Here is a 461373-nt window from a genome sequence, read left to right as displayed (position 1 = left end):
TGGATGGCGAGGATGCTGTCGCCGCCGAGAGCGAAGAACGAATCGTCGATCCCGACCCGCGCGCGGCCCAGCAGTTCGGCGTAGACCTCGGCGAGTACCTGTTCGGTCGGTGTTTCCGGTGCGCGGTACGGGGTGTCGTCGGTGACGAACACCGGTTCCGGTAGTGCGTTTCGATCGAGCTTGCCTACTGCGTTGATGGGGATCTCGTCGAGCACGACGAACGCGGCGGGCACCATGTAGGCGGGCAGCGTGTCGGCGGCGAGGGCGCGGATGTGCGCTGTGTCGAGGTCGGCGCCGGGTACGCGCACCAGGTAGGCGGCGAGGGCAGTGGAACCGGTGGGGCCGGGAACACCCAGTGTCACAGCGAGATCGATGCCGTCGATGGCGCCGAGCACGGCGTCGATCTCACCGAGCTCGATGCGCTGGCCGCGCACCTTTACCTGGAAGTCGGTGCGGCCGAGGTATTCGAGTGTCAATCCGGTGTGTGAATCGGGAGGGTTGTCGGACGGAGCTGGGTCGGCCCGATTGGGCGCGGGGCTGCTGGTGCGGGTCCACCGCACCAGATCGCCTGTCCGATACAGGCATTCACCGGGACCTTCGAACGGGTTGGCGACGAATCTGGCCGCCGTGAGGCCTGCCCGGGCGTGGTATCCCCGCGCGAGGGCGGTGCCAGCGAGGTACAGCTCGCCCGCGACACCGACTGGCACCGGGCGCAAGCGGTCGTCGAGGACGAGTGCGGACGCGCCACGGACAGGTGCGCCGATGGTCACCGGTTCCGTGGCCGACAACGGCTCGGAACCCGTTGCCCAGATGGTGTATTCGGTCGGCCCGTACAGGTTGACCATCGTGCGTGCGCCGGCACCGCCGCACCACCGCGCGACCAGATCGGGGCCAACCGCCTCGCCCGCGACCGCGAGAACGCGCAGGCTCGACACATCAGCGGGATCGATGGTGGCCAGTGCCGACGGGGTGATCACCATGTGGGTGACCTGTTCGGCGGCGATCAGTTCCGCGAGCGGCGCGCCGCCGAAGACGTCCGGCGGTGCGATCACCGAGGCGCCGCCGCAGCCGAACGCCATGAGTGCCTCGAAGATCGACGCGTCGAAACTCGGGGAGGCGACCTGCATGACCCGGGCGTGTTCGTCGAGGGCGAGGTCGGCGCGCTGGGCGGCGACCAGGTCGGCGAGGCCGCGGTGGGTGACGGTGACGCCCTTCGGGGTGCCGGTGGAGCCGGAGGTGTAGATCATCCAGGCCGGGTTCTCGAGCCTGATCGGGTCGGGGAGTTCCTCGGCGGTGAGGTCGGCGTCGTCGGTGGCGGCCAGGCGGGTGGCGAAGTCGGGGTCGTCGAGGATCAACCAGCGGGTGCTGTCGGACAGTTCCGGCCGGTATTCGGCCAGGGTGATCCCGACCCGGGCGCCGGAATCGGAGAGCATGTGGCCGATGCGGTCCGCCGGATGCTTGGGGTCTACCGGCAGGAACGCCGCGCCCACTTTCGCCGCGGCCCAGATGCCGGTGTGCAGCTCGGCGCAGCGGGGGAGGCCGAGGGCGACAACAGATTCCGTCTGCGCTCCGGCCTCGATCAACAGCCTGGCCAGCTGGTTGGACCGGGCGTTCAGGGCGCGGTAGGTGGTCGTACCGGATGCCTGCGCGCGTTGTTCCAGGCGGGGTGCGCCCGTCGGTGCGTGCTGGGTCGGGGACGCTGCGGTGGCGTCGATGGCCGGTGCTGGTTGTCCCCGAAGGCGCGCGTCGGCGTTGCTGACCAGTGCTGGTCGGTCGGGGAAGGTTGTCGCGGAGGTGGTGAGCAGCTCGGCCAACGTGGTGGTGCCCGTGGTGGCGGGCCCGCGGACCGGGATCAGTTGTGCGCGTTCGGATTCGGCGAGGATGTCGATGTCGGCGAGGCGGATGTCGATATCGTCGATGACAGTGGTGAGCACCTGACGCCATCGGGTCGCGAAGGAGGTCACCGTGGTGGCGTCGAACAGATCCGTCGCGTAGGTCAGGACGCCTTCGATGCCGGCCGGGCCGGTGTCGTCGAAACGTTCGCGCAGGTCGAGGGTGAGGTCGAAGGCCGAGGATCGGCGGTCGAAGTCCTCGACTTCGAAGCGCAAGCCGGGCAGTTCGAGGACCGGTTCGATGAAGTTCTGGAGCGACAGCGACACCTGGAACAGCGGGTGATGGGCAGTCGATCGGGTGGGGTCGAGTGCGGTGACGAGCTGTTCGAACGGCACGTCGGCGTGACCGAAGGCGTCGAGGTCGGTGGTGCGGACGGTGGCGAGCAGTTGCCGGAAGCCGGTGCCGGGGTCGACGGGCGTGCGCAGGGCCAGGGTGTTGACGAACATGCCGACGAGGTCGTCCAGCGCGGCCTCGCCCCGGCCCGAGATCGGCGTTCCGATGACGACATCGCCCGTACCGCCGAGTCGAGCCAGGAGAACCGCGAGGGCAGCGTGGACCACCATGAAGACGCTGACGTTGTTCGCGGCGGCGAAGTCGATCAGCGCACGGTGGGTCGGTTCGTCGACGGCGAAGCCGACGTCGTCGCTACGCATCGTCTGCACCGCGGGCCGGGGACGGTCGGCGGGGAGCTCCAGCGCATCCGGTGCACCCGTGAGTGTTTCGCGCCAATACTGGATCTGCTGCGCTGCGACAGACTCCGAATCCGTCGCGCTACCGAGCAGTTCGCGATGCCACAGCGCGAAGTCCGCGTACTGCACCGCGAGCGGGGGCCGCGTGGGTGCGCCACCCGACACTCGGGCCGAGTACGCGGCTACGAGATCGGCCGCCAACGGTGCCATCGACGCGCCGTCGGCGCTGATGTGGTGCACAACGAGGACGACAATATGCACCGGCTCAGCTGACGGGCTGCCGCTGAGGCGGAAGAGGCCGACTCGCAGTGGGGCCTGGCGGGTGAGGTCGAAACCGGTGCCTGCCAGTTCGTTGATCCGATCACGCAGTGGCGCACCGTCTTCGGTGTCGATCAGCGGCATCGACGGAACCGCGTTGTCGATGCCGACCATGACCTGGCGTGGGCCCTCGGCGTCGGCGGGGTAGCGGGTGCGCAGGCTTTCCTGGCGTTCGACCACGTCGGCGAGCGCGAGGCGCATGGCCTCCACATCCAGGATTCCGGTGAGGCGCAGGGCGATCGCGATGTTGTAGGCCGAGGAGTCGGGGTCGAGTTGGTTGAGTACCCACATGCGCTGCTGGGCGGGGGACAGTGGAATGCGGTCGGGGCGTAGGCGTGGGGCCAGCGCGGGTCGGCCGGGGCTGCCTTCGGCGGCGGGCACGACCCGCGAGGACAGTTGGGCGACGCTCGGCGCGTCGAACAGGTCACGCAGGGCGATCGTGGACCCGAGCGACGAATTGACGCGGGCGACAACCTTTGTCGCGCTCAGAGAGTTGCCGCCGAGTTCGAAGAAGGACTGGTCGACGCTCACCCGCTCGGTGCCGAGCACCTCGGCGAACACTTCGGCCACGGACTGTTCGATCGGCGTGCGCGGTGCGAGATAGGACCGCTGGGCGGCCGAGAAGTCTGGTATCGGAAGGGCTTTGCGGTCCAGTTTGCCAACGGGGGTGAGTGGGATGTCGTCCAGGACAACGACATACGCGGGCACCATGTACCCCGGCAGTTCCGCCGCGACCTGCGCGCGCAGTCGCTCGGTGTCGAGTTCGACCTCGGGAACGGGGAGCACGTAGGACACGAGCACGGTGGCACCCGCCGGTCCTTCGCGTCCGATCGTCACCGCGTAGTCGACCCCTTCGGCGCGCGATAGCACCGCGTCGATCTCACCGAGCTCGATCCGCAGACCGCGGATCTTGACCTGGAAGTCGCTGCGGCCCAAGTATTCCAGCGTGAGCTCGTCGCCGGCAACCCAGCGCACCATGTCCCCGGTCCGGTACATCCGCTGCCCGGCGCCACCGAACGGGTTGGCGACGAACCGGCTCGCGGTCATCTCGAACCGGTTGAAGTAGCCACGCGCCAGCGCGGGCCCGGCCAGATACAGCTCGCCCGCGATACCGATCGGCACCGGACGCAACCAGCTGTCCAGCACCACCAGCGCCGCACCGCGAATCGGCCCGCCGATGGTGACCGGCTCGCCCGCGACCAGCTCGGCGGGACCGGTCGCCCAGATGCTGAACTCGGTGGGGCCGTACAGGTTCACCATCCGCCTGCCCGCGGCCCACTTCTCGATGAGCTCGGGAGTGGCCGCCTCGCCGGCCACCGACAGCACCCGCAGCTCGGTGAGATCGGTGGGCTCCATGGTCGCCAGCGCCGACGGGGTGATCACCGCGTGGGTGACCCGCTCGGTGCGCAGCAGCGTCTCGAGTTCACCGCCGCCGTAGACCTCCGGCGGCGAGACGACCAGCCGTCCGCCCGCGGCGTGCGCGGTCAGCATCTCGAAGACGGAGGCGTCGAAGCTGGGCGAGGCGACCTGCAGCGCGCTCGCGGACGGATCGAGAGCCAGGGTTTCACGCTGGGCAGCGACAAGATTCGCGATGCCGCGATGGCTGAGGAGCACCGCCTTCGGTTTGCCGGTGGAACCGGAGGTGTAGATCAGGTAGGCCGTGTGGTCGATGTCGAGCGGTCCGCCGCGTTCGGCGTCGGTGATCGGCGCGTCCGAGACCAGCATGGCGCGGCGCATGGTGTTCAGGTCGTCGAGCAGCAGCCAGTCGATGGACCCGGGCAGGTCTTCGCCGGTGGCCGTCACGGTGACGCCGATCGGGGCTTTCGAATCGGTGAGCATGTGCTCGATCCGCTCCACCGGGTAGCTCGGATCGAGCGGGACGAAGGCCGCCCCGGTCTTGGCCAGCGCCCACACAGCGACCACCGATTCCAGCGACCGGGTGAGCGCGAGCACGACGAAGATCTCGGGGCCGATCCCACGACGGAGCAGGACCCGGGCGAATCGATTGGACCAGGCGTCGAGGTCGCCGTAACTCATCCGCAGATCGCCCGCGCTGACCGCGATCGCGTCGGGATCGATGCGTGCGCCCGCCGTGAGGATTTCGGGCAGCGTGCGCATCGGCAAGGCGGGCGCGCCGTGAACCGGTGCGAGCGTGGCCAATTCGGCGTCGCTGCAGTTGTGCAGTTGTGATACGAGGGCGTGCGGGTTCTCGGCCAGCTGGGCGAGCAGCCGGGCGAAGCGGTCAAGGAGTGACTGTGCCGCGGTGGATTCCAGCTGGTCTGCCATGAACTTCACGGTGACGCGCAGGGCGTCGCCGGCGCCGGCCTCGCCGCGCAGCGGAATCACCATGAGGTTCAACGGGTAAGGCGTCGCGTCGGTGCCCTCGACATCGAGCACCCGCATGCCCGCGATGTCCAGTGCCTGCGACAGCGCCTCGCGATCGATGGGGTAGGACTCGAAAACGGTGAGAGTGTCGAACAATTCGGCCAGACCGACCGCACGGTGGATGGCGGCGAGGCCGACGTGCTGGTGGTCCATGAGCCGCGCCTGCTCGGCCTGCACGCGGGCGAGTAGGTCGGACACCTTCTCCGACGGATCCAGCGTGACCCGCACCGGGACGGTGTTGATGAACAGCCCGACCATCTCCTCGACACCGGGCAGCTCCGGCGGACGGCCGGACACCGTAGCGCCGAACACCACATCGGTGCGGCCGGTGAGCATGGCGAGCAGCAGCGACCAACCCGCCTGGACCAGGGTGCTCACGGTCGCGCCCGCAGCCCTGGCGGCGGACTCGAGCGTCGCGACGGTGGCGGCGGACAAGTCCTGCGAGAGCATCGCGGTCTCGGGCGACTCGATCCCGGCGAGCGTGGGGACGGCGCGGGTGGGCGTGTCGATCCCGGCCATGGCCTGCTTCCACGCGGCCAGGGAGGCTTCCGCGTCCTGGTCGCCGAGCCAGGACAGGAACTCGCGGTAGGACCGGGCGGGCGGCAAGACCGACGCGTCACCCGCGGTGACGTACAGGGTGAGCAGTTCGCGAACCAGCAGCGGTGTCGACCAACCGTCGAGCACGAGATGGTGATTGGTCATGACGAGCCGGAAGTTCTCCTCGGCGGTCCTGATCAGGGTGAATCGCAGCAGCGGGGGCCGGGTCAGGTCGAAGCGGGTGAGTGCGTCGAGCTCGATCACCCGATCCAGCTCGGCTGCTCGCTGCTCGTCGTCGAATTCGGTGAGATCGACCTCGTGCCAGCGGATCTCGGCGGCGGAAAGGACCAATTGCCGTGGGCCGTCGTCGGTTTCGACGAAGGCCACGCGCAGGTTCTCGTGCCGATCGATGAGCGCCTGCGCCGCGCCGCGCAGCCGGGCGGCGTCGACAGTGCCCGCAAGGGTGAGCAGGGATTGGACGGTGTAGCCGTCGGCGGTGTCGGAGTCGTAGAGGGCGTGGAAGAGCAGGCCGTACTGCAGCGGCGAGAGCGGCCAGACGTCGGTGAGCGTCGGGTAGGCGTGCTCCCAGCGCTCGATCTGCGGTTGATCGACGCTGACGAGCGCGAAATCCGAGGGGGTGCGGCCGCCCGCGTCGCCGGTTCCGGCATGGGTGACCAGTGCCCGCAGGGCCTGCGACCACAGGTCCGCCAACGCGCGCACGTCGGCTTCGCCGAGCAGCCTGCTCGCGTAGGCCCAGGTGACTTCCAGTCCGGCGTCGGTCAGGACCGCGTTGATGTCGACGACGGCGGCCAGTGGGGCCCGGTCGTCGTTGGTCGCGGCGAAGCGTCGCGGTACCCAGGGATCGTCGCCGGTCACCGCCCTGCCGAGATAGTTGAAGCTCAGCTGAGGTGTCGGTGCGCCGGCCAGCGCCGCCGCGGTCTCGTCGTTCAGATAGCGGAGCAGGCCGAAGCCGACACCGCGATCGGGGATCGACCGCAACTGTTCCTTGGTCGCCTTGATCGCCGAACCCGCCGCAGGTCCACCGGCGAAGGCCTCGCCGAGATCGATACCGGTCAGGTCGAGCGCGACGGGGTACACGCTGGTGAACCAGCCGACCGTGCGTGCGACATCGGCGCCGGGCAACAGCGATTCGTCGCGGCCGTGGCCTTCCAGCGTCAGCAGGGCGCCGGTGCGGTCACGCCACCGGCACACCGCGAGAGCGAGAGCTGCGAGCAGCACATCGTCTGCGCCGCAATGGAATTGCTCGGGCAGCACGTGCAGGACGGGCTGTGCGATGTCCGAGGGCACCGTCGTCTCCCATTGCGCCATCGTGGCGACCACATCGAGGGTCGGGTCGAAGGTCGCTGTCTCCGCCACGCGATCGGAGGTGGCCGGCGCCGAGTCGATCTCCGCCGTGGCGTGATCGGAGCTAGCCGCGGGCGAGTCGATCGTCGACGTGGTCGTAGAGGAGGTTCCCGCCGAAGAGAGTGACTTCGTGCCGGTGGCGGTCTGATCGTTCGCGCGGGCGAACGACGGGTCGGGCGTCGCCAGGATTCGTTGCCAGATCGGCAGTTCGCCGAGACGGGTCGTGGCGTTCTCGGGCTGGCTGTGCGCCCAGCGGCGAAAGGAGGTGCCGACCGGATCGAGCGCGCCACCGAAGGCGGCGGTGGCCAAGTCGGGCAGCAGGATTCGCCAGGAGATACCGTCGGTGACCAGGTGGTGCAGGACCAGCCAGCACAGTGGGGCGGCGTCGGCGCGTTCGATCAACACGAACCGCGCGACGGCGCCGGTAGTGGGGTCGAGCAGGTCCGCGGCGTTCTGCAAGGCGCGCTCGACCGCGTCGTCGGTGTCGGCGCGGGCCACGTCGATCAGATTCTCGGCATCGACCGAACCCCCCTCGGCCACAAGCCATTCCCAGCCGCCAGCGGTCGGCCGCAGCGAGGAGCGCAGGAGATCGTGGTGCTCGAGCAGGACCTGCACCGCCGCCGCCAGCCTCGGGCGGTCGACACCGGCGGGCAGTCCGATCAGGACTGCCTGCCCGTAGCGCCCCCAGGTGCCCGGGTGCTCGACCATCGCGTGCACGATCGGCGTGAGCTCCACCGCACCGACCCCGCCGCCGGGCAGCTCGTCCACCACGTGCACCGCGGTGTCGTCGGCGACAGCGGCCAGCGCGGCCACCGTTTTGCGTTCGAAGACATCGCGGGCGCTGAACGAGATGCCGGCGGCCTTCGCTCGCGAGACCAGCTGGATCGAGACGATGCTGTCGCCACCGAGAGCGAAGAAGCTGTCGTCGACGCCGACCGTGTCGAGTCCGAGCACCTCGGCGAACAGGGCCGCCAGGGCTTCCTCTCGCGGAGTGGAGGGAGCGCGGCTCACGACCGCGCGAGCGCCGAAATCCGGTGCGGGCAACGCCTTTCGGTCGACCTTGCCGAGCGGGGTCAGCGGTATCCGGTCGAGCACCATCACGACGGCGGGCACCATATACGCCGGAAGAGACTCGCCGACAGCGGCTTTCACTGCTTCGGGACGGACATCGGCCCCCGGCTCGCCGGTGACATAGGCGACGAGCGCGGTGGCGCCGGTCGGCGACTCGACACCGAGGGTGATCGCGAAGTCGATCTCGGGCAGCCGCTGCAGCGCGGCATCGATCTCACCGAGTTCGATCCGGTAGCCGCGCACCTTCACCTGGAAGTCGCTGCGGCCCTGGTAGTCCAGGGTGACGCGCCCCTCGGTGCCGGTCCAGCGCACCAGATCGCCGGTGCGATACATCCGTTCGCCGGGTCCGTGTGGATTCGCGACGAACCGGCTCGCGGTCAGGCCGCTGCGCCGGTGATAGCCGCGCGCGACACCGGGGCCCGCGAGGTACAGCTCACCCACGGTGCCCTCGGGTACGGGGCGCAGCCACGGGTCGAGTACCAGGCCGGACACACCACCGGTCAGGCTGCCGATCGTCACCGGGGCGCCGGGAACCAGCGGTTCGCTCAGGGTGGTGGTGATGGTGGTTTCGGTCGGCCCGTATCCGTTGATCAGCGCGCGTCCGGCCCACTTCGCCACCAGTTCCGGCGGGCACGCGTCACCGCCGACCACGATCGTGCGCAGGTCGGGCAGCGTCGCCGGATCGAGCGAACCCACCACGGCCGGGGTGACATTGAGATGGGTGACACGGTGCGTACGCAGCACATTCGCCATGTCCTCACCCGCGTACGCCGACGGCGGGACCACCGCGAGGGTGGCGCCGGCGGCCGAGGTCACCACGATCTCCTCGACGGATATATCGAAGCTCGGCGACACCGCGTGGGCGACAACGGAGTCCGGCCCGACCCCGAACCCGGCGCCGGAACTCGCGGCGAGGTTCGCCAGACCGCGGTGCGAGACCAGCACACCTTTGGGCAGGCCGGTCGACCCGGAGGTATAGATGATGTAGGCGACCTGATCCGGCACGACCGCGGCGGTGCGGTCGGCATCGGTGATCGGCACGCCATTCTGGGCGGCGAGTTCCGCGACGGTCGTTCCGTCGTCGAGCGACAGCCAGTCGACCTTGTCGGGCAAGGACTTTCGCACCTCGTCGACAGTCACACCGGTGACGACACCGCTGTCGTCGATCATGTGCTCGATGCGATCATCGGGATAGGTCGGATCGATCGGCACGAACGGCGCACCGGTCTTGGCCACCGCGATGGTGGCGAGCACGGACTCCGCCGATCGTGGAATCGACAGCGCGACAGCGTGTTCAGGACCAGCGCCGGCGGCGATCAGCAGCCGGGCCAGACGATTCGTGTAGTCGTCGACCTCGCGATAACTCAGTGTGTCGTCGACGCCCCAGCGCAGCGCCACCGCGTCCGGGTCGATCGCCGCGCCCGCGGCGAGGATCTCGGGCAGCGTGCGAGTCGCGACTCCGGCCGGGCCACGCGCGGGCACCGACGCCGCCTGCTCGGCAGCCGAGAGTACGGGCACCGTCGACAGCGGGGCGTCCGGTCCGGCGAGGAGGAAACGGTGCAGGAACAGCAGGAAGCGCTCGTGATGGCTCGCCAGGTCGGCGTCGCTGTACAGGTTCGCGTTGCCCTGCAGGTCGATGTGGGTGCTCTCGCCGCCGACGCCCGGGTACAGGTTGACGAACAGGTCGTCGATCAGGCCGGACGTGAGCACGTGCAGCCGCCCGACAACCGGGCCGAGCGCGATCTTGGTGTCCACCATCATCAGATTCACGGCGGGACCGAACGAGGTCGCCTCGTCCATCGCCCAGCCGAGATCGCGGACGATGTCCTCCTGGCGGTACCGCTGGCGTCGCAACGCACCGGTCAGCTCGCTCTGCACCGCGAGAATCGCCGCGCCGACGGTGGTGGTGGGATCGAGGCGAACGCGCAGCGGAACGACATTGGCGAGCATGCCGCCCGAACGACGCAGAGTCGCCGAGGTCCGCGCGGAGACCGGCAGGCTCAGGACCACCTCCGGCGCGCCGGTCATCGCGGCGAGATAGGCGCCGAACGCCGCGACCACCGTCGGGGCGACACCCGAATTCACCGATGCGGCAACGGAATCCAGCAGGGCGCCGGTCTCCGTCGGCAGCGCGCCCGAGACCCGGTTGGGGTGGGCGTCGACCTCGGCCTCGCGGCCGGCGAGCGTCACCGGGTCGGCCAGCGCGGCCAGGTGCTCGCGCCAGTATTCGCGGTCGGTCGCGAAACGATCGGAGCTGCGATAGGCCAGATCCGCGTCGACGATCTTCCGCAGCGGCTCCGCCTTGGTCGGCGGCAGCGCACGACTCTCGAAGGCGGCGTTGTAGAGCTCGCCGACGCGCTGCACCAGCGCCAGCGCGCCCATCCCGTCCAGCACGATGTGGTGCATGCGCGCGTACCAGAACCAGCGATCCGCGGCGACACGCAGCAGGGCGATGCGGACCAATCGGTCGCGCATCACGTCCAGCGGTGCGGTGTACTCGGCGCGCATCCACGCGTGCGCGGCCGCTTCCGGGTCGGGCCGGTCGCGCAGATCCAATTCGGCGATGCTGTCGTCGAGTGTCAGGTCGACGATCTGCTGGGGATCGCCGTCGATGTCGACCAGCCGGAGATAGCCGGTACCGAACTCACGACCGGTCCGCCGGACCGCGTCGGTCAGCATCGGGAGGTCGAGCGCACCGGACAGTTCGACGTACTGGGCGATGGAGATCGGGGTGTCGCCGGCGATGTGCTGGGCGAACCAGATGCCGCGCTGCGCGGCGGACAACGGAAAGGGGCCTTCGGGTGCGACGACGTCGGACGCGTGCGAAGAGGGCTGGATCATGAGCGAACCTGCGTTCTCATGTCTGGAGCTGGGCGTTCACCTCTGGTCCCCGACCGTCGGGTATGTACCTCGTGGGTAGTGCTCGCCGTTGCGTACTGCGCTCTATGTTCATTCTGAACCTGTATCGAGCGCATCGGAATGGGTTCAGGAGACTGCGCGCAGTTCCGTGGCCGCCAGCGGCGCGTCGGAGCTGACCAGATAGCGCTGCAGGGTCGAGCGCTCGTCGAGCACCAGCCAGTCGGCGCCGTCGGTGAGATGGGCCCGGCGGGCCTTGGTGGTGATCCCGAATCCGGCGCCGGGGGCGGTGGACGCACCGACGCGCACCGGCACCGGGATCGCGCCGATCTTGCGCACCGCGGCCTCGGCGACGACCGACTCGATCCGGGGGTCGACGGCGAGGGCGATCCGGTCGCCCGCGTCGGCGCCACGGGTGAGCAGCACGCGGGCCAGGCGGTTCGCCCAACGGTCCAGGTCGGCGTCGGCGAGCTGACCGGCGGCGAGCGGCGCGCCGGAGCGGCTGCGCATCGGGATGACGTTGTCGGCGGGTGCGGTGACCGTGATGCTCATCGGGTTCCCCTCGAAGGCTTGTCGGGTGTCTTTGGGTACACCTCCAATCTCGTCTTCGGGAGGGCGATCCGACAGCAACCCCAGCGTTGCCGCGTCGCCTCCAAGGGGGATCGATTACCACCCCTAGGTGGGCGAACCCCGGCGGCACCGTGCGCGCGCCGCCGAGGGTTCGCCTCAGCGGGCGTTGCCGCCGATGCTGAAATGCGCGCCGGTGGGGTCGATCAAGCCGGCGAGGCGACCGTAGGGGGTGTCCATGGGTTGCATGGCGACGCTGCCACCGAGAGCTACGGCTTGTTCGGCGGACTTGTCGACATCGTCGGCGCCGAAGTAGATCGTCCAGGCGCCGGGGACACCGTCGGCCAGGTGCGCGCCCGCGTCGAGGACGCCGCCGAGCATGGGGGAGGTGGCGTGGATGGTGGTGTAGCGGAAGTCCGGGGTGTCGGCGATGGTGAGGGTGTCGCGCCAGCCGAAGGCATCGCGGTAGAAGGTCAGCGATTCGTCGTAGGCGCGGGTCATCAGCTCGAACCAGGACGGGACGCCGACGTGGTCGGTCCAGGTGCCTTCGGCGACGGTGCCCACCGTTTCGAAACCGGCGAAGGTGTCGGCTTGCCAGGCGCCGACTCCGATGCCGCCGACATCGGCCAGCATCGCCATCGTGCCGAGATCGGCGACCGCCATGGGTTCGACGAAGACACTGCCGCCCGCGTCGCGCGTCTTCGCTGTCGTCTCGAGCGCGTTCGGGGTGTCCAGGTAGACGGTCCAGCGATCCGGATACGGGTCGCCGGGATCGTCGAGGCGGCTCATCGCGCCCGCTACCGCGCGACCGTCCTTGCGCAGGGTGGTGTAGCCACCGAATTCCTCGCCGCCGCGTTCGGCGGTCCAGCCGAACAGTTCGCCGTAGAAGGCGATCGCGCGGTCGAGATCGGTGGTGTAGAGGTCGACCCAGGTGGGGTCACCGGGCTTCGGGGTGAATGACATGACTCTCCTCCGCTGTTGGGGTGGCGCGACAGAGACGGTGACACGGGGTATCCCGCCATCGATCATGACGCGCCGAGCGTCGAAAAGTCATCGCCGACAACCGTTGCACCCACGCGACCTGCGGAGGAAGATCAGGATCGCGAACTACGGCGCGCCGAATACGACACAGAGTAGGACCCGCGCGGAATGCTGCGGCAGCACGGTTTACGATTCACTCCAACGCATGTCTGCTGCTGTTCGTTCCCGAAACGCGGCCGACTCTGCGAGTGACGTACAGGCATCTTCAGGAGGATCAGTGACTGCGGTAGAGCCCAGGCCAGTCCCTCAGTTGGAAGCGACTCGACCGTATCCGGCCCGGACCGGTCCGAAGGGCTCGTTCCTCTACAAGGCGGTCACCACCACCGACCCCAAGGTGCTCGGCACCATGTACTTGGTGACGGCGATCAGCTTCTTCCTGGTCGGTGGACTCATGGCGCTGCTGATGCGCGCCGAGTTGGCCCGACCGGGTCTGCAGTTCCTTTCGCCCGAACAGTTCAACCAGCTGTTCACCATGCACGGCACGATCATGCTGCTGTTCTACGCGACGGCGATCGTGTTCGGCTTCGCCAACATCATCCTGCCGCTGCAGATCGGCGCCCCAGACGTCGCCTTCCCGCGACTGAACGCGTTCAGCTACTGGCTGTACCTGTTCGGCGGCACCATGGCGACCGCGGGCTTCGTGACCCCCGGCGGCGCGGCGGACTTCGGCTGGACGGCGTACGTGCCGCTCACCGACATCCTGCACTCGCCCGGTGTCGGCACCGACCTGTGGATTCTGGGTCTGGCCGTTTCCGGCCTCGGCACCATCCTCGGTGGCGTCAACATGCTCACCACCGTGGTCTGCCTGCGCGCACCCGGTATGACCATGTTCCGCATGCCGATCTTCACCTGGAACATCGCGGTCACCTCGGTCCTGGTGCTGCTCGCGTTCCCGCTGCTCACCGCGGCGCTGTTCGGTCTGGCCTACGACCGCCACCTGGGTGGCCACATCTACGACCCGGCCACCGGCGGCATCCTGCTCTACCAGCACCTGTTCTGGTTCTTCGGCCACCCCGAGGTCTACATCATCGCGCTGCCGTTCTTCGGCATCGTGTCGGAGATCTTCCCGGTGTTCAGCCGTAAGCCGATCTTCGGTTACACCACGCTGGTCTACGCGACGCTGGGTATCGCGGCGCTGTCGATCGCGGTGTGGGCGCACCACATGTACGCCACCGGCGCCGTGTTGCTGCCGTACTTCTCCTTCATGACCTTCCTCATCGCGGTCCCGACCGGTGTGAAGTTCTTCAACTGGATCGGCACCATGTGGCGCGGTCAGCTGACGTTCGAGACACCGATGCTGTGGTCGATCGGCTTCCTGGTGACCTTCCTCTTCGGTGGTCTGTCGGGCGTCATCCTGGCCTCGCCGCCGCTGGACTTCCACGTCACCGACTCGTACTTCGTCGTTGCGCACTTCCACTACGTGCTCTTCGGCACCATCGTGTTCGCGACCTTCGCCGGTATCTACTTCTGGTTCCCGAAGATCACCGGCCGCATGATGGACGAGCGTCTGGGCAAGTGGCACTTCTGGACCACCTTCGTCGGCTTCCACACCACCTTCCTGGTGCAGCACTGGCTGGGTGCCGAGGGCATGCCGCGTCGCTACGCCGACTACCTGCCCAGCGACGGTTTCACCACGCTGAACACGATCTCCACGATCGGTGCGTTCATCCTCGGCTCGTCGATGCTGCCGTTCATCTGGAACGTCTTCAAGAGCTACCGCTACGGCGAGGTCGTCACGGTCGACGACCCGTGGGGTTACGGCAACTCCCTCGAGTGGGCCACCACCTGCCCGCCGCCGCGCCACAACTTCTACGAGCTGCCGCGCATCCGCTCGGAGCGCCCGGCATTCGAGCTGCACTACCCGCACATGGTCGAGCGCATGAAGGCCGAAGCGCACGTCGGCTGGGGCTCGGGTAAGCACAGCACGCACGTGTCCGAAGGCGCGCTCGCGAAGAAGTAAGACACCACCGAACGACAGGGTGTGCACCTGCTGACGAACCAGCAGGTGCATGCGCTTTTTCCTTGCGAAGTGAACGGTCACGGCACATCGCAGTAAAGGAACCGATATGGAGCAGATCGACTTGGCTGACACCACAGTTCTCGTGACCGTCACCGGCCCCGACCGACCGGGCGTCACATCGGTGCTGCTGGCGACGTTGTCCCGGCATCAGGTGAGCCTGCTCGACGTGGAGCAGGTGGTCATCAGGGGCCGCCTCACCCTCGGCGTGCTGGTGTCGTGCCCCAACGACCCCGAGGCGCTGCAGGACGAGCTCGAAGAGGCGATGAACACCGTCGGCATGCAGGTCGACGTGTCCGTGGACGCGCAGATCGGCAAGCCGCCGATGTCCACGCACGCTGTCGTGGTGCTCGGCGCCCCGGTCACCGCGAAGGCGTTCAGCGCGATCTCGCGCGAACTCGCCGCCCGCGGCGCCAACATCGACTCGATTCGTGGCATCGCCGATTACCCGGTTGTCGGCATGGAACTGATGGTCACCGCGACCGACACGAGCCCAGAGGGTGACGCGTCGCTGCGTACCGCGCTGGCCGAGGTGGCGGTCGCCGAACAGGTCGACACCGCCGTCGAACGGGCCGGGCTGGCCCGCCGGGCCAAGCGCCTCATCGTGTTCGACGTCGACTCCACGCTGATCACGGGCGAAGTGATCGAGATGCTGGCCGCGCACGCCGGCGTCGAGGACCAGGTCCGTGAGGTCACCGAGGCCGCGATGCGTGGCGAGCTCGACTTCGCCGAATCGCTGCGCCAGCGCGTGGCCACCCTCGAAGGCCTCGACGAGTCGGTGATCGAGGAGGTCGCCGACCGGATCGAGCTCACCCCGGGCGCGCGCACCACGATTCGCACCCTGCGCAGACTCGGCTTCCGCTGCGGGGTGGTCTCCGGTGGGTTCCGGCAGGTGATCGAGCCGCTCGCGCACGAGCTGGAACTCGATTTCGTGCAGGCCAACACCCTGGAGATCATCGACGGCAAGCTCACCGGGCGGGTCGTCGGCGAGATCGTCGACCGGGCGTTCAAGGCGACCGCGCTGCGCAAGTTCGCGGCCGAGGCGGGGGTGCCGATGGAGCAGACCGTGGCGGTCGGTGACGGCGCCAACGACATCGACATGCTCAACGCGGCCGGACTCGGCGTGGCGTTCAATGCCAAGCCCGCGCTGCGCGAGGTGGCCGACACGGCGCTGTCGCATCCCTACCTGGACGCGGTGCTCTTCATCCTCGGCGTCACCCGCGACGAGGTGGAAGCGGCCGACGCTCGCGATGGTGGCGTGCGACGGGTTCCCCTGCTCGGTCGGTAGCGTCGAATCGCGACCTCCACGACGTAGAGTGACGAGAACCGCGGCACCAGCCGCGCAGGAATCGGCACGTCTTCACCGCTCGTCATCGGGAGGTCGTTGTGCGCAGGTCTTTGCTCGTTCTGGTCGCTGTGGCAGGTCTCAGCGGGTTGGTAGCCGGATGCGGTGACGACGAGACCGAACCTTATGACGTCACCTTGCAACCCACCTCCGTTCCGCAATCCACGGCCGCCCCGCTGACGGTCGAGCAATCCGCCAACGGCAGCACGGTCGTGGGGACGGTCGGTCAGCGCGTGCTGGTGCGGCTGGCGCAGGATCCTGCTTCGACCGACCAGTGGAGCATGGTCAACGCCGAGGAGGGCGTCCTGATCGCCGACGGTGGACCTCTCAGCGAGGGCAACAGCACGGTGTGGCAGTTCCGGGCCGCCGAGACCGGCGACACCTCGCTCGAGTTCACCTACGGCCCGTCCAGCGAACCGCCGATCGACCCCGAGCCGACCTTCATGGTGAATGTCCGGGTGAACTGAGCGCGGTTCGCACTCGCCGGCCGGACGTAACGACTCGGGAGCGCCCGCGGCCGCGCCATTAGGCTGGCGGACGGACTGGTGTCGATCGAACGGGTGTTGTGGCATGGGTAGTGGGTTGGAAACCGAGGAGCAGACCGAGGCGGAGTTCCGTGACGAGTCCGCCGGATTCGCCGCTCGCCATGCGGAATTGGCGCAGGGTTACGGCGGCAACGGCGACCCCGACGACCCGGCGATGGTGCAGGCGATGCAGATGGTGCTGCACATTCCCAAGGCCGACCCGCCCGCCCGCAGCGCTCTGCTGGAAGCGGCGGCCGCGGCGGCCGTCGCTGTGTGCCTCGACCCACGTTCGGGGCCGGGCGGGGAGTGGGAACCGCGCTACCTCGCGTGGAAGCGGTCGCGGATCAGGAAGGTGGCCAGGCGGGCGCGTGGCGCGCAGTGGGTGGCCGCGGGGGACGTGGACGGGGTGACTGTCGATGTCGACGGCGCGCAGGCGCGTGCGTTCGTCCCCGGACCGGTCGGGGAGATCGATCAGCGCATCCGCAAACTCCAGATCGGCGGGACCGACCTCGAGCACGACGAGCCAGGTCCGGTGGATCCCACAGTGCCGGTGCTGTGGGTGAACGCGGCATTGGAGATGTCGGTGGGGAAGGCGGCGGCGCAGGTCGGTCATGCCAGCATGCTGCTCGCAGGCGCGCTGCCAGTGGACGCGGCGGCCGCATGGGCAGCACGCGAGTTCCGGTGTGCGGTGCGCGACGCTGGCGAACAGCAGTGGGCGGGACTGGTGGCCGAGGTGACGGCGGGTCGTGCGGTGGCCGTGCGTGATGCCGGTTTCACCGAGGTGGCGCCCGGCTCGATGACGGTGATCGCGGTGCCGCCACGGGAGTGAGCGCACGACACGCGCGAGGTGAATCCGGCAGTTGGATCACGGCTTTCGCGACTCGCCGCGACAAAGCGGTGTGGGGCCGGTAACTCGCGGGTATACGTAACCGACGGCCAGGCACATCGAGGCACAGGGAGGTTCCGCGATGATGACGACAATTGTGGTGATCCTGATCGTCTGGGTCGTGCTCTCGGTGCCTGTCTCCTTCATCGCCGCGCGAATATTGCGTAGTGAAATTCGCAACGCGAATGACCCGTCCACGACCAGCGCCGACGAATCTCGTACGGGCCGGTCGCTGCGCTGAGAGCCCGCGTGGGCCAAGATGGAGCGCGTGTCGCAACCCGATCCCGATCTGCTCATCGACTTCTCCGATGTGACCATCCGTCGCTCGGGCCGAACCCTGGTCGGCCCTGTCTCGTGGCAAGTAGAGCTCGACGAACGCTGGGTGGTGCTCGGCCCGAACGGCGCGGGCAAGACCTCGCTGTTGAGAATGGCCGCCGCCGAACTCCATCCGACCTCCGGTAACGCGAACCTGTTGGGGGAGACGCTCGGTCGCGTCGACGTCAGCGAACTGAAACCGCGCATCGGGTTGTCCTCGGCGGCGGTGGCCAGCCGGATCCCGGTGGACGAGAAGGTCAGCGACCTGGTGGTCTCGGCCGGCTACGCGGTGCTCGGCCGCTGGCGCGAACGCTACGAGGACATCGATACCGAACGCGCCGTCGATATGCTGGAAACCCTGGGCGCCGAACACCTTTCCGACCGCACCTACGGCACCCTGTCCGAGGGCGAACGCAAGCGCGTACTCATCGCGCGTGCCCTGATGACCGACCCGGAACTGCTGCTGCTCGACGAACCGGCCGCGGGCCTGGATCTGGGTGGGCGTGAGGAACTCGTCGAGCGTCTCGGCGATCTCGCCGCCGACCCCGACGCGCCCGCGATGGTACTGGTGACCCACCACGTCGAGGAGATCCCGCCCGGCTTCACCCACGCGTTGCTGCTCAAGGAGGGCGAGGTGGTCGGCCAGGGACTCCTGGGCGATGTGCTCACCGCCGAGAATCTGAGCAGCGCGTTCAGCCAGTCGATCGCGCTCGACCGGGTCGATGGGCGATGGTTCGCGCGGCGGGCTCGTCGGTCGGGCGGGCATCGCCGCCGGAACTGAGCGGCCTCGTCCAACTGCCACGCGGGCGCACCGATAGCCGCGCTGACCTCGCAGGCGTCCGATCGCCGGGAAGCCCGGCGCACGGTCGACCAAGCGGGCGTTAGGGTGCTGAAAGGGCTGCGCTCGAAGGAGGTAGCCCGGTCCGGTCGGTAGACCGGTGGTCGCCGGGCACGCGGTTCGGTGGTGGAGAGGAACGATTATGAGTGAGTCCGGGGTCTCCGCGCGGGACGCGTCGACCGTGATGCTGGTGCGTGACGGCGCGGCGGGTATCGAGGTGTTCCTGCAGCAACGGGTGAAGGGGATGGCGTTCGCGGCCGGGGTGACGGTGTTCCCCGGCGGTGGCGTCGACGCGGCCGACGGAACGGCCGACATCTCCTGGACGGGCCCCGAACCTGCCTGGTGGGCAGACCGTTTCGCGACGGACGAACAGACCGCGCAAGCGCTCGTCGCCGCGGCCGTGCGGGAGACCTTCGAGGAATGCGGCGTGCTGCTGGCCGGACCGACCGCGGATTCCGTCGTCGACGATTCGGCGCGCTATCGCGCGGCGCGCGGCAAGCTCGAGCGCCGCGAACTGTCCCTCGCCGATTTCCTCGCGGCCGAGGGCTTGGTGTTGCGCGCCGATCTCCTGCGTCCGTGGTCGAACTGGATCACCCCCGAGGCCGAGCCCCGTCGCTACGACACCCGCTTCTTCGTCGCGGTGCTCCCGCAGGGCCAGATCGCCGACGGTGCCACCTCCGAGGCCGCCCAGGTGAGCTGGCGGACTCCGCAGGACGCCCTGGCGAGCTGGCGCGCGGGCGAACACGTGCTGATGCCGCCGACGTGGTCGCAGCTCGACGCGCTGTGCGGGTTCGCCGACACCGCTGCCGTGCTGGCCGCCGACCGCGTGGTCGAGCCGATCATGCCGAAGTACGCGCCGGGCGAGGGCGGTCGCCCGCTGTCGAATTTCCCCGACAACGAACGGTATTTCGACCAGCTGCCGCAGTTGGGTGCCTTCGGCGGCCGGTAAGTTGACCGCATGGCCGAATTCGTGACCCTCGAGCTGCCCGCCGAGCCGACCACCCGTGGCGTCGCGCTGCTGCGCATCGATCGTCCGCCGCTGAACCTTGTCGATGCCCAGCTGGCCCGTGAGGTGGCGGCCGCGGCGGCCACGGTGGCCGACCATCCCGGGGTTTCGGCGCTGATCGTCTATGGCGACGAGCGGGTGTTCAGTGCGGGTGACGAGATGTCGGAGCTGGCCGAGCTCGACGCCGGGCAGGCCGCCGCCATGGCCGCCGATCACCAGGCCGCGCTCGGCTGTCTCACGCGGGTGCCGCAGCCGACGGTCGCCGCGATCACCGGCTACTGCCTCGGCGCGGGCCTCGAACTCGCGCTCGGCGCCGACCACCGGATCGTCGGCGACAACGTGAAACTCGGTCTGCCGCAGATCAAAGCGGGCCTGATCCCGCTCTCGGGCATCCGCCGCCTCTCGCTGCTCATCGGCGCGAGCCGCGCCAAGGACCTCGTCTACACCGGCCGTTTCGTCGGCGCCGAGGAGGCCGCGAAGCTCGGCTTGGTCGATGAGGTCGTCGCCCCCGACGATGTCCTCACCGCGGCGCGCGCGTGGGCGGCCCAGTTCGTCACCGCCGCGCCGCGCGCCCTCGCCGCCGCGAAGGCGGTCTTCGAATCCGGCCCGCACGGCCACGCCACCGCTGTCACCGAATGGTCGGCCCTGTTCGACACCGACGACGCCCGCACCGGCACCCGCACCTTCGCGGCGGAGGGGCCCAATGCCGCCACCTTCACCGGCCGCTAGCAACCAGCTCGGAACCCTCGTTAACTTCGCGCATGCTGATCGTGCGGCAACCTGGGTAACTCCCAGCGACTTCGTCGCGGTGGCGTGCGAAGCGCCTGTTCGGCCCGGCGTCGGCGCGCGCTCGCGGGCGGCGGGCGGTCGGTCCCGTGTGGTGGAAAGGCCCGTCGCTCGTCCCAGCAGCAGCGTGCCCGGGCGCACATATTAGGCTGGCCTGCATGACGGTCCATCCCGACGACCCGGCGCCGAACCCCCACGCCACCGAGGCCCAGGTCGAAGCAGCGCGCAAAGACACCAAACTCGCCCAGGTCCTGTACCACGACTGGGAAGCGGAGACCTACGACGACAAGTGGTCGATCTCCTATGACGAGCGCTGTATCGCGTATGCGCGCGGCCGGTTCGACCTCGCCGTCGGCCCGGCTCCGCTGCCGTACGAGCGCGCGCTCGAGCTGGGCTGTGGCACGGGGTTCTTCCTGCTCAACCTGATGCAGGGGGGCGTGGCCAAGTCCGGTTCGGTCACCGACCTCTCGCCCGGCATGGTGAAGGTCGCGCTGCGCAACGCCGAGCACCTCGGCCTCGATGTCGACGGTCGCGTCGCCGACGCCGAGACCATCCCGTACGACGACGACACCTTCGATCTGGTCTGCGGCCACGCCGTGCTGCACCACATCCCCGATGTGGAGCTGGCGCTCAAGGAGTGCCTGCGCGTGCTCAAGCCGGGCGGACGCTTCGTCTTCGCCGGTGAGCCGACCACCATCGGCAACATCTACGCCCGCCGCCTCGGCCAGGCCACCTGGAAGGTGACCACCGAGATCACCAAGCTGCCGTTCCTGGCCGGCTGGCGTCGTCCGCAGACCGAGCTGGACGAATCCTCCCGCGCCGCCGCCCTCGAGGCCGTCGTCGACCTGCACACCTTCGACCCGAGCGATCTCGAGAAGATGGCGAAGTCCGCGGGTGCGGTCGATGTGAAAGCCACCACCGAAGAACTCGCCGCGGCCCTGTGGGGCTGGCCGGTGCGCACCTTCGAGGCCGCCGTCCCCGACGAGAAGCTGACCATGCCGTACCGCCTGGCGCAGTACCGCGCATGGCTGGGCCTGAGCTGGCTGGACGAGAACGTGCTGCGCAAGGTCGTGCCGCGCGAGTTCTTCTACAACGCGATGATCACCGGCGTGAAGCCGGGCGCGGCGCAGAAGTAAGTGGGCTATCGCTTCGGCCGCGACGATGTCGCCTATCTCGGCAGCGCGGCAGGCCGTGCCGCGCTCGCCGAGGTCGACCGGCTGGAGCTGACCCCCGCGACGCACCTGCGCGATATCGAGCAGGTGCGTCGTTCGCACGGTGATCGCGCCGCGGCGCTGATCGAGACGGTGCGGCTGCGCCGCAAGGCCGTGGTGAAGCTGCCGGCGGCGGGCGAGTGGTTGTTCACCGACGACGCGTTGCAACAGGCCACGCCCGCGCTCGTCGCCCGGCATCGGGCGGCCCGATTGGCCGGTCGCGCGGTACACGACGTCACCTGTTCGATCGGTGCGGAACTGTCCGAGCTGGCCGCGGCCTGTCCGGCGGTGATCGGCAGCGATCTCGAGGATGTCCGCTTGGCCATGGCCGCACACAATCTCGGGGTCGGTCCGGTGTCGGCGGCGATTTCGGATGCCGTTTCCTCAGCGGCTGACGGCCGAAACGTTGTGTTGGCCAAGGCTGACGCCCTGGTGCCGAGCACCCGCGACACCGTGATCATCGCCGATCCCGCGCGTCGATCCGATGGTCGCCGCACCTACGATCCCGCGAAACTCCAACCCCCACTCCCGGATCTGCTCGCCGCCTACGCGGGCCGCGACATCGCCGTGAAATCCGCGCCCGGCCTCGATTTCGACCGCCTCGGCTGGGCAGGCGAAGTGGAAATCGTCTCCCTTGACGGCGCGGTCCGCGAAGCCTGCCTCTGGTCGCCCGGGCTGACCGAGCCCGGCATCACCCGCCGCGCGACCGTCCTCGATTCCCGGGGCACGACAACAACTCTCACCGACGCCGCCCCCGACGACATTCCCGACCGCGCCCCCGGTGACTTCATCGTCGACCCCGACGGAGCGGTCGTCCGCGCGGGCCTGGTCCGCCACTACGCCGCGAAACACGGTCTCTGGCAACTGGACCCACAGATCGCCTACCTCACCGGCGACACGGTCCCCGCTGGCATGCGCGGGTTTCGCATCGAGGACCGCTTCGAACTTCGCGAGAAGACGCTGCGTCAGGAGCTCGCGCGCCGTGACTGCGGCTCGCTCGAGATCCTGATCCGTGGAGTCGACGTCGACCCCGACGCGCTCCGCAAAAAGCTCAAACAACGGGGCTCGACCCCCTACACGCTGGTGATCACCCGCATCGGCCGCGCAGGTGTCGTCTTCCTTTGCCGAGCGGTCGCCGCCACCCACTGACAGGTGCTCGGTGTGGTTCCACAGGCCTGCCTTCGTCTGAAGTGCCGTTCAGCCTTCCATCTTCTTCACCACGCGCTGCACCGTGAGCCAGGTGCGGGTGGTGATGTCCTTGCCGTAGGTCTTCTCCAGGCGGGCCATGAAGTCGGGGGTTTTGCCGACGCTGTTGTCGTTGACGGTGAGGAAGGCGCGGGCCTCGCGGTCGTAGCCGATGACGCGGGTGAGCGAGTCGTCGGCGAAGGCTTCGGTATCGGCTTCGCGCATCTTCGCTTTGAAGAAGGTGACGGTGAGGTAGGAGCCGCGTTCGTGGGGGAGGCCCGCGAAGGGGTCGCGGTCGAGCAGGGCGCGGAGTTCGGGGTGGCTGCGGATGATGGTGCCGCCGGGGATACCGAGTTCGGCGTTGAGCGCCTGCTGGATGCGCTCTTCCAGGTCGGCGGGGTCGTCAGCGGTGCGGAAGACGACATTGCCGCTCGAGAGCACCGAGACGACCTTCTCGAAGCCGAGCCCCTCGAACACCCCGCGCAACTTCTCGTTGCGCATGTTCGGGTTGGTCGGCATGATTCCCCGCAGCAGCGCCGCATAGCTCTCCACGCCGCTGACCGTACCGATACCCACCGACAGAAACACTGAATTCGGCGGCCGTGTCAGCCCGACTCACCGCGCCCCGGTTTGATTCGGCCGATTCGAGTGAACCGGCCGAATCGCACGGCGGTCAGGCCTGAGCGGCGGCGTTCTTCTTGCGCTCGATGTCGGCCAGCGCGGCCATGTACGCCTCGCGCTCCTCGGCACTGGCATCCCACGCCACCTTGCGGTTCTTCACGACCTTGGCGGGAGCGCCGACCGCGATGCTGTAGTCGGGGACATCCCCACGCACCACCGCGTGCGCGCCGAGCACGCAACCGCGGCCGACCCGGGTGTCGCGCAAGACGGTCACCTTCGCCGCGATCCAGGTGTCGGGACCGATCCGCACGGGACTCTTCACGATGCCCTGGTCCTTGATGGGCATGTTGATGTCGTCCATGCGATGGTCGAAGTCGCAGATGTAGCACCAGTCCGCGACCAGCGTCGATTCGCCGATCTCGATGTCGAGGTAGGTGTTGACGACGTTGTCCTTGCCGAACACCACCTTGTCGCCGATGCGCAGCGAGCCCTCGTGGCAGCGCAGGGCGTTGCCGTCGCCGATGTGCACCCAGCGCCCGATTTCCATCCGCGCGAATTCCGGGGTCGCGTGGATTTCCACATTGCGGCCGAGGAACACCATTCCGCGCAGCACGATATGCGGGTTGGCCAGGCGGAACTTGGCCAGGCGGTAGTAACGCACCAGGTACCAGGGGGTGTAGGCGCGGTTGGCGAGCACCCACCGCAGCGAATCCCTGGTCAGGAACCGGGCCTGCTGCGGATCGCGGCGGCGTGATCCACGCCAGCGCGCGCTCAGCGGCGCGCCCCACATGCTCGTCACGAACTACTCTCCCGTCATGATCCCGCCGGGCCAGCCCCGGGGATTCGGTCGTCGGGTACACAGAGTACTTTCGCAGGGCACACTTACCGTGCCATACCCCGATTACACAGGGAGATCAGCAGGTGCGAACTCGGACTCGCGTCGTTGCCTCGCTCGCTGCCGCCGGTGTGGTGGCGCTGGCTGGGTGCGGCACCGATGTGGACGACATCACGGTCGGCGCCGGAAAGGGTTGGCCCGCAACGCATCACGATGCCGGTAATGCGAGCAGTAGCCCGGTGCCGGGTGCGGACGCGGTGTCGCTGAGCTGGTCACGTCCGGTGGGCGGCCCGATCGCCCAGCCGTTGACGATCGGTGCCGAAGGACAGATGTTCGTCACCACGAGCACCGGCAACTGCGCGATCTTCTCCTTCCAGATGCTCACCGGCCGCAAACGCTTCTGCAACCCGCTCGGGCCCTCCACGATCGAAGCGCCGACCGTGCTCGACGGGGTCAGCAATGTCTACGTCGGCGACGACGGCGCGGTGAATTCGTTCAACTACCTCGGTCAGCCGCGCTGGCGCACCCCGGTCGCGGGGGTGCCGGTGGCTATCCAGTTCACCGGCGACGGCAACGTGCTGACGGTGACGCAGTCCGGTCAGGTCGACGTGCTGAGTCGTCAGACCGGTGGCCGTGAGGTGCCGACGGTGCAGCTGCTCGGCGAACCCGACTTCCTGAAGTACCCCGGTCTCACCCGTCCCGCTTCCGGCGACGGTCTCGATGACTGCGGGACCGGCGGCCCGCGCTGTGCCGTCGCCAACACGACCGCCGTCGACCCGTCGACCGGCCGCTTCTTCGTCACAGTCTGGGAGCCGGGCAAGCAGGCGGCCGCGCTGCGTGCGATGCGCTACGCCGACGGCAGCGTGTCCCAGGAGTGGAGCGCGGAGATCCTCACCGATGGCAGCGCCACCAGCCCCGCGCTGTCCGCCGATGGCGACACCGTCTACATCGGCGACAACAGCAAGCGGCTCATCGCACTCGATACCGCCGACGGCGCCACCCGCTGGGTCCAGCCCCTGCCGTGGGCGCCGCGCGGCGGCATCTCGGTCGCGGGCGATCTGATCATCCCCGCAGGCGACGACGGCTACCTGGCAGCCTTGCGCGACAATGACGACAGCGCCGAAATCGTCTGGGAGCGTAAGGATCTCGCGCTTCGCGGTACTCCCGCTCAAACCGCGGGCGACATCGGCTACACCGTCGCCGCCATCGGCGCGGGTCTGAACCTCATCACCTTCGACACTGCCACGGGCAACACCATCGACTCCGACCCGCTTCCGGGCGCAACGGGCACCACCACGGGCACCTCCATCGGCCCCGAGGGTGAAGTGGTCGTGGCCACCCGGCTGGGCGAAATCTTCACCTTCACCCCGGACGCCTGATCAGCACTCCTCCGCTGCGCACGGCCGGAGGTACGCCTGACCGCGTTCAGTGGCGTGCGCGCCGACGTCAGTACGGGTTGGCTCGGTCCAGCCAGCGCGCGTCGAGTTCCGTCGCGCGCTGGCTGGTGAAGGAGATGCGAGCCGGGTCGCCGTCGGCGGTGTAGCGCTGGTCCGGGTTGGCGGCGAGCCAGTCCAGCCAATGGGCCGAGTCGAACGGGACCGCGCCCCGACCGGATCGGATGCGCGGCACGCCGCCGGGGTCGACCGCGCCGTACGGGGCGGGGGCGGGGTTGGAGCCCACCAGCAGCACGGCGTCGAAGCGGTAAGCGGTGCCGTCCCAGCTGCCCGCGGTGGCCAGCGCGTGATCGCGGGGATACACGCCGAGCGGTAATGCCATGGTGCGCACGGTGATCGCGGGCGTGGCCGCGGTCACCGCGCGCACGTTCTGCACGAGTTCGCGTTGCACGCCGGCGGCATCCAGGCTCGCGAGATTCGCGTGATCGGCTGTATGCGCGCCGATTTCGTGGCCGTTCGCCGCCAGCCATGGCAATGCGCGCGGGTCGCCGCCGAAGGGCTCGTTGTTGACGTAGAAGGTGGCAACGGGCCGGAAATCTGGGTAGCGGGCGCCGAATTCGGCGAGGATGCCGGCGGCGCTGTCCGGGGACACTGTGCCGGTGTCGGTGAAGCTGAGCTGGCTGCTGGTGGAGTCGTCGAAGGTGAGTACCACCGGGTGGGTGCCTGCGGGCAGGTCGAGGTCGCCCGAAATGTACTGCGCGGCGGTCACCGGACGGTAGCTCTCGCGGTACAGCCGTTCGAGTTCGTCCCGGAACTCCGCCGGGGACTGGTCGTACTCGCCTGCCGGGTTAGGGGTGATCTGGTGATACATCAGGATCGGGACGAAACCCAGTTCGTTGGCGGCGATATCGGCCGGGTTCGGTGGTGCGGGTTTCGCTGTCGTCGGGGGCACGGCTGGTGGTTCGGGCGGAGCCGACGGTGGTGCCGCGGCGCACGCGGTGAGTGCCGCAGCCAGCAAGAGCGCAGGCAGGAGTCGGATCACCGTGTTCGAACTGCCTGACATCGAGTCAATATAACGCGCCCGCAAAGGTTTTCAGTTGATCTTGTCGATAACCGGCAACCCGCGCGGCAACTGCGGGATAGTGGCCTGACAACGGCAGTGGAAGGCGGGGTAGGCGGTGGGATTGCGGCTCGAGTCGGTCGATCGACGGCGATGGGCGACCATCGCCACGGTTGCCGTAGTCACCGTGGTGATAGCGGCCCTGCTGGCCGGATTCGCACTGGGTAGGTCCGACGAACTACCCGCTACAGACACCGCGTCGCCGATACTCCAGGTGACACCGCTCGAGGCCGCGCGTTCGTATCGCGCGCCGATCACAGTGCGCGGCACCGCGATCGACGCGGTGCGGGTGTCCATCGGCTCGGCGGTGGTGACTCCCGCGCCGGACGGGGCCTTCGAGCTCGAAGTGCCGTGGGCACCTGCCGTGGAGGTCATCGCGGTGGACGCCGCGGGCAATCAGAGCAGCAGTATTGCCGTCACATCGTTCGCGCTGCCGCGGATGCGCGCCGTGCACGTCACCGCGCACGCGTGGTCGCACGAGGGTCTGCGCGAGGCCGTACTCGATCTCGCTCGCGAAGGGCGTATCGACACCGTCCAGCTCGATATCAAGGACGAGGACGGCGTCGTCGGCTACGACTCCCAGGTGCCGCTCGCTCGCGAATCCGGTGCTGTCGCCGCGATTTACGACGCACCGTCGGCCCTGCGGCAGTTGCACGACATGGGCTTGCAGGTGGTCGGCCGCATCGTCGCGTTCCGCGACCCGACCGTGGCCGCCTGGGCCTGGCACAGCGGCCGACCCGACTGGGTCGTCCAAAACCCCACCGGTCAGCCCTATTCCAGCCACTACGGCCCGATCGCCTTCACCAATGTCGCGCACCCCGACGTCCGCCGCTACAACATCGACCTCGCGATCGAAGCCGCCCAGCTCGGCTTCGACGGCATCATGTACGACTACGTCCGCCGCCCCGACGGCAGCCTGACCAGCATGCACTTCGCCGGCCTCACCGACACCCCCACCGCCGCGGTCGCCGACTTCCTCGCCCAGAGCCGCTACCCCGTGCACCTCGCAGGCGCCCACCTGAGCGCCGCCGTGTACGGAATCGCGTCCACCCGTCCTGACGAGATCGCCCAGGACATCCCCCTCATGTCCCGCAGTGTCGACTACGTGGCCCCGATGATCTACCCCTCCCACTGGGGCCCTGGCGAATACGGCGTCACCAACCCCAACGCCCAGCCCTACGACATCGTTTTCCGCTCACTGAAGGACTTCCAGGCCGCCACGGCGGGCACCGTCGCGAAAGTAGTCCCCTGGCTCCAGGACTTCAGCCTCGGAGTCACCTACGGCGACGCCGAACTCCGTGCGCAGGTCGACGCCACCCGAGACGCGGGGATCGACAGCTTCTTCCTCTGGAACGCCGCCACCCGCTACCACGGCGGCGGACTCCACCCGGTATGAGCCGGAGCAAGCCCTCAGCGCGACCCCGCGCGGTTCACTGAACCCAGGCGAGCGCATCCCCCTCGTCGGCCACCGGAAACACCCGCACCTGCGCCGGAATCAGAAACCCAAGCAGATGTACAGCCTCGCCCAACACCCGGTGATCGGTGACCAACGCGATCCGCCCCCACATGTCCCGCGGGACCTTCACCAACTCCAGATCCTTCGCCATGGCCCCCAACGAATACCCGTCGAATTCCTCGCCGAGCACATAGACCAGGTTGATCGGCTCCTCGTGCTCGACGGCCTTCCTGATCGCCGGATCGAGCACGCTCACATAGTCGTCGGCAGTCACCGTCCCGCTGGCCCGGAACCCGATGGTCGCGGCGGGCAGATCAGACATCGGCTGCAGAGGCATCGGCTCTCCTCGAATCGAAGGCAATTGTCCAGACCCCGCGACCCTAGATCCGAACCACTACTCTCACCTCACCCATCGCGGATGAACCGCCCAGAACTCCTCTGCGCGGCAGTCGAACTATTCGGCTGTTTCCGTCTGGTCGAGGCCGACCTGCTCGGCGCCGCGGGGACCCAAAATGAATGCTTGTTGCCGCATCCAAGACCCTGTGATATTCGTGCTGCAAGTTCCACGAGACACTGGTGAAGTCGTCTTCTGTCCAACGATAGAGATGCTCGAGTTCGAACTGGACTGCAGACAGGAACTCCAATTCCCCGCGCTCCGCAGGAAGCGTGGTTTTCCCGGACATCGAGCTTGGGTCGTTTGCAGTAGCTCGAATATTCGGCGTGTGCATCGTTCGTAGTTCTCGTAAACCGCCATGTCGTGGCACAGACAGCACCTGGCGGTGCACCTGAATTGCTCACGCTCCTATTTCGGATCTCGTTCCGGGAGTGGCCTTTCCACGATGTCGGGGCGGCCGAGGGAGGTGCGGACCCGGCGTTTGGCGGCGGTGTAGACCTGGGCGGTTTCGGCGGCTACTACGTCCCAGGCGAAGTCGGCGGTGAGGCGGGCCCGGGCGGTGTGGGCGCGGGCCTGGGCGGTGGACGGGTCGTCGAGGGTGGCGCGGGTGGCGTCTACCAGGCCGTCGATGTCGGCGGGGGCGAAGGACGCGCCGGTGACGCCGTCGATGACCGCTTCGCCCAAACCGCCTGCGGTGGAGGCGATCAGGGGGACGCCCGCGGCGGCGGCTTCGAGGGCGACGATGCCGAAGGGTTCGTAGCGGCTCGGCAGGACGATCGCGTCGGCGCCGTGCAGCCAGCCGAGGAGTTCGTCGTGGCCGAGGCTGCCGACGAAGTGGACGGCGCGGGCGACGCGGTGCACGCGGGCGCGTTCACGCAGCCACTCGAACTGGGTGCCGACGCCGGCGACAGTGAGCGTGGTGCCGGGGTGGGCGCGGCGGATGCGGGGGAGGGCGGCGATCGCGTCCTGCACGCCCTTCTCGTATTCGAGGCGGCCGACGTAGAGCAGGCGCGGCGGGCCGGAGCGTGGCGCGCGGGGGCGGAAGGTCCACGAGCCGACGTCGATGCCGTTGCGGATCACCGTGATCGGAGCCAACTCGGGTCCGTAGAGGCGTTCGACTTCGTCCTGCATGGAGGTCGAGCAGGTGATGAGCTGATCGGACTCGTTGGTCAGCCACCACTCCACCGAGTGGACCTGCTTGTTGACCCGGCCCGATACCCAGCCGCTGTGGCGCCCGGCCTCGGTGGCGTGGATCGTCGAGACGAGCGGCACGTCGTAGTACTCGGCCAGCGCGATCGAGGGATGCGCGACGAGCCAGTCGTGCGCGTGCACCACATCGGGCGTCCAGCCCTCGCCGACGCCGGGCTTGCCGAGCGCGACCCCGGCCCGCACCATCGCGTGGCCCATGGCCAACGTCCAGGCGAGCATGTCCTCGCCGAAGTCGAAGCACGGCGGGTCCTCGGCCACCGCGACGACGAGCACCCCGTCGGCGATGTAGGAGTGCGTGGGGTGGGTGACCGAGTCGGTCCCCGTCGGTCGGCGCGCCAGCACCACGACCTCGTGACCAGCCGCGGCCAGCTCGACGGCCAGGTGATGCACATGCCGCCCGAGCCCACCGACCACGACCGGCGGGTACTCCCACGACACCATCAAAATCTTCATTGAAATCCTTCAGCGGCGGCCGGCGGGACAGCGGTCGGCAACCGCCGCGCGTCCAGACCAGGGAAGAATCCGTCGGCCATCGCCCATCCTGCCGCGAGACGGGTCGCTTTGGCGAACTGTCCGGCCCCGATCGCCTCGGCTAGCTCACGGACCGCGTGCGCGTGTTCGTGCGCGCGATCGCGTGCGTACCCGGCGGCCGAGTCCTTGCTGACCATGAACGCCCAGTCGCTGGACACCGTGAGAATCGCCTCGCGCAGCAACTGATCGGCGACCGGGTCGCGCAGGGAGCCGTCGCGGCGCACCTTGTCGAGGGTGTCCATGGCGAGTCGAACGATGTCGGCATTGAGCTCGACGAGGTCGGCAACCTGGTCGCCCGCCCAGACCCGCCAGTCCTTGCCGGAACCCCACGAGGAGTCGTTGAGCTGCACAGGTTCGCCCACGAAGCCGTTCTCGCGGGCATCGGCGAGGGTGCCGACATTCACACCCGCTTCGGGCAGCGCGCGCAGCACCTGCTCCAGCCACTGCGGCCCTTCGTGCCACCAGTGCCCGAACAGTTCGGTGTCGAAGGCGGCCACCACGAGGGCGGGCCTGCCGATCCGCGCGGACTCCTCGATCAGCCGGGCGCGGACGGTCTCGACGAAGTCGGCGACGTCGCGGGTGACCGCTTCGGCCGCCAATTCGGGATCGTAAGGGGCCTTGTCAGGACCGTCGACCGTCTTGCCGGTGACGCGCGAGGGCTTGAGTCCGGTCGCGTGGTCGTAGTGATGGAAATCTCGGTAGGCGCTCTGGCCGGGATAGCCCTGTTTGGGCGACCAGACCCGGTAGCTCACGGCGAGGTCGCGCCCGAAGGCGACCACGTCGGATTCGCGCACCGGCCTGCCGAGCGAGGTGTCGCCGCGCAGCGACGGACCGTCGACCATGAAGTGGGTGATGCCCGCGGCGTCGTACCCCTGCTCCATGCCGGGGGTGTAGCCGCATTCGGGTGCCCAGATACCGGTGGGCGTGGTGCCCCAGCGCAGTCGCGCGTCGGCCAGGCCCTCGGTGAGCTGGAACTGGCGCAGGCGCGCGTCGAGCAGCGGCTGGAACGGGTGCGCGAGGGGTCCGCCGAGCAGTTCGATCGCGTCGGCGTCGATCAGCGAACGCCACACCGGTGAACCGCCGTGACGCCAGTTCTGGTCGAAGTCGGCCAAAGCCGTTGCGGCGAGGCGATGTTCGTGACGGCCCAGCGCCACGTTCCCCGACATCGACGCTTCGTCGGCGCGCAACTGCCAGTTGCCCAGCCAGTGGTGCATGCCCGCGAGGCAGTGCGGATCGTCGAGCTGCGCGGCGAGCACGGGCGTGATGCCGAGGCTCAGCAGATGCGAACGCCCTTCGGCGGCAAGATTTTTCAGCACCCGAACCAGCGGCAGATACGACGCGGCCCAGGACTGGTAGAGCCATTCCTCGCCGACCGGCCAGCGCCCGTGATGGGCGAGCCAGGGCAGGTGGGAGTGCAGAACCAGCGTGAACTGACCCGGCACGGCGGAGCGAGAATCGGTCAACGTGTTGCCTTTTCGGCGATCGCGACCAGATCCAGGCTCGCGTCGATATCGCCCGGGCGCAGGTCGAAATCGTCGATGGTCACGGCGGCGACGTCGGCGGTGAGATCGGCGGGCCACGGCTCACCGGCCAGCGCGCGCTCGATCTGGGCGTCGATGAACGACCCACCGTGCTTGGCGTCGAGGGCTTTCAGGCTCGCGCCGTGGTGCACGCCCAGCATCTCGGCGACGGCGAACCCGGCGTCGACGAGCAGTTCGGTGAGCTCGGTCGCGTTGAGTTCGCGGGTGTGGAACGGGTTGAGCGGGGTGTCGCGACCGGGGGAGAAGGTGATCCGGTTCGGGGTGCTGATCAGCAGCACGCCGCCGGGGCGGAGCACGCGCAGGCACTCGCGCAGGAACTGTCCCTGGTCCCAAAGGTGTTCGATGACCTGGAAATTCACCACGACGTCGACGGATTCGTCGTCGAGGGGCAGTGCGGCGAGGTTGCCCTGGATCATCTCCACGCGCGGGTAGCGCGCGCGCACGTGGGCGACAGCGCCCTCGTCGTAGTCCAGACCGGTGACGCGCTGTGCGACGCCCGCGATCATGTCGGCGCCGTAGCCCTCGCCCGAGCCTGCCTCGAGCACGATCTTGCCGGTGCAGCGATCGAGCAGGCGGGCATAGGCGATCTCGTGCCGACGGAACCAGTAGTTCTCCTCGGCGATGCCGGGCACCGTCCGCTCGCCGGTCAACGGCAGTGGTTCATGTGTGGCGGCCACAGGTGCGGCAGGGATCACAGCCTCGCTCATTGCTCCGAGGTTACTGGTACCGCCGGTTCACGCAGGAGTCAGGGACCTCTTGCGCAGGTAGGTTACCCACGGGTAACTTAGCGTAGGGTAGTGTTCCGAACTGAGCTAGATATCTCACACGGACGTACGGCTGAGCTCGTGCGGCCCCACCACACACGTGTCCCCAGAAGGAGGTCGACGAAGACCGATGCCGAACATCGTCGTACTCATCAAGCAGGTCCCCGATACCTGGTCCGAGCGCAAGCTGACCGATGGTGACTACACCCTCGATCGCGAAGCCGCCGACGCGGTGCTCGACGAGATCAACGAGCGCGCCGTCGAGGAAGCGCTGCTGATCAAGGAGGCACAGGGCGGTGAGGTCACCGTGCTGGCCGCCGGTCCCGACCGCGCCAACGAGGCCATCCGCAAGGCGCTGTCCATGGGCGCCGACAAAGCCATCCACATCAACGACCCGGCGATCCACGGCTCCGACGCCGTGCAGACCGCCTACGTGCTTGCCGCCGCGCTCGGCCAGGTCGAGGGTGTCGAGCTGGTCATCGCCGGCAACGAGGCCACCGACGGCCGCGCCGGTGCCGTGCCCGCGATCATCGCGGAGTACATCGGCATCCCGCAGCTGACGCACCTGCGCAAGCTCACCGTCGACGGCGACAAGATCACCGGCGAGCGCGAGACCGACGAGGGCGTCTTCAAGCTCGAGGCGTCGCTGCCCGCGATCGTCTCGGTCACCGAGAAGATCAACGAGCCTCGCTTCCCCTCCTTCAAGGGCATCATGGCCGCGAAGAAGAAGGAAGTTCTGGTCTTCACCCTGGCCGACCTGGGCGTCGACCCGGAGACCGTCGGTGTCGCCAACGCGGGCACCCAGGTCACCGGTGCCACCCCGAAGCCGGCTCGCACCGCGGGCGAGAAGATCGCGGACGAGGGCGAGGGCGGCAACCAGATCGCGTCCTACCTCATCGGTCAGAAGATCATCTGATCCGGCGCCGTCCGAGACTTCTAAGGAGAAAGAACTAATGGCTGAAGTACTTGTGCTCATCGAGCACGCCGACGGTGCCGTGAAGAAGGTCAGCACCGAACTGCTCACCGCCGCCCGTGCGCTGGGCGAGCCCGCCGCCGTCGTGACCGGCCCCGCCGGTACCGCCGACAAGCTGGCCGCCGCGCTGGCCGCCGGTGGCGCCGAGAAGATCTATGTCGCCGAGTCCGACGACATCGAGGGCTTCCTGGTCACCCCGAAGGTCGACGTCCTGGCCGGCCTGGTCGATTCCGCCGCGCCCGCCGCCGTGCTGGTCGCCGCCACCGCCGAGGGCAAGGAGGTGTCGGGCCGCCTTGCCGCGCGCATCGGCTCCGGTCTGCTCGTCGACGTCATCGGCGTCAACGCCGACGGCTCCGCTGTGCACTCCATCTTCGGTGGCGCGTTCACCGTCGACGCCAAGGCCACCGGCGACGTGCCGGTGATCTCGATCCGTCCGGGTGCGATCGAGTCCGCTCCGCAGGCCGGCGCGGGCGAGCAGGTCGTCGTCGAGGTTCCGGCGCAGGAAGACGGCGTCGTGAAGGTCATCTCGCGTGACCCGATCGTCGGTGGCGACCGCCCCGATCTCGCCGAGGCGAGCATCGTGGTCTCCGGTGGCCGCGGTGTCGGTTCCGCCGAGAACTTCGCGGTCGTCGAGGCGCTGGCCGACTCGCTGGGTGCCGCTGTCGGCGCCTCGCGTGCCGCGGTCGACTCGGGCTACTACCCGGGCCAGTTCCAGGTGGGTCAGACCGGCAAGACCGTCTCCCCCCAGCTCTACATCGCACTCGGCATCTCCGGCGCCATTCAGCACCGCGCCGGCATGCAGACCTCGAAGACCATCGTCGCTGTCAACAAGGACGAGGAAGCACCCATCTTCGAGATCGCCGACTACGGCATCGTGGGCGACCTGTTCAACGTCTCCCCGCAGCTGACCGAGGCCGTGAAGTCCCACAAGGGCTGATCGCCACCCGGTTGAGTTGACCTCGGCCCGCGAAACCTGTTCCCGCGCACGCGCGGACCGGTTTCGCGGGCCGTTGCCGTGTGTGGCTGACTATTGTGACGCGTATGTCCCTACCCGGTGTCGAGCGTCCTGACCTGCCTGAATTCATGACGTGGGAAGAGCTGGAGCAACTTCCCGAGGAGATCGCTGATCAGATCGAGCTGTGGGACGGGCGAGTCGTCTGGGTGCGCCGGGGGTTCGGTAACCGGCCCGCCGACGCCCGACCGGGTGAGCACCAGACCGCAATGCGCCGTCTGACCAACGAACTCGAACGTTGTGCTCGAGACGAAATGTCCGCGCCTCCTGAAGGGCGTTGGCGGGCAAATTTCGAAACCAACGTCTTCTTCGGTAGCACCGGGAAATCAGACTTCGTCACCCCGGACTTCCTCGTGCATCGCTGCCTTCCGCCGGGCTCCGATGTCCGCGCCACCGACACCGTGCTGGTCGGCGAGGTGCTGTCACCATCGAATACCCCGTCCGAAATAGAAGCGAAGAAGGCCCGCTACGCGAGCGCCTGCATCGCCTCGTACTGGGAAGTCGACCTGACACCAGACCTCACCGGTATCGGTGCCCTTCGCGTGTACATCCTCGAAATCGGCCATGCCGAGCTGCCGCCAGGAGTCCGGCCACTCCGCAACGCCAACTACCTACTGGCGGGCGAGTGGGTCCCCGAATCCGGCGCGGGCATCTCCTTCCCTTACCCCTTCTCGATCGAAATCCCCTGGGCCGCGCTGGCTTTCTGACAGTGGCTCCCGCCCGCCGATCTGCGTCCCGCTCGGAACTGGATCCGCCGTCATCGGGAGCACGAGCTTCGACACGATCGATGCCGACCTCTCGGCCATCCTCCGGTGCACGCTGCTGCCCTCGCTGAGCGGCGCGCCGCGGTGTACGGGTTAGCAGGTCGAGCTCGGTTAGAAGGGGTCCGACCAGGAGTTTGACCTGCGCGGTCGGTGTGGGCAGGCTGGGTTGATGTCGTTGGGACGTGTGGTGTTGCCTACGGAGGTCGAGGAGACGGTCCGGGAGGTGTTCGGGCGGGTCGGGGCGCGGTGGATCGATGAATTGCCCGGTGTGGTTGCGGGTTTGGCGGAGCGCTGGGGGCTGACGGGGTTGTCCGCGCCGTTTCGGGGCGGGACGCATGCCTATGTGGCGGCCGCGCAGCGTGCGGATCGGTCGTGGGCGGTGTTGAAGGTGCCGATGGTGGACGAGGAGAACGTTGCCGAGGCGTCGGCGCTGCACGTCTACGCGGGTGACGGTGCTGTCCGGTTGCTCGACTTCGACCCCGGCAGCGGTGCGCTGTTGCTCGAATGGGCGCGTCCCGGAACGGAATTACTGCACCAGCCAGGGTTTCCGAGTCTCGAGGGGCGACCGGAGAACGCGGAGAAGGTCGCGTTCGCGTGCGGGCTGTATCGCCGATTGCGGCGGCCGGCCAGCACGGTCCCCGCGGGATTCCCGCCCTTCCCGCTGGCCACCGAACTTGTCGCAGGCCTGCGTGATCGGCTGACCACACCGAATCCGGCACTGGCCGAACTTCTTTCGTCCCAACTGCGCGAGCGTGTCGACTACTGGTGCGGTGAACTGGCCGCGTCCGACGGCCCGCTGCTGATCGTCAACCGCGACACCCATCTCGGCAATATCGTTGCCGCCGAACGTGAACCGTGGCTGCTGATCGACCCCAAACCGTGCCTCGGTGAGGCAGCCTTCGACGCGGGCTTCCTGCTCATGATCCAGATCCAGTCGAATCCGACGCGAGAACACGCGGATACCGTCGTCGCCGCCACCGCCGCAGCTCTGGATGTCGACCCCGAACGGGCCCGTGGCTGGGCGCTGGTCCGAGCCGTGGAAGAGATGGCGTGGGCGATCGAGGACGAGGATCACGACATGCTCACGCTGCATACCTCGGTGGCGTATGCGCTGGTCGGCGCACCGCTGAACCCCACCGGTCGCGACTGACCGGCGGACGTCGACGAGGTGGATCGCCTGACGGCTGTGTCCGGACGGCGCTGGGTAGATGGCCGAAAGCTGTGCGCGCGGGTAGCGTGCGAGACTGCGAGTGGGGACAGTGAGGAGTGGTTGTGCTGCAGGCGGGGGCTGATTTCGCTGGGTACCAGGTGGAAGGTGTACTGGGACAGGGCGGGATGGGCACGGTCTACCTCGCCAGGCATCCACGGCTGCCGCGCAGCGTCGCGCTGAAACTGCTGAATCGGGAGTTCTCAGCCGATCAGGAGCTGCAGCGCCGGTTCGAGCGCGAGGCCGATGTCGTTGCCCAGCTGGACCATTCGAGCATCGTCGGGGTATACGACCGGGGTAGCGACGACGGGTATCTGTGGATCGCGATGCAGTACATCCGCGGAACCGATGCCGCCGCTTGGGATTCGCACGCGCACCAGCCCGGGGTCACCGCGCGGCTGGTCGGTGAGACGGCCGCGGCGCTCGACTACGCGAACCGGCACGCCGTGCTGCACCGCGACGTCAAGCCCGGCAACATCCTGATCGCCGACGCCGAACACGGCCGCGAACTCCGCGCGGTACTCACCGATTTCGGCATCGCCCGCGTCACCACCGCCAACACCCAGCTCACGGCGACCGGCACGTTCACCGCCACCCTCGCCTACGCCTCACCCGAACAACTCTCCGGCGAGATCGTCGACCACCGCAGCGACCAGTATTCCCTGGCCTGCACCCTGTTCGCTATGTACGCCGGCCACCCGCCCTACACCGCCACCAACCCCGGCCAGGTGGTCGCGGGCCACCTGTCGCAGCCGGTACCGCGCCTCACCCTGGTCAGATCCGATCTGCCACCTGCGGTAGACAGCGTGATCGCGCGAGCAATGGCCAAGCGGCGCGACGAGAGATTCAGCAGTGCAACGGAATTCACCGACGCGTTCCGGGATGCGCTGGAAGGCAGACATGTCGCCGCACCGACCGTGCGCCAACCGTGGACCGACCCTGCGCGCCAGGGGCACAGCTCCGGCGAACACGGACAGCGACCGTGGGCCGATCCCGCGCATCAGCGGCACGGCTCCAGCGGTCACGGGCAGCAGTTAGGCCAGGGGCAATGGCCCGAGCAGTTCGACCAGGGGGCATGGCAGCAGCCGGCACCCGGTGCCATGGTGGCCGATCCGCGACGCGCGCCCGCCGCCTACGCGCAGCCGTGGCAGCAGGCCGCGCCGACCAGACGCGTGCCGTCGCGCGGGACCGCCATGACCGCCGGAATCGGAGCACTCCTGATCGGTGTAGCTCTGCTGTGCCTCACCGTCTTCGTGGCCTTCTTGACAAGTCAGGCAAAGAGCAACGGGCTCAACACGGACGGCAACGCGATCGCCATCGTGCTCTTCGGCATCGCCGGAATTTTCGGATCCGCCGCCGGGGTGCTGCTACTGCAGGGCAGGACGGCAGGCAGAGTGATGGCGATGATCGTGACGGCTCCGGTCCTGCTGTATGCGCTCGGCTGCGTCATCGCCGCCACTGTCGAGGAGGTTTACCTCGGGACCGTCGGTGCGGCGGTGGGGTTCTTGATCGCGGCTGGTCTGATCGGTTGCGCGGCCGCCCCGTCGACCGGTCGCTGGATCCGCTATCGCAAGGCTTTGCGCGCGAATCGCTGGTGATATCCGGCGGGTCAGAGATCCGCGGGCAGAATGCGGAACGATCGCATGCCGGGCGTCAACGGCTCGATCGCCCGAAAGTCTCGCTGGTCGAGGGTGAAAATGCTGTTGGTGCGGTACTTGTCCGCGAGCGCGACGCCGACCGCATCGGCCAAATCGAGCCGCAGAGCTGCGTACTTCGCGCGAACCGACTGTGCCGCATCGAGATCCACGTGCTCGAGTTCGGCCAGCTTGTACCGGCCATCGATGAGTCGCCTCATCAAGGCGTCCGTGACCTGCATCGCGGCGTCGAAGCCGAGGTCGCGATGCACCAGACGATCGAGTTCGGTGAGTACGAGTGGCGAAATCAGCAGCGTTTCGGACTCCATCACCTGGAGTGACTGCGCGTGCTCGGCCTGGCCTTTGTCGAAGGCCGCGAACAAGGCGGACGTATCAGCGACGACGATCATCGCCGGGACGACCGGGACTTGATGTGGTCGTAGACGGCGTCATTCATTTCCTCGGCAGTGCGTGACTGCCCACTGTCGAAGACCGGCAGCGGCTCATCGAGTTTCGGCCTCTCGGACGCGTCGAGCAGCATGGTGATCCCCCGTCGAATGAGTTCGGCCTTGCTCACCCCGGTCGCGGCTGCTTCGGCGTCGAGCCGGACCTCGATTTCCTCAGGGAGGTACACGGTCGTTTTGATCACACCACATAGGGTGCCACCCATCAGTGCTGGTGGAGGGCGTCCAGGAGGGTTTGGACGATGGGGTTTTCGCGGGCGTCTTCGCGGAGGACGGCTGAGACCGGGATGCGAAGGCGGTGGTCGGTGAGGTCGAGGGTGAGCAGGCCCTTGGTGGGGCCCTCGTAGAGGATCGTCCAGGATTCGGGGCGGTTGAGGAGTTCCATGGTGGCGGTGTGGTCGGGCGGGATCGGGGGGCCGAAGGTGGGGCCGGTGGGGAGGTCGGCGAAGGCTGAGCGGATCAGTGTGTGCAACAACACCTGCTCCTGCTCGGGGGGGAGCAGAAGCGGATAGGGGCTCAGATCGGCGAGAGTGACCGCGCCGCGTTCGGCCAGGGGGTGGTTGCTGGAGATCGCGATCACGAGGTCTTCGACCCATAGCTGCTCCACCGCCAGGCCAGGCTGGTCCACGCTGCCGCGGATCAGTGCCAGGTCGCAGTCACCGTCGGCCACCGCGGTGATCCGCTGGCGGAACGGTTTGATCACGTACTCGATCTCGGCGTCGGGGTGGGCGGCCCGCGCGGTGGCGATCGCCGAGAGCGACGGTGCGGCGAAAGACATGTTGGCGGCCAAGCGAATTCGCGGTCCGGTGGTGCGCACGGCGGCGCGGATCGCCGATTCCAGGCTCAGCATCTGCTTGGCCAGCGGCAGAAGGCGCGAGGTCGCGTCGGTTGGGACGACGGCGCGGGTGGTGCGCTCGAAAAGTTGCGCGCCGAGGTCACGTTCCAGTCTCGCGATCTGATGACTGATCGCGGATTGGGAGATGAAGCAGCGGTTGGCCGCGCGGCTGAAACTGAGCTCCTCGCAGACGGCCACGAAGTAGGCCAACTGTCGAAGTTCCACCAGGTACCTCCCATTGATGAGTTATGCAGATAAGAGTCATCTCTATTATGCGCCCAGGCAGTGGAAACATCTACGTTCCGCATCGCGTTTACTCATAGGAAAGGATTTATTACCGGTCTTGAACGCGATCTTGGAGCGAGTGGTCATGGAACACACAGATGTCGTCATCGTCGGCTCGGGCTTTGGAGGCCTGGCCGCCGCCAAGCAACTGGCCAAGTCACGAGTCGGTGTCGTGCTGATCTCGAGCACGCCCGAGCACCTGTTCCAGCCGCTGCTCTATCAGGTGGCGACCGGCGTGCTCGCGCCCGAGGAGATCGCGCCGCCGATCAAGAACGTACTGCGCCGCCACCCCGAGATCGACGTCCGCCTCGGCAAGGTCACCGGCATCGACGCCGCCAACGCGGTCCTCACCTACGAGACCGCCGACGGCCCGCGCGAGATCGCCTACGCCTCGCTGATCGCCGCCACCGGGGCCAGCCAGAGCTACTTCGGCCGCGACGACTTCGCCGAGAAGACCTATTCGCTCAAGACCATCGACGACGCCCAGCGCCTACGCGATCAGATCGCCCACGTGTTCGCCCTGGCCGAGAACGCCGACGAGGTGACCAGGCACCGGCTGCTCAGCTTCGTGGTGGTCGGCGCGGGCGCGACCGGCGTCGAAGTGGCGGGCCAGATCAAGGAACTCGCGAAAAGGCACTTCCACCAGCAGGTTTCGGTGACCCTCGTCGAGGGTGCCGGTGAGGTGCTGCCGCCGTTCGGCGGTGGGCTCTCGGAATACGCGAAGCGCTCGCTCACCGACAGCGGCGTCGAGGTGCTGCTCGGCACCTTCGTCACCGACATCGACGAGGGCAAGGTGACGGTCAAGGACAAGGAGGGCATGGAGCGCCGGATCGCCGCCGAGACGGTGGTGTGGTCGGCGGGCGTGCAGGTCGGCGGCTTCGCGACGCTGCTGGCCGAGGCCACCGGCGCCGAGACCGACCGCGCGGGCCGCATCCTGATCAACCCGGACCTGACCGTCGGCGGCCACGCCGACATCTACGCCATCGGCGACATGACCTCGCTCAACGGCTACCCCGGCCAGTCGCCGGTCGCCATGCAGGAGGGTCGCCACGCCGCCGACATCATCCGTCGCAAGAAGGACGCGGGCACGCCGTTCGTCTACTGGGACAAGGGCAGCATGGCCGTGATCAGCCGCTTCAGCGCGGTGGTGAAGCTCAACGAGCGCATCACGTTCAAGGGCACCATCGCCTGGGCGATGTGGCTGGCCGTGCACCTGATGTACCTGGTCGGCTTCCGCAACCGCTTCGCCGCGGTGGCCGGCTGGCTGGTCGCGTTCATCGGCACCGCGCGTCCCGGCTTCGACGAGGCCGAGCGTGCGATGGTCGAGCCGGCGAAGGTCGAGCCGGTGAAGGCTGAACCGGCGAAGGTCGAGTCGGCGGACACCACCGCGGCGACCACCAAGGAGCGGGTGCACGCCTGATCCACCCCGAAACGGCCCGTCGAGAAATCGGCGGGCCGTCGACGTTTCGCAACGCTCGAAATACACGATCGCGAACCGGGTCCAGCGCCGAAATCGGTCGTGTTCGGCTAGAAACCCGCAGGTGGGCGAACGATGGGCAGCGGGTCGGTAAACGCCCGGTGTGACTCCCATCTCGTTCACCGAACGGGCATCGACACGACACTGAGGTGTCGCCCCGATGCCAGCTCGGGCTGGCTTCATCAGCAGTATGACAATTTCGTCCGTGTTGACCGCCCCGGCGCCGGACTCCGGGGTGGGGAAATCTCGGTACTCCTTGGTCGTCGCGTCTGATGCCGAGCACCGGGAAGCCGCGCAGCGTCTGCGCTACCAGGTGTTCGCCTCCGAGCCCGGTTTCCAGATGCCGGAGAACGCCACCGGCCTCGATGCCGACAAGTTCGACGTGCACTGCGACCACCTGCTGGTTCGGGACGAATTCTCCGAACAGTTCGTCGGCTGCTACCGCATGCTGCCGCCGGACAAGGTCGACGCGGCGGGCGGCTACTACACCGCCACCGAGTTCGATCTGACCCAGCTCGATCCCACGGGCAACCGGATCGTCGAGATGGGCCGCGCCTGCGTGGTGCCCGATCACCGCAACGGCTCGGTGCTCACCCTGATGTGGGCGGGCATCCTGCACTACATCCAGCTCACCGGCTACGACTGGGTGATGGGCTGCGTGTCGGTGCCGATGCAGGATTCGCCCACCGATCCGGCCGGGGTGAACGTGCGCGGCGTGCGCGATCAGCTCCTGGGCCGCCACGCCTGCGACCCCGAGCGCCGCGTGCACCCGTACAACGCGGTCGTCGTCGACGGACTCTCCCTCGACCAGATGACCCCGCCGAGCCGTCCCAAGATGCCGCCGCTGCTGCGCGGCTACCTGCGCCTGGGCGCCGAGATCTGCGGCGAACCGGCCCACGACCCCGATTTCGCCGTCGCCGACTTCGTCGCGCTGCTCGGCATGGAAACCATCAACACCCGGTACCTGGAGCGGCTGCAGAGCGCGGCCGCCAATTTCGACGGGAAGTAAACCCATGGTGTTCGACGCGCCGCTCGCAACGCACTCTCATTCGTGGATGCCGTCGAGCCCCTGTGGGTCCGGCTGCATCGAGCCGATCGACGAGGTCGGCACCGCCAGGATGTTCGCTCGATTGGCCGGTATCGCCGGACTGGTGCTCAGCTTCCCGGTCTTGACCGTGGCCACCCCGAAGTCGCGGCGCGAGCAGGTGCAGCGCCGCTACGCCAGGGCGGCACTGACTTGCCTCGGGATGCGGTTGCGCATCATCGACAACCGCGCGCCCGAGCAGGCCTCGCCCGAGGGCTTCGCCGACACCGGAACCGCGGTGATGATCGTGGCCGGGCACATCGGCTGGGCGGATGTGGTGGCGCTGGCCGCGGTGCAGCCGGTCAGCTTCGTCGCCCGTGCCGACATGGTCGAATGGCCGCTGCTCGGCAAACTCGCCAAGCTCACCCGCGTCATCCCGATCGAGCGGGCGCGACTGCGTGAGCTGCCGGGTGTGGTCGGGCAGGTGGCCGATCGGCTGTCCGCCGGTAACCGGATCGTGGTCTTCCCCGAGGGCACCACGTGGTGCGGCCGGGCCTACGGCTCGATGCGGCCCGCCATGTTCCAGGCCGCCGTCGACACCACGACCCCGGTGCAGCCGGTGCGGCTGCGCTACCTGGACAGCGACGGAATGCCGTGCACCGTACCGGGTTTCGTCGGCAACGATAGTTTCGCAGATTCCGCGAAGCGGGTGCTGCGCAGTAAGGGCATGATCGCCGAGATCGTGCTGGAGCCGCTCGAACATCCCGGACTGGATCGCCGGGATCTGGCTCGGCGCTGTGCGTCGGCGGTGCGGGGGACCGACCGTTCCCGCCATGGCGTGGCCGATACCCAGTGGATCGAAGCGGGCAATACCCGTGTGCAGGATCCCTCGATGGCGGAGCAGGAGCAGGTTCGCCGACCGGCTGGGGCTACGGTCCGGTAACCCCGCTTCGACGGAATTCATCGACAACCGGAGGTCGCGTTCGCGGTCTCCGGTTTTGTCGTGCGCGCCGGGTGAATCGTCACGGATGTGCGGTTCGGCATTCGAGGGTGACCCATCGGGCAAATCTGAAAATCTCACGTCCGCGCACAGGTCGTTCGCCCTGCGTATGACCTGGATGTGAGCTGCGTAACATACTGGCCAGTCGCCCATACCCACCGATCTGTGAGTTGAAACGGCCAAATTGCCAGAGTGTCAAAATTGATGAGATATTTGCGGTACCGTCACGCAGGATTTTTCCGATACCCCGTGTAGCCGAGAGTCCAGGCGACGTTCGAGATGTGCGATCGCAAGGGTGATCCATGGTGAAGGGAAGCCTTTCCGGTGACTGAGCAAGCTTCTGGCGTTCGTCGACGCGCCGCGCGCCGTATGCGCCGCGCGCCCGTGTCGTCCACACTGCCGCGGCTGCTGCTGGCCGCCGTCGAGCGTGCTCCCGAGGTACCCGCGCTGCGCTTCGACGGGCAGACCCTCACCTACACCGAACTGGACCAGTGGTCCTCGCGCCTGGCCAGGGTACTGATCGCGCGCGGTCTCGGCCCCGGTGATCGCTTCGTGCTCGCGCTGACCCGCTCGATCGAGTCCGTGGTCGCGGTCTGGGCGGCGGCCAAGACCGGCGCCACCTTCGTGCCTGTCGATCCGCGCTACCCGGCCGAACGGGTCGCCCACATGCTCGCGGACTCCGGTGCCGGGTTCGGGCTGGCGACGGCGGCGGACGCGGCGCGACTGGACGCCGGAATCCAGTGGCTGCGCATCGATTCCGCCGAGTACCGCGACGAGCTGGCCGCCATGTCGGAGGCGCCGGTGAGCGCGGCCGAACGGCTGCGCAGGCTCTCCCCGGACGACCTCGCCTACATCATCTACACCTCCGGCTCGACCGGTGTCCCCAAGGGCGTCGCGGTCACGCACACCGGCCTTGCCGGGCTGTGCGCCGAGCAGGTCCGGCGCTTCGGCATCACCACCGATTCGCGCACGCTGCACTTCGCCTCGCCCAGCTTCGACGCCAGCATGCTGGAGATGCTGCTGGCCATCGGGGCGAGCGCGACGATGGTGATCGCGCCGCCCGATGTATACGGCGGCGACGAACTGACCGAATTGTTGCGTGCCGAACGCGTGACCCATGCCTTCATCACCCCCGCGGCGCTGGCCGGACTCGACGCGGCGGCGCTGCCGGAACTGGCCGCCCTCGCTGTCGGCGGCGAGGCCTATCCGCCCGAGCTGATCGCGCGGTGGGCGCCGGGACGGGCGTTCTTCAACGTCTACGGGCCGACCGAGACAACGATCGTCTGCGCGATGAGCGAGCGGCTGACCGCCGACGACGTGATCACCATGGGCGACACCATCCCCGGAATGACCGCGCTCGTCCTCGATGCCCGGCTACGCCCGGTTCCCGATCGGGTCCCCGGCGAGCTCTATCTCATGGGCGAGGGTCTGGCCCGCGGCTATCACGATCGTGCCGGGCTCACCGCGAGCCGGTTCGTCGCCGACCCGCTCGGCCGCGGCAGGCTCTATCGCACCGGCGACCTGGTGCAATGGGTTCCGGTACCCGGCGGGGTCGGCCTGAAATTCCTCGGCCGCACCGATGCGCAGGTGAAACTGCGTGGCTTCCGGATCGAACTGGGCGAGATCGATGCGCTGTTCGCCGCCGATGACACGGTGCGCTTCTCCGCGACGCTGATCCGGACGATGCCGAGCGGGGAGAGCGCGCTCGTCTCCTATGTCGTCGCGGCCGCGGGCGCGGACATCGACACGGCGGAGCTGACCCTGCTGGCCGAGCGGCACCTGCCCCAGCACGCGGTGCCCGCCGCGATCGTGGTGCTCGACGAGGTGCCGTTGACGCCGGTCGGCAAGCTCGATCACCGGGCGTTGCCCGCGCCGGAGCTGGCGGTGCGCGAGTTCGAGGCGCCACATTCCGGCACCGAACATGTTGTCGCCATGGTCTTTTCGGAGTTGCTCAGCGCGGACCGGATCGGGCGCGGTGACGACTTCTTCGCGCTCGGCGGCAATTCGCTGCTCGCCACGCAGTTGGCGGGTCGCCTCGGTGCCGCGGTCGGTGTGCGGGTGCCCGCTCGCACCGTTTTCGAACACGGCACGGTGGCCGAGCTGGCGATCGCCCTCGACGCGCTGGTCGGTGACGCGTCGGTGCGAGTGCCGCTGACACGCCGCGAACGTGGTGCGCACGTACCGCTTTCGCTCGCTCAGCAGCGCATGTGGTTCATGGCGCGACTGGATCCCGAATCCAGTGCCTACAACATCCCGGTCGCTTTGCGGCTGTCCGGCCCGCTCGATACCGCGGCGCTCACCGCCGCCCTCGATGACGTGCTCGAACGGCACGAGGTGCTGCGCACGGTGTATCCCGAGCACGAGGGCGCGGGCTTCCAGCAGGTGCTGCCGGTGGCACAAGCCGGTCTCGACGTGGCGATCGATCCGATCGCGGAAGCCGATCTGCGCGGCGAGCTGGCCCGGTTGACCTTCGGTGGGTTCGATGTGTGTCGGCGAGTTCCCGTGCGCGCGGCAGTGTTCCAGCTCTCGCCGACCGAGCACGTACTGGCGGTGGTCGTGCACCACATCGCCACCGACGGGTTCTCGCTCGGCCCGCTGACTCGCGATCTGATGACCGCCTATGCCGCCCGCGCCACCGGTGCGGCGCCTGCCTGGGCACCGTTGCCAGTGCAGTACGCGGACTACACGCTCTGGCAGCAGGAAATGCTCGGCGCCGCAGACGATTCCAGCTCGCTGCTGGCCACCCAGCTCGGGTTCTGGCGTACCGCGCTCGCCGGTGCTCCCGCGCTGCTCGAGCTACCCACCGACCGGCCGCGTCCGCCGGTCGCGGGCACCCGCGGCGCCGCGCAGGACTTCGCCGTCACCGCCGAGGTGCACCAGGCGCTGGAAACACTGGCGCGCGAACACAATGCCTCACTGTTCATGGTGGTGCGGGCCGCGTTGTCGGTGCTGCTGGCACGGGTCGCCGGTACCGACGATGTCACCGTCGGTGCGCCCGTGGCGGGCCGTGGTGAACCCGAGCTCGACGATCTGGTCGGCATGTTCGTCAACACGGTCGTGTTGCGCACCCGCATCGATGCCGCCGAATCCTTCGCCGCCCTGCTGGATCGGGTCCGTGACATCGATCTGGCCGCCTTCGCTCACGCCGATGTTCCGTTCGAACGCCTTGTCGCCGAACTGGATCCGCCGCGTACCCAAGCACACCACCCGCTGTACCAGGTGGCGCTGTCGTTCCAGAACTTCGGTGCCACCCGACTCGAACTGCCCGAGTTGACCGTGTCTGCGGTAGATCTGGGTGAGGAGGCAGCGCCGGTCGACCTGCAGCTCACCGTGGTTCCGCTCGAGGACACCGACGGGCCCGCGGGTCTGCGCTGTTCCTGGCGCTACGCCACCGACCTGTTCGACGCGTCGACGATGCAGACGCTCGGCGCGCGCCTGGCCGGGCTCCTGTCCGCGGCCGTCGCCGCACCGCACCGGCCGGTCGGCGACTTGCCGCTGCTGACCGCGGCCGAGCGGACCGAGCCACAGGGCGAGCTGCGACTCGTCCCCGACGCGACCCTGCTCGGCGAATTCCAGGCCCGTGCCCAGCATCGTCCGGACGCGCCCGCGGTCACCTTCGGCGAGGTCACGCTGAGCTACGGCGAGCTGGCACGGCGCGTGAACCGGCTGGCCCGGCTGCTCGTGTCCGACGGTGTCGGTCCCGGAAGCACCGTGGGCGTGGCGATTCGGCCGTCGATCGAGCTCGTCGTCGCCATGTACGCGGTCTTCGCGGCCGGTGGCGCGTATGTGCCACTCGATCCCGATTCGCCCGCCGAACGCCGCGCCGACATCCTCGCCGTCGCACGGCCGGTCTGCCTGTTGACCACCGCCACTGACGCGATCGCGGCGCCCGGACTGCCGGTCATCTCGGTGGACGAGCTCGTCGGTGCGGGCTTCTCGGAGGCCTGGCTGACCGATGCCGATCGGCTCCGTCCGCTGCGCACCCTCGACCTGGCGTATGTGATCTTCACGTCCGGCTCGACGGGCAAGCCGAAGGGCGTCGGTGTGCCGCATTCGGCGATCGTCAACCAGGCGGCGTTCATGGTCGGTGAATACGGGGTGGGGGAGTCCGACACTGTCCTGCAGTCGATCCCGTTCACCTTCGACGCCTCGATGATCGGTTTCGCCACGCCCCTGCGCGCGGGTGCGCACATGATCGTGGCCGCCTCGCGGGGTCTCACCGACCCCGCCTACCTCGCCGAAATCATTGCGCGCCACCGGGTTACCGGGACCACCATCGTGCCCTCGGTACTCCAGATGCTGCTCGACGCCGCACCGACCGGCACCCTGCGTTCGCTGCGGGCGGTCTGGGTCGGTGGTGAAGCCTTGCCGAACGCCACCATCGAACGCTTCACCACCCTCACCGCGGGCCGCTTGCACAACCTGTACGGCCCCACCGAGGCCACGGTGTCCATCACCGGCGCCGATGTGACCGATATCGGCGACGGCATCGTCCCGATCGGCTTGCCGCACTGGAACTCTCGTGCCTACGTCCTGGATGCGCGCCTGCAGCCGGTGCCCGCCGGCACGCCGGGCGAGCTGTATCTGGCCGGTGCGCAACTGGCCCGCGGCTACCTCGGCAGCCCTGACAAGACGATGGAGCGATTCGTCGCCGACCCATACGGACCGGTCGGCGAACGAATGTACCGCACCGGCGATCTGGTGCGCAGGCTCGCGTCCGGTGACCTCACCTACCTCGGCCGCACCGATGTTCAGCTCAAGCTGCACGGCCTGCGCATCGAGCCCGGTGAGATCGAGGCGGCGCTGCGCACGCATCCGGCGGTTGCCGGTGCGGCGGTCGCGGTGCACCACGAACAGCTCGTCGGCTACGTGACGCCCGCGGACGCCGACACCGCCGAGGTACTGGCTACGATCCGAACCCTGTTGCCGCCGTACATGATTCCGCACCGGCTGCTCGCACTCGACGAGTTCCCGCTCGGTGCGACCGGCAAGCTCGACCGCAAGGCGCTGCCCGCGCCCGCGGTGGAGATCCGCGAATACCAGGCTCCCGTCACCGCCGACGAGCAGATCGTCGCCACGGCGGTCGCCGGCGTGCTCGACCTAGAGCGGGTCGGCCGCGACGACGACTTCTTCGTCCTCGGCGGCACCTCACTCGCGGCGATCCGGGTGCGCGCCGCACTCGCCGAGCAGTTGGGCATCGAGGTGCCGTTGCGCCTGCTGTTCAGCTATCCGCAGGTCAGCGATCTGGCACGGGCCGTGCGCGACGAGTCCTCGGTGTCGGCCGCCGGCCCGGATCCTGCCGTCGACGCGATCCTCGACCCGTCGATCGACCTCACCGGCTGCGCGCCCCAGCGCACCGGCGTACCGGCCACGTTGCTGCTCACCGGTGCCACCGGGTTCCTCGGCAGCTTCCTCCTGCGCGAACTCCTGGAACAGACCACCGCGTCGATCTACTGCTTGGTCCGCGCCACCGACGACCAGGGCGCCGTGGATCGAGTCGTCTCGACGGCGGCGAAGTACCGTATCGACCTGACGCCCTACCTGGACCGAATCATCGGCGTCCCAGGCGATCTCGCGCAGCCCAACCTGGGCATGGACCCCTTGCGCTTCGCCGAACTCGCCGCCAGGACGGACGCGATCTATCACAACGGTGCACTGGTGAACCACCTCGAACCGTACGCGCGGATGCGGGCGGCCAATGTCTGCGGCACCACCGAGGTGCTGCGCCTGGCCACCACCACCCGGGTCAAGCCGATCCACTATGTGTCGACGCTGTCGGTGCTGGCGGGGATCGCGCAGGACAACGGTGTGCCCGCCGGTCTGCCCGGTTATGCGATGACCAAGTGGGTCGCGGAACAGTTGGTGCACACCGCGATCGAGCGTGGCGTACCCATCGCGGTCTACCGTCCCGGCCTGATCACCGGTGATTCCCGCACGGGCGTGGCACCGGCCGAGGATGCCTGGTGGACGATGCTGCGCTCCATGCTCGTGCTCGGTGTGGCAGTCGATGTGCGGGCGATCAGCATCGAAATGGCGCCGGTCGACCATGTCGCGGCCGGGATCGTCAGCCGGTCCCACGATGCCGGGGCCATCGGCAATATCTTCCGGGCGGCGGGTGCGCAGGTACCGCTGCAGGTCGTCTACGAGGAAATCCGCAGTCGCGGTTATCGCTTCGACTTCATCGACCCGATGGAATTCGGACTTCAGCTCTCCACAGCCGCCGAACGTCCGGACGCTGATCCCATTCTGGCTCGGGCATCCGCGCTGAGCGGCAACTACGTGGCCGCTATCGCCGCGGCGAATCCGGCAACGGTGCTGAGTGCGGTGGAATCGGCCCCCGTCGAACCGTTCCGCGGGCTGCCGATCGAGTTCCCCGCGGTCGACGCCACGGTCATCACCCGCTACTTCGACCACTACATCGACATCGGCTTCTTCCCCGCGCCCGGCGCGGAGTCGTTGACGCGAGCCTGAGCGTCCCGCAGGAGCACGTGCTCCTGCGGGACAGCACCTCACTTCGCGTAGTCGTAGAACCCGCGGCCGGTCTTGCGGCCGAGCCGGCCCGCGTCGACCATCCGGCGCAGCAGCGCGGGCGGGGCCAGGTGCGGCTCGGCGAACTCCGCGTAGAGCGATTCCGACGCGGCAAGGGCGATGTCGAGGCCCACGGTGTCGAGCAAGGTCAGCGGGCCCATCGGGTAGCCGCAGCCGCCCTTCATCGCCGCGTCGATGTCCTCGGCGGTGGCGTAGCCCGACTCGAGCATCCGGATCGCCGAACAGAGGTAGGGGATGAGCAGCGCGTTGACGATGAACCCGGAGCGGTCACCGGCCTGCACGGCCATCTTGCCGAGGGTGTTCTTCAGGTAGTCGGTGACGGCCGCGGCCGTTTCCGGCGCGGTCACCAGGGTCGAGATGATCTCGACCAGCGGCATCACCGGCACGGGGTTGAAGAAGTGCACGCCGACGACCCGCTCGGGCCGCTCGGTGGCCCCGGCCACCTTGATCACCGGGATCGAGGAGGTGTTGGTGGCGAGGATGCCCTCGGGCTTGACGATCTTGTCCAGCTTGCCGAAGATCTCGTACTTCAGCGCCTCGATCTCGGGCGCGGCCTCGATCACCAGGTCACGATCGGCGAACTCGTCCATGTCCAGGGTGACGCGCACCCGCGCGAGCACCGCGTCGGCCTCGTCCTGGGTGATCTTGCCCTTGGTCACGCCACGGGCGATCGACGTGGCGATCCGGTTCTGCGCCGCCTCGGCGAACTCCGGCTTCGTCTCGAGCACGAGCACCGAGCTGCCCGCCTTGGCGCACACCTCCGCGATCCCCGCGCCCATCGTGCCGCCACCGATTACACCGATCAACTCCACTGGAGAACTCCCAACATCGCATTGCCCTGGCTGTCCCGGGGATTATTTCACCCGGACTGGCACTCAGTGCCACAGGCTCGGCGGAACGTGAGTTATCGCACCGGCCGACCGCGACCCTGACCAGGGAATTCCGCATGCGAGCCGACTCACTTATGGGCGGGGGTAGACAGCGTCGACTTCGACTTCGACCAACCACCCCGCCACCGGCAGACTCGCTACTTCCAGGGCGAAGCGGCTCGGTCGTGCGGCATTGCGGACCAGGGGAGCGGCCGGTGCCGCGGTGCCGAGGGGGACCAGCTCGGTGTCGCCGGTGGTGAGGTTCGTATTGGCGAAGAACTGCCGGTAGGCGCGGTTCCAGCCGGCGTAGTCGGCGCGGTCGGTGCCGGGGGCGTTGTCGAGGAACACGCGCATGGTGATCACGTTGTCCAGGGTCAGGCCCTGCGCCTCGAGGTTCTCCCGGATTCTGGCCAGCACCGACATGCCCTGTGCTTCGGTGACGGTGACACCGGCGGGCAGCTTCGCGTCCGCGAATTGCTGGGTGTCGATGAAGGATTCGGGGCTGCCCGTGGGGGCCGCTTTGTTGGTGGCGGTGGGGCCGAGGCCGCTGGTCTTGTAGACGGCGGCGCCGGCGGCGATCGTCACGCCCTGCGCGATCATCGGATTCGCCTGTCCCGCTTCGAGAACCGACGTACTCGGCGCCCCGGACGGCGCCGACTCGACCGGGTCGGCCGAACAGGAGGTGAGGGCCAGCGCCGCGAGGGTCGTCACGGCCAGGGTGATCGTCGTCTTCATGGTCGATACTCCTTGTCGAGGTGAGGGTTTCAGGCGGCGACGCGAGTGTGCAGGGCGGTCACCACATCGCGGGCGGAGGTGAAGGCGCCGTGCTGCCAGGCGATCGCGTTGGACAGGTGGTCGCCGGCGAAGTAGATGCGCTCTACGGGGGCAAGGAGTTTCGTGTACTCGGGGGTGGCCTCGCCGCCGTGGGAATTGCTGCCCGCCCAGCCGACCCACGCGCCCTCGGAGTACTTGGTGCGTCGCCAGCTGCCGGAGAACGACGAGGCGATGTCGCCGCGGTACCTGTCGCCGTGGATCGCCGCGCCCTCGTCCACGGCTTTCGCCAAACGTTGGCGGTGCGTGAGTGATTCGAAGGCCTGGTGGCGTTTGCCGGTGTTGTAGTAGCCGACCACCACGCCGCGGTCGCCGTTGTAGTGGTCGTACGGGAACATGATCTGCGCGATGTCTTTGTCGGTATTGCTCGCGCCGCCGTAGATCCGGTCGTCGAGCTCCCACCATCGGCGCGAGTATTCGATGCCGAGCTTGCCGGAGGACACCGGGACCGCCGCCTTCAGCGCGGTGAGCACGTCGGCGGGCAGGTTGTTGGCCAGGCGACCGACGAGATTGGGCGGCAGCGTGCAGATGCAGTAGTCGGCATCGAGAGACTTCTGCGCGCCGTCCTGGGTGTATTCGATCCGCACACCGTTCGGGGTGTTCTTCATCGCCGACACCTCGGCGCCGAAATGGATTCGCTCCTTGCCGATCTCGCGCTGGAAGGCGGCGTAGATGCGGTCCATGCCGCCGACCGGGGTCATCATCATCATGGCCTGGTCGTAGCCGAATTCGAAGCTGAAATTGCGGCCCAGACCGCTGCGGATCGTGTCGGACATCGGGAACGGCTTGGGCTGTTCGCCGAAGTTCAGGCCTGCGCCGGGTTCGGAGGTGTAGCCGCGCCGGGTCGAGCCGAGATAGCGGCCGTCGCTGGAGAGGTCGCCGAAATCGCGCAGGAACGACGACAGCGCTTCCTTGTCGGCGCCGGAGAGCACGTCGTCGAGTGCGCCCCGCGACGCGGCCTTTTGCAGCAGCTCGGACATGTAGCCGTACATATCGGCCTTGGCCGCGCGGTACTGCACCGACTGGCCGGAGATCGAAGTGCTGCTCTGGTAGTTGACCAAAGTGGACGCGTTCTGGTTGCCGAACGGCTGGATCTCGACACCGAGTTCGCGACAGTAGTCGAGGGTGATGTGGCCCTGCGGAATTCGGGTAGCACCCAGGTTGAAGTAGTGCCCGTCGGCGAAGGTGCAGCTCTGGGTTTCGCCGTTGAGATCGGTCTCGGTGGTGCCGTTGCGCACCGACCACACGCGTCCGCCCGCGCGCTTCCTGGCTTCGAGCACGGTCACGTCGTATCCGGCCTTGCCCAGTTCGTAGGCCGCGCACAGCCCGGCGGGGCCGCCGCCGAGGATCGCCACCTTCGCGCCGCCGCCCTTGCCGATGAGGTCGCCCATGGCGGGCGAGCGGAACGAGACCTGCGCCGTGGCGGGCGCGAGGCCGAGGGTCGACATCGCGCCGTAGGCGAGGCCCGCACCGCCGGTGATGCCGAGACTCTGCATGAAAGATCTTCTGGTGACTGTCATGGGTAGCTCCGTCCGCCGCGATTTCCGTTCTGCGACAGCGTCCGTCGGCGGTGGGTCGGCGCCGCTACGCCGTGGAAAACGTTCGCCGTTCGGCGAGTGAGACCGCCGCCTGTACTTTCTCGCTCGGTGTCCATCGGCCGACTCGCGCCCGCAATACCGCCGAAACCAGGCCTGGATATCCTCCCCGCACCCGACAACGCTGGGAGGTGTGTGGTGACGGCACTGGCCGACGCGGTCGCGCGGTCGTTCGCGGCGGGGGAACCCGAGCGACCCGCGGTGTCGCCGTTGCGCGCGCTGGGGCGCCGACAACTGCCGGGTGTGGCGTTGCTCGGCCAGTCGATCGCGACCACCGCGCCCGCCGCGTCGATGGTGTTGTTGCCGGTCACGATGCTCACCCACAACGCGCTGCTGCCCGGCCTGGTGACGATCATCGTCGCGACCTTGGTCATCACGCTGATCGCGTACTGCGTCGCACAGTTCACCCGGCGCCTGTCCGCGGCGGGTGGGCTCTATACCTTCGTCAGCCATGGCGCAGGCCCGCGCGCGGCGCTGACCTGTGGCGTCGGGATGCTCGTGAAGTACCTGGGCAGTGCGTCTTTGACGATGTATCACGGGTCGCAGACCGCTCTCGCGTTGGCCGCGCAGCTGGGAATCACGCTGCGCGGCTGGCAGGTCGGGGCCGTCTATCTCGGCATCGCGGTGCTGATCGGGGCGGTGCTCGTGCGTGGTGTGCGGTTCGCCGCGATCGCGATTCTGGCGGTCGAGGTGTGTTCGCTGGCCTTCATCATCGGCCTGATGCTGGTCTCGGGGCCCGCGGTCGCGATCACCCCGGCCGCGCCGAATGTGCCTGCGGTGCTGGCGATCACGATGTCGGCGCTGTTCGCGCTCGCCGGCTTCGAGAGCGCCGCCTTCTTCGCGCCGGAAACGCGGCGTCCGCTGGTCACGGTCACGCGCACCGTGCTGCTCACGCCGGTGCTGTGCGGGGCGCTGTTCATCTTCGCGTCGTGGGCGGCCTGGTCCGGGCACGCGGGGGCGGTGGTCAACGCGTATCTGCACGGGACGGCTAGCGGGTCGAGTCTGCTCGTGGTGATCCTGCTCGACGCGGCGTTGACGTGTTCGTGGCTCGGATCGGCGATGGCGTCGTCGAATGCGGCGTCGCGGCTGGTGTATTCGATGAGCGTGGAGGGGGTGCTGCCGCGGATCTTCCGCCGGGTCGGTACGCGATTACGGACGCCGCATGTGGCGTTGGTGGTGATCACCGGCATCGTGGCGACGGCCGGTTGGGGTTTCGTCGCTCTCGACGGTGTGCCCGCCGCGGCCAAGACCGTGATGCGCACGGCGCTCGCGCTGTCCTACATCCTGGTCGCGGTGGGCGCTGTGCTGTTCCTCGGCCGTATCCGTGAGCTGAGCCGGGTCGACCGTTTCGCCGGGTGGATCGGCAGTGGTGTGCTCGGCGCGGTTGTTGTCTGCCTGACGGTGTCGGAGGCGAGCGACGGCGTGGTGGTCGCGCCCGCGACGGTGCTCGCGGTGCTGCTGGTCGGCGCCGCCTGGTACCGGTATCTCCGCGACAGCCACCTCGAAAGCCTCACTGCCATGGGTGTTTTCGACAGTCCCGAATCCGCTGACGTGCTGCCCGGCGCCGGGGTGTTCGCCGTCAACGCCCGCGGCGCGATGGCCCTGGTAGGGGCGGACCGCGGCGAACAGTGACAACGACGACCCGCCGCGACGGCCCCACCGGTCACGAGCCGAGGGCTGTCCAGAAGGCCCTCGCCCTGCTCGAAGCGGTGGCGCGACTGGGCTCGGGTGCCACCGCGAAGGACATCGCCGCGCAGACCGGCATCGCCCCCGCGACCGCGTACCGCCTCCTGAATCTCCTTGTCGCCGACGGCTACCTGGTCCGCATCGAGGACCTGTCCGGGTTCGCGCTCGGCCGCCGCACCCGCGAACTGGCCGGGGCGGCCGAGCCCGTGTCGGGCAATCCCCGGATCCTCGGCGAACTGCGCGCCCAGCTGCGCTTCGGCATCCATCTCGCCGCCTTCGCCGGCGGCCGGATCAGGATGATCGACAAGGACCCCGACCACGAGCTGAGCGGGGAGAAGGTGCTGGTGAGCTATCCGCACGCCTCCGCGATCGGCAAGATCCTGATGGCGCAGCACCCCGAGTTCGCGTACGAGGCAACCCTGCGCAAGGTCACCACTTTCACCATCACCGCAGCCGCCGACCTCGCCGTGGAACTACGCGGAGTCGCCGCGAACGCCGTCGCGGTCGAGGTGAACGAATGCCGCCTCGGCCGCAGTGCCGTCGCCGTCCCGGTCCGAGCCGCCGACGGCACCGTCACCGGCGCATTGGCCGCGATCGGCAAGACCGGCCGGCTGCCTGTGCACGATCGCGATCTCATCGACCTGCTCACATCGGCGGCCGATCAGCTGACACTCTGACCGCACGATCGAGGCCCGGCGATCCGGTGGGATCGCCGGGCCTCGATCGTGCGGCGGGATTATCGAACCGGTGTCAACTCCGGTTCCTCGGGTTGTTGGTGTGTGCGACCGAGGATCGAGTGCCTTCGGCCGTACGCGAAGTAGACGACGACACCGAGTGCCATCCAGATCACGAAGCGCAGCCAGGTCTCGATCGAGAGATTGAGCATCAGCCACAGACAGGCCAGGGCGCCGAGGATGGGGACCACCGGGACGAAGGGCACGCGGAATCCGCGCTGCAGGTCAGGGCGGGTGCGGCGCAGTACCAGAACGCCGATCGACACCAGGACGAAGGCGACCAGCGTGCCGATGTTGACCATTTCCTCGAGCGTGCCGAAGTCGACGAATCCGGCGAGCAGCGCGCAGACCACGCCGACGAGCACGGTCAGCCGGACCGGCGTGCCCTTCTTGCCGGTCTGGGCCAGACTCCGGGGGAGCAGGCCGTCACGGGCCATGGCGAACAGCACCCTGGTCTGGCCGAGGAACATCACCATGACCACCGTCGACAGGCCGGCGAGGGCGCCGATGGCGATGATGTTCTTCACCCACGTATCGCCGTGGATGGCGAAAGCCGTGGCGAGCGTGGCATTGCCGTCGGCGAGTTCGGTGTAGGACACCATGCCGGTGAGGATCACCGAGACCGCGATGTAGAGCACCGTCACGATCGCCAGCGAACCGAGGATGCCGCGCGGGACGTCGCGCTGCGGGTTACGTGTTTCCTCGGCGGTGGTGGCGACCACGTCGAAGCCGATGAAGGCGAAGAACACCAGGCTGGCCGCGGCGAGCAGGCCGTACCAGCCGTAGCTGGTGCCGCCGGAGCCGGTGAGGAAGGCGAACAGCGACTGGTGCATCCCCTCTGCCTTCGCCGACGGTTGCGCGGGTGGGATGTAGGGCGTCAGGTTCGACGGCTTGAAGTAGGTCGCGCCGACCACCAGGACCAGCGCGATCACGCCCAGCTTGATCGCGACGGCGATGGCCGAGACCCGCGAGGACAGCTTGGTTCCGGTGGCCAGGAGCACGCCGACCACCGCGATGATCAGCACCGCGCCCCAGTCGAAGGTCACCGATCCGAAGTGCACCACCGGCGCCGAGGACCCGAGTACGTCGCCGAGGTATTGCGACCAGCCCTTGGCGACCACCGACACCGCGAGCGCGAACTCGAGGATCAGATCCCAGCCGATGATCCAGGCGATCACCTCACCGAAAGTGGCGTAGGCGAAGGTGTACGCGCTGCCCGCCACCGGCACGGTCGAGGCGAACTCCGCGTAGCACAGGGCCGTGAGCCCGCACGCGATCGCGGCGAAGACGAAGGCCAGCGAGACCGCCGGTCCAGCCACCGTGCCCGCGGTGCGCGCGGTGAGGGTGAAGATGCCCGCGCCGATCACCACCGCGACACCGAAGATCGTCAGATCCTTGGCGGTCAGATCCTTCTTCAGCTTGGCATCGGGATCGTCGGTGTCCCGGATCGACTGCTCGACGGACTTGGTGCGGAACAGGCCGCTCTTGTTCATCATGAGAGCGACCGCGGAATGGCATCGAGACGGCGCTCGGCGAAACGATTGGCGGCGGCACCGGTCCCGATTCCCTCGGTGACGGCGGCGGCGATGATCTCGCGGCAGCGCGCGTAGATGTCGGCGACCTCGGCTTCGACCTCGGCGAGCGCGGCGGCGCGCAGCTCACCGGCCACCTGGATGAGGCCACCGGCGTTGGCGACGAAATCGGGCACCCAGGTGATGCCGCGGTCGGTGAGCGCCTGCTCGACCTCGGGTGTCGCGAGCTGGTTGTTGGCCGCGCCGCAGATCAGCTTCGCCTCGATCGTCGCGGCGCTCGCCGCGGTGAGGGTGGCGCCCATGGCGCACGGGGCGTACACGTCGACCGGCGCGGTGGACACGGCCGACAGCAGCCGAACGGCGGGTTGTTCCGCGGCGATGCGCGCCAGCGCCGCCTCGTTCACATCGGTGACACAGACGTCGGCACCGTCGGCGAGCAGCAGGGCGGTGAGTTCGCTACCCACCTTGCCGACACCTTCGACGCCGACCGTGCGACCGGCGAGTGTCGGTGCGCCCCAAACGAATTCGGCGCCTGCCCGCATCGAGTGGAAGACGCCGAGCGCGGTCAGCCTGGCGCTGTCGCCGCTGCCACCCGCGCCGACGCTGCGGCCGGTGACATGGCGGGTGTGCCTGCCGATGACGTCCAGATCGTCGGTGTCGGTGCCCACGTCACCGGCGGTGATGTAGCGCCCACCGAGGGTTTCGACGAAACGCGCGTACGCGGCGAGCAGTTCCTCGCTCTTGAGCGTGGCCGGATCGCCGATGATCACCGCCTTGCCGCCACCGAGGTCGACGCCCGCCGCGGCGGCCTTGTAGGTCATGCCCCACGACAGGCGCAGCACGTCCTGCAGGGCCGCGGATTCGTCGGCGTACGGGTAGAAGCGGGTACCGCCGAGGGCGGGGCCGAGCGCGGTCGAGTGGATGGCGATGATCGCCTTGAGTCCCGACCTGTCGTCCTCGCAGAACACGACCTGCTCGTGGGCGCGGGCGCTGAGCTCGTGCGATCGGCCGAAGACTCCTGCTTCGGTGTGCGCAACGGTCACTGTCGATTCCTTTCCGGTTTCCGCGTGCCGGGGTTGTGCCCTGGGCGGCGGGGTAGTGGTGCCGCGGGTCCGCGGCGGTTCAGTTGTGCCGCTGGTGCGGCGACGTGGTGGTGCCGCGGGCGCGGCGATGTGCTCAGCCGCAGTCGCGGCGGAGGGGCTGGTGCCCCCGGGTCAGTACTCGATGCCCAGCTCGCGTAGTCCGGCGCGGTACAACTCGACATTGCCGAGTTTGATGTCCTCGTAGCCGCGCACGACGTCGGTCAGTGCGGCTGCCGCGGTGGCGGTTTCGTAGTTCTCGGTGGTCAGATCGTTTGCCAGTCGGTGCACCAGGTCGGTGTAGTGGGCCAGCAGTTCGCGCTCGACCTTGCGGACGTGGGCGTAGCCGAAGGGGTCGAGCTTGGTACCGCGCAGGAACTTGCCCTTGGCCAGCACCTTCAGCGCCACATGCGACTTCGGCCTGAGCCCGATCTTCTTGTCGCGGCCCATCGCGCGCAGCATCGGCGGGTGCAGCTTGTAGGTGAGCTGCTCACCGCCTGGCACCTGGGCTCGCACGTCGGCGAGGAAATCCGGGTCGACGAGCAGTCGGGCCACCTCGTACTCGTCCTTGTAGGCCGTGAACTTGAACAGCCCGCGCGCGACCGCCTCACTGAAATCGGTGCGCTCGGTGACGGAACGTTCTGCCGCCCAGATGGTTTCGACTGTCTCGACGTAGCGGTGTGCCACCTTCTCGTTCTGGTAGCCGATCAGCTGCGCCGCTCGCAGTTCCACGAGCCGCCGCACCTCGCCCTCGAAGCTGGTGTGCGCCAGCAACTCCGCGGGCACCACCGGCTGGGTCCGCTGCGGCCTGCCCGTATCGACCGCCGCGGCGAACGCGGCCGGATCGGCGACGGCGACCCGTCCCCACCGGAACGCCGCGATGGTGGCATCGACGGCGACACCGTTGATCCCGATGGCCTCCTCGATCGCGGCGACGGGCAGTCGCAACCCGCCGGTCTGCACGGCCGCGCCGACGATCAGGAAGTTGGCCGCCGCCGTGTTCCCGAACAGGGTCAGCGCCGCGGCGAGCGCGTCGAAGTGGCTGATCGAATTCGTCGCCGCGGCAAGCCGATCCAGCAGGGTTTCCGTCGCGGGGTAGGCCACCGACTTGTCGAAGACCATGTCGCCGGTCGGGGTCTGACTCGTCGACGCCACGGCCACGGTGCTCGCCGCATCGCCGTACTGGAGGTAGCGGGGATCGGTGGCGGTGAGCAGGTCGACGGCGAGCAGGCAGTCCGCGCTGCCCGGGGTGAGCCGGTTGGCAGGCTCCAATTCCGTTGCGGCGAAACGCAGGTGGGACAGCACCGGACCGGCCTTCTGACTCAGGCCGATCTGGTCCAGGCTTTCCACCTCGTACCCGGCGCGCAGCGCGGCGGTGGCCAGTACCTGGTTCACCGTCACGATGCCGGTGCCGCCGATGCCGGCGATCAGCACGTTCTGGGTTCGCTGCGGTGCGTCCACGCCAGGGTCGGCCACGGCGGGCGGCTCAACGGTCTTGCGCGGCTTGGCTTTTGCCTTGTCGGGGACCACTTCCACCGTCACGAACGAGGGGCAATCGCCGTCCAGGCAGCTGTAGTCGGTATTGCACGAGGTCTGATCGATGCGGGTCTTGCGCCCGAACTCGGTCTCGACCGGCTGTACCGACAGGCAGTTCGACTTGGCGCCGCAGTCACCGCAGCCCTCGCACACGGCCTCGTTGATCACCACGCGGGTGTTGCGGACCGGCAGGGTGCCACGCTTGCGCTGCCTGCGGGCGTCGGCGGCGCAGTGCTGGTCATAGATCAGTACCGTGACGCCCTCGACCTCACGCAGCAGTTTCTGCGCCTCGTCGAGCCGGTCGCGATGCAGGAGCAGCGTGCCCTTCGCCAGCGCCCGCTTGTTGTGCCGCTTCGGCTCATCGGCGCAGATGACGATCTTGCGGACACCCTCGGTGCTGAGCTTGTGGGTCAGCTGCGCGACGGTGAGCCCGCCCTCCACGTCCTGGGCGCCGGTCATCGCGACGACTTCGTTCCAGAGCAGCTTGTAGGTGATGTTCACCCCGGCCGCGACACAGGCCTGGATCGCCAGCTGCCCGGAATGGAAGAAGGTGCCGTCACCGATGTTCTGGAACAGGTGCCCCACATCGGTGAACGGCGCCTGCCCGATCCACTGGCTGCCCTCGCCGCCCATCTGGGTCAGCCCGGTGACGGCGCTGTCCGTGCGCCCGGACATGGTGACCAGCGTGTGGCAGCCGATGCCGCCGCCGCCGATCGAGCCCTCGGGCAGGGCGGTGGAGCGGTTGTGCGGGCAGCCGCTGCAGAAGTAGGGCGTGCGCTTGGCCGAGAGGACTTCCAGTGGAAGTGCCGGTGGCGCAGCTCGTTTGAGCTCCACCCGCCCGCGCAGCACCCGGCGCAGCGGCGCCAGCAGTCGCCCTGTGGTGAGTTCGCCGTCGACCGGCATCAGCCGCGCGCCGCGTTCGTCCTGCTTGCCGAGCACGCGCGGCGCGTCCGGGGTGCCGTAGAGGATCTCGCGGACCTGGGTTTCGATGAACGCGGTCTTGTCCTCGACGACGATCAGCTGCTCGAGTCCGCGGGCGAACTCGGTGAGCGCCGCTGTGCCGAGCGGATACGGCATGCCGATGCGCAGCAGGCGGATGCCGGCCCGGTGCATGGTCGCCTCGTCGACACCGAGGTCGAGCAGTGCCTGCCGGACCGCGTCGAATGTGGTTCCGGTGGCGGCGATTCCGACCTTCGCGTCGGCGGGGTCCACCTCGATCACGTCGAGGGCGTTGGCCGCGCCGTAGGCGTGCACCGTCGCCCAGCGCGGCCCGTACAGGTCCGCCTCGGCGAGCACGCTGTCGGTCGGCGCCGCCATCGGCCGCTGCCGGTAGACGAAAGGTGCTCCCTCCCACTGCACTTCGGGCACCGTCACGGCGAGGTCGGCCACGTCCGCGTCGATCGTCCATGCCCCGTCGGCGACATCGGCGACGATCTTCAACGCCACCACACATCCCGAGGCCCGTGACATCGCGATCCCCTGCATACCGAGGGTGATGATCTCCTCGGCGTTGCGCGGGAACAGGACGGGCACACCCATGGCGGCCAGTGACCGTTCGCTCACCGCGGGCACGGTCGAGGACTTCGAGGCCGGGTCGTCGCCCACCAGCAGCAGCACGCCGCCGCGCGGGTTCACGCCGTACATGTTGGCGTGCCGGATGGCGTCGGTCGCGCGGTCGACGCCGGGGCCCTTGCCGTACCAGACGCCGACCACGCCGTCGTGGGTCGGCTGCCCGGCGGGCAAGTCGGCCTGGCTGCCCCAGACCGAGGTGGCCGCCAGTTCCTCGTTGAACCCGGGGACGAAGGTGATGTCGTGCTCGGTGAGTACTTCTGGCATGCCGAGCAGCATCTTGTCCACCCCGCCCAGCGGGCTGCCCTGGTAGCCGGAGACGAACGTCGCGACGCGGCGACCGGCGCGGATATCGCGCACATGCTGTTCCACCAGCAGCCGGGCGATGGCCTGGACCCCGGTCAGCAGCACCGGGCCCGCGCCGGAGCGATAGCGGTCGGCGAGGTCGTAGGGCGCGGCCGGCTCGGGCAGCTGTCGGGTAGTCGCACAGACGACGGTGGTCATTGACGCCTCACCACACTTTCCACAACCCAGATCGTGAGCTGCGCAACGAAGGAACTTGCTATCGGTGCTGCGAAATGTGCCGTGGAGGGGCAATCGGTGTCAACAGTCAGTGGAAAAGTTGATCAGTCTGCTCAAAAGTGATCTGGGCCACTGGCGTGGATGTGCCAATCTGCTCGAGTTCGGAGACCTGGGTCACATCACGACTGGTTCGCCCGGTTCGTCAGATGTTCGACCAGTGGCAGGCTCCGGAACCCGATCGGCGTGGCAAGGGCGAGCATGGTCTCGGTGTGGTTCACGCCGTCGATGGCATGCACCCGCTGGATGATTTCCAGCAGATCCTGCTGCGATCGCGCGGCGATGCGCACCAGCAGATCGGCGCGACCGGTGGTGGCGTGCACCTCGAGCACGTGCGGGAACCCGCGCAGCGTCTCGATGATCGGATCCATCTTGTTCTGATCGAGTTCGATCCCGAGGAACGCGTGCACCGCGAACCCGATCGCCTGCACGTCGATATCGGGTGGATACCCGCGCACCGCCCCCGACGACTCGAGCCGCTTCATCCGCGCCTGCACGGTATTGCGCGCCACCCCGAGCCGCTGCGCCAACTCGAGAATCGGCGCCCGCGGGTCCTTGGCCAGTTCGGCGAGCAAGGCGGCATCGAGTGCGTCGAACTTGATGGTCATGGCCGCATTCTGACACGCCGGGCAGTCGGTGAAACGGACCGCGCAACCGAGCGGACTGTACCGGTCGCCGATGAAATTCACGGTCCCGCGGCGTCTCTATCGGCATGACCACACATGTACTCGAGACCGCCGAAGCCGACCTCACCTACGACCTGCACGGTCCGCTGCCCACAGCCGACGGCCGTCCACCGTTGATGATGATCGGCCAGCCGATGGACGCCAGCGGGTTTCGCGCGCTGGTGTCGAACTTCCCCGACTGCACGGTCGTCACCTACGACCCACGTGGGCTCGGGCGCAGCGTCCGTAAGGACAGCCGGACCGAACACCTTCCCGACGCGCAGGTCGCCGACGTGCACGCCATCATCACCGCGCTCGGGGTAGGCCCGGTCGAGATGTTCGCCAGCAGCGGCGGCGCGATCACCGCGCTCGCGCTGGTGGCCACTCATCCCCGCGATGTCACCACCCTCGTGGCGCACGAGCCGCCGCTCATCGCCCTGCTCGACGACGCGCCCGCCGCGCAACGCGCCCGCGCGGCGGTCCGCGACGCCTACGAGGCGAAAGGATTCGGTGCGGGCATGGCGGCCTTCATCGCGATGACGTCCTGGGCAGGCGAATTCACCGACGAATACTTCGCCCAGCCCCCGGCGGACCCGGCCGCGTTCGGCCTGCCCACCGAGGACGACGGCGTCCGCACCGACCCGCTGCTCTCGGACGCCTCCTGGGCGGTCAGCGACTACCGCCCCGACATCTCGGCCCTCACCGCCGCTCCCACCCGCATCGTCATCGCGGTCGGCGAGGAATCCCTCGGCCTGGAAACAGCTCGCACCGCGGACGCCATCGCCGCCCTGCTCGGTCAGGAGGCCACCGTGTTCCCCAGCCATCACGGCGGATTCGTCGACGACGAGTACGGCTACGCCGGTCAGCCCGAAGCCTTCGCGGCCAGGCTGCGCGAAGTCCTCGGCGCGACCGGCTGACGCCGCGAATTCGTCGCGCGATCCCGCTCAGTGGTCGCGGGCGTTGCCGACGGTGCTGTCGCACTGGGACTCTCGCCGGGTTCTGCGATGCGACGATGAAGGAGCGACTCCATGAGTACGCCGCCACCCGAGAGTACGAATCCCGTTGTCCCGCAGGGAGTCGAGGCAAGCCTACGGCGGCGCGCGGCCTTCTCGAGTCTGCTGGGGACGACGATCGAATACTACGATTTCATCCTCTACGGGACGATGGCCGCGGTGGTGTTCGGGCCGCTGTTCTTCCCCGGGTCGAATCCGGCGCTGAGCACGATCGCGGCGTTCGGCACCCTGGCCGCCGGCTACGTCGCCCGTCCGCTCGGCGGGGTGATCTTCGGGCACTTCGGCGATCGGCTCGGCCGCAAATCGATGTTGATGATCACGATGGTCATGATGGGCGTCTCGAGCGCGCTGATCGGTCTGTTGCCCACCTATCACACGATCGGTGCGGCCGCGCCGGTGCTGCTGGTGCTGTTGCGGGTGGTGCAGGGCATCGCTGTCGGTGGGGAGTGGGGCGGTGCGGCGCTGATGGTGGTCGAGCACGCGGACGCGGGCAGTCGCGGTCGCTGGGCGGGAATCATGCAGTTGGGCACGCCTTTCGGGTTCCTGCTGTCGACGGCCGCCGTCGCCGTGGTGACCCAGCTGCCCGAGTCCGAGTTCACGACGTGGGGCTGGCGGGTGCCGTTCCTGTTGAGTGCGGCTCTGCTGGTGCTCGGCCTGTATGTGCGGCGGCGGGTGGCGGAGAGCCCGGTGTTCGAGGCCGCGCAGGATCGTCCGTCGACCCCCGCGCTGGAGGTGCTGCGGCAACCACGACCGGTCGCCCTCGCCGTGATCGCCGGAATCGCGCCCTTCGCGCTGACCGCGCTGACGAGTTCGCACATCATCGCCTACGCCACCGGAATCGGTTACGCGGTAGGCGATGTCATGCGTAGTCTGCTGTTCGTGGTGGTGGTCTCGGTCGTCGCCATCCCGCTGTGCGCGGCGCTCTCGGACCGGCTGGGCAGGCGCCGGGTGATGATGGCGGGCGCGGTCGGCGCGATCCTGTTCGCCTTCCCGCTCTACGCACTGGTCAACACCCATTCGCTGTGGATCATGACGGCCGGTTTGATGTTCGCCCAGCTGCTGCAGAACGCGATGTACGCGCCGTTGACGCCGCTGCTGTCGGAAATGTTCCCCACCCGGATCCGCTACAGCGGAGTGTCCATCGCCTACCAGAGCGCGGCACTGATCGGCGCGGGCTTCACCCCGATGATCGCCGCGAGCCTGCTGGCCACGTTCGACGGTTCGAGTGTGCCGCTGAGCGTGATCATCGTCGCGACCGCCGCCCTCGCCCTCGGCGCGCTCGCGCTCACGGCCGAGACGACGGGCCGCGATCTGCACCCCGGACCGCTCCCGTCGACCGAGCTCGCGCCACGACCGGCCCCGGTCAGGGAGGGGTGAGCTCGGCCGCCCGCTGACCCGCCGTGCACGACCACCCGTTCGCCGAGGTCCACGGCTCCGACGGCCTCGAGCGGCTCGCGCAGATGTATCTCGCCGCCTTCTCGGATCAACGGTTCCTGGTCAACGAGCAGATCGCCGAAGGCGACTTCGTCACCACCCGATGGACCGGAACCGGAACCGATGATGGGGATGCCCGCCACCGGCAAATCAGCGGTCGTCCAAGGAATCACCATCAATCGCTTCGGGGACGGCAAGATCATCGAGAGTTGGGCGTGCTGGGACACGCTCGGGATGATGCAGCAACTCGGTGTCGTCCCGTCGGCGCACTCCGCGACGACCTGACGCGTGGCGCGGCCGGCGGTGGTGCCCCGGTCAGGGGTGAGCTCGGCGGGACTCAGCCGTGCAGGGTCGGGCGGTAGATCAGTTCCTGGATATTGCCGTCGAGCGTGCGGCTCTCCAGCAGTTCGAGGTCGAAGTCGGCAGCGCCACGGAAGATCGGGTCGTCACCGGTCCGTCCGGTGATCACCGGGAACACCGTCACCTGGACGCGGTCGACGAGTCCCGCCGCCATCAGCGCCCGGTTCATCGACAGGCTGCCGTGTGAGCGCAACGGCACCTCGGACTCCTCCTTGAGCCGGGCCACGACGTCGACGGCGTCACCGCGGGCGATGGTCGCGTCGGGCCAGTCGAGCGGTCCTTCCAGCGTTGTCGACACCACCGTCGCCGGGAGATCGCGCATCCGGGTGACCCAGGGGTCGCGCACCTCGGCCACCTCGCCCGAAGCCAGCATCTCGGCGAATGCCTGATAGGTCTTGGGCCCGAAGACCATTCGCTGCTCGGTCGCGAACAGGGCAAGGCGATGGTCGAGCAGTTCGGGCCCTTGCTTGCCCCAGTACCCACCCCAGTCGCCGTCGCCGTTGTAGCCGCCGTATCCGTCGAGGCTGGAAAAGACGTCGAAGGTGTACGTGGTCGCCATCGGATTCTCCTTTGTCGTCTGCGAGGTCTATCGATGCAGACGAGCCCACCCGGCAAAACTCATCGCAGGTTCCCGACGGGTCCGGCAGCTACGGCCCCAGGAGTGTGACTGCTCGCAACGCGAGATGCAGTTCCGCCGAATGCACCGGGTCGGCGGTGTCGCGCCCGGTGAGGTCGCGAACTTTGCGCAGGCGATAGCGCACTGTGTTGCGGTGACAGTGCAGCTCGTCGGCGGCCGCGGCGGTCGATCCGCGGTGGCGATACCACGCGTCGAGCGCGGCGATCAGATCGTCACGGTCGGGCGCGGGTAGTCGCAGCACCGGTCCCAGGATCTGGGCGGCGGCGCGGCGGCTGGCCTCGGGCACGGTGACGAGCAGGTGCGCGAGCGGCTCAGTCCCGAACCGGACGACAGCGTGCGCGCCGGGTCGCACGCTGCGGGCGGCGAGGTGGGCTTCGGTCAGCGCGCCGGGTATGGCGGTCGGGCTGGTGAAGGCGGCGCTGAGGCCGATCCGTCCGTCGACGAGCTCGGCCAGTGCGTCGCAGGCCCGCTCGACCGCCGCCGGTGTCGCCGCGGACAGCAGCCCGGTGTGCGAGTCGATCTGTGAATCCCACACGGACTTGGCGCCGAGATCGCGCAGCGCGCCGACCAGGCGGCCGGGGAGGGTGGCACCGGGGTCGGCGGTCTCGATCGACACGACGGCGAAGGTGCCGTTCTCGGAAAGGCCCAAGGTGCGCAGCGCGGTCATGGTGTGCGCGGGATTGTCGGAGTGATCGTCGAAAAGCGTACGGATCAAACGGCTCTGGGCTTGTGCGTCGACATGGGCGAGCATGATCTCGGTCTCGCGGTAGGACTCGACCGCCGCGTCGGAGAAGCTGTCGATCAGCTCCCACAGGTCGGTGGCGAGGTCGTGTAGCCGCGGATCGCCCGGACCGGCGGACCTGGCCGTGAGTTCCTCCCAGGTCAGTCGGCCACCGAGGCGGTAGGCGTGCAGCAGTGCGGCGAGCGGGACGCCACGCTCGGCCTTGAGCCGTCCGACCGCGCGTGCGGCATGCAGTCGCGTCGGCTCGGTTCCGGCTAGGGCGCTGATGATCGCGGTGAGGTTGTCCAGGCACGCCTGCTGGAGTTCCTCGGCCGTCAGCAGTCCGGGATCGGCATAGGACCGGTCCGCACCGGCGATGCGGCTGACCAGCTCCACGGCCATCGCCTCGACCGAATCGAGCAGGGGTGCGGCCAACCCGAGTGGCGGCGCGGTGGTGGTCGGCGGTGGTGCGGTCATCCCTACAGACTAGGTCTCCGACGTGAGTCACGCCACTACGGGTTTGTGCACGAGCACATCGTGACTATCGCCCGGCATTGTAGTTATCACTGGTATGCCGCATTTGTTAGCGAATCGTCCGAAGATCGGCATGAGGCAGGTAACGGTGTGTTTGTGCCCGGGCACAAACGTAGCGGGGGTAGATCCGCAACGGGCGCACATGGCGCTCATCCGGTCCGCGGCGACAGAATCGAACTATCTCGGCCGCCGCGTGTCGTGGACCGGCCCAACAGTTGTGGAGGATCGCCAGTGGTCACCAAGAAGGCAGAGCCCGCCCTCGCCGCGGTGGATACCGCGTTGTCCGAGCTCGTCGAAGGCGAGAAGAGGTGGGCGGCCACCTCGTTGACCGGCCGGCGTGCGCTGCTCGACCGGGTGCGCGAGCTCACCGGGCGGCACGCTCAGGAGTGGGTCGACGCGGCCGTCGGCATCAAGGGCCTCGCGGCTTCCTCGCCGCTGGTCGGCGAGGAGTGGATCTCGGGACCGTATGTGATGGCCGCCGGGCTCGGCGCGCTGTCGAAGACGCTCGATGTCCTCGCGCGCGGCGAGAGTCCGCTCGACAAGGCCACTTTCGGGATCGCGGGCGACCGGGTCACCGTCGACGTGCTGCCCGCGAGCCCGTTCGACGCGCTGCTGCTCAACGGTTTCAGCGCGAAGGTGTGGTTGCGGCGGGGCGTCAGCACTGCCGCCGCGAAGGCGAATGCCGGTCTGGCCCAATTGGATCCGAGACGGACACAGGGGATCGGCGCCGTACTCGGCGCGGGCAACATCACCTCGATCGCGCCGCTGGACGTGCTCTACGAGCTGATCGCGCACAACCGGGTCGTCGCGCTCAAGCTCAACCCGATCACCGATCCGATGTTGCCGATACTCGGCAAGATCCTGGCGCCGCTGATCGAGCTCGGCGCGGTGCGCCTGCTGACCGGTGGCGCCGAGGTGGGCGGGTACCTCATCGACAACGACCTCGTCGATCACGTGCACATGACCGGCAGCGCGCGCACCCACGACGCGATCGTCTGGGGTACCGGCGCCGAGGCGGCCGAGCGGAAACGGGCGGGCACACCGAAGCTGACCAAGCCGGTCACCAGCGAGCTGGGTGGTGTGTCGCCGACGATCGTGCTGCCGGGCGACTGGAGCGCGGCCGATATCGCCTTCCAAGCCGAACATGTCGCGACCCAGCGTCTGCACAACGGCGGCTACAACTGCGTCGCCGCGCAGGCCATGATCATCTCGGCCGACTGGGCGCAGAAGGATCAATTCCTCGCCGCGGTGCGCACCGCGCTCGCGAACGCCCCCGCCCGCCCGGCGTACTACCCGGGCAGCGATGATCGCCTCGCGCGGGCCTGCGAGTCCTATCCGCGGGCCGAGCGCCTCGGACGTGGCGGGGAACGGGTGCTGGTCACCGGGATCACGGCATCTCCGGCTGAGCCGCTGCTGGCCGAGGAGTACTTCGCGCCGGTGCTCGGCGTGGTCGAATTGCCGGGAACCGGAACGGAATTCGCCAGGGCCGCGGCCCGAACCGCGAACGACGCGTTCGTCGGCACGCTCGGCGTCAACATCATCGCCAAGCCCGACACCATCGACGAGCTCGGCGCGTCCTTCGACGAGCTGATCGAGGACCTGCGCTACGGCACGGTGGCGATCAACGCGTGGACCGGCGTCGGCTACCTGACACCGACCGCGTCCTGGGGCGCCTTCCCCGGCCACACCATCGACGACGTGCAGAGCGGTATCGGCGTCGTCCACAACGCGTGGCTGATCGACCTGGTGGAACGCACCGTCGTGCGCGGCCCGTTCCGCCCGGCGCCGCGGTCGGTGCTGCACGGCGAACTCGCGATCTCGCCGAAGCCGCCGTGGTTCGTCGGCAACAAGACCGCCGCGAGCACGGGCAGGCTGCTCGCCGGATTCGGCGCCGAGCCCGGCTGGCTGCGCCTGCCCCAGATCTTCGCTTCCGCCCTGCGTGGCTGAGCCCGACCTCCATGGAGAATCAGATGAACACCAGCATCGCCGATTACGTCGTCGTCGGCACCGGTTCCTCGGGCGCTGTGCTCGCCGCACGGCTCAGCGAGCGCTCGGGCACCAGCGTCATCGCCCTGGAAGCCGGACCAGAGGACAAGAACCAGGCCGTCCACATTCCGGCGGCGTTCTCGAAGCTGTTCCAGACCGACCTCGACTGGAACTACCTCACCACCCCGCAGTCCGAACTCGGTGACCGCCAGATCTTCTGGCCGCGCGGCAAGATGCTCGGCGGGTCGTCATCGATGAACGCGATGATGTGGGTCCGCGGCTTCGCGGCCGACTACGACGCGTGGGCCCGCGCCGCCGGGCCCGGCTGGTCGTTCGCACAGGTAGCCGAGTACTTCCGGCGCATCGAATCGGTCGAGGACGCCGCCGAACCCGACGAGGGCCGCTCCGGACCGCTGCGCATCGCGCATCAGCGCAGCGCGCGCGGCTGGACCGACGACTTCCTCGCCGCGGCCGAGCACACCGGCTTCAAGCGGGAGCGCGCGAATCTGCCGCAGCCCGAAGGCTTCACGAAAACCATGGTGTGCCAGAAGCGCGGCGCCCGCTGGAGCACCGCCGACGCCTATCTCAAGCCCGCGCGCAAGCGGCCGAATCTGACCGTGCTCACCGGTGCGCAGGCGACCCGGATCGTGTTCGAGGGCACCCGTGCCGTCGGTGTCGAATACCGCAGGAACGGCGAGACCCGGCTGGTGCGCGCCCACAAGGAGGTGGTGCTGTGCGGCGGTGCGATCAACAGCCCGCAGCTGCTGCAGCTGTCCGGTGTGGGTGATCGGGAAGAGCTTCGGCGCCAGGGCATTCCGGTTGTGCACCACCTGCCCGAGGTCGGCCGTAACCTCACCGATCACCTGATCTCGCTGATCGGTTTCGCCGTCGACTCCGACACGCTGTTCGCCGCCGAGAAGCCGTTGGAACTGCTCAATTACCTCGCGCGACGCCAGGGCATGCTCACCTCGAATGTCGGTGAGGCGTACGGCTTCGTGCGCAGCAGGCCCGAACTCGAACTCCCCGACCTCGAGATCATCTTCGGGCCCGCCCCGTTCTACGACGAGGGGATCGGCGTCGCGCCCGGCCACGGCATCGCGATCGGCCCGATCCTGCTCCAGCCACGCAGCCGCGGCACAGTCAGCCTCGCCTCCGCCGACCCGATGGCCAAGGCGCTCGTCGACCCCCGCTACCTGTCCGACCCCGACGGCGCCGACCGCGCCGCGCTCCTGGCCGGGCTGCGCATCTCGCACAGCATCGTGTCCGCCGAGCCGCTCGGCTCCCGGATCGGCCGATTCCTCCAGCCGAAACGCGAACAGCCCACGGTCGAGGAAACCCTCGAGGACGCCCTCACCTGGCACTCCCACACCCTCTACCACCCGACCAGCACCTGCCGGATGGGCACCGACGCCGCCAGCGTCGTCACCCCCGACCTGACGGTCCGCGGCCTCGACGGCCTACGCGTGGCCGATGCCTCGGTGATGCCGAGCATCATCCGCGGCCACACTCACGCCCCCGCGGTGGTCATCGGCGAGAAGGCGGCCGACCTGCTCCGCTGATCCCCCGGCGCCACCGCGCAGAGGTCGCGGTGGCGTCGTCAGGAGCTACCGCGCTTCTCGACGAGGAGCCTGAGATTGTTCAAGGCTTTGGTGTGGCCGGTGTCGGCGGCTTTGCGGTACCAGGTTTCGGCTTCGTCGAGTTGACCGTTCTTCTCGAGGAGGAGACCGAGGTTGTAGATGGCGCTGGTGTGGCCGGTGTCGGCGGCTTTGCGGTACCAGGTCTCTGCTTCGTCGGGCTCGCCGCGCTTGTCGAGACGCACCCCGAGGTTGTTCATCGCTCTGGTGTGGCCGGTGTCGGCGGCTTTGCGGTACCAGGTTTCGGCTTGGTCGAATTCGCCGCGATTCTCGAGGAGCAGGCCGAGGTTGTAGATGGCGCTGGTGTGGCCGGTGTCGGCGGCTTTGCGGTACCAGGTCTCTGCTTCGTCGAGTTCACCGCGCTTGTCGAGACGCACCCCGAGGCTGTTCATCGCTCTGGTGTGGCCGGTGCCGGCGGCTTTGCGGTACCAGATTTCGGCTTCGTCGAATCCGCCGCGATCCTCGAAGAGCAGGCCGAGGTTGTAGATGGCGCTGGTGTGGCCGGTGTCAGCGGCTTTGCGGTACCAGGTCTCTGCTTCGTCGAGATCGCCGCGCTTGTGGAGCAGGACCCCGAGGCTGTTCATCGTCGCAACGTCTCCGGCATCGGCGGCGCGCCGGAATCGGAGTTCATCGGTCGCGCCGAGCAGCTTGAGGCCACCGGCGGCATCGATGGATCGTCGTCGGGGACGGGGATGGCCGTGATCGATCAGGTGTTGTTCGGTACGGCGATAGAGATCGTCGAGGGTGAGGTCCGCGGCCTTCGCCGCGGCCAACAGCGCGGCGGTGAAGGCTGTGTTGCGGTCGCCGCGAGGCGCGAAGGACGCTTCGTTCGCGGCCGAGGAGGTGATGGTATATGTGCCGTGGATGCTGGTTTCGCCGGCGATCACCGTGGTGGTATCGCTCATCGCTTCGAACGCGCGACCGGAATAGCAGCAGTCCAGGATCAAGACGCGGGCGGTGGCGCGGGATTCGAGGATTTCTTCGCGCAGCATCTGGAACGGCACCGAGGACCAGGACGGACGTGCCGGGTTGGTCCCGGTCACCGTGAGATGGAGGCGGCCGCGGGAATCGAGGACTCCGTGGCCGGTGTAGTACACGAGCAGGACATCCGTGGCTTCACCCGCGGCCTCTGCCAGAGCTTCGCCGACCTCGGTGCCACTGCGTGGGTCGGGCACGACGACGCAGTGCTCCGGGGCGAAAGCCCCGCCGGCGGAGGTCAGTATCTGTCGAAGGTCGGTGAGGTTGTTGAGTGCGGCGGGGATCGCGGTCAGGTCCGGGTGGGTGTAGGAGGCGGTGCCGATGAGGATCGCACGTGCACCGGGACGAGGTGACGGCACGGTTATTCCGTGGTGTCGGTGTCGCCGAGCAGGTTCTGGATCTCGCGGACGAGTTCGGGGGCTTTGGCGCGTTTGGCATCGACCTCGACTGTGACGCCGTCGCGCTCGAGCGTGAGCTTGATATCGGAACGGCGAGTGGTGAACCAGGAATTCAGCGACCTGACCAGAGCGGGTGCCAGACCACCGGCGCCGACCGCGACGACGAGCACATCGTAGATATCGCCCAGCTGACCCTCACGGATCCGCGGGGCGGGCAGGCCGACCCGGCCACGCAGCGCGTCGTCGTTGCGGAACCACTCCAGCAATCGGAACAACTCGTCGGTGCCGCCCGCGCTCCGAATCGTCAACTGGCCGTTGAGGTCTGTCATGAATGTCATTCTGCCCGACCCGAAGCGGGCGCTGCGCGATCTGCTCGGCGCCACGATGACGGACTAGCTGTCCGGTGTGGCCTCGTGGCCGGCACGACCGTGGGAACGGCGGGCTTGCTTCATCTCGGCCTCGTACAGATGGGTGCGGCCGTCGACGAGCTCGTCCCGGATCTCGCGCTCGAGCTGCCGGAACCGCGCGTAGTAGTCCTCGTCGTATTCCTCCACGATCTGGAAAGTCCACCGGCCGGGCAGCACATTGCGGCCGACCAGCTCGGCCGCGAGTTTCCCGGCGAGCCGGTGGTGGCCGGCCGCGCGCAGCATGTCCACCGCGTCACCGAGCGTGAGATCGGCGCCGCCGGTGAGCTGATGGAAGCTGTAGAGGTGCCCGCGGGCCCGCTCGGTGGTCTCCAACGCCTCGGACAGCTTGCCCACCGCGGCCACGGTCGCCGCGTCGGCACCGGCGGGTCGCCGGTGCCGCTCAGCGGGCTGTTCGTTGTCGGTCATCACCCGAGGCTATCGCCGTGCGGGTCCTACCCCCGCGACCCACGCGGCTGTTGTCGCGGCCTGATTCAGGAGCTCACCCGGCGACATCGGCGTACACGGCGCGGACGAGATCCGCGAACGGGTGCCGCGGGTGCGGCCGCTCGTCGAAGAACTCGTTGTGACAGATCATGACGGCGAGCTCCGCGTCCACATCGGCGAACCCGAGGGCTCCGCCCGCGCCGGGGTGCCAGAGGACACGATTGCCTCGAAAGCCCAGGAGCTCGTCGCACGCGGGTAGCGCTGAGCCCACCATCAGTCCGCCCGTTCCGATGACGGCTCGTGGTCCTGCGATCGAACCGGCCGGGTGGGTGCACGCCCGAGGTGCCAGGAAGGTCTCGATGCGCTCGGCGGGCAGCAGGCGCTTTCCGTCGAGCCGGCCGCCCTGGGCGTACAGCGCCCAGAGGCGTGCGGCCCCTCGTGCGGTCGCCCACGCGCCGCTCGGATCGATCCGATCCCGGTACCCGGGAGTGTTGATCTCGTGGTCGGCGGTGACGGTGAACTTCGCCGGATCCCCGCTGAGGATCTCCCCCTGTACTACCGCGACATCTGTCTGCGCCGATTCCGGCAGCCGGTGCCATATCTCGGTGATTCCCAAGGGTGTGTGGACCTCCTCGCGCACGAGGTCCTCGAACGATCGGCCCGCTGGGTCGACCCGCCGAGCGATCTCGCCGACGACGTATCCCCAGGTACGTGCGTGATAGGCGTTCCGATGGGCCGGATAGTCACTCGGGGCCGAACGGGCGAGTCGTTCGACCATCCATTCCCAGTCGCCGAGCAGTTCCGGCGTCGCGTCGCTGGGCAAGTCGGGGAGACCGACGCGGTGGGTGAGGGCATCGCGCACCGTCGACGACTCTTTGCCATGAGTGCCGAACTCCGGCCAGATGGACGACACCGGCTGGTCGTAGTCGAGCAGCCCCCGTTCCACCTGCACGTGCAGGGCGGTCGCCGTGGACACCTTCCCCGCGGAGGCCACCCAGAAGATCGTGCCCGCGTCGACGTCACGACCGTCCGGCGACGCTTTCCCGGCGCTGATATCGACGACCAGCTCACCTCGGTGGTACGCCGCGACCTGCAGGCCGACTTCGCCGCGCGAGAGCGCCTGGTCGATCGCGTTCGCTACTGCGCTTCCCATTGTCGAAACCATCCCGTTCATGTGTCAGCCAGTGGATTGTGGAGCGGGACGGACAAGCCGAAAGGCGCGAAGAAGCGGCTATCGATTGTCTGTTCACCAGAACGTGATCTGTAAGATAGAACACATTCGCAACCCATGCAAGGGGTGTCCGCCAGGGACAACTCCGGGAGAATCGCGGAGGCGCCGCTCTGCTTGACAGAACATGTTCTGCTAAACAGAATGGCGGATGCTCGCACTCGACCGCTGTCGCGGTGCGAGTCCCGTGCGGCCCGCCGGCCGCGCGATGGGTCGACGACGGCAAGGCGAAAGGCCGCAGCACATGACTCCCCACACCACCGCAGCTGATCCTCTGGACGCGGACGTCCTGATCGTGGGGTACGGCCCCGTCGGCCAGAGCCTGGCAGCCCTGCTCGGCAGGGCGGGACACCGCGTCATCGTCTGCGAACGGCGTTCCGGCCGCTACGAGACGCCGCGTGCCGGTCACTTCGACCACGAGATCATGCGAATCTTCCAGGCGATGGGCACCGCCGACGCGGTCGGTCGTATCGCCGATCCCGCGCGACTGTACGAATTTCTCGATCCCGGCGGGGAGGTGCTCGCCCGGCTACCACGGGCATGGGATGCACCGTCCGGGTGGGACGCGTCGTATCACTTCTACCAACCCGAACTCGAGGAAGTCATCGACGCGGCGGTCCGAGAGATTCCCACGGTGGACCTCCGCTTCGGCAACGCCGTCGTCGACCTCCGCCGCCACGATGACCACGTCGCGGTGACCATGGCGAACGGTGCCGTCGTCACCGCTCGGTACGCCGTCGGCGCGGACGGCGCGAACAGCGTGGTACGGGACCTGTGCGAGATCGGCACCGAGGACTTGGGCTTTCGCGGGGACTGGCTGGTCGCCGATATCCGCCCGAAGCCCGGCGCACCCGCCCTCGACATTCCGCACACAGGACAGGTCTTGAACCCTGCGCGGCCGAGTCACATGGGCCGGGTGGCCCAGCGATACTTTCGCTGGGAGTTCATGCTCGTTGACGGCGATGATCCCGCGGCGATGGCGACTCCGGAAAATGTGTGGAAGCTGCTGCGGCCGTGGATCGGGCCGGACCAGGGCGAGCTCATCCGGCAGACCGTCTACCAGTTCAGATCCATTGTGGCGCAGACGTTCCGCGCCGGACCTGTCCTGTTGGCGGGCGACGCCGCGCACGTCATGCCGCCCTTCCTGGGACAAGGTATGAGCTCCGGTATTCGCGACGCCGCGACGCTCGCCTGGATTCTCGACCTGATCCTGAGCGGAGCCGCGGACCCGCGGCTACTGGATCTGTACACCGCCTCGCGCAGGCCGCAGGTCTTGGCGTACATCGAGGAGTCGATCCGGATCGGGACCGTCGTCTGCGAGACCGATCCGGTACGCGCGGCGCAACGCCGCGAGGCCCTGCGTACCGGGACCGAACTGCCACCGCCGTTCCAGCCGCCGGTCGGGGCGGGATTTCGGGCCGGCGAGCCGCTGGCCGGCTACCTCGGTGTCCAGCCGCTGCTGCGCACGGCGGAGGGCCGGACCAGCCGCTGCGACGACATCCTCGGCAACGGGTTCACCCTCTTCAGCCTTGTCGAACTCGACGCGGCCGCCTGCGCGGCGGTCGCCGAGCTCGAGAGCTCGATCGGCCTGCGCTCGGTGGTCGTGAACTCCCCGCACGGGCTCTATGAGGACGGTGAGACGTTCAGCCGGTGGATGAAGGAGGCCGGCGTAATCGCGGTACTGGTTCGCCCGGACTTCTATGTCCTCGGTTCGGCGTCCGAGCTCGCCGAGGTGCCGGCACTGCTCGCCTCGCTGGGACCGGCGCTCTCGCTGACCTGAAACGGTCGCTAGCTCAGCGTCGCGCTGAGCCGGTCGGTCGCCTCGAGTAACGCGCGAGCGTGACCGACCAGCTTGTCCTCGGTCAGCCGGAACGACGGCCCGGAGATGCTGATGGCGGCGCGGACATTGCCTGCCGCATCGCGAACCGGGGCTGCGATGGCATGCAGACCCAACTCGCTCTCGCCGAGGTTCACCGCGTAACCCTGCCCGCGGACGGTCTCGAGTGCTTCTTCGAGCTTGCGCCGGCTGCTCACCGCTTCGGCCGTGCCGCCCTGAATGCGGCTCCCCGGATATCGTTCCCGCAGCTCTTCGCCGGTCAACGAGGCCAGCAGCACCTTGCCCGCCGCCGCCGCGTGCGCGGGCGCCCGGTCTCCGGTCCGTTCCGCGGCGCGGATCGCGAATCGCCCCTCGACGCCGTCCAGGAACACGATCGTCGCGCCATCGAGCACGATCAGGTGCGCCGTCTCGCCGATATCGTGGCAGAGCCGCTCCAGTGTCGGCCGCGCCTCCGCCCGCAGGTCGTTCGCGCCGATGACCGCGATACCGAGCTGCACGAGCTGAGGGCCTGCGGCATAGCCGCGCGTCGCGGAATCCTGGCGCAGCAGCCCTTGGGACTGCAGCGTGGTGAGCATGCGATGGGCGCTGGACCGGGCGATGCCCAGCTCCGCGGCGACCTCGGCCACGCGGAGAACGCGCTGGCCGCGCAGCATCAGCAGGACGCGGGCGGCATTCTCCACCGACTCGATCGGATAGCTTGCCAGCGCCGCCATCGGAGCCCTCCACGGTGATGAGACGAATGAAGACCACGCCCGGTGGCGGTCGCACCGTATCACGGACCCGGCGAAATCATTCTGTTGTGCAGAACCGTGTATGCGGAGGGTGATCGCAAATGTTCTATTGACAAGAACAGTGTCTGCTGAACAGAATAGCTGGAGGTCGAGGGTCATCGACCGCTCATCGCTGAAAAGGACACGCTCCATGTGCGCGCACATCGACAACCCCAGACGGAAGGTCGCAGAGCTCGGTCACGTCGGCATCCGCTGCCTCGACGTGGACAGGCAACTCGCGTTCTACACCGAGGTGCTCGGGCTGGTCGTCACCGATCACGACCCCGTCCTCGGTAACTACTTCCTCTCCGCTCGTCCCGACGACGAGCACCACGAACTCCTGCTCGCGAAGGGGCGCGACGTGCCCCGCGACGGCCGCTTGATCCAGCAGATCTCGTTCCGTTGCGAGACGTTCGATGATCTGCTCGGGCTGTATCGCCAGCTGCGGGAGCACCGGACCGAGTTCGACATGATCGTGTCCCACGGCAACGCCGTCGGTGTGTACTTCTTCGACCCCGAAGGCAATCGGGCCGAGGTGTATTGGCGGACCGGCCTGGTGGCGCGCCAGCCGTTCGTCGAGACCATCGATATCGAAACCCCGGCAAAGGAACTCATGGCCGCCATCCGCGCTTCGGTGGACAAGTACGGAACCGTCGGGTTCACCGAGGAAAGCTACGAGCGGTGGACCCACGAGCACGCGGCGCCGCAGGGCACCGTCACGAACGGAAAGGTCGCACAATGAAATTCGTTCGATTCGCCCGCACCGACGGTGCGGTCCAGGTAGCGGTCGTCGCCGCAACCGGCTTCCGTGTCCTGCCCGGCTACGCCGACCTCCTGCCGCTGATCGAGTCCGGCGAGGCGGCACTGCTGGCAGCCGGACGCGAGGCAGCGGCTTCCGGCGAGGAAGTGGATCCCGTGGACGTGCGGATCCTTTCGCCGCTGCAGACACCTCCCACCTTCCGGGACTTCTACGCCTTCGAACAACACGTCCGGGCCGGGCGCGCCTGGCGTGGGCTCGAGATGGACCCCACCTGGTACGAGATCCCCGTCTTCTACTTCTCCAATCCGTACGCGTTCCGCGGCGACGGCGAGATCCCCATGACCCCGGGAGCCACAAAGTTCGACTTCGAGCTCGAGGTGGCGGCGGTTGTCGGCAAGGCGGGCGCCAACCTCACCGTCGAGGAGGCAGCCGATCACATCATCGGCTACTGCGTCCTCAACGATTGGAGCGGTCGCGACGTGCAGCAGCGTGAGATGACACTGTCCATGGGCCCGGTCAAGGGTAAGGACACTGCTACCGGTCTCGGGCCCTACCTGGTGACCGCCGACGAACTCGCTCCGTTCGCCGCGGGCTACGGCTTCGACCGGGCCATGACGCTGACGGTCAACGGCCGGCTCTACACCGAGGCGAATTGGGCCGATGTCCACTGGTCGTTCCCGCAGATGATCGCGTATGCCTCGCGCGGAACCCAGGTCCGGCCGGGAGATGTCATCGGATCGGGCACGTGCGGAACGGGCTGCATTCTCGAGCTGTCCCGCACACACAGCGAAGAGGCCTACCCGTGGCTGCAGGAGGGCGACGAGGTCGTCGCCACCATCGAAGGGCTCGGGAGTCTTCGCAATACGATCGTCGCCGCCGATCCCGTCCACCCGCTCGACCGCCGCTGATGCCGGTTCGGCCCTCGACTATCGGAGCCTCATGACCGAACTCACCGAAGAATCCCAGGAACCAGCGGACGCCGTCAAGACACGGGCAGCGCTCCTGCGCTCGATGACTCTGACCCGGATGCTCGATTACGGCATGGATCATTGGGATGCGACCCAACTCGCCGGTGCACCGGCCACCCAACCCTGGGACGACACGGCGGCCGCACTCGCCGAAGCTCAGCTCGCCCGCGCCGCGGCCGCTGCCGAACACGGCAATGTCGAAACGGCGGTCGACTGCTACCGGTGGGCGGCGGCAGCACTGGTCGCCGCCCAGATGGCTTATAACTACGACAACGCCGCCAAGCGCTCGCTGTACGGCCGGCTGTCGCGGGCATACCAGGACGCGGCCCATCTCGACACCGAACTGCGCATCGAACGGCTGGCGATCCCGCACAGGTCGCGCCACTGCAACGCGTGGTTCGTCCGTCCTCGCACGGATCACCCGACCCCGACGGTCATCATCGTGGGCGGACAGAGTGGATGGGGACCGGCCTACCATCGGCAGGCCGCAGCCCTCGCCCGGCGGGGGCTGTCCGCGGTCCTGCTCGAGGCTCCCGGCCAGGGCGAGACACGGATCTTCCACGGTCTGCACCTCGACGAACACGCGGACGAGGCGTTCAGCGCGACGCTCGACGCTGTGCACGAACGCACAGGTTTCGACGGCCCAGCCGGGGTGTGGGGCAACAGCTTCGGCGGATTGATCGCCGCGCGTGCCGCCCTCCACGACAGTCGCTTCGGAGCGCTTTGTGTCAACGGCGCACCCTCGCGACCGGAACCCGCACCGTTCCGTACCGCCCGCGAGCAGTCGCAAGCCCTGCTAGGTGTCGGCACCGACGATGCGGCCGCCGCCGTCTTCCGCACGCTCTGGATCGACCCGGCTGTCGACCGCACCGCAGCGGCCGTGCTCGTACTACACGGCGAGGCCGACCCGCTGATCACACTGGACCAGCAGCGCGCGTTCCTCGACCTGTCTGCCGACTCGTCGCTGCGGGTCTGGGCGGACGGCGAGCACACCATCTACAACCACTCGGCCGAACGCACGGATTTCGTGGCCGACTGGTTCCGCCGTCAGCTCGACGACGCGTGACTCGCCAGCCTGACACCCGCATCCACCACACCGACCCCTCGCGTTCTCCGGGCGGTCGATCGCTGAGATCTATGGCAGTTCAGGGAAAGCCGTCGGGACGCTCGGCGTGTTCAGAGTCGGACAGACGGTCGTTCTCGAACACTGTGACTCCCGTCGATCTATGGGTACGGCACCACTTCCGGTTGCGCCAGGCCGGCGATCGTTGTGGTCAGGTCGCCGCGGCCGAAGACGGTGTCGAACCAAGTACGTAGATAGGTGCGCTGCAGGTCGATCGAGCGGGACGGGTCGATGGCACCGACCGCCTTCTGTCGCACCTCACCGGACAGCAGCCCAGTATCGGCGAGACGGACAAGGATCAGTTGCTGGTCGCAGAACGACATGTGCTGAGTTCCCCGTACCCGCAGCGGGACTTTCAGCCCGATGTTGTGATGCCAGTACGGCTCCCAGCCCGGCGCGTCGAACCACGGTGAGAACTCGCTGGCCAGCATCAGCAGCGGCTGGTCGATACCGCCCTCGGCGACGGATCCGAGTACCGGGCCGTCGAAGTTCACACCCGCCCGGATCCGGGGGTCCTCGTGCAGGGCTTGCATGGTGGTCGATCCGCCGAGTGAGTGCCCGAACATCGCCACCCGGCTCGGGTCCAGATTCTGGATGAGTCCGGTCGGCAGCGCCGTCGTGAGCCGCTCGCCGGTGTGGGCGGCGGTCAGTTCGTCGAGGACGAAGCGGGTGTCGGCCACCCGGGTGGGGAGCAGCAGGTCGCGCAGAACCTCCTGGGGGGAGTCCAGCGGTACCTGTGTCGGGGCAGTGCGGCCGTCGGGGAACTGGACGGCGAACGCTTCGTGGGTGTGGTTGAGGGCGACGACCACGTAGCCGTGGCTGGCGAGGTCCTCGGCCTGGGCAATGCTCCAGCCGGTGGCGTCGCCCATTCCGGGAGAGTTCAGCAGGACCGGGAACCCGCCATCGCGCGTGCGCGCTGGTGCGTCGCGGCGGCTATGGCTCGGTGCGAGGGTCCAGGACCCGGCGGGAATGCCGAGCTCGCTGAGGAATTCCTCCTGTTCGGCCGACGCGCCAGGCGGCATCCACGGTGCGGTCTCGGCCGCGGTGTTCTCGGCGGGATACCAGATCTGGGCCAGCACTTCCCGCGGCCCGCCGATCCACGGATCGGTGCGGGTGCTGTCGACCAGATGCCATTCGGTGACCCCGACCGAGGACGGGCCGGTCGGTGCGGGCAGGTCCACGCTCACCACTGTCGGCACCTGCGGGGCGGCTAGCCCAGTACCACTAGCCGCTGCGACCACCGCCATGGCCAGGGCCACTGCGATTCGGCGTAATCCGTTGCCTGCCAATGCCTACCCCCACATCGAATCGTTGATGCGTGGAGCCTACAAGCGCGCACCACCGGACTCTGCTTCGTCCACCGGGACCAGGACCAGGAACAGGAAGGCCAGAAATCGGGGGTCATCCTTGTCGTCGAAGAATTCTGGAAACCGCTCCAGCGCCTCCGGTGCGGGACCAGGCTCATCGAGGTGGGTCACTCGAAATCCGGTGTCGAAGAATGTCTTGAACATCGTCGACAGCGACCGGTCCCAAAACGTCAGGTCGGCGTCCTGCCCCGCCATGTCCGTCACATGCCGTGGCCGCGTGGCGAAGTAGTTCGTCGTGTTGCCTGCCTGGAGGTCGGTGAACCACATGACAAGCGGATGCTCCACAGACAGGATCAGGCGGCCTCCGGGCTTGATCACCCGTCGGATCTCCGTCAACGGGGAATGCCAGTCCTCGAGATAGTGGAGCGTCAGCGAGCACACGACATCGTCGAAGGTGGAGTCGTCGAATGGCAACGGCTCAGCTAGATCTGCGACGTACAGCTGTGTGGCGCTTCCGACGCGGTCACGGGCGATGTCGATGAGAGCCTCGCTGCCGTCGATTCCGACGGCAGTAGCTCCGCCCTTGATCAAGTCGACGAGCGTTGGACCGGAGCCACACCCCACGTCCAGCACGTGCTTGCCGGAGACGTCACCGAGCAGATCACGGATCGCAGGCCTGTTGTAGTACTCGTTGAGAAGACCGGTCGCATTTTCCGCGGCGTAAGCTTCCGCGATCGGATCGTACGCCGCGGCATGGCCAGAGCTGTCCGGAGGTGTCGAAGCTGCCATACTTCGAAGCTACCGGACCCCCGCATCGACCAGCGAAAACAAACCGGCCACAAGGTATTTCGGGTATTACGACAACATGGCGGGGTAGAAAGGAAAGATGGGTGTAGACAACGGGTTTCGATTCGGTGTGAACATGATGTCCACGGGTTCGCGGGACGTGTGGATCGAAAAATGCAGGAGGGCCGAGACGCTCGGGTATGACGTCATCGGCGTTCCGGACCACCTGGGTATGCCCGCACCGTTCCCCGCCATGATGCTCGCCGCCGAAGTCACCGAGCGGGTGCGATTGAACACCTTCGTGCTCAACGTGCCGTTCTACAATCCGGTGCTGTTGGCGCGCGATGTCGCGACGGTCGACGGGTTGAGCGGCGGGCGAGTGGAATTGGGTCTCGGCGCGGGCTACGTCAAAGACGAGTTCGAGGCCGCTGGTATCCCGTTTCCCAGCGCAGGGCGACGCGTCGAGTTGGTGGGCGAGACCGCGACCACCCTGCGGCGGCTCTACTCCGACCCCGGCTACCAGCCGCAGCCCGCACAGGCGGGCGGCCCGCCCTTGCTGATCGCGGGGTGGGGTGATCGCATGCTGCGCGTCGCCGCCGAGCACGCCGACATCATCGCCCTCACCGGAGCCGGAACCGCTGACAGCGGAACGCTGACGTTGGCCGGTACCGCGGAGGCCGCCGACCGGGTCGCCTATCTGCGGGAGTTGCTCGGCGTGCGGGCCGCCAGCACCGAGGTGAATTTGCTGATCCAGGCGCTGATCGAACCGCACGAGCGCGACGAGGCGTTACTGCGACTCGTGCCCTACTTGCCCGCAACCGACTCGACGGAGCTGGACGATTTGATCGCTGTGCTCGTCGGCACACCGGAGCAGATGGCCGAGCGACTGCGCGAACGTCGCAAAACCTATGGGATCAACTACATCACCGTGCTCGAACACAACATGGACAAACTCGCCGCCGTGATCGAACTCGTGCGCTGAACGAGTGAGTCCGAAGCCTGGTCAGTGGTCGTAGGCGATCAGTGATCGGGGCGGGGCGTCGGCTGCTGCGCGTGGCCTTGGCCGGGAACATTTCCGAGGTCGCCGAACGGTTGGGTTGCGACCCGCAGGGCAGCATGGCCGCTCGGACTCGATGACACGTGTCCCTCGACCGAACCTGGCGGTAGGTGCCTCGTCGAGTCGGCGAGGCTGATCCGTTGGAATCAAGGTCGACGGCGTGAGCGATCGATCGTGGCGACCCAGGCCGGTAGCGGTTCGCGGGCCGCGAGCCAATTCTGGGGTACGCCGGTCTCGGTAGCGGTGCCGGTGTAGGCCGCGACGATGCCCCCGGTAATCGCGCAGGTGGTGTCGATGTCACCGTCTGCTTCGATGCACGCGGCGACCGCTGCCGGGTAGTCGTCGAGATATGTTGCGGCGGCCCATAACGCGAAGGGCACGGTGTCTTGGGCTTTCACTCTGGAGCCGTTGCCCAATTCGTGTGCGGCCTCGGCGACGGTTGTGCCGACCAGGGCGCGAGCGCGGCCGATGCCGTGCGTTGTCTCACCCGGTTCGAGATGGCCCAGCACGGTGGTGAGGAATTCCGTTGGCGTGCACGAATTTCGGGTGCCGCGGAGGTGCGCGGCCTGTCCCGCGGCGACTGCTACCGCGACGGCGCCGCTCACTCCTTCGTGGTTCATGTGGGTGACTTGTGCCGACCGGATGGCTTCGGTAACGACCCGTTGCGGGTCATCGTAGAAGTACGCCCCGAGCGGGGCGACCCGCATGGCAGCACCGTTGCCGCAGGAACCTTGACCCTCGAATGCCGCGCCTGCTGTCTCTTTCCAGGGTTTGCCGTCGCGGATTCGCCGAAGCGTGGTGACAGTTGCATGTCCGTAGTCGCGCTCTGGTGAGAACCGGCGCGCGAAACCCGCCGCGAGTCGATCCTGGTCGATCTCCTGGTACCGGTGGAGTTGGGCGACCACGCTGCAGGCCATCTCGGTGTCATCGGTCCAGTCCCACGGTCCCAGCGGGGGATTGCCCGATCGAAGGCTCGACAGCGATCGTCCCATGATGAAGAACTGCGCACCCAGCGCATCGCCGACGGACAGTCCGTCGAGTGAATCGAGCATCAGTCCGACCCGATCAATAGCTGGGGTCGAACGCCACTTCCACCTCGTCACGATGTCGAGAACCTTTCAGATGCGCAGACCGGCGGTTGGGATGAGCCGTGTGTCGTTCAGGAGTTGATCGGGTTGCCGATCGGGTCGAACTCTTCGTCGTGGGGGGCGACTGACTACCGGCTACCTCTCGGCCATCCCGACCACGACGCGGCCCGTCGTGGGTCTGCGAAGGCGGTCTCGGGCGGCTACGTGCCCAGCCCAGCTCGTGACAAGCCCCGCCCTACTGATCTCGGTTCGCCCTTTGGGCGCGCTTCTGCCGATACCAGTCTTCGTATTCAGTGCCGACCATATCGTCATGGAACCGTTCGGGCTCCTCCTCTCCGGACACCGGCGTGAGGGCACGATCTGCGTTGAGTTTGGCGAATGCGGCTTCTGCCTCTGTCAGAAGCTCCGGGCTAGGCGGATTATCCTGCGTATCCTTGAATGTTTTTCCAGCAATTCTTTCTTCTGTCATCATCCGACCCTTTCCTTTTTGGGCGATTTCTATTTCTCAATCATCTGAATTACGGTACGACCAGTATTCCAATCATAGTAACGCTTGGTGACATTGAATTCGGTCCCGGAGCGGAACAGAACTTCGGGATTTCCGGGCGCGCTATGCTCAGTGATGTCCTTGCCGGTCTTGGAGAAGATCTGCATCTCCACCTGCCCTGACCGAACGCCGCCGCCGTTGGCAAGTGGTGACGTACTGGTGAAGGCATCTTCTGTCACAGATCCGCCTTCCTTATATTTCGCCAGGACTTCCGGGGGGAGATCGGTCACGCGAGTGACCCCGCCTCGGTAGTCCGGCATTTTGTCCAATGCGCTATTCAGCGTATCGACCCGCTGTTGTGTTGCAGGGGTCACCTCGCCCGACCGCAATTCCCCGTTGAGCTTCTGATGGGTTGATCCGGTGTAGTCTGCGATCTCGTCAATTTCGCGTTGACTCAATTGCGTCGGTGCACCGGAACCCGATGGCTTCTTGCCGTTCGTGCCGGGGGTTTTTGTCTTGTCGCGAAGTTTCGCGATTTCTCGTAGGTTCAGATTGTGCGGTGCGAGGTCTTGTCCTTTGCTGACGCCGCGGGCGATCCTGCCCGCCTTGAACGCATTCGCGAGCCTGCCGATCGGGACTGCGAACTTCGCCACGATGTGGGCGATTCGCCCACTGGCGACCAGGGCGCCGATGCCGAACGTGACCGTTGAGGCGAGAACCCCGATAGCGACGGAGATGACGATCTCTTTCGCCAACTCTTCGACGATGTCCTGACCCATCTTCGCTAGCTCTCTGACGAGTTCTTCGCGAAGGGTGTCCAGGTCGCTCTTGTGCTCACGGAGTGAGGTCGATAGTTCACCGAAGGCGGCGATCAGTGTGGTCGCAGCGTTCTTCAGCTGCGTGAAGTCGGCGTCGATAACGTCGGTCTCGGGGCTGGTGATCTCGGCGAACATCTGTGCCGCCCGGTCCAACTCGGGGACAAGGTTGGCGACCGCGGGCAGGGATTGGATCTGGGTCCAGATACCCGCGGTTGTCTCGAGTTTCGTGGTATCGCCGTTGGGGATGGTGATTCCGACCGCTTCGGCGATCTTCACCACTCCGTCATCGACCAGGCCGTTGGTGGAGCCACCGGCCGATGGCAACGGCACCTTGCACACGTAGAATCCCGCCCCTGCCGGCTCGCCAGGGGGCGCGGGAGCCGTTGCCGAGTCGCGCATGGTGGCGTTGTACTCGGCGATGGCGTGGTTGTGTCCCATCTGCCGCAGTACCGTCGCGTAGGCATCAACGGCCTCGGCGACGCCGCGCGCGGTGTTGAGCACTTCGAACGCGCGGTCATCGTAGGAGGTGGCCCACTTGCGGGCCTCTTCGTAGGTTCCGGCCATCGCAGCGCCGTTGCTGCTGAGGTCTGCCCATTTGCCGTCGATCTCGGTGTAGAAGGCGGCGGCAGCGTTGTTGAGCGTGGTAGCGGCGTCGTAGTAGACCTGCGGCGCGATGGCGAGTGCCGTCACCGCTTCAACATGTGCAGGTTCGCCGCCACGGCGTCGTTGTAGTGGCTGTGCGCGGCGACTGCGGCCGCACGCATTTCCTCGACGCCTTCACGGACCTCGGTGGCCGCGGTCATCCATTCGGTGTGCGCAGCGGCATGGGCAGTCGCTGCCTTGCCGGTCCAGTTCTGGTGTGTCGCCGCGATGCGGGCATCGAGCCCGGCTAGCGAGTCCTCGACGAAGCCAACCAGTCCCGCGATGCGTGCAGTGACCGTGTCCAGGTGCTCGAGGTCGACCTTGAAGCTGCCGTCATCTGCCATGATGTCGTGTTCCTATCTCAGACGTTCAGGGAAGGTCGAGCGAACTGGCGATGGCGGCGGTGTCGGCCGCATTGCGGTCGTCCACCCCGGCGGCGGAGACTGCGGTGACGCCCAACAGTTCGGCCATCGTCTCCAATGCCTCGAGCACATCGACAGCTCCGTCTCGCGCTTCATCCCAACCCGCGAGGTAGGCACTGGCCGCGCGTCCCTTCCAGGTCGACATCAAACCTTGTATCTCGCTGTCCGCCGACCTGATTCCGTTCACCAGCGCCGTTGCGGTCTGCTGGACGAACTTGCCTGCATCAGAAACCTCTGCCGGGACGACCGCGAACGCGGTCGGCGGTGTCTGTGCGTCTGCCATGACATCTCCCCCCTTCGGCCCGCTGTTGATCGACAATGAGTAGTGCGCCCGCTGAAACTTTCCGGTCCGGAACAACCCGGCGACGCTATCAAGGATCGCTCCATCTGCCGTCGACGGGGCGGCGGCAGCGCTACGCCCGCATCACCGACGCCGGTCGCCGCTGGATCGATCAGCACTTCGACGACCTGGCCGCCGAGTTCCCCGTCGATGCAGCACTACATCGGACAGTCCACGCGGCCAGGCAGCACCTCGAACCAGACAGGCAGCTCACAGATCCCACCTCGAAAGCGGTGACATCCATAACCCTCCGAAATGTAGAGGCAAATGCGAGACTCTGCCTGCTCCTCAGAGCGGACTACTTGACGGATAACTGGGCACCAAAGCGGGCAGGCGCGTAGGCGATTCTTGGCCAACTGAAGTCCTCCAGACGGCCTCCGCGACGGCCCGCCGTGCGGGGCCGCCACCGCCGTGCCGTTCGAGCAGCGTGCGGAACCTCTCATTTCCTTGTCTGCGGTGCCGATGAGGATCGTCGTGCGACACCCGCTCTGCATCCTTCCGACCCGACCGACTCGACCGTCTCATCAGGCCCTTGTCGTGGATCCAGGAATACAGATAGGTGATACCCGTGTTGGAAGTCCTGGGTGAATCGTAGAAAAATCGTAGAAAGCAGGGGTGGACCCCGAAGATGACCAGGTCAGCGGTGGTATAGGCTTTGTCGGTCATGAAGTCGGCTTATTCGGGTCCGGTCAACGGTGTGCCCAAGACGGTCTACCTCGATCACGCGGCGACCACTCCGATGTTGCCTGCCGCCGTCGAGGCGATGACGGCTGCCCTTGGGGCGGTCGGGAACGCGTCGTCGCTGCACGGGTCGGGGCGGGCGGCGCGGCGGTCTCTCGAAGAGGCGCGCGAGTCGATCGCGGCTGATCTGGGGGCTCGACCGTCCGAGGTGATCTTCACTTCCGGGGGGACCGAGAGCGACAATCTGGCCGTCAAGGGGATCTTCTGGGGGCGGCGGGCGGCTGATCCGCGGCGTACCAGGATCGTGACCAGCGCGGTCGAGCATCACGCGGTGCTCGACGCGGTGGAGTGGCTCGAGAAGCACGAGGGCGCGCAGGTCAGCTGGTTGCCGGTCGACGCCGAGGGTGTTGTCTCGCCGCAGGTGTTGCGTGAGGTGCTCGCCGCGCATGCCGACGAGGTGGCGCTGGTCAGTGTGATGTGGGCCAACAACGAGGTCGGGACCATCGAGCCGATCGTCGAATTAGCCGCTGTCGCACAGGAATTCGATATTCCGATGCACAGTGACGCCATTCAGGCGGTGACGCAGGTTCCGATCGATTTCGCCGCGAGTGGGCTGGCCGCGCTCAGTGTGGCCGGACACAAGGTGGGCGGTCCGCACGGGATCGGCGTGCTGCTGCTGGGCCGGAACGTGCCGTGTGTGCCGCTGGTGCACGGCGGTGGACACGAACGTGACCTGCGGTCCGGTACCTCTGATGTGGCCGCGGCGATCGGGCTGGCCGCCGCCCTGCGCGACGGCGTGGCAGACCTGCCCGCACGCGCTCAGCACTTGCGTGTGCTGCGCGACAAGCTGATCACCGGAGTCCAGCTGGCGGTGCCCGACGCGGTCCTCAACGGTCCCGCGGACCGGTTGCCCGGCAGTGCCCACTTCACGTTCCCCGGTTGCGAGGGCGACTCGCTGCTCATGCTGCTCGACGCCGCCGGTGTCGAATGCTCCACCGGTTCGGCCTGCAACGCGGGCGTCGCATCGCCCAGCCATGTGCTGATCGCGATGGGTGTGCAACCGTGGCAGGCGCGCAGTTCGCTGCGCTTCACGCTCGGTCACACGTCGACCGAAACCGATGTCGAAACACTGTTGACCGTGCTCCCGCAGGTCATCGATCGGGCCAGGGCCGCAGGCCTGGCCGGCGCTAGAGGAGGTGCCTGATGCGAGTTCTCGCCGCGATGAGTGGTGGTGTCGATTCCGCGGTGGCCGCGGCGCGGGCCGTGGACGCGGGGCACGAGGTGGTCGGGGTGCATCTGGCGCTGTCGGCGAGCCCGGGCACCCTGCGTACCGGTTCGCGTGGTTGCTGCTCCAAGGAGGACGCCGGTGACGCGCGTCGCGCCGCCGATGTGCTCGGAATCCCGTTCTACGTCTGGGATTTCGCCGATCGCTTCAAGGAAGACGTGATCGACGACTTCGTCGCCGCGTATGCCGCGGGGGAGACCCCGAACCCGTGCCTGCGCTGCAACGAGAAGATCAAGTTCTCCGCGCTGGCCGACCGCGCCGCCGCGCTCGGCTTCGACGCCGTCGTCACCGGGCACTACGCCCGCCTCGACGAGGGCGTGCTGCGCCGTGCCGTCGACGCGGACAAGGACCAGTCCTATGTCTTGGCGGTGCTCACCGCCGAGCAGCTCGCCCGGGCGATGTTCCCGGTCGGCGACACCCCCAAGCCCCGCATCCGCGAGGAAGCCGCCGAGCGTGGGCTGGCGGTGGCGAACAAGCCCGACAGCCACGACATCTGCTTCATCCCCTCCGGCGACACGCGCGCGTTCCTCGGCGCCAAGATCGGTATCCGGCCCGGTGCGCTGGTCGATTCCGACGGCACGGTGCTCGGCAATCACGAGGGTGTGCACGGATTCACCGTCGGCCAGCGCAAGGGCCTCGGCCTGAGCCACACGGCCGCGGACGGCAAGCCGCGTTATGTGACCGGGATCGATCCCGATTCGGGCACGGTCAAGGTCGGTTCGGTCGAGGACCTGCAGGTCGACGTCATCACCGCCGACCGCGCGATCTGGACCTCCGGCGTCCGCCCGACCGCGTCTGTCGAATGCGTCGTGCAGGTTCGCGCGCACGGTGGCACCGCCCCCGCGGTGGTCGAGCCCCAGGGTGACGGCTTCATCGCCCGCCTCGGTGAGCCGCTCACCGGCGTCGCGAAGGGTCAGGCCATCGTGCTGTATCTGCCCGATTCCGACGGTGGCGACACCGTGATCGGCAGCGGCACCATCAACGGCACCGACCGCACCGGGATTTCCGCGGACGCCGTCGACGCTTCGGCCTGATTCGTCGGAGTCGCGCCGGACTGGTGTGGGTCGGCCGAAGTGGTGCGGGCAAAATGGCCTGGCGGGCGTTGCGTTCGCACCGACCGGGTGCTGGCCGATGTTCGATGAATCGAAAGGTGTTGAGCGCGTGACACTCTGGCGAAGCGAGAACGACCGGCAGGACGTCGCGCCGGAGCCTGTCGACCTGCTCGTCGGCGGCACGGCCACCGGCATCGGCTCATGGCCAGGCACGGATCCGCGCGAGGCCGCGGCCACGATCATCGGGGAACTGCCCGTCCTGCCGCACCTGGTCGAACTGCCGGAGCGTGGCATCGGCGCCGACATGATCGGCCGTGTGTCGGCGCTGCTGGTCGACCTGCTCTTCGATTCCACCACCCGCGGTTACCGCCTGGCCCCCCGCCCGACCGGCGTCTCGCGACGCGCGCGCGACCTCATGCATGCCGACCTCGACGCCATCGAAGAGGCTTGGGAGACAGCGGGTCTGGTGGGTTCCGGGCAGGTGGTGAAGATCCAGTCCGCTGGTCCGCTCACCCTCGCGGCCGAGGTCGAACTGCCCGGCGGACACCGTATTCTCACCGATTCCGGTGCGGTGCGCGATCTTTCGGAATCTCTCGCCGAAGGACTGGCCCGGCACGCCGCCGAGATCCGCAAACGGCTGGGCGCCGAGGTGATCATCCAACTCGACGAACCCCAGCTGAACACGGTCCTCGACGGCTCCCTGCGGGGCCCGAGCATCCTGAACACCATCCGTGCGCTGCCGGAACCGGAAGCCCTGCACATCCTCGACACCGTCATCGCTGCCCAGTCGGCCCCGATCCTGTTGCACACCTGTGCTTCTCGCCCGCCGCTCGCCACTCTGGGCCGAACGGCCGCCGCCGCGATCTCCTTCGACGCCTCGACGATCACCACCGCCGGCCTCGACGCCCTCGGCGAGATCATCGACTCCGGCAAGAAGGTCGCGCTCGGTCTCACCCCGTCGGAGCCCCCGGTCGCGCCCATCACCTGGCGCGACGTCGCCGAGCCCGCCGTCCGCCTGATCGACCGCCTCGGCTTCCCTCGCTCCACCCTGGCCACCCAAATCCTGGTCACTCCCGCCTGCGGTCTCGCGGCGGCACCGTTGCCCTGGGCTCGCAAGGCTCTGGCGCTCACCACCGACGTCGCCCGCGCCTTCGTCGAGGACCCGGAGTGGTCGCCGGAGTAGCTGACCGGGCGAACGCCCCGCAACGACCGGAACGCGCCCTGCGACGTGCGGTGATGGTCGCCGGAAGTGTCGGTGGGCTCGACTAATCTCGAGTGGGTGAGCGAGAACGACAGCGCGGTGTCCGTGAGTGCCGAAGCGGCCACGCCCGAGCAGCGGGTGCGGTGGCAGGAGCTGGCTGACGAGGTGCGCGAGCATCAGTTCCGCTACTACGTGCGGGACGCGCCGATCATCACCGACGGCGAGTTCGACACGTTGCTGCGCGAGCTGCAAGCGCTCGAGGACGCGCAGCCGGATCTGCGGACTCCGGATTCGCCCACCCAGCTGGTCGGCGGGGGATTCGCGACCGAGTTCACCGCGGTCGACCATCTCGAGCGAATGTTGTCGCTGGACAATGTGTTCGACTTCGGCGAGCTGCGTGCCTGGGCGAGCCGGGTGGAAGCCGAAACCGGCTCCGACCTGCATTATCTGTGTGAGGTCAAGATCGACGGTGTCGCGCTGAACCTGGTGTATGAGAACGGCAGACTGGTGCGTGGGGCTACGCGTGGCGACGGGCGAACGGGCGAGGACGTCACCCTCAACGCGCGGACCATCGACGACATCCCCACCGAACTCACCGCGACCGGAGAGTTCCCGATCCCCGAGCTTCTCGAAGTGCGTGGCGAGGTGTACTTCCGGCTCGAGGACTTCGCGACACTGAACGCCCAGATCGTCGCCGAAGGCAAACCGCCGTACGCGAATCCGCGCAATACCGCCGCCGGATCGCTGCGCCAGAAGAATCCCGCGATCACCGCCCAGCGTCGGCTGCGGATGATCTGCCACGGCTTCGGCCGCATGGAGGGATACCGCCCGGCCTCCCAGCACGAGGCCTACCGGGCCCTCGCCGCGTGGGGCCTGCCGGTCTCCGAGCACACTCGCCTGGTCAAGGGCATCGACGCGGTCATCGAGCGGGTCGCCTACTGGGGCGAGCACCGCCACGACATCGAGCACGAGATCGACGGCCAGGTGATCAAGGTCGACGAGATGGCCTTGCAACGCCGCCTCGGCTCCACCTCGCGCGCCCCGCGCTGGGCCATCGCCTACAAGTACCCGCCCGAAGAAGCCACCACCACGCTGCTCGACATCGCGGTGAACGTCGGCCGCACCGGTCGGGTCACCCCGTTCGCGGTGATGGCGCCGGTCTCGATCGCCGGCTCGACCGTCTCGATGGCCACCTTGCACAACGCCTCCGAGGTGCAGCGCAAAGGCGTGCTGATCGGCGACACCGTCACCATCCGCAAGGCCGGTGACGTGATCCCCGAGGTCCTCGGCCCCGTCGTCGATGCCCGCACCGGCGACGAACGCGCCTTCGTCATGCCGACGCACTGCCCCGAATGCGCCACCGAACTCGCCCCCGCCAAAGCGGGCGACGCCGATATCCGCTGCCCCAACCAGCAGTACTGCCCGGCCCAGCTGCGCGAACGCGTATTCCATCTGGCGGGTCGTGGCGCCTTCGACATCGAGGCCCTCGGCTACGAGGCGGCCAACGCCCTGCTCACCTCGGGCGCGATCACCGACGAAGGTGACCTCTTCGCCCTCGACGCGCAAGATCTGCTCGGCGTGCCGCTGTTCACCAAACAGGACGGCGCCCTCTCGGCCAACGGCGCCCGGCTGCTCGACAACCTCGACGCCGCCAAGGACACTCCGCTGTGGCGTGTGCTCGTGGCACTGTCCATTCGCCACGTCGGCCCGACCGCGGCGCGTGCGTTGGCCGCCGAATTCGCCGGTCTCGACCGCATCGAAGCCGCTACCGGCGAAGAACTCTCGGCCACCGACGGTGTCGGCCCCACCATCGCCGCGGCGGTCGTCGAATGGTTCACCGTCGACTGGCATCGCGCGATCGTCGACAAGTGGCGAGCGGCCGGGGTTCGGATGGCAGACGAGCGCGATACCTCGATCGAACGCAACCTCGAAGGGTTGTCGATCGTCGTCACCGGCTCGCTGCAAACCTTCACCCGCGACGGCGCGAAGGAAGCGATCCTCGTCCGCGGCGGCAAGGCGGCGGGCTCGGTATCGAAGAAAACCGCGTTCGTCGTGATCGGCGAGGCACCCGGTTCGAAGGCCGCCAAGGCGGAAGAACTCGGCGTCCAGATCCTCGACGAAGACGGCTTCCGGCTGCTGCTCGATGGCGGTCCGGACGCGGTCAGGACCGAGCCGGTCGTGGAAACCTAGCCGGTCGCCGACGCGAACAGCCCGGTTCGCGTCAGTTCGGGGTGACGGTGACCGTGTTGCCGATCTGGGTCTTGATATCGAACGACGCGCACTGCCCGTTGCTGAGCTCCTGGGTGCGCAGCGGCCGCTTCTTGATGTTGGTCCGAATCTCGACCGTCACATCGGTACCGGCCATCGAGCACACCTTCGACACCGGCCCGTCGGTGTAGGACACCGACCCCGCGCCCTGACAAGAGTTGGTCGAGTTCCCCAGGAACACTCGCGCGGTCCCGTTCGGGCACGGATCAGCCATCGCACTGGGCGCACCGACCAGCGCCGCCGGCACCAACGCTCCGGCCGTCACCGCCGCGACGACCACTGCGCGAACCATCACCCGAACCGCCATCACACTGTCCTGTCTCTTCGCGAATTTTGGCCAGACTACGGGACCGGCGGGCCCGGTGGCGCGGCAAACCTCGAAGTAGTGGCCGGGGCGCTGCCGCTGGACCGCCTGCCGCATCGAGAAGAATCGAAGTCCCTTAGTCTGGCCATGAATCTCGGAGAGGCGGGTCAGCCCTTGCTGCGTAGTTTTCAGGTGACGAACCACGGATCGCTGGCACAGGCTCAGCAATTGCGCCTGACCAAGGGGGCCGGGCCGTTGGCGGTGCCCGTGACGGCGGTGCACGGGGTGGCGGCGGCAGGCAAGACCAGCTTGATCGACGCGCTCGGGCAGATGCGCGATGCCGTGCTGAATTCGGTGAGCGGGTGGGATCCCTACGCGGGCCCGGTGCGGCGGCCGCATCTCGGGTTCGGCGATCGCCCAACGGAATTCGTCGCCGGGTTCGTTGCCGAGGGGGTGCCGTATACCTATGGGTTCCGGCTCGACAATGCCGATGTGGTCGCGGAGTGGTTGTACACGCATCCGCGCTCGCGCAAGCGGATCGTGTTCGAGCGCGATGGTGACGAGGTCAAGATCGGCCCCATGTTCGAGGCGGCCCGGTACGGGGTGTCGGCCCTGGTGCCGTTGCTCCGGCCCAACGCGCTGCTGTTGAGTCTGGCGGGCCAGATGTACGCCGAGGCGCTGGTGCCCGCCTATCGCTGGTTCGCCGCGAATCTGACTGTGCAGCAGGGCGAGGTCGACACCGACGCCCTCGCGCACGATCTCGGCAGCCACATCTCCCGCTCACCCGACAACGCCGCGCGTCTGTTGATGCTGCTGCGCACCGCGGATCTCGGAATCGAGGATCTGCTCGTCGCCGAACACGATCCGATGTACGCCGACTACCTGCGTGATCTCGATGCCGAAATCGGCGCGCTGGCAGGCCATCTCGACCACCCGGAGCAGCTCCTCGTCGAACGCGAACTGAGCACCCTGCGCGCGGCGCGTGACGCGCTGTACCGGCGCATGGTGGATCGGCGCGGGGCAGGCCTGAGCCTGGTGCACGAGGGCATCGACGTCCCGTTCGAACTCGCCGACGAATCCACCGCCACCCGTTCGCTGCTGCGTGTGCTGCCCGCGATGCTGGAAGCCCTCGACACCGGACAGGTGCTCGCCGTCGACGATCTCGGCGCCGGCCTGCCGGTCGAGGAGACCGACCGCCTCGTCCAGCTGTTCCAGAACCCGGAAACCAATGCCCGTGGCGCACAACTGATCTACACCACCGCCAACCGTGCCCTGATCGACCGTGGCAACGGTCGCTCCCAGCGCACCCGCACCGCGGTCTGGCAGCTGCGTCGCGAGCGGGGAGTCAGCGAACTCGCGCCGCTGTAGCGAGTCGCCGAACGGCGGGCAACCGCACGAGAATGCCGGGGGCCTAGCATGGGCGCATGCTCGAAGTGGTGATGGCGGCAGCGCTGGTGACGATGCTGGTGGTGACGATCGGCGCCGTTGCCGCGGGGCGCAGCCGCGGACGTGGATCGAACCTCGAGCAGGGGGCGCTGTCGGTGACCGGCGTCAGCCCACTGCCCGCGATGACCGGCGAGCACTACGTAACGATCACCGGCACCCTCACCGGCCCCACGGTCGCGGGCCAGGTCGTCTACCGCCGCTTCGCCTGGGACGCGGCCCGCTGGCCCGCCGTCGGCGACCACCTCGCCGTTGTCTACCCACCACGCAACCCCGACGACTGGTACCCCGACCACCCCGGCCAGCGCCCCTACTCGGGTTCCTGAGCACCCGCACCGGTCTCGCGAGGGCTGGGTGAGTCGACGCTCACAAATGTCCAGGTGGGATCATTTCGGGATGTACGGCATCGAAGACCAGGCCACCGGACTGCAGATCCGCCCCGCTCACCCCGACGAGTACGACGCGATCGCCGCGCTGACCGTCGAGGTCTATGTGGGCGACGGATACGTCACCGACGGGGACGACTACGTGCGCGAACTCGGTGACGTCGCGCATCGGGCGGCCGAGGCCGAGGTGCTCGTCGCGGTGCACGAGGGACGGGTTGTCGGCTCGCTGACTGTCGCGAAGCCCGGCACACCGTATGCGGAGATCGCCCGGCCCGGGGAACTCGAGTTCCGGATGCTCGCGGTCTCGAAGCAGGCGCGTGGACTCGGTGTCGGTACCCGGCTGGTGCGCGCCGTCATCGACGAGGCGAAATCAGGCGGCTACGAAGCGGTCGCGCTCACCACCATGTTCTCGATGGTCGACGCCCACCGCATCTATGAACGGCTCGGCTTCGTCGGTGTCCCGGAACGGGATTGGGCCACCCACGACGGGCTGCAACTGTTCGTCATGCGCCTCGCGCTGAGCTGATCGGCGGCCAACCCGTGTGGGCCGCCCGGTCGCGGTCGGCTTCGAATGGTCCCGGCCGTTCGGCCCGGTGGTCGCCGCGCGAGAGCCTTCGCCGATGCGGGGTCCGGGCGGCCGACGGTCAGTTCAGGACGGTCGCGACGATGCCGGCGAGGTAGCCGAGCCGTGCCACTTCCGACGGGCGGAAGTCGGGCCCGCCGGGGCGGCCGAGCAGCAGCGCCCTGCCGGTGTTGCCCAGCGGGGCGGCGGCCAGTTTGGTGTCCATGTCGCGCCAGATCTCCGGCACCCATTCGGCCTCGCCGTCGAGCCACATCGGCTTCTCGATGGGCATCCACGGAGCCGAACCCGCTTGTGTCTCAGGGGCACTCGGGCTGCCGACGATGCGGTACGCGCCCGCGGGTCCCATGCCGATGATCGTGGACCAGCCGACCCGCAGCACGCGGGGGCAGCCGTCGACGAGGACCTGGAGGCGGTCGTCGCGGGCGCTGGCGACCTGGTCGATCAGTTCGAGCTCGCGGTGGGTGTCGAGCACGCCGGAGTACGGGCGGATGGAGTCGACGCTCACATCGCGCACCGATTCCGCGGCGGTGATCAGAGTGTCGGGCAGTGCGCCGGTGGGGACTTCGACGACGAGATCGTCGATCGCGAAGCCGGCGCCGCGTTCCACGACATCGAGCGAGAGTATGTCCGCGCCGACCCCGCCGAGGGCGAGTGCGAGGGAGCCGAGGCTTCCCGGTCGATCCGGAAGTTGCACGCGGAGCAGGTATGACACGTGCGGTCCTTTCCTTGCCGGCCGGGGTTGTTCGAGACGAATACCCGGTGAAGCAATACTTACACCCCCGTGCGCGGGTTCTCGACCCGAAGTATGACCCCATCCCCGCGACATGCGCGAACTTTCGTGTGAGGAGGGTGCGCCCGACGTGCGGGGCGGGCGCGTCAAAACCCCTAGGACCCGCCAATTAGGCTGTACCGATACTGCCCACCGAAGCCGAAAGGGGTCCCGCGGTGCCCGCAATCTCCCGCGACGAGGTCGCTCACCTCGCCCGGCTGTCCCGGCTGGCGTTGACCGACGCCGAACTCGACCAGTTCGCCGGTCAGCTGGATTCGATCCTCAGCCACGTGCAGACCATCACCGAGGTCGCCGCCGACGTCCCCGCCACCGCGTCGCCGAATCCGACGACCAATGTGACCAGGCCCGATGTGGTCGTGCCCGGTCTCACTCCCGAGCAGGCGCTGGACCAGGCGCCTGCCGTGGAAGAACAGCGTTTCCTGGTTCCGCAGATTCTGGGAGAGGGCGAATGACCGAGTTGACTCTGCTGTCGGCTTCCGAGCTGGCAGCCAAGATCCACGGCGGCGAGGTGTCCTCCACCGAGGTCACCCAGGCGCACCTGGATCGCATCGGCAAGGTCGACGGCGAGCTCAACGCCTTCCTGCACGTCGCGGGTGACGAAGCTCTCGCCGCGGCCGCCGTGGTCGACGCCGCGCTCGCCGCGGGCGAGACCCCGGCCTCATCGCTGGCGGGAGTTCCGTTGGCGCTCAAGGACGTTTTCACCACCACCGACATGCCGACCACCTGCGCCTCGAAGGTGCTGGAGGGCTGGATGTCGCCATACGACGCGACGGTCACCTCCCGGCTGCGCGCCGCGGGCATCCCGATTCTCGGCAAGACCAACATGGACGAGTTCGCGATGGGTTCCTCCACCGAGAACTCCGCCTACGGCCCGACCCGCAACCCGTGGGACACCACCCGCATCCCCGGTGGTTCCGGCGGCGGTTCGGCGGCTGCCTTGGCCTCGTACCAGGCGCCGCTCGCCATCGGCACTGATACCGGTGGCTCGATTCGGCAGCCCGCCGCGGTCACCGCGACGGTCGGCGTGAAGCCCACCTACGGCACCGTCTCCCGCTACGGCTTGATCGCGTGCGCGTCGTCGCTGGATCAGGGTGGCCCGTGCGGTCGCACCGTGCTCGACACCGCGCTGCTGCACGAGGTGATCGCCGGGCACGACCCGCGTGATTCCACCTCACGCAATGTGGCGGTGGCACCGGTCGTCGAGGCCGCGCGACAGGGCGCCAACGGTGACCTGACCGGCGTGCGCGTCGGCGTGGTGCGCGAATTGCACTCCGACAGTTACCAATCCGGCGTGCTCGCCTCCTTCGACGCCGCCGTCGCGGTCCTGAAGGAACTGGGCGCCGAGGTGATCGAGGTGTCGTGCCCGAGCTTCGAGTACGCGCTGTCCTCGTACTACCTGGTGATGCCGTCGGAGGTGTCGTCGAACCTGGCGCGCTTCGATGCCATGCGCTACGGCCTGCGCGTCGGTGACGACGGCAGCCACAGCGCCGACCAGGTGATGTCGCTGACCCGGGAGGCCGGTTTCGGCCCAGAGGTCAAGCGCCGCATCATGATCGGCACCTACGCGCTGTCGGCGGGCTACTACGACGCCTACTACGGCCAGGCGCTCAAGGTCCGCACGATGATCGCGCGCGACTTCGACGCCGCCTACGAAACGGTCGACGTGCTCGTCTCGCCGACCAGCCCGTTCACGCCGTGGAAGCTGGGCGAGAAGGTCGACGACCCGCTGGCCATGTACCTGTCGGATCTGTGCACCCTGCCGACCAACCTGGCGGGCCACCCCGGCATGTCGGTGCCGTCAGGGCTGTCGGCCGACGACAACCTGCCGGTGGGTCTGCAGATCATGGCGCCCGCACTGGCCGACGACCGACTGTACCGGGTCGGCGCGGCCTACGAGGTGGCGCGCGGCGCGCTGCCGACGCCGGGCGCGGTCTGAGAACAACTGCTCCGAAGCGGGGCGTGCCGGGCGGAACAGCCTGGCGCGCCCCGTCTTTCGTTCCTGGGCGGACGGCCCGGACTCAGGCGACAGCCCGGTCGGCGACGCCGCGCGTCATCGCGCCGAAGCCCGCGCGCAGGTGCTTGCCGAGCGCCAACGTCACCACGGGGCTGAACCAGCCCGCGAGGGTGAACCGGGACTCGTAGCGGCAGCGGTCGGGGCCGAGCGGGACGACGGTGTGCGAGCGCAGACTGTGCAGCGCGCCGAGCGGCACGGGCTTCATCGTGTAGCTGAACTCGACGCCGGGGGTGTGGGTGCGGATCCACTCCCGCTGCGGACGGCGGTTGCTGCCCAGCTGGACCCGCATGTCGATGGGCGAGCCCGGTTCCAGCGTGCTCGACGCCTCGTAGCAGAAGGTGTTCCACTCGCCGTAGCGGTCGAAATCGGTGAGCACCTCCCACACCTTGGTGGCGGGGGCGTCGATCTCGATCGTTTCGTCGATGACTAGAGACATGCGTGAAAACTAGAACAAGTCCTAGTTTTCGGCAACTGCATCACGCGAACCGGCGACGCACCTTGCGCAGCGCGTCGATGATCACGGCCGAGGCCGCCGTCACCGCGAACAGGCCGAGGACCGTGCGTGCCAGGGGCCAGAGGTTGGGGCGGTCGGCCGGGTCGGTCTGGGCGAAGACGTTCTCGACCACCGGGGCGCCGTACTCCTGGCGGCGCGAGTTCACGTCCACGGCGGTGAACGCGATATCGGCCATCACACCACAGCGGGCGCGGGAGAACTCGTCGTCGCGCAGTTCGCAGGAGGCGTGGATGCGCCGGTTCAGTGCCGCGTCCACCGAGCGACGCGCCCACGCGCCGAGCGGCTCGTCCACCCGCTCGGCGTAGCGCAGCACGTCGTAGCCGAGGTCGTGCGCCTTGCAGGCCGACTCGAACTCGGCGGGCAGCGTCACCGGCGAGGAACAGCCACCGTTCGGATTCACCAGCAGGTCGTCCTGCTCGGCCGGGTCGTAGCCGAACTTGTAGCCGAAGTCGCGGGGGATCAGCGAGGTGGCGTCCGGGCTGTCGTCGGTGAGCGCGCGCACCGCCGCGGCGGCCGCGACGTTCTCGGCGCCGCTCGGAGTGGTGCCCATGGCACCGGGAGCCGACATCACGACGGCAGCGGCCATAGCCAATCCGGCGGTGCACAGCGCGACACCGCTACGACGGCGGTGCTGCGCGGGAGCGGGGGATGGCGCGGAGGCGGCGGAATCTGCGGTACGGGCCGCATCAGCGGCGGGTACCGGGCGAAGCGGGGTGTTCATGGCCTCCGACGGTAAGGAGCGGGTCTCACCGCGGGCATCCCGCTGCGGACTTGTTTATCGGGGCGCGCGGGTGGCAGACCCGGCGCCAGGGTCACACCAGGGTAGGGGGTCGCATTCGGTTCGTGGGTATGAGGTCCGCTGACCGGACGGTTCGTAGTCTCATTGTCATGACCGCACCACTGCGCCCCGCGGCGCGACCGATATCCGCGCAGACCTGGTTCGACTTCGCAACGGTGCTGGTCGCGCTCATTTTGTACAGCATCGCGTGGCCGACGCTGTTCGTGACACACGAGGTCTCGCCGGTGGTGGCGCCGATGCTGTCGGCACTCGCGGTCTTCCCGATTCTGTTCGTCCGGGTCAACCCGGCGCTGGGGTGGGCGATCTCCGCGGGCGCCGCGCTGCTGTTCTCGATCGGCTTGCAGCCGGCCGCGAACAACGATCTGCCCTTCCAGGTCGTGCACATCATCGTGCTGTTCGTGCTGCTGTTCGCGGTGGCGTTGCGGGCTGCGGTGCCGATCGTGGTCGTCGCCTGGGCGGCCACCTCGATGCTGTTCGCCACGACGATGCCCGGCTCGGACACCGGTCCGCTGTGGGGCTGGGCGATGGGGTTCGGCGCGCTGGCCCTGTTCGGCTACCTCGTGCGGATCCTGCTGGCTTCGCGGCGCAAGCTCGAGCGGCAGGAGGAGGTGACCGAACTCGAGCGCGCGCGCCGGGCGATTCTCGAGGAGAAGGCACGTATCGCCCGTGACCTGCACGATGTGGTCGCACACCACATGTCCATGGTGGTGGTGCAGGCGCAGACCGCGCCGTACCGGATCGCCGATCTCGACCCGGCCGCGAGCGCTGAATTCGAATCGATCGGCGCCACCGCTCGCACCGCGCTCAACGAGATCCGGGGCATGCTCGGGGTACTGCGCAGTGACGGTCAGCTGCCCGAACACGCGCCCCAGCCGCGTGCCGCGGATGTGCCCGCGCTGTGCGAGTCGGCCGCGCGCGCGGGGATGCCGGTCGAGTGGAGTGTGACCGGCGATCTGGCATCGGTGCCGGAGACGACGGGGCTGGTGATGTATCGGGTCGTGCAGGAATCGATGGCCAACTGCGCGCGGCACGCGCCGGGAGCGGCGGTGCACGTGGCGGTGGCGGTCGACCCGGGTGTGGTGAGCGTGAGCGTGCACAATGCGGCGACTGCCACGGTGGCACTGCCGAGCGCGGGCGGTGGGCACGGCATCGACGGCATGCGCACCCGCGTCGGCGCGGTCGGCGGTGAACTCACCGCGGCGCCCACCCTCAGCGGCGGGTTCGAGGTCTCGGCGAAGTTGCCGACGCTGTAGCGGTTCGCTATTGGGCGCAATCGCCCGAAAAGACTCAGACCGTGCGCTGCTGTGAAACGCTGCGTGTCTGTGCACATTAGGGTGGTGGCGTGGCTATTACCGTGTTGATCGCCGACGACCAGGCGATGGTGCGCCAGGGGTTCGGGGCCCTGTTGGGCGCGCAGACCGATATCAGCGTCATCGGTGACGCACCCGACGGGAAAGTGGCGGTGGCCGAGGCCAAGCGGTTGCGTCCCGATGTGGTGCTGATGGATGTGCGGATGCCGGAGATGAACGGTCTCGACGCCGCCCGCGCGATTCTCGGCGCGAATTTCGATCCGCCGGTGCGGGTGCTGATGCTCACCACTTTCGACATCGACGACTACGTCTACGAGGCGCTGAGCATCGGCGCGAGCGGATTCCTGCTCAAGGACGCGCCCGCCGAGGAACTGGTGCGCGCGGTGCGGGTGGTCGCCGACGGGCAGGCGCTGCTCGCCCCGACCATCACCCGCAGGCTCATCGCCGACGTCACCCGCAGGCGCAATACGGTGCGCGCGGCCCCGGCCCCCGCGCTCGGCACGCTCACCCCGCGCGAGCGCGAGGTGCTCGAACTGGTGGCGAAGGGGCTGTCGAACACCGAGATCGCCTCGGCGCTGTTCGTGGCCGAGCAGACCGTGAAAACCCATGTCTCCAAGGTGTTCTCGAAGCTCGGGCTGCGCGACCGCGCCCAGGCGGTGGTCCTGGCGTATGAATCCGGCCTGGTCGTTCCCGGCTGAGCCGGTGAGCTCAGCGCGGGCAGACGCCGCCGCGCAGGTTCGGCAGGTGCCGGGCCAGCAGCAGCGCCATCCGGTCGAGCAGCGCGGTGGTGTCGTCGAACGAGCCCGAATCGGCTTGTGCCGCAAGGGCTACCGCGAGCTGGCCGCTACCGACGGGCACCAGTCCGAACTGACGCACCGTGTAGATCCCGGTGACGTCGTCCGGGCCCCAGCCGCCCTTGAACTCGGTGTCGTCGAGCAGACCGAGACCCCAACCCTGATCTTCGGTGATCTCACCCATCAGCGAGGTGACGATCTCGCTGTTGGGCAGGCACGGCAGTCGCGACGCGAACCGCACCTGGTTGGCCAGCGACCATTCGGTGCCACCGAAAGAGGTGTCGTCGAGTTCGGTGCGGGTGCCCGACTTTCCGGTGGCCGCGTCGCCTGCCTCGTCGAGGATCTGCTGCACGGCGTCGGCGGCTTCCGGTGCGTCACCGAGGGATTCCCACAGGCCTTCGGCGGCGTCGTTGTCCGACACCGTGATCGCGGCCTGCACCATCTCGAAGATCGACTGGTCGGGATCGTGGCGCAGCGCGGCGACGGCCAGCGGGATCTTGATCGTGGACCAGGCGATGCCGGTGCTCCAGTCGCCGTAGACGGTCATCCGGCCGCCGCCGACCGGCATCAGCGCCATCCCCACCTGCCCCGGCAGCTTCGACTGCAGCAGGGTGAACTCCGCGGCGAGCGAATCGGGCAGGCCGATGGACAGCCCCGGATGCCAGGCATCTTCGCTGCTGACGTTGACCGTGGGTGCGCTCACCGCCGTCGGCTTGCCCGGGGTGGCACACGAGGTGGACAGTGCGGCAGCCGCCAGCACCCCACAGAGCAGCAGCCTGCGACAGGCAGCCGCCATGACGGTCGACTTCACCACCGAATCCTCCCCACCACCCATTGCGCGTGCTCCGGCGGTGCAAACTTCTCGTCGAGCGCGCCCGGAAACTCCCGGACGACTGTTAGCAAGTTTCACCGATTTTCGGCGAGAATTCGAATGAGCGTGGTCACACGGTCGGAAGGGGGTCGTTGTGCACGACATCGGTGAGGTGTTCGCCGGGTTCACCATCGAGGCGATGCTGGGCCAGGGCGGCATGGGCACGGTCTATCTGGCCCGGCATCCGCGCCTTGACCGGCTGACCGCGCTCAAGCTGCTCAACCGGGATCTGTTCGCCGACGAGCGAGTTCGCGCGCGGTTCGAACGGGAGGCCGATCTCGCGGCCGGGCTCGACCATCCCGGTATCGTCACCGTCTTCGATCGGGGGACCGAGGGCGAGCAACTCTGGATCAGCATGCAGTACGTCGACGGGATCGACGCCGCGACAGTCGACCCGATGGCGTTGCCGCCGGAGCGGGCCGTGCAGATCATCGAGGGGGTCGCCGACGCACTGGATTACGCGCACGGCAGGGGAGTGCTGCACCGGGATGTCAAGCCCGCCAACATCTTGCTGGCCCGATCCACCGGTGGTGCGGGCGAGCGTGTCTTCCTCACCGACTTCGGCATCGCCCGCCTGCGTGCCGACTCCACCCACCTGACTCAGCAGGGAATGTTCACCGCGACACTGGCTTACGCGTCGCCGGAGCAGATGACCGGCGCTGAACTCGATCACCGCTCCGACCAGTACTCGCTGGCGTGTTCGCTGTACTGGTTGTTCACCGGGCTGGCGCCCTTCGACTCCGCCGACCCGAACGAGATCATCCGCGGGACCCTGTACAACCCGCCGCCACCGCTGGCGCTGCGCCGCGCGGGTCTGCCACCGATCATGGATGCTGTGCTCGCGGCCGCGATGGCGAAACATCCTGCGGCGCGGTTCGATTCGTGTACCGCTTTCGCGAAGGCGGCCCGCCAGGCACTGACCTCGAAGACCCCACCGGTGTTGCCACGTCCACCCGTCAACCCGGCGCCCGTCTACTACCCGCCTGCTCCACCGCAAGGACCCGCCGCGCCCTTCGCGCAGCCCGGTTACCGGCCCCCGCCCATGCAGCCTGCGCCACAACCCAATTGGCAACCACCCTCCCGCCCGTTCGGAGCTGTTCCGCCGATGGACCAGCGGCCGGATGCGGTGCCGCGCGGACAAGTGCCTCCGGCGGCCCGGCGATCGGCTGCGCCGGGTGCTGCGGCCTCGCCTGGTGAGGTGCCTCCGGCCCAGAGATCGGCTGCGCCGGGTGCTGCGGCCTCGCATGGTGAGGTGCCTCCGGCCCAGAGATCGGCTGCTCCGAGTGCTGCGGCCCCGCATGGTGAAGTGCCTCCGGCTCAGCGGCCGGCTCCGCCCAGCGCTGCGGCCCCGCCTGGTGAGCTGCCTCCAGCCCAGCGGCCAGCTGCGCCCAGTGCCGCGGCGCCGCATGGAGAAGTGCCTCCGGACCAGCAGAATGCAGCGGGACCCGTTGCTGCACAGTCGAATCCCCGGCAATCCGCGTCCGGAGCGGAGGTCGCACCCGTGGATTCGGCGGGCCCGGTCGAAGGCGCACCGTTGCAGGCCGGTGGTGAAGCCGGAACGCCGTCCGGTCCGGTATCTCTGGACAAATCCGCCGTGGCAGGGTCGCTCGGGGCGGAGGCTGCCGTCGACGAGGTATCGCCCACCGCTGCCACCGATGTCATGTCGACCGGCGATGCGGGCGAGTTGGACGCGGTGAACGCGTCGGCCATGACCAAGGTGACGTCGATCGCGGGGGCGTCGAACGCACCCCCGGCTGGACCTGTGGCGCCCGAGGAAGTCGCACGGCCATCAGGTCATGCGATACAGCCGGGCAGCGCCGGCCAGGACAATGCGGGGCAGCTGGGCCGGGTGGGTCCCCCGGGCACCGTGATTCAGCCGGGCAATGCCGGACAGCCGCCCGGACCCGGTCAGCCGGGCGGTTCCGTACCCCCGCAGCACAGAGGGGCGTCGGTAGCCTCGAATCGGGTGCATTGGCCGGTGCCGCGGCGGGTTTCGGGGATGCAGCGGTTCGGCTGGGTGCTGCTGGTGGCGCTGGTTCTGGTGCTGGTGGCGTTGGTGCTCGCGTTGGTTGTGGTGGTGTCATCGGGCGACGACGACGATTTCGCTGCCGACGGTGGCGCCGGTGTGACGTCGAGTTCGGTGGCGGTGGTGGCGGATTCGTTCGCGGAGAGCCGGCGGGTGTTTCCGACGTTGGTTCCGCAGGGGGAGAACAGTAACGGGCTGGGGTATCGCGGGGTCCAGTGTGTGGGGGTGCGCAGTGTCAGCGAGTTGGCGTGGAAAGAGCCTGCGCTGCAATGGACTCCGATCACTACCGCGTGGCAGTGCGATCGGGTGGACAGCCAGGCCGGTGCCGTGAGCTACCTGGTGCTGGAGTACGCGAACGCGGGGCAGGCGCGGTCGGTGGTGCAGGCGCTACCGGCGGCGGTTCGCGATGCGGGGGACAAGGACGGGGTGCCGTTCTCGTTGCAGCGGTGGGCCGTTGCCGACCCGGGCAGCGCGCGAACGCAGACCGCGTACCAGGTCGTGAGCTTCCCTGACGATGATGATCGCGCGAATTACCTTGTCGCGGTGAGTCGCCGGGGAAGCAGTGGCACCGCCGGAGCCCTACGCCCTTCCGCGCAGGACGAGGTCATCGCTTGGTGGGAAGAAGTCCCGCTCTGACCAGTACCGGCCCGCGGCGCCGGACCAGCAGGCCCGGCGCCGCGGCGGCAATTTCAGTCCACCGCCAGCGCCGCCACGATCGGCATCCTCGATGCGCGCAGGGCGGGCGGGATCGAACCCAGCAGCGCCAGGCCGAGGGCGACCGCGCCGTAGACCGCGATCAGGGGGCTCGGCCGGTAGACGATGTCGATGGTCATCGCGTGCCCGATCGCGATGGTGGCCAGGTATTGCACCGCGATGCCGACGACGAGTCCGATTGCCGCGCCGATGAATCCGATGCCCGCGGCCTCGGCCAGCACCGAGCGCAGGAGGAACTTGCGGTTGGTGCCCATGGCGCGCAGCACCCCCAGCTCCCTGCGCCGCTCCAGGACCGACAGCATCAGGGTGTTCAGCAACGCCACTGTCGCCACCAGCACGACGATCCACAGGATCATGTTGCTCATCGCCGCACCCTGCTCGACGCCCGAGGAGATCGCGGCGACCATGGTGGCGCCGGTGTCGACATGGATCTCCTTGGGAACCATCGCGCGGACCGCGGATTGCACCGCGTCGGGATCCGCGCCGGGCGCGTACTGGATCGACAGGATCGTCTCACCGGGCCGCTGATACCACTCCCGCATCTGGTCGAGGTTCATCATCACCACCCCGGAGACCGCCGTGAAGTACGGAATCACCTGCAGCACAGTTGTTTTACGCTCGCCGGACGGCGTGGGCATGGTGATCTCGTCGCCGGCGCCCAGCGACAGCGAGCGTGCGACATCGCGGGTGATCACCACGCCTTCGCGGCGCTCCATCTGATCGATCACCGCCTGGTCCACCGCGCCGAGTCGCGTTTCGGACGTGCTCGGCGGATAACCCTGCAGCATCACCCGACCGCTGCCGATCGTCGCGAAGGCCATCTGGGCGGGGCTCACCCGCTCGACGCCGGGCACCGTCGCGACCCGCTCGGCCAAACCGCTGGGTAGCACGGGACCGGTCGGGAATTGCTCGACCGGGCTCGGGCTCACGTAAAGGTCGGTGTCGCCGAGACTTTCGAAGGAATCGGTCGCCGACTTCACCATGTTCCCCGACGCACCGCCGAGCGCGACCACCGCCGCGACCCCGATCATCACCGTCATCGCGGTGGCCCACACGCGACGTGGAGCACGCTCGAGCGAGGTAGCTCCGAGCGCGCCCGGCGCCCCGAACCAGCGCGCGATCGCCGCCGACCCGCGCACGATCGGCCCGGTGGCGGCGAAACACAGGAACACCGTCGCGGTGAACGAGGTCGTGATCGCGCCGAGCGACAGGCGACCGAGATCGAGGAAGGCCATGACCACCGCCGCCGCGCCGAGGACCAGCCCCGCGGCGAGCGCGACCCACCTCAGCACTGAACCGGTGGCCGCCGCGTCGCTGGCCTCCACGGGCGCCAGCGCCTCGACCGGGGCCACCTTGTACACCTGCCGCGCGGCGATCGACGCCGCCAGCACCGTCGCCACGACACACGCGACAATCGCCACGGGCACCGCGTAATTCGGCACCTGGAACTCGGTTCTCGCCTCGACCGACTGCACGATCGCGGCGGGCAATCGATCGATCGCGAACCGCCCCATCAGCGCACCGATCCCCGCGCCGATCGCCCCACCGATCAGCCCGAGCAGCGCCGCCTCGACGAGCAGATCCCGCACCATCGGCGCACGCTTGCCACCGATCGCCCGCAGCAGCGACAGCGTCGGCCTGCGTTGTGCCACCGCCATACTCATCGCGTTGTAGATCAGGAAGGCCGACACGATCAGCGCGGCTGCCGACGACATCAGGGTCGAGTACCGCATGATCTGGATCGCGCCACCTGCCTGCGCGGTCCGCAGACTCGGCTCGGCCACCACGGCCCGCCCGTCCACCGCTTCGGTGAGCGTGGTGCGCAGCGCGGCCACATCGGTGCCGGGTTCCACCACGATCTGTACCGAATCGAGCTTGCCGACCCGGTCGGTGAGAAGCTGGATCAGCGGAAGCGGCCCGGCCACCAGGTGGCCGCTGTTGAGCCGGTTGGTGGCCTCGGAGTCGAGGACGGCGGCCACCGTCGCGGTGCCCGACCCGATCGGCACCGGGTCACCCTCGCGCAGGCCCATGGCCGCGCCGACCAGCACGCCGCGTTCGGTGCTGATCAGCTTGGTGGTGTACTGCGACATCGGCCCGGCCAGATCGCTGCCGAGCGCGCCGATGGTCTGATCGGCCCCGATCAGCAGCGCCCGATCCGGCCCGGCGCCCAGCGTCCCGCGCAGCATCGGCACCGCCGCTGCCACCCCGGGGGTCGCGGTGATCTGGGGTAGCAGTGATTGTTCGAAACCGGCATCGGTGATGCCGGTGACCTCGAGCTCGGCAGTGCCCGCCAGGCCTTTGGTGAGCTTGTCGACCGATCCGGTGACCGAGCCGGAGATACTCAGCACCGCGACGATCAACGCCGCCGACACCCCCATCACCGCCCCCGACATCATCGTTCGGCCGGGATGGCGGAGCAGTTCACCGAAGTTGAACAGCCGCAGTCGATCCCATGCCGCGGCGATCATGCGTCCACCCGTGTGGCGGCTAGCTCGTCGGCGCCGATCTGCCCGTCGCGCAGCGTGATCACCCGGTCGCAGTAGTCGATCGAGTTCATGTCGTGGGTGACCATCACCACCGAATTACCCTGCGCCGTAATGGTACCGAGGAGGTCGAGGATCGCCGCACCGGTCTTGGAGTCGAGGTTGCCGGTCGGCTCGTCGGCCAGGATCAGCGGCGGATCCATGATCAACGCCCGCGCCACCGCTACGCGCTGCATCTGCCCACCGGACAGTTCCGCGGGTCGGTGATTCGCCCGATCGCCGAGACCGACCAGGTCGAGCAGCTCGAGTGCGCGCGGCTTCGCCTTGCGTAATCCGGTGCCGTCCAGCAGTTTCGGGACAGCGATGTTCTCCCACGCCGACAAGGTGGGCAGCAGATTGAAGAACTGGAAGACGAAGCCGACCTGTTCGAGCCGGAACGCGGCCTGTTTGTCTTCGTCCAGATCACCGATCTCGGTGCCGCGGAAGCGAATCGAGCCCTCGTCGGGACGATCGAGCGCGCCGAGCAGGTGCAGCAGGGTGCTCTTACCGGAACCAGAGGGCCCGATGATCGAGGTGAACTGGCCCGCTTCGATGCGCATGCTCACCTCATCGAGCGCGCGCACCTCCTGATCGCCGACGCGGTACCGCTTGACCACCCGGGTCAGCTCCAGCATCGGTTGCTGCGGTGTCTCGATGTCGGACATGTCTTGTCCCCCAATGTATGTCGGGCCTCAGCGTGCGAGTGCGCGGTCGCGGGTAGTCTGCCTGATCGCCGGACGCGCGTCGAGAAGTGCACGCAGCGCCGGTTGTTCGGCGGCCAGTTCGAGATAGGCCTCCATCGGAGTGCTGCCGTCGATCTCGGCCAGCTCCAGTTTGACGTGCAGATGATTGTCCCAGCGGTTGCTCAGCGCGAGGAGCAGGCCCTCGACGCCGCCGAAGAGCCGGTCGAGTTCGGCGATGCCGTCGAACAGTGCGGGATCGTGCGGGTTGATCGCGGCCCTGGCGAGCACGGTGTGCACGATCTCGGTGCGGTGGTGTAGATCGGTCCAGGTCATGGGCTTCACCTTCCGTGAGCGGGTAAACCAAACGCTACGGGCGGTGACCGGCCTGATCGTCGTGCCGGAGGCCCGACTTCTTCTCCTACCCCGGTAGGAGACCGGTACCGTTCGCGGGACGATGCTCGCCCGGTAGGTGGCGACTAGCCTTACCTCATGGATGTGAGTCACGCCATCCCCGCGAAGGCGCCGGGCCGGGCGAGCCGTCGGCAGCGGCTCTCCGCCCGGGTGATGAACGGCTGCCGGCAGTTCATGGTGACCGTGCGTGAGCGCATCGAATCGCTGCCCTACGACTACCCGCCCGCGGTGATCCTCGCCGCCGACTTCGCCCTGCTGGTGGTCACCGGTGCGGCGGTGATCCAACGGCATTCCTACTTCCCGAGCGTGCTGCCACTGCTGGCGATGGCCACCGCGTTCCTGCCGGTTCCGCTGTTCGCGATCTTCCGCGTGAAACCACACCCCGTGCTGTTGAAGGGCAGCGCACTGCTGTCGTGTGCCCTGTTCCTCTTGCAGCCGGTCACCGCCGACTTCGCGCCGTTCGTGCTGGTGATCGTCGCCGGTGAGGTCGCCGCGGTCGCAACTCGCGGGTGGACGATCGGATTCACCCTGCTCGCGATCCTCGAACTGGTCGCGTTCGACCTGGCCGGGAACGTGCAGTGGGGCGATCAGTCGCTGCAGGGATTGCCGATGTACATCATCGGCATCCTGCTCGGCATGTTCGTCGGGGTGATGCTGCAGTACCAGCGGCGCTTTCTGTATCAGGAACGCGAGAACCAGGCGATTCGCTCGGGGCAGGCGGCCGACGAGGAACGGCGCCGGATCGCCCGCGAGGTCCACGATGTGATCGCTCATTCGCTCTCGATCACCCTGCTGCATCTGACCGCGGCCCGGCGCGCACTGCAGACCGACGACGACCCCGCCGAAGCGGTGGAAGCGCTCGTCGAGGCCGAACGGCTCGGCCGCCAGGCAATGGCCGACATCCGCCGCACCGTCGGCATGCTCGACGCGGGCCCAGCGCAGGTGGCCCCCGAGCCGGGCGCCGCCGATATCGACGAGCTCGTCGGTGACTTCCGCCGCGCCGGACTCACCGTCGACTACGCGCGCACCGGCGATCTGGCCACCGTCTCCGGCGCGATCGGCCACGCGCTCTACCGGATCGGCCAGGAATCGCTGGCCAACGTCATCAAACACGCGCCGGGCACTGCCGCCTCGGTCCGCCTCGATGTCACCGCCGAGGTGGCGACGCTGGTGGTGTCGAATCCGCTGCCGCTCGGTCCCGCGCCCCGCCGCGACACCGGGATGGGAGTGCGCGGCATGCGTAAACGCACCGAACTGCTGGGTGGGAAGATCACCGTGGGCAACGGTGACGACGGCTGGACCGTGCGCGTCGGGTTCCCGCTGAAGGCGGGTTCGTGCGTGTCGGCCATGCTGCTGCCGGGCAAGCTCTGGAACAAACCGCAGGAGGACACGTGACAACCGCTTCGCCGATCGAGCAGGTGCTGACAGTGCTCGTGGTCGACGATCAGGAACTGGTGCGCGGCGGTCTGCGCCGGATCCTGCGCCGCCGCGACGGCTTCGCCATCACCGAATGCGCGGACGGTGACGAGGTCGCGGGCGCCGTCGCCGCGCAACGACCCGATGTGGTGCTGATGGATCTGCGGATGAAGCGGGTCGGTGGCATCGATGCGACCCGGTTGCTGCGCGCGCGCCCCGACGCTCCGCCGGTCCTCGTGCTCACCACCTTCGACGATGATCAACTGCTCTCCGGCGCGTTGCGGGCAGGCGCCGCGGGCTTCCTGCTCAAGGATTCGCCGGCGGAGGATCTGATCCGCGCCGTCCGCACGGTGGCGGGCGGTGGCGCGTGGCTCGATCCCTCGGTGACCGGACGGGTGCTCACGGCGTACCGAACAGTGAAACCGGTCGGTACCCGTACCGATCGCCGGCTCGGCGAACTCACCGCCCGCGAGTACGAAGTGCTCGAATTGATCGGTTCGGGCCGGGTCAACAGCGAGATCGCCGCCGAACTCGGTATCTCGGAAGTAACCGTGAAAAGCCACGTCGGACACATATTCGGCAAGCTCGACCTGCGCGATCGGGCCGCCGCGATCGTGTTCGCGTTTGACCACGGCGTAGTGACACCGGGAGAATCTGCCTACTGAGAAGCAGGTCCACGGACCTGCCAGAAGTGGGAGGCGGACGCTGGTGCAGGCACCTGGGTCACGGACGGGGAGCAGATTCGGCCCGTACGAGTTGCGGTCGATGCTGGGCAAGGGCGGGATGGGCGAGGTCTACGAGGCCTACGACACCGGCAAAGATCGAGTGGTCGCTCTGAAGTTGCTGGCCGAGGAGCTCGCGCAGGACCCGGCCTATCAGGTCCGGTTCCGCCGGGAATCCCAGGCCGCGGCCAAGCTGGCCGAACCGCACGTCATCCCGATCCACGACTGGGGTGTGATCGACGGGGTTCTCTTCATCGATATGCGCCTGGTGCCCGGCTCCGATCTGCGGACCGTGCTGCGCGGGGGCGGGCCGATGAGCCCGGAACGCGCGGTCGCCGTCGTCGAGCAGATCGCCGCCGCGCTGGACGCCGCGCACGCGGGTGGGCTGGTGCATCGCGATGTGAAGCCCGCCAACATCCTGGTCACACCCGCCGATTTCGCCTACCTCGCCGACTTCGGCATCGCGCACACCGAGGGTGACAGCGCGGTGACCCAGGCCGGGATGGCGGTCGGCTCCTATATCTACATGGCGCCGGAACGCTTCGATGTCGGGCCGATCTCGCACCGCGCCGACGTCTACTCACTGGCCTGTGTGCTGCACGAATGCCTCACCGGCGCTTCGCCTTTCCCTGCGGCGAGCATGAGCGTGCTGGTCCGCGCGCATCTGTCCGAGGCCCCGCCACGTCCGAGTGAGTTATTGCACGGGATACCGGCGGCGCTCGATGACGTCATCGCGACCGGCATGGCCAAGGACCCGGCCGATCGATACGCGACGGCCGGTGAGCTGGCTGTCGCCGCTCGCCGAGCGCTGGCCTCGGCCGTGCGGGAGGTCGCCGCGCCGCCATCGGGTGCTTTCGCCTCGTACTCCGGGGCTCGCCGAGTCCCCGGCGGTCATGATGTGACTCCTGATTCTCCGTCGGGTCCCACCCTTCGTGGGCCCGCTGGTGCGCCGGGTCGAGCACAGGCCGGTGCCCCACCTGGTGGTCCCGGTGCCGGGCGTGGGTTCGCCGCAGCGGCCGGTTTCGCCGCGGGTGCCGGACGCGGTGGTGCGCCGACCGGTGGTGCCGAGCGTGGTGTCCCAGCGGGATCCGCGCCCGGCGGCGTCGCGCGTGCTGTGCCCATCGGTGCCGCCAGTGGCGCCCGCAAGGTCGAACCCGACGCGAACGAGCCCGAGAACGTCGAGCAGGTGCCGACGCCGACCGGGGAGTTCCGGGTGATCGGCGCGGTGACCGCGACCGGGGGCGTGGAGACCTCGCGCAGCCAGTCGGCCGCGACCGGCGCTCAGCCGACCTTGATCATCCGCCCACCCGAGGCGCGCACCGGCGCCGCGGACACCACCGGATTCCGCCGCGTCCCCGCCGAGGGCACCGGCGAGATCTCGATCCCCGCGGTGATCCAGCCGACCGGCCCCGCCGAGATCCGGCCCGACGACGCCTACTTCGCCCCCCTACCGTCAGCCGAGGAACCGGCTGCCCCCGAGCCCCCGCCGGCCTATACCCCCGACCAGGGCCTCCCACGGATGCGCCCCTTCCCGGACGCGCACCTCTACGACGGCACCGCCCCTGGCGAAACCTCCGCCCCCCTCCTGCAACCCCAGCGCCCCACCTCGGCCACCCCTTACCCGGCCCCCACCGGCCCGCCACTTCTCCCGCCCCAGCAATACGGCCAGGACCCACACCGAGCAGCCCCCACCCAGCGCTACTCCGGCGAACACCCCATCCCGGACGCGTACACCCCGCCGACGGAGCAATACCACCCCCCGGCGTCGAACCCCCGTTTCCCCGCTCCCGCACCAGGGTCAGGCCCGCCGACCTCGAACCCGCCTTTCGCGGCTCCGACGCAGCGGTTCACTGATGACCAGAGCGACCCTGACGACCGATTCGGCGGTCCGCCCGGTCAGTTCGGTGACGACCGCGCGAACCCGGTCGATCGGTTCGGGGCACCGGCGCAGCGGTTCGGCGAGCAGGCCGACGATCCGGAGGCTCGGATCGATCCCCAGCGTTTCGCCGCCACCCAGCATTACGGTGGTGCGCCCGACGGGCAGTTCGGTCCGGCGACCGAGCAGTACGACCCCGTCGAGCGGCAACGGTCGGCGCCGACCCAGCATTACGGTGCCGGCGAACCGGACCCGCAGCGCTCGCAGCCGACGCATCAATATCGGGGCGGTGCAGCACCTTTCGGCGCGCATCAGGCCCCGCGGGAGTTCGACGATCCAGCGCGGGCGGCCGCGACCAGGCAGTACTCGGGTCAGGAGAACGCGTACTCCAACTACGACGAACCGCCCAGCGCCTACGGTGATCACGCCTACCGCGATCAGGCCTACGATCCCGGTTACGGGCCCGAACCCGCCTACGGTCCGGATCCGGCATACGGCCCCGATCCGGCTTGGTCACACCAGGATTCGGGTCGACAGCGGTCGGTCCTGCTACCGGTTCTCGTCGGCGTTCTCGCCGTCGTGGTACTCGCGGTCGGCGGCGCGATCGGCTGGCGCGTGATGTCGGCAACCGAAACCGCCGAAACCGCCACGGCCGCACCGACTTCGCAAGCACCGGCCGGAGCCGGCCAACCCGCGACCACCGCCCCGCGCGCGACCACCGCGGCCCCCACCACTTCGGCGGGGCCGGTCACCCTGCCCGCGGGCGCACAGCCCTGCGAATCCGGTTCCACCACAGGCGCTTACAGCAAGGTAGCCGTCGGCACCACCGTCACCAGCTGCGGTTTCGCCGAAGCGGTCAGGCAGGCCTACGCCGCGGGCGGAACCGGCGCACGCCCGGTAGTGGCCACGAGCCCGGTCACGGGCACCACCTACACGATGAATTGCGCACCGGAGGGCAAGCTCGTCACCTGCACCGGCGGTGACAACGCCGTGGTCTACGTCTACTGACCCAGCACGGCCGCGGCCCTGACTCGGGCCGCGGCCGCGAACACTCCCGACGTTGCACCTTGCCGGATGCCCGACGATGGAAGTCAGTGGTTCAACTCGACGGTGTGACAGTCACTTTCACGCTCTTCATGATCGGCTGATCGCTCTCGGTGCTGTAGTCGCCGATCGCGCACAGCACATTCATCTCCGGCATATACCCGGCCGCGCAGCCCGCGGGAATGTCATAGGTGACGACTGTGTACTTGTGGAGCGACCTCGTCGATCCGTCCCTGGCCGTGCTGGTGATGTCGACTTCGTCGAACTCCGTCAAGCCGCGGTCGTGCATATCGCGAGAGTTCATGAAGATCAGCGTGCGCAGGTTCTTCACCCCGCGATAGCGGTCGTTGCTGGTGTAGATGGTGGTGTTCCACTGGTCGTGCGAACGCTGCGTCGCCAGGGTGAGCACACCGGCCGGGTTGGTCGTGTCGGGCAGCGTCGCCACGGAGAACTCCGCCTTGCTCGACGGGGTGAGAAAAATCAGCTCACGGGCGGGCTGCCGGATCCGGAACCCGAGCCCCAGCCGCACCCGCCGGTTGTAGTCCTCGAAACCGTCGAGGACCTTCGACATGGTGTCGCGGATGCGGTCGTAGTCCTCGACGTAGTACTCCCACGGTGTCTTGGTATGGGGCAGTGCGGCTTTGGCGATGCCGGCCACAATCGCGGGCTCCGACAGCAGATGCGGTGACGCGGGCTTCTTCATGCCCTTGGACAGGTGCACCACCGCCATGCCGTTCTCCATCGAGACCACCTGCGGGCCGCTGCGCTGCTCGTCGTGTTCGGTGCGCGCCAGGCACGGCAGAATCAGCGCGCGCTTGCCGTGCACGACGTGGCTGCGGTTGAGCTTGGTGGAGACCATGACGGTGAAGTCGGCCTTCTGGAACGCCTCGAAGGTGTATTCGCTGTCGGGCGCGGCCTGGACCAGGTTGCCGCCCATGCTCATGAAGAACTTCAGCTTGCCCTTCTGCATCGCCTCGATGGCCGCGACCACGTCGTAACCGTTGGCGCGCGGCACATCGATCCCACACACCTCGGCCAGCCGGTCGAGGAATTCGGCGGGCGGATTGTTGTCGATGCCGCACGTCCGGTTGCCCTGCACATTGCTGTGCCCACGCACCGGCGAGGGGCCCGCGCCTTCGCGACCGAGATTGCCCCGCATGAGCAGCAGGTTGACGATCTCGCGGATCGTCTCCACGCCGTGCTCGTGCTGGGTGACGCCGAGACACCAGCTGACGATGCTGCGGTCGGAGTCGCAGTAGATGCGCGCCGCCTTGCGGACCTCGGCCTCACTCAGTCCCGACTCGGTCTGGATATCGGCCCAGGTGGTCGCCTCCACCTCGCGCACGTAGTCGTCGAAGCCGACGGTGTAGCGCTCGATGAACTCGTGGTCGAGGGCCTTCTCGTCGGTCGCCGACTCTTCGAGGACGGCCTTGGCCATGCCACGGATCAGCGCGAAATCGCCGCCGATGCGCACCTGCAGATTGAGCGTGCCGGTCTTGGTCGGGTGGAAGGTGGCCATCGCGAGGAAGTCGTGCGGGATGATCGCGTTGCGCGAGCCCGCTTCGATCAGCGGATTGACGTGCACCACCTGGGCGCCGCGTTTATAGGCCTCGGCGAGCGAGGTCAGCATGCGTGGCGCGTTCGACGCGACATTGAGGCCCATCACGAACAGGGCGTCGGCCTTGTCCCAGTCCTCGAGGTCGCAGGTGCCCTTGCCCGTGCCGAGCGAGGCCTGCAGCGCGCGGCCGCTGGCTTCGTGGCACATGTTCGAACAGTCGGGCAGATTGTTGGTGCCGTACTCGCGCACCATCAACTGGTAGAGGAAGGTGGCCTCGTTGGCGAGCCGGCCCGAGGTGTAGAACGCGGCCTCGTTCGGGTCGGACAGCTCGCGCAGCGCCTTGCCTACCATCTCGAACGCGTCGGCCCAGCTGATCGGCACATAGTGGTCGGTCTCGGGGTCGTAGACCATCGGCTCGGTGAGCCTGCCCTGATCTTCGAGATCGAAGGAACTCCAGGTGGCCAGCTCGGTCACGGTGTGCTCGGCGAAGAATTCCGGGGTGCACCGTTTGTGCGTCATCTCCCAGGTGACGTGCTTGATGCCGTTCTCGCACACATCGAGGACCAAGCCGTCGGTCGCGTCGGGCCACGCGCAGCCGGGGCAGTCGAAACCACGCTCCTGATGGTTCATCTTCAGGATGGCCTTGGTGCCGATGAGCGGCTCGTGCTCCTTGCCGATCATGAATTTCCCGACCGCGATCGCCGCGCCCCAGCCCGCCGCGGGGTGATGGTAATGCTTGGATTTCGGCACGGCCGCCCGGTCGGCTGCTTCGCTCGGGCCCCGATCGGGATCCCAGATGGTGTGCGGACCCTCAGCCATGTCAAATCTTCCCTTCGCGATGAATGCGGATCGAGAAAGATGTGCTCTGTCCAGTGCCTCGGTTGGATTCTCTACCGCCGAGATCACGAACGGGCGAAGGTCACTGCCGTCGTGTCGTTCGGTCGCGTCCGAGACCGGTTTCCGAACGGCCGATCGGTCGCGCTTATCACCGCCGGTACAGCGCGCTTTTCCTCGATGCGACCGGGATCACCGCAGGTTGACGGCCTGCGCGCCGATCATGCACCCTTGATCATCGGCCCTACGGGCATGCCCGCGACCGACTTCGGAGGAACCCTTGCGCACCACGAGAACAGGGGCGCGCCAGCTTTGCCGACGGTTCGTCACCGAGATCGATCATCTGCCCGCCGCCCGCGTTTTCGTCGGGCTCGCGATACCCGGCCTCGCGCTGATCGCGATGGGACGTACCGATCTGCTCATCTACGCGGTCTTCGGTTCCTTCACCGGAATGTACGGCTTCGCCGAAGCGCCGCGGCAACGATTGATCCACCAGAGCGAAGCGGCCGTGATGCTGGTCGGCGCTGTCGGCGCGGGCATCCTGCTCGCCCGCGTGAACGCCCATCCCGCGGTGCTGGTGTCCGCGGTCGCGGTCTTCGCCGCGGTAGCCTCACCGAGCACCGACCGGCTCGGCCTGCGTCCGGAGGGACCGTTCTTCGGGATCTTCGCGTTCGGCGCGATCGCTATGGTGGCCGGGGCGCAGCGCGATCCGATCCTGGCGCTGGTGCTCTGCGCGGGTACGGCGGTGCTGTGCGTGGTGGTCGGCTATGTCGAGTCCGCGCAACGGGTCCGCCGCACCGGGGCCTGTGCGGACCTGGTCCGGATCGAGCCGCATCGGACCGGACGGGTCTCCTGTGTCCAGGCGGGCCGGTATGCGCTCGCGATCTCGACCTCCGGCGGAATCGGGCTGCTGCTCGGTGTCGGCCATGCCAATTGGGCGATGGCGGGCGCGGCGGTGCCGCTGGCCGCGGCGAGCTCGCGCGACCGGATCACCCGCGGGATGCACCGGGTGGTCGGCACGTTCATCGGACTCGCCGTCACCGCGCCGCTGCTGATCCCGCACCTGAGCCCGGCGATGCTGGGTCTGGCGATCATCGCGCTGCTCTACCCGACCGAGTTGTTCATGGCGCGGCACTACGCGGTCGCGCTCGGCTTCTTCACCCCGCTGATCATGTCGATGACCGAACTCGCCGATCCGGCCGATCCGCTCACCATGCTCACCGAACGCGGGATCGACACGGTGATCGGTGTCGCGGTGGGAATCGCTGTCGCCCTGCTCATTCGCGAACCCGCTATCGCCGCGTTACCGGCAGACGAGACGCCGGTATGCGAAACGTTGCATACTGGCGAGATGGCTGATGACAACGAGTGGTACTACTGCATCAAGCACCACAAGGCCGAACAGGGCAAGAGCTGCTGGTACGGCGACCGGATGGGCCCCTACCCGGACCAGGCCACCGCCGAGCAGGCACTCGCGATCGCGAAGGCACGCAACAAAGCGGCCGACGACCAGGACGACTGACCCGATACCTGGATGCTGTTCCGTCAGCTCGAATACTTCGTCGCACTCGCCCGGGAACGACATTTCGCCCGGGCGGCGAAAGCCTGTTACGTCTCCCAGCCCGCGTTGTCGGAGGCGATCCGCAAACTCGAACACGAGCTCGGCGTGCCGCTGGTGCGCCGCGCCCGCACGTTCGAGGGACTCACCCCCGAGGGCGAGCGGCTGGTGCTGTGGGCCAGGCGGATCATCGCCGACCGCGAGGCACTCGAACACGAGGTCCGTGCGCTGCAGACCGGTCTCAGCGGCGAACTGCGGATCGGCGTTGTGCCCGCGGCGTCGAGCACGGTCGCGCTGCTCACCGACCCGTTCTGCACCGAACATCCGCTGATGCGGGTGCGGATCGAGACGAGTCTGCGGTCACTGGACATCGTCGAACGGATTCGCCGATTCGAACTCGACGCGGGCCTGGTCTACGTGCAGGGTGTCGACACCTCCGGGCTCACTCTCACCCCGCTCTACACCGAACGTCACGTCCTCGTCGCGGGGACCACGCTGGTCGCTGGTCGCACGTCGATCTCCTGGGCCGACGCGCTGGAACTGCCGATGTGCCTGCTGCCGAAGGGAATGCGTGGTCGTCAGCTCATCGACGACGCGCTGACGACCCTAGGCCTCACCGCGACCCCGCAGCTGGAAAGCGACTCGGTGGCAACTCTGCTCGAACACGCCAGGACCGGGCGCTGGGCGTGCATCGTGCCGCAACCGTGGGTCGCCGCGCTGGGACCCACCGCCGATATCCGGGTCTTCGAACTCGCCGACCCGGTGGTCACCGCGCAGATCGTGCTCGTGACCGCGTCGGCCGAGCCGGGATCGGTGCTCACCACCGCCCTCATCGACACCGCGCGGACCACCGACTTCGCCGTCACGCCGCGCCCGGTCGCCAGCTGATCCGATTCGACGGTAACCGGGCGACCGTTGGGTACTGTGCACGACCATGACAACCCGGTTGCTGTGGCCTCGACGTGAGCGACGATTCGTCGCGCCGATCAGCTGATCGGCAACCGGTGTTGATCAGAACCCACTCAGTGAGCAGAGTCATGGGATGAGCAGAGTGACCGCACGGCGCAAGACGACCCGCCTTTCCCCGGCCGGGCGGATTGAGCGACCCGACACTCTGGCCGTGGAGGAGCCACTCGAGATCCGGGTCGACGGTCAGTCGCTCACCGTCACCATGCGCACTCCCGGCAACGATATCGACCTCGTCCACGGCTTCCTGTTCGGTGAGGACATCATCGGCTCGGCCGACGACATCGTCACCGCCCGCTACTGCGCGGGCACCGACAGCGAAGGCCGCAACACCTACAACGTTCTTGACCTGCGCCTGCGTAACCCGGTCCCGATCCACACCCGCAACTTTCTCACCACCGGTGCCTGCGGGCTCTGCGGCAAATCCGCCCTGGACGAAGTACGCACCCGCACCCGCTTCCCGATCCCGCACGAGGCCGTGTCGATCAGCACCGACATCCTCGCCGACCTGCCGAAAGGGTTGCGCGCCGAACAGAAGGTGTTCGAGGCCACCGGCGGCCTGCACGCGGCGGGCCTGTTCACCGCCGACGGCACCCTGCTCGCGCTGCGCGAGGACATCGGCAGGCACAACGCCGTCGACAAGGTGATCGGCTGGGCGGTGCGCGAGAACCGGGTGCCTGCCCACGATCTGGTGCTGGTCGTGAGCAGTCGCGCGTCGTTCGAATTGGCGCAGAAGGCGGTGATGGCGGGGATTCCGGTCCTGGCCGCGGTGTCGGCGCCGAGCTCGCTCGCCGTCGACCTGGCCGCGGAGAGCGACCTCACACTGGTGGGCTTCCTCCGTGGCGAGACGATGAATATCTACGCGGGCGAACACCGACTGACCTGAGGTTATGCGCTCGAAGTGGGCGATCGGCATATGTCGCAGTACGGTAACGGTACGGGTCGCCAGCACCGAACGCCCCGGGGGAGTTTGCAAACAAAAATGCTTCAGATAGTGAATAAAGAAGGACGCCACCGCATCCGGGTGGCGTTGTCGGTAGTGGTCGGCATGATCGTGCTCGCCACGGCCGGCTGCGGTACCGAGCAGAAGGCCGCCGAACCGCGCGTGACGACGACGGTTCCCGCCGCCGATCCCGGCGCCGACAACGGGACCTTCTCCGTCGCGATGCCGGGCAGCCTGGCCGCCGACTTCACCGAGCTCCAGCAAGGCTTCCGCGGCAGCGCCGGTTTGGCGATCATGCCGGTGGGTGGCAAGAAGATGGTCACCTTCGGCAGCTGGTCCTCCGGTCCGGCCTGGTCGACGATCAAGGTGCCGCTCGCCATCGCGGCGCTGCGCAACAGCGCCTCCTACTCGTCCTACGCCTCCGCCGCGATCACCGCGTCCGACAACGGCGCCGCCGACACCCTGTGGGCCTCGCTCGGCAGCGGCGCCGACGCGGCCAAGGCGGTCGAGGGCGTGCTGCGCGAAGGCGGCGACACCCGCACCACCGTGCCGACGACGCGCACCCGTGCCGACGCGTCGGTCTACGGCCAGGCCGAATGGACCCTCGCCGATCAGGTGCGCTTCGCCTCGCAGTTGCCGTGCATCCCGCAGAGCGAGCGCGTGGTGGGGCTCATGCAGCAGATCATCGCGAGCCACCACTGGGGCCTCGGCGTGTTCGGCAGCGCCGAGTTCAAGGGCGGCTGGGGTCCCGACCAGGGCGGTAAGTACCTGGTTCGCCAGTTCGGTCTGATCGACTCGCCCACGGGCCGGATCGCGATCGCCTTCGCCGCGCAACCGGATTCGGGCAGTTTCAACGACGGCATGACCATGCTCGACAAGATGGCGACGCTGATCTCGGGGCACCTGACCGAACTGGCCGGAGGTCACTGCCCCTGATCCGCACCGGTGCGGCAAGATGAACGGCATGCGCATCGGAGTCTTGACCGGAGGCGGGGATTGTCCAGGTTTGAACGCGGTGATCCGGGCTGTGGTCCGCACCGCGAACGGACGCTACGGCGATGCCATCGTGGGGTTCGAGGACGGCTGGCGTGGCCTGCTGGAGGATCGAAAGATCCGCATTCACAACGATGATCGCACCGACCGCCTGCTCACCAAGGGCGGCACCATGCTCGGCACCGCGCGCACCAACCCCGAGGTACTGCGCGCGGGCCTCGGCCGGATTCAGCAGACCCTCGACGACAACGGCATCGAGGCACTGATCCCGATCGGCGGCGAAGGCACCCTCACCGCCGCGAGCTGGCTCGCCGACGAGGGCGTGCCGGTGGTCGGTGTGCCGAAGACCATCGACAACGACATCGACTGCACCGACGTCACCTTCGGTCACGACACCGCGCTGTCGATCGCCACCGAGGCCATCGACCGCTTGCACACCACCGCCGAGTCCCATCAGCGGGTGATGCTGGTCGAGGTGATGGGCCGCCACGCCGGCTGGATCGCGCTGAACTCCGGGATCGCCGCGGGTGCCCACTTGACCCTGGTGCCCGAGGAACCGTTCGACGTGTCGCAGGTGTGCGCGATGATCAAGGCCCGCTTCCAGCGCGGTGACAAGAGCTTCATCTGCGTGGTCGCCGAGGGCGCGCATCCCGCGCCGGATTCCGGATTCGCGTTGCGCGAGGGTGGGATCGACGAGTTCGGCCACGAGCGGTTCACCGGTGTCGCCCAGCAGCTGGGGTCGGAGATCGAACGCCGCATCGGCAAGGAGGTTCGCACCACGGTGCTCGGCCATATCCAGCGCGGTGGCAGTCCAACGCCCTACGACCGGATTCTCGCGACGAGGTTCGGGGTGCACGCGGCCGAGGCGGTGCATGCCGGGCATTTCGGTCAGATGGTGGCTTTGCACGGCACCAAGATCGGGCTGGTCCCGCTGTCGGAGGCGACCAAGCAGCTCAAACGTGTTCCGCCGGAACGGCTCAGCGAGGCGTCGGCCTTCTTCGGCTGAGATCGGGCGGTTCCCGAATTTTGTCGGTGCGCGTCGGTACCGTGGATTCATGCGCACCGGTCGAGTGGTCGTTTCGGTTCTGTTCGTCGTCGCCGCGCTGGTGGCGGGATGCTCGTCCGCTGACGAACCTGCCGGTCCCGTGGTCCAGGGGTCGTGGCACGGGGACATCCAAGGGCCGGGGCAGCCGATCGGGATCGGGGTGACGTTCGCCGAAAACGGGTCCGCCACCATCGACATTCCTATCCAGAGCGTGCGCGCCGCGGCGTTGAAAGATGTTCGGACCGAACCGGATCGCATCGAGTTCAAGATTCCCGACGCGCCCGGCGAACCGGGATTCCAGGGCAAGCTGGACGGTGAACGCATCGTCGGCGACTGGGTGCAATTCGGCGAGAAGGTCCCGCTCACGCTGGAACGCGGGGTAATCGAGAGGATCGCCCGCCCACAGGACCCGACACCGCCGTACCCCTATCGGTCGGAGGACGTCACCTATCGCAGCGGCGACATCACCATCGCGGGCACCCTCACCGAACCCGAAGGCAGCGGGCCGTTTCCGGCGATGCTGATGATCACCGGCAGCGGCCCACAGGATCGCAACGAAGATCTCAGTGGGCACCGGCCCTTCCATGTGCTGGCCGACACCTTCACGCGCGCGGGATATGCGGTGTTGCGCACCGACGATCGCGGCGTCGGTGGTTCGACCGGTGTGCTCGACGAGGCTACCTATCCGGATCTCGCCGCCGATGTGGCCGCAGGCGTGGCCTTCCTGCGGGGGCGTCCGGAGATCGATCCGGCGCGCGTCGGACTGTTCGGACACAGTGAAGGCGGCTACCTCGCACCGATGGTCGCCGCGAAGCCCGACAGCAATATCGCGTTCGCCGTGCTGATGGCGGGCCCCGCGGTGCTCGGCGCCGAGGTCCTGATCGAGCAGAACAAGGTGGTCATGGCCGCGGCGGGCGCACCACAGGACAAGATCGACGCGCAGGTGCGTTATCTCACCGAATGGTCGGCGCTGCTGCGCGCGGGCGACACCGCAGGCGCCAAGGCCTACTCCCAGCAGCGCAACGACTCCCTGCCCGAAGATGAGCGCGCGCCGCAAGGTGCCGTCGATTCGTTGAACACCCCGTACATGAGCGCGTTGATCACCTACGACCCCAAGCCCGCGCTGGAAGCCATGCGTATTCCGGTCCTCGCCTTCTTCGGCGGCACCGACCAGCAGGTGATCGCCACCCAGAACGAGCCGCCGATGCGCGCCGCCCTGGCCGCCGACCCCGACGCGACCGTGCACACGTTCCCCGGTCTCAACCACCTGATGCAGCCGTCGGCCACCGGCAAACCCAGCGAATACTCGACCATCGAGACCACCATCGACCCAGCGGTGCTGACCTACGTCACGGACTGGCTCACCCAGCACATTCCGCCGCGCTAGGACCACCGGCCACGGGCGTCATGGGGCTTACATAGACTGCTTGCCATGAGCGCACCCACGGTCGAGTTGATGGATTACGCCGATGTCATCTCCCGGTACGAGCCGGTGCTCGGCATGGAGGTCCACGTCGAGTTGTCCACGGCGACCAAGATGTTCTGCGGTTGCCCCACCGAGTTCGGCGCCGAACCCAATACCCAGGTGTGCCCGGTGTGCCTCGGCCTGCCCGGCTCGCTGCCCGTGGTGAACGAGAAGGCCATCGAGTCGGCCATCCGGATCGGTCTCGCGCTGAACTGTTCGATCACCCCGTGGGGCCGGTTCGCGCGCAAGAACTACTTCTACCCGGATCAGCCGAAGAACTACCAGATCAGCCAGTACGACGAGCCGATCGCCACCGAGGGCTTCCTCGATGTGACCCTCGACGACGGGTCCATCTTCCGCGTCGAGATCGAGCGCGCGCACATGGAGGAAGACACCGGCAAGTCCCTGCACGTCGGCGGCGCGACCGGACGCATCCACGGCGCCAGCCACTCGCTGCTCGACTTCAACCGCGCGGGCGTGCCGCTGATCGAGATCGTCACCAAGACCATCAGCGGTGCCGGTGAGCGCGCCCCCGAGGTGGCCCGCGCCTATGTCACGGCGCTGCGCGAGGTCCTGCGGTCGCTCAATGTCTCCGACGTGAAGATGGAGCAGGGTTCGCTGCGCTGCGATGCCAATGTCTCCCTGATGCCGATCGGCGCGAAAGAACTCGGCACCCGCACCGAGACCAAGAACGTGAACTCGCTCAAGAGCGTCGAGGTCGCGGTGCGCTACGAGATGCGCCGCCAGGCCGCCGTGCTCACCGCCGGTGGCGAGATCATCCAGGAGACCCGCCACTTCCAGGAAGCCGACGGGTCAACCGCGTCCGGTCGCCGCAAGGAAACCGCCGAGGACTACCGCTACTTCCCCGAGCCCGACCTCGAGCCCGTCGCCCCCGCGGCCGAGTGGGTCGAACAACTGCGCGCCACCATCCCCGAGTACCCGTGGCTGGTGCGCGCCCGCATCCAGGCCGACTGGGGTCTGTCCGACGAGGTCATGCGCGATCTCGTCAACGCAGGTGCCCTCGACCTCATCATCGCCACCGTCGACGCGGGCGCCCCCGCCAACGAGGCCCGTTCCTGGTGGGTCGCCTACCTCACCGAGAAGGCCAAGGAACGCGACATCGCCCTCGCCGACCTGCCCATCACCCCCGCCCAGGTCGCCGCGGTGATCGCACTGGTGGAAGCCAAGACCGTCAACAACAAGGTCGCCAAGCAGGTCGTCGACTTCGTCCTCGCCGGTGAGGGCGAACCCGCCGCCATCGTCGAAGCCAAGGGCCTCGGCATGGTCAGCGACGACTCGGCCCTGCAGACCGAGGTCGAAAAGGCCCTCGCCGCGAACCCCGACATCGCCGAGAAGATCCGTTCCGGCAAGGTCCAGGCCGCGGGCAAGATCGTCGGCGACGTCATGAAGGCCACCCGCGGCCAGGCCGACGCCGCCCGCGTCCGCGACCTGGTCATCGCCGCCTGCAGCTGATTCCGAAAATCCGGCCGCCTGCACTACTTTTCGTAGTCCAGGCGGCCGTTCGGCGCTCAGTGCCGCACTTGCCATCCGGCGGCGAGCACGTCGAAATGTCGCTGTGTCCGCCATAGTCGATGGTCACCGATGACATAGAACCGGCGCTTCGCGCGGGAGACCGCCACGTTCAGCAGATTGGGCGTCGCCCCGGCCCAGGCGCGTGCCCCCGCTGCCGACGGTGCGGTGCCGAGCACCAGGATCACCACGTCGGCTTCCTGCCCCTGAACCGTGTGGACCGTGCCGACGTTTCGTGCGGAGAACTCGGCTCCGAGACAGCCTCTGGCCTCACGCTTCGCGCCGCTGACCACCTCACGGAACGGGCTGACCACCCGGATCTGGGCCTGCGGCACACCGGCATCGACGAGCTGTCGAAGCAAGCGCGCGAGTACCTCACCTTCGCGCGGAATCCACTTGCCCTCGCTGTGTTCGGCCTTGGCATCGAGCCACACACTCGCGCCGGGGAACTCCGGGCGCTCGGGGGTTCCGTACACCATGAGGTCGCCGCCGTAGGCGATGCGGTTGGCGATTTCGAACATCGGCCGGTCACACCGTCGATGCACGCGCAGGGGTGCACCGACCCAGACCGGGTCGCCGTCACCGGTGGCGTCGAGTGCCGTGCCGAACCGTGCCAGCCGGTCGGCTACCTGCTGAGCCGATGTGTTGTCCGGCAGCCACTCCCGGTCGAGGCCGTAGTGGTCCAGGATCGCTGTCTGGGCGGTTCGTGGCAGCGTGACAACGGGTTCGAGCTGGCGTGGGTCACCGACGATAACGGCACGCTGTGCCCGCCACAGCCCGCCGACCGCCGACTGCGGGGTGGCCTGACCGGCCTCGTCGATGAACAGCCAACCCAGCGATTCCCGCTGGAGACCGCTGAACAGGCGAGGCAACGACGCGAACGTCGTCGACACCATCGGAACCACGAGAAACAGTGTCTGCCACGCTGCTTCGATGGTCTCCGCAGCAGGCCGACCGTCGATGTCATTGCGAATGACGGCGACGGCCACCGCCAGATTCGCGCGCGCCTTCTTCGCGGAGTTCAGCAGGAACGCACGGTGTAGCGCGAGCGCCGAGAGGAACAACCGATGCCGCGCTCGGCTGAACTGTTCGTCGGCCCAGACTGTGCACAGCTGCAACGTGACGTCACTGTCGAGGACCTCGCCGTATGGCACCGTGCCCGGCCTGCTGTCGATCGACTCGTGTATCTGCTGGAGGCGGTCGGCCAGCTGCTCGGACAGGGCGCGGTGCTGGGCAACCATCGAGTTGCCGCGTCTGGTCGCGTCGGCCCACACCTGCGCGGTGCGGGTGAGTTCAGCTTGCAGTCGCCGGATCGTCTCTGTCACGGTCTGCCGCTCCCGCACCAGCTCGGCGGCGTCGGCATGCCATTCACGTCCCGCGCGGAACCAAGTCGACAGCGAGACCCAGAAGCCGGGCCGGAGTCCGGCGTGCTCGGCGATCCGCGCGCTGATGTCCGCTGATCGCTCCTGCGCGCGTGCTATGTCGTCGGCCGCAAGTCGGTTCTGCTCGCGTGCCTCGGCGTGCGCCTGCGCGGCGACGTGCACCGCACTCATCGCCACGTCGATATCGGTTCGCAGGGCGGGGATCTCGGCGATGGCATCGGCGATCGCCTGGCGCTGGTCGGCGAGCGAGCCGACCTCGCTCAGCTGTTCGGTGTACTCGGTGACCGCTGTCATCCAATCGGGCACCGTGCTCGGATCGGACTCGGCGAGTTTGAGCATGCTCAGCATCCCCGGGGTGTCCGGCGAGCGATCGCCACCGCCGAACCAGAATCGCTCCCCGAACTGCCGTCGTTTGCCCATATTGCCCAGGGCCGCCGCCACCAGACCCCAGGCCGGTTGGTCGAGGACCGCTGTCGCGAGATCGGCGAAGTAGTCGGTGCCGAGCGCATCGGTTTCGGCTCCCGCGATCGCCGCGACTCCGGGAATCTCGGCGGTGACATTGGTGGCCGCGTCGTTGCTCGCGGTGGCCAGGACGATCTCGAAGCCGGTCAGCGCCGGTATCAGGCGATGGACGGTCGCCGTGTAGTTCTTGGTGACCTGGACCGCTCCCGCGGCCGCGCCGAATGCCGCGCTCGGCTCGGTCAGGCCGGCCAACCGGGTGGCACGCGCGACGACGATGGCTGCCAGGACATCGCGCAACATCGTCGTCTTGCCGGTACCCGGCGGCCCGTTCACCGCGAAAATTCCTGCGCTGCTGCCCAATCGGTCCATCATTTCGTTGACCGCGAACTGTTGGCTCGTCACCAGCGGCCGCTCGGTGCTGCCCGGCCAGCGCCCGGGCGGGAACCGTTTCGGTTCGACGCCGGCGAGGACCGCGCGGGTGTCGTGGCGCACATCGATCCGCCGACCGACCGCGATGTCGGCGGTGTCGGTGAGGTAGTCGCGCAGTGCCGGCCCGAGGTCGCCCTTGCGTACCGCGGTCTCGATCTCACCCAGGTCGGTGGCGATGAAGCTGTTCAGGAATTCCTGACTGCCGGCTTCGTCGCTACTGCATGCCCGGACCTGTACGCATTTGATGCGCAACCCGGTGGGCGCGAGATCTGCCGAAATACCCAGTGCGGCAGCCAGTTCGGCAGTGAAAGCGCACAGATCCTTCGTAGTGAGCGAGCGAGCGCGCCGCGGTCCGGACTCGGTCGCCGACGTACCGGGCGCTGTGTCGCGTGCCAATAGCTTTTCTGCGAATGTGCCTGCGACAGTGCCCGCTATGCCACCTGCGACCGGTCCGGCCAGGGCGGTGGCCGCCGCGGTGACCGCCACAGTCGCTGCTGCGCCTGCGCCCTTGCTCGCCGCATCGGCGGCGGCGTGACGAATCCGGGTGGACCGTGGTCCGCGCTGCGGTGTCCGTGCGTCACTCTCGCCCAGCCTCGGCGGAGCGAGAGTGTTGAGTGCCGTGACGAACTCCCGTTCCTCGCGGTCGAAACCGTCCAGCCATTGCGGATTACGCGGGCCGGGGTTGCGTAGGCGGCTGACTGCCCAGGCCAGGGCCGACAGCGTCGGCGAGTTCTCGACGATCGCGCCGTCGTGGGTGACGGTGAAGGCGAATACCGCCGTGGTGCCGGATCGGCGGCCGTCCTCGTCAACCGGGTCCGCACCGAAGGAACGCACGAGGACGTCTCTGGTCCGGTCCAGGTCGAACAGTCCGCCGTACAGGCTGTATTGCCAGACCTTGCCGCGGGCAGCCGCGGGCAGCCGGATCGGGGAATCGTCTTCCCATGGTGCGGGCTGGTCGGGTGCGAGATCGACCACTCGACTGTCGGCATCGCGCCTGCGGGGTGGTGTCGGGTCGGGAACTGTTTGTGGACTGAACATTTCCACGGTGCGCCAGAACTGCACCAGTCGAGTCGCGCGATCGTTCCCACCCATGACGAACCCCCGAGTAGTCGGCCAGCATGCTGACAACTCGATCAACGGTACGCGAAGGCCGTGCGGTGCCGTGGGCCTTCGCGCCCGACCCGGAACCTAGTCCGGGCCGCCTGCCCCACCCTGCGGCGGCGGGATGCGGACGACGCGGTCGTCGAATTCGCCTGGCTCGCCGTCGGTTTTGTTGGTGGTGGTGACCCAGATGCTGCCGTCGGCGCTGGCGGTGGCGCCGAGGAGCTTGCCGTACTTGTCCTGGGCGATCAGGGTGGGGGCGGTGGTGACGGCGAAGCTGGTGGGGTCGGCGGCGACGGCGGCCAGCGCCTTGCCTTCGCTCAGGGCGATGCCGACGCCGTCGCCGGTGGCCGTGCAGCCGCCGACGCCGGGACGGTCGGGCCAGGTCCAGGCGACGCTGAGGGTGCCGTCGGGGCTCAGGTGCTGGAGGCGGTCCTCGGCGGCGGTGCGGTCGGTGACCCACATGCCGTCTTTGCCGTCGCGGCAGATGTCACCGGCCGAACCGAGGCCCGACGCGACCACCTGCGGGGTGTTCGTACCCGACGACGGTGATTCCAGGCGAAGGAGTTTTCCGCCGAGCGAGCCGGGATCGGCTGCGGCACCGGGGTTTCCGGCATCGCCGGTGAGGACCATCAGCTGCGTCGGCGTCGACCATTCGAGGGCGCCGCGATTGCCGTTGGCGCCCTTGGGAATTCCGGTCAGGATCGGCTTGGGAGCCCCGTCCTTGGACAAGCGCACGACCCGATTGTCACTGCCGGTGGTGATGTAGGCGTACATCAGCCCGTCCTCACCGAAGGTGGGGGAGAGCACGATATCGGAGAGGCCGCCATCGGCCGACCCGTCGACCGGCACGCTGGCGACCTCCACCGGCTCCGGCTGCGGTGTGCTCGCGTCGACCGCCGTCACCTGCAGGATCCGCCCGGTCTTCCGCTCCGCGACCAGCGCGCCCTCGCCCACCGAGATCAGCCCGGCGCCCGATTCCATGCAGGTGGCGATCACGTTGGGATCGGGGTCGATGCACGGCCCGGTCGGCCGCGGTGGTTGCGACGGGTCCTCCTGTGGCTTCTTCGGTTCCGCGCCGGACCCGCCGAGCTGCGGTTCGGTGGTGAACGGACTCGACGCCGACTCGTCGAAACGGGCGCACCCGGCCAGCAAAACGGTGCCGAGGGCCACCCCGACTGCCACGCGTCGCGCGATTCCCGAACTCATATTCCAGACGTTACCGGCACCGGTGCGGGCCGGGCACGCTTGCCGGCGGCCATCGACGGTCGAGCGGGGCTGACACGCCCGTTGCGGGGAAGGACGCCGCGCTGCCGCACCACGTCATAAGGTGGGTCGGTGACCGACAAGTCGAATGACATTCCGAAGGCCGATGGTTCGGCGCAGGCCGGGCAGGGCGCGTCGGCGGCAGGTCGCCCGGTGACCAGCCCGTTCGATTCGCCGACGACGCAGATGCGCAAGCCGGATCCGCGCGATATTCCGCGCACCGACGAGGATCTCGGTCTCGACCCCGGTGATGAGGTACCCGGCGCGAGCACCGCCAAAACCAGTCGCGACGACACCGACGAAGATTACGGGTACGCGACGATTCCCCCCGCCTCCGCGGCCTCGGCGGGCACGGTCCGCCTGCAACGCCGCAACCGCGAGGCCCGTCGCGGCACGCTGGATCTTGGCCTGTTCGTCCTGCGCCTGGTGGTCGGCTACACCTTCATCTACCACGGTCTGCAGAAGCTGACCGGCTGGTTCCACGGCCCCGGCCTCGACGGCACCAAGACCATGATGGAAAGCGGCGGCTGGGACTACCCGTCACTGTCGACCGCCCTGGTGATCGCCGGCGAGCTCGGCGGCGGCATCCTCCTGGTGATCGGCCTGGCCACACCCCTCGCCGCGGGCGCCGTGCTGGCCACCATCCTGAACGCGTGGATGTGGAAGCAGGGCATGGTTCCCGGCTTCCAATACAACGCGGGCACCCCCACCGGGGTCGAACTCGACAGCATCCTGGCCGGTTCCGCCCTGGCGATCATCCTCACCGGTCCCGGCCGCTGGTCCTTCGACCGCACCCGAGGCTGGGCCACCCGCCCCGCTTACGGATCCTTCGTGGTGGTCCTGCTGGCCATCGCCGCCGCGATCCTCACCTTCTGGTTCCTGCACGGCGGCAATCCGCTGAAGGGCATCGGCCCCTTCTGATCCGCCGCTCCGCACCTTTCGGCCAGACCTGAGGGCGCGGTACGTCGATGACGCGGCAGGCGGTCGCGTGTGGTGGCTGGGTCAGCCGGTACCCGGTGCCTATGTACTTACTGCATCAGTGGTCGCGACGGCGCGGGCTCAGCCAGGTGGGCGGTCATCGTGGTGTGCACGTCGGCCAGGAACGACTCGAACCGACGCAGCTCCTCGGGGGAGTATTTCTCCATCACCGTGCGCTCCACCTGCACGCCGAGCGGGCCGAAGAAGTCATTGGCGAGGGTGTGGATTCGCGGTGTGCTGCGCAGCGTGATGACGCGGCGGTCGTCGTGCTCCCTGCTGCGCACGATATGACCGGCCTGTTCGAGCCGGTTCAGCAGCGCGGTTGTCGCGCTGTTGGACAACGAGATCCGTTCACTGAGCCGCGCCGGTGACAGCGTGCCCCCGCGTTCCTCGGCGGTGAGGATCTCGATCAGCGCCTCGGCATCGGTGGAGTGCAACCCGAGCCAGGTCGCGAACCGGCGGGCGAGCTCCCGGTAACTCGCGCCGTAGGCCCGCATGCCTTCGTGGATTCGTTCGTACTGGGCGCGAGCGTCCGCCTGGCTCATAGGTTCCTTTCGCATCGTTTGACATCCTATTGCCCTGAATATACTTTGACCGTGGAATTATTCCACCATGGAAATAGGAGTGTGCGATGAGTCAAGAGTCGTCCCTTCGCCGATGGCTCGGCTTGATCGCCATTGCCCTCGGCGTCGCGCTGATCGTGGTCGACACCACGATCGTGAACGTGATCATCCCGTCGATCATCAGTGACCTGGACACGGGTTCGACCGAGGCGCAATGGATTCAGGAGTCCTACGCGATCGTGTTCGCGGCCCTGCTGCTGGTGGTCGGCCGCGTCGCCGACATGGTCGGGGCGCGCCGGGTGTTCGTCGCCGGTGTCGTGGTGTTCGGCGCGACCAGCATCCTGGCCGGGCTCGCCCCCGATGGCGGACTGCTCGTCATCGCGCGATTCCTGCAGGGTGCGGGCGCGGCGATGATCCTGCCGACCTCACTCGCCCTGCTGAACGCGACATTCACCGGCAAAGCCCGTGGTCAGGCGTTCGCGGTGTGGGGTTCGACGATCGGTGCGGCCGCCGCGCTCGGTCCACTGCTCGGTGGCTGGCTGGCCGAACATGTGTCGTGGCGCTGGGCGTTCGGCATCAATGTGCCGCTGGCGGTGCTGATCGTGGTCGGTGTCATGGCATGCATCGCGCCCTCACCGAAGGTCGCCGGCCGCCTCGATGTGATCGGTTCGATCCTGTCGGTGCTCGGCCTCGGGCTGCTGGCCTTCGGGCTCGTCGAAGGTCGCACCTACGGCTGGATCACCACCACTCATCCGATGGGCATCGCCGGATTCACCTGGTCCAGTGGACCTTCGCCGGTGCTGGTCGCGCTGGTGCTGAGTGTGCTGGCACTGGGCGGCTTCATTGTCCGGCAGGTGCTGTTGCGGCGCGGCGGCAATGCGGACAAAGCGCTGATGGACCTCAGCCTGTTCTCGCTCTCCTCGTTCCGCAACGGCAATATCGCGACCCTGATCATCGGTCTCGGCGAGTTCGGCATCGTCGCCGTGCTGCCGCTGTGGTTGCAGTTCACCCTCGGCTACAGCGCGCTGCAATCCGGCCTGGCCCTGGTGCCGATCGCCATCGGCAGCTTCATCGCCAGTGGTGCCAGCTTCGGGATGGCGGGCAAGGCGTCGCCGCTGAACATGGTCCGGCTCGGCCTCGGCCTCGAAGTCGTCGGTCTGGCCGCGCTCGGCTTCTTCGCCGCCACCGACAGCTCGTGGTGGTCGATCTCGCTGGTCCTGTGCGTGTACGGCATCGGCGTCGGCTTCGCCACGGCTCAGGTGACCAACGTCGTTCTCGCCGACATCCCCGAAGCCGACAACGGCCAGGCCTCCGGTATCCAGAGTGCCTTCCGTCAACTGGGCTCCGCCCTCGGCATCGCGCTGCTCACCACGATCTTCTTCACCACCCTGAGCTCGAACGTCGACAAAGACCTGACCGCGGCGGGAATGCCGCCCGCCCAGTCCCAGCAGTTCGCCCACGCCATCACCGGCAGCGCGGGCGCGGCGATCGAAGGCTTTGCGGCCCAACCGGATACGCAAGAAGTGGCCACCGCGGGCCGATCCGCGATGACCACGGGCGTCAACCTCGGCGCCTACCTGGCCGCAGGGTTCGTCCTGCTCGGCCTCGTGGCCACCGCTCTGATTCCCTCCCGGACCGGACGCGACGACGAGTCGTCAACGCAGACAACACAACCCGCGCTCGTCTGACAGCAGGACAGTCTGCCCCACCCGCGAAACGCAACCCGTGATTTCGCAAGAACATAGGTAACCCGCCGGGATCGGGCTACCCCGATAACAGGCTCGCCGCCGGTCGCGTCAACGACCGGCGGCGAGCCTGAATACGCGGAGAGGCGGCTACAGCACCTTACGAACAGCGCCCTTGTCCGCCGAGGTGGCGAGCGCCGCGTAGGCACGCAGGGCGGTGGTCACCGTGCGGTCGCGGTTGACGGGCTGCCACGGGCGCTCCGAGGCTTCCATCTTCGCGCGGCGTTCGGCCATGACCTCGTCGGAGACAAGCACTTCCAGCGCGCGGGTGTGCACATCGATGCGGATGCGGTCGCCGTTCTCGATCAGGCCGATGGCACCGCCCGAGGCGGCCTCGGGGGAGATGTGGCCGATCGACAGCCCCGAGGTACCACCGGAGAAGCGGCCGTCGGTGATCAGCGCGCACACCTTGCCGAGACCGAGGCCCTTGAGGAACGAGGTCGGGTGCAGCATCTCCTGCATGCCGGGACCGCCGGCCGGTCCTTCGTACCGGATGACGACCACGTCACCGGGCTGGATCTTCTTGCCGAGGATCATCGACACCGCGTCCTCCTGCGACTCGACCACCACGGCCGGGCCTTCGAAGGTGAACAGGTCTTCGTCGATGCCCGCGGTCTTGAGGATCGCGCCGTCGGGGGCGATGTTGCCGCGCAGCACGCACAGCCCGCCCTCGACGGTGTAGGCGTGCTCGATGTCACGGATGCAGCCACCGGCGGCATCGGTGTCGAGCGAGGACCAGCGGTTGCTGGTGGAGAACGGTTCGACCGTGCGCACGCCACCCGGCGCGGCGTGGAACAGTTCCAGCGCCTCGTCGGATGCCTTGCCCGAGCGGATATCCCAGGTGTCGAGGAATTCCTCGTAGTCGGCGGTGTGCACGGTGGTCACGTCGGTCTCGAGCAGGCCGCCGCGACGCAGTTCACCGAGGATGGCGGGGATGCCACCGGCGCGGTGCACGTCTTCCATGTGGTAATCCGAGTTCGGCGCCACCTTGGACAGGCACGGCACCTTGCGGCTGATGTCGTCGATGGTCTGCAGGTCGAAGTCGATCTCGCCCTCCTGCGCGGCGGCGACGATGTGCAGCACGGTGTTGGTCGAGCCGCCCATGGCGACGTCGAGGGCCATCGCGTTGCGGAAAGCCTTGGCGTTGGCCACGTTTCGCGGCAGCACTGACGCGTCGTCGTCGGAGTACCAGCGCTTGGCGATATCGACGATGACGGTGCCTGCCCGCTCGAACAGTGCACGCCGAGCGGAGTGGGTGGCCAGGGTGGAGCCGTTGCCGGGCAGCGCGAGGCCGAGCGCCTCGGTCAGGCAGTTCATCGAGTTCGCGGTGAACATGCCTGAACACGAACCACAGGTCGGGCACGCGGAGCGCTCGACCTCGTCGAGGCCCTCGTCGGACACGTCCGGGCTCGCACTCGCGGAGATCGCGCTGACCAGGTCGAGCGGCGCCTGCGCGACACCGTCGACGATCACGGCCTTACCGGCCTCCATCGGCCCGCCGGAGACGAACACGGCGGGGATGTTGAGACGCATCGCGGCGTTGAGCATGCCAGGAGTGATCTTGTCGCAGTTGGAGATACACACCAGCGCGTCGGCGGTGTGGGCGTTGGCCATGTACTCCACGGAGTCGGCGATGATCTCGCGCGAGGGCAGCGAGTAGAGCATGCCGCCGTGACCCATGGCGATGCCGTCGTCGACGGCGATGGTGTGGAACTCGCGCGCGATGCCACCGGCGGCGGCCACCGCCTCGGCGACGATCTCGCCCATGTTCTTGAGGTGCACGTGACCGGGCACGAACTGCGTGTACGAGTTCGCGATCGCGATGATCGGCTTACCGAAGTCGGAGTCGGTCATGCCGGTCGCGCGCCAGAGCGAGCGCGCGCCCGCGGCATTGCGGCCGATGGTGGTGGTGCGTGAACGAAGCGGTGGCATTGAAATCCTCGTAGAGTCGCTGGGTGCGTGGCAAGCGTGCGAGCAGGGGGCTGACCTGCGCGCCACGTGCGAGTACGCGGTGCGTCCGGCAAGCCGCAACGTTACTCCGGCGGGCGATGGTCGCGTCGCGCCGGTGGTACGTGCGCCAGTGATGGAACCGGGCTCGAGGCGGGAGTGTCGCTCCGTGGGATGTCGCCGCGGTGGTGCCGTCGGCGCGGGGTGCCCGGTCGCCGTCAGCTTACCGCTACAACGGCGCACACCGACGTCCTGATTCCCACAGTGATGGAGCCGACGATCGCTGCGGGGTCCCCGCGTGGTTACTGCTCGGTGCCGGACTCCGGCTTCGCATCGGTCGCCGCTGTCGCGTCGGACTCGGCCTTCGCGTCGGGCTCAACCTTCGCGTCGGACTCGACCTTCGCCGCAGCGCGCTCAGCGGCGAGGCGCTCGGCCTCGGCGGCTTCCGCGGCGGCGAAAACATCGGGCAGCAGCCCGCCGGACGCTTCGATCAGCTCACGCAACCGGTCGTAGCTGACGGCAGGCAGCTTCACCTCGGAATCGTCGTCGAGCCGGGCGCGCACATAGCCGCGCTTGGGAATGCTGATCCCCTTGACCTGCGCCCAGTCGAGGTGCTTCTTCCCGGTCATCGAACTCAGATCCAGTCCGGACGCGGACACGGTCGTGTGCGTACGCACCACCCACCACACCGCGATCACCGGCGCCAGCAGCAACGGCCACAGCGCGACCGGCCACCCGACGAACGGGAAGAACACGCAGAACGCCAGCACCAGCACGCCGATATAGGCCAACCGGGGAACCGCGATCACATGCACACCCGGCGTCGCGGTGTTCGCCCTGCGCGGCATCAGCAACCAGACGATCACCGCGGCGGGCACGATCGCCCCGATCCGCACCACCAGCGACCAGTCCTGCACCGTTCCCGCGATGACGAAGATCAGGTACGCCAGGACCACCGCCCCGATCGCCGCGAGCCGCCCCGGACTGGCCGAGCGCAGGCCGCCGGGTCGCGACGGGCGACCCGTATCGGTTCCCTCGTCGGTGGTGTGGGACGATTTAGCCGGTGGCACGGACTGATGCGGTGATGACACCCTCCTATCCTCGCATCTTGGTACACGGACCCACGCAACCACTCGAGTCCCACAGAATGGGACCGGAGCGGAAAGCCTGTTTGACTCGACGCAGTACGCGCGCCTAACGTCGTACGTGTGATTCGAAACGAGCTCGTAATCGGCCGGCGCGTCCAGCGTCGAGCCTGACTAGGTAGTCAATACGTCAGCTCGCGTTTGCGACGCGCCACCCTCGAACAGCCATGTGCTGGGCGGGGGCTTTTTTGTGTTCGGGCGAATGCCAGTGGCCCCCGGGCCAGTCCGAGTCAGAACGAGACAGTGAGGAACGAAGACGGTGAGTGCACCAACCGCACGACCCGGGCCATCGGCCCGCAGGTCAGCGCCTTCAGCTACCCCCGGTAGCCCGGCGACCAACCCCACCCGCCGCCAGGTCGCGCCCGAGCGCGTGACCGGCGCCCAGTCGGTGGTCCGGTCCCTCGAAGAGCTCGACGTCGACACGGTATTCGGCATTCCCGGCGGCGCGGTCCTTCCTGTCTACGACCCGCTGTTCGATTCCAAGAAGGTCCGCCACGTCCTGGTCCGGCACGAGCAGGGCGCCGGTCACGCGGCGACCGGTTACGCGCAGGCCTCGGGCAAGGTCGGTGTGTGTATGGCCACATCCGGTCCCGGCGCCACCAACCTGGTGACCCCGCTGGCCGACGCGCAGATGGACTCGGTTCCGATCGTGGCGATCACCGGTCAGGTGCCGTCGAGCCTGGTCGGCACCGACGCGTTCCAGGAAGCCGACATCTCGGGCATCACGATGCCGATCACCAAGCACAACTTCCTGGTGAAGGACGCCGCCGAGATCCCGCGCACCCTGGCCGAGGCGTTCTACCTCGCTGCCTCGGGTCGCCCCGGCGCGGTCCTGGTCGACATCACCAAGGACGCCCTGCAGGCCCAGACCACGTTCTCGTGGCCGCCGGAGATGCGGCTGCCCGGCTATCGTCCGGTCACCAAGCCGCACGGCAAGCAGGTGCGCGAGGCCGCCAGGATGATCCTGGAGTCCAAGCAGCCGGTGCTCTACGTCGGTGGCGGTGTCATCAAGTCCGATGCCTCGGCCGAACTGCTCGAGCTGGCCGAACTCACCGGCATCCCGGTGGTCACCACCCTGATGGCGCGGGGCGCGTTCCCCGACAGCCACACCCTGAACATGGGCATGCCCGGCATGCACGGCACCGTCGGCGCTGTCGCCGCGCTGCAGAAGTCGGACCTGCTGATCACCCTCGGCGCCCGTTTCGACGACCGCGTCACCGGTCAGCTGGACTCCTTCGCGCCCGACGCGAAGGTCATCCACGCCGACATCGACCCAGCCGAGATCGGCAAGAACCGCCACGCCGACGTCCCGATCGTGGGCGACGCGCGTGAGGTGATCGTCGAACTGATCGAGACCCTCAAGGCCGATCCGCAGTCGGGCGCCGCACCGCTGCTCGAGCTCGGTCCGTGGTGGACCTACCTCAGCGGCATCCGCGACAACTACCCGCTGGGCTGGAAGACGCCCAGCGACGGTTCCGTCTCGCCGGAGTACGTCATCGAGACGCTGGGCCGCCTGGCCGGTCCCGAGGCCATCTACTGCGCCGGCGTCGGCCAGCACCAGATGTGGGCCGCGCAGTTCATCAAGTACGAGAACCCGCGCACCTGGCTCAACTCGGGCGGTCTCGGCACCATGGGCTACTCGGTTCCCGCCGCCATGGGCGCCAAGATGGGCGCGCCGGACAAGGAAGTCTGGGCGGTCGACGGTGACGGCTGCTTCCAGATGACCAACCAGGAACTGGCCACCTGCGCGATCGAAGGCGTGCCGATCAAGGTCGCCCTGATCAACAACGGCAACCTGGGCATGGTCCGCCAGTGGCAGACCCTGTTCTATGAAAAGCGCTACTCCAACACCGATCTCGGCACGCACTCGCTGCGCATCCCCGATTTCGTGAAGCTGGCCGAGGCGCTGGGTTGCGTGGGCATCCGGGTGGAGAAGGAGTCCGAGGTCGAGGACGCGATCCGGCAGGCCCAGGCCATCACCGACCGCCCGGTCGTCATCGACTTCATCGTCGGCAAGGACGCCCAGGTGTGGCCGATGGTCGCCTCCGGCACCAGCAACGACGAGATCATGTTCGCCCGCGGCATCCGTCCGCTCTTCGACGAGGACGAGTCGGTCTCCGAACCGGCCGTCATCCACGAGGCGATGGAACGCGAGCAGGCCGCATTCGAGAAGGGCGACGACGAATGAGCACGACCCACACCCTGAGCGTCCTTGTCGAGGACAAGCCGGGCGTGCTGGCGCGAGTCGCGAGCCTGTTCTCGCGCCGTGGCTTCAACATCGAATCCCTGGCCGTCGGTGGCACCGAGATCCCCGAGATCTCGCGCATGACGATCGTCGTGACCGTCGACGATCTGCCCCTCGAGCAGGTCACCAAGCAGCTCAACAAGCTGATCAACGTCATCAAGATCGTGGAGCAGGACGCCGACGCCTCGGTGGCCCGCGAGCTGATCCTGGTGAAGGTGCGCGCCGACGCGTCGGTGCGCACGCAGGTGATCGAGGCCGTGCAGTTGTTCCGCGCCAAGGTGATCGACGTCTCGCCCGACGCGCTGACCATCGAAGCGACCGGTACTCGCTCCAAGCTCGACGCGCTGCTGCGCATGGTCGAGCCGTACGGCATCCGCGAGATCGTGCAATCGGGTGTGGTGGCTGTGGGCCGCGGCCCGAAGTCGATCACCGCGACCCGCTGAGTCGACCTCAGCAACCTCCGCGATAACTTTTCCTAACCATCATTTTCAGAAGGGACCAATCAAGTGGCAGTCGAGATGTTCTACGACGACGACGCTGACCTGTCGATCATCCAGGGCCGCAAGGTCGCCGTGATCGGTTACGGCAGCCAGGGCCACGCGCACTCGCTGAGCCTGCGCGACTCCGGCGTCGACGTCCGCGTCGGCCTGACCGAGGGCTCGAAGTCGCGTCCGAAGGCCGAAGAGGCCGGTCTGACCGTCGGCACCCCCGCCGAGGTCTCCGCGTGGGCCGACGTGATCATGGTGCTGGCCCCCGACACCGCCCAGGCGTCGATCTTCACCAACGACATCGAGCCCAACCTGAAGGACGGCGACGCGCTGTTCTTCGGCCACGGCCTCAACATCCACTTCGGCCTGATCAAGGCTCCGGCCAACGTCACCGTCGCGATGGTCGCCCCGAAGGGACCCGGCCACCTGGTGCGTCGTCAGTACGTCGACGGCAAGGGTGTGCCCGCGCTCATCGCCGTGGATCAGGACCCGAAGGGCGACGGCCAGGCTCTGGCGCTGTCCTACGCCAAGGCCATCGGTGGTGCCCGTGCCGGCGTCATCAAGACCACCTTCAAGGAAGAGACCGAGACCGACCTGTTCGGTGAGCAGGCCGTGCTCTGTGGTGGCACCGAAGAGCTCGTCAAGACCGGCTTCGAGGTCATGGTCGAGGCCGGCTACGCCCCCGAAATGGCGTACTTCGAGGTGCTGCACGAGCTCAAGCTGATCGTCGACCTCATGTACGAGGGTGGCATCGCCCGCATGAACTACTCGGTCTCCGACACCGCCGAGTTCGGTGGCTACCTGTCGGGCCCGCGCGTCATCGACGCAGGCACCAAGGAGCGCATGAAGGCAATCCTGGCCGACATCCAGGACGGCACCTTCGTCAAGCGTCTCGTCGCCAACGTCGAGAACGGCAACACCGAGCTCGAGGGTCTGCGCAAGGCCAACGCCGAGCACCCCATCGAGGTCACCGGCGCCAAGCTGCGCGGCCTGATGAGCTGGGTCGACCGCCCGATCACCGAAACCGCGTAATTCGCTGATCCCCGAAGGGCCCGCTCGCCACGTGCGAGCGGGCCTTTCGTCGTTCTGACGTAACCTGGGGGGGTGACGGAAGGAACACCAGCTCAGCGGCTTCGGCTAGCCCTGGAGATGTCCGAATTCGGTGTGCAGATGTATCGCACGCGGATGCGCAGGATGTACCCGAATGCGTCCTCGACCGAGATTGCGGACAGAGTCGCATCCTGGCTCCTGTCCCGGTCAGGCGTTGAAGACACAGCTGGTCGGCCATCCGCCAGGTTTGCGTGAACGCCCTCGAATCAGCGCTGCGGCGTGCGCGAGCCGACATCGACAACTTGGGCTACCGCTGGGCCCTCGTCGGAGGCTTCGCAGTCTCGGCCCGCTCGATTCCCCGATTCACCCATGACATCGACCTCGCGGTCGCAGTAGCCGATGACGGCGACGCGGAAGCGCTGGTGCGCAGCATGTTCGACGCCGGTTACAGCATGCACGCGTCCGTCGAACACGACAACGGACGACTCGCCACGATCCGTCTGCGCAGAAACTTCGACGGCGTCCCTGTCCTGGTCGATCTGCTCTTCGCAAGTTCAGGAATAGAGCACGAGATCGCCGCCGCTGCCGACGAGATCGAGATCGTCCCCGACCTGAGTCTGCCGGTGGCGACAACCGGGCACTTGATCGCTCTCAAATTGCTCTCTCGCGACGATGTGACGCGTCCGCAGGATCTCGCGGATCTGCGTGAGTTGTTGAGCGTCGCCACCGAGGACGACATCTCGATAGCTCGTTCGGCTGTGTGCCTGATAGCCGAACGTGGCTTCAACCGAGACCGCGACCTGGTGTCGAGTCTCGATGTCCTGCTTGCATTCTGAAGCCCGATCACCGAAACCGCGTAAGGTTTCATCGCGTCTCGAAGGGCCCGCTCGCCACGTGCGAGCGGGCCTTTCGGCATTTTGACGTACCGTGGTGGCGTGACGGAAGTGAAAGCAGCCCAACGATTTCGGCTCGCGCCGACCGGGGCAGGTGTGTCATCCGCGTCACGGATCTGAACCCGGTGCCCTCGGCCGACCTCGGTGGCGGCGATCTCGCGATTCCGTTCGAGCTGCCCAACGGCGACGTCGGCTTCATCTGGGGCGACTCGTTCTCCGGGGACGGCCCGTACGGCCCACCGATGGGCGGCATCGGGAACTGGCGTTCCCCCATCATCACTCGCACATCTGCGCGCGACCCCGCCGAGCCGATCGTCATGGCCACCTCGCCGAGCACCGACGGCCGCCAGCTGTGGGACTACCAGCACGACAACGCCGAATACTCCACCGTCCTGCCGTGCGACGCGATGACCATCGACGGCCGGATCTACCTGTGGGTCATGTACACCCAGGGTCTGGGCAACGAGAAGTGGTGCGAGGTATGGACATCCGACGACAGCGGCATCACCTGGGCGCGCAGCGGCTCGAAGTTCTGGTGCGACGCCTTCGCCGGTAAGCGCGTCATGATCTCCTGGGCCAAGGACCCGCACAGCGACTGGGTGCACATCATCTCCACCGGCGGCCTGGCCAGGAACAAGGACATGCTGCTGTGGCGCGCGACGGTCGACGGCCTGTCCGATCCACACGCCTGGCAGGGCTGGGGCTGGGACGGTGACGACTGGGCCTGGAACCGTGAGCCGACGCCGATCTTGCCCGGTTGGCGATTCGGCGAGATCTGCCTGCGCTATGTCGAGAACAGGGCCGTGATATCCGGATTCGACGCGGGGGACTACTCGATCTTCGTCAAGGTCGGCGACCGCATCGACAACACGAACTGGATCACGACCCACACACACCGGCCGGTGACCGGGATGCCGCGCGGTGTCGACACAGTCCCGCGCCTGTACGGCGGCTACATACATCCCTACAGCAAGCTCGAGGACGGCAAGTTCACGCTCATCGTCTCCGAGTGGGCGGAGAACGGGAATCCCTATCGGGCGACCCAATTCACCTGCACCGGGATTCGCCGCAAGGTGCTGGTCCCCGTACCCGACCCCGAACCGACTCCCACGCCGACCCCAGAGCCCCAGCCTCGGCCGTCTCCGCCACCGGACCGGACCTGGTGGCAGGAGCTCGTCCGCCGAGTCGACGAGTGGCGCAGGCGGCTCGGTCCGTAGCGCCACCCCTGCTGTCGACGGCCGATAGCGGGAGACTTGCTCGATGAGCCGTTCGCATTTGCCGGTGCGGGCGGGCTGCTGTGTCCGAGTGGTTATCCGCCGGCCCTTGTCGTGGCGGTCCGGTAGCGCAAGACTTGCTCGATGACGACGGTTGAGGATTTCGATCGGCAGGCCGCTGAGGTGGGGAAAGCGGCGCGAAGGCGGGTTTCGCGTTCTGAGCTGGGGGAGTGGAAGGCGGTGTCGGGGCGGGAGGACCCGGTGGCGATTCTGCAGCAGCAGAACGCGACGCGGGTGCAGGATCTGGTGCCGATCCGGATGGCGCGGATGGCGGAGTCGCCGTTCGCTTTCCTGCGTGGTGCCGCGGCGGTGATGGCCTATGACCTGGGTTGCGGTCCTGACACCGGGCTCATCGCGCAACTGTGCGGCGACGCGCACCTGGCGAATTTCGGGCTTTTCGGTACGCCGGAACGCCACCTCGTCTTCGACGTCAACGACTTCGACGAGACACTGCCCGGCCCGTTCGAGTGGGACGTCAAACGTCTGGTCGCCAGTGTCGCGGTCGCGGCGCTCGGCAATGGCTGTTCCGATGCGGAGGCGGCGTCGGCGGCGGAGGCGACCGCCCGTGGCTATCGCGAGGGCATCGAGCAGATGACACAGCAGGACAGTCTCGAAATCTGGTATGACCGCGTCGATGCCGACCAGGTCATCGCGCAGATCCCGAAGAAGAAGTTCCGCAAGAAGGCCGAGAAGACGGTTGCCTCGGCCATGAAGCGCACCAGCCTGCAGGCACTGGAAAAGCTCACCGAACCCGATGCCGAGGGCATCCCGCGGATCAAGAATCAGCCACCCCTGCTGGTGCCCGTCACCTTGCCCGACGAGAAGACCGTGAAGTCCGTGCTCGCCGAGTACCGGCGCAGCCTGCCCGACCAGACGCGCGTACTGCTCAACCGCTACACCCTGGTCGATACCGCGGTGAAGGTCGTCGGGGTCGGCAGCGTCGGCACGCGGTGCTTCATCGCGCTGATGATGGACAAGGAGTCCGGCGCTCCGCTGTTCCTGCAGATGAAGGAGGCCGGCACCTCGGTGCTGGCGCCGTATCAGAAGCCGAGCCGATACCAGCAGCAGGGACATCGCGTCGTCGCGGGTCAGCGGCTGATGCAGGCGGCCAGTGACATCTTCCTCGGCTGGGCCACCGGGCCGAAGGGTGTGGACTACTACTGGCGCCAGTTCCGCGACATGAAGGGCTCGGCCGATTTCGAGAATATGACCCACCGCCAGCTCGCCAATTACGGCGGCCTGTGCGGTGGCGTACTGGCCCGCGCCCACTGCCGCTCCGGTGACCCGGCCGCCATCGGCACCTATCTCGGCGGCAGCGACAAATTCGACAAGGGATTGCGCGATTTCGCGATGTCGTATTCGGATCAGACCATGGCTGACTACCGGCTGCTGCTGGCCGCGATCAAGGACGGTCAGGTGGAAGTGGCCGACAACGCGTACTGATCGGCCTCGGTCGGTGCCGACCGGTACAGCGTGATCCCGATCGCGAACAACCACAGCATGGTGAGCCCGCCGACGGTGGCCGTGCTGCCCCATCCGTTGGCCGCGTAGAAGTTCGCCGGCGTGTTCCCGAAGAACAGCGACGGCACGAACGCGAAGTTCACCGCCGCGAGTGCCCAGCTGGTCACGATGCACCAGCGGGGCAGTAGCCGTGCGGCCGCGATGGCGAATGCCACGAGGAACAGTCCCTCCAGCAATCGCGAGATGGTCCCGTACAGGATGTAGGTACCGGTGACGGTGATGGTGGGATCGATCGGCTCCGGTGCGGCGATCACGGCACCGACCTCTAGGCCGGTCGACACCAAAATCACCGTGAGCCACGCTGTTCCGGCCCTGGCAGCCAGCGACCCGAACCAGTCGCGTTCCGGGTCACGCTGTCTCACCACGTAGGTGAGTCCGCTCATGAACACGATGAACAGGGTGAGCCCGACCAGCCCGAGCAGGCATCGAGTGAGCACGTTCGCGTCCGGCGGTGCCCCCGCGTAGACGAAATACAGCGGCAGTTCGATCAGCGTGCACCCGGCACCGGCGAAGGCGGCAGCCCCGGTGGTGCGCTGAATCTTGTTGATACCCATAGCTATTCGACCCTTGCCTCCGAGCGCTCCGGCTCGATCGGAATTAGTATAGGTCTTAAACTATAAACCCTATGTTAAGTTGAGGGAACCCCCGAACGAATGAGGAGACGGTGACCAGCAAGCAGTCCGGTTCGCCACGACCGCGCGTCGGCCGCCCGGCCGAACTGGACGCGGAACGCATCGTCGCGACGGCGATCACGCTGGCCGATCGCGAAGGTCTCCGCGCCGCGTCACTGACGAAAGTGGCTGCCGCGCTGGATGTCACACCGATGTCGCTCTACCGCCACATCGGTTCGAAAGAAGGTCTCACCGACCTGATGGCCGACACTGCCTTCGGCCTGCCGCCGGTCATCGGTCCCGCCTGGCGGCCCGCCCTGCGCGATTGGGCGACCGGTCAGCGAGCCGTGTTCGCCCGCCATCCCTGGCTGACCCAGATCCCCATTACGGGCCCGCCGCGCGGCCTGAACGCCCTCGCCTGGATGAACGCCGGTCTCGCTGCCCTGCGCGATACCGGCCTGGACTGGGGCGCCAAGATCGGTGCGATCACCGTGGTCGGTGGCTATGTCCGGCAGTCCTTCGTCACCGACCGGCACATGGCCGAGCAGCGCGGCACCGAACAGCGCAGCGAGGCTCAATCTCTCGACGCGTACCAGCGCGACGTGTCGACCCTCGACCTGTCTCCTTTCCCCGAGGTCGCCGCGCTCTTCGTCGACCAGGTATTCGCCGACGTCCCGCCGGACGAGGAATCGTCGGACGGCGATTTCACCTTCGGCCTCGACCTCATCCTCGACGGAGTCGCCGCCGCGATCGCCGGGCGCGGGTAACACTCGATATACTGGTTACCGATGAGTAACTTCTTTTCCTCGGTGGACCAGGTGACCGACCGGCTGACAGCCGCCGGCTACCTGCCGTCCCTCGATATCGCGACCGCGGTCTTCCTCGCCGACCGCCTCGGCAAACCGCTGCTGATCGAGGGTCCGGCCGGTGTCGGCAAGACCGAGCTCGCCAAGGCGGTCGCCGCCGCGGTGCGGGCCGAGCTCATCCGCCTGCAGTGCTACGAGGGCGTCGACGAGGCCCGCGCCCTGTACGAGTGGAACCACGCCAAGCAGCTGCTTCGCATCACCGCCACCTCCGGCGAAGACTGGGACAGTACGCGCGACCACGTCTTCACCGAGGAATTCCTGCTCGCCCGCCCGCTCCTGGCGGCGATTCGCAACCCCGACCCCACGGTCCTGCTCATCGACGAACTCGACAAGGCCGACGTGGAACTCGAGGGCCTGCTGCTGGAAGTCCTCGGGGACTTCCAGGTGAGCATCCCCGAACTCGGTACCGTCACCGCTGTCCGCAAGCCCTTCGTCATCCTCACCTCCAACGCGCACCGCGACCTGTCCGAAGCGCTGAAGCGTCGTTGCCTGTATCTGCATATCGACTATCCGACAGCGGAATTGGAGAAGGCGATCGTCGCGCTCAAAGTCCCCGAGCTCGATGCGGCGCTGGCCGAGCCGGTGGTGACGACGGTGAGCGCGCTACGTCAGTTGTCGTTGCGTAAGGCGCCATCGATCGCTGAAACCGTCGATTGGGCAAGAACTCTGGTGGCGTTGGGGACCCGGACGCTGACCGGCGGTGTGGTCCGCTCGACGCTCGGCGTTCTGCTGAAATACCAGTCCGACCATCGCGTGGCCATCGACCGGCTCGGTCTCGACGACCAGCCGGACAGCAGTGTGCGGCCGTGAGCCCGCCCCCCGACCGATTCGCCCCGACAAGCGCTCGGCTCGTCGATTTCGTCACCCTGCTGCGCGAGCACAACATTCACGCGGGCCCCAGCGAAACCATCGACGCCGCGGCCGCGGTGGTGGCACTCGGCACCACCGATCCCCGTATCCTGCGCTCCGGCCTGGCTTCCTGCCTGCTCCGCCGCAACGGTCAGCGCGGAGTCTTCGACCAGCTCTTCGATCTGTACTTCCTCGGCGTCGCACTCCCGCCCGCCCGGCCGAGCGAGGACGCCGACTCCCTGCGTGAGCGCCTGATCGCGACCCTGGTGCAGGGCGAGGACACCGCCGAGCTGGCGCGCGAAGCCCTCAACACCTTCGGCGCCTACGGTGGCGCGGGGGAGAGCGCGGGCCGAGTCACCCAGGCGTCCGGCGCGGGCTGGTCGTCGTATCTGACCATGAAATCGCTACGCCCGGACGAGATCTCCGAGCAGGTGGCCCAAACCATGGGCGGTACAGGTCAATTCGACACCGCTGTGCGCACCATCGAGGCCCGCCGTCGCGTCGATCGGTTCCGGGCCGACGTCCAGACCGAGGCCCGCCTGCGTTCGGCCGAACTGCGCGGCACCGACTACATCGCCCGCCGCGGCGTCGAGAACTCCGCGGACCGAACGGATTTCCTCGGTGCCCGCGAACAGGACCTCGCCGAGATGCGCCGCCTCGTGCACCCCCTGGCGCGCAAACTCGCCACCCGTCTGGCGGTACGCCGCAAGAAGGCGGTCCGTGGCCAGATCGACCTTCGTCGCACCCTGCGACGTTCGATGGCCACCGGCGGAGTCCCCGTCGATCCGGTGCTGCGCGCCCGCAAGCGTGGTCGCCCCGATCTCGTTGTGCTGGCTGATGTCTCGGGCTCGGTGAGCGGTTTCGCGGAGTTCACGCTGCAGTTGGTGCAGGCCCTGCAGGACCAGTTCAGCAAGGTCCGCAGCTTCGGTTTCGTCGACACCTGCGCCGAGATCACCCAGTACTTCACCCCCGGTGAGCCCCCGCCGCCCGGCTTCGCGCAGAACATCGTCCGCGAAGGCGGCGTCGCCCGGTTCGGATCCAGCAATTATGGCGAGGTCCTGCAGGGTTTCGTCGACCACTACCTCGACGCCGTCGGCCCGCGCACCTGCGTGCTGATCCTCGGCGATGCCCGAACCAACCGCACCGACCCGAATCTCGCTGCCCTGCAAGCGATCACGGAGCACGCGAAAGCGGTCTACTGGCTCAATCCGGAACCGGCCCGCTCGTGGTCGACCGGCGACTCGGCCGCCGAGGCCTACACCGACATCGTCACCATGCACGAATGCCGCAATGTCGCCCAGCTCGCCGAGGTGATCGGCAGGCTCCTTCCCGCCTGATTCAGCGCGTGCTGCCTGCCCAGCCACGTGCAGTGCTGACCGCCACCGGCATACGCGCCTCAGGCGGTGAGCCGCACGACGGCGTACTCGCGACCGGCCTTGGTCTGGTACTTGTCGTACCGCGGCTGTGCCGCGGCGATGTGTTCCCAGGCCGCGGCCCGCTCGATCCCCGCGAGGACGTGCGGCGTCACGGCGACGCCGGCCTCGCCCGGCAGCTGGACGGTGGCCTGATCGGGATGCGCCAGCAGGTTGAGGAGCCAGTCGGGATGTCCGTTCTTGCCGCCGGAGGCGACCAGCAGCCAGGATCCGTCCTCGCCGGGGAACCAGCTGATCGGGGTGTCGCGCGGCTCGCCACTGCGGCGGCCGACAGTGTGCAGGATCAGCACATCCATCCCCATGAAGGTGCCTTTGCCGCGACGGATCTTGCGGTTCATCCGCGCGTTCATCCTGTGCTGCATCCACCGGGAGAACCCGCTGTGCGCATTGCTCTTGCTCGGTTGCTGATTCGTGGACATCGTCCAAGGTCCTTTCGAAGGGGGAGCGTCAGCCCCAGGCGCCGGCGATCTGACGGGTGGTGGCATTCAGGCGGTTGAACATGTTGGTCACGCCGATCATCAGCACGATCGAGGCGAGCTGCTTCTCGTCGAAGTAGCTGGCGGCGGTGTCCCAGACCTCGTCGGTGACCGCGTCGGGACGGTCGGCCATCCGGGTGGCGGCCTCGGCCAATTCGAGGGCGGCGCGCTCTTCGTCGCTGAAGAACGGGGTCTCCCGCCAGGCGACGAGGGTGTCGAGGCGCTGCTCGCTCACCCCGGCTTTGCGTGCGGTGGTGGTGCCGCCGTAGACACAGGCAGCGCAGCCGTTGATCTGGCTCACTCGCAGGTGGACCAGCTCCAGGATCTCGGCATCGACGCCGCCGGTCTCCACAGCCTTCAGTACCTGCTGGATCGGGCCCATCGCGTCGGTGAGGATCATGGCGGGGTTCTTCATCCGAGACTGCATGTCGTTCTCCTTGTTCGTGGTGTCTCCGCTGCTTGCGGTGTGACTCGATAGCACCCCGTCGGACGCCGCGACAGAATGGTTGTGGGACACTGTGGGACAGTGAAAAACGGCTCTGACCACCTGATCCTCAGTCGGAAGATTTCTGGTTCGGGCCGGGACAAACGGAGTGGAACACGGTGGTTGTGCAACAGCGGACGGCACGGGCCTACCCGCAGGACGAGCTCGCCTCGCGGCTGCGCCTGATCCAGGAACTGTCCGGCCGCGGTGTGCGCGCCCTGGCCCGCGACACCGGCTTGAGCTCGTCGTCGCTCTCGCGCTACCTCAGCGGCCAGACGGTCCCGCCGTGGCCCGCGGTGCTGGAGCTGTGCCGCCTGGTCAAACGCGACCCGCGCCCGCTGCGTCCCCTGTGGGAGCGCGCCAACAACCCGCTGCCCGCCCCGCCGAAGACCAGCCGCCAGCCCGCCCCGCCGAGCCCACCGGCCGACGCGCCACCGCCGCCGCGCAACGACCTGCCCCGCGACGTGCCCGACTTCACCGGCCGCGAGCAAGCACTGGCCGACGTGATCGCGGCCGTGCGATCCGACCGGGTGGTGGCCATCGACGGCATGGCCGGAGTCGGGAAGACCTCCCTCGCCGTGCACGCCGCGCACCAGCTCACCGCCGAGTACCCGGACGCCCAGCTGTATCTGGATCTGCACGGCTTCACCGACGGCCGCCAACCGCTCGACCCCGACGCCGCCCTTCGCGCGTTGCTGGCTGCCCTGCAGGTTCCCTCGGAGAAGGTGCCGCAGGACGGGGGAGTCGAGTTGCGCGCGGCCTGTTGGCGTTCGGAGCTGGCGCGGTTGCGCGCTGTCGTCGTGCTCGACAATGTCGCCGATGCCGCCCAGGTCAGCCAGCTGTTGCCCGGTGCGGGGGAGTCGGTCGCGATCATCACCAGCCGCAACCGGCTGCTCGAACTCGACGAGGTCCCGCCGGTGACCCTCGACGTGCTCACCCCCGAGGAGAGCGCCGAACTGCTGGTGCGGGCCAGTGGCGACGCGCGCGTCGGCAGGCTCGCCAAAGAGCCCGAGCAAGCCGCCGAAGTGCTGCGCCTGTGCGGCAACCTACCCCTGGCGCTGCGCCTGGCCGCCGCCCGGCTTCGGCATCGACCAGGCTGGTCGGTCGGCATCCTCGTGGAGCGAATGGCCGAGGGCGCAAGCGAATTCGACACCGCCTTCGGCATGTCGGTCCGTCAGCTCAACCGCGATCATCGCCGCCTGTTCCGCCTACTCGGCCTGATCCCCGGCTCCACGTTCACCGACTACGTCGCCGCCGCCGTGGCCGACGTCTCGCTGCGCAGCGCCCGCACCATGCTCGAGGACCTGCTCGACGCGCACCTCGTCCAGCAACCCGCCGACGGCCGCTACCGCCTGCACGACCTGGTCCGCCAGCACGCCCGCCACGCCACCTTCGAAAAGGACACCCCCGCCGACCGCGATCGCGCCCTGCACCGCATCCTCGACTTCTACGTGCATACCGCGGCCGCCGCCGATTCCGCCATGCCGTTCCTGTCGCCGACCAGACCCGTCTCCGCCGGTGCACCCCCGGCGGAGTTGCCGCACTTCCCCGGCCGTGACCCCGCGTTCTTCTGGTTCGTCTCCGAATACACCAACCTGATGGCCGTGTTCTACGCCGCCGTCGAGGCGGGCGCCGACACCCATGTCTGCGAGCTGCCGCGCTTCATGCGCGCGTTCTTCGCCCGCCGGTGCGGCACCACACATCTCAACTCGCTGTTCGAGCAATCCCTCACCGCCGCACAGAATCTCGGCGACCCACGTCAACTCGCCGAAGCCCACAGCGACCTCGGGTTCGCCCGCTACAACGCGGGCCGCATGACCGAGGCGGCTGCCGCCTACGCCGCCGCCGCACCGTTGGTCGCCGAGGCAGGCGACCCGTTGCCGCGCGCGGAACTGACGATGCGCTGCGCCCAATTACGTTGGGACGAAGGCGATATCGAAGAACCACTCGAACTGTTCCGCCAAGCCCGCGATCTCTACACCACCAGCGGCTGTCCCACGAGCGCCGCCGACGCCATCGCCGGCGAAGCCTGGGCCAACCTCCAGTTGGGCCACCGCGACCGAGCCGCCGAACTGGCCCGTGAGGCTATCGCCATCCACCCGTCGCAACAGGCCCAGATCACCCTTGGCGTAGCGATCGCCCCCGACAAGCCCGAAGAGGCCCTCGCCCACCTGAACCGCGCCCTCACCCTCGCCCGCGAAGACGGCCACAAACACAACGAAGCCTGGTGCCTGAACTGCCGCGGCGTGGCCCTGCGCGACATGGGCCGCCACGAAGAGGCTCTGGCCAGTCACCGCGAGGCCTTCGCGCTGCTCGATGCGCTCTTCGAAGACCACTGGAAGATTCACTTCCTCAACAGCTACGCCAAAACCTGCCGTCTGGCCGGCCTCCCAGAAGAAGCCCTCACCCTCTACCTCCAAACCCTCACCCTGGCACCACAACTCGGCCACCGCTTCGAGGAAGCAACAGCCCACCAGGGCATCGCCGACATCCTGGACCTGACGGACCCGGCCACCGCCACCGAACACCGCGCGGCAGCCGAGTCCCTCTTCGCGGAAATCAGCCCATCGACTTCGCACCATCCAGCGATTCCCGGATGATGTCGGCGTGGCCGGAGTGCTGCGCGGTCTCGGTCATGATGTGCATCAACGTGCGGCGCGCGGTCCAGCGCCCGCCGGGCTCGAACCACGGCGCCGCGGGCAGCGGCTGACTCACGTTCAGGTCGGGCAGAGTGCGCACGAGTTCGTCGGTTCGCGCGGCAACCTGCTCGTATTCGGCCAGTACACCGGCGAGCGTGTCACCGGGCAGCATCTTGAAGATGTCGCCCCAGCGTGCGATCTGTTCCTCGGTCATCGACTCGAAGTCGGGGCCTTCCGCGGGCCCGTCGACGATGAAACTCGCCCAATTCGCTTCCACCGCAGCCACATGCTTGATCAGTCCGCCCAGGCACAGCTCGCTCGCGGTCGTGCGCAGACCAGCCTGCTCGTCGGTCAGGTCGCGGACGGTGAAGCGCAGGAAGTGCCGGTGCTTGGCGAGCATCTCGAGAATGTCGGTGCGCTCGGTGTCGATCAAGGTCTCGGTCATGGGCTGATCCTTTGCTTGTCGGTGTTGTGAAATCCAAGGTAGAACCCATTGCGGCCAGTTTCTGACCGCAATTGCGGGACAATCGAAATATGGCCGATACGAGCGCACGCACCCTCCGACTGCTCTCACTGCTGCAGACTCATCGCTACTGGCCGGGCACGGAACTCGCTGAACGCCTTCGTGTTTCGGCCCGCACCCTGCGCCGCGACATCGACCGCCTGCGCGAACTCGGCTACCCGGTCGACGCGCGCCCCGGCGTCGACGGCGGCTACCAACTGGCCGCGGGCGCCGCCATGCCGCCCCTGGTCCTCGACGACGACGAAGCCGTCGCCATCACCGTCTGCCTGCAAGCCGGCTCCCAGGGCGCGGGCGACGGCCTGGCCGAACCGTCGATCCGAGCACTCGGCAAATTGGTCACCGTCCTACCCACCCGCCTGCGCCGCCGCGTCGACGCCCTGCGCGCCATGACCGAATCCACCGCCTGGACCGCCGTCCCCCTCTCCGACGTGGACCCCGCCGTCCTCACCGACCTGGCCCTCACCTGCCGCCGCGAAGAACGCCTCACCTTCACCTACACCGCCGCGGACGGCCGAACCAGCACCCGAGAAGTAGAACCCCACCGCCTCGTCTCCCTGGGCCGGCGCTGGTACCTCGTCGCCTACGACCTCACCCGCCACGACTGGCGTACCTTCCGCGTAGACCGCCTCACCGCCTCCGCGACCACCGGCACCCGCTTCCGCCCCCGCACTCTGCCCGCCCCCGACGCCGCCACCTTCGTCCGCGACGCCATCGGTGCCCGCCGCTCCGGCTACACCGTCACCGCCGAGATCGAGGCCCCCGCCACCGACGTCCACGCCCGAGTAGGCCGCTGGTGCACGATCACCGCCCTCCCCGACAACCGCACCCACATAGAACTGACCGTCGACGACCTCAGCTGGCCGGTCCTGTTGCTGGGCAAGGTGGAAGCCGACTTCCGGGTCCTCGGCCCACCGGAACTGGTCACGCAGTTGCGGGAGTGGGGGACCCGGTTCACGCGCGCAGGTACACCGTCCTGACCCCGCCGGAGCCGAAACCCCCCGCTATCGGGGCCGATACCCCTCCTGCGGTCGCGGCCACTGTCCTTGCGGCGCACCGTAAGCGCGGCCCTGGGGCATGCCGGGTTGCGGCATCGGGAAAGGCTGCATCCCGGGTGCGCCGAACCCCGCCGGGCGGCGATCGTCACCTCGGCACCAGCGTCGCGTCGTCGGCAGCACCGCCAGCACGAAGGTGAGCACCGGGAACACCATCATGAACAGCGAAACCGCCCAGTGGATGTCGACGTCGGCCCCGAGCAGCAAATTGATGCTCGAATTCCCCAGGATCGCTTCCAGCTGCCGACTCAACGGAAGTCCGTAGTCCAGGAGCTGGATCACGGTGGACAACCCGCCGAGTACGAAGGTGCCGATCTCGCCGAGGCAGCCCAGGATCACGAGTGTCGGCCCCGCCTTGCGCCTGCGCAAGATCAGCGCGGCACCGGCGAGCAGCATGACCGCGGCGACCACGTCGATCACCAGCAACAGCACCGTCACGATCGACGTCCACCCCGGCACGATCCCCCATCCGAACCAGGGTGAGTCGAAGCGCAGCGTGTTCGCCGCGTACATGACCACCCCGCCGAACGCCGCGAGCCCACCGAGCAACGCCAGAATCGCCGCGGTCACCGCCGTTCCTCCGGTGGCTGGGCGCTGGGCGGGAGCGGGATACATGGGGTGTCCTCCTGGAAATCGACAGTCGATGTCCGAAGTACCCAATTTGTCGCACCCGCACGCGTCACCCGTTGCGATACCGCCCCTTCTGCCGACGCTGATAGAACAGCAGATCGACCTCCACCGGCTCCACCAGCGCCGTGATCTCGGCCAACCTCGTGTCGTAGCGCAGCTCGGTGATGCACCGATGCAGATATGCCCGCCGCTCCGGCCCCAACTGCGCCCAGATCGCCCCGAACCTCGACTGTCCCCGCTCTCCGGACACCGCGACCAGATCGAGTAACGCGGGCCAGCAACCGGTTTCGGTCGCCCGAGCGGGCAACTCCGACACCGTCGTCTCCGACAGCAACGCCAGCGCGTACCCCACAGCGCCCCTGACATCGTCATCCATCCGCGCCATCAACGTGAAAAGCCCACGCCAACTCTCCGAATCGCCCCGCCCGTCCATCGGCGCGACCAGGTCGACCCCCACATCCGGATCACTGAACACCGGATTGCCCACCAACGTCCACAGCCCCAACGGCGTGAGATGACCGATCAGCGTGAGGAATTCGGGCACCGCCCCGAGCGCGAGCGCAGTGCGCACCAGCCGCGCGACATCACCGGGCTGCGCACTCCCGAACAGGATGTCACCGACCCGACGGATCACATCGGGCGCACACCGTGAAAACACCGACAGCGCAGCATGTTGCAGTTCAGGAGAACCTGTCAACACCGTCTGCGTCATCCGCGGAACCCGCCGGTGCGGCCCATCGAGCAGCTGGCGAACCACCGCGCTGAGCACCTCGACGTCATAGGAGTACGCGGCTGAGAAGATCAGTCCCGCGTCATCACGCACGCCCGCCTCGACAGCGGCGATCACTTCCGTGGTGGCACAAGCCAAGAACGGTCCTGCCGTCACATAATCGCGCCGCCGCAACAACTCGTTGACGATCTCGACGATCGGCTCCGGCGCCATCTGATCGGCCAGCTGCTCGACGGCCCGCGGATCGAGATAGGGCGCGCAATCGGCCGCGTACCCCGCCTGCAACATCGTCAACGTCTCCGCCGCCTTGCCCGGATGATCCAACCCCACCGACCCCGCCGCCCGCCCCGTCATCATCGGCGGAACCAGCTTCTGCACCAACGGAATCGAGATCGTCAACGGAATGTAGGGCACCAGCGCACTGATCCGCCGAAACGTCTCCGTGTGCTGATCGAACAACACCCCCGAAATCTGCTGCTGCAACGCATGCAACCGATCGGCCCCCAGATACCGCAGGTGATCCAACCGCTGCGGATGAACATGCAACGTCCGAGCCAGCAGAATCAACTGCGCCCGCGTAGTGAGGTCCGTCATCTGCCGCCGAACATGATCTTCTTGGTCACCCGACGCAAGGGCCGAGGCAACGCAGAGACCATCGAATCGATGGACTTGTCCAACGCGGCCGCCTCGAACGCACTTGCGGCCCTCATCAACTCGAACAGATCCCGAGCCTCATCAGCCGGCAGTTGCTCCAACGCCGGCAGTGTCTCGGGCAAGCCACCTTCACGGTCACTTCTGACAGTCATGCGGCTCCTGGGTAACGCGATCTCTCCCTCCGAGGGTCCCCTCTTCCGCCGCTACGCGCCAGAACTTCGCCGAATCACTGTGCACGACAACCAAAAGTGCACCGCAGGTACATGTGAACAGACGTACCACTTTCGGTAACGCGCAGGAGGATCGGGTCTGCAAGTAAATCTCAACAAGCGAACGTGCGTCAGAACGACATCGGTTGTTGATTCCGTACCAGGACGAGGTACCCGGTCGCCGTCGAGGCGGACCGGCCTGTCTCAATCCATTCGGCGGTGTCGCGATAGCTCGGCAACTTTCTGGCATCGAGTGCCGTCGGTGCCCAGAGTGGGAACAGTCACGCGCGCCTCGTTGCCGCTCGACCGCCTGCTCCATTCTGATCCGACCTGGTCAATTGATCCAGAGTTGTTCCGACTGGGGAATATCGGCGATGACTTGTCGTGCTGTTCGTGAGGGCGGCGAACGGCCTTGGCGTACAGCAGAACCGGTAGTATTCGGTGGCGGGCAACCTGTATTCGCCACGTGCTCGAAGGGGCAGAGTGAAATCTGAGGACAGCACATATCCCCACGGCGACAGGGTCGTTCGCGGTCGGTGCACGTGGCAGCACACACCAGACGCGGATGCCGGGCTAGCGCAGCTCCGGGCCTCTGACCCGTTTGCCTACGGCAACCTCCAGGGTCAGATCGAAGAGTCGGAGCAGGGCGGTCTCGGAGCGAGTGGATACCGTTCGCCTGTGGACTATCGGTGTCCGCTCGAGTTTGCACCGAGTGGGGAGCCTGACGCGCCGTGGCTCGGCGAGCGGTCAAGTCCAAATGCGTGGTGTAACGGGATGATCCCCGCGTGACCGCAGTTGGTCAGGCAGTCAACGCTTCAACACCGTCTCCCTCCTGCGCGTCAGCCAGCTCGCCGACCCCGCGCGACCGGGCAAGAACATCCAAGCCGAGGTAGCGGCGGCCTTCGATCCACTCGTCGTGTTGCTCGGCCAACACCGCCCCGACCAAACGGATGATCGCGGTCCGATCCGGGAAGATCCCGACGACATCGGTGCGGCGACGGATCTCCTTGTTCAACCGCTCTTGAGGGTTGTTCGACCAGATCTGACGCCAGATCTGTTTCGGGAACGCGGTGAACGCGAGCAGATCCGCGCGCGCCGCATCAAGATGAGCGGCCACTCTGGGCAGCTTCTCGGTCAATGCATCGAGCATCCGATCATATTGCGCGGCAACCGATTCAGGGTCAGCTTGATCGAACACCGAATGCAACAAAGTCCGAACCCAGGGCCACGACGTCTTCGGAGTGATCGACATCAAGTTCACGGTGTAGTGGGTGCGGCACCGCTGCCACGACGCCCCCGGCAACGTCGCCCCGATCGCGGCCACCAGGCCCGCGTGAGCGTCCGAGGTCACCAGCTCGACCCCGGACAAACCTCGCGCGACGAGGTCGCGGAAGAACGCCAACCAGCCGGCGCCGTCTTCACCCGAAGTTACTTGCAAGCCCAAGATCTCGCGGAAGCCATCGGCATTGACTCCGGTCGCGACCAGAGCGTGGACGTTGACCACGCGCCCGTTCTCGCGGACTTTCAGCACCAACGCGTCCGCGGCGACGAACGTGTAAGGCCCTTGATCGAGCGGTCGGGTGCGGAACGCTTCGACTTGGGCATCCAGATCAGCGGCCATGATCGAGACCTGGGACTTGGAAAGCTGTGTGACACCGAGGGATTCGACGAGTTTCTCCATCCGTCGGGTCGAGACACCGAGCAGATAGCAGGTCGCGACGACGCTGGTCAATACTCGTTCGGCGCGTTTGCGGCGCTCGAGCAGCCAGTCGGGGAAGTAGGTGCCCGACCGGAGTTTGGGGATCGCGACGTCCATGGTCCCGACTCGGGTGTCGAAGTCGCGGTGGCGGTATCCGTTTCGGGAGGTGACGCGGTCGTCGCTGCGTTGGCCGTAGTCGGCCCCGCAGAGGGTGTCGGCTTCGGCGTTCATGATCGTGTGGACGAAGCTGGACAGCATTTCTCGCAGCAGATCAGGGCTGGCCGCGGCGAGTTGAGCGTCGAAGGGCTTGTTCGGGTCGATACGCTGGACAGAGGTCATCGCGTGGTTTCTCCTTCAAGTGACTTTGGCGGTCTCTTCAAGGGTCACGCGGTGACCTCCCTATTTCCGGCTACGACACGCTCGGACCTGGTCCGATGGTCGGGCCGTACACCACGCTATTGGACGCAACCCGGCGAGCTGAAAGCGGGTGGCAAGAGGGGCACTCAGTGGCGCCTCTACTTCGGTGAGCCGATCAACCACCGCGCACTCGTCGTCGGCGTGGCACTGCGTGACAGCAAGCGGGCCAAGCTGAGTGTCGTCCAGAATCGCAGCCGACAGCGTCAGCACATCACGCAGGCGATGCGCTTCCTGAAGACCTATTTCCGCAGCCAGGGCTACTGTTGGGCCCCGTTTCCGCGTGGTCCCAAATAAGTCACAAGTGAGCTTCCTCACCTACCTGTTGCGCTACAGTGCAACACATGAGGCCATGGCGGAAGCAGTCCGAGCCGCTGGATCTGACCGGCGACGACAACATCAGAAATGCGATGGAGTTGACGCAGGCACGGCGCCGCCTGTTCAACGACCTCATCGGTATCCGAGTGCATCGGGGCATTTCGCAGGCGAAGGTGGCCGACGCGATCGGGATCAATCGCTCCGGGATCAGCCGGTTCGAGGTGGACATCGAGACCAGCAACCCCACGTTCGATGTCGTATTGCGGTACGCCCACGCGGTTGGCGCCGCGCTCACATTGCGTGCTGAACCGATGGAGGCGCGGGAACTGTCCAGGTTGCCCGAGGTGGGCGAGGAATTCGTGTGGCACACCCGTATGCGGGCAGGGGCTCTCGGCGTCGGCGGCTTCATTCCGGACAGCGCTCTCGCTGAGACTTCCTCCGATGATTGGATGGTCGATCAAGAAGCTGCCGCGCTGTGAGCGATGACCGCACCATATCCGTTGAGGGCCGAGGTCGGCGCGTCGAGCTGTCGGATCTTCGTTTCGCCATCCGGCTGGATCGCGTCGAAACCCGGTCCATCCATGTCGAGCGTTGGGAAGCGGGTGTGTTGCCGGACTGGGTAGCCGAAGAGGGCTCAGTCACCATCAACGTGGGTGCTGAACCTGAGAGCCGCGTCGTGGTCGCGGTCAAGCTGCTCGCGAGAGACGACCATCCGCGCGCGGTCGAGGCTGACATCGCGGCAATCTACGAAGTTGCCATCGTTCCCCCCGGAGAGCGCGCTCCCAGACGCGGCAATGTGACGGACACTGCCGAGTTCATCGGCACGCTCGATCGGTCCGGGATCAAGCGCATCGTCAACCAGGCGCTTCGAGATATCGCTCCCTACATGCGTGAAGTGGTGCAGAGCATGTCCGTGCGAGTATGGCCGGAAAATCCAATTCCGTTGGTGGGCGGCATCCCGGAACTCCCGGCCGACTTCGAATACGACAAGATCGTCAGACAGGGCGACTAGCGCTCTATTCCGCTGAACTTGTGCGGCACATCGTTCGGCAGTCAGATTGCGCCGAAATATTTACTCCTGCAGAGTCTTTCGATCCGAAGACAGTCAGGAACACTCAGGGTCCCTGGTTCCATGCCACCAACCACGGTGGAGCCGTCCGAGTCCGCCATGCAGAGTTCTGTCGATCGTTGAGCGCCAACCGGTACGGTGACGTCGTCCGAGATCAGGCGACCTGGCGACGGTAACGTTGCTCGCACCTGACGACCGAGTCACGTGATGGGGGTGTAGGCCGCGATGGCGCGTATTTCGAAGGTACTTCCGAGCCTGCAACAGATCAGGCCGCACAAAGCCGAGGACCAGGTCGAATGTGAGTGGAAGATCATCGTCGACACCGACGGTTCGCCGTTGTTGCACCTCAGTACCTTCGGATCGACCAACCGTGCGTCAAAGCGGAAGAGTAGCCAGTCTATTCAGCTCGGCGCAGGTGTGGGACACGAACTGATCGCGATTCTCGTCGAAGCGTTCGGAGCTCCGGACCGGTCGCTCGAGGCATTGCCGTTGCCTGACGTGCGTGATGGACGGGAGCCGACCTCGCGGGATCTGGGAGATCGCGACGCGGTTGTACCCGAGGTTTCGACCGACGTGCCGGACAATGCTCCGGTCGAGGTTCCGTCACCGGAACACCCGCTGGTCGCCGAGCTGTTGAACAGCGAGATATTCACCCTTCAACGGCGACTTGCCGGCCGTGTGTCGGTGCCTGATGCGAAGATCGGTCAACTGGTCGGAGCGCTCCTGAATACGCGGTTCCTCGAGGTGACTCGCATCCAGGCCGCGGCTCTGCTGGATGTCCCGCTGGGTCGGGCAACCGGCGCTCTGACTCAAGTGCAGAAGATTCTCGATGTGGAGGGGTACGAGGTGTTGATCCTCGGGAGCAACGATGTGGTGCGCCTGGATAAGGGTGCGATGGTCGAGCAGTTCGGGTTGAGCCGATGAGCCAGGTGTCGAACAGGAGGCGCCGCGAGATCCTCGACGCGCTCCGGGTCGGAACCGTCCCGGCGAACGGGCTCGACCAATTGGCGGTCGGGCTCGAGAAATTCGATATGGGAGTCGCCCAGGACCTCGGCAATCTCGCCCAGGGCGGTTCGGTGTTCAAGGCCGTTCGCGGTGAGTACGGGTCGGGAAAGACGTTCTTCTCGCGATGGATCGGCGACCGTGCGCTGAAGATGGGCTACGCAGTCGCCGAAGTCCAGATCAACGAGTCGGACACCCCGCTCTACAAGCTGGATTCGGTCTACCGACGCGCGATCGAATCGTTGCGCATGGCGAGCGTGCAGCCGAGTGCCCTTCGAAAGCTCCTGGACGCATGGCTGCACACCGTCCACGAAGAAGCCGACGAGCAGGGGGTAGAGGTCGACGTACTGATCGATCGCCGCCTTGCCGCGGTGAGCGACAAGGCGCCGATCTTTCCCTTGGCCATCCGGGCATACCGAAGGATGAGCGACGCCGAAGACCGCACGGGCGCCGATGCGATGGTGGCATGGATCGGCGGCCAACCGAACGTGGCGGCAACGATCAAGCGGCAAGCCAACATTCGCGGCGACCTGACCAACGAACTCGCACCGAGCTTCTTTCGTGGGCTCCTTGCCGTTTTGAAGGACGCTGGGCACCCAGGGCTTGTTCTGGTGCTCGACGAGGTCGAGACGGTTCAGCGGATGCGTTCCGACATCCGGCTGAAGGCGCTCAACACCCTCCGACAATTCATCGACGAAGTCCACAAGGGCGAGTACCCAGGCCTCTACCTTCTGGTGACGGGGACACCGCCGTTGTTCGATGGACAACAGGGCATTCGACTGCTGCCACCACTCGCGGAACGACTGCACACCGACTTCTCGTCGGATCCGCGCTTCGATAATGTGCGCGCGCCTCAGCTGCGATTGACTGCCTTCGATTTGGCGAAGCTGGTCGAACTCGGCACCCGGGTGCGGGAGTTGTACGCGACAGGTGCGGACAATACCGAGCGGGTTCGCTCAGTTGCCACGGATGCCTTCATCAAGCAGCTGGCGTCCGCCGTGGCAGGGCGTTTGGGAAAGCAGGTGGGGATCGCGCCACGGCTCTTCCTGCGCAAACTGGTCGACGTGCTCGACAAGATCGACCAGTTCGAAGCGTTCGATCCGATGCACGACTATGAGGTCCAGATCTCGGAGTCCGAGATGGATGAGGCGGAGAAGGCCGCGGTGAGCGCGAATGACGTGCAGCTGGACCTATGACCGCCGATAGCGCTGACGAGGCGTTCTCTCTGCTTCATCCGGGTGTGCGACACCACATCGTGAACACGCTCCGGTGGGATGGGTTGCGCGAGTCGCAGACAGCGGCGATCGCGCCCGTGCTGTCCGGTCAGGATCTGGTGGTCGTGGCACCGACAGCGGGAGGAAAGACGGAGGCTGTTGTCTTTCCGCTACTTTCGCGTATGGCACACGAGGATTGGCACGGGGTTTCGATCCTCTACGTGTGTCCGCTTCGCGCGTTGCTGAACAATCTCGGCCCCCGAGTTCTGGAGTACGCGGCTTGGTTGGGCCGTACGGCCGCGGTGTGGCACGGCGATGTCAGCCAGCCGGAGCGACAGCGAATCGTGGGGAGCCGTCCAGACATCCTTTTGACCACACCTGAGTCGCTCGAAGCGGTTCTCGTCTCGACCAGAACCGACGCCACTGCCTTCTTCGCCGATCTGCGGGTTGTCGTTGTCGATGAAGTGCATTCCTTCGCTGGCGACGACCGCGGTTGGCATCTGCTCGCAGTGATGGAGCGATTGTCGCGCCTCGCGAAACGTCCTCCACAGCGGATCGGTTTGTCGGCAACAGTCGGGAATCCGGCGGAGATGGTCGAGTGGCTCCAAGGTAGTAGCACGGACCGACCGCGGGCCGTCGTCGAACCAGTACCTGAGCGTCCGCTGGCACAGCCAGAGGTAGAAGCGGACTATGTCGGTTCGATCCCGAACGCCGCCAGGGTCATTGCCGCATTGCATCGTGGCGAGAAGCGACTGGTGTTCGTCGACAGTCGGCGACGAGCCGAGGAGTTGGGTGCCGCGCTCCTCGACGTGGGTGTTGAAACCTACCTGTGTCATTCCTCGTTGTCTGCAGCCGAACGTCGGCGGTCCGAAGCGGCGTTCGCGGACTCTCGTGACACCGTCATCGTCGCGACGTCGACCCTCGAGCTCGGTATCGATATCGGCGATCTGGACAGGGTGATTCAGGTCGGACCGCCTCGAACGGTCGCATCGTTTCTGCAGCGACTGGGTCGCACCGGTCGTCGGGCCGGCTCGGTTCGCAACTGCCTGTTCCTCGCGATAGACAGCGAGGAAGTCCTGCCGACGTTCGGCATGCTGCATTGCTGGGCCCGCGGCTGGGTCGAGCCGGTCGCGCCGCCACCCGTTCCGAGACACATTGTCGCCCAACAGTTTCTGGCTCTCTGCCTCCAAGAGAGCAAGCTGACATTCGACAGCGCGAGTCGATGGTGGGGATCGCTCTCGGTATTCGATGATGACACCGAGCGCATCCTCGAACATCTCCTTCGAGCGGGCTTCTTGGTTCGCGACGGGAACTATCTGATCATCGGTCCCGAAGCAGAACGACGCTTCGGTCACCGTTACTTCTCGGACCTGACGGCGGTTTTCAGCGCACCACCCGAGTTCGTAGTCTTCGCGGGCAACGACGAAATAGGTACCGTCGGAACAGAATTGCTCGCCGAACGTCGCGACGGGGCCACGGTGTTGTTGCTGGCCGGACGGTCGTGGCAGGTGCAGAACATCGATTGGCGGCGTCGACGGTGTTGGGTCGTGGAGGTCGGCGACGGCGGCAGGGCGAAGTGGTCGGGAACCGCGTCGGACTGGTCGTATGAATTGGCGCGGGGAATGCGAGCAGTACTTCTGGGAGAGGAAGTGCCCGGAGTGCAGGTTACGGATCGCGCGGCGAGAGTGCTCGCCGCCGAACGTGGGGCGTATTCGCAGGCTGTGTCGCCTGACCGTTTGATCGTCACGATGTCGGACGATGAAGGCGCCCGATGGTGGACGTGGGCAGGCACTACGGCCAACCGCACCCTCCATGCCTCGTTCGCGGATCTCTTCGAGCCCGCCCAACGGATCGATGACAAGTCGATTCGCATTCGTAGCGGGCTCGGCATCGAGGACCTGGGTACTCTACGAACAGGCCGGGCGTTGGTTCTGCCGCGTGTGAATCGGCAAGCCCTTGCAGGCCTGAAGTTTTCGACCGCGCTTCCTGAGTCTCTCGCGATGGACACACTCGCTAGGCGGCTCGGCAACCTGTCGGTCGCTCGGTCGGTGATCGCTGAACGCCGTCAGATTCGATCGGACTGCTGACCGTTCGATTACTTGCCGCCGCCCCAAAGAACGGGTTCCGTTCGGGCGACATCAAGGTTCCTGAGTCTCGCAGGTCGCTTGCCGGACAAGAACTCGTCGAATCGCTCGGCGAGTCCGTCTACCGAGGGGCGATAGTGGTCCTCTTCCGGGACTGAGAGCTTGGCTTTGTGCATCCCTTTCAGTGCGAACTTCAGGATCGGACCCTCGTTCTCAGCGGCCATCAAAGCCGGACCGACATGGACTTCCAGGTCAGGGGAGAATCCGACAAGATTGGAATCGAAAGCAGAGTGGTGAATGCGACAGAGACTCAACCCATTTGGTATCTCCGCTACCCCGTGTGCCGCGTTGTCAGGGATGATGTGCGCAGCTTCGAGTAATTCGGGTCGGCCCAGGCGGCAGACGGCGCACCGCTTCTTGTACGCGATCAGCACTTGGCTTCGGAATTTCGGCTGATGGAGCCGTTGGTCGGTTACCCGCTGGGCGTAGCGCTTTTCCACCGGCGACAAATGCAGCGGGTCCCCTACGTCCAGCAACTTCTCGTCGAGCGCCAAGATGATCTGCCTGTTCTCGGGATCGTCGTAGATGGCGTAGACCGGGTAGATAGGTACGTACCGGATCTCGTCGACGTTGATCCATTGAAGGAAGATCATCGGCAGTCTGGTGGTCACCGCGTGCCGCAGCTTGACGTTGTCTCCCTTGTTGATCGGGCCGACCGTGTACGCGTAGGAGTGCAAGGACTCGCCGACGACCTCGTCTACGTACTGGCCGTTCGGCGTGGTCATGATCGACAGTGTCGATGAGAACGACGCGGGGTTGCGGATGCCGCGTTGGCCGTCGACGAGCGGAAGGCGCTCTCCTTGGAGTTCGAAGTTGAAAAGCTCTTTCCGAGTGAGCGAGCCACCCCTCTTCGCGACCAATCGGTCTAGAGCAGTGAAGATTTCGGCTCGGAGAGCGAGTTCGACATCGAGATCCACCCGGTCCAGCTTGCCATGTTCCCAGCCTATTTCGGTAGGGCTGAGACTCCAGGAGCGGCGGTATCTTCGCTCCCCGGAAACGCCCGATGTGTGGCGCCGCCATCGGGCTGCGAGTCCAGATGTACGGGGTCAATGTCCGCCAGTGGCAGGGCTCTCTACACAGCGCTCGTACAGCGCGTGCAGGCTGAAGATCAATCCTGGATACAGCGGAAGCAGCCAAAGACCCAAACCGGGTGCCCGTCCGTTGATGACCTCGACCGTCGCGGCTGCTCCAGCAATCGCGACGGTCGGATACGCCAGGCCGAAGAACGCCGCCTTGATTGCCAGTCGAGCTCGGCCGACGGGTGGCCGCACGGAACACGTCACCGCGCACAGTCCGGCAACACCGAGCGCGATGCCGATAGTTCAACCTCCACTTGGACTCGTTGTCGCCTTCGACGGACGCATCACCGAAGGTTGCGGCCCCAATCGATCGGGCGAGATTCGACGCCGATCTGGTACGGGGTGAGTGGGGCTGTAGGTCTGTGAAGCGCGATTGCCCGATGTCGCATCAGTGGGTAGCGTGGCATGTTCAAGGGGTGGGGACTCCCCGGACGGGCTCATGTGATGTCGAGGAGGGGTGGGGTGCGGCGTAGTCGGGCTGGGTTCATGGCTGTTGGTGCGGTTTTGCTGGTCGCCGGATGCGGGGGCTCGACCGACGGTCAGGCCGAAGGAGTTGAGACCACGACAAGTGGGCAGGGGCTCGCGGCGGACGTGCCGGCGGGGTTTGATCCGTGCCGGGACATACCGAAGTCGGTGTTGGATTCGGAGAGACTGCGGGTGGCCAGTTCCAACAACAATGCTGATTACGACGGCGCGGGTGGGGTCAAGTGGCGTGGCTGTAGTTGGGCGGCGCCGGACAGTTACGCCGTGGGCATCACCACGACAAACCTGACGGTGGACCGAGTCCGTGCCAACACGAAGTTGACGATCCGGGACGAGTACATGATCGGCGGGCGGGCTGCCGTTGCTGCTAGCCGTGCAGACAACAAGGATCCTCGCTCGGTGTGCACGCTCACTGTCGCGATGCAGGGCGGGGGCTTGGAGTTCTCGCTGGACAATCCCGAATCCAACGAGCTGACAGGTCATTTGGATACCTGCCAGCTTGCACGCGGTCTTGCGGAGAAGGTTGTTCCCTTGATTCCCGCTGGCGCGTGACTGCCACACGGCTACTCAGACTCGATCAGGGGGAATTTGACTATGAGTGGTGATCGTCCGCTGCAGGACTTGCTCACCGAAGCGCAGGAGGGGCGGTTGACCATGCGGTTCGGTGGGTCCGTGCGCGTCGATGCCGAGGAATTCGTCTACATCGAGCGCGAGTGCGAAACGTTCAAGACGCTGATTCGTGAACTGCAGCGCACCGCGACAGATATTTCCCAACGCGAAGTGTGGGGTTTGGGTGAGGCGGTCGCGGAGTTGGTCTCTGCGCAGACCATGGTCCGCCGCTTCCGCGAGAAGGGCCAAGGCTCGGACAACAGCGTCCACGCGATCCTCGATCAGCACTACAAGATCGTCGATGACCTGCAGGAACTGCACCGTCTGATCGCCCAGCGCTATCAGGAGACCGACGCCGAATTCGCCTCCTATTACAAAGAACTCCTCGCCGCAGCACCCGCGCCCGGCACCCCTGGCGGCGGCGACACCCCGGCCGAGCGCGTCTAGCGCCCGCTACCTGATCCACGAGCGACGGCAGAGCGACGAATGGTTTTCGAAGGCAAGCAGATCCAGAAGCAGGAGTACACCCCTGACTTCAAGCACCCGCAGATCAATGGCGCGTTCAAGCCGTTGGAGCCCACCGGTAATGCGTTGGCCGCGGCGGGTCAGTACAGCCAGATCGCCCAGAAGTGGCGGGAGGGTGTCACCGATTTCGCCGCGCGGATGAATCGTGCGAGTGCTGCGGCGTGGGAAGGTCAGGCGGCCGAGCGGTCCCGTGAGGCGATCAAGAACTACACCCAGCGCGCGACCGAGCTGACACCGGAGCTGGAAGCGCTGGCGACTCGGGTGGGGGAGACAGCGCAGGCGATCACCACGACGAAGGATCGGCTGCCCGCGCCCGGGCAGAATTTCGAATTGACGCCTCCCAGTACCTGGGATATCTGGAACAACGTGGATCCGGACGAACAAGAAGAAGAAGCTCGCCTGGTGATGGCGGAACATTATGTGAAGCCGTTCACCACCGCGGACGAAGGTATTCCGGTCTTGCCGACCCCGGTGAGTCCGACGAACCCGTTGCATGGGTCGATCGACGACGGCACCGGCGGTGGTGGAACCGAAGGCGGCGGAACCGACGGCGGTGGCACGAACGACGGTGACGGTTCCGGCACGACCGAGCCTGCGACCACTGAGGATCCGGCGGTCGAGGAAGAACCCGAGGATACCGTCGAAGGTGGCGACGATTCCGCGGACGATGACTCCTCCGACGACGACGACGAGGACGGCGGAGACGACGAGACCGCTCCGAGTAGCGCGACGCCGGAGGGCACTACCGCGCCGGCAGCTGCCTCTCCTGCCGCGGCCACACCGTCGACCGGTTCGCCCGGCAGCGGCGGGGCCGGCGGCGGTGGTTCGCCGGGTTCAGCTGTGGCAGCGCCTATTCCGGGTCGCGCGGCCGCTGGTTCGCCGGTAGCTGGCGCACCGGCTGGTCTTGCGGGTGCCGGGTCGGCGTCGTCGAGTGCTGGCCGTTCGGGAATGCCGGGGATGATGGGCGCGCCGGGCGCCGGACGGGGCAAGGGCGGCGACGATGACGACACCCATGAGATTCCGGACTACTTGATCACCGCGGAGAACACCGAGGAACTGTTGGGCGAGATGCCGAAAATGATCGCCGGTGGGGTCATCGGCGGTGACGCGCCATCGGCGAACACACCGCCGGATGCACCACGACCGCAGAACTGAACAGGAGAACAAACCCTCGATGGCTGAATGGGTTTGGGAGCCAGATGATTTCGCTGCGCTCTGGTACGGCGACGGTATCGATCGGTTCCCGCGTCCGCTGCATTATCAGAGTCGGTTTCGCTTTGTCGACGATTACGAGGCTCATCGTGCCCGTGTCCTCGCGGCACTCGACCAGGACGAGAGCGAACTGATCCGGTTGGCGTTGCACACGTTGACATTCGGGCAGTTCAGAATCGAAATACGCGGTGGCTCAACGGCTACCAACCCGGGGATGATGCGCGAATATCGGATCGTCGGTGCGCAGAACGGTCCGCACGGTGTGGTGCTGGCGCAGGCGATCGTCGACGGGGTCGATGGTCCGATCCATAGTCGACTGTGTCCGTCTGAGCACTTGCCGAAGCGTCTCGCCGGGCGGGTGCCAACGTGCAAACCTGGGCGGCAGGCGCCGATTTCCGTCGATGTCGTCGACCTCGAGTCCTCTGCGGTGCACCAGTCGTACGCGCGTCGCAGTCCGCGAGAAGAGTACGAAGCCCTGACCCGGCGCCCGATCGACGGTAGTGGTCAGGCGCGACTGCTGGTCGGTCATATTCTGGACCGCCCTGATCCGTGGTACACCACGCAGTGGGTCGATCTCACCGACGACGGACGCTACCTGCAACGACGCACGCAAGACAGGATCGCTGTCCGACCAGCTGTTGAGGATGACTTACCGGTCGGATTCGCCGGGTGGATGGAGCGAGCTCAAAGGAGGCTCCGGTCGGACGAGATCAGCGCTCGGTGAAGTGGTCATCCAGCTACGAGATCATCCGGCGGAGTGGGCCGGGCATCGTGGTCAGTACCGTGCGGGCGAGTTCTCGGGTGTAGGGCACGGATCGGGTCACTCGTGTGTGTGGTGTCCAGGCGCGCTGAGGCCTTCGACGGCGATCCCCATCAGTCGCGTGGCGTGTTCGGCAGCGCTGGGAGCATGTTCGACCGCCAGGGATACCCATTGGCGAGGGTGAGTAGATCGAGGATTGTCACGTCGTCGCGGATGGTTCCCTCGTCCTGAGCACGGGCCAGGAGGTCGGTGCCGGCCGCCATCAGCAGTTGCTCGCAGCTCGAGTCTCGCGGAGCCGACGTGGTTGTGCCGGTTCCTGCGTGCCGTACAGTTCGACCGCTTCGGCCCTCCCGAGGTGCTACGCATCGTAGATATACCCACGCCCGGCCGGGACCGGGGGAAGTCCTCGTCGAGGTGCGTGCCGCGAGCGTCGACGCAGGCGAGACCGCCTTCAGGGCGGGCAAGATGCGCCGGGTAACCCGAACCCGTTTCCCTCGCGGCATCGGTAGTGACTTCGCCGGCACAGTGGTGGCCGTCGGCGCCGACGTGCGTACCTGGTCCGTTGGCGATGAGGTGTGGGGGCTCATGCCGCACTTCACCTTCGGGGCCATCGCAGACTTCGTCGCCGTGCCCGAGCAGCGGCTCGCCCGCGCCCCGCGGAATCTGAGCCTGCTCGAAGCCGCCGCCCTCCCGGTGTCGGGGACCACCGCGTTGACCGACAAAGCGCAGCTCCAGGCCGGGGAGCGGCTCCTGGTCCGTGGTGCCACCGGTGGCGTCGGCAGCGTTGCCGTGCAACTGGGCAAGGCACTCGGCGCGCATGTCACCGCCCTCGCCGGCGCGCGCAACCTCGACTGGATCACCCAGTTCGGCGCAGACGATGCACTGGACTACCGCACGACCCGACCCGATGATCTCGATCGATTCGATGTGATCGTTGATGTCGTCGGCACCGGCTTGGGTGCCTACCAGGCGCGGCTGGCCCGCAGAGGGCGGCTGATCGCATTCGCCTTCGACCCGGACCGTGTTGTTTCCTCCATGCTCAGTACCGGGCTGCGGGCAGCTACCGCGCCCCGGCGCGTCAAAATGTTCAGCAACAACCCGTCGGTCGACCGCATCGCCGAGCTCACCCGGGGCACAGACCGATAAGGGGCAAGGATGTCGTCGCGTACCCACGGCAACTTACGATCGGTTGACGGAGTCGGCCCGACCTGCGCGGTCCCAGGAGTGATGAGTTCATGGCTGCGGGATACAACGCGGAAGGCGCCATGAGAGACTATCTGGCGCAGGCGGATCTCGGCCCGCAGGTCAAGAACTACCTCAAGATGAACGAGGGTTCGTACGCGAAAGCATCCGAATTGATCGACGGAGCCTACACATGTCGATAGTCCGCCGCATTCCTAAACTCGGCCGGTTCGCAGGTCTCGGTGTTCTTGTCGTTGTCGTCGTCGTGCCGGTTGTCCTTGTCTGCATCGTCATCTGGGCCAAGATCCGTGCGGAGTTGGATCCGCCGCTTGCCATGCAGCACGCCGCCGCAACCGAGGTGACCGGCTTCGAAACTGTCGCGACCAGCACAGCAAATCTCGACCGCTTGGTCGTATCGAAGATATTCATAGGCCCGGCGGTCGATAGACCACAAGATCACATTGTGGCGCCTGGTGCCGCGTTCCGGGAGATAGGCCGACCTGGTCGGCCTGGTGCGGAATGGCTAGTTCACGGAGACTATCCTGACGATTGTCGTATCAGCGTCGACCGTGTAATCGGCGGCAATGCACTCCGCACGGTCGTCGAGCTATCCGATGCTCAGCGCGATAGCGTAGCACGCGGCGAAAAGCTGCTGCTGTCTATGGAATTCGCGTGTGGTGAGGGCTGATACGGGCCTGGTCGGCAAATACGTCATCGACATGCAGCGCGTCTAGTCGGTCGGGTCCCGTCTGGCTGTGACGATCCCAGCCGTCAGGGAATCGAGGGATCGTGTCGCGCAGTATCGGGACCTCAGTGGCTCCGAACTGTAGAAGTGCAACTATTCGTCTACGAGATGACCAGGCGTAGTGGGCCGGGGATTGTGGACAGCGCCCTGCGGCGGCGTTCACCCTCTACGTCACGCAGCAACCACGAGTAGTAGGAGCGAAGGCCGCGAATGCCTATGCGGCGGCGCATCTCTCGGTCGAGTAGTGACCATTCTCGATCGTTGATCAATGGCAGGGTTTCCTGCTCTTCGTGGTGAAGGTGGTTGTGCAACAGCTCGGACAGTGCCACGAGCGTTGGTCGCGCGGCTTCCGGGCCCGCGGTGTCGAAGGCTCGGTTCACCTGGGCGAGAAGCGGATCGATCCGGTCGTGTTCGGCGGCCATCGCCTCGACCAACTGTGCGCTCACGCCGCGGCGGCGCAGGCTCGGCCAGAGTACGACGTCCTCTGCGGTGTGGTGGACGGAGAGTTGGGTGCGGAATTGTGTCCAGCGTTCAGGATCGGGGGCGGTGGCGAGCGCTCGGAGGTCGCGCCGGAAGGCGTCGTGTGCTGCGTACATCATGGCCATATCGCGTTCGGACATCTGCCTGACCTTTCGTCGTGCGGGGTGATCCGCGTCGTGGATCAATTACATCCGCGCGAGAGGGGACGGAACATCGTTCATTCACCCGAGTCCATACGCGAGCGTCTCCGGAGTCGAGCCGAGTGTTGTCTAGCGGCCATGGTTGTTGGAGCGCCCGTGTGAGGTCGGCAGCCTGTGCGCCAATTGTCCGATTCGAACTCTTGTTCGAGTATTGATAGCCTTCGCGCATGGTCAGCTCATCGCATGAGGCGATGCACGGGATCTTCACCCATGATGCCGCCGCAGTCGGTCATGCCTTCCGCGTTCTTGATCTCCCCTTTCCTGAACCCATTGCAGTGGAACAGATTTCGGTCGATCTCACCGCGACTGCGCCGGTCGAACGGCGTGCCGACACGATCCTGCGGGTGACAACCGCGGACGACGAGTTCCTGCTGATCGTCGAGGCGCAGTCGAACAGAGACAGCACCAGGATCGCTGCGTGGTCGTACTACGTGACATTCCTGCACAACAAGTACGAGTTGCCGGTCGTGTTGGTGGTCGTCTGCCATGACAAGGAGACCGCCACGTGGGCGAGCAGCCCGTTGACACTCACGTATCGGGGCTGGACGAGCTTCACGCTGCAACCGCTGGTCCTCGGCCCACACAACGTGCCGGCGATCACCGATCCAGCGGAGGTGCTCGCTGATTTGCCCCTGGCCGCGCTGTCGGCGATCACGCACGCGCGTGAGCCGGAGATCAGTGAGATACTGGACTCGATCATCGTGGCTTTCCGCAGGCGGGGGTGCGACGATGAGACCGAGTTCTACGCCGAACTGATCGAACAGGGAATCTCGCACACCGACGCCGCCCAGCTCTGGAGGGACAAAATGGACACGGATCTGTCGTTCTTCCGTTCGGAATCTGCTCAGAGATTGCGTGCGCAGGGCCTCGAGCAGGGCCTCGAGCAGGGCCTTGAGCAGGGGGTCGCTCAGGGTGTCGCGCGTTCGGTGCTGACCGTGCTCACCGGTCGTGGAATCGAGCTCTCGGCTGCCCAGCGCGAACTCCTCGCCGAAACCGTCGACCTCGATCAGCTCAACGCATGGCTCATGCAGGCAGTGACCGCCACCCGAGCTGGCGAACTCTTCGACTGAGCGATTCACGACGCCGCCGCCCCGGCATGCGAGAGCGAACCATGTAGAGGGCGGCCCAGCGGCGGTGTAGTGAGGATCCATGGCCTGGGTGAGCAGCTTTGTGTCGCCCAGGGCGATGGCACTGAGGAGCAGGGCGGAGTCGGTCCAGCAGGTGGCGGGGGCGAAGTCGGTCGCGAGGCCTTTCTACACCCGGGATCGGGGGATTCGGGGTGAACTAACCCTCGGTCTGGCGGACTTTGATGGCGTCTCGGGAGATGAAGACGTCGTATTCGCCGGGGGTGGCGATGACGGCGTTGCCGTAGGCGGAGCGGATGAACGGGGAGGTGTACCAGCGGTTTTCGTTCATGTCCTCGAAGAAGTCGCGGTCGCCGCCGTTGAGGAAGGTGTGGTCTTGGGCGGGGGATTTGCCGTCTAGGCGTTGGCCGAACAGGCGGGTGATCTTGTAGCCGGAGTGGAAGCCGAGGGCGTTGACCCACGGTTCGAGTTCGACGATGTTGGACTGCAAGGCCCACAGGTCGCCCTCGATGCGGTGGGTCGTCGGTTGGCCTGCCGTGCCGTCTTCGTCGAACTGGGTGAGGACCAGGTCGAGTTGGTGTTCTTGGCCTGCAACGGGTTTCGCGACAACGTGGGCGGCTTTGATCTCGCCGGTGAGTCCGAGGTAGGTCTGTAGGAGGGTGGCGATCCAGAGGAGGACGACCGCTACCAGGAGCAGGGTGGCGCCGGGGATCGCACGGCCGAGAACGGCTTTCGGGCCGCGGCGGCGGGTGACGGCTAGCGCGGCCATGACCAGGAGGGCGATGGCGAGGGCGATCAGGGCCAGGAGACCGACCTGGGCGAACCCGAAGGACACCGGGAAACTCATACCGTGGGTATACCCCGAAAACATCTGTGGCAGGCGCTGTCTCGAAGTTCTAGGGGAGGGAATTCGATCAGGAGGGGTGACAGTGGCGAAGTATCGGGTGCTGGTGGGGGTTCATCTGGTGTTGTTCGATGCCCAGGGTCGGGTGCTGTTGGGGCGCAGGGTGAACACGGGGTTCGGGGACGGGTTGTTTCATGTCCCCGCTGGGCATCTGGAGATGGGGGAGTCCGCGGTGGCGGCGTTGATCAGGGAGACGCGCGAGGAGGTGGGGGTCGAAATAGAGGCGTGCGACATCGAATTCGCGCATGTGCTGCACAGTGCGGGCAGGGTGCAGATGTTCTTCACTGTGCGCCGCTGGACCGGCCTGGTCGCCAACCGTGAGCCCGAAAAGTGTTCGGAACTGGAATGGTTCGATCCCGCGAGGTTGCCGCACGAGATCGTCGACTACTGCCGGGTCGGCATCGGCGAGGTGATGGCAGGACAGGCGTTCTCGGAATACGGGTGGGGATCGGCTAGGGATTGACGATCTCGGGCGGCGCCGGGCGGTGGCGGAGCAGGGCAAGGACGGCGACCGTGCAGCCGAGGGCGACGACGACCGCGACCGCGCCAGGGCCGACACCCCGGTCGACATCGGTGGTGCGGTACCAGGAGGACGAATAGGCGAGGTGGCCGATATCGCTGTCGCTCAAGGCGACACCGATCGACGGCACGAACAGAATTGCCAGACCGACGGTTCCGGACGCGGGGCTCACCGGGACCGAAGTGCCGAGGCAGTACCCGGCGACAGCGCCGAGGGCGAGGCAGCCGAGGGCGGCGGTGAGGGTTGTCGGCGGGGAGAAGACGTCCGCGGCGAGGACGAAGCAGGCCAGCGCGAGCACGCTCGCCGCGGCCGCCAGCGGGCGTGGGACGCGCATGCCGATCAGTAGGCAGGCGGCGGTGACGGCGAGGGTCGCGAGATCGACCCACCCGGAGCGCGGCAGCGTGATGACGAGGCTGCCCGCCACCGAGAAACTGCTCATCTGCAGGACCAGGATCCCGTCACGGCCGGGCAGGATCATCGCGGCCGCGACCGCGGTCGCGACGGCGACGATCGAGGCGACGATCAGATAGGGGGCGCTGGTCTTGTGTGAGGCCACGGCGAGTGCGGTGATGATGGTCGTCGTGAAGGCGACGACGGCGGCGAACACCGGCGCCAGCGGGATGGCGGTTTCGATGGTGGAGCGGGGCGGGACCACGGTGGTGAGTGCGAAATAGGCGAGCGCGAGCACGCTCGCCGCGATGAACCACAGGGGCAGCGTGCCGCCGAGCGCGCGGCTGAAACCGTCGGAGTCAGGGTCGGTGGGGGATTGGGTCAGGTCGCCGAGAATGGTGCCGCCGAGCGTGCCGAACAAGTAGACGGTGCGCAGCAACGGTTCGTTCCAGACCGCGACCGCGAGCGCGCCGACGACCACACCCGCGAGCAGCGCGTCGATGAAGTTCAGGGTGGGCAGTGACAGTGCGTCGAGATGTCCGTCGGTGCTGTCCGGGATGAAGGCCAGATGGTTGACCAGGATGCCGACCAGGGCGAGCAGTGCGGTCCAGCGGGCCGTTCGCGCGCTACCGATGGCCATGGTGACCGCGGCGGTGATCACCGCGACGAACGCGGCGCCGGTCATCGCCCTCGGCACGTTGAACACCAGCAGATCGACGTGCAGCGACGCCGCCAACGACGCGAAACTGAGCGGCAACATGATCGCGAGCGCCGCCACCGACGTGGCCACGAAGACCGTGACGGCTTCGGCCGCGCAGCGAACGGTGGAAGGCGGCACCGAATCCCCGTTCTCGCGGCTGACCCGGTCCGGTCGGACCGTGTCGCCGAGCATATCCATGTCACGACCAGGCGATCGGCTCCTGGAATCGAACGCCATTCGTGTCGCGGGCACCGGCATGCGACGATGAGCGAATCAGGTTGGCAGGCACAGGAGTCGGAAGGTCGGTTGATGCCAAGCGGGGTCGTGGCCTGGTTCGACAGCGGCAAGGGGTTCGGATTCATCACCCCCGACGCCGGCGGACCCGACGTGTTCGTGGAGTACACCGCGCTGGTCGGCGAGGGGTTCCGCACGCTGCGCGACGGTCAGCGCGTGGAATACACCGTCACCGAGACTCGGCGCGGGCCGGAAGCCCACCACGTGCAGGCCGGTTAGTTCTGCCCGCTCGGCCAGAAGCGGCTCGCGTTCTGGTTGTGGACGGGGCGGGTGAGGTTGGGGTCCTCGGCTTCGGTGATGCCGACCTGCATCAGCAGGATCATGGTCACCATGCTGATGCCGATGATCAGCGGCGTGAGCAGCTGGGCGGCGGTGGCGCCGGTCGCGTGGGCGACGTGGGCGCTGGTGTGGGCGCTCATCGAGAACATGCCGGTGTAGTGCATGCCGGTGACGGCCACGCCCATCAGCAGGGCGGCGCCGATGGTGGCGAGGAAACCGTGGATGTGCAGGGCGAACCACAGGGCCGCGATAGAGGCGACCACCGCGATGGCCAGCGACGCGGCGACCACGACCGGGTCGTAGATGATCTCGGCGTCGGTTTTCATCGCGTACATGCCCGCGTAGTGCATCGCCCCCACACCGAGTCCGGTGATGGTGCCGCCGACCGGTAACGCGGCACTGTCCCAGCTGCGGCGCACCACGATGGACAATCCGAGCCACACCACACCCATGGCGACGGCGGCGCTGAACAAGGTGACGGGAACGTTGTAGCGGATGGTCACGCCGCGTACCGAAAAACCGAGCATCGCGATGAAATGCATGACCCAGATACCGGTGCCACCGAGTGCGATCGCGGCCGCGGTGAGCCAGCCACCGTGCATGCCCGAAGCGCGCGAGCGAACCATGCAACGCAGCGCCAGCATCGACCCGATGACCGACATGGCATAGGCCAGCAGGGGCGTTACCCAGCCGTAAGTGAAATGGTTGATATCCAGCACCGTCTACTCCTAGCGTGATTTCCCGGCGAGGCGTGCGAGCCCTCCCGAACTCGGAAAATACGCTGGTAGGGAATTTGCCGCACTGGGTTTCTCGAAAATATCTAGGGTTGCTGACGATGACGCGTCACAAATACGTAGAGCTCTCGATGGTGAAGCATGCCAGTCGGTTTGGTGCGTTCTCCCAGCTAATCCGGCATCCACGGAGCAACTACCTCGGCATACGCCGAGCATCCACCCGAAAGCGGGCCACGTCACCCCTGCGGCAGCACCAGCTGGCGGCCTCCGGGGGTTGCCTTCCTCACAGTTCGCACACTTTGCACCGTGGGATGTGGCCGAATTCGTCGGATCATGGCATGGTGGACATCGAGACCAGGACCGGACTATTAGGACCTAGCTCATCTACAGAAGGTTTTGAAATGGCACAGGGTGTTGTTAAGTGGTTCAACGGCGAAAAGGGCTTCGGCTTCATCGCCCAAGACGGAGGCGGCCCGGACGTCTTCGTGCATTACTCCGCGATCGGCGGCTCCGGCTTCAAGTCCCTCGAAGAGGGCCAGCGCGTGGAGTTCGAGGTCGGGCAGGGTCAGAAGGGCCCCCAGGCTCAGGACGTTCGCGCCATCTGATTCTGCGCTGAACTAGCGTACGAATGTGAAGCTCCGCACCAGCTGGTGCGGAGTTTCTGCTATTCAGGGGTAGTTGTCGCAGGACGTAGTCATCGCAGGGCTTCGGCCCGGAAGAACTCGTCGGTGATCGCCCGGGCCGAGGTCAGGTCACGCGGACCGCGCGAATCGAACTCCGTTGTCGCGCGGGCGAATTCGTCGATGATGAACGCCGCGATCAGCGCAGGCGGGGCCGCCGAACCCATTTCTCTCGTGCGCGACTTGAGCTCGGTCAGTTCGGCGATGGCCGCGACCAGGTCGGTGGGTAGGTCGCACTCGGCGAGCAGTGTCGGCAGGTGCATCGGCGCCACCGCGGCGCCGGGGTGCTCACGCAGCCACCGCAGCGCCATCGCCGGACGCAGCGAATAGAACACCTTCTTCAAGCCGCCGTTGCGCTCGAACAGCGCCCACTGGCGCGCGCCAAGGTGCAGGTAGTGCCGGGCGATCCGGTCGCGATCGGCCACCTCCGTCGCCACCTCGCGCAACCTGGTGCGAAACGCCTCGTCACCGCGGTAGACGATCGGCGACATCAACCATTCGACGAGCACCGCGTTGCCTGCCACCAGCAGGCGCAACGCCTTCGCGAGATCCCAGCCGTTCACGTCGAGCAGGCCGATCAGCGGGGTTTCGATCACATCGCGAGTGCGCCACGGGGACAGATAGGTCGCCAGCCCCGCCACGTAGACGAAACGACAGTCGTAGTCGGAGTCCGGCGAGGGGAAACCCCAAGCACGGCTGCCACTTTCGATGGCCAGCCGGATGGACACGGTGTGCTCGGCCGCCACCCGATCGAGCTCGGCGTCGACGGCGGCCACCACGGCCGGGTCCATCGAATCGGGGACGGTGCGCAATGACATGCGGTGATGGTAGAGGGGCGCGGCGCCCAGGCTTCACCCGGTTTTCGGGCAGGGGGGTAAGGGCAGCCGAAGTCCGGGCGACTATTCTGGGCGGCGGTAATGCCGACCCATTCTTCCCCAGGAGTACCCCACTGTGAGCCAAGCAGGCCGTCCTGTAGTTCTGATCGCCGACAAGCTCGCCCAGTCGACCGTCGACGCACTCGGTGACGGTGTCGAGGTTCGCTGGGTCGACGGACCCGACCGCCCGGCGCTGCTCGCCGCGGTCCCCGAGGCCGACGCGATTCTCGTGCGCTCCGCCACCACCGTCGACGCCGAGGTGCTCGACGCGGGCAAGAAGCTGCAGATCGTGGCCCGCGCCGGTGTCGGCCTCGACAATGTCGACGTGCCCGCCGCCACCGAGCGTGGCGTGATGGTCGTCAACGCGCCGACCTCCAACATCCACACCGCCGCCGAGCACGCCGTCACGCTGCTGCTCTCGGCCGCGCGCCAGATCCCGGCCGCCGATGCCACCCTGCGTGAGAAGACCTGGCAGCGCAGCAAGTTCAACGGTGTCGAGATCCTCGGCAAGACCGTCGGCGTGATCGGCCTCGGCCGCATCGGCCAGCTGTTCGCACAGCGTCTGGCGGCTTTCGAGACCAAGATCGTGGCCTACGACCCCTACACCTCGCCCGCGCGCGCCGCCCAGCTGGGCATCGAGCTGCTGACCCTGGAGGAGGTGCTCGAGCGCGCCGACTTCATCTCCATCCACCTGCCGAAGACCCCTGAGACCAAGGGCATGCTGAACGCGGAGACCCTGGCCAAGACCAAGCCGGGTGTCATCATCGTCAACGCCGCGCGTGGTGGGCTGATCGACGAGCAGGCGCTCGCCGACGCCATCAAGTCCGGCCACGTGCGCGCCGCGGGCCTGGACGTGTTCGAGACCGAGCCGTGCACCGATTCGCCGCTGTTCGACCTCCCGCAGGTCGTCGTGACCCCGCACCTCGGTGCTTCCACCTCGGAGGCGCAGGACCGCGCGGGCACCGATGTCGCCAAGTCGGTGCTGCTGGCACTGGCCGGTGAGTTCGTGCCGGGCGCGGTGAACGTCACCGGTGGCGCTGTGAACGACGAGGTCGCCCCCTGGCTGGACGTCGTCCGCAAGCAGGGCGCGCTGCTGGGTGCCATCGCCAACGAGCTGCCCGTCAGCGTCGAGGTGCAGGTTCGTGGCGAGCTGTCCGCGCAGGATGTGGCGGTGCTGGAGCTGTCGGCGCTGCGCGGTGTGTTCTCGGCGCTGGTCGAGGACCAGGTCACCTTCGTCAACGCGCCCGCGCTGGCCAAGGATCGCGGCATCACCGCCACCGTCACCACCGCCACCGAGAGCCCGACCCACCGCAGCGTCGTCGACCTGCGCGCCGTGTTCGGCGACGGATCGACCCTGAACGTGGCAGGCACGCTGACCGAGCCGAACCTGGTCGAGAAGATTGTCAACATCAACGGCCGCAACTACGACATGCGCGCCGAGGGCCTGAACCTGGCCGTGCTGAACTACAGCGACAAGCCGGGTGCGCTGGGCAAGATCGGCACCAAGCTGGGCGAGGCCGAGATCGACATCCTGGCCGCGCAGCTGAGCCAGGACGTGGATGCCGAAGGCGCCACCGTGGTGCTGCGCGTCAACGCTGAGGTTCCGGCTGAGGTGCAGACCGCGATCGCTGAGGCTGTTGGTGCTTCGAAGGTTGTGCTGGTCGATTTGGCCTGAGACTCGGGGTGTTGGCGGTCCATTAGGCACTGGCTGTGTTTATTGGAGCGCTGGCGCGCTCGAGTCGCGGCCCCGAGGGGCCGCCGGTTAGGCACCGGTGCTTGCTCCTTCGTCGCCTACGCACCGGCGCCTAACCGGCGACCCGGCCGCGACCGGCCACTTCGTGGCCGCCGCTCCCCAGGGGTCGCGGGTGCGGGGTTGGGAGTGCGGTCATGGCGGATTTGGGGTTTGACGGTGTGGCTGGGGAGTTGGTCATGGCGGACTCGTTGCGTGGCGGTGGGCGGCACGCTTTTCCTTTGAACGGAGTTAGTTGATGAAGCTTGCAGTAATCGCCGGTGACGGCATCGGGCCCGAGGTCATTGCCGAGGCGCTCAAGGTGCTCGACGTGGTGGTGCCCGGTGTCGAGAAGACCGAGTACGACCTGGGGGCCGCGCGCTACCACCGCACCGGGGAGATCTTGCCGGAGTCGGTGCTGCCCGAGCTCAAGCTGCACGACGCGATTCTGCTCGGCGCGATCGGCGATCCGTCGGTGCCCAGTGGTGTGCTCGAGCGTGGGCTGCTGCTCAAGACGCGTTTCGCGCTGGATCACCACGTGAACCTGCGTCCGTCGAAGCTGCATGCCGGCGTCACCAGCCCGCTGGCGGGCAACCCGGATATCGACTTCGTAGTCGTGCGTGAGGGCACCGAGGGGCCATACACCGGCACCGGCGGCGCGATCCGCGTCGGCACGCCGCACGAGGTGGCGACCGAGGTGTCCAACAACACCCGCTTCGGCATCGAGCGCGTCGTGCGCTACGCCTTCGCCACCGCGCAGGCCCGCCGCAAGCACCTCACCCTGGTGCACAAGAACAATGTGCTCGCCTTCGCCGGCTCGCTATGGCAGCGCACCGTCGACGAGGTCGCCGTCGAATTCCCCGATGTGACAACGGCTTACCAGCACATCGACGCTGCCACCATCCACATGGTGACAGACCCGGGCCGCTTCGACGTGATCGTCACCGACAACCTGTTCGGCGACATCATCACCGACCTCGCCGCCGCTGTCAGCGGTGGCATCGGCCTGGCCGCCTCGGGCAATATCGACGCCTCGGGCGTGAACCCGTCGATGTTCGAGCCGGTCCACGGCAGTGCCCCCGATATCGCGGGCCAGTCCAAGGCCGACCCGACCGCCGCCATCCTGTCGGTCTCGTTGCTGCTCAATCACCTCGGCAACACCGAAGGCGCGGCCCGCATCGAATCCGCCGTCGCCAAGGACCTGGCCGCGCGCACCGGCACCGCCTCCACCGTGGAGGTCGGCGACCGCATCGCGGCCATCGTCTGATCCCACCGCACGCGAAAGGCTCGCTCCGGCTGAATGCCGGAGCGAGCCTTTGTCATTCGTGGCTGTGGATCGAATGACGTTCGGTGAGCAAGGGATTGAGGTATCCGACTGTGCTGAAAGATTATTCGCGGTTTGTCGATGAATCGACCAGCTGTGCAGCTGGTTTCGGGGGCCTGGGAACCAGGGGTACTGCCGCCGCGGCGGCTATCGCGGCCAAGGCATAGACCGCGGGGAAGCCCGTGACGGCGATGACCGCGCCGAAAAGCGGTGGGACGGCGGCTATCGCGAGGTTCTGGCCGGTGTTCTGGATGCCGAGGCCACGGCCGCTCCAGAAGGGGCCCGCGATCTCGGCTACGGCGGTGAAGGCCAAACCGTTGTCGGACACCGAGATCACCGAGGCGGCGATCATCAGGGGGATGGCCGCCCACCACCAGTCGGTCCAGGAGGTGACGGCCAGCGCGGCCATGGTTATAGCGGCGGCGATCGCCACCTGGCGCAGCGGGCCGAGCCGGGTGCCGACCCGGTCGGACCAGGCTCCGGCACCGATCCGGCCCGCAGCGCCGAGGAATTGGGTGACGGTCATCAGCGCGCCCGCCGCGGCCAGTGACCAGCCGAGGTCGCGGTGCAGCCACAGCAGGCCGAAGGTCCACAGGGTGCCCTGGGGGATGACGAGCAGGATCGAGACGCCGTGGATGCGCCACAGCGTGGAATCGCCACGGTAGGGGTTGGCTCGATCGGCGGCCTTGGCGGGTGGACGCGGCGGGTCGACGATGCCGATCAGGCAGCCGATCGCGGCAACGCCCGCCATCAGCGCGGGGACGAGCAGTGCAGCGGGGATGCTGTGGTGCTGGGCGACCCACGGAATGGTCATCGCGCCGATGCCGACACCGAGCGGTTGCGCGGCCTGCCGGATGCCCATGGCCACGCCGCGCCGATCCGGTGGGAACCAGCCGACGATCAACCGGCCACTGGCTCCGTTGGAGCTGGCGGCGCCGATTCCGCCGGCGAACAGCAGCGCGCCGAACGCGACCGGGTTGTCCACCACCGCGGCGCCGACACCGGCCACGAACATCAGTAGCGCGCCCGCCACGAGCACGATGCGTTCGCCGATCCGGTCGACCACATACCCCCAGGCGATCAGGGTGCAGACCAGACCTACGGTCGGTAATGCCACCAGGGCACCGGCGGACGCGAGCGAATCGCCACGAGCGGTGAGCGCGGGCAGCAAAAACGGGGTGCCGTGGATGAAGATCGAACTCGAGGTCTGCGCGAAGACGCCGAGGGCGAGCATCAGCCAGCGTCTGCCGTCCCGGATCTGCGTCACTTCGGCCGTCGGCCGCGCATCTGTCACGATTCTCACCTCGCCGGATTGCACGATTGCATCCCAATATCTGAGATTGATGTCTCATTGCTTGAACATCAAAGATCACGCTACACCGATGACCCGTGAATGTTGCCCACCGGTGAGGTGTCTGACAGGTCACATCGGCGCACTCGTGAATCCCGCACGCGGGCAGTGGCTTCGAATGACATCGGTGTGAGTTCGGTCGCACCTCGCCGGGGTAGCTATCGAGCGACCCCGGCCGCATCCCGGGCGCGTTCGGGCAGGTAGCCACGCCTCGATAGACTCCGGAGCATGCGCTTAGGTCGAGTTGCCAGTCCCGATGGAGTCGCTTTCGTCAGCATCGAAGGCGAGGGCGGCGATGCCGTCGCCAAGGAGATCGCCGAACATCCGTTCGGCACGCCGACGTTCACCGGGCGGAGCTGGCCGCTGGCCGATATCCGCCTGCTGGCGCCGATCCTGGCGAGCAAAGTGATCTGCATCGGCAAGAACTACGCCGCCCACGCGGCCGAAATGGGCGGCGAGGCACCGGTGGACCCGGTGATCTTCATCAAGCCGAACACCTCGATCGTCGGCCCGAACGCGTCGATCATCATGCCGCCCAGCTCTTCTCAGGTCGACTACGAGGGCGAGCTGGCGGTGGTGATCGGCCGGCCGTGCAAGGACGTGTCCGCGGCAAAGGCCGCCGAGGTGATCCTGGGCTACACCGTCGCCAACGATGTCACCGCGCGTGACCAGCAGCGTCACGACGGTCAGTGGACGCGGGCAAAGGGCTACGACACGTTCTGCCCGCTCGGCCCGTGGATCGAAACCGCGCTGGACCCAAGCGATCTGGAGATCACCACCGAGGTCGACGGCGAGATCCGTCAGCGCAGCCGCACTTCGCTGTTCCTGCACGACATTCCGAAGATCATCGAATGGATCAGCTCGGTGATGACCCTGCTGCCCGGTGACGTGATCCTCACCGGCACACCGGAAGGCGTGGGTCCGCTGCAGGCCGGGCAGAACGTGTCGGTCACCGTCGAGGGCATCGGCACCCTCACCAATCCTGTTGCCACCAAGCGCTGAACAAGCGGAGAAGAGAGTCATGACTGAAGTACGGGTCCGTTTCTGCCCGTCGCCGACCGGTACGCCGCACGTCGGCCTGGTGCGCACGGCGCTGTTCAACTGGGCGTACGCGCGCCACCACGGCGGCAAATTCGTGTTCCGCATCGAAGATACCGACGCCGCACGCGATTCCGAGGATTCCTACCGCGCGCTGCTCGACGCGTTGCGCTGGCTGGGGCTGATCTGGGACGAGGGTCCCGAGGTCGGCGGACCCTACGAGCCCTACCGTCAGTCGCTGCGCCGCGACCAGCATCTGGACGTGGTGCGAAGGTTGCTCGAGGCAGGCGAGGCCTATGAGGCATTCTCGACACCGGAGGAAGTCGAGGCCCGGCATCGCGCCGTCGGCCGCGATCCGAAACTCGGTTACGACAATTTCGATCGCGATCTCAGCGCCGAGCAGATCGCGGCGTACAAAGCCGAGGGTCGCCCCGCTGTGGTCCGTTTGCGGATGCCCGACGAAGATCTCGGGTGGAATGATCTCGTGCGCGGAGAAACCACCTTCAAAGCCGGCACGATCCCCGATTTCGCCCTCACCCGTGGCAATGGCGACCCGCTCTACACCTTGGTGAATCCGGTCGACGACGCGATGATGCGGATCACCCATGTGTTGCGCGGCGAGGATCTGCTCTCCTCGACCCCACGCCAGCTCGCGCTGTATGCCGCGCTGCAGCGTATCGGGGTTGCCGAGTTCACGCCCGAGTTCGGTCATCTGCCGTTCGTCATGGGCCAGGGCAACAAGAAACTGTCCAAGCGTGACCCGGAATCGAATCTGTTTCTGCATCGCGACCGCGGATTCATCCCCGAAGGTCTGCTGAATTACCTCGCCCTGCTCGGCTGGAGTATCGGCGAGGACCGCGATGTGTTCTCCATGCTGGAAATGGTCGCGGCTTTCGACATTTCGACGGTGAATTCGAATCCGGCCCGCTTCGATCAGAAGAAGGCCGACGCCATCAATGCCGAGCAGATTCGCCTTCTTGAGCCCGGCGATTTCGGCCATCGTTTGCGCGAGTTCCTGACCGCGAAGGGTCACATCGGGGCCGAAATCGACGAGAAGACCTTCCTGGTCGCCGCCGAACTCGTGCAGACCCGCATCGTGGTGCTCGGTGACGCGTGGGACCTGCTGAAGTTCCTGTTCGTCGCCCCAGCGGACTTCGCGATCGACCAGGCCGCGGGCACCAAGAATCTCGGTGCAGAGGCCGACCCGGTCCTCGACGCCGCGATCGCCGCTGTGGAGCCGCTGAACGAGTGGACCACCCCCGCACTGGAGGAGGCGCTGAAAAAGGCGCTGATCGACGATCTGGGGCTCAAGCCGCGTAAGGCGTTCGCGCCGGTGCGGGTCGCGGTGACGGGCTCGCACATCAGCCCGCCGCTGTACGAGTCGATGGAATTGCTCGGCCGCGAGGTTTCGCTGGATCGGCTGCGGGCCGCCCGTGGTTGGGTGCCTGCCGCGCAGTAGCCGTGGGGAGCGGGTGCGGCCATGCGCCGCATCCGCTCCGATCGGGTCGAAAACGGCCGAAAAGCGGCTTCTGACCAGGCGATTTGTAGTTTACCCCCTAGTGTTTGGTAATCTTCTCATCGCCGCGGAACACGGCCTCGCAACACCGACAACCACTCGGTGGAGATTGCAAGGTCGGGCGTTTCGGTCTTTGGGGTATGGTGTAATTGGCAACACAGCTGTTTCTGGTACAGCCATTCTAGGTTCGAGTCCTGGTACCCCAGCAAGGTTTCACATTGTGAGATCGTCCTGGCCCCGTCGTCTAGCGGCCTAGGACGCCGCCCTCTCAAGGCGGTAGCGCGGGTTCGAATCCCGTCGGGGCTACAAAGCAAAGTTGAGGCCCCCGGTCGAATCCGACCGGGGGCCTCGCTTGCGTCTACAGCCGCTTGTGCAATGCCTCGGCAGCCGCGACCAGATCCGCCGCCCAGCGCGCGCCCGGCCTGCGACCCATTCGATCGATCGGCCCCGAAACCGAGACAGCGGCCACGATCACACCGCCCGCATCGCGCACCGGCGCCGAGACGCTCGCCACGCCCTGCGCGCGCTCGGCGGCACTCTGCGCCCAGCCACGCTTGCGCACCTCGGCCAGCGCGCGATCGCCGAACACCGCGTCGGCCAGGACCGTGCGCTGCAGCTCGGGATCGGCCCACGCCAGCAACACCTTCGCCGCCGAACCTGCGGTGAGCGGTAGTCGCGAACCCACCGGCACGGTGTCACGCAGACCCACCGGCGGCTCCAGCGCGGCGATGCAGACGCGGGCGTGCCCGTCGCGGCAGTACAGCTGGACGCTCTCGCCGGTGATCTCACGCAGGCGGGGCAGAATGGCACCGGCGGCCTCCACCAGTGGATCGGCCGCCCCCGCCGACAACTCGGTGAGCGCCGGACCCGGCCGCCACAAACCGTTGCCGTCGCGTGCCAGCAGCCGGTGCGTCTCCAGCCCGACCGCCAGCCGATGCGCGGTGGCGCGTGGCAGGCCGGTGCGGGTGCACAGGTCGTTGAGACCGCAGGGCTCGTCGGCGACGGCGTAGAGCACCGCCACGGCTTTGTCGAGAACACCGATACCGCTATGCTGTCTCATAGAACGATACTAACGTCTCAAATGCTGAGATACCAAGTATGCCCGTCGAAAGGTGATCAAGCAATGGCCGAGCGCGCTCGCACACTGGCCGAGAAGGTGTGGGAACAGCACGTCGTCGCGAAAGGCGAAGGCGATGGTTCCTCCCGTGAACCCGACCTGATCTACATCGATCTGCACCTCGTGCACGAGGTGACCAGTCCGCAGGCCTTCGACGGGCTACGCGCGGCGGGCCGTCCGGTGCGCAGGACCGATCTCACCATCGCCACCGAGGACCACAACGTCCCCACCACCGATATCGACAAGCCGATCGCCGACCCGATCTCGCGCACCCAGGTGGAGACGCTGCGCCGCAACTGCGCCGAATTCGGCGTGCGCCTGCACTCGATGGGTGACGCGGAACAGGGCATCGTGCACGTGGTCGGTCCGCAGCTGGGTCTCACCCAGCCCGGCATGACCGTCGTCTGCGGTGACAGCCACACCTCCACCCACGGCGCGTTCGGCGCGCTGGCGATGGGCATCGGCACCAGCGAGGTCGAGCACGTGCTGGCCACCCAGACGCTGTCGCTGCGCCCGTTCAAGACGATGGCCATCACCGTCGACGGTGAATTGGCGCCCGGCGTCACGAGTAAGGACCTGATCCTGGCCGTGATCGCCGAGATCGGCACCGGCGGCGGTCAGGGCTATGTGCTGGAGTACCGCGGCGAGGCGATTCGCAAGCTGTCGATGGAAGCGCGGATGACCATCTGCAACATGTCCATCGAAGCGGGCGCACGCGCGGGCATGATCGGCCCCGACGAGACCACCTACGAATTCCTGAAGGGCCGCCCGCACGCACCGCAGGGGGCCGACTGGGATGCCGCAGTGGCCTCCTGGGACGCGCTGGTCACCGACGAGGGCGCGGAATTCGACGCCGAGGTCCACATCGACGCGAACACGCTCACCCCGTTCGTCACCTGGGGCACCAACCCCGGCCAGGGCCTGCCGCTGGGCGCGAACGTGCCCGACCCGGCCCAGATCAGCGACGAGAACGAGCGCGAATCCGCCGAGAAGGCCTTGCGCTACATGGACCTGACGCCGGGAATGCCGCTGCGCGAGGTGAGCGTCGACACCGTATTCGTCGGCTCCTGCACCAACGGCCGGATCGAGGATCTGCGTGCCGTCGCCGATGTTTTGAAGGGCCGCCAGGTCGCCGAGGGCGTGCGAATGCTGGTGGTGCCAGGCTCTATGCGGGTGCGCGCGCAGGCGGAAAAAGAAGGACTCGGCGAGATTTTCACCGCCGCGGGCGCGGAATGGCGGCAGGCGGGCTGCTCGATGTGCCTGGGGATGAATCCCGATCAGCTCGAACCGGGTCAGCGTTGCGCGTCCACCTCGAACCGCAATTTCGAGGGGCGACAGGGCAAGGGCGGTCGCACGCACCTGGTCTCGCCGCTGGTCGCGGCCGCGACGGCGGTCCGGGGAACGCTGTCCTCGCCGGCCGATCTGGCCTGAGTCACACCGATCATCTACAGATCGAAAGGGAATCGTTATGGAAGCCTTCACCGTTCACAAAGGCATCGGTGTGCCGCTGCGCCGGTCCAATGTCGACACCGATCAGATCATCCCCGCCGTTTACCTGAAGCGGGTGACCCGAACGGGTTTCGAGGACGGCTTGTTCGCCGGTTGGCGGGCCGATCCGGAGTTCATTCTCAACACCGAGCCCTACAACCGGGGCAGTGTGCTGGTGGCAGGCCCGGATTTCGGCACCGGTTCTTCGCGTGAGCACGCCGTGTGGGCGCTGTCGGACTACGGCTTTCGGGTGGTCATCTCGTCGCGTTTCGCCGACATCTTCCGTGGAAATGCGGGTAAGGGCGGGCTGTTGGCCGCGCAGATGTCACAGAACGATGTCGAAATGCTCTGGAAGCTGATCGAGGAACAGCCCGGCATCGAATTGGTTGTCGACCTGTCCGCGCGCACCGTCACAGCGGGAACCGTCGTGTTGCCGTTCGATATTGACGACTACACCCGCTGGCGTCTGCTGGAGGGTTTGGACGATGTCGGCCTCACGCTGCGCCGCGCCGACGAGATCAGCGAGTTCGAAAAGGGAAGGCCGTCATGGAAACCCGTGACGCTGCCGGAGCCTATTTCGCGGGCGTAATCAGCTGGGGCGCTTAGGGGCGCATCCCGGGCGGCGGTAGCTGGACGTGTGCTAAACCACATGAATTTTGGCGTGGCACATAGACTCTTGCTCAAACTGGGTTTACCGTGGTACCTAGTCGGTCCGACGACGGGCCATTAGTCTGCGGAGGATTCAATGAACAAGGCGGAACTGATCGACGTTCTGACCGAAAAGTTGGGTACGGACAGGCGGACGGCTACCGCGGCTGTCGAGAATGTTGTCGACACCATCGTCCGTGCCGTGCACAAGGGTCAAAGCGTCACCATCACCGGATTCGGTGTGTTCGAACAGCGCAAGCGTGCTCCCCGGGTTGCCCGTAACCCGCGTACCGGTGAAACCGTGAAGGTGAAGGCCACTTCGGTGCCTGCCTTCCGGCCGGGCGCGCAGTTCAAGGCGGTCATCGCGGGTAAGCAGAAGCTGACCGCCTCCGGGCCTGCCGTCAAGCGCGGCGCGAATGCCCCGGTGGCGGCCAAGAAGGCGGCGGCCAAGAAGACCGCGGCCAAGAAGACGGCCGCCAAGAAGGCCACGCCGTCGAAGGGCCCGGCGAAGACCACCGCCCGTAAGGCCGCCACCAAGGCTCCTGCCGCCAAGAAGACCACGGCGGCGAAGACAGCGGCCAAGAAGACCACGGCGGCAAAGAAAGTGACGGCGGCCAAGAAGGCGCCGGCCAAGAAGGTCACGGCCGCCAAGACCACGGCGGCCAAGAAGACCACTGCTGCGAAGAAGGCTCCCGCAAAGAAGACTGCTGCTAAGAAGACTGCCGCCCGTCGTGCTCGTTGATCCTGCCGCAGCGGGATCAGGTCGGGGAATGTGCACGTAGGCCGCATCACCCACCACTGGACCGAGAACGGCCCCGGGAACCCGGGGCCGTTTCGGCTGTTTCGCGCTTGTGCGCGTGACCTAGGTGGTGACGATTGCCGTCGACAGCGAGCGGTCCATATGGTCCGCGGCGACTAATCGGTCCCCAACGAACGACAATGCCCAGACGCTGCCCTTGCGATTGCGCGCCGAGGGCAGCGTGAGGCCACCACGCTCGGCGAGCCACTGTGTGAGATCGGGAATCACCCCACCCTGACTACACACCACCGGCACCCCCCGACCGGTAACCAACGACAGAAATCGTTGCCGCGCCGTGCCTTTCGCTGAATCGTAACCTTTCTCGGAAAACATTGGCTCGCAATTGATTTCGGCGCCGAGCTGTTCTGCCAACGGGGTCACGGTTTGGACGCAGCGCAGTGGATCGGCGGAATAGATCTCGGATGCGCCGAACGCCAACAGATTCGGCGTCAATCCCTTCGCCTGCTGTTCCCCGGCGGCCTCGAGCGGTCGCAAGTCGTCGGGTCCGTCGAAGCGGTGACGCTTGCCTGCCTTGGCATGGCGTACCAGCAGCACGGTGTCGGTGCGGGCGGGCAGCCGGGCGAAGATCCGGACGATCTGGCGGTCCATCGGATACGACAGCTGGTCCATCACCTGTGCCAGCGGGAACCAGCGCAACTGGTCGACTTCGTCGTTGACGGCGAAGTCACCGTCGGCGGCCTCGGCGGCCCAGTAGTCGACCCGCTTGAGCTGGCGGTGGCCCGGGATCGGATAGGTGACGTGGCCGAGATAGCGCCCCAGCGTGCAAGGCAGGCCGGTTTCCTCGCCTACCTCGCGCACTGCCGCGACCACGGGCGTCTCGCCGGGGTCGAGCTTGCCTTTCGGCAGCGACCAGTCACCGTATTTCGGCCGGTGGATCACGGCGATCTCCACGCCCTCGGCTCCGTCTCGCCACAGAACCGCGCCTGCCGCATGGATATTGGGCCGTACCCGTGGATCGCGCATCGCCGCGTCCTTACCGCTCACGGCTGGTCGGGGCGACGCCGACGCATGAGGAACGCCTGGTGATCACGCACCTGGGCTGCCTCGCCATCGGCCGGACTCGCCTGCCAGGTCCCGTCCGGGAGCAGAATCCAGCAGCGAGTCGCCGGATCGAGCGCGGAATCGAACACCTGCGCGAGCTGTGCGACGAGTTTGGGATCTTTCACCTGCACCATCACTTCGACGCGACGGTCGAGATTGCGGTGCATCATGTCGGCGCTGCCGATCCAGGTCTGTTGCTGCGCACCGAATTCCATCACCCGGGAGTGCTCGAGGAACCGGCCGAGGATCGAGCGCACCTCGATGTTCTCGCTCAGGCCGGGCACGCCCGCGCGCAGGCCGCAGATGCCGCGCACCACGATCTGCACCGGCACGCCCGCCTGGGACGCGCGATAGAGGCCGTCGATGATCTGTTCGTCGACGATCGCGTTGGCCTTGATTCGGATCCGCGCGGCCGAACCCTGTGCGGCCAGCTCGATTTCGCGATCGATCCGCTCGATGATGCCCGCGCGCACACCGAGGGGCGCGACCATCAGGTTGCGGTAGTCCTCCTTGCGGGAGTATCCGGTCAGCGAATTGAACAGGTCGGTGAGGTCGGCGCCGATTTCCGGTGCCGCGGTGAACAACCCGACGTCCTCGTACAGGCGCGCGGTCTTCGGGTTGTAGTTGCCGGTGCCGATGTGGCAGTAGCGCCGGATCGTGGAACCTTCGCGGCGCACCACCAGGCAGGTCTTGCAGTGGGTCTTCAAGCCGACCAGCCCGTAGACCACGTGCACGCCCGCCTGTTCCAGCTCGCGCGCCCACTTGATGTTGGCCTGCTCGTCGAAGCGGGCCTTGATCTCCACCAGCGCGACGACCTGCTTGCCCGCCTCGGCGGCGTCGATCAGCGAGTTGATGATGGGGGAGTCGCCGGAGGTGCGGTAGAGGGTCTGCTTGATCGCGAGCACCTGCGGGTCGGCCGCGGCCTGTTCGATGAAGCGCTGCACGCTCGTGGAGAAGGAGTCGTAGGGGTGGTGCACCAGCACGTCGCCCTCGCGCAGCGCGGTGAAGACATTGCGCGGGGTCTCGCGCTCACCGAAGGCCGCCGGGGTGGCCGGAACGTAGGGCGCGTCCTTGAGTTCGGGCCGGTCGACGCCGTAGACCTGCCACAGGCAGGACAGGTCGAGCAGGCCGGGCACCTGGATCACGTCGGCGGGGTCGACCTCGAGCTCACGTAATAGGAGCTCCAGCATGTGCTCGGTCATGTCGTCGGAGACCTCGAGGCGCACCGGCTTGCCGAAACGGCGGCGCGCGAGTTCGCGCTCCATCGCCTGCAGCAGGTCTTCGTCACGGTCCTCGTCGACCTCGAAATCGGCGTTGCGGGTGATCCGGAACGAATGTGTCTCCACCACACTCAGGCCGGGGAACAGCAGGTCGAGGTGGGCGGCGATGAGGTCTTCCATCGGCAGGAACGCCGCGATCGCCGACGGCGCGCCGGTGCGGCGCACGCGCACGAAGCGGTCGACGTTGTCGGGCACCTTCACGCGGGCGAAGTGCTCGCCGCCGGTGCCGATGTCGCGCACGGTCACGGCGAGGTTGAGGCTCAGACCGGAGATGTAGGGGAACGGGTGCGCCGGGTCGACGGCGAGCGGAGTGAGGACCGGAAAGACCTGATCGGTGAAGTAGCTCGAAAGGCGTTGGCGCTCATCGTCGTCGAGGTTGCTCCAGCCGATGATGTCGATGCCCTCGGCGGCCAGGGCGGGGTTCACGTCGTCGATGAAGACGCGGGCGTGGCGATCGGCCAGCTCCTGGGCGCGGGCGGTGATCATCTCCAGCTGCTCCGACGGTGAGCGACCGTCGGCCGAGCGCACCGAGAGACCGGTTTCGGCACGGCGTTTCAAACCGGCGACGCGCACCATATAGAACTCGTCGAGATTGGACGCGAAGATCGCGAGGAACTTGGCCCGCTCCAGCAACGGCAGCGAGGCGTCCTCGGCGAGGGCGAGAACGCGGGCGTTGAAGTCGAGCCAGCTCAGTTCGCGGTTGAGGTAGCGATCTCGGGGCAATCGCTGCGTGCTCGCGTCACCGCCCGAGGTGATGGCGGCCGCGGGTGGCGGGGAAATCGGGGGCAGCTGCTTGATGGTTTCCGTATCGCTCACGAGATCAATCATCCCTCGAGGAAGGGGCCTTGCGCATCACGACATCGCACGATTCGTCCCTTTCCCGGCGAGGGTGGCGATCGGCTAGCACACGGTGCGAACGGGATCACTTCTGTGCGATGAGAATCCGAATTCACGCAGGGTCGATGTGGTGAATTCGCCGACTCCCAGCGTGCGGACGGCATCGAGATCCTCGGGGGTGTCGACGTCGCAGCGCAGGCCAGGCCAGTGCCCGGACAGTGGCACGGCACCGGCCGCCCGGTGTGCGCGCGCGGAATCGGCGCCGAAGCGAGGCGACAGCGGTGCGATGGTGTCGCGGACCAGCAATGCGGCGGTGCCGGTGCCCGTGTGATCGATCACCACCGAGCGAGTACCGACGGCGACGGCGAGCACGTCGGCCAATTCGGCCGTGCGCAGGGCGGGCAGATCGGCCTGGAGGGCGAGCAGGTGGGTGGGTCCGTGGCGATCGCGCACATCGCGAGCACCCGCGGCCAGTGCCGTGTTGAGTGGATCGTCGCCTGCGGGCGGTTCATCGATCACGTGCGCGCCGAGCTCGCGGGCTCGGGCGGCGACCAGCGGGTCGGGGGTGACCACGGTCAGCGACGACACCTCGGGCACGGCGGTGGCGGCCACGACGGTATCGGTGAACATGGCCAGCACGAGCTGGGCGCGTTGCTCGGTGCTCAGCTCGCTCGCGAGCCTGCTCTTGGCCCGGTCGATGTGTTTGACCGCCATCACGGCGTGCACGGTGTGCATGGCTTCGATCCTTGCATGGCATATTGGGCTGATGACGAGGGCGGCGGTAATGGGTGCGGGGTCGTGGGGTACTGCGTTCGCGAAGGTGTTGGCCGAGGCGGGGACCGACGTCACGATCTGGGCCAGACGGGCCGAGGTGGCGCAGGCGCTCGACACCGAGCATCGCAATCCGTTCTACCTGCCCGGCGTGCAGTTGCCGCCGGTGCGGGGGACCGACGATCACCGGGTCGCGCTGGACGGGGCGGATCTGGTGGTGCTCGCGGTGCCGTCGCAGTCGTTGCGGGCGAATCTGGATCTGTGGAAGGGCGATATCGGCGCCGATGCCACCTTGCTGAGTCTGGCCAAGGGGATCGAGACCGGGTCGCTGCTGCGGATGAGTCAGGTGATCGCGGAGGTCACCGGGGCCGAGCCGAGCCGGATCGCGGTGCTGTCGGGTCCGAATCTGGCGCACGAGATCGTCGAACGCCAGCCCGCGGCGACGGTGATCGCGTGCACCGACACCGAGCGGGCCGGGGCAGCGCAGCGAGCGTGTGCCACCGGATATTTCCGGCCGTACACCAACACCGATGTGATCGGCTGTGAGATCGGTGGCGCGTGCAAGAACGTCATCGCGCTCGCGTGCGGTATCGCCTCGGGAATGGGTCTGGGCGACAACTCGGTCGCGAGCCTGATCACGCGCGGGCTCGCCGAGGTGATGCGGCTCGGCGTCGCGCTCGGGGCGCAACCGGTGACCTTGGCCGGGCTCGCGGGCGTCGGCGATCTGGTGGCTACCTGTACCTCGCCGTTGTCGCGCAACCGGTCCTTCGGGTATGTGCTCGGCGCGGGCGGCTCGATGGCCGCCGCTCAGGAGGCGACCAATGGGCAGGTGGCCGAAGGTGTGAAGTCGTGCACATCGGTGCGGGCCCTTGCCGCCGAGCACGGGGTGGAGATGCCGCTCACCGACGCGGTGCACAAGGTGTGTCATGAGGGGCTATCGGTGAGCGAGGCGGTCGGCAGCCTGCTCGGCAGGCGGATCAAGCCCGAATAAGGGCGATAGCGCCACAGCGGCGCGAACCTACTACGGTGACGTTCATGACGGAACGGATCAGGGTAGCTGTGGTGTTCGGCGGGCGCAGCAGCGAGCACGCCGTCTCGTGTGTGTCGGCGAGCAGTGTGCTGCGCAACCTCGATCCGGCGCGCTACGAGGTGGTGCCGATCGGCATCACCCCCGCCGGTGGCTGGGTGCTGGCCGACGGGATCGGCGAGCTGGCGCTGAGTCACGGTGTGCAGCCGCAGGTCGACGCGTCGGGGACGGCCCTCACGCTGGCCGCTGACCCCAGCCGCTCCGGTGCGCTGGTCGCGCTCGACTCGCACGCGGTGCTGGGCAATGTTGACGTGGTGTTCCCGATCCTGCACGGGCCCTTCGGCGAGGACGGCACGCTCCAGGGCATGCTCGAACTCGCCGGGATCCCGTATGTCGGTGCGGGCGTTCTCGCCAGTGCGGCGGGGATGGACAAGGAGTTCACCAAGAAATTGCTGGCGGCCGAGAACCTGCCCGTCGGCGTGCAGGTTGTGCTGCGGCCGGGTGTCGAAACCCTGCCGGCGGCCGACCGCACTCGGATCGGGCTGCCCGCCTTCGTGAAGCCCGCGCGCGGTGGTTCCTCGATCGGCATCACCAAGATCACCGACTGGGCCGATCTCCCCGCGGCTATCGCCGCCGCCCGTGCGCACGACCCGAAGGTGATCGTCGAAGCGGGCATCGTGGGACGCGAAGTCGAGTGTGGCGTACTGGAATTCGCCGACGGCGCGGTGCGCGGCAGCGTCGTCTCCGAGATCCGGATGCCCGATGCCGACACGGCAGCGCCCGAGTTCTACGACTTCGCCACCAAATACCTCGACGACGTGTGCGAATTCGATGTGCCCGCCAAGCTCGACGACGATGTCGCCGACGAGATCCGGGAGCTTTCGGTGCGGGCGTTCCGCGCGCTGGACTGCCAGGGGCTGGCACGGGTCGACTTCTTCGTCACCGAGAACGGTCCGGTGATCAACGAGATCAACACGATGCCCGGCTTCACGCCGATCTCGCAGTACCCGCGGATGTGGGAAGCCACCGGGATCGACTACCCGACGCTGGTGTCGACGCTGATCGAGACCGCCGTCGCACGCGGGACCGGGCTGCGCTAGTTCTGTTCTGCGGTAAGGCTTTCGGCGGGGTTGTGCTCGAAAGCCTTACGGCCCCAGGCTGTTAACTCAGAGTTCGCCCGGAGTCGGTTCGCGGGCAGGCAGATTCGCGTTGATGGTGTCGGAGACGGTCTGGACCGCGCTGGTGCCGGAGCCGTCGGGGACGGTCAGGGCGATATAGGTCTCGCGGTCGACGGCGAACCAAGTGCCGGTCTTGCCGACCTCGTCGCGGACCTGGAACCACTTCACGCCGTCGATCACGGTGAGCGGGGATGCGCGGTTGAATTCGAGGGGGCGGTCGAGGCCGCAGCGCAGCGTGATCGGGTCGCCGCCCTCGGGGAGCTGCCAGGCGCGGGTGGCCGGCGGGGCCGGCTCGACGAGGGTGGCCTTGGTGTAGTCGCCGAGCTCGGCGGGCAGGGCGGGGAGCAGGGCTTGGCAGGCGGGGCCGTCGGCGGCGGGGGCCGGGACGGGGCCGAGGGCGAGGGGTTCGCGTTCGACAGGGGCGCGCAGGGCGATGAAGGCGGCGACCAAGACGGCGACGATCAGGACGACGGGCAGGGCGACCGCGGTGGCGATGAGCGCGGGGGAGTGGTGTGTCTCGAGGTCGGCGTCGTCTGCTTCGGCATCGGGGTCTGCTTCGGCAGCGGGGCTCGCCTTCGCGATGTCGACGGTGGGATCCGCTGAAGTCGGGGTGTTCCCGGTGGACGCCGCCTCGTCGCCTGACGCGTCGGTGTCGGCCGGTGTCTGCTCGCCGATCGACGGTTTCGCGTCGGTGGTGGCGGTGTCCTCGGGGGTGGTCGCCTCGTCGCGATCCTCCGGTGTCGAGTCCGCCATAGCTGTGTGGTCCTTCCGTTCGCGGGTTCGCCTGCACCGTCGGTGGTGCCCGATCGCCTCCGAAAGGGTACCGTCGGGGCGATTTCGTCGGTCAGCAGCACAGTGGGAAGGGGTCGGCCATCAGCGAGGACAGCCGTCCGCAGACGGTGCGTGAGCTGGGCGAATTCGCCTTGATCGACCGTATCAACGCCGGTCGGGAGCAGGCCGCGCACGTGCTGCTCGGACCCGGTGACGACGCCGCGCTGATCGCCGCGCCCGACGGGCGGTTCGTGGTGAGCACCGACATGCTCGTCGAAGGCAGGCACTTCCGGCTCGACTGGTCCTCGCCCGTCGACATCGGCCGCAAGGCCATCGCGCAGAACGCCGCCGACGTGGTGGCGATGGGGGCGCGGCCGACGGCGTTCGTGGTCGCGCTCGGCTGCCCGGCCGACACCCCCGTGCCGGTGGTCGAGGGGATCGCCGACGGGATGTGGATCGAGGCGAGCCGCGCCGGGGGGTCGATCGCGGGCGGCGATCTGGTGCACAGCGAACAGCTGGTCGTCTCGGTGACCGCGTTCGGCGATCTGGGCGGGCAGTCCGCGATCACTCGATCCGGTGCGATGGTCGGCGACATCGTCGCGGTGGCAGGCGAACTCGGCTGGTCCGGTGCCGGGCTGGCCGTATTGACCGGGGACGCGGACCTCGCCGATCCCGAGTTCACCTATGCCCTTGCGACACATCGTGTTCCGCAGCCGCCCTACGCGGCGGTGATCGACGCGTTCGGCACGCACACCCCGACCGCGCTCACCGACATCTCCGACGGATTGCTCGCCGACCTCGGACATCTCGCCACCGCCTCGAAGGTCGCGATCGATGTCCACAGCTCGGCGCTGTCCGATCCCGGACTCTCCGCAGTCGCGAAGCTGCTCGATGCCGATGCCGCGCAATGGATTCTGGCCGGGGGCGAGGACCACGCCTTCGCCGGAACCTGGTCTGCCGACATCGCGCTACCGGCGGGCTGGCGGCCGATCGGCGTCGTCACCGCAGGCAGTGGCGTCACGGTCGACGGCATCGCACCCACCGGCGGCACCGGCTGGGAATCGTTCCGTGGGGCGGACGCCACGCTCACCGGCGACGAACGATAGGTTGTGCGGTCATGGGTGCCAAACCACTGTCGGAGATCATCGATCCGGGCTGGGCCCGGGCACTGGAGCCGGTCACTGACCGCATCAGCGAAATGGGCGAGTTCCTACGCGAGGAGAACGCGGCAGGCCGCGGCTATCTTCCCGAAGGGGAGAACGTGCTGCGTGCGTTCGGGCGCCCGTTCGACAAGGTGCGCGTGCTCATCGTCGGCCAGGATCCCTACCCGACGCCCGGCCACGCGATGGGGCTGAGTTTCTCTGTGACACCGCAGGTTTCGCCCGTCCCGCGCAGCCTGTCCAACATCTTCGCCGAATACTGCAAGGACCTCGGCTTCGATACGCCGACCTGTGGCGACCTGAGCCCCTGGTCGGATCAGGGTGTGCTGCTGCTGAACCGGGTCCTCACCGTCACCCCCGGCGCGCCCGCCTCGCATCGCGGCAAAGGCTGGGAAGCGGTCACCGAGCAGGCGATCCGGGCGCTGGTCGCGCGCGACGAGCCGCTCGTGGCCGTGCTGTGGGGCAACGACGCGCGTTCGCTCAAGCCCACCCTCGTCGACGCCGAGGTGCCCTATGTCGAATCGGCGCACCCCTCACCACTTTCCGCCTCGCGCGGGTTCTTCGGTTCACGACCGTTCTCCCGGGTCAACGAACTGCTCGACGAACTCGGCGCCGACCCCGTCGACTGGCGGCTGCCCTGACCCGGGGCGTCGCCCGCACCAGAAGAGAATGATGAAGGAGCACAACCCGATGCACATCTCCACCGTTCGCGCTGCCCTCGCGACCGCCGCCGTCGCCGCCGCCATTACCGCGGGCGCGGGCTCGGCTTCCGCCGCTGGCCTGCAGCTCGAGCCCTACAACGAGCAGGCCGCCCCGGTGGCCACCACCCAGGTCGGCGAGGAATGGACCTCCACCGGCACCTCCACGATTTCCTCGGGCGTGAACGCGAAGGTGACCTGCCTCCTGCAGAACACCTTCAGCGCCCTCGGCGCAGCGTGTTAAAGCGGCTGGCACCGCTGGGTTTTCGGCCCTGATTACCTCGCATCCGAGAGCGATACTGCGCCTTCGGCGTTCCGTCTCGCCCTTCGGATGCGAGGCGGCCGAAAACCCGTGGTGGCTGGCTTTCCTGCGTGGCGCGGTCGCGTCAGGTGGGTCAGTTCACTCGCGGGAGTGGGTGACTCTTAAGTGAGGCCCACGTAGTTCGGTTTTCTCTTGGCTACGAAGGCATCTACGCCTTCTTGGCCCGTTTTGCTGTCGGCGGCGGCTGAGATGCTGTCGCGTTCGGCGTCGAGCTGCTGGTCCAGGATCGCCGTGGGCGACTGGGCCAGCAGTTTTTTCATGGCCGCGTAGGTGGCGCGGGGGCCGTTGACGAAGGTTTGCGCTACGCGCAGGGCTTCGGCGCGGATGTCGTCGTCGGCGACTGTGCGGCTCAGGATGCCGAGGCGGACGGCTTCTTCGGCGTCGATGACGGCGTCGGTGAGCAGGATCTCGGTGGCGCGGCTCAGGCCGACGATGCGGGGGAGCAGCCAGGACATGCCGCCGTCGGGCGACAAGCCGATGCCGGGGTAGGCGGGGCGCAGTTTCGTCGACGGGCCGCCGATCGCGATGTCGGCGCCGCAGACCAGGCTCATGCCCGCGCCCGCCGCCCAGCCCTGTACGGCGGCGACCACGGGGACGGGGGCATCCGCCAGTGCGCGGACGAAATCGTGGAGCTCGTCGGCCAGCTGGTGCAGGTAGGCACCGCGGTCATCGGACGCGGCGAAATTGCGGACGTTGCCGCCCGCGCAGAAGTTCGCGCCCGCGCCGGTGAGCAGCACGGCGCCGACCGATGGGTCGAGTGCGCGCAGGGCCGCGGTGCCCGCGTTGATCAGATCGAAATCCATCGAGGTGCCCGCGGCGGAGGTGGCGATGGTCAGTTGGAGCACGCCGTCGATGATCTCGGCGGCGGGGACCGGTTCGGTGGTACTCATGGGCGTCACCCTAATCGGCGCCGTTCCCGGTCGTCACGCTCGGGCGAACCCCTTCGCCGTCATCGGGTTCGCTGCGGAGATCCACACGGCGAGAAGTACTACCTCGTGGGCCCGGTGTTCGGCGCAGAGCCGCGAACGGACCGTGCCTTGGCTTCAGCGGCGAGCGCGGCGCCACAACTGTTCGGGGAGCAGGGTGAAGGGGTCGGTGCGGCGGATGCCCGTGTCGGTGAAGCCGTGTCTGCGGTAGAAGGCGTGGGCGCGCGGATAGTCGGCGAAGACCCAGAGGGTGCACGGCGAGCCTGGCACGGCCGCGTCGATCAGCGCGTCGGCGACGCCGGTACCGTGCCAGGCGCTGCGAACGTAGAGCGCTTCGAGTTCGGCTTCGGTGGACGCGGGCAGGCCGGCCTCGGGGTGGCGAGCCGAGTTCGTCCCAGCGGCGAAGCCGATCAGCCGGTCGCCGGCCAGCGCGACCGGCAGCTGGTGGCGGCCGCCTGCCCGGCGACGTTCCCAGGTGATCGCGGAGCGTTCGAGGTCGAAGCCGTCGAGGATGTGCGCGGGAACGAGAGTCCCGTAGGCCTCGCGCCAGCTGGCGATGTGACAGGCGGCGAGTTCGGTGACCCGGGTCGCGGTCAGCGGTGCGATCCGCCAGTCAGCCACGACGAGTCCGGACGAGGAGGCCGGGCCGTGGTACGACAAAGCCCCGGATCACCCACGAAGGGTGCCGGGGCACTGTCGGCAGAATGTACGGGCTGAAAATCAGCCGCGGACGACCTTGCCCGCCTTCAGGCAGGAGGTGCACACGTTCATCCGGCGGGTGTTGCCAGGGGCAACCTGCGCACGCACGGTCTGGATGTTCGGGTTCCAGCGACGGTTGGTGCGCCGGTGCGAGTGCGAGACCGACTTCCCGAAACCGGGGCCCTTGGCGCAGACGTCGCAAACGGCAGCCATGTCGCGAGCTCCTTCATGTCATAAGCGGCCAGCGGCGCACGAATGCCCGCTGAACCGGAAACTGATGTCGTCAAATGCCTTGCCGACTGACGTCGGCCAGCGCAGACCCACGTGGGCCGCACGAGGCAACCCTGCAAGACTAGCGGGCCGGGCCTCGAAGTTCCAAACCGGGTATCCCGGTCGAATCGCCGAGCACAGCCCGGATGAGGGCCCGTCCGAGGTCAGCGTACCGCTGCCCGCGCCCGGCCGTGCGCGGGGCTGTGGACGCTCGGCGGCGGCGCTCAGTGAGGCGCGGTCGGTCGCTGCCGCTAACCTGGCGTGCGTGCTCGGCGCGCGGGCACGTAGAACGGGGAGCGAGGTGGCGGTGGCGCACGTGCGGGAGTCTCTCGACGGCCCCGACCTGCTGGTCTGGGCACGCAATTGCCGCGCCGACCTAGAACTGCGCCGTGCCGAGATCGACGCACTCAACGTCTTCCCCATCGCCGACTCCGACACCGGCACCAACCTCCTCGCCACCATGCGAGCGGCCGTCGCGGCCGCGGACCGGGCGGTGCTGGATGTCCGATCCGCCGCTGTCGGCGTCCCCGAAAGGCAGGAAGCCCTCGGCACTGTCGAGGGGGAGTTGTCGAGCCTCGCCGCCCGCGACGAACCCTGTGCCGACGATCACAGCGGGGGTGTCGGCAGGCCTTCGCCGCACCTCATCGCCCAGGCCCTGGCGCGCGGCGCGACGGTGGGCGCGCGCGGGAACTCGGGGATCATCCTGTCGCAGGTGCTGCGCGGGATCGCCGAGGCCGTCGTCGCCGGTCCGTTGACCGGGGAGCGGCTGCAGGTGGCCCTGCGGCGGTCGGCGGTGCTCGTGCGAACCGGGCTCAGTGCCCCGGTCGAGGGCACGATCCTGACAGTTCTCGATCGTGCCGCGGTGGCGGCCGCCGAGTCCACCGATCAGTCCCTCGTGACTGTCGCCCGATCCGCCGCCGCCGGTGCCGCACGCGCCCTGAGCGAGACACCGGCACAGCTGGGCGTGCTGCGCGCGGCCGGAGTCGTCGACGCGGGGGCGCGCGGGCTGCTGGTGCTGCTCGACTGCCTCGTGGCCGAAGTCTGCGGTGTCGCACCCCATCGCGTCAGGTACACCAGGGGTGAACGAGCCGACCACGGCCCACACCGGCACCCCGACGACCAGAACAGCCGAGCTGGCGAGCCTGCCGCCGGCACCGCGGGCAGTACAGCTGACGAACAATCGCGCCCGTCGCGGGGTGACCAGGACCGCAGGCATCCCGACTTCGGTGACGACCACGATCGCCGGGATCAGGCGGCCGATCCGCATTTCGAGGTCATGTACGTGATCTCCGGCACCGATGACGCCGCCGCCGGTGGGCTGCGGGATCGGCTGGCCGTGCTCGGCGACTCGGTGGTGGTGGTCGGTGACGGTGACAGCACCTGGTCCGCCCATGTGCACTGCCGTGACGCGGGGGCCGCGATCGAGGCCGGGCTCGCGGTAGGGCCCGTGACCGCGATCCGAATCGAGAGTTTCGCGGTGACCGCGACACTCGGCGGCCACCACGAGCTCCGCGTCGACGGCCTCGCCACACATCACACGCAGGGCCGGGACGGCGCGCCCGACAACTCCGCGCCGTGCGAGCCGCACGCGCGCGGTGCCGGTGGTCGACCCGTGCGCCCCGTGGAACGAGATGCCGTGCCGGCGACCGGCGACGGGCGTGCAGGCCCGGCCGATCACGATGCCCGCGCGGACCGTGGTGTCCTCGCGGTGGCTGCCGGCGCTGCTGCCGCGCGCCTGTTCGAAGATGCCGGGGCGGTGGTGTTGCGGGAGGATCGGCAGGTCGATACGAGCACCCTGCTGCGGGCGATCCGCGCGATGCCGAATCGGGAAGTGCTGGTCTTGCCCAACGGGGCACTGCCCGCGCAGGAACTCGTCGCGGTCGGTGTGGCCGCGCGTGACGGGTCGCGCGATGTGTTGTTGCTGCCGAGCGCGTCGATGGTGCAGGGACTCGCGGCGCTGGCCGTGCACGATCGGGGGCGGATCGCGGTGGATGACGCGTTCGCGATGTCGGAGGCGGCGGCGACCACCCGGTGGGGTGCGTTGCGGGCGGCACGGGTGCGGGCCCTGACCATGGTCGGAATGTGTTCCCCTGGTGACGGATTGGGCCTGGTCGGGCACGATGTGGTGGTGATCGACCCCGATGTGGTCGGCGCGGGACGCATCCTGCTCGACCGGATGCTCGGTCTCGGTGGGGAATTGGTGACATTGCTGATGGGCGCCGACGCGGGGCCCGAGCTGGCGCAGGTGCTCGCCGATCACGTGACGGCCGGTTTCCCCGGCGTCGAGGTGGTCGTGTATTCCGGTGGACAGCAAGCGGATCTGGTGCAGATAGGGGTCGAGTAGATGGCGACGTTGAGTGACCGGCTCGACCACGTGCTCGGCGTCAAGGCGGCCGACCGGCTGACCGAGGCGTTCGACATGACCACCGTCGAGGATCTGTTGCGTCACTATCCGGTGCGCTACGCCACCCAGGGGCAGCCGCTCACCGAGGAGGAACCCGAGGAGGGCGCGCACATCACCGTGATCGGACGGATCACGAAAACCGAACTGCGCCCGATGAAGAACCGCCGCGGCTCCCTGTTGAAGGTGCAGCTCGACACCGGTGCGCAGCGCCCGCTGGAGGCGACCTTCTTCAACGGTGACAAAGTGCGCTATCTGGTGAAAGAAGGTGTGCGAGCGATGATGTCGGGCACCGTCCACTGGTGGCGCCCCGACCGCTGGAACCTCTCGCACCCCGACTACCTGATCCTGCCCGACAAGGCGGAAGCCGGCGTGGAGGAACTCACCTCCGTGCGCGGCAGCGGTGCCCTGCGCGGCCTGGCGCAGAGCGCGAAAGGCGCTGGGGGCGTCGATGCCGCGTTCTTCGAGCGCGAATTCGTGCCCGTGTATCCGGCGACCGCGAAGGTGCAGAGCTGGGACCTGCTGGCCTGCATCCGGCAGGTGCTCGACCAGCTCGACCCCATCGAGGACCCGCTGCCCGCCGACCTGCGCGAGGAACGTCAACTGCTTCCGCTCGCGCAAGCGCTGCGCCTGATCCACCTGCCCGAGCACCAGCTCGACATCGAGAAGGCAAGGGACAGGCTCCGTTTCGACGAGGCGCTCGCGCTACAGCTCGTGCTGGCCGAGCGTCGCCACGAGGTAGAGGGCCGCACCGCCCCGGCCTGCCCACCCTCGGCGGACGGCATCGCCGCCGACTTCGACGAGCGCTTGCCGTTCGAACTCACCGAGGGCCAGCAGCAGGTGCTCGCGGAGATCTCGGAGGACCTCTCCCGCACCCGCCCGATGCACCGCCTGCTCCAGGGCGAGGTGGGCTCCGGCAAGACGATCGTCGCGCTGAACGCGATGCTGCAAGTGGTGGACTCGGGCCGCCAGTGCGCACTGCTCGCGCCGACCGAAGTCCTCGCGTCGCAACACTATCGGTCGTTGCGCGCGATGCTCGGTGACCTCGGTAACGCGGGCGAACTCGGTGCCGCCGAGAACTCGACCAAGGTCGTACTGCTCACCGGATCGATGTCGACGGCCGCGAAGAAGGCGGCGCTGCTGGACGCGATGACCGGCGAGGCGGGCATCGTCATCGGCACCCACGCCCTCATCCAGGATGCCGTCGAGTTCTACGACCTCGGCCTCGTCGTGGTCGACGAGCAACACCGCTTCGGGGTCGAGCAGCGAGACGCGTTGCGCGCCAAGGCGAAAGGCGGCATCAGCCCGCATCTGCTGGTGATGACCGCCACCCCGATCCCGCGCACCATCGCGATGACCACCCTCGGCGACCTCGAAACCTCCACGCTCACCCAGCTTCCCAAGGGTCGATCGCCGATCGTGTCGAAAGTCGTGCCACGCAAACTGCATCCGGGCTGGGTGGATCGGGCGTGGGAACGCATCGTCGAAGAGGTCGGCCAGGGCAGGCAGGCGTACGTGGTGTGCTCGCGCATCGGGGAGGATCCCGACGCGCCACCGGCCAAGGGCAAGAAGGCCGAGAAGGAAGGGCCGACCACCGCGGCCGCTGTCGAGATGTACGAGACGCTGGGCGCCGGTCCGCTGGCGGGGGTGCGGGTCGGCCTGTTGCACGGCAGGCTGCCGTCCGATGAAAAAGACCACGTGATGCGCCAATTCAATGACGGCACCATCGACGTGCTGGTCTGCACCACCGTGGTCGAGGTCGGTGTCGATGTACCGAACGCGACCGTCATGGTGATCGTCGACGCCGACCGGTTCGGCGTGAGCCAGCTGCATCAGCTGCGCGGTCGCATCGGCCGCGGCAAGCACCCCGGTCTGTGCCTGCTGGTCACCGATGCCGCGCCCGGCGGCACGGCGATGGCGCGCCTCGAGGCCGTCGCCGCGACCACCGACGGCTTCGAACTCTCGGTGCTCGACCTGCGTCAGCGCCGCGAAGGTGACGTCCTCGGCTCGGCCCAGTCCGGCACCGCCCGGTCGCTGCGCTTGCTCTCGCTCCTCGACGACCTCGAAGTGATCACCGCCGCACAGGAACTCGCCCGCCAGGTCGTCGCCGAGGACCCGGGTCTGGTGAAGCACCCGGGCTTGGCGGGCATGATGCACGCCGCCGTCGACGGCGAACGCATCGAATACCTCGCCAAATCCTGACCGCCGAACGAGCTCGGCGCCACAGCGGCTAGGCCGGCGCCGATCGCGTGACGGCGTTCGCGGTGGTGTGTGGCAACCGCGGATACGGCAGATCGGTGCTGGTGTGCTCGACCACGGCGAGCGGGCGCCCGATCTGCGGGAACGCGCGCTGCGGGCACGACGGCCGCTCGCACACCTTGCACCCCGCGCCGATCGGCACAGCCACCTGCGGATCGTCCACTTGCATTCCCTGCGAGTACACGAGCCGATCGGCGTATTCGATATCGCAGCCCAGCGCGACGACGAAGTTCTTCGACGCCGTCCCGAAGCCCTGCGCCGCGGCGGGGGTAGTGCGCGCGATCCAGAGGTAGCGACGCCCGTCGGGCATCTCCGAGATCTGGGTGAGGATGCGACCGGGATGGGCGAAGGCCTCGTGGGTCACCCACAGCGGGCAGCTGCCACCGACCCGCGAGAAGTGGAAAGCGGTGGCGGACTGGCGTTTCGAGATGTTGCCTGCCCGGTCGGTGCGGACGAGGAAGAACGGCACACCGCGCTGTCCCTGACGTTGCAGGGTGGCCAGCCGATGGCAGACCGTCTCGAAACCGACCTCGAAACGCAGGGCGAGCAGGTCGACGTCGTAGCGCAGTTCCTCGGCCGAACGCAGGAATCGCCCGTAGGGCAGGATCAGCGCGCCGGCGAAGTAGTTGGCCAGCCCGACCCGGGCCAGCGTGCGGGATTCGCCGGTGAGCGCCCGGGATTCGGCGAGCACGTTGTCGATCTCGCGGCCGTAGAGCAGCAGGCCCAACGTGGTCGCGATCTGGAAGGCCCGCTGCCCTGGACGCAGCCGCCTGGCCAGGGTGAGGGTGCGGGTGTCGGGGTCGTAGTGGCGTTTCGGGATGGCCGGGTCGGCGCCGTCGCCGCGCACCAGCACCGTGACGCCCGCGCGTTCCTCGGCGATCCTGGCCAGCTGACGATCCAGCGAGCCGATGCTCAGACCGGATTCCTCGAACAGCTGCTCGGCGGCGTGGTCGAGGGTCGCGATGTGGTTGCGGTGGTCGTAGAAGAAGTCGCGCACGTCCTCGTAGGGCATCGGTGCGCCCGGCGCGCCGGTTGGCGTGTCGACGCGCGAGGACAACAGGTCCAGCTGGTCGGTCGCCGCGCGCAGCCGTCGGTGCATCGCGATCACGATGCGCGCCACCTCGGGCAGCCTGGTGGCCAGTTCCTCGACCTCGGTGATCGGTGCGGTGTCGCCGCCGCCCGCGGCCTCCACCAGCACCTCGTGCAGGTCCGAGACCAGCCGCGCGTCGGAGTCGGCGGCGAAGAACTGCACGTCGAGGTCGAAGGTCGAGTTGAGTTTCAGCAGAACAGGAATGGTGAGCGGCCGCTGATCCCGCTCTAGCTGATTGAGATAGCTGGGTGAGAGGTCAAGCGACTTCGCTAGCGCTGCCTGGGTCATCCGCCGTTCTTCGCGCAGCCTTCGTAGCCTGGCCCCCGCGTACATCTTCCGCACGACGAAGATCCTAACGCGACTTGTTCGCAATATTCGCTGAAAGACGTGAATACTCGCGGAGATGTCCAGTGCTGCAAGGGATTTTACGCGACACTACTCGTGCGTAACGTGCGAAGAGTGCGCTGGTCGGGCACACCGGCTCCCCGGTGTGCCGGGCACATCGGGGAAATTCGCTGCCGTCACCTTCCGCTGGACGCCGCTCCCGAAAATACGCCTGTTCCAGCTGTTTCGGTAGAGATAGCGAACTCCTATCGGGCAAATCGCAGTCGGGAGTTCGCCCGACCCCCTCCCGGCACACACTGCCCCGAACGGACGCGAAGACCGCCGGGGCAGTGGTCAGGTCAGCGCAGGGTCGCCGCGGCTGCCACCAGGTTGCGCAGTGCCGCTTCGACCTCCACCGGGCCGCGGGTTTTGAGGCCGCAGTCGGGGTTCACCCAGAGGCGCTCGGCGGGAACCGCTTTCAACGCGGCCGACAGCGAGCGGGTGATCTCCTCGACCGACGGCACCCGCGGCGAGTGGATGTCGTAGACACCCGGCCCGACGCCGAGCGCGAAACCGGCCGCGTTCAGATCGTCGAGGACCTCCATGTGCGAGCGGGCCGCCTCGATCGAGGTGACATCGGCGTCAAGGCCCGCGATCGCCGAGATGACCTCGCCGAACTCCGAGTAGCACAGGTGCGTGTGCACCTGGGTGGTGTCGGCGACGCCCGCGGTGGCGAGGCGGAACGCGTCCACCGACCACCGCAGGTAAGCGGGCTGTTCGGCCGCCCGCAGCGGCAGCAGCTCGCGCAGGGCGGGCTCGTCGACCTGGATGATCCGCGCGCCCTGGGCTTCCAGGTCGACGGTCTCGTCCCGGATGGCGAGCGCGACCTGGCGGGCCGAGTCGCCCAGCGGCTGGTCGTCACGGACGAACGACCACGCCAGGATGGTCACGGGGCCGGTGAGCATGCCCTTGACCGGCTTGGTGGTCAGCGACTGGGCGTAGCCGATCCACGACAGCGTCATCGGTTCGGGCCGGGTGACGTCGCCGAACAGGATCGGCGGGCGCACGCAGCGGGTGCCGTAGGACTGCACCCAGCCCGCCTCGGTGACGGCGAAACCGTCGAGCAGTTCGGCGAAGTACTGCACCATGTCGTTGCGTTCCGGTTCGCCGTGCACCAGCACGTCGAGGCCGAGCGTCTCCTGCAGGGCGATCACGTCGGCGATCTCGGCCCGCATCCGCCGCACGTACTCGGCCTGGTCGATCTCGCCCTTGCGCAGTGCCGCGCGGGCCAGCCGGATGGTCGAGGTCTGCGGGTAGGAGCCGATGGTGGTGGTCGGCAGCACCGGCAGGTCGAGGTGATCGCGCTGCAGTGCGCGCCGCTCGTCGGCCGGGGAACGAGCCAGATCGTTCTCGTCGAGCGCGGCCGATCGGTCGCGGACCTGGGCGTTGTGCAGGCGCGGGTCGGTGCGGCGTGAGTCGGCGGCGGCGCGGGCCGCGGCCAGCTCGTCGGCGACGGCGTCGACGCCCGCGGTGAGGGCGGTCGCCAGGACGCGCACCTCGCCGACCTTCTCGGTGCCGAAGGCCAGCCACGAGCGCAGCCGCTCGTCGAGCCCGGTCTCCGAGGCCAGCGAATACGGCACATGCAGCAGCGAGCACGAACTCGACACGGCCACCGAGCCGGCGCTGCCGAGCAGGGTGCCCAGGGTGCCCAGGGCCGCGTCGGGGTCGGCGCGCCAGATGTTGCGCCCGTCGACCACACCCGCCACCACCAGTTTGCGAGCCAGGGCGGGCAGCGCGGCGACCGCCGAGACCTCGGTGCCCGCGGTGAAATCGAGAGCGACACCTTCGATCTCGGTCTCGGCCAGCACCGCCAGGGCGGCATCGGGGTGCCCGAAGTAGGTGGCGACCAGGATCGCGGGCCGGTGCGGCGCGGCCGACAGCGCGCTGTAGGTCTGGCCGACCAGGGCGAGCTCTGCGTCGCTGAGGTCGGTGACCAGCACCGGCTCATCGAGCTGCACCCACCGCGCGCCCGCGTCCGCCAGCTGGGCCAGCAGGTCCAGATACAGCGGCAGCAGTTCGGGTAGCCGCTCCAGCGCGGTCCCGGCGGCGGCCTTGGCCAGCTTCAGGAAGGTGATCGGACCGATCACTACCGGCCGCGCGGGCAGGCCCAGCTCGATCGCCTCGTCGAGTTCGGTCAGCAGCTTGCCCGGGTGCAGGGAAAAGGTGGTCGTCGCGTCGATTTCGGGTACCAGGTAGTGGTAATTGGTGTCGAACCACTTGGTCATCTCCAGCGGAGCGACCGTGCCGGTGCCGCGCGCGGCCGCGAAATACCGGTCGAGCGGGTCGGCGATCCCGGCGACGCGCGCAGGCAGGGCACCGAGCAGTTCGGCCGCATCGAGCATCTGGTCGTAGTAGGAGAAGGTGCCCACCGGCACCGAATCCAGTCCGGCCGCAGCTAGTTCGGTGAGTTGGTCGCGACGGAGCCGACGACCCACCGAATGCAGGTGCGCGGCGTCGGCGCGGCCCGCCCAGTAGGACTCGGTGGCGCGCTTGAGTTCCCGGTTCGGGCCGACGCGCGGTAGGCCGAGAACCGTTGCGGTGAACGGGGTGTGCGTAACAGTCACGGAGATTCTCCAGTGTCGTGCAGGGGGAGCCGTCGCCTTTTCGCGGGTACGCGCCACACCGCCGGAACCGGTCGTGAACACGACAGGCCGGCATTTCGGTGGTCCGCGCGCCCGATCCACGAGGCGGTGGCCGCCGGATACGGCGTATCCGGCACAGTCGGCAGGTCTTCGGACTCGCGGGCACCGGTCGTGTGATCGACCGACCTACTGGCCGTCGCTTCCCAGGCGTGCGGCCCAGTGCTGATGACGGCGGTCGTTCCCGCTCACCGCTGCGGGACAGTCCCGGATTCTCACCGGGTTCCCTCTCACCCGGCGCGAATTGAATCGCACTCGGATTCGACGCCTGTGCGGGAGGTCGGGGCTCCGACTCTTCCACCGCGCAGGCGAACCAGCTGCGTCACCCAGCATAGGCCCTCGGCGGGCACGCGGTGCGCCGAGGCGCCACGATCAGTGCTGTGACCTGCGGTTGCGCACCGACCGTGCGCGGCGCACCGCACGCCGCTTTCCGCGGTGAGATGTGACGGCCTGATGAACGCAACTTCGCAGGTGGGCGGGTGTGCGGTGTGAAGATTGCTGCGAAGCCACCTTGCGTGTCCGGCCGCCGGTCGGGTCCGGGTACCGTAGGCCAATGTTCTCGAAAGTCTTGGTCGCAAATCGTGGTGAGATCGCTATCCGTGCCTTCCGCGCGGCCTACGAACTCGGCATCGGAACGGTCGCGGTGTTCCCGTACGAGGATCGCAATTCCGTGCATCGCCTGAAGGCGGCCGAGTCCTATCAGATCGGCGAAGAGGGTCACCCGGTTCGCGCGTATCTGTCGATCGAGGCGATCATCGAGGCCGCCAAGAGCGCGGGCGCGGACGCGATCTACCCCGGGTACGGTTTCCTGTCGGAGAACCCCGACCTCGCCGCGGCCTGTGCCGCCGCGGGCATCACCTTCATCGGACCCACCGCCCAGATCCTCGAGATGGCCGGCAACAAGGCCACGGCCATCGCCGCGGCCAAGGCGGCCGGGCTGCCGACGCTGAAGTCCAGCGAGCCGTCGGCCGATATCGACGAATTGCTCACCGCCTCGGCCGAACTCGAATACCCGATCTTCGTCAAGGCCGTCGCCGGTGGTGGTGGTCGTGGCATGCGCCGGGTCGCCGCGCCCGAGCAGTTGCGTGAGTCGATCGAAGCGGCCTCGCGCGAAGCGGAGTCGGCGTTCGGTGATCCGACGGTGTTCCTCGAGCAGGCGGTGGTGAACCCGCGCCACATCGAGGTGCAGATCCTGGCCGACCAGCACGGCAATGTCATGCACCTGTTCGAGCGGGACTGTTCGCTGCAGCGTCGCCACCAGAAGGTGATCGAGCTCGCGCCCGCCCCGAACCTGTCACCGGAACTGCGCGAACGGATCTGCGCCGACGCGGTGGCGTTCGCTCGCCAGATCGGCTACATCAACGCGGGCACCGTGGAGTTCCTGCTCGACGAGCGCGGCAACCACGTGTTCATCGAGATGAACCCGCGTATCCAGGTGGAGCACACGGTCACCGAGGAGATCACCGATGTCGACCTGGTGCAGTCGCAGCTGCGCATCGCGGCGGGTGAATCCCTCGCTGACCTCGGCCTGAGTCAGGAGACGGTGCAGATTCGCGGTGCCGCGCTGCAGTGCCGCATCACCACCGAGGACCCGGCCAACGGGTTCCGCCCCGACACCGGCCGCATCACCGCCTACCGCACCCCGGGCGGCGCGGGTATCCGTCTCGACGGTGGGGCGAACCTGGGCGCGGAGATCGGCGCCTACTTCGACTCGATGCTGGTCAAGCTCACCTGCCGTGGACGCGACCTGCCCGCCGCCGCCGCGCGCGCCCGCCGCGCGCTGGCCGAATTCCGGATCCGTGGCGTGACGACGAACATCCCGTTCCTGCTGTCGGTGCTCGACGACCCCGATTTCCAGGCGGGCCGGGTGACCACCTCGTTCATCGACGAGCGTCCCGAGTTGCTCACCTCGCGTGGGTCGGCCGACCGTGGCACCAAGATCCTGACCTATCTGGCCGACGTCACCGTCAACAAGCCCAACGGTGACCGTCCGACCACGGTGTACCCCTACGACAAGCTGCCCGCCGTCGACCTGACGCTGCCGCCGCCGGACGGTTCGCGTCAGCGTCTGCTCGCTCTCGGGCCGGAGGGTTTCGCGAAGGCGCTGCGCGAGCAGAAGGCGCTCGGCGTCACCGACACCACCTTCCGTGACGCGCACCAGTCGCTGCTGGCGACCCGTGTGCGCACCAACGGTCTGCTCGGTGTGGCCGGGCACGTCGCGCGGCTGACCCCCGAACTGCTCTCGATCGAAGCTTGGGGCGGCGCGACTTACGATGTGGCACTGCGGTTCCTGCACGAGGACCCGTGGGAACGCTTGGCCGCCTTGCGCGAAGCCGTGCCGAACATCTGCCTGCAGATGCTGCTGCGCGGTCGCAACACCGTCGGCTACACGCCCTACCCCGAACAGGTCACGCGCGCGTTCGTTTCCGAGGCCGCCACCACCGGTATCGATATCTTCCGCATCTTCGACGCGCTCAACAACGTCGACCAGATGCGCCCGGCGATCGACGCGGTCCGCGAAACCGGTACCGCCGTAGCCGAAGTCGCGCTCAGCTACACCGGTGACCTGCTCGACCCGAACGAACAGCTCTACACCCTCGACTACTACCTGAAGCTGGCCGAACAGATCGTCGACGCGGGCGCGCACGTGCTCGCGATCAAGGACATGGCCGGCCTGCTGCGCGCCCCCGCGGCCGCGAAACTCGTGACCGCACTGCGCAGTAACTTCGATCTGCCGGTGCACGTGCACACCCACGACACCCCCGGTGGTCAGCTGGCCACCTACCTGGCGGCCTGGCAGGCCGGGGCCGACGCGGTCGACGGCGCGTCCGCGGCCATGGCGGGTACCACCTCACAGCCCGCGCTGTCGGCGATCGTGGCCGCTACCGCGCACACCGAACACGACACCGGCCTGAACCTGCGCAACGTGTGCGACCTCGAGCCGTACTGGGAGGCGCTGCGCAAGGTCTACGCGCCGTTCGAGTCGGGCCTGCCCGCGCCGACCGGTCGTGTGTACACCCACGAGATCCCGGGTGGTCAGCTGTCGAACCTGCGTCAGCAGGCGATCGCGCTCGGCCTGGGCGACCGGTTCGAAGAGGTCGAGGCCAAGTACGCGGCCGCCGACCGGCTGCTCGGTCGCCTGATCAAGGTGACTCCGTCGTCGAAGGTCGTCGGTGACCTCGCGCTCGCGCTGGTCGGCACCGGTGTCGACATCGAGGACTTCGCCGCCGATCCGGGCCGCTACGACATCCCGGATTCGGTGATCGGCTTCCTGCGCGGTGAACTCGGCACCCCTGCGGGCGGCTGGCCCGAGCCGTTCCGTAGCAAGGCGCTGGCCGGGCGCAACGAGCCCAAGCCCGAGACCCCGTTGAGCCCGGCGGATCAGAAGTTGCTCGACGGCTCGTCCGACGAGCGTCGCGCCACGCTGAACCGGCTGCTGTTCCCCGGCCCGACCGCCGAATTCAACACCCACCGCGAGAAGTACGGCGACACCACCGGGCTGTCGGAGAACCAGTTCTTCTACGGCCTGCGTCGCGGCGAAGAACACCGCGTGCAGCTGGAGAAGGGCGTCACGCTGCTCATCGGCCTCGAGGCGATCTCCGAGCCCGACGAGAAGGGCATGCGCACGGTGATGTGCATCATGAACGGGCAGTTGCGCCCGGTCGCGGTGCGTGACCGCTCCGTCGCCTCCGAGGTGCCCGCGGCGGAGAAGGCCGACAAGAACAACGCAGGGCATATCGCGGCGCCGTTCGCCGGTGTGGTGACCCTTGCGGTGTCGGAGGGCGACGAGATCCACGCCGGTGACACTGTCGGCACGATCGAGGCGATGAAGATGGAAGCGGCCATCACCGCGCCGCGCGGTGGCGTGGTCGGCCGGATCGCGACCACCAAGGTGGCCCAGGTCGAGGGCGGCGACCTGCTGGTGGAACTGGTCGCACGCGAGTCGGAATGACGCGCATCGTCGCGGGTGTGGCAGGCGGGCGGCGCTTGAAGGTGCCGCCCGCAGGCACCAGGCCCACCTCCGATCGGGTGCGCGAAGCCCTGTTCAGCGCGATCGATGCCCGCCTCGATCTGGACGGGACGCTGGTCCTCGACCTGTACGCGGGCTCGGGTGCGCTGGGCTTGGAAGCGCTCTCACGCGGCGCCGAGCAGGCGCTGCTCATCGAGTCCGACCGCAAGGCGGGCGAGGTCGTACGCGCCAATATCGCCGAGCTCGGGTTGCCCGGTGCCGAATTGCGGCTCGGCAGCGTTTCCTCGGTGCTGAAACAGACCGCGCCGAGGGCATACGACGTGGTGTTCTCGGACCCGCCCTACGACGTGAGCACCGAAGACGTGATCGCCGACCTCACCGCGTTGGCGAGCAACGGCTGGCTCGCCCCCGAGGCGCTGGTGGTAGTCGAACGATCGAGTCGTTCACCCGAAATCGCCTGGCCCACAGGCTATGTGGCCTTGAAGACCCGTAAATACGGGGAGACCAGAGTCGAGCTGGCCGAGTACGGTGCTAGCGTCTGACCTATGGCTGCAGCACTGTGCCCCGGCTCCTTCGACCCGGTCACCAACGGTCACCTCGACGTGTTCGCTCGCGCGGCCGCGCAGTTCGACGAGGTGATCATCACCGTCAATGTGAACCCCAAGAAGCAGGGCATGTTCACCGTCGAGGAGCGCATGGACCTGCTGCGCGAATCGGTCTCGCACTTGCCGAACGTGCGCGTCGCCTCCTGGCAGGGGCTCACGGTGGACTTCGCCAAGCAGGAAGGCGTCACCGCGATCGTCAAGGGCCTGCGCGACGCGGGCGATTTCGGCTACGAACTCCAAATGGCCCAGATGAACCACAAACTGGCCGGCGTGGACACCTTCTTCATCGCCACCAACCCGTCCCTGAGCTTCCTGTCCAGCTCCCTGGTCAAGGAAGTAGCGGCCCTGGGTGGCGACGTGAGCGACATGCTCCCGCCGGCCGTCCACAAGCGCCTCCTCGACCGGATCGCGGAACGCAAGAGCTGATCTCGTCAGAACAGGGTTAGCGCACCGGACCGGAGCCGACTGGGCCGAACGCCCAACCGCCGGCCGCCGACGCGAGTCCCGGCCGGCTAGCCCTGGCTGGATGTCGCGGGGACCGGGAGGCGGAACAAGCCTCTCAGCGCAAGGAAGCGCATGCCGCCGACCGCGGCGGTGATGGCGAGGACCGTCAGGGCTTGGGTGATGTCGCCCAGACCGGGCGCCCAGAAATCCAGTCCGGCCAAACCCGCGGTGGTGATCGCGAGACCGATCAACGCGATTCCGCCGCCTTCCCACTGCGCCGTGAACCAGGTGACCCGGTCGGTGGCGTGGAAGGTGAGCTGACGGTGGAATTCGTTGGCGATGACCGTACTGACCACCGACCCGGCCACGTTGGCGATCAGCGGGCCGACGCTGTGCATCGCGAAGAACAGCAGCACATAGGCGATATTGCTGGATCCGCCGACAAGGGCGAACCGGAAGAGCTGGGGAAGGGCCCGATCGCCGCGCAGGTAGGTGAGCGCGCCCTCGAACTGCGGGCGCAGCGTGGGTGCGACTTCGCTCGGTGCCACCGCGGGAAACGGGCCGGTCCAGGGAGTGAACATGCCCGCGACGTGCGACACCGGACTCCTAGGGGTTTCCAGGAGGGTCATGTTCGACTCCGATCCCAATGAACAGACGCTCGAGTGGAACAGCCTCGAACAAACGCTGCTCCGCTCCGTGGACGACCGTCGCTGTCGAGTGAGTACAACAGCGGATGAGCTGCGGTGCTTCCCGGCGGACGGCGTTGTCGTGCTTACCGATGGTAGCCGAAGTGGAGGGCCGCACTCCACTTGATATCTGTGCGATCTTGGACACTGTCGCGACACACCGCGACGACATTCGGCTCACGCGCCCCAGAAGGGCACACTGGGCGTCGGCGGTAGTGGTTTCGCCGGGATCGAAGCAGGAGGGTAGTGAGCATGTATCGCGTATTCGAAGCACTCGACGAACTGGTCGCCATCGTCGAAGAGGCGCGCGGCATCCCGCCGACGCGCAGTTGCATCGTGCCGCGCGGCGATGTCCTCGAACTCCTCGACGATGTCCGCGACGCGCTACCCGGCGAACTCGACGACGCCCAGGACGTCCTCGATCACCGCGACAAGATCGTCGGCGATGCCCGCAGCGGCGCCGAGACGACGGTCACCACGGCCAACGAGCAGGCGCGCACCACCATCGACTCCGCGCGCGCCGAGGCCGATCGCATCCTCGCCGACGCCAAGGATCACGCCGATCGGATGGTCGCCGAGGCCACCGCCCACGCCGACCGCCTCGTCACCTCGGCCCAGGCCGAGGCCGACCAGGTCGTCGCCGACGGCAACGCCGAATACGACGAGCTCACCGGCCGCGCCCAGATCGACGCCGACCGCGCCATCGAAGCGGGCAAGGCCTCCTATGAGCGCTCGGTCGCCGACGGCAAGGCCGAACAGGCCCGCCTGGTCGCGCAGACCGAGGTGGTGCGGGTCGCGCACGCCGAATCCGCCCGCCTGATCGACGAGGCGCAGGCCGAGTCCGACCGGGTGCGCACCGAATGCGACGACTACGTCGACGAGCAGATGGCCGATTTCGGCAACCGGCTCGCGTCGATGGAAGAGACGCTCAACACCACCCGGCGCTCGATCACCCGCGGTCGCCAGCAGATGCGCAGCGGGCCCGGTGCCGAATACCCCGAATACGCTGCCGACCACCGCCGCTGATCGCACCGCGCGTTTTGAGTTCCGACGGGGTCCTGCCGTACTGTTGAGTGGTTGCCCATCATCCCCTCAAAGGTTAGTGAGTCAGTGATGTCCGCCGGTTCCGGTTCGCCCACGCGTCCACGCAAGACCAATGGTCCTGTGTCGGAGGCGGGTTTCGTGCTGGACGTCCGCAATCTCGGCCGCCGGCCGGGAACCATGCGGGAGCTGCGTCGCACTGTCACCGACCACGAGCGGCTGGGTCTCGACCTGATCGCCATCCCGGCCGACGCCGAGGTGGAACTCGACCTGCAACTGCAGGCGGTCTCGGAGGGTGTGCTGGTCACCGGCACGGCGTCCGGACCGACGGCCGGGGAGTGCTCGCGCTGCCTCGAACCATTCGACGACCAGGTGGAGATTCGTCTGACGGAGTTGTTCGCGTATCCGGACAGCACCACCGAACAGACGACCGAGGATGCCGAGGTCTACCGCATGGAAGACGATCTCGTCGACCTCGAGCCGGTGATCCTCGACGCCATCGGGCTGGAGCTTCCGCTGCAGCCGCTGTGCTCGCCGGACTGCGCGGGCCTGTGCCCGGAGTGCGGTGTGCGGATGGCGATTGCGGGTCCTGATCATGGGCATGAGATACTGGACCCTCGCTGGGCGAAGTTGGCGAAGTTTGCCACTGAAGAGCCCGGTACCGGCGACCCCGCCTGAGGGTTCCACCACCTAATACCGATCCGCTCCCGCGGCAGGCGATGCCGCGCGGTCAGCGAATACCAAGAGGAGAAGTACCGTGGCTGTTCCCAAGCGCCGGATGTCCCGTTCCAACACCCGGTCGCGGCGCAGCCAGTGGAAGGCCACCGCGCCGACCCTGGTCACCTGCCCGAACCGCGCGTGTGGTGAGAAGACCCTCCCGCACATCGCGTGCCCGTCCTGCGGCACCTACAAGGGCCGCCAGGTCACCTCTGCAGTCTGATCGTTGTAGATCATTCCTAGCAACGTGACAGCCAGTAAAGACAATGTGGGCGCGGCGGATCACGCCAGCCTGCTCACCGCCCTCGGTGTCGACGTACGACCGGAGCTTCTGCGCCTAGCGCTGACGCACCGGTCGTACGCGTACGAGAACGGCGGTTTGCCGACCAACGAGCGCCTGGAGTTCCTCGGCGACTCGGTACTCGGCCTCAGCATCACCGAGCGCCTGTATACCGAGCACCCGGAGAAGTCCGAGGGTGAACTCGCGAAACTGCGCGCCAGCGTGGTGAACATGCACGCGCTCGCCGAGGTGGCGCGTGGCCTCGGCGACGGCGGACTCGGCCAGTATCTGCTGCTCGGTAAGGGCGAAGAGCTCACCGGCGGCCGCGACAAGCCGAGCATCCTCGCCGACGGCATGGAGTCGCTGCTCGGTGCGGTGCACCTCGAGCACGGCATCGAAACCGCGCGCGTGGTGGTGCTTCGCCTGTTCGCCGATCTGCTCGAGCGCGGCCCTCGCATGGGCGCGGGCCTCGACTGGAAGACCAGCCTGCAGGAACTCACCGCCGAGCGCGGTCTCGGTGTGCCCGCCTACGAGATCACCTCCACCGGACCGGACCACAACAAGGAGTTCACCGCTACCACGGTGATCGCCGGTCATCCTTACGGTTCGGGTGTCGGCCGCTCCAAGAAGGAAGCCGAGCAGAAGGCCGCCGGTACCGCCTACAAGGCTCTCACCGCCGAATCCGCAGACAAAGCCTGATCCGTGCCCGAACTGCCCGAGGTAGAGGTTGTTCGGCGCGGTCTTGCCGATCATGCGGTCGGCCGGGCCATCGATACCGTCACTGTCACCCACCCGCGAGCTGTGCGCAGGCACGTCGCGGGTGGTGCTGATCTGGCGGCCAGACTCACCGGATTGCGGATCGACTCCGCGCAGCGGCGCGGGAAATATCTCTGGCTCACCTTCGACGAGCCCGATACCGCGCTGGTCGTGCATCTGGGCATGAGCGGTCAGATGCTCGTGCAGCCCGCGGGCGCGCCCGTCGAGAAACACGCGCACATCCGCGCGGTGCTCGGTGACGGTGCCGAACTGCGATTCGTCGACCAGCGCACCTTCGGCGGCTGGGCGCTCGCTGACCTCGTCGAGGTGAACGGGACCGTGGTGCCCGATTCCGTGGCCCATATCGCGCGCGATCCGCTCGACCCACTCTTCGACCGCGAGGCCGTGGTCGCGGCCATCCGCGCCAAGAACACCGAGATCAAACGCGTGCTGCTCGATCAGACGGTGATCTCGGGCATCGGCAACATCTACGCCGACGAAGCGCTGTGGCGGGCCGGTCTGCATGGCACCCGCCTCGCCGCCGATCTCACCCGCCCGGTCGTGCGCACCCTGCTCGACGGGGTCACCGCGGTGATGACCGAAGCGCTGGCCGTCGGTGGCACCTCGTTCGACGCCCTGTACGTGAATGTTAACGGCGAATCCGGCTATTTCGCCCGGTCACTGGCCGCTTACGGGCGCGCGAACGAACCCTGCGATCGGTGCGCCACGTTGCTGGTTCGTGAGCAATTCATGAATCGATCGTCGTTTTCCTGTCCGAAGTGTCAACGGAAGCCGCGCCACCGCTGATCCGGGCACGCTAACGTTTCCAGTGACAGGTCGTGACAGGCCGGGTCCGTGCAGGGAGGACGTTATGCGCAAGCTGACCTATTTCGTGGCATCGACGATCGACGGCTTCATCGCCGCCGAGGACGGGACGCTGGATTTCTTTCCGGTAGGCGGGGACCATGGGCCCGCGATCATCTCGCAGTACCCGGAGACCCTGCCCACCAAGGTGCGCGAGGCGCGCGGCATCGGGGCGGGCAACATCTACTTCGATACCGTGATCATGGGCCGCAAGACCCACGACTTCGGGGTGCGCACCGGTACCGCCAGCCCGTACGAACATCTACGCCAATTCGTGGTGTCCACGACGCTGCCCGAATCGCCCGCGCCGGGTGTGGAGCTGATCGCCGAGGACCCGACCGCCGCGGTGCGCGAGCTCAAACGCGAAGACGGACTGGGGATCTGGCTCTGCGGTGGTGGTGAACTGGCGCAGACGCTGCTGCCCGAAATCGACCAGGTGTTCCTGAAGCTGCATCCGGTGGTGCTCGGCACCGGCAGGCCACTCTTCGGCGGCGGAGCGAAACTTCCCGCGCCGGAGCGGTTCCGGGTGATCACCAGCCGGGTGTACGCCGACGGCGTCGCGTTCCTCAAGTACGGCCGGATCAAGTAGCCGCGATGACATCGGCGGCGAGTCCGGGTCCGGTGGCGGCGCTGCGCGAGGTCGGGTTCTGGCTCGAACGCAGTCGCGCGGAAACGCACCGGGTGAAGGCCTACCGCCGCGCCGCCGATGTCGTGGCCGGTCTCTCCTCGGGCGAATTCGATACTCGCGCAAGCGAACACAGTTGGCGTGAGCTGGCCGGAATCGGGCCGAAGACCGCGGCCATCATCGAACAGGCCTGTGCCGGTGCGGTGCCCGACTATCTGGCTGAGCTCCGCAAGGAGGCGAAGCCGATCGCGCCGGCGGGCGAGGAGTTGCGCGCGGCGCTGCGTGGCGATCTGCACACCCATTCGGATTGGTCCGATGGTGGTAGTCCGATCGCTGAGATGATGGGCGTAGCGGCGGCGCTGGGGCACGAATACTGCGCTCTGACAGACCATTCCCCGCGCCTCAAAGTCGCCAACGGCCTGTCCGCCGAGCGGCTGCTACGTCAACTCGACGTGATCGCCGAGCTCAACGAGCAGATGGCGCCCTTTCGCATCCTCACCGGCATCGAGGTCGACATCCTCGACGACGGCACCCTCGACCAGCAGGCCGAACTCCTCGAACGTCTGGATGTCGTTGTCGCCAGCGTGCACTGGCACCTGCGCGACGACCGCGACACCATGACCAAACGCATGGTCTACGCCGTGGCGAACCCGAATGTCGATATCCTCGGCCACTGCACCGGCCGCCTCGTCGAAGGGTCTCGTGGCACCCGCCCTGAATCGTCGTTCGACGCCGAACTCGTCTTCGAGGCCTGCCGCCGCTACGGCACCGCCGTCGAAATCAACAGCCGCCCCGAACGTCGCGACCCGCCTGGTCGTCTGATCGAGCTGGCGGTCGAGATGGATTGCTTGTTCAGCATCGACACCGACGCCCACGCACCTGGCCAATTGGCTTGGCAGGGTTACGGATGCGAACGCGCACTCGCACACGGCGTGTCCGCCGATAAGGTGATCGACACCTGGCCGGTCGAGGAGTTGCTCGCCTGGTGCGGGGACTCGAACGGGTGACGTTCTGATATAACTCAACTCGCTGTACGCGGCGGCGAGCATTGTGGGGGACTGGTGAGCGAATTTCCGATCGACATCGCGCTGTCGGTGGTCGGCATCGCGGTAGCGGTAGCCGCCTTCCTGCGCGAATTCGTCTTCGTCGGACGAAAATACCTGGGCTATCGCGTGCAGATGAATACGCCGGTGAGTCGGATTCCGCTCATGGTGCCCAATGCCTCGGACATGACGATGGTGTTGATCCGAATCGAGAACGACGGCGGCACCGTCATAGATGACGACGACTATCGGTCCGCCGATCGCCCGCGCCTGGTGTTCCCGGGGCACAGCGTGCTGGCGACCGAGGTGACCGAGCGGGTCACCCGGTCCGGTGAACGTCGAGCGCGCGATCACTTCAGTGCCGAACTGCGCGCCATCGAAACCAGCACCACCGCGCAGGGGCAGGGCAGGATCGTGCTGCCGAAGGAGATCTTGCAGCGCGGCGAGCACTACAAGGTGCTCGCATTGTTGCAAGCCCAAGACGCCGACCCGATCACCGACGATCGCGAGATCGTGGTGCACGGAGGCAGCCTCCGGGGCGGCAGCATCTACATGACCACCACCCGGTCCCGGCGCGAGCCGCTGCTGCTCGGCTTCGGCCTGTTCATGGCCGTGGTGTTCGTGATCCAGTTGATTTATGCTGTCGTGCAACCGGATCCGCCGCCGAAGGACTGCGCCGCTGGTCAACTCACCATTGTCGGGTCCACGGCCATGGCCCCGATGATCCGGCGCGCCGCGCAGAGCTACGAGAAGACCTGCACCGACGCGAAATTCGCCTTCGACTTCACCGGCACCGAGCCGGGTCTGCGCACGCTGACCCGTGCGGGCGCGACGCAGAACATGCTCGCGATCGGCGACGGCTCGAAGGGCAATTCCTTCGAAACCCTGGCCGGGCACCGATTGGCGCTCAGCTCGTTCTCGATGGTCCTGCATCCCGGCATCGGCATCAAAGACCTCTCCACTCATCAGATCCGAGACCTCTACCGCGGAAATATACGGAACTGGAGTCAGCTCGGCGGCGCCGATCTACCGGTTGTCCTGATCGACCGCACGGCGGGCTCCGGCACCCGTCGTGCACTCGAATCGCGCATGCTCGAGGACAACCGCAAGGTGTTGCGCTACAGCAGCTGCATCGGCATGGCACGCACCGGTGACCATTGCGAGGTCGATGTGACCGACGAGATGGCTACCTTCGTTGCCAAAACCCCTGGTGCGGTGGGCTATCTGGAGACCTCGTCGGTCACGGCCGAGGTCACCGCGGTGTCGATCGACGGGGTCAGCGCGTCGCCGGACGCGATGCGGGCGGGTCGCTACCCGTTCACCGGGGTCGAGTACGCCTATACGCACGGTCCGATCGCCGGCGATTCACTGGTTGCCCAATTCCTGGACTATCTGATGCGCGGCAAGGCCAGGCTCACCATGATCGAGTTCGGCAACATTCCGTGCAGCGAACCGGTCGAACCCACATTCTGCACGGTAGGTGAAGCCTTGCCCAACAATTGATTTCGATTTGCGATAGGCGGAATTCCGCCTGGTACATATCAACTCGCTTGTCAATTGATCATGTGGTTCGAGTGGGGGAGCGATGGATATTCCTTTGGAGCTGATTCTGTCGGCGACCGGCCTCGTGGTCGCGTCGGCGGCGTTCGTGCGTGAATTCGTCCTGGTCGGGCGGCGCCGGCTCGGGTACCGCTTCCAGATGGATACCCCGGTGACGGGCGAGACCGACACCGCTTCGCTGGTCGGCGCTCTGAACAACCTGAGCACCCCGGAAGCCGGCGGGGAAGCGCTGGATCTGTCGAAGCTGTCGGTGGTGCTGATGCGCGTCGAGAACAGCGGAACGCTCGCTATCGACCCCGACGACTACACGATGCGGGGAGCCGATCCCCTCGTCGGATTGCATGTCGAGTTTCCCGGCCGTGAGGTCATCGGCCTGGCGGTGACCGAGCTGGACGGCCCACCCGCTGACAACCTCGGCCCCGGGTCGGGCATCGGCAAACGTACCAAAGGGGAGGGTGAGCGCTTCGCGGGTGTGATCGATCTACCGAAGGTGCAGCTCGAACGGCGCCAGCATTACAAGATTCTCGCGGTGCTGAAACGGGTGCACGGCGACGGCGAGCCCAAGCAGCCGGTGCTGGTCGGGGGTGTCAAGCGGGGCAAAGTTGTGCTGACCACCAGCCATGGTGGCCCGTCGAAGAAGCTGATGGCGCTGTCGGGGTTCCTGGTCGCGCTGATCGCGGTACAGGGTGTCCTCGCCCTGCAGCCGGACCCGCCGCCGAGTGACTGTGCCGCAGGCGAACTCACGCTGGTCGGCTCCACCGCTATGGCGCCGATGATCCAGCGTGCCGCGCAAACATACGGGGCGAGGTGTACCGAGGCGAAGTTCTCCTTCGACTTCCACGGAACCACGCAAGGCCACGACAAGATGGTCGAGTCCGCGCCCGCGCCGAATATGGTCTCGATCGGTGAAGGCCCCAAGCTCGACAGCTATCGAACGCTGACCGAACGTGCGATCGCCGCGGCTGTCTATTCGGTGATCCTGCATCGCGATCTGAACCTGGAAAGCCTGACAGTGCGGCAGGTTCAGGACTTGTACGCGGGGCGGGTGAAGAACTGGCAGCAGGTCGGCGGTCCCGACCTTCCGGTGACGCTGGTCGATCGTCAACCCGGGTCGGGAACCATGAACGCGATCAACTGGCGGCTCGGCATCGCGACCCGCGAGTCCGACGCCACCACTTCGTGCCTCGGCAGGCCGCCCGAGCGCAGGCATTGCCGCGCCGATTCGACCACGGCGATGCTCGGCGCCGTCGCCGAGATCCCCGGCGCCATCGGTTATGTGGAGACCGCGGCGGTTACCGGGGATGTCAAGGCGATCATGTTGAGTGGCGTGGCCGCCACCAAGGAGAACATGCTCGCGCACACCTATCCGTTCTGGTCGGTCGAATACGCACTGACCGACCACCCCGATGGCAGGATTCCGGCGGAATCGCTGGCCGCGAACTTCATCGAGTACCTCATTCACGGGCGCGGCAAACTTGTCATCGAGGAGTTCGGCGCCGCCGCGTGTGTGGAACTGGCGACGCCGAGAGACTGCACGCCGTAGCCGATCGCCGGTGATTCGCTGGATTCTCCTTTTCATGAACGGCAAACGTTCGGTAAGGCCAGGCTCGCCATCTTCGGGTGCGGGATAAATCCGGTGCTGACCTTGATAGATCTTGAAATCTATACGGTGTAGAGCGCCTCTGACGGCGTAATCTCCTGCCCCGGTAGGGAATCGATATCGAACTTTTCCAGCAACACGCTGGTTTACTCTGCGGTAGCGGGGTACGTTCTTTGACGGCCCCTCTGTTCAGGCGGGCACCCGAAACGGTGCGCTCTGCGTCTGGCCAGGCCAACCATGCCCCATGGACGGCGGTGAAGCTCTCGTCTCCACCTCCGCCGAGGCGGCCACCTCTTGTTCGCGCAAGTGTTGCGAGGTTGCGTCCCTGGAAGGAAGGTCATGAGTACAGACACGTCGGCAATGTCGCCGGTCGGTTTGTCCGCGTCCGATCTCTATCCGATCAATCACCACGGTGGTCCACTGCGGATCGCCATGGTCGTTCCACCGTATTTCGATGTTCCACCCAAGGCCTACGGCGGCGTCGAGGCCGTAGTCGCCGATCTGGTCGACTCACTGTGTGAGCGTGGCCATCACGTCACCCTGTTCGGTGCGGGGATCGACGGCACCGAGGCGAATTTCGTCCCGCTGTGGGACCGGATCCAGCCCGAACGGCTGGGTGACCCGTTCCCGGAGATCGTGCACGCGCTGCGGGTGCGCCGCGCCATCGAGCGGCTGGCCGACACCGAAGGCATCGATCTGGTCCACGACCACACCTTCGCGGGCCCGCTGAACGCGCCCGCCTACGCCAATCTCGGATTGCCGACGGTGGTCACCGTGCACGGTCCGGTGCAGGACGATTGCTACCGCTATTACAAGGAACTGGGCGAGGAATGCTCGCTCGTCGCGATCAGCGACCGTCAGCGTGCGCTGGCGCCCGACCTGCAGTGGGCGGGCCGGGTGCACAACGCGCTGCGTCCCGATCAGTGGCCGTACCAGACCGAGAAGCAGGACTACGCGCTGTTTCTCGGCCGTTTCAGCCACGACAAGGGCCCACATCTGGCGCTCGATGCCGCCCACGCCGCCGGCATGCCGCTGATCCTGGCGGGCAAGTGCAGTGAGCCGCCGGAGAAGGCCTACTTCGAAGAGTTCGTGCGGCCACGGATGACCGACCAGGATCAGATGTTCGGTCTCGCCGACGCCACCGCCAAGCGTAAACTGCTCTCCGAAGCAAAGTGTCTGCTGTTCCCCATTCGATGGGAGGAGCCGTTCGGCATGGTGATGATCGAGGCGATGATCTGCGGAACGCCGGTGGTCGCGTTGCGCGGCGGTGCGGTGAGCGAAGTGGTGGTCGACGGGGTCACGGGACGGATCTGTGAGGATCCGGCCGAACTGCCCGCCGCCATCGCCGAAGTGCAGACCTACGATCCGGCAGTCTGCCGCAAACACGTGGTCGACAACTTCGGCGCCGACACCCTCGGCCGCGGTTACGAACAGGTGTACCGGGAACTGCTCGCGCGCACCACGATCGGGTACGACTCCGCCTACGCGATGTCGATGCCCGTCGGGGCGGTCGCCAACGGGCGCGCATGAGTAGCGACAGCGCCTCGGCGCCGAGCCCCCTCAACGCGGGGGAACCCGCGGGGCTCGGTGGCGGTGGCAACATCACTCTTGTCGAAGGCGGCACGTTCTGCCTGTCCGACCGGCTCGGCGATATCGAGCCGGGCAAGCCGCAGGGCCTGTTCTTCCGTGACGCCAGGGTGATTTCGCGCTGGGAGCTGATGATCGACGGCAAACGGCCCGAGGCGCTGTCGGTACTGAGCCCGGAGGCCTTCGCGGCACGGTTCGTGCTGCGCAGACCGCCGCAGCAGGGCCGGGCGGACAGCACCCTGCTCGTGGTGCGTGATCGGCTCGTCGCCGAAGGCATGCACGAGCTGATCACGCTCGAGAACATGAGTCGCGAGGCGACGGCGGTGGTGCTGGAACTGCACGTCGACGCCGATTTCGTCGACCTGTTCGCGGTGAAGGAAGGTCGCACGCACGGGCGCCGCGCGGAGATGACGACCACCGACGGTGAACTGCTGCTGCACGACCGCGCCGATCTGTCCCGTGGGCTCGCGCTCACCTCGACGGTCGAGCCGATGGTGCTGCCCGGCACCATGATCTGGCGGGTCGTCGTCCCGGCGGGCGGGCGCTGGCAGACCGAGATCACCGCGCAACCCGCGGGCGCCGCGCAACGCCCGCAGACCGCGGGCACGCCCGGTGAGCGCTACCGGGCGAGCGAGCCCGTGCGCAAGATCGCGGCGTGGCGGGCCACCGCCACCGACATCTCCGCCGACTCGGGGCTGCTCAACCAGATCCTGCGGCGCAGCGAAAGTGATCTCGGTGCGTTGCAGATCCACACCGACTCGGGCACCAACCGGCCCTTCGTGGCGGCGGGCGCACCGTGGTTCATGACGCTGTTCGGCCGCGACTCGCTGCTCACGGCGTGGATGTCGCTGCCGCTGGAAACCGATCTGGCACTGGGCACTCTGCAGCAGCTCGCCGAGTTGCAGGGCCAGACCATCGACCCGCTCGTCGAGGAGGAGCCGGGCCGGATCATGCACGAGATGCGGCGCGGCCCGTCGGTCGGGCAGGTGCTCGGCGGCCAGATCTACTACGGAACCGTGGACGCCACACCACTTTTCGTGATGCTGCTCGCGGAATGTCTACGGTGGGGCGCGGATCCGGCGTCGATCGCCACCCTGCTCCCCGCGGCCGACGCCGCGATCAGCTGGATCACCGATTTCGGTGACCGCGACGACGACGGTTTCGTCGAGTACGTGCGCGCCACCGATCGCGGCCTGATCAACCAGGGCTGGAAGGACAGTTTCGACGGAATCAACGACGCCGCGGGACATATCGCCGAAGCCCCGATCGCACTGGCCGAGGTGCAGGGGTACGTGTACGCGGCGTTCCTGGCCCGCGCGGAACTGGCCGACGAATTCGACGATCCCGAGCTGGCCGTGCGGATGCGGGAGCGAGCCGACGAATTGCGCACCAAGTTCGCCGAACAGTTCTGGCTACCCCATTACGGGTGGTACGCGGTGGCGTTGGACGGCCGCAAGCGCCAGGTCGACGCGCTGACCAGCAATGCGGCGCACTGCCTGTGGTCGGGGATCGCGACCGACGAGCATGCCGAGGTGCTGATCCGGAACCTGTCTCGCGCGGAGATGGATTCGGGCTTCGGGCTACGGACACTCGCTTCGGATATGGGTGCCTACAACCCGATGAGTTACCACAGTGGGTCGATCTGGCCGCATGACACGGCGATCGCGGTCGCCGGATTGATGCGGTACCAGCATGTGCCGGGTGCGGTGGAACTCGCTACGAAACTGTCGGGTGGTTTGCTCGACGCGGCGGCCGCGTTCGACGGCAGGCTGCCCGAGTTGTTCTGTGGGTTCCCGCGGGCGAGATTCGCCGCGCCCGTGCCGTATCCGACGTCGTGTTCGCCGCAGGCGTGGGCGAGTGCGGCGCCGTTGCTACTGGTTCGGTCGTTCCTCGGGCTCGATCCCGATGTGCCCGCCAAGACGCTGACGCTGCGGCCGCAGGTGCCCCCGGCCTGGGGGTGTGTGCGGATGTCGGAGTTCCGGCTCGGCGAAGGGGTGACGGTGGATCTCGAGGTTTGCGGCTCCGCTGTGACCGTGACGGGCTTGCCGGAGGGTTGGGCTCTGATCACAGACGAGGATTAGCGCAGCGGGTCGGGGACTGAATGCACCCGAGCGGGGCCGGAACCAGTGTGGTTCCGGCCCCGCTTGTGGTTGTCTCAGCCCTTGAACGGGTAGCGGGCGTCGAGGTCGAGGTTGAGTTCGACGACATTCACCCGAGGCTCACCCAGGAATCCGAGTGTGCGTCCGTCGGTGTGCGCGGCAACCAGCTCCCGTACCTGCGCGGCGGTGACGCCGCGCGCCTTCGCCACCCGTTCGACCTGGATGGTCGCGTATTCGGGGGAGATGTGCGGGTCGAGTCCGCTGCCGCTCGCGGTGACCGCGTCGGCGGGGACGGCGGCCTCGGCCGATGCGTCACCGAGGATCGGGATGATCCGGCCGACGGAGTAGTCCGCGCCCTCCTGCGCGCACTCCACCGCGACGCCGCGGAACGTGGTCAGGAACGGCCGCGCGGGGCAGAGCTCGTTGACGCTGACCACCTGCACCGGCTGCGCCACATCACCATCGGCAGCACGCGGTCCGATCACCGAGAGCACTGCGCCCACACCGTCTTTCGTGCAGAACTGCCGGGCGCCGTCGACCCCCTCACGGTCGCCGACCTCCTTCGAGCGTGCGCAGACGGTGGTGAGCAGGCTGGTGCGGTCGGCGGTGTCGACGATGTCCTCCGGGCCGAGATTGCTCGCCGCGGTGGACAGCGGGTCGTAGCCGTCGCCCGCGGCCGATGGCCTGCTCTGGAAGTACTGCGCCATGGCGGTGCCGTCGGCGTCGGTGAACGACTGCCCGATCAGGCTGGAGCCCACCAGCTTTCCGTCCCGCTCGATGAGCGAGCCTTCCGCGTTCTCGTTGAGTCCCGGCAGTTGGGCGATCGCGAAAACGGTCAGGGGATAGACGATTCCGGTGATAGCGGTCAGCACGAGCAGGGCGCGTAGCGCGGCCAGGTGCTGCCGGATCCAGGTCGACAAGCGCATTTCAGGCCATCCCGGGGAGAAGTTGGACGAGCAGGTCGATGAGTTTGATGCCGGCGAACGGCGCGATGATGCCGCCGAGGCCGTAGATGGTCAGGTTGCGGCTCAACAGTTTCGACGCGTTGGTCGCTCGATAGTTCACACCGCGCAAGGCGAGTGGAATGAGCGCCACGATGATGATCGCGTTGAAGATGACCGCGGACAGGATCGCCGACTGCGGACTGGCCAGCCGCATGATGTTCAGTGCGTCCAACCCGGGGAACAGCGCCACGAACAGCGCGGGAATGATCGCGAAGTACTTGGCGATGTCGTTGGCGATGGAGAACGTGGTGAGCGCGCCACGGGTGATCAGCAATTGCTTGCCGATCTCCACGATCTCGATCAACTTGGTCGGATCGGAGTCCAGATCGACCATGTTGCCCGCCTCTTTGGCGGCCGAGGTGCCGGTGTTCATCGCGACACCGACATCGGCCTGGGCCAGAGCCGGGGCATCGTTGGTGCCGTCGCCGGTCATCGCGACCAGGCGGCCGCCGTCCTGTTCGGACTTGATCAGCGCGAGCTTGTCCTCGGGAGTGGCTTCGGCGAGGAAGTCGTCCACGCCCGCCTCGTCGGCGATCGCCTTGGCGGTCAACGGGTTGTCGCCGGTGATCATCACCGTGCGGATGCCCATGCGCCGCATTTCGTCGAAACGCTCCCGCATGCCCTGCTTCACCACATCTTTGAGATGGATGACACCGAGCAGGCGTGGTGTTCCGTCACGGAGTTCACCGACCATCAGCGGCGTGCCGCCGGAGGCGGAGATGCCGTCGACGATCGCCGCCGCTTCGCTCGGCACCGAACCGCCCTGGGCGCGAACCCATTCGGTGACGGCACCGGCTGCCCCCTTGCGCAGCTGGTGCCCGTCGGCGAGGTCGACACCCGACATGCGGGTCTGTGCGGTGAACTCCACCCACGTCGCGCCAGGCAGTTCCCCCGCGCTGCGTTCGCGCTTGTTGAACACCTCCTTGGCGAACACGACGATCGAGCGGCCCTCCGGGGTCTCGTCGGCGAGGCTGGACAGTTGCGCCGCGTCGGCCAGTTCGTCGTCGAGGACCCCCGGAACAGGGATGAATTCGGCGGCCTGCCGGTTGCCGAGGGTGATGGTGCCGGTCTTGTCGAGCAGCAGCGTGTTCACATCGCCCGCGGCCTCCACCGCGCGACCGGACATGGCCAAGACATTGCGCTGCACGAGACGGTCCATGCCGGCGATCCCGATGGCCGAGAGCAGTGCGCCGATGGTGGTCGGGATGAGGCAGACCAGTAGCGAGACCATCACGATGCCGGTGATGCCGTGCGCGTCCAGCGCCGAAGTGTCCGGCACGCCGGGGTTGTTCGACTTGGCGAAGATCGCCAGTGGCTGCAGGGTCGTCACCGCGAACACGAAGATGATCGTGAGTGCGGCGAGGAGGATGTTGAGCGCGATCTCGTTGGGCGTCTTCTGCCTGCTCGCGCCCTCGACCAGGGCGATCATCTTGTCGATGAAGCTGGCGCCCGGCTCCTGGGTGATCTTGACGACGATCCGGTCCGAGAGCACGGTGGTGCCGCCGGTCACCGCCGAACGGTCGCCGCCGGATTCGCGGATCACCGGCGCGGATTCACCGGTGATGGCCGATTCATCCACGGAGGCGATGCCTTCGACGACATCGCCGTCGCCGGGGATGATCTGACCGGCCTCCACGACGACGACATCACCGCGACGCAGTTCCGGTGCGGCGACGCGCTCTTCGACGACGCGGCCACCGGGCGTCCAGTCGGCCAGCCGGCGAGCGACGGTGTCGGTCTTGGCTTTTCGCAGACTCTCCGCCTGCGCCTTGCCACGGCCTTCGGCGACGGCCTCGGCCAGGTTCGCGAAGATAACCGTGAGCCACAGCCAGACGACGATCGCCCAGGCGAAGAAGCTCGGGTCGCCGATCGCCAGGATCGTCGACCACGCCGCGCCGATCTCCACGATCAGCATGACGGGGTTGCGCCACAGGGTGCGGGGGTCGAGCTTGCGGACCGCGTCGGGAAGTGCGGTGAGCAGCAGCTTCGGGTCGAGAACGCCCTTGCGCACGCCCTTGGTCCGCGGTGCGGATTCGAGTGTGGAACTTGTCATGTCAGTGAATTCCTTCGGCGAGCGGCCCGAGCGCGAGAGCGGGCAGGAAGGTGAGCGCGACCAGGATCACCGTCACGCCGACGACCATGCCGACGAACTGCGGCCGGTGCGTCGGCAGCGTGCCGATCGACGCGGGAGTGGTGCCCTGCGCGGCCAGCGAGCCGGCCAGGGCCAGCACGAAGATGATCGGCAGGAATCGCCCGAACACCATCGCCAGGCCGAGCGCGGTGTTGAACCACTCGGTGTTGCCGGTGAGACCGGCGAAGGCGGAACCGTTGTTGTTGGCCGCGGATGTGAAGGCGTACAGCACTTCCGAGAGTCCGTGCGGGCCGGAGTTGAGCATGCTCGCCCGTTGGCCGGGCAGCGCCATCGCGACGGACGTGCCGACCAGCACGATCAGCGGGCTCACCAGGAAATACGAAGCGGCCAGCTTGATCTCGCGCGGGGTGATCTTCTTGCCGAGGTACTCGGGGGTGCGGCCGACCATCAGACCGGCCACGAACACCGTGATCACGGCCAGGATCAGCATGCCGTAGAGACCGGAGCCGACACCGCCGGGTGCCACCTCGCCCAGCTGCATGTTGAACATCGTCATCATGCCGCCGAGGCTGGTGTAGGAATCGTGGAACGAGTTCACCGCACCGGTCGAGGTGAGGGTTGTGGCACCGGCGAAGGTGGCCGAATCCGCCACGCCGAACCGGGTTTCCACGCCTTCCATCGACGCGCCGATCGCGGTCGGCACCGTGCCGTGGTGCTGTAGCTGGAAGAAGTTGGTCAGCGCGATGCTGGTCAGGGCGATGGTGCCCATCACCGCGACGATCGCGTACCCCTGCTTGGTGCTGCCGACCATCCGGCCGAAGGTGCGCGGCAGCGAGAACGAGATCACCAGGAGCAGGAAGATCTCCAGGAAGTTCGTCCAGGTCGACGCGTTTTCGAACGGGTGCGAGGAGTTGGCGTTGTAGAAGCCGCCACCGTTGGTGCCCAGCTCCTTGATCACCTCCTGGCTCGCGACCGGTCCACCGGTCAGGGTCTGCTGCGCGCCGCCGACGGTCTGCGCGACCTGGTCGTGCAGGTGGAAGTTCTGGATCACGCCACCCGCCACCAGGACGATCGCGAAGACGAACGCGATCGGCAGCAGGATGCGCAGCGTGCCGCGCACCAGGTCGACCCAGAAGTTGCCCAGCTCACCGGTGTGGCGGCGGGCGAAACCGCGCACCAGCGCCACCGCCACCGCCATGCCGACGGCCGCGGAGACGAAGTTCTGCACCGCCAGCCCGGCCATCTGCACCAGGTGTCCCTGGGTGGATTCGCCGGAGTAGTTCTGCCAGTTGGTGTTGGTGACGAAGCTGACCGCGGTATTCCACGCCAGCGCCGGGGTCATCTCGGTGCCCGGATCGTTCAGGTGCAGCGGCAGCGCGCCTTGGACCAGCTGGAAGAAGAACAGGAAAAGCAGGCCTACCGCGGAGAACGCCAGCACACTGCGGGCGTAGATCGGCCAGGTCTGCTCGACCTCGGGCTTGGCGCCGATGGCGCGGTAGATCAGTCGTTCGACCCGAGAGTGCTTGTCGCCGTTGTACACCCGGAACATGTAGTCGCCGAGCGGCACGTGCACCAGGGCCAGCGTGATGACCAGGGCCGCCACGAAGGCGATCCCCGCGGTTGTCGTGTTCACCTAGAACCTCTCGGGGAAGAGCAGCGCCGCGACCATGAAGACGGCGACGGATGCGGCCAGGACGAGACCGGCAAGGTTCGCGATCACAGCTTCTCCACCCCTCGCTGGATCAAGCCCAGCAGCGCGAAGATCGCCACGGTGAGCACCGTGAACACCACGACAGACATTTCCAACCTCCTTGGGCTCCGAGGTGGAGCGCCTAGGTGAGTGAAACGCCGGATCGCGGCTCGGCGTGGCTTCCTTACGACTCCTTAGCGCCTCGGGGCCCGGCCTTTGCGGAATGTTGACGCGACGGGTGTGTTGATGCCGTCAAAGCAGGCGCGATAGCTGTCAACACACCGTAAAGATCGAGATCACGCTCCCGTTCGGGCGGTAGAAAGTGGGCACCGGTCGGCGAAGGGCGCCGTCGGATTCCCTCGCGCACGGAAAGTGAGATCGCGGTGTCGGTAGTGACCCTTGCGGTGATCTTCGGTTTTGTCGGAGCACTGCTCTTGATCCGGGTGCTCGGTCGGCTGAACTCCTCGCACGCACCGATGGTGACCGTCGCGGTGTTGCCGGTGCGCCCGCCGGCTCCGGCGCGCCGACACGCGATGATGGAACGGTGAAACGCGGACAACTGCGCATCTACCTCGGTGCGGCGCCCGGCGTGGGCAAGACCTACGCCATGCTCGGCGAAGCGCATCGGCGGTCCGAACGCGGCCGCGATGTGGTCGCGGCTGTCGTGGAGACGCACGGGCGTAAGAAGACCGCCGAACTCCTGGACGGCATCGAGCGGATTCCGCCGACGATGGTCTCCTATCGAGGGACCGAGCTGCCCGAACTCGATGTCGACGCGGTGCTCGCGCGCAAGCCCGCGGTGGTGCTGGTCGACGAACTCGCGCATACCAACGCACCGGGCAGCGTGCACGAGAAGCGCTGGCAGGACGTGGAGCAACTTTTGACCGCGGGCATCGACGTGATCTCCACGGTGAACGTGCAACACCTCGAAAGCCTCAACGATGTGGTCCAGCAGATCACCGGCGTCGAACAGCGCGAGACCGTGCCCGACGCGGTGGTGCGCGGCGCCGATCAGGTGGAACTGGTCGACCTGACACCGGAAGCGTTGCGGCGCAGGCTCTCCCACGGCAACGTCTACGCCGCCGACAAGGTCGACGCGGCACTGCGCAACTACTTTCGCCCCGGCAACCTCACCGCGCTGCGTGAACTCGCGCTGCTGTGGCTGGCCGATCAGGTCGACGCGGCGCTGGCCAGGTACCGGGCCGACCACAAGATCACCGAGTTGTGGGAGGCGCGCGAACGGGTCGTCGTCGCGGTCACCGGCGGTCCCGAGTCGGAGACGGTGGTGCGCCGGGCCGGGCGGATCGCGTCGAAGTCCAGTGCCGATCTGGTCGTGTTGCATGTGGTGCGCGGTGACGGGCTGGTCGGGGTATCGACCGAGCGGATGGCCAAGCTGCGTGATCTGGCCGCCGGTCTCGACGCCTCACTGCACACCGTGACCGGCGACGATGTGCCCACCGCACTGCTCGATTTCGCGCGTGAGGTCAACGCGACCCAATTGGTGCTAGGCACCTCGCGGCGCTCGCGCTGGGCGCGAATGCTCGACGAGGGCATCGGCTCCACCGTCGTGCAGCGCTCGGGCAAGATCGACGTGCACATGGTGACCCACGAGGAAGCCAATCGTGGGGTGCGCAGGCATTGGCTGCGTCCGCGGCGACCGGTGAGCGCGTGGCCGGCGGCGATCATCGTCCCGGTGCTGGTCAGCGTGATCTGCGGGGTGTTCCTCGACCGGTGGTTGCAGCTCGGCGGGCTCAGCGCCATGTTCTTCGTCGGTGTCGTCGCGGTCGCGCTGTTCGGTGGTGTCGTCCCCGCCGGTTTGTCGGCGTTGCTGTCCGGGCTGCTGCTGAACTGGTACTTCACCGATCCGCGCTACAGCTTCACCATCGCCGAACCGGACAACTTCGTCACTGTGGTCGTGCTGCTCATCGTGGCGGTGGCCGTGGCGGCACTGGTGGATGTCGCGGCCAAGCGAACACTGCAGGCGCGCAAGGCATCTCGTGAAGCGGAGCTGCTGACGATGTTCGCCGGATCCGTGCTGCACGGCGCCGACCTGCCCAATCTGCTCGAGCAGGTCCGCGAAACCTACGGGCAGCGCGCGGTGAGCGTGCAGTGCGGGGACCAGATCGTGGCCGCGGTCGGCAGTGAGCCACCGAGCCGGCCGTCGGACGCCGAGACCGTCATCGAAGCGGGTGACGCGCAGAGCCATCTGCTGCTGGCCGGGCGGTCGATCGACTCCACCGACCGGCCGGTACTCAATGCGGTCGCCAATCAGGCGGTCGGGTTGGTGCGCCAAGCCCGGTTGGCCGAGGAAGCCAGTGCGGCGGCGGCACTGCTCGAAGCCGATCGGCTGCGCCGCGCGCTGCTGTCGGCGGTCAGCCACGATCTGCGCACACCGCTGGCAGGCGCGAAAGCGGCGGTGTCGAGCCTGCGCAGCGACGACATCGAATTCTCGGCGGAGGACACCGGCGAACTGCTCGAAGCGATCGAGGAATCCGTCGACCAGCTGACCGCGCTGGTGGGCAATCTGCTCGACTCCTCGCGGCTGGCAGTCGGGGTCGTCACCCCGCAGCTGCGGCAGGTGTACATGGACGAGGCGGTGCACCGCGCGCTGGTGAGCGTCGGTATGGGCACCCGCGGCCTGCGCCGAGCCGCGATGGACCGGGTGAAGGTCGAGGTCGGTGAGGTTTCCGTGCTCGCCGACAGTGGCCTGCTCGAACGCGTACTGGCCAACCTGATCGACAACGCTCTGCGCCACTCCGGTCGCGAGTCGCCCGTGCGGGTGACCGCCGAACACGACGGCGACCGGGTGTCGATCGCCGTCGTCGATGTCGGAACCGGCGTCCCCTCCGGCACCGAAGAGCAACTCTTCGAACCCTTCCAACGCCTCGGCGACCGCGACAACACCACCGGCGTCGGCCTCGGCCTTTCGGTGGTCCGCGGCTTCGTCGAAGCGATGGGCGGCACCGTCCACGCCGAGCCGACCCCGGGCGGCGGCCTGACCATGCTGGTCGACCTACCGTCCGGCACACCCGCGGCAGCGGCACACGTCGACCCCCGAGGAAAGTGAGCACATGGGTAACTCATCGGGGACGGGCGACGCGCTCGACCGTCGGTCGCCGACGTCGCGTGACGACGCGCACGAGTCCGGCTCGAATACGCGCGGAGGCGGGGAAACGCATCCACTGATCAAGGTGTTGGTGGTCGATGACGAGCCGCAGATCGTGCGTGCGCTGCGGATCAACTTGTCCGTGCGCGGATACGAGGTGATCACCGCGGGCAATGGTGCCGCGGCTTTGCGTGCTGCCGCCGAACGGCATCCCGACGTCGTCATTCTCGATCTGGGCTTGCCGGATCTGGACGGCATCGACGTGCTGGCCGGACTGCGTGGGTGGACCTCGGCGCCGGTGATCGTGCTGTCGGCGCGGACCGATTCGGCCGACAAGGTCGAGGCACTCGACGCCGGTGCCGACGACTATGTCACCAAGCCGTTCGGGATGGACGAGTTGCTCGCGCGGCTGCGGGCGGCGGTTCGGCGCGGGGCCAGCGCGACCGACGCCGTCGAACCGGTGGTGGTCACCGACTCGTTCACCGTGGACCTCGTCGCCAAGAAGGTCACCAAGAAGGGTGCGCCTGTCCACCTCACCCCGACCGAGTGGGGGATGCTCGAGATGCTGGTGCGCAATCGCGGAAAGCTGGTGGGGCGCAAGGAATTACTGCGCGAGGTGTGGGGGCCCGCGTACGCGACCGAGACCCACTATCTGCGCGTCTACCTCGCGCAGTTGCGCCGCAAGCTCGAGGACGACCCGGCCAATCCGCGTCATCTGCTCACCGAGGCGGGGATGGGTTACCGCTTCCAGGAATGAGCGTGCGCCCGGTCACCCGACCGGAATGCCGGGTGTGGCGTGGACGTTCCCAGGCGTGGATCGTCCTCGAGCGAATGGCAGGATCAAGGCATGGCTGAGCAGACCGCACCCGTGACCAACGCCCCCACCGAACTGTGGGTCGAGCGCACCGGAACCCGGGCATACACCGGGCGCAGCAACCGCGGCGCCGAGGTGTTGATCGCCTCCCAGGGCGTGCCGGGCGCCTTCACCCCGGGTGAACTGCTGAAGATCGCGCTCGCGGGGTGCACCGGGCTGAGCTCGGATCTGCCCTTGTCGCGCCGCCTCGGCGACGAGTTCGACGCCACCATCCGCGTCTCCGGCGACGCCGACCGCGAGAACGAGCTCTACCCGCAGCTCGACGAGGTCCTCGAACTCGACCTGTCCGAACTCGACGAGGCCGCCCGCGAGCGACTACTGGTCACCGTGCAGCGCGCCGTCGACAAGGTCTGCACCGTGGGCCGCACGCTCAAAGCGGGCACCAAGGTGACGTTGACCTTCGACATCGACGCATGAGCGAGCGATCGGTGGGCACCGCCGACCCGGCGGTGATGACGGAGCCGAGCGTCAGCGAGATGGAGCCATGAGCGACGAGCCGGTTCGGCTGAGCGCGTGGGTGCACGGGTATGTCCAGGGCGTGGGGTTTCGGTGGTGGACGCGGTCGCGCGCACTGGAACTCGGCCTGGTCGGCTACGCGCGCAACCACAGCGACGGTCGCGTCCACGTCGTCGCCGAAGGGCCACGAACGGCGGGCGAGAAATTGCTGGAACTGCTACGGTCCGGCGAAGCGCTCGATAGTTCGCAAGCCATCGGGCACGCGACACACAGTTTGTCTGGGCGTGCGCCCGGGCGGGTAGACCTGGTTGTGGAAAGCTGGGAGCCCGCGCGGGGCGACATGACGGGATTCGAGGAGCGCTAGTGGTGACTGCGGGGGCTAGGGGGCGGCAGCGGTGAGCACACAGAACCCTGGTCCGCCCGATCGACCGGAACAACCCTCGAACGGCGAACCCGAGAGATCGCCGTGGACCCCGCCCGACGCCGGCGCGGGCTGGACGCCGCCGAACGCGGGTTCGGAGCCGTTCGACCCGAATGCCGGTGTGACGCCGGACCCGGGCACGGGTTCGACACCGTCCGAGCCGGTTTTCGGTGCGGGTGGCCAGCCGCAACCGGGCCAGCCGCAACCGGGCCAGCCGCAACCCGGCCAGCCGCAACCCGGCCAGCCGCAACCCGGCCAGCCGCAACCCGGCCAGCCGCAACCGGGCAGGCCACAGTCCGGCCGGATGTCGCGGCAGGAACCCGGTGTCACGCAGCCGCGTCCCCCGACCGTCGGTGAGGCCCGCGCCAGGGACAAGGCGCGCAGGCAAGCCGAGGAAGCCGAGCGTGCGGCGGCGGCCGCGGCGGAAGAGAAGCGGCGCAACCGCAAACGCGTGATGATCGGCGGCGTCGCCATTGTCGGTGTCGCCGCGCTCGTCGGTGGCGGCTATCTCGCCTACCGCGCGATCACCGCACCCGACCAGGTGACGGCCTCGTGCGTGCAGATCGACGAGAACGGACAGGAAGTCGTTGTCCCCGACGAGAACTGCGGCGACGGCAAGACCAATTTCCGCAGCGACGGTTCCAGCGGTGGCCACGGCGGCGGACTGCTGATTCTGGGCTGGCCGCAGTACCGCTACCACTACGGCGGCACACCGACGATCGGCAAGCCACCCACCGGCGGCACCTCGGTGAAACCGCGCAACGCCGAGATCAAGACCAAGAGCGGCACCACGGTGCAGCGCGGCGGCCTCGGCAGCAAGTCGACCGGCGGGAGCGGATCGTAGATGCGGCGTAACAAGAGCACGCCACGCGCGGACTGGCAGCAGATCGTCGAGAAGCAGGGGCTGGTCTACGGCGCGCCGGGGCGCGACGCCAGCGGACAGCCGCGGCCGTACTGGGACGAGTCGGTGCACTACGAGTTCTCGATGGACGAGATCCTCGCGCTGGAAGCCGATGTGGAACTGCTGCAGTCGATGTGCCTGCACGCCGCCGAACACGTGGTACTCACCGAGCGCTTCGCCGATTTCGGTCTGCCGGAATGGACGTGGGGCCCGATCGCCGAATCATGGCGTCGCAGTGACCCTTACGTGTACGGCCGCTTCGACCTGCGCTACGACGCGCGCCGCCCGGCCAAGCTGCTGGAGTACAACGCCGACACTCCCACCTCCCTGCTGGAGGCCGCGATCATCCAGTGGCACTGGCTGCAGCAGATGTATCCCGGTGGCGACCAATGGAATTCGCTGCACGAGAAACTGGTGGAGCGCTGGACCGAACTGCGCGGCGTGCTGCCCGGCACCGAACTGCACTTCACCTGGTCGGGTGCCGATGCGACCGGCGAGGACAACGTCACCACCGCGTACATGCAGGAGACGGCGGCCGAAGCCGGTTTCGACACGGTCGCGCTGCCGATCGAGGAAGTCGGTTTCGACACCGAGCTGAACCGGTTCGTGGATCTGGCCGAGGCGCCGATCGAGGCGATCTTCAAGCTGTATCCGTGGGAGTGGATCCTCGACGACGACTTCGGCAAGCGCGTCGTCGGCAGCCTGCCCGCCACCGCGTGGGTCGAACCGCTGTGGACCACGCTGCTGAGCAACAAGGCGATCCTGGCGGTCCTGTGGGAGATGTATCCCGGCCATCCGAACCTGTTGCCCGCCTATCTCGACAACCCGCACGAGCTCACCGAATACATTCGCAAGCCCAAGCTCGGCCGCGAAGGTGCCAACATGACCATCGTCGGCCCCGGCATGGAGACCGCGACCGGCGGCGTCTACGGCGCCGAGGGTTTCGTCTACCAATTGCTCGACCCGCTACCGGAATTCGACGGGATGCGCCCGGTGCTCGGCGCCTGGGTCGTGGGTGACACCGCGGCGGGGCTCGGCATTCGCGAGACCGCCGGCCTGATCACCGATGACGGCGCCGCGTTCGTGCCGCACCGCATCGTCGACTGACAACTCTGACCTCACAACATTGTTCGAAAGGACCACGATGACCGCCCTCGCCCTGGAATCGGGTTATTGGAGTGCGCTCGGTGAAGGCGTCGGCGCCATCATCCTGTACTGCCTGATCGGCCTCGTCCTCATGTTGATCGGCTTCTACGCCATCGACCTGACCACGCCCGGCAAGCTGCGCGACCTGGTGGTCGCCGGCATGCCGAACGCGATCATCGTCTCGGCGGCCGGGATGATCAGCATGGCGCTCATCGTCGTGTTCGCGGTGCTGGCCACCGGCGGCAGCGGCAAGCTGTCCGAAGGGCTGATCGCGGCCATCGTGTACGGCCTGGTCGGCATCATCGCCCAGGTGATCTCGGTACGGGTGATCGAGAAGGTCACCGGCATCGACATCGGCCGCACACTGCACGCCAAGACCTACACCCCCGAGGTCCTCGTCGTCGCTGCCGCGCACTTCGCGCTGGGTCTCGTGGTGGCCTTCGCCATCCTCTGAGCGAGCGTGAACGGTTGACATCGCACTGTGGAGGGTGGACGCTGGAATTCAGCACTCCATCGTGGATGTGACCGAGAGGACGTCGGCATGGATATCACCCCGGGTACGCGCGCGTCCGACGCCGAACGCAACGCGATCGTCGCCCAGCTGGGCACGCATCTGGCCGACGGCAGACTCGACCTGGGCGAATACGACCTGCGTGTGGCCAAGGTCTACGCGACAACCACACGCGACGAACTCGCCGTCGTCCTGTCCGACCTGCCCGCGCTGACGAAACAGCAGCAGGCCGCGCCGGTCGAACGCAAGCCCGGGACGCGCTTCCCGGTCTGGCAGCGCATCGAGGCGGGCTCCTGGCTGGGTGTCAGCGTGATCGTGCTGGTCATCTGGGGTCTGATCTCGCTGACGGCCGGCGAACTCACCTACTTCTGGCCGATGTGGGTGATCGGCCCGTGGGGCGCGGTCCTGGTCTTCCGCGTGATCACCGGCTGGGAAGCGACCCCCGGCACCCAGACCCATCTCCGTCAGCTGCAGAAGCAGATGAAGCACCTCGACCCACACGCGAAGCCCATCGATCCGCACCAACCATGAATTGCCGGTACTTTGGCCGACATGCCGAAGTAAGAACATCGGTAACTCGCCGGGTGCGGGCAGACTCGGCTATCGAGATGACCGCCGCTCGCCTGCGGTAAGCCCACGCGCCCAGGTCTGGCCCGAGTCACGGGGAGGCGGGGGAGCTAGCATGGTTGCTCGCGCGTAGGAAGGGTCCTCGGTAGTGCATTTGAAGAGTCTGACGTTGAAGGGGTTCAAGTCCTTCGCGTCCGCGACCACTTTGCGCTTCGAACCGGGCATCACCTGCGTCGTCGGGCCGAACGGGTCCGGCAAATCCAATGTCGTCGACGCACTGTCGTGGGTGATGGGCGAGCAGGGTGCCAAGGCGTTGCGGGGCGGGAAGATGCAGGACGTCATCTTCGCGGGCACGATCGGGCGGGCTCCACTCGGGCGCGCCGAAGTCACGCTGACCATCGACAACTCCGACGGCGCGCTGCCCATCGACTACGCCGAGGTGTCGATCACCCGGCGGATGTTCCGCGACGGCGCGGGCGAGTACGAGATCAACGGCAGTACGTGCCGGCTGATGGATGTGCAGGAACTGCTGTCGGACTCCGGTATCGGGCGCGAGATGCACGTGATCGTGGGTCAGGGCAGGTTGTCGGCGATCCTGGAATCGCGGCCGGAGGATCGGCGCGCGTTCGTCGAAGAGGCCGCGGGCGTGCTCAAGCACCGCAGGCGCAAGGAGAAGGCGGTCCGCAAGCTCGACGCGATGCAGGCCAACCTCGCCCGGCTCACCGACCTCACCACCGAACTGCGCCGCCAGCTCAAGCCGCTCAGCCGCCAGGCCGAGGTCGCCCGCCGCGCGCAGACCGTGCAGGCCGACCTGCGCGATGCCCGGCTGCGGCTGGCCGCCGACGACCTGGTCACCCGCCGTGGCGAGCTGGAATCCCAGCTCAGCAAAGAGGCCTACGCCCGCGAGCAGCAGATCAACGTGCAGACCGAACTCGACGCCGCTAATGCCGCGCTCGCGCAGCAGGAGTTCCAGCTGTCGCGGCTGAGCCCCAGCGCCGAGGCCGCCGCCCAGACCTGGTTCCAGCTCTCGGCGCTGACCGAACGGGTGAACGCCACCATCCGCATCGCCAGTGACCGGGCCAGGCACCTGCACACCGAGGCGCCGGTCGGCACCGGCCGCGACCCGGAGCAGCTAGAGGCCGAGGCCGACCGGATCGAGGCCGAAGAGGCCGAACTGCGGTACGCGGTCGAGATGGCCACCGAAACGCTCGAAGCGGCCCGCGAAGCCCTCGCCGACCGTGAACATGCCGCCAAGGCCGCCGAGCAGGCACACCTGGCGGCCGTACGCGCGATCGCGGACCGCCGTGAGGGATTGGCCCGGCTGTCCGGCCAGGTCGACAATCTGCGCACCCGCGCGCAGTCGGTGGACGCCGAGATCGCGCGGCTGTCCGTGGCCATCGCCGACGCCCGGCACCGTGGCGAGGCCGCGCAGGTCGAATACGACGCCGTGCAGGACGAACTCGGCGAACTCGACGCGGGGGAGAAGGGTCTCGACGCCCAGCACGAACACGCCGTCGCCGCCAAGGAACTCGCCGACGAGCGCGTGCGGGAACTGCGCGAGCTGGACCGTGAGGCGAGCAAACTGGTCGCCGGACTCGGCGCCCGCATCGAAGCGCTCGGCATGAACCTGGCCCGTAAGGACGGCGCGGCCTGGCTGCTCGAGCACGGGGTGAGCGGGGTCGGTGGGCGGTTGTCCGGGTTGTTGCGCGTGCAGCCGGGATTCGAGGCCGCCGTGGCCGCGCTGCTCGGTCCGCTCGCCGACGCCATTACCGCCGACACGGCGACCACCGCTGGTGCCGCGGTGCGCGAACTGCGTAGTGGCGACGGGGGACGGGTGGCGTTCGTCTTCGCGACCGAGGGCACGGTAGCGAGCGAGCGCGGGTCGTTGCCCGCCGGTGCGCAGTGGCTCGCGGACGTGCTCGACGGCGACGCTCAGGTGCGGCCCGCGCTGGCTGCCCTCACGGCAGGCGTCGTGGTTGTCGATGATCTGGCGAGCGCGGGCGAACTCGTCACCCGGCGCCCGGAACTGCGGGTGGTCACCCGTGACGGTGATCTGGCCGGTGCCGGCTGGGTCGTCGGCGGCTCGGAACGGATGCCGAGCCAGCTCGAGGTCCAGGCCGACATCGACGCTGCCACCGCCGAGTTGGCCGCCGCGCAACGTCGAGCCGAGGAGCTGGAAGCGGCGCTGGCAGGCGCGCTGGCCGAACAGACCGACCGCAGGGACGCCGCCGATCACGCGTTGATGGCGCTGCACGAATCCGATCAGGCACTGCTGGCGATCTACGACCGGCTCGCGCGTGTCGGGCAGAGTGCGCGTGCGGCGCAGACCGAAGGCGAGCGGCTGGCCACTCAGCGTACGGAAGCCGAAGCGGCACGGGAGAAGTCACTCGCTTCCCTCGCCGAACTCGAAGACCGGCTGCGCCACGCCGAGTTCGAACACGACGGCAGCGATGACAGTTTCGGTGCCGCGAGCACCGAGACCGCGGGCTACGCGCGTGAGGAAGCCGCCGCCGCGCTCGCCGAAGCCCGGACCATGGAGGTCGAGGCGCGGCTGTCGGTGCGCACCTCGGAGGAACGCGCGGAATCTGTTCGTGGCAAAGCGGATTCGCTGCGCCGGGCTGCTCGTGGTGAGCGGGAGGCCAGGGCTCGCGCGGAGCGTGCGCAGGCCGCTCGGCGCCAGGCGGCCGCGGTGGCCGCGGCGGTCGCCGAGTCCGGTACCAAGATCAAGCAGGAACTCGAGCAGGTGGTGACCACCGCCGCGGCACGGCGTGACGAATTGGTCCGTCGCCGTGGGGAATGCGCGGCCGCGCTCGAACAGGTGAAGGAACGCGCGCGTGCGCTGAACACCCAGCTGGCCCAGCTCACCGATGCCGTGCACCGCGACGAAGTCGCCAAAGCCCAAGCGGCACTGCGCATCGAACAGCTGGAGACGACCATCTCCGAACAGTTCGGCATCGCGCTGGCCGACCTCGTCTCCGAATACGGACCCGACGTGCCGTTGCCGCCGTCGGCGCTGGAGATGCACGAGTACGAGGAGGCCAAGGAGCGCGGCGAGCAGGTGAGCGCACCGCAGCCGATGCCCTACGACCGGCCCACTCAGGAGCGTCGCGCCAAACGCGCCGAGAAGGACCTCACCACCCTCGGCAAGGTGAATCCTCTTGCGCTGGAAGAGTTCGCGGCACTCGAGGAGCGCTACACCTTCCTCGCCACCCAGCTCGAGGACGTCAAGAACGCGCGCAAGGACCTCCTCGATGTGGTCGCCGAAGTCGACGCTCGGATCCTTCAGGTGTTCACCGAGGCCTACGCCGATGTGGAACGCGAATTCGTCGGGGTGTTCGGGAAACTGTTCCCGGGCGGTGAGGGCAGGCTGGTGCTCACCGACCCGTCGGACATGCTCACCACCGGTATCGAGGTCGAGGCCCGGCCGCCCGGCAAGAAGGTCAAGCGTCTCTCCCTGCTCTCCGGTGGTGAGAAGTCGCTCACGGCAGTGGCTTTGCTGGTTGCCATCTTCCGCGCTCGGCCGTCCCCGTTTTACGTGATGGACGAGGTCGAGGCGGCTTTGGACGACACGAACCTGCGTCGGCTGATCGGGTTGTTCGAGCAGTTGCGTGAGAAGAGTCAGTTGATCGTGATCACGCACCAGAAGCCGACTATGGAGATCGCCGACGCGCTTTACGGTGTGAGTATGCGCGGCGATGGCATCACTCAGGTGATCTCGCAGCGGTTGAACCGGGCTGAGGTTGCTGAGTCGGTGTCGGCCACGGTGTGAGAGGGGTTGTGGCAGAACTCCGGGGGTTTGAGTAGTCCTGGAGGCGCTGGCTGTGTTTGTTGGAGCGCTGGCGCGCTCGAGTCGCGGCCCCGAGGGGCCGCCGGTTAGGCGCCGTTGCTTGCTCCTTCGTCGCCTACGCAACGGCGCCTAACCGGCGACCCGGCCGCGACCGGCCACTTCGTGGCCGTCCCTCCCTAGGTGTGTTGACCATGCAGGTTGGTAACGGCGTGGCGAGCTGACATGGCGAAGACCTCCGAGTGAGATGCGAGCTGTCTAAGGAACGCGTCTCTCAACGGAGGTCTTCAATGACACACCGTAATGCACCCCTGACCGAACTCGGCCGTCTACGACTAGCCCGCTGTGTCATCGACGACGGCTGGCCACTACGACGGGCAGCCGAACGATTCCAAGTCTCACCCACCACCGCCGCCCGCTGGGCCAACCGCTACCGCCACCACGGCATCGCGGCCATGTCCGACCGATCCTCACGCCCGCACCACTGCCCGAACCGGACCCCGACCCGCACCGAACGCCGCATCATCAAAATCCGTGTCCTACGCCGGTGGGGACCAGCACGGATCGCCTACCTACTCGGTTTGCATCCCTCCACCGTGCACCGGGTGTTGACACGCTACAAACTGGCCCGCCTGGCCTGGCTCGACCGCACCACCGGCACCCCGATCCGCCGCTACGAACACGATCACCCCGGCGACCTGGTCCATGTCGATATCAAAAAGCTGGGCAACATCCCCGACGGCGGCGGGGCCCGCGCGGTCGGGCAAAAACTCGGGCGCACCAACCGCACCCGGACCGCGGGCAAGACTCTCGACAGCCGTGGTCGCAGCCATCTGGGCTACAGCTATCTCCACAACGCCATCGATGACCATTCCCGCCTCGCCTACACCGAGATCCTGCCCAACGAACGCAAGGAAACCGCTGCCGGGTTCTGGCAACGAGCCCAGAAGTTCTTCTCCACCAACGGGATCACCGTCAAACGAGTCCTGACCGACAACGGTCCCTGCTACCGGTCCCGGCTCTGGGCCCAGACGATGACCGCGGCCTCGATCACCCATAAACGGACCCGCCCTTACCGGCCACAAACCAACGGCAAGGTCGAACGGTTCAACCGCACCCTTGTCGATGAATGGGCCTATGCCCGCGCTTACCGGTCAGAGACCGAACGCCGAGCCGCGTTCACCGAGTGGCTCCATACCTACAATCACCACCGAGCCCACACCGCACTCGGAGGACGTCCGCCAGCTAGCCGCGTCCCTAACCTCTCAGGTCAACACACCTAGGGGTCGGGAGTGCGGTGGCTGGGGTGGGTGGGTTGTGGAAGACGGGGACGAGCTGGGTGCGCGTGGTTGTGGGGTGGGTGTGGAAGACGGGGACGGGCCGAGGTGCGCGGTGTGGTCGGGAGTGCGGTTATGGCGGGTTTGGGGTGGGCGGTGTGGTTTGGGTTGTGTGTCAGTGCGGGCGGTGGGTTTTCGGGGTTTTGGTGTTGATTTGGGCGTGGATTCGTTGGGTGCCGCTGCGTTCTAGCCAGTCGTGCAGGGAGGTCAGGTGCGGGTACAGGGTGCGCAAGGTGGGGAGGTCGGCTTGCCAGCCGCCGGTTTCGCGGATCAGGCGCCAGGTGTTGCCGAGTTGGGGGCCGATGGCGTCGGCTTCTGCCTCGGTGACTTCGCGGTAGTGGATGGGGTGGCCAGTCGCGGCGCTGATGATGGTGGCCGCGTCGACGGGGGTGATGGCTTCGCCTGCGAGTTCGAGGGTGCGGGTGTGCCAGGTTTCGGGGGCGGCGAAGGCCAGGGTGGCGAAGGCGGCGATGTCGTCGACGGCGATCATCTGGAGGGGGCGATCGGCGGGGAACAGGTGGCGGTGTTCGCCGCCTTCGCGGATGCCGTCGACGGGGGAGCCCTGCAGGAGGTAGTTCTCCATGAAGCGCACCGGGCGCAACACGGTGTAGCGCAGGCCGGAGGCGGCTAGGGCGTCTTCGATCTGGCGTTTGCCCTGTTGGCCCCATGATTTCGCGGCGCCCATCGTGGCGACGCCGGTGAACACGATCTGCTCTACACCCGTGGCTTCGGCCGCGGCGATCATGGCGAGACCGCGTCGGGCTTCGGTGTCTTCACCCCAGCCTTTCGCGCGGTAATCAGCTGGGGGAACGAGGAATACGGCTCGGGTGCCGGTTGCCGCGGCGCGCAGGGAGATGGGGTCGTCGAAGTCGCCGGCGGTCAATTGCGCACCGGCGTCGGCCAGTGCGCGAGCGGCGGGGGAGTCGAGGTCGCGCACCAGCGCGCGGACCCGGTGTCCTTCGGCGAGCAATCGGTGGGCGGTCGCACCACCCTGCTTGCCGGTGGCGCCGGTGATCAGGACGGGGAGTGCTGAGGTCATCGCGGAGGAGTTCCGTTCGTGAACGATCGTAGGCCTACAATCGGGTCGGTCGACCCGTATTCCGGACGTTACGGGCGCTCACACCCGGTTGGCCAGGTCCGGTGCAGGGAAGGCGTAACGAAATGACGGTCGACAACCGCGCGGAACCGGCGATCCGGTCCGACGCGCGACGCAACCGCGCGCTGATCCTGGCCGCCGCTCAGCGGGCACTCGCCGAACGCGGTACCACCGTCTCGCTGGCCGAAGTTGCCCGCCGCGCGGGCGTCGGCGCGGGCACCGTGCACCGGCATTTCCCCACGAAAACCGATCTGCTGGAAGCGGTTATGCAACAGCGCGTCGACCGACTGGCCGCGCTGGCCGCCGAACACCTCACCGATCCGGACCCGGGCGAGGCCTTCTTCGCCCTGTGCGCGCATGTCATCGTCACGACGCCCGGCAACAAGGACCTGTGTGACCTGGTGCAATCCGACGACGGCTGGCCACGCGCCCTGCTCCGCGGCACGGGCGACCGCTTCCACCGCGCGCTGGGTGCCCTGCTCGTCTCAGCCCAACGTCAAGGGGCGGTGCGTTCCGATGTGGTCGTCACCGACGTCCTCGACATCTTCACGGGATGCGTTGCCATCCAACGGCATCGACGTGCGGAAGACCCCCTCGCCCCCGCTGTCGTCCTCGTTCTCGACGCCCTGCGAACCCGCCCGCCGCTTGTCACGGAACTCGCGAAAATCGACCGTAACGAAACGAGGGACGGTGACGAAACTCCGCCGGTGTGCCCCGTCTGCGGCGGTCGACTCGATCGCTCCACCACCGGCAGGCCCGCCCGCTACTGCTCGGCGGCCTGCCGCCAGAAGGCTCACCGCCGACGGAACGGGAGACGACCCCTTACAGCAGGTCGCTGACGTCGTCGGGGACATCGACGGCGTATTTGCGCAGGATGTCCATGGAAATGACTTCCAGCGCGTTCTCGTGGGTGGCGGCCAGCACCACGGGGGCGGCGACGCCGTCCTCGTGGGCATGCAACCAGCGGACCGCCACCACGCACCAGCGGTCGCCCGGTTGCAGGCCGGGGAAATTGTTCTCTGGACGGGGGGTACTGAGGTCGTTGCCGATGGATGCCTGATGCTCCAGGAATTCCGCCGTCACGACGGTGCACACGGTGTGGCTGCCGAGATCCTCCGGACCGGTGCTGCAGCAGCCGTCCCGGTAGAAGCCCGTGAGAGGATCGGCGCCGCACTCTTCCAGCGGCCCCCCAAGCACGTTTCGATCGGTCACTCCGCTGATCCTATGGGGCAACCGCCAGAAGTTCCGCAGGACAACGAATCTGTAGTGTTTCCGCCATGTGGCGACAGGCCCGCAATCGCCTCGCCGACCCGCCGCGCAGACGCCGCCGACGTGCGGTAACTTGCCGCCCGAATAGACTCGCCGGGTGAGTTCGCAAGCGTGGATCCTGATCGCCGCGATCGCCGCCGTCCTGTTGGTGGCGCTCGTCGCGGGTTTCGTCCTGTACAAGCGACGCCAGATTTCGCTGGCCCCGCCCGAGCCGGACAAGGAGTTGACGGACCGCTCCGGTGGTTACACCGCGTCCGGTGGATTCAGCTTCAGCCAGGGCGGCTCGACGGCGACCGTGCCGAGACCCGAGCCCGTCGGTGAGCGCACCGACACCGACGGCCAACCGCACATCGGCGACGACGCCGCGGTCCCGCGTGACGCCCCGCGGCGCGGCATCACCGACGTGCCGCTGCCCGAGGGCGATGTCGCCGTCGACGAGCCGGTGGTGGTCCCCGACGACGCGTCGACCCTCGCACCGGCCGAGCCCGCGGACACGCTGCCGACCGACACCCCGGCTACCGCGCCTACCGCGGCCCCTGCGGAGGCCGCACCTTCGGACACCGTTGCCACGCCGCCGGAGACCGCACCCACCGAGGCTGAGCCCGCGGACACGGCGTCGACCGAGGTTGCGGCCGAGACCGCCCCGGCCGAAGTCGACGCGACCACCACCGCGATCGAAGAGATCGACCCCACCACCGGCCGCCTCGTCCGCCTGCGCGGCCGCCTGGCCCGCTCCCAGAACGCCGTCGGCAAGAGCCTGCTCGGCCTGCTCGGCGGCGGCGACCTCGACGAGGACTCCTGGGAAGAGATCGAAGACACCCTGGTGCTGGCCGACATCGGCACCGCGAGCACCGCGAAGATCGTCGAGCGCCTCCGCGAGGAGATGGCCTCGCGCAGCGTGCGCACCCCCGAACAGGCCCGCGGCGCCCTGCGCGACGTGCTGATCGAAGCGCTGCGCCCCGAGCTCGACCGTTCCATCCACGCCCTCCCGCATGGCGACAAGCCGGCGATCCTGCTTGTCGTCGGCGTGAACGGCACCGGCAAGACCACCACCACCGGCAAACTGGCCCGCGTGCTCGTCGCGGACGGTCGCCGCGTGCTGCTCGGCGCCGCCGACACCTTCCGCGCCGCCGCCGCTGATCAGCTGCAGACATGGGGTGAACGGGTGGGCGCCGAGACCGTGCGCGGTAAGGAGGCCGCCGACCCGGCAGCCGTCGCGTTCGACGCGGTCACCGCGGGCATCGACGGCGGTGTCGACGCCGTTCTCATCGACACCGCGGGCCGCCTGCACACCAAGACCGGCCTGATGGACGAGCTGGGCAAGGTCAAGCGGGTCGTGGAGAAGAAGGGTGAGGTCGACGAGGTGCTGCTGGTCCTCGACGCGACCGTCGGCCAGAACGGCCTGATGCAGGCGCGCGTCTTCGCCGACGTCGTCGACATCACCGGCGTGGTCCTCACCAAACTCGACGGCACCGCCAAGGGCGGAATCGTGTTCCAGGTGCAGCACGAACTCGGCGTTCCGGTGAAATTGGTCGGCCTGGGCGAGGGCGCCGACGATCTGGCCCCGTTCGAGCCGGGAGCGTTCGTCGACGCGCTGCTCGGGGGTACCGCGTAGCTGTTCGCGCGCTGCCCGTCCGATCCGGCGATCGGGCGGGCAGCGCTGTCTGCCAGCGACGATGCCCGCGGCGAATCGCCGGGCGAACTCGCGGCGAATCGCACTTGCGTACCGACCTCACCGTGAGCTGACAAGCTCATGCCAACCACACGAAACGTGGACGCAACACAACAGCGCTATCCGTTCACTCAGGTGAAACACCACAGCTCAACGGATGAAACACCGAGTCGCGACCCTTCTGTACAGGTCCTTTTGCCGTCATCGGCAGGGCCCGAGATGAGGAGGAACACAAGGTGGCATTTCCCGTAATCGGCGATCCAAGTGCCGGTGACACAGCATGGATGTTGGCCGCGGCCGCACTCGTGCTGTTGATGACGCCGGGTCTGGCGTTCTTCTACGGCGGCATGGTCCGTGGCAAGAACGTCCTGAACATGATCATGATGAGCGTCTCCGCGATGGGCCTGATCACCATTCTGTGGTGTCTGTACGGCTTCTCGGTGGCGTTCGGCGAGGACAAGGGCAACCTACTCGGTGATCCCACGCAGTACTTCGGCCTGAAGGGTGTCTTCGGCGGCGACTATCTCGCCACCACCGACCCCGCGGCCCCCGCTGCAGTCCCGCTCGCAGGCACGATCCCGCTCTCGGTGTTCGTCGCCTTCCAGCTCATGTTCGCGATCATCACGGTCGCACTCATCTCGGGCGCGGTCGCCGACCGCTTGAAGTTCGGGTCGTGGCTCGTATTTGCCGGAATCTGGGCCACGGTCGTCTACTTCCCCGTCGCGCACTGGGTGTTCGCCTTCGACGGCATCACCGCGGAGAACGGCGGCTGGATCGCCACCAACCTCAAGGCGATCGACTTCGCCGGTGGTACCGCGGTCCACATCAACGCCGGTGCCGCCGGTCTGGTGCTCTGCCTCATCCTCGGCAAGCGCAAGGGCTGGCCGAAGACCCCGTTCCGCCCGCACAACCTGCCGTTCGTGATGCTCGGCGCCGGTCTGCTGTGGTTCGGCTGGTACGGCTTCAACGCGGGTTCGGCGCTGGGTGCCAACGGCATCGCCGGTGCCACCTTCCTCACCACCACGCTCGCCACCGCGGCCGCGATGATGGCCTGGCTGCTCGTGGAGAAGATCCGTGACGGTCACCCGACCTCGCTCGGCGCTGCCTCGGGCATCGTCGCCGGTCTGGTCGCCATCACGCCGGCCTGTTCCTCGGTCAACGTCATCGGCGCGCTCGCCATCGGTGTCGTCTCCGGTGCGCTGTGCGCGCTGGCCGTCGGCCTGAAGTTCCGCTTCGGCTTCGACGATTCGCTCGACGTCGTCGGTGTCCACCTCGTCGGTGGTCTGGTCGGCACCCTGATGGTCGGCCTTGTCGCTACGGCCGAAGCTCCCGCAGCTGTCGATGGACTGTTCTACGGTGGTGGGGTCGAGCAGTTGAAGCTGCAGGCCGTCGGTGCTTTCGCCGTTCTCGCCTACTCGCTGGTCGCCACGGCCATCATCGCGTACGCGATCAAGTTCACGATCGGCCTGCGCGCCAGTGAAGAGTCCGAGGCCGCGGGCCTGGACGAGTCCGAGCACGCGGAAACCGCATACGATTTCGCTGCTGTGGGTAACACGGCACGCTCACTCGTCAAGGAGGCATGACGAACATGAAACTGGTTACGGCAATCGTCAAACCGTTCACGCTCGAAGATGTGAAAACCGGGCTGGAACAGGCAGGCGTGCTCGGCATGACCGTCAGCGAAGTCCAGGGATACGGCCGGCAGAAGGGCCACACCGAGGTATACCGCGGTGCCGAGTACTCGGTGGATTTCGTGCCCAAGGTCCGGGTCGAGGTCGTCGTGGACGATGCGTCGGTCGAGAAGGTCGTCGAGGTGATCGTCGAAGCCTCGCGTACCGGCAAGATCGGTGACGGCAAGGTGTGGGTGACCCCGGTGGACACCATCATCCGCGTCCGTACCGGCGAACGCGGAAGCGACGCACTGTAATTCGGTAGGGAACGCACGACAAACTATCGAGTGGCGGCCCCGCTCCCACCGGTGAGAATCCGGTCGGGGCGGGGCCGCCCGCATGAATGGGTGGTGTGGGCTGTGGCACAGCGGAACGGCGGTATTCAGAACAACGGAGCGGCGGATCTGGTCAAGGCCAGGGCGCAACTGCTCGACGGTGCGGGCACCCGAAACCCGCGACTCGATCCGGAATCGCTGCGCGGGGCCCTGGTCGATCTGTTCGAACTGTGGCTCACCAGCAAGGGCAACGAACTCGGCATCACCGCCGACAGCGGCCTCTCGGTCGTCGCGGTCGGCGGACTCGGACGCCGCGAGATGCTGCCCTACTCCGATCTCGACCTCGTGCTGCTGCACGACGACGTCGACCCCAAGGTGGTCTCGGAGATCGCCGACCAGCTCTGGTATCCCCTCTGGGACGCCCACATCAAGCTCGACCACAGCGTGCGCACCGTGCCGCAAGCGTTGCGCGTGGCCTCCAGCGACATGATCGCGGCGCTCGGTCTGCTCGAAGCCCGCCACATCGTCGGCGACCAAGACCTCAGCAATCTGCTCATCGGCGGCGTGCGCCGCGAATGGCGCACCGGAATCCGGGGCCGCTTCGACGACCTCATCGCCCAGACCACCGCCCGCTGGCAGCGCAGCGGCGAGATCGCCCACCGCGCCGAACCCGACCTCAAGAACGGTCGCGGGGGCCTGCGCGACATCCAGCTGCTCGACGCGCTCTCGATCGCCCAATTGACCGATGCCATGCCGGGTTTGGGCCCCGAGGTCCCCGGTGGCGGACTCGAACAGGCACACCGCAGGCTCCTCGACGTACGCACCGAATTGCATCGCGTCGCCGGTCGCGCCCGCGATCAACTGCGCGCCCAGGACGCCGACGAGATCGGCGCCGCCCTGCGCATCGGCGATCGCTTCGATCTCGCCCGGACACTGACCGATTCGGCGCGTACGGTGAGCTATTCGTGCGACGTCGGTCTGCGCACGGCCGCCAACGCGCTCCCGCGACGCGGTCTGGCGAGACTGCGCCGCATGCCGGTGCGCCGACCACTCGATGAGGGGGTGGTCGAGCACTCCGGCGAAGTCGTGCTGGCCAGAGACGCGCGCCCGCAACGCGATCCGGGGCTGATCTTGCGGGTGGCCGCGGCATCGGCCCAGACCGGTCTGCCGATGTCGGCGACCACGCTCAACCGGCTGTCCGAGGACGCGCCCGAGTTGCGCGAACCGTGGCCCAAGGACGCGCTCAACGATCTGCTCGTGCTGCTCGGCGCGGGCCGCGGCAGTATCGACGCGGTCGAGGCACTCGATCGAACGGGCTTGTGGGGCAGGCTCTTTCCTGAATGGGGCGCGGTCCGCGACCTGCCGCCGCGCGACGCGCTGCACACCTGGACCGTCGATCGCCATCTGATGGAGACCGTCGCCTACGCCAGCGGCCTGAGCACCAGGGTCGCCCGACCCGATCTGCTCGCGCTCGGCGCGCTGCTGCACGACATCGGCAAGGGCCGAATCGGTGACCACAGCATCGTGGGCGCCGAACTGGCCACCCACATCGGCCGCAGGCTCGGCCTGTGGCCCTCGGACGTGCGCACCCTCAGCGCGATCGTGCGCCACCACCTGCTGCTGCCCGACACCGCGACCCGGCGTGACCTCGACGACCCGGCGACGGTGCAGCGGGTCGCCGACGCGCTCGGCGGTGACGTCGGCCTGCTCGAACTGCTGCACGCGCTGGCCGAGGCTGATTCGATGGCCACCGGCCCCGGTGTGTGGGGCGACTGGAAGGCCTCGCTGATCGGTGAACTGGTGCGCCGCTGCCGCCTCGTCATGGCGGGCGAGCCGCTGCCGCAACCGGAACCGATCGACCCGGAACTCGTGGACAAGGCCACGGCGGGCGGCGTACACGTCACGCTCGCGCCCGGCGACGGCAAACACACGTTCGTGGTGACGGTGATCGCTCCCGACGAGCCCGGCCTGCTCTCCGACGCGGCAGGCGTGCTCGCGCTGCACTCGCTGCGGGTGCTGTCGGCCTCGCTGGGCGGCGCGGGTGACTCGGCGATCAACACTTTCGTGGTGATGCCGAAATTCGGCGATCCGCCGGACGCTGGCCTGTTGCGGCAGGAACTCATCCGGGCAACGTCCGGCGCGCTCGACCTGCCCGCTGTGCTGGCCAAACGCGAAGCCGAAGCGGCCGGAACCGGGCCCGGTCGGTACGCGCGCGCTCAGCCTCGACTCATCTGGTCACCTACCAGCACATCCGGCCAGGTGATTCTCGAGCTCCGTGCCGACGATCGCATCGGTTTGCTGAGCAGGCTGGCCGGCGCCTTCGCCGCGACGGGCGCCAATGTCCGGTGGGCGAAGGTGGTCACGATGGGCTCGGCCGTGGTCGACGCCTTCTGCCTCGATCTGGGCGACACCGACAGTCCGGCTGTGCGCGATCGCATCGAGAAGGCCGTCCTCGACGTGATTCCGCGGCCTGCTCCCGCACCGCCGCCCACCGAAACCGACGGCACCGCTTGACATCGTAAGGACACGGTTTACTCACTGATTGCTATCAGGTTGCTACACAGCGATCTCGCGGCCTGATAAGTCGAGATGTGACCTATAGCATTTCTCTGGTCCGGCTGTCACTCGTACGAGGGGAGCTGATCCGTGGCTATCGAAGTCGTTTCCGCGTCAATGATGACCAGCGACGCGACCGCGCACATCGCGCGCTGCGTCGGTGGTGACCTGTGGGTGGTTTCGTGGTTGCCGGGTCGCACCCTCAGTGGTGCGCAGGCGCTGGCCGCGATGACCATCGCCTCGACCGCCGCCCGTCACGCCGACAGCGCCGATTCCGAATGGCTCCGGATCGAGGCGCTCTCCCGGGAACTCGGTCTCACCGGCAGAGAAGCGGTGTACCTGGTGAACATCGAATCGCACGAGTTGCGCCGCACGGCGCCACCGCACGTGCAACATACCGAATAACCTCCATTACCCTGGGAGGGCAATAGACGTCCGACTTCGGTCTGACGACCTGAGACCCTTTCAGATCAGGAGCGCGATCGGTGTTCGAATCCCTGTCCGACCGGCTTACCGGTGCACTGCAGGATCTGCGCGGTAAGGGGCGTCTGTCACCGGCCGACATCGACGCCACCGCGCGTGAGATCCGCCTCGCACTTCTCGAGGCCGACGTCGCGCTGCCCGTGGTGCGCGGTTTCATCGCCAACGTCAAAGAGCGCGCCAAGGGCGCGGAGGTCTCCGGCGCGCTCAATCCCGCGCAGCAGGTCGTCAAGATCGTCAACGAGGAACTCGTCGCGATCCTCGGTGGCGAGACCCGTCGCCTCAACCTCGCCAAGAACCCGCCGACCGTCATCATGCTGGCCGGTCTGCAGGGTGCGGGTAAGACCACCCTCGCGGGCAAGCTGGCCAAATGGCTCAAGGGTCAGGGGCACCAGCCGTTGCTGGTGGCCTGTGACCTCCAGCGTCCCGGCGCGGTCACCCAGCTGCAGGTCGTCGGTGAGCGCGCGGGTGTGCCCGTGTTCGCCCCGCATGGCGGCACCTCCATCGGTGGCGGCGAGAACCCGCTCGGGATCACCGCGGCCGACCCGGTCGCCGTCGCCGCGGCCGGTATCGAAGAAGCCAAGGCCAAGCAGTACGACGTGGTCATCGTCGATACCGCCGGTCGCCTCGGTATCGATGCCGAGCTGATGCGCCAGGCCGCGGGCATCCGCGATGCCGTGCAGCCGGACGAGACGCTGTTCGTGCTCGACGCGATGATCGGTCAGGACGCGGTCAGCACCGCCGAAGCCTTCCGCGACGGTGTCGGGTTCACCGGTGTCGTGCTCACCAAGCTCGACGGTGACGCCCGCGGTGGTGCGGCGCTGTCGGTGCGCAATGTCACCGGTGCGCCGATCATGTTCGCCTCCACCGGTGAGAAGCTCGAGGACTTCGATGTCTTCCATCCCGACCGGATGGCTTCGCGCATCCTCGGCATGGGCGATGTGCTCACCCTCATCGAGCAGGCCGAACAGGTCTACGACGCCGAGCAGGCCGAGGAGACCGCGCGCAAGATCGGCAGCGGCGAGCTCACCCTCGAGGACTTCCTCGACCAGATGCTGGCCATCCGCAAGATGGGCCCGATCGGCAACCTGCTCGGGATGCTGCCCGGCGCGGGCCAGATGAAGGACGCGCTGGCCGCGGTCGACGACAAGCAGCTGGACCGGGTGCAGGCGATCATCCGCGGCATGACGCGCGCCGAGCGGGACAACCCGAAGATCATCAACGCCTCGCGCCGCCTGCGCATCGCCAACGGTTCCGGCGTGCAGGTGTCCGAGGTCAACCAGCTCGTCGACCGGTTCTTCGAAGCCAAGAAGATGATGGCCGCGATGGGCAGGCAGATGGGGATGCCGGGCGCGCGTCGCGGCAACAACAAAAAGGGTGGCAAGAAGGGCAAGAAGGGCGGGCGTGGGCCCACACCGCCGAAGGTGCGCGGCGGGTTCCCCGGGATGCCCGCCGGAATGCCGGGCCTGCCGCCGGGCATGGATCTGTCGAACATGCCGCCCGGTCTCGATCAGCTGCCGCCCGGCCTGGACGGGATCGACCTCTCCCAGCTGAAGTTCCCCAAAAACTGAACTTTTGGCGCGCTGGCGCGCGCGTGTCCGCGGCCCCAAGGGGCCGCCGGTTAGATGCCGTTGCTTGCTCCTTCGTCGCCTACGCAACGGCATCTAACCGGCGACCCGGCCGCGGACCGGCCACTTCGTGGCCGCCGCTCCCCAAGGGTCGCGGATGCTGGCCGGGTGTTAGATCACGCCCGGGATCAGCGCTTTCCGGTTCGCCGGGTAGTCGGCGAACTTCTCCCGGTACCAGCGGTGGGTCGCGAAGGCGCGTGGCACCAGGTTCCCCGCGGTGATCAGGAAGATCACGACACCGGCCAGCGACCAGGTGAGCAGGGCGAATCCGGCCCAGGCGATCAGCTCGCCCAGGTAGGCCGGGCTGCTGACGAAGCGGAAGCCCGCGCCGTGCGGGATCCGGTACTCGGCGGCGCCGGGGTCGTTCTTGTCGCGCAGATTGCGCACGATCGCCTCGGACCGCACCAGCAGTCCGAACCCGCACAGGTAGACGACCACGCCGATCAGGAAGCGCGGATCGGTGAGCCATGCGGTGCCGTACTGGTTGTTGTAGTCGTTGCTGAAGAACGCGCCGTTGAGGTAGCCGTGCAGGGCCGTCACGAACACGCCCGCCGCGACCACCGACACGTTGAAGCTGCTTTTCTTGCCCGGCACCTGCCGGATGGAGAGCGGGAAGAACCAGCCGCGGTTGCCGTAGTGCAGTAGCCAGATGGCGGCCAGTACCAGCGGCACCGGCTCGAAGCGATCGGGGCCGCTGAGATAGAACACCGCGAACACGACGGTCGCGGGCAGCTCCATCAGCCACCAGCCCAGCTTGGGGTTGAGATTGAAGCCGACCTTGTTCGACGCGAAGCGGCCGTAGGGGCTCTGCGCGAACAATCCGCCGACGATCACGAACGCGGCGAAGGCGAAGGCGATGGCCAGCACCGTGTCGTAGGTGGTGTTCCCGGTGTACCAGTCCATCGAGATCCTCTTGTCCAACAGGCGCCGCACACGATCGCCGACGCAAAACTAGAACACGTTCTATCATGGATCGCACAGGGGAAGCGTGACTATGGAGGACCTACATGCCGTTGGATCGGACCGCCCAGGATCTGCTGGCGGCGGTGCAGGCATCGCCGCGTGCCGTGGCCGCGCACGACAAGGCCGCCTGGGTCGGGCTGTTCGCCGAGCAGGCCGCGGTGCACGACCCGTACGGCTCGCGCGAGCACATCGGTCCGGCCGCGATCTCGCGTTTCTACAACGTCTTCATCGCGCCGAACTCCATCGCCTTCCGCGTCGACCGCGACATCGTCGCCGGATACACGGTGGTCCGTGACCTGCACATCGAGACCACGATGTCGACCGGCGCCACCGTCACCGTGCCGATGCATCTGCGCTACGACCTGGTCGCCACCGACGGCGGCTGGCGGATCGCCCGGCTCGCCGCGCACTGGGAGCTGGGGGTGATGATCGCGCGACTGCTGCGCACGGGGCCGTCCGGACTGCTCGCGGGGGCCAAGCTCGGGCCGCAACTCGTCGCCGAGCTCGGTGTCGGCGGGGCGATGGGGATGATGCGAGCGCTGCGCGGTGTGGGTGGGTCGGGCAAGCGCGTCGTCCGGCGGCTTTTCACCGCGGCCGCATCCGGTGACTCGGGTGGGGTGCGGGCACTCCTCGACGATCGCACGGTGGTGGAGCTACCCGCCGGGCGCCCGATCTCGGTGGCAGATTTCGTCGACAGCGCGCGGAACATGCGGTGGGACAAGATGATCGCTGCCGGACACACGGTCAGCGTGAGCGTGTGGGTCGGCGCGGCGCCGGGTGTGGCGTTCGTCGATTTCGCGCCCGACTCAGCGCGTATCGCCAGGGTGACAGTCTTCCTCGACGGGGATCCGTCGGGGAGCTAGTGGCAGCGGGGGTGTAGCCGGGCTGGGCGACACCCCCGGCTATCACCTCATTCCAGGAACGCCGCGTCGCGCGTCGATATCCGCGCGGGCGGTCCGCCGCTCGCCGGGCGCCACCACAGCAGTTGCCGTACATCGGTGGGCCAGTTCGCGACAGCGACGCACAGCATGATCACCAGGTGCAGCGGCGCCGAGACCTCCTCGTAGACCGGCGCGTCATCGATGACATGCGTGGTCACCGCCCCGGTCAGCAGCAGCACCAGCGTGGCGGCGCCGAGAAATCGTGTCTGTCTGCGGGGAACGACCAGCAGGATCGCACAGACCAGTTCGATCGCGCCGACCACATAACGCATGTTCGGGTCGAAACCCCAGTCGGCGAATTTCTCGGCATAGGCCGGTCCGAAAAAGGTCTCGCCCGGCCAGAACTTAGTGACGAACCCGACGAAGAACTCGAAGGCCAAAAACCAGTAGAAGCCGGTACGCAACCAGGCGGGTACACGGTGAGCAACCATCGTCACCGCTCCATCAGACCGATGATGTTGCCGTCGGCGTCCGTGACCGACGCGATGAGTTTTCCGCCGCCGACGTCGGTCACCGCCTGTACTTCGACGGCGCCCGCGGCGATCAGCTCGGCCAGATGCTGGTGGATATCGGCGACGAGCCAGAACGGGGCAGGTCCGGTCAGGCCTTTGGCGTGGCCGTTGGGGTCGAGCCCGACGAGGTGCCCGTCGAGATCGAACTGGACGTAATAGGGCTCGTCCATCACGGGCTCGATGCCAAGTAGCCTGCGGTAGAGCGCTTTTGCCTGCCCCAGGTTCGTGACCGGGTAGATCAGGGTCTTCGCTGGTGCGGTCATGGTCGGGTCTCCTCGGTGGGGCGTTGTCACACCGGCGCGGGTCGGCCGGTCATCACTACTGACCGATCCCCGAGGAGGTATGTGACACATGGACCACACCGATTGGCTGACCCGCGAATTCGAGGACAACAGGGCGCACCTGCGGGCGGTGGCGTACCGGATGCTCGGCTCGACCACCGACGCCGAGGACGCGGTGCAGGAGGCCTGGATCCGGTTGAACCGAACCGACGTCTCCGAGGTCGACAACCTGGCGGGCTGGCTGACCACGGTCGTGTCGCGCGTCGCGCTCAATGTCCTGCAACGTCGCAAGAGCCTGCGCGAACATCTCTACGGCACCGAACTCGTCGACGACGGGGCAGAACGCGCGGGCGCGATGGCGCCCGAACAAGAATTGCTGATGGCCGACTCGGTCGGCTCGGCCCTGATGGTCGTCCTCGACACGCTCGGCCCGGCCGAACGGCTCGCCTTCGTATTGCACGATCTGTTCGCTGTCCCCTTCGACGAGATCGCCGCCATCCTCGGCCGTTCCAGTGTGGCGACCAGGCAGCTCGCCAGCCGCGCGCGACGCCGCGTCCATGGCATCGACGAGCCCGCCACCGTCGATGTGGGCCGACGGCGCGAGATCGTCGACGCCTTCTTGCGGGCGGCGCGCACTGGACGCTTCGAGGCACTGCTCGAACTGCTCGACCCCGACGTGGTGCTGCGCGCAGACGAGACCGTCGTCGCGGCAGGCGCCGGCGGGGAGGTCCTGGGGGCGGACGCCGTCGCCCGGACGTTCTCGGGTCGTGCCAAGGGGGCCAGGCTCGCCACGATCGACCGCGAACCCGGTGCGGTCTGGTCGGTCGGTGGTCGCGCCAGGATCGTGTTCGCGTTCACGATCCTTGGCGACAGGATCGTGGGTATCGAGATGATCGGCGACCCCGGTCGGCTCGCGACGATGGTCCTCGACGAGCACTGATTCCGCACGCTGTCACATCGGGATCCGCTGCTCGGTCAGATCGGTGTCAACCCGAATTCGCCGTGCTCGGCGGCCACCGACCTGAGGATCAGCCATGACCGTATTGTCGCGCATCGCGAACAACAGCCGGAGCATCGTCTATTGGATAACCACCGCCATCATCGCCTTCGAATCGGCGATGGGCGGCGTCTGGGACATCCTGCGCATCGACATCGTGCGCGACGTGGCCGTCGACCAGCTCGGCTACCCCGCCTACGTGCTGGTCATCCTCGGCATCGCCAAGATTCCGGGGGCGCTCGTGCTGCTGGCGCCCGGCCTGCCTCGGTGCAAGGAGTGGGTGTACGCCGGGGTGCTGTTCGTCTATCTCGGTGCGGTGGTCTCGCTGGCCGTCGACGGTGACCCCGCCGCGGTCGGCCCGCTCGGTTTCGCGACGATGACGTGCCTGTCCTGGGCGACCCGTCCTGAGCAGCGCAGATCCATTGCCGTCGGTGCGTGGACACCCGGGCGGTTGCGCGCGCGGATCGGTACGGGGCGCGCGGTGGCTGTTGCGTTCTGGGTATCGACCGGCATCGTCGTGACGGTCCTCGGGAGCGGGGGCATCGCCGATCTGCTTGGCCGGGATTCGACGGTCGCGGGCATGGTCGATCTGGGATACCCCACCTATTTCGTCACCATGCTGGGCGTCTGGAAGATCCTGGGAACGGTGGTGATCGTGGCGCCGGGTCTGCGCCGCGTGAAGGAATGGGCCTATGCCGGAGCCTTCTACAACTTCACCGGAGCGTTCGCGTCCCACCTCGCGTCCGATTCCGGCGTCGAACACCTGCTGTGGACCGGACTCTTCGCGGTCTGCGTGCTGGTCTCGTGGGCACTGCGGCCGGGCTCCCGATGCCTCGAGCCCCCAGCTCCGCGTGTTCGCGCCGCGACCTCGAAAGATGCAGGGGAGCTGATCGTCTAGGGCGGCAGCGGCTTTGGCCGCGTCGATGAGGGCGTCGCCGTCTGCGGCGCGGTGCCGTCGGCGGTAGGTTGGCAGGCAGCGTCGACATCGAGGAGGCTCTTCATGCACGTGCGCGGGGTGGTGCTGCCCGGTGACGAGGAACGCGACCTGTGGGTGGTCGACGGCATGGTGACCTTCGAACCGGTCGCCGGCGCCGACACGCTGTGCCGGACCGGCTGGATCGTGCCCGGCCTCGTCGATGCGCACTGCCATGTCGGCATCCGCTACGGCGGCGGTGACGAGACCCACGAGGGCGCGATCGAGCAAGCTGAGACCGAACGCGACGTGGGCGCGCTGCTGCTGCGTGACGCGGGCTCGCCGATCGACACCCACTTCATCGACGAGCACGCCGAGCTGCCGCGGATCATCCGCGCGGGCCGCCACATCGCCCGCCCCAAGCGCTACATCCGCGAACTCGGCATCGAACTCGACGACGAACGCGACCTGCCCGAGATCGTCGCCGAGCAGGCCCGCTTCGGCGACGGCTGGGTGAAGATCGTGGGGGACTGGATCGACCGTTCCGTGGGTGACCTGCGGCCGCTGTGGAGTGACGACATCCTGAAGCAGGCCATCGACGCGGCCCACGCGAACGGCGCTCGGGTCACCGCGCACGTGTTCGGGGAGGACGCGCTGCCCGGTCTGATCAACGCGGGCATCGACTGCCTCGAACACGGCACCGGCATCACCGACGACACCATCGAGCTGATGGTCGCCAACGGCACCGCCCTTGTCCCCACCCTGATCAACATCGATACCTTCCCCGGCATCGCCGACAGCGCCACGAAGTTCCCGGTCTACGCCGCCCACATGCGCGACCTGCACCGCCGCGTCCGCGACACCGTCGGCAAGGCCCACGAGGCGGGGGTGCCGATCTACGCGGGCACCGACGCGGGCGGCTCCATCCGCCACGGCCGCATCGCCGACGAGATCACCGCGTTGTCCGGCGCGGGCCTGTCCCCGCACGAGGCCCTCGGCGCTGCCTCGTGGAACGCCCGCACCTGGCTCGGCCGCCCCAGCATCGAAGACGGCGCCCCGGCCGACTTCGTCGTCTACGCCGACGATCCTCGGGTAAACCCCCGATCACTCACAGACCCGCAATGGGTCGTCCTGCGCGGCCTGGTGGTGAAAACCCCTGATCCTGTCACCGGCCACCGCTGAGGCCGCGGTTCGCGATGTCGCTGCCTGTGGCACAACATTCCCCCTGGCCAATGGTCATGACTCTGTAGTGTTATCTACAGGCTGCAAACTTGTGCAAACATGTGATCGAGGTTGAATCGATCGTCGCGCGGCCCCAGTAACTAGTCCGGTCCGAGTTGTCAGTTTGTCGGTACGACCAGGGGAGATCGGCGGAGATGACCATGAGCGCCGAGGTTTCGATGATCCACCCGTTGGGCCCGAAGACTGTGGAGGACTGGCTCGCCGAAGAGCAGCCGGTCGATGGATCGCGACTCGAACTCATCTGGGGGTACCTGCACATGACGCCGCCGCCCGGTGGTCCGCATCAGTACGCCGCCGGTGAGCTGTTCGTCGCTCTGCGCGCCGCCGTTCGAGCCGCGGATCGTCCGGATCTGACGGCACTGCCTGCCGTTGGGGTGCGGATCAGTACCCCGTTCCGGACCAGCATCATCCCGGATGTTGTCGTGGTGCACGCCTCTGCTGAGCACACCACCTTCGCCGCCGAGGATGTGCTGCTCGCTGCCGAGGTCTGGTCGCCCGGAAACAGTCGTGAGGAACGCGATACCAAAATTGCCTCTTACGCCTCGGCTCGGGTGCCGTACCTGTGGATCGTCGAACTCCCCGACGGGAAGCCCGCTCGATTCTGGGCCTACACGCTGGGTGAGTCCGGCTATCGCCAGGAAGTGTTCGCGACTGACGGTGAGTCGATCAAGGCGCCGGGTCCGGTGCCGGTCGTGGTGGACACCGCTCAGTTGCGGTGAGATAGCGCGCGAACGGCGGAGGCGATTTCCGGGGGCAGTGGGTCGTCTGGCAGAATGAACCCTCGTCCTTCCTGGACAGTGTCAGCCCGTCTCCGGTTACGTACCGCGCGGCGGTCACGCACACATGCGCGAAACCGGACCCGCAGACCATGCGGGTCGCTGAATCGCGTGGTGACCAAACTACTGAAAGAAGACTGACCAGCATGGCTGTCAAGATCAAGCTCACTCGTCTCGGCAAGATCCGCAACCCGCAGTACCGCGTCGTCGTCGCCGACGCCCGTACGCGTCGCGACGGCCGGGCCATCGAGTCCATCGGCCTGTACCACCCGAAGGAAGAGCCTTCGCTGATCCAGATCGACGCCGAGCGCGTCGCGTACTGGCTGTCCGTCGGCGCGCAGCCCACCGAGTCCGTGCAGCGTCTGCTGGAGATCACCGGCGACTGGCAGAAGTTCAAGGGCCTGCCGGGCACCGAGGGCACCCTGAAGGTCAAGGCCCCGAAGACCTCCAAGCTGGACCTGTTCAACGCCGCGCTCGCCGCCGCCGACAACGCGCCCACCACCGAGGCCGTCACCCCGAAGAAGAAGGCCGCCAAGAAGGACGAGGCTGCCGCTGAGGAAGCCGCCACCGAGGCTGCCGAGTAATGACTGCTGTTGTTGCCGATGCCGTCGAACATCTGGTTCGCGGCATCGTCGCCAACCCTGACGACGTCCGTGTCGAGCTGCTCACCGGCCGTCGTGGACGCACCGTCGAGGTACACGTCCATCCTGAAGACCTGGGCAAGGTGATCGGGCGCGGTGGTCGTACCGCGACCGCGCTGCGCACCCTGGTCGCCGGCATCGGTGGCCGTGGGATCCGGGTCGACGTGGTCGATACCGACGCCTAGATGGAACTCGTCGTAGGTCGGGTCGCCAAGTCGCACGGCGTGCGCGGCGAACTCGTCGTCGATGTGCGCACCGACGAGCCGGACCTCCGGTTCGCGCCGGGTGTCACCTTGCGCGGCAGGATGCCGAAGTCCTCGGCGACCCGTGACTACACCGTGAAGTCGGCCCGAGAGCACTCGGGCCGGCTTCTGGTATTCGTCGACGGCATCGACGATCGCACCGCCGCCGACGCTCTGCGTGGCACCCTGTTCGTCGTCGACAGCGATTCGCTGCCGCCGTCGGAGGACGACGACGCCTTCTACGACCACGAACTCGAAGGCCTTCGGGTCGAGTTCGCCGACGGCACCGCCGTCGGCACGGTCACCGAGGTGCTGCATTCGGCCGCGGGCGAACTGCTGTCGGTGCGTGCCGCCGACGACGGTCGCGAAATTCTCATTCCCTTTGTCACCGCCATCGTGCCGACGGTTTCGCTCGCCGATGGACTGGTGGTCATCACACCGCCCGAGGGCCTGCTCGATCCGGAGTAATTCGTGCAACTCGACGTCGTCACGATCTTCCCGGAATACCTCGAGCCGCTGCGCACCGCGCTGCTCGGCAAGGCCGTCGACAAGGGCCTGATCTCGATCGGCGTGCACGACCTGCGCAACTGGACGCACGACGTGCACAAATCGGTCGACGACTCGCCCTACGGTGGTGGTCCCGGCATGGTCATGAAGCCCACCGTCTGGGGCGATGCCCTGGACGAGGTGTGCCCCGACGACGCGCTGCTCGTCGTCCCCACCCCGGCGGGTGTGCCGTTCACCCAGGCCACCGCGCAGCGCTGGGCCACCGAGAAACACCTCGTCTTCGCCTGCGGGCGCTACGAGGGCATCGACCAGCGCGTGTTCGACGATGCCGCTCGCCGCGTCCGGGTCGAAGAGGTGAGTATCGGCGACTACGTCCTCATCGGCGGTGAAGCCGCGGTGCTCGTGATGACCGAGGCGGTGGTACGGCTGATCCCCGGCGTGCTCGGCAATCAGCAGTCCCACCAGGAGGATTCGTTCTCCGACGGACTTCTGGAAGGCCCCAGCTACACCCGGCCGGTGTCCTGGCGTGGCCTCGACGTGCCCCCGATCCTGCTCTCCGGCGATCACGCCAAAGTCGCCGCATGGCGCCACGAACAGTCGCTGGACCGGACGGCGCGACGCCGTCCGGATCTGCTGCCCTGATCTATCCCGATACCACGCGGGTGGTGATACAGAACGGATGCCCAGCGGGGTCGAGCAACACGCGCCAGCGCGGGTCCGGTTGTACCGGTGCGGGTTTCGCGCCGATCGCGAGTGCGTGCTGTTCGCACAGATTCAGGTCGGCGTCGGCGGCGAGGTCGAGATGCACCGCGGCGGTGCCCGGCCACTGCGGCGGAAAATAATCCTCGACGCGTTGCGCGGCGACGGTCAGTCCCGATGGGATACGGATCCCGACGCTGTGCGCATCGTTCCACAGGACACGGCCACCGAGCAGCCCGAGGTAGAAGCGGGCGAGGGACTCGGGGTCGTCACAGTCCAGTGAGAGGCCGGCCAGTTGAAAAGGCTCCGTCATCGGACCGACGGTACCGGGCCGGATGCGCGCCGAGATTGTTTTGTGCTAAAGACATTTGGGTATCCATCGAGGTCATTCTTTGTGCGATCGTCCAGAGTGAGGGTTGCTGATTCCATCCGGAACGGGTTCGGCCCCGGCGCCTGTCGGTGCGGTCGTGCCGGAGATGATGGGGCGCAACGGGCTGTGTGCCGATGTTCCCAGTACAGGCATTGCATCCCTTGGTGATTAGGTACTGCCGGAGTGCGCGTGATGCGACCTTCGGCGTCGGCGTCTGGTGCCACGGTGTCAGGCCTTGGATACCCACTGGCCGTTTGCACCGTTGCCGTGACACCACCGACACTCGAATAGTAGTGATATATCCCACAATTCACGCACAGCTGAGCGAGCCCTGGACGTCGGCACTTCAGGGCAGCAAGCCGTGCCGACGTGCCCGCGCCACCGCCTCGTGCCGAGTGCTGGCATCGAGCTTGCTCATCGCCTGCCGCAGATAACTCTTCACCGTCTCGGCACCGAGCGAGAGTCGCAGCGCCGCTTCCTGATTCGTGCAGCCGAGCGCGATCTGAGCGAGCACGTCGAGTTCCCGCCGCGACAGCCGCGGCGCATCGCCAACCGACTCGCCGGTCAACACCCCGGTCAGTCGTTCACAGACCCCGGAAAGCCGGTCGCGCAGTGCGGGATCGCCGGTGGCGGTCGCGATGGCGCGGAGTTCGGCGTGGATCTCGCGCAACTCCTCGGTCGCGGCGGGCGCGGTCGTCGACGGTGGCGTCGCGAGCTCGAGCAGCCGGACTCGGCGGTCCACTTCGTCGCGGACGGCGATCTCGGTGGCCAGCCGCCTACCCGCCTGCAGGATCACCTCGGCGGTGCGGTCACCGAGGGGACCAGTGCCGCGGGTGGCCGCATAGAGCACCGCGCGAGGTCGATCGGCGACCAGGACCGGCACGGCCATCACCGACCGCAGCCCTTCGCCGACCACCGCGGCGTCGTAGTGGTGGGTGATGGCGGACGAACCCCGATAGTCGGCCACCGACGCGGGCCTGCGGTACTCCATGGCCTGCCCGCCCAGCCCAGAGGTGCGCAGCACCGACAGTCCGCGCAGACCCGTGGTGACGGTGCCGGCGAACTCGCTGAGCAGCAGGGTGTCCTCGTCGACCGCGCCGCCGAACACCACCGGGACACCCGCCCGGCCCGCCACCCAGCGGATCTCGGCGCGCAGCGCGTCACCGTCGCGCGGGCGCAACAGGGAAGTCATGGATCACCCCTTTTCGGGGGTAGTGGTGTACGTGAGCTATGCCACATTCTAGGACACACCCGGTGGCCGACATCCGGGGTGTTGAGGAGAAGCTGCGATGACTACCGATCTGGACGTGCGGGTGCGCGACCTGCTCGACCACTACGACCGCCCCGAGGCCTGTGCGGCTGATCTGCTCTGCGATCGGCACCCGGCCGAGCAGATCGCGTTCACGGTGATCGAGTCCGATCTGCGCGCGTACGACCTGACCTACGGTGAGTTGCGGGAGCGCTCGGCCCGATTCGCCGCCGCGCTGGCCGAACTCGGCGTCGAACCGGGCGACCGGGTGGCGACGTTGATGGCGAAGTCCGTCGAGCTCGTGGTGGCCCTGCTGGGTATCTGGCGCCGCGGCGCGGTGCACGTGCCGTTGTTCACCGCGTTCGCGCCGCCGGCGGTCGAGTTCCGGCTGACGGCGAGCCACACGAAAGTCGTCGTCGTCGATGCCGGCCAGGCGCCGAAACTCGCGGCGACCGACTGCCGAACGATCGTTGTCGGCGACGCTGAGGTCCCCGGCGCGCTGCGCTTCGACGATCTGCTCGACGGGCACCGGCCCGACGATCCACGCGCGAAGCCGGTGGTGGTCGGTGGTGACGGTCTGCTGGTCCAGTTGTTCACCAGTGGCACCACCGGCACCCCCAAGGGCGTGCCGATCCCGGTACGCGCGCTGGCGTCGTTCCACGCCTACCAGGAGTTCGCCCTGGACGTACGCCCCGAGGACGTCTATTGGAACGCGGCCGATCCGGGCTGGGCGTACGGCCTCTACTACGCGATCCTGGGGCCGCTGGCCACGGGCGTGCGCAGCCTGCTGCTGCACGCGGGCTTCTCGGCGCCACTCACCTGGGAAGTGTTGCAGCGCTTCGGCGTCACCAACTTCGCCGCCGCGCCGACCGTCTACCGGGCGTTGCGCGCCGACAGCGGTCCGGTCCCGGCGGGATTCACGCTGCGCCGGGCGTCGTCGGCGGGCGAGCCGTTGACCCCGGATGTGGTGGCGTGGTCGCAGCGGACGCTGGGGGTGCCGGTGCGCGATCACTACGGCCAGACCGAGCACGGCATGGTGATCTGCCACGCGTGGCACCCCGCCCTCGACGTGGCCGTCCCACTCGGTTCGATGGGCAGGCAGCTCCCCGGGTGGTCCTGTGTGGTCCTGTCCGAGGACGCCGACAGCGAGGCAGCGCCCGGCGAGATCGGCCGGGTCGCCATCGACACCCAGCACAGCCCGCTGCTGTGGTTCCTCGGCTACCTCGACGATCCGGAGCGCACCGCGACCCGGTTCACCGCCGACGGTCGCTGGTATCTGACCGGTGACGTCGGTTCCCGCGACACCGACGGCTGTTTCCGGTTCAGCTCCCGCGACGACGACGTGATCATCATGGCGGGCTACCGGATCGGCCCGTTCGAGGTCGAGAGTGTGCTGGTCATGCACGATCAGGTCGCCGAGGCCGCCGTGGTCGGGATGCCCGACGACCTGCGCGGCGAGGTGCTGGAGGCCTTCGTGGTGACACAGACCGGCACCGAGGGCAGCGCCGAGCTGGCGGCCGAACTGCAGCAGCTGGTCAAGGACAAGTTCGCCGCCCACGCCTATCCGAGAAGGGTCCATTTCGTGGACAGCCTGCCCAAGACGCCGAGCGGCAAGGTGCAGCGATTCCTGCTGCGCGGCAAGGAGATCCGGTGATGTCCGAACTCAGCTACAGCTGCGGTCCCGCCGACATCCCGTTGCTCGGTGACACCATCGGCGCGAACCTGGACCGCGCCGTAGCGGCCTACCCGGCACGTGACGCACTCATCGACTACCCGACGGACCGGCGCTGGACCTACCGCGAGGTGGGTGCCGCGGTCGACGCCGTCGCGACCGGCCTCGCCGCACACGGCATCGAAGCCGGTGACCGGGTGGGTATCTGGGCGCCCAACTGCGCGGAATGGTTTCTCGTGCAGTACGCCACCGCGAAGATCGGCGCCATCCTGGTCAATATCAACCCCGCCTACCGCACCAGCGAACTCGAATACGTGCTCGTGCAGGCCGGGGTACGCACTCTGATCGCCGCGCCGGAGTTCAAGAGCTCGGACTACGTCGCGATGATCGAGCAGGTCCGGCCGAATTGTCCCGCCCTGGAACAGGTGCTGATCCTCGGCACCGCGCAGTGGCGGCAGGTGGCCGAGGCCGTGCCGGACAACGAACGCCTCGGCGCGATCGCCGCGACGCTGTCGGCCGACGATCCGATCAACATCCAGTACACCTCGGGCACAACGGGTTTCCCGAAGGGTGCGACGCTGAGCCACCACAACATCCTCAACAACGGGTTCTTCGTCGGCGAGCTGTGCGGGTACACCGAGGCCGACCGGGTCTGCATCCCGGTTCCGTACTACCACTGCTTCGGCATGGTGATGGGCAACCTCGCGGTCACCTCCCACGGTGCGGCAGCGGTGATTCCGGCGCCGTCGTTCGATCCGGCCGCGGCGCTGGCCGCCGTCGCCGCGGAACGCTGCACCTCGCTCTACGGCGTGCCGACGATGTTCATCGCGATGCTGGCCGAACTCGACGCCGGCGCCGACTACGACCTGTCGAGCCTGCGCACCGGCATCATGGCGGGCTCGCCGTGTCCGGTCGAGGTGATGAAACGGGTGATCGATCGGCTGGGGATGGGCGAGGTCGCCATCTGCTACGGCATGACCGAGACCTCGCCGGTGTCCACCCAGACCCGTCGCGACGACAGCATCGACCGCCGCACCGCGACCGTCGGACGCGTCGGCCCGCACCTCGAGGTGAAGGTGGTCGACCCGGAGACCGGGCGCACCGTGGCGCGCGGCGAACCGGGCGAACTGTGCACCCGCGGCTACTCGGTGATGCTCGGCTACTGGGAACAACCCGACAAGACCGCCGAGGCGATCGACGCCGCCCGCTGGATGCACACCGGCGACATCGGCGTCATGGACGCAGACGGCTACCTCGCGGTCACCGGCCGGATCAAGGACATGGTCATCCGCGGCGGCGAGAACATCTACCCCCGCGAGATCGAGGAATTCCTCTACACCCACCCCGATATCGTCGACGCCCAGGTCATCGGGGTACCGGACGAGAAATACGGTGAGGAACTCATGGTCTGGATTCGCCTGCGCGAGGGTGCGACACCCCTCGACGCCGACGCCGTCCGTACCTTCTGCACCGGCCGCCTCGCCCACTACAAGATCCCGCGCTATGTGCACGTGGTCGACGAGTTCCCGATGACGGTCACCGGGAAGGTCCGCAAGGCCGAGATGCGCGAACTCGCCAGGGAGATCCTCGGCTGAGCGTGTGGGCTCGATCCGTCGCGGGCACCGGAGCTTCTTGCTAGCGTGTTCGCGACGGTCGGGCGTTTCGGCCCCGTGCCGAATAATGATGGGGGAGACGGTGTTCCGTCGCGCGATGGTGGTGTCGATGTCGGTCTGCGGGTTGGTCGCGTCGAGTGTGGGCGGTGCCGATGCCGGACCGGGTGGCGTCGGCGTTCTCCCGGGTCCCACCGGAACTCTGCCGGTCGGCGCCACGACGCTGCACCTGGTCGACGACGCACGGCCGGACCCGTTCCAGCCCGACCGGTCGAGGGAACTGATGGTGTCGGTGTTCTACCCAGCGACCGAGGTAGATCGCTACCCGCGTGCGCATTACGCGTCGACCGAACTGATCCCGGGACTGGAGGCCGAACTCGGCATCGAGCTGCCCGGCGCCCTGGCCCACGCCCACCGGGAGGCGCCCGCACAGGCGGCGAGCACCTATCCGGTCGTGCTGTACACCCCCGGCGCCGGTGTCTCGCGGGTTCTCGGCACCGGGCTCGCCGAGGACCTGGCGTCGCGCGGCTACGTGGTGGTGACCATCGATCACACCTATGAAACCGGTCCGGCCGTCGAGTTCCCCGGCGGCCGGATCGTGCGGCCCGCCGCTGCGCCGAACGGCTTCGACACCGCCATCCGCGAGAAGTACATCGCGGCACGACTGCTCGACTTCCGGTTCGTCCTCGACTCGCTGGCCGCGCTGGCCGCAGGGGCGAACCCCGATGCCGTATCCGACTCTCTGCCAGTCGATCTGGGCCGGGTACTCGACCTGGACCGGGTTGGCGCCGTCGGGCACTCCTCCGGCGGGTACACAGCCGTCGAAGCCATGCACGAGGATCGCCGGATCGATGCCGCCGTCGACATGGACGGGCAGATCGGGGTGGACGAGGCCTTCGGCCGCGCGGCCACCGAGGGCGTTGACCGGCCGACCCTGGTCTTGACCAGCGGTCAGATCGAGGAAGTCGGTGATGCGAATCCGTCCCTCGACGCGTTCTGGAAGCGAGCTACCGGCTGGAAACGTCATCTGGCCGTGGCGGATTCGGCGCACTACGACTTCACCGATATGCCATCGCTGGTCCCCGCGCTCGCCCGGCCCGCCGCGTCGACTTACATCGGGGCGATCGATCCGGATCGGGTGGCGTCGCTGGTGCGGGGCTACGTCGCGGCGATGTTCGACAAATTCCTGCGCGAACGCACCGACACCGCGCTGGATCGGCCGATCACCGAACCCGAGGTGCGAGCAATCCGCTGACCTGGGTGCCAGCGAGGTGTCGGTGATGAGCTGTAGTCTCTGCGGCTGTGACGACAGCGCCCGAGATCGCCGACAGCACGACCACCATCGCCAGCGTAGGCAGGCGGATCGCCGATGAGCTGGGGGTGCGCGAGACCCAGGTCCGCGCCGCCGTCGAACTGCTCGACGGCGGTTCGACGGTTCCGTTCATCGCGCGGTACCGCAAGGAGGTCACCGACGGCCTCGACGATGCCCAGTTGCGCCAGCTCGAGGAACGGCTCGGGTATCTGCGTGAACTCGACGAGCGTCGCGGCGCGATCATCGAATCCATCCGCGGCCAGGGCAAACTCGATCCCACCCTGCACTCGCAGCTCATGCTCGCCGAGACCAAGGCGCGCCTGGAAGACATCTACCTGCCGTACAAGCCCAAGCGCCGCACCAAGGCGCAGATCGCGCGCGAAGCCGGCCACGAGCCGGTGGCCGACGCGCTGATCGGCGACCCGAACACCGATCCGGCCGGCTACACCGCCGAACAGCTCGACGGCGCCCGCTCGATCCTCGTCGAACGCTTCGCCGAAGACGCTGACCTGGTCGGTGAGCTGCGTGAACTGATGTGGAACCGGGGCCAGGTCACCTCGACGGTGCGCGCGGGCAAAGAGGAGGCGGGGGCAAAGTTCTCCGACTACTTCGAGTTCAGCGAGCCCTTCCACAAACTCCCCTCGCACCGGATCCTGGCGCTGCTGCGCGGGGAGAAGGAGGAGATGCTCACGCTGCACCTCGAAGCCGACACCGAGGAACCGGCGCCCGGCGAGCGCACGATCTACGAGGGCCGCATCGCGGTCGCCTTCGGCATCGCCGACAAGGGCCGCCCGGCCGATTCCTGGCTGCTCGACACTGTTCGCTGGGCCTGGCGAACGAAACTTCAGGTGAGCCTGGGTATCGACACCAGGATGCGGTTGCGGCAGGCGGCGGAGAAGGACGCGGTCGACGTGTTCGCCGCGAACCTGCGCGACCTGCTGCTCGCCGCGCCCGCGGGCACCCGCACCACGATGGGCCTTGACCCCGGTTATCGCACCGGTGTGAAGGTCGCCGTCGTCGACGCCACCGGTAAGGCCGTCGCGACCGAGGTCATCTACCCGCACAAGCCGCAGGGGCAGACCGAGAAGTCCCTCGCCGTGCTGGCCGCGCTCGTCGCCCGCTTCAACGTGGAGCTCATCGCGATCGGCAACGGCACCGCCTCCCGTGAGACCGATGCCCTTGCGGTGGAACTGATCTCGCGGATCCCGGAGAACAAGCCGACCAAAATCGTGGTGTCGGAGGCGGGCGCCTCGGTGTACTCCGCCTCGGCGTATGCCTCGGCCGAACTGCCCGACATGGACGTGTCGCTGCGCGGTGCGGTCTCCATCGCCCGGCGCCTGCAGGATCCACTCGCCGAACTGGTGAAGATCGATCCCAAGTCGATCGGCGTCGGCCAGTACCAGCACGACGTCTCCGAGACACTGCTCGCGCGCTCGCTGGGCGCGGTCGTCGAAGACGCGGTGAACGCGGTAGGCGTCGACGTGAACACCGCCTCGGTGCCGCTGCTCTCGCGCGTGTCGGGTGTCTCCTCGCCGGTGGCGGAAAGCATTGTGGCCCACCGTGATCAGAACGGGCCGTTCAACAGCCGCAAGGCCCTGCTCGAGGTTCCGCGCCTGGGCCCCAAGGCTTTCGAACAGTGCGCGGGCTTCCTGCGTATCCGCGGCGGTGCCGACCCGCTCGACACCTCCGCCGTGCACCCCGAGGCCTACCCGGTGGTGCGCCGCATTCTCGAACACACCGGCCGGGAGATGGCCGAGGTCATCGGCAACACCAGCACCCTGCGTGCGCTCAAGCCCGGTGACTTCACCGACGAGAAATTCGGTGTGCCCACCGTCAGCGACATCATCGCCGAGCTGGAGAAGCCGGGCCTCGACCCGCGTCCGGAATTCAAGACCGCCGAGTTCGCCGCGGGTATCGAGAAGGTCGCCGACCTGAAGCCGGGGATGGTGCTCGAAGGCGTCGTCACGAATGTGGCCGCGTTCGGCGCCTTCGTCGACGTCGGCGTGCACCAGGACGGCCTCGTGCACGTGTCGGCGCTGTCGCACAACTTCGTCAAGGATCCGCGCGAAGTGGTGAAGTCCGGTGACGTGGTGAAGGTGAAGGTCCTCGAGGTCGATGTCGCCCGGCAGCGGATCGGGCTCACTCTGCGACTCGATGACGAGCCGGGCAAGCCCGCGCAGGGGGACAATCGTGGTGGCGGCGCGCCGCGCGGTCAGGGTCGTGGCCAGCAAGGCGGTCGCGGTCCGGCCCCGGCTCGCAACCAGGGCCGACAGGGTAACGGCGGCAACCAGCGCAAGCAGGCCGCCGCACCGACCGGTTCGATGGCGGACGCACTGCGTGCGGCTGGTTTCGGCAACAAGTAGGAACTCGACGACAGGGCGGGCGGCATGCGACGGTGGCTCGAAGACGAGGTGATTTCGCACGGCCGCCTGCCCCTGCTCTGCTTCCTGCTTGGGTTCATCCTCGGCTTCGTGGTGATCCGGGTCAGCGTGCGGATGATCCGGGCCAACGTGCGTTGGTGGCCCGGCAACGTGAAAGCCGGCGACACCCACATCCACCACATGGTGTTCGGCGTGATCACCGTGCTGCTCTCGGGCATCGGGTTGATCGCCACCGCCGAGGACGCCACCCAGGTCACCTCGAGCGTGCTGTCGGCCATCTTCGGGATCGGCGCCGCGCTGGTACTCGACGAGTTCGCGCTGATCTTCTATCTGCGTGACGTCTACTGGTCCGAACAGGGACGCACCTCGGTGGACGCGGTGTTCGTCGCGCTCGCGGTGACCGGGCTGCTGCTGCTCGGCGTGCAGCCCGCGACGTTTCTGGACTACGACGAATTCCGCAAGTCGGCCGGGGTCGGGGTGCGGGTCGGCGTGGCGATCACGGTCGTGGTGAATCTGGCGCTCGCCGCGGTGGTGATCGCCAAGGGCAAGATCTGGACCGGGCTGTTCGGTATGTTCTTCACGCCGTTTCTCCTGGTGGGGGCGGTGCGGTTGAGCCGGCCAGGCGCGCCGTGGGCGCGCTGGCGCTATGGGAACCGGCCCAAGACCATGAACCGGGCGATCGCGCGCGAGCGGCGGTACCGTCGACCGGTCATCCGCGCGAAGATCTTCGTCCAGGACCTGATCGCGGGCAAACCCGACGTCGAGCACGCGCGCACCGCCGCCGAGGCGGTCTTGGCGCGCACCGTCGTCGCGGCGCCGCCCGCCCCGCTGCCGCACCCGCATCTGCTGCCGCGACGTCGGACCGACCCTGCATTCGACATCTCAGCGTCCAAAAGCCCACCGTCCAAGAACCCAGCGTCCAGGAACCCGGCGTCCGACCAGCACGGCGATGAGTGAGGCCCGATTTCGATCGCGGCTACCCGGTCTGGCACAATGAACCGGTTGCCTTGGACGAGTCATGTCCGAGAGCACTCCTGTTCTGAGCATGAACCGGTCGAGCGCGCGAGTGCCGCCAGGTTCCTCTGTTCACGCAAAGAATCCGAAAAGGTGGAAAATGAACACCCTTGATTTCGTCGACCAGAAGTCGCTGCGTAGCGATGTCCCCGACTTCCGTCCGGGCGACACCCTGAACGTGCACGTGAAGGTCATCGAAGGCTCGAAGGAGCGCGTCCAGGTCTTCAAGGGCGTCGTGATCCGGCGTCAGGGCGGCGGCATCGGCGAGACCTTCACGGTCCGCAAGGTGTCCTTCGGCGTCGGTGTCGAGCGCACCTTCCCCGTGCACAGCCCCAACATCGACCACATCGATGTCGTGACCCGTGGTGACGTGCGTCGCGCCAAGCTGTACTACCTGCGCGATCTGCGCGGCAAGGCTGCCAAGATCAAGGAAAAGCGCTGATCTCGCAGTAGCACTTCGCAGTACCAGAATTCTTCAGGTAGCCCGGTACCCGACTCACGTCGGGGTGCCGGGCTACTCTGTTCGGCGTGGCAGACGAAAGTGGTTCGGTGTCGGTGTCCGATTCGGGTGACGACGGTGGGCGGCGCAGAAAAAAGCGCGCCGACAAGAAACAGCGCCCGTTCTGGCAGGAGCTGCCGATACTGGTCGTGATCGCGGCGGTGATCGCCGCGCTGATGGTGACTTTCGTCGGGCGTCCGTATGTGATCCCCTCGCAGTCGATGGAGAACACGCTGCTGATCGGTGATCGAATCTACGTCGAGAAGATCAGCTACTACGGCTCCGAACCCGGGCCTGGCGACGTGGTGGTCTTCGTCGGGCCGCCGTCGTGGAACGGGCACTACAAGTCCGTGCGTTCCGACAACTCCGTCGTGCGCGGTATCCAGAACTTCCTGTCCTATTTCGGGCTGGTCCCGCCGGACGAGAACGATCTGGTCAAGCGCGTCATCGCGGTCGGCGGGCAGACCGTGCAGTGTTGCGATCCGCAGGGCCGCGTGATGGTCGACGGCAAACCGCTCGACGAGCCGTACATCAAGAAGGATTACCCGTGGTACACCGACCGTCCCAACGCCGTCTACCCGGCGGGCCGGGTGTTCGGTCCGGTGAAGGTGCCGGAGGGCAATCTGTGGGTGATGGGCGACAACCGCAACGAGTCGGCTGATTCGCGCGCCCACGTCAGCGACGATCTGCAGGGCACGGTGCCGGTGGACAATGTCCGCGGCAAGACGGTGTTCAAGATCTGGCCGCCGAACCGCATGGGCCCGGTGAAGAGCCAGAACGCCCAAGAGAACTGACACGTTGAGCAGGGGTGTTCCGGAGCGAATGCGCACCAGGAACACCCCGGCAGAACTGACGCGACGGGACAATCGAACTGTGGGGCAGGATCGGACCAGCTGGCCGCCGCGGATGGTGATGCGCCGGGCGGGCGGCCTACGCACGCTCGAGGCCGCGCTCGTGCGCGGTGGCCTCGCGCCGGTGGCCGGAGTCGACGAGGCGGGCCGCGGACCCTGTGCGGGCCCGCTGGTGGTCGCGGCGTGCCTGCTGGCGCCCAAGGCCTACGACAAGCTCGCCGGGCTCGACGACTCCAAGAAACTCACGGAGGCGGCGCGTGAGGAGCTGTTCCCGGTGGTTCAGCGGTTGTCGCTGGCCTGGAGCGTCGTCGTGGTGCCCGCGTGGGAGATCGACTCGATCGGGATCCACGTGGCCAATATCGAGGGCATGCGCCGAGCCGTCGCCGGCCTCGGACGCACCCCCGGCTACATCCTGACCGACGGATTCAAGGTCCCCGGACTGCCCGCGCCGTCGCTGCCCGTGATCGGCGGCGACGGCACCGCGGCCTGCATCGCGGCCGCGAGCATCCTGGCGAAGGTGACCAGGGACCGGATGATGGTCGAGCTCGACGCACAGCTGCCCGGCTACGGTTTCGCCGCGCACAAGGGCTACAACACGCCCGAGCACACCGCCGCGCTACGACAGCTCGGACCGAGCACCGAACACCGCCGTTCCTGGCGGAATGTGCGCGAGCTAGAGGTGCCCGGAGGTAGCCGAGTGGCTACTCGCGCGGCACATGCGCGATGATGTCACCAATGAACGCGGCGCTGCTAGCAGGAGGACGTCCCACCCGATGAGTGCTGAGGACCTCGAGAAGTACGAAACCGAGATGGAACTGTCGTTGTACCGCGAGTACAAGGACATCGTCGGCCAGTTCTCGTACGTGGTGGAGACCGAACGGCGCTTCTACCTGGCCAATTCTGTCGAACTGCGCCCGCAGAACGCCGACGGCGAGGTGTATTTCGAAGTGCGGATGAGCGATGCCTGGGTGTGGGACATGTACCGCCCGGCACGTTTCGTCAAGCACGTGCGGGTGATCACGTTCAAGGACGTGAACATCGAGGAGCTGGAGAAGCCGGACCTGCGCTTGCCCGAGTAGTTATCCACAGGGCGGCAGTTATCCACAGGTTTTCTGTTTGCCCAGGTCGCGTGAGTCAGCTGGGTGAGCGTGGGTGGCCATGCTTTCGCTCATGGCACACAAACAGGCGCTCGGCGCATACGGGGAGAAGCTGGCCGCGCAGTATCTGTGCGAGGCGGGGATGGAGATCGTCGCCCGTAATTGGCGGTGTCGATACGGTGAGCTGGACTTGATCGTCCAGGACCCGTCGGTCACCGTGTTCGTCGAGGTGAAGACGCGGTCGGGGCTGGGATTCGGTATTCCGGCCGAGGCGGTCACCTTCAGCAAGCAGCAGCGCATCCGGCGGCTGGCGCTGCTGTGGCTGGCCGAGCAGAACGCGCCGTGGCGGCGGATTCGCTTCGACGTGGTGTCGGTGCTGGTCCCGCGGGGGAGCGGGCCGGTCATCAATCATCTGACCGCGGCCTTCTGATGGCACTCGGACGGGCGTTGTCGGTGGCGGTGACCGGCGTCGACGGGCAACTGGTTGAGATCGAGGCCGATATCGGTCAGGGTCTGCCCTCGGTGAATCTCGTCGGCCTGCCGGATACCGCACTGCAGGAATCACGCAATCGGGTCCGGTCCGCGGTGGCGAACACGGGGGAGAAGTGGCCGGACGGCCGGGTGATCCTGGCCCTCTCGCCCGCGACGTTGCCGAAAGTGGGCAGCGTGTACGACCTGGCACTGGCGGTGTCGGTGCTCGATGCCGCCGGGGCGGTACCCGGCGAGCGGCTGGTGAAAACGGTGCTGCTGGGCGAGTTGGCGCTGGACGGCCGGGTGCGGCGGGTCCGCGGGGTGTTGCCCGCGGTGATCGCTGCGCGTGCGGCCGGGTTGCCCACCGTGGTCGTGCCCGCCGCGGCGGTTGCCGAAGCGGGACTGGTCGAGGGGATCGAGGTACTCGGCGCGACGAGTCTGCGAGCGGTCGTGGCGTGGCTGCGTGGTGAGGGCAAACTGGTCGAACCCGACGGGGTCGTGCCGGGGATACAGACACCGTGCGGCGACCTCAGCGACGTGGTCGGTCAGGACGAGGCGCGCTGGGCGCTGGAGGTCGCGGCGGCGGGTGGGCACCACTTGCTGCTCACCGGGCCGCCCGGAATCGGCAAAACGATGTTGGCGCAACGTCTTCCGGGTCTGTTGCCGCCGCTGTCGGAGGTGGAGTCCCTCGAGGTGACCGCGATCCATTCGATGGCGGGATCGCTCTCGGCCGAGCAGCCGTTGCTCACGCTGGCTCCCTTTGTCGCACCGCATCATTCGACATCGGTGACCGCCATGATCGGCGGCGGTTCCGGCATGGCTCGTCCCGGCGCGGTGAGCCGGGCGCACCGCGGGGTGCTGTTCCTCGACGAGTGCGCCGAGATCGGCACCAAGGTCCTGGAGGCACTGCGGACGCCGCTCGAAGAGGGGGAGGTGCGGATCGCCCGGCGTGATGGTGTCGCCCGGTACCCGGCCCGCTTCCAACTCGTATTGGCGGCCAACCCCTGTCCGTGTGCACCCGCGCGCGATGTGGACTGCATCTGCGCGCCGCTGGCACGACGCCGCTACCTGGGCAAGCTGTCGGGTCCGTTGCTCGATCGCATCGACATCTGGGTCCAGATGCACGGCCAGGCCGGGGCGACCTTCAGCGACGAACAGGTCGAGAGCAGTGCCACGGTGGCCGAACGCGTTGCGTGCGCACGGGCCCGCGCGGCGCAGCGGTGGAGCGCGGACGGCTGGACGACCAATGCCGAAGTGCCGGGCCATATCCTGCGCAAGCGCTTCACCTTGCCCAGGGAATCCATCGCGCCGATCGAGGCGGCCTTACGGCTCGGGCGCATGTCGGCGCGTGGTGCCGACCGGGCGATCCGGGTGGCCTGGACGGTCTGCGATCTGCGCGAAGGGGAGTTGCCCACCGTGCAGGATGTGATGTCGTCGTTGAACTTCCGGCAGCGAGGTGCGCAATGAGCGAGCTGCGTGTGGTCGGTGATGTGGTGGATCTGGACGGTGATCGAGACGATCGCAGGCTCGCCTGGGTGTATCTGTCGCGGGTGGTGCAGGGGCCGTGTGCGCCGCTGTCGGCACTGATCGCCTCGGTCGGGGTGTGTGAGGCCGCCCGTGCTGTTCGTGAGCACGAGCTGCCCGCAGCACTACGCGGTCCGACAGTGGTTCGGCGTGAGATCGATTCGGCGGCAAAAGATTTGGATACCATTGTCCGCTTGGGCGGGCGGGTCATCACTCCCGATGACGAGGAATGGCCAGGCTGGCGGATGCTCGGGCTCGGCCAACTCGACACCGAACGTGATCGTGAGGCGGCTGTCCCGCTGGTGTTGTGGGCGCGCGGCCCGCTCTCGCTCCATGTCGCGTCCGAACGTGCTGTCGCGGTGGTCGGTTCGCGTTGTAGTAGCGGCTACGGGTTGCAGGTGGCGAGTGAGATCGCGTGCGACCTGGCAGGCCGTGGCTGGACCATCGTTTCCGGAGCGGCTTTCGGCATCGACGCCGCAGCGCATCGGGCGGCATTGGCTGTCGGCGGGAACACCGTGGCGGTTCTCGCTTGCGGTGTCGATCGCCCCTATCCTGCGCAGCATGATCGTCTTCTCGCCGCTATCGCCGAAAGTGGTCTCGTAGTCAGCGAATACCCGCCGGGCATCTCGGCGCAGAAACACCAGTTCCTGGCAAGGAACCGGTTGATCGCGACGCTCGGGGACGGTGTTCTTGTGGTCGAGGCGGGCCTACGCAGCGGCGCCCGCAATACGGTGAAGTGGGCACGAAGGCTGGGACGACCCGCCATGGCTGTGCCGGGCCCCGTAGGGTCGGCCTCCTCGGCAGGCTGCCATCGAATGATCAGAGACGGCGAAGCGCTCTTGGTAACCCGCGCCGAGGACATCATCGACGAAGCAGGCCCTCTCCGCCTCCCGGTCACCGAAGGCAATCCGCTGGACCCCGCCGCCCACCTCCGCGGCGCCGAAGCCGAAATCTATGCCGCCCTGCCCACCATCGGTTCCCGTCTGCCCCGCGAGCTGTCCCAACAATCCGGACTGGATCTGGCCACTGTCCGAGCGGTACTGCCGAGCCTGGAACTCGCCGAACTGGTCGGTTGCGACTCGGGTGGATGGTTTCGGATATCCAGTCGGCGGGCGAGCTGACAGCGCGAGCGGGCGACAGGCGTGGATCTGCGTTTCGGGCGCCGAGGACGGTGCGGGGTGCTCGGCATGTTGCAAGAGGGGGTCGGAGCGATCTGTGTGGGTGGCTCGTCGTCAGCGGCGGCGTGGTGGGTTGCGTGGGGGATGGGGAAGGGCGACGGTTGGGGGATGGATGTGCTGCCTGATGATCTGACCGCGTTGCTCACCGAGTTCGGGCGGCATCTGCGGTTGGGGCGGAATCGGTCGGCGCATACGGTGCGGGCGTATCTGGGGGATGTGCGGTCGCTGCTGGAGCATCTGTACGCGCGGTCGGCCGATTCGGCGGTGCGGGAGCTGGATCTGCCGTTGTTGCGGTCGTGGTTGGCGGAGCTGGCGGCGGCGGGAGTGGCACGGACGTCGTTGGCTCGGCGGGCCTCGGCCGCACGGACGTTCACCGCTTGGTTGACCGAGACCGGGCGACTCGGTGTCGATCCGGGGTTGCGGCTGCAGGCCCCGAAAGCGCATCGCGTGCTGCCTGCGGTGCTCGGTCGTCATCAAGCCGAACAGGCCATGGATGCGGCGGAATCCGGTGCCGCGCAGCAGGACCCGATGGCACTGCGGGACCGGCTCGTGGTGGAGTTGTTGTACGCCACCGGGATTCGTGTCAGCGAATTGTGCGGGCTCGACATCGATGACATCGATCGGGAACGTCGCCTGGTGCGTGTGCTCGGCAAGGGCAACAAGGAACGCTCGGTGCCGTTCGGTGGTCCCGCCGACGCCGCCCTCGACGCCTGGCTCCGCGGCGGCCGTCCGTCCCTGGTCAACGACCACTCCGGCCGCGCCCTGTTCCTCGGCCAACGCGGGCGCCGCCTCGACCAGCGCCAAGCCCGCACCGTCGTCCACGAGGTCATCGCCGCCATCCCCGGCGCACCCGACATGGGACCCCACGGCCTACGCCACACCGCCGCCACCCACCTGCTCGAAGGCGGCGCCGACCTGCGCGTAGTTCAGGAACTCCTCGGCCACGCCAGCATGGCGACGACCCAGCTCTACACCCACGTCTCCGTCGAACGCCTCAAACGAGTCCACGACCGAGCCCACCCCCGCGCCTGACCACCTGAAGCGAGAACAACCAGGGGTGCTTGACGATATGCCACCGGACACCGACGACATGGTGGGCGCCGTGCTCGTCAGGGTCGGGGCGGGCGGCGGGTAGCGCATGATGGGGACAGGAGGTGGTGGTTGTGACGTTGCCCGAGGTCGGGGCTGAATCCGGGGATGGCGAGGAGGAGGTCGACTATCGGTTCACCCTTGCCAACGAACGGACGTTTCTGGCGTGGATCAGGACCGCTATCGGTCTGCTCGCCGGTGGCGTCGCGGTGCATACGCTCGTCCAGCCGACTCGTCTGGCCGGATTCGCCGGTGCCATCTCGATGATCTGCCTGATCATGGCGCTGGTCGTCGCGCTCGCCGCCTTCCGGCACTGGCGACGGATCAACCTCGCGATGCGGGCAGGGGGACCGCTGCCGGGAACGGTCCTGGTTCCCGTGCTGTCGGCCGGCATCGCGGTGGTGGCCGCCCTCGCCTGCGTGGCGGTGGTGCTGTCGTGACCGCACCGACATTGGCGATGGAACGCACCGCGCTGGCCTGGCGGCGCACGTCCCTCGGCGCGGCAGCCTGTGCGCTGCTCTTCGCGCACGAGGCGGCTGTCGACGGCCGGCCGATGTGGGTCTTTCCCCTCGCTGCCGCCGTGGTCGCACTGCTCCTGGCAGGGGTCGGTTGGTCCCGCGGCCGTGCACTCGATCGCGGACACATGGGCACCGCTCACCGATTCGTCGTGACAACCACCCTCGCCGTCGCCACCCTCGCTCTCGTTGCCGTGGTCACCCTGCTACTCAACGGGTAGCGCTTTGCGGTTCAGGTGGTGCGATCACCCAGTGCCGGGCCACCTATCGTCATCAGGTGGCGGGCAGGATCGAGGACTCGGGGCGGGACTGGATACGCAGCCGGCGAATGTTCGTGCCGTGACCCGTCGCCCGCTGGCCAGACCGACGGCCCGCGCGGCCGCGCCGATTGCCGGCGGAAATCGGTCGACGCCGGCGGAGGTGCAAAATAGTGTGGTCGGGTGACTTCCCTGCGTGAGCGGCTGCGCGCCGCGTTGCAGCCTGCGATGAAGGCCCGCGACCTCGGTGCGGTGTCGGCGCTGCGTTCGGCGCTGGCGGCGATCGACAACGCGGAGGCGATCGATGCCGGTGAGGTGAAAGCCGGCGCGGTGGAAGACAGTGCGGTCGGTCTCGGTGCGGCGGAGGCGCTTCGCCGCGAACTCACCGAGGTCGAGATCGAAGCGATTGTTCGCCGTGAGATCGACGAAAGACGTGTCGCGGCAACCGAATACGGCCGCCTCGGCGCGACCGACCGGCGCGATCGGTTGACCGCGGAAGCCGAAACATTGGCAGCGCTGCTCTGACCACTGCCGTTCCGCCTTCGACACAACGTCGAAGTTTCGCCCGCCGTCGTCGCGATGTCAGCCGTCGGCCGCGATGTCAGTTGCTGGTGGGCAACGTATTCAGGTATCGGTGGGCGAACCAGCGCTGGATCAGGCGGACGACGGGCCCGCCGAGGCGGACGTACCAGGTACCCGGTTTGGAGAATGCGCTGACCAGGCCGTAGACGGTGTCGTCGGCGGGGTCGTATTCGACGGCGAAGAGTTCCTCGCCGACCTCGGGGTGGCCGGGCAGGGTGCCGTAGGCGAAGCCTCGGCGGTCGGGTTCGTCGAGGACGTAGACGACGCGGCAGGGCGCGTTGATGCTCAGTGGTCCGAGCTGGAGAACGACCGTCAATTCGGTTCCGGGCTGCGCAGTTTCGGTGTCGGCTGCTCGGAAAGTGCCCACGCCCTTCTGTATGCCGAAGTCGAGTATGTGGATGGCCGCCCGATCGAACAGCTCCCGGCCGTAGCCGATCGCCCGCCGATGCTGGAACCGGTGGTACCCGTCGGGCATTGTGGTGCGGGTGGCACCGACCTCGGCGTAGGTGAAGGGTCTTGATTCCTCGGACATGGCCCGATTCTCGTCCGCCGATGAGCGGTGTGGGAATCGGGTGGTCGAGTCGTTCGTCACGTTATGGCTCCAGAGGTTTGAGTCGAACGGGCACTTCGTGCAGGAGTCCGAGCGGGTCGACGTATTCGCGGCGGTTGTGGGCGCCGGTCTCGCGGCGGGCGCCCCAGTGCAGGCAGGCGGCGGCCGGACACCCCTCGTGTCCGGCCACCAACGTGCCGATCGGCGTGCCCCTGCTCACCCGGCTTCCCACCGCGACCTTCGCCTCCACCGGTTCGTAGGTGGTGCGCAAGCCGCCCGGATGATCGATGGACACCACCGCTTTGCCCGCTACTTCCCCGGCGAACACCACGATGCCGTCGCCCGCCGCCAACACGGCCTGCCCGGCGGTACCCGCCAGATCCACGCCTCGATGCCCCGGCAACCAATTCCGCTCCGGCTTGTCGAATTTTCGCTCCACCGCGGGCCGCGGTCGCAGCGGCCATCCGAACGCCCCCGATTCCGCCGCATCGGCCGGCACCGCACCACTGAGCACAATCGCCACCAGACAGACCACACCGAGCACTCGCCCGATAATCGCCCGTGCGCTGAGCCCCGTGCGCCGCGATGTCGAAGGCCTGCCCGAACGCTGTTCGCGATCGAGCATGCCCGGCCATGCCACGATGCTGCGCTGGGGAGGCCCTGGCCGATTCCCGCACGTCGGGCACAGCGCGGTGCTGGATCGGCGCAGATCGGACCGGTCGATGCGTGTCGGCCAGGGCGTGGTGTCGGGTTGGTGCTGATCGGACGGGCCGATGCGTGTCGGCCAGGGCTTGGTGTCGGGTTGGTGCTGATCGGACGGACCGACGCGTGTCGGCCAGGGCCTGGTGTCGGGCTGGTGCTGGTCGGGACGGTGAGCGCGCGTTGGCCAGGGCGCTGTGCCGGGCTGGGAGCGAGCAGGGCGCGGAGGACGACACGTCTCCTTCTGGCCGGCGGCGGTCCTGGTGAACATCGCGGCCTCAGCGGTGGGGTCGTGGCGTTGGCACCCGCTGCTGAGCAGCCAGGGACCGCAGCATGTCGCGCAGCACCGCGGGGAGCTCGGCCGCCGACCCGCTACCGCCGCCTGCCCGCACCACGATCTCGATCTCCGATCGCGCCCCCGCGCTCTGATCCAATCCCTGAGGTCGGGCCGGAGCCGCGCCGAGGTCATGGGTTGTCACCTGTACCGGGACGGGGGCGGGAACAAGCTCACGTCGTGGCACGACCACTACGGGCACTACGGTCGGCGTCGCGCCGCAGGAACCCGCGGTCCCGGCACCGGATGAGTGAACCGGCGACGGGGCAGGCAGACCGCCGATCCGCGCACCTTCCGATGTCGACCCGAGCGACAGCTGCACAGAAATCGCCACTCGTTGGCCCGCAGAGGTGAATCCGGAGGGCCGATCGCCCGTCGAATCGGGTCCGTCCTGGGAGAGTGGCGGCGGCGGCGCTTTCGGGACGGCGCCCGGGGCGGCCGCACGCTGTGGTGTGACAAGCGGGTCGGTGGTTCGTCGCGCTGGTGGGTGGGCGAGTACGACCCCGCCGCCTGCGCATTTCGGAGCCGATTCAGCGGGTCGCGTCACCGTCGGCGGTGCTCCCGAGTCGGCGGGAACGGGGTGCGCGGCTGCCGGTGCGCCAGCGATCCCCGCCACGCAGAGCAGCGGAAACGTAGTGATCAGGGTGCGTGTCAACGTGTTCATGCCCCCACTCTGGGTGCCGCGCAACCCCAGCGGGACAACGATTTCAGGATTGTGGACAACTTCCCGACATGTGGATACCTCCTACTTCATCCACGAAATGGGCGGCCGATGCGCAGGGGCGATTTCAGACCTGGCCCACTGCCGCGTAGACTGAACAAGCGGTTTGTGCTCAGCAGCCATTGCGTGTGCACAGCACGGACCGACTTCGCGCGCCACCCGTGCTCGTCCATCCGGTCGTCGCTCGCAAAGCAGACGGTCCGCGAGGGCATGTCAGCGCGAGTTCTTCAGCGGATGAACAGGGAAATCGTCGGCTGGTCCCGGATTCTTCGAATCGGGTCCGGCGGTTTCGGTGGCGCCAGGGCAGTCGATCGCCGATCGACCGCGACAACCGGCAACGAAAGAGAGATACGAAGGCTATGCCTGTCGTAACTATGAAGCAGCTGCTCGACAGCGGCGCGCACTTCGGCCACCAGACTCGTCGGTGGAACCCGAAGATGAAGCGGTTCATCTTCACCGACCGCAACGGCATCTACATCATCGACCTGCAGCAGACGCTGACCTTCATCGACAAGGCCTACGAGTTCGTCAAGGAGACTGTCGCCCACGGTGGCACCGTCCTCTTCGTCGGTACCAAGAAGCAGGCCCAGGAGTCGATCGCTTCCGAGGCGCTGCGCGTCGGAATGCCCTACGTCAACCAGCGTTGGCTCGGTGGCATGCTCACCAACTTCTCCACCGTGCACAAGCGCCTGCAGCGCCTCAAAGAACTCGAGGCGATGGAGCAGACCGGTGGCTTCGAGGGGCGCACCAAGAAGGAAATCCTCATGCTCACGCGTGAGATGACCAAGCTGGACCGCACCCTCGGCGGTATCCGTGACATGGCCAAGGTTCCCTCGGCCATCTGGATCGTCGATACCAACAAGGAGCACATCGCCGTCGGCGAGGCGCGCAAGCTGAACATCCCGGTCATCGCGATCCTGGATACCAACTGCGACCCCGACCTGGTCGACTACCCGATCCCGGGTAACGACGACGCGATCCGTTCCGCCGCACTGCTCACCAAGGTCGTCGCTTCCGCGGTGGCCGAGGGCGTGCAGGCCCGCGCGGGCCAGGCTTCCGGCGACGCGAAGCCCGAGGCCGGCGCAGGCGAGCCGCTGGCCGAGTGGGAGCAGGAGCTCCTGTCGTCGGCGACCCCGGCTGCCGAAGCCGATGTCGCCGCCGCGACCGAGGCACCGGCCGTCGAGACCCCGGCTGAGGCTGCGGCCGAGGTCAAGGCCGACCCGGCGCAGCACACCCCGGCCGACTTCTGAGCTGACCGGTAGCGCACTGTTCACCTTGCCGACCCGTCTGAATTCAGATGCGGTCGGCAAGGTGGCGTAATACCCGAACAAGTACGTGCATGGCCTCGGCCGAGATGTCTTTTCCCTGGTTTCTCGGCCGCCTCGATCTGGACTGACCAGAGGGTGCGACGAAGGAGTGCCCGCCGGGAGGGAAGATCGAGGCCCACAGGGCCGAGAAACCCGCGGCGCCAGCCGCCAAAAAATACAGGAGGCTCGCCCCCGATGGCGAACTACACCGCTGCTGATGTGAAGCGGCTCCGGGAGCTCACCGGTTCCGGCATGATGGACTGCAAGAACGCGCTGGCCGACTCCGACGGCGATTTCGACAAGGCCGTCGAGGTGCTGCGCATCAAGGGTGCCAAGGACGTCGGCAAGCGCGCCGAGCGTGCGACCGCCGAGGGTCTGGTCATCGCCAAGGACGGCGTCATGGTCGAGATCAACTGCGAGACCGACTTCGTCGCCAAGAACGCCGAGTTCCAGGAACTGGCCGACGCCATCGTCACCGCGGCCGCCGCGGCCAAGCCGGCCGACCTGGACGCCCTCAAGGCGCTCAAGCTGTCCGACGGCACCGTTGACGACGCCGTGCAGGCGCTGTCGGCGAAGATCGGCGAGAAGCTGGAACTGCGTCGCGTCGTGTCCTTCGACGGCCCGGTCGCCACCTACCTGCACAAGCGTGCCTCGGATCTGCCGCCCGCCGTCGGCGTGCTGGTCGAGTACGAGGGCACCGGCGACGCCGCTGCCGATGCCGCGCGTGCCGCCGGCATGCAGGTCGCCGCGCTCAAGGCCAAGTACCTGACCCGTGAGGACGTGCCGTCCGACGTTGTCGACGCCGAGCGCCGCATCGCCGAGGAGACCGCCCGCGAAGAGGGCAAGCCCGAGGCCGCGCTGGTCAAGATCACCGAAGGCCGCGTCAACGGCTTCTTCAAGGACGTCGTGCTGCTCGAGCAGTCCGCCGTCACCGACTCCAAGAAGACCGTCAAGGCGCTTCTGGAAGAGGCGGGCGTGAACGTGAAGCGTTTCGCTCGTTTCGAGGTCGGCCAGGCCTGATCCGCCTGAACTTCACGAAAAGCCTCTTCGGCGCGGTGTGAGCCGCGTTGAAGGGGCTTTCCTCGTCAATCGAGGTGACCCCACTTCTGGGTGACCGCAACCTGATAGGGCAGGATGGATGCCGCCTGCTCGCCCCGCTCTCGACCTCGCCGAAGGAGACCGACACCCATGACCGACCCGGGTAACGACCGCCCTGGATACCGCCGGGTGCTGCTCAAGCTGGGTGGGGAGATGTTCGGTGGCGGCGGTGTCGGCCTCGACCCCGATGTCGTGCAGACGGTAGCCGAGCAGATCGCCGAGATCGTCGCGACCGGTGTGCAGGTGGCCGTGGTGATCGGCGGCGGCAACTTCTTCCGCGGCGCCGAGCTCGAGGAGCGCGGCATGGAGCGGGCCCGCTCCGACTACATGGGCATGCTCGGCACCGTGATGAACAGCCTTGCCCTCCAAGACTTCCTGCAGCAGCAGGGCATCGACACTCGCGTGCAGACCGCCATCACGATGGGCCAGGTCGCCGAGCCCTACCTGCCGCTGCGCGCCAAGCGGCACCTGGAGAAGGGCCGCGTCGTGATCTTCGGCGCGGGCATGGGCATGCCCTATTTCTCCACCGATACCACCGCCGCCCAGCGCGCGCTGGAGATCGGCGCCGACGTGGTGTTGATGGCCAAGGCGGTCGACGGCGTGTTCGACGCCGATCCGCGTGTCGACCCGAACGCGAGCATGTTCACCGAGATCACGCACAAGGAAGTGATCGAGAAGGGGCTGAAGGTGGCCGATGCCACCGCGTTCAGCCTCTGCATGGACAACCAGATGCCGATGCTGGTGTTCAATTTGTTGATCGAGGGCAATATTGCCCGCGCGGTCGCCGGTGAACCCATCGGCACCCTGGTTCGGTCGTGACCCCGCACCCGCGGACGACGACGATGACGACGCTGTGGAGGATTCGGTCGTGATTGATGAAGCGCTCTTCGATGCCGAAGAGAAGATGGACAAGGCCGTCACGGTGGCGAAGGACGACCTGGGCAGCATCCGTACCGGTCGCGCCAACCCGGGCATGTTCACCCGTGTGCTGATCGAGTACTACGGCTCGCTCACCCCGATCACCCAGGTTTCGAGCATCACCGTGCCCGAGCCGCGCATGGTCGTGATCAAGCCCTACGAGCAGAGCTCGCTCGGCCTGATCGAGAACGCCATCCGCAACTCCGACCTGGGCGTGAACCCGACCAACAACGGTGACATCCTGCGCATCTCGGTGCCGCAGCTCACCGAGGAACGTCGCCGCGAGATGGTCAAGATGGCCAAGAGCAAGGGCGAGGACGCCAAGGTCTCGATTCGCAACGTCCGCCGCAAGGCGATGGACGAACTGGGTCGCATCCAGAAGGATGGCGAAGCGGGTGAGGATGAGGTCGGGCGCGCCGAGAAGGAGCTCGACAAGACCACCGCCAAGTATGTGGCCCAGGTCGACGAACTGGTCAAGCACAAGGAAGCCGAACTGCTCGAGGTCTGAGCGCCAGATCTCGCCAGTCCCGCTCGTGCGGGGGATGAACGGAACGACGAGTTGAGCGACGGGACAATCGTGGCCGAAGACGCCGCCGCCACCGGGGCGGCACCGGATCCCATGCCGGACAAGGTCGAGGAGACCGCGCCCGCGGCCACGCCGCAGGAGGAGCAGCCGTCTGCCCCGGCATCCAGGGCAGGGCGCAATCTGCCCGCGGCCCTGGCTGTCGGGCTGACGCTCGGGCTGTCGCTGATCGCGATCCTGTTGTTCGTCCCGAAGGTGTTCATCGCGGTCGCGGGGCTCGGCGTCGGCGTCGCGACCTGGGAGGTCACCAAGCGGCTGCGCGAAGCCGACGTGCTGGTGCCGCGGATTCCGCTGCTGGTGGGCGGTCAGGCGGTGTTCTGGCTGGGCTGGCCGTGGGGGGCCAGTGGGGTACTCGGCGCGTTCGCCGCCACCGCGCTGGTGTGCATGGTGTGGCGCCTGTTCGATCACGGCCTCAGTACCGCACCGAAGAACTTCCTGCGTGACACCGCGATCGCGGTGTTCACCCTCACCTGGATCCCGTTGCTGGCCGCGTTCTCGACGCTGCTGCTGCTCGAACCCGATGGAAATCTGCGGGTGCTCACCTTCATGATCCTGGTGGTGTGCTCCGATGTCGGCGGCTATGTCGCCGGTGTGCTGTTCGGCAGGCATCCGATGGTGCCCGCGATCAGCCCGAAGAAGTCGTGGGAGGGGTTCTGCGGGTCGCTGGTGTTCAGCGTGATCGGCGGTCTGCTGACCGTCACGCTGCTGCTCGAGGCCAATTCGATGATCGGTGTGGTGCTCGGTGTCGGCCTGGTGGCCGTGGCGACCATCGGTGATCTGATCGAGTCGCAGATCAAGCGCGAACTCGGCATCAAGGACATGGGAACGCTACTGCCGGGGCACGGCGGAATCATGGACCGTCTCGACTCGATGCTGCCCTCGGCGTTCGTTTCCTGGCTCGTCCTCAGCGCGCTGCTCTGAGTATCAGGAAGATTTCTTGGCGGCGTGCCGCAGCTGCAGGATGCGTACCCCGCCGACCAGCCCCATCACCAGCGCGCCCGCGATCACCGACAGCAACACGGTGATGCCGAGCGGCAGTTCGAAATCCCAGAACAGCAGGTCGGTGCGGACCTTGTCGAGATTCTGGATGATGAAGATCAGCAGCACGATGCCGAGCAGGGCCGCGGCCAGCAACGCTATCCAGGTGTAGCCGGTGCGTGATCCGTGCACGGCGTCGCGCGGGGTCGGTACCGGCTTGGTGGCAGGCTTCGCCGGTTCGGCGGGCTTGCTGTGCTTGCCGGTGAGATCGGTCGACGGCGGGTCGTGCTCGGCCGGTGACGCACCGGATTCTGCATGTGTACTCATAGTTCGATCATTGCCGACTGCTATGGCTCACGCACGCAACTTCTCGATAACGTCGCCCGGCGTGGCGGGTCCGACGTGGCGTTTGGGACAATGGTGAAACTATGGCCATCTCCCTGCCCCTCGTGTTCGATGCCCCGCGCCGCGGCATGCCGCCGCGCCACCTCGCCGATCTCGACTCGGACGAACGCAAGGCCGCGGTGCAGGAGCTGGGATTGCCGAAGTTCCGGGCCGACCAGCTGGCCCGTCAGTACTACGGCCGCCTGCAGTCCGATCCGGCGCTGATGACCGATCTGCCCGCCGACGTGCGCGAAAAGGTCGGCCAGACGCTGTTCCCGCCGCTGCTGTCGGTGGTGCGCAATATCGCCTGCGACGAGGGCGATACCCGCAAAACGCTGTGGAAGGCACACGACGGGACGCTGCTGGAGAGCGTGCTCATGCGCTATCCCGACCGCAACACGCTGTGCATTTCCAGCCAGGCCGGGTGCGGGATGGCCTGTCCGTTCTGCGCGACCGGGCAGGCGGGGCTCACCCGCAACCTGTCGACCGCGGAGATCGTCGACCAGGTGCGCGCGGCCGCGGCCGACCTGCGCGACGGCGAGGTGCACGGCGGTCCCGGCCGGCTGTCCAACATCGTGTTCATGGGGATGGGCGAGCCCCTCGCGAACTACAAGCGGGTGGTGAACGCGGTTCGCCGGATCACCTCGCCCGCGCCCGACGGGCTCGGTATCTCGCAGCGCTCGGTGACGGTGTCGACCGTCGGTCTGGCGCCCGCGATCCGCAAGCTGGCCGACGAGGACATGTCGGTGCGCCTGGCGGTCTCGCTGCACACTCCCGACGACGAACTGCGCGACACTCTGGTGCCGGTGAACAATCGCTGGTCCATCGCCGAAGTGCTCGACGCCGCACGCTATTACGCGGACAAGTCCGGGCGACGCGTGTCGATCGAGTACGCGTTGATCCGCGATATCAACGATCAGCCGTGGCGTGCGGACATGCTCGGCAAGAAGCTGCACAAGGCCCTGGGCCCGCTCGTGCACGTGAACCTGATCCCGTTGAACCCGACACCGGGCAGTGAATGGGACGCCAGCCCCAAGCCGGTCGAGAAGGAGTTCGTGCGCCGCGTGATCGCTCAGGGTGTGTCGTGCACGGTGCGCGATACCCGGGGTCAGGAGATCGCCGCGGCGTGTGGGCAACTCGCAGCAGAAGGCTGATGTTTGGTAGGGCGCTGTGGCTTCATCTGCGGGTAGGGATTTCGCAAAGCTGTCGTGATATCGAAAGCGGCATAGTGTGTTTCATGTTCGATCCGGGCGACGCGATGTCGAGTTTACCGCCGGTTCGCTCGCCCGGCGTATTGGCGGCGGCATCAGCTTGACAAGGACTGGGTTGGCAATTGCCTTGAGGCGTTGGCGTGGATCGGTGGGCAGCGCATGTTCGTGCTGCTGGCGACGCATGTGGGGTCTGGTATGTCCACCGATCCGGACGCAGCCCAGAACGCCTACTGGTTCGGCAGAGGTCGCCGACGGTGCGCGGACACCGAGAAGCGGCCTTTTGCCGAGGTTGCTGCTGGGCTGCTGCCCGTTTCCACTGAGGTGTTCAGCGGCGACGATTGGCGACGTGGTCGGGTCCTGTTCGTCGTGCGTTTGAGCAGTTCCTTAACGCCGTTCGGTCCGAGCTTGGTCAGTCGCGAGTACCGGACAGCTTCTACGGCGACACGGTCGCTTCATAGCGAAGTGCGGATCTAGGACGCGCGGTGTCAGCGATGTCCGTCCGGAGACCGCCACGGGTGTGTGGTAGCCGGACTGATTGCGCTATCAACAGCTGGCGGTTCGTCGGGGTTATCGGTTCATCGTCATAATGAACGCCGCTGCCGAGATCAAGATCGCCCGCTATCCTCTAGGAACCGCAGTGGGGCTACGGGCAGGTCGATGGGTCGGTCTGCGTACTCGTGGGGAGAGTGGGGCGGCGTTGATGACCGAACACGATGATGCGGAGCAGATCGATAGCTGGAATATCGCGATTCCAACCGATGACGACTCCATCACGCGACGGCGACGCGCGCTTGCCCCCATCCAGATCCTTACCGATCTCGAGCGAACCAAATCCAGCCTGGACGGCGATTTCTGGGCGGACTACGACCTTTTCCGAATCGCGCTCGCTGTGATCGACCAGGTAGCGCTGGCGATGGGATTGTCGTCGGGGCGGACCTGGGATGAGACGGTGGCCTACGCCGCCGAACAGGCGGCCAGGCAATCGCCGGATGCTGACCCGGCGCAATGGGCGAAGGTGGCTGAGCGGGTGGTTGTTTCGCTTGTCACCGTCGATGTAGAGGTCGTTCAGCATCTTGTTCACACGGCGGAGGGGCCTGCTTGGCGACAGCAGCGGTTTCGGCTGTTGTACTTGCACCCGGACAGCACCGATGGGCTTGAACACCTTCGTGCGTCCGAACAGGCCATCAACATCTTCGTCGAGGCCCTCGATCTCGACATCGAAGCCGCGCAGATCGCCAATGAAGCCCAGATGGCGGCGCTGATCGCGCGCGGCGCGGTCGCGTCGGCGGTGCAGATCGCCCGCGTCGCGCGCTATCGGTCGATCGAGTATCAGGAGCGGATCAGGCGCGTTGTCGCCGACACCCTCATCGATCCAGACACCCATGATTGGCTCGGTGATGTCCCGGCGTATCTGGATGCCGCTCTCGATCACGTCCGGGGCAGGCTCGACGCCGAGACGGCGTTGCTGGAAACAGTCGCTGATCGGCGCACCGACATTTCGGATAGGGCGCGTCTGGAAGCGCTCAATCGGTTGCTTGAGATCCTTCGTGAGTGCCGCTTTCGGCATAGCGAGTTGCATCGCCATCTCATTGGGGCGCGGGCAGCGTTGCGGCAGGCACTCGATGATCGTTTCGCGCGTCCGCCGCGCCGCACTCACCGAATCGACCTTGGCGCGGACTTGCTCGTGCCACTGCTTGCCGGCCCGACCGCAGGTGGCGCTCAAGCCGCCGACCGGTTGTTGGCAGTGGCCGGTGGGCTGCCCATTCGATGGTGGCCGTCGCTGACGACCATGACTGATGAACTGTGCACGCCGCCTCGAATCCCTGAACTAGGCGTGGAATATGAACCGCCCGAAGTCGATTCGGACGAGGCGCCCGAGTGGTGGGACGCCTACGAGGCTGTCGCGGAATCGTTGCTCGACGGCCTCACCGAGCCAACTAGGTTGTCGCAACTGCTAGCTCGCGTAGACGATGCTGTGCGGACTGTCGCCGCTGAACCGGGCGGCGATAGTCATTTCTTGGATGCTGGTGTTCTGGCTGCGACCGTGGTCCATGCTGCTCATCACGCATGGGCTCCGCATTTGGCTGGCAGATCGGCAGGTGACCAGGTCGTGGTCGCTGTCACGACTGGAGAGTCCTTGGATTCGGCGGTCACTCGCGCCGATGACCTGCTGTTGATTCCCGCCGAGGTGAGTGCCGATATCGCCGCTTCCGCCCCGAGGACTCGGACCTGGAGCGATTACGGGCAGGAGGCGCTCGAATGAGAGCCCCGAGCGAGTATGAGGATGTCGGCCGTTTCCTCGCCTGGGCCGCTCGCCCGAAGGAAACCCCCGCACGCAATGAGGAGTTGCATCGGCTCGTGCGGAGATACTATGAGGATTCTGACTTCGCCGCCGCCGTCGACGGAGTATTCGCGGGTGCAGGGCTCGATGTCAGCGTTGACGAGCGAGATGGCATCATCGCGACCGCGCGTACACACTCTCCGTTACGTTTGACAGTGGCGGACGTGTCAAAACGGGCACCACAGGCACATCGCGCGCTGCTTGGCGCGGTGATTCTGGCAGTCGCACGAACCGTATACCCGGACCCGGCGATGATTGATGATCCCGACCGAATCGCTGTTTTCACCACACAATCGGTGGTCGACACCTTGGATCGGGTAGCCCAGTCGCTCGCTGAGAACAGTGCCGACGATAGCGATATCGATGACGACCTGATCGAAGCGTGGCGGCGATGGAGTGACCTATCGCCCGCTCGTCCGAATGCTCGACGCAGGTCAACGGGAGATCGCCCGGGGATCGTTGTTCGAGTCTGCAAGATACTCGTCGAGGCAGGGTTTCTCACCGCCAAAGGTGACGCTGACGGAGGCGTCTGGGCGGCTAGACCTCGATTTCGCTATGCGGTCGGCGCGCTGTGCGATGACTCCGAACTGTTCCGGCTGGTAAATGGCCTGGCTGGCGGTTCCGGCAACGCCAGCGAGGAGGACACAGCGTGACCGACTCGCTCTTCGAAGTGAATCAGCAACCGCCGCAGGAACTGCCAACGCCGCCGCTGCGTCTGCGGCGAGTCCGCCTGCACGGTGTGGGACCCGATGGCGCCCGGTTCGATCCGCTCAATCTGGATTTCAGCACCAGTGCCGGCGCGGCCGCACGAGTGCTGTTGTCCCTGACTAACACTGGTGGGAAATCGACGCTGATCACCCTGATCTGCAGTCTCATCGTGCCCGCCGCACGGGCGCAGGTTGGCGGCAAGATCCTCGGCGACTACGTGTTGACCGGCGACACATCGCACATCGTCTGCGAATGGGAGGACGCCGCGACGGGCCACCGCACGGTCACCGGGACGGTGATGGAGTGGAAAGACGGTCGCCGACAGCCAGCCCACAAGATGCGCTCGACCTCGAACATGCATCGCGCCTGGTACATGTTCCGAACCGGCGCCGACTTGCCAGGGATCGACGATCTGCCGTTCATCGCCGATGGTCGGCGCGTGACCTACCGACACTTTCGAGCGGCCATCGACAATCTGATCGACGCGACCCCGGCGGCGCACGGGATTTCCGTCGACAAGCAAACCGACTGGACCTCCGCGTTGGAGAAACACACCAGCATCGACCCAGTCCTGTTTGGCTACCAGATGCGCATGAACGATTCCGAGACCGGCGCAGAGCAGTTGTTGCACTCGTTCGATTCGCCGGACAACGTTGTGCGTTTCTTCGTTACCGCCTTGAACGATCAACGTGATCTGGAGATCTTCGCTGAGAAGTTGGGCACTTACGCTGTTTTGGCCGGCCAGCGATCGTCGTTGGCGGAGCGGGCAAGCTTCGGTGATGTGGTCGTTCCGTTGGTCGAGCGGGTAGCGGGGTTGGCCGAGGAACGCGCGACCGCCGAAGGCGAACTGCTGCGGGCCGTCACCCTTGGCGGGGAGCATGTTTCGTCGCTCATCAACCGCATCGAGCAGGACCGCCGGAATCTGACCGATCTCGCCGCCGCAGTCACCGCCACAGGTCTCGCCTTTACGGCGGCACGGCGCGACTACGGTCAAGTTAGCGATATCCGGCTGCAGCTGGTCCTCGAGCAGTCACGCGCGGCTGTCGGGTCGGCAACCCAACGCCTCAAAGACAGTGCGGAGCGCGCGAACCAAGCCCAGCTCGCCGCGAGAGCGTGGCGGGCGGTGAACGATGTCCTCGCGCTACGCGTCGCGCGAGCGGCGGCGGACACCGCGCGCCAAGCCTACGAGAAAGCTGACGCGGATCTAGGCCCGTTGCGTACTGATGTCGCCCACGCCGCCGCCGCGTTGGCGGGCAGGCTCGACGGGTTGATCACGGAATCCGGCGCTGCGGCGGAAAACGCCGATGACCGCGCCGACGCTGCGGTCGAGCTCAAGAAGCAGGCGGACGAGAAGAAGACAGCCGCCCTCGTCACAATCGCGAATCTCTCCGGTGAGCGATCACGCGTGCGCGCGGAAGTTGAGGCCGCGCGTCTAGCGCGAAAGGAGGCGGTGGCCGCAGGTTGGCTGCATGAGCTCGAAAGCCTGGACGATTGCTTACGACGCTGGCGAGAAACCCAAACGAGCGCAGAACAGTCGGCTGAAACCGCCCGCACCCGTGGGGAATCCGCCGAACAACGATTCGACGAACTCGGTAGGGCCATTGAGCAGCTGAACGCAAGCATGAACGGACTCCGCGAACAGCGACAGTCGACGGCGACCGATGGCGAGCGTTTTGTCGCCGATTTCGCCGTGGTGACCGGGGATTGCGTTGTCCTTGAGTTGGCTGGCGGCGAGGTGACCGACACCGAAACACTGCTCCGCACAGCCGATCTCGCAGCTGAGGCCGCGCGTGGTGCCGATGCCCGATCGAGCGAACATGGCTCGGCGGCAAAGGCTGCGTATCGTCAACTCGGCCTGCTCGATCTGACTGGCACCGCGCCAGCCGCGCAGGACGTGCTTGATGTACTCGATACGCTTTCCGCCGCTGGGATCGGCTCTGTCACTGGGCTGCAGTGGATCGAGAACAACATCGTCGACGCGGACGCGCGCCAACCCTTCATCGCCGCCAATCCTGAACTCGCGGGCGGAGTCGTTGTCTCCGACCGGAACAGATTCGACGACGGCGTGCGGGTCCTCCAGGACAGCGAGTTGCGTACGAGGACGCCGGTCACCGTGACCACCCCGCCGACGACACCGACACCGCTGACGCCGCCGATGTCCTTCCGTCACGTCGTCATTCCCCATCGCGCGACCTGGGACCGAGTCTGGGCTGCTGAACTGCGGCAGGAACTGGAAGTAGCGGCCCAACACCACGACGAACAGGCGCGACAGGCGACCGAAGCCGCCCAGCAGTACCGCGCGAGCGAAGCGCGGTGTCGTGACTTCGCCCGACGGTGGGGCGCTACCACGCTCGGCAACCTGGAAGCGGCCGCGCGAGGTGCCGCTGAGGCGCTGGAGACGGCCGAAGCCAAGCTCGATGGTCTGTCACAAGAGCGAACGGGCCAGCGCACCCTCGCGGGAGACGCCCGAATCGAAGAACGCAGGCAGACTGATCTCGCCACGATCGCAAAGGAACGCGCGAGACTCGCCGTTGAGTTGGCAGACCAGTCGACGCTAGCCGATCAGGCAGAGACGTCGATATTGGGGATCGATGCAAAGCTCAACCAGGCGAAGACCGCCCGCGATCAAGCCATTGCCAGTATCGAAGACGCCGAGGACGCCTTCAAGGCAGCGACGCGACAAGCAGCCAACTACCGCAGCGACTGCGAGTCGCACCGGCGGGAACGAGCAGACCTCGGCGTCGACATTTCGGGCACCGACCCTGGCGGCAATCCGGCGATCCTGCGCACACAATGGACGACTCTGCGCGAGGAATTGGCCAAAGCGGAGCACGGCATGGTCGAGGCAACCCGATTCGAGGATGCGAACAAGGCGGTGAGCCGTGCGTTGACTGAGGTCAACCGGCTCGACCCTGATATCCATAGTCGAGCTGAAAGTCTGTGCGACACAATAGAAGCCAGCACTGATACCACCCGGGCTGACGCGCAGCGCCGATCGCAATCAGAGTTCGACGCCGCCCACCTCGCCCATCTTGACGCGCAGGCAGCCCACAACAGGGCGCGCACCGATCTTACTGCCGCTGAGCCGGCATCACCGGACCATCAGAACTACTTCGACCTCGCGCCAACGGAGTGGTCACCCGCGCACCCTGACGATATTCCCGACCTGCTCGAACGACTCGAAGCCCACAACGGCGAGATGCGTGATCGGCGCGACGCAGCAGAATCAGAACACAAAGAGGCCAACCAACTGCATGACGCGGTGCAAGACGATGTCGCCGCCTTCACCCTCACCACCGAGATGTGGGCGGCAGAGCACGTTCCCACCGTCGTGGTCTTCCCGGGTTCCGCCGACAGCGCCCGAGAACAGCTGCGCGGGCATGTGAAGAACCATCAACGCGTGGACCGCGCCGCTCAGGCCGCGCGCGAGGCGATCCACGCCGCAGTCGCCAAGGTGCGCGAGGTCGCTGCAGGTCCGCGATTTGCCAGCCTGGACACCCCCGATGTCATTCGGATCAGATCACTTCACGAACCGGACCTCGTCGCTGAAGCGGACATACTGACCCGTCGAATCAGGGCGGTGACTGAGTCCGCGCGCGCAGACCTCGAACAGCTTGACGTACACAGAAGTATCTTGTGCGACGACCTGCTCGCGCTGTGCCGCACGCAGCGACGCATGCTGCGCGAGGTCTCGCAGTCATCGAGGCTGCCCGCCGGACTCGGCGACCTGTCGGACAATCCAGCGATCAAGATCCGATTCGAAGAGGCGCCCGCGGTCGAAGCGGCCGCGCGCCTAGCGAACCGAGTCGACAGTTGGTCAACCGAGCTGTCCGAAAACCCGAAAAAGGCCAAATCGGCTGACGTGCGGGCACGCTGGCTCGCCGACGCCGTCCGTGACACGGTGGTGAACCGCGCTCGTGCGGGCGCATGGGCGATCGAGATCCTCAAGCCTCGCATCGACGGACATGTCGCGTACTGCCCGCCTGATCGGATACCCCACGAGTTCTCCGGTGGCCAAGTCCTCACTCTCGCGGTCTTGGTCTACTGCGCGCTCTCGCGCGTACGGTCATCGCACCGGCAGGGAGGTGCCCGGCCTGCCGGAACGCTGCTGCTGGACAATCCTTTTGGCGCGGCTTCAGCGGAGCCGCTGATCGAGATGCAGCACCGGCTCGCCGCCCATACTGGAGTTCAGCTCGTGTGCGCGACGGGGCTACACGATCCGGCGGTCGAAGCGGCGTTCGCCGGGACCGGATCGGTGATTGTCAAGTTGCGCAATGACGGGGACCTGCGGCGCAATCTGTCATTCTTGCGGCTTCGGGCAACGGTCGTCGAGGGCGTCGATATTGTCGAATCGATAGTGCGAGGCCGTGATAAAGGATCTGCTCAGAACTGGGTGGATGGCATCGGCTACGAGATCCGACGATGAGCGTGCGCGAATCCGAGATCGCCGCGTTGCGTGCGGCACTTGTGGCCAAAGGGTCGGTGCGCATCTCCCATGAAGACCTGTGGCGATTATGGTGTGTCGCCGCTCCTCGGCTCGTCGGCAGCCCGCAGCAGACCGACGATCTGCATGAGTGCCTCCGCGCGCTTGCCGAGGAGAACACGATCTGCTTGCCGTCGCGGTCGTCGAAGCGCTTGTGGCCCAGTTATGTCACCGTTCCCGCGTCTCGTCCCGCCGTGAAATCCAAACCGTGGGTGAGCTATCCGTGGCGCGCCGAATTGGGCTGGGCGGCGTCATTGCGAACCCTGTCGCAGGAACTCTTCGCTGAACTTGTCGCGATCAACACCTGGTTGGGCCGACACGCTACGCAGACCGTCCCGCTCGTTCCCTTGCGTTACCGTTCCGCCGAAATCTTCGGCAAGGAGAAAAGACTCGACGATCTCGCCCGCACGACACTGTTTGATTCAGGCAGGCTCACCCTTGACCTATTGGCGTGCGTTCGCTATCCGCCGCCCCTGCCCGCCGCGATTGTCGGCAATGGTCCGGATGTCCTCATCGTCGAGAACAGCGACACCTACTGGGTATTCCACGAACTTCTGCGCGACATCACGGGCCACCCCATTGGGGCCATCGCTTGGGGCAGCGGGCGGACCTTTCCCGCCCAGGTCGACGCGTTAGGCGTTGACGTCGCCGGTCGCGGCCCAGTGAGCGGAATCGCCTGGTACTGGGGTGACTTTGATCCAGCGGGGATCGCGATTGCCGAAGCCGCCGCGTTAGCGTCGAGCACTGTGCCCGTGCAGCCAGCGCGCGGCCTCTGGTCGGCCATGGCCGGGCGTCCCATTCAAGACCGTGACGCTGTGGACTGGTCTGGCGTCCAAGGCGGCCACCTTCTGGGCTCCGAGTCCTGGGCGCTGCTAGCCCCTATCCGAGCCGCCTGCGGCCGAGTCGCACAAGAATCGGTGCTCATCGACACACTTGTCGAATGGGTGAACGAACCGCGATGAGGTGTTGCTGAGTCGGGTCCTTTTGGAACAGGATCAGTGATGACGTAGCGACGGGGGAGACAAGGCGGTGTCAATCCATGGAAGCAACGAGTAACGCCTCATACGCTTCGCGGGGCGTCCGCCAGTCCAACAGCCTCATCGGGATTTCGTTGATCTCGTCAGCGATCGCGTCGAGGTAGGGCTGGTGAGTGGTGATCTCGGTTCCCTTGGACAGATACCGACGAATGCCACGGTTACGGTTCTCGTTCGACCCGCGTTCCCAGGGACGATGCGGGTGCGCGAAGTAGATCGACATTCCCGTCATCGCCGTAATGTGTTGGTGGCGTGCCATTTCCGTTCCTTGGTCCCAGGTCAACGACCGGTCGCCTGCGTCAAGCTCGCCGCCGATGCATTGCTGTCTCCAGTTTGGGGCCCTGGGCTCACGCTCATTGTAATCGCTTCTACTCGAACGGGATATCAGTCAGCCCCGGATCACTTCTAATCCATTGCCACCGAGGTGCGTCGTCGAGAATCAGTAGCACGGTGTCGTGGTAGTTAAATTGGTCGGAGTGTAGCTGGCGCAATTTCTGGAGATCGTCCTTTATATTTTTAGCGGATTTCTTGATTTCCACTGCGAGCAGATTTGACTCGTCATTACCGCGGACATGGATCACTAGATCGGGTCTTTCTCCGATCGGGCCGCTATTGCGGATCGTTTTTGATCGTGTGCCCTGGCGGTTGTACTCCGTATCTACGCGCAGCCTGTTATCCGGACGTTCCACTGAATTGGCGAGGCGTAGACCAATCCGGAATGCAAGAGTTTGCTCGTGAACAGTGGATTCGATGAGTTCTCGCTCGTCCCGATACAGTGCCAGGACCGCGCTGCGGAGGTACGCATGAACATCATCGTGCGTTGGGTGGCCAGCTTGGATTCGTTTCCTGTCACGGGACTCCAAGGTTGATCGAAGTGCGTTACCTGATGAAATCATGGATTTTGAAGCTCCTGTCGCCAGATTGTGAATCGGCGGCGCATGGCAGTGGTGAATTCTGATGGCACGTCGTACTCGGCGAAGGCGTCGTCGGTAATCTGGGTGAGTGCGCCGAGTGCGTCTGCGAAGAGGTGGTCGTCGAAACCGCTGTCGGCGTTCTTGGCTAAGTCGAGCAGCCGGTTGTGGTCGTATCGGCCGCTGGTGATCGCGGCGTCGATGTCGAGGAAGTCGCGGGGTAGCGCCCGCCCGAACAGTGCACACATTTTGTTGGCGACGGCGTCATCGGGGTGAAGGACTGGCCCGACGTCGAGCAGAACCGGAGGGTGGGCTCGCCAGTCGGCCGACATCTCGAGTTTGTCGGGTTCTAGGTTGGGTTCTTTCGCGGAATGAACCAGCAGGCGGGCGAAGGTTTCGCCGGTCATCGCGGTAGTGACGACATATCCATGTTCTTCGAGAGCGGCGACTACGGCTTTGACGGCACCAGGGAAGTCGGCTCTGCGATGCCAATCGGTGAAGAGGTCGACGTCGCCGCTCGGCCGGTTGCCCATGCCATGGGCTCGGATCGCGTAGCCGCCGGCCAACGCGAATCCGTGATCACCCGCGACGGACAGAGCAATTTCCGTGAGTCGACGGTGGCGCGGTTCCACGCGTTCTACGCCGACGCCAGGCGGCTGAGTTCAGCAAGTTCAGGGAAGCTGACTTCCCAGACGCGCCTGGTTGCCGCGGGCAGCCAGATGTATGACCAAAGTTGTTTGAGCACCGCTTGATTGAGGTAGGTATGAAGATCGCTCGGACTCATGGCCTCGTTGATAACCGCGCGGTAGAGATCGACGATTCGACCTGGCCGGTCTAGGTCGTAGTGGGCGTTACCCGACCAATCGAGGTGACTGGGAAGGTTCACGATCCCGCTGGTAGGGCCCTTGAGGAACACCAGATTCTCCGGGACCACGACAGGCTTGCTGTACTTCCTGTCTGGCATTGCCCGCTCCTCGTCTTGTCAGTCGGCCGTTCGCACAAGCCTACCGTGCGCGAAGGCTGTTGAGCAGGGATGCGGCTGGTCAGAGCATTTGTAAATCAGGGGGCATGGGCGAGCCCCTCGCGAACTACAAGCGGGTGGTGAACGCGGTTCGCCGGATCACCTCGCCCGCGCCCGACGGGCTCGGTATCTCGCAGCGCTCGGTGACGGTGTCGACCGTCGGCCTCGCGCCCGCGATCCGCAAGCTGGCCGACGAGGACATGTCGGTGCGTCTGGCGGTGTCGTTGCACACGCCCGACGACGAGTTGCGCGACACCTTGGTACCGGTGAACAACCGCTGGTCAATCGCTGAAGTGCTCGACGCCGCACGCTATTACGCTGACAAGTCCGGTCGCCGGGTGTCGATCGAGTACGCGCTCATCCGTGACATCAATGACCAGCCGTGGCGTGCGGACATGCTCGGCAAGAAACTACACAAGGCCCTGGGCCCGCTCGTCCACGTGAACCTGATCCCGCTCAACCCGACCCCGGGCAGCGAGTGGGATGCGAGCCCGAAACCCGTTGAGCGCGAGTTCGTTCGGCGCGTCATCGCCCAAGGTGTGTCGTGCACGGTGCGTGATACCCGCGGCCAGGAGATCGCTGCCGCCTGTGGGCAATTGGCCGCCGAGGGCTGATGGGCGGCGACAGCGGCTGGGTATGAAGCTCTGAATCAAGTTGTCGGAGGCCATGTGCCAGCCAAAGGTGAAACCTCTCCCTAGGACGCCGCCGGTCGGCAGATCGGGCTCGATACCGATCGAAGTTTTCAGAGCCTGCCCAGCAGGATAAGGTCGAACCAGGCAGAACCCCACTTGCGCAATACGTTCGCATCCACAGTTCCCAGCTGAACTCCCAGTTCGTCAGGCTCCATCGCGAGATCTCATCACAAATCGTGGCCGGTCGGTCAGTTCGGCATCGGGCGCTGTCGGTCCGGTGGTGGTGCGGCGCTCGTCCAGGCGTCGCGAACGAGGCAGAGTGCGTGAGCGGCAGTCACTTCGAGTCGGGTTTGGCCTGCGAGTTGTGCATGCCATTGAGCTTCGCTGGGGGCGGTGGCGAATTGCCGGGGTTGTGGGGGTTTGTTGGTGGGGCCGAGTCGTTGAAAGAGGGTGGCGGCCTCATGGTCGATAGCGTTGATGGTGGCGAGGGCCCAGAGATCCCAGAGGTCTCTTGGGGCGGCGCGGTCGTACCAGGCGACGGCTTTCGCGGTGGCGAAGGCGGGGCGGGTGGGGACGCACAGGGTCGCGGGTGGGGCGTTGCGGTAGCGCTGGGTTAGCCGGCGCGGTTCCGTGGGCCATCGGGTTGTGCCGGTCCTGGAGAGTAGTTGGATCTTGAGGCCGATTCTGCCGTCCCGGGTGATCAACCGGGCCGGTTCGGTATCGATGACGGCGCTGAGGCTGGTTTCCCACTCCAGTCGGCCGAATTGGCGCTGTACAGAGCGCGGCAAAGTGCGCGTGAGTTCGGCGGCCAGGCGGGAACGAGGAGTAATGGCGATGAGGTCGATGTCTTCGCTGAGGCGGCCGTTCGGCAGGTGGGTGCGAGCTAGTGCGGTACCGCCGAAGAAGATGGGGGATTCGGCATGTGTGCTGCTCAGATGGCCGAGTATGAGTGAGATCAGGTAGTCGCGTTCGACTTGGGCGTCCGCAACTCCGAATTCGGTGGCGGTCGCTGCGCGTTCGTCGGGGTCGAGTGTCACCGGTTCTCCACGATGGCCTCGGCGCGGTCAAGTGCGGCACGCAGGCGTTGTTCGGTGGCGAGCTCGGTTAGTCGGTCGGGGTCGCAGAGGCGGTAGAGAGTGCGGATTGCTGTTGGTATTTCGGTGTCGGCGTCGCCGAGACCTGGTCGGTGGGCGAGGTCGAGGACGGTCTGTTCGGGTGTGGTGGCGAGGGTTGGGCCTAGTTCTGTGCGGATGAGTTCGGCATCGAGGCGGTCGGTGTCACGGGTGACGAAGCGGACGGTGGCGTCCCGGTCCATGAGTTGCAGGGCGGCGCGCTGTTTGGGGACTGCCACGACGGCGACCGCGAGGGCGCGGGGGATTGCGCCGAGGACCCGGGCGGCGCTGACACCCATGAGGATTGCGCGTTCGGGACCGAACACCGCCGTGGCGATGCCGGCGGCGACGGCCTCGAGTTCGGGCTGCCAGGGCTGGTCGACGCGGTCTTGGGGTACGACGATGTAGTAGCCGTAGACGGCACGATGCAGAAGCCCGCGAGCCGCGAGTTTCGCCAGCTGTTGATGGGGATGCTGGTAGATATCGGTTACGTGCTGGGCGGTGAGCGTGCGCAGCGGTAGGCGCGCCAGCTCCGGGCGGATACCGGGCTGCCTATACCCTGGGTCTTCCATCTCCGGCTCAATCATTATTGGAAGTCTAACCTAGAAGGTTAGTGATTCAGTAGTAATGCTGGCTGTGCTCGATCGGGCTGGGCGATGTTGGCGATGACGGTGTGGACCGTGTTCGCTCATCACAGATCCGCTGGCTACGTCGAGAGCTACGAACAGGTTCGTGGTGCGGTGGCAGACCTCGTGGGCCATCCGCTGGTCCGCGTATTAATCGGTCCTGCTGAACCCGGCTCCCGGGACCGCCGTGGGGTTAACCTCGGCGGAACGTATTCGGGTCCCGGTCGATCCCAATTTCGCGATAGGCGTACCTCCGCCTTCGCTGCGGCCGTGCGCACCTCATGAACGCTGCGCGTTGGCGCCCTTCAGGTGTACCTCCGCCAGGTGTGCACCTGATGAATGCTGTGTGGCCTCAGACGATGCTGACCGGTGCGATGAAGTCGTCGTAGGGGAGTGGACCCGCCACGAAAGCGTTGACCGACATGAAGTTCAGGGTGATGTCGCCGCCGAGGTTGTCCAGGAAGGCGATATCGGAGGCGTCGCGGCCGGTGGCGATGCGTACCAGGCTCGAGCGTGGCGCGAGGCCGGTCGGGTCGTAGGTGCGCCATCGGCCGTCGATGTAGGCCTCGCAGACGGCGTGGAAGTCCATCGGCACGCAGCCCGGTGCGTAGACCGCGGCGACCCGGGCGGGGACGCCGACCGCGCGCAGCAACGCGACCATCAGGTGCGAGAAGTCGCGGCAGACACCGGTGCCCGACAGCAGCGTCTCCACCGCGCCGTCGATGGGCGTGCTGCTGCCGGAGACGTAGGTGATCCGTCGGCCGATCCACGACGAGACGCGGTTGGCTACCTCGGGATCGGCTATGCCGTAGCCGAATTCGGCCGCCGCGAAGCCGAGTAGCTTGTCCGACTCCGCGTAGCGGCTCGGTCGCCGGTACAGCGCGAGGTCGTAGTCCGACGGTGGTTCGAGAAAAGCGGTGCCGAGGACGGTCGCCTGGTAATCGATCCGGAGGGTGCCCGCGCGCACGTCGAGCACGTGGATTCGGGAACCGTGCGAGCCGATCACTTCGCGCGGCGTGAGGAACTCGCCGTCGAGCGAGCACGTCATGGACTCGATCAGGTCGAGGCCGGGCCCGCGGGCGACAGCGATCTGACACTGCAGCATCGAATCGGCATGGACCGCGACCTCCAGGCGAGCGGAAACGTCACGTTTCACGCCCACAGACTGACAGGCGAACCGGGATCAGGCGAACCGAACCGCTCGAGCGGGTTGCGGCCCAGGCGTTATCGTCGCGGGACCGGATCGACGCGCGCGTCCGAGAGCGTTGACTATGGCGCGCGAAACAGCCTCTGTCACAGTCACTCTCGAGCTCGAAGCCGGCAACGCCTCGCTGATGGTTCTCGGCAAGATGCTCGGCCCCACCGGCGTCGCGCCCTTCGAGGTCAAACGGCGATACGACGCCGCCACGGCAGACAAACGCGGCGAGATCATCCCCGCGGTCATCACGATCGACGCCCGCAAACGCTGGACCATGCGTCTCAAGACCCCACCCACGCCATCCCTGATCCGCACAGCCCTCGGCCAGCAGGGCTCCCCACAGCCCGGCCACAAATCGGTCGGCGCGCTCAGCCGGGAACAATTGCGCCGCATCGCTATTCGAAAGCTTCCCGACCTGAACACCACCGATGTGGCGGCGGCGATGCGCATCGTGGCAGGCACCGCGCGGTCGATGGGCGTGCGCGTCGAGGACTGACCGCGGTGTTGCGAACGCGGCGGTTCATCCTGGCTCTGCGCCGCACGCCCGGCCTTGGTGTGTCCGCTCCGCCGTGTCCGCCGATGCGGGCCGTCTGCGCCGTCGTCGTCTGTAGGCGTTAGGTTGGTCGCGGCCGGCATCCGGAGTCGGCTGGGGACCGATTCGATCGGACAACGGGGGAGACCATGCTGTCGAGAGGTGATGTCTTCGCCGGGTACGCGATCGAGCGTCAGCTGGGGCGTGGCGGGATGGGGTCGGTGTATCTGGCCAGGCATCCGCGCTTGCCGCGGCACACCGCGCTCAAACTACTGAACCCGGAGTTGTTCGCCGACACCGAGATTCGTGCCAGATTCGAACGCGAGGCCGACCTCGCGGCGCAACTCGAGCATCCCAACATCGTCACGGTATACGACCGCGGCGCCGATGACGGCCGCCTCTGGATCAGCATGCAGTTCGTCGACGGCGTCGACGCGGCGACCATCGAACACCCCGTCCCCGCCGACCGTGCCCTGCGCATCGTCGAGGCCACGGCGGCCGCGCTCGACCACGCACACCGCAACGGCGTCCTGCATCGCGACGTGAAGCCCGCCAACATCCTGCTCGCCGACATCGACGGCAAAGAACGCGTCCTGCTCACCGACTTCGGCATCGCCCGCCCCCGCGACGACGTCCACCACCTCACCCAGACCGGCTCGTTCACCGCCACCCTCGCCTACGCCGCCCCGGAACAACTCACCGGCGCCCACCTCGACCACCGCGTCGACCAGTACGCCCTGGCGTGCACCCTGTATTCGTTGCTGACCGGCGTCGCCCCGTTCGACGCGACCAATCCGGTGCTGGTCATTCAGGGGCACCTGCACTCGCCGCCACCGTCGCTGCGCGCCCGCCGATCAGATCTTCCCGCAGCTCTCGACGCTGTGCTGGCCCGGGCGATGGCCAAACGTGCCGTCGACCGCTTCGACTCCTGCGCGGAATTCGCTGCCGCGGCGCGAAGGGCGCTGAGCGAAACCGGCGCGCAGCCAACGGTGTTCGCCGCGCGGTCGATGCCGCAGTTCCCGGACCCGAATCACCACCCTGGCGGTCCGAGTGCTGTGCCCCAACCGTATTCGGGGTACGCGCAGCCCTCATACGCCGCCCCCGCGCCGTCGTACCCAGGTCGCCCGATGCCGGTGCGGCGGGACAGCCGGACACCGATCGTCCTGCTTGTCGTGCTGGCATCGGTGCTCGGCGGGGGGTATTGGGTGTGGCAGGACGAGACGTCCCCGGTCGCCGACATCTTGCAGCGATCACGAGGGCACAAGGACCTGGATGCCTTGCATGAAGCCTTCCCGCAGATGGTTCCCGCGGGCTATGCGGACGGGCGCGGATACCACCGACAGTGCTCGGCATCGTTGAAGCCGCAGGGGTACGACGATCCGTGGATGAAGACATTCGACGGTTTTCAGGCGAGACGGAGTTGCTCGGATGAGCTGGTCGTCGATACCCACTACGTGTTCTACACCTACCCCACGGCCGAGGCCGCCACTGCTGTCGTCGCCCGCTTCCGCCAGGAAACGAAGGACTGGGGCCAGGCATCGACCGGTACCCGCACCGACGATCGCAGGGAGCAATCGACCGATGGCCGGTATTCCGGCTCCGCCATAGTTTCCACGTTTTCCGAACCGGCCCGCGCCCGCTGGGTGCTGGTGTTCTACCGCGGTTCCGGCAGCAGTCCACACCCGGGCTTCACGGTGGAGGCGAATATGCCGATCCTGATCGCCGACGTCGCGAGCTTTCCGCTGGGCTGAGTTCACCCACACACCGATGCCCGCAACGCCGCGAGCGGCGTTTTGGTAGGGTCCAGGCCGTCGGACGTTGAGCGAGATTCGGGGGTCAGAGTGATTTCTGACGGGACGGTGTTCGCCGGATACACGATCGACCGGCAGCTCGGGCAGGGCGGTATGGGGTCGGTGTATCTGGCCAGGCATCCGCGGCTGCCCCGGTGGACCGCGCTGAAACTGCTGAATCGGGAACTGTTCTCCGACAAGGAGATCCGGGCCAGGTTCGAACGGGAAGCCGATCTGGTCGCCCAGCTCGATCATCCCAATATCGTGACCGTGTTCGACCGCGGGGTCGAGGGCGATCAGCTGTGGATCAGCATGCAGTACATCGACGGGATCGATGCCTCCTCGCTGGATCCGCACAGCTTGCCGCCGGACCGGGCGCTGCAGATCATCGGTGAGACCGCCGCCGCGCTCGACTACGCGCATCGCGCGGGTGTGCTGCACCGTGATGTGAAGCCCGCCAACATCCTGCTGGCGCGTTCCAGCAGCCAGAAGCGGGTGTACCTCACCGACTTCGGGATCGCGCGGCTACGCGACGACTCGGGCCACCTGACCGAGACCGGTTCGTTCACCGCCACGCTCGCCTACGCCGCGCCCGAGCAGCTCACCGGCGCGGCACTGGACCACCGCGCGGACCAGTACTCGCTCGCGTGCACGCTGTACACACTGCTGACCGGCAGCGCGCCCTACGAATCGACCAGCCCCGCCGCCGTCATCACCGGACACCTGCAGTCGCCCCCGCCGCCGGTGAGTCCGCGTCGCGCCGGCCTGCCGCCGGTGCTCGACGCCGTCATGGCCCGCGCGCTGGCCAAGCGACCCGCCGACCGGTTCACCTCGTGCGAGGAGTTCGTGGAAGCCGCGCAGCGAGCGGTCCGCACCGGAACCACCGGTGCCAGCCCGCTCGCCCGGCCGACCTCGGGTGCGCACGCTCAGCCGTTCGTCGGCATGTCGCCCATGCGCCCGGTGAGCTCGACGGGCACGCCGATCCCGCCGTACAACCCGGCGCCGCCGATGCCACCGCGGATGCCGCAGCCACAGCCGCAGTACGCGCCACAGCCGCAGTACTGGCAGCAGCCGGCCCGGATCCCGAATCCGCCACCGCAGAGCGGCGGCTGGGGATCGGCACTCGGCACCTACGTGGTCCTGGTGGTCGTGGTCATCGTGATCGCCGGAGTGATCGCGCTGCTGGCAAACCTGTGATCGGAGCACCGGGCTGATCGGCGGGTGCCATATTCTGGTCAGAATGAGCGACTTCGACGTCACCGCCGCCGACACCATCGACCTCGACCGGTTGCGCCGTTTCGTCGCTGTCGCCGAGGAGCTGCACTTCGCGCGCGCCGCCAAGGCCTTGCGGATTCCACGGCAGGCACTGAGCGCCACGGTGATCGAGTTGGAGGCCGAGCTCGGCACCCGTGTCTTCGTACCGGGCGCCTCGCCCACCCAGCTCACCGACGACGGCAACGCCCTGCTCGTGCGCGCCAGAGACCTGATCAGGGCGCAGGAGCAAGCCGAGCGGGAGCAGAAGCCCGACGCCCCCGCGAGCCTGCGGGTGGGTTTCGTGCCGGGGGTGACGGTGTCGAAGTGGGCGCGGATCTGGGGCGATCGACTGCCGGACCATCCACTCGAGGTCGTCGGCGTCGCGCAGGGTGAGCAGGAGTCGGCGTTGCGCGAGGGCCGCGTCGACGTGTGCTTCGTGCGGCTGCCCATCGATCGGACCGCGACGAACGCGATCCCGCTGTGGCAGGAGACACCGGTCGTGGTCGTGCAGAAGGACGACGCGCTGTCGCTGCTCGACTCGATCAGCCCCGCGGATCTGGCCGCCGAAACGGTCCAGGAGGCAGCCGATCTCGATCAGGCCGTCGATACCCTCGCACTGGTCGCCGCGGTCGGCGGCGCGGCGATCATGCCGCAGTCGATCGCTCGCCTGCACCACCGCCGCGACCTGGTCTACCGCCCGATCAGCGACACCGAGTTCACCGAGATCGCGCTGGCCTGGCCGACCGGGACCGACACCGAACTGCTCGAGGAGTTCGTCGGCATCGTGCGCGGCCGCTCGGCCAACAGCTCGCGCGGCGGCGTGGCGGAACCGGAACAGCGCACCGCGGCGCCCGCTCGCAAGCCCGCGGCGAAGAAACCCGCGGCCAGGAAACCGGCGCCGAAGAAGCCGGTCGCGCGCGGTCGCAAACCGGCCCGGCGCGGCCGCTGATACACGAAAACGCCTGCGGCGCACAGTGATTGCCGCAGGCGTGGACGTTGTGGTAGTCGAAGCGCTACTTCGGCATCCGCTGGGTGAGCGAATCGACGATCATGATGAGCGCCATCAGACCGGCCAGGCTGATGAGGAAGATGTCCTCGACGTGACCCTGGTGGTTGCCGATGGTCATCCCGAGCAGAGCCACGACGACGACCCAACCCGCGATGCGGAAGGTCTTGCGCGACTCACCGCTCCAGCCCCATGCTGCCGAGGGCACCTCGGCGGGGTCGACGCTGGTGGCGACGGCACGCTCGGTGCTGGCTTTATCGAGGTCCGTGGCTGCCACGATCGCTCCTAAGGGCTCGAGTTCTGGTTGGGCGAGTGAGCATATCGTGGCATACGACCGTCCGTCGTAGCCAGCAGCCCTGCCACAATGGGCCCGTGTCCCACCCCGCAACGCGTGCCACGCACGACAGTTCCCCGTCCACCGATCGGGTGAAGGTGCTGCTTCTCGGCAGTACCGGTTCGATCGGTACCCAGGCGCTCGAGGTGATCGCCGCCAACCCCGACCGCTTCGAGGTGGTCGGCCTGGCGGCGCGGGGCGGCAATCCCGCCCTGCTCGCCGAGCAGATGGCGGCGACCGGCACCCGCAATGTCGCCGTCGCCGACCCCGCCGCCGCCGAGGCGCTCGATCTCGAACTCGGCGGACCCGACGCGGCCACCGAGCTGGTCCGCCGCACGGAGGCCGATGTGGTGCTCAACGCGCTGGTCGGTTCGCTGGGTCTGGAACCAACGCTGGCCACTCTGCACGCGGGCACGCGCCTCGCGCTCGCGAACAAGGAATCCCTGGTGGCGGGTGGTTCCCTGGTGACGCGCGCGGCCGCACCCGGTCAGATCGTGCCCGTCGATTCCGAGCATTCCGCACTGGCCCAGTGCCTGCGTGGCGGTCGCGCCGAGGAGGTGGATCGCCTCGTCCTCACCGCGTCGGGCGGGCCGTTCCGCGGCTGGACCACCGAGATGCTCGAATCCGTGAACCCCGCCGAAGCCAAAACCCACCCGACCTGGTCGATGGGCCCGATGAACACCCTGAACTCGGCCTCGCTGGTCAACAAGGGACTGGAACTGATCGAGACCCATCTGCTGTTCGGTGTGCCCTACGACCGCATCGACGTCACCGTCCACCCCCAGTCGATCGTCCACTCGATGGTCACCTTCACCGACGGCTCGACCCTCGCCCAGGCCAGCCCCCCTGACATGAAACTCCCGATCGCCCTGGCGCTCGGCTGGCCCGACCGCATCCCCGGTGCGGCCGCCGCCTGCGATTTCGGCACCGCGTCCACCTGGACCTTCGAGCCGGTCGACGACGAGGTCTTCCCCGCCGTCCGCCTGGCCCGGCAGGCAGGTGAAGCGGGCGGCAGCGTCACCGCGGTCTACAACGCCGCCAACGAGGTCGCCGTCCAAGCCTTCCTCGACGGCGAGATCACCTTCCCCATGATTGTGCGCACCGTCACCCGCGCGGTAGAGGCCGCCGACCGCTGGCACGCCGAACCGGATACCCTGGACGACGTCCTCGCGGCCGACCGCTGGGCACGGGAGTACGCCGCGAAGATCATCGCGTCCTGACTCGCTCGTTCGGCCGCCAACAAACACGGCAGGGAGAACATGGTTTTCGCGCTGGGGTTCGCTCTGTTCGCCCTTGGTATCACGATCTCGATCGCGCTGCACGAGTGCGGGCACATGTGGACCGCGCAGGCCACCGGCATGAAGGTGCGTCGCTACTTCATCGGCTTCGGGCCGAAGGTGTTCTCGTTCCGTCGCGGTGAGACCGAGTACGGCCTGAAGGCGCTGCCGCTCGGCGGTTTCTGCGATATCGCGGGCATGACGGCGCTCGACGAGCTCGAGCCGGAGGAAGTCGACCGGGCGATGTACCGCCAGTCGACCTGGAAGCGCCTGGTCGTGATGTTCGGCGGCATCGGCATGAACTTCCTGCTCGGGTTCATCCTGCTGGTGGTCCTGGCGATCGGCTGGGGGCTGCCGCAGCTCGAGCAGCCGCCTGCCACCGCGCTCGGCACCATGAGCTGCGTCGCGCAGGAGACCCCGGAGAAGACCCTCGCCCCCTGCACCGGCGACGGCCCCGCCCAGCGCGCCGGGTTGCAGCGTGGTGACGTGGTGAAGGCCGTCAACGGCGTCGAGGTGAGCACCTGGGCACAGTTCCAGGCCGAAACCCAGAAGCAGACCGGCACTTTCACCTACACGATCGAACGCGACGGCACCACGCTGACGGTTCCGGTCACCCCGGAGCGGGTCGTGCGCTCGCCCAAGGAAGGCCCGAGTCGTGAGGTGAGCGCGGTGGGGGTCGGTCCCGACTACGCCGAGCCGAAGCAGTACGGCCCGATCGCGGCGATCCCGGCCACCATCTCGTTCACCGGCGACTTCTTCGTCGAGACGGTGAAGTCCTTGGCGAAGATGCCGCAGAAGGTCTCGGCACTGTGGGAAGCCGTCACCGGCGGCGAGCGCGACCCGGAGACCCCGGTGAGCGTCTACGGCGCCAGCCGCCTCGGTGGCGAGACCGCCGAGCGTGGCCTGTGGGGCATGTTCATCATGATCCTGGCCAGCCTGAACTTCTTCCTCGGCGCGTTCAATCTGCTGCCGTTGCTGCCGCTCGACGGCGGTCACATCGCGGTGGTGCTCTACGAGAAGGTCCGCAACACGATCCGAGGCTGGTTCGGCAAGGCCCCCGCGGGCCCGGTCGACTACCTCAAGCTGTTGCCGCTGACATATGTGGCAGTAGTGATCGGTGGTGCGTTCATGCTGCTCACGCTGGCCGCCGACATCGTCAACCCGATCAGCCTGCGGTAACATTCGCGGCTGTCGCCGCGGGTCTTCGGCCTCGTCACCCCGAATCCGAGGGGCGATACCGCGCCTGCGGCGTTCCGTCTCGCCCCTCGGATCCGGGGCGGCCGAAAACCGCGATGCATTCACTGTCGTGGCCCTCACAGGGCGGCGGGTCACTCCGCGCGACTAAGCTCGGCAACATACACCCGGTCAATCCGAGAACCGTACGAAAGAAGGCAGCCGAACGTGACCACCACAATCGGATTGGGGATGCCAGCCGCCCCCGCTGCTGTTCTCGCACCCCGGCGCAAGACCCGCCAGCTGATGGTCGGCAATGTCGGCGTCGGTAGCGATTCGCCGATCTCGGTGCAGTCGATGACCACCACCAAGACTCACGACATCAACGCCACCCTGCAGCAGATCGCCGAGCTCACCGCCTCGGGCTGCGACATCGTGCGAGTTGCCTGTCCGCGTCAGGAAGACGCCGACGCGCTCGCCACGATCGCGAAGAAGTCGCAGATCCCGGTGATCGCCGACATCCACTTCCAGCCGCGCTACATCTTCGCCGCCATCGACGCGGGCTGCGCCGCGGTGCGCGTGAACCCGGGCAACATCAAGGAATTCGACGGTCGCGTCGGCGAGGTCGCCAAGGCCGCAGGCGCCGCGGGCATCCCGATCCGCATCGGCGTCAACGCCGGTTCGCTCGACAAGCGGATGCTCGAGAAGTACGGCAAGGCAACGCCAGAGGCGCTGGTGGAGTCGGCGCTGTGGGAGGCGAGCCTGTTCGAGGAGCACGGCTTCGGCGACATCAAGATCTCGGTCAAGCACAACGACCCGGTGATCATGGTCGAGGCCTACCGCCAGCTCGCCGCCCAGAGTGACTACCCGCTGCACCTCGGTGTCACCGAGGCGGGCCCGGCGTTCCAGGGCACGATCAAGTCGGCGGTCGCCTTCGGCGCGCTGCTCAGCGAGGGCATCGGCGATACGATCCGCGTTTCGCTCTCGGCCCCGCCCGCCGAGGAGATCAAGGTCGGCAGCCAGATCCTGCAGTCGCTGAACCTGCGCCCGCGCAAGCTCGAGATCGTGTCCTGCCCGTCGTGTGGACGCGCCCAGGTGGACGTGTACACCCTGGCCGACGCCGTCGCCGCCGGTCTGGACGGCCTGGAAGTGCCGCTGCGCGTCGCGGTGATGGGCTGCGTCGTGAACGGGCCGGGCGAGGCTCGTGAGGCCGACCTCGGAGTCGCCTCCGGTAACGGCAAGGGCCAGATCTTCGTCAAGGGCGAGGTCATCAAGACCGTGCCCGAGCATCTGATCGTGGAGACCCTGATCGAAGAGGCGATGCGCATCGCCGAGGAGATGGGCGAGCAGCCGGGCGGCGAACCGGTCGTCACCGTCAGCTGAGCCGGGCAACTCTCGGTCAGGCGTCGGATTCGGCGGACCCGTACCGCTCGGCGTGCTTTCGTGGCAGGCTGGTGCCGTGCGGAGTCTGCTGGAGCCGACGCGACGGTCCAAAACCGCTCCCGCGCGCCCGGTGGCCGTGCGAGATCTCGGCGAAGTGCTGCGCGTCCTCGACGCCGACCCGGTGGCGTCGTGCATGATCGCCGCCCGGGTGCAGGAATTCGGGCTCGATACGCGCAGTGGTGTCGGTGAGCTGTGGAGTCGCGGCGGACCGGCCGACTCCCTGTGTTTCTCCGGTGCCAATCTGGTTCCGCTCCGCGGTGACCAGCAGGCCTTACGCGCGTTCGCCGATCGGGCAGGCCGCTGGCCACGGGTGTGTTCCTCGGTGGTCGGCAGGCAGGAACTCGCCCTCCCGCTGTGGGAGATGCTGCTTCCGTCGTGGGGTCCCGCCAGGGAGTTGCGCGCCGACCAACCGCTGCTGGCACTCGCCCAACCCGCCACCGTGCGCGCCGACGGGGGCGTGCGCCGGGTACGGCCCGACGAGATCGACCGCTACCTGAGCGCCGCGATCGCCATGTTCATCGAAGAAGTCGGCATCGACCCGCGCGCAGGCGACGGCGGCCGCGGCTACCGGCGGCGGATCAACAGTCTCATCGAATCCGGCAGGGCCTGGGCACGTTTCGAAGACGGCGAGGTCGTCTTCAAGGCCGAGATCGGCGCGCTGTCGCGGCGCACCGGCCAGATCCAGGGCGTGTGGGTACATCCCGAATACCGGGGTGCCGGCGTCGGTACCGCGGGCACCGCCTCGGTCGCCAATGCTGTTGTGGCAACAGGCCGTACGGCCAGCCTCTACGTCAACGACTACAACCGCATCGCCCGCCGCGCCTACAGCCGCGTGGGTTTCCGCCAGATCGCCACCTTCGCAACTGTCCTGGTGGACTGAGTTTTTTGCGGCTGGTGCCGCGGGTTTGCGGCCTGTTCCCTCGATCTTCCCTCCCTCCGGGTACTCCTTCGTCGCACCCTCCGGTCAGTCCAGATCGAGGCGGCCGCAAACCGTAAGGGCGACACCGTGTTGCGCCGAGGTCAGCGGGCTGTTCGCCGCTACGATCGGTGCCGATGAGGACACGGATGCTCACCACGTGCGCGGTGGCCGCCCTCGCCGTTGCGGCGACCGCCTGTTCTTCGGGTGCCCAGGGGCCGGTGCCCGCCGCCGACGCCTTCGCGGCGGCGTTCGCCGAACACGATCTCCCCGCGGCCGCGGCGCTCACCACCGCACCCGAGAAGGCAACGGCGGCACTGACTTCGACGTGGCAGGCGTTGCAGGCGGAGAAGTTGTCGATCCGCACCGGCGACGCGCGCGTCAACGGCGACACCGCGACGGTCGACTACACCTACGAGTGGACCCTGCCCAAGGGCCGCCAGTGGACCTACTCCGGCGAACTGCAGATGGGCCGTAGCGACGGGCGCTGGCTGGTGCGCTGGAGCTCCGCCGACATCCACCCCGAACTCGGCGACACCCAGAGCATGGAGCTGCGCACCCGCCCCGCGCCGCGCGCCAGGGTGAACGAGGCGGCGGGCAGTGACGTGCTCGTGCCCGGCAAGGTCTCGCGGGTGAAGTTCACCGTGGCCGACGCCCCCGACCCGAGCCGCGTCGCCGGTGCGCTCGCCGCGGCGCTGAGCCGCATCGACCCCGTCGCCTACACCCCGCAGTCCATCCTCGCCGCGGCGCGCAAAACCGACGGCGCGCACACTGTGATCCTGCTCAACGAATACGAGGCCGAGACCATCGGTGGCGAACTGATCGGCCTGCCCGGTGTGACCCTGACCCAGGAGTGGGACATGGTGGCCACCGACCGGAAGTTCGCGCCCGACCTGCTCACCCAGGTCCGCAAGACGGTGATCGCCGAGGTCGACGGCAAGGCGGGCTGGAGCGTGGTCACCCGCAATGCCGACGGCGCCGATCTCGCTGTGCTGCACGAGGAAGCGGCCGAACCCGCGCCCTCGTTCGCGCTGAGCATCGACCGATTCGTCCAGAATTCCGCCCAGCACGCCGTCGATCTGCGCACCGAGCAGGCCATGATGGTGGTGCTGCGCCCGTCGACCGGCGCGATCCTCGCGGTGGCCCAGAACAAGTTCGCCGACCGCGACGGCCCGGTGGCCACCAGCGGCCAGTACCCGCCGGGCTCGATCTTCAAGACGGTCACGGCGTCGGCGGCGATGGCATCGGGCCTTGCCACACCCGACACCGTGCTGGCCTGCCCGAGCAGCACCATCATCGGCGAACGCACGATCCCCAACTACAACATGTTCACGGTGGGCGACGTGCCGATGGCCACCGCCTACGAACGCTCGTGCAACACCACCTTCGCCAGGCTGGCCAGCAAACTCGAACCCGATGCGCTCACCGAGGCGGCGGCGCGCCTCGGCGTCGGCCAGGACTACAACGTGGAAGGTCTGCCGACGATGTCCGGTTCGGTGCCGAAAGCCGAGGGGCTCGTCCAGCGCGCCGAAGACGGCATCGGCCAGGGCCGAGTGGTGGTGAGCCCGTTCGGGATGGCGGTGATGGCCGCGACGGTCGCGCACGGTAGCGCGCCGGTGCCGTATCTGATCGCGGGCAGGCCGACCGAGGTCACCGGTGAGCGGCCCGCGATCGCGCCGGAGGTGGTCGAGGGACTGCGTTCGATGATGCGCATGGTGGTCACCGGCGGCACGGCCGAACGCATCAGGGATCAGGGCGAGGTCTACGGCAAGACCGGCGAGGCCGAGGTCGACGGGGGTTCGCACTCGTGGTTCATCGGGTATCGCGGGGATATCGCGTTCGCGACACTGCTGGTCAAGGGCGGCAGCTCCGACAATGCGGTCGCCACCACCCGGGATATGTTCGCCGCCTTGCCCGCAGGCTACTGAGTCGCCAGCAGACCCCGCACCACCGCGAGTGACGTGCTCTCGGTATGGGATGACGCCGTGTCGTGCAGCACGTTGTAGCTGACAACGGGCTCGGGCGCGGCCCCCATGGCCGCGCCGTCGAGGACGTCGATGGCGGCCGCGCCGCCGAGGATCATCCCCGCAGTGGTCAAGATCAGAGTGGAACGCCTCATAGTTCGTCTCCCTCATTCAGGGTTTCGACGTGTTCGCGGGGCAGTCGTTCGATTGTCTGGGGATTAGCTGATGCATAACCGTAGAACGATGGTTACTGCGGCAACAGGCGGCGTCAGTAAGCGACACACAATTGTTGCCCTATGTGCGGGCGTGTTCGAACACAACCGCTACCGCACCGTGATGAAAAGGTGAATTATCGGTTTCGATCGCGCAAATGCGCTGATCAGGGGTCATGTTCGGGTAAATTGCCGAATTACACGTGACTCAGCCGCGTTGCAGAGTTGCCGCTAGATGGTGTTGCAAAGATTCGCCGACAGCCGCCATCCGCAGTGTGTACTCGATCATGTCGCCGGTCACATGGAACGATCGGCCGACCGCGGTAACCCGCTTCGCGGATTCGCTCAGACCGATATTCGTGGAGTTCAATTCCAGGCGAATTCCGTCGACCGTTTCGGTGATCGTGCCTTCGCAGATCTCGGTGATTCCGGTCGGATGGGCGAGGATCAGTTCGACCCGGCCGGGCGCCGGGCTGCGCAGGTAGCCGGTCTCCGCGTGCAGTGGGCGACCGTCGGAGCCCGCCTTGGTCTTCTGCCGGTAGGTGAGGAACGGCCTTCCGAGGTGCCCGAAGGTGATCTCCTCGACGTAGTCGAAGGACTCGATCGTCGGATATTCGCCCCTGCCGCGGCCGCGCCAGGTACCGAGTAGTGGTGCCAGAGCGGCGATGTCGGGATGCGGGGCGATGTTGGGGGAGGGTTCGACCACGGCCGACAGCCTAACCCCGCGGTTCCGGCGGCGGTCACGGCACACCGGCGCATCAGCCGCGATAAGGTCACCTTCGCCTGAACGCCGTCCGGCGGAGGGTCGAAAGGACAAAAGAACGTGAACGGACATGTGAGGGGCGCCCGCGGGGTGCGGTCCGGGCTGGTGCGCGGTGCGGTACTCGGCGCGGCCGTGTTGCTCGCCGCGGCGTGCTCGAACGCCGAGCCCTCGACCGACGACGTGGCCGCGCTGGACGGCAACCGCTACAGCCAGACCAACTTGGCTGCCGACAAGGACTCCTATCACGCCCAGTTCACGGTGCCGGGCATGGTCAACGCCTGGGGCCTGGCCGATCGGCCGAACGGCACGGGTGGGCACTTCTGGGTCGGTGCGGGCGGCAAGTCGTTCCAGTTCCTCGGTGACGTGCAGTCGTCCTCGGATCCCAAGCTGCAGAAGCTGACTCAGGACCAGTTCAAGCTTGTCGGCATTCCCGGCGCCGATGCCGACACCTCCGACAAGAGCATCGGCAAGACCACCGGCGTCGTGTCCAACCCGGCGCCGATCACCTCGGATCTGTTCGTGGTGCGTGACCAGTGGGTCGACGTGGACGGCATGCCGGTTCCGCTCGGCGGTTCCGCGCGCTTCATCTTCGCTACCGATTCGGGCAAGATCTCCGCCTGGACCGAGCAGGCTCCCGACGGCGTGATCGTGCGTCGCGACGGCGGCGCGAACCAGGTGTTCGACGGAACCGCGGCGGGCATGGCCTTCTTCGGCATCGCGCTTGCCCCCTCGGGTGACAAGTTGCTGGCAGCCGACTTCGGCGCAGATCCGCAGGTCCGCACCTTCGACAAGAACTGGCAGCCGGTCGCGACCACCGGCTTCGCCAACCCGTTCGCCACCGGTGAGGTGATCGACGCGTCCTCGCCGGAAAAGGGCAAGAAGGCCAAGCCCGGCGATCCGGCGCCGTTCAACATCACCACGCTCGGTAGCCGAGTGTTCGTGTCCTACGCCATGACGGCGCCCGGCAAGGCGGACCCGAAAGCCTTCGACAAGGGCGCGGAAGTCTCGCTCGACGCCGCTCAGGACAAGGCCTCGGACGGCACACCGGACCGGGGCAAGGTCGCCGAGTTCGACGGCGCGGGCAAGCTGGTGCGCATCATCGACGACGGCGGCAGGCTCAACGCGCCATGGGGTGTGGCGATCGCGCCGTCGAACTTCGGTGCTCTGTCGGGCAAGCTGCTGATCGGCAACTTCGGCGGGCTCGGCCGCGTGCTCGCCTACGACGACACCACTGGCACCTTCGTCGACTACCTGCGCGACGGTGAAGCGAAGCCGGTCGAGATCGCGGGCCTGTGGGCACTGATGTTCGGCAACGGCGAAAGCCAGGGCGACGCGAACGCCCTCTACTTCACCGCGGGTCCCGAAGACGAAAAAGACGGCCTGTTCGGCAGCCTGCGCGTGCAGTAGGAAGACCATGGGACCCGCTCCCACGCCTGGCCTGAATGCGCGGACAGGCGGGGGAGCGGACAAGGCGGCGGAGCGGACAATGCAAGTGTCCGGTGGGCAAAGTGCTTCCGCCACGTGCGCTGTGAGGGACAGTTGGTGGCGAAATGGTTGCCGGATATGTGCGATCCGCGCGGGTTCGGGGCCGTTCCGTCCGCACGCTGTGGCACCTCCACCGGGGTGTCGTGCCCGAGCCGGAGGTGTGCCAGATGAAGGTTGCGCGCGTTGACGTCGGCCGTTCGACGGGGAGCGGTGAGATGTGGCATTCGGCACGAGAGGCGATGCTGCCCGGCCGCGATGTGCTCCTGGCGGCCTTCCGTGGTTTGCCACACGATGACCACCCCCTTCTCGACGCGGCTGGTGAGCTCGCGCTGCTGCACCAGCTGCGCGAGCGCACCCCGCTGAGCGAGTCCGAGCGCATCGACCGTCGTCGCGCCCAGCTGATGCGCGCGATCGACCGCTGGGTCATCCTGGCCGCCCCCGTGCCGCCCGCCGCGGCCGACGAACACTGCGAAACCCTCGGCGGCCTGGTCGACCGCCTCGCCGAACACTGCTCTCAGACGTTCGTCGCCCTGGCAGGTGCCCCCGAATCGGTCTTCTACGACGAGTGGGTCCGCCTCGACGACCTCGCCGACAGCTACGAGCGCCTGATCGACGACCTGTGGTCAGGAGTCCGCAGCCTCCCTCTGAACACCTACTAGTGCCGGACAGGTGTTCGCGGCCTCCCTTCGATGACACCTAGGGTGGGTTCACCGCCACCTGGGTGGGTGAGATCGGGCCCCGGGGTCGCTTGGGGCCGCGGCCTTCCTGCACGACAGTGGAACTCACACCATCTGTGGTCGGGTCGGCGAAGGAGTTCTGATGCGAAGTCGGTCGGCAGCGATTGCCCCCGAAAGTATTGGGCTGCCAGGGGTTTCGTACGACGTATCATCTGTTGTGAGCACTCGCGACGATCCGGCAGGCCAGCCGTCTGCCTGCGGATGGACGGCTGACCGGCCCGACGCTTGCGCGGCGGAATCCGCCGTCGACGAGGAGCGCGCCGACTCCGCGGCGACCGATATCGTGTTGCCGATCCGCCCGCGCACCACCTACGTCGACGGCGCGCCCCTGTTCTGTCTGGCCGGTGAAGCATCGCTGGCCTGGAACTATGCGGGTCTGGTCACCCATCTCGAGCCCCGGGTCCCGATCTACGGCCTGCAGGCGAGCACCGGACCGCGCACGATCCGCGAATACGCCACCCGCTACCTCGCCGAGATCCGCCGTATCGCCCCGCGCGGCCCGTACCAGCTACTCGGTTGGTCCGCAGGCGGTTTCGTCGCCCACGAAGTCGCGGTGCGACTTCGCGCGGCAGGCGAACAGGTCCGCGTCGTCGTCCTCGCCACCGACCCGGCGGGTCCCACCCCCGCACCGCTGTCCGCCGACCGATTCGCCCCGCTGTTCGGCCTCGCGGGAACGACGGACCTCCCCGGCCGCGATCTCGACCGCATCGCCGACCTGAGCACCACAGCCGCGCGCATGGTGTCCGGCTACCGGCCCTCCTGGCTCCCCGGCGACCTCACCGTCTGCATCGCGGGCCGCAAGCCCGACGGCACCGACCGCCTCGATCCCGGTGCCACGGTGCGCAATTGGCGCCCCTACGTCGAGGGCCCGGTTACCGGCTTCGTCCTCGACGCGACCTCCGACGAACTCGCCACACCCGAACTTCTCCCCGAGATCGCCCGAATCCTCGCGACAGCCACGTCCTAGGCGCGACATGCAGACCGAGTTCCCCGCCGGCACAGCGCACATCGGCAACGATGGGGGCGTGCAGACCACCGACGAGCCCGGCATCGACCGCGCGCCGACGGCGGCGTTCACGCAGTGGTGGGTGCTCGCGCAACGGCTGATCCGCCCGGCGTGGCGCACCGGCGAGATCGTGACCGCGCTCCTTGCCCCCGCGGTGTTCACCATCGGCTTCTACGTCCCGCTCGAGCTCGTGATGACCGTCTACGGGCACGGCCTGAGCAGCTACGCCCAGTTCCTGATGCCGATGATCGTCATGCAGGCGGTCGCGTTCTGCGCCGTCACCGCCGCGTTCCGCTCCGCCACCGATGCCCGCGACGGCCTCGACCTCCGCTTCGCCACCCTGCCGATGCCGCGGTGGATCCCCTTCGCGGCCAGAATCACCGTGGCCGCCCACCGAGCGGTGATCGCGGTCGGCGCCGCGCTGGTCTGCGGCACCCTCATCGGCTTCCGGTTCAGCGGAAACTGGTGGCACACCGTGGCTTTCCTCGCGTTCGCGCTGCTGATCGCGACCGCCCTGTGCTGTGCCGCCGACCTGCTCGGCAGCATGTCCACCAGCCCCGAGGCCACCACCCAGCTCCTGGTGCTGCCCCAGTTGATCTTCGGCATGGTGTCCACCGGGTTCGCGCCCGCGAGCCAATTCCCCGGCTGGATCCAGGGTTTCGTCCGCAATCAGCCCGTCTCCCAGTTCGTCGACGGCCTGCGCGCACTGGCGGGCGACGCCACCGGCAACGCCGGCTCGGTCGACATCGCGACACTGGGTCCCGGCCTGGCCTGGGCGCTCGGCATCCTGGTGGTCTGCGGCGGCCTGGCCTGGCGACACGCCGCGCGGCGGACCGCATGACAACCGAAACGCTGCCCGCGGTCATCGACCGGCACACCGAGACGCTGCGAATGCTACTGCCGCAGACGGTGATTCAAACCAAACGGCTGCTGACCCGCTGGGGCCGCGACCCGCTGACGGTGATGCAAGCCCTGCTCTTCCCCGCGCTCCTGCTGGTGATGCTGAATGCCGTGCTGGGCAAACAGGTCTCGTCTTTCGCGGGTGCTGACGCACTGTACGGCTCGGTCCCGATGGTCTCGCTGGTCGGGGTGATGTCGGGTTCGCTGGCCGGCGCCGTCACCCTCGGTCGCGAACGCGATGGCGGACTGCTGTCCCGATTCTGGGTGCTGCCGGTCCATCGTGCCTCGGGCCTGCTCTCGAGGGTCCTCGCCGAAGGTGTGCGAATCCTGCTCTGCACCATGGTGATCTTCGCCGTCGGCATCGCCCTCGGGTTCCGCTTCACCCAGGGCCCGCTCGCCGCGATCGCGCTGTTCGGCATCCCGGTGCTGTACGGTCTCGGCTTCGCGACCATGGTCACGGCGTGCGCCGTGTATACGGCGAAACCCGCACTGGTGGAGTCTATTTCGCTCGGATCGTCGATGCTGATGTTCTTCAGCACCGGATTCGTCCCGCTCACCGCCTACCCCGGCTGGGCCCGCCCGATCGTGGAACACAACCCGCTCACCCACGCCATCGAGACGATGCGCGGACTCTCACTCGGCGGTCCCGTGCGCGACCCGCTGCTGGCCACGCTGGCCTGGTCGCTCGGCGCGATCGTGGTGTTCGCGCTACCCGCCGCGATCGGTTTCCGCCGCGCCAGCCGCTACTGAGCGGCCGCGGCCTGCGTGATCGCGTCCCTGGCCTCGGTGATCAACTTCGCCGAGTCGCGCGGGCTCAACGCCATCGCCCGCAATTGGTCGAAGATCACGCCGAACCGGCGGATCTCGGAGTGCCCCTCGACCAGGTTGTGCACCGACATGCTCTCCACGTACACGAGCTCCGGGTCGACCGGATTGCGGAAGTCGAGCAGCGTGAACGAGCCCGCCATGCCGGGGTGAGCGCCCGCGTCGAACGGGAGCACCTGCAGGATCACGTTCTTGCGCTTGGTCTCGTCGAGCAGCCGATCGAGTTGGCCAACCATCGTCGCGGGGCCGCCGACCACGCGGCGAATGGCCGCCTCGTCCATCACCACCCACAATTCGAGCGGGTCGTCCTTGGTCAGGTTGATGGCGCGATCCATGCGCGCCTGCGCCCTGCTCTCCATCACCGAGGCGTCGAGACGCGGCATCGAGGTGTCGATCACGGCGGCGGCGTACTCGAACGTCTGCAGCAGGCCGGGCACCGTCGAGGTCTGGTACTGCCTGGCCGACAATGCTTCCGCCTCGAAGTTGATGTAATTCGCGTACACCTCCGACACCGCGCCCTCGTAGGGCTGCGACATGCCGGGTTTCAGCGCGTCGGTCAGCAAGCTGAGTGCTTCCTCGCGCATTTTGTCGTCGACCTGATACAGGTCGAGCATGGCGCCGAGGGTGCGACGTTGTGGGCGCGCCTGAGCCATTTCGATCCGGTACAGCGTGGTGACGTTGATACCGGTCCGCGCGCTGACGTCTTCCTTGCTCAGCTGGGCGCTTTCGCGCAACTCGCGCAACATGGCTGCGAGCCGGCGAAGCCGGACGGTCAGGGTCGTACGCTTGCCTGCCATGAATCGCATTATTGCGCTGCAAGGCCGCTATGTCACGCGATCGGCGAAGACAGCGGCGTAGGGACAACCATGGTGTTCGGCGAGTCCGCGAGGCGCGCCGGAAGACCGTGCGGCGCTGCGCATGTGACTGTCGGTTCTGTCAGGGTGGCTTTACTGCAGGAGTGATAACGCAATCTTGCGTTTCGTCTTCTGAGCGAGCATGATCCAGTTAGCCTGGTTGCGAACAATCCGAACAGATGACCGGGATAACCGAATCGAGAGCCAATCATGTTGGTAGACAAATCTTGGGTGTCGGGTGAATTCGGGGCAGTGCGATGAGCGCGCCGGTGATGGGGATACTGCCCACCGCTCCGCAATTGTTGTGCGCATTTCAGGGGCGGCGATTTCAAGATCGCGAATTGTTGCGGTCAGCGCACGCGCTCGCTGAACTGCACGAACGGCGGGGGCAGGTGCGTGACACGGCATTGATCGCCGAGATCGATTGCCGTCGAAGTGAACTGGTCGACGACATCAACGACTGGTGTGTCCAGGAGATCCCGTTGCATCGCAACGGCGCCTCGCTGCACACCGAGAGTCTCGGTGCGGTCGTCGACCGGATGGCGCGTAGCTGGGTGGATGCCAACCAGGCCATCGACATCAACGGCGCGCGAAGCGACAACACACACAAGCACTGGTATCACCTCGCCGAGCTTGTCGACGGTTACACCGACCTGGTCACGGATGTGGCAGGCGGACGGCGCAGACTGCCCGAACAGTAAGGGCTACACCGGCTCCGGTGACAGCCTCGCCTCGAAGGCGATGCGGTCACCGCGGTAGAGCGAGCGCACCCGTTCGATGGGTGCGCCGTCGGCGTCGACACTGCGCCGGTGCAACAGCAACATCGGTAGTGCGGTAGTGCATTCGAGCAGGCCCGCCTCGCGCGGGGCGGCGAGTACGGTTTCGATGCGTTCGCGCGCACCGGCGAGTTCGACGCCGGTCGCGCGGATCGCGGCGTACAGCGAAGTGGTGGGGTCATAGGTGCCGCGCAGGGTGGCGAAGCGGTGCAGGGGTAGGTAGGTGCTCTCCAGTCCGACGCGTTCACCGTCGGCGAGCAGAACCCGCTCCAGGTGCATCACCTCGGTGCCCAGTTCCACCTCGAGGTCGGTGGCCGTCGCCGCGTCGGCGGCGACGTCTTCCCACGCGACCAGAATGCGGCCGGGCGTGCGGCCGAGACTGATCGCGCCCTCGGTATAGGAGCGCAGCGACAGCGGCTGCGTCAGCTTGGGGCGGGAGACCACCGTCCCGCGGCCCTGGCGTCGAATTCGCCCCTCCACCAGCAGTTCTCGCAGTGCCTGCCGCACGGTTTCGCGCGCGACGCCGAAGCGGGTGGCGAGGTCGCGTTCTGATGGAACCGGGTCGCCCTCGGTGAGATCGGCCAGGATCAGATCGATTTCGGTGCGAACCAGGAACACCTTCGGAACGCGGGTGGTGTGCGGCGAATCCATGGGGCCCACCATACCCGGATTGGTCTATACCAAAATTTAACTTGCTGTTCTCGCGGCCCTCACCTATCGGTCTAGACCATTTGCCACTATCGGTGGCATGCGATTGGTCATCATCGGTGGAGGGATCCTCGGCACCGCTCACGCCTGGGCGGCGGTAGCCCGTGGACACGAGGTCGTGCACCTCGAACGCGAACGCGAGGCCCGCGGCGCGACGGTCCGCAATTTCGGTTTGGTCTGGGTCTCGGGCCGGTCGGCGAACGAGCTCGAGCTGACGCTGCGTTCGCGCGAGCTGTGGGAGGAGATCGGCGGCCGGGTCGCCGGCGTCGGCTTCCGGCCCGCCGGTTCGATCACGCTGGTCCGAACCCCCGCCGAGCTCGCCGTCGCCGAGGCGGCCGCCGCCGGCGACACCGCCGAAGCCCGTGGATTCAGCCTGCTCGACCCCGACGCGGTCCGCGCGATCAACCCGGCGGTCCGCGGCAAATACCTTGCCGGCCTGCACTGTTCGACCGATGCGGCCGTGGAGTCGCGTCAGGCATTGCCCGCCCTGCGCGCTCATATGGCCGCGACCGATCGTTATACCTTCCACGAGGGCACCGAGGCTCGCTCGGTGCTCGACACCGGTTCCGGCGCGGTCGTCGTCGACGATCACGGTCGCCGCCACGAGGCCGACCTCGTCATCCACTGCCCCGGCGCCGCCCACTCCGGACTCACCCGTGAGCTGGCGGGCGAGCTGGCGGTGCGCCGTGTGCGCCTGCAGATGATGCAGACCGCTCCGCTGGGCGAACCGCTCACCACCGCGATCGCCGACGGCGACAGCTTCCGCTACTACCCGGGTTTCGCGGGCCCGCAGGTGGATTCGCTGGCTGCCGAGCAGTCCCAGACCGCCACCGCCGCCGAGCACAAGATGCAGCTGCTGTGCGTGCAGCGCCTGCACGGTGGCCTGACCATCGGCGACACCCACGAATACACCGAGCCGTTCGCCTTCGACGTCGACGAAGCGCCCTACGACCACCTCACCGAGGTGACCGAGGAACTGCTCGGCCGCAAGCTGCCGCCGATCGTGCGGCGCTGGGCGGGCGTCTACAGCCAGAGCGTCGACCCGGGCACCGTCGTCACCCGGGTGCGGGCCGATACCAACGTCTGGGTCGTCACCGGCCCCGGCGGTCGCGGTATGACGCTCGGCCCCGCCATCGGCGAACAAACCGCCGACCAGATCGGACTGTGAGGAACAACTATGCCGGACAACAAGATTCAGCTCGCCGCCCTCGACATGGCAGGCACCACCGTCGCCGACGGCGGACTGGTGCTGCGCGCCTTCGAGAGCGCTGCCACCACCGCCGGGATCGAGACCGAGGGCCCGCGCCGGGACCAGGCTCGCCGCTACGTGGTCGACACTATGGGCCAGTCCAAGATCGAGGTGTTCCGCGCGCTGCTCGACGGCGACGAGGCCGCCGCCCAGAATGCCAACCGGGCCTTCGAGATCGCCTACGACAGCCTGGTCGACGAGGCCGACATCGCGCCGATTCCCGGTGCGGTGGAAGCGATCACCGCATTGCGTGACGCCGGTGTCCGGGTCGCGCTGACCACCGGATTCAGCCGGGGCACGCAGGACAAGCTCCTCGCCGCACTGGGCTGGGCCGACCTGGTCGATCTCACCCTGGCGCCGTCGGACGCCGGTCGCGGTCGCCCCTATCCCGACATGGTGCTGGCCGCCGCGCTCCGGCTGGGCGTCGACGCCGTCGACCGCATCGCCGTGCTCGGTGACACCACCAGCGACATCGCCACCGGCCTCGCCGCCGGCGCGGGCATCGTCGCGGGCACCCTGACCGGCGCGCACACCGCCGATCAGCTGCGCGCCGCCGGCGCTACCCACGTCGTCGACTCCGTTGCCGACTTCCCGGCGCTGGTACTGGCGTACTGAAACCTGCCGTCGCGGTAGTCGCCGCGTCGTCGCCCTCCGATCCACCCGTCCCTGCGATTCCCCCGACACTGAAACGAAAGTTGCTGTAATCGTGCGTACTTCACTCACCGCGCGTCGCCTGTCCAGGGCCGCGCTGCTGCTGGCCGGCGTCACCGCCGTCGCGTTCACCGGCGCCTGCGGTGGCACCGGTACCGAATCCGTGGACGGCAAGACCGTCACCGTGTACTCCGCCGATGGCGTCGGTGGCTGGTACAAGTCCCAGTTCGACGCGTTCACCAAGGAGACCGGCATCGCGGTCAACCTGGTCGAGGCGGGCTCCGGCGAGGTCGTGAACCGGGTCGACAAGGAGCAGTCCAACCCGCAGGCCGACGTCGTGGTCACCCTGCCGCCGTTCATCCAGAAGGCCAAGCAGTCGGGTCTGCTGCAGCCAAGCGGCATCGACACCGCCGCTGTCCCGGCCGCGGCCAAGGACGCCGACGGCACCTACGTGACCATGGCGAACAACTTCCTGTGCTTCATCGCCAACCCCGCGGTCGACGCCTCGGCACTCACCTGGGAAGACCTGCTGAAGCCGGAGTACAAGGGCAAGCTGCAGTACTCCACCCCCGGCCAGGCCGGTGACGGCACCGCGGTGCTGGTGCTGCTGCAGCAGTTGCGTGGCAAGCAGGGCGCCCTCGATTACCTGACGGCGCTGCAGGCCAACAATGTCGGCCCGTCGTCCTCGACCGGCAAGCTGCAGGCCAAGGTCGACAAGGGTGAGCTGCTCATCGCCAACGGTGACGTGCAGATGAACCTGACCACGGTGAAGGAGAAGGGCTCCAAGTTCAACGTCTTCTTCCCCGCCGCCGACGGCAAGCGTTCCACCGTGGCCGTGCCGTACATGATGGGTCTGGCCAAGGGCGCCCCGCACAAGGACGACGCCACCAAGCTGATGAGCTTCCTGATGGCCCCGGCCGCGCAGGCGCAACTCGGCCCCGACGCCTTCGCCGTGTCGCCCCGCACCGATGTGCCCGCACCGGCCGATGGCGGTCCGGCCGCCGCGCTGCAGGGTGTCGAGGTGGTCGCGGTCGACTGGAACAAGGTGCTGACCGAGCTGGACGCCGATGTTGCGGCGTACCAGAAGGCAACCGGCAGCTGAATGCGGCTGTGACACAAGGAGTTCGATGATGTCCGACGGTGACCTCCAGATGAAATCCGCCACTTCGGTCGCGGCAACCAACGAACCCGCGATCGTGTTCGATCGGGTCGGGGTCAGTTATGGCAGGGGCCGCAAGGCCGCCGTCGCGCTGGCCGATTTCACCCTGCGCGTCGCCGTCGGCGAGACTGTCGCGCTCCTCGGTCCGAGTGGGTCGGGCAAGTCGACCGCGCTCAAGGCCCTGGCCGGTTTCGTCCGGCCCACCTCGGGTTCGGTCCGGCTCGCGGGCCGCGACGTCACCGATCTCTCGCCCGCCAAGCGCGGGATCGGTGTCGTCGTGCAGTCCTACGCGTTGTTCCCGCACATGAACGTGCACAGCAATGTGGCGTTCGGCTTGAAATCGCATCGGGTGCCCCGTGCGGAGATCTCCGTGCGGGTCGCCGAGGCGCTCGACATGGTCGGCATGGGTGGTTACGCGCAGCGGCTCCCGCGTGAGTTGTCCGGTGGGCAGCAGCAGCGGGTGGCGATCGCCCGTGCGCTGGCCATCAAACCCACCGTGCTGCTACTCGACGAACCCCTCGCCGCGCTCGACGCGCAACTGCGCCATTCGATGCTCGGTGAGTTGCAGGCGCTGCGAAAAGCGCTGCCCGACACAGCGATGCTGTACGTCACCCACGATCAGGCCGAGGCGCTGGCGCTGGCCGACCGGATCGCGGTGATGCGTGACTCCCGCCTCGTCGACATCGACACCGCCGAAAACCTGTGGCAGCGTCCACCCACCGACTTCACCGCCGGTTTCCTCGGGGGCGCGAACCTGGTGCCCTGCGTCGTCAACCACGTCACCGGCACCGCAGCTCTGGTCACCGCGGGCACCAACACCCTGCGCGTGCAAGCGCCGCAACCCGGGGTGGGACTCGCGGATTGGGCGCCCGACGACGACGCCCTGCTGTGCATCCGCCCGCACACGATCATCGTCGGCAAACCCGGCGAGCGGGACGCCTTGCGCGCCACCGTGTCGACCTCGGTATGGCGTGGCGCCACGACCAGGGTCGAGCTGGCCGTCGACGGTCTACCCGGCGTGCTCGCGGCCGACGTGTCGGGGCATTTCACGACCGAAGTCGGTGCCGTCGTCGGGGTGAAGCTCCCGGACCCGGCGGGTGTGCTCATTCCTCGCTCGATCGGCGCGACCTATGCCGCGGCAGGCGCTTCTACTCCTTCGGAGGACGCGTCATGACGACGGCACCTTCGGTACTCGATCCGCCGGACGTGTCGCCGCCGCCGAAAGATCCAGCACCCCGTCGGTCGTGGTTGCCGATTCTCTGGACCTTGCCGCCCGTGCTGGTGGTGCTCGGCGTCGCCGGCTATCCGATTCTGCGGGTGCTGACGGAGTCCACACAGACTCCGACCGGCCGCGGCACCGAGGTGTGGTCCTCGGTGCTCGGGTCGGAGGCGTTCCGGGAAGCGTTGTGGCGCACCGTGTCCATCGCCGTCTGCGCCACCGCCGGGTGCTTGGTCCTCGGCACGTTCCTGGCGATCGTGCTGGCCTTCGTGCCGTTCCCCGGATCAGGTCTGGTCGGCAGGCTCATCGATACGATCCTGACGCTGCCCTCGTTCCTGATCACCCTCGCCTTCACCTTCCTCTACGGGACAGCGGGCGCGGTGAACGCCCTGATCGCTGAATTGACCGGCGCGACAACACCGGTCATCGACTTCTTGACCACTCCGCTCGGCGTGATCCTGGCCGAGATCACCTACTTCACCCCCTTCGTGGTGCGCCCGGTGCTGGCCGCGTTCGCGCAGATGCCGCGTGAACAGCTCGACGTGGCAGCGAGTCTCGGCGCCTCGCCGTGGCGGGTGCTGCGCCAGGTGGTGTTGCCCGAGGCGTGGCCCGCGCTCGCGGCGGGCGGCTCCCTGGTACTGCTGCTCACGCTCAACGAGTTCGGCATCGTGTTGTTCACCGGCGCCAAGGGGGTCATCACCCTACCCGCGCTGATCTACACCCGCGGCATCGTCACCTTCGACCTGCCCGGCGCGGCGGTGCTGGCCTCGGTCCAGGTGCTGCTCTCCCTGAGTCTCTATCTCGTCTACCGGTTCGTCTTCGCCCGGTTCATCGCCCGCCCGAAGGGGGACTGATCGTGCTCGTCTGGACTCCGCGCGGAAAAGCACTGGTACTCGGCGTGTTCGCGCTGGTGGTCACGGTGGTCTTCGTCGCCCCGATCGCCACCGTGATCGCCGCCGCCCTGGCAGGCAGCTGGACCGGTCCGCTGCCGTCGGATCTCGGCTTCACCAATATCGGCACCGTCCTCAGCGGTGAGCAGGCCGCGAGCCTGTCGGTGAGCCTGCAAACCGCGCTGCTCGCCGGCGCGATCTCCCTCGTCCTCGGCACCTGGGCAGCTCTGGCCTCGCGGGAAGCGCCCTCCTGGTTGCGCCGCCTGACCGACGCCGTTTTCCACCTCCCGGTCGCTGTCCCCTCGGTAGCGGTCGGCCTCGGCGTTCTCATCGCCTTCAACGAACGCCCGCTCTTGCTCGGCGGCACCAAATGGATCGTCATCCTCGCCCACGCCGTTCTGGTCCTGGCCTACGCCTTCAGCGCGGTCTCCGCCGCTCTCGACCGCCTCGACCCGGCCTACCGCCAAGCCGCCGAATCCCTGGGCGCGGGGCCGGTCCGAGTCCTCTGCCAGATCACCCTGCCCCTGCTGTTGCCCGCCCTCGGCGCCGCCGCGGGCCTGGCCGTTGCCCTCTCCATGGGCGAGCTCGGCGCGACCATCATGGTCTACCCGGCGACCTGGAAGACGTTGCCCGTCAGCATCTTCGCCCAGACCGACCGTGGTGAAGTCTTCGACGCGGCCGCCGGAACCACGGTCCTCGTGGTCGTCACGCTGGTGGTCCTGGTCGTCCTCGGACGCGTGCGAGGACGCGCGGCTCTGCGCTGAGGTCGGTCGGGTCGCGCCGGGCATTCACAGCACGCGGCGCCGGTGATTACAGGAGCGCCGATGCGTCGACTGCGGTGAGCCCACCGTCGACGCGGAGGTCGTGCCCGTTGATGAAGGTGGCGTCGGCCGAGGCCAAGAAGGCGACGGCAGCGGCAACGTCGTCGGCGGTGCCGACGCGGCCCGCGGGGGAAAGACCCGCGACGCTTCGCTGGGCGGTTTCGGAGAGTTCGGCGCGGAAGGCCGGGGTGTCGATGTAACCAGGGCTGACCGAGTTCACCCGGATTCGCCGTGGCGCCAATTCCGCTGCGAGAGTGCGGGTCAGGTTGTGCACCGCGGCCTTGCTCGCGGAGTACAGGGCGGCTCCGGGGACGCCACGGTGCAGGCCGAACGAAGCATTGATGACGATCGAGGATCGTGGCCGAACTCGCCAGACAGATCAGCGATGTGGCCCGCGGCTGGACCGCTGCCACCACCCCAGCTGGGCACGACCGGCTGCTCGGCACCGACCCCGAACTCGTTGCCGAACTTGCTATTTGGCGTGCTGGGCAGCACATCCCAGAGTCTGACCACCGGCCGACCGGACCCAACCGCTACACCGCCGTCGAACGCGCACATCAACAACAGTTGCACCGCCGCATTCTCGAACTCGACGGCAACACCGGCCTTCCTCAGCACCGATGGGCTGCCACTGTCGACCGCATCGACCCCCGCATCAGCGCCGACCCCACATGGCCGATCATCGCCACCAACATCGACGCCGCTGCCCGCGTCGGCCTCGACATAGAAACCCAGCTCACCGATGCCGTTGTGGCCCGCCCATTACCCGACGAAATGCCCGCCGCCGCACTCTGGGCACGTCTGGAAATCGCCGACACCGACCTCAACGGTCCCGAGCCCGATCAGTACAGCGCGACGGAACCCTTGCCCTCCGATGCAGTCGGACCGGGCGACGAAGCAGACCCGATCGGATCGGTCATCGCCAGCGCAATCGATGCAGCGACACCTAGCGGCTGCACCGAATCCACCTGTGAGGTCAACGGCATCGAGGAGTTCGACCCCTACGGCCACCAGGAGCGCGACGTCGGCCACGGAATCGACTGGTAGTCGGTCGTCACTCCTGCACCGTCGGCCACGGCGACAGCGGGCGCACCGAGGGAACAACCTGTTTGTATTGCGCTCACTAGACTGACCCGGGCAAGGTTGGCACCGCACCGTAGGGCGGTCGAATAGGAGTTGCGTGGTGATCCGGGCTGTTGTGTTCGATGTCGGCGAGACCCTTGTGGACGAGACTCGGGAGTACGGCACCTGGGCGGACTGGTTGGGCGTACCCCGCCATACCTTCGTCTCCGTGTTCGGTGCAGTGATCGCCCAAGGGCTGGACTATCGAGAGACGTTCCAGGTGTTCCAGCCCGGATTCGATCTCGATCAACAGCGCCAAGCTCGCGCAGATGCAGGCAAACCAGAGTGGTTCGGCGAGGAAGACCTCTACCCGGATGTGCGTCCAGCTCTGTCGGCGCTGCGCGAGATGGGTGTCTGGGTGGGCATCGTCGGAAACCAGACCATACGCGCTGGCGGCCTGCTGCGCGGGCTCGATCTGCCGACCGACTTCATCGCGACCTCCGATGACTGGGGCGTGGCAAAGCCCGATGTCGCGTTCTTCGACAAGGTTGTCGAGGTCGCCGGATGCCCGGCAGAACAGATCATCTACGTCGGTGACCGCATCGACAACGACATCACCCCGGCCACCAAGGTCGGGATGCGAACCGCCTATATCCAGCGCGGACCATGGGGATGGATCCACAAGGACCGGCAGGACGTCAAGGAGCTCTCGGACTGGCGAATCCTCAGCCTGTCCGAACTCCCCGACATCGTGAACGCTGAGCGCTAGCCAGAGAGCGAGTTGACGGTTGTATGCCAGTCGTACAACCGCTCATCCAACGCCCGCACCTCGGGTAGCGAGTCCCACTTGCGCAGGTCCTGCCGAACCACCTTGATCCGATCCAAAGTCGTTGCGTACCAGTGCTCGCCGATTCCGTCCAGCGCATCCTCGAGGAAGCCACACGCTTGCTCTGGCAGCTTCTGCAACACACACGCAGCCGCAGCATCGGCAAGGTAAACCGATCGTTGTTTCACCGACTCCGCGGGAAGGTCGTCGAGGACTTGCCGCAGGGTCGCCAGGGCCTCCCGGCCGTCTCCCGCGGAAATCAAAGTGTTGGCTTTGAAGCCCGCGAGCCGCGTCGGGGAGAACCAATCCAGCCACTGCGGCGACGGCTGTTCCTGCGGATCATGCAGGGCATAGGACTGTTCGGCGTGCCGGATGAGGCTCAGTGCCTGTCGGGTATTGCCGAACCGCGTCTCGACTTCGGCCTCGACAGCATCGAGCCATGCCGTCAGTTCGTGGTTTCCGTTGCCCCGCCGCGCGAATGCTCGGGCCGCTCGAACGCGCTCTCTCGCTTCCTCGGCCCTTTTCGCTTCGCCGGAGAATGCGGGAACGAAGGCCATGTGCGCGAGGACGGCGCAGCCGAGTAGGGCGTCTGCTGCTTCGTGGGCTGCCTGTAGCGCGAGGACGAAACTGGTCTGGGCTTCGTCGGGTTGCTGAAGATCGAAGAACTCGAGACGGCCTGCCAGCAGGGCTGATTCAGCGACTGCTCGTGCCAAGGGGACGGTGGCCCGTACGTCGATCTGCGGGATGAGATCGGACCCCATCCGAGCGTGATATGAAACGGACCGGTGCAGTTGCTTCGCCGGCAGCGACCAGTACATGCCGCGATGGGCAACCGTGATCGCCACGTAGTTCTTCGCGACCGCTGCTGGCAGTTCCGCTCCACCCATCGTGCGCCGGTATCGGCCGGGCTTCTGAATCACATTGGTGCCCAACGCTTCTCTGGAACCTCGACCTTCCGAGCCGTTCGGCCAGGGAGGTGCGAACCCGAGTTCGGTAATAGGGCGTTTGAACAGCGCTTCCAGGGCGGCTGCATGCTCTGGATGCGGCCACGGCGGATCGGTCGACTCCCAACGCCTTACGGTGCGGGCTGCTACCTCGATGCGGAGTCCGATCGCGCGCGCGGCGTCGGTCAGCGCATCAGCCAAGGCCGCCTGAGATCGATATCCCAGCGCCTGACGGGCCGCGCGAAGAGCCGCATTCCCATTGTTTGCCATGCAAGCGAGAGTAGTCCGCTATCTGGACATTTGACGAGAGCGCTCTTCGTATATGGCCGCTCTATGTCCTCTTATTTGTCCTTCTTTCGACCTTTGTGATGAGTCAATGTTGGTCTGGCAGAGCGAATCAGCTTGCGGTAGCGCGAAGGACGACACGGAGGAACGATGAACGAGCCAGACCCGTCAAGCGGTCAGCCAAATGCGGTCGTCACTGGGTGGCCCACTTCATCGGCGACCAGATGACATCCACCATCGAAACCGATGTCCTCGCCATTCTCGCGGTCGGTGGACAGCTCACCGCCGACACGATCGCTCGCAATCTGAACGTGCCACCCCGGCGCGTGGGGCGCGCCCTGCACTCGTTGCGCCGCAACGGCGACGTATTTCGAAACCGGCGCGCGGCGTGGCAGATCACAGCCGGACAGAGTCATACGGAACGGCAGGCCGCGCGATGAGTCACCTCACCCCGGCCACGCCCGCACCACAGCCATCGCTCACCCAACTCACCCGAACGCTCGAAGCGATGTGCGAAGCCGGTTGGCTCACGAACTCACCCACGCCACCAACGGTCGATGCAACAGGTACCCCCACGACCGGGTTGCCCGAGGAATGCCGATGACGCAGACCAGGCCACCCGCCGCCTACGCCGAAACTCCCCGCTCACGCTGCGAGTTCTACCGGCACGAGTGCTCACTACCCACCGTGATCGACCCCGACACCGGGCGAATCACCATGAAGGCCGGGTTCGTCGGTGCGGTGATGATGCCCACCGACCTGGCGCAACGGGTCAAAGCCGCCCTCGATGTGCGTGGTGTCGCGCCGTTGCCGATTATCGGCCACCCCCGAGCCGGAATGTGGACATTCTTGGTGAGGTCCGACATTCGCCCGATCGGTGACGCTGCCGTCGTGGCACGCCTATGGCGTGCGCGGGTAGTGGTGATCCGTGAGGGTGATATCGCGTTGCCGTCACCGGTGCCGGACGCACTGATCGCCCGAACGTGGATCTCGCCGGCAATCAGTAAGTTCCGGCCATCCGGGGCGGTTGTCCTCGCATGCACCCGAGCGTGCTTACCGAGCCAGTTCCCCCGATGAAACCCGGCCCCCGGTCGCCCTGTCCCGACGAGCCCGATATTCACCTCACCATCCAATTTGCCAGTGTACGAATGGATTTCGCCGCATGCCTGACTGTCGCACTCGTGTTCGTGCAAGACATGGCCGCACGCCGACCCTGCGCTGTCGCCGTCGATTCCGGCCACTGTGTCGGGCTCCCAAGGCTGCCCAACGAGCGCCTCTACCTGCTGCCCTAGCCGCACGACCGGCTCGCATCCAGGCCAATTGAATGGCCTTCAACGCACCCAGGTGAGGCCCCGAGACACCTCACCACGGCGCGAGCGAAGGCGGCCCCGGACTCGTTTCCCGGCGATATCGCGATGTCCGGGGCCACCCAAACTTTCCGTCCCGCACCCGCAAAAGTGTGGGACCTGAGCGCAGACGCAGCGATCGGCCAACTGTGGCCGACTCGAGCCGATCCGGGCGATCAAACCGGTCCGGTGACGAGCATGATCGTGGCGCACAACCCGATCTCGCCGTCCGCACAGGATCTCGCCCCGAACTCCCGACACCGCAGTGAAATCGAAAGGTCGAACCCATGATCCCCATGACCCTCGCCGAGATCGCCCAAGCCGTCAACGGTCGGCTCGACGCCGTAACCGACGACCAAGTCACCGTCACCGCACCGACCGCATTCGACTCCCGCCACGTCGACGACGGTGGACTGTTCGCCGCGCTGGACGGCAACCGTGTCGACGGCCACGACTTCGCCACTGCCGCAATAGAAAAGGGTGCGGTCGCGGTCCTGGCCTCCCGTCCGACCGGCACCCCGGCGATCATCGTTGAGGACGTGGTGACCGCGATGAGCGATCTGGCCCACGCCGTAGCCACCCGCTACACCGGCCGAGTTCTCGCGATCACCGGTTCGGCGGGCAAAACCTCCACCAAGGACCTGCTCACCCAGATCCTGTCCCGCCACGGCAGCGTCGTCGCCACCGAGCGTTCGTTCAACAACGAGATCGGGTTCCCACACACCGTGCTGCGAGTCGAGGCCGACACCGACTTCCTCGTGTTGGAGATGGGTGCGCGCGGGCGCGGTCACATCAGCCATCTCGCGGCCATCGCCCGCCCACAGATCGGCGCGGTCCTGGGTATCGGCTCCGCCCACATCGGCGAATTCGGCAGCCGCGAGGCAATCGCGGTCGCCAAACGCGAACTCGTCGAAGCCCTCTACGCCTCCGGTATCGCCGTCCTCAACGCAGATGACCCGCTGGTAGCGGAGATGGCCGAGCACACCCGCGCCAAGGTCCTGCGCTTCGGCGCCGGCCCGGATGCCGACGTGCGTGCCACCGGCATCACCCTCGACGCCAATGCCCGTGCGCAGTTCACCCTGCGCCACGGTGACCATTCCGCACCGGTCACCCTCGGCGTGGTCGGGGAGCACCACCTGACCAACGCACTCGCCGCGGCCGCGCTGGCATTGAGCGCAGGCGTCGAATTTACCACTGTCGCAGAAGGTCTCGACGGCGCGAGGTTGGCGTCGGGCAGCCGGATGGAGGTCACCGAACGCCCCGACGGGGTCATGGTAATCAACGATGCGTTCAACGCCTCGCCGGAAAGCGTCGAAGCCGCTCTGCGGTCGCTTGCCACGATCGCCGCGACTGAACGGCCCACCGTCGCGGTCCTCGGGGAGATGCGGGAACTCGGCGACACCGCACCGGCCTTGCACGCAACGATCGGACGTCAGGTCGCCGATCTGGGTATCGGCACCCTGATCACCGTCGGCGGCCACCACGCCGAACTCATGGCCACCGCCGCCCGAGACGCAGGCTCGGCGCAGGTCACCCATGTCGAAACCAGAGACCAAGTGCTGGCAATACTTACCGAAGGTCTGCGCGGTCGCGACGTGGTCCTGATCAAGGGTGCCAACTCCGCTGGCCTGTTCGAAACCGCCGCAGCACTCGCCGCCGGTCATTGACCAGAAGAAGCGAAACACCATGAGAAGCAAAGACATCGTGGCATTGGCACGAGCGGCCTGCGCTCAGGCTCAGGTCGCCGCTGCTCGGATCGACCCAATTCGGTTGCGTGACAACGCTATGCTGCGCACGGATACCGCGACCATCATCCGTGTGCATCAGCGCGGGGAACTGGCGACGGCGGTCCGGGAGCTGCGGGCCGCGGACTGGCTGCGTTCCCATCACGTTCGCGCACCCGAACCACTGGTGCCCGACCCGGTCGTGGTCGACGGGCGGCCTGTCACCTTCTGGGAAGACCTCGGATCGGGCGGACCCGCCGAGGCTGCCGAAACCGGGACGATGCTCGCACGGCTACACACACTTCGCGTGCCCAGCCACCTCGGGCTGCCCCGCTTCACCCTGCCCGACTTCACCGACCGCATCGATCAATGCCTCACCGACGGCACGGAAAAGGCGTGGCTGCGTGGCTACGCCGAAGACATCGCGGAACGGTGGCACGCGCTGGAGTGGCCGAGCCCTTGGTGTGTCATCCACGGCGACCCATCCCCAGCCAACACCATGTCCGCAGCCACCGGAGGACACGTCGTAGACCTGGAACGCTGCTGCATCGGACCCCCACAATGGGACCAAGCCACCGTCGCCTTCCAGTCCGACACCCTCGCGGACCCACCAGCGAGATGGGAACAGTTCGCCGACGCCTACGGCTCCGACGTCACCAAATGGGAGGGATACCCGGTGATCCGTGACGTCCGATCCTTCGAGTTGTGCCTGTTCGCGCTACGCCATGCCGCTGTCTCCGACCACGCACGCCACCAGGCGGACTACAGGCTGGCCTGCCTACACGGGCACCAGGGCTTGCGGCCCTGGCGATGGGTTGCGCCCTGAAACGAGCCGCCGAAGCTTGCACGCCGCAGTGATCGCCTACATCCGTGCACCCACAACGACATCGGGACCAGTGGGGGCAATGATCGAATCCCGATGGGCGCGTAGCCGTCAACCGACCTTCGAAATCGTCTCTGCCACATTCTCTATCCGATGCAGTTGGCTAGCTAGAACCTGCGGGTCAGGATCTGACGAAGCGTGCACGATGCTATTTCGCATATGCCTAAGATGTCGGATTTCGGCGGCCAATTCGGGGCTAATTTTCCCGCCACTGTCAAGTGCTTTGATTGCCGAAATTGGATTTCTTGACCCTGGTGCTACATCCAGAAGTAGCTGTTCGAGCTTCGTCCATTCCCTTACGAATTTACCCAAAAGGTGCAAACGCTCGGTATTGATGAAGTTATCATGCACGCTTTGCGGGAGCGTAGATGCCTTTCTTAATATTTCGATCCGGCGTTCCGGGTCTTCGTTTAGGATTTGACTAATAACCTGCTCAGCGAGGGCTCCTTCGTCAAATCGTTCGTGGACTTTGTTCAGGTAGGGCTTCAGTTCGTTCGGGGTCGCGAGGTTCAGTCGCTTTGCAAATCGGTAAAGGACATCAACAGGGCCAAGTTCTGTCTCGCTTACCTCGCCCTTTCCTAGCTCTCGCGCATGGTTGAGGAGGAAGCTCGCGAGTTCGTAGTGTATTGCAAACTCTCTGACACCTTCGTCAATTCTCTTCCGCTCAGCTTTTTGCAACTGTTCCAGTGCTATTTCTCCGGCATGCACTAAGCCGTTCAACTGGTCGAGTAGGGCAATTTCCTCATCAGATAGGTCCCCATTGAGGGGTTTGTATACAAGATCGTGTTCTACTTCCGACCATCCATGCATGAGAACGGATGCGACTTGTACCTCCACGCGAGCCAGCGAGAGCCTGACATTAGCTCCGATTAGATCGTCCGACTTGATCTGGACACGATAGTGGATTGCGGAATAACCAGAGAAACGGTTCCCCTTGCGGCTGATTGTTTCCTCGGGAAACTCTTTTCGCGCACCGACCTGGTCGAATAGCCGGGCGATGATTCGGTCAACCTCATCCCTCTCTCCCGGAAAGTAGAGAGCGACTCGAACGCCGGCTAGGTCGGCAATATCGGCCCGCAAAATATCGACCGAAGCATAGTCGCGCTTCTTGCTTCTTTGGAAGCATTTGTCACGGAGGCGGTCAATGCTTTTAGCCCTGCTGGTAACAATGCACCTGATGCCAGCGGAATGTAGAGCGCTTTTGAGGCGGCCTTCAACTATTCTGGCAACCTCTGAATAGTAGTCGAACTCTCGCTCGTACTGTTTGATAAACTCATCTATTACGTCCATGTTCTTATCTCGGAGTCGGGATAGAGTGGCCAATCGTGTTGGCGACACGGATGCAACGAATACAGGCGCAACCCAGCATTGACGCAGGATACACCTTGCATCTCGATTCGCCTGCGCCAGCAACGGATTGGCCTCAGGGTCTTTCGGCTCGCTGCGGCGGTGCATCGTTCGACCAGTAGCGCAGCGCTGCGACACATTGCGGACGGTTCGGATGCGCATGGCGGTGAACCGCCCGCAGTGACTTGGGTGCTGCACGAGGGTTCGCCTGTTGGCTCGGTGTGGTAGGAGGCGTACGTCCGCCCAGGTCGATAGACATCATCGCCGTCACCGATCTCGACTCAGCGCGACTTCCGAGCGCGTCGTCCTGTCCGGGTACGAACCTATCCTCCCGGAGACATGCACTCGTGACACGCTGACCTAGCATACGGTGTGGGCGGTGGGGACAATATGATAACGGTTCAACGCAGCGAGGTGGAGCATGACCGATCGAGAACCCGTACCCGCCGACCTCCAACGTGATCTGATGATCGAGGCTGGATACCGCTGCGCTGTCACAACCTGCCGGACGGCGGAACCACTTGAAATCGAACACATAGAAGAATACGCCACGGTCAGGAAACATGAATTTTCCAATATGGTCGTGTTATGTGCAAACTGTCATCGCAGGAAAGGTATTGGACCTCGAAAGCTCGACAAAAAGGCACTGAGAATCATAAAACGAAACCTTGCTCTCGTGAATCGTCGATACAACGATGTCGAACGTCGAATAATTGAACATTTCGTCGAAAATGATACTGCTCCGTACGTCCTCCTTCCTGAAACATCAGTACTCTTCGGATATCTATTGAAAGATGGCCTGATCGAAGGTCTCCCAGGTGCAGAAGTTGAAGAAGCGATGCACGGGGAATTAGCAGATGGCCGAACGTTTCACATCACTCGCGGATATGCGCTAACCGAGGATGGAAAGATCTTAGTCAATAAGTTGCGTAAGAATACTGAGATCCTTTGATGCGACGTAAAAACTATTACCAAACTTGCCGGTCCTTAGTCTCGTTTGGATCAAATCCTCGCGGCGTTTCCACTCCCTATCTGCGTGGATTAGTGCATTTAAGCGTGGAGCAATTGAATGTACCCTTGAATTCTAGGGAGCGTTCAAATAGTTTGACCCGAGTCGAGGGTGATCGCGCTCGACGCAACCAAATGCAATCCCCGCGGCACTCTATGCCGGTCAGTCAACGAACTGAATGTCTCAGCGATCGCCGGTCCCTCGGAAAACTATCAATCCGCACGCAAATGGCTGCCGAGGGAAGGGTTGATAGTACAGGCGAGCGCGCTAGTTCTTGGCCTCAATCCTAACTAACGATGTGCTACGCCCGGAAAGTAGGGAATCGATGACGCAAGAACATAAAAACGGAGCAACTGAGGAGGAATTGAGGGCTGCGGTACTCCGGTCCGGATATCCTTTGCAGGGCATGGTGGTCGATAAGTTGGTCGAGACGATCGGAGAGCCATCCTCTGTAAAATGGGATATTCAAGAGGAATGGAGCTTTGTCGATGGCGACACCAATGACGTACGCCAAATCGACGCCTTGGTTAGCTGGCAGGCAAGCAATTCAAATCCTAGTCCGATAGCCGACTTTTCGGATCCAAGCAGCTTCATTCGCGTACACTTGACATTTCTAATAGAATGCAAACAGTCGGAATTGCCGTACGTGGCATTCACTCGAGACACCGCATCGGGATGCAGGACTCCGCTGCTGCTCGGTTTGCCGCATGAAGACCTAGGGATTCGCTTTCATGGAACAGGCAAAACCGCGACCGTTGGCATGTCGACTGAGGATGCTCTTGGGACTTACGAGTTTGGATCACGATGTGGAGAAGGTCCACCAGTGGCCGTATCGATATCGAAGGCTCAATGGATGAAAGGCGGACACCTGGAGCTATCTGGGCAGGAGACCTACCGAAGTCTCACCCTACCGATGCTTAAGGCAATAGACTATTTGAAGGAGAGCTCCAGACCGTCAGAGCAGAGAATGTACCTAGATCTAAGACTTACTTTTCCAATCGCCGTCGTACGCGCCCCACTCTTTGAGGCGCGGGTTCAGAACGGAACGGTTCAACTTGCAGAGGTTCCACATGTACGTGCAGTGAGGTCAGAGCCGACTTCCAAGGTCGGAAGATGGCCCGATACTTCGGGATTTGACATAATTCAGTACGATTTTCTGGCTGACTACGCTCAGCACGCCAAGAATTCGGTACTCGAACTCGTCGAGCGTGTAAACAAGTTCTCGGCGCAGATCCTTACCGGCGCCGCAGTATGGGAATCGGAAGAATTGGATTCCGATCAGGAATCTCAATCAGATGCACACGACGAGCAGCCAGCATATCTAACCATGAAACCACATCTCGGCCCAGATCAGCTATCCGAGATACTCTACAAACGGTATTATGAACTACATAATCCCGAATCAGATGAGAAATCGGACAGCGGAAGTATGTAAGTTCGGCCCTCTTACTGCTTAGCGACTGTTCGCCCATATGCTGGGCAGTGTGGGTGGGGCTGTGATACATAGGTTGGCACCAACTCTGGGGCAATTCAGTCCGCGGTGGAGTGATACCCGTTCGGTCGCTCGAACAGCTCAAGCATGCGCTCATCTAGCGAGGTCGCGTTCCATGGCTTGTCGGACAACAGAAGACTTCGAAGCAGAGTTCGAAGCAGATACCTGCCAGCCGAGACCGCACTGAACTCGCTATCGCCGAGCTTGACCGTCCATTTTTTTGGTGAATTTCCATGCGCTATCTTGGATCGGATGCCATAGAACTGCTTCAGCAAACCGTAGGTATTCTCTGGCGGGACCTCGTCAGCTAATGCGATCGCGGCCCTCTGGGCCATGCGGTGAGTCAGTGCATCGGGCTCCAGGCCAACAAGTGCTTCAATCCCAATTGCGATGTCGAGGATGACATCCTCGACATCGTCGCGGAACGAACTGCGTCGACAACGCCGAGCCGCGATCGACACGTTCTTTGGCGCGTTCTCCAGGGATTTGGCGATCCTGATGATTTCGTCGATCTCGGGTGCCGGGATCGACTTCCTTACTTTGCTCCACCCTCGAGTGTTTAGCTCCTCTGGGTAGGCACGACCCGTCCAGGCGGACCACAGTGGAGGCAGATCGAGTGCCCAGGTGTCGGCCCAGTCCCGGGGTCGAACGAGTATCTGTGCGTACCCGGTAGAAATCTCGCTGACTATGTAGACGGCCTCCGCCACCAAGTACGCGATATCAACTGATATCTCGGGAGGGAGGTCTCCGGGCGACCGGCCGTGGACCTGATTTGAGAACTGAACGTTGCGCACTACGACAGCGTGGGTAGCTGCTGCGGCGACATATGGTGAGACGTTTTCCTGGCGCATCCATGGAAGTGCACGTGCCCGGTGGACGTCCTTCGTCAGGGGTTCGATCCAGGTGTTTGAGTTAATTCGAACGGGCTCGTCGGCGTCAAACGATACGGCCACAAGGGGCACAATCACATCGCCAGTCAATTTTTCACTGAACCGGGCTCTTTCGATCTGCTCGTAGATGGACCTGAGTTCCTCGTCCGTCTCGGCGCAAACAGCGTCCGCGCGATTGAGTATGCAGCCGATCAGCAACCGAACAGTCTCGAACTCGATCTGCTCGCGCCGACGCTCTGTGTTCTCGCCATCCATCAGTGGAGCAAGCCAGCTGATGCCACGCATGAGCTCTTCGTCTTCCATGGCGCGTCGGCTGATTTCTTGCACGGGCGCAGCCAACTCTGAAACATCGGGAACCAGGATGGTTGTGCTAGCTCCGTCCGTGAATCCGAACAGATTTGACCAGTCCATGAGTTCGCTCTTGGGGCCAAGGATCAGATCCGTGGTGACCTGGGGCCATCCCGCATCGTTTTCCTCGTACTTGATCAGGGTCTGTCTTGGCACGTGACGTCCGCTGGCCGCGTACGCACGCCCTGCCTGACGTGCAGCCTTTACCGCAGGCAGAAGTAGCTCCCACAAGTCGGGCCGCAACAGGTCGGTAACTGAATCTCCCACCCGCTCAGAATGCATCACTTGGTTCGACGGATCGACACCGGTGCCGGGTGAGACTCCGTGCTCAGAGACCGAGGGCTGGCGTCGTGGCGTAGGCGCTGCCGTACACATCCAGTCCGCCACCCAGATACCATGGGGACACACCATAGAGTGTGTAACGATCTCACCCCAGCGAATGGTGTCACCTACGCACTCCGTATGGCAGGAGCCGCGAGGTCGCTTTCCTGCTTGTCCGGGTTCGGAACGACTCGATCTCTCTGCGGTCGCAGGAGAGAACCACTCGATCCTGCGGAGCACCGACATCGGCTCGGCGTCAGGATCGAGAGACCGACAGATCGACCGTGATCTGCGCAGCTTCGTCCTGGCAACGCCTTGCGCCGCAACCGGGGGCGCCGTGACCGACACCGAACCAACTGTGTGGACACCAGCCGCGGCGGGGTGTACCACAACAAGAAGTACCAATGGCTGGCCGTCGAGGTCGGCCTCACCGTCGAGCGGCAAAAGAGCAACGGCTGGTTGCAGACCACTCTGCCTGAGGAGACCGACAGGCTGTACCGCACGCAGATCGACGACCTCGTCGGCGTGCTCGTCGCGCACCGCCGCATCGAGCGCGGCGTGATCGCCGCCATCGGCGACAGCTCCGACATCGACGATGCCGAAACCACGCCGGACCAAGACGAGCCCGAACGGGCACCCGCAACGGGTTCAACTTGACCTGCGGATGCACCTCGCCGGTTCGCAGGATCCGCGCGGCGAAACGCACCACCGACGCGGGTCCGATTCTGTGTGGAATCTGCAGTGAGGTCTTCGCTGGAGAGCCTGAAGGCGGGGTTGCACGGGACCGGTAAGCCGTACGGCAACGCAGATGCCTAGTTACGCAGCCTGTTACGCGCAACAGGAAATGTGGTCTGGCACTCGGTTGAACGTTGCTTGCGACCCCGTGTGGTGCCTGTGGAGGGGCGGTGACGTGCTCGTTCTCCGGGCTGCTGGTTTCCTATGCGAGCGACATCCTGATCTGAGGAGACGCTGGGCGGTCGGCTAGAAATGCGTGACATGCGTAAGATGGGACGCGCAGAAGGTTTCGTTCAGTGCTGAGTCGTGCTCTTTGGCTTGACAAGTAACAGCGAAACTACGAAACCCCCAGTTCGAGTACGACGTACTCGAACTGGGGGCGGCCCTAGCGGAGGGTTGATCCTGTCAGTTTCACAGGCTGCTTATCAGGATCTCTCCGTACTGCACGATCGCCGTCAGCACGGTATGCGCCGGGCTGACGGCGTCGTCGTTTCCGACCACGTACAACAGCCAGTGCACCGTACGAAGCATGCGCAGATGCTTGAGGAGCATCAGCGCGCTTGCTCGGCTGTCGGCTACGCCCTTGCGGGCGATAGCCATTGCCTTGCAGGCAGCGGTCGCTGCGACCTTGCGGGCGCGGTTGTTCGCCTTGGCGGGTCCCATACGGGGCTCCACCTCTCAGTCGGGGGTCAACGACCCAGTGGATGCCCGCTGGTTGCGGCGGACGGGCAAGTCTCGATGCCGGTTGATCGAGACCTCCCGCCCGCCACACTCTTTGCGGACCACGGTTCCGGGAGAGCAAGCAAACAAGGTGCCGAATCCGCTGCAGTTTCCCGCAGCGGGTTCGCCGATTCAGAGTCTACTGCCGCCAGGGCGAGAAACCGCACCGCCAGCCGCGCCGGTGGGCGAATTCGCCTGCGGCAAGGGCGCTGTGAGGTTCCATGATGTACCGCGAGGTTCCCACGGAGTCACCATTGAGTCCCCAATGAGGACCGTGCAGGACCATGAGTGATGTTGGTCACAGAAGATAATATCTGGACGACCCATGGGACGCGAATGGCCGAGTCATCGGATTCCTGCACTGGTTCGCCGGTCGATGCCAGCGGCCCACCTCCACGATCGGCGGCGGCAGCCCAAACATCAGACCCCTGTTCTAGTCAGAGGCTCGAGTTACCGTGGGGCGGTAGACCATTGGTTAGGCAGGGGTGCTCGATGGGGGACAACCAAGATCTGTGCGTGGCGTACAAGATGAACGCGGCGCTCGATCCGTATCGCGACCATCTCATCGACATTCGCGTCGATGAGAACTGGGAGCAGTGGCACGGAATCGGGAAGCTGGGTCTGCGTTGCGTACTCTGCCGTCGCGTCGTCACACCGTTCTTGTCCACCCAGAAAAACCGGTTCGTTCGTCATCAGAGCGGAGAGGGAACCTCAGCTTCCGCGGCCGCGAAGAGGACTGCGCACGAGTCATTTCTGCACCAGCGATGCAAGTACTGGGTCGCTGACCAGTTGCGCGAGGCCGGCGCGATCGCTGAAGTCGAACAGCAACTCGGTGACCGCCGCCCTGACGTGCTCGCGGTGCGTGATGGCCGACGGTTCGCAGTCGAAGTCCAATGGTCGTCGCTGAGTCTCGCTATCGCTCAGGAGCGAACGGCAGATCTTCGACGCGCCGGCGCCGACGAGGTCATGTGGTTGACCCGCGGCTACACGTGGGTCGAGAAGCTGCCCACGCTCGGCCTACACGGGTTCAATCCCGACAGCGATGGCTACAGAACCGAGTTCGGCTTCCTTGCGCTCACCCCGAGCGGTGGACTCAGGACAGCCATCCGGCCAGTGCGGCAGGCATTGCATCAATGGCTCGACGGCGAGATCGCGTGGGCCTACCGAGACTTCGAGAAGGCGGGATGGGCCACCGTGCAGGACTGGGCGCAGCACACCAAGCAGCAGGCAGAAGAGATCGAGCGACTTGGCGGTGAACTCGGCAAGGCGACGGACAAGATCGAGCGGCTCAGCACGACAGTTCGCAAGCAGAGCGCGCGGATCGACGCGGTGGAATCAGACCTGAAGGGCGCCAAGGCCGACCTGTCGCTGGAGCAGGGCAAGGTCGAAGAGGGCAAGCGCCACAAGGCCCGTGATGCCGAAACCTTCGAGAAGGCTCGGTCGCTGATCGAGAAGGCCATCGGCCAGCGCGACCAGCACGCCGGGGCGGCCTCCGCTCTGGAAGCCCAACTCGAAGCCGAGCGCGAGGCGCATAACCGCACTGAGGCCGCGTTGGTTTGGCGTGCGAGGCTGGTGAAGGTTCTGCTCGCCGTCTGTCTCGTGCTGGCGGTTCTCGTTCTGCTCGGCAGCTATTGATTTCTAGGCATCAACGTCAAGGACGTCTGGACCGGTCAGGAGGACCGAATGCGACTGAAAATGCAACTGAATCAGTTCGGCGCGTTGTGCATCGATTGCCATGAAGGCGTTGGATCGGGCGGCGGGTTCATCTTTGGGCCGGGGTCAAGCAATCGCGTGCTGTGCTTGGACTGTGCGTACCTCGAGTGTGGTCGATCCCGTGGCCTGATCGCGCAGTCACCCGGCGTGCCGTTGGAGTGATGGTGTCGGTCGGACGCCAACTAGCCCGCCGCCGTGCGTGCCCTGCGCGCGCCGCGGCGCGGCCGGCAAGTGGGTCGCCATCGCGGCATACGGCACGACACCGTCGCGAGCCAACCTGCCGTCGATCCTCAGCTCATCGGCAGCCGCGTCGATGTTGGGCCGTTGTGGAGGAAGCGCGGCAAAAAGCAAGTGACAGTTCACCTCCGCGGCAGCTGTCACTCACGCAGCTCTGACCCATTCACGGTCAGCGACCGACCTCCTTCAGGTCGAGCACCCCTGCCTAGGTCCGCGTCAAACACCGTGCAGTGAACCGCATTTGCACACGACCGCACCCTTCCGATACCGCAAGGAAGTGTTACACACCTGACAGACCACCAGTTCATATACGTCTCGCACGGCAACCCCGAAATCTCTCGCTTCAGCATCGGTGAAGCCTTCTGCCCAGGACGTAGAATGAGCACCCACCAGGTTGCGCATATACTGGACCTTTTCCAGCTTCTCAAGGGCCGAATTAATTGAACTGTACGCAGCACATCGCTCTCTGATCCCCGGGGTTAGGTCTCCAAGAGTATATTTGTCGCTATCATTTCGATTAACTTTGCACTTCAATGATACGCTTAGTGATTCAAACATCTCCTCTAGAAGTCGTGTCGCGATTGTCGGGACTCGATTGAAATCGCCTTCCTTCAAGGATTTGCCGAGATCGACGTAGCTCGAATTGTACCCGCTTGATACACAGACCGACCCATCGGCGGTGGTCCATACACGCCGCCGTACATGTGGGAAGTTGTACTCTTTTGCGATGTCGGAAAAGCGCTCATACCAAGCTCGATCATGGAAAGTCATGATCAGCTGCCAGTCCGACAGCTCGCTAAACATGAACTCGGCAACCCGGTCGCGAAGCGAGTCGTCCACGCTTTGAAATACATCATCCAGCAATAGAACACGTGACTGACCTCGATTCGCCCCGTCTCGTATAAGCGCGACGATGGCAAGGAGAGACACCAGATCCAAATTTGCTTCGCTCAGGACTGAATACGCGGGCACTGCTCGACCATTTAGCAAGATTGCAGATAACGCCACATGTCCACTGTCGGGCACCTGTGATAGCTCAATCCTAGAGATAATCTTCCTGGTACTAAAGTGCGCAATTTCATGGAATGCGGAATTGAGACGGTCTGACGCGGCCGTCAAGACCTCGATGACAGCTGAGCGTCGGCGTTTTACGGCTGCCCGGGCCAGTTCATTCACGATCCGCTCGTGATCGTCTGCGTATCCCTGCAACTGGTTGCCCAGCTCGGTCAAACGTTGGATCCCGTCCCCATACCGCTTGGCGCGCCCACGGTAAACTTGCTTGGAAGTTATTCTCTTGGCCGTTCGAAAAATTTGCACCTCATCAGGCTGTAAGCCCGGCATTTCCTGGGGTCGAATTTTCAGGAGTTGTGCTAATTCCGAATTCACCTCCGAGAATTTCTGTCTCGAATCAGCCTTCGATGCCAGCAATTCCTTTTCCCTCTGGCTGAGTTCACCATTGGATAGGAAGCGTGTATCCACGATTGTATGTAGCAGTTTCCCACGTTGCTCATCATTGCTTCGGCCGAATGCCAGCAAATGATCTCGTTTGATCAATATGGAAACCAACTCGAACTCTGGAAACGGAACCTTGATGCCCGAAGTTGCGGTGCGACCATCTTCCAGAAGTACGGAAGCCCTGGTTTCGTCACCGTCACGAGCCAATTTACTCCGGGGGTCGATCCGAACAGTTCGACCAATTTGAATATGTCGAGGTTCGCGCCCCGACAGTCCGTATGCAACCGCCTCAAGCAGGCTCGACTTTCCGGAACCGTTGTCCCCAAAAAGGAGCGCAGATGTTGCTATGCCGATTTCATCCGTAAATGTGAGAACGCTATGCTCGATACCGCGGAAGTAGTCGACTGACACGGACCGGATCCATGCGTTTTGGACGCTTCTAGCAACCAACGGTAGCCATTCCTTTCTACTCTTGAACGGCTCAGATACCTGAAACCTAAGCGCTTGTAAGAAGATTCATGCCACCCTACCTAGTCCACCAGCACCGCGTGGATGAGATGAGCTGACAACAGGCAGACCGGCCTGACCCCGACGGATGACTTGTGCTCGTCGTCGCCGAGGGGTGGCATGCTCCGTGGCGTTCGGTCTGTAGGTGGCATTGCGGATTGGGGCGCAGTGGGGACTGTCGGCAAGGAGCGAGGGATTGCGACCCTCGCCTGTGTTCAGCGATCCGGAGAGGGCCGTCGACGCTGCTCTGGAAGTCTCTTCGCCGCGGACCCATGTGGTGACCCACGGCGCTGCAGCACTTTGACTTCTCTTGCAACGCGGACTGGAGCCGGTTGGCGGCGTCCGTTCGGCGAAGCGTGTGAGGAGTGTGTAACCGATGTCTCAACCCGAGGAGTGATACCACCTTCACACTCCTCATGGCCGTAGCTGGGACAACCCCTGAGTGGTGCCGGACATCACCCGTGCCCGCAAACCCCTACTCAGAAGCTGGTGCTGGTGACCCTACTTGGAGACCGGGCCGTTCGAGACACCCCGATCGGGTGGATTCAGCCGGTTCAGTCGACGCGGCGATAGGCGATTGCGCTGTGCGTTCTGCGAGCTTGCCCATGTGAACAGGACGCCGTTGCGGACGAGCGCGAACAGTTCGGATGCGTTGATCTTGCGCCAGTGACCTGGGCGGCCCTGATCAGCTTGTAGGCCATAGCTATCCGGCTGCGCAGGCGCCGGTGCTTTGGTGGGCCTAATGCGCGAACGGACGGTGGTGAAGGTCGATCTGATCGGGGTTGGTGGTGCACAGTTGCATCCGTTGTTCGGCCAGACTCTTACCCACATCAGGCGAGCCGCTGTTTTCGCGCGGGCGGGAGCGCATCGAGATGAGGTCATCGTGCGCAGACAAGCCATCCCAGGACCAGTCAAGCCAGTCTGCCGGCTGCGCATCACCGCGGCTCGGTGGACGCCTTCCGGACGAAGTATTCCTCCGGCCAGAAGGTGTCTCCCAACGTCAGCTGATCGAACAGAACGCAGACGGTTCCCGGGTTGTCCTCGGAATCCCAGACAGCCGATACATTCCGGCCCCGTTCGTTCCCATAGCGGCTCAGCCAGTAGATTCTGTCTCCCGGCCTGAGCCGGAATGCGCTGACCAACTGCCGGCCCGACGTCATGCGAGTACTCGGTTGTCCGACTCGCGCATCGAAACCGTATTCTCCGGTCGGCCGGGGGCATCGCCAGGCGATCCGGAACTGCTCGTCGATCGGCAGGACAGGTAGACCCACGTGAACTTCTTTGACCAGGTAGAAGGTGACGAGTCGGCGCGCCCTATCTGACATTTCGCGGCAAGGTTTCGAGAGCGCCTCGGCATATGCGTCAGCATCCGACTCCAACTCCGTGGCGATGGCAGCCAGATCGTGGTCGGTCGCGATCTCGGTGCGGAGTACCTGGATTGACCGGGGCAAAGAATCGGGTTCGACCCGAAGACGGTGTTCAATTCGCCTGGCAACGTAGTTGTCACGTGCGTCGATGTTGGTGCGAAGCTGCGGTACGTCAACGGTGGGTTTGCGAGCCCACTGAGCGGCATCGAAACAGGCCGCTAACCACTGTGCCTCAGCTTTACTCAGTATCTTGTCCACCAGTACGGACATGCCGGGAAGAAGCCCTGGTCTGCCGTTGGGATAGAAGTGCTCGGGGCCGATGTGCTCCGGATACCAGTCGAAGTCGCTGTGGAGCAAAGTCGCGAATCCTTCACCTTGGCGCTGCCAAAAGATCAAATCCTCGCCGTACACGTTCACGTGGTGCTGCACGATGTCCGATGGACCGAACTCGACGCCCGCCATCTCACCCAACTGGGCTTGGATGATCTGGTTGCCCCGATAGCGGCTCAGGTAGGCTCTGACCTCGGCGACGAAGTCAGCGACGGATTCGTCATCCAACTCCTGCTCCGAGTTGATGGTGATCGTCTTGGGCACCTCACCTTCGCGCCGTGCCGACAGCAGTTGCTTGGTGGCGTTGGCCCAATAGAGACGGTCGGTGTCCGGGTCATGAACAACGCAGAGGACCGGGATGTTGCCATCGGCCCAAGTGCCACCGTGGTCACCGATCGGCACGGCATACCCGTCGGCCCTGCGCCACGAACGGCCGCCCTTGACCTGGATCTTGACCAGGTCGCCGGTGACCTCACCGTCCTCGGTCAACGTGACGTGTTGGTCCTCGCCGAAGTCGTTTTGGCCGTCGATCTCCTGAACGATGTGATTGTGTCGCTCCAGCAGCGCCCGCAGTGCGTTGACCGCCGCACGACTGGTTTTGCGAGCATCAGGCACCTTCGGCAATGGAACCTCCGGATCGTAGTGCGCGGTGACGAGAGATTGGTCCGCGAAAGTCCGCCTCTTGCCTCGTCTAACCCGCGTCAGCCTTTCTCGGCATTCAGCAATTCACGAGATAAGCTGTGGTACATAGACATTCGCTCGTAGGCTACTGATCGCTTAAATCGTCAACCAGCGTACGCCCTCTCGGTGCGGGCGGCCCGCTCGCGCAGGTGTCCCGCTTCCCCTGCTGACGGCCACTGCTTTGCTGAGACTCGACTTGAGGAGTGTGTAACGGATCTCAACCCCAGCGAGCGGGGCCGCCTCTGCGCTCTCAAGGTCTGTAGCAGCTCGCGCGATCAGCGGCAGATGCGTGCGTTCACTCCTTGGTATGCGCCTATGCAGCCGAGCTAAGGGCACTTCGTGTCTATAGTTTGCGCACGAGCGCCGGAGGAGCGCGCACTGATTCGCACGAATGACGTTGCAGTTCAAGAAGAGTCGCCGACGTCGTGCCACACTCTGGAGTTCGCGACCTGGATACCCGCCGAAAATCCACAGTCAGATGTCGTCCTCGTCTAGATCCTTCACCAAGTGCAGTTGGCGGGGGTCGCCCCACTGGGCGAGGAGGTAGGCGTCGTCCTGACACGATTCGGGGTCCTCGTAGCGCCAGTCCTCGATCAATCTGTTCAAATACTCTGCGGCGATGTGGCGATCGATTTTCGAGTACAGCTTGATAGCCGTGAATCGCGAGTAGTACCAGGGGCTATCCTCGGCGAGCATGCTCAGTGCTGCTTCGGCCCGTTCGTCGGAGTTTTCGAACAGGATTTCCGCAGCTCTTACCCGCACTAGCTCGTCGAGGTCCTCGTCGTCGAGCACGAGTTGCATCAAGGCGTCCGCGCCGCGGCGAGTATCGAACTCCATCAGCGTTCTGGCAGCCTGGAGCCGAACACTGAAATCCGGTGTGTGCGGATCTTCGTTGAAACTGTGATCCAGGGTTGGTTCTTTTCCGAGTGATTCCAGCGCGGCAAGTCCAGGGTCCTCGTCGAGCTCGGCGAGTATCGTTGCCGCCCAGACCCGCGTTGTCGGATCTTCATCGACCTCGGCGACTGCAGTCATCGAGCGGATCGCTTGATCGATGACAGGTTGCCAACTTTCGGGTTCGAGGGATCCGAAGCGGTTGATCATCGCAACGAGCAGACAGCAATGCAGGCTTTCTCGCGTAACTCTGTCGTACAGCTTCCGCTGGGCGATGTCGCGTAGTACCGATCGGTCGGCTTCTATCAGGAAGCTGATGTACGACGCCGTTTCCAGCGGCGCCCCCCAGGGATTGGATCCCCTGTTGCGAATCCATGGGTGGAGGGTCCTGTCCAGTTCCTGCTCGTATGCCTGTGGGGTACGCATAGCCCATCGTGCAGCGCAGTATTCCTGCACAGTCTTGTGTGCGAACTCGAGCCGGTCGCCTTCGCGGACGAGGAGACCGCATCTGGTCAGTGCAGACACAATGAAGTCCGTCCACACCTTGCGAGTGACGCCGGGTGGTCGTTCGCCTGCCGGGCTGCACGAAATCAGCGTGATCCATGCCTCGATACTGTGGTCGGGGAGGTATTCGGGCTTTGCGGGGCGGATGTATATCAGTGGATCGACCGGTCGCGATTCGTCTGCAGCGGCCATTTGTCCGATGAGATCGAGCAGTTCGCTCAGAAGCGATTCGGCATGCTCGGCCACTGCCGGGCCGAATCGCTGCGTCAGCGACTTGCTCTGCGTGCGAAATCCGGATGGCCCTCGACGATGCATTCGCTCGTGCAGGAGATCCGCGAAGCTCGAGTAGAGTGCATTTCTGCTGTCGGGTATCACACCGCCCGGATTCAGCGAATAGACTTGGCACAGAAGGGCGGTCATCAGTGGTGTTCGCGCCAGCCTGGACATTCCAACAGAGCTCAGCGCTGCAATGAATGCCTCCGTCGAGGTGTCGGGCCGAGGGATTCCGAGTTGGCGAAACCATCCCTGGACAGCGCTGCGAAGATCGTCGGCAGAGAACTGATCGAGTCGATATTCGGGAACGACGCCCAAGAGCTTGCGCTCGGCATCGGATATCGGTCGTCCGGCCACGACGAAGGAGTGAACGGCACGTGGACGATCAGCGCAGTGCGCGATCCATTCGAGGACTTCCCTGCGGAGTTCAGGGTCGGTGATCTCGTCCATTCCGTCGATGAGGACGAGCCATGTGGTGCCGGGTCGTGGCGCTGTTCGGAAAAACTCCTCACCGAGTGTGCGCTCGAGTCCGAGCAGCGACAGGGATTCGTTTGCCGCCGCGGCGAGAGCGGCGCCGAGGGGCCGAGACGGAGTCAGCGCCGCGGCGTTGATAGTCAGAGCCAGCGGCTGCGTTTCGATACCTGTTAGCCACTGCGTTGCTGAGCGTGCCTGAATCGTGCGCAGGAGGCTGGTCTTACCCCCACCCGGTCCAGCGGTCAGCATGCACAGCGCGTCCTGCCCGAGCCAGGTATCGGGAAGCGTGTCACTGCTCGCGGCGATCGAGATCCTTTGCGGGACTCGAACGTCCGACAGTCTAGTAGGGCGGCTCGCCTCCGGCAGCCCATAAGGATGCTGACGGTCCGCGCGCCGACTGGCTTGGAGAAAATCCAAGAGCTCGGGACGCTGCAACCGGAGGGCTATGGTGGCAAGTGTTTGCTGGGTCAGCCGTTTTCGAAGGATCACCTCGGCAGGGTCTGGCTGGGTGACGAACAGTTGCCACTGCGGGCACAGCTGCTCCAACATGGCCGAGCGCACCAGGTCGAACAAGGTCTGATGAACGTGTCGTATCTCGGCGACGGTCAGATGCTCTGACAGTGCCGCCAGCGCATCTCGATTGTCTCGCTCGAGCTCACCACGCAGCGGGAGCTCGTCGATGTGGACACGGGAAAGAAAGTTGCTCAGCTCGCCCGGATCGACGTCGAGATCCTCGAGTTTCGACCCGAGCCCCGCGCGAATCCTGGATTCTCGCTTGCCGCCGCTGCGTGCTATGTCACGAAACGAAGGTTCCCCGGCAGCGAGTTTCCCTTCGATCGCCACAGTCAGACGATAGTTAAGGGCCGAGCCTTTCGAAATAGCCTGTCGGAGAACGCGATCCGTTCGAAGGAGGCTGCGCAGGGCCTTGGAGTCACCGATCTGCAGGAGCGTCCAGGGCTTGTCGCGCTCACGCGATTTGACCTGCTGAAAATCCCACAAAGTCGTGTCGCCGCCATGGGGTGTGCCCACGGTGCGGGCCACCACGACGTCTTCGATGTGTTCGCACGTCACATTGGCTACGGGGTAGCCACCCAACATTTCTATGGCATACCGCACGGCCACGTGCGCCTGAAAAGCAAACCGCTTCTCTGTCTCGGTGCCCGTGTTGTCCGGCGCTGGAATGTGGCGAGGATCCTGCCCGACGTCCACCCGACCTCCCCTGTCCTTGGTGGCTAGTTCGGCGAGTGCCGAGTGTGATGCCACGCCACATGACCACGCAGCCAGCGTAACTGCGCATTGGCGCGGCACGCCACCATCGTCGATGTGGCGTCCACGAGCATCTTCGGGATTCCTCGACACCGTGAAACCCTGCGTCATCGGGCAGCGTGTCCGCTGCTTTCAAGGCATCCGGCCGACACACCTTCATGGCTGACCTGTTCCAACGTGTACCGAGGCCCGACAGGGGGAACGTCAATCTGGGGGCATCCGTTGCGCCGGACTCCGTGTCCCGGGTCCGCGAACGGGTGGTGGCGGTTCCGCCACTGCCTTACCGATCAAGCACGATCCGCGCTATCGCCGCCCGGTACTGCAGCAGGCGAAGCTGGCCATGCCGGAACTGACTGTCTACTAACAGATTTCGAAATCACTACTGTCATACAGACCGTCACGATACCCCTGTTTTACTACCCGAATCACGCATACTCTTCATGGAGAGCCGGGGGAGGGTATCCAGTGATCAGTGTTCTCATCGCAGCCGTAGGCATCTTCGGCACGGCAATCGGGGCCGCGCTGACTGCGGCCATAGCCGCGAAGTCAGACGGACGACGTCAAGCGGCGTTGGAACGCCAGCACGCTCGGGAGCAACAGACGCACGCAGACAGGCAACTACGCGAGTTGCGGTCCGAGCACCTGCGATGGCGTCGGGAACGACGCCAAACCGCATACCTCGATCTACTCGAGGCTCTGAGCAGCGCAGATCGGGCCAACCAGCGATACTTCCGGGCTCTACGATCCGAGCCAGAACCAGTTGCCGTCGACGAAGCACGATTGGCTGAGATTCGCGAACTGTTCAAGGGCGCCGAAAAGGCGCACTACAAGGTCATTCTGGAAGGGCCTCATAGCGTCGCCCAGGCCGCACATGCGCTCCTCAAGGAACTCGGGGACTTGGTCTGTGCCGTGGAAGAATTCGTACAAGCGCGTGCAACTGCAGGCGATGTCGTTGAATTCCGCCGCAAGGTCGACACCGCCGGTACGAACTTCCTGTCCTCTCATCGCGCCTTCCTCGAAGCTGCCCGCGTTGCACTCGACGAGATCCTGGACGCGGCCTGACAGCCCAGCTGTCAGGCCAAGAATCCGAGGAGGATGACATGTCAGGAACGGGTAGACGGGCTCGTTGGGGCGCGGCGTGCGCGCTGTGTTCGGTCCAGGTAGTAGATGAGAAGGGGTTGTTGGTAGGCAGTCCAGGCGAGTGGGCAGTGTTGTGTGGGCGATGCGAAGACATGGGCCGCCGTTCCGGGCACAACTACCACCAGATCGATGTTCCGCTGCCGACGGTCCGGATCGACAAACCACCGAGCAACGCACACCAGCGGATTTGGTTGCGCCTCTACGGCATCCGCGATCACTGCCGTTCCTGTAATGACGAGGTCACCTTCGCCGCTGGGGTCTTTCCAGTCACACCAGCTCGCAGCTTCAATCTGCTCGTCCTGTCCACGACCGACTCAGCATGCAGGCTGGTCAAGCACCTCCTCGAACGCGCTCGGGTGGCATCTGAACTCGTCGACGCTCTTACTCCGAAGCGGATCCCGTCCCTCGATGGTGAGATCCTGGCGGTCCGCTGCCCGCAATGCGACGCCCCGCCTCTCGGCGACAGCAACTTGCTGATGCGAGAAATCGTGGCGACGCGGGGCGAGCTTGGTCTGGTGTCGGTCGCATCCGCAGATTGCTCTGTCGTCAAATGGCATCGCGCGCTGTATTCACCGGAGCGCGCACTGGCTCGGTTGTAACGCGATGCCTGCGCCTGAGGCACAACAGCGGCAGTTGCCCGTTGTGTGCCGGTCCCGATCGGAGGGCAATCCCGCAGGGTGGCAGTCCGATTCGATCACACGATGGGTGAGGAAGCTATAGTCCGCTTCTGGCTGTTCGAGGGCTTGCTTCGGTGGCACATGCGCCACCCACCCAGTCTCCGGGGGTGAGATCTGTCCGCGCTGGACTGGTTGTCCAGGGTCCGCGGACCGGCGGTAGCTGTTCCGCAACTGCCTAGCCGATCAACGGCGATCCCCGCTCTCGTTGCGCCGAATCATGGGACGGGGGTAGCGGAGAGACAACATTGCGCCTCCGTCTCGGTACGCGGGCATTTGTGGAGTGTGTAACCGACATCTCACCCCGGCCAGCATCGCAACTTCTTCCCTGCGGAGGCCAGGTGTTCGCCGTCGCCCCGCCACCGGCAGCCCCACGTCGCCCGGCCCGATCCGCTCCCGCCGCGATCGCAGGAAGTCACGCAGCTCTTCGCGCCGCCGAGCAGATGCCGCACTCATCATGCAAACAAGGTAACAACGGCGGATTCGGGTGTCGCTCGGTTCGTTCAACGATCCTGCTTCGGGCTAATCCATCCGACGTCCATCGAGACGGCACGTTTCCATGCGAAGTATGTTGTTGCGCTTGACAATTCGATGGCTCCCGATGAGTATCGCTCACCCCTGCTATGTCAGGTCGTCGAAATTACTCTCGTTGTCCCAGCCGCCCGGCAGCGACATGGTCCGACGACTTTCGCAACGCCCTTTGGAATTGCGTTACAGGACAGCAGTATCAGTCGGCGACCGTTGCTGCGATACTCGCGCTTGCGCCGAGTACATTGCAACGCCGCCTTGCCGAGCACGGCACGACTTGACATGCGGAGCGCGATCTCGCGCGAGCCGAAACCGCACTGCGCCTGCTCAATGAACTGCACTGGCCACACAGTCCGTGGCCGGTCGGATCGGTTGTCGCGATGCCCGCGGTTTGCGGCACAACGGTGGCAATGACTCTCACCCAACACTATTCGCGACGATGGCGCTCGTTCGCTGCGGCACCTTCGGAAGCTGAACATCGGTACGGTGCGTGGATGAAGCAAGAGCCGTCCGGATGCGAACTCTATCTGAAGCGCACCGCCACTGAGCGGCGCTGGGACGATCGGGTCAGGGCGCGCAGCAATTCCCGGATTGTCGACCGCTCGACTGCGGCGTTTCGCGAGGCCTACTACGTCGAGGACTCCCGGCGTCGGCAGCGGGCACGGGAGGAATTCGATGCGCGGAGTTGGGAATTCGTGATCGATCCGGCGATCGACGAGTGGGCCCGAGCCTGGGTCGTCGGAATACCAGCGGCGTTGCAGCTACGCCGGTCGACGTTTCCGGACTGGGCCGATCTGCTCGGCTTCCGCAACCCCAACTTCTCGATCGAAGCGACACTGGATACGCTGATCAACCGTGCAGTGGCCGGCGATATGATGCACTTTCCCGGCCCGGGCGTTGTCGCTACAGCATTCTCCAGTCGTCATCGGTACACCGAACTCACCGACGGAGTGGGCTACGGCTTCTATCCAGAGGACACCGAAGAACTGATCGTCCACGGCTCGGCCGCAGTGCGATACGAGGACTTCGACAGCAGGCCCGAATACGGTCCAGGTGCCGTCGTTGCGGCGATTCGGATGGTGCTGGATACCTTCCAGCAGGCTCGACCTGGTCATATGCAGCCTGGGATACATTGGCAGCCCACTGATTGAGCCCTTATTCACGTCGTGTTCGCAGGTCGATGCGTTGTCCGAGTAGCGTGCCCGCAATAGTGAAAACCCTTGCCGCGCTCGCTCTCGCGATTGTTCGTGGGCCTGGGCTTGTCGTGCAGGGTGATCTTGTCCGAGGGTGAGCACGATGGTTTCGCCCGGAGGTCGGTCACGTGGTCGGCGGCATGGCTCCCGCCACCGCGGTCGTCACCCGGATCAGCTCGTCGCACAGCTCGGTTTGGGATCGATCCTCGGTCAACGAGGCCTCGAAGGTGAGCGTTTGGCCGCCTGCATCAGGAAGATTCGCTTCTTGGGACACCTCGAACGCCAGGACGCACCAGCTGTCGGAATCGGCCCAGTTCACCTGTACCGCGTGGCGATCGCCGATGGTCACCGGCTTTGGACGCACATAGTTGGAGCTCTGATAGACCGACCATTCGAACGGTGCATCCTGGTGGAACACCCGGAGTCGATACCATCCGCCGCCCCACATGCACATCGCACTGCCGGCCTGTTTATCGCCGCGGAATTGCGACCTCACATCGAGTCCTGCGACGGTCAGGATGTCCTCCGGGATCTCACAGGGATCCCACACCCCACCGGAAGCCTTCGTGGGTGTGGTCGTGGGTGTACTGGTGCTGCTGGTCAATGAGGGCTGGGTGAGAATTGCTGTCGGGAGTGCTGACGGAGCTTGTCGGGCAAGAGCTTTCGCGATCGCTCGAGTACCGTTGTGCAAATCTGCTCGCAGTTCCGGCGAGTCGATGACGGGGAATGTCTCGGGGCGTCCGGACCAGTCCTTGCCCCACGTCTCGACAGTCACGATCAGATTGTTGATGGCGAATTTCACGCTGACCCGCGGCGGATCGCCCCTATTCTCCTTGACCCAGGTGATCGCGTTCTCGCCGATGCCGGCGACGGGTGTAGTTCGCGGGGGGTTGGGGAGAGTCGATCCGGGGACGTAGTCCACCAAGTTCTTTGGGGTCTCGTTTGCACTGATGGGATACAGGGACAGGAAGTATGAGATCGAAACGTTTCGCCACATCGGCGTCCGGTGCACCTTTGTGGGTTCACGCAGAACCGAGCCACCGAACTTCATCGCACAGGTCAGATGCTGACTGGTGTCCGTGACTCGACGGTTGGTGTCCTGCGATTCTGCGACGGAACTGTACGCCTCGCCTGCGAACGCCTTGATTTCCTGTTCGGCGGGTTGCAACGTTTCGGAGCAGCGCGCGGGTAGCTCGGAGAATCCCGCTTTGTACTGCACCATGGCGCCCTGCGAACAACCGGCCACGCCGACCACCAGGAGCAGGGCGAGCGATGCGGACACCGAGCGACCATGACGAATACCCATGAGTGAAGACCCTCCCCGAACGGCCGCCCGCTGTGCGCCGAGGTGTTCGAGTGTGTCCGGAGGGCCAGAGCCTGTCAAACCTGTCGCGAGTCCCAAACTCGTCATCGGCATGTCAGTGAGTCGTCGGCCTCGAGATGATCTCTGCCCGTTGATCTTCCGCAGGCCCGCACTGGCCGCTCCGGACCGCGCGGGTCGCGGCACGAGCGGATGACCCGCTCACAACCCGGGTATGTCGACTCGGCGGGCCCAAGCACGGACCGTGGGCGGAGCGTAGAGCCACCGCTGTTCGTCTTCCAGTTCGGCCTGCGCAGCGGCAATCACCTCGGGCCGGACACCGAGTCCGACCAGAGTGTCGTGCGCCTGTGCCCAGGTCATGTTCCACATGCGCGCCGTCGGCGAGCCTCCGCGAAACATCGGGATATCCGCTTCGGCATGAACATCTACGAGCCCAAGTGCCTCCAACTGCGTCGGCAGGTTCCGGGCCCAGGATTGACTCGCACCCGCGTTTTCGGTCGAGCGCGCGAAGGCGCGCCAGACTTCGCCGAATGCACCCGGCATTTCATCGAGTACACCGAGCCCATCGCCCTCTTCGGACACGAGCACGCCGCCCGGTGCCAGCGCTCGCGCCAATCGCTGCACAACGAGGTCCCGATCGGCAATATGCAGCAGGACGAATCGGGTGTGGACGAAATCGAATACCCCTTCAGGGATGTCGTCGACGACAAGGTCGAGCTGGGCGACTTCGCCACCGCGGTCGGGTAGGTCGCTGAGGTGGCGGGGATCGGCATCGACGGCGAGCACTCGCCCACCGGGCAACACGGCACTACACAGCCACCGTGCGAAGGATCCGCCGCCTGCTCCGGCTTCCAGGCACCGCCATCCCGCACGCGCACCCAGCCGTCGCGCGAGCGCGATACTTGCTGAGTCGTATGCCGCACCGAGCAGAGCAAGGCGTTCGTCGGCGAAATTCCAACCGTTCGGCAGCGTGTAGTACGAGCCGTCGGGCGAGGAGATTGATGAAGACCAGCTCATGTCCAGACGCTAGGCCGGTCTCGTGAGCCGAGGGCCGGTTTAGCGACCTTGCTCGGTGCGAAGTGATCGAATCCACACCGCCAGAACAGCTTCGAAGGAGAGCTTCAAATCTTGCGCTCATCGGCATTACAGGATGCTCAGACGGGCTCGGTGATAGCGATGCATGCGCAGACCGATCTGCGGACGGCAGAGGTGACGTTGTCTTCTCCTCTCGTGCTCGGGCTTCGAGGAGTGTGTAACCGGCATCTCACCCCAGCCAGATATGCGACCTCTCTGCCGCGAACCCCGGACACTCGGCGCTGCCGTCGGCGGGCATCCCGAACTCGTCCGGACGCGTCAGTTCGCGACGTGTCCGCTGTAGCATGCCGAGTCGATTGTCGGAATCCATGATTCGAATGATGGCGTCACCGCTGTCGAGTGCCTGACTTGAGGTCGGAGTCAGCACATGCAGCGTCCGTCCGACTCGTCTACATCGTGGACTTGCCTCTTGTCACAAACGGGTCTTTGGCAACGACGTGCTGTAGCCTCTCGCGCCATGGCCCTTTAAGTCTACCGATCTGCAAAGCGATCATCCCCATCGCGCGGCAGAAGTCATCCTCCTCTGCTCGTCTCTGCGAATCGATGGGGGTGAACTGTTCTATAGGGCGATCGGTGGCGATCACGAGGTCGAGTATCAGGTCGAGATTGCAGGCGCGACGGTGCACCTTTGCGTGGTCGACATCGTTCTCGGCGTGGACTACTTGGAAGCCGATCGCTGTGAACCCTGCAGCCTGGAGTGCGCTGAATAGCGCCACCCATGCTGCTGGGTCGCGATTGGCGTAGGAAAGAACGAGGTGGCCGTCCGGCTTCAAGGCCCTTCGCATTTCGAGGAAGGCTTCGGTGAGGGTGGCTTCGTAGGCGTCTGTGTCAACGGCATCTGTGGATACGACTGCCTCGCCATCGACACGTGAGGTGTCCAAGCCGGCCCACGCGCGGAAGATTTCAGACAGTTCTCCGTACTTCACGTCGTCGTGGTATGGCGGATCTGTGCACACCAGGTCGAATGAGTTGCTCGGGGCGAGGAGCCTTGTACTCGACCCGACGACGACTCGGACATCAACGGTGCGGGACCCACGTGAACGCCGCTGTTGAGCGGGTAGCGGCCCGGCCACCGAGGGAGTACGCCCGAGGCGTTCGGCATACCAGTTGCCTGCTTTTGCGAGATGGGCCAATCGGCGCCCGACGGTGCCTCGACCCGACTGTGGAGCACCCCATACATTCGGTTCGGCGGAAAGGGTTGTGACGTTGTAGCGATGATTGGCCATTGCCTCGTAGGCCTTGAGATAGCGGGCGTCCCATCGGGACAGGTAACCGGCCATTTCGACCGAACCGAGTACTGCCGCATGGAGCGTGGACGCGATAGCTTTGTCTCCTGAGGCGGCGGCTTCGACCGTGTCGACGAGTGCGTTGATTACCGCATGCTGTCGGCGTGGCATGACTTGGTGCCAATGTGTCATGCCGTAGCGACGGAGCACGTTGGTTTCAGTGCCCTGCAGGATCTCGGGGAGGCAGGGTTGGTGGGGCCACGACGTGTCTGCGGCGAGCATGAGTTCGTGGTCGCTCGGAGGTCCGAATTCGCGACAGCCGGGAGCGGTGCGCTCGACAAGAATCGGCACCCAGCGTATTTGTCCAGCCTCCCAGATTCGGCCAGAGTAGCCGCATTGGCAGCGGAACTTCCGGCCTTGGGTGTAGCGGGCATCCGGTTGGATGGTCCGTTTGCAGGTTCGACACTGGGTTCGCCGATCTGCGGCGCCGAACTGGAGGTGACCGGACGGGCATGCGAGCCAGCCCGCTCTTCCGCCCTGGTCGACCCGTTCGGTGAGACTGACAATTGCTGAGGGAAAGAGCCGTACGGGATCGCAGCACTTCGGGCAGGCGACCACTGCGACCCTGAGGGTGTGCGCCACTGTCGCTGGTGTGCCGTCCTCGAACGACGTGGAGTATGCGGTTTCGAGTAGGGGCGCCACTGCGGTGTGGAGTCGATGGGCCGCAGGTTCGAGTCGCTCCGCCTGTGGGAGCGAAAGCATCGTGGTGAGGTTTTGGGCGGCCCACAGGTTGATGTCTTGGGCATAGACGCGGTGACCGCGCAGCAGCGCGGCCAAGGCGATGACGCCACCGCCGGTGAACGGATCTGCAACGACGAGTCGGCCTGGTTGGTCGACGTTGGCGGCGTCTATGAGTGCTCCAGTCACGGCCTCGGTGCGCCGTGCCCACCACCGGTAAGTGGTCAGGGGTGGTAGTACGTTCTGCCGGGATCGGGCTTCGGCGCGGGCCCTGGTGTTAACGTCGGCCACGTCAAGGTGGCGGAGCACGCTTCGCCGCGCATCAGGGGTAGCCATCATCCGTTTTTACTCTGCCGGATGTCATCTGTTGTCCGGGTGATCTTTCGCGCGGGTGGCGTTGCCGTGAAATGGTCGGCCGCTTCGAGGTCGCCGAGGAACTGGACGAACCGCTCCGATTGGCCTGTGGTCAACTCGACGCCTGCCTCGATGTGGCCGCGGAGTCCCCATGAGGTGAGATTCGCGGTGCCGAGATAGCCGATGCGGCGGTCGGCGATCACGAATTTGGCGTGCAGCATGGCAGGGGCGGGGCCGGTGAACCAGCGCACGGTAACCGGGCCGGTATGGGCGAGCCGATTGAGGTGGCGGCACAGCGTTGCGTGGTGATGCTCCTCTGCAGGGTTGTTCGCGTAGATGACCGTGGCGATGGCGCGGACCTTCAGCGCCGGCAGTAGCACCTCATCGAGGCGCTCGAAGCCGGCGTGGTTCCAGAAGGCGCCCCCCATGTGCAGTGTGCTGGTCGCACGGCGGATCACGTCGAGTACCAGACTGTCGAGATGTTCGGCATCGCCTATCGACACGGCTTCCCCTGGCGCGGAAAGTACCAGCCGCTGCTCATTGGGTGGCTTGGAGTCGGGCAGCGTACTGGCCGCCAGCACCTCGCAGACGATCACCAGCTCGGCAGCCCGGTGCGGCACTGGGCAGCCATCGTCGGCGACCACTGCGGTGCGGACCAGTTCTTGGCGCACGGTGTAGCCGATGTCGCCGGTGTCTCTCGGAAGAGCCTGTGCTCCGCTGGTGAGTATCCGCGCTGCGAGATGAGCGGCACCTGCGCGAGTGCCCACCATACTGGCCAGCAGTTCGGCGAGGGGAACAAGGTCGACGATCCCGGTCATCGTGTCGCAGCTCGCTGTCTCGTCCACAACCAGAAGCGGCGTAGTAGCTTGCGATCGAGATCGGCGTTCCACACTCTGCATCCGTACGACATATACAGGCAACGATCGCAGGCAGCATGGGGTCGTAAGGTCGAGGTCTGCGAGCACAACGGATCGTTGTCGCAGTGGTCGATCGTATCCACGGCTCGCTCGAGCCATGGTCCGATTCGGCGGCGTTGCACGGTGTCGAATGCTCCGAGGGTGAAGTCGGCATACGACACCACGTAGATGGCCGAGGTCAGTGCATTGGGTACGATCCACTCGGCGAGGCTCGATTCGCCGAAGCCGGCTTGGCCGTCATCCAGCGCGCGGAGAAGGGCGTGCGAGGCGGAGTGCACGAGGCGGCGGACAACGCGGGCGCTGCCGTTCGCATCATCACGATCGGCCAGGATCTCGGCAATTTTCAGCTTCGCATCTCGCAGCGTGGCCGGTGTAGTGCCTGCCCACAGGCCAGCGTGCTGCAGGAAACCGAGGATCGCCTGGGCGTCGAATGTGATCAGCAATGCTTCTGTGTTCGCTGGGACAGCGAAGATCGGCGTCTTGTTGTTGTACCGATGGGTCACGGCGTAGGTCCGTAGATGTGCCTGACCAGGCTCTCGGCGTGCTCGGCTGTATCCATAGCTGGCTGTCACGATCGGGAACCTCTGTGTGACGGAGATGTCGTCGATGCCGAGCCCGGCGATGGCCTTGGAAACAGCGGACGTGGTCGCACGCGCCGCCGCTCCGGAGGAGCTCGCCACGACTTCGGCGAAGCTGCGGCGGTCGGTGATGACATTGCGGTCGAACAGCCCCGCGCGTTCGACCATCGGCCTTTCAGCGGCCATCGTTATTACGTCGGTGTCGACGCCGGCCATGATCGCGGGCGGTCCGAGCGCGGCTGGTGCCTGCCGCTGTCGGACGGTATCGATGGTGAGCGCGTCGATGCCACTTTTCCGTAGGGTGGCTTCAGTCTCGGCCCACTTCTCGGCCGTCATGCGTGGGCCGGCGGCGGGTTGGTTCAGCTCGGTGAGCGACGCGGCCAGGCTCTCTTCGTCTCCAAGCCAGGAGGCCAGCGCGACAACGCCGCGGTCGTTGTTGCGCTGAAGGTTGTCGTAGGTCTGATTCGAGGAGATGTTGAGGATGGTGAGGCCGTGGGGATACCAGACGCGCTGATCGCGCGCGGTGTAGCCCTGACGGTAGGGCGTGTTTCCGTCGGAGTATCGGCCGCAGTCGCAGGGGGTGAAGCGGGTGCTTCGTGCGCTGCCGCAGGTGCGGCATCGCCACGACGATGCCCGGAATGACCCGAGATCCTCGAGGTACAAATTCGCTGCGCTGTCGCAGGCCGAGCAGCTCGGTGTGTAGAGGGGCTCCATGGCTCCGCAGTTGTGGGCAGTAAGGTATCGGAGCTGTCGCATCTTCGAGGAGCAGTGCTGACAGCGGAGCCGCCCGGTCTGTTTGGTGTCGGTAACGAGTTGGTCCTGGTGCCACCAGCGCCGAACACGACCGCAGGTGGAGTTCACGCACTCGAAGGTGAGTGGGAAGACGTCCCAGACCACCTCCTCGGGCCTGATGAACACGAACTCGTCGCGGTTGGTCCGGGGGTTCGGTAGACCTATCTGGTCGCGATGCCAGCGGTTGATTTCGTTCGCCAGCTCGTCCAGCAGCACTGTCTGGTTGATTTCACCGCTGACGCGGCGGCCGTCGATGCGTTGGACACGCGCGTAGAAGCCGTCGTCGTGGGCGAAAATTGCACCGGGGAGGTAGCGGTATAGAACCTGAGTGGTCGAGCGCTTCAACGGTGGACCCTCCTCAGGGGCGTAGTCGGGAAATGACCTGTTGGGCCTGATTGCCGCCGCGGAATTCGGCGGGCGGTTCCACATCGCGGAGGCTGGTCATTGCGGGGCCGGTGAACAGCTCGGTGAGCCAGTCGGACTGCCACTGTTGGACACGGGGAAGTTCGATCTCCTGCCAGCGGCGCTGGGCGTCGTCTACGAGCCGTTGTTCGTCGGCATGCATGACGACGCCCGGAACCGGGCAGCGATAGGCCCGTGCAATACGTTCGGAAATGTGGGGTAGGAGGTCTGCAGCTCTGGCGTTCCACCATTCATGAAACCGTTTGGTCTTGCCGATGTTCTGCGTCGTCCCCCAGGTCGAGTGCCGGGTCTCGTCCCATAACAGAGCGCAGACGATGCCGGGCAGGGTTCGCTCGATGGCTCTGCTCGCGAATCGGTTGACCGGAACCGGTTCGACCATGCGTTCCAGGGCTGCGTGGGTGGTAAGGAAGCTCTGGTACATCGATGTCTCACGTCGGTTGTTCCGGTCGAAGATGTCGATGACGAGCCCTACGTGCCGTCGGCCGGCTCGTGCGGTTGCCTGGATGTAGTGGGCGTAGGTGGGCGGCATTCCGGCGAGGATCTCGAAGTTCAGCCGGTCGAGATCCACGCCGTGGGACACGACTGAGGTGCCCACGATGCCACGAATGCGTTCTGCCCGACTCATGGCGGGATCAGATGCCTCGATCTCGGCGATGATCGCGGCGAGCTCGCCCAATGACGACTCGCCGGTGAGGTATTCCGATCGCACCCGGTCGGTACCGGCGTTGATGAAGTCTTCCGATAGACGATTGAGATCGTCGACGATGTTGACCCCGTGTGCTTTGGAGTTTACGTAGGCGAGTGCGAGCTCGTATGCGAACAGCATCGACCTTGCTTCGGCCGTGGTGAACGTTAATCCGGCGTCGGTCATCGCGGCGAGCAGCGGGGCAGGGTCGTCGGTGAGGTGGTGGATGTGTTCGACGATGTGGGCGGTGACCGCGCCGGTGAGGTCCACTTTGACGGTGCCACCGCCCGAGGGCAAGACGCCGAGATAGAGACGGCGAACGTCGTCGGTGACCGTCGTGTAGAAGGATCGGTCCAGAGTGCCCCCGCCGGTGGGGAACATGCGCGGCCGGCGGCCGTAGACCTGGGAAAGCTGGTCCTCGAACTGCTCGATGGTGGCGGTAGCGGCGATCACTTTGGAGGGTTCACTGTGTGCACCGCGCGCGAGTTCGGCCAGCAAAGTGTGGTAGTGCGCGGCGAATACTCCGAGTTCTTCTCGAATGAGATGCAGCTCGTCTTGGACCCACAGTGCCGGTGTCGGGTCCTTGAACCCAGTGGGCGGCGTGTGCGTCGACGGTGCGGTCGAGCAGTCCTTGGCGATGCATCCCTGGTGTGTGTACCAGCCGTGTTGTGGGCATCGCGCGGAAGGGCCGTGGTTGATGGCGGTCAATTGGCCGTTGCGAGCGAAGGCGCAGACCTTGTCGAGGGTCGATACGACGACCGAGGACTGGTAGCGGGTGGTCTCGTCGTCGCTGGCATGGATCGCCAGCTCATGGTCGCAGGCGCGGCATACATGGCGTAAGCGCTGATCGGTGAGATCGCATTCCAGGCCGACGCTGTTGTCGTCACCGCAGGCGGGACACGCACCGACGAGTCGTCTCTTGTCGCGCTCTGACTGCGATTGTCTGGCGAAGTTCGCCAGGCCCGGCCACCAACCGTGGGTGTCGGGGTAGGCCAAACGATTCGGGGTATTGCCCGCACCGACGAAGTAACCGAGCGTGAAGGAGTCGCCGGGAAGGTTGTGCGCCTTACGCACGATCTCCGCGTGATGCAGTATCGCGTTGACCCGCGAAAGTTGCTGCACGGACAGCATTCGCAACGGGAACAGCAGCCATGCGCTGGTTCCTCGTTCTTTGCCGCGAAAGCGGTCATAGAAGAGGGCAACGACGATCAGTCCGAGATATGCCTCGGTTTTGCCGCCACCGGTGGGAAACCACAGCACGTCAACGGTATCGAGCTCCTCGCGCAGGCGCGGGTCGGCAGGGTTTTCTCGGCCGGCCAGGGCGGCTAGCTCGGACACGATGAAGACCAGCTGGAAGAGTCGCCATCGTGCGGTCGCCCCGCGGGCTGCAGCGAAGGAGTAATTGGCGAGCTCGAAGGCGCGGGCAAGGTGCGGATCGGTCCGCAGCAGATCCAATCCGAGCTCGAAACGCTGGACCTCGGACTCGAAGTGATCTCGGAGGGCTTGAATCTGTCGCCGCTCATCGGTGGTCTGCGCTGCGCTGAAGTCCCAACCACGGTGGAAGCCGCGCATCTCTGCACTCAGCGAATTCAACGCGGCAGTCCATTTGCCGGCGAGATTACCGAACGAGATGTCTGTCGGCTCGCTGGAACTGGTGTGGTGCTGGGTGTGGATCGGAAGAGTGTCGGCGATCACCATATTCGGTCTGTCTCCTGGACGGGCGACGCACCCACGCCCCCGGCCGACCACTGTTGCGGCGGAGGCATAACGGCAGTCGTCGTCGGCAAACCCGAGTCGGCGGGGTAGCAGCTCAGGGGTATCGATGGTGACCGAGAGAGTCGTGTCGTAGATGGCCACATCCTGTAGGCCGCGTGCTTCGATCACCAACGCGTTGGTGATCGATACTGATACAGCCGTATCCCCGTCCACGGTGGGCAGCGTCGAGACGGTCACACGGGGTATCGGAGCGATTGGCGCCCACCGCCGATCACGGCGCGAGTCGACTGTCTGGCGGTAGGCCGCCTCGGTGCCCGAGACTGCGGCCACCGGCAGTGTTTGGTTGTTCGTCAGCTTCCAGAGCGCGGTAGCGCCGGCGTAGTGGTCCCGCACCGCGTTCTGCGCGTCTGCTGCCAACGGGCAGCCTCCCGGCAGCTCGCTGCTGATGAGCATGTACTCGTCCCCGATGATGGGGATTGACATCGACAGGCTCACGTGGCGTTGATCGCGATACCAGGTCGGGTTGAGCGTGACTGTTGGGCGGCGTCGGGAGTTGTCGGAGGCCGAAGCGGTCAGCCGCCCGGCTTCTGCCGACACGTCGGTGAAGGCCGGCAAGAGCGGCTGGTAGATGGCGTAGCCGACCTCAAGGGTAAAATCGACGGTGGCCGGAGCTCCTTTCACCACGAAATCCACACCGATGACTCCGCGGTTTTCAACCGGAGGTGTCGTGGTCGGAGGCGTGGTTTCGCCGCCTTCGCTGGTACCGGACGCGGCCGTAGATGCGATCGTGGCGCCCAGCACTCCGATGCGGACTCTGTGCTCAGGAGCCCAGGGGAAAGGGTGCTCGCCACCGGACCGGTCGGTCAGCGCATCGACCAGTTCCGCGAGGATGTAACGGACCAGGGTCTCCTCGGCCCGATTCTGCCGACTGCGGCCGACGTCGACGGGCGGTGTCCGGGTACCGGTGGTGTGCGGGGTGACTGCGGTCATGTCGTCCTTGAACAGTGTGCGGTTGCATTCGAACCGACGTCTCTGGTCGGTGACCCAACCTCTCGAGGTCCGAGAAATGATGTCTTCTGTTGTGCGCCAAGGTGTTCGGCACAAAGACTACGCTTCGGCCGCGGCCGGTCAGCGTTGGTTCACTGGATCCGCCCCGAGAAGCTGGCCGGTACGTCGGTGGGCGTGCCCACGCTGATGACCGTGGCGACGAGAAACTCGTCCAATAGTTCATCGGCTCCGTCGCCGATGAGGCTCCGGAGCTTTTTCACGGCGTCCCCGGCGTGGCCCGAGGCCAGTGCTTTCACGAAATGGCCGAGTGATCGGTGCAGGGTACGGAGCCGTCCGGCCACACTGTGTAGAAGCCACAGATCAGGAGACGTTTGCTGTGCGGCTTGAAAGACGGCAGCGATATCCTGGGGTACTCGGGGGGCGATGGTGTGGCCGCTGGCCCACATTTTCAGCTCGCCGGGGGCCTGCGCGCCGGCATCGCGTACCGCCGCTATCGCGGCCTGCAGCGTGGTATGCGTCTGCAGCACTGTGCGGGCGGCCCTGCGGAACTGTCCGAGTATTGCATCGAGCGCAGCGACATCATCGTTGGTGTGACTGAGGGTTACCAGGCGGGCATGCACCGAATCGGCGCCGTCACCGGCCGGAACGACAACTACATCACCCGGTCGAATGTCTCGCAGGGGTAGATAGCGGTGGTTGCCGGTGACCACGAGTATCGGCGTGGCCAGGTCGCCGTCGTGGTCGTTCTCGGTACGCACCCACCAGGTCCGGCCGTTATCGAGCAGTATCGGCACACAACTGGTGGTTTCGGGGCCGAACCAATCGTTGGATGCCGTGCCGAGGATTGATGATAGGTCGATCGACCTGTTGGCGCTGTCGAGTACATCTAGTATCGATAGCTGAGGTAGATGCAGTTCTGGTGGTTCCGGCGGTGTGCTGTGGAGTTCGGTGGCCACTAGTGGGCCAGCGACGGATGCGGGCTCAGATGCCCCGAGCGCCCGGAACGTATTCCGCCGCCATGCATCGGTCGTATCGTACCAGCGACGTAGTTGGTGCCGCAGGATGGCGTCTTCGACATCGTATGCAAGCAGCCAATTCTCGTCGGCCTCACCACTGAACAGCAGTGAGAAATGCCGTGCCGGGGGATTTCCGGTAAGGATCTGAACGCCGGCGTGGCGGGGTGGATAGCGCTTGGCGAACGTGTCGATCTCGACCCTTGCGCTGATACGCGCCCACAATGCGATCTGCGCGCTGGTCCGGTTCTCGCTGCTGAGCGATTGCGCCGTGGCCACGGCCCCGGCGTTGCTGTGGCAACGGATCAGGATCCGACCGCAGGTGGCATGCTCGGCGCGTGCGAGCAGCCCCCAGAGGAGGTCGAGCTTCGGGGTGGATTCCTCGAGATGTCGCCACAGTGCTTCGACAGCGACCTTGAGCTCGCCCCACCGCGCGACGCCCCATGCGTGCCATGGTCCTGGGCCGGTGAACGTCAGGCCGTTGAGGACACGCAGCAGGGCCGCGGGGCCCTCCCCGGGGCGGACCGCCATGGCACAGGCCCTGCGATAGTCGTACACTGCCGCAGCCAGCCGGGTACCCGAATAAAGCAGCTTCGTCGGGTAATCGAGTGCTTGGGGCACGAGCCCGTCGGGCCGGGTCGCCAAACAGGCGAAGGCATGCGTGATCGCAGCGTTGATCTCCGTGTCACCGGCGCGGTAGATGCTGAGCGGAGGTTGCTTCTCACGCCACAGCATCCACATACTCGACAGTGGACTGGGTTCGGGCTTCTGCCTGTTGAGTTCATAGACCAGCGCATTGACCTCCGCATCGGTCACGGGGAGAACCAGCGGTGTGGAGCCAGTCGCGGTGACGGCTTTTACCAGCGATTCGTCGCCGATATCGCCGAAGACAACTGTCGACACAGCTGAGTGGTGTGAGGCCCAGGTGAGCATCCTCGCTCGGCTGTCCGCGGAGGTGATCGAGGCCGCATCGATGATGACCAGTGGTGGATTACATTGCGGCAGTACGGGATTGCCGATTCGAGTGTTGACATAGATGAGGGAACTATCTGCCGAGCGGGGGGCGGCGCCGACCACCGGAACGAGGTATCCACTACGGGTAAGCCGCTGGGCCGATAGCGGGTTGTTTCGGTCCAGGGCCATATTGCGGTAGTTGCGCCACCGGAGGTTTCGCAGTTGCTCGGTCAAATCGACGTCGAGCGCGGCGAATACAACCGGTCCGGCAACCAAGGGTTGCTGTAGGCGCAGTAGGTGCAGACAGATTGCGAGCGTCAGCGCGATTCTGTGGTCGGCACGCGGTAGCTGTAGGACCGCCACAGTACGGGGCATCTGGTCGATCAGGTGACGACTGAACGCAACCAGCAACTGGTCGACCGCCGATACCGGGACAGCAACCCCGTTGTCGAGGAAAGTGCTGTAAGCAAGGCCGTCCAACCCTGCATCCGTGGTCCCGGGCAGCAGGAGGTCGATCAGGGATGGGTCTTCGGTCATCCGAGAGCCTTTCATGCCGGGCAGAAGAGATCGGTGGTTGTCCGGCTTTGTCGACTGAGATCGATGGCGTGGCCGGCCGAGTGGTCACGTCGATCGCGGGCCCCACGTCCCGCAGACAGTACGAGGCGTGGCGTGGATCAGCGATTTCTGCGGGAAGGTTGTCAACTGATGGGCTGCCAACGGTCGGTGGAGGCAACGCGGAACCCACGGCGGGTCAGGTTGTCGGCGAAGTCTCGTTGTTTGGACGCCACCCCGTGGACCAGCATTACTTCGGTGGCGCCGACCTCGGTGATGATGGAGGACAGGCCGCGTCTGTCCGCGTGCGCCGACAGGCCGAACTTCGTTACTCGCGCGTTGACCACGAGTTCCTCTCGGTCGAGTACGAAGGTGGCTCGTCTGGTGGCCTTGGCCAGCTCGAGCAGCTCGAACCCCGGAGATTCCTCGTCCTGATAGCCCGCGAGCAGCAATGCCGCGTTCGGATCCGGGAGGATCGAGCGTGCCCAGGTGACCGCGGGACCGGCAGTTAACATGCCCGACGTAGTGACGATGACCCCGCGCCGGAATGTGCGCAATAGCTGCTCGCGCGCGCCCGGCTGCACCGCCGACACCTGATCGCCGTAGATCTTCAACGGCCTCGCGCTTCGAGCGGTCTGTTCCTCGTAGATCCTCGCGATGTCTTTGGCCATTCCATCGATGAGAACCGGCACATCCGGCAGACGGTTGCGCAGAGTCAACGCCACTTCCTGCGCTCTCCCGAGCGCGAAGGCTGGCACGAGCACCCGTCCACCGTTCGCCGGGTCGCCGACAGTCTCCGACACCATCCGGACGAACTTCTCCACTTCGGCCTCGCGGTTGGAACTGTGCTGCCCGCAGTAGGTCGACTCGATGACCAGTAGATCGGACCCGCGTGCCGCATCGGGCACGACCAGACCGGGAACACTGATCTGGGCCAGGTCCGACACGTCCCCGGTCACCGTCACCCGGTTCGGGCCGGCGCAGACCACCACGCCAGCCGCGCCGAGGATATGGCCGGCAGGGAACAGCGTGACCGTGACACCGGCAGCAATCTCGACAACCCGACCGCATTGCACCTCCTTGATGCGGCGCTGCGCTGCATGGACCTGCGCGTCCCCGTAGGGCGGCTCGGCCAGCGGTTCATCACTGCCGACATGGTTGCCGCGGGAGCGGTCGAATACCCGCACCGAATCGCTCCACATCGTCGGGAGGATCGCCGCGGTCTCGGGGGTGCAGATCACCGGCACTGTCGGGTAAATCGCGGTCAGTGCCGGTACGTACCCGGCGTGGTCGTTGTGGGCGTGCGTGATCACGATCGCGGCGAGTGGCCCGGCGAGGGCCACATCTATATCTTCCGGCCCGGCTTGGTCGATGCGCTTGTTGACCCGCATCCCGGCGTCGATGAGAATCCGGACGTCGCCGGCGGTCACCAGCATGCAGGAGCCACCGATGTCGGTCCCCCCGCCGAGCGGCGTGAGCGCGATCTCGCGCGGCTCACCGACCGACACCCGGTTCACTGGTTCGGGCGGTTCGAGCAAGGCGTTCAGTACTGACAACAGCACGTCCGGCGATACCTCAGCACACGTCAGTGCCGCAGCAACCATCGGGTCGGCTGCCGGTGCCGCCTCTGCCGGCGGAGTATCGACGGCCGCTTCACGTTCACGGGGATCGACGTCGATGTCCCCGACCGGCGGAAGGGTGGTCAGTGGTGGGAGAATCGCTGCCTTCAGTACCGCTGCCGCTGCCAGCACGTCGGTTGCCAGTTCCGCCACACGGTCGCGTTCGGCAGCCAGTTCGGCACGCAGCCCGTCGATGACGGCCAGCGACTCGTCCCGGTCCTCCTCGGCCCTTTCGAGATCGCGGCGCAATTCGTCGGTCTCTGCACGGGCGTAGTCGCGCTGCGCTCTGGCTCGGTCGCGGGCCGTGCGGATCTCGGTCAGGCGTCGTTCGTACCGTTCCAGCCGACGTGCGGTCGCCGGGTCCTGCGTGGCTGGTCGGCGTTCGTCCGCAATCGCCGACTGCTCGCCGTCGGCTCCGGCCTTCGAGGAAGGCTTGGCCCGCCCACGTCGTGCCCGGATCGCCCGCGGGTCTCGCAGCGCTGCTGCTGCGGTGGCACTGTCGGTGGCACTATCGCCCAGCAGTGCCACCACCCGTGGATGCGTTTCGCCCAATTCGTCGCGATAGGTCTGCGCAAGTTCTGCTCGCAACGTCGATGCCCTCGCCACGAGTTCCAGCAGCGTGGCCCTGTTGGCCTGGGCAAACGCCCGAGGATCTATCTGCTGCCCGGCGTAGGCCGGCGACTTCAGAACCGCACAGGCCGCATCGAGAACGATCGCTTCGAGCAGCTGCGGTGCGGTCCGACTCATCGGCGTGCACGCTTGGTCGCGCCGACCATGACGGGTTCGAGCTTGAACCGTCCGTCCTCGCCCAGGCCGACGAGGACACCCAGCCCGCGCAGCACCTCGATGACGTCGGCCGTACTTGCGTACCCGGCGGCGGCAACCGCGGCGGGGGTGAGCGCATTGGATTCGTCATCGTCTTCGCCGCGCAGGGTGAGGTATTCGGCGAGCGTATCGAGATCGGCCCGGTCCTGCGCGCACGTCTGCACGAGGAAATCCCAGGCCTGGCTCAGCGTGGCGTCGCTGCGTACCCCGGACGTCTCGACCAGCTCGTGGCAGCGCTCGGAATCCTCTAGGCGAGTCCGGATCTCGCGCAGTGGGTCCGAACGCAGGCCCGAGCCATGCGCGGTGAGATCCTCGGCGATCTTGTTCAGCAGGATCGGCCAGCCGCCCGTCACCGCCAGCAATTCGTCGCGAGCGGCGTTGTCCTGGAATGGCAAGGGCGTTTCGGTCAGCCACAGCCGCAGGTCGGTCCGGTCGTATCGGCGCAGCTCGGTCAAGCCTGAGGAGATGTCGGCCTCGCGTGCCGCGGCTGGCCATGTCGGTGCCTGTGCTGGTCCGGACACCAGCACGATCCCGAGGGTGCCACCGGAGTGGGTCGCGATCAGTTCTCGCGCCTGCTTCCATGTCGCCCATGCGACGTCCCGGGAAGCGGTCTTCAGGTTGACGAGCACGATCACATGTCGCCCGGCGGCCATCAACGTTCCCTGCTGACACTGCTTGGCCAGGGTAGCCGGGTTTGCTTCTCGTATGTGGCCCCCGCGATGGCCCGAGACCGCACGGTCGTTCTCGTCCTGTAGCGCCCTCAGACAGCGTTCGACGGTCAGGGCAGGCGAGCCGATGACATAGCGGACCTGGCTTCGGGTTGCGAGCAGATCAGCGATCTGCTGTGAGGTCAACGGCCCTCGGGTCGGTCCGCCACCGAACTCTGGCCGCATCATGCTGCCGTCGAAGCTTTCGGGCAGTTCGATCGACTCGGCCTGATCGAGTACCGCTTCGACCTCCTCTCTGGCACCCAGCAGATCGAGTACATTCGGTGTCCGTAGTCGGTATCCGTTGGTCGCATAGGACAGCACTCCGAGGTCCACACATTCATCCAGCAGCGCCCGAAATTCGCCGGCGCGAACGTCTTCGGCGGAAAACCCGGTCGGCCACCACGTCTCGCACTCGTTGCGTAGCTCGCTCGGTGTCATGGTCGCGTCGATGCCGCGGGCGTGTGCATGCAACGCGACGCTGTAAGCGATGATTTTGTACCGGGGATCGAGGTCTAGAGTCCAATCGAACCGCTTGCGGAATGACCTGCGCAGATGCGCGTCGGCCCACACCTGTTCGACATCGTCGGCGTGCACGGTCTGCGGTGGCGCGTCCTCAGGCATCGACGCAGCCTGCAGATTGCGTAGCAGGTGCGCGGCGAACAGCTGAATGAGGGCGGGCTGGTTGTTCGCGAGCGCGAGGACCCGCGCGGCGTGGTCGGGGTCATCGAAGTGATATCCCAGCGCGCGCAAGGGACCGGTGAGCAGATCGTAGGCGGCCTGGGGGGCCAGAGGTCCGACGCAAACGGGTTCACCGAAGTGCGCCAGCGGATGATTCGCGAGGCGATCGAATCGTGCCGTTTGGTGCAGCCCGGCGAACACCACTTTCACTGCGCGCCCGGTCCGCTCCATCAGTTCCTTGAAATGGGTCACATGTGTGAATCGTCCGTTGACCGCTTCGGCGTCGCCGTCGAGGAATTTGTCGGACTCGTCCAGCAGTAGCAGCAGTTGCCGTCCCGGACGAGAAATAATCCAGTCGGTGATGTGCTTGGTGAGCGCACCGGCAACATCACCGGCCGGAATATCGGCTGGCACGATGTCCCGCCTGGCCAGCAGCGGCCAGAGCGTTGTCCACACCGCCTCGACCGACACCGCCCTGCCGATCTTGAAGATCGATTCGTAGATCGCAATCCGGTCACTCTGGTCATCGAACTGTCGAGCTGCCTGCAACAGTAATGCAGACTTGCCGAGCTGTCGGCCGCCGTAGACGATGCAGGGGCCCATCATGTCGATGATTTTGGCGCGTTCCTCGTTTCGGCCGTAGAACATTTCCTGCCGGATGCTCGCGCCAGGGATGTCCGGAGCGAACGGCGAGGATACGGTGAACGGCAACAAGGCTGACATGGTGATCTCACGACTCGGTTCGGGCTGGCACGACAGGTAGGCGAAAGCGGCGTCATCGATCACGATTGTCGTCGGTAGCCGTCGGTCGCTACGGAACAGACCAGCCAGCTCGCGACGTGCGACGGAATCGAGCGTGCCGAAGTAGAACACCATGACCGAGTGATCGTTCGGCTCGTCGCGCAGCGTCTCCACGAGTTCACCCGGTGTCGGACCGTGCCAGATCCCCAGCAGACGCAACGAGTCGCCTGATGGACTCATCGCCGACCCGAAGGCCGGCAGCAGGGCACTGCCAGATGTAGGCTGCACACCGTGCAAGTCCAACCACCGACCACGGCGCCCGGAGTGCCCGCGCCGCGTAGGCGGGGTGGTCGCCTTGTCGAATTGGAATCCGACCTGCCCGAGAATCGACCGCACGTTCCCGATCCGAGACTCGAACGACCGGGCCTGCGCAAGCTGTATCCATTGATCGATCCGGACCGCGGCGGTTGATCCGCGGCCGACCTGACTCAGCTCGATCCCGGCGGAGATCAGGGTGTCGGCGAGCTCCCCGGCAGCCAGGTCGCCGGTCGATGCGCCTGCATTGAGTGCGCTGCGCAGCTGGGCGAGAACAGGGCCGGCGGCCTCGACCGCTGGACAGGGGACGGCGAATCTGTCCGGGAACGCCCTGAGAAAAAGGGACAGGTGATCGGTGGTGTCGTGCCGGGCGGGCAGCTGGCCGTTGTCGCGGATCGTGACCACATACTCCGCCGCAGTGGTGAGGTCGCCTTTGTCGATACACTGCTGGATCCGATCGGCGGCGTCGAGGGGCATCCCGGCGGTGTCGAGCGCAATGCGGGCGGTGGTGATCGCGGACTTCACGGCCTCGGCCCGATCGAGCTCGATCTTGCTGAGACGGTCGAGCACGACATCGAAGTCGCTGCGCGCGCCGCGGTGCGGGGTTTGACAGGCGCGGGCGCGGGTGGTCAGGTCGGTCCATGCGTCCGCGTTCAACCGACCATACAACCGGTCGGTGTCGATACGAGCCGCGAGCGCGGCGGCGTTCTGATCCACCTCGGCGATGGAGGCGTCGATCGCAGCTTCGCGCTCGGCCGACAACTGTTGCGCAAGCCGCGGGTTGTGAGGCCGCAGGGTTTCGATGAGGAGCTGGGTACCTAGTTGGTCGTGTCGTTCGGTGCGCGCGTTGAATGTCGCGATCCAGCCGTTTTCCCCGTTACGCAGAGCGTCGAACGCGGTCTGGATGTCTGTCGCCGTGGGCGGACGGCGTGGCTCAATCGATGGAAGGAGTTCGACAGCCGGGGCCAGGGTCAGTAGTCCGTTGAGGGTACGGGCCGAAGAGGTTTCCGGACCGTCGATCACCTCGGTGCCCATGAGCAGATCCAGCGCATTGTTCAGCAGTGTGAGCCCGGCATCGGTCGCGGCATCACGGGCCTCATCTCCGCTCTCGCACAGCTCTGCCAGTTCGGCCAGTGCTGGTTTTCGGACTGCGGCCACGCTGTTCTGCAAATCTGCTATCGGATCGGTCATCCACGTCCCACCGCCGAAGGACAGCGTGTTTTCCGTAGCGGTGACCCATCTGGCCAGTAGTTCGGTGACGTCACCGGCCCAGTCGAGCAGTTTGAGCCGTGCCTGGGCCTCGATCGGTTTCGTGTTCCGCTTGCGGCTTCGGGTATGTGTTGCCGCCCGGTCCAGGGCTTGCTCGAGACTACGAGGTGTGCGTAGCTCGGCAACGCGGGTGCGGACGAATCCCAGGTCCTCCGGCGACGGCGTGGCGGATGCGACAACGCGCAGAGGCGCGCCAAGGTAGCCGTCTTCCGGTGCCATCCAGCTTTGCCATAGTTCTGTCGCCGGGCCGTATTTGATCGTGCGATTGGGGGCGTTGCGGAGCTTGGCGGCCGCCTCGTGGGCGAAGGCTTCGTACTCCGAGGCGGCTTCAGACGCTTCGATCACTGCGTTGGCGTTGCGGGGAGTCAGGTAAACCCCGGCGTAGATGGCGGCTTGGAGCAGCTCTGTCAGCTTGCCGACGGCGTCGCCGGAACGCACGACGCTGGTGGCGGACGCACGAAGCGGATCGGATGCGCCAGCGATCGGGGACAACAAGCCCGCGCGGACCGAGGCCCCGTACACGAGCATCTGCAGACCGGGATGGTCTTTGAGGTCGCTGGGTTCGAGGTCGGCGATAGTCGCGGCGAATTCGGCCGCATTCGATCCGGTGGAGCTTTTTATCGCAGCGGCGAGCGCAGCGAGCCGGTGTGCGGCTCGGATCGAAGTACCGCCGTTTTCCGCGACCGTGAGCCAGTACGCCAGCGCCAGCTCACCGGAACGAAGGAGCGCGGTGTACAGCGAGGTCGAATTCGATGTCTGCGGGCCGGCCGTGTCGAGGCCGGATGGCGGAGCAGTCCGGGCCTGTGACGTGTACTGGGCCGAACTCGATTGCGGGACAACGAACTCCAACTCGGCGAGAAAATCCTCAAGTCGCTCGGCCCGCTGTCCATGGTCGGCCGCCGCGGTGTTCTCGTCGCTGGTGGCGCCGCCGTCGGCCGCAGCAGCGCGTTTGTCCACGCCGTTGTCGTCGTATGGGGCTGCGATGGTGACGGGTACTGGCGTGTACGCGTCGGGCGACTCGGCGCTCGCCCCGGCCACAGTCGTATCACCTAGGACGAATACGTCGGGGACATTCGCGAACGAAAGCAATGGAATCGCGGCAGGCAGCGTGGCCCTGATCACCTGGTCGAGCTTGTGGGCACGCTCGGGGTCTCGGCCGGCGAGTCCGATGAGGTCGAGCAACGCGAGGAGAGCACGGACTGTATCTGCATCGCTGTCGACGGTGACCTCACCGGCCAGAGTTTGGACCTGCGCGATGTCGGCGGCAAGGAACTCGTATCCGGCCAATGCCATCAATGCCATAAGGCGCCGCACGCGCTCGACCCGTTCGGCGGCAGCGCTGGCCTCGGCGACGGCGTGTTGTGCTCGCTGCAGGGCCGCACGCGCCGTGCCCAGGTCCGCGGGCGCCTGGTCGGTAACGGCTGTGGCGGCGGCCAGCAGCTCGCGCAGGTTCACGAAAAACTCCATGATTCTGGCGATATCGGTCGTCTCGGACGGGACACCGTGCGCGACCGCAGTAGCCAGGTCCGGCAGGACGACAGCGGCTATCGTCTGCCGCTCCTGCTCTACGCGCTCACCTAGGGAAATCCACTCGGCCAGCAGTGTCGGATTCTTTCCGGTACGAAGTTCTTGGGCTGCTTCGGCCGTCATACGTTCGGTCAGACCCGCCACGGTGGACTCGGGCGCCGCCGCGGTGGCTCCACGGGATATATCGCCGCCCTGCAGGGCATCCATGTCCTCGCTGCTGATGTCGAGGGCCTTCGGATCGTCGGGATAGTCGTAATCGCCGAGCTCGGAGAGCATCTCCACGAGCACCGCCAGCGGGGTGGGTCGTTCCGGCAACGATGGGTACCGTTCTCGAACCGATTGCCATACCTGTCGAGCGGCATCGGTTTGCGTTGTGCTCCAGAACGGAGGCGGGTCGGCGAGCAGCCAGGCGAGCGCGGCTGCATCGCCGGCGTGCCCGGTCACCACCATCGACGACCAGAGCGCCACTCGTGCCGCCGGTGTCGATCCGAATACCTCGATATCGAACAGGCCGGCGTCGCGCCAGCTCTGGTTCAGCGAGCCGAGGGCGTCTGTCAGCTCGTCGGGGTCGGCGCTGAGGATCGCGGCGAGTTGGGACTCAGCCAGCGTGCTGGTCACGAAGGTCGCTCTGATCGATCCGTGGAAGAAGTCGTGCAGGATATGTGCCGCCCGCTCATCGTCCGCGCGAGCAAGTGTGGCCTGAACTGCCACGGCGATCTTCGCAGGGGGCGCGCTGGTAGGAAGCTTGAGTCTCCTGTACAGAAAGCCGGAGTGAGGAGGATCGAGCCTCGGGACTTCGGCAATGAGGTCGGCCCGGCCGAGGGCGCCGGCTGCCGATTTCGCGATCCTCGCTCTCCCCAGGATCTGACACTCGTCCGCGGTAAGCCCTACGCGATCGACGGAAGGTTGCTTCTCACTGTGGGATTCGGTGCACTGACTCAAGGCGTCCCCTTCGTTCGCAATCTGACCCACAAGACCGACCTCCGAGGCGCGTGTCCTGCTGGCTAAGCCGAGCACAGCAGCGCTACTCCGAAAGCTCCCCTATCCTGTCGCAGGCTGACTATCTGGTGTTGCAAGTCGAAAGAAATCTGAAGGAAACTGCAGGTAGAACAGCATATTCAGACGTGGGCTGAGCTCTCTTCTCGCTGCCGTCATCGTCGCGATCGGTCGCTCCTCCCACCCGCGGGTGCACTAGGCACTTCGAAGTGCCTACTTCCTGTTGGGAACTTACACGTCAATGTTGAAGCAAGGCTCCGATAGACGCCAACCGGTTTCGAGTTGAAGGCAGAGGGATGAACGCACCCTCCACTTCGCTTCCCGCGGGGGGAAGCTAGACCCTGGGCGACCTGACTTTCACCCGGTTCGGCTACGGCGCAATGCAACTCGCCAGACCGGGGTCATTAGACCCATGCCGATCGCAACGGCGCGCTCGCCGCCCTGCGTGGGGTCGCGGCGTTCGGAATCACCTACATCGATGCCGCCGCCCGACGCCTACAGCCGCGCGCCACCAATCAGTTGATCCGCGAAGCATTGCACCCTTACCCCGAATCGCTGCACACCATGACCAAGGCTGGCGCGATCAGCAGGGCGGCTGCCCCCGACCGACGAGCCGAACAGCTGCGCCGCGCAGTCAACGAGAACCTGAAGGCACTTAGCTCGAGGCGCTCGACGTGGTCAAACTCCGGCTCGGCGATGCCGTAGCGCCGCAACCAGGTTCACCCGCATAGCGCTTCGAGGCCCTCACCCGAGCTTGAGCAGCGAGGGCTGATCCTCCACCTCGGCGTGAGTAACGCGACGGCCGAATAGGACGCCGAAACGCGGACGATCGCGCCGATCGTGTGCGTGCGGAACATGTACAACCTGGCCTTACGCCGAGACGACAAACTGATCGACACCCTCGCCGGACAGGGCATCGCCCATGTGCCTCTTCTACCCACTTCGGTAGCTTCACTCTGCTGCGATCCGCAGCACTGTCGGCCGTCGCCGCACGGGTGAATGCCGCACAGATGTCGGCCGCCCTGGCCTGGCTGTTGCACCGGTCACCGAACGTCCGACTGATCCTCGGCACCTCCTCGGCGACCCACCTACGCGAGAACCTCATCGGCGCGGGAGTGCTGTTCTCCGACAAGGGCATCGACGAACTGGTGCTAGGAGACCGCCGCAGGCGACCATTCAAGGAGTGCATAGCCGAGATATCACCCCGGCCAACATCGCGACTACTTCGCGCCGTAGGCCGGGGGTTCGCCGTCGCCCCGCTACCGGCAGACCCACCTCGCCCGGTCCGATCCGCTCCCGCCGCGATCGCAGGAAGTCACGGAGCTCTTCGCGCCGCCGGGTGGAATGCCGCACTGACCATGAATCCACGGTAACAACGGGGCGAGCGGGGTGCTGCTCGCTTTTCTGGCGAGCCCCCGATATCGAGGCAGCCGATAAACCCGAATGGTTGACCGCGAGATGTGCGACATGGGTCCGCTCCCCGCGAGCAGCAACTAGCACTCCCGCTTGCATACGGCGCCTGGTCTTACGGTGCGTCGGGCCGACCTCGGACCGGCACGGCCACTTGGTCTTTCGCGGGTGGTCGCTGGCCGGTTCGGTCAGCGAGCCACGCGGCATTACAGGTTGTCCGGACTATGTGGGATATGGCGCTGTCGGCAGTTGGGGACGGTCGAGCGGGCGTTCGGGTGGCCGTCGACTCGCGAGCACTGCGAGCAGACCGGGAAACACGCCCCAGACGGTTACCAGCACCAACCAAAACAACGGTGGCTGCGAGAACGGGCCAGAGTCGGGACGATCGGGACCCACAGGTATGAAAACCCCTGAGGCCCACACGAGCCAGAGTACGAAATCGGCGAAGAACAACGAGCAACCACCAAGGATCACCCACCTCCACCCGCTCGCGGCACCAGCGATCAATGCCAAACCCGCCATGCCCGCAACGATCAGCTTGGTAACTGCCAGGGCGTGACTGCATGACGAGACCTCCTCGTCAGGCATACCTTCGACCAGCACTACGAACGCGTAGACCAACGCCAGCAGAGCAGCGACACACGCGCCGAGCCCCGAGAGAACGCGCGTCCAGACGCCTGATGACAACAGCATGACGGCATGGTAGTCAACGGACTTCGCCCGCCCGCGTGCTGTCGAGCTGGTTCCGCAACCGGGAAACCGTTGCGTGGCACCGTGATACGACCACCCGATGTGCCGTGGGCGGTGGATTCGCTGGGCGCTCTCGCGTCGCGCGGACGATGACGCGATTCGGAGCCGCTCGGTCTCTGTGAAACTGCGCATCACGGCGACCCGGAGCGGGCTAAGGTGATGCTGGGTGCCCAGTGCTGAGGGGAGCGGAAGTGGTTGCGGTGGTAGATCTCTCGATCTCGGATCCCGGAGAACTGGCCTCGCTGCGCAAGATTGTGGAGCGAATCCCCGGTCTCCGAGTGCGGCAGATGACCGGTCGGACGGCCCCCGGTGAGCAGGGGGCGTTCGACTTCCTACAGATTGCCGCTACTGCTGGCGGAGGTGGTGGAGCGCTACTGCTGATGATTCGAACGCTTCCTGACTTCATCCGGTCCCGGCGACGTGATGTTTCGATCGTGTACAAGGCAGGGGACATGGAAGTGACCATTACGGCCGCGACTGCCGCTGACGCGGTCACCCTCATCGAGAAGTCGATCGATGCCGGACGCGCTTGACGGGGACTACTCCGGATCACAGGCCGTTCTGGTCGGTACCTGGGACTATTCCGAGCTCGAGCAGATTCCCGCCGCGCAGCACAGCCTGCGACGCATGGCGTCGCTGTTGACGAGCGATCTGTGTGGTTGGCCGAGTGAGCGAGTCACACTGGTCGAGAACCAGCGGATGGTAGGGGAGCTACCGGATCTTCTGGTCCGGAAGTTCAATCAGGCCGAGGATGTCGCGCTGTTCTATTTTGTCGGCCACGGACAGCAAGATGCGTACGACCAGCTGTGCCTCGCCCTGGGCAACACATCCAGGAAAGCGCACCGCAGACAAACGACAAGCCTAGCGTACTCGCAGGTTCGGCACGCTTTCCAGATGAGCCCGGCGAGAATGAAGATCGCACTGCTGGACTGCTGCTTCGCGGGATTGGCGGTCAATCAAAACGGAACCCTCGCGGTTGATGCCAAGGTACCCACGGCACCAGGCGCCTACTTGATGATGGCGACGGGCCCATACTCGACCGCCTGGTTTCAGTTCGGGGCCGAGCACGAAACACCTCAGACGTTCTTCACCAAAGCCGTCGTTGACGTGGTCGAGAGCGGTGTAAGTCGGGCTGGGCGCGGGCTGACTTTGGACATATTGTTTCAAGAGGCCGCCAACCGGCTGGTATTCGATGGCAAACCCCAACCCGACCACAACAGCACCGGGTTCTCGCACACTTTTCATTTTGCCCGTAATATCATCACACCCTCCAGCTTGTCTGCAACGCCCACGAAGAGCATTCTTGCCGATATACCGGAGGAGCCCGCCGAGCAGCGGCGACCGATCCTGACTCGTGCCGGATCACGGAAGAAGCGCCTTTCTTCCTCACGTCGTGATATCGGAGCATTTACCGAGTCGAGCGCACGGGAGATGGCGTATCGACACGGAATTCGGTTGGGTACCGCGGACGCTCCCGGAGTCCGAATTGGCACAATCATTCCGGGAAAAGTACCCGCCTACTCGTCATACTTCGACTCGCAGTTATGGATTTGCGGCCCTCGTCGAGGAATCAGCGCCTCAACAATTGTCCCGGCCTTGGTCGAGGCCATCGGACCCGTGATATTCACGTCGACGAAGGGCGACGAGGTCGCGTTGACTCGCAACGTGAGAGAAGGGCAAGGAAGTCGGGTATACGTCTTCGATCCACATGACCTGGTCAACGAGCGGCCGACCTGGTTTTGGAACCCGTTGGACTGGGTTGATGTTTCACGGAGCGGTGCCGAGAATCGGGCGGCTCGACTGGCGGGGTATTTCTCGCACAGCGCCGACGGAATCGACGTCCACAAGGACGCTTCTGTCGCTGCTCAGAGTGAGGACGTCCTGGCAAATCTATTTCTGGCAGCGGCAGTTCGAGACGAACCTATTACTTTGGTCTGGGAATGGCTGACTGATCCAATCAATTCCGAGCCTGTGGTAAATCTACGTACTGCCGACATGCATGCTGCTGTGAATGCTCTCGCCCACCACTACAACAGCGACTATCGGGCGCGTGAACGTATCTTTGCCGGCGCAATGCAGATGGCTCGCTGTCTGCGAATGCCTGAGCTGCATCGCTGGATTACCCGGAGTGAAAATACAGTCCGGTTCGACGAATTAGAATTCATCGAGCAAAATTTCACGCTGATGGCGCTGTCGGCCGCTGGGCGTGGCACTGGGGCCCCGATAGTGAGCGCGTTGGTCGGGGCAATTCTCGACGAGGCGTCGAAGAAGGCAGCCCGGTCCGTAGGTTCCTCGCTGCCGATCCCGCTCATCGCAATACTTGATGATGCCCCGCAGCTACTTCGGTGGCCGGATTTCCCGCGCGTATATGCTGGACTGGGTCAACGTGGAATCGTGGCGATCGCGATCATGCAGTCGTGGGAACACGGTGTCCAGGGCTGGGGCGCCTCGGGAATGGCCGATGTCTGGTCGGCCGCGGCTCTACGGTGCATCGGCGGAGGATTGCCCAACATCGAGTTCGCCCGCGCCCACTTCGAAGCGCTGGGGTTCCCGGCTGTTCCCGGCGCGCGTCGAAGTGGATTAGGCGGAGTATTCGGCCTTGGGCGAGGTAGAACTGAGTTCTCTATCTCGGACCTGCTTACATTGCAGCGTGGGGAAGTTGTCGTACTACCGCAGACCGGCTCACCCCTGTTGGTGAGAACGACGCCATGGTGGGAAGGGGCATACCGCGACGCGATACGACAATCCATCGAATACGAATCCCCGAGGTCGCGGGTGCCGCTCGCCGCAATACCTCAATCTGGTACGACTCTTGGCAGCACGTCAGCGAACGACGAAATCCGGCCCTTGTGATCAGGTGACTTCCCTTCCATGGGCGGGGAGTCCGCCGACGCCCCACCGTCGGCAGACCCGCCTCGCTCGGACCGATTCGCTTCCGCCACGAGCGCGGGAAAATCACGCAGCACTTCGCCTCGCACGGCAGATGCCGCATTGGCCATCGAGCCAAGTCATAGGAGTGCCGCGAGCATCGAACTACTTGAACGCGAAGGCGTTTCGGTGAGCCCAGGCCGCGAAGGTGTGTGGTGCACGGCCGAGCACCCTCTCGACGTCGGGGGAGATTCGTTGCTCATCGGGTGTCGGCGCGCCGAGGATATCGAGGGTGGTCTCGACGACGGGTTCGGGCATGAAGTGCAACATCTGGGTTCGTGCCTGTGACCTGGTCTGTTCGACGAAACGAATCGGTTCGCCGAGTGCTGCGCCGAGGTCTTCGGCACGTTGTGCGGGGGTGCTGAGCGCCGGGCCGGTCAGGGTGTAGATCCGTCCGGCGTGGCCGTCTTCGCACAGCGCGGCCGCGGCGACCTCGGCGATATCGGACGGATCGATCACCGGCAGCCCGACCTCGCCGAACGGAGCCGTGACGGTGCGTTCGGTACGGGCCGACTCCACCCAGGCGTAGGCGTTGGAGGCGAAGGCCCCGGGCCGCAGGATCGTCCACTCCAGTCCCGACCCGCGGACGGCCTCCTCGAAGGAATGTCCCAACTGCCCGTGTGAGGCGGACTCCGGCCGGGTGGCGACGCCCTGCGACGAAAGCTGCACAACCCGTTGAATACCAACGGATTTCGCGAGAGCGAGGATGGCTCGGGGGTCCATCAGGTGCGCGCTGATTCCGGTGTCGTGCAGGAACAGCGCTTTCGCGCCTACGAAGGCGGGGGAGAGGGTTTCGGGTGCGGTGAGATCGGCGCGCTGGTGGCGCACGCCGACGGGTAGTGCGGGCTCTGTGGCACCGCGCGACACGGCGATTACCTGCTCGCCCGCTGCGGCAAGGGTCTGCACGAGGGTACGTCCGACGTTGCCGGTTGCTCCGGTCACTACAATCATGTTCATCCCTAAGTTAGTTAACTGACTAATAAGAACATAGCCGACGTCTCGACGATCTGTAAATAGTTAGTTGTATGACTGACTCAGTCGAAAGGGCGGCCATGAAACCACGGTGACGACAAGGGAGTCGGGTGCCGCTCGAAGTCGGTGCGCCGGTTTACGCTGAGCGAGTGTCGGTGCTACCTCTGATCTTCACCGCGGGCTGGGCCAGCGGGATCAACGCGTACGCGGTGGTGTTTCTGCTGGGGCTGTTCGGGCGGATCGGGTGGGCCGGTGACGTGCCACCGGGGCTGCAGCGGACCGATGTACTCGTCGCTGCCGGGGTGTTGTTCCTGATCGAGGCCGTGGCGGACAAGATTCCGTATCTGGACTCGTTCTGGGACGCGGTGCACACGGTGGTGCGGCCCGCGTCGGGCGCGATCGTCTCGGCTCTGATTGCGGGCCAAGACGATTCGCTGCCCACGATGTTCGCGGCCGCTGTCGGCGGCACCACCGCTTTGCTCAGCCACATCGTCAAAGCGGGCACCCGGATGGCGATCAACACGTCCCCGGAGCCGGTCACCAATATCGCGATGAGCACCGCCGAAGACTTCACGGTCGGCGGTGTAGTCACCCTCGCGGTGTTCTTCCCGGTGTTGGCCGCGGTGATCGCCGCTGTCCTGTTGGTGATCGGTTTGTCGGTGGTCTATATGTGCGCCAGTCGAATCCGCCGCTATCTTCGACGACGGCGCGAACGCCGTGCCGCTCGGACGCACGGCATCGAGTCCGCGCTGGAGTAGGTGGGGTTCACCGCACCTGCGGCGCCACCTTCGTCCCCAGCAGGTCGATGCTGTGCAGCACCTGCTCGGGCGGGAGCGTGCCCACGCTGGTGTGCAGCATGAATCGGTCGAGGCCGAGGGTGTCGCGGACCTCGGCGATCTTGTTCGCCACGTAGTCGGGAGTGCCGACGAACAGGGAGCCGCTCTGCGAGCGCAGGGCGTCGAATTGTTCGCGCGTCATCGGACCCCAGCCGCGTTCGCGGCCGATCGTCGACATGGCCAGGGCGTAGGGCTCGTAGAACTCGGCGACGGCATGCGCGTCCGTGTCTGCCACATAGCCGTGCGCGTGCACCGCTACGGGCTGCTTCTCGTGGCCGCCCTCGGCGAGTGCTCGGTGATACAGCTCGACCAGCGGCTTGAACCGTGCGGGCTCACCGCCGATGATCGCGATGGCGAGGGGCAGGCCGAGTAGGCCGGCGCGAATCACCGATTCGGGGCTGCCGCCGACCGCGATCCATACCGGCAAGGGCCGGTTATCGGTGCGTGGGTACACCGTCACCTCGTGCAGCGGTGCCCGGAATCGGCCCGACCAGGTGACCGGACCTTCCTCGCGCACATGCAGCAGCAGTGCCAGCTTCTCTTCGAACAGTGCGTCGTAGTCGCCCAGGTCGTACCCGAACAACGGGAACGACTCCGTGAACGACCCGCGCCCCGCCATCAACTCCGCGCGCCCGTTCGACAGCCCGTCCAGCGTCGCGAAGTCCTGGTACACCCGCACCGGATCGTCGGAGCTGAGCACCGTTACCGCGCTGGTCAGCTGGATGCGTTCGGTCCGGGCGGCAGCGGCGGCCAGTACGACAGCGGGGGAGGACGCGGCGAAATCGCGGCGATGGTGTTCGCCCACGCCGTACACATCGAGCCCGGCGGTCTCGGTGGCGACGGCTTCATCGACCACCTGACGCAGCCGCTCGGCAGCGGTCGGCGCAGGCCGGTCGCCGGTGGGGTACAGCTCGGCGAAGGTGGTGAGCCCCAGTTCCATGTGAACCTCTCTTCGGGATGCGGTCCCAGTCTAAACGGACCGCAGTCCGATATCATTCCCTCGGTTTATGGATGGATGCGGATTATCTATGACAAAACTATAGTGAGCGGTATGACTGCCCTGGCGACGACGCGCACCGAACCCGACCTGTCCTTCCTGCTCGACCGCACCAGTCACGTCCTGCGTACGCAGATGGCGGCGGCGCTGGCTGAGATCGGACTGACGGCGCGCATGCACTGCGTGCTGGTTCACGCGCTGGAAGACGAGCGCACGCAGGCCCAGCTCGCCGAGCTCGGCGACATGGACAAGACGACGATGGTCGTCACCGTCGACGCGCTGGAAAAGGCGGGTCTGGCGCAACGGAGGCCCTCGAGCACCGACCGTCGTGCCCGCATCATCTCGGTGACCCCGGCGGGTGCGGAACTTGCCGCGCGTAGCACTGAAATCGTCGATGGCGTCCATCAGCGAGCGCTCGGTTCGCTACCGAAGGATGAGCGCGAATCCCTGCTCCGCGCACTGAACGGCCTGGTCGAGGGTCATTTGTCGACGGTGGTGGAGGCTGCTCCCGCGCGCCGCGCCAGGCAATAGTCCGTTATAGATTGTCTACTACGGAACTATCTAGTACGGTCTCTCTTGTTGGCTCGAAGCAGGAGATGACCCATGACCAAGTCCCAGCGCACCGCCCTCGCGGTGCTGTCGGCAGCGATGCTGATGACCATCCTCGACGGCAGCATCGTCACCGTCGCCATGCCGGCCATCCAGGAAGACCTCGGCTTCTCGCCCGCCGGTCTGAGCTGGACCGTGAACGCCTACCTGATCGCCTTCGGCGGTCTGCTCCTACTGGCGGGGCGCCTCGGTGACCTGATCGGCCGCAAGACGATGTTCGTCACCGGCAATATCGTCTTCACCGCCGCCTCGGTGCTGGCAGGCGTGGCGACCACCCCCGCCGTGCTTGTCGGTGCCCGATTCCTCCAGGGCGTCGGCAGTGCGATCGCCGCCTCGGTGGTGCTCGGCATTCTGGTGACGATCTTCACCGAGCCACGCCAACGGGCAACGGCCATCGGTGTTTTCAGCTTCACCGGTGCGGCGGGCGCCTCGATCGGGCAGGTGCTCGGCGGCGTGCTCACCGACGCGCTGAACTGGCACTGGATCTTCCTGATCAATGTGCCGATCGGGGTGCTGACCGTGTTGATAGCGGTGAAGGCGTTGCCCGCCGACCGCGGTCTCGGATGGTCCGCCGGTGCCGATGTGCTGGGCGCCGCCCTGGTCACCGCCGGTCTGATGCTCGGCATCTACACCGTCGTCGAAGTCGAACGCTACGGCTGGATTTCGGCGCACACCCTCGGCCTCGGCGCGCTGGCCGCCGCGCTGCTCGCCGCCTTCGTCGTCCGTCAGGCCACCGCGTCCAACCCGCTGCTGCCACTGCGAATCTTGCGCTCCCGCACGGTCTCCGGTGCCAATCTGGTCCAGATGCTCACTCTCGCGGCCATGTTCGCCTTCCAGATCATCGTCGCGCTCTACCTGCAGAAGGTGCTGGGTTACAACGCATCACAGACCGGCCTGGCCATGCTGCCCGCCGCCGTCGCCATCGGTGGAGTGTCGCTGTTCGCCTCGGCCCGCCTGATCACCCGCTTCGGTGAGCGGGCGGTGCTCATCGCCGGTCTGGCCCTGCTGCTGGCCGGGATGTCGTGGCTGATGCGTCTCCCCGTAGGTGCCGACTACATCACCGACGTGCTGCCGGTGATGGTGGCCATCTCCGGTGGCGGGCTGGTACTGCCCGCGCTCACCGCGCTGGGCATGTCGGGCGCCGAAGCCGACGACGCGGGCCTGGCCTCGGGGCTGTTCAACACCACCCAGCAGGTCGGCATGGCGATCGGTGTCGCGGTCCTGTCCACCCTCGCCGCCGCGCGAACCGGCACCGCACTGGTGGCCGGAACATCCGAGGCCGCCGCTCTGACCAGCGGTTACCGGCTGGCATTCACCGTCGCGGCCGGTCTGCTCGCCGCAGCGCTCGTCATCAGCGCCACCGTACTGCGCAAGCAGGACAGCGCTGAAGCGAAGCCGGTCGCCGAGGCGGTCCCCGCCTTCTGAGCGGGCGAATCGCAGGGGACCACCCCTGCGATTCACCCCCTGGGTGGATGTTCACCCGGGGGTTCGGTGGTGTCCTCGAAGGATGCTGACCGACCGCACGACGTTGACCAAGTTTCTCATCGAAGAGCGCCGCCGCCATCCCGGTTCCAGCGGTGAGCTCAATTCCCTGATCCTCGACGTCGCGCTGGCCTGCAAGGCGATCTCCCAGCGCATCGCCTCCGGTGCGCTCACCGGCGTCCTCGGCGGCGCCGGAGTGGTGAACGTGCAGGGTGAGCAGCAGCAGAAGCTCGACGTGGTCGCCAACGACCTCTTCCTGCGCGCCAGTGAATGGGGCGGACAGCTGGCGGGCATGGTGTCGGAGGAACTCGACGACCCCTACCCGATCCCGCCCGAGTATCCGCGCGGAAAATACCTGCTGGCGTTCGATCCGCTGGACGGGTCATCCAATATCGACGTGAATGTCGCTGTGGGCAGCATCTTTTCCATCTTGCGCGCACCGACCCCCGGCCTGGACGCGACTCTCGAGGACTTCTTGCAGCCCGGCACCGAGCAGGTGGCCGCGGGATACGCGATCTACGGTCCCGCAACGCAACTCGTGCTCACCGTCGGCACCGGCGTGCACGCCTTCACCCTCGCCCCCGAGCTCGGCGAGTTCTTCCTGACCGGGCAGAACCTGCGACTGCCGGAGTCCACCTCGGAGTACGCGGTCAACGCCTCCAATCGCCGCTTCTGGGAACCGGCCGTGCGCCGCTACATCGACGAATGCCTGGCGGGCGCGACGGGCCCGCGCGAGAAGGACTTCAACATGCGCTGGGTGGCCTCGCTGGTGGTCGAAACCCACCGCATTCTCACCCGCGGCGGGGTGTTCCTGTATCCGCGCGATTCGAAGGATCCGTCGAAAAAGGGCCGGCTGCGGCTGCTCTACGAGGCCAATCCCATCGCCTTCCTGATCGAGCAGGCAGGCGGACTCGCCTCGACCGGCCGCGAGCGGATCCTCGAGGTAGCCCCCACCGAGCTGCACCAGCGGATCGCGTTCATCTTCGGTTCCCGCGACGAGGTAGCACGCATCGTGAGTTATCACGCCGAAGCGGCCGAGGAGCCCGACGGCCAGTGGAGTCCGCTGTTCGGTCTACGCGGTCTCTACCGTTCCACCACCTGAGGAGGAGATTCATGTCCGCCAAGCACCCTGTCGTCGCCATCACCGGGTCATCCGGTGCCGGAACAACGTCGGTGATGCGCACGTTCGATTCGATCTTCCGCCGGGAAGGCATCGATGCCGCCTACGTCGAGGGCGACAGTTTCCACAAGTTCGACCGGGCAGGCATGAAGGAGGAGCTGGCGCGAGCGCTGTCGGACGGTGACCACACCTTCAGCCATTTCGGTGCGGAGGCCAACCTGTTCGAAGACCTCGAGAAGCTGTTCCGAGGCTACGGCGAGACCGGAACGGGTCGGGTGCGAAAGTACTTGCACGACAAGGAAGAAGCCGCGCCCTACGATCAGGAACCCGGCACATTCACGCCGTGGGAGGACGTTCGCCCCGGCACCGACCTGCTGTTCTACGAGGGTCTGCACGGCGCCGTGGCCAACGAGCAGGTCGACGTGGCGCAATACGCGGATCTGCTCATCGGAGTGGTGCCGGTGATCAACCTTGAGTGGACCCAGAAGTTGCACCGCGACAAGGACAAACGCGGCTACTCCACCGAGGCGGTGACCGAGACGATCCTGCGCCGCATGCACGACTACGTGAACTTCATGTGCCCGCAGTTCTCCCGCACCCATGTGAACTTCCAGCGGGTCCCCGTGGTGGATACGTCGAATCCCTTTGTCGCCCGCACCATTCCGACACCGGATGAGTCGATGCTGGTGATCCGGTTCGCCGACCCGCACGGCATCGACTTCCCGTATCTGCTGTCGATGCTGCACGACTCGTTCATGTCCCGCCCGAACACGATCGTGTGTCCTGGCGGGAAGATGGACCTGGCAATGCAGTTGATCTTCACGCCGATGTTGTTGCGGCTCATGGAACGTCGCGGCCGCTCCCGCTGAGATGAATGCGACGACCACCTCACCCGAGGTGGTCGTCGAACCAGGTCAACAGCTCGGGATCGTCGAGGCCGTCGGCGACCAGTACCGCCGCCGACAGATCATCGGTGCGGGTGTACGCGTTCTGCGCGGCCACACACCGCAGCCCCGCGGCCACCGCCGACTGCACGCCGTTCGCCGAATCCTCCACGGCCACCACCTGATCGGCGGACAGCCCGGTCTGGATCAGCACGTCCAGATACACCGCGGGGCTCGGTTTCAGCACGGGCACTTCGGTCCCGGTGGTCACCGTGTCGAACGGTTCACCGAACGCGTGCTTCAGCAGCGGCTCGACCCACGCGCGAGTGCCGGTAGTCGCCACGTGCAACCGGACATCACGCGACTGGAGCAGTTCGATGAGCTCCCGTGCCCCCGGACGGGCCTGAATGCGCCCGTCCGAGGCCATCTGCCGCATGATGCGGGTCTTGCTGCGGTGTAACCGCTGTGCGAGCTCACGCGCTTGCTCGACCGGCCTGCCATGCTGTTCGAACCAGAACGCCAGTCGCTGGGCACCACCGGCGACCTTCAGCAGCTTCCCGTACTCCTCGACCGCCCAGCGATCGGGGAGCCCTGCCTCGGCGAAGGCCGCGTTGAAGGCCACCCGATGACCGTCTCGCTCGCTGTCGACAAGGGTGCCGTCGACGTCGAAGATCACTGCCCGCAGCGGCGTCACGGTGCACCGTCGAGGTATTCGCGAATCCGGTCGAGCACGGCCGCCACGGTGAACCCATGATGAGCCAGCACCTCGTCGCCGGGGCCACTGTGCCCGAACTCGTCGATGCCGATCGCCAGGTCGACCAGCCCCGCCCAGCCCGCGGTACTACCCGCCTCGATGCTGACGGTGTGCGCCGCGGCGCCCGGCGTGAAGCGGCAACGATCCAGCACCGGCACCACCCGCACGTCGAACCCCTCCGCCCGTAGCTGCGCCGCGGCGGCGGTCGCCAGCGCGACTTCCGAACCGGTGGCGACGATGTCGATCGCGGGCGACGCGGATGATTCGCCCGCCGGGTCCAGCTGGGGGAGTGACTGGCGCGACAGGATCAGCGCGGTCGGCCCATCGACACGGCTCAGCGCGAGTTCCCACGCGAGCGCGGTCTCCACATCGTTCGCCGGGCGCAACACCTGCAATCCGGGAATCACCCGCAGTGATTCGAGGTGCTCGACCGGCTGATGCGTCGGCCCGTCCTCCCCGACCGCGATCGAATCGTGGGTGAGCACATAGATCACCGGCTGCCCCATCAACGCCGACAACCGCAGCGCGGGGCGCAGATAGTCGGCGAACACCAGGAACGTACTGCCGAACACCCGCAACCCACCGTGCAGGCTCATCCCGTTCAGAATGGCCGCCATCCCGAACTCGCGGACGCCGAAAGCGATAGCGCTGGAGGCGAAATCAGCACGACTGACAACGTCGCCGCACACGGTGCCGGTCGAGCCGGCGAGGTCGGCCGATCCGCCGACCAATTCCGGCATCGTCGACAACGCCGCGGCCAAACACGCCTGCGACGACTGTCGTGTGGCACGAGGTGCCGGTGCCGCGACGGCTTCCAGCGCGGGCAGTAGACCAGCGGGCAGCAATCGCGCACGGGCGCGCCGGAACTCGGCGGCACGCGCGGGCGCGACCGCGTCGAACGCCGCGACCTCCTCGAGCCAGGTCGCGTGCTCCTCACCACCGATCGCCGCAAGGACCGCACACGTCGCCGCGACCTGTTCGGGCACCGCGAACGGTGGAAGAGTCCATCCCGCGAGTTCTTTGGCCTGTGCGAGTCGTTCGGCACCCAGCGGCGAGCCATGCGCCTTCGCGGTTCCGGCGACATCGGGCGCACCATGACCGATCACCGTGCGCACCGCGAGAAAGCTCGGGCGCGGATCATCCTTCGCCCGGGTCAGCGCGGCGTCGATCGCCTCGATATCGGTTCCGTCGGCGACCACCTCGGTATGCCACCCGTAGGCCGCGAACCGCGCCACCTGATCGTCGCTACACGAGCGCCCGACCGCACCGTCGATCGTGATCTCGTTGTCGTCCCAGAGCACGATCAACCCACCGAGCCCCAAATGCCCTGCGAATGAGGCGACTTCGTGACTGACACCTTCCATCAGGCAGCCGTCGCCGACGATCGCATAGGTGCGATGCCCGGTGATCTCCGGATATCGGGCGGCGGTCATCCGCTCGGCGAGAGCCATCCCCACCGCCATCGCCAGCCCCTGACCCAACGGCCCGGTGGTGCACTCCACGCCGGGTGTGTCACCGAACTCGGGATGACCCGGTGTCCGCGACCCCAACTGACGGAACCGCCGCAATTCTTCGACGGGCAGGTCGTATCCGAACAGGTGCAGCAGCCCGTACAGCAGTGCCGACCCGTGCCCGGCCGAGAGCACGAACCGGTCCCGGTCGGCCCAATCCGGATCTGCCGGGTCATGGCGCAGATGCCGGCTCCACAGCGTCCACGCCATCGGCGCCGCCCCCATCGGCATGCCGGGGTGGCCCGACTGCGCGGCCTCCACCATGTCGGCGGCGAGGAAACGCAGGGTGTCGACGGCGAGCAGGTCGGTCGTCACGGACGGTACGAAGGTCGGTTGCGCGACGTCGGTCATCAGGGTCATGGCGCGGCCTTTCTGATCGGGTCCGTTCATCGGACCGCACCGGCGTATCCGCCGTACTCCCCCTCGGGGGTGGGGGTCCGGGTGAGATCTCGTCAATGCCCGTAACGCGGGTGCAGCCCGCCGTAGGGTGAAGGCATGCCGGAGTTACCTCCGACCCCGTTGAAGCTTGTCCTCGTCGACGATCACGAGATGGTGCTGCACGGGCTCGACGCCATGCTCGGACATTTTCCCGACGAGGTCGTGATCGTCGGCCAGTCCACCACCGAGACCGCCGCGTTGCGGATGGTCGCCGAACATCGGCCCGATATCGTCCTGTGCGACGTGCGCATCGGCAAGGCCAGCGGCCTGGATCTGTGCCGCCAGATCACCCTGCAATATCCCGAGACCAAGGTCGTGCTGCTGACCGTCTACGACGACGAGCACTACCTCTACCAGGCGTTGCGCGTCGGGGCGTCGGGCTACATCCTCAAGCGGGTGGACGGGCGCGAACTGGTCGCTCAGCTGCGCCGCGTCCGCGAGGGGGAGACGGTGGTCGACGCCGCGCTGGCAGGCCGGGTGGCACTGGCCGCGGCCCGGCTCAGCGCAGGCCAGTTCTGGTCAGGGGCGCATCTCGGATTGACCCAGCGTGAGTCGGAAGTGCTGGGGCTGTTGGTCTCCGGTCATTCCAATCGGGCGGTCGCGAGCAAGCTGGTGGTCAGCGAGGACACCGTGAAGACCCATATTCGCGGGCTGTATCGCAAGCTGGGAGTGTCGGATCGCAGCGGGGCGATCGCGGTCGCGTTGCGGGAGGGTCTGTTCAAGTGAGCAATGCCGGCGGCGCGGTCCCCACGGCAGCGGAGCTCGCACCGGTGCTCGGCGCCGACGGTGTGCTGCTCTACGCCATCGACGGCCAGGACCTGAGCATCGTCGACATGTGGCCCCCGCATCCCTCGGCGGGTTCGTTGCGGCTGCAGGTCGGATTCGGGGTGACGGGTTTGGTGGCCCGTACCCGCAAGCCGGTGCTGCTCGACAATGATTCTCCACGTAATGCCCTGCACCGCAGGCTCTTACGGCTGGAGCCGCAACAGACCGTCGCCCGGATGTGCCTACCGCTCCCCGGACTGGAAGGTGACGTGGTCGGCGTGCTGGCGGTGCACCGTGACCCGCGGGAGCCGTTCGGGCAGCAGGACCTCGAGGGTGCGCAACAGTACGCCGCCGTGCTCGGGCTGTGGCTGCACGCGCAGCGCCTGTTCCGCACCGTCAACCGCCAGCGCACCGAACGGGACCGCCTGGTCGAGCAGGCGATCACCGCGCAGGAAGCCGAACGCAGGCGGATCGCCTTCGACCTGCACGACGGCGTCACCACCGCGCTGGCCTCGATGTCGTTTCACCTGTCCGCCGCCGACCTCACCGTCTCCGAACTCGTCGCCCACGTCGACGTCGCCGACGAGGCCAGCCTGCGTGATCTCGCCAGGGCCCGCGCCGAACTCGTCAGCGCCCGCGAACTGGCCGATTTCGCCTACAACGAAACCAGAGCGGCCATCTCGGGTCTGCACAGCCTCGTCCTCGACGACCTCGGCCTCGTCGCCGCGATCGAATCGCTGGTGCGCACGGTGAGCGGCGACGGCCCGCCGGCCATCGAGTTCCTGGTCGACCACGCCGCCGCCATCGACGACGTCCCCGACCACGCCGCCGCCACCCTGTACCGAATTGCCCAGGAAGCGCTCGCCAACGCCGTGAAACACGCTGGGGCGCAACGGATCGTGCTGTCACTGCGCCGAGTCGGGGATTCGGTCATCCTCGGTTGTTCCGACGACGGTGAGGGTTTCGACCCAGCCTCGCGCCGTGCGAACCGCGCCGCCGACACCGACGGCGAACAGCATTTCGGGCTGAGCTCGATCGCCGAACGCTGCGCCCTCATCGAAGCCTCGTTGCGGGTGGAGTCGATGCGGGGGCGCGGCACCACGTTGCTGGTGGAACTACCGCTGAAGTAGCCAACGAACGCAGCAGCGGTGCCCGAGGGGTAGCGCCGCTGCTGCGCGTTGCCGCCGCGCTCAGTCAGGGGCGCCGCCCCTACTCGGCGTGATCGGTGGCATCGGAGGCATTGCGGCAGTTCGCGAGCAGAACGTGCTGTGCCGCAGAGACTTCGGAGTCGGATCCACCCCAAGTATGCAGGGCCGCACTCACGAGTGCGCGTCCGAAGGAGAACGTCACAGGCCACGGCCGCTCGTCGAGGCGGGCGAGCTCGCTCAGGAACGCGCACGCCCGCGACGTGGGATGCCCACCCGACAGGAACGCGATCCCCGCCACCTCGGCGGGCACGAACTCACCCAGCACGGCGAAGGTGGCGGCCGCGACCTCGGCGGGCGGGATCGGCGCGGCGTCCAGGCCAGGGGTGACGAAGTTCGGCTTGAGCACGATGCCGGACAGGTCGACCCCGGCATCGACCAGCTCGGTGCACACCGCGCTCAGCGCGACGCGCGTCGCCCGTTCCGAGGCAGCCAGGGCGTGGTCGCCGGTGCACAGCACCTCGGGTTCGACGATCGGCACGATGCCGTGCTGTTGACACAGCGCGGCGTAGCGGGCCAGCGCGTGCGCGTTGGCGCCGGCGGAGTAGGGAGTGATCGTGTGCACGTCGAACACGGCCCGCCACTTGGCGAACGCGGCCCCGCGATCGGCGTAGGAAGCCAACCGGGCGCCGAGGCCGTCGAGCCCCTCGGTGACCAGCGCACCACCCTGGCCCGGTAGTGCGGTGGTGCCGGTGTCGACCTTGATGCCGGGCAGGATGCCGAGTTCGCGCGCCGCGATCGGGAACGGGCGTCCGTCGGCGAGATCCTGGCCGAATGTCTCGTCGCACAGGATGATTCCGCTGATCCACTCCGCCAGGCCGTCGGCGGTGAGCAGCAATTCGCGGTAGTCGCGGCGGGCCGTGGCGCTCGCGGGCACCCCTCGCTGTTCCAGGCGCGATGACATGGTCTTGATCGACTCGTCGGCGGCGAGAATGCCGCGGCCGCCGCTGGTCAGCTGCTGGGCGACGTCGGCGAGGGCGGTGGCGGGGAGTGTCGTCATGACGACCAGCATGCGAGCATCCGCCGCCGCCGTCCTCACCCCTTCGGGCGAGACCGGGTGTGAAACGCGGCCGCGCCCACCTGCTCGGGATCGCACAGGTGGGCCAGGAACAACCGGGTCGCCGAGGTCGGTTCCGGGGTGGTGCAGACATGCCACGGCCGGTCGAGAGGTGTTCCCGGTACGCCGTAGGACACCAGTTCGCCCGAGGCGAGTTGCTCGCGCGCCGCTTCCTCGTGCACCAGTGTGACGCCGAGTCCTTCCCGTGCGGCGGCCACGGCGGCACCCGAGGTGCCGAGGGTGAGCAGTGGCGGCGCGGCCTGCAACCGGCTCAGCAACGACAGCGCGGTATCGCGGGTGCCGGAGCCGATCCCGGTGAGCAGCCAGGGTGTGGTGAGCGGATCGCCGACCAGCCCGGGCCGCCCGACCAGCAGTAACCGGTTGGCCCGCCGGGCCGCGGTGACCAGCCCGGACCCACGCGGCGGCCGACCGGCCATGGCGATATCGAAGACATGGTCGGCGGCGCGGGCGAACAGCTCGCCGCGCGTGAGCACCGACAGCGACAGTTCGACATGCGGATGGGCCTGCGCGAACGTGGCCATCAGGACCGGCAGCACGTATTCACTGGCCGTCGCGACCGCCCCGATCCGCACCCGCCCACGGTCGGCGTCGTGCACCGCCCCGGCCGCTTCGGCGAGCAGCCCGAGCAGTCTGCGCACGTATCCGGCGAAGATCTCCCCCGAATCCGTCGCCACGATGCCGCGCCCGGATTTGCCGAACAGCGTGGTACCCAACGCTTCTTCGAGTGCCGTGACGGCCGCCGACACCGCAGGCGGTGTCACGTGCAACGTCGCGGCCGCAGCCCGCACGCTGCCCGTCTCGTACACGGCGAGAAAGGTGCGAAGCCGACCCCAGGTAGCAGCGGCGGGCAGATCCGGGCTGGCGAACATTATTCAACTATGCCTTAACAATTGTCAGGAAAGATTCCATTGTCGATGAACAGTCCGCGCCCACACACTGGAAATGCCTCTCCAGGCGTGACGCGAAAGGAACGGCGATGACGACGATCGACAACGACGGCGCGGCGATGAAACAGCGATGGGATCCGGGCGTGCAGAGCTACGCCGGAATGGGTTACTGGAACCCCGACTACCTCCCCAAGGACACCGATGTCCTCGCCGTCTTCCGGGTCACCCCCCAAGACGGCGTCGACCCCATCGAGGCAGCGGCCGCCGTCGCGGGCGAATCGTCCACCGCCACTTGGACTGTCGTATGGACCGACCGCCTCACCGCCAACAGCCACTACCAGGCCAAGGCGTACCGGGTCGACGAGGTTCCCGGCAGGCCCGGCGAGTACTTCGCCTACATCGCCTACGACATCGACCTCTTCGAGGAAGGTTCCATCGCGAACCTGACCTCCTCGATCATCGGCAACGTCTTCGGCTTCAAGCCGCTCAAGGCCCTGCGCCTGGAGGACATGCGCATCCCCGTCGCCTACACCAAGACCTTCCAGGGCCCCGCCCACGGCATCGTCATGGAACGGGAGATGCTCAACAAATACGGCCGCCCGCTGCTCGGCGCCACGATCAAGCCCAAGCTCGGCCTGTCGGCCCGCAACTACGGGCGCGTGGTCTACGAGGCCTGTCGCGGCGGGCTCGACTTCACCAAGGACGACGAGAACATCAACTCCCAGCCCTTCATGCGCTGGCGCGACCGCTTCCTCTACGCGATGGAGGGGGTGAACCGGGCGATGGCCGAAACCGGCGAGATCAAGGGCCATTACCTCAATGTCACCGCGGGAACGATGGAGGAGATGTACCGGCGGGCGAGCTTCGCCAAGGAACTCGGCAGCGTGGTGGTGATGATCGACCTCACCATCGGCTATACCGCGATCCAGTCGATGGCGCACTGGGCCCGCGAGAACGGCGTCCTGCTGCACCTGCACCGGGCCGGGCACTCCACCTACACGCGGCAGAAGACACACGGCGTGAGCTTCCGGGTGATCGGGAAGTGGTCGCGGCTGATGGGTGTCGACCACGTCCACGCGGGCACCGTCGTCGGCAAGCTCGAGGGCGACCCGGCCACCACCCGTGGCTTCTACGACACGTTGCGCGACAACAACGTTCCCCGCAATCTCGGCAACGGCATCTTCTTCGATCAGGACTGGATCTCGATGCCCGGCGTCATGCCGGTGGCTTCCGGCGGTATCCACGCGGGCCAGATGCACCAGCTCCTCGACCTTTTCGGCGACGACGTGATCCTGCAGTTCGGTGGCGGCACCATCGGGCACCCGTACGGCATCGCCGCGGGCGCCGAGGCCAACCGGGTGGCGCTCGAGGCGATAGTCAAGGCGCGCAACGAAGGTCGCGAGCTGCTGCTCGAAGGACCCGACGTGCTGCGTCGGGCCGCCAAGCACTGCACACCGCTGCAGGCGGCGCTGGACACCTGGGGCGACATCACCTTCGACTACACCAGCACCGACGCCCCCGATGTGGTGGCGACTCCGGTGCCCTCGATCTGACCAGGAGCATCCGATGAAACTGCGCTACGGAACCTTCTCCTACCTGCCCGACCTCACCGACGACGAGATCGCGGCCCAGGTGAAGTACGCCCTCGAGCACGGCTGGCCGGTCTCGCTGGAGTACACCGACGACCCGCACCCACGCAACGTCTACTGGGAGATGTGGGGGCTGCCGATGTTCGACCTGGTCGAACCGGACGGCGTGCTCGCCCAGCTCGCGGACTGCCGGGCCACCTTCCCCCAGCACTACATCCGGCTGCTGGCCTACGACGCGACCCTGGGCAGGCAGTCCACCGCGATGTCGTTCCTCGTCCAGCGACCCGCGCACGAGCCCGGCTTCCTGCTCGAACGCGTCGAGGGCCCCGACCGCACCCAGCGGTACTCGGTGAAGTCCTACGCCACCGCCCGTCCGACCGGCGATCGGTACGTGGGCGGGTGAACTGATGGACACACCAAAGGGATTCGGGTTCCACCGGCCGTCGGCGGGCGGCTCGGCGCAGATCGCGGCGGTCGAGGAGGAAACGCGGGAGCCGGCGATTCTCGGCGACGACGAGGTGCTCGATCTCTCGGCCGACGAGGCCGCGGCCAGGGTGGGTGACACGCTGGCCGCACTCGACGCCGAGCTGGTCGGCTTGGCCTCGGTCAAGCGCCGGGTGCGCGAGATCGCCTCGCTGCTCCAGGTCGACCGGGCGCGGCGTCGCTTCGGGCTCACCACCACGCGCCCCACATTGCACATGAGTTTCACCGGCGGCCCCGGCACCGGCAAGACCACGGTCGCGCTGCGGATGGCGGCGATCCTGCACGCGCTCGACTACATCAGGGCGCCGCGCGTGCACACCGTTACCCGTGACGACCTGGTCGGTCAGTTCATCGGCCACACCGCGCCCAAGACCAAGGAGGCGATCGCCCGTGCGGCCGGGGGCGTGCTGTTCATCGACGAGGCCTATTACCTGTTCCGGCCGGAGAACGAGCGGGACTACGGGCAGGAGGTCATCGAGATCCTGCTGACCGAGATGGAGAACGAGCGTGGCGATCTGGTGGTGATCTTCGCCGGCTATCCCGACCGGATGGCGACCTTCTTCGCCGCCAATCCGGGCCTGAGTTCCCGTGTGCCGCACCATCTCACCTTCGACGACTACGACCACGCGGAGCTGACCCAGATCGCGGGTCTGATGGTGGAGTCGGAAGGGTTCGCGTTCGACGACGACGCCCACAAGGCCTTCGCCGAGTACCTCACGCTGCGCATGGAGCAGCCCAGGTTCTCCAATGCGCGCAGCGTGCGCAATGCCATCGAACGGTGCCGGTTGCGGCAGGCCCGCCGGTTGGTCGCGCTCGACCGGCCACTGGGCAAGTCCGACCTCATCACCCTCACCGCCGAGGACGTCTACGGCAGCAGCGTCTTCGAGACATAACAGGACTGGGTCACGCGCGGAGCGGGAAGCCCGATAACCGACATCTATGAGGTGATCGGGCTTTCCGCTTTGACAAGGGTGGACAATGTGAGAAGCCTTTTGTCAGATATGCCGAACGCGCGGTGCCGCAGAACTGAAAAGAAGCTGACACATGACCTCGATCGAGGACCCAGAAGATGATCTGAGCGTGACCCCGCCCAAGACCTGGGCGGTCGGCGTTCCCGCGGTGAGGCACGCGATCGAGTACTCGCTCTCGCAGAACTCCCCGGCCCGCACCGCGCTCACCTTGCTCAACATCAATCAGACCAAGGGGTTCGACTGCCCGGGCTGCGCGTGGCCCGAGCCCAAGAATCGGCACCTGAACGAGTACTGCGAAAACGGCGCCAAGCACATCAACGACGAGGCGACCACCCGCCGCGTCACCAGGCAGTTCTTCGCCGAGCATCCCGTCGCCGAGCTCGACACCAGGTCGGACTACTGGCTCAACCAGCAGGGCAGGCTCACCGAGCCGATGGTGAAGCGGCCCGGCGCCACGCACTACGAGCCCATCGGCTGGGACGACGCGTTCGGCTTGCTGGCCGACGAACTGCGCGGGCTCGACAGTCCCGACGAAGCGCTGTTCTACACCTCGGGGCGGCTCAACAACGAGGCCGCGTTCCTGCTGCAACTGTTCGCCCGCGCCTACGGCACCAACAACCTGCCCGACTGCTCGAACCTGTGCCATGAGTCGAGCGGTTCCGCGCTGACGCAGACCATCGGTGTCGGCAAAGGCAGTGTGTCCCTCGAGGACATCTACGAAGCAGACCTGATCTTCGTCGTCGGCCAGAACCCCGGCACGAACCATCCGCGCATGCTGTCGGCGCTCGAGGAGACCAAACGCAACGGCGGCAAGATCGTGGCGGTGAACCCGCTGCCAGAGGCGGGGCTGATCCGGTTCAAGAATCCGCAGAAGGCACGCGGCGTAATCGGGCGCGGCACCGAAATCGCGGATATCTTCCTCAAGATCCGCCCCGGTGGTGACCTCGCCCTGTTCCAGATGCTGAACAAACTGCTCCTCGACGCCGAGGACGCGGCGCCGGGCACGGTGCTCGACCACGAATTCATCGCCGCGCACACCACCGGCTTCGACGAGTTCGCCGCGCACGCCGCGACGGTGAGCTGGGACCACGCGCTCACCGCGACCGGGCTGACCCGCGCGGAGATCGAGGCCGTTCATCAGCAGGTGCTCGCCAGCGAGAAGGTCATCGTGTGCTGGGCGATGGGATTGACCCAGCACAGGCACGGCGTGCCGACCATCCGCGAGATCGTCGACTTCCTGTTGCTGCGCGGCAACCTCGGCCGTCCCGGCGCCGGGGTGTGTCCGGTGCGCGGACACAGCAATGTCCAGGGCGACCGCACCATGGGCATCTGGGAGCGGATGCCACAGTCGTTCATGGACGCGCTCGGCAAGGAATTCGACTTCACCCCGCCCGCCGCGCACGGCCTCGACGCCGTCGGCTCCATCCGTGCCATGCGCGACGGCAAGGCGAAGGTATTCGTCGGTGTCGCAGGCAATTTCGCGCGGGCGACACCCGACAGCGAGGTGACCGAGACGGCCCTTCGGCGATGCTCGCTGACGGTGCAGATCTCCACCAAACTCAACCGCTCGCACACGATCTGCGGCGAGACGGCACTGATCCTGCCGACACTGGGCCGCAGCGATCGCGATATCCAGGCCACCGGCGAGCAGTTCTACACCGTCGAGGATTCGATGAGTCAGGTCCGCACGTCGCGGGGGCGCCTCGACCCGGCCTCACCCGACCTGCTGAGCGAGGTGGCGATCATCTCCCGGCTGGCCCGTGCCACGCTGGGGGCGGAGTCCACGATTCCGTGGGAGGAGTTCGTCGCCGACTACGGCACCGTGCGCGACCGCATCTCCCGGGTCGTGCCGGGGTTCGAGGACTTCAACGCCCGTATCGGCAAACCGGGCGGGATGCTGCTGGTCAACCCGGTCAACGAGGGCATCTACCGCACCGCGAGCGGCAAGGCGGAGTTCACCCGCAACGACTTCGACATGATCGACGCGCCACCGGGATACCTTGTGCTGCAGTCACTTCGGTCCCACGATCAGTGGAACACGATCCCGTACGCGGGCAATGATCGCTACCGTGGCATCCACAATGCTCGGCGGGTGGTGATGGTGAATCCTGACGACCTCGCCGAGCGAGGGATCGCCGACGGGGATGTGGTCGACATCGTCAGCATCTGGCACGACGGCACCGAGCGGCGAGCGGAGAAGTTCGTCGCCGTCGGGTATCCGGCCAGCCGTGGTTCGGCGGCCGCGTACTACCCGGAGACCAATGTGCTTGTTCCGCTCGACAGCGTGGCCGACGTCAGCAATACCCCGACATCGAAGGGCATCATCGTGCGGCTCGAACCCACGGTCTGACAAGGGCGCGGGAAGTCCTTGTAGAAGCTGACCACCCCGGGCACATCGGCGCGCGAGAGATTCAGCTCGGCGGCGACCAACCCCACGACCTCGGGTCGCCGCTATCCGCTGAAGAGCTTGAGTGCGGCTTTGACGGCGTTGAAGATCCCGTAGCCCAGCGGTAGTCCGACGACCAGCCAGGAGATCACGAGCTGCGCCCGGTAGCTGTGCGGTGCGGGATGTTCGGCTTCGATTCCGGTCATGTGGTGAGCTCCTTACCAGCGCGCCAAGGGATTTCAGGTACGGACGGGGGCCGGTACGGCCGCGCCGTCGGCGGCGTCGGTGACCGGCTGCTTCTCGTGCCAGCGCGCCGAGACCGGGCGCACGAGCAGGTTCGCGACGAACCCGATGGCCAGCACACCGACCATGATGAACAGCGCGGGCCGGTAGTCGCGGGCCACGAGCTGGCCCGGCTCGCCCTGGGCGTCGAGCACCCCGTTGACGATCAGCGGCCCGAGCACGCCCGCCGTCGACCACGCCGTGAGCAGCCGCCCGTGGATCGCGCCGACCTGGAAGGTGCCGAACAGGTCGCGCAGATACGCAGGCACCGTGGCGAAACCGCCGCCGTAGAAGGAAATGATGATCACGCACAGGATGACGAACAGCGCGGTGGCGTTCGACCCGATCAGCGCCAGCGCCAGATACGCCGCCATGCCGACGCCCAGATACATCGTGTAGGTGGGCTTGCGGCCCAGATAGTCCGAGGTCGTCGACCAGACGAACCGGCCACTCATATTCGCCACCGACAGCAGACCGACGAACCCGGCCGCCACCGCGGTGCTCACCGTGGACACTCCGTCGGCATCGCGGAAGAAGTCCTGGATCATGTCCGCGGCCTGCTCGAGAATGCCGATGCCCGCGGTCACGTTGCACAGCAACACAATCCACAGCAGCCAGAACTGCGGGGTCTTGATCGCATTGGCGGCCGAGACATTCGCGGTGGTCACCATCGGCTTGACGGCGACGGTCGTCGGATCGAAATTCGCGGGCTTCCAGCCGGGCGCGGGCACTCGCACGGTGAACACACCGAGCATCATCACGATGAAGTAGGCGATACCGAGGGTGATGAACAGCTTCATCACCGCGTCGCCACCGGCCTCGGCGCCGCCGAAACGGGCCAGCAGCTCCCGCGAGAGCGGCGCGGCCACCATGGCGCCACCGCCGAAGCCCATGATGGCCATGCCGGTTGCCAGACCCGGCCGATCCGGGAACCATTTGATCAGCGTCGACACCGGCGAGATATAGCCGAGGCCGAGCCCGATACCGCCGATGACGCCGTAGCCGAGATAGACCAGCCACAGCTGATCGGTGGCGATACCGGCCGCGGCCACCAGGAATCCCGACGACCAGCAACAGGCCGCGGTGAACATCGTCTTGCGCGGGCCGACGCGGTCCACCCAGGTGCCGAAGATCGCGGCCGACAACCCGAGCATCACGATCGCGATCGAGAAGATCAACCCGATCGCGGTGAGGCTCGAATCGAAGTGCTTGACCAGCGCGTCCTTGTAGACGCTCGTGGCGTAGGCCTGACCGATGCACAGATGGATGGCCAGCGCGGCAGGTGGGATCAGCCACCGGCTGTAGCCGGGGGGAGCGATGGTGTGCTCCCGGTCCAGGAAAGACAGCGCAGGCACTGCGCACCTCCTCGAGGTGTTGCTTGACGAGTGGGTCACGCCGCGTCGCTGATCGCGCTACGTCTTCTCGTGCCGAGAAAAGTAAGGCCGCTGTGTGATCAACGTCAAAGTCGAGATTTCGATGAATTGATAAGCGCGATCTATCAGAACCCCGCGGTGGCCGCCGCCCGACCGAAGTGTTGTTCGGGTGCCGACGCGACCAAGGCCTCCGTCTGACGCGCAGGCCGGGGGTCATAGATACACTCCCCTTATGTCCGTGCGCACCCGTCAGCCACTAGTTCCCGGCACCCAGTCGCCGATCCGGGAAGTTCCCCGCTCCATCGAGCGTCCCGAATATGTGTGGAAGAAGACCGCGAACGAGGGCAACGAGCCCTGGGTGCAGACCGCCGAGACCATCGAGAAGATGCGGATCGCGGGCAAGATCGCCGCGCGGGCACTCGACGAAGCGGGCAAGGCCGTGGTGCCCGGTGTCACCACCGACGAGCTCGACCGCATCGCCCACGAGTACATGTGCGACCACGGCGCCTATCCCTCCACGCTGGGATACAAAGGCTTCCCCAAGTCCTGCTGCACCTCGCTCAACGAGGTCATCTGCCACGGCATCCCCGACTCGACGGTGGTCGAAGACGGTGACATCGTCAATATCGACGTCACCGCGTTCATCCACGGCGTGCACGGCGACACCAACCGGACCTTCCTCGCCGGCGATGTCGACGAAGAGGTGCGCCTGCTGGTCGAGCGCACCGAAGAGGCCACCAACCGGGCCATCAAGGCAGTGAAGCCGGGTCGGGCCCTGAATGTGGTCGGCCGTGTGATCGAGGCCTATGCCAACCGCTTCGGCTACGGCGTGGTGCGCGACTTCACCGGCCACGGCGTCGGCCCCACCTTCCACAGCGGTCTGGTGGTGCTGCACTACGACCAGCCCAGCATCGAATCGGTCATCGAGCCCGGCATGACCTTCACGATCGAGCCGATGATCAACCTCGGCGGCATCGACTACGACATCTGGGACGACGGCTGGACCGTGGTCACCCAGGATCGCAAGTGGACGGCGCAGTTCGAACACACCCTCGTTGTCACCGAGACGGGCGCGGAAATCCTGACCCTGCCGTGAGCGCGTCCCTGCGCGGCGCGCTGTTGATCGCGGGTACCACCTCCGATGCCGGGAAAAGCGTTGTGGTGGCGGGTATCTGCCGGATGCTGGCGCGGCGTGGGGTGCGGGTGGCGCCGTTCAAAGCGCAGAACATGTCCAACAACTCGGTCGTCACGCTCGACGGCGGGGAGATCGGGCGCGCGCAGGCCTTGCAGGCGCGCGCGTGTGGGCTCGAGCCCAGCGTGCGTTTCAATCCGGTGCTGTTGAAGCCCGGTAGTGATCGCCGCTCGCAGTTGGTGGTTCGCGGCAAAGCCGTCGGGACGGTCGGTGCGCGTGACTATTTCACTCGCCGGCAGGAGTTGCGTGAAGTCGTCGCGGCCGAATTGGCTTCGTTGCGTGACGAATTCGACGTCGTGATCTGTGAAGGCGCGGGCTCGCCCGCCGAAATCAACCTGCGCGCCACCGATCTCGCGAATATGGGGCTGGCGCGTGCCGCTGACATTCCTGTCCTGGTGGTCGGCGACATCGACCGGGGCGGTGTCCTCGCGCACCTGTTCGGCACCGTGGCGGTGCTGGAACCCGAAGACCAGCAACTCATCTCGGGATTCCTCATCAACAAATTCCGCGGCGACGTCTCCCTGCTGCAACCCGGCCTCGATCAACTCACCACGCTGACCGGCCGCCCCACCTTCGGTGTCCTGCCCTTCGCCGAAGACCTCTGGCTCGACGCCGAGGACTCCCTCGGCACCATCTCCGGCGCTCCCGTCGGCCGCCCCGGCCCACCCCACGGCACCGACTGGCTCACCGTGGCCGCCGTCCGCCTGCCTCGAATCTCCAACTCCACCGACATCGAAGCCCTGGCCTGCGAACCCGGCGTCTCGGTCCGCTGGGCCGACAGTCCCCACCAGCTGACCGCCGCCGATCTCGTGGTCATCCCCGGCAGCAAGGCGACCGTCTCCGACCTGAACTGGTTGCGCGCCAACGGGATAGCCGATGCTCTCCGAGATCGCGCCGCGGCAGGGCGCCCCATCCTCGGCATCTGCGGCGGTTACCAAATGCTCGGCCGCCGAATCACTGACGGTGTCGAGCACGTGACGTCCGAGGCATCACCAGCGCCTACTTCGGCAGCGGAAAGCGCCGCGGCGCCGCGCCCCAGCGTGGTGGACGGTCTCGGCCTGTTCGACCTCGACATCGAGTTCGCGGACCCGAAGATCGCCCGTCAGGTGACCGGCACCGCGGGCTCGAACACCCTGCACGGCTACGAGATCCACCACGGCAGAGTCACCCGCACCGCCGATCCCTCCTGGCTGACCATCGACGACGACCCCGAAGGCAGTGCGCGAGCATCGATCTGGGGCACCCATGTCCACGGCCTCCTCGAATCCGACGAGTTCCGCCGCAGCTGGCTCACCGAGGTCGCCGCCCGAGCCGGTCGCACCGGCTTCACCGTCGCCCCCGGCACCTCGGTCACCGCCGTCAGATCCGCCCAACTCGACCTGCTCGCCGACCTCATCGAGAAACACGTCGACCTCGCAGCGCTGGACCACCTGATCTGCACAGGCGCCCCGGCCGACATCCCGCTGATCCGGACCGGGATCCGCGCTGCCCCGTGACCTGCCCGCCGCGCGGAACCCGGCAGTGTTGGTGGGCCGACGGTGGCGGGCCGGGAGATCGGGGCCGATGCGTGGCGTCGATCGCTGAGCGTGCGGTGGTGTGCGGCCCGTCTCGCCTCACAGCTCGGTGCGCGGCGTTGTGACAGGTTTGGCAATTTCGCCGGTATGGGCAGTGAAAGCCCAGTACACGGGGGTGTGGAGATCGGCGGGGCGCGTCGGAACAGGCCTCGTTGTTCAGGCTGGACGTGTACCGTAACCCGGCATGAAATCTCGGCAGATCACGGTCGGTGACCAGGCCTGGACGGTGCGGGTCGACGGACCTTCTTCGCGGCACAATGTGCTGCTGCTTCCCGATGCGGACGACCCTGCCGACGTGTTCGACGAGGTGTGCGCGCGGCTGCACGAATCCGACCTGCAGACCGTTGTCGTGGAGTCTGTCGGGGGGCTCGAGCCCGCGGGGGTGCTCGCGATTCTCGACGAGCTCGAACTGCCCTACGTGAATGTCGCCGGGCGTGGGTCGGGTGCGGCGTTGGCGTGGCGGGTGTGCGCGGGCCGGTTCGGGCGGTTCATGAGCCTGGTCGTCGCCGACCACGGGCATCCTGCCGTTCCCGACGCCGATGGCACAGTTCCCGATGCCTCCTGCCCGCCGCTCGAGCTGCCCGTCACCATGCTGGTCACCAAGAGCCTGCCCCGCGCCACCGCCGACGCGTCCGGTCGCTACGTCTACGGCGAATTCCGGGTGGTCCCTTTGGAAGTCGACAACATCGCCACCGAAGCAGGCCACGAACTCGCCACCGAAATCGTCCTGCGCACCAGTCTCTGGTAGCCACTCGACAGGCCGATCAGCCCGGCGCAGGCCGAGATCACCAGGCCTTGGCGTCGAGCGATACCCACGCCGAGGCCTGGTGGCGTCTGTCCGATCAGGACTTGCGGTAGGCCGCCAGCCAGTCGAGCCAGTTGTCGGTTTCCTGGAATGCGTTGGCGCGCACCGCCTCTGACGACAGGAAAATGTCGTGACGGGCGCCGTCGATCGGGACGATCGAGGTGCGCTCGCCCAGACAGCCCGCCCAGCGCTGGATCTGCTTGACGTCGAGCACGGCATCGGCCACGTCGACGGCGGGGGAGTGCTCGCGGGCAAACTTGGTGATCCGTGAGCGCAGGATCAGCGCGGGCACGCCGATGGTCAGCCCCTGGTGCAGGCGGGCGTGTCCCCGGCGGATGGCGCGCAGCCAACCCAGGCGGACCGGTTCACCGCTGAGCGGCTTCCAGTCGAGGTTGTAATCCCACTCACCCGCGCGGCTGGTGTGCAGGCTGTCGCCGTAAGCGGTACTGACACCGGCGGGCAGCTGGGCGAAGGCGCGGAACCTGCCGACCGCGTGGATGACGGGGGTGCCGATGGTGCGGTAGAACGACGGTCCCTGCAGGTCGAACCAGGGGCTGTTGAGCACGACCCCGACCACACCCGCCGCCGCGCTGCCCCCGGCTGCCTCTAGCCGGTCCAGCCACAGCGGCACGATCAGCCCACCGGTCGAATGCGCGACGATCAGCACATCGTTGCCGGTCTCGGCGCGCGCGATCCGCAGCGCCTCGTTCAGTTCGTCGTCGTAGAAAGCCAGGTCGCTGACGTAGTGCGCGCTCTGCCCATCGCGCCGCGAACGACCGCATTTGCGCAGGTCGAGAGCATAGAACCGGTGGCCGCGCGCCGCGAAGTGCTCGGCCAGGTGCTCCTGGAAGAAGTAGTCGGTGAACCCGTGCACGTAGAGCACGGTCGGTTCGACCGCCGGTGCCGCGGCGTCGGGCAGATAGCGCACCAGCGTGGCCACGACGTCGCCCTCGCCGTCGGGGTCGACACCGAGTGGCAGAGTCCGCTGCTGATAGGCGGTGCCGAGGACATCGGGCTGCCACTGCGCCGCGGCGAGGGTTTCGTTCGTCACACTGCTCAATCTATCTCGCGGTCGTAGCGACGTGCAGTGTTGGTTTGCGTCACATTAGGGACCTCCGTTGCAGAAGTCCGATCAGCGCAGGTGCACAATTGGGGTCAGGTGAACGACGGGTAACCTACCTCCCGGCGATTCACCGAGAGTCGCATGAACACCGCCAAAGCGCCCGCGCCAAGCGAACTCACCCGCCGGTGGGTAGCTGAGAAGGACAAGGAAGTCGATCTACCCGTGCCGAACGCTGCGAAGAGTGAAAAGACCGATGTAGTTCTCATCGGCGCAGGCATCATGAGTGCCACGCTGGGCGCGCTGCTGCGGCAGCTGCAGCCGGACTGGACGATCTCGGTGTTCGAGCGGCTCGACGCCGCCGCCGCGGAGAGCAGCGACCCGTGGAACAACGCGGGTACCGGCCACTCGGCGCTGTGCGAGCTCAACTACAGCCCGCAGAACGCCGACGGCTCGGTCGACGTGAGCAAGGCCGTCGACATCAACGAGCGCTTCCAGGTCTCGCGCCAGTTCTGGGCCTCGGCTGTCGACACCGGCGTCCTGGACGACCCCTCGGGCTTCATCAACCCCATCCCGCACGTCAGCTTCGTGCACGGCGCCGACAACGTCGACTACCTGCGCAAGCGCTACGAGGCACTCGCCCCGCACCCGCTGTTTCGCGGCATGGAGTACATCGACACCCCCGACGAGTTCGCCGCGCGCCTGCCGCTGATGGCCAAGGGCCGCGACTTCAGCGACCCGATCGCGCTGAACTGGTCCGACGGCGGCACCGATATCGACTTCGGCGCGCTCACCAAGCAGCTGCTCGCCTACATCGGCTACTCCGGCGGCGAGATCGGCTTCGGTACCGAGGTCCGCAACCTCGACAAGCAGTCCGACGGTTCCTGGAACGTCACCGTGCGCAACCTGCGCACCTACCGGTCGCGCACCATCAACGCGAAGTTCGTCTTCGTCGGCGCCGGTGGTGGCGCGCTGCCGCTGCTGCAGAAGGCCGGTATCTCCGAGGCCAAGGGCTTCGGTGGCTTCCCGATCAGCGGCCAGTTCCTGCGCTCCACCAACCCTGAGCTGATCGCCGCGCACGAGGCCAAGGTCTACGGCAAGGCCGCCGTCGGCGCGCCGCCCATGTCGGTGCCGCACCTCGACACCCGCGTGATCAACGGCCGCAAGGGCCTGCTGTTCGGCCCCTACGCCGGCTGGACCCCCAAGTTCCTCAAGGACGGTTCCAACACCGACCTGTTCAAGTCGATCAAGCCGAACAACATCGCTTCGCTCGTCGGCGTCGGTCTCACCGAGATGGGCCTGACCAAGTACCTGGTCGAAGAGCTGCTCAAGTCGCAGAACGGCAAGGTGGGCGTGCTCGGCGAGTTCCTGCCGCGTGCGCAGGGCCGCGACTGGGAGCTGATCACCGCCGGTCAGCGCGTGCAGGTCATCCGTCGTAAGGGCGCCGGTGGGGTGCTCGAGTTCGGCACCGCGGTCATCTCCGCCGAGGACGGCTCGATCGCCGGTCTGCTCGGTGCGTCGCCGGGTGCCTCGACCTGTGTCACCGCCATGCTCGACGTGATGCAGCGGTGTTTCCCGCAGCAGTACGCGGGCTGGACGCCGCAGCTGCAGACGATGATCCCCTCGCTGGGGCAGAAGCTGTCGGAGAACCAGGCCCTGTTCCAGGAAGTGTGGGACTGGACCAGCAAGTCGCTGAAGCTGGACCGCGACAACGCGCCTGCACGCGAGCAGGTCTCGAGCCTCGCGCAGGTGTGAGTGCCGAACTGAGGCGGTCGTGGGCGGCGGATCTCGATACCGCCACCCTCTACCGGCTGTTGCGACTGCGTGTCGAGGTGTTCGTCGTCGAGCAGGAATGCGCCTATCCCGAGTTGGACGGGCGTGATCTGCTCGCGGCGACGCGGCATTTCTGGCTCGACGACGGCGGTGAGATCGTCGGTACGTTGCGGCTGCTCGAAGAGGTTGTCGACGGTGTGACGAGTTGCCGGATCGGGCGGGTGTGCGTAGCGGTGAACGCCCGTAAGCACGGGTACACGACCCGGCTGATGCGGGCCGCGCTCGCTGAAATCGGTTCGGTCACTGTGCGATTGGATGCTCAGTCGCATCTGGTCGGGATGTACGCGAAGTTCGGGTTTGTCGTCGATGGGGCGGAATACGATGACGACGGGATCATGCACGTGCCGATGCGGCGGGGTTAGTTCGTTCGCTGTCGCGCCGGTGGGTGGGGGTGACCGGGGTTTGAGTAGTCCCAGATGGTTTGACGCTGTGTTTATTGGAGCGCTGGCGCGCTCGAGTCGCGGCCCCGAGGGGCCGCCGGTTAGGCACCGGTGCTTGCTCCTTCGTCGCCTACGCACCGGCGCCTAACCGGCGACCCGGCCGCGACCGGCCACTTCGTGGCCGTCCCTTCCTAGGGGTCGGGAGTGCGGTGGTTGGGTTGGGTGGGTTGTGGAAGACGGGGACAGGCCGGTGTGCACGGTGTGGTGGTCGGGAGTGTGGTGGTTGGGTTGGGTGGGTTGTGGAAGACGGGGACAGGCCGGTGTGCACGGTGTGGTGGTCGGGAGTGTGGTGGTTGGGTTGGGTGGGTTGTGGAAGACGGGGAAAGGCTGCGTGTGCGGTGTGGTGGTGGGGGAGTGCGGTTGCGGGCATTTGCGTCGTCGGTGCCCGAGGGGTGGGTGGGTTTGCGGCGCGCATAGAGTTGGGGTGTGCCTGGTTTTGCTGATGTTGCCGCTGGTCCGCACACCGCCGCGCGTGTGGGGGGTGAGGCGGGGTTTCCGTTCTCGGCTGTGGTGGGGCAGGAGCGGCTGCAGTTGGCGTTGATCTTGTCGGCCGTGCATCCCGGGATCGGTGGGGTGCTGGTCCGGGGCGAGAAGGGGACGGCGAAGTCGACCGTGGTGCGGGCGCTTGCGCAGTTGCTGCCGCCGGTGGTCGACGAGACGGGGGCACGGCCCGCTCGGTTGGTGGAGTTGCCGGTTGGTGCCACTGAGGATCGCGTGGTCGGCTCGCTGGATCTCGAGCGGGTGCTGCGCGACGGGGAACAGGCGTTCCGGCCGGGGTTGCTCGCCGCGGCCCACCACGGGGTGCTGTACGTGGACGAAGTGAACCTGCTGCACGACCACCTGGTGGATGTGCTGCTCGACGCGGCGGCGATGGGGCGCGTGCACGTCGAGCGTGATGGTGTCTCGCACTCGCATCCGGCGCGGTTCGTGCTGGTGGGGACGATGAACCCCGAAGAGGGGGAGTTGCGGCCGCAGCTGCTGGACCGGTTCGGGCTCACCGTCGATGTGGCGGCCTCGCGTGAGGTCGATGTGCGGATGGCGGTGGTGCGCCGTCGCCTCGACTACGAGGCCGACCCGGCCGCGTTCGCTGCCCGCTATGTCGACGCCGATCAGAGGGTGGCCGAACGTATTCTGACCGCGCGGGACCGGCTGCCCGATGTCGCGCTGGACAATGCGGAGCTGCGCCGGATCGCGGCGCTGTGCGCGTCGTTCGATGTGGACGGGATGCGCGCCGACCTGGTCGTCGCCAGGACCGCGACCGCGCACGCGGCGTGGCGCGGGCGGGATCGGGTCACCGAGGACGATGTGCGGATCGCGGCGGAACTCGCGCTGCCGCATCGGCGTCGGCGGGATCCGTTCGACGAGCCGGGAATCAGTGAGCAGCAGCTCGACGAGGCGATGGAGGAGGCGGCGGCTGAGGTCGACAAGGCTTCGGGGGATGAGGAATTCGACGGTCCGCACGGATCAGGTGAGGGCGGGAACGGTCGCCTGGACCAGGATGAAAGCCGTGTCGACGGTAGCGATCGCGCGGCGGATTTCGACCCGGGTGACCTGGGCGATGAGCGGTCGCGAGGCCGTGGTCAGGATGCAACCGACGGTGACGGCCAGGGCCCGGACGACGAGGGGCCTGATGGTGGCGGTCCGGCCGGTGGTCCCGACGATGATGGCCCGGACGACCAGGGGCCGGACGGTGGTAGACCGGGCAGGGGCGGACCGAACGGCACCGGTGGCGAAGGTGATCGGGCGGACAACTCCAGCTCCGACGGCAACGGTTCGCGTCCCGGCCACGAAAGGGTTTCGGGCACACCGACTTCGGCGGCAAAGCCGGCCCCGCGCTGGGAGGTCCCCGGTATCGGCGAAGGTGCCCCCGGCCGACGTTCGCGCGCCCGGACCCGGACCGGTCGCACGGTCCGACCCGACACCGACCCGTCCACCGGCCTGCACCTGCTCGGCACGATCTTCGCCGCCGCACCGAAACAATTCGAGCGCGGCAGGCTCAGTGGCCCACTCGCCCTGGCGACCGAAGATCTGCGCGGCGCGTATCGCGAAGGTCGAGAAGGCAATCTGGTCGTGTTCGTCGTCGACGCGTCCGGTTCGATGGCCGCGCGCGACCGCCTCACCGCGGTGACCGGCGCCATCGTCACCCTGCTGCGCGATGCCTACCAGCGCCGCGACAAGGTGGCCGTGATCAGCGTCCGCGGTAGCGAAGCCGAACTGGTCCTACCGCCCACCTCTTCGGTCGACATCGCCGTCCGCCGGTTGGCCGGAATGCGTACCGGCGGCAAAACCCCCCTCGCCGCAGGCTTGCTGAAGGCCCGCGAGGTGATCGCTCGCGAACACGTCCGCGACCCCCGCCGTCGCCCGATGCTGGTGCTGCTCACCGACGGCCGTGCCACCGGCGGCACCGACCCACTCCCGCGCGCCCGCACCGCCGCCAAGCTGATCGCCGCCGAGGGTCACACCGCGATGGTGATCGACTGCGAACGCGGCATGATCCGCCTCGGCTTGGCCGCCGAACTGGCCCGCGACCTGCGCGCCCGATACCTGCGCTTGAACGAACTGACCGGCGAGACGGTGGCTGACGTCGTCCGCGCCACCGCCGGGCCCGCTCGCGCGGCGTAAGCCGCCGCCACGCGAACGGCAAGCGAGACTCAGGCGATCGTCGACCGGATCAGCTGACGCGGATGAAGTGCGATGCCGTCCGGCATCACCCGCTGACGGCAGTCAGGCGGATCGCGGCGTACGGCGATGCAGGTGCCCAGCCCTGTGAGTGCCGCGGCCGCACCCTGATAGAAATGGTGACGAACCGGCACGCACGGCCGACGGACGCAATGGTGGCAGAGCCGGGCGTGCGACCGACGTCCACCGCGAGGTCGCGAAGAACCCGCACAGCGAGTGCGTCGAGAAGAGGAGTTTCTGTGCCCAAAGGTGTTCCGGAGAGCGTCCCCGAGGACGGTCTGACCACTCGGCAGCGGCGTAACCAGCCGGTGCTCGCCGTGCACACCGGGCCGGGCAAAGGCAAGTCCACCGCGGCGTTCGGGATGGCGTTGCGGGCCTGGAATCAGGGCTTCGACGTGGCGGTCTTCCAGTTCGTGAAGAGCGCAAAGTGGAAGGTCGGCGAAGAAGCCGCCTTCCGCACCCTCGGCACCCTGCACGAGCAGACCGGCGCGGGTGGCGCGGTCGAGTGGCACAAGATGGGCGAAGGCTGGTCCTGGACGCGCAAACACGGCACCGAGGAAGACCACGCGGCCGCCGCCCTGTCCGGCTGGCAGGAGATCGCCCGCCGCCTCGCCGCCGAACAGCACCGCTTCTACGTCCTCGACGAGTTCACCTACCCGCTCAAATGGGGCTGGGTCGACATCGACGAAGTCGTCGACACCCTCACCCACCGCCCCGGCAACCAGCACGTCGTCATCACCGGCCGCGACGCACCACAGGCCCTGATCGAGGCGGCCGACCTGGTCACCGAGATGACGAAGGTCAAGCACCCGATGGACGCGGGCCGCAAGGGGCAGCGCGGCATCGAATGGTGATCGAGTCCGCGACCGGGCCGGCCGCGCGCGCCGTGGTCAACGGTGCGGCCATCCGGCGCGCATCGGGCCGCGGGCCCCACGCGATGTGTCGTTCTCGGGGTGGTTCGAGAGGCGCTGCGATCGATGCGGGAATCGCCGCAGAGCGAATCGTGCTGCGAGATCGAGGTACAGGGTGATGAGCGCGCCCGCCGTGGTGATCGCCGCGCCTGCCTCGGGTAGCGGGAAAACCACGCTGGCGACCGGGCTGATCGGTGCGCTGCGCCGGGCCGGGCATCGGGTGGCGCCGTTCAAGGTGGGACCCGACTACATCGACCCCGGCTATCACGGGCTCGCGGCCGGGCGACCGGGGCGCAACCTGGATCCCGTTCTGGTGGGCGAGGATCGGGTGGTGCCGCTGTATAGGCACGGCGCGCAGGGCTGCGATATCGCGATCGTCGAGGGCGTGATGGGCCTGTTCGACGGCCGGATCGACGAGAACCGCACCGATGCGATCGCCGAGGGATCCACCGCGCAGGTGGCCGGACTGCTCGGGGCACCGGTGGTCCTGGTGGTCGACGCTCGCGGACATTCCCAAAGCCTCGCCGCGCTCCTGCACGGCTTCGCCACCTACGACTCCTCGGTCCGCCTCGGCGGGGTGATCCTCAATCGCGTCGGCAGCGAGCGCCACGAACAAGTCCTGCGCGCAGCCTGCGATCGCGCCGGGCTCCCGGTTCTCGGCGCCCTGCCCCGCATGGCCGAATTGGAAGTTCCCTCACGACATTTGGGCCTCATCCCCGCCGTCGAACACGGCACGGCCGCCACCGCCGCCGTCGATGCGATGACCGAACTCGTTGCGGCACACATCGATCTGCGCGCGATAGTCGCGCTGGCCGGAGGCTCGGCCCAGGGGCCCGCATGGGACCCGCGCGCAGAACTGGCCGCTGCCGCTGAACATGCAACCTCGACCGAACTCGATGAGGGCAGCGCTCCCGCGACGACCGACGCACCATCGACGTCCTTCGATCAGCCTGCGGCGACCTCATCGACTCGATCAGGCAAAGGTCCATTGATCGCGATGGCGGGTGGTCCCGCGTTCACCTTCGGGTACGCCGAGCATCGGGAACTGCTGGACGCAGCGGGAGCGCGGGTGGTCGTCTTCGATCCACTGTCCGACGAACTCCCGCTCGGCACAGCGGGATTGGTGCTGCCGGGCGGGTTTCCGGAGGAGCACGCGGGCGAGCTTTCCGCCAACGAGCGACTACGCGCCGCAGTCGCTGACGGCGCGGCGAAAGGTCTGCCGATCCACGCCGAATGCGCGGGTCTGCTCTACCTCACCCGTTCCCTCGACGGCCATCCGATGGCGGGGGTCATCGACGCCGACGCCGAATTCGGCCCGCGCCTGACGCTGGGCTATCGCGACGCCGTCGCCCTGCACGACTCCGCCCTTTGGCGGGCGGGGGCCCGAGTGCGCGGTCACGAATTCCATCGCACGCGCCTGGCCCGCACCGGCGCCGAGAACGCCGCCTGGGGCTGGCGGACAACGGGTTCCGTCGTCGAAGGCGCCGTGGTCCGCCAGGTACACGCCTCCTACCTACACACCCACCCGGCGGGAAACCCCAGCGCGATCGCGGGGTTCGTCGCTGTCGCAAGCCGATTCGACCACTGATGGTGCCGCCTGCCGACGGTGGGGGCCGGGTAACCGGGGTGCTCGCTGTCGCGGTGGGAATCGGTCTGCGACCGGGTGCCGATGCCGAGCGGATCGTGCGTGCGGTCGAGTCGGTGGTCGGGGACCTCCACGTCGCCTGCCTGGCGACTCTCGACAGCCGGTCCGCCGAGGCGGGCGTTCGCGCAGCCGCCGCGATGCTCGGCGTCCCTGTGGTCGCGTACACGGCCGGTGAGTTGGCCGGGGTCGATGTGCAGTATGCCTCGGACCGCACGTCGGTTGCCGTCGGAACGCCCAGTGTCGCGGAGGCCGCGGCACTGCTCGCGGGTGATGGTGAACTTGTCTGCGGCAGAACAATTGTCGACGGAATAGTGGTCGCCGCCGCGTCGACTTCGCGGCGATCGCCGACGCCGAAATAAATTCGCTGGGCAAGCTCGATCGCGCGCAGTAAATTCATTTCAGCAGTTGCGAGGCGGACCGGATCTGATCGGTTACCACTCGGGATGGGGATGTCGCAGGTTCGACTCCTGCCCGTCGTCGGAAGACGGCGGTAGCTCAGCTGGTAGAGCACCTGTACCGGTCGGGACACACACGTCCGCCGAGCAACTGTCCACCGTGAACGAGCAGGACGGACCGGATTCGGTCGGTTATCTGGCACGACCTTAGGGTCCACCGCTTCATCACGCTCGGCACGGAATCCGGGACGTACTACGTCAATGCCAAGACTTTGACGGCGGACAACGCTGAATTCATCATCGAATACGCCGCCGAGCACACCGCCGTCCTGGTTCGCGAGATCGTCGAGATCTCCACCTCCGGGCGCGCGCCGGGCCAGCACCCGGCCCTGTTCGCGCTGGCCGCCGCCGCATCACTCGGTGATGTCGACGGTCGTCGAGCCGCGTTCGCCGCGCTGCCGCTGGTCGCGCGCACGGGTACGCACCTGTTCCTGTTCGCTGGCTATGCCGAGCAGTTCCGTGGCTGGGGTCGTGGGCTGCGGCGTGCCGTCGCGTACTGGTACCTGGACAAGCCGGTCGAGGACCTGGCGTTTCAGGTGGTCAAGTACCGGCAGCGCGAGGGCTGGTCGAATCGCGACCTGCTGCGTCTGTCGCACCCGGCCACCATCGACGACGACCGGCGCAGGCTGTTCGACTGGATCTGTGGCCGCGCACCGGAGCTGGACGGTGGGCTGCCGATCTCGGCGCGCGAGGCCTCGGCCGCGCTCGTTCTGGTCACCGCACGCACCGAGCCGCAGCACCAGATCGTCGGGTTCACCTCGGGCGGTCGGGGGTGGCAGGGGGCACGCGGCCTGTCCGAGCTGGCGATCTCGCCGCGTCAGCGGCTCGACGATGCGGTGCGGGCGGTGTCGAATCTGCCGTTCGGCGGCACCGACTGCTCACTGCCCATCCTGCACGCGCTGGACAAGGGCATCGAGGTCGATGTGTTTTCGATCTACACCGACAGCGAGACATGGGCGGGAACGGTGCACCCGCACCAGGCGCTGGCCCGGTACCGCCGTGAGGTGAACCCGCGGGCCAAGCTCGTGGTGGTCGGCATGACCGCGACGAAGTTCAGCATCGCCGATCCCGACGACGCGGGCATGCTCGACGTCGCGGGCTTCGACGCCGCGGTGCCGTCGCTACTGGCCGACTTCGCTACGGGCGCATAAGAGGTAAGAAATCGGAGCCGCCGCGACCTCGTTGTCGCGGCGGCGCCTTTTCTTCTCGCGCGAGAGTTCCGTCAAGGGGCGACGGAGGACCAATCGGCGAAACCTGTGGGGTCGTGGCGGCCCATGGAGGCGTGTTCGAACAGGCCCCACCCTTCGGCGTCACCGCAGCGGGCGTAGCCGATGTGGTCGATCACGCCGTAGGGGGTGCGGGCCTTGATCGCGGGGTCGGTGAGGTCGTAACTGCTCGACAACGACCAGTTCTCGCCCATCCAGCGACCGTGGGTCCAGTCGGGGTCGGCGCCGTAACCGCAGCCGACATGCAGCGCGATCCCGGGGCGCGATTCGACCTCCACCTCGAGCGGCTTTCCATCGGGGGTGGTCATGTCGAGGCGCACCGACTTCGGGTGCCGGGTGCCGGACTCGTAGGTCCAGTGCATGCGGGGCCAGCCGAGTTGTTCCTTGCGGCCGTCGTTCCAGATCCGCACCGCGTTGTTGAGCGTGCGGGTGCCGTCGGGTTCCTCCTGCACGATCACCACGATCGAGAAATCCTGGAACCGCAGCGGCGCGTAGAGCCACCAGAAGCCGTCCATGCCGGTGGGTCGACCGGCTGGTTCCGGCTCACCGGAGGGCCGGATGCCCCACGAGCGGTCGCGGCTGCCGGTCCAGACCGCCGGATCCACGGTGTAGTCGATGCCGTCGACGGCGAGAGTGCCCTCCCACGAACCTGATTGGGCGAAGCGCGAGGCCTCGATGATGGGCCGGGTGCCGGACAGGATCAGGTGCGGCTGCTCCTGCACGGCGGGCTGCGCGCCGGTCCAGGTCAGGTCGAAACCGAGATCGTCGTGTTCGCACACGACCCGAAGCTTCTGCAGCGGCTCGATCACCTCGATCCGGTAGCCACCGACGGCGGTGTTCAGGTCGCGCGAGCGGAGCGCGTCGGAGAACCGCACGCTGCGCTGGACCTCACCGTGGCGCACGGTCGCGAACGCGTCGACTACGCCGAGGTTCGGGTACACACCGAACCCGGTGACCAGCATCGCGTCGCCGGCGGGGTCGAAGGCATTGAAGTAGTAGCGGTCGTAAAAGTTCCGGTCGCTGGTGGCCGCTCGCGCCAGCGACAGCGGTGTCTGATGGACCGGGTATTCGTCCAGGGGGACGGGCATGACAGCGCTCATAATCAGTCCCATTCGTAGGTGCCGTCGAGCAGCGCCTCGAGGCTGAGGCGGTGCATCACGTAGTCGTCGAGTTCGGCGGGCACGGTGTCCTCGCCGAAGTGGATCATCCGGCACTTGATCCTGGCCATCACGATCGCATGCCGCAGGGCGGCGTAGACGATGTAGAAGTCCAGGTTCTGGACCGAATGTCCGGTGATCTCTTCATATTTCGCCACCACCGCGTCGCGGCGCAGGAAGTCCGCGAGACCGGGCTGGTCGAAGCGGGTGGCGATGTCCTGGAAGAACCGGTGGATGAAAATGGTCCAGCCCAGGTCCAGTTCGCGCGGCGCGAACGTCGCCATCTCCCAGTCCAGCACCGCCGCCGGGGTGAACCCCTCGAACAGGATGTTGCCGGGTCGGGCGTCGCCCCAGTTCAGCACCTCGGGACCGGGATCGGCGGGCCAGTTGGCCTCGAGCCAGTCGAAAGTTCGCTCGATCAGCGGTACTTCGACGCCGTGGTCGGTCAGCGCCCACTTGTACCAGGCGCGCTGGGCCTCGAAATGCCTGCGCAGCCCGGTGCCCGCACCGTCGAGCAGCGGAAAGCGCTCTGCCACCTTGTCGATGGCGTGCACCTGGGCGATCACCTCGACCGTCGCGTCCGCCACCAGTTCGCGTTCGGCGGCGGTCGCGTCGAACAGCCAGCCGAAGAACACGTACGGCGGATTGTCCGACGGCGCCCTACCCTCGACCCGCTCCATCACGATGAACGGCGAGCCGAACACGGAATCGTCGAGTTCGAGCCAGCGCAGCGGCGGGACGGCGACTTCGGACGCCGCGGCTACACCGGCCATCACCTGGTACTGCATCGCCAGGTCATAGGACTCGAACACCGGGAACGAGCTGTCCTCCGGCGCCATCCGGATGACGAAGGACCCCTGCTCGCTGCCCCCGTCCGCCTGCCACTCGGCGTCGAACAGAATGGTGGTGCTCGACATGCCGCCGGTGGACGGCTTGTCCAGATTGCTGACCATCGCCTCGGCGCCGACCTTGCCGGTCAGCCAGCGCGCCAACTTCCCCGCGAGCTCGTCCAGATCGCGCTCACTGACCGTGAGCGACATCTGAGCGGCCGGATCCTGATCTTCGGACATCTACGGGGTACCCCTATCACAAAAACCTGTAACGTGTGTCACTTCTGAGTACCGGACGGCCGACCGGAATGTAAGGGCGGCATCGGTCAGCGGGACTCAGGGTTGACAGCCGCAAAGATCGGGGTTTTCCCGGACGCGCCCGGCCGTTTCCTTCGATTAGCTTCGGTAACAACCGAACTCGATGAGGAGGCGTGGGTGACCACAGCGACCGCTGAACGTGCGCACGATGCTATCGCGAGCCCGCCGTCACCACCACCGACCTGGCATCCGCTCACCCGGCTCGCGTTCCGGTTCAGTGTCGCGTACCTGGGGCTTTTCTGTTTGTGGATGGCTCAGATCACCTTCGTCTTTCTCGGCGTCCTCGCCTTGCGGCTGCCGGAGGAGGCGATGCTCTGGCAGATGATCGCGCTCGAGCCGGTGAGCGAGTGGGTCGGCGAGCACGTGTTCGGGGTGGATGCGCGGCTGGCGATGAACGGCAGCGGTGATCAGGCCGCGATCTGGATCCAGTGTGGACTGGTCCTGGTGGCCGCGGTGCTGATCACGGTCGTGTGGTCGGTCCTCGACCGGCGCAGGCGCGCCTATCCACGGCTGCTGAGCTGGTTTCTCACCGCGCTGAGGTTGTTCGCCGGCGGGCAGATGCTGTTCTACGGGTTCGCGAAGCTGATCCCGACCCAGATGCCGGAACCCGCACTGATCGCTCTGCTCACTCGCGTCGGCGACCTGACCCCGATGGCGATGCTGTGGACGCAGGTCGGATCCTCGCCCGCCTACGAGATCGCGTTGGGTGCGGCCGAAGTGGTCGCCGGGCTGCTGCTGTTCTGGCCGCGCACCGCGACGCTGGGCGCCATGCTGAGCGTGGTCAGTATGGCGCAGGTGTTCCTGCTGAACCTGACCTTCGACGTCCCGGTGAAGATGCTGGCCGGGCATCTGCTGCTGATGGGGTTGGTGCTGCTCGCTCCCCAGGCCCGCAGGCTGGCGAATATCCTCGTGCTGGAACGAGATTCGGGACCGGCGGTGCAACCACCGCTGTTCGCGTCGCCGCGGGCGAACCGGTGGGCGACCGTGGCGCAAGTCGCGGTCGGGCTGTGGATCACGGTGGGAATGGTCTATGCCGGCATGGAGAGCTGGCGCGAATACGGCGGCGGCGCACCGAAACCCGAGCTGTACGGCATCTGGGAAGTCGGCGAGTTCACCGTCGACGGAACCCCGATCCCACCGCTCACCACCGACCCGACGCGCTGGCAGCGCCTCGTCATCGATGTGGAATCCGCGGGCTACCAGCGAATGGACGACACGATCGTGCCGGTGCTGGCCACGACCGACCCGGCGGCGAACACGATGACACTGTCCGCCGCACCAACCGGCCCGGCCGAAAGCCCCAAACCCTACGCGACATTCACCATCGACAAGACCTCGGCGGACACGCTGACCCTGCGCGGAGAACTCGACGGCCGCCCCGCGACGATCACTGTCGAACGCGCCGACCTCGACAGTTTCCCTCTGCGCAGCACGGACTTCCGCTGGGTCCAGAACCAGCCGCATTTCAGCTGAGATCGGGCCGGGTGCCGCCGATGTCCTCGAACCAGAGGTCGGGGTGGTCGGCGATGAACTCGCTCATCATCGACACACACCGTGGATCGTCGAGCACGACCACCCGCACCCCGTGTTCGGCCAGCCAGTCGTGTCCGCCGTGGAAGGTCCGCGCCTCGCCGATGATCACGGTGCCGATCCCGAACTGGCGCACCAAGCCGCTGCAATACCAGCACGGCGACAGCGTGGTGACCATGATCGTCGGGCGGTAGTCGCGGCGCCGCCCCGCCGCACGGAAGGCGTCGGTTTCGGCGTGCACGCTCGGATCGTCGTTCTGGACGCGACGGTTGTGCCCGCGCCCGAGCAGGGTGCCGTCGGCATCGAACAGGGCGGCGCCGATCGGGATGCCACCCTCGGCCAGACCTCGGCGCGCTTCGTCGTAGGCCACCTCGAGGAGTGCGTCCGGCTGGGTCATGGATTCCACTGTCCCGCCTGCCGGGCGGGTTGGCAACGCGGGACACGCTCGACGATCAGATCCCGTCTGTCGGCGGGTGCGTTCGGGCCGCATCGAACCAGGAACTAGGCTGGGATACTGTGCCGAACACCGCTGACACCGCATCGACCCCGCCCGCAGGCGACCCGAACTACCTGGTCGGGCTCGATCTGCGGGGACGCAGAGTGGTCGTGGTCGGTGGTGGAACGGTCGCCCAGCGCAGGCTGGGACTACTTGTCGCCGCCGGTGCTGATGTGCACGTGATCAGCCGGGCCGTCACTCCGGCCGTCGAAGGCATGGGGACGGCGGGACAGCTGAGTATCGAACTGCGCGCCTACGCCGACGGTGATCTCGACGGCGCCTGGTACGCGATGGCCTGCACCGACGAACCCGAGACCAACGCCGCGGTGGTCGCCGAAGCCACGGCCCGGCGCATCTTCTGCGTCCGCGCCGACATCGCCAGGGACGGCACCGCGGTCACCCCGGCGACCGCCCGCTACGACGGACTTTCACTCGGCGTGCTCGCCGGTGGCGCGCACCGCCGCTCGGCCGCCGTGCGCAACGGCCTGCTCGAAGCGCTGCAATCCGGTGTGGTGACCGATGATTCGGAGCCGGTGACCCCGGGCGTCGCGCTGGTCGGCGGCGGCCCCGGCGATCCAGACCTGATCACCGTGCGTGGGCGCAGGCTCCTTGCCCGCGCCGATCTGGTCGTCGCCGACCGGCTCGCCCCGCCGGAACTGCTCGCCGAACTCGGCCCGCACGTCGAGGTGATCGACGCCGCGAAGATCCCGTACGGCCGGTCGATGGCGCAGGAGGCGATCAACCTCGCGCTGGTCGAGGGCTTCAAGGCAGGCAAGTTCGTGGTCCGGCTCAAAGGCGGCGACCCGTACGTGTTCGGCCGCGGCTACGAGGAACTCGAGGCGTGCACCGAGGCCGGTATCCCGGTGACCGTGGTGCCCGGTGTGACGAGTCCGATCTCGGTGCCCGGCGCGGCCGGTATCCCGGTGACCCATCGCGGGGTGACGCACGAGTTCGTCGTCGTGAGTGGACACGTCGCCCCCGATCACCCCGATTCGCTCGTCGACTGGTCGGCGCTGGCCAAGCTGCGCGGCACCATCGTGCTGATGATGGCGGTCGAGCGGATCGACAAGTTCGCCGCCGCCCTGCTCGCCGGTGGTCGCCCGAGCGATACCCCGGCCGCGGTCATTCAGGAGGGCACCCTGCGTACTCAGCGGGTGGTGCGGGCCGACCTCGCCACGGTCGCCGATCGGGTCAAGGAAGAGGGCATCCGCCCGCCCGCGATCATCGTCATCGGCCCCACGGCGGGCTTCGGCCTCGACTAGCTTCACCGACGGCGCGCCCACTCGGTGCCGGTGCGCCAATTACACTGCCTGACTGTGCTCGATAAACCCGCTGCGACGATGCAGTATCCGGTGAAGCAGCGGGCGTTCGGCCTGGCCATTCTCGTGCTGAGCGGTCTGCAGTTCATGGTGGTGCTCGACGGCACCGTCGTGATCTTCGCCCTGCCGCGCCTGCAGCAGGACATGGGGCTGTCCAGTTCGGGCAGCGCCTGGACGGTGACCGCCTACGGCCTCACTTTCGCGGGGTTGATGCTGCTCGGCGGCAGGCTCGGCGACGCGTTCGGCCGCAAACGCATGCTGATCTGGGGCGTCGGCCTGTTCACCGCGGCCTCGCTGGCGTGTGGTCTGGCCACCGGCGAGGCGATGTTGCTGATCTCGCGCGCCTTCCAGGGCGCGGGCGCCGCGATCGCGGCACCGACCGCGTTCGCGCTGGTCGCGACGACATTCGCACCGGGACCGGCCCGAAATCAGGCGATCGCGATCGTCGGCTCGATGGCAGGCATCGGTTCGGTCGGTGGTCTCATCGTCGGCGGTGCGCTGACCGAGGTCGGGTGGCGCTGGATCTTCCTGATCAACGTTCCGATCGGCGCGCTCATCGTGCTCGGCGCGATCTACAAGCTCACCGACACCGAACACCACCGCACTCCGCTCGACATCAAGGGCGCGATCCTGGGCACCCTGGCCTGCGCGACGATCGTGTTCGGCGCCACCGAGGGGCCGGCCATGGGCTGGACGAGCCCGCTGATCCTCGGATCGCTGATCGGCGGTTTCGTGCTGCTGGTGGTCTTCGTCCTCGCCGAGCGACGCGAATCCGATCCGCTGCTGCCGTGGTCGCTGTTCGACAGCCGTGACCGGGTCGCCACTTTCGTCCTGATCTTCCTGGCCGGTGCGGTGCTCGGCGCGATGACGTTCTTCGTCGCCCAACTACTGCAGAACGTGCTCGGCTACAGCCCGCTGTGGGCCGGTATCGCCTCGATCCCGTTCACCATCGGCATCGGCGTCGGCGGTGCGGTGGCGTCCAAGGCCGCGCTGGTGATCGCGCCGCGCTGGTTGCTGGCCACCGCGGGGGTGGTGCTCGCCGTCGGCCTGCTGTTCGGGTCGACGCTGGACCGGCACGTGCAGTACCTGCCGACACTGTTGGCGCTGCTGCTGGTGATCGGCTTCGGCGTCGGGATGGCGATCGTGCTCGCGCCACTCTGCGTGCTGGTCGGGGTTCCGCCGTCGAACATCGGCCCGCTCTCGGCGGTGGGCCAGATGTTCCTGAGCTTGGCGACACCGATCGCAATCGGCCTGCTCAGCCCGATCGCGGCGTCACGCACGCTGTCCCTCGGGGGCAGCGACGCCCCCAGCGCGAACAGGACACCCGCCCAGATCGATGCTCTCAACAGCGGCTACACCCTGGTGCTGTTCATCTGCGCGATCATCGCCGCTGCCGCCGCCCTGGTCGCGCTGACCGTGCGCTACACCCCGCAGCAGCTGGCGCAGGCACAGCACGCGCAAGAAGAGGCCCAGCGGAGCTGAGGCTCCGCCGGGCCCGCGTCTCAGAGACGTCCGGTGACCTTGGTCGGCGTGACGCGGACGACGACCCGTTCCGCGTCGTCCACCGATGCCGGGTTGAACTCCCGGTACGGCTTGCCGGTGTACTTGAGTGACATCTCGTCGGGCAGCGCCCGTTCGGGATCCGGTGTGGTGGTGGCGGTTCCGCGCACCTCGGCGTAGAGGAACGGCCGCTCCGGCGGATTCACCATCACGGTGATCCGCGGATCACGCACCAGGTTCTTGGCCTGCTGTCGTGCGACGGTGGTGGAGAACACCAGGTCATCGCCCTCGCGCTTGATCCAGACCACGGTCAGATGCGGATGCCCGTTCGGCCCGACGGTGGCGACGGTCGCGTAGACCTTCTCCTCGTCGAGATAGGTTTTCAGCTCATCGGAAAGCACGGCGGTATCGGTCACGCTCCGGTGGAACGCTGAACGCGGCGAGCGCATTCCGCCCGCCGCGTGTCGCCTCAGACGGTGTGCGCGTCGGCGACGGTGAGTGCCTGGTCGAGGATGGCCAGTCCTTCCTTGGCCTCGGCCTCGGTGATCACGCACGGCGGAACCACATGCAGGCGGTTGAAATTGACGAACGGCAGCAGCCCGCCTGTGCGGCAGGCGGCGACCAGTTCGTTCATCGCGGGGCTGGTGCCGCCGTACGGGGCGAGTGGTTCGCGGGTGGCCCGGTCGCGAACCAGCTCGATCGCCCAGAACACGCCGAGCCCACGCACTTCACCGATACTCGGATGCCGTTGCGCCAGTTCACGAAGGCCGGGTCCGATGACCTTCGCGCCGATGTCCGCGGCGTTCTCGACGATCCGCTCCTCGGCCATCGCGTTCATCGTCGCGACGGCGGCGGCGGTGGCGAGCGGATGGCCGGAGTAGGTGAGTCCGCCGGGATACGGGCGGTGGTCGAAGGTCGCCGCGATGGCCGCGTTGATCGCCACCCCGCCGAGCGGGACATAACCGGAGTTCACGCCCTTGGCGAAGGTGATCAGATCGGGCACGACATCGAAATTGTCGATGGCGAACCACTTTCCGGTCCGGCCGAAGCCGGCCATCACCTCATCGGCGATGAACACGATGCCGTGCTTGTCGCAGAGTGCGCGGACCCCACGCATGTACTCGGTGGTCGGCACCATGATGCCCGCGGTGCCCGGCACCGACTCCAGGACGATCGCGGCGATGGTGGCCGGTCCCTCCATCTCGATGGTGCGCTCGAGGTGCGCCAGCGCGCGTTCGGTTTCCTGCGCCTCGTCGGTGGCGTGGAACTCCGAGCGGTACAGGAACGGGCCGAAGAAATGCACGGTGCCGGTATTGCCGTGGTCGTTGGGCCAGCGGCGCGGGTCGCCGGTGAGATTCACCGCGGTCTCGGTGCCGCCGTGATAGGACCGGTAGCGCGAGAGCACCTTGTAGCGGCCGGTGTGCAGTCGCGCCATCCGGACCGCGTGCTCGACAGCGTCGGCGCCGCCGTTGGTGAAGAAGATCTTGTCGAGGTCGCCCGGCGTACGTTCGCTGATCAGACGGGCCGCCTCCGAGCGGGCATCGTTGACGAACGACGGTGCGACAGTGCAGAGTTCGGCCGCCTGCCGCTGGATCGCGGCGACCACCTTCGGATGCTGGTGGCCGATATTGGTGTTCACCATCATCGAGGAGAAGTCGAGCAGGCGGTTGCCCTCGCCGTCCCACACATAACAGCCCTCGGCGGCGGTGAGCACCGTCGGCGTGAGAGTCGCTTGGGCGGACCAGGAATGGAAGACATGGCGGCGATCGAGCTCGTAGGCGCGAGCGGCTTCATCGGAAAGCGTCATGGCTGGGTCTCCTGAATTCACTTGTTCTGCGGGAAGCCGAGTTCCAGCCCGCCGTGGCTGGGGTCGAGCCAGCGACTGGTGACCGCTTTGGTGCGGGTGAAGAAGTGCACTCCGTCGGTGCCGTGCGCGTGCGAGTCGCCGAACAGGGAGTTCTTCCAGCCACCGAAGCTGAAGTAGGCCATCGGAACCGGGATCGGGACGTTGATGCCGACCATACCCACCTCCACCTCGTGCTGGAATCGACGTCCCGCGCCGCCGTCGTTGGTGAAGATGGCGGTGCCGTTGCCGTAGCGGTTCGCGTTGATCAGCGCCACCGCCTCCTCGTAGGTGCCGACCCGCACCACCGACAGCACGGGACCGAAGATCTCGTCGGTGTAGACGCTCATGGTGGGGGTGACGCCGTCGAGAATCGTCGGCCCGAGCCAGAATCCGTCCGGTGCGCCGTCGACGGTGAGGTCGCGGCCGTCGAGAACCACCCGGGCACCGGCGGTTTCGCCCGCATCGATGTACTCGGCCACCCGGTCGCGGTGCGCGCGGGTGATCAGCGGGCCCATCTCGGCGCCGCTGGCGCCGTCACCGGTGACGATGCTCGCGGCCCGCGCACTGATCTTGGCGACCAGGTCGTCGGCCACCCCGCCCACGGCGACGACCACGCTGATCGCCATGCACCGCTCACCCGCCGACCCGAAACCGGCGTTCACGGCGGCGTCGGCGGCCAGGTCCAGATCGGCGTCGGGCAGCACTACCATGTGGTTCTTCGCGCCGCCGAGTGCCTGCACCCGCTTACCCGCCACGGTGCCGCGCTGGTAGACGTACTTGGCGATCGGGGTCGAGCCGACGAACGACACCGCCTTGATTTCGGGGTTGTCCAGGAGTTCGTCGACGGCGACCTTGTCACCCTGCACGACATTGAATACGCCGTCGGGCAGCCCGGCCTCCTGCCACAGCCTCGCCAGCCACAGCGCCGCCGACGGATCCTTCTCGCTCGGCTTGAGCACCACGGTATTGCCCGCGCCGATGGCCAGGGGGAAGAACCACATCGGCACCATGGCGGGGAAATTGAAGGGCGAGATGATCGCGACCGGGCCAAGCGGCTGACGGATCGAATAGATATCCACCTCGGTCGAGGCGTTCTCGGTGAACCCGCCCTTGAGCAGATGCGGGATGCCACAGGCGAATTCGACGACCTCGAGACCGCGGGTCACCTCGCCGAGCGCGTCGGCGGCCACCTTGCCGTGTTCGGCGGTGATCACTGCGGCGAGTTCGGTCTTGCGCTCGGAAAGGAGCTCGCGGAAGCGGAACAGCACCTGGGTGCGCCGGGTGAGCGAGGTGTCACGCCAGGATGCGAAGGCCATCGTCGCGGCGTCGATCGCGGCGCGGGTATCGGCCACATTCGCCAGCGCCAGTTCCCCGGTGACGACGCCGGTGGCGGGATTGGTCACCGGCGCGGTGGTCTCGCTGGTGCCGCTGACCGATTTGCCGTCGATCCAATGGCCGATGGACTGCATGAATGCCTCGTTTCGCCGGGGTGTGGTGCTTCCACCCTGGCCTATCCAGAGCCTCTGCTCGGCCGACGATCTGTATGGGATTCCGGGTTTCATATTACGATTCGTAGGTGCTGTTGACTGTGGCCGATGTGCTCGCGACGCCGGTGGTGCAGGCCGGGCAACCGGAGGTCATCTGTGCCGCGAACCTCGATCGGCCGGTGCGCTGGGTCCACGTCAGCGACCAGGCCGCGGTCGCCGGCCTCCTCATGGGATCGGAGCTGATCCTGACCACCGGCCAAGCGCTGGCCGCGCCGGAGCAAGCCAGGATCACCTACCTGCGATCACTGGCCGACGCCGGTGTCGCCGGTCTGGTCGTCGAACTCGGCAGCTACGTGAGTGAGCTCGGTCCTGTCGTCGCCGCCACCGCCGCCGAACTCGGCCTCCCGGTGATCGCGCTGCACCGGGTGACCCGCTTCGTGGAGATCACCGAGGCGGTGCACCGCGCCATCGTCGCCGACCAGTACGCCGAGCTCGAATTCGCGCGCACCGTGCACGAGACCTTCACCGAGCTGAGTGTGCGCCGGGCCGCGCTGGCCGAGATCGTGCAGACGGCCGCGAGCATGCTCGACGCCTCGGTGGTGCTGGAGGACCTGGCCCACCGGGTGTTGGCCGCCACCGCACGGCACACGAGTTCGGCTGCGCTGCTGGACAACTGGGAATCGATCTCCCGGATGCTGCCCGCCGGGCCCGGTGTGGTCGCGGTCGGCCCGCACACCCAGCGCTGGGGCAGGCTGATCCTGCGCTCGGAGCAGGTGCAGACCCCCCGCGCCACCATGGTCCTCGAACGCGCCGCGCAGACGCTCACCCTGCACCGCATGATCGACAAGGACCGCTTCGGGCTGCACCGGCAGGCTCAGACCGGGCTCATCGACGATCTGGTCGAAGGACGCGTCACCGACGAACGCGATGCTCAGGCCCGTGCGTCCGCGCTCGGGTTGACCCGGCGGGCCCGCTATGTGCCGACGGCCGTCGAGATCGCGGTGACAGCCGAGCCGGATCCGGTTGCCCGGCAGCGGCGCAGTGCCGCCCTGCTCGAGGCGGTGACCCACGGTCTGGGGCTCACCGGCGTGTCGGCGCTGAGTGCCATCGAGCACCGGGCGACCGGGCGGCGCAGTGAGCCGTTCACGGTGGATTCGCCCGGCGCCGACCGGCCCGTGATCGCCGAACGGAGTGACGCTGCGACTGCCGCGCGGGGTAGCGGTGCGCCTGGTGTTCGGGGTGAGCCCGGGCCTGCCGCGCGGGATGGCGGTGTGCGTGGTGGTCTCGAGACGGGCGTGCGGGGTGGAGCTGCGGGGAATCCGGGGGCAGGTGGCGTCGAGCGGGTCGCGATGATCGTCGCGGTCTCGCAGGGTGGTGCCGTCGAGGAGACGCTGACGGCGGTGTGCGCGGCTGTGCTCACCGAGGTGCGCCGGGTGGACGGGGTCGAGCGGGCGGTCGTCGGCGTCGGCGCGGACTCGACGTCGCTGCTCGACACCTCAGGTCAGCTCGCACACGCGGCGGCGGTGGCCGCGGTGGCGCTCTCGATGCGCGGTGCGACCACGCGAATCTTCTTCCGCAGCGCTGATATTCGGCTGCGCGGCCTGCTCTCGCTGATCCGCGACGAGCCCGGCGTGCAGAGTTTCGCCGAGACCGAGCTCAGCGCGCTGTTGCGCTACGACATCCGACACGGCGCCGACCTCACCGGCACGCTGCGCCGTTTCCTCGACCTGGCGGGCAACAAGACCGAGCTGGCCAAGGCGCTCAACATCAGCAGGCCGACCCTCTACGACCGGCTCGCCCGGATCGAACGAATTCTCGCCGTCGACCTCGACGACGGCGAATCCCGCACCTCCCTGCACACCGCCCTGCTGGTTCGCGAGCTCACGGCTGGGGGCGACAAACTGTAAGTGGCGCACCCACTTCGGCTGCTCGGTGTGATGGCACTGCCATGGTCGACGTCGATCCCGCGGCGGACTCGCTCGCGGCGGGTCAGCGGGCGAGAACTCCGCTCGCTTCGATCGCGGTGACGATCAGGTCGGCGACGCCACGCTGCCCGGCGAGGGTGGGGTGATAGGGGAGCAGGGTCTGATCGGCCAGGACGGGGTCGAACCAGCGGACCGACGGGTCGGCGCACATCCCGAACTCGCGCGAGGCGGTGACGGTATCGATGTATACCGCGCCGTGGTCGGCGGCAGCTCGGGCGACGACGGTGTTGAGGCGTTCGAACTTGGACTGGATGTAGGCGGCGTCGGCGGGGAGCAGGCCGAGCATGGCCGGGCAGCTGGTGTTGGTGAGGTAGGTCGGCCAGCCGTCGACGAAGATGGTGGCATTCGGTGCGAGCCGGGTGATCTCGGCCAGTGCGGCGGCGTAGGCGGGTGCGATCGCGTCTATCTTGTTGTCCCACTCCGGATCCGCCTCGGCGGCACACCCTCCGCTGACCGCCCCCGCATGGCAGTGGCCGAGGATGTACTCGGTCATGTCGGCATCGTTGGCGCCCATGTGCAGCGTGACGATCTGGGTGGCGGGACCGAGCGCGTCGAACTGCGGGGCGATACCCGCGCCCTGTGCGTTGTACAGATCGGGAATCTTCGCCGAGCTGCACGTCCGGTCGTCCAGCGCCAGTCCGAGCTTCTCGGCGACCAGCTTGGGCGCATTGGACGTGGAACGCACGCACCGCAGCGGAGCGGCGACGTCGAGATCGACCGCACCCGTCGTTGCCGCGCCGGAATCACCGAGCGCGACATAGGTGGCCCCGGGTCCGGCCTGCGCGGTGGCGGGCACGAGCATCGAAAACATCAGTGCCACAGCGCCACTGAGCAGCAAGCTCTTCATCGAACATCCTGACTGTCGTAGTTCAGTCTTTGCGGCCGGTGAGAGCCAGTGACGCGCCGAGCCCGATCATCACCAGGCCACCGGTACCGCCGACGGCGGCGAGCCGACGCGGTGACCGCGCGAACCAGGACCGTGCCGATCCTGCCACGAGCGCCCACAGCGAGTCGAAGATCAGCCCGAACACCGGGATGCAGAGCCCGAGGATCAGCATCTGTTGTGGCACAGAACCACGCGCGGTGTCCACGAACTGCGGCAGTAGCGCCGCCAGGAAGACGATCGTTTTCGGGTTCGCGGCCCCGACCACGAAACCGTCCCGCAACGCCGCCGCCGGACTGTGCGAACTCACGTCCTGTTCGGCATGAAATGCCGTCTGCAGCGCGCCACGATGCCGAAACGCCTGCACACCCAGGTAGACCAGATAGGCGGCGCCGACAAGCTTGATCGCCGTGAACACCGCCGCCGACGCGGCCACCACCGCACCCAACCCGAAGGCCACGGCGACAACCTGCCCGTACACCCCGACCGAATTGCCGAGCACAGTCAGCAGTGCCGCCCGCCGCCCCACGGTGAGCGCGCGCCCGATGGTGAACAAGACACTGGGCCCGGGCACGATGACCAGCAGAAACGCCAAACCCGCGAACGAAACCAGATGGGCCGAGGAAACCATCGCCCCACGCTATCTGGCGCGCCCCGAGCGCGCCACGCCAGATGTTCGCGACCGGCCTCCGGCGGGCGCCGGGCTCCCTCTCGAGTACTACTGAGGAACTCTCCCACGGAGTGATGTGGTTCGGCTCGGCTCGTTCGTAGTCTCGCCCTACTGCACGACCGGCGAGAGGATTTCGATGGCCATCCCCACCGAGCGGAAAGCACCGCTGCGGCGATTGCGGCTGCCGGTCCTGCTCGTCGGTACCGCCGCCTTGCTGATCATCGCCCGGGGACTGGACGCGCTCGTTTCGGGCGTGCCGGTGCTGCGTTTCTCGATCGGGCTCGGCGCGGCCATCGGGGCGATCTTCGCCTACACGTGGCTTTCCCGGCAGGTGGAGAACCGGGTGGAGGTCACGGAGTTGGCCGCCGCTGGGCGGTGGAGCGGGCTCGGGCGCGGCGCACTTCTCGGCGCGGGGGCCTTCCTCGCGACGATGCTGCTCGCGGCCCTGTGCACCGACATCGACGTCACCAGTGGCTCGTTCGGGGCTTGCCTGGGCGTGGCGGGCTCGATGGCCTCGGTGGCCGTCACCGAGGAACTGCTGTTCCGCGGTGTCGTGCACCGCATTCTGGAGGAACGAACCGGCAGCATCGTCGCGATCGCGGTCTCGTCACTGATCTTCGGTCTGATCCACTTGCTCAACCCCGGCGCCACGCTGTGGGGCTCCTTGACCATCGCGGTCGAAGGCGGCGCGCTGCTGGCCATCGCCTACACCGTCACACGGTCGCTGTGGCTGCCGATAGGCCTGCATTTCGCCTGGAACTTCACCGAGTCCGGCGTATTCGGCACTGCGGTGTCCGGCGCTGACGTCGAACCCGGCCTGCTGCGCACCGTCCTTTCCGGGCCGGACCTGCTGACCGGTGCGACGTTCGGGCCGGAGGCGAGCCTGTTCGCGCTGCTGTGCTGTCTGGTCCCGGCGGTGTGGCTCCTGCGCGATGCGAAGCTCGTCGCCCGGCGACCCCGAGCCGCCCGATAGGACTGTTCGGGGTGGATGACAGTAAGGATCGGGGGTTGTGGGTGCCGGTGCCGACGACGAAACTTGTTGTATGAGTGCGTCACAGAACCTGATGGACCGGTGGATCGCGTTGGCAGGCGTCGAGGCCGAACAAATCGGGGCCGGTGTGGTGGGGCGCTACAACGAACCGCACCGGCGCTACCACACCGGTACCCACCTGGCGGTGATGCTCGCGGCCATCGACGAATTGGCCGATGCCGCAGCCGATATCGATGCCGTGCGGTACGCGGCGTTCTTCCACGATGCGATCTACGCCGTCGCACGCGCCGACAACGAGGAGCGCAGCGCCGATCTGGGCCGCGACATTCTCGAATCGCTCGGTGCCGCACCGGCGTTGGTCGAGGAAGTGGTGCGGCTGGTCGTGTTGACCCGTGGGCACAAACCGCAACCGGGCGATGCGAACGGCGCTGTCCTCTGTGATGCCGACCTGGTGGTGCTCGGCGGTACGCCCGAGGAATACGCCGCCTACACCACCGCGATCCGGGCTGAATACGCTCACGTGCCCGACGATCTGTTCCGGGCCGGTCGCGCCTCGGTACTGCGCAACCTGGCCGACCAGCCCCGCCTGTTCCGCACCGACCTCGCGCACGATCGCTACGAGGCCGTCGCCCGCGCCAACCTCGCTGCCGAACTCGCCGAACTCACCGCGGTGATCGGCTGATGCCCGGCTTCCGCCCGGCCCGACACTGACGGCTCGCGAGGTGTGGCTCAGAGGGCCCTGAGCATTTCCGCGGCCAACGGGGCCGACGAGGCGGGGTTCTGGCCGGTGTAGAGGTTGCGGTCCACCTCGATGTGGGGAGCCCACGGGTCGCCTTCGCGATAGTCCACGCCCAGGGATACCAGGCGGTCCTGGAGCAGCCACTTCGCCTTGTCGGCGAAGCCCGCCTGGGTCTCCTCGGCATTGCTGAAGGCGGTGAGGCGGTAGCCGGCGAAGGGGGAGATGCCCGCGTCGCCGGTGGCGAGGAGCGCGGCGGGGGCGTGGCAGACGATGCCGAGCGGCTTGCCGGAGGCGAGGGCGGCGCCGAGCAGGGCGCCGGAGACGGGGTCGACGGCGAGGTCCTGCATCGGGCCGTGTCCACCGGGGTAGAAGACGGCGTCGTAGTCGGCGAGGTCGACCTTGTCGAGCGGGATCGGGTTCTGCAGTTCTGTCGCGCCCGCGAGGAGTTCGGCCACCGCGGCCGCGCCTTCGGGGCCACCGTTGACCTCGGCGGCCAGGCTGCCGCGATCGACCGGCGCGATCACCCCCGCGGGGGTCGCCACGGTGACGGTGTGGCCCGCGCCGGTGAACGCCGCATAGGGCGCCGCGAACTCCTCGGCCCAGTACCCGGTGGGGTGCTCGGTGCCGTCCGCCAGAGTCCAGTGGTCGGCGCCGGTCAGGACGAACAGGATGTGTGCCATCGGATTCCTTCTCCATTCAACGGATCTCGGGGGTGAGCGTCGACGTCGGGTCGCATCGTCCACGCTAGGGTCGATGGCATCTCCTGACCAATAGACTCGCCTATATGAGACATAGGTCAGCCGATGGGTCGATGGATCTGGTGCAGTTGCGGACCTTCCTGGCCGTCTTCCGCACGGGTTCGCTCACGGCAGGCGCGGCCCAGGTCGGGCTGTCTCAGCCGACCGTGACCACGCAGATCCAGGCACTCGAACGGCACCTCGGCCGACCCCTGTTCGAACGGTTGCCCCGCGGGGTGACACCCACCGCGGCCGGACACGAACTCGCCGCGCGGGTGAGCGGGCCGCTCGACGCACTGGAAACGGTCGTCGCCGGTGCGTCGAGCGACCGCGCGTTGCCGCCCGAACCGCCGGTGCTCCTCGGCGGACCCGCGGAAATGCTCGCCGCCAAGGTGGTGCCTGCGCTCGCGCCGCTGGTCGCCGACGGCGTGCGGCTCACCGTCACGACCGGGCTCACCGACGATCTGCTCGCCCGATTACATTCGGGCGCACTGGATCTGGTGTTCGCCACCACTCGCCCGCGTGGGCGGACGGTGCTGGCCGAACCGCTCGTCGACGAGGAATTCCTGCTGGTGGCCGCCCCGTCGATCGCTGATCGCATCGACACCGTCGGGCTGCTCGCCGACGGCCCGATCGCGCTCGACGGCATCCCGCTGGTGAGCTACGCCCCCGACCTGCCGATTCTGCGGCGCTATTGGCGCCACGTATTCGGCACCCGTCTGGAAACCGAACCGGCCCTGATCGTCGGCGATCTGCGCGCGGTGCTCGCGGCAGTCACGGCAGGGGCGGGAATCAGTGTGCTTCCGCACTACCTGTGCGGGCGGGAGCTGGCCGACGGCACCTTGGTCACCCTCCTCGACCCCGCGGATCCGCCGATCAACACCGGCTTCCTGGCTCGGCGGGTCGGTGCGCCGTCGCGACCGCACGTCGACCTGGTGCGCGCGAGGCTGGTGGTGGCGGCTCAGGGGTGGCGCGCGGGTTGCGGCGCCTGACAAGCAAGCAGTTACTTGCGCTTGACAGGCAATCACGCACTTGCCTATGGTCTCGAGGGGAGACAGAGAGGGCGCAGCGTGACCGACATTTTCACCGCACTGGCGGATTCGACACGACGCGCACTTCTCGACGAACTGGCCGATCGCGACGGGCAGACCCTGTTCGAACTGTGCGCCAGACTCGTGAGCAAGCACGACATCAGCTCGTCACGCCAGGCGATCACCCAGCACCTGGGCGTGCTCGAGGAATCCGGTCTCGTCCACACCCGCAGACAAGGTCGATACAAGTTCCATCACGCCGATTTCGCGCCCCTACGGGCTGTTTCGACGCGATGGCCCATCCCCAAGGAGGATTCATGATCCGCATCGGAGTGACCAGCGTCTTCGTCGACGACCAGGCCAAGGCCGAGGCCTTCTACACCGACGTGCTCGGCTTCCAGGTCAAAGACAAGGTCCCCGTCGGTGAATTCGACTGGCTCACCCTCGTCTCACCCGCCGACGTCGACGGCATCCAGCTGCTGCTCGAGCCCGACCAGCACCCCGCGGCCAAGGCCTACAAAACGGCACTGAGCGCCGAAGGTATCCCCGTCATCGTCTTCACCGTCGACGACCTCGATGCCGAGTACGCCCGCCTCGTCGAACGCGGCGTCTTCTTCACCCAGGCACCCGCGCCGATGGGCCCGGTCAGCACCGCGGTCTTCGACGACACCTGCGGCAACCTCATCCAGCTGATGGCTACCGTTACCGAGTGATGATCAGCAGTTCGGTGGGGGAGGCGATTTCGGCCCGCAGGCCCGCTGTCGTCGCGACTCGTGCCACGGCACGGATGTCGGTGGGGTCGGCGCGGGTGAGGACAAGGGCGCGGGCCAGCAGTCCCTTGTGATGTTTGTTGAAGTGGCTGACGACGGTGCGTGAACCGTCGGGATGTTCGGTGAGGACGTTGGCGGTGATGGCGCCAGGGACGCGGCCGAGTTGCTGGTAGGTGCCCGAGCGCAGGTCGATGACGAGCTCGCCCCCAGCTTCGGCGTAGAGGGCGTCGGGCAGCACATCGCGCCAGACGGCAGACAGGGTCGCCAGCCCTGGGAGTTTGGTGCCGCCGGAGAGGCGGTAGGCGGGGATGGGGTCGGCGGCGCGGACGGCGCCGAACAGGGCCGAGCCGATACCGAGGCGCGCGTAGGCCTTGGCTCGCTGCACCTTGGTGAACGACTTCGCGTCGAGCGCGTCGTAGAGCACGCCGGTGTAGCGCTCCAAGGCGGGGCGCGTCGCCGAGGTGCGCAGGCTCGCGTTGCGGGCGACCTCGGCATCGGCGCCCTTGCCCAAGCCGAGCACGGCCGCCGACTGCGCGGGGTCGGCCGCCAGCTGCACCACCTCGGTGATCAACTTGTCGCGGACCGGGCTGAGCTGCGGCATCGCGAGATCGTCGAGGTTCAGCGGCGCGCCCGATCCGCCGTCGGATTTGGTTTCGGAGGGAGGTAGCAGCACCAGCACGATCGTCAACGGTAATCGTGCTGGAACTACCACCCCGCCCCGCCCTGCCGCGGACCGTGTCAGCGGCAGGGCCCAGCGCTCACCCCGCCGCAGGCCGAGCCGTTGCTGTCAGCGGCCCCGTCTCGCCGAGTTCAGCGCACCGCTTCCAGGAACTTGCGTGTGCGCTCGTTGGTCGGTGCTTCGAAGATCTGCTCCGGCGGACCCTGTTCGATGATGCGACCGGAGTCGAACATCAGCACCCGATCGGACACCTCGCGCGCGAAACGCATCTCGTGCGTGACGATCAGCATGGTGATGTCGGTGGTCTCGGCGATGGTGCGCAACACGTCGAGAACGTCGCCGACGAGTTCCGGGTCCAACGCCGAGGTCACCTCGTCCAGGAGCATCACCTTCGGATCCATCGCGCAACAGCGCGCGATCGCCACCCGTTGCTGCTGGCCGCCCGACAGTTGCGAGGGATGCGCATTCGCTTTGTCCGACAGGCCGACCACCTCGAGCAGATGCCGAGCACGTTCGCGCGCTTCGTCTTTCGACTTGCCGAGCACGTGGATCGGCGCCTCGGTGATGTTCTCCATCACTGTCATGTTCGGGAACAGGTTGAACTGCTGGAACACCATCCCGATCTTGGTCCGCACCGCGCGTAGGTGTTTCTCCTTGGCGGGCACCAGTTTTCCGTTGCGCTGGGTGTGGGTGAGCGGTTCACCGTCGACCCAGATCACGCCGTCGCTGATCGTCTCCAGCGTCATCAGCAGTCGCAGGATGGTGGTCTTGCCCGACCCGGATGGCCCGATCAGCGTCACCTTCTCACCGCGCTCGACGCTGAAATCGAGGTGGTCGAGCACGGTGAGGTCGCCGAAGCGTTTGACCACCTGATCGAATCGAATCATTTCGTCAGTAGTAGGCAAGTCGCTTCTCCAGTCTTCTGATCAGCACAGACGTCGGGTAGCTGGCGACGAGGAAGAACACGCCCGCCAGCGTGATCGACTCCAGGTAGGCGAAGTTGCGCGCCCCGAATTGCTGTGCGGCGGTCACCAATTCGACGACCGAGATGGCGAACAGGAACGGTGTGTCCTTGAACATCGAGACGGCGTTGGTGCCCAGCGCGGGCAGGCTCGCCCGGATCGCCTGCGGCAGCACCACCGCACCCCAGGTGCGCAGCGGCGGCAACGACAGCGCGCGCGCCGCCTCCCACTGCCCCGTCGGCACCGACTCGATCCCGGCGCGATACACCTCGGCCAGGTAACTCGAATAGTGGATGCCGAGCACCACGATGCCGATCTGCAGCGCCGAGAACTGCGTGAGCAGCGTGTAGGCGAACAGCAACTGCACAACCAGCGGGGTGAGCCGGATGAACTCGCTCACCGCGTGCACCGGCGCGGCGATCGCGCGCGGCGTCGTCCGCCGGATCACCGCGATCACCAGCCCGAGCACCGCGGCAAGCGCGAAGCCGAGCAGCGTCGCCAGCAGGGTGATCTGGAAGCCCTCCCACAGCACCGGCAGCGCCTCACGGGCGCGCTCCCAACTCCATTCGGCGGTCATGAGGCCACCTTCGTGTCGTCGGGCGCCAGGCTGAGGACGTCCTTGAGCGACGCCCCGCGGCCGAGCTTGGTCTTCGCGCGGGTTTCCAGGAGGTTCATGCCCAGGGTGAGTACATAGCCGAGGACGAAGTAGATGACCAGGCCGACACCGAAGGAGAACAGCGTGTCGCTGGTGGTCTTGCGCAGGTCACCGATCTCGTAGGTCAGGTCGTGCAGGGTGATGTAGGACGCCACCGCGGTGCCTTTGAGCAGGTGGACCAGCAGATTGGTCAACGAGGGCAGCATCAGCGCCCAGGCCTGCGGAAACAGCACTCGGCGCATCCGCTGCCACGGACTGAAGTTCAGCGCCACCGCCGCCTCGAACTGCGCGCGCGGCACCGCGTTGAGCGCGCCACGCACCACCTCGGCACCGTAGGCGCCGTAATTCAGCCCGAGCGCGAGGATGCCGCAGAACAGCGGGTCGAGCTTGTAGCCGAGCAGCGGCAAGACATAGAACAGCCAGAAGATCTGCACCAGAAGTGAAGTGCCACGGAAGAACTCGATCATGACCCGGGCACTGCCGCGCGCCACGAGATTGCGCACGCGGGCGGTGGTGCCGAGGGCGAGGGCGAGGACGAACGCGAGTAACGCGCCGCCGATGGTCAGCTCCAGCGTGACCGCGATGCCCTGCCACAACGAAGGCAAGGCATCGCGGACCGCGTCGAAATTGCTCATGCGTGGATCAGATTTCGCCCTTGCACAGCTCGTCCGTCGTGTACTTCGGATCGGGCAGCTCGCGCTCGGTGAATCCGAACTTGCCGACGATCGACAGGTACTTGTCCTTGTCGCCGGTGATCTTGGCCAGCTCGGCGTTATAGGCGGCCAGCAGATCGGGATCGCTGGTGCGGAACACCGTGCCACCCGCGCCGACCTGCGGCTTGCCGTCGATGACGGCGACGAACGACGGCGTCACGTCGACCGCGGCGTTGGGGGTGTGGCTCTTGAGCCAGTTCAGCGAGATCGCGGTGAGCGCGAACACGTCGGCGCGCCCGGAGGTGACCGCGTCCATCCCGTCCTGTGGGGTGCCCACCTGGGTGGCGTCGATACCGAGCGAGCTGGCGTAGTCGGATTCGATGGCACCGGTCATCGAGGCCATCTTCGCGCCGCTCGACTTGATCGACTGCATATCCGTCAAATTCATCGGATTACCCGGTTTGACCATCAGCGCGGTGGTGTACATGAATTCCGGTTCGCTGAAAGAGGCCTGTTCACAGCGTTTCGGCAAGATCGACATTCCGGCGCTGACCGCGTCGAATCGATTGGCCTGCAGGCCGGGGATCAGCGCGCCGAACTCGGTCTGCACGCCGTCGACGGTCTTGATGCCGAGATTGGCGAAGATCTCCTTGTGCAGGGCCACGGTGGCACCGGTGAGCTGGCCGCCTTCTTCGAACGAGTAGGGCGCCTCACCGGCGAAACCCACGGTGACGGTGCCCTTGTCCTTCAGCGACTGCAGCAGCTGGCCGCTCTCGGTGGTCTCGGTCTTGGTGCATCCGGCGAGGGCCGCGGCCACCATCGCGGCACCGGCGAACACTGCTGTACAGCGCTTCGACATAGATTTCGTCTCAGCCATTGTGACCTCTCGCAAGGGCAGCGTGTCCGCCGCCAATTTTCTGTTGTAAGTGAGTAATTGACCTATCGAGAAAATCTAGTCATCTCATAATTGTCAGGTGCGGTACGTTATCAGGTTGTTATCTGATGATTCAAACGGAATTGTAATGGGTAACCTGATAGGCGCGTTTCTGTTCTGGCCGGTTCTCGGGCGCCCGATCGCGCCCAGGTGGTAATCGGCTGTCGCCGTGCCCGGACCAGGGACTACCCTGTGCATCCGTGATCACCCGCCTCTCCCGCCTGTTCCTGCGCACCCTGCGAGACGATCCCGCCGACGCCGAGGTGCCAAGCCACAAACTGCTCGTTCGCGCCGGCTACGTCCGCCGCGTCGCCCCGGGCGTGTACTCGTGGTTGCCGCTCGGACTGCGCACGCTGCGCAAGGTCTCCGACGTGGTGCGCCAGGAGATGGACGCCACCGGCGCCCAGGAGATCGCCCTGCCCGCGCTGCTGCCGCGCGAGCCCTACGAGACCACCAACCGGTGGACCGAATACGGCGACAGCCTGTTCCGGCTCAAGGACCGCAAGGGTGGCGACTACCTGCTCGGGCCCACCCATGAGGAGCTGTTCGCGCTCACCGTGAAGGGTGAGTACAACTCCTACAAGGATCTGCCCGTCACGCTCTACCAGATCCAGACCAAGTACCGCGACGAGGAACGCCCCCGCGCGGGCATCCTGCGCGGCCGCGAGTTCGTGATGAAGGATTCCTATTCCTTCGACATCGACGACGACGGTCTCACCAACAGCTACGCCACCCACCGCAAGGCCTACCAGACGATCTTCGCCCGGCTCGGCGTCGAGTACGTGATCGTGGCCGCCACCTCCGGTGCCATGGGCGGCAGTGCGTCCGAGGAATTCCTCGCCGTCAGCCCCGTCGGTGAGGACACCTACGTGGCCTGCGCCGAGTCCGGGTACGCGGCCAACGTGGAAGCCGTGGTCACGCCCGCGCCCGCGCCGCTGCCCATCGAGGGCCAGGCCGCCGCGGTCGAGTACGACACCCCGAACACCCCCACCATCGCGACGCTGGTCGACTGGGCCAACTCCGCGGACGTGCTGGGCCGCACGGTGACCGCCGCCGACACGTTGAAGAACGTGATGGTGAAGCTGCGCCACCCGGACGGCAAGACCGAGATCCTCGGCATCGGTGTACCCGGTGACCGCGAGGTCGACGACAAGCGCCTCGGTGCCGCCGTCGAACCCGCCGAGGTGGAACTGCTCACCGAGGCCGACTTCGCCGCCAATTCGTTCCTGGTGAAGGGCTACATCGGCCCGAAGGGTCTGCAGGCCAACGGCGTTCGCTATCTCGTCGACCCCCGCGTCGTCGAGGGCACCGCCTGGATCACCGGCGCCGACGTTCAGGGCAAGCACGTGGTCGGGCTCGTCGCCGGGCGCGACTTCACCCCCGACGGCACCATCGAGGCCGCCGAGGTCCGCGACGGCGATCCCTCGCCCGACGGCGCGGGCCCGCTGGTGTCCGCCCGCGGCATCGAGATCGGCCACATCTTCCAGCTCGGCCGCAAGTACACCGACGCCTTCGACGTCGACGTCCTCGGCGAGAACGGCAAGCCCGTCCGCCTCACCATGGGCTCCTACGGCATCGGCGTCTCCCGCATGGTCGCGGTCATCGCCGAACAGCAGCACGACGAGAAGGGCCTGCGCTGGCCCGCCGAAGTGGCTCCCTTCGACGTGCACGTGGTGATCGCCAACAAGGACGCCGCCGCCCGCGACGGCGCCGAACACGTCGTCGCCGGTCTGGACGCCGAGGGCCTCGATGTCCTCTTCGACGACCGCACCGCGTCCCCCGGCGTGAAGTTCAAGGACGCCGAATTGCTCGGCATGCCGTGGATTCTCGTCATCGGCCGTGGCTGGTCCGAGGGCAAGGTGGAGCTGCGCAACCGCTTCACCGGCGAAGCCGAGGAGATCCCGGCCGAAGACGCCGTCAGCGCGGTCACCGCCAAGATCCGCGGCTGAGTTCGTACTACGAATCGCGCTGTCCCACTCGAGGTGGGGCAGCGCGATTGCTGTGTCCGGCCGCGGTCGGCGCGACGACGGTGTTCGCCGGTGAACCTACGGTTACGTAGGAGAAAGTGCAGGTAGAGGGATCGGCGCTGGGTGGGGCGAGTCGGTGGCGCTGATAAGTTAGCGGGCATGACGAGTTCGCCCAGCCTGCTGTTCAACCCGGCCACCTACGACCCGCAGCACTTCGACGCCGAGACGCGGCGGCTGCTGAAGGCCACCATCGAGTGGTTCGAGTCCAAGGGCAAGGCGCAGCTGCTGGCCGAGGATCGCGACGCGGTGTGGACCTCGGAGTTCCTCGAGTTCGTCGGTAAGGAAAAGCTGTTCGCGACGTTCTTGACCCCGGCCGCCTACGCCGACGGTGACCCGAACAAGCGCTGGGACGCGGCGCGCAACGCGGCGCTGGCGGAGATCTTCGGGTTCTACGGACTCGCGTACTGGTACGCCGAGCAGGTCACCATCCTGGGCCTCGGCCCGATCTGGCAGAGCGACAACGAGATCGCCAAGCGCAAGGCCGCCGCCGACCTCGACGACGGTCAGGTGATGGCGTTCGCGCTGTCCGAGCGTGACCACGGCGCCGATATCTACAACACCGACCTGGTGCTCACCCCGAGCGAGCCGGGCAGCGCCGACGCCGAGGCCGGCATCCTGTTCCGCGCCAACGGGGAGAAGTACTACATCGGCAACGGCAACGTCGCCTCGATGGTGTCGGTGTTCTCCCGGCGCGGTGACGTCGAGGGCCCGGAGGGCTACATCTGGTTCGCCGCCGACAGCCGTCACGACGACTACCACCTGGTCGAGAGCGTCATCCACGGGCAGATGTACGTCAGCCACTTCCGGCTGGAGAACTACCCGGTGACCGCCGCCGACGTGCTGCACGAAGGGCCGGAAGGCTTCTCGGCCGCGCTCAACACCGTCAACGTGGGCAAGTTCAATCTCTGCCACGGCAGCATCGGCATGGTGGAGCACTCGTTCTTCGAGGCGATCACCCACGCCAACAACCGCATCCTCTACGGCAACCCGGTCACGGACTTCGGTCACGTGCGCGGCAACTTCGTCGACGCCTACGCGCGGTTGATCGCGATGAAGCTGTTCAGTGATCGCGCCGTCGACTACTTCCGCAGCGCCTCGCTCGAGGACCGTCGCTACCTGCTGTTCAACCCGATGACCAAGTCCAAGGTCACCTCCGAGGGCGAGGTCGCGATGACCCTGCTGCTGGATGTGCTGGCGGCCAAGGGTTTCGAGAAGGCCACTTACTTCGCGCAGGCCTCGCGCTACATCAACCACCTGCCGCGCCTCGAGGGCACCGTGCACGTGAACGTGGGCCAGATCCTGAAGTTCATGCCGAACTACCTGCTCAACCCCGCCGAGTACCCGGAGATCGGCACCGACCTCGCGCCGGGCGACCAGGAGTTCTTCTGGAAGCAGGGTCCCGCCCGCGGTGCGGGCAAGGTGCAGTTCGCCGACTGGACCCCGGCCTACGAGCGGGCCACCGAGGTGCCCAACGTGGCGCGCTTCTACGAGCAGGCCCAGGCGCTGCGTACCCTGCTGCTCACCGCCGCGCCCGATGCCGCCCAGCAGAAGGACCTGGACTTCATGCTGACCATCGGCCACCTGTTCTCCACGGTGGTCTACGGCCAGCTGATCCTCGAGCAGGCCGAGCTCACCGGGCTCGACCGCGATGTGCTCGACCAGATCTTCGACTTCCAGATCCGCGACTTCAACACCCAGGCCTCGGCGCTGCTCGGCAAGCCGTCGGTCACCGAGGCGCAGCGTGCGTGGGCGATCGGTGCACTGCGCAGCCCGGTCGCCGACAAGGAACGCTTCGATCGGGTGTGGCAGCAGGTGGAGGCCTACGACGGCGCGTACGCGATGCGTCCGTAGCTGGGTGTCGCCTGCGTAGTCGGGCAAACCGCCGTCGCTCCGGTCGGAAAACTGGAGCGACGGGGTAGGCACGATCACGCCGGAGGCGTGGATGTTCGACGACGGCTGCGGCTACGCCCGGCCCGGGAAGGCCACGGTCCACGGGCCGGTGCCCAGGATCGATTGCCAGCGGGCCCGGCGGAGGGCGGCTTCGGTGAGCGCCTCCGTCGCGACGGCGCGTACCGATTCGTCGGTGGCGTTCTCGACGACGGCGTACCACTCCGCGGCACAATCGGATTCGACGCTCACCGCGAGGTGCGCGGCCGGGATCGGGTCGTCGACGGGCGCGGGTGGGTTGTACGCCGCGGCAGGCGGTTCGGGTGCGGTGCCACCGGTTTCGAGCAACTCGATCGTGGCGTCGCGGCGTGCTCGATGCGCGGCGCTGAACTCGGCGACCAGGCGGGCCCGGTCGGCGTTGGCGTACGCGGCGATCAGGCCGTAGGAGTAGACGGCGGCATACTCGGCATCGAGCGCGTTCTGCAAGGACTTGCGTTGGTCGGTCATGTCAGCAGAACTCCTGCCTCGGTGGCGCAGGCCGCACTGATCGACGCGAGAAGCCCTGCGCGATAACCGGATTCGGTGCGAGCCAGCGCGGCGGCGGACTGTTGGGAGCGCACCAGCTGATCCCGCAGCTGGGCCACAGTAGCCGGCTGCGCGGCGGCGGTCTCGACCTCCGTGGCGGGTACCGGAGAACCGTCGGGTCCGGGGACGGTCAGCGCGCCGGTGCGATGCACGGGGGTGGTGCCGTCGCCGTAAACGCCGATCACCCGGTCGATCTCGGTGCGTAGCGCGTCGGCGTGCGCGGTGCGCTCGGCGGCGATCGTGCTCAACGCGGCGTTCGATTGGGGCGCCATGGCGATGGCGGCCGTCGCGGCGGCGGCATCGGCGCGGGCCAGAACTTCTTGTGCGGCAAGGGGATCCGGCGCGTGCACGGTATCGTCCTCGGCGCAGGCGGTCAGGGTGGCTACCGCCGGAATGCCGATCGCGCTCGCGCCGGCGAGTCGGAGCAGAGTACGGCGGCGCCAGGTCGGCTGGGTGGACGCGATGGCAGGCTCGACCCGCAGCGGAAGGGGTTCGTGCCGGTCGGAGCGCATGCCGGAAGGTCGCCCGGCGTTCGGCGGGGCGGTATGGCGGTGGGGCACGTGCACCATCGTGCCAGATCCCGCGCGGGTAGTTCGCGCGCGTGGTGACACGCGTCTGGCACGCCGAGCTGGACCGGTGCGTGGTGCTCAGCGCCTGGTCCTTTACACTCTCTGAGCGCGTTACGCTAGACCTTCGGCGTAGATATTTCCGATCGCGTCACAACTGAACCAGGAGCTGCCCATATGCCGATGCCCACCGAGGAAAGGGTGAGCCAGCTAGTCGCTGAGCTCGTCGCACGCCGGGGATTCGACCTCGAGGGCGTCGCGATCGCCGCCGCGGGCAATGGCGAGCTGGCTCCGGTCCGGGTGAAGGTCACCGTCGACAGCGACGGCCCCGCCGATCTGGACGCCATCGCCGCGCTCAGCCGTGAGATGTCCGAACTTCTCGATGCCGCAGGCGATTTCGGTGAAGCCGCCTACCTGCTCGAAGTGACGACACCCGGCGTGGAGCGCCCGCTCACCACCGAACGGCACTGGCGGCGCGCACAGGGCCGCAAGGTCCGCGTCAAGCTGGCCGACGGTGCCGAGCGGATCGAGGGCAAGGCCCGTTTCGACGCGCGCGTCGGCCGCCTCGCCGACGACGCCGCCACCGAGAACCCCGCCATCGCGCTCGTGATCGGCGGCAAGGTCAAGCCCCATCGCGTTCATGTTCCGCTCACCGATATCGCCGAGGCTGTCGTCCAGGTCGAGTTCAACGCACCGGGTGCGGCCGAACTCGAACTCGCGGGCGGCATCGCGCCGGGTCGCCCCGTACCGGGCGAAGAACCCGCCGACCTCGCCGCACCAGGACAACACAGTGACACTCCCACCGAAGGGGTTGCGGAATGAATATTGAAATCGAAGCCTTGCGGGCGATCGTCGCCGACAAAGGTATCTCGATCGAGACCGTGATCTCGGCGATCGAGTCGGCACTGCTCACCGCCTACCGGCACACCGACGGCCACGAGGCCAACGCGCGCATCGACATCAACCAGAAGACCGGTGTGGTGCGGGTGATGGCGCGCGAACTCGACGCCGACGGCAACGTGATCTCCGAATGGGACGACACCCCTGAGGGTTTCGGCCGCATCGCCGCGACAACCGCCCGTCAGGTGGTGCTGCAGCGGCTGCGTGACGCCGAGAACGAGAAGTCCTTCGGCGACTTCGCCACCCATGAGGGCGAGATCGTCGGTGGCGTGGTCCAGCGCGACGCCAGGGCCAACGCCCGCGGCATCGTGGTGGTCCGTATCGGTAGCGAGGCCAACGGCGCCGAGGGGCTGATCCCGCCCGCCGAACAGGTGCCGGGGGAGACCTACGAGCACGGCGATCGGATCAAATGCTACGTCTACGGCGTCTCGCGTGGCCCCCGTGGCCCGCAGATCCAGCTCTCGCGCACGCACCCGAACCTGGTGCGTCGGCTGTTCTCGCTCGAGGTGCCCGAGATCGCCGACGGGTCCGTCGAGATCGTCGCGGTGGCGCGCGAGTCGGGACACCGTTCCAAGATCGCCGTGCAGTCCACCGTGCAGGGCGTGAACGCCAAGGGCGCGTGCATCGGCCCGATGGGTCAGCGCGTGCGCAACGTGATGAGCGAACTGGCCGGCGAGAAGATCGATATCATCGACTACGACGAGGATCCGGCGACCTTTGTCGGCAACGCACTCTCGCCGTCGAAGGTGGTGTCGGTCACTGTCGTCGATCCGGACGCCAGGGCGGCCCGCGTGGTCGTGCCCGACTTCCAGCTCTCCCTCGCCATCGGCAAGGAGGGCCAGAATGCCCGCCTGGCGGCCCGTCTGACGGGCTGGCGGATCGATATCCGCAGCGACGCGGCTCCGATACCGGACGAGTCCGCCCGGCCGTAGCGCGCACCGTAGTTGATTCGAGAACGTCGAATTCCTGCCTGCGGATGACATGTTCGTAACTTCCGGAGGGGAGGGGTTCGTCGTTATGACCGGGTCACCGGTAGAGTGGGTACAGGACCGGCCCGCGCAATCCGTTCGCACCTGTATCGGATGCCGTCAGCGCGAGTCGTCTGCCGACCTGTTGCGGATCGTGGCGCAGCATCGGGACACCGATGTCGCGATTGTTCCCGATCCGCGGCGCAGACTTCCCGGACGGGGTGCCTGGCTGCACCCCGTTTCAGCTTGTTTGCGTTCCGCAGAGCGGCGCCGAGCATTCGGCAGAGCCCTACGAGTGTCCGGAAATCTGGATATCTCAGCCCTGGAGCAGTACCTCGAGAACAGGCACGAGCACTCATGAGCACACCGTGAAGCACCAACGATGAACGTCCGTCGGAGATAACCCGAGGTCGTGCGGGCCCGCCTTACCTAGGCGGCGTCACTGCTCGGCCTCTCAGTGAGGAGAGCAGTGGCAGGCAAGGCCCGCGTGCACGAGTTGGCTAAGGAACTCGGTGTCACAAGCAAGGAACTACTCGCGAAGCTCAAGGAGCAAGGCGAGTTCGTGAAGTCGGCGTCCTCGACGGTGGAAGCACCCGTCGCACGTCGTCTGCGCGAATCTCTGGCGTCGAAGTCCGCTCCGGCGGCCGATGCCAAGTCGGCGGCCCGTCCCGGCCCGTCGTCGGCAGCAGCAGCCCGTCCGGCTGCCAAGCCCACCCCCGGTGGCCCCCGCCCCGGTCCGCGTCCGGCTCCGGCCGCTCCCGCCCCGGCAGCCGCTGCCGCGCCGGCCGCGCCGAAGCCCGAACAGGCCGCCCCGGTCGAGGCGAAGCCCGCTACCCCGGCACCCGCGAGCCCCGCTCCGGCCGCCGCGCAGTCGGCTCCGGCTACCAAGCCCGCAGGCGCTCCGGCGCCCGGCCCGCGCCCGGCTCCCGCGCCGCGTCCGACCCAGGCTCCGGCCGCGGGTCAGACCCGTCCGGGCCAGGCCACTCCCGGTGCGGCCGCACCGGGCCCGCGTCCGGCCGGTCCCGGCCCGAAGCCGGGGCCCAAGGCTCCGCGCGTCGGCAACAACCCGTTCAGCTCCGCCCCCGATCGTGAGCGTCCCGCGCCGCGTCCGGCCGGTCAGGGTCAGGGCGGTCCTCGCCCGACTCCGGGTCAGGGCGGTCCCCGTCCGGCTCCCGGTCAGGGTGGCCCGCGTCCGGCTCCCGGTCAGGGCGGTCCCCGCCCCGGTCAGGGTGGTCAGGGTCAGCGTCCGGCCGCCGCGCAGGGCGGTGCCCCGCGTCCCGGTGGTCCCCGTCCCAACCCGGGTTCGATGCCTCCGCGTCCGAACCCCGGTGCCATGCCGGCCCGCTCCGCACGTCCCGGCCCCGCGGCCGGTGGCCGTCCGGGTCGTCCCGGTGGCGCTCCCGGCGGTGGCGGCGCAGGCCGTCCCGGTGGTGGCGGCGGCGGTGGCGGTTACCGCGGTGGCGGTGGCGGTGCCCCAGGCGCTCCCGGTGCCGGTGCTCCCGCGGCCGGTGGTTTCCGTGGTCGTCCCGGTGGCGGCGGCGGTCGTCCCGGTGGTCCCGGTGGCCGTGGTGGCGCAGCCGGTGCGTTCGGTCGTCCCGGTGGCGCGGTTCGCCGTGGCCGCAAGTCGAAGCGGGCCAAGCGCGCCGAGTACGAGAACATGCAGGCTCCCGCCGTCGGTGGCGTGCGTCTGCCCCGTGGCAACGGTGAGGTCATCCGCCTCGCTCGTGGCGCCTCGCTGTCGGACTTCGCCGAGAAGATCGACGCGAACCCCGCAGCTCTGGTGCAGGCACTGTTCAACCTCGGCGAGATGGTCACCGCGACCCAGTCGGTGAACGACGAGACCCTCGAGCTGCTCGGCGGCGAGATGAACTACGTCGTCCACGTGGTCAGCCCCGAGGACGAAGATCGCGAACTGCTGCAGTCGTTCGACCTCACCTACGGCGAAGACGCCGGCGGCGAGGACGACCTCGAGCACCGTCCGCCGGTCGTGACCGTCATGGGTCACGTCGACCACGGTAAGACCCGACTGCTCGACACGATCCGTAAGGCCAACGTCGCCGAGGGCGAGGCCGGTGGCATCACCCAGCACATCGGTGCCTACCAGGTGCTCACCAACCTCAACGACGAAGAGCGTCTGATCACCTTCATCGACACCCCGGGTCACGAGGCGTTCACCGCCATGCGTGCGCGTGGTGCGAAGGCCACCGATATCGCGATCCTCGTGGTCGCGGCCGACGACGGCGTCATGCCGCAGACGGTGGAAGCGATCAACCACGCGCAGGCCGCTGATGTGCCGATCGTTGTCGCGATCAACAAGATCGACAAAGAGGGTGCGAACCCGGACAAGATCAAGCAGCAGCTCACCGAGTACGGCCTGGTCACCGAGGAGTACGGCGGCGACACCATGTTCGTCAACATCTCGGCCAAGCAGGGCACCAACATCGACGCGCTGCTCGAAGCAGTGCTGCTGACCGCGGATGCCTCGCTCGACCTGCGGGCCAACCCGGACATGGACGCCCAGGGTGTCGCCATCGAGGCGCACCTCGACCGCGGCCGTGGCCCCGTTGCCACCGTGCTCATCCAGCGCGGCACCCTGCACGTCGGTGACTCGATCGTGGCGGGCGACGCCTACGGTCGCGTCCGTCGCATGGTCGACGAGCACGGCGCGGACGTCCACGCGGCGACCCCGTCGCGCCCGGTCCAGGTCATCGGTTTCACCTCCGTCCCCGGCGCTGGTGACAACCTGATCGTGGTCGAGGAAGACCGCATCGCCCGTCAGATCGCCGATCGCCGCAATGCGCGCAAGCGCAACGCACTGGCCGCTCGCAGCCGCAAGCGGATCAGCCTGGAAGATCTGGATGCCGCACTGAAGGAGACTTCGGAGCTCAACCTGATCCTCAAGGGCGACAACTCCGGTACCGTCGAGGCCCTCGAAGAGGCCCTGCTCGGCATCGAGATCGACGACGAGGTGCGTCTGCGCGTCATCGACCGCGGTGTCGGTGGCGTCACCGAGACCAACGTCAACCTGGCGTCGGCCTCCAACGCGATCATCATCGGCTTCAACGTTCGCGCGGAGGGCAAGGCCACTGAGCTGGCCAACCGCGAAGGCGTCGACATCCGGTACTACTCGGTCATCTACCAGGCGATCGACGAGATCGAGAAGGCCCTCAAGGGCATGCTCAAGCCGATCTACGAAGAGGTCGAGCTGGGCCGCGCCGAGATCCGCGCGATCTTCCGTTCGTCCAAGATCGGCAACATCGCCGGTTGCATGGTCACCTCGGGCTCGGTCAAGCGCAACGCCAAGGCGCGCCTGATCCGTGACGGCCGAGTGATCGCGGAGACGATGACCATCTCCTCGCTCAAGCGGGAGAAGGACGACGCTCCTGAGGTGCGCGAAGGTTTCGAGTGCGGTATGACCGTCACCTACAGCGACATCAAGGACGGCGACATCATCGAGGCTTACGAGCTTCGTGAAAAGCCGCGCGACTGATCAAACGCAATAACCGTTCGACCCACGCCGCATCCGATTCGTCGGGTGCGGCGTGGGGTCTTGCGGCTACCCCATCTATCAGGAGGTGAGCACCGCTGTTCATCGGTGCGCTCGAATTCGATCTACTGCTCGGTGACGTGCATTCGCTCAAGGAGAAGCGGTCGGTGATCCGGCCGATCCTCGCCGAGCTGGGAAAGCGCTTCGGCGTGAATGCCGCCGAAGCCGGAGATCAGGACCTGCACCGCCGGGCACTGCTCGGTGTGGCCATGGTCAGTGCGGAAACGGGACACCTGAACGAGGTGCTCGACAAATGTGAGCGGCACGTTGCCGCGCGTCCGGAGATAGAGTTGCTGGCAGTACGCCGCCGGATCTTCGGACCCGAAGACTGAGGCTGCGGCATGGGTGTCAAGGCCCTGGCCTCACCCACGCCGCCATAGAAAGGAGCACCGCCATGGTGGATCAAGCCAGGGCACGCCGGCTCGCCAAGCGGATTTCCGCGATCGTGGCCACCGCGATCGAATACGAGATCAAGGATCCGCGGCTGCGGTTCGTCACCGTCACCGATGCCAAGGTGTCCGGCGATCTGCGCGAGGCGAATATCTATTACACGGTCATGGGCGAGACCATCGACGCCGAACCCGACTACGCCGAAGCCGCCGCCGGGTTGGATGCGGCCAAGGGTGTGTTGCGGTCGAAGGTGGGCGCGGGGACCGGAGTGAAGTTCACCCCGATCCTGTCTTTCACACTCGATAAGGTGCCCGAGGTGGCCCGCGAGATGGAAGAGTTGCTCGCCAGGGCTCGCGCCATCGACGACGAGGTGGCCAAGGTCGCCGCCAACGCCAAGCACGCGGGCGAGGCCGACCCGTACAAGGTCGATCGCGACGACGAAGACGAGTAGGCAGGCATGTCCGGTCAGCGCCCGGTAGCTCGAGTGACCACGCAGGACGCCGCGTCCTGCCCGGTGGGCACCGCCTTGTCGGGCCGGCGACCGGTGGCCGGATGACCAGCGTCCGCGACGGGACCGAACTGGGCGCGGCCGTCGCCGCACTGGCGGCGGCGCGCTCGGTGACGATCCTGTGCCACGTGCAGCCAGATGCCGACACCGTCGGTAGCGGGCTGGCACTGGCTTTGGCGCTGCGCCGGCGCGATGTGCCGGTGTGCGTGTCCTTCGCCGAGCCCGCTGATCTGCCCGCGTCGTTACGCACGCTGCCGGGGGTGGAGCTTGTGGTACCGCCCGCGCAGGTACCCGAGGTGGTCGATCTGTTGATCGTCGTCGACTGCGGGGCGCGCAGTCGACTCGGTTCGTTGGCCGACCGATTACCCGGTGCCACCATGACATTGGTGATCGATCACCACCGCGCCAACGACGGCTTCGGCACCGTCGATCTGATCGACGAATCCGCGGCCTCGACCACCGAACTCGTTACCCGCCTGCTCGACGCCTGGCGTGTGGAGATCGATGCCCCCATCGCGCACTGCCTGTTCGCGGGCCTGGTCACCGACACCGGCTCGTTCCGCTGGGCCCGTCCCGGCAGCCACGCCATGGCCGAGCGCCTGCTCGCCACCGGCATCGACGGCACCGAGATCACCCGAGTTCTGCTCGATACCCACCCCTATACCTGGCTGCCGATGCTGTCGAAGGTGCTGTCCACCGCGGTGGTCGTGCCCTCCGCCGCCGGTGTCGGTCTGGTCTACGCGCTCGTTCGCGCCGCCGACACCCACGACGTGGGCCCCGAAGAGGTCGAAAGCGTCATCGACGTCATTCGCACCACTGCCGAAGCAGGGATCGCCGCCGTCTTCAAGGAAGCTCGCGGCCAGAACGACCGCTGGACGGTCTCGCTGCGTTCCCGCGACTCCGCCCCCGGCCGCACCGACGGCATCGACGTCGCCGCGGTAGCCGGCGTTTTCGGCGGCGGCGGCCACCGCTTCGCCGCCGGCTACACCACCTACGGCAACCCCGACGATGTTGTGCGCGCGCTGATCACCGCGCTGGGATGAGGTGATGTCACCGGACCGCGCCAGTGCGTCCGGTGGCTTGGTCAGATGACGGCGGAGTCGCGGCGCAGCCGTAGGGCGAGGGGGACGCCGGGGATCGTGGTGGTGTCGCAGAACGTGAAGGCCAGGAAGCCAGTTGCCAGGCCGGGGGCGAGGGCGACGAGGCCGATCATGACCGCGGGGAGTTCGACGCCGCGGCGTAGGACCGCGACCGGTATCACCGCGCAGCCGACCACCCCGGCGAGGACGTTCACCAGCGCACGATGCTTGCCGCGTCGGCGCTGACGCCGGACGGTTCCAGCAGGGCCTGGCCGAAGGTGGCCAGTGCGACGAAGGTGCCGAACGGGAAGAACACGGCGACGCAGAGGCGGCGCACGTACCGGTCGCCGAGGGTTGCTCGGAGGGCGGCGAGCGAGGTCGAGGTGCTCGCCGCCGGCCCCCGGCCTGGTGCGTCGATTCGCGCGCTGGGCGGCGGTGTCGGTGGGGTGTGCCACCATCGGCAGGTCGACAGCGCGTTCCGGGCCATGGGTCCATGACAAGGGTGGGAGGTCGGTGTGGGGTCCGCTGAACCGATGGACGAGGCCGTGACCGGCGACGAGGTCGACCGGGCGGGGCCCCGACGCATCCTGGGTATCGCGGTGCCCACCCTCGGAGTGCTGGTCGCCGAGCCGCTGTATCTGCTTTTCGACATCGCGGTGGTCGGCCGACTCGGCGCGCTGGCGCTGGCCGGGCTGGCCGTCGGCGCGGTGATTCTCGGGACGGTGAGCACCCAGCTGACGTTCCTGTCCTACGGAACCACCGCGCGCGCGGCCCGCAGACACGGTGCGGGGGACCGGGTCGGCGCGGTCGAGGAAGGCGTCCAAGCCAGTTGGGTGGGGCTGGCGGTGGGCTTCGTGATCGTCGCGGTGATCCAATTGTTCGCGGTGCCGCTGTGTTCGGTGCTCTCCGGCGGTGGGGAGATCGCCGGCGAAGCACTGATCTGGGTGCGGATCGCGCTGTTCGGCGTGCCGCTGATCCTGCTGGCGATGGCGGGCAACGGCTGGATGCGCGGTGTGCAGGACGTGCGACGGCCACTGACCTATGTGATTGTGGGCCTGGCACTTTCGGCGGTGCTGTGTCCGGTGCTGGTGTACGGACTACTCGGCGCGCCGCGGATGGAGCTGGCCGGTTCGGCGGTGGCCAATCTCGTCGGGCAGTCGGTTTCGGGCGTCCTGTTCGCCTATGCCTTGCTGCGCGAACGTGTTTCGTTGCGTCCACAACTCGCGGTGATGCGCGCGCAACTCGTCCTCGGCCGCGACCTCATCGTCCGCAGCCTGTCCTTCCAGATCTGTTTCGTGTCCGCCGCCGCGGTGGCCGCCCGTTTCGGCGCCGCCTCCGTCGCGGCCCATCAGGTCGTCCTGCAACTCTGGAACTTCCTGGCCCTGACCCTGGATTCACTCGCCATCGCCGCCCAGACGCTGGTCGGCGCGGCGCTCGGCGCGGGTAGTGCCGACGGCGCCAAGGCAATCGCGCGCCGAGTCACCGCATGGTCGGTCGCCTTCTCGCTGCTCCTGGCCGCCGCCTTCGCCGCGGGGGCGGCGGTGATCCCGCTGCTGTTCACCGATGACCTCCAGGTCCTCGACCGCACCCACGTCATCTGGTGGTTCTTCGTCGCGATGATCCCGGTAGCCGGGGCGGTCTTCGCCCTCGACGGTGTCCTGCTCGGCGCGGGCGACGCCGCCTTCCTGCGCACGGCGACCCTGGCTGCCGCCCTGATCGGCTTCCTCCCGCTGATCTGGCTGTCATTGATCTTCGACTGGGGCGTCGCCGGCATCTGGACCGGCCTGGTCGTCTTCATGCTGGGCCGGTTGCTCGCTGTCGTCGCTCGCGCACGATCGGGGCGGTGGGCCAAGGTAGGTGCCGAACTCCCGCACGGTGCCGCGTAGCTGCGCGGGGAATCCGTTGATGCGCAGGGGGATTGATGACGATGCAATGTATGACCGCGCTTCCCCGCCGACGATCGCCTACCGTCGAAGGGACGACGTGCCGACGATGGAGGCGGAGACCGTGCGCAAGGTGATTTCCCGAGGTAGCCGGGTGGCCGTGTCCGCGGCGCTGGTCCTGATCGGTGCGGTAGGTGGGCTGCCCGCGGCGCAGGCGGTGCCCAGCGCGCCCGGACAATTGATCTCGCACACCGCGCTGCCCGCGGGCTGGGGTGAATGGTCGCGCGCGGCCATCGTCGAATATCGCACGGAGGGCGCGACGCGCGGCACCACGGCGGCGGCCGGCCTGCTGCTGCTCCCGGAGTCGCCCGCGCCGGCAGGCGGGTATCCGGTCGTCGCGTGGGATCACGGGACCAGCGGCCTCGCGCCCCACTGCGGCCTCACCACCAACCAGGCCCGCAACGAGCGCCCGCTGCTGCAGGCATTCCTCGATCGCGGCTGGGCGGTCCTCGCCCCGGATTACCTCGGCCTGTCGGCCGGCTCCGATACCGTGCACCCTTATCTGCACACCCGCACCGAGGCCACGGCCACGATCGACCTGGTGCGTGCGGCACGGGCCGCGGAGCCGAGCCTGGCGAAGACCTGGGCCGTGGTCGGCGGTTCCCAAGGCGGGCATGCCGCGCTGGGCACCGGCAATCTCGCCGACGACTACGCGCCCGAACTCGATTTCCGCGGCACCGTGGCGCTGGCGCCGGAATCCAATTTCGAACAGATCCTGTCCCGGCTCGACCCGAGCATCCCGAACCTGCCGATCGTGGACCGGCTCGTCGGCCCGTTCGCGGGCATGCTCGCCGGGCTGCGCGCCACCCGACCGGACCTGGATGTGAACGGCCTGCTCAGCGCCCGCGGGCGCGAGGTGGTCGACGCCGTAGCCACCAGCTGTGTCGACGATTTCGACCGGGCCGTCGGCGGTGCGTCGATCGGCTCACTGCTCGCGAAACCTCTGTCCGCCAACGGTATCGGCGCCGCCCTGCACGACTACATGGTCGTCCCGACGCTCGGCTATCGACAACCGATCCTGATCGCCCACGGCGCGGCCGACACCGTGGTTCCGCTGCCGATGACGCTCGCGCTGCTCACGCAGATGCGTTCGGCGGGCACCCGAGTGGAGTTCGCGCAGTACCCGGGCGGACACGAAGAGGTCGGCGTCGAAGCGCGGGAGAAGGTGCTGGCTTTCGTCGACGGCTTGCTCGCCGCCTGACGGGCGGACCGGGCGGATACGTCGTCCGGTCGCCGGAGCCGGGGCGCTCCAGCGCGGCTAGCCGGGCGAGTCCTTCTTCACCGAGCCGTAGATGACGGCGGCGCCGACCAGCGCGAGCGGGACGAAGCAGAAGAGCCCGAGGAAATCGCCTCGCTGGTTGATATCTTCCTGTTCGTCGCGGTTGTGGCGGACGGTGTTGTCGGTGACGCACACATCGTCGGCATCCATCACCTCGGTGCCGCACTTGACGCCGGCATCGCCGGACTCGGGCAGGCTGATGAAGGCGAGGGCGCCGAAGAACAGCAAGATCGCGAGGCCCATCAGAACACCGGCGATCCGTGCGCCCGGTGTCTGCGGTTCGCCGCCGGGCGCCGCGGGCGCCACGGCTGGGCCTGCGGCCGGCGTCGATCGACCTGAACCTGTCGTCGCGTTCGCGGATCGAGGGCCGAGGTCGGGCTGCGCAGGCAGCGCTAGTCCGATGTCGTGCGCGAGGCCGACGATCCCGTTCGCGTAGCCCTCGCCGAGGTGGCGAACCTTCCATCGCCCCTGATGGCGATACAGCTCGACCGGCATGACGAGCTTCTCCGCCGAGAATCCGCTGCTCACCGCGACGATCTCCGTGCTGCCGGCCCGCACGACGGTCCGAATCTCGCGGCCGGCGAACCCGCGCTCGCCGGCGCTGACGACGACCACCACCCGGGCGATCGCCGGGTCGACCAGATTCGGGTCGACCCGGACCGCACCCTCCTCGACCTCGACCGCACCGTCGGTCGAGCGTTCCCCACCGGGGACAACCAGGTCGCCTGCCGCGCGTAGCCGACCGGTGTCGTCGAGACACACCGCGAACAGCTGCGGAAGCGAGCCGTTCAACAGGCCGGGCTCAACCTCGACCCGTCCCTCGGGCAGCACACAGTTGCCCCCTTTTGCCAACAGCACAAGATCCCCCAGAATTGCAGTGACACAACGTTATCCGGGAAATCCTAACCGTTCACGGGGAGGCGGGCGCGGTCTGTGGCGGGTGCTCGCGCACCGCTCGGCGGTCGGTGTGCCACTGTGGACAGGTGATTCCGAAGTTGATGGCGGTCAGCGATGTGCATGTGGGACATCAGGGGAACAAGCCTGTGGTGGAGCAGATCGTGCCCGATTCGCCCGAGGACTGGCTGATCGTGGCCGGGGACGTGGGGGAGAAGGCCGAGGAGGTGCGGTGGGCGCTGGAGTTGTTGCGCGGCCGCTTCGCCAAGGTGATCTGGGTGCCGGGCAATCACGAGCTGTGGACGACGCCGAAGGATCCGGTGCAGATGCACGGGGCCGCGCGCTACGACTATCTCGTGGCGATGTGCCGTGACCTCGATGTCGTGACGCCGGAGGACCCGTTCCCGGTGTGGACGGGTTCGGGTGCCGAGAAGTACGGCGGCGGGGTCACCCTCGCCCCGATGTTCCTGCTGTACGACTACTCGTGGCGTCCGGCGGGCACGAAGACCAAGGCGGAGGGTTTGGCGCTGGCGCGCGAACGCAATGTCGTCGCGACCGACGAGTTCCTGCTGACCCCCGACCCGTACCTCACCCGCGACGCCTGGTGCCACGCCCGCGTCCAGTACACCCAGCGCCGCCTCGACGCCCTGCCGCCGGAAACCCCGCTGGTGATGATCAACCACTTCCCCCTGGTCCGCCAGCCCACCGACATCCTGTTCTACCCGGAGTTCTCGCTGTGGTGCGGCACCGACCTGACCGCCGACTGGCACACCAGCTACAACGTGGTCTGCTCGGTCTACGGCCACCTGCACATCCCCCGCACCACCTACTACGACGGCGTCCGCTTCGAAGAGGTCTCCCTCGGCTACCCCCGCGAATGGAAACGCCGAGGCATGCCCGACCCCCTACTGCGACAGATCCTCCCCGACCCCGAATACGCCGAGGGCGACCTCAATGCCTGGGGCGGCCACTTCAAGGTGACACCGGAGATGGAAGCCGCAGCCGCCGAAATGCGAGCCAAATCCGACCGCCGCCGAGGTATCTGACCAGTGAATTTGCACGAGATCCCACCACCTGATTTCGTAAGCACATCGGTAACTCACCGGGTACGAGCAATCCCCGCCCACCCGGTACCGCCAGACGCCGACGCTGACCCAACCGGCACCTGAGTCTGGCCTGAATACGCGGAGAGGCGGACAAGCACTTGCTGGAGAGGATTTTGCCGCGGAGTGTGGCTTCGGCGGAGTTGTTGGTGTTTCCCGAGGACTTGACGGCGCATCCCGCCGAAGAGCACCTCATCGCCAAGTCCGTCGAGAAGCGCCGCCGCGATTTCATCGGCGCCAGGCACTGCGCTCGCCTCGCGCTCGAAGAGCTCGGTGAGCAGCCCGTCGCGATCGGTAAGGGTGAGCGTGGCATGCCGCTGTTCCCCCGTGGCATCGTCGGCAGCCTCACCCATTGCGACGGCTACCGGGCCGCCGCGATGGCGCACGCGTTGCGTTTTCGTTCGGTCGGCATCGATGCCGAACCGCACGGCGCGCTGCCCGAGGGCGTGCTCGATTCGGTCAGCCTGCCCGCCGAACGCAAGTGGCTGTCCGACACGGACGGCGAGGGCCTGCACCTGGATCGCCTGTTGTTCTGTGCCAAGGAAGCCACCTTCAAGGCCTGGTTCCCGCTGACATTGCGCTGGCTCGGTTTCGAGGACGCCCACATCACGTTCGAGATAGATTCCCGCACCTCGGATTCCGGTTCCGGAACCTTTCACACGAAGCTGCTGGTGCCGGGTCTGACGAACGACGGCGGCGCCCCGCTGACGCAGTTCGACGGCAGTTGGCTGATCGCCGACGGGCTGATCCTGACCGCGATCGCGCACGGCTGATGGCGGCGCGCGTGTCGCGGGTCGGCGAGCTGGGCGGTCTCGTGATCGTCGACAAGGACAGCGGGCTCACCAGCCACGATGTCGTGGCGCGCGGCCGAAAGCTGTTGCAGACCAAGAAGGTCGGGCATGCGGGCACGCTCGACCCGATGGCCACCGGTGTGCTGGTGCTCGGGGTGGAGCGGGCCACGAAACTGCTCGGCCAGCTGCTGCTCACCACCAAGGCCTACACCGCGACGATCCGGCTCGGCCAAGCCACGAACACCGACGACGCCGAGGGGGAAGTCACCGCGACGACGCCCGCGCTGCACGTCACCGACGACGAGATCGCGGCCGGTGTGGCGGCGCTGACCGGCGATATCGAGCAGGTGCCCGCCACGGTGAGCGCCATCAAGGTCGACGGCGAACGGGCCTATGCGCGCGTGCGTGCCGGCGAAGAGGTGCAGTTGGCCGCCCGGCCGGTCACAGTGTCGCGGTTCGACGTCCTCGCCCGCCGCGATGTCGGGGAGTTCGTCGATCTCGACGTGGATGTCGAGTGCACGTCCGGCACCTACATCCGGGCCTTGGCCCGGGATCTCGGTGCGGCGCTCGGCGTGGGTGGCCACCTGACCGCGTTGCGCCGCACCAGGGTCGGCCCCTTCACGCTCGAGCACGCCCGGACACTCGAAGAACTCGCGGCTGCCGCCGAAGCCGACGAGCCCCTGCTCAGTCTCGACGTCGACGCGGCGGTCAAAACCGCGTTCCCGCTGCGCGACATCGACGAATCCCAGGCCACCGACCTGCGCACCGGTCGCTGGCTGGAACCCGTCGGTATCAAGGGCGTCTACGCCGCCATCGACCCACGCGGCCGGGCCATCGCGCTGCTCGAGGAGAGCGGTAAGCGTGCGGGCTCGGTGATGGTGGTGCGGCCAAGGGGGATCGGCGACTGACCGGCGTGCTCGGTGTCGGCCATCCCGCACGGCCGCGGAGATCAGATGCTCACCATCGGCGCTGCCGGTTGAGGTAGGCCGGTCTCCTTCGTCAGGTGGTCGGCCAGCCTTGCCGCTTCGGCGGCGAGCCCGGGTGGGTTGGTGGCGATGAACATCGAATCCGCGGCCAGGTTGCCGAGAACGTGCCAGCCGCCGACGGGCGTTGCGGATGTCAGCAGGCCGCCGGTGGGCGCGAATTCCGCTGCGCCACTATCGAGTAGGTCGGCGATCAGTGACTCCGTGTCCTGCGGGGTGACGTAGGCGGGCGGGTTGACGGCGTTGATCACGACATCGGCGTTCCATGCGGATTCGCCGGTCATCGTGAACTCCGTCTCAGCCGCCGTGATCGCGGTGATTCCGGTGCGCAACCGGACCTGACCCGAATCCAGCAGGCGCAGCAGGATTTCCGCATTGTGCGGGACCATGGGTGAGCTGAGGCTGCTGATCGTGCGGAAATGGGTGGTACGCAACATTATCCGGTCGGCGTCGGTCAGTGCGGGCCACAGGATCGGGCCCATCGTACGAATCGCCATCGTGAGCAGGCGTCGACCGAGCAGGGTGGAATCGACCTCGGTGAGCTGGCGGCGCAGCCGTCGCGCCGGGTCTTCGGTGCCCGTGTCGCGGATCTCGGCGGCGAACTCCTCGAAATTCTCACCCAGTTCAGCCAATTCGGCCCGCAGCAGCGCGACCGCATCGGTGAACGAGACCACACCGCCGGCGGCGAGATCCAGCGCGGCGGCCGGCGTGAGGTGCCGCGGTGCCAGTGGTCGTGGCCGCTGTTGGACGAACGGCAGGATGCCGCTGCGCGAGAGCAGGGTGATCGGCCCGCGATGGCCGTTGGCGGTCAGTGCCGCGGTGATGTCGACGGCGGTCAGGCCGCTGCCGATCACGGCGACCCGAGCTTCGGGGTCGACCTCGGCGAGGGAGTGCGCGAGCGGGTACGGCTCGTCGATATAGCCGGGTGCTCCGGTCAGCCCGTACTGATCGCGGGGTCGGCCGCTGCCGACGCAGAGCACCACGCGATCGACGGGATGCGTCACACCGCCCTCGGTGCGCAGCTTGCCCTCGGCGATCCCGGTGACTCGGTCGTTCACGACGCTGACCTGCCACCCGTCGCGCCGCAGCCGGGCGATCGACGTCCGCGCCGCGTGTTCGAGGTACTCCCCGTACATCGCGCGTGGCACGATCGGCTGCCCCAATCCGGGGTCGAGGAAGCGCATCGCCTCCGGTTGCCGCGTCAGCCACCGTTCGAAATGTCGGAGATCGTTCGCGCGCACCGACATCAACCCGGGCGGGGCGTTCACCCGCACCGCGGGCACGTCGTGCTGGTAGGCACGACCGCGCCAGACTGCCGCGGTTGCCTCGAATACCGTGATCGTGCCCGGCGCTGCTTCGGCGCGAGCGAGCGCGTCGAGCAGTCCCACCGCGGCCACTCCCGCGCCGATGATCCCGATTCGCATGTCGACTCCTGTCGTCGGACGGCATTGCCGCGCAATCTCATTCGATGGCGTGCACAGCGTCGTGCACGCTCCGTGATCAGCGTGCTCGCGTGCGGGCCGCAGTGGAATCCCGCGTTTGCGGGATGCGGGCCGCCGCTTCTCCACCGCCGCGTGTGGCCTGCGTCGGCGGTCTCCGCGCGGCACGACCCCCCGATTGCGGGATGGCCTCGGCTGTGGAACACGACGACAATGAGGTGCATGACCGCCCCGGCCGCACCTTCGATGACCGCTCTGCTCGCCGGGATCGCGGCCGCGCCGGACGCGCACGAGTTGTTCGCGCAGACCTCCACCCGACTGCGCCGGGCGGTGGATTTCGACGCGGCGGTGTGGGTGGCCACCGATCCGGTCAACGGGCTGACCACCGCGCCGGTGCGGGTGGAGAACCTGCACGAGGGCGGATGTGGAATCTATTGGGAGTCGGAGCTGTTCGCCGAGCACGTCAACCTGTTCCGCGATCTCGCGGTGGCGCCGGTGCCGGTGGCCGGATTGCGCGCGGTGACAGGTGACCGGCCGACACTGAGCCCGCTGTATCGCAACTTCATGCGGC

General features: G+C 66.9%; 394 protein-coding genes, 2 tRNA genes, 6 pseudogenes and 1 riboswitch (2 of these 403 running past the window's edge). Of the genes and pseudogenes, 252 read left to right on the top strand and 150 right to left on the bottom strand.

The window, feature by feature from the left end; all coding sequences use genetic code 11:
* The 3 genes from ACQHI0_RS20775 to ACQHI0_RS20765 all read right to left on the bottom strand — a co-directional run.
* Positions 1-11099 carry the 5' portion of an amino acid adenylation domain-containing protein gene (locus ACQHI0_RS20775; protein WP_427903512.1) on the bottom strand. Its footprint begins 2416 nt before the window's first position, so only the first 11099 of its 13515 coding nucleotides appear in the window; it begins with the start codon at positions 11097-11099; the stop codon falls past the left edge of the window.
* 144 nt (positions 11100-11243) lie between these two features.
* A complete protein-coding gene (locus tag ACQHI0_RS20770; RefSeq protein WP_427903511.1) occupies positions 11244-11666 on the bottom strand; it encodes an AMP-binding protein in 423 nt (140 codons plus the stop codon).
* 174 nt (positions 11667-11840) lie between these two features.
* Positions 11841-12644, bottom strand: a complete 804-nt coding sequence (locus ACQHI0_RS20765) for a VOC family protein (RefSeq protein WP_427903510.1) — start codon at positions 12642-12644, stop codon at positions 11841-11843.
* A 295-nt stretch (positions 12645-12939) separates the two neighbouring features.
* On the opposite strand from ACQHI0_RS20765, the gene ctaD reads away from it, so the two are divergent.
* The 10 genes from ctaD (at position 12940) to ACQHI0_RS20715 (ending at position 22799) form a co-directional block, all read left to right on the top strand.
* Positions 12940-14682, top strand: coding sequence for an aa3-type cytochrome oxidase subunit I (ctaD, locus tag ACQHI0_RS20760; RefSeq protein WP_266291978.1), 1743 nt, complete (start codon positions 12940-12942; stop codon positions 14680-14682).
* Between the two features lie 106 nt (positions 14683-14788).
* Positions 14789-16027: a phosphoserine phosphatase SerB gene (serB, locus tag ACQHI0_RS20755; protein WP_427903509.1), complete on the top strand. Its 1239-nt coding sequence runs from the start codon at positions 14789-14791 to the stop codon at positions 16025-16027.
* A 98-nt stretch (positions 16028-16125) separates the two neighbouring features.
* Entirely contained in the window at positions 16126-16551 is a 426-nt protein-coding gene (locus ACQHI0_RS20750) for a hypothetical protein (RefSeq protein WP_427903508.1), read from the top strand.
* Positions 16552-16654: 103 nt separating this feature from the next.
* Positions 16655-17437 carry a peptidyl-tRNA hydrolase gene (locus ACQHI0_RS20745; protein WP_427903507.1) on the top strand — a complete coding sequence of 261 codons (783 nt, stop codon included), beginning with the start codon at positions 16655-16657 and terminating at the stop codon, positions 17435-17437.
* A gap of 139 nt (positions 17438-17576) precedes the next feature.
* A complete protein-coding gene (locus ACQHI0_RS20740) occupies positions 17577-17735 on the top strand; it encodes a hypothetical protein (protein WP_427903506.1) in 159 nt (52 codons plus the stop codon).
* Positions 17736-17753: 18 nt separating this feature from the next.
* On the top strand, positions 17754-18590 hold the full coding sequence (locus ACQHI0_RS20735; protein WP_427903505.1) for an ABC transporter ATP-binding protein: 837 nt from the start codon (positions 17754-17756) through the stop codon (positions 18588-18590).
* Positions 18591-18789: 199 nt separating this feature from the next.
* Positions 18790-19596, top strand: a complete 807-nt coding sequence (locus ACQHI0_RS20730) for an NUDIX hydrolase (protein ID WP_427903504.1) — start codon at positions 18790-18792, stop codon at positions 19594-19596.
* A gap of 9 nt (positions 19597-19605) precedes the next feature.
* Complete coding sequence (locus tag ACQHI0_RS20725; RefSeq protein WP_427903503.1) at positions 19606-20382, top strand: enoyl-CoA hydratase-related protein; 777 nt, start codon at positions 19606-19608, stop codon at positions 20380-20382.
* A gap of 215 nt (positions 20383-20597) precedes the next feature.
* Positions 20598-21575 carry a class I SAM-dependent methyltransferase gene (locus ACQHI0_RS20720; RefSeq protein ID WP_266291959.1) on the top strand — a complete coding sequence of 326 codons (978 nt, stop codon included), beginning with the start codon at positions 20598-20600 and terminating at the stop codon, positions 21573-21575.
* Positions 21576-22799, top strand: coding sequence for a THUMP-like domain-containing protein (locus ACQHI0_RS20715; RefSeq protein ID WP_427903502.1), 1224 nt, complete (start codon positions 21576-21578; stop codon positions 22797-22799).
* A 48-nt stretch (positions 22800-22847) separates the two neighbouring features.
* Here ACQHI0_RS20715 and ACQHI0_RS20710 read toward each other — a convergent pair whose 3' ends face one another.
* Together ACQHI0_RS20710 and ACQHI0_RS20705 are read right to left on the bottom strand one after the other, a co-directional pair.
* Positions 22848-23387: a DUF1697 domain-containing protein gene (locus ACQHI0_RS20710; protein WP_427903501.1), complete on the bottom strand. Its 540-nt coding sequence runs from the start codon at positions 23385-23387 to the stop codon at positions 22848-22850.
* Between the two features lie 121 nt (positions 23388-23508).
* Positions 23509-24255 (bottom strand): acyltransferase, encoded by a 747-nt coding sequence (locus ACQHI0_RS20705; RefSeq protein ID WP_378900544.1) that lies wholly within the window; start codon positions 24253-24255, stop codon positions 23509-23511.
* 122 nt (positions 24256-24377) lie between these two features.
* Between ACQHI0_RS20705 and ACQHI0_RS20700 the strand changes: the two genes are divergently transcribed.
* Positions 24378-25670 (top strand): PQQ-binding-like beta-propeller repeat protein, encoded by a 1293-nt coding sequence (locus ACQHI0_RS20700; RefSeq protein WP_427903500.1) that lies wholly within the window; start codon positions 24378-24380, stop codon positions 25668-25670.
* 67 nt (positions 25671-25737) lie between these two features.
* Here ACQHI0_RS20700 and ACQHI0_RS20695 read toward each other — a convergent pair whose 3' ends face one another.
* The gene (locus ACQHI0_RS20695; protein WP_427903499.1) at positions 25738-26748 is read right to left on the bottom strand and encodes a polysaccharide deacetylase family protein; all 1011 of its coding nucleotides are present in this window, start codon (positions 26746-26748) and stop codon (positions 25738-25740) included.
* Positions 26749-26863: 115 nt separating this feature from the next.
* Between ACQHI0_RS20695 and ACQHI0_RS20690 the strand changes: the two genes are divergently transcribed.
* Complete coding sequence (locus tag ACQHI0_RS20690) at positions 26864-28201, top strand: putative glycoside hydrolase (RefSeq protein WP_427903498.1); 1338 nt, start codon at positions 26864-26866, stop codon at positions 28199-28201.
* Between the two features lie 34 nt (positions 28202-28235).
* Here ACQHI0_RS20690 and ACQHI0_RS20685 read toward each other — a convergent pair whose 3' ends face one another.
* From ACQHI0_RS20685 to ACQHI0_RS20670, 4 genes are all read right to left on the bottom strand, one after another.
* Positions 28236-28598, bottom strand: coding sequence for an STAS/SEC14 domain-containing protein (locus ACQHI0_RS20685; RefSeq protein ID WP_427903497.1), 363 nt, complete (start codon positions 28596-28598; stop codon positions 28236-28238).
* A 465-nt stretch (positions 28599-29063) separates the two neighbouring features.
* Positions 29064-30317, bottom strand: a complete 1254-nt coding sequence (locus tag ACQHI0_RS20680; protein ID WP_427903496.1) for a glycosyltransferase family 4 protein — start codon at positions 30315-30317, stop codon at positions 29064-29066.
* Positions 30314-31858, bottom strand: a complete 1545-nt coding sequence (locus tag ACQHI0_RS20675) for a 1,4-alpha-glucan branching protein domain-containing protein (RefSeq protein ID WP_427903495.1) — start codon at positions 31856-31858, stop codon at positions 30314-30316. Before ACQHI0_RS20675 ends, ACQHI0_RS20680 begins: the two co-directional genes overlap by 4 nt.
* On the bottom strand, positions 31855-32643 hold the full coding sequence (locus ACQHI0_RS20670) for a class I SAM-dependent methyltransferase (RefSeq protein WP_427903494.1): 789 nt from the start codon (positions 32641-32643) through the stop codon (positions 31855-31857). Before ACQHI0_RS20670 ends, ACQHI0_RS20675 begins: the two co-directional genes overlap by 4 nt.
* Positions 32644-32830: 187 nt before the next feature.
* Between ACQHI0_RS20670 and ACQHI0_RS20665 the strand changes: the two genes are divergently transcribed.
* The 5 genes from ACQHI0_RS20665 (at position 32831) to ACQHI0_RS20645 (ending at position 38254) form a co-directional block, all read left to right on the top strand.
* Positions 32831-33616 (top strand): electron transfer flavoprotein subunit beta/FixA family protein, encoded by a 786-nt coding sequence (locus tag ACQHI0_RS20665; RefSeq protein ID WP_067449214.1) that lies wholly within the window; start codon positions 32831-32833, stop codon positions 33614-33616.
* Between the two features lie 37 nt (positions 33617-33653).
* Entirely contained in the window at positions 33654-34610 is a 957-nt protein-coding gene (locus tag ACQHI0_RS20660) for an electron transfer flavoprotein subunit alpha/FixB family protein (RefSeq protein ID WP_427903493.1), read from the top strand.
* A gap of 104 nt (positions 34611-34714) precedes the next feature.
* On the top strand, positions 34715-35392 hold the full coding sequence (locus ACQHI0_RS20655; RefSeq protein WP_427903492.1) for a Uma2 family endonuclease: 678 nt from the start codon (positions 34715-34717) through the stop codon (positions 35390-35392).
* A gap of 226 nt (positions 35393-35618) precedes the next feature.
* Complete coding sequence (locus ACQHI0_RS20650) at positions 35619-36599, top strand: aminoglycoside phosphotransferase family protein (RefSeq protein ID WP_427903491.1); 981 nt, start codon at positions 35619-35621, stop codon at positions 36597-36599.
* Between the two features lie 122 nt (positions 36600-36721).
* Positions 36722-38254, top strand: coding sequence for a protein kinase domain-containing protein (locus ACQHI0_RS20645; RefSeq protein ID WP_427903490.1), 1533 nt, complete (start codon positions 36722-36724; stop codon positions 38252-38254).
* A gap of 11 nt (positions 38255-38265) precedes the next feature.
* On the opposite strand, the gene ACQHI0_RS20640 is transcribed toward ACQHI0_RS20645, so the two are convergent.
* Genes ACQHI0_RS20640 through ACQHI0_RS20630 form a run of 3 tightly spaced genes read right to left on the bottom strand, consistent with a single transcriptional unit; the run spans position 38266 to position 39814 of the window.
* Positions 38266-38700 carry a type II toxin-antitoxin system VapC family toxin gene (locus tag ACQHI0_RS20640; RefSeq protein ID WP_427903489.1) on the bottom strand — a complete coding sequence of 145 codons (435 nt, stop codon included), beginning with the start codon at positions 38698-38700 and terminating at the stop codon, positions 38266-38268.
* On the bottom strand, positions 38697-38939 hold the full coding sequence (locus ACQHI0_RS20635; RefSeq protein WP_427903488.1) for a ribbon-helix-helix protein, CopG family: 243 nt from the start codon (positions 38937-38939) through the stop codon (positions 38697-38699). The genes ACQHI0_RS20640 and ACQHI0_RS20635 overlap by 4 nt, the downstream gene beginning before the upstream one ends.
* A 20-nt stretch (positions 38940-38959) precedes the next feature.
* Positions 38960-39814, bottom strand: a complete 855-nt coding sequence (locus tag ACQHI0_RS20630; protein WP_427903487.1) for a LysR family transcriptional regulator — start codon at positions 39812-39814, stop codon at positions 38960-38962.
* Positions 39815-39959: 145 nt separating this feature from the next.
* Between ACQHI0_RS20630 and ACQHI0_RS20625 the strand changes: the two genes are divergently transcribed.
* The 4 genes from ACQHI0_RS20625 (at position 39960) to ACQHI0_RS20610 (ending at position 49846) form a co-directional block, all read left to right on the top strand.
* Complete coding sequence (locus ACQHI0_RS20625) at positions 39960-41294, top strand: NAD(P)/FAD-dependent oxidoreductase (RefSeq protein WP_427903486.1); 1335 nt, start codon at positions 39960-39962, stop codon at positions 41292-41294.
* A 247-nt stretch (positions 41295-41541) separates the two neighbouring features.
* Entirely contained in the window at positions 41542-42360 is an 819-nt protein-coding gene (locus ACQHI0_RS20620) for a GNAT family N-acetyltransferase (protein ID WP_427903485.1), read from the top strand.
* 46 nt (positions 42361-42406) lie between these two features.
* The gene (locus ACQHI0_RS20615) at positions 42407-43318 is read left to right on the top strand and encodes a lysophospholipid acyltransferase family protein (protein ID WP_427903484.1); all 912 of its coding nucleotides are present in this window, start codon (positions 42407-42409) and stop codon (positions 43316-43318) included.
* A 381-nt stretch (positions 43319-43699) separates the two neighbouring features.
* Positions 43700-49846, top strand: coding sequence for an amino acid adenylation domain-containing protein (locus tag ACQHI0_RS20610; RefSeq protein WP_427903483.1), 6147 nt, complete (start codon positions 43700-43702; stop codon positions 49844-49846).
* A gap of 38 nt (positions 49847-49884) precedes the next feature.
* On the opposite strand, the gene ACQHI0_RS20605 is transcribed toward ACQHI0_RS20610, so the two are convergent.
* From ACQHI0_RS20605 to ACQHI0_RS20595, 3 genes are all read right to left on the bottom strand, one after another.
* Positions 49885-50736: a 3-hydroxybutyryl-CoA dehydrogenase gene (locus ACQHI0_RS20605; protein WP_427903482.1), complete on the bottom strand. Its 852-nt coding sequence runs from the start codon at positions 50734-50736 to the stop codon at positions 49885-49887.
* 150 nt (positions 50737-50886) lie between these two features.
* Positions 50887-51528, bottom strand: a complete 642-nt coding sequence (locus tag ACQHI0_RS20600) for a Rid family hydrolase (protein ID WP_427903481.1) — start codon at positions 51526-51528, stop codon at positions 50887-50889.
* Positions 51529-51557: 29 nt separating this feature from the next.
* Complete coding sequence (locus tag ACQHI0_RS20595) at positions 51558-53120, bottom strand: flavin monoamine oxidase family protein (RefSeq protein WP_427909240.1); 1563 nt, start codon at positions 53118-53120, stop codon at positions 51558-51560.
* Between the two features lie 237 nt (positions 53121-53357).
* Here ACQHI0_RS20595 and ACQHI0_RS20590 point away from each other — a divergent pair, with 237 nt between their 5' ends.
* Together ACQHI0_RS20590 and ACQHI0_RS20585 are read left to right on the top strand one after the other, a co-directional pair.
* Positions 53358-54851: an APC family permease gene (locus ACQHI0_RS20590; RefSeq protein WP_427903480.1), complete on the top strand. Its 1494-nt coding sequence runs from the start codon at positions 53358-53360 to the stop codon at positions 54849-54851.
* The gene (locus ACQHI0_RS20585; protein WP_427903479.1) at positions 54848-55582 is read left to right on the top strand and encodes an IclR family transcriptional regulator; all 735 of its coding nucleotides are present in this window, start codon (positions 54848-54850) and stop codon (positions 55580-55582) included. The genes ACQHI0_RS20590 and ACQHI0_RS20585 overlap by 4 nt, the downstream gene beginning before the upstream one ends.
* 59 nt (positions 55583-55641) lie before the next feature.
* Here ACQHI0_RS20585 and ACQHI0_RS20580 read toward each other — a convergent pair whose 3' ends face one another.
* The 4 genes from ACQHI0_RS20580 to ACQHI0_RS20565 all read right to left on the bottom strand — a co-directional run bounded on the left by ACQHI0_RS20580 (position 55642) and on the right by ACQHI0_RS20565 (position 62542).
* Complete coding sequence (locus ACQHI0_RS20580; RefSeq protein ID WP_427903478.1) at positions 55642-57135, bottom strand: APC family permease; 1494 nt, start codon at positions 57133-57135, stop codon at positions 55642-55644.
* The gene (locus tag ACQHI0_RS20575; protein WP_427903477.1) at positions 57132-58214 is read right to left on the bottom strand and encodes a Glu/Leu/Phe/Val dehydrogenase dimerization domain-containing protein; all 1083 of its coding nucleotides are present in this window, start codon (positions 58212-58214) and stop codon (positions 57132-57134) included. Before ACQHI0_RS20575 ends, ACQHI0_RS20580 begins: the two co-directional genes overlap by 4 nt.
* A 171-nt stretch (positions 58215-58385) precedes the next feature.
* Entirely contained in the window at positions 58386-61859 is a 3474-nt protein-coding gene (locus ACQHI0_RS20570; RefSeq protein ID WP_427903476.1) for an indolepyruvate ferredoxin oxidoreductase family protein, read from the bottom strand.
* 197 nt (positions 61860-62056) lie between these two features.
* Positions 62057-62542, bottom strand: a complete 486-nt coding sequence (locus ACQHI0_RS20565) for an Lrp/AsnC family transcriptional regulator (RefSeq protein WP_427903475.1) — start codon at positions 62540-62542, stop codon at positions 62057-62059.
* Between the two features lie 104 nt (positions 62543-62646).
* Between ACQHI0_RS20565 and ACQHI0_RS20560 the strand changes: the two genes are divergently transcribed.
* From ACQHI0_RS20560 to ACQHI0_RS20550, 3 genes and pseudogenes are all read left to right on the top strand, one after another.
* Positions 62647-63516, top strand: a complete 870-nt coding sequence (locus tag ACQHI0_RS20560; RefSeq protein WP_427903474.1) for an alpha/beta fold hydrolase — start codon at positions 62647-62649, stop codon at positions 63514-63516.
* A 111-nt stretch (positions 63517-63627) separates the two neighbouring features.
* Entirely contained in the window at positions 63628-64989 is a 1362-nt protein-coding gene (locus ACQHI0_RS20555; protein WP_427903473.1) for an MFS transporter, read from the top strand.
* A 23-nt stretch (positions 64990-65012) separates the two neighbouring features.
* Positions 65013-65331: pseudogene (locus ACQHI0_RS20550) on the top strand (ester cyclase).
* 52 nt (positions 65332-65383) lie between these two features.
* Here the strand turns inward: ACQHI0_RS20550 and ACQHI0_RS20545 are convergent.
* Both ACQHI0_RS20545 and ACQHI0_RS20540 read right to left on the bottom strand, forming a co-directional pair.
* Positions 65384-65965: a dihydrofolate reductase family protein gene (locus tag ACQHI0_RS20545; protein WP_427903472.1), complete on the bottom strand. Its 582-nt coding sequence runs from the start codon at positions 65963-65965 to the stop codon at positions 65384-65386.
* Between the two features lie 88 nt (positions 65966-66053).
* Positions 66054-67241 carry a PucR family transcriptional regulator gene (locus tag ACQHI0_RS20540; protein ID WP_427903471.1) on the bottom strand — a complete coding sequence of 396 codons (1188 nt, stop codon included), beginning with the start codon at positions 67239-67241 and terminating at the stop codon, positions 66054-66056.
* A 288-nt stretch (positions 67242-67529) separates the two neighbouring features.
* Here ACQHI0_RS20540 and ACQHI0_RS20535 point away from each other — a divergent pair, with 288 nt between their 5' ends.
* Positions 67530-69245: an aldehyde dehydrogenase family protein gene (locus ACQHI0_RS20535; protein WP_427903470.1), complete on the top strand. Its 1716-nt coding sequence runs from the start codon at positions 67530-67532 to the stop codon at positions 69243-69245.
* A gap of 23 nt (positions 69246-69268) precedes the next feature.
* Positions 69269-70843, top strand: a complete 1575-nt coding sequence (locus ACQHI0_RS20530; RefSeq protein ID WP_427903469.1) for a GMC family oxidoreductase — start codon at positions 69269-69271, stop codon at positions 70841-70843.
* A 38-nt stretch (positions 70844-70881) separates the two neighbouring features.
* Here the strand turns inward: ACQHI0_RS20530 and ACQHI0_RS20525 are convergent, their stop codons facing one another.
* From ACQHI0_RS20525 to ACQHI0_RS20510, 4 genes are all read right to left on the bottom strand, one after another.
* Entirely contained in the window at positions 70882-72255 is a 1374-nt protein-coding gene (locus tag ACQHI0_RS20525) for a caspase, EACC1-associated type (RefSeq protein WP_427903468.1), read from the bottom strand.
* Positions 72256-72257: 2 nt separating this feature from the next.
* Entirely contained in the window at positions 72258-72623 is a 366-nt protein-coding gene (locus tag ACQHI0_RS20520) for an effector-associated constant component EACC1 (protein ID WP_427903467.1), read from the bottom strand.
* 63 nt (positions 72624-72686) lie between these two features.
* Complete coding sequence (locus ACQHI0_RS20515; protein ID WP_427903466.1) at positions 72687-73127, bottom strand: hypothetical protein; 441 nt, start codon at positions 73125-73127, stop codon at positions 72687-72689.
* Between the two features lie 73 nt (positions 73128-73200).
* Entirely contained in the window at positions 73201-74298 is a 1098-nt protein-coding gene (locus tag ACQHI0_RS20510; protein ID WP_427903465.1) for a serine hydrolase domain-containing protein, read from the bottom strand.
* Between the two features lie 319 nt (positions 74299-74617).
* Between ACQHI0_RS20510 and ACQHI0_RS20505 the strand changes: the two genes are divergently transcribed.
* Positions 74618-76153, top strand: a complete 1536-nt coding sequence (locus ACQHI0_RS20505) for a bifunctional 3-(3-hydroxy-phenyl)propionate/3-hydroxycinnamic acid hydroxylase (protein ID WP_427903464.1) — start codon at positions 74618-74620, stop codon at positions 76151-76153.
* An 8-nt stretch (positions 76154-76161) separates the two neighbouring features.
* On the opposite strand, the gene ACQHI0_RS20500 is transcribed toward ACQHI0_RS20505, so the two are convergent.
* Positions 76162-76923: an IclR family transcriptional regulator gene (locus ACQHI0_RS20500; protein ID WP_427903463.1), complete on the bottom strand. Its 762-nt coding sequence runs from the start codon at positions 76921-76923 to the stop codon at positions 76162-76164.
* A 208-nt stretch (positions 76924-77131) separates the two neighbouring features.
* Here ACQHI0_RS20500 and ACQHI0_RS20495 point away from each other — a divergent pair, with 208 nt between their 5' ends.
* From ACQHI0_RS20495 to ACQHI0_RS20485, 3 genes are read left to right on the top strand one after another with little or no spacing between them, the layout of a single operon-like run.
* The gene (locus tag ACQHI0_RS20495; RefSeq protein ID WP_427903462.1) at positions 77132-77722 is read left to right on the top strand and encodes a VOC family protein; all 591 of its coding nucleotides are present in this window, start codon (positions 77132-77134) and stop codon (positions 77720-77722) included.
* Positions 77719-78648, top strand: a complete 930-nt coding sequence (locus ACQHI0_RS20490; protein ID WP_427903461.1) for a fumarylacetoacetate hydrolase family protein — start codon at positions 77719-77721, stop codon at positions 78646-78648. The genes ACQHI0_RS20495 and ACQHI0_RS20490 overlap by 4 nt, the downstream gene beginning before the upstream one ends.
* A gap of 31 nt (positions 78649-78679) precedes the next feature.
* Positions 78680-79774, top strand: coding sequence for an alpha/beta hydrolase (locus ACQHI0_RS20485; RefSeq protein WP_427903460.1), 1095 nt, complete (start codon positions 78680-78682; stop codon positions 79772-79774).
* 158 nt (positions 79775-79932) lie between these two features.
* On the opposite strand, the gene ACQHI0_RS20480 is transcribed toward ACQHI0_RS20485, so the two are convergent.
* The gene (locus ACQHI0_RS20480; RefSeq protein ID WP_427903459.1) at positions 79933-81018 is read right to left on the bottom strand and encodes an alpha/beta hydrolase family protein; all 1086 of its coding nucleotides are present in this window, start codon (positions 81016-81018) and stop codon (positions 79933-79935) included.
* Between the two features lie 138 nt (positions 81019-81156).
* Complete coding sequence (locus ACQHI0_RS20475; protein ID WP_427903458.1) at positions 81157-81927, bottom strand: class I SAM-dependent methyltransferase; 771 nt, start codon at positions 81925-81927, stop codon at positions 81157-81159.
* 97 nt (positions 81928-82024) lie between these two features.
* Here ACQHI0_RS20475 and ACQHI0_RS20470 point away from each other — a divergent pair, with 97 nt between their 5' ends.
* Complete coding sequence (locus ACQHI0_RS20470) at positions 82025-82906, top strand: LLM class F420-dependent oxidoreductase (RefSeq protein WP_427903457.1); 882 nt, start codon at positions 82025-82027, stop codon at positions 82904-82906.
* Between the two features lie 221 nt (positions 82907-83127).
* Here ACQHI0_RS20470 and ACQHI0_RS20465 read toward each other — a convergent pair whose 3' ends face one another.
* The 5 genes from ACQHI0_RS20465 to ACQHI0_RS20445 form a co-directional block, all read right to left on the bottom strand.
* Positions 83128-84084, bottom strand: coding sequence for an ADP-ribosylglycohydrolase family protein (locus ACQHI0_RS20465; RefSeq protein WP_427903456.1), 957 nt, complete (start codon positions 84082-84084; stop codon positions 83128-83130).
* A gap of 220 nt (positions 84085-84304) precedes the next feature.
* Entirely contained in the window at positions 84305-84541 is a 237-nt protein-coding gene (locus tag ACQHI0_RS20460) for a hypothetical protein (protein ID WP_427903455.1), read from the bottom strand.
* 26 nt (positions 84542-84567) lie between these two features.
* A complete protein-coding gene (locus ACQHI0_RS20455; protein ID WP_427903454.1) occupies positions 84568-86064 on the bottom strand; it encodes an ADP-ribosyltransferase in 1497 nt (498 codons plus the stop codon).
* Entirely contained in the window at positions 86061-86360 is a 300-nt protein-coding gene (locus tag ACQHI0_RS20450; protein ID WP_427903453.1) for a WXG100 family type VII secretion target, read from the bottom strand. Before ACQHI0_RS20450 ends, ACQHI0_RS20455 begins: the two co-directional genes overlap by 4 nt.
* Before the next feature lie 25 nt (positions 86361-86385).
* Positions 86386-86721, bottom strand: a complete 336-nt coding sequence (locus ACQHI0_RS20445; protein ID WP_427903452.1) for a WXG100 family type VII secretion target — start codon at positions 86719-86721, stop codon at positions 86386-86388.
* Positions 86722-87442: 721 nt separating this feature from the next.
* Here ACQHI0_RS20445 and ACQHI0_RS20440 point away from each other — a divergent pair.
* From ACQHI0_RS20440 to ligA, 4 genes are all read left to right on the top strand, one after another.
* Complete coding sequence (locus ACQHI0_RS20440) at positions 87443-88663, top strand: cysteine desulfurase family protein (RefSeq protein WP_427903451.1); 1221 nt, start codon at positions 87443-87445, stop codon at positions 88661-88663.
* The gene (gene mnmA, locus ACQHI0_RS20435) at positions 88663-89778 is read left to right on the top strand and encodes a tRNA 2-thiouridine(34) synthase MnmA (protein WP_427903450.1); all 1116 of its coding nucleotides are present in this window, start codon (positions 88663-88665) and stop codon (positions 89776-89778) included. The genes ACQHI0_RS20440 and mnmA overlap by 1 nt, the downstream gene beginning before the upstream one ends.
* A gap of 184 nt (positions 89779-89962) precedes the next feature.
* Complete coding sequence (locus tag ACQHI0_RS20430; protein WP_427909239.1) at positions 89963-90979, top strand: methionine synthase; 1017 nt, start codon at positions 89963-89965, stop codon at positions 90977-90979.
* A 117-nt stretch (positions 90980-91096) separates the two neighbouring features.
* Positions 91097-93187, top strand: coding sequence for an NAD-dependent DNA ligase LigA (ligA, locus tag ACQHI0_RS20425; RefSeq protein WP_427909238.1), 2091 nt, complete (start codon positions 91097-91099; stop codon positions 93185-93187).
* Positions 93188-93218: 31 nt separating this feature from the next.
* Here the strand turns inward: ligA and ACQHI0_RS20420 are convergent, their stop codons facing one another.
* On the bottom strand, positions 93219-93557 hold the full coding sequence (locus tag ACQHI0_RS20420) for a hypothetical protein (protein WP_427903449.1): 339 nt from the start codon (positions 93555-93557) through the stop codon (positions 93219-93221).
* A gap of 159 nt (positions 93558-93716) precedes the next feature.
* On the opposite strand from ACQHI0_RS20420, the gene ACQHI0_RS20415 reads away from it, so the two are divergent.
* From ACQHI0_RS20415 to ACQHI0_RS20405, 3 genes are read left to right on the top strand one after another with little or no spacing between them, the layout of a single operon-like run.
* Positions 93717-94937, top strand: coding sequence for an AAA family ATPase (locus ACQHI0_RS20415; RefSeq protein ID WP_427903448.1), 1221 nt, complete (start codon positions 93717-93719; stop codon positions 94935-94937).
* A 56-nt stretch (positions 94938-94993) separates the two neighbouring features.
* A complete protein-coding gene (locus ACQHI0_RS20410) occupies positions 94994-95338 on the top strand; it encodes a hypothetical protein (protein WP_427903447.1) in 345 nt (114 codons plus the stop codon).
* A gap of 46 nt (positions 95339-95384) precedes the next feature.
* Entirely contained in the window at positions 95385-95924 is a 540-nt protein-coding gene (locus ACQHI0_RS20405) for a GNAT family N-acetyltransferase (RefSeq protein ID WP_427903446.1), read from the top strand.
* 118 nt (positions 95925-96042) lie between these two features.
* Here the strand turns inward: ACQHI0_RS20405 and ACQHI0_RS20400 are convergent, their stop codons facing one another.
* Positions 96043-96693, bottom strand: a complete 651-nt coding sequence (locus tag ACQHI0_RS20400) for an amino acid-binding protein (protein WP_266291834.1) — start codon at positions 96691-96693, stop codon at positions 96043-96045.
* Positions 96694-96926: 233 nt separating this feature from the next.
* Between ACQHI0_RS20400 and gatC the strand changes: the two genes are divergently transcribed.
* On the top strand, positions 96927-97223 hold the full coding sequence (gene gatC / locus ACQHI0_RS20395) for an Asp-tRNA(Asn)/Glu-tRNA(Gln) amidotransferase subunit GatC (RefSeq protein WP_301902357.1): 297 nt from the start codon (positions 96927-96929) through the stop codon (positions 97221-97223).
* On the top strand, positions 97220-98707 hold the full coding sequence (gene gatA, locus ACQHI0_RS20390) for an Asp-tRNA(Asn)/Glu-tRNA(Gln) amidotransferase subunit GatA (protein WP_427903445.1): 1488 nt from the start codon (positions 97220-97222) through the stop codon (positions 98705-98707). Before gatC ends, gatA begins: the two co-directional genes overlap by 4 nt.
* Before the next feature lie 82 nt (positions 98708-98789).
* On the opposite strand, the gene ACQHI0_RS20385 is transcribed toward gatA, so the two are convergent.
* Together ACQHI0_RS20385 and ACQHI0_RS20380 are read right to left on the bottom strand one after the other, a co-directional pair.
* Positions 98790-99221 (bottom strand): SRPBCC family protein, encoded by a 432-nt coding sequence (locus tag ACQHI0_RS20385; protein WP_427903444.1) that lies wholly within the window; start codon positions 99219-99221, stop codon positions 98790-98792.
* 40 nt (positions 99222-99261) lie between these two features.
* Positions 99262-100020: a hypothetical protein gene (locus tag ACQHI0_RS20380; protein ID WP_427903443.1), complete on the bottom strand. Its 759-nt coding sequence runs from the start codon at positions 100018-100020 to the stop codon at positions 99262-99264.
* 167 nt (positions 100021-100187) lie between these two features.
* On the opposite strand from ACQHI0_RS20380, the gene ACQHI0_RS20375 reads away from it, so the two are divergent.
* Both ACQHI0_RS20375 and ACQHI0_RS20370 read left to right on the top strand, forming a co-directional pair.
* Positions 100188-101351: a sensor histidine kinase gene (locus ACQHI0_RS20375; RefSeq protein WP_427903442.1), complete on the top strand. Its 1164-nt coding sequence runs from the start codon at positions 100188-100190 to the stop codon at positions 101349-101351.
* Between the two features lie 89 nt (positions 101352-101440).
* Positions 101441-102106, top strand: coding sequence for a response regulator (locus ACQHI0_RS20370; protein WP_427903441.1), 666 nt, complete (start codon positions 101441-101443; stop codon positions 102104-102106).
* Between the two features lie 10 nt (positions 102107-102116).
* On the opposite strand, the gene ACQHI0_RS20365 is transcribed toward ACQHI0_RS20370, so the two are convergent.
* Entirely contained in the window at positions 102117-103013 is an 897-nt protein-coding gene (locus ACQHI0_RS20365; RefSeq protein WP_427903440.1) for a hypothetical protein, read from the bottom strand.
* 154 nt (positions 103014-103167) lie between these two features.
* Here ACQHI0_RS20365 and ACQHI0_RS20360 point away from each other — a divergent pair, with 154 nt between their 5' ends.
* Positions 103168-105735, top strand: a complete 2568-nt coding sequence (locus ACQHI0_RS20360; protein WP_427903439.1) for a protein kinase domain-containing protein — start codon at positions 103168-103170, stop codon at positions 105733-105735.
* Positions 105736-105788: 53 nt separating this feature from the next.
* Here the strand turns inward: ACQHI0_RS20360 and ACQHI0_RS20355 are convergent, their stop codons facing one another.
* From ACQHI0_RS20355 to ACQHI0_RS20345, 3 genes are read right to left on the bottom strand one after another with little or no spacing between them, the layout of a single operon-like run.
* On the bottom strand, positions 105789-108281 hold the full coding sequence (locus ACQHI0_RS20355) for an FtsX-like permease family protein (RefSeq protein WP_427903438.1): 2493 nt from the start codon (positions 108279-108281) through the stop codon (positions 105789-105791).
* Positions 108278-109000 carry an ABC transporter ATP-binding protein gene (locus tag ACQHI0_RS20350; RefSeq protein ID WP_427903437.1) on the bottom strand — a complete coding sequence of 241 codons (723 nt, stop codon included), beginning with the start codon at positions 108998-109000 and terminating at the stop codon, positions 108278-108280. The genes ACQHI0_RS20355 and ACQHI0_RS20350 overlap by 4 nt, the downstream gene beginning before the upstream one ends.
* 27 nt (positions 109001-109027) lie before the next feature.
* Positions 109028-109351, bottom strand: a complete 324-nt coding sequence (locus tag ACQHI0_RS20345; RefSeq protein WP_427903436.1) for a hypothetical protein — start codon at positions 109349-109351, stop codon at positions 109028-109030.
* Between the two features lie 156 nt (positions 109352-109507).
* Here ACQHI0_RS20345 and ACQHI0_RS20340 point away from each other — a divergent pair, with 156 nt between their 5' ends.
* Genes ACQHI0_RS20340 through ACQHI0_RS20330 form a run of 3 tightly spaced genes read left to right on the top strand, consistent with a single transcriptional unit; the run spans position 109508 to position 114451 of the window.
* Complete coding sequence (locus tag ACQHI0_RS20340) at positions 109508-110824, top strand: sensor histidine kinase (RefSeq protein WP_427903435.1); 1317 nt, start codon at positions 109508-109510, stop codon at positions 110822-110824.
* A complete protein-coding gene (locus tag ACQHI0_RS20335; RefSeq protein ID WP_427903434.1) occupies positions 110821-111510 on the top strand; it encodes a response regulator in 690 nt (229 codons plus the stop codon). The genes ACQHI0_RS20340 and ACQHI0_RS20335 overlap by 4 nt, the downstream gene beginning before the upstream one ends.
* 43 nt (positions 111511-111553) lie before the next feature.
* Positions 111554-114451, top strand: coding sequence for a protein kinase domain-containing protein (locus tag ACQHI0_RS20330; RefSeq protein WP_427903433.1), 2898 nt, complete (start codon positions 111554-111556; stop codon positions 114449-114451).
* 91 nt (positions 114452-114542) lie between these two features.
* Here the strand turns inward: ACQHI0_RS20330 and ACQHI0_RS20325 are convergent, their stop codons facing one another.
* Positions 114543-116864 (bottom strand): FdhF/YdeP family oxidoreductase, encoded by a 2322-nt coding sequence (locus ACQHI0_RS20325; RefSeq protein WP_427903432.1) that lies wholly within the window; start codon positions 116862-116864, stop codon positions 114543-114545.
* Positions 116865-117159: 295 nt separating this feature from the next.
* Here ACQHI0_RS20325 and ACQHI0_RS20320 point away from each other — a divergent pair, with 295 nt between their 5' ends.
* The 7 genes from ACQHI0_RS20320 (at position 117160) to gatB (ending at position 125322) form a co-directional block, all read left to right on the top strand.
* The gene (locus ACQHI0_RS20320) at positions 117160-118401 is read left to right on the top strand and encodes an FUSC family protein (RefSeq protein ID WP_427903431.1); all 1242 of its coding nucleotides are present in this window, start codon (positions 117160-117162) and stop codon (positions 118399-118401) included.
* A gap of 12 nt (positions 118402-118413) precedes the next feature.
* Positions 118414-119325 carry a LysR family transcriptional regulator gene (locus ACQHI0_RS20315; RefSeq protein WP_427903430.1) on the top strand — a complete coding sequence of 304 codons (912 nt, stop codon included), beginning with the start codon at positions 118414-118416 and terminating at the stop codon, positions 119323-119325.
* A gap of 154 nt (positions 119326-119479) precedes the next feature.
* Positions 119480-120289, top strand: a complete 810-nt coding sequence (gene fdhD, locus ACQHI0_RS20310) for a formate dehydrogenase accessory sulfurtransferase FdhD (RefSeq protein WP_427903429.1) — start codon at positions 119480-119482, stop codon at positions 120287-120289.
* 108 nt (positions 120290-120397) lie between these two features.
* Positions 120398-121282, top strand: a complete 885-nt coding sequence (locus ACQHI0_RS20305; RefSeq protein ID WP_427903428.1) for a hypothetical protein — start codon at positions 120398-120400, stop codon at positions 121280-121282.
* A 28-nt stretch (positions 121283-121310) separates the two neighbouring features.
* Positions 121311-122345: an ATP-dependent 6-phosphofructokinase gene (locus tag ACQHI0_RS20300; RefSeq protein ID WP_427903427.1), complete on the top strand. Its 1035-nt coding sequence runs from the start codon at positions 121311-121313 to the stop codon at positions 122343-122345.
* A 49-nt stretch (positions 122346-122394) separates the two neighbouring features.
* On the top strand, positions 122395-123771 hold the full coding sequence (locus ACQHI0_RS20295; RefSeq protein WP_427903426.1) for an alpha/beta hydrolase family protein: 1377 nt from the start codon (positions 122395-122397) through the stop codon (positions 123769-123771).
* A gap of 45 nt (positions 123772-123816) precedes the next feature.
* The gene (gatB, locus tag ACQHI0_RS20290; RefSeq protein WP_427903425.1) at positions 123817-125322 is read left to right on the top strand and encodes an Asp-tRNA(Asn)/Glu-tRNA(Gln) amidotransferase subunit GatB; all 1506 of its coding nucleotides are present in this window, start codon (positions 123817-123819) and stop codon (positions 125320-125322) included.
* Positions 125323-125378: 56 nt separating this feature from the next.
* On the opposite strand, the gene ACQHI0_RS20285 is transcribed toward gatB, so the two are convergent.
* Together ACQHI0_RS20285 and ACQHI0_RS20280 are read right to left on the bottom strand one after the other, a co-directional pair.
* Positions 125379-128744, bottom strand: a complete 3366-nt coding sequence (locus ACQHI0_RS20285; RefSeq protein ID WP_427903424.1) for a DEAD/DEAH box helicase — start codon at positions 128742-128744, stop codon at positions 125379-125381.
* A 96-nt stretch (positions 128745-128840) separates the two neighbouring features.
* The gene (locus ACQHI0_RS20280) at positions 128841-129962 is read right to left on the bottom strand and encodes a PQQ-dependent sugar dehydrogenase (RefSeq protein ID WP_427903423.1); all 1122 of its coding nucleotides are present in this window, start codon (positions 129960-129962) and stop codon (positions 128841-128843) included.
* 129 nt (positions 129963-130091) lie between these two features.
* On the opposite strand from ACQHI0_RS20280, the gene ACQHI0_RS20275 reads away from it, so the two are divergent.
* On the top strand, positions 130092-130940 hold the full coding sequence (locus tag ACQHI0_RS20275; protein ID WP_427903422.1) for a DoxX family protein: 849 nt from the start codon (positions 130092-130094) through the stop codon (positions 130938-130940).
* A 107-nt stretch (positions 130941-131047) separates the two neighbouring features.
* On the opposite strand, the gene ACQHI0_RS20270 is transcribed toward ACQHI0_RS20275, so the two are convergent.
* Complete coding sequence (locus ACQHI0_RS20270) at positions 131048-131557, bottom strand: MarR family winged helix-turn-helix transcriptional regulator (protein ID WP_427903421.1); 510 nt, start codon at positions 131555-131557, stop codon at positions 131048-131050.
* A 71-nt stretch (positions 131558-131628) separates the two neighbouring features.
* On the opposite strand from ACQHI0_RS20270, the gene ACQHI0_RS20265 reads away from it, so the two are divergent.
* A complete protein-coding gene (locus tag ACQHI0_RS20265) occupies positions 131629-133248 on the top strand; it encodes a DHA2 family efflux MFS transporter permease subunit (RefSeq protein ID WP_427903420.1) in 1620 nt (539 codons plus the stop codon).
* Positions 133249-133395: 147 nt separating this feature from the next.
* On the opposite strand, the gene ilvD is transcribed toward ACQHI0_RS20265, so the two are convergent.
* Both ilvD and ACQHI0_RS20255 read right to left on the bottom strand, forming a co-directional pair.
* Positions 133396-135237, bottom strand: a complete 1842-nt coding sequence (gene ilvD, locus ACQHI0_RS20260; RefSeq protein ID WP_427903419.1) for a dihydroxy-acid dehydratase — start codon at positions 135235-135237, stop codon at positions 133396-133398.
* A gap of 317 nt (positions 135238-135554) precedes the next feature.
* On the bottom strand, positions 135555-136343 hold the full coding sequence (locus ACQHI0_RS20255; RefSeq protein WP_427903418.1) for a PH domain-containing protein: 789 nt from the start codon (positions 136341-136343) through the stop codon (positions 135555-135557).
* 313 nt (positions 136344-136656) lie between these two features.
* Here ACQHI0_RS20255 and ACQHI0_RS20250 point away from each other — a divergent pair, with 313 nt between their 5' ends.
* The 7 genes from ACQHI0_RS20250 (at position 136657) to ACQHI0_RS20220 (ending at position 143790) form a co-directional block, all read left to right on the top strand.
* Entirely contained in the window at positions 136657-138585 is a 1929-nt protein-coding gene (locus ACQHI0_RS20250; protein ID WP_427903417.1) for an acetolactate synthase large subunit, read from the top strand.
* The gene (gene ilvN / locus ACQHI0_RS20245; RefSeq protein ID WP_019048314.1) at positions 138582-139085 is read left to right on the top strand and encodes an acetolactate synthase small subunit; all 504 of its coding nucleotides are present in this window, start codon (positions 138582-138584) and stop codon (positions 139083-139085) included. Before ACQHI0_RS20250 ends, ilvN begins: the two co-directional genes overlap by 4 nt.
* Positions 139086-139160: 75 nt before the next feature.
* Positions 139161-140162, top strand: coding sequence for a ketol-acid reductoisomerase (gene ilvC / locus ACQHI0_RS20240; RefSeq protein ID WP_427909237.1), 1002 nt, complete (start codon positions 139161-139163; stop codon positions 140160-140162).
* Positions 140163-140234: 72 nt separating this feature from the next.
* On the top strand, positions 140235-140435 hold the full coding sequence (locus ACQHI0_RS20235; RefSeq protein WP_427903416.1) for a hypothetical protein: 201 nt from the start codon (positions 140235-140237) through the stop codon (positions 140433-140435).
* On the top strand, positions 140432-141016 hold the full coding sequence (locus tag ACQHI0_RS20230) for a nucleotidyl transferase AbiEii/AbiGii toxin family protein (RefSeq protein WP_427903415.1): 585 nt from the start codon (positions 140432-140434) through the stop codon (positions 141014-141016). Before ACQHI0_RS20235 ends, ACQHI0_RS20230 begins: the two co-directional genes overlap by 4 nt.
* A 182-nt stretch (positions 141017-141198) precedes the next feature.
* Complete coding sequence (locus ACQHI0_RS20225; protein ID WP_427903414.1) at positions 141199-142290, top strand: DUF4185 domain-containing protein; 1092 nt, start codon at positions 141199-141201, stop codon at positions 142288-142290.
* Positions 142291-142431: 141 nt separating this feature from the next.
* Positions 142432-143790, top strand: a complete 1359-nt coding sequence (locus tag ACQHI0_RS20220) for a DUF2252 domain-containing protein (RefSeq protein WP_427903413.1) — start codon at positions 142432-142434, stop codon at positions 143788-143790.
* Here the strand turns inward: ACQHI0_RS20220 and ACQHI0_RS20215 are convergent.
* Entirely contained in the window at positions 143760-144422 is a 663-nt protein-coding gene (locus ACQHI0_RS20215; RefSeq protein ID WP_427903412.1) for a hypothetical protein, read from the bottom strand. The genes ACQHI0_RS20220 and ACQHI0_RS20215 overlap by 31 nt on opposite strands.
* Before the next feature lie 110 nt (positions 144423-144532).
* Between ACQHI0_RS20215 and ACQHI0_RS20210 the strand changes: the two genes are divergently transcribed.
* Genes ACQHI0_RS20210 through ACQHI0_RS20200 form a run of 3 tightly spaced genes read left to right on the top strand, consistent with a single transcriptional unit; the run spans position 144533 to position 147531 of the window.
* Entirely contained in the window at positions 144533-145246 is a 714-nt protein-coding gene (locus ACQHI0_RS20210) for a TetR/AcrR family transcriptional regulator (RefSeq protein ID WP_427903411.1), read from the top strand.
* Positions 145247-145267: 21 nt separating this feature from the next.
* On the top strand, positions 145268-146155 hold the full coding sequence (locus ACQHI0_RS20205) for an AAA family ATPase (protein ID WP_427903410.1): 888 nt from the start codon (positions 145268-145270) through the stop codon (positions 146153-146155).
* Positions 146152-147531: a vWA domain-containing protein gene (locus ACQHI0_RS20200; RefSeq protein ID WP_427903409.1), complete on the top strand. Its 1380-nt coding sequence runs from the start codon at positions 146152-146154 to the stop codon at positions 147529-147531. Before ACQHI0_RS20205 ends, ACQHI0_RS20200 begins: the two co-directional genes overlap by 4 nt.
* A gap of 59 nt (positions 147532-147590) precedes the next feature.
* Here ACQHI0_RS20200 and ACQHI0_RS20195 read toward each other — a convergent pair whose 3' ends face one another.
* Together ACQHI0_RS20195 and ACQHI0_RS20190 are read right to left on the bottom strand one after the other, a co-directional pair.
* Positions 147591-148046, bottom strand: coding sequence for a nitroreductase family deazaflavin-dependent oxidoreductase (locus tag ACQHI0_RS20195; protein WP_427903408.1), 456 nt, complete (start codon positions 148044-148046; stop codon positions 147591-147593).
* Between the two features lie 28 nt (positions 148047-148074).
* Complete coding sequence (locus ACQHI0_RS20190) at positions 148075-148530, bottom strand: carboxymuconolactone decarboxylase family protein (RefSeq protein ID WP_427903407.1); 456 nt, start codon at positions 148528-148530, stop codon at positions 148075-148077.
* A gap of 176 nt (positions 148531-148706) precedes the next feature.
* Here ACQHI0_RS20190 and ACQHI0_RS20185 point away from each other — a divergent pair, with 176 nt between their 5' ends.
* Positions 148707-151187 carry a tetratricopeptide repeat protein gene (locus ACQHI0_RS20185; RefSeq protein ID WP_427903406.1) on the top strand — a complete coding sequence of 827 codons (2481 nt, stop codon included), beginning with the start codon at positions 148707-148709 and terminating at the stop codon, positions 151185-151187.
* Here the strand turns inward: ACQHI0_RS20185 and ACQHI0_RS20180 are convergent.
* On the bottom strand, positions 151147-151671 hold the full coding sequence (locus ACQHI0_RS20180; protein WP_427903405.1) for a DinB family protein: 525 nt from the start codon (positions 151669-151671) through the stop codon (positions 151147-151149). The two genes, ACQHI0_RS20185 and ACQHI0_RS20180, sit on opposite strands and share 41 nt — an antisense overlap.
* 89 nt (positions 151672-151760) lie before the next feature.
* Here ACQHI0_RS20180 and ACQHI0_RS20175 point away from each other — a divergent pair, with 89 nt between their 5' ends.
* Entirely contained in the window at positions 151761-152726 is a 966-nt protein-coding gene (locus ACQHI0_RS20175; protein WP_427903404.1) for a helix-turn-helix transcriptional regulator, read from the top strand.
* A 24-nt stretch (positions 152727-152750) separates the two neighbouring features.
* On the opposite strand, the gene ACQHI0_RS20170 is transcribed toward ACQHI0_RS20175, so the two are convergent.
* The 4 genes from ACQHI0_RS20170 to ACQHI0_RS20155 form a co-directional block, all read right to left on the bottom strand.
* Entirely contained in the window at positions 152751-153416 is a 666-nt protein-coding gene (locus tag ACQHI0_RS20170; protein ID WP_427903403.1) for a hypothetical protein, read from the bottom strand.
* 64 nt (positions 153417-153480) lie between these two features.
* Entirely contained in the window at positions 153481-154755 is a 1275-nt protein-coding gene (locus ACQHI0_RS20165) for a hypothetical protein (RefSeq protein WP_427903402.1), read from the bottom strand.
* Positions 154752-154937 carry a hypothetical protein gene (locus ACQHI0_RS20160; protein ID WP_427903401.1) on the bottom strand — a complete coding sequence of 62 codons (186 nt, stop codon included), beginning with the start codon at positions 154935-154937 and terminating at the stop codon, positions 154752-154754. Before ACQHI0_RS20160 ends, ACQHI0_RS20165 begins: the two co-directional genes overlap by 4 nt.
* Before the next feature lie 886 nt (positions 154938-155823).
* A complete protein-coding gene (locus tag ACQHI0_RS20155) occupies positions 155824-157062 on the bottom strand; it encodes an IS256 family transposase (RefSeq protein WP_427903400.1) in 1239 nt (412 codons plus the stop codon).
* Between the two features lie 51 nt (positions 157063-157113).
* Here ACQHI0_RS20155 and ACQHI0_RS20150 point away from each other — a divergent pair, with 51 nt between their 5' ends.
* The 6 genes from ACQHI0_RS20150 to ACQHI0_RS20125 all read left to right on the top strand — a co-directional run bounded on the left by ACQHI0_RS20150 (position 157114) and on the right by ACQHI0_RS20125 (position 162827).
* On the top strand, positions 157114-157434 hold the full coding sequence (locus tag ACQHI0_RS20150; RefSeq protein ID WP_427903399.1) for a hypothetical protein: 321 nt from the start codon (positions 157114-157116) through the stop codon (positions 157432-157434).
* A 47-nt stretch (positions 157435-157481) separates the two neighbouring features.
* On the top strand, positions 157482-157934 hold the full coding sequence (locus tag ACQHI0_RS20145) for a helix-turn-helix domain-containing protein (protein WP_427903398.1): 453 nt from the start codon (positions 157482-157484) through the stop codon (positions 157932-157934).
* Positions 157931-158467: a hypothetical protein gene (locus ACQHI0_RS20140; RefSeq protein WP_427903397.1), complete on the top strand. Its 537-nt coding sequence runs from the start codon at positions 157931-157933 to the stop codon at positions 158465-158467. Before ACQHI0_RS20145 ends, ACQHI0_RS20140 begins: the two co-directional genes overlap by 4 nt.
* Positions 158468-158749: 282 nt before the next feature.
* Positions 158750-159448 (top strand): hypothetical protein, encoded by a 699-nt coding sequence (locus ACQHI0_RS20135; protein WP_427903396.1) that lies wholly within the window; start codon positions 158750-158752, stop codon positions 159446-159448.
* Positions 159445-160722 (top strand): BREX system ATP-binding protein BrxD, encoded by a 1278-nt coding sequence (gene brxD, locus ACQHI0_RS20130; RefSeq protein WP_427903395.1) that lies wholly within the window; start codon positions 159445-159447, stop codon positions 160720-160722. The genes ACQHI0_RS20135 and brxD overlap by 4 nt, the downstream gene beginning before the upstream one ends.
* Positions 160719-162827: a DEAD/DEAH box helicase gene (locus ACQHI0_RS20125; RefSeq protein ID WP_427903394.1), complete on the top strand. Its 2109-nt coding sequence runs from the start codon at positions 160719-160721 to the stop codon at positions 162825-162827. The genes brxD and ACQHI0_RS20125 overlap by 4 nt, the downstream gene beginning before the upstream one ends.
* A gap of 8 nt (positions 162828-162835) precedes the next feature.
* On the opposite strand, the gene ACQHI0_RS20120 is transcribed toward ACQHI0_RS20125, so the two are convergent.
* Positions 162836-163801 carry an HNH endonuclease gene (locus tag ACQHI0_RS20120; RefSeq protein WP_427903393.1) on the bottom strand — a complete coding sequence of 322 codons (966 nt, stop codon included), beginning with the start codon at positions 163799-163801 and terminating at the stop codon, positions 162836-162838.
* Positions 163802-164449: 648 nt separating this feature from the next.
* On the opposite strand from ACQHI0_RS20120, the gene ACQHI0_RS20115 reads away from it, so the two are divergent.
* Genes ACQHI0_RS20115 through ACQHI0_RS20100 form a run of 4 tightly spaced genes read left to right on the top strand, consistent with a single transcriptional unit; the run spans position 164450 to position 167516 of the window.
* Positions 164450-164998, top strand: coding sequence for a DUF3558 domain-containing protein (locus tag ACQHI0_RS20115; RefSeq protein ID WP_427903392.1), 549 nt, complete (start codon positions 164450-164452; stop codon positions 164996-164998).
* 42 nt (positions 164999-165040) lie between these two features.
* Positions 165041-165502 (top strand): hypothetical protein, encoded by a 462-nt coding sequence (locus ACQHI0_RS20110; protein WP_427903391.1) that lies wholly within the window; start codon positions 165041-165043, stop codon positions 165500-165502.
* 39 nt (positions 165503-165541) lie between these two features.
* The gene (locus tag ACQHI0_RS20105) at positions 165542-166735 is read left to right on the top strand and encodes a WXG100 family type VII secretion target (protein ID WP_427903390.1); all 1194 of its coding nucleotides are present in this window, start codon (positions 165542-165544) and stop codon (positions 166733-166735) included.
* A gap of 19 nt (positions 166736-166754) precedes the next feature.
* Positions 166755-167516, top strand: coding sequence for an ESX secretion-associated protein EspG (locus tag ACQHI0_RS20100; protein WP_427903389.1), 762 nt, complete (start codon positions 166755-166757; stop codon positions 167514-167516).
* Between the two features lie 149 nt (positions 167517-167665).
* Here ACQHI0_RS20100 and ACQHI0_RS20095 read toward each other — a convergent pair whose 3' ends face one another.
* Positions 167666-168055 carry a hypothetical protein gene (locus ACQHI0_RS20095; protein ID WP_427909236.1) on the bottom strand — a complete coding sequence of 130 codons (390 nt, stop codon included), beginning with the start codon at positions 168053-168055 and terminating at the stop codon, positions 167666-167668.
* Here ACQHI0_RS20095 and ACQHI0_RS20090 point away from each other — a divergent pair.
* From ACQHI0_RS20090 to ACQHI0_RS20080, 3 genes and pseudogenes are all read left to right on the top strand, one after another.
* A pseudogene (locus ACQHI0_RS20090) lies at positions 167955-168197 on the top strand (alcohol dehydrogenase catalytic domain-containing protein); the annotation flags it as partial. The gene ACQHI0_RS20095 and the pseudogene ACQHI0_RS20090 sit on opposite strands and share 101 nt — an antisense overlap.
* Positions 168180-168698, top strand: a complete 519-nt coding sequence (locus tag ACQHI0_RS20085; protein ID WP_427909235.1) for a zinc-binding dehydrogenase — start codon at positions 168180-168182, stop codon at positions 168696-168698. The pseudogene ACQHI0_RS20090 and the gene ACQHI0_RS20085, both read left to right, overlap by 18 nt.
* Positions 168699-168927: 229 nt before the next feature.
* Complete coding sequence (locus tag ACQHI0_RS20080) at positions 168928-169422, top strand: hypothetical protein (protein WP_427903388.1); 495 nt, start codon at positions 168928-168930, stop codon at positions 169420-169422.
* A 158-nt stretch (positions 169423-169580) separates the two neighbouring features.
* Here the strand turns inward: ACQHI0_RS20080 and ACQHI0_RS20075 are convergent, their stop codons facing one another.
* Positions 169581-170099, bottom strand: coding sequence for a hemerythrin domain-containing protein (locus tag ACQHI0_RS20075; protein ID WP_427903387.1), 519 nt, complete (start codon positions 170097-170099; stop codon positions 169581-169583).
* A 227-nt stretch (positions 170100-170326) separates the two neighbouring features.
* Between ACQHI0_RS20075 and ACQHI0_RS20070 the strand changes: the two genes are divergently transcribed.
* A complete protein-coding gene (locus tag ACQHI0_RS20070) occupies positions 170327-171229 on the top strand; it encodes a hypothetical protein (RefSeq protein WP_427903386.1) in 903 nt (300 codons plus the stop codon).
* Between the two features lie 214 nt (positions 171230-171443).
* Here ACQHI0_RS20070 and ACQHI0_RS20065 read toward each other — a convergent pair whose 3' ends face one another.
* Positions 171444-172091: a hypothetical protein gene (locus ACQHI0_RS20065; RefSeq protein WP_427903385.1), complete on the bottom strand. Its 648-nt coding sequence runs from the start codon at positions 172089-172091 to the stop codon at positions 171444-171446.
* A gap of 76 nt (positions 172092-172167) precedes the next feature.
* On the opposite strand from ACQHI0_RS20065, the gene ACQHI0_RS20060 reads away from it, so the two are divergent.
* Positions 172168-172611, top strand: a complete 444-nt coding sequence (locus ACQHI0_RS20060; RefSeq protein ID WP_427903384.1) for an NUDIX hydrolase — start codon at positions 172168-172170, stop codon at positions 172609-172611.
* On the opposite strand, the gene ACQHI0_RS20055 is transcribed toward ACQHI0_RS20060, so the two are convergent.
* Positions 172601-173956 (bottom strand): hypothetical protein, encoded by a 1356-nt coding sequence (locus tag ACQHI0_RS20055; RefSeq protein WP_427903383.1) that lies wholly within the window; start codon positions 173954-173956, stop codon positions 172601-172603. The two genes, ACQHI0_RS20060 and ACQHI0_RS20055, sit on opposite strands and share 11 nt — an antisense overlap.
* A 111-nt stretch (positions 173957-174067) precedes the next feature.
* On the opposite strand from ACQHI0_RS20055, the gene ACQHI0_RS20050 reads away from it, so the two are divergent.
* Positions 174068-174271: a cold-shock protein gene (locus ACQHI0_RS20050; protein WP_427903382.1), complete on the top strand. Its 204-nt coding sequence runs from the start codon at positions 174068-174070 to the stop codon at positions 174269-174271.
* Here the strand turns inward: ACQHI0_RS20050 and ACQHI0_RS20045 are convergent.
* Positions 174268-175050, bottom strand: coding sequence for an MHYT domain-containing protein (locus ACQHI0_RS20045; RefSeq protein ID WP_427903381.1), 783 nt, complete (start codon positions 175048-175050; stop codon positions 174268-174270). The genes ACQHI0_RS20050 and ACQHI0_RS20045 overlap by 4 nt on opposite strands.
* A 416-nt stretch (positions 175051-175466) precedes the next feature.
* Between ACQHI0_RS20045 and ACQHI0_RS20040 the strand changes: the two genes are divergently transcribed.
* A complete protein-coding gene (locus tag ACQHI0_RS20040) occupies positions 175467-175670 on the top strand; it encodes a cold-shock protein (protein ID WP_056812000.1) in 204 nt (67 codons plus the stop codon).
* An 89-nt stretch (positions 175671-175759) separates the two neighbouring features.
* Here ACQHI0_RS20040 and ACQHI0_RS20035 read toward each other — a convergent pair whose 3' ends face one another.
* A complete protein-coding gene (locus tag ACQHI0_RS20035) occupies positions 175760-176563 on the bottom strand; it encodes a nucleotidyltransferase domain-containing protein (protein ID WP_427903380.1) in 804 nt (267 codons plus the stop codon).
* A 133-nt stretch (positions 176564-176696) separates the two neighbouring features.
* Between ACQHI0_RS20035 and serA the strand changes: the two genes are divergently transcribed.
* On the top strand, positions 176697-178295 hold the full coding sequence (gene serA / locus ACQHI0_RS20030) for a phosphoglycerate dehydrogenase (RefSeq protein ID WP_427903379.1): 1599 nt from the start codon (positions 176697-176699) through the stop codon (positions 178293-178295).
* A 313-nt stretch (positions 178296-178608) separates the two neighbouring features.
* Positions 178609-179616, top strand: coding sequence for a 3-isopropylmalate dehydrogenase (locus ACQHI0_RS20025; RefSeq protein ID WP_427903378.1), 1008 nt, complete (start codon positions 178609-178611; stop codon positions 179614-179616).
* A gap of 121 nt (positions 179617-179737) precedes the next feature.
* Here ACQHI0_RS20025 and ACQHI0_RS20020 read toward each other — a convergent pair whose 3' ends face one another.
* Entirely contained in the window at positions 179738-180907 is a 1170-nt protein-coding gene (locus ACQHI0_RS20020) for an MFS transporter (RefSeq protein ID WP_427909234.1), read from the bottom strand.
* Between the two features lie 345 nt (positions 180908-181252).
* Here ACQHI0_RS20020 and ACQHI0_RS20015 point away from each other — a divergent pair, with 345 nt between their 5' ends.
* The 4 genes from ACQHI0_RS20015 (at position 181253) to ACQHI0_RS20000 (ending at position 183884) form a co-directional block, all read left to right on the top strand.
* Positions 181253-182026: a fumarylacetoacetate hydrolase family protein gene (locus ACQHI0_RS20015; protein ID WP_427903377.1), complete on the top strand. Its 774-nt coding sequence runs from the start codon at positions 181253-181255 to the stop codon at positions 182024-182026.
* Between the two features lie 19 nt (positions 182027-182045).
* Positions 182046-183521 (top strand): glutamate--tRNA ligase, encoded by a 1476-nt coding sequence (gltX, locus tag ACQHI0_RS20010; RefSeq protein WP_427903376.1) that lies wholly within the window; start codon positions 182046-182048, stop codon positions 183519-183521.
* A 191-nt stretch (positions 183522-183712) separates the two neighbouring features.
* Positions 183713-183784: transfer RNA gene (locus tag ACQHI0_RS20005), tRNA-Gln, on the top strand.
* 27 nt (positions 183785-183811) lie between these two features.
* Positions 183812-183884, top strand: a tRNA-Glu gene (locus ACQHI0_RS20000).
* A gap of 52 nt (positions 183885-183936) precedes the next feature.
* Here ACQHI0_RS20000 and ACQHI0_RS19995 read toward each other — a convergent pair.
* The gene (locus ACQHI0_RS19995; protein WP_378912467.1) at positions 183937-184638 is read right to left on the bottom strand and encodes an IclR family transcriptional regulator; all 702 of its coding nucleotides are present in this window, start codon (positions 184636-184638) and stop codon (positions 183937-183939) included.
* A gap of 63 nt (positions 184639-184701) precedes the next feature.
* On the opposite strand from ACQHI0_RS19995, the gene leuC reads away from it, so the two are divergent.
* From leuC to ACQHI0_RS19980, 3 genes are all read left to right on the top strand, one after another.
* The gene (leuC, locus tag ACQHI0_RS19990) at positions 184702-186126 is read left to right on the top strand and encodes a 3-isopropylmalate dehydratase large subunit (RefSeq protein ID WP_427903375.1); all 1425 of its coding nucleotides are present in this window, start codon (positions 184702-184704) and stop codon (positions 186124-186126) included.
* Between the two features lie 37 nt (positions 186127-186163).
* Complete coding sequence (gene leuD, locus ACQHI0_RS19985; protein WP_358187574.1) at positions 186164-186772, top strand: 3-isopropylmalate dehydratase small subunit; 609 nt, start codon at positions 186164-186166, stop codon at positions 186770-186772.
* Between the two features lie 156 nt (positions 186773-186928).
* Entirely contained in the window at positions 186929-187573 is a 645-nt protein-coding gene (locus ACQHI0_RS19980) for an HU family DNA-binding protein (protein WP_379234668.1), read from the top strand.
* Between the two features lie 120 nt (positions 187574-187693).
* On the opposite strand, the gene ACQHI0_RS19975 is transcribed toward ACQHI0_RS19980, so the two are convergent.
* The 3 genes from ACQHI0_RS19975 to cofC all read right to left on the bottom strand — a co-directional run bounded on the left by ACQHI0_RS19975 (position 187694) and on the right by cofC (position 191544).
* On the bottom strand, positions 187694-188614 hold the full coding sequence (locus ACQHI0_RS19975) for an NUDIX hydrolase (RefSeq protein ID WP_427903374.1): 921 nt from the start codon (positions 188612-188614) through the stop codon (positions 187694-187696).
* Positions 188615-188631: 17 nt separating this feature from the next.
* Positions 188632-190800 carry an RNA degradosome polyphosphate kinase gene (locus tag ACQHI0_RS19970; protein ID WP_427903373.1) on the bottom strand — a complete coding sequence of 723 codons (2169 nt, stop codon included), beginning with the start codon at positions 190798-190800 and terminating at the stop codon, positions 188632-188634.
* 72 nt (positions 190801-190872) lie between these two features.
* The gene (gene cofC / locus ACQHI0_RS19965; RefSeq protein WP_427903372.1) at positions 190873-191544 is read right to left on the bottom strand and encodes a 2-phospho-L-lactate guanylyltransferase; all 672 of its coding nucleotides are present in this window, start codon (positions 191542-191544) and stop codon (positions 190873-190875) included.
* 31 nt (positions 191545-191575) lie between these two features.
* On the opposite strand from cofC, the gene ACQHI0_RS19960 reads away from it, so the two are divergent.
* Together ACQHI0_RS19960 and ACQHI0_RS19955 are read left to right on the top strand one after the other, a co-directional pair.
* The gene (locus tag ACQHI0_RS19960; protein WP_427903371.1) at positions 191576-192571 is read left to right on the top strand and encodes an NAD(P)H-dependent glycerol-3-phosphate dehydrogenase; all 996 of its coding nucleotides are present in this window, start codon (positions 191576-191578) and stop codon (positions 192569-192571) included.
* 44 nt (positions 192572-192615) lie between these two features.
* Positions 192616-193707: a D-alanine--D-alanine ligase family protein gene (locus tag ACQHI0_RS19955; protein WP_427903370.1), complete on the top strand. Its 1092-nt coding sequence runs from the start codon at positions 192616-192618 to the stop codon at positions 193705-193707.
* 66 nt (positions 193708-193773) lie between these two features.
* Here the strand turns inward: ACQHI0_RS19955 and ACQHI0_RS19950 are convergent, their stop codons facing one another.
* On the bottom strand, positions 193774-194538 hold the full coding sequence (locus tag ACQHI0_RS19950; protein WP_427903369.1) for a DUF3515 domain-containing protein: 765 nt from the start codon (positions 194536-194538) through the stop codon (positions 193774-193776).
* A gap of 119 nt (positions 194539-194657) precedes the next feature.
* On the opposite strand from ACQHI0_RS19950, the gene ACQHI0_RS19945 reads away from it, so the two are divergent.
* From ACQHI0_RS19945 to ACQHI0_RS19935, 3 genes are read left to right on the top strand one after another with little or no spacing between them, the layout of a single operon-like run.
* On the top strand, positions 194658-195662 hold the full coding sequence (locus tag ACQHI0_RS19945) for a thiamine-phosphate kinase (protein WP_427909233.1): 1005 nt from the start codon (positions 194658-194660) through the stop codon (positions 195660-195662).
* 11 nt (positions 195663-195673) lie between these two features.
* Complete coding sequence (locus tag ACQHI0_RS19940; RefSeq protein WP_427903368.1) at positions 195674-196357, top strand: uracil-DNA glycosylase; 684 nt, start codon at positions 195674-195676, stop codon at positions 196355-196357.
* 49 nt (positions 196358-196406) lie between these two features.
* Positions 196407-196658 carry a hypothetical protein gene (locus tag ACQHI0_RS19935; RefSeq protein WP_427903367.1) on the top strand — a complete coding sequence of 84 codons (252 nt, stop codon included), beginning with the start codon at positions 196407-196409 and terminating at the stop codon, positions 196656-196658.
* Positions 196659-196837: 179 nt separating this feature from the next.
* Here the strand turns inward: ACQHI0_RS19935 and ACQHI0_RS19930 are convergent, their stop codons facing one another.
* The 3 genes from ACQHI0_RS19930 to rpmB all read right to left on the bottom strand — a co-directional run bounded on the left by ACQHI0_RS19930 (position 196838) and on the right by rpmB (position 198574).
* Positions 196838-197626, bottom strand: a complete 789-nt coding sequence (locus ACQHI0_RS19930) for an enoyl-CoA hydratase/isomerase family protein (RefSeq protein ID WP_427903366.1) — start codon at positions 197624-197626, stop codon at positions 196838-196840.
* A gap of 153 nt (positions 197627-197779) precedes the next feature.
* Positions 197780-198283, bottom strand: coding sequence for a GNAT family N-acetyltransferase (locus tag ACQHI0_RS19925; RefSeq protein WP_427903365.1), 504 nt, complete (start codon positions 198281-198283; stop codon positions 197780-197782).
* Positions 198284-198382: 99 nt separating this feature from the next.
* Complete coding sequence (gene rpmB / locus ACQHI0_RS19920; RefSeq protein WP_011210730.1) at positions 198383-198574, bottom strand: 50S ribosomal protein L28; 192 nt, start codon at positions 198572-198574, stop codon at positions 198383-198385.
* Between the two features lie 373 nt (positions 198575-198947).
* On the opposite strand from rpmB, the gene ACQHI0_RS19915 reads away from it, so the two are divergent.
* A complete protein-coding gene (locus tag ACQHI0_RS19915) occupies positions 198948-200975 on the top strand; it encodes a DAK2 domain-containing protein (RefSeq protein WP_427903364.1) in 2028 nt (675 codons plus the stop codon).
* The gene (gene recG / locus ACQHI0_RS19910; protein ID WP_427903363.1) at positions 200976-203234 is read left to right on the top strand and encodes an ATP-dependent DNA helicase RecG; all 2259 of its coding nucleotides are present in this window, start codon (positions 200976-200978) and stop codon (positions 203232-203234) included.
* A gap of 28 nt (positions 203235-203262) precedes the next feature.
* Here recG and ACQHI0_RS19905 read toward each other — a convergent pair whose 3' ends face one another.
* Together ACQHI0_RS19905 and metE are read right to left on the bottom strand one after the other, a co-directional pair.
* The gene (locus ACQHI0_RS19905; RefSeq protein WP_427903362.1) at positions 203263-204723 is read right to left on the bottom strand and encodes a short-chain fatty acyl-CoA regulator family protein; all 1461 of its coding nucleotides are present in this window, start codon (positions 204721-204723) and stop codon (positions 203263-203265) included.
* Positions 204724-205064: 341 nt separating this feature from the next.
* A complete protein-coding gene (gene metE / locus ACQHI0_RS19900; RefSeq protein WP_427909232.1) occupies positions 205065-207335 on the bottom strand; it encodes a 5-methyltetrahydropteroyltriglutamate--homocysteine S-methyltransferase in 2271 nt (756 codons plus the stop codon).
* A 136-nt stretch (positions 207336-207471) separates the two neighbouring features.
* A riboswitch (cobalamin riboswitch) is annotated at positions 207472-207664 on the bottom strand.
* A gap of 293 nt (positions 207665-207957) precedes the next feature.
* On the opposite strand from metE, the gene ACQHI0_RS19895 reads away from it, so the two are divergent.
* Genes ACQHI0_RS19895 through coaD form a run of 3 tightly spaced genes read left to right on the top strand, consistent with a single transcriptional unit; the run spans position 207958 to position 212405 of the window.
* Positions 207958-211356, top strand: a complete 3399-nt coding sequence (locus ACQHI0_RS19895; RefSeq protein ID WP_427903361.1) for a pyruvate carboxylase — start codon at positions 207958-207960, stop codon at positions 211354-211356.
* Positions 211353-211916, top strand: coding sequence for a 16S rRNA (guanine(966)-N(2))-methyltransferase RsmD (rsmD, locus tag ACQHI0_RS19890; protein WP_427903360.1), 564 nt, complete (start codon positions 211353-211355; stop codon positions 211914-211916). Before ACQHI0_RS19895 ends, rsmD begins: the two co-directional genes overlap by 4 nt.
* Positions 211917-211919: 3 nt before the next feature.
* A complete protein-coding gene (coaD, locus tag ACQHI0_RS19885) occupies positions 211920-212405 on the top strand; it encodes a pantetheine-phosphate adenylyltransferase (RefSeq protein WP_427903359.1) in 486 nt (161 codons plus the stop codon).
* A gap of 86 nt (positions 212406-212491) precedes the next feature.
* Here the strand turns inward: coaD and ACQHI0_RS19880 are convergent, their stop codons facing one another.
* Complete coding sequence (locus ACQHI0_RS19880; RefSeq protein ID WP_427903358.1) at positions 212492-213052, bottom strand: GtrA family protein; 561 nt, start codon at positions 213050-213052, stop codon at positions 212492-212494.
* Between the two features lie 309 nt (positions 213053-213361).
* On the opposite strand from ACQHI0_RS19880, the gene ACQHI0_RS19875 reads away from it, so the two are divergent.
* From ACQHI0_RS19875 to ACQHI0_RS19825, 11 genes are all read left to right on the top strand, one after another.
* Positions 213362-214135 carry a DivIVA domain-containing protein gene (locus tag ACQHI0_RS19875; RefSeq protein WP_427903357.1) on the top strand — a complete coding sequence of 258 codons (774 nt, stop codon included), beginning with the start codon at positions 213362-213364 and terminating at the stop codon, positions 214133-214135.
* An 87-nt stretch (positions 214136-214222) separates the two neighbouring features.
* Positions 214223-214828: a YceD family protein gene (locus ACQHI0_RS19870; protein WP_427903356.1), complete on the top strand. Its 606-nt coding sequence runs from the start codon at positions 214223-214225 to the stop codon at positions 214826-214828.
* 79 nt (positions 214829-214907) lie between these two features.
* On the top strand, positions 214908-215090 hold the full coding sequence (rpmF, locus tag ACQHI0_RS19865; RefSeq protein WP_040708879.1) for a 50S ribosomal protein L32: 183 nt from the start codon (positions 214908-214910) through the stop codon (positions 215088-215090).
* Between the two features lie 24 nt (positions 215091-215114).
* Entirely contained in the window at positions 215115-215846 is a 732-nt protein-coding gene (gene rnc / locus ACQHI0_RS19860; protein ID WP_427903355.1) for a ribonuclease III, read from the top strand.
* 3 nt (positions 215847-215849) lie between these two features.
* Positions 215850-216710: a bifunctional DNA-formamidopyrimidine glycosylase/DNA-(apurinic or apyrimidinic site) lyase gene (gene mutM / locus ACQHI0_RS19855; RefSeq protein WP_427903354.1), complete on the top strand. Its 861-nt coding sequence runs from the start codon at positions 215850-215852 to the stop codon at positions 216708-216710.
* A 64-nt stretch (positions 216711-216774) separates the two neighbouring features.
* On the top strand, positions 216775-217356 hold the full coding sequence (locus ACQHI0_RS19850; protein ID WP_427903353.1) for a dihydrofolate reductase family protein: 582 nt from the start codon (positions 216775-216777) through the stop codon (positions 217354-217356).
* Positions 217357-217361: 5 nt separating this feature from the next.
* Entirely contained in the window at positions 217362-218399 is a 1038-nt protein-coding gene (locus ACQHI0_RS19845; RefSeq protein WP_427903352.1) for a PHP domain-containing protein, read from the top strand.
* 54 nt (positions 218400-218453) lie between these two features.
* A complete protein-coding gene (locus ACQHI0_RS19840) occupies positions 218454-219938 on the top strand; it encodes a substrate-binding domain-containing protein (RefSeq protein ID WP_427903351.1) in 1485 nt (494 codons plus the stop codon).
* 82 nt (positions 219939-220020) lie between these two features.
* On the top strand, positions 220021-221538 hold the full coding sequence (locus ACQHI0_RS19835) for a substrate-binding domain-containing protein (protein WP_427903350.1): 1518 nt from the start codon (positions 220021-220023) through the stop codon (positions 221536-221538).
* A 417-nt stretch (positions 221539-221955) separates the two neighbouring features.
* Positions 221956-223125 carry a glycosyltransferase family 4 protein gene (locus ACQHI0_RS19830; RefSeq protein ID WP_427909231.1) on the top strand — a complete coding sequence of 390 codons (1170 nt, stop codon included), beginning with the start codon at positions 221956-221958 and terminating at the stop codon, positions 223123-223125.
* On the top strand, positions 223122-225263 hold the full coding sequence (locus tag ACQHI0_RS19825) for a glycogen debranching N-terminal domain-containing protein (RefSeq protein WP_427903349.1): 2142 nt from the start codon (positions 223122-223124) through the stop codon (positions 225261-225263). Before ACQHI0_RS19830 ends, ACQHI0_RS19825 begins: the two co-directional genes overlap by 4 nt.
* A 74-nt stretch (positions 225264-225337) precedes the next feature.
* On the opposite strand, the gene ACQHI0_RS19820 is transcribed toward ACQHI0_RS19825, so the two are convergent.
* From ACQHI0_RS19820 to ACQHI0_RS19805, 4 genes are all read right to left on the bottom strand, one after another.
* On the bottom strand, positions 225338-226207 hold the full coding sequence (locus ACQHI0_RS19820) for a potassium-transporting ATPase subunit C (RefSeq protein WP_427903348.1): 870 nt from the start codon (positions 226205-226207) through the stop codon (positions 225338-225340).
* 1 nt (position 226208) lies between these two features.
* Positions 226209-228338 (bottom strand): potassium-transporting ATPase subunit KdpB, encoded by a 2130-nt coding sequence (kdpB, locus tag ACQHI0_RS19815; RefSeq protein WP_427903347.1) that lies wholly within the window; start codon positions 228336-228338, stop codon positions 226209-226211.
* 1 nt (position 228339) lies between these two features.
* Positions 228340-230010: a potassium-transporting ATPase subunit KdpA gene (gene kdpA, locus ACQHI0_RS19810; RefSeq protein WP_427903346.1), complete on the bottom strand. Its 1671-nt coding sequence runs from the start codon at positions 230008-230010 to the stop codon at positions 228340-228342.
* Positions 230011-230093: 83 nt separating this feature from the next.
* A complete protein-coding gene (locus ACQHI0_RS19805; protein ID WP_067449012.1) occupies positions 230094-230177 on the bottom strand; it encodes a potassium-transporting ATPase in 84 nt (27 codons plus the stop codon).
* 273 nt (positions 230178-230450) lie between these two features.
* On the opposite strand from ACQHI0_RS19805, the gene ACQHI0_RS19800 reads away from it, so the two are divergent.
* The 11 genes from ACQHI0_RS19800 (at position 230451) to ACQHI0_RS19750 (ending at position 243116) form a co-directional block, all read left to right on the top strand.
* Positions 230451-230615 (top strand): hypothetical protein, encoded by a 165-nt coding sequence (locus tag ACQHI0_RS19800; RefSeq protein WP_427903345.1) that lies wholly within the window; start codon positions 230451-230453, stop codon positions 230613-230615.
* Positions 230612-233134, top strand: a complete 2523-nt coding sequence (locus ACQHI0_RS19795) for an ATP-binding protein (RefSeq protein ID WP_427903344.1) — start codon at positions 230612-230614, stop codon at positions 233132-233134. The genes ACQHI0_RS19800 and ACQHI0_RS19795 overlap by 4 nt, the downstream gene beginning before the upstream one ends.
* Positions 233135-233249: 115 nt before the next feature.
* Positions 233250-233930 (top strand): response regulator, encoded by a 681-nt coding sequence (locus ACQHI0_RS19790; RefSeq protein ID WP_427909230.1) that lies wholly within the window; start codon positions 233250-233252, stop codon positions 233928-233930.
* Positions 233931-234020: 90 nt separating this feature from the next.
* Positions 234021-234464: an OsmC family protein gene (locus ACQHI0_RS19785; RefSeq protein ID WP_062986925.1), complete on the top strand. Its 444-nt coding sequence runs from the start codon at positions 234021-234023 to the stop codon at positions 234462-234464.
* A gap of 67 nt (positions 234465-234531) precedes the next feature.
* On the top strand, positions 234532-234867 hold the full coding sequence (locus ACQHI0_RS19780) for an acylphosphatase (protein WP_427903343.1): 336 nt from the start codon (positions 234532-234534) through the stop codon (positions 234865-234867).
* A gap of 31 nt (positions 234868-234898) precedes the next feature.
* The gene (locus ACQHI0_RS19775; RefSeq protein ID WP_427903342.1) at positions 234899-235768 is read left to right on the top strand and encodes a hypothetical protein; all 870 of its coding nucleotides are present in this window, start codon (positions 234899-234901) and stop codon (positions 235766-235768) included.
* The gene (locus ACQHI0_RS19770; protein ID WP_427903341.1) at positions 235769-236932 is read left to right on the top strand and encodes a glutathionylspermidine synthase family protein; all 1164 of its coding nucleotides are present in this window, start codon (positions 235769-235771) and stop codon (positions 236930-236932) included.
* A gap of 37 nt (positions 236933-236969) precedes the next feature.
* Positions 236970-237425, top strand: a complete 456-nt coding sequence (locus tag ACQHI0_RS19765; RefSeq protein WP_427903340.1) for a DUF350 domain-containing protein — start codon at positions 236970-236972, stop codon at positions 237423-237425.
* Between the two features lie 87 nt (positions 237426-237512).
* The gene (locus ACQHI0_RS19760; protein WP_427903339.1) at positions 237513-238013 is read left to right on the top strand and encodes a DUF1707 SHOCT-like domain-containing protein; all 501 of its coding nucleotides are present in this window, start codon (positions 237513-237515) and stop codon (positions 238011-238013) included.
* A gap of 184 nt (positions 238014-238197) precedes the next feature.
* Positions 238198-241818 (top strand): chromosome segregation protein SMC, encoded by a 3621-nt coding sequence (smc, locus tag ACQHI0_RS19755; protein ID WP_427903338.1) that lies wholly within the window; start codon positions 238198-238200, stop codon positions 241816-241818.
* Between the two features lie 305 nt (positions 241819-242123).
* A complete protein-coding gene (locus tag ACQHI0_RS19750) occupies positions 242124-243116 on the top strand; it encodes an IS481 family transposase (RefSeq protein ID WP_427903337.1) in 993 nt (330 codons plus the stop codon).
* A gap of 169 nt (positions 243117-243285) precedes the next feature.
* Here ACQHI0_RS19750 and ACQHI0_RS19745 read toward each other — a convergent pair whose 3' ends face one another.
* A complete protein-coding gene (locus ACQHI0_RS19745) occupies positions 243286-244209 on the bottom strand; it encodes an NmrA family NAD(P)-binding protein (protein ID WP_427903336.1) in 924 nt (307 codons plus the stop codon).
* A 122-nt stretch (positions 244210-244331) separates the two neighbouring features.
* On the opposite strand from ACQHI0_RS19745, the gene ACQHI0_RS19740 reads away from it, so the two are divergent.
* Positions 244332-245105, top strand: coding sequence for a TetR family transcriptional regulator (locus tag ACQHI0_RS19740; protein WP_427903335.1), 774 nt, complete (start codon positions 244332-244334; stop codon positions 245103-245105).
* On the opposite strand, the gene ACQHI0_RS19735 is transcribed toward ACQHI0_RS19740, so the two are convergent.
* Positions 245089-245478, bottom strand: coding sequence for a DUF2237 family protein (locus ACQHI0_RS19735; RefSeq protein WP_014987060.1), 390 nt, complete (start codon positions 245476-245478; stop codon positions 245089-245091). The genes ACQHI0_RS19740 and ACQHI0_RS19735 overlap by 17 nt on opposite strands.
* A 154-nt stretch (positions 245479-245632) precedes the next feature.
* On the opposite strand from ACQHI0_RS19735, the gene ftsY reads away from it, so the two are divergent.
* The 6 genes from ftsY (at position 245633) to ffh (ending at position 253759) form a co-directional block, all read left to right on the top strand.
* Positions 245633-247150 carry a signal recognition particle-docking protein FtsY gene (gene ftsY / locus ACQHI0_RS19730; RefSeq protein ID WP_427903334.1) on the top strand — a complete coding sequence of 506 codons (1518 nt, stop codon included), beginning with the start codon at positions 245633-245635 and terminating at the stop codon, positions 247148-247150.
* A 293-nt stretch (positions 247151-247443) separates the two neighbouring features.
* Positions 247444-248790: an ammonium transporter gene (locus tag ACQHI0_RS19725; protein ID WP_427903333.1), complete on the top strand. Its 1347-nt coding sequence runs from the start codon at positions 247444-247446 to the stop codon at positions 248788-248790.
* Positions 248791-248795: 5 nt separating this feature from the next.
* Positions 248796-249134, top strand: a complete 339-nt coding sequence (locus ACQHI0_RS19720) for a P-II family nitrogen regulator (RefSeq protein ID WP_110036141.1) — start codon at positions 248796-248798, stop codon at positions 249132-249134.
* Between the two features lie 93 nt (positions 249135-249227).
* Entirely contained in the window at positions 249228-251666 is a 2439-nt protein-coding gene (locus tag ACQHI0_RS19715) for a [protein-PII] uridylyltransferase (protein WP_427909229.1), read from the top strand.
* 132 nt (positions 251667-251798) lie between these two features.
* Entirely contained in the window at positions 251799-252113 is a 315-nt protein-coding gene (locus tag ACQHI0_RS19710; protein ID WP_378912418.1) for a hypothetical protein, read from the top strand.
* 80 nt (positions 252114-252193) lie between these two features.
* Positions 252194-253759 (top strand): signal recognition particle protein, encoded by a 1566-nt coding sequence (gene ffh, locus ACQHI0_RS19705; RefSeq protein ID WP_427903332.1) that lies wholly within the window; start codon positions 252194-252196, stop codon positions 253757-253759.
* Positions 253760-253927: 168 nt separating this feature from the next.
* On the opposite strand, the gene ACQHI0_RS19700 is transcribed toward ffh, so the two are convergent.
* On the bottom strand, positions 253928-254719 hold the full coding sequence (locus ACQHI0_RS19700) for a 3-oxo-5-alpha-steroid 4-dehydrogenase (protein WP_427903331.1): 792 nt from the start codon (positions 254717-254719) through the stop codon (positions 253928-253930).
* Between the two features lie 104 nt (positions 254720-254823).
* Here ACQHI0_RS19700 and ACQHI0_RS19695 point away from each other — a divergent pair, with 104 nt between their 5' ends.
* Positions 254824-255642: a nuclear transport factor 2 family protein gene (locus tag ACQHI0_RS19695; protein WP_427903330.1), complete on the top strand. Its 819-nt coding sequence runs from the start codon at positions 254824-254826 to the stop codon at positions 255640-255642.
* Between the two features lie 47 nt (positions 255643-255689).
* Here the strand turns inward: ACQHI0_RS19695 and ACQHI0_RS19690 are convergent, their stop codons facing one another.
* On the bottom strand, positions 255690-256151 hold the full coding sequence (locus tag ACQHI0_RS19690) for a DoxX family protein (protein WP_427903329.1): 462 nt from the start codon (positions 256149-256151) through the stop codon (positions 255690-255692).
* Positions 256152-256153: 2 nt separating this feature from the next.
* The gene (locus ACQHI0_RS19685; RefSeq protein WP_427903328.1) at positions 256154-256495 is read right to left on the bottom strand and encodes a VOC family protein; all 342 of its coding nucleotides are present in this window, start codon (positions 256493-256495) and stop codon (positions 256154-256156) included.
* 88 nt (positions 256496-256583) lie between these two features.
* Here ACQHI0_RS19685 and ACQHI0_RS19680 point away from each other — a divergent pair, with 88 nt between their 5' ends.
* The 8 genes from ACQHI0_RS19680 to trmD all read left to right on the top strand — a co-directional run bounded on the left by ACQHI0_RS19680 (position 256584) and on the right by trmD (position 262473).
* Positions 256584-257453 carry a sigma-70 family RNA polymerase sigma factor gene (locus tag ACQHI0_RS19680; RefSeq protein ID WP_427903327.1) on the top strand — a complete coding sequence of 290 codons (870 nt, stop codon included), beginning with the start codon at positions 256584-256586 and terminating at the stop codon, positions 257451-257453.
* 94 nt (positions 257454-257547) lie between these two features.
* Positions 257548-258408, top strand: coding sequence for a DoxX family protein (locus tag ACQHI0_RS19675; protein ID WP_427903326.1), 861 nt, complete (start codon positions 257548-257550; stop codon positions 258406-258408).
* Positions 258409-258510: 102 nt separating this feature from the next.
* Positions 258511-259605, top strand: coding sequence for an amidohydrolase family protein (locus ACQHI0_RS19670; RefSeq protein ID WP_427903325.1), 1095 nt, complete (start codon positions 258511-258513; stop codon positions 259603-259605).
* Between the two features lie 200 nt (positions 259606-259805).
* Positions 259806-260384 (top strand): Uma2 family endonuclease, encoded by a 579-nt coding sequence (locus ACQHI0_RS19665; protein ID WP_427903324.1) that lies wholly within the window; start codon positions 259806-259808, stop codon positions 260382-260384.
* 203 nt (positions 260385-260587) lie between these two features.
* Complete coding sequence (gene rpsP, locus ACQHI0_RS19660; protein ID WP_427903323.1) at positions 260588-261025, top strand: 30S ribosomal protein S16; 438 nt, start codon at positions 260588-260590, stop codon at positions 261023-261025.
* Positions 261025-261267: an RNA-binding protein gene (locus ACQHI0_RS19655; RefSeq protein WP_056811833.1), complete on the top strand. Its 243-nt coding sequence runs from the start codon at positions 261025-261027 to the stop codon at positions 261265-261267. The genes rpsP and ACQHI0_RS19655 overlap by 1 nt, the downstream gene beginning before the upstream one ends.
* On the top strand, positions 261268-261792 hold the full coding sequence (rimM, locus tag ACQHI0_RS19650) for a ribosome maturation factor RimM (protein ID WP_427903322.1): 525 nt from the start codon (positions 261268-261270) through the stop codon (positions 261790-261792).
* A 3-nt stretch (positions 261793-261795) separates the two neighbouring features.
* Positions 261796-262473: a tRNA (guanosine(37)-N1)-methyltransferase TrmD gene (gene trmD, locus ACQHI0_RS19645; protein WP_427903321.1), complete on the top strand. Its 678-nt coding sequence runs from the start codon at positions 261796-261798 to the stop codon at positions 262471-262473.
* A gap of 1 nt (position 262474) precedes the next feature.
* On the opposite strand, the gene ACQHI0_RS19640 is transcribed toward trmD, so the two are convergent.
* Both ACQHI0_RS19640 and ACQHI0_RS19635 read right to left on the bottom strand, forming a co-directional pair.
* Positions 262475-262843, bottom strand: coding sequence for a VOC family protein (locus ACQHI0_RS19640; protein WP_427903320.1), 369 nt, complete (start codon positions 262841-262843; stop codon positions 262475-262477).
* A 403-nt stretch (positions 262844-263246) separates the two neighbouring features.
* Positions 263247-264092: a LuxR C-terminal-related transcriptional regulator gene (locus ACQHI0_RS19635; RefSeq protein ID WP_427903319.1), complete on the bottom strand. Its 846-nt coding sequence runs from the start codon at positions 264090-264092 to the stop codon at positions 263247-263249.
* Positions 264093-264189: 97 nt separating this feature from the next.
* Between ACQHI0_RS19635 and ACQHI0_RS19630 the strand changes: the two genes are divergently transcribed.
* From ACQHI0_RS19630 to ACQHI0_RS19555, 16 genes are all read left to right on the top strand, one after another.
* The gene (locus ACQHI0_RS19630) at positions 264190-265803 is read left to right on the top strand and encodes an AMP-binding protein (protein WP_427903318.1); all 1614 of its coding nucleotides are present in this window, start codon (positions 264190-264192) and stop codon (positions 265801-265803) included.
* Positions 265803-267416 (top strand): AMP-binding protein, encoded by a 1614-nt coding sequence (locus ACQHI0_RS19625; RefSeq protein WP_427903317.1) that lies wholly within the window; start codon positions 265803-265805, stop codon positions 267414-267416. Before ACQHI0_RS19630 ends, ACQHI0_RS19625 begins: the two co-directional genes overlap by 1 nt.
* An 88-nt stretch (positions 267417-267504) precedes the next feature.
* Positions 267505-268686: an alpha/beta hydrolase family protein gene (locus ACQHI0_RS19620; RefSeq protein ID WP_427903316.1), complete on the top strand. Its 1182-nt coding sequence runs from the start codon at positions 267505-267507 to the stop codon at positions 268684-268686.
* Between the two features lie 47 nt (positions 268687-268733).
* Complete coding sequence (locus ACQHI0_RS19615; RefSeq protein WP_427903315.1) at positions 268734-271106, top strand: Tex family protein; 2373 nt, start codon at positions 268734-268736, stop codon at positions 271104-271106.
* A gap of 24 nt (positions 271107-271130) precedes the next feature.
* Positions 271131-272081, top strand: a complete 951-nt coding sequence (locus ACQHI0_RS19610; RefSeq protein ID WP_427903314.1) for a hypothetical protein — start codon at positions 271131-271133, stop codon at positions 272079-272081.
* Positions 272082-272238: 157 nt separating this feature from the next.
* Positions 272239-272580 (top strand): 50S ribosomal protein L19, encoded by a 342-nt coding sequence (gene rplS, locus ACQHI0_RS19605; protein WP_427903313.1) that lies wholly within the window; start codon positions 272239-272241, stop codon positions 272578-272580.
* Between the two features lie 86 nt (positions 272581-272666).
* Entirely contained in the window at positions 272667-273431 is a 765-nt protein-coding gene (gene lepB, locus ACQHI0_RS19600; RefSeq protein WP_427903312.1) for a signal peptidase I, read from the top strand.
* A gap of 79 nt (positions 273432-273510) precedes the next feature.
* Positions 273511-274215 carry a ribonuclease HII gene (locus tag ACQHI0_RS19595; RefSeq protein ID WP_427903311.1) on the top strand — a complete coding sequence of 235 codons (705 nt, stop codon included), beginning with the start codon at positions 273511-273513 and terminating at the stop codon, positions 274213-274215.
* A gap of 46 nt (positions 274216-274261) precedes the next feature.
* Positions 274262-274567 carry a DUF2469 domain-containing protein gene (locus ACQHI0_RS19590; RefSeq protein ID WP_011210678.1) on the top strand — a complete coding sequence of 102 codons (306 nt, stop codon included), beginning with the start codon at positions 274262-274264 and terminating at the stop codon, positions 274565-274567.
* 91 nt (positions 274568-274658) lie between these two features.
* The gene (locus tag ACQHI0_RS19585) at positions 274659-275015 is read left to right on the top strand and encodes a YraN family protein (RefSeq protein ID WP_427903310.1); all 357 of its coding nucleotides are present in this window, start codon (positions 274659-274661) and stop codon (positions 275013-275015) included.
* Positions 275015-276523 (top strand): YifB family Mg chelatase-like AAA ATPase, encoded by a 1509-nt coding sequence (locus ACQHI0_RS19580; RefSeq protein ID WP_427903309.1) that lies wholly within the window; start codon positions 275015-275017, stop codon positions 276521-276523. Before ACQHI0_RS19585 ends, ACQHI0_RS19580 begins: the two co-directional genes overlap by 1 nt.
* Positions 276520-277701, top strand: a complete 1182-nt coding sequence (gene dprA / locus ACQHI0_RS19575; protein ID WP_427903308.1) for a DNA-processing protein DprA — start codon at positions 276520-276522, stop codon at positions 277699-277701. Before ACQHI0_RS19580 ends, dprA begins: the two co-directional genes overlap by 4 nt.
* 165 nt (positions 277702-277866) lie before the next feature.
* Positions 277867-278790, top strand: a complete 924-nt coding sequence (locus ACQHI0_RS19570; protein ID WP_427903307.1) for a tyrosine recombinase XerC — start codon at positions 277867-277869, stop codon at positions 278788-278790.
* Between the two features lie 131 nt (positions 278791-278921).
* The gene (locus ACQHI0_RS19565) at positions 278922-279287 is read left to right on the top strand and encodes a YidH family protein (RefSeq protein ID WP_427903306.1); all 366 of its coding nucleotides are present in this window, start codon (positions 278922-278924) and stop codon (positions 279285-279287) included.
* Positions 279284-279583, top strand: coding sequence for a DUF202 domain-containing protein (locus ACQHI0_RS19560; RefSeq protein ID WP_427903305.1), 300 nt, complete (start codon positions 279284-279286; stop codon positions 279581-279583). Before ACQHI0_RS19565 ends, ACQHI0_RS19560 begins: the two co-directional genes overlap by 4 nt.
* Before the next feature lie 219 nt (positions 279584-279802).
* Positions 279803-280144, top strand: a complete 342-nt coding sequence (locus ACQHI0_RS19555) for a hypothetical protein (protein ID WP_427903304.1) — start codon at positions 279803-279805, stop codon at positions 280142-280144.
* 76 nt (positions 280145-280220) lie between these two features.
* Here the strand turns inward: ACQHI0_RS19555 and ACQHI0_RS19550 are convergent, their stop codons facing one another.
* The 3 genes from ACQHI0_RS19550 to ACQHI0_RS19540 all read right to left on the bottom strand — a co-directional run bounded on the left by ACQHI0_RS19550 (position 280221) and on the right by ACQHI0_RS19540 (position 282448).
* Positions 280221-280733 carry a DUF1990 family protein gene (locus ACQHI0_RS19550; RefSeq protein WP_427903303.1) on the bottom strand — a complete coding sequence of 171 codons (513 nt, stop codon included), beginning with the start codon at positions 280731-280733 and terminating at the stop codon, positions 280221-280223.
* 61 nt (positions 280734-280794) lie between these two features.
* Positions 280795-281376 (bottom strand): M23 family metallopeptidase, encoded by a 582-nt coding sequence (locus tag ACQHI0_RS19545; protein WP_427903302.1) that lies wholly within the window; start codon positions 281374-281376, stop codon positions 280795-280797.
* Between the two features lie 352 nt (positions 281377-281728).
* Positions 281729-282448, bottom strand: coding sequence for a hypothetical protein (locus ACQHI0_RS19540; protein WP_427903301.1), 720 nt, complete (start codon positions 282446-282448; stop codon positions 281729-281731).
* Positions 282449-282864: 416 nt separating this feature from the next.
* Here ACQHI0_RS19540 and rpsB point away from each other — a divergent pair, with 416 nt between their 5' ends.
* The 5 genes from rpsB (at position 282865) to ACQHI0_RS19515 (ending at position 287332) form a co-directional block, all read left to right on the top strand.
* Positions 282865-283755, top strand: coding sequence for a 30S ribosomal protein S2 (gene rpsB, locus ACQHI0_RS19535; protein ID WP_427903300.1), 891 nt, complete (start codon positions 282865-282867; stop codon positions 283753-283755).
* Positions 283756-284007: 252 nt separating this feature from the next.
* Positions 284008-284832 (top strand): translation elongation factor Ts, encoded by an 825-nt coding sequence (tsf, locus tag ACQHI0_RS19530; protein WP_427903299.1) that lies wholly within the window; start codon positions 284008-284010, stop codon positions 284830-284832.
* A gap of 168 nt (positions 284833-285000) precedes the next feature.
* Entirely contained in the window at positions 285001-285729 is a 729-nt protein-coding gene (pyrH, locus tag ACQHI0_RS19525; RefSeq protein WP_427903298.1) for a UMP kinase, read from the top strand.
* A 49-nt stretch (positions 285730-285778) separates the two neighbouring features.
* Positions 285779-286336 (top strand): ribosome recycling factor, encoded by a 558-nt coding sequence (gene frr / locus ACQHI0_RS19520; protein WP_101468579.1) that lies wholly within the window; start codon positions 285779-285781, stop codon positions 286334-286336.
* Between the two features lie 111 nt (positions 286337-286447).
* Positions 286448-287332, top strand: coding sequence for a phosphatidate cytidylyltransferase (locus ACQHI0_RS19515; RefSeq protein WP_427909228.1), 885 nt, complete (start codon positions 286448-286450; stop codon positions 287330-287332).
* Between the two features lie 3 nt (positions 287333-287335).
* Here the strand turns inward: ACQHI0_RS19515 and ACQHI0_RS19510 are convergent, their stop codons facing one another.
* On the bottom strand, positions 287336-287716 hold the full coding sequence (locus ACQHI0_RS19510) for a LapA family protein (protein WP_427903297.1): 381 nt from the start codon (positions 287714-287716) through the stop codon (positions 287336-287338).
* A gap of 101 nt (positions 287717-287817) precedes the next feature.
* Here ACQHI0_RS19510 and rlmN point away from each other — a divergent pair, with 101 nt between their 5' ends.
* The 6 genes from rlmN to ACQHI0_RS19480 all read left to right on the top strand — a co-directional run bounded on the left by rlmN (position 287818) and on the right by ACQHI0_RS19480 (position 297478).
* The gene (gene rlmN / locus ACQHI0_RS19505) at positions 287818-288927 is read left to right on the top strand and encodes a 23S rRNA (adenine(2503)-C(2))-methyltransferase RlmN (protein ID WP_427903296.1); all 1110 of its coding nucleotides are present in this window, start codon (positions 287818-287820) and stop codon (positions 288925-288927) included.
* A gap of 216 nt (positions 288928-289143) precedes the next feature.
* Positions 289144-289458 (top strand): hypothetical protein, encoded by a 315-nt coding sequence (locus ACQHI0_RS19500; protein WP_427903295.1) that lies wholly within the window; start codon positions 289144-289146, stop codon positions 289456-289458.
* Between the two features lie 226 nt (positions 289459-289684).
* Positions 289685-291247: a hypothetical protein gene (locus tag ACQHI0_RS19495; protein WP_427903294.1), complete on the top strand. Its 1563-nt coding sequence runs from the start codon at positions 289685-289687 to the stop codon at positions 291245-291247.
* Positions 291244-291978 carry a hypothetical protein gene (locus ACQHI0_RS19490; RefSeq protein ID WP_427903293.1) on the top strand — a complete coding sequence of 245 codons (735 nt, stop codon included), beginning with the start codon at positions 291244-291246 and terminating at the stop codon, positions 291976-291978. The genes ACQHI0_RS19495 and ACQHI0_RS19490 overlap by 4 nt, the downstream gene beginning before the upstream one ends.
* Positions 291975-296459, top strand: a complete 4485-nt coding sequence (locus ACQHI0_RS19485; RefSeq protein ID WP_427903292.1) for a hypothetical protein — start codon at positions 291975-291977, stop codon at positions 296457-296459. Before ACQHI0_RS19490 ends, ACQHI0_RS19485 begins: the two co-directional genes overlap by 4 nt.
* Positions 296456-297478, top strand: a complete 1023-nt coding sequence (locus ACQHI0_RS19480) for a hypothetical protein (RefSeq protein ID WP_427903291.1) — start codon at positions 296456-296458, stop codon at positions 297476-297478. Before ACQHI0_RS19485 ends, ACQHI0_RS19480 begins: the two co-directional genes overlap by 4 nt.
* A 70-nt stretch (positions 297479-297548) precedes the next feature.
* On the opposite strand, the pseudogene ACQHI0_RS19475 reads toward ACQHI0_RS19480, so the two are convergent.
* The 4 genes and pseudogenes from ACQHI0_RS19475 to ACQHI0_RS19460 all read right to left on the bottom strand — a co-directional run.
* A pseudogene (locus ACQHI0_RS19475) lies at positions 297549-297839 on the bottom strand (IS30 family transposase); the annotation flags it as partial.
* 79 nt (positions 297840-297918) lie between these two features.
* Complete coding sequence (locus ACQHI0_RS19470) at positions 297919-298446, bottom strand: hypothetical protein (protein WP_427903290.1); 528 nt, start codon at positions 298444-298446, stop codon at positions 297919-297921.
* Complete coding sequence (locus ACQHI0_RS19465; RefSeq protein WP_427909227.1) at positions 298443-298994, bottom strand: nucleotidyl transferase AbiEii/AbiGii toxin family protein; 552 nt, start codon at positions 298992-298994, stop codon at positions 298443-298445. The genes ACQHI0_RS19470 and ACQHI0_RS19465 overlap by 4 nt, the downstream gene beginning before the upstream one ends.
* 104 nt (positions 298995-299098) lie before the next feature.
* Positions 299099-299425, bottom strand: coding sequence for a hypothetical protein (locus tag ACQHI0_RS19460; protein WP_427903289.1), 327 nt, complete (start codon positions 299423-299425; stop codon positions 299099-299101).
* A gap of 101 nt (positions 299426-299526) precedes the next feature.
* On the opposite strand from ACQHI0_RS19460, the pseudogene ACQHI0_RS19455 reads away from it, so the two are divergent.
* Positions 299527-300096: pseudogene (locus ACQHI0_RS19455) on the top strand (radical SAM protein); the annotation flags it as partial.
* Positions 300097-300362: 266 nt separating this feature from the next.
* On the opposite strand, the gene ACQHI0_RS19450 reads toward ACQHI0_RS19455, so the two are convergent.
* From ACQHI0_RS19450 to ACQHI0_RS19440, 3 genes are all read right to left on the bottom strand, one after another.
* Entirely contained in the window at positions 300363-301151 is a 789-nt protein-coding gene (locus ACQHI0_RS19450) for a nucleotidyl transferase AbiEii/AbiGii toxin family protein (RefSeq protein WP_427903288.1), read from the bottom strand.
* Positions 301148-301813, bottom strand: a complete 666-nt coding sequence (locus tag ACQHI0_RS19445) for a type IV toxin-antitoxin system AbiEi family antitoxin domain-containing protein (RefSeq protein WP_427903287.1) — start codon at positions 301811-301813, stop codon at positions 301148-301150. Before ACQHI0_RS19445 ends, ACQHI0_RS19450 begins: the two co-directional genes overlap by 4 nt.
* 391 nt (positions 301814-302204) lie before the next feature.
* Positions 302205-303008, bottom strand: coding sequence for a transglutaminase-like domain-containing protein (locus ACQHI0_RS19440; RefSeq protein WP_427903286.1), 804 nt, complete (start codon positions 303006-303008; stop codon positions 302205-302207).
* A gap of 115 nt (positions 303009-303123) precedes the next feature.
* On the opposite strand from ACQHI0_RS19440, the gene ACQHI0_RS19435 reads away from it, so the two are divergent.
* The 4 genes from ACQHI0_RS19435 (at position 303124) to ACQHI0_RS19420 (ending at position 307575) form a co-directional block, all read left to right on the top strand.
* On the top strand, positions 303124-303546 hold the full coding sequence (locus ACQHI0_RS19435) for an uL11 family ribosomal protein (protein WP_427903285.1): 423 nt from the start codon (positions 303124-303126) through the stop codon (positions 303544-303546).
* Between the two features lie 185 nt (positions 303547-303731).
* Positions 303732-305333: a serine/threonine-protein kinase gene (locus tag ACQHI0_RS19430; RefSeq protein ID WP_427903284.1), complete on the top strand. Its 1602-nt coding sequence runs from the start codon at positions 303732-303734 to the stop codon at positions 305331-305333.
* Positions 305334-305423: 90 nt separating this feature from the next.
* Complete coding sequence (locus ACQHI0_RS19425; RefSeq protein ID WP_427903283.1) at positions 305424-306569, top strand: serine/threonine-protein kinase; 1146 nt, start codon at positions 305424-305426, stop codon at positions 306567-306569.
* Between the two features lie 43 nt (positions 306570-306612).
* Positions 306613-307575, top strand: coding sequence for a LysR family transcriptional regulator (locus ACQHI0_RS19420; RefSeq protein WP_427903282.1), 963 nt, complete (start codon positions 306613-306615; stop codon positions 307573-307575).
* Positions 307576-307639: 64 nt separating this feature from the next.
* On the opposite strand, the gene ACQHI0_RS19415 is transcribed toward ACQHI0_RS19420, so the two are convergent.
* Positions 307640-307909: a DUF2631 domain-containing protein gene (locus ACQHI0_RS19415; protein ID WP_427903281.1), complete on the bottom strand. Its 270-nt coding sequence runs from the start codon at positions 307907-307909 to the stop codon at positions 307640-307642.
* A gap of 95 nt (positions 307910-308004) precedes the next feature.
* Here ACQHI0_RS19415 and dxr point away from each other — a divergent pair, with 95 nt between their 5' ends.
* The 5 genes from dxr (at position 308005) to ACQHI0_RS19390 (ending at position 314703) form a co-directional block, all read left to right on the top strand.
* Positions 308005-309186 carry a 1-deoxy-D-xylulose-5-phosphate reductoisomerase gene (dxr, locus tag ACQHI0_RS19410; protein WP_427903280.1) on the top strand — a complete coding sequence of 394 codons (1182 nt, stop codon included), beginning with the start codon at positions 308005-308007 and terminating at the stop codon, positions 309184-309186.
* Between the two features lie 39 nt (positions 309187-309225).
* Positions 309226-310422 carry a M50 family metallopeptidase gene (locus tag ACQHI0_RS19405; protein ID WP_427903279.1) on the top strand — a complete coding sequence of 399 codons (1197 nt, stop codon included), beginning with the start codon at positions 309226-309228 and terminating at the stop codon, positions 310420-310422.
* Between the two features lie 222 nt (positions 310423-310644).
* The gene (gene ispG / locus ACQHI0_RS19400) at positions 310645-311799 is read left to right on the top strand and encodes a flavodoxin-dependent (E)-4-hydroxy-3-methylbut-2-enyl-diphosphate synthase (RefSeq protein ID WP_427903278.1); all 1155 of its coding nucleotides are present in this window, start codon (positions 310645-310647) and stop codon (positions 311797-311799) included.
* Between the two features lie 85 nt (positions 311800-311884).
* Complete coding sequence (locus tag ACQHI0_RS19395) at positions 311885-312739, top strand: GNAT family N-acetyltransferase (RefSeq protein WP_427909226.1); 855 nt, start codon at positions 311885-311887, stop codon at positions 312737-312739.
* Positions 312740-312912: 173 nt separating this feature from the next.
* Entirely contained in the window at positions 312913-314703 is a 1791-nt protein-coding gene (locus tag ACQHI0_RS19390; RefSeq protein ID WP_427903277.1) for a penicillin-binding transpeptidase domain-containing protein, read from the top strand.
* On the opposite strand, the gene ACQHI0_RS19385 is transcribed toward ACQHI0_RS19390, so the two are convergent.
* Both ACQHI0_RS19385 and ACQHI0_RS19380 read right to left on the bottom strand, forming a co-directional pair.
* Positions 314697-314894 carry a hypothetical protein gene (locus tag ACQHI0_RS19385; RefSeq protein WP_427903276.1) on the bottom strand — a complete coding sequence of 66 codons (198 nt, stop codon included), beginning with the start codon at positions 314892-314894 and terminating at the stop codon, positions 314697-314699. The two genes, ACQHI0_RS19390 and ACQHI0_RS19385, sit on opposite strands and share 7 nt — an antisense overlap.
* 265 nt (positions 314895-315159) lie before the next feature.
* On the bottom strand, positions 315160-315657 hold the full coding sequence (locus tag ACQHI0_RS19380; RefSeq protein WP_427903275.1) for a peroxynitrite isomerase: 498 nt from the start codon (positions 315655-315657) through the stop codon (positions 315160-315162).
* A gap of 117 nt (positions 315658-315774) precedes the next feature.
* Here ACQHI0_RS19380 and ACQHI0_RS19375 point away from each other — a divergent pair, with 117 nt between their 5' ends.
* The 5 genes from ACQHI0_RS19375 to ACQHI0_RS19355 all read left to right on the top strand — a co-directional run bounded on the left by ACQHI0_RS19375 (position 315775) and on the right by ACQHI0_RS19355 (position 320592).
* Positions 315775-317121: a TIGR03118 family protein gene (locus ACQHI0_RS19375; protein WP_427903274.1), complete on the top strand. Its 1347-nt coding sequence runs from the start codon at positions 315775-315777 to the stop codon at positions 317119-317121.
* Positions 317122-317366: 245 nt separating this feature from the next.
* Positions 317367-317858, top strand: a complete 492-nt coding sequence (locus tag ACQHI0_RS19370) for a hypothetical protein (RefSeq protein WP_427903273.1) — start codon at positions 317367-317369, stop codon at positions 317856-317858.
* A 235-nt stretch (positions 317859-318093) separates the two neighbouring features.
* Entirely contained in the window at positions 318094-318903 is an 810-nt protein-coding gene (locus ACQHI0_RS19365; RefSeq protein WP_427903272.1) for an alpha/beta fold hydrolase, read from the top strand.
* 7 nt (positions 318904-318910) lie between these two features.
* Positions 318911-319783 carry an ABC transporter permease gene (locus ACQHI0_RS19360; RefSeq protein WP_427903271.1) on the top strand — a complete coding sequence of 291 codons (873 nt, stop codon included), beginning with the start codon at positions 318911-318913 and terminating at the stop codon, positions 319781-319783.
* Positions 319780-320592 carry an ABC transporter permease gene (locus ACQHI0_RS19355; RefSeq protein WP_427903270.1) on the top strand — a complete coding sequence of 271 codons (813 nt, stop codon included), beginning with the start codon at positions 319780-319782 and terminating at the stop codon, positions 320590-320592. Before ACQHI0_RS19360 ends, ACQHI0_RS19355 begins: the two co-directional genes overlap by 4 nt.
* On the opposite strand, the gene ACQHI0_RS19350 is transcribed toward ACQHI0_RS19355, so the two are convergent.
* Positions 320586-321464, bottom strand: coding sequence for a helix-turn-helix domain-containing protein (locus tag ACQHI0_RS19350; RefSeq protein ID WP_427903269.1), 879 nt, complete (start codon positions 321462-321464; stop codon positions 320586-320588). The two genes, ACQHI0_RS19355 and ACQHI0_RS19350, sit on opposite strands and share 7 nt — an antisense overlap.
* A gap of 398 nt (positions 321465-321862) precedes the next feature.
* On the opposite strand from ACQHI0_RS19350, the gene ACQHI0_RS19345 reads away from it, so the two are divergent.
* Positions 321863-322222 carry a DUF4254 domain-containing protein gene (locus tag ACQHI0_RS19345; RefSeq protein WP_379325015.1) on the top strand — a complete coding sequence of 120 codons (360 nt, stop codon included), beginning with the start codon at positions 321863-321865 and terminating at the stop codon, positions 322220-322222.
* A gap of 3 nt (positions 322223-322225) precedes the next feature.
* On the opposite strand, the gene ACQHI0_RS19340 is transcribed toward ACQHI0_RS19345, so the two are convergent.
* The gene (locus tag ACQHI0_RS19340; RefSeq protein WP_427903268.1) at positions 322226-322948 is read right to left on the bottom strand and encodes a GntR family transcriptional regulator; all 723 of its coding nucleotides are present in this window, start codon (positions 322946-322948) and stop codon (positions 322226-322228) included.
* Positions 322949-323045: 97 nt separating this feature from the next.
* On the opposite strand from ACQHI0_RS19340, the gene ACQHI0_RS19335 reads away from it, so the two are divergent.
* From ACQHI0_RS19335 to ACQHI0_RS19310, 6 genes are all read left to right on the top strand, one after another.
* On the top strand, positions 323046-324173 hold the full coding sequence (locus tag ACQHI0_RS19335) for a TIGR03364 family FAD-dependent oxidoreductase (RefSeq protein WP_427903267.1): 1128 nt from the start codon (positions 323046-323048) through the stop codon (positions 324171-324173).
* Positions 324174-324182: 9 nt separating this feature from the next.
* A complete protein-coding gene (locus ACQHI0_RS19330) occupies positions 324183-324869 on the top strand; it encodes a phosphonatase-like hydrolase (protein WP_427903266.1) in 687 nt (228 codons plus the stop codon).
* Positions 324870-324960: 91 nt separating this feature from the next.
* Entirely contained in the window at positions 324961-326007 is a 1047-nt protein-coding gene (locus ACQHI0_RS19325) for a 2-aminoethylphosphonate ABC transporter substrate-binding protein (protein ID WP_427903265.1), read from the top strand.
* Positions 326008-326035: 28 nt separating this feature from the next.
* A complete protein-coding gene (locus ACQHI0_RS19320) occupies positions 326036-327238 on the top strand; it encodes an ABC transporter ATP-binding protein (RefSeq protein ID WP_427903264.1) in 1203 nt (400 codons plus the stop codon).
* Positions 327235-328137, top strand: coding sequence for a 2-aminoethylphosphonate ABC transporter permease subunit (locus ACQHI0_RS19315; RefSeq protein WP_427903263.1), 903 nt, complete (start codon positions 327235-327237; stop codon positions 328135-328137). Before ACQHI0_RS19320 ends, ACQHI0_RS19315 begins: the two co-directional genes overlap by 4 nt.
* 2 nt (positions 328138-328139) lie before the next feature.
* The gene (locus ACQHI0_RS19310) at positions 328140-328937 is read left to right on the top strand and encodes an ABC transporter permease (RefSeq protein WP_427903262.1); all 798 of its coding nucleotides are present in this window, start codon (positions 328140-328142) and stop codon (positions 328935-328937) included.
* Positions 328938-328983: 46 nt separating this feature from the next.
* Here ACQHI0_RS19310 and ACQHI0_RS19305 read toward each other — a convergent pair whose 3' ends face one another.
* Positions 328984-329319: an SDR family NAD(P)-dependent oxidoreductase gene (locus ACQHI0_RS19305; RefSeq protein WP_427909225.1), complete on the bottom strand. Its 336-nt coding sequence runs from the start codon at positions 329317-329319 to the stop codon at positions 328984-328986.
* A 32-nt stretch (positions 329320-329351) separates the two neighbouring features.
* Here ACQHI0_RS19305 and ACQHI0_RS19300 point away from each other — a divergent pair, with 32 nt between their 5' ends.
* Together ACQHI0_RS19300 and ACQHI0_RS19295 are read left to right on the top strand one after the other, a co-directional pair.
* The gene (locus ACQHI0_RS19300; protein ID WP_427903261.1) at positions 329352-330041 is read left to right on the top strand and encodes a hypothetical protein; all 690 of its coding nucleotides are present in this window, start codon (positions 329352-329354) and stop codon (positions 330039-330041) included.
* Between the two features lie 133 nt (positions 330042-330174).
* Positions 330175-330825, top strand: a complete 651-nt coding sequence (locus tag ACQHI0_RS19295; protein ID WP_427903260.1) for an HAD family hydrolase — start codon at positions 330175-330177, stop codon at positions 330823-330825.
* Here ACQHI0_RS19295 and ACQHI0_RS19290 read toward each other — a convergent pair.
* Positions 330822-332096 (bottom strand): helix-turn-helix transcriptional regulator, encoded by a 1275-nt coding sequence (locus tag ACQHI0_RS19290; protein WP_427903259.1) that lies wholly within the window; start codon positions 332094-332096, stop codon positions 330822-330824. The genes ACQHI0_RS19295 and ACQHI0_RS19290 overlap by 4 nt on opposite strands.
* Positions 332097-332335: 239 nt before the next feature.
* On the opposite strand from ACQHI0_RS19290, the gene ACQHI0_RS19285 reads away from it, so the two are divergent.
* The 4 genes from ACQHI0_RS19285 to ACQHI0_RS19270 all read left to right on the top strand — a co-directional run bounded on the left by ACQHI0_RS19285 (position 332336) and on the right by ACQHI0_RS19270 (position 336007).
* Complete coding sequence (locus ACQHI0_RS19285; protein ID WP_427903258.1) at positions 332336-332551, top strand: helix-turn-helix domain-containing protein; 216 nt, start codon at positions 332336-332338, stop codon at positions 332549-332551.
* Between the two features lie 160 nt (positions 332552-332711).
* Positions 332712-333188: a DNA-directed RNA polymerase subunit beta gene (locus ACQHI0_RS19280; RefSeq protein WP_427903257.1), complete on the top strand. Its 477-nt coding sequence runs from the start codon at positions 332712-332714 to the stop codon at positions 333186-333188.
* Between the two features lie 556 nt (positions 333189-333744).
* The gene (locus ACQHI0_RS19275) at positions 333745-335124 is read left to right on the top strand and encodes a UDP-N-acetylmuramoyl-tripeptide--D-alanyl-D-alanine ligase (protein WP_427903256.1); all 1380 of its coding nucleotides are present in this window, start codon (positions 333745-333747) and stop codon (positions 335122-335124) included.
* 19 nt (positions 335125-335143) lie between these two features.
* Positions 335144-336007 carry a phosphotransferase enzyme family protein gene (locus ACQHI0_RS19270; protein WP_427903255.1) on the top strand — a complete coding sequence of 288 codons (864 nt, stop codon included), beginning with the start codon at positions 335144-335146 and terminating at the stop codon, positions 336005-336007.
* Positions 336008-336115: 108 nt separating this feature from the next.
* On the opposite strand, the gene ACQHI0_RS19265 is transcribed toward ACQHI0_RS19270, so the two are convergent.
* Positions 336116-337354 (bottom strand): GTP pyrophosphokinase, encoded by a 1239-nt coding sequence (locus ACQHI0_RS19265; protein WP_427903254.1) that lies wholly within the window; start codon positions 337352-337354, stop codon positions 336116-336118.
* Between the two features lie 478 nt (positions 337355-337832).
* On the opposite strand from ACQHI0_RS19265, the gene ACQHI0_RS19260 reads away from it, so the two are divergent.
* Positions 337833-338363, top strand: a complete 531-nt coding sequence (locus tag ACQHI0_RS19260; protein WP_427903253.1) for an HNH endonuclease — start codon at positions 337833-337835, stop codon at positions 338361-338363.
* A 382-nt stretch (positions 338364-338745) separates the two neighbouring features.
* Complete coding sequence (locus ACQHI0_RS19255) at positions 338746-339855, top strand: hypothetical protein (protein WP_427903252.1); 1110 nt, start codon at positions 338746-338748, stop codon at positions 339853-339855.
* 95 nt (positions 339856-339950) lie between these two features.
* On the opposite strand, the gene ACQHI0_RS19250 is transcribed toward ACQHI0_RS19255, so the two are convergent.
* The gene (locus ACQHI0_RS19250) at positions 339951-341417 is read right to left on the bottom strand and encodes a hypothetical protein (RefSeq protein ID WP_427903251.1); all 1467 of its coding nucleotides are present in this window, start codon (positions 341415-341417) and stop codon (positions 339951-339953) included.
* Between the two features lie 414 nt (positions 341418-341831).
* On the opposite strand from ACQHI0_RS19250, the gene ACQHI0_RS19245 reads away from it, so the two are divergent.
* Positions 341832-342128, top strand: a complete 297-nt coding sequence (locus tag ACQHI0_RS19245; RefSeq protein WP_427903250.1) for a hypothetical protein — start codon at positions 341832-341834, stop codon at positions 342126-342128.
* A 489-nt stretch (positions 342129-342617) separates the two neighbouring features.
* Here the strand turns inward: ACQHI0_RS19245 and ACQHI0_RS19240 are convergent, their stop codons facing one another.
* A complete protein-coding gene (locus tag ACQHI0_RS19240) occupies positions 342618-342869 on the bottom strand; it encodes a hypothetical protein (protein WP_427903249.1) in 252 nt (83 codons plus the stop codon).
* A gap of 573 nt (positions 342870-343442) precedes the next feature.
* On the opposite strand from ACQHI0_RS19240, the gene ACQHI0_RS19235 reads away from it, so the two are divergent.
* Positions 343443-344561 (top strand): hypothetical protein, encoded by a 1119-nt coding sequence (locus ACQHI0_RS19235; protein ID WP_427903248.1) that lies wholly within the window; start codon positions 343443-343445, stop codon positions 344559-344561.
* Between the two features lie 531 nt (positions 344562-345092).
* Here ACQHI0_RS19235 and ACQHI0_RS19230 read toward each other — a convergent pair.
* The 3 genes from ACQHI0_RS19230 to ACQHI0_RS19220 all read right to left on the bottom strand — a co-directional run bounded on the left by ACQHI0_RS19230 (position 345093) and on the right by ACQHI0_RS19220 (position 352567).
* Entirely contained in the window at positions 345093-346742 is a 1650-nt protein-coding gene (locus ACQHI0_RS19230) for an AAA family ATPase (RefSeq protein ID WP_427903247.1), read from the bottom strand.
* 1031 nt (positions 346743-347773) lie between these two features.
* A complete protein-coding gene (locus ACQHI0_RS19225) occupies positions 347774-349150 on the bottom strand; it encodes a DUF4365 domain-containing protein (RefSeq protein WP_427903246.1) in 1377 nt (458 codons plus the stop codon).
* Between the two features lie 540 nt (positions 349151-349690).
* Positions 349691-352567, bottom strand: coding sequence for a dsDNA nuclease domain-containing protein (locus ACQHI0_RS19220; RefSeq protein ID WP_427903245.1), 2877 nt, complete (start codon positions 352565-352567; stop codon positions 349691-349693).
* 522 nt (positions 352568-353089) lie between these two features.
* Here ACQHI0_RS19220 and ACQHI0_RS19215 point away from each other — a divergent pair.
* Both ACQHI0_RS19215 and ACQHI0_RS19210 read left to right on the top strand, forming a co-directional pair.
* Positions 353090-353686: a hypothetical protein gene (locus ACQHI0_RS19215; protein ID WP_427903244.1), complete on the top strand. Its 597-nt coding sequence runs from the start codon at positions 353090-353092 to the stop codon at positions 353684-353686.
* Positions 353687-353856: 170 nt separating this feature from the next.
* Positions 353857-354363, top strand: a complete 507-nt coding sequence (locus ACQHI0_RS19210) for a hypothetical protein (RefSeq protein ID WP_427903243.1) — start codon at positions 353857-353859, stop codon at positions 354361-354363.
* A 357-nt stretch (positions 354364-354720) separates the two neighbouring features.
* Here the strand turns inward: ACQHI0_RS19210 and ACQHI0_RS19205 are convergent.
* A pseudogene (locus tag ACQHI0_RS19205) lies at positions 354721-354894 on the bottom strand (transcriptional regulator); the annotation flags it as partial.
* Positions 354895-355460: 566 nt separating this feature from the next.
* Here ACQHI0_RS19205 and ACQHI0_RS19200 point away from each other — a divergent pair.
* On the top strand, positions 355461-356117 hold the full coding sequence (locus tag ACQHI0_RS19200) for a hypothetical protein (protein ID WP_427903242.1): 657 nt from the start codon (positions 355461-355463) through the stop codon (positions 356115-356117).
* Between the two features lie 166 nt (positions 356118-356283).
* Here the strand turns inward: ACQHI0_RS19200 and ACQHI0_RS19195 are convergent, their stop codons facing one another.
* The 10 genes and pseudogenes from ACQHI0_RS19195 to ACQHI0_RS19150 form a co-directional block, all read right to left on the bottom strand.
* The gene (locus ACQHI0_RS19195) at positions 356284-357465 is read right to left on the bottom strand and encodes a DUF3558 family protein (protein ID WP_427903241.1); all 1182 of its coding nucleotides are present in this window, start codon (positions 357463-357465) and stop codon (positions 356284-356286) included.
* A gap of 216 nt (positions 357466-357681) precedes the next feature.
* A complete protein-coding gene (locus ACQHI0_RS19190; RefSeq protein WP_427903240.1) occupies positions 357682-358497 on the bottom strand; it encodes a class I SAM-dependent methyltransferase in 816 nt (271 codons plus the stop codon).
* Positions 358498-358964: 467 nt separating this feature from the next.
* The gene (locus ACQHI0_RS19185; protein WP_427903239.1) at positions 358965-360728 is read right to left on the bottom strand and encodes a hypothetical protein; all 1764 of its coding nucleotides are present in this window, start codon (positions 360726-360728) and stop codon (positions 358965-358967) included.
* A 146-nt stretch (positions 360729-360874) separates the two neighbouring features.
* Positions 360875-361711, bottom strand: coding sequence for a phospholipase D-like domain-containing protein (locus ACQHI0_RS19180; RefSeq protein WP_427903238.1), 837 nt, complete (start codon positions 361709-361711; stop codon positions 360875-360877).
* Positions 361708-363525 (bottom strand): hypothetical protein, encoded by a 1818-nt coding sequence (locus ACQHI0_RS19175; protein WP_427903237.1) that lies wholly within the window; start codon positions 363523-363525, stop codon positions 361708-361710. Before ACQHI0_RS19175 ends, ACQHI0_RS19180 begins: the two co-directional genes overlap by 4 nt.
* 13 nt (positions 363526-363538) lie before the next feature.
* Entirely contained in the window at positions 363539-366697 is a 3159-nt protein-coding gene (locus tag ACQHI0_RS19170) for a DEAD/DEAH box helicase family protein (RefSeq protein WP_427903236.1), read from the bottom strand.
* Between the two features lie 446 nt (positions 366698-367143).
* The gene (locus ACQHI0_RS19165; RefSeq protein ID WP_427903235.1) at positions 367144-369516 is read right to left on the bottom strand and encodes a hypothetical protein; all 2373 of its coding nucleotides are present in this window, start codon (positions 369514-369516) and stop codon (positions 367144-367146) included.
* 161 nt (positions 369517-369677) lie between these two features.
* Positions 369678-371897, bottom strand: coding sequence for an MBL fold metallo-hydrolase (locus ACQHI0_RS19160; RefSeq protein WP_427903234.1), 2220 nt, complete (start codon positions 371895-371897; stop codon positions 369678-369680).
* Positions 371894-378232, bottom strand: a complete 6339-nt coding sequence (locus tag ACQHI0_RS19155; RefSeq protein WP_427903233.1) for a hypothetical protein — start codon at positions 378230-378232, stop codon at positions 371894-371896. Before ACQHI0_RS19155 ends, ACQHI0_RS19160 begins: the two co-directional genes overlap by 4 nt.
* A gap of 1179 nt (positions 378233-379411) precedes the next feature.
* Positions 379412-379564, bottom strand: a pseudogene (locus tag ACQHI0_RS19150) (transcriptional regulator); the annotation flags it as partial.
* Between the two features lie 998 nt (positions 379565-380562).
* Between ACQHI0_RS19150 and ACQHI0_RS19145 the strand changes: the two are divergent.
* Together ACQHI0_RS19145 and ACQHI0_RS19140 are read left to right on the top strand one after the other, a co-directional pair.
* Complete coding sequence (locus ACQHI0_RS19145; RefSeq protein ID WP_427903232.1) at positions 380563-380904, top strand: effector-associated constant component EACC1; 342 nt, start codon at positions 380563-380565, stop codon at positions 380902-380904.
* Positions 380888-383224 (top strand): caspase, EACC1-associated type, encoded by a 2337-nt coding sequence (locus ACQHI0_RS19140; RefSeq protein ID WP_427903231.1) that lies wholly within the window; start codon positions 380888-380890, stop codon positions 383222-383224. The genes ACQHI0_RS19145 and ACQHI0_RS19140 overlap by 17 nt, the downstream gene beginning before the upstream one ends.
* 180 nt (positions 383225-383404) lie before the next feature.
* On the opposite strand, the gene ACQHI0_RS19135 is transcribed toward ACQHI0_RS19140, so the two are convergent.
* Positions 383405-384250, bottom strand: coding sequence for an NAD(P)H-binding protein (locus ACQHI0_RS19135; protein ID WP_427903230.1), 846 nt, complete (start codon positions 384248-384250; stop codon positions 383405-383407).
* A gap of 170 nt (positions 384251-384420) precedes the next feature.
* Here ACQHI0_RS19135 and ACQHI0_RS19130 point away from each other — a divergent pair, with 170 nt between their 5' ends.
* Complete coding sequence (locus ACQHI0_RS19130) at positions 384421-385029, top strand: DUF4126 domain-containing protein (RefSeq protein WP_427903229.1); 609 nt, start codon at positions 384421-384423, stop codon at positions 385027-385029.
* Positions 385030-385036: 7 nt separating this feature from the next.
* Here the strand turns inward: ACQHI0_RS19130 and ACQHI0_RS19125 are convergent, their stop codons facing one another.
* Complete coding sequence (locus ACQHI0_RS19125) at positions 385037-386047, bottom strand: LLM class flavin-dependent oxidoreductase (RefSeq protein ID WP_427903228.1); 1011 nt, start codon at positions 386045-386047, stop codon at positions 385037-385039.
* 111 nt (positions 386048-386158) lie between these two features.
* Between ACQHI0_RS19125 and ACQHI0_RS19120 the strand changes: the two genes are divergently transcribed.
* The 4 genes from ACQHI0_RS19120 to ACQHI0_RS19105 all read left to right on the top strand — a co-directional run bounded on the left by ACQHI0_RS19120 (position 386159) and on the right by ACQHI0_RS19105 (position 390184).
* Positions 386159-386635 (top strand): MarR family winged helix-turn-helix transcriptional regulator, encoded by a 477-nt coding sequence (locus ACQHI0_RS19120; protein ID WP_427903227.1) that lies wholly within the window; start codon positions 386159-386161, stop codon positions 386633-386635.
* 72 nt (positions 386636-386707) lie between these two features.
* The gene (locus ACQHI0_RS19115; RefSeq protein WP_427903226.1) at positions 386708-388138 is read left to right on the top strand and encodes an MFS transporter; all 1431 of its coding nucleotides are present in this window, start codon (positions 386708-386710) and stop codon (positions 388136-388138) included.
* 82 nt (positions 388139-388220) lie between these two features.
* Positions 388221-389297: a class 1 fructose-bisphosphatase gene (locus ACQHI0_RS19110; RefSeq protein WP_427903225.1), complete on the top strand. Its 1077-nt coding sequence runs from the start codon at positions 388221-388223 to the stop codon at positions 389295-389297.
* Between the two features lie 11 nt (positions 389298-389308).
* The gene (locus tag ACQHI0_RS19105; protein ID WP_427903224.1) at positions 389309-390184 is read left to right on the top strand and encodes a phosphoribulokinase; all 876 of its coding nucleotides are present in this window, start codon (positions 389309-389311) and stop codon (positions 390182-390184) included.
* A 19-nt stretch (positions 390185-390203) separates the two neighbouring features.
* Here the strand turns inward: ACQHI0_RS19105 and ACQHI0_RS19100 are convergent, their stop codons facing one another.
* Together ACQHI0_RS19100 and tkt are read right to left on the bottom strand one after the other, a co-directional pair.
* Entirely contained in the window at positions 390204-390893 is a 690-nt protein-coding gene (locus ACQHI0_RS19100; protein ID WP_427903223.1) for an HAD family hydrolase, read from the bottom strand.
* A complete protein-coding gene (gene tkt / locus ACQHI0_RS19095; RefSeq protein WP_427903222.1) occupies positions 390890-392854 on the bottom strand; it encodes a transketolase in 1965 nt (654 codons plus the stop codon). The genes ACQHI0_RS19100 and tkt overlap by 4 nt, the downstream gene beginning before the upstream one ends.
* 105 nt (positions 392855-392959) lie before the next feature.
* On the opposite strand from tkt, the gene ACQHI0_RS19090 reads away from it, so the two are divergent.
* Together ACQHI0_RS19090 and ACQHI0_RS19085 are read left to right on the top strand one after the other, a co-directional pair.
* Positions 392960-393628, top strand: a complete 669-nt coding sequence (locus ACQHI0_RS19090; protein WP_427903221.1) for a response regulator — start codon at positions 392960-392962, stop codon at positions 393626-393628.
* A complete protein-coding gene (locus ACQHI0_RS19085) occupies positions 393625-394797 on the top strand; it encodes a GAF domain-containing sensor histidine kinase (RefSeq protein WP_427903220.1) in 1173 nt (390 codons plus the stop codon). Before ACQHI0_RS19090 ends, ACQHI0_RS19085 begins: the two co-directional genes overlap by 4 nt.
* 79 nt (positions 394798-394876) lie before the next feature.
* Here ACQHI0_RS19085 and ACQHI0_RS19080 read toward each other — a convergent pair whose 3' ends face one another.
* The gene (locus ACQHI0_RS19080) at positions 394877-395872 is read right to left on the bottom strand and encodes a class I fructose-bisphosphate aldolase (RefSeq protein WP_427903219.1); all 996 of its coding nucleotides are present in this window, start codon (positions 395870-395872) and stop codon (positions 394877-394879) included.
* Positions 395873-395907: 35 nt separating this feature from the next.
* Complete coding sequence (locus tag ACQHI0_RS19075; protein ID WP_427903218.1) at positions 395908-396819, bottom strand: LysR family transcriptional regulator; 912 nt, start codon at positions 396817-396819, stop codon at positions 395908-395910.
* 107 nt (positions 396820-396926) lie between these two features.
* Here ACQHI0_RS19075 and ACQHI0_RS19070 point away from each other — a divergent pair, with 107 nt between their 5' ends.
* The 4 genes from ACQHI0_RS19070 (at position 396927) to ACQHI0_RS19055 (ending at position 402230) form a co-directional block, all read left to right on the top strand.
* A complete protein-coding gene (locus tag ACQHI0_RS19070; protein ID WP_427903217.1) occupies positions 396927-398390 on the top strand; it encodes a form I ribulose bisphosphate carboxylase large subunit in 1464 nt (487 codons plus the stop codon).
* A 13-nt stretch (positions 398391-398403) separates the two neighbouring features.
* Positions 398404-398829, top strand: a complete 426-nt coding sequence (locus ACQHI0_RS19065) for a ribulose bisphosphate carboxylase small subunit (RefSeq protein WP_427903216.1) — start codon at positions 398404-398406, stop codon at positions 398827-398829.
* Between the two features lie 4 nt (positions 398830-398833).
* Positions 398834-399802 carry an AAA family ATPase gene (locus ACQHI0_RS19060; RefSeq protein WP_427903215.1) on the top strand — a complete coding sequence of 323 codons (969 nt, stop codon included), beginning with the start codon at positions 398834-398836 and terminating at the stop codon, positions 399800-399802.
* A 151-nt stretch (positions 399803-399953) separates the two neighbouring features.
* Positions 399954-402230: an FdhF/YdeP family oxidoreductase gene (locus tag ACQHI0_RS19055; protein WP_427903214.1), complete on the top strand. Its 2277-nt coding sequence runs from the start codon at positions 399954-399956 to the stop codon at positions 402228-402230.
* Between the two features lie 101 nt (positions 402231-402331).
* Here the strand turns inward: ACQHI0_RS19055 and ACQHI0_RS19050 are convergent, their stop codons facing one another.
* Positions 402332-402472: an MFS transporter small subunit gene (locus ACQHI0_RS19050; RefSeq protein WP_427903213.1), complete on the bottom strand. Its 141-nt coding sequence runs from the start codon at positions 402470-402472 to the stop codon at positions 402332-402334.
* A gap of 33 nt (positions 402473-402505) precedes the next feature.
* Positions 402506-403903: an OFA family MFS transporter gene (locus ACQHI0_RS19045; RefSeq protein WP_427903212.1), complete on the bottom strand. Its 1398-nt coding sequence runs from the start codon at positions 403901-403903 to the stop codon at positions 402506-402508.
* A gap of 250 nt (positions 403904-404153) precedes the next feature.
* On the opposite strand from ACQHI0_RS19045, the gene map reads away from it, so the two are divergent.
* From map to ACQHI0_RS19030, 3 genes are all read left to right on the top strand, one after another.
* Positions 404154-405017, top strand: a complete 864-nt coding sequence (gene map, locus ACQHI0_RS19040; protein ID WP_427903211.1) for a type I methionyl aminopeptidase — start codon at positions 404154-404156, stop codon at positions 405015-405017.
* The gene (locus ACQHI0_RS19035) at positions 405014-406609 is read left to right on the top strand and encodes a cobyric acid synthase (protein ID WP_427903210.1); all 1596 of its coding nucleotides are present in this window, start codon (positions 405014-405016) and stop codon (positions 406607-406609) included. Before map ends, ACQHI0_RS19035 begins: the two co-directional genes overlap by 4 nt.
* Positions 406610-406871: 262 nt before the next feature.
* The gene (locus ACQHI0_RS19030) at positions 406872-407435 is read left to right on the top strand and encodes an alpha/beta hydrolase (RefSeq protein ID WP_427903209.1); all 564 of its coding nucleotides are present in this window, start codon (positions 406872-406874) and stop codon (positions 407433-407435) included.
* Positions 407436-407529: 94 nt separating this feature from the next.
* Here the strand turns inward: ACQHI0_RS19030 and ACQHI0_RS19025 are convergent, their stop codons facing one another.
* The gene (locus ACQHI0_RS19025) at positions 407530-408543 is read right to left on the bottom strand and encodes an alpha/beta hydrolase (RefSeq protein WP_427903208.1); all 1014 of its coding nucleotides are present in this window, start codon (positions 408541-408543) and stop codon (positions 407530-407532) included.
* Between the two features lie 153 nt (positions 408544-408696).
* Between ACQHI0_RS19025 and mqo the strand changes: the two genes are divergently transcribed.
* The 7 genes from mqo to ACQHI0_RS18990 all read left to right on the top strand — a co-directional run bounded on the left by mqo (position 408697) and on the right by ACQHI0_RS18990 (position 417666).
* Positions 408697-410307, top strand: a complete 1611-nt coding sequence (gene mqo / locus ACQHI0_RS19020; protein ID WP_427903207.1) for a malate dehydrogenase (quinone) — start codon at positions 408697-408699, stop codon at positions 410305-410307.
* A complete protein-coding gene (locus tag ACQHI0_RS19015) occupies positions 410304-410747 on the top strand; it encodes a GNAT family N-acetyltransferase (RefSeq protein ID WP_427903206.1) in 444 nt (147 codons plus the stop codon). Before mqo ends, ACQHI0_RS19015 begins: the two co-directional genes overlap by 4 nt.
* A 552-nt stretch (positions 410748-411299) precedes the next feature.
* Entirely contained in the window at positions 411300-413447 is a 2148-nt protein-coding gene (locus ACQHI0_RS19010; RefSeq protein WP_427909224.1) for a magnesium chelatase subunit D family protein, read from the top strand.
* A 296-nt stretch (positions 413448-413743) separates the two neighbouring features.
* Positions 413744-414358: a cob(I)yrinic acid a,c-diamide adenosyltransferase gene (gene cobO / locus ACQHI0_RS19005; RefSeq protein WP_427903205.1), complete on the top strand. Its 615-nt coding sequence runs from the start codon at positions 413744-413746 to the stop codon at positions 414356-414358.
* A gap of 175 nt (positions 414359-414533) precedes the next feature.
* Positions 414534-416003, top strand: a complete 1470-nt coding sequence (locus ACQHI0_RS19000) for a cobyrinate a,c-diamide synthase (RefSeq protein ID WP_427903204.1) — start codon at positions 414534-414536, stop codon at positions 416001-416003.
* Entirely contained in the window at positions 416003-416419 is a 417-nt protein-coding gene (locus tag ACQHI0_RS18995; protein WP_427903203.1) for a cobalamin biosynthesis protein, read from the top strand. Before ACQHI0_RS19000 ends, ACQHI0_RS18995 begins: the two co-directional genes overlap by 1 nt.
* 218 nt (positions 416420-416637) lie before the next feature.
* On the top strand, positions 416638-417666 hold the full coding sequence (locus tag ACQHI0_RS18990; protein WP_427909223.1) for a TROVE domain-containing protein: 1029 nt from the start codon (positions 416638-416640) through the stop codon (positions 417664-417666).
* Between the two features lie 71 nt (positions 417667-417737).
* On the opposite strand, the gene ACQHI0_RS18985 is transcribed toward ACQHI0_RS18990, so the two are convergent.
* Positions 417738-418829 carry a hypothetical protein gene (locus ACQHI0_RS18985; protein ID WP_427903202.1) on the bottom strand — a complete coding sequence of 364 codons (1092 nt, stop codon included), beginning with the start codon at positions 418827-418829 and terminating at the stop codon, positions 417738-417740.
* Between the two features lie 14 nt (positions 418830-418843).
* Entirely contained in the window at positions 418844-419968 is a 1125-nt protein-coding gene (locus ACQHI0_RS18980) for a phosphotransferase family protein (RefSeq protein ID WP_427903201.1), read from the bottom strand.
* Positions 419969-420163: 195 nt separating this feature from the next.
* On the opposite strand from ACQHI0_RS18980, the gene ACQHI0_RS18975 reads away from it, so the two are divergent.
* Positions 420164-421519 carry a DoxX family protein gene (locus ACQHI0_RS18975; protein ID WP_427903200.1) on the top strand — a complete coding sequence of 452 codons (1356 nt, stop codon included), beginning with the start codon at positions 420164-420166 and terminating at the stop codon, positions 421517-421519.
* Here the strand turns inward: ACQHI0_RS18975 and ACQHI0_RS18970 are convergent.
* Positions 421512-421973, bottom strand: a complete 462-nt coding sequence (locus ACQHI0_RS18970; protein ID WP_427903199.1) for a nucleoside deaminase — start codon at positions 421971-421973, stop codon at positions 421512-421514. The two genes, ACQHI0_RS18975 and ACQHI0_RS18970, sit on opposite strands and share 8 nt — an antisense overlap.
* 119 nt (positions 421974-422092) lie before the next feature.
* On the opposite strand from ACQHI0_RS18970, the gene cobA reads away from it, so the two are divergent.
* Both cobA and ACQHI0_RS18960 read left to right on the top strand, forming a co-directional pair.
* Positions 422093-423334 carry a uroporphyrinogen-III C-methyltransferase gene (cobA, locus tag ACQHI0_RS18965; protein ID WP_427903198.1) on the top strand — a complete coding sequence of 414 codons (1242 nt, stop codon included), beginning with the start codon at positions 422093-422095 and terminating at the stop codon, positions 423332-423334.
* A gap of 78 nt (positions 423335-423412) precedes the next feature.
* Positions 423413-424873, top strand: a complete 1461-nt coding sequence (locus ACQHI0_RS18960; protein ID WP_427909222.1) for an MFS transporter — start codon at positions 423413-423415, stop codon at positions 424871-424873.
* Between the two features lie 20 nt (positions 424874-424893).
* On the opposite strand, the gene ACQHI0_RS18955 is transcribed toward ACQHI0_RS18960, so the two are convergent.
* The 3 genes from ACQHI0_RS18955 to ACQHI0_RS18945 are packed head-to-tail and all read right to left on the bottom strand — an operon-like array spanning position 424894 to position 428206.
* Positions 424894-425307: a PPOX class F420-dependent oxidoreductase gene (locus ACQHI0_RS18955; RefSeq protein ID WP_427903197.1), complete on the bottom strand. Its 414-nt coding sequence runs from the start codon at positions 425305-425307 to the stop codon at positions 424894-424896.
* A 53-nt stretch (positions 425308-425360) separates the two neighbouring features.
* On the bottom strand, positions 425361-426698 hold the full coding sequence (locus ACQHI0_RS18950) for an aspartate aminotransferase family protein (RefSeq protein ID WP_427903196.1): 1338 nt from the start codon (positions 426696-426698) through the stop codon (positions 425361-425363).
* Between the two features lie 17 nt (positions 426699-426715).
* Positions 426716-428206, bottom strand: coding sequence for a CoA-acylating methylmalonate-semialdehyde dehydrogenase (locus tag ACQHI0_RS18945; RefSeq protein ID WP_427903195.1), 1491 nt, complete (start codon positions 428204-428206; stop codon positions 426716-426718).
* Positions 428207-428313: 107 nt separating this feature from the next.
* Between ACQHI0_RS18945 and ACQHI0_RS18940 the strand changes: the two genes are divergently transcribed.
* A complete protein-coding gene (locus tag ACQHI0_RS18940; RefSeq protein ID WP_427903194.1) occupies positions 428314-430131 on the top strand; it encodes a PucR family transcriptional regulator in 1818 nt (605 codons plus the stop codon).
* 82 nt (positions 430132-430213) lie between these two features.
* On the opposite strand, the gene ACQHI0_RS18935 is transcribed toward ACQHI0_RS18940, so the two are convergent.
* Both ACQHI0_RS18935 and ACQHI0_RS18930 read right to left on the bottom strand, forming a co-directional pair.
* Positions 430214-431056, bottom strand: a complete 843-nt coding sequence (locus ACQHI0_RS18935; RefSeq protein ID WP_427903193.1) for an SGNH/GDSL hydrolase family protein — start codon at positions 431054-431056, stop codon at positions 430214-430216.
* Between the two features lie 22 nt (positions 431057-431078).
* Entirely contained in the window at positions 431079-431723 is a 645-nt protein-coding gene (locus ACQHI0_RS18930) for a LysE family translocator (RefSeq protein ID WP_427903192.1), read from the bottom strand.
* A 175-nt stretch (positions 431724-431898) separates the two neighbouring features.
* Here ACQHI0_RS18930 and ACQHI0_RS18925 point away from each other — a divergent pair, with 175 nt between their 5' ends.
* Together ACQHI0_RS18925 and ACQHI0_RS18920 are read left to right on the top strand one after the other, a co-directional pair.
* Positions 431899-432735 carry a CPBP family intramembrane glutamic endopeptidase gene (locus ACQHI0_RS18925; protein WP_427903191.1) on the top strand — a complete coding sequence of 279 codons (837 nt, stop codon included), beginning with the start codon at positions 431899-431901 and terminating at the stop codon, positions 432733-432735.
* A gap of 70 nt (positions 432736-432805) precedes the next feature.
* Positions 432806-433435 carry an HD domain-containing protein gene (locus ACQHI0_RS18920; RefSeq protein WP_427903190.1) on the top strand — a complete coding sequence of 210 codons (630 nt, stop codon included), beginning with the start codon at positions 432806-432808 and terminating at the stop codon, positions 433433-433435.
* Between the two features lie 47 nt (positions 433436-433482).
* Here the strand turns inward: ACQHI0_RS18920 and ACQHI0_RS18915 are convergent, their stop codons facing one another.
* Positions 433483-434172: a type 1 glutamine amidotransferase domain-containing protein gene (locus ACQHI0_RS18915; protein WP_427903189.1), complete on the bottom strand. Its 690-nt coding sequence runs from the start codon at positions 434170-434172 to the stop codon at positions 433483-433485.
* Between the two features lie 104 nt (positions 434173-434276).
* Here ACQHI0_RS18915 and ACQHI0_RS18910 point away from each other — a divergent pair, with 104 nt between their 5' ends.
* From ACQHI0_RS18910 to ACQHI0_RS18900, 3 genes are all read left to right on the top strand, one after another.
* A complete protein-coding gene (locus tag ACQHI0_RS18910) occupies positions 434277-435221 on the top strand; it encodes a LysR family transcriptional regulator (protein ID WP_427903188.1) in 945 nt (314 codons plus the stop codon).
* Between the two features lie 78 nt (positions 435222-435299).
* Positions 435300-435581 (top strand): ArsR/SmtB family transcription factor, encoded by a 282-nt coding sequence (locus ACQHI0_RS18905; RefSeq protein WP_427903187.1) that lies wholly within the window; start codon positions 435300-435302, stop codon positions 435579-435581.
* Positions 435581-435973: a VOC family protein gene (locus ACQHI0_RS18900; RefSeq protein WP_427909221.1), complete on the top strand. Its 393-nt coding sequence runs from the start codon at positions 435581-435583 to the stop codon at positions 435971-435973. The genes ACQHI0_RS18905 and ACQHI0_RS18900 overlap by 1 nt, the downstream gene beginning before the upstream one ends.
* Here ACQHI0_RS18900 and yaaA read toward each other — a convergent pair.
* From yaaA to ehuB, 5 genes are all read right to left on the bottom strand, one after another.
* Positions 435963-436709, bottom strand: a complete 747-nt coding sequence (gene yaaA / locus ACQHI0_RS18895; protein ID WP_427909220.1) for a peroxide stress protein YaaA — start codon at positions 436707-436709, stop codon at positions 435963-435965. The two genes, ACQHI0_RS18900 and yaaA, sit on opposite strands and share 11 nt — an antisense overlap.
* A 131-nt stretch (positions 436710-436840) precedes the next feature.
* The gene (gene ehuA / locus ACQHI0_RS18890; protein WP_427903186.1) at positions 436841-437596 is read right to left on the bottom strand and encodes an ectoine/hydroxyectoine ABC transporter ATP-binding protein EhuA; all 756 of its coding nucleotides are present in this window, start codon (positions 437594-437596) and stop codon (positions 436841-436843) included.
* 4 nt (positions 437597-437600) lie between these two features.
* On the bottom strand, positions 437601-438248 hold the full coding sequence (gene ehuD / locus ACQHI0_RS18885; RefSeq protein ID WP_427903185.1) for an ectoine/hydroxyectoine ABC transporter permease subunit EhuD: 648 nt from the start codon (positions 438246-438248) through the stop codon (positions 437601-437603).
* Positions 438245-438961 (bottom strand): ectoine/hydroxyectoine ABC transporter permease subunit EhuC, encoded by a 717-nt coding sequence (gene ehuC / locus ACQHI0_RS18880; protein ID WP_427903184.1) that lies wholly within the window; start codon positions 438959-438961, stop codon positions 438245-438247. Before ehuC ends, ehuD begins: the two co-directional genes overlap by 4 nt.
* 7 nt (positions 438962-438968) lie before the next feature.
* Positions 438969-439856: an ectoine/hydroxyectoine ABC transporter substrate-binding protein EhuB gene (ehuB, locus tag ACQHI0_RS18875; RefSeq protein WP_427903183.1), complete on the bottom strand. Its 888-nt coding sequence runs from the start codon at positions 439854-439856 to the stop codon at positions 438969-438971.
* A 257-nt stretch (positions 439857-440113) separates the two neighbouring features.
* Here ehuB and ACQHI0_RS18870 point away from each other — a divergent pair, with 257 nt between their 5' ends.
* A complete protein-coding gene (locus ACQHI0_RS18870) occupies positions 440114-441862 on the top strand; it encodes a proline--tRNA ligase (RefSeq protein WP_427903182.1) in 1749 nt (582 codons plus the stop codon).
* Between the two features lie 177 nt (positions 441863-442039).
* Complete coding sequence (locus tag ACQHI0_RS18865) at positions 442040-443791, top strand: acyl-CoA dehydrogenase family protein (protein WP_427903181.1); 1752 nt, start codon at positions 442040-442042, stop codon at positions 443789-443791.
* Positions 443792-443902: 111 nt separating this feature from the next.
* On the opposite strand, the gene ACQHI0_RS18860 is transcribed toward ACQHI0_RS18865, so the two are convergent.
* Both ACQHI0_RS18860 and ACQHI0_RS18855 read right to left on the bottom strand, forming a co-directional pair.
* Positions 443903-444334, bottom strand: coding sequence for a ferritin-like domain-containing protein (locus ACQHI0_RS18860; protein WP_427903180.1), 432 nt, complete (start codon positions 444332-444334; stop codon positions 443903-443905).
* Positions 444331-444972, bottom strand: a complete 642-nt coding sequence (locus ACQHI0_RS18855) for a hypothetical protein (protein WP_427903179.1) — start codon at positions 444970-444972, stop codon at positions 444331-444333. The genes ACQHI0_RS18860 and ACQHI0_RS18855 overlap by 4 nt, the downstream gene beginning before the upstream one ends.
* Positions 444973-445155: 183 nt before the next feature.
* Here ACQHI0_RS18855 and rimP point away from each other — a divergent pair, with 183 nt between their 5' ends.
* The 7 genes from rimP to ACQHI0_RS18820 all read left to right on the top strand — a co-directional run bounded on the left by rimP (position 445156) and on the right by ACQHI0_RS18820 (position 452334).
* Complete coding sequence (rimP, locus tag ACQHI0_RS18850; RefSeq protein WP_427903178.1) at positions 445156-445800, top strand: ribosome maturation factor RimP; 645 nt, start codon at positions 445156-445158, stop codon at positions 445798-445800.
* Positions 445797-446810 (top strand): transcription termination factor NusA, encoded by a 1014-nt coding sequence (nusA, locus tag ACQHI0_RS18845; protein WP_427903177.1) that lies wholly within the window; start codon positions 445797-445799, stop codon positions 446808-446810. Before rimP ends, nusA begins: the two co-directional genes overlap by 4 nt.
* Positions 446811-446895: 85 nt before the next feature.
* Positions 446896-447207 (top strand): YlxR family protein, encoded by a 312-nt coding sequence (locus ACQHI0_RS18840; protein ID WP_427903176.1) that lies wholly within the window; start codon positions 446896-446898, stop codon positions 447205-447207.
* A gap of 108 nt (positions 447208-447315) precedes the next feature.
* Positions 447316-450336, top strand: a complete 3021-nt coding sequence (infB, locus tag ACQHI0_RS18835; RefSeq protein WP_427903175.1) for a translation initiation factor IF-2 — start codon at positions 447316-447318, stop codon at positions 450334-450336.
* 95 nt (positions 450337-450431) lie between these two features.
* On the top strand, positions 450432-450725 hold the full coding sequence (locus ACQHI0_RS18830; RefSeq protein ID WP_378628258.1) for a DUF503 domain-containing protein: 294 nt from the start codon (positions 450432-450434) through the stop codon (positions 450723-450725).
* Between the two features lie 62 nt (positions 450726-450787).
* A complete protein-coding gene (rbfA, locus tag ACQHI0_RS18825; protein WP_427903174.1) occupies positions 450788-451234 on the top strand; it encodes a 30S ribosome-binding factor RbfA in 447 nt (148 codons plus the stop codon).
* 101 nt (positions 451235-451335) lie between these two features.
* Positions 451336-452334, top strand: a complete 999-nt coding sequence (locus ACQHI0_RS18820) for a DHH family phosphoesterase (protein WP_427903173.1) — start codon at positions 451336-451338, stop codon at positions 452332-452334.
* Between the two features lie 41 nt (positions 452335-452375).
* Here ACQHI0_RS18820 and ACQHI0_RS18815 read toward each other — a convergent pair whose 3' ends face one another.
* Together ACQHI0_RS18815 and ACQHI0_RS18810 are read right to left on the bottom strand one after the other, a co-directional pair.
* Positions 452376-452585, bottom strand: coding sequence for a hypothetical protein (locus tag ACQHI0_RS18815; protein ID WP_427903172.1), 210 nt, complete (start codon positions 452583-452585; stop codon positions 452376-452378).
* Positions 452582-452857: a hypothetical protein gene (locus ACQHI0_RS18810; RefSeq protein ID WP_427903171.1), complete on the bottom strand. Its 276-nt coding sequence runs from the start codon at positions 452855-452857 to the stop codon at positions 452582-452584. Before ACQHI0_RS18810 ends, ACQHI0_RS18815 begins: the two co-directional genes overlap by 4 nt.
* 46 nt (positions 452858-452903) lie before the next feature.
* On the opposite strand from ACQHI0_RS18810, the gene ACQHI0_RS18805 reads away from it, so the two are divergent.
* Both ACQHI0_RS18805 and ACQHI0_RS18800 read left to right on the top strand, forming a co-directional pair.
* Positions 452904-454256 (top strand): MATE family efflux transporter, encoded by a 1353-nt coding sequence (locus ACQHI0_RS18805; RefSeq protein WP_427903170.1) that lies wholly within the window; start codon positions 452904-452906, stop codon positions 454254-454256.
* 46 nt (positions 454257-454302) lie between these two features.
* The gene (locus tag ACQHI0_RS18800) at positions 454303-455514 is read left to right on the top strand and encodes an alpha/beta hydrolase family protein (protein WP_427903169.1); all 1212 of its coding nucleotides are present in this window, start codon (positions 454303-454305) and stop codon (positions 455512-455514) included.
* A 57-nt stretch (positions 455515-455571) separates the two neighbouring features.
* On the opposite strand, the gene ACQHI0_RS18795 is transcribed toward ACQHI0_RS18800, so the two are convergent.
* Positions 455572-456423: a TerD family protein gene (locus tag ACQHI0_RS18795; RefSeq protein WP_427903168.1), complete on the bottom strand. Its 852-nt coding sequence runs from the start codon at positions 456421-456423 to the stop codon at positions 455572-455574.
* Positions 456424-456590: 167 nt separating this feature from the next.
* On the opposite strand from ACQHI0_RS18795, the gene ACQHI0_RS18790 reads away from it, so the two are divergent.
* From ACQHI0_RS18790 to truB, 3 genes are all read left to right on the top strand, one after another.
* On the top strand, positions 456591-457532 hold the full coding sequence (locus tag ACQHI0_RS18790; RefSeq protein ID WP_427909219.1) for a metallophosphoesterase family protein: 942 nt from the start codon (positions 456591-456593) through the stop codon (positions 457530-457532).
* Between the two features lie 158 nt (positions 457533-457690).
* Positions 457691-458362, top strand: coding sequence for a 4'-phosphopantetheinyl transferase Npt (npt, locus tag ACQHI0_RS18785; protein WP_427903167.1), 672 nt, complete (start codon positions 457691-457693; stop codon positions 458360-458362).
* 11 nt (positions 458363-458373) lie between these two features.
* Positions 458374-459288, top strand: a complete 915-nt coding sequence (gene truB, locus ACQHI0_RS18780; RefSeq protein WP_427903166.1) for a tRNA pseudouridine(55) synthase TruB — start codon at positions 458374-458376, stop codon at positions 459286-459288.
* A gap of 41 nt (positions 459289-459329) precedes the next feature.
* On the opposite strand, the gene ACQHI0_RS18775 is transcribed toward truB, so the two are convergent.
* Complete coding sequence (locus ACQHI0_RS18775) at positions 459330-460787, bottom strand: FAD/NAD(P)-binding protein (RefSeq protein ID WP_427903165.1); 1458 nt, start codon at positions 460785-460787, stop codon at positions 459330-459332.
* A 237-nt stretch (positions 460788-461024) separates the two neighbouring features.
* On the opposite strand from ACQHI0_RS18775, the gene ACQHI0_RS18770 reads away from it, so the two are divergent.
* Positions 461025-461373 carry the 5' end (the start) of a LuxR C-terminal-related transcriptional regulator gene (locus tag ACQHI0_RS18770; RefSeq protein WP_427903164.1) on the top strand. It continues 767 nt past the right edge of the window, so 349 of the gene's 1116 nt are visible here — the first part of the coding sequence; it begins with the start codon at positions 461025-461027; the stop codon falls past the right edge of the window.

The organism is Nocardia sp. FBN12 (assembly GCF_050320175.1).
In the GTDB taxonomy this organism is placed as follows: Bacteria; Actinomycetota; Actinomycetes; order Mycobacteriales; family Mycobacteriaceae; genus Nocardia.
This window is presented reverse-complemented; position numbering and strand designations above follow the sequence as displayed.

Coding starts and splice junctions, on each gene's coding strand:
- ACQHI0_RS20770 (WP_427903511.1), bottom strand. CDS start 11,666: ATGAGCATCACGGTCACCGCACCCGCCGACAACGTCATCCCGATGCGC.
- ACQHI0_RS20765 (WP_427903510.1), bottom strand. CDS start 12,644: ATGTCATTCACCCCGAAGCCCGGTGACCCCACCTGGGTCGACCTCTAC.
- serB (WP_427903509.1), top strand. CDS start 14,789: ATGGAGCAGATCGACTTGGCTGACACCACAGTTCTCGTGACCGTCACC.
- ACQHI0_RS20745 (WP_427903507.1), top strand. CDS start 16,655: ATGGGTAGTGGGTTGGAAACCGAGGAGCAGACCGAGGCGGAGTTCCGT.
- ACQHI0_RS20740 (WP_427903506.1), top strand. CDS start 17,577: ATGATGACGACAATTGTGGTGATCCTGATCGTCTGGGTCGTGCTCTCG.
- ACQHI0_RS20735 (WP_427903505.1), top strand. CDS start 17,754: ATGGAGCGCGTGTCGCAACCCGATCCCGATCTGCTCATCGACTTCTCC.
- ACQHI0_RS20730 (WP_427903504.1), top strand. CDS start 18,790: ATGAGTGAGTCCGGGGTCTCCGCGCGGGACGCGTCGACCGTGATGCTG.
- ACQHI0_RS20725 (WP_427903503.1), top strand. CDS start 19,606: ATGGCCGAATTCGTGACCCTCGAGCTGCCCGCCGAGCCGACCACCCGT.
- ACQHI0_RS20720 (WP_266291959.1), top strand. CDS start 20,598: ATGACGGTCCATCCCGACGACCCGGCGCCGAACCCCCACGCCACCGAG.
- ACQHI0_RS20695 (WP_427903499.1), bottom strand. CDS start 26,748: ATGTCAGGCAGTTCGAACACGGTGATCCGACTCCTGCCTGCGCTCTTG.
- ACQHI0_RS20685 (WP_427903497.1), bottom strand. CDS start 28,598: ATGCCTCTGCAGCCGATGTCTGATCTGCCCGCCGCGACCATCGGGTTC.
- ACQHI0_RS20680 (WP_427903496.1), bottom strand. CDS start 30,317: ATGAAGATTTTGATGGTGTCGTGGGAGTACCCGCCGGTCGTGGTCGGT.
- ACQHI0_RS20670 (WP_427903494.1), bottom strand. CDS start 32,643: ATGAGCGAGGCTGTGATCCCTGCCGCACCTGTGGCCGCCACACATGAA.
- ACQHI0_RS20665 (WP_067449214.1), top strand. CDS start 32,831: ATGCCGAACATCGTCGTACTCATCAAGCAGGTCCCCGATACCTGGTCC.
- ACQHI0_RS20660 (WP_427903493.1), top strand. CDS start 33,654: ATGGCTGAAGTACTTGTGCTCATCGAGCACGCCGACGGTGCCGTGAAG.
- ACQHI0_RS20655 (WP_427903492.1), top strand. CDS start 34,715: ATGTCCCTACCCGGTGTCGAGCGTCCTGACCTGCCTGAATTCATGACG.
- ACQHI0_RS20650 (WP_427903491.1), top strand. CDS start 35,619: ATGTCGTTGGGACGTGTGGTGTTGCCTACGGAGGTCGAGGAGACGGTC.
- ACQHI0_RS20640 (WP_427903489.1), bottom strand. CDS start 38,700: ATGATCGTCGTCGCTGATACGTCCGCCTTGTTCGCGGCCTTCGACAAA.
- ACQHI0_RS20625 (WP_427903486.1), top strand. CDS start 39,960: ATGGAACACACAGATGTCGTCATCGTCGGCTCGGGCTTTGGAGGCCTG.
- ACQHI0_RS20620 (WP_427903485.1), top strand. CDS start 41,542: ATGACAATTTCGTCCGTGTTGACCGCCCCGGCGCCGGACTCCGGGGTG.
- ACQHI0_RS20615 (WP_427903484.1), top strand. CDS start 42,407: ATGCCGTCGAGCCCCTGTGGGTCCGGCTGCATCGAGCCGATCGACGAG.
- ACQHI0_RS20600 (WP_427903481.1), bottom strand. CDS start 51,528: ATGAAGACGACGATCACCCTGGCCGTGACGACCCTCGCGGCGCTGGCC.
- ACQHI0_RS20595 (WP_427909240.1), bottom strand. CDS start 53,120: ATGCAGAGTCTCGGCATCACCGGCGGTGCGGGCCTCGCCTACGGCGCG.
- ACQHI0_RS20580 (WP_427903478.1), bottom strand. CDS start 57,135: ATGATGAACAAGAGCGGCCTGTTCCGCACCAAGTCCGTCGAGCAGTCG.
- ACQHI0_RS20570 (WP_427903476.1), bottom strand. CDS start 61,859: ATGACCACCGTCGTCTGTGCGACTACCCGACAGCTGCCCGAGCCGGCC.
- ACQHI0_RS20565 (WP_427903475.1), bottom strand. CDS start 62,542: ATGACCATCAAGTTCGACGCACTCGATGCCGCCTTGCTCGCCGAACTG.
- ACQHI0_RS20560 (WP_427903474.1), top strand. CDS start 62,647: ATGACCACACATGTACTCGAGACCGCCGAAGCCGACCTCACCTACGAC.
- ACQHI0_RS20555 (WP_427903473.1), top strand. CDS start 63,628: ATGAGTACGCCGCCACCCGAGAGTACGAATCCCGTTGTCCCGCAGGGA.
- ACQHI0_RS20545 (WP_427903472.1), bottom strand. CDS start 65,965: ATGGCGACCACGTACACCTTCGACGTCTTTTCCAGCCTCGACGGATAC.
- ACQHI0_RS20540 (WP_427903471.1), bottom strand. CDS start 67,241: ATGACCGCACCACCGCCGACCACCACCGCGCCGCCACTCGGGTTGGCC.
- ACQHI0_RS20530 (WP_427903469.1), top strand. CDS start 69,269: ATGAACACCAGCATCGCCGATTACGTCGTCGTCGGCACCGGTTCCTCG.
- ACQHI0_RS20520 (WP_427903467.1), bottom strand. CDS start 72,623: ATGACAGACCTCAACGGCCAGTTGACGATTCGGAGCGCGGGCGGCACC.
- ACQHI0_RS20515 (WP_427903466.1), bottom strand. CDS start 73,127: ATGACCGACAACGAACAGCCCGCTGAGCGGCACCGGCGACCCGCCGGT.
- ACQHI0_RS20510 (WP_427903465.1), bottom strand. CDS start 74,298: ATGGGAAGCGCAGTAGCGAACGCGATCGACCAGGCGCTCTCGCGCGGC.
- ACQHI0_RS20505 (WP_427903464.1), top strand. CDS start 74,618: ATGACTCCCCACACCACCGCAGCTGATCCTCTGGACGCGGACGTCCTG.
- ACQHI0_RS20500 (WP_427903463.1), bottom strand. CDS start 76,923: ATGGCGGCGCTGGCAAGCTATCCGATCGAGTCGGTGGAGAATGCCGCC.
- ACQHI0_RS20495 (WP_427903462.1), top strand. CDS start 77,132: ATGTGCGCGCACATCGACAACCCCAGACGGAAGGTCGCAGAGCTCGGT.
- ACQHI0_RS20490 (WP_427903461.1), top strand. CDS start 77,719: ATGAAATTCGTTCGATTCGCCCGCACCGACGGTGCGGTCCAGGTAGCG.
- ACQHI0_RS20485 (WP_427903460.1), top strand. CDS start 78,680: ATGACCGAACTCACCGAAGAATCCCAGGAACCAGCGGACGCCGTCAAG.
- ACQHI0_RS20475 (WP_427903458.1), bottom strand. CDS start 81,927: ATGGCAGCTTCGACACCTCCGGACAGCTCTGGCCATGCCGCGGCGTAC.
- ACQHI0_RS20470 (WP_427903457.1), top strand. CDS start 82,025: ATGGGTGTAGACAACGGGTTTCGATTCGGTGTGAACATGATGTCCACG.
- ACQHI0_RS20460 (WP_427903455.1), bottom strand. CDS start 84,541: ATGATGACAGAAGAAAGAATTGCTGGAAAAACATTCAAGGATACGCAG.
- ACQHI0_RS20450 (WP_427903453.1), bottom strand. CDS start 86,360: ATGGCAGATGACGGCAGCTTCAAGGTCGACCTCGAGCACCTGGACACG.
- ACQHI0_RS20445 (WP_427903452.1), bottom strand. CDS start 86,721: ATGGCAGACGCACAGACACCGCCGACCGCGTTCGCGGTCGTCCCGGCA.
- ACQHI0_RS20440 (WP_427903451.1), top strand. CDS start 87,443: ATGAAGTCGGCTTATTCGGGTCCGGTCAACGGTGTGCCCAAGACGGTC.
- mnmA (WP_427903450.1), top strand. CDS start 88,663: ATGCGAGTTCTCGCCGCGATGAGTGGTGGTGTCGATTCCGCGGTGGCC.
- ACQHI0_RS20420 (WP_427903449.1), bottom strand. CDS start 93,557: ATGGTTCGCGCAGTGGTCGTCGCGGCGGTGACGGCCGGAGCGTTGGTG.
- ACQHI0_RS20415 (WP_427903448.1), top strand. CDS start 93,717: ATGAATCTCGGAGAGGCGGGTCAGCCCTTGCTGCGTAGTTTTCAGGTG.
- ACQHI0_RS20410 (WP_427903447.1), top strand. CDS start 94,994: ATGCTCGAAGTGGTGATGGCGGCAGCGCTGGTGACGATGCTGGTGGTG.
- ACQHI0_RS20405 (WP_427903446.1), top strand. CDS start 95,385: ATGTCCAGGTGGGATCATTTCGGGATGTACGGCATCGAAGACCAGGCC.
- gatA (WP_427903445.1), top strand. CDS start 97,220: ATGACCGAGTTGACTCTGCTGTCGGCTTCCGAGCTGGCAGCCAAGATC.
- ACQHI0_RS20385 (WP_427903444.1), bottom strand. CDS start 99,221: ATGTCTCTAGTCATCGACGAAACGATCGAGATCGACGCCCCCGCCACC.
- ACQHI0_RS20380 (WP_427903443.1), bottom strand. CDS start 100,020: ATGAACACCCCGCTTCGCCCGGTACCCGCCGCTGATGCGGCCCGTACC.
- ACQHI0_RS20375 (WP_427903442.1), top strand. CDS start 100,188: ATGACCGCACCACTGCGCCCCGCGGCGCGACCGATATCCGCGCAGACC.
- ACQHI0_RS20355 (WP_427903438.1), bottom strand. CDS start 108,281: ATGATCGCCGCGGCATGGGATCGACTGCGGCTGTTCAACTTCGGTGAA.
- ACQHI0_RS20350 (WP_427903437.1), bottom strand. CDS start 109,000: ATGTCCGACATCGAGACACCGCAGCAACCGATGCTGGAGCTGACCCGG.
- ACQHI0_RS20345 (WP_427903436.1), bottom strand. CDS start 109,351: ATGACCTGGACCGATCTACACCACCGCACCGAGATCGTGCACACCGTG.
- ACQHI0_RS20340 (WP_427903435.1), top strand. CDS start 109,508: ATGGATGTGAGTCACGCCATCCCCGCGAAGGCGCCGGGCCGGGCGAGC.
- ACQHI0_RS20325 (WP_427903432.1), bottom strand. CDS start 116,864: ATGGCTGAGGGTCCGCACACCATCTGGGATCCCGATCGGGGCCCGAGC.
- ACQHI0_RS20315 (WP_427903430.1), top strand. CDS start 118,414: ATGCTGTTCCGTCAGCTCGAATACTTCGTCGCACTCGCCCGGGAACGA.
- fdhD (WP_427903429.1), top strand. CDS start 119,480: ATGAGCAGAGTGACCGCACGGCGCAAGACGACCCGCCTTTCCCCGGCC.
- ACQHI0_RS20300 (WP_427903427.1), top strand. CDS start 121,311: ATGCGCATCGGAGTCTTGACCGGAGGCGGGGATTGTCCAGGTTTGAAC.
- ACQHI0_RS20295 (WP_427903426.1), top strand. CDS start 122,395: ATGCGCACCGGTCGAGTGGTCGTTTCGGTTCTGTTCGTCGTCGCCGCG.
- gatB (WP_427903425.1), top strand. CDS start 123,817: ATGAGCGCACCCACGGTCGAGTTGATGGATTACGCCGATGTCATCTCC.
- ACQHI0_RS20285 (WP_427903424.1), bottom strand. CDS start 128,744: ATGGGTGGGAACGATCGCGCGACTCGACTGGTGCAGTTCTGGCGCACC.
- ACQHI0_RS20280 (WP_427903423.1), bottom strand. CDS start 129,962: ATGAGTTCGGGAATCGCGCGACGCGTGGCAGTCGGGGTGGCCCTCGGC.
- ACQHI0_RS20270 (WP_427903421.1), bottom strand. CDS start 131,557: ATGCGAAAGGAACCTATGAGCCAGGCGGACGCTCGCGCCCAGTACGAA.
- ACQHI0_RS20265 (WP_427903420.1), top strand. CDS start 131,629: ATGAGTCAAGAGTCGTCCCTTCGCCGATGGCTCGGCTTGATCGCCATT.
- ilvD (WP_427903419.1), bottom strand. CDS start 135,237: ATGCCACCGCTTCGTTCACGCACCACCACCATCGGCCGCAATGCCGCG.
- ilvN (WP_019048314.1), top strand. CDS start 138,582: ATGAGCACGACCCACACCCTGAGCGTCCTTGTCGAGGACAAGCCGGGC.
- ilvC (WP_427909237.1), top strand. CDS start 139,161: ATGTTCTACGACGACGACGCTGACCTGTCGATCATCCAGGGCCGCAAG.
- ACQHI0_RS20220 (WP_427903413.1), top strand. CDS start 142,432: ATGACGACGGTTGAGGATTTCGATCGGCAGGCCGCTGAGGTGGGGAAA.
- ACQHI0_RS20215 (WP_427903412.1), bottom strand. CDS start 144,422: ATGGGTATCAACAAGATTCAGCGCACCACCGGGGCTGCCGCCTTCGCC.
- ACQHI0_RS20205 (WP_427903410.1), top strand. CDS start 145,268: ATGAGTAACTTCTTTTCCTCGGTGGACCAGGTGACCGACCGGCTGACA.
- ACQHI0_RS20195 (WP_427903408.1), bottom strand. CDS start 148,046: ATGTCCACGAATCAGCAACCGAGCAAGAGCAATGCGCACAGCGGGTTC.
- ACQHI0_RS20190 (WP_427903407.1), bottom strand. CDS start 148,530: ATGCAGTCTCGGATGAAGAACCCCGCCATGATCCTCACCGACGCGATG.
- ACQHI0_RS20180 (WP_427903405.1), bottom strand. CDS start 151,671: ATGACCGAGACCTTGATCGACACCGAGCGCACCGACATTCTCGAGATG.
- ACQHI0_RS20175 (WP_427903404.1), top strand. CDS start 151,761: ATGGCCGATACGAGCGCACGCACCCTCCGACTGCTCTCACTGCTGCAG.
- ACQHI0_RS20170 (WP_427903403.1), bottom strand. CDS start 153,416: ATGTATCCCGCTCCCGCCCAGCGCCCAGCCACCGGAGGAACGGCGGTG.
- ACQHI0_RS20165 (WP_427903402.1), bottom strand. CDS start 154,755: ATGACGGACCTCACTACGCGGGCGCAGTTGATTCTGCTGGCTCGGACG.
- ACQHI0_RS20155 (WP_427903400.1), bottom strand. CDS start 157,062: ATGACCTCTGTCCAGCGTATCGACCCGAACAAGCCCTTCGACGCTCAA.
- ACQHI0_RS20145 (WP_427903398.1), top strand. CDS start 157,482: ATGAGGCCATGGCGGAAGCAGTCCGAGCCGCTGGATCTGACCGGCGAC.
- ACQHI0_RS20135 (WP_427903396.1), top strand. CDS start 158,750: ATGGCGCGTATTTCGAAGGTACTTCCGAGCCTGCAACAGATCAGGCCG.
- brxD (WP_427903395.1), top strand. CDS start 159,445: ATGAGCCAGGTGTCGAACAGGAGGCGCCGCGAGATCCTCGACGCGCTC.
- ACQHI0_RS20125 (WP_427903394.1), top strand. CDS start 160,719: ATGACCGCCGATAGCGCTGACGAGGCGTTCTCTCTGCTTCATCCGGGT.
- ACQHI0_RS20115 (WP_427903392.1), top strand. CDS start 164,450: ATGGCTGTTGGTGCGGTTTTGCTGGTCGCCGGATGCGGGGGCTCGACC.
- ACQHI0_RS20110 (WP_427903391.1), top strand. CDS start 165,041: ATGAGTGGTGATCGTCCGCTGCAGGACTTGCTCACCGAAGCGCAGGAG.
- ACQHI0_RS20105 (WP_427903390.1), top strand. CDS start 165,542: ATGGTTTTCGAAGGCAAGCAGATCCAGAAGCAGGAGTACACCCCTGAC.
- ACQHI0_RS20100 (WP_427903389.1), top strand. CDS start 166,755: ATGGCTGAATGGGTTTGGGAGCCAGATGATTTCGCTGCGCTCTGGTAC.
- ACQHI0_RS20095 (WP_427909236.1), bottom strand. CDS start 168,055: ATGCCGCGAGGGAAACGGGTTCGGGTTACCCGGCGCATCTTGCCCGCC.
- ACQHI0_RS20080 (WP_427903388.1), top strand. CDS start 168,928: ATGTCGATAGTCCGCCGCATTCCTAAACTCGGCCGGTTCGCAGGTCTC.
- ACQHI0_RS20075 (WP_427903387.1), bottom strand. CDS start 170,099: ATGTCCGAACGCGATATGGCCATGATGTACGCAGCACACGACGCCTTC.
- ACQHI0_RS20070 (WP_427903386.1), top strand. CDS start 170,327: ATGGTCAGCTCATCGCATGAGGCGATGCACGGGATCTTCACCCATGAT.
- ACQHI0_RS20065 (WP_427903385.1), bottom strand. CDS start 172,091: ATGAGTTTCCCGGTGTCCTTCGGGTTCGCCCAGGTCGGTCTCCTGGCC.
- ACQHI0_RS20055 (WP_427903383.1), bottom strand. CDS start 173,956: ATGGATATGCTCGGCGACACGGTCCGACCGGACCGGGTCAGCCGCGAG.
- ACQHI0_RS20050 (WP_427903382.1), top strand. CDS start 174,068: ATGCCAAGCGGGGTCGTGGCCTGGTTCGACAGCGGCAAGGGGTTCGGA.
- ACQHI0_RS20040 (WP_056812000.1), top strand. CDS start 175,467: ATGGCACAGGGTGTTGTTAAGTGGTTCAACGGCGAAAAGGGCTTCGGC.
- ACQHI0_RS20035 (WP_427903380.1), bottom strand. CDS start 176,563: ATGTCATTGCGCACCGTCCCCGATTCGATGGACCCGGCCGTGGTGGCC.
- ACQHI0_RS20025 (WP_427903378.1), top strand. CDS start 178,609: ATGAAGCTTGCAGTAATCGCCGGTGACGGCATCGGGCCCGAGGTCATT.
- ACQHI0_RS20020 (WP_427909234.1), bottom strand. CDS start 180,907: ATGCTCGCCCTCGGCGTCTTCGCGCAGACCTCGAGTTCGATCTTCATC.
- ACQHI0_RS20015 (WP_427903377.1), top strand. CDS start 181,253: ATGCGCTTAGGTCGAGTTGCCAGTCCCGATGGAGTCGCTTTCGTCAGC.
- gltX (WP_427903376.1), top strand. CDS start 182,046: ATGACTGAAGTACGGGTCCGTTTCTGCCCGTCGCCGACCGGTACGCCG.
- ACQHI0_RS19995 (WP_378912467.1), bottom strand. CDS start 184,638: ATGAGACAGCATAGCGGTATCGGTGTTCTCGACAAAGCCGTGGCGGTG.
- leuC (WP_427903375.1), top strand. CDS start 184,702: ATGGCCGAGCGCGCTCGCACACTGGCCGAGAAGGTGTGGGAACAGCAC.
- leuD (WP_358187574.1), top strand. CDS start 186,164: ATGGAAGCCTTCACCGTTCACAAAGGCATCGGTGTGCCGCTGCGCCGG.
- ACQHI0_RS19980 (WP_379234668.1), top strand. CDS start 186,929: ATGAACAAGGCGGAACTGATCGACGTTCTGACCGAAAAGTTGGGTACG.
- ACQHI0_RS19975 (WP_427903374.1), bottom strand. CDS start 188,614: ATGCGCGATCCACGGGTACGGCCCAATATCCATGCGGCAGGCGCGGTT.
- ACQHI0_RS19970 (WP_427903373.1), bottom strand. CDS start 190,800: ATGATTGATCTCGTGAGCGATACGGAAACCATCAAGCAGCTGCCCCCG.
- cofC (WP_427903372.1), bottom strand. CDS start 191,544: ATGCACACCGTGCACGCCGTGATGGCGGTCAAACACATCGACCGGGCC.
- ACQHI0_RS19960 (WP_427903371.1), top strand. CDS start 191,576: ATGACGAGGGCGGCGGTAATGGGTGCGGGGTCGTGGGGTACTGCGTTC.
- ACQHI0_RS19955 (WP_427903370.1), top strand. CDS start 192,616: ATGACGGAACGGATCAGGGTAGCTGTGGTGTTCGGCGGGCGCAGCAGC.
- ACQHI0_RS19950 (WP_427903369.1), bottom strand. CDS start 194,538: ATGGCGGACTCGACACCGGAGGATCGCGACGAGGCGACCACCCCCGAG.
- ACQHI0_RS19940 (WP_427903368.1), top strand. CDS start 195,674: ATGGGTGCCAAACCACTGTCGGAGATCATCGATCCGGGCTGGGCCCGG.
- ACQHI0_RS19935 (WP_427903367.1), top strand. CDS start 196,407: ATGCACATCTCCACCGTTCGCGCTGCCCTCGCGACCGCCGCCGTCGCC.
- ACQHI0_RS19930 (WP_427903366.1), bottom strand. CDS start 197,626: ATGAGTACCACCGAACCGGTCCCCGCCGCCGAGATCATCGACGGCGTG.
- rpmB (WP_011210730.1), bottom strand. CDS start 198,574: ATGGCTGCCGTTTGCGACGTCTGCGCCAAGGGCCCCGGTTTCGGGAAG.
- recG (WP_427903363.1), top strand. CDS start 200,976: ATGGCGACGTTGAGTGACCGGCTCGACCACGTGCTCGGCGTCAAGGCG.
- ACQHI0_RS19895 (WP_427903361.1), top strand. CDS start 207,958: ATGTTCTCGAAAGTCTTGGTCGCAAATCGTGGTGAGATCGCTATCCGT.
- rsmD (WP_427903360.1), top strand. CDS start 211,353: ATGACGCGCATCGTCGCGGGTGTGGCAGGCGGGCGGCGCTTGAAGGTG.
- coaD (WP_427903359.1), top strand. CDS start 211,920: ATGGCTGCAGCACTGTGCCCCGGCTCCTTCGACCCGGTCACCAACGGT.
- ACQHI0_RS19880 (WP_427903358.1), bottom strand. CDS start 213,052: ATGACCCTCCTGGAAACCCCTAGGAGTCCGGTGTCGCACGTCGCGGGC.
- ACQHI0_RS19875 (WP_427903357.1), top strand. CDS start 213,362: ATGTATCGCGTATTCGAAGCACTCGACGAACTGGTCGCCATCGTCGAA.
- ACQHI0_RS19870 (WP_427903356.1), top strand. CDS start 214,223: ATGTCCGCCGGTTCCGGTTCGCCCACGCGTCCACGCAAGACCAATGGT.
- ACQHI0_RS19850 (WP_427903353.1), top strand. CDS start 216,775: ATGCGCAAGCTGACCTATTTCGTGGCATCGACGATCGACGGCTTCATC.
- ACQHI0_RS19845 (WP_427903352.1), top strand. CDS start 217,362: ATGACATCGGCGGCGAGTCCGGGTCCGGTGGCGGCGCTGCGCGAGGTC.
- ACQHI0_RS19835 (WP_427903350.1), top strand. CDS start 220,021: ATGGATATTCCTTTGGAGCTGATTCTGTCGGCGACCGGCCTCGTGGTC.
- ACQHI0_RS19830 (WP_427909231.1), top strand. CDS start 221,956: ATGTCGCCGGTCGGTTTGTCCGCGTCCGATCTCTATCCGATCAATCAC.
- ACQHI0_RS19825 (WP_427903349.1), top strand. CDS start 223,122: ATGAGTAGCGACAGCGCCTCGGCGCCGAGCCCCCTCAACGCGGGGGAA.
- ACQHI0_RS19820 (WP_427903348.1), bottom strand. CDS start 226,207: ATGCGCTTGTCGACCTGGATCCGGCAGCACCTGGCCGCGCTACGCGCC.
- kdpB (WP_427903347.1), bottom strand. CDS start 228,338: ATGACAAGTTCCACACTCGAATCCGCACCGCGGACCAAGGGCGTGCGC.
- ACQHI0_RS19805 (WP_067449012.1), bottom strand. CDS start 230,177: ATGTCTGTCGTGGTGTTCACGGTGCTCACCGTGGCGATCTTCGCGCTG.
- ACQHI0_RS19785 (WP_062986925.1), top strand. CDS start 234,021: ATGGCTGAGCAGACCGCACCCGTGACCAACGCCCCCACCGAACTGTGG.
- ACQHI0_RS19780 (WP_427903343.1), top strand. CDS start 234,532: ATGAGCGACGAGCCGGTTCGGCTGAGCGCGTGGGTGCACGGGTATGTC.
- ACQHI0_RS19770 (WP_427903341.1), top strand. CDS start 235,769: ATGCGGCGTAACAAGAGCACGCCACGCGCGGACTGGCAGCAGATCGTC.
- ACQHI0_RS19765 (WP_427903340.1), top strand. CDS start 236,970: ATGACCGCCCTCGCCCTGGAATCGGGTTATTGGAGTGCGCTCGGTGAA.
- ACQHI0_RS19760 (WP_427903339.1), top strand. CDS start 237,513: ATGGATATCACCCCGGGTACGCGCGCGTCCGACGCCGAACGCAACGCG.
- ACQHI0_RS19750 (WP_427903337.1), top strand. CDS start 242,124: ATGACACACCGTAATGCACCCCTGACCGAACTCGGCCGTCTACGACTA.
- ACQHI0_RS19745 (WP_427903336.1), bottom strand. CDS start 244,209: ATGACCTCAGCACTCCCCGTCCTGATCACCGGCGCCACCGGCAAGCAG.
- ACQHI0_RS19740 (WP_427903335.1), top strand. CDS start 244,332: ATGACGGTCGACAACCGCGCGGAACCGGCGATCCGGTCCGACGCGCGA.
- ACQHI0_RS19720 (WP_110036141.1), top strand. CDS start 248,796: ATGAAACTGGTTACGGCAATCGTCAAACCGTTCACGCTCGAAGATGTG.
- ACQHI0_RS19700 (WP_427903331.1), bottom strand. CDS start 254,719: ATGGACTGGTACACCGGGAACACCACCTACGACACGGTGCTGGCCATC.
- ACQHI0_RS19695 (WP_427903330.1), top strand. CDS start 254,824: ATGCCGTTGGATCGGACCGCCCAGGATCTGCTGGCGGCGGTGCAGGCA.
- ACQHI0_RS19690 (WP_427903329.1), bottom strand. CDS start 256,151: ATGGTTGCTCACCGTGTACCCGCCTGGTTGCGTACCGGCTTCTACTGG.
- ACQHI0_RS19685 (WP_427903328.1), bottom strand. CDS start 256,495: ATGACCGCACCAGCGAAGACCCTGATCTACCCGGTCACGAACCTGGGG.
- ACQHI0_RS19680 (WP_427903327.1), top strand. CDS start 256,584: ATGGACCACACCGATTGGCTGACCCGCGAATTCGAGGACAACAGGGCG.
- ACQHI0_RS19675 (WP_427903326.1), top strand. CDS start 257,548: ATGACCGTATTGTCGCGCATCGCGAACAACAGCCGGAGCATCGTCTAT.
- ACQHI0_RS19670 (WP_427903325.1), top strand. CDS start 258,511: ATGCACGTGCGCGGGGTGGTGCTGCCCGGTGACGAGGAACGCGACCTG.
- ACQHI0_RS19665 (WP_427903324.1), top strand. CDS start 259,806: ATGAGCGCCGAGGTTTCGATGATCCACCCGTTGGGCCCGAAGACTGTG.
- rpsP (WP_427903323.1), top strand. CDS start 260,588: ATGGCTGTCAAGATCAAGCTCACTCGTCTCGGCAAGATCCGCAACCCG.
- ACQHI0_RS19655 (WP_056811833.1), top strand. CDS start 261,025: ATGACTGCTGTTGTTGCCGATGCCGTCGAACATCTGGTTCGCGGCATC.
- rimM (WP_427903322.1), top strand. CDS start 261,268: ATGGAACTCGTCGTAGGTCGGGTCGCCAAGTCGCACGGCGTGCGCGGC.
- ACQHI0_RS19640 (WP_427903320.1), bottom strand. CDS start 262,843: ATGACGGAGCCTTTTCAACTGGCCGGCCTCTCACTGGACTGTGACGAC.
- ACQHI0_RS19635 (WP_427903319.1), bottom strand. CDS start 264,092: ATGACTTCCCTGTTGCGCCCGCGCGACGGTGACGCGCTGCGCGCCGAG.
- ACQHI0_RS19630 (WP_427903318.1), top strand. CDS start 264,190: ATGACTACCGATCTGGACGTGCGGGTGCGCGACCTGCTCGACCACTAC.
- ACQHI0_RS19625 (WP_427903317.1), top strand. CDS start 265,803: ATGTCCGAACTCAGCTACAGCTGCGGTCCCGCCGACATCCCGTTGCTC.
- ACQHI0_RS19620 (WP_427903316.1), top strand. CDS start 267,505: ATGGGGGAGACGGTGTTCCGTCGCGCGATGGTGGTGTCGATGTCGGTC.
- ACQHI0_RS19610 (WP_427903314.1), top strand. CDS start 271,131: ATGCGACGGTGGCTCGAAGACGAGGTGATTTCGCACGGCCGCCTGCCC.
- rplS (WP_427903313.1), top strand. CDS start 272,239: ATGAACACCCTTGATTTCGTCGACCAGAAGTCGCTGCGTAGCGATGTC.
- ACQHI0_RS19590 (WP_011210678.1), top strand. CDS start 274,262: ATGAGTGCTGAGGACCTCGAGAAGTACGAAACCGAGATGGAACTGTCG.
- ACQHI0_RS19585 (WP_427903310.1), top strand. CDS start 274,659: ATGGCACACAAACAGGCGCTCGGCGCATACGGGGAGAAGCTGGCCGCG.
- ACQHI0_RS19580 (WP_427903309.1), top strand. CDS start 275,015: ATGGCACTCGGACGGGCGTTGTCGGTGGCGGTGACCGGCGTCGACGGG.
- dprA (WP_427903308.1), top strand. CDS start 276,520: ATGAGCGAGCTGCGTGTGGTCGGTGATGTGGTGGATCTGGACGGTGAT.
- ACQHI0_RS19570 (WP_427903307.1), top strand. CDS start 277,867: ATGGATGTGCTGCCTGATGATCTGACCGCGTTGCTCACCGAGTTCGGG.
- ACQHI0_RS19550 (WP_427903303.1), bottom strand. CDS start 280,733: ATGTCCGAGGAATCAAGACCCTTCACCTACGCCGAGGTCGGTGCCACC.
- ACQHI0_RS19545 (WP_427903302.1), bottom strand. CDS start 281,376: ATGCTCGATCGCGAACAGCGTTCGGGCAGGCCTTCGACATCGCGGCGC.
- ACQHI0_RS19540 (WP_427903301.1), bottom strand. CDS start 282,448: ATGAACACGTTGACACGCACCCTGATCACTACGTTTCCGCTGCTCTGC.
- rpsB (WP_427903300.1), top strand. CDS start 282,865: ATGCCTGTCGTAACTATGAAGCAGCTGCTCGACAGCGGCGCGCACTTC.
- tsf (WP_427903299.1), top strand. CDS start 284,008: ATGGCGAACTACACCGCTGCTGATGTGAAGCGGCTCCGGGAGCTCACC.
- pyrH (WP_427903298.1), top strand. CDS start 285,001: ATGACCGACCCGGGTAACGACCGCCCTGGATACCGCCGGGTGCTGCTC.
- ACQHI0_RS19515 (WP_427909228.1), top strand. CDS start 286,448: ATGCCGGACAAGGTCGAGGAGACCGCGCCCGCGGCCACGCCGCAGGAG.
- ACQHI0_RS19510 (WP_427903297.1), bottom strand. CDS start 287,716: ATGAGTACACATGCAGAATCCGGTGCGTCACCGGCCGAGCACGACCCG.
- rlmN (WP_427903296.1), top strand. CDS start 287,818: ATGGCCATCTCCCTGCCCCTCGTGTTCGATGCCCCGCGCCGCGGCATG.
- ACQHI0_RS19500 (WP_427903295.1), top strand. CDS start 289,144: ATGTTCGTGCTGCTGGCGACGCATGTGGGGTCTGGTATGTCCACCGAT.
- ACQHI0_RS19495 (WP_427903294.1), top strand. CDS start 289,685: ATGACCGAACACGATGATGCGGAGCAGATCGATAGCTGGAATATCGCG.
- ACQHI0_RS19490 (WP_427903293.1), top strand. CDS start 291,244: ATGAGAGCCCCGAGCGAGTATGAGGATGTCGGCCGTTTCCTCGCCTGG.
- ACQHI0_RS19480 (WP_427903291.1), top strand. CDS start 296,456: ATGAGCGTGCGCGAATCCGAGATCGCCGCGTTGCGTGCGGCACTTGTG.
- ACQHI0_RS19470 (WP_427903290.1), bottom strand. CDS start 298,446: ATGATTTCATCAGGTAACGCACTTCGATCAACCTTGGAGTCCCGTGAC.
- ACQHI0_RS19465 (WP_427909227.1), bottom strand. CDS start 298,994: ATGGGCAACCGGCCGAGCGGCGACGTCGACCTCTTCACCGATTGGCAT.
- ACQHI0_RS19460 (WP_427903289.1), bottom strand. CDS start 299,425: ATGCCAGACAGGAAGTACAGCAAGCCTGTCGTGGTCCCGGAGAATCTG.
- ACQHI0_RS19445 (WP_427903287.1), bottom strand. CDS start 301,813: ATGATTGAGCCGGAGATGGAAGACCCAGGGTATAGGCAGCCCGGTATC.
- ACQHI0_RS19435 (WP_427903285.1), top strand. CDS start 303,124: ATGGCGCGCGAAACAGCCTCTGTCACAGTCACTCTCGAGCTCGAAGCC.
- ACQHI0_RS19430 (WP_427903284.1), top strand. CDS start 303,732: ATGCTGTCGAGAGGTGATGTCTTCGCCGGGTACGCGATCGAGCGTCAG.
- ACQHI0_RS19420 (WP_427903282.1), top strand. CDS start 306,613: ATGAGCGACTTCGACGTCACCGCCGCCGACACCATCGACCTCGACCGG.
- ACQHI0_RS19405 (WP_427903279.1), top strand. CDS start 309,226: ATGGTTTTCGCGCTGGGGTTCGCTCTGTTCGCCCTTGGTATCACGATC.
- ACQHI0_RS19390 (WP_427903277.1), top strand. CDS start 312,913: ATGAGGACACGGATGCTCACCACGTGCGCGGTGGCCGCCCTCGCCGTT.
- ACQHI0_RS19385 (WP_427903276.1), bottom strand. CDS start 314,894: ATGAGGCGTTCCACTCTGATCTTGACCACTGCGGGGATGATCCTCGGC.
- ACQHI0_RS19370 (WP_427903273.1), top strand. CDS start 317,367: ATGAAGGTTGCGCGCGTTGACGTCGGCCGTTCGACGGGGAGCGGTGAG.
- ACQHI0_RS19360 (WP_427903271.1), top strand. CDS start 318,911: ATGCAGACCGAGTTCCCCGCCGGCACAGCGCACATCGGCAACGATGGG.
- ACQHI0_RS19355 (WP_427903270.1), top strand. CDS start 319,780: ATGACAACCGAAACGCTGCCCGCGGTCATCGACCGGCACACCGAGACG.
- ACQHI0_RS19350 (WP_427903269.1), bottom strand. CDS start 321,464: ATGGCAGGCAAGCGTACGACCCTGACCGTCCGGCTTCGCCGGCTCGCA.
- ACQHI0_RS19340 (WP_427903268.1), bottom strand. CDS start 322,948: ATGGATTCGCCGCACACCACCCGCGTTCCGAAGGTGTTCCTGGTTCGC.
- ACQHI0_RS19335 (WP_427903267.1), top strand. CDS start 323,046: ATGCGATTGGTCATCATCGGTGGAGGGATCCTCGGCACCGCTCACGCC.
- ACQHI0_RS19330 (WP_427903266.1), top strand. CDS start 324,183: ATGCCGGACAACAAGATTCAGCTCGCCGCCCTCGACATGGCAGGCACC.
- ACQHI0_RS19320 (WP_427903264.1), top strand. CDS start 326,036: ATGTCCGACGGTGACCTCCAGATGAAATCCGCCACTTCGGTCGCGGCA.
- ACQHI0_RS19315 (WP_427903263.1), top strand. CDS start 327,235: ATGACGACGGCACCTTCGGTACTCGATCCGCCGGACGTGTCGCCGCCG.
- ACQHI0_RS19290 (WP_427903259.1), bottom strand. CDS start 332,096: ATGGCAAACAATGGGAATGCGGCTCTTCGCGCGGCCCGTCAGGCGCTG.
- ACQHI0_RS19285 (WP_427903258.1), top strand. CDS start 332,336: ATGACATCCACCATCGAAACCGATGTCCTCGCCATTCTCGCGGTCGGT.
- ACQHI0_RS19280 (WP_427903257.1), top strand. CDS start 332,712: ATGACGCAGACCAGGCCACCCGCCGCCTACGCCGAAACTCCCCGCTCA.
- ACQHI0_RS19275 (WP_427903256.1), top strand. CDS start 333,745: ATGATCCCCATGACCCTCGCCGAGATCGCCCAAGCCGTCAACGGTCGG.
- ACQHI0_RS19270 (WP_427903255.1), top strand. CDS start 335,144: ATGAGAAGCAAAGACATCGTGGCATTGGCACGAGCGGCCTGCGCTCAG.
- ACQHI0_RS19265 (WP_427903254.1), bottom strand. CDS start 337,354: ATGGACGTAATAGATGAGTTTATCAAACAGTACGAGCGAGAGTTCGAC.
- ACQHI0_RS19260 (WP_427903253.1), top strand. CDS start 337,833: ATGACCGATCGAGAACCCGTACCCGCCGACCTCCAACGTGATCTGATG.
- ACQHI0_RS19255 (WP_427903252.1), top strand. CDS start 338,746: ATGACGCAAGAACATAAAAACGGAGCAACTGAGGAGGAATTGAGGGCT.
- ACQHI0_RS19240 (WP_427903249.1), bottom strand. CDS start 342,869: ATGGGACCCGCCAAGGCGAACAACCGCGCCCGCAAGGTCGCAGCGACC.
- ACQHI0_RS19210 (WP_427903243.1), top strand. CDS start 353,857: ATGGGCCGCCGTTCCGGGCACAACTACCACCAGATCGATGTTCCGCTG.
- ACQHI0_RS19200 (WP_427903242.1), top strand. CDS start 355,461: ATGAAGCAAGAGCCGTCCGGATGCGAACTCTATCTGAAGCGCACCGCC.
- ACQHI0_RS19195 (WP_427903241.1), bottom strand. CDS start 357,465: ATGGGTATTCGTCATGGTCGCTCGGTGTCCGCATCGCTCGCCCTGCTC.
- ACQHI0_RS19190 (WP_427903240.1), bottom strand. CDS start 358,497: ATGAGCTGGTCTTCATCAATCTCCTCGCCCGACGGCTCGTACTACACG.
- ACQHI0_RS19180 (WP_427903238.1), bottom strand. CDS start 361,711: ATGACCGGGATCGTCGACCTTGTTCCCCTCGCCGAACTGCTGGCCAGT.
- ACQHI0_RS19165 (WP_427903235.1), bottom strand. CDS start 369,516: ATGACCGAAGACCCATCCCTGATCGACCTCCTGCTGCCCGGGACCACG.
- ACQHI0_RS19160 (WP_427903234.1), bottom strand. CDS start 371,897: ATGAGTCGGACCGCACCGCAGCTGCTCGAAGCGATCGTTCTCGATGCG.
- ACQHI0_RS19140 (WP_427903231.1), top strand. CDS start 380,888: ATGCCGGACGCGCTTGACGGGGACTACTCCGGATCACAGGCCGTTCTG.
- ACQHI0_RS19135 (WP_427903230.1), bottom strand. CDS start 384,250: ATGATTGTAGTGACCGGAGCAACCGGCAACGTCGGACGTACCCTCGTG.
- ACQHI0_RS19125 (WP_427903228.1), bottom strand. CDS start 386,047: ATGGAACTGGGGCTCACCACCTTCGCCGAGCTGTACCCCACCGGCGAC.
- ACQHI0_RS19120 (WP_427903227.1), top strand. CDS start 386,159: ATGACTGCCCTGGCGACGACGCGCACCGAACCCGACCTGTCCTTCCTG.
- ACQHI0_RS19115 (WP_427903226.1), top strand. CDS start 386,708: ATGACCAAGTCCCAGCGCACCGCCCTCGCGGTGCTGTCGGCAGCGATG.
- ACQHI0_RS19110 (WP_427903225.1), top strand. CDS start 388,221: ATGCTGACCGACCGCACGACGTTGACCAAGTTTCTCATCGAAGAGCGC.
- ACQHI0_RS19105 (WP_427903224.1), top strand. CDS start 389,309: ATGTCCGCCAAGCACCCTGTCGTCGCCATCACCGGGTCATCCGGTGCC.
- tkt (WP_427903222.1), bottom strand. CDS start 392,854: ATGAACGGACCCGATCAGAAAGGCCGCGCCATGACCCTGATGACCGAC.
- ACQHI0_RS19090 (WP_427903221.1), top strand. CDS start 392,960: ATGCCGGAGTTACCTCCGACCCCGTTGAAGCTTGTCCTCGTCGACGAT.
- ACQHI0_RS19080 (WP_427903219.1), bottom strand. CDS start 395,872: ATGACGACACTCCCCGCCACCGCCCTCGCCGACGTCGCCCAGCAGCTG.
- ACQHI0_RS19075 (WP_427903218.1), bottom strand. CDS start 396,819: ATGTTCGCCAGCCCGGATCTGCCCGCCGCTGCTACCTGGGGTCGGCTT.
- ACQHI0_RS19070 (WP_427903217.1), top strand. CDS start 396,927: ATGACGACGATCGACAACGACGGCGCGGCGATGAAACAGCGATGGGAT.
- ACQHI0_RS19065 (WP_427903216.1), top strand. CDS start 398,404: ATGAAACTGCGCTACGGAACCTTCTCCTACCTGCCCGACCTCACCGAC.
- ACQHI0_RS19060 (WP_427903215.1), top strand. CDS start 398,834: ATGGACACACCAAAGGGATTCGGGTTCCACCGGCCGTCGGCGGGCGGC.
- ACQHI0_RS19055 (WP_427903214.1), top strand. CDS start 399,954: ATGACCTCGATCGAGGACCCAGAAGATGATCTGAGCGTGACCCCGCCC.
- ACQHI0_RS19050 (WP_427903213.1), bottom strand. CDS start 402,472: ATGACCGGAATCGAAGCCGAACATCCCGCACCGCACAGCTACCGGGCG.
- map (WP_427903211.1), top strand. CDS start 404,154: ATGTCCGTGCGCACCCGTCAGCCACTAGTTCCCGGCACCCAGTCGCCG.
- ACQHI0_RS19030 (WP_427903209.1), top strand. CDS start 406,872: ATGAAATCTCGGCAGATCACGGTCGGTGACCAGGCCTGGACGGTGCGG.
- mqo (WP_427903207.1), top strand. CDS start 408,697: ATGAACACCGCCAAAGCGCCCGCGCCAAGCGAACTCACCCGCCGGTGG.
- ACQHI0_RS19000 (WP_427903204.1), top strand. CDS start 414,534: ATGAGCGCGCCCGCCGTGGTGATCGCCGCGCCTGCCTCGGGTAGCGGG.
- ACQHI0_RS18995 (WP_427903203.1), top strand. CDS start 416,003: ATGGTGCCGCCTGCCGACGGTGGGGGCCGGGTAACCGGGGTGCTCGCT.
- ACQHI0_RS18985 (WP_427903202.1), bottom strand. CDS start 418,829: ATGCCCGTCCCCCTGGACGAATACCCGGTCCATCAGACACCGCTGTCG.
- ACQHI0_RS18980 (WP_427903201.1), bottom strand. CDS start 419,968: ATGTCCGAAGATCAGGATCCGGCCGCTCAGATGTCGCTCACGGTCAGT.
- ACQHI0_RS18970 (WP_427903199.1), bottom strand. CDS start 421,973: ATGACCCAGCCGGACGCACTCCTCGAGGTGGCCTACGACGAAGCGCGC.
- ACQHI0_RS18960 (WP_427909222.1), top strand. CDS start 423,413: ATGCAGTATCCGGTGAAGCAGCGGGCGTTCGGCCTGGCCATTCTCGTG.
- ACQHI0_RS18950 (WP_427903196.1), bottom strand. CDS start 426,698: ATGACGCTTTCCGATGAAGCCGCTCGCGCCTACGAGCTCGATCGCCGC.
- ACQHI0_RS18945 (WP_427903195.1), bottom strand. CDS start 428,206: ATGCAGTCCATCGGCCATTGGATCGACGGCAAATCGGTCAGCGGCACC.
- ACQHI0_RS18935 (WP_427903193.1), bottom strand. CDS start 431,056: ATGAAGAGCTTGCTGCTCAGTGGCGCTGTGGCACTGATGTTTTCGATG.
- ACQHI0_RS18930 (WP_427903192.1), bottom strand. CDS start 431,723: ATGGTTTCCTCGGCCCATCTGGTTTCGTTCGCGGGTTTGGCGTTTCTG.
- ACQHI0_RS18925 (WP_427903191.1), top strand. CDS start 431,899: ATGGCCATCCCCACCGAGCGGAAAGCACCGCTGCGGCGATTGCGGCTG.
- ACQHI0_RS18920 (WP_427903190.1), top strand. CDS start 432,806: ATGAGTGCGTCACAGAACCTGATGGACCGGTGGATCGCGTTGGCAGGC.
- ACQHI0_RS18915 (WP_427903189.1), bottom strand. CDS start 434,172: ATGGCACACATCCTGTTCGTCCTGACCGGCGCCGACCACTGGACTCTG.
- ACQHI0_RS18910 (WP_427903188.1), top strand. CDS start 434,277: ATGAGACATAGGTCAGCCGATGGGTCGATGGATCTGGTGCAGTTGCGG.
- ehuA (WP_427903186.1), bottom strand. CDS start 437,596: ATGATTCGATTCGATCAGGTGGTCAAACGCTTCGGCGACCTCACCGTG.
- ehuD (WP_427903185.1), bottom strand. CDS start 438,248: ATGACCGCCGAATGGAGTTGGGAGCGCGCCCGTGAGGCGCTGCCGGTG.
- ehuC (WP_427903184.1), bottom strand. CDS start 438,961: ATGAGCAATTTCGACGCGGTCCGCGATGCCTTGCCTTCGTTGTGGCAG.
- ehuB (WP_427903183.1), bottom strand. CDS start 439,856: ATGGCTGAGACGAAATCTATGTCGAAGCGCTGTACAGCAGTGTTCGCC.
- ACQHI0_RS18865 (WP_427903181.1), top strand. CDS start 442,040: ATGACGAGTTCGCCCAGCCTGCTGTTCAACCCGGCCACCTACGACCCG.
- ACQHI0_RS18860 (WP_427903180.1), bottom strand. CDS start 444,334: ATGACCGACCAACGCAAGTCCTTGCAGAACGCGCTCGATGCCGAGTAT.
- rimP (WP_427903178.1), top strand. CDS start 445,156: ATGCCGATGCCCACCGAGGAAAGGGTGAGCCAGCTAGTCGCTGAGCTC.
- nusA (WP_427903177.1), top strand. CDS start 445,797: ATGAATATTGAAATCGAAGCCTTGCGGGCGATCGTCGCCGACAAAGGT.
- ACQHI0_RS18840 (WP_427903176.1), top strand. CDS start 446,896: ATGACCGGGTCACCGGTAGAGTGGGTACAGGACCGGCCCGCGCAATCC.
- rbfA (WP_427903174.1), top strand. CDS start 450,788: ATGGTGGATCAAGCCAGGGCACGCCGGCTCGCCAAGCGGATTTCCGCG.
- ACQHI0_RS18820 (WP_427903173.1), top strand. CDS start 451,336: ATGACCAGCGTCCGCGACGGGACCGAACTGGGCGCGGCCGTCGCCGCA.
- ACQHI0_RS18810 (WP_427903171.1), bottom strand. CDS start 452,857: ATGGCCCGGAACGCGCTGTCGACCTGCCGATGGTGGCACACCCCACCG.
- ACQHI0_RS18805 (WP_427903170.1), top strand. CDS start 452,904: ATGGACGAGGCCGTGACCGGCGACGAGGTCGACCGGGCGGGGCCCCGA.
- ACQHI0_RS18800 (WP_427903169.1), top strand. CDS start 454,303: ATGTATGACCGCGCTTCCCCGCCGACGATCGCCTACCGTCGAAGGGAC.
- ACQHI0_RS18790 (WP_427909219.1), top strand. CDS start 456,591: ATGGCGGTCAGCGATGTGCATGTGGGACATCAGGGGAACAAGCCTGTG.
- ACQHI0_RS18775 (WP_427903165.1), bottom strand. CDS start 460,787: ATGCGAATCGGGATCATCGGCGCGGGAGTGGCCGCGGTGGGACTGCTC.